This is a genomic window from Neobacillus driksii, from assembly GCF_013409995.1.
GTDB classification, from domain to species: Bacteria; Bacillota; Bacilli; order Bacillales; family Cytobacillaceae; genus Neobacillus; species Neobacillus driksii.
Window position 1 is genome coordinate 1 of the sequence record NZ_JACCBX010000004.1, and the last position, 461373, is coordinate 461373.

General features: G+C 37.6%; 472 protein-coding genes, 1 tRNA gene, 2 pseudogenes, 2 riboswitches and 2 other annotated features (1 of these 479 only partly in view). Of the genes and pseudogenes, 122 read left to right on the forward strand and 353 right to left on the reverse strand.

The genetic code is table 11. The annotated features are described in order from the left end of the window. Positions 1 to 266: 266 nt before the first annotated feature. The 54 genes from F4694_RS09275 to F4694_RS09540 all read right to left on the reverse strand — a co-directional run bounded on the left by F4694_RS09275 (position 267) and on the right by F4694_RS09540 (position 58089). Positions 267 to 1505, reverse strand: coding sequence for a M16 family metallopeptidase (locus F4694_RS09275; RefSeq protein ID WP_179597143.1), 1239 nt, complete (start codon positions 1503 to 1505; stop codon positions 267 to 269). Positions 1506 to 1575: 70 nt separating this feature from the next. Beyond that, complete coding sequence (locus tag F4694_RS09280) at positions 1576 to 2523, reverse strand: polysaccharide deacetylase family protein (protein ID WP_179597145.1); 948 nt, start codon at positions 2521 to 2523, stop codon at positions 1576 to 1578. A gap of 125 nt (positions 2524 to 2648) precedes the next feature. Continuing rightward, positions 2649 to 4775, reverse strand: coding sequence for a polyribonucleotide nucleotidyltransferase (gene pnp / locus F4694_RS09285; protein WP_179597147.1), 2127 nt, complete (start codon positions 4773 to 4775; stop codon positions 2649 to 2651). Positions 4776 to 5002: 227 nt separating this feature from the next. After that, positions 5003 to 5272, reverse strand: a complete 270-nt coding sequence (gene rpsO, locus F4694_RS09290) for a 30S ribosomal protein S15 (RefSeq protein ID WP_063254317.1) — start codon at positions 5270 to 5272, stop codon at positions 5003 to 5005. Between the two features lie 380 nt (positions 5273 to 5652). Next, positions 5653 to 6600 (reverse strand): bifunctional riboflavin kinase/FAD synthetase, encoded by a 948-nt coding sequence (ribF, locus tag F4694_RS09295; RefSeq protein ID WP_179597149.1) that lies wholly within the window; start codon positions 6598 to 6600, stop codon positions 5653 to 5655. A gap of 30 nt (positions 6601 to 6630) precedes the next feature. Next, complete coding sequence (gene truB, locus F4694_RS09300; protein WP_179597151.1) at positions 6631 to 7551, reverse strand: tRNA pseudouridine(55) synthase TruB; 921 nt, start codon at positions 7549 to 7551, stop codon at positions 6631 to 6633. A gap of 60 nt (positions 7552 to 7611) precedes the next feature. Beyond that, entirely contained in the window at positions 7612 to 7983 is a 372-nt protein-coding gene (gene rbfA, locus F4694_RS09305; protein WP_179161206.1) for a 30S ribosome-binding factor RbfA, read from the reverse strand. A gap of 16 nt (positions 7984 to 7999) precedes the next feature. Then, a complete protein-coding gene (locus tag F4694_RS09310; protein ID WP_179597153.1) occupies positions 8000 to 8281 on the reverse strand; it encodes a DUF503 domain-containing protein in 282 nt (93 codons plus the stop codon). Then, positions 8278 to 10551, reverse strand: a complete 2274-nt coding sequence (gene infB / locus F4694_RS09315; protein WP_179597155.1) for a translation initiation factor IF-2 — start codon at positions 10549 to 10551, stop codon at positions 8278 to 8280. The genes F4694_RS09310 and infB overlap by 4 nt, the downstream gene beginning before the upstream one ends. A gap of 19 nt (positions 10552 to 10570) precedes the next feature. Then, positions 10571 to 10873 (reverse strand): YlxQ family RNA-binding protein, encoded by a 303-nt coding sequence (locus F4694_RS09320; protein ID WP_179597157.1) that lies wholly within the window; start codon positions 10871 to 10873, stop codon positions 10571 to 10573. After that, positions 10870 to 11154, reverse strand: a complete 285-nt coding sequence (gene rnpM / locus F4694_RS09325) for an RNase P modulator RnpM (protein WP_179597159.1) — start codon at positions 11152 to 11154, stop codon at positions 10870 to 10872. The genes F4694_RS09320 and rnpM overlap by 4 nt, the downstream gene beginning before the upstream one ends. Before the next feature lie 18 nt (positions 11155 to 11172). Then, on the reverse strand, positions 11173 to 12294 hold the full coding sequence (nusA, locus tag F4694_RS09330; RefSeq protein ID WP_179597161.1) for a transcription termination factor NusA: 1122 nt from the start codon (positions 12292 to 12294) through the stop codon (positions 11173 to 11175). A 41-nt stretch (positions 12295 to 12335) separates the two neighbouring features. Then, positions 12336 to 12806, reverse strand: coding sequence for a ribosome maturation factor RimP (gene rimP, locus F4694_RS09335; RefSeq protein ID WP_179597163.1), 471 nt, complete (start codon positions 12804 to 12806; stop codon positions 12336 to 12338). Between the two features lie 212 nt (positions 12807 to 13018). Beyond that, the gene (locus tag F4694_RS09340; RefSeq protein WP_179597165.1) at positions 13019 to 17341 is read right to left on the reverse strand and encodes a PolC-type DNA polymerase III; all 4323 of its coding nucleotides are present in this window, start codon (positions 17339 to 17341) and stop codon (positions 13019 to 13021) included. 154 nt (positions 17342 to 17495) lie between these two features. Continuing rightward, positions 17496 to 18755 carry an RIP metalloprotease RseP gene (rseP, locus tag F4694_RS09345; RefSeq protein ID WP_179597167.1) on the reverse strand — a complete coding sequence of 420 codons (1260 nt, stop codon included), beginning with the start codon at positions 18753 to 18755 and terminating at the stop codon, positions 17496 to 17498. Positions 18756 to 18772: 17 nt separating this feature from the next. Then, a complete protein-coding gene (gene dxr, locus F4694_RS09350) occupies positions 18773 to 19915 on the reverse strand; it encodes a 1-deoxy-D-xylulose-5-phosphate reductoisomerase (protein ID WP_179597169.1) in 1143 nt (380 codons plus the stop codon). Positions 19916 to 20055: 140 nt separating this feature from the next. After that, the gene (locus F4694_RS09355; RefSeq protein ID WP_179597171.1) at positions 20056 to 20844 is read right to left on the reverse strand and encodes a phosphatidate cytidylyltransferase; all 789 of its coding nucleotides are present in this window, start codon (positions 20842 to 20844) and stop codon (positions 20056 to 20058) included. A 38-nt stretch (positions 20845 to 20882) separates the two neighbouring features. After that, positions 20883 to 21662 (reverse strand): isoprenyl transferase, encoded by a 780-nt coding sequence (locus tag F4694_RS09360; RefSeq protein WP_179597173.1) that lies wholly within the window; start codon positions 21660 to 21662, stop codon positions 20883 to 20885. Positions 21663 to 22104: 442 nt separating this feature from the next. Continuing rightward, entirely contained in the window at positions 22105 to 22662 is a 558-nt protein-coding gene (gene frr / locus F4694_RS09365; RefSeq protein ID WP_179597175.1) for a ribosome recycling factor, read from the reverse strand. Further along, positions 22662 to 23387, reverse strand: a complete 726-nt coding sequence (pyrH, locus tag F4694_RS09370) for a UMP kinase (RefSeq protein ID WP_034677039.1) — start codon at positions 23385 to 23387, stop codon at positions 22662 to 22664. The genes frr and pyrH overlap by 1 nt, the downstream gene beginning before the upstream one ends. A gap of 105 nt (positions 23388 to 23492) precedes the next feature. Next, complete coding sequence (gene tsf, locus F4694_RS09375; RefSeq protein ID WP_179597177.1) at positions 23493 to 24374, reverse strand: translation elongation factor Ts; 882 nt, start codon at positions 24372 to 24374, stop codon at positions 23493 to 23495. A gap of 125 nt (positions 24375 to 24499) precedes the next feature. Beyond that, positions 24500 to 25204, reverse strand: a complete 705-nt coding sequence (gene rpsB, locus F4694_RS09380; RefSeq protein WP_034677043.1) for a 30S ribosomal protein S2 — start codon at positions 25202 to 25204, stop codon at positions 24500 to 24502. A gap of 200 nt (positions 25205 to 25404) precedes the next feature. Beyond that, entirely contained in the window at positions 25405 to 26184 is a 780-nt protein-coding gene (gene codY / locus F4694_RS09385) for a GTP-sensing pleiotropic transcriptional regulator CodY (protein WP_179597179.1), read from the reverse strand. A 54-nt stretch (positions 26185 to 26238) separates the two neighbouring features. After that, positions 26239 to 27642, reverse strand: coding sequence for an HslU--HslV peptidase ATPase subunit (gene hslU / locus F4694_RS09390; protein ID WP_179597181.1), 1404 nt, complete (start codon positions 27640 to 27642; stop codon positions 26239 to 26241). 16 nt (positions 27643 to 27658) lie between these two features. After that, entirely contained in the window at positions 27659 to 28201 is a 543-nt protein-coding gene (gene hslV, locus F4694_RS09395) for an ATP-dependent protease subunit HslV (protein ID WP_179597183.1), read from the reverse strand. A 350-nt stretch (positions 28202 to 28551) separates the two neighbouring features. Continuing rightward, positions 28552 to 29859 carry an FADH(2)-oxidizing methylenetetrahydrofolate--tRNA-(uracil(54)-C(5))-methyltransferase TrmFO gene (gene trmFO, locus F4694_RS09400; RefSeq protein WP_179597185.1) on the reverse strand — a complete coding sequence of 436 codons (1308 nt, stop codon included), beginning with the start codon at positions 29857 to 29859 and terminating at the stop codon, positions 28552 to 28554. 203 nt (positions 29860 to 30062) lie between these two features. Continuing rightward, on the reverse strand, positions 30063 to 32141 hold the full coding sequence (gene topA / locus F4694_RS09405; RefSeq protein ID WP_179597187.1) for a type I DNA topoisomerase: 2079 nt from the start codon (positions 32139 to 32141) through the stop codon (positions 30063 to 30065). A 442-nt stretch (positions 32142 to 32583) separates the two neighbouring features. Continuing rightward, on the reverse strand, positions 32584 to 33471 hold the full coding sequence (dprA, locus tag F4694_RS09410) for a DNA-processing protein DprA (protein ID WP_179597189.1): 888 nt from the start codon (positions 33469 to 33471) through the stop codon (positions 32584 to 32586). Between the two features lie 71 nt (positions 33472 to 33542). Continuing rightward, positions 33543 to 34445, reverse strand: coding sequence for a succinate--CoA ligase subunit alpha (sucD, locus tag F4694_RS09415; protein ID WP_179597191.1), 903 nt, complete (start codon positions 34443 to 34445; stop codon positions 33543 to 33545). Positions 34446 to 34468: 23 nt separating this feature from the next. Then, positions 34469 to 35629 carry an ADP-forming succinate--CoA ligase subunit beta gene (sucC, locus tag F4694_RS09420; RefSeq protein ID WP_179597193.1) on the reverse strand — a complete coding sequence of 387 codons (1161 nt, stop codon included), beginning with the start codon at positions 35627 to 35629 and terminating at the stop codon, positions 34469 to 34471. Positions 35630 to 35849: 220 nt separating this feature from the next. Further along, positions 35850 to 36626 (reverse strand): ribonuclease HII, encoded by a 777-nt coding sequence (locus tag F4694_RS09425; RefSeq protein WP_179597195.1) that lies wholly within the window; start codon positions 36624 to 36626, stop codon positions 35850 to 35852. Positions 36627 to 36722: 96 nt separating this feature from the next. Then, complete coding sequence (gene ylqF, locus F4694_RS09430; RefSeq protein WP_179597197.1) at positions 36723 to 37598, reverse strand: ribosome biogenesis GTPase YlqF; 876 nt, start codon at positions 37596 to 37598, stop codon at positions 36723 to 36725. A gap of 17 nt (positions 37599 to 37615) precedes the next feature. Continuing rightward, positions 37616 to 38167: a signal peptidase I gene (lepB, locus tag F4694_RS09435; protein WP_179597199.1), complete on the reverse strand. Its 552-nt coding sequence runs from the start codon at positions 38165 to 38167 to the stop codon at positions 37616 to 37618. A gap of 173 nt (positions 38168 to 38340) precedes the next feature. After that, positions 38341 to 38685, reverse strand: coding sequence for a 50S ribosomal protein L19 (gene rplS / locus F4694_RS09440; protein ID WP_034675704.1), 345 nt, complete (start codon positions 38683 to 38685; stop codon positions 38341 to 38343). 147 nt (positions 38686 to 38832) lie between these two features. Next, on the reverse strand, positions 38833 to 39576 hold the full coding sequence (gene trmD / locus F4694_RS09445; RefSeq protein ID WP_218895597.1) for a tRNA (guanosine(37)-N1)-methyltransferase TrmD: 744 nt from the start codon (positions 39574 to 39576) through the stop codon (positions 38833 to 38835). Further along, a complete protein-coding gene (gene rimM, locus F4694_RS09450; RefSeq protein ID WP_179597201.1) occupies positions 39573 to 40091 on the reverse strand; it encodes a ribosome maturation factor RimM in 519 nt (172 codons plus the stop codon). Before rimM ends, trmD begins: the two co-directional genes overlap by 4 nt. Before the next feature lie 14 nt (positions 40092 to 40105). Further along, positions 40106 to 40492: a YlqD family protein gene (locus F4694_RS09455; protein WP_179597203.1), complete on the reverse strand. Its 387-nt coding sequence runs from the start codon at positions 40490 to 40492 to the stop codon at positions 40106 to 40108. 122 nt (positions 40493 to 40614) lie between these two features. Next, entirely contained in the window at positions 40615 to 40845 is a 231-nt protein-coding gene (locus tag F4694_RS09460; RefSeq protein WP_034675712.1) for a KH domain-containing protein, read from the reverse strand. 6 nt (positions 40846 to 40851) lie between these two features. Then, positions 40852 to 41124 (reverse strand): 30S ribosomal protein S16, encoded by a 273-nt coding sequence (gene rpsP / locus F4694_RS09465; protein WP_034675715.1) that lies wholly within the window; start codon positions 41122 to 41124, stop codon positions 40852 to 40854. Between the two features lie 108 nt (positions 41125 to 41232). Then, positions 41233 to 42585 (reverse strand): signal recognition particle protein, encoded by a 1353-nt coding sequence (gene ffh, locus F4694_RS09470; RefSeq protein WP_179597205.1) that lies wholly within the window; start codon positions 42583 to 42585, stop codon positions 41233 to 41235. Between the two features lie 12 nt (positions 42586 to 42597). Next, the gene (locus F4694_RS09475; protein ID WP_179597207.1) at positions 42598 to 42930 is read right to left on the reverse strand and encodes a putative DNA-binding protein; all 333 of its coding nucleotides are present in this window, start codon (positions 42928 to 42930) and stop codon (positions 42598 to 42600) included. 85 nt (positions 42931 to 43015) lie between these two features. Beyond that, a complete protein-coding gene (gene ftsY, locus F4694_RS09480; RefSeq protein WP_179597209.1) occupies positions 43016 to 44005 on the reverse strand; it encodes a signal recognition particle-docking protein FtsY in 990 nt (329 codons plus the stop codon). 19 nt (positions 44006 to 44024) lie between these two features. Next, positions 44025 to 47591, reverse strand: coding sequence for a chromosome segregation protein SMC (gene smc, locus F4694_RS09485; protein ID WP_179597211.1), 3567 nt, complete (start codon positions 47589 to 47591; stop codon positions 44025 to 44027). Between the two features lie 59 nt (positions 47592 to 47650). Continuing rightward, positions 47651 to 48391 (reverse strand): ribonuclease III, encoded by a 741-nt coding sequence (gene rnc, locus F4694_RS09490; RefSeq protein ID WP_179597214.1) that lies wholly within the window; start codon positions 48389 to 48391, stop codon positions 47651 to 47653. 163 nt (positions 48392 to 48554) lie between these two features. Beyond that, positions 48555 to 48788, reverse strand: coding sequence for an acyl carrier protein (gene acpP / locus F4694_RS09495; RefSeq protein WP_179597216.1), 234 nt, complete (start codon positions 48786 to 48788; stop codon positions 48555 to 48557). Between the two features lie 70 nt (positions 48789 to 48858). After that, positions 48859 to 49602: a 3-oxoacyl-[acyl-carrier-protein] reductase gene (gene fabG, locus F4694_RS09500; protein WP_179597218.1), complete on the reverse strand. Its 744-nt coding sequence runs from the start codon at positions 49600 to 49602 to the stop codon at positions 48859 to 48861. After that, positions 49599 to 50546: an ACP S-malonyltransferase gene (gene fabD / locus F4694_RS09505; RefSeq protein ID WP_179597220.1), complete on the reverse strand. Its 948-nt coding sequence runs from the start codon at positions 50544 to 50546 to the stop codon at positions 49599 to 49601. Before fabD ends, fabG begins: the two co-directional genes overlap by 4 nt. A 14-nt stretch (positions 50547 to 50560) precedes the next feature. Further along, a complete protein-coding gene (gene plsX / locus F4694_RS09510; RefSeq protein WP_179597222.1) occupies positions 50561 to 51565 on the reverse strand; it encodes a phosphate acyltransferase PlsX in 1005 nt (334 codons plus the stop codon). Continuing rightward, positions 51562 to 52146: a transcription factor FapR gene (gene fapR / locus F4694_RS09515; protein WP_063251642.1), complete on the reverse strand. Its 585-nt coding sequence runs from the start codon at positions 52144 to 52146 to the stop codon at positions 51562 to 51564. The genes plsX and fapR overlap by 4 nt, the downstream gene beginning before the upstream one ends. A 116-nt stretch (positions 52147 to 52262) precedes the next feature. Continuing rightward, on the reverse strand, positions 52263 to 54311 hold the full coding sequence (gene recG / locus F4694_RS09520; protein ID WP_179597224.1) for an ATP-dependent DNA helicase RecG: 2049 nt from the start codon (positions 54309 to 54311) through the stop codon (positions 52263 to 52265). A 1-nt stretch (position 54312) separates the two neighbouring features. Continuing rightward, a complete protein-coding gene (gene sdaAA / locus F4694_RS09525; protein ID WP_179597226.1) occupies positions 54313 to 55191 on the reverse strand; it encodes an L-serine ammonia-lyase, iron-sulfur-dependent, subunit alpha in 879 nt (292 codons plus the stop codon). A 51-nt stretch (positions 55192 to 55242) separates the two neighbouring features. Further along, a complete protein-coding gene (gene sdaAB / locus F4694_RS09530) occupies positions 55243 to 55905 on the reverse strand; it encodes an L-serine ammonia-lyase, iron-sulfur-dependent subunit beta (protein ID WP_179597228.1) in 663 nt (220 codons plus the stop codon). Between the two features lie 102 nt (positions 55906 to 56007). Further along, positions 56008 to 57690 (reverse strand): DAK2 domain-containing protein, encoded by a 1683-nt coding sequence (locus F4694_RS09535; protein ID WP_179597230.1) that lies wholly within the window; start codon positions 57688 to 57690, stop codon positions 56008 to 56010. 36 nt (positions 57691 to 57726) lie between these two features. Beyond that, entirely contained in the window at positions 57727 to 58089 is a 363-nt protein-coding gene (locus F4694_RS09540; RefSeq protein WP_063251637.1) for an Asp23/Gls24 family envelope stress response protein, read from the reverse strand. A 247-nt stretch (positions 58090 to 58336) separates the two neighbouring features. Here F4694_RS09540 and rpmB point away from each other — a divergent pair, with 247 nt between their 5' ends. After that, complete coding sequence (rpmB, locus tag F4694_RS09545; protein ID WP_045515302.1) at positions 58337 to 58525, forward strand: 50S ribosomal protein L28; 189 nt, start codon at positions 58337 to 58339, stop codon at positions 58523 to 58525. A gap of 177 nt (positions 58526 to 58702) precedes the next feature. Here rpmB and spoVM read toward each other — a convergent pair whose 3' ends face one another. The 17 genes from spoVM to F4694_RS09630 all read right to left on the reverse strand — a co-directional run bounded on the left by spoVM (position 58703) and on the right by F4694_RS09630 (position 76665). After that, the gene (spoVM, locus tag F4694_RS09550) at positions 58703 to 58786 is read right to left on the reverse strand and encodes a stage V sporulation protein SpoVM (protein ID WP_035424179.1); all 84 of its coding nucleotides are present in this window, start codon (positions 58784 to 58786) and stop codon (positions 58703 to 58705) included. Between the two features lie 94 nt (positions 58787 to 58880). Beyond that, positions 58881 to 59528 (reverse strand): thiamine diphosphokinase, encoded by a 648-nt coding sequence (locus F4694_RS09555; RefSeq protein ID WP_179597232.1) that lies wholly within the window; start codon positions 59526 to 59528, stop codon positions 58881 to 58883. Between the two features lie 55 nt (positions 59529 to 59583). Continuing rightward, positions 59584 to 60228 carry a ribulose-phosphate 3-epimerase gene (gene rpe / locus F4694_RS09560; protein ID WP_179597234.1) on the reverse strand — a complete coding sequence of 215 codons (645 nt, stop codon included), beginning with the start codon at positions 60226 to 60228 and terminating at the stop codon, positions 59584 to 59586. A gap of 1 nt (position 60229) precedes the next feature. Continuing rightward, positions 60230 to 61111, reverse strand: a complete 882-nt coding sequence (rsgA, locus tag F4694_RS09565) for a ribosome small subunit-dependent GTPase A (RefSeq protein WP_179597236.1) — start codon at positions 61109 to 61111, stop codon at positions 60230 to 60232. 18 nt (positions 61112 to 61129) lie between these two features. Further along, positions 61130 to 63097, reverse strand: a complete 1968-nt coding sequence (gene pknB, locus F4694_RS09570) for a Stk1 family PASTA domain-containing Ser/Thr kinase (RefSeq protein WP_179597238.1) — start codon at positions 63095 to 63097, stop codon at positions 61130 to 61132. Next, positions 63097 to 63849, reverse strand: a complete 753-nt coding sequence (locus F4694_RS09575; protein WP_257029206.1) for a Stp1/IreP family PP2C-type Ser/Thr phosphatase — start codon at positions 63847 to 63849, stop codon at positions 63097 to 63099. Before F4694_RS09575 ends, pknB begins: the two co-directional genes overlap by 1 nt. A gap of 5 nt (positions 63850 to 63854) precedes the next feature. Then, positions 63855 to 64946 carry a dual-specificity RNA methyltransferase RlmN gene (rlmN, locus tag F4694_RS09580; protein WP_179597242.1) on the reverse strand — a complete coding sequence of 364 codons (1092 nt, stop codon included), beginning with the start codon at positions 64944 to 64946 and terminating at the stop codon, positions 63855 to 63857. A 3-nt stretch (positions 64947 to 64949) separates the two neighbouring features. Further along, positions 64950 to 66299, reverse strand: a complete 1350-nt coding sequence (gene rsmB, locus F4694_RS09585) for a 16S rRNA (cytosine(967)-C(5))-methyltransferase RsmB (protein WP_179597244.1) — start codon at positions 66297 to 66299, stop codon at positions 64950 to 64952. 1 nt (position 66300) lies between these two features. Next, positions 66301 to 67245: a methionyl-tRNA formyltransferase gene (gene fmt, locus F4694_RS09590; RefSeq protein ID WP_179597247.1), complete on the reverse strand. Its 945-nt coding sequence runs from the start codon at positions 67243 to 67245 to the stop codon at positions 66301 to 66303. After that, positions 67242 to 67727 carry a peptide deformylase gene (def, locus tag F4694_RS09595; RefSeq protein ID WP_179597249.1) on the reverse strand — a complete coding sequence of 162 codons (486 nt, stop codon included), beginning with the start codon at positions 67725 to 67727 and terminating at the stop codon, positions 67242 to 67244. The genes fmt and def (F4694_RS09595) overlap by 4 nt, the downstream gene beginning before the upstream one ends. A 311-nt stretch (positions 67728 to 68038) precedes the next feature. Further along, a complete protein-coding gene (priA, locus tag F4694_RS09600) occupies positions 68039 to 70450 on the reverse strand; it encodes a primosomal protein N' (RefSeq protein ID WP_179597251.1) in 2412 nt (803 codons plus the stop codon). Next, positions 70437 to 71660 carry a bifunctional phosphopantothenoylcysteine decarboxylase/phosphopantothenate--cysteine ligase CoaBC gene (gene coaBC, locus F4694_RS09605; RefSeq protein ID WP_179597253.1) on the reverse strand — a complete coding sequence of 408 codons (1224 nt, stop codon included), beginning with the start codon at positions 71658 to 71660 and terminating at the stop codon, positions 70437 to 70439. The genes priA and coaBC overlap by 14 nt, the downstream gene beginning before the upstream one ends. A 136-nt stretch (positions 71661 to 71796) precedes the next feature. Further along, positions 71797 to 72042: a DNA-directed RNA polymerase subunit omega gene (gene rpoZ, locus F4694_RS09610; RefSeq protein WP_179597255.1), complete on the reverse strand. Its 246-nt coding sequence runs from the start codon at positions 72040 to 72042 to the stop codon at positions 71797 to 71799. Next, a complete protein-coding gene (gmk, locus tag F4694_RS09615; RefSeq protein WP_063251625.1) occupies positions 72043 to 72657 on the reverse strand; it encodes a guanylate kinase in 615 nt (204 codons plus the stop codon). Between the two features lie 11 nt (positions 72658 to 72668). Continuing rightward, entirely contained in the window at positions 72669 to 72932 is a 264-nt protein-coding gene (remA, locus tag F4694_RS09620; protein ID WP_095247706.1) for an extracellular matrix/biofilm regulator RemA, read from the reverse strand. Between the two features lie 59 nt (positions 72933 to 72991). Further along, positions 72992 to 73867 (reverse strand): YicC/YloC family endoribonuclease, encoded by an 876-nt coding sequence (locus F4694_RS09625; protein WP_179597257.1) that lies wholly within the window; start codon positions 73865 to 73867, stop codon positions 72992 to 72994. Positions 73868 to 73986: 119 nt separating this feature from the next. Continuing rightward, positions 73987 to 76665 carry a calcium-translocating P-type ATPase, SERCA-type gene (locus F4694_RS09630; RefSeq protein WP_179597259.1) on the reverse strand — a complete coding sequence of 893 codons (2679 nt, stop codon included), beginning with the start codon at positions 76663 to 76665 and terminating at the stop codon, positions 73987 to 73989. A 191-nt stretch (positions 76666 to 76856) separates the two neighbouring features. On the opposite strand from F4694_RS09630, the gene F4694_RS09635 reads away from it, so the two are divergent. After that, complete coding sequence (locus F4694_RS09635; protein WP_179597261.1) at positions 76857 to 78566, forward strand: Rqc2 family fibronectin-binding protein; 1710 nt, start codon at positions 76857 to 76859, stop codon at positions 78564 to 78566. Between the two features lie 32 nt (positions 78567 to 78598). Here F4694_RS09635 and pyrE read toward each other — a convergent pair whose 3' ends face one another. The 45 genes from pyrE to F4694_RS09860 form a co-directional block, all read right to left on the reverse strand. Continuing rightward, positions 78599 to 79231 (reverse strand): orotate phosphoribosyltransferase, encoded by a 633-nt coding sequence (pyrE, locus tag F4694_RS09640; protein WP_179597263.1) that lies wholly within the window; start codon positions 79229 to 79231, stop codon positions 78599 to 78601. Continuing rightward, positions 79228 to 79944, reverse strand: coding sequence for an orotidine-5'-phosphate decarboxylase (gene pyrF, locus F4694_RS09645; protein WP_179597265.1), 717 nt, complete (start codon positions 79942 to 79944; stop codon positions 79228 to 79230). The genes pyrE and pyrF overlap by 4 nt, the downstream gene beginning before the upstream one ends. Then, positions 79916 to 80857 (reverse strand): dihydroorotate dehydrogenase, encoded by a 942-nt coding sequence (locus tag F4694_RS09650; protein ID WP_179597267.1) that lies wholly within the window; start codon positions 80855 to 80857, stop codon positions 79916 to 79918. The genes pyrF and F4694_RS09650 overlap by 29 nt, the downstream gene beginning before the upstream one ends. Beyond that, positions 80854 to 81627, reverse strand: a complete 774-nt coding sequence (locus F4694_RS09655; protein WP_179597269.1) for a dihydroorotate dehydrogenase electron transfer subunit — start codon at positions 81625 to 81627, stop codon at positions 80854 to 80856. The genes F4694_RS09650 and F4694_RS09655 overlap by 4 nt, the downstream gene beginning before the upstream one ends. After that, on the reverse strand, positions 81624 to 84830 hold the full coding sequence (carB, locus tag F4694_RS09660; protein ID WP_179597271.1) for a carbamoyl-phosphate synthase large subunit: 3207 nt from the start codon (positions 84828 to 84830) through the stop codon (positions 81624 to 81626). The genes F4694_RS09655 and carB overlap by 4 nt, the downstream gene beginning before the upstream one ends. Next, positions 84809 to 85915, reverse strand: a complete 1107-nt coding sequence (locus tag F4694_RS09665; RefSeq protein ID WP_179597273.1) for a carbamoyl phosphate synthase small subunit — start codon at positions 85913 to 85915, stop codon at positions 84809 to 84811. The genes carB and F4694_RS09665 overlap by 22 nt, the downstream gene beginning before the upstream one ends. Further along, the gene (locus F4694_RS09670) at positions 85912 to 87201 is read right to left on the reverse strand and encodes a dihydroorotase (protein WP_179597275.1); all 1290 of its coding nucleotides are present in this window, start codon (positions 87199 to 87201) and stop codon (positions 85912 to 85914) included. Before F4694_RS09670 ends, F4694_RS09665 begins: the two co-directional genes overlap by 4 nt. Further along, on the reverse strand, positions 87161 to 88105 hold the full coding sequence (locus F4694_RS09675) for an aspartate carbamoyltransferase catalytic subunit (RefSeq protein ID WP_179597277.1): 945 nt from the start codon (positions 88103 to 88105) through the stop codon (positions 87161 to 87163). Before F4694_RS09675 ends, F4694_RS09670 begins: the two co-directional genes overlap by 41 nt. A gap of 288 nt (positions 88106 to 88393) precedes the next feature. Continuing rightward, positions 88394 to 89704: a solute carrier family 23 protein gene (locus tag F4694_RS09680; RefSeq protein WP_179597279.1), complete on the reverse strand. Its 1311-nt coding sequence runs from the start codon at positions 89702 to 89704 to the stop codon at positions 88394 to 88396. Between the two features lie 164 nt (positions 89705 to 89868). Beyond that, a complete protein-coding gene (gene pyrR / locus F4694_RS09685; protein ID WP_179597281.1) occupies positions 89869 to 90411 on the reverse strand; it encodes a bifunctional pyr operon transcriptional regulator/uracil phosphoribosyltransferase PyrR in 543 nt (180 codons plus the stop codon). Positions 90412 to 90588: 177 nt separating this feature from the next. Then, positions 90589 to 91500 (reverse strand): RluA family pseudouridine synthase, encoded by a 912-nt coding sequence (locus F4694_RS09690; protein WP_179597283.1) that lies wholly within the window; start codon positions 91498 to 91500, stop codon positions 90589 to 90591. After that, entirely contained in the window at positions 91472 to 91963 is a 492-nt protein-coding gene (gene lspA / locus F4694_RS09695) for a signal peptidase II (RefSeq protein WP_179597285.1), read from the reverse strand. Before lspA ends, F4694_RS09690 begins: the two co-directional genes overlap by 29 nt. A gap of 79 nt (positions 91964 to 92042) precedes the next feature. Next, complete coding sequence (locus tag F4694_RS09700) at positions 92043 to 92339, reverse strand: hypothetical protein (RefSeq protein ID WP_179597288.1); 297 nt, start codon at positions 92337 to 92339, stop codon at positions 92043 to 92045. A gap of 145 nt (positions 92340 to 92484) precedes the next feature. After that, entirely contained in the window at positions 92485 to 95256 is a 2772-nt protein-coding gene (ileS, locus tag F4694_RS09705; protein ID WP_179597290.1) for an isoleucine--tRNA ligase, read from the reverse strand. A gap of 75 nt (positions 95257 to 95331) precedes the next feature. Next, positions 95332 to 95571: a binding site (T-box leader), on the reverse strand. 50 nt (positions 95572 to 95621) lie between these two features. After that, the gene (locus F4694_RS09710) at positions 95622 to 96137 is read right to left on the reverse strand and encodes a DivIVA domain-containing protein (RefSeq protein WP_179597292.1); all 516 of its coding nucleotides are present in this window, start codon (positions 96135 to 96137) and stop codon (positions 95622 to 95624) included. Positions 96138 to 96312: 175 nt separating this feature from the next. After that, positions 96313 to 97086, reverse strand: a complete 774-nt coding sequence (locus F4694_RS09715; RefSeq protein ID WP_179597294.1) for a YlmH family RNA-binding protein — start codon at positions 97084 to 97086, stop codon at positions 96313 to 96315. Positions 97087 to 97117: 31 nt separating this feature from the next. Then, positions 97118 to 97381: a YggT family protein gene (locus tag F4694_RS09720; RefSeq protein ID WP_179597296.1), complete on the reverse strand. Its 264-nt coding sequence runs from the start codon at positions 97379 to 97381 to the stop codon at positions 97118 to 97120. A 6-nt stretch (positions 97382 to 97387) separates the two neighbouring features. Then, entirely contained in the window at positions 97388 to 97822 is a 435-nt protein-coding gene (locus F4694_RS09725; protein WP_179597298.1) for a cell division protein SepF, read from the reverse strand. Between the two features lies 1 nt (position 97823). After that, positions 97824 to 98510, reverse strand: coding sequence for a YggS family pyridoxal phosphate-dependent enzyme (locus F4694_RS09730; RefSeq protein WP_179597300.1), 687 nt, complete (start codon positions 98508 to 98510; stop codon positions 97824 to 97826). Beyond that, on the reverse strand, positions 98507 to 99331 hold the full coding sequence (gene pgeF / locus F4694_RS09735) for a peptidoglycan editing factor PgeF (RefSeq protein WP_179597302.1): 825 nt from the start codon (positions 99329 to 99331) through the stop codon (positions 98507 to 98509). The genes F4694_RS09730 and pgeF overlap by 4 nt, the downstream gene beginning before the upstream one ends. Before the next feature lie 70 nt (positions 99332 to 99401). Beyond that, entirely contained in the window at positions 99402 to 99671 is a 270-nt protein-coding gene (locus F4694_RS09740; protein ID WP_179597304.1) for a YlmC/YmxH family sporulation protein, read from the reverse strand. Between the two features lie 102 nt (positions 99672 to 99773). Next, positions 99774 to 100553 carry an RNA polymerase sporulation sigma factor SigG gene (gene sigG / locus F4694_RS09745; RefSeq protein WP_179597306.1) on the reverse strand — a complete coding sequence of 260 codons (780 nt, stop codon included), beginning with the start codon at positions 100551 to 100553 and terminating at the stop codon, positions 99774 to 99776. A gap of 292 nt (positions 100554 to 100845) precedes the next feature. Beyond that, the gene (gene sigE / locus F4694_RS09750) at positions 100846 to 101565 is read right to left on the reverse strand and encodes an RNA polymerase sporulation sigma factor SigE (RefSeq protein ID WP_063251599.1); all 720 of its coding nucleotides are present in this window, start codon (positions 101563 to 101565) and stop codon (positions 100846 to 100848) included. Between the two features lie 45 nt (positions 101566 to 101610). Next, entirely contained in the window at positions 101611 to 102549 is a 939-nt protein-coding gene (gene spoIIGA / locus F4694_RS09755; RefSeq protein ID WP_179597309.1) for a sigma-E processing peptidase SpoIIGA, read from the reverse strand. A 240-nt stretch (positions 102550 to 102789) separates the two neighbouring features. Beyond that, a complete protein-coding gene (ftsZ, locus tag F4694_RS09760) occupies positions 102790 to 103926 on the reverse strand; it encodes a cell division protein FtsZ (RefSeq protein ID WP_179597312.1) in 1137 nt (378 codons plus the stop codon). Between the two features lie 42 nt (positions 103927 to 103968). Continuing rightward, on the reverse strand, positions 103969 to 105258 hold the full coding sequence (gene ftsA, locus F4694_RS09765; protein WP_179597314.1) for a cell division protein FtsA: 1290 nt from the start codon (positions 105256 to 105258) through the stop codon (positions 103969 to 103971). 126 nt (positions 105259 to 105384) lie between these two features. Beyond that, complete coding sequence (locus tag F4694_RS09770) at positions 105385 to 105747, reverse strand: small basic family protein (protein WP_179597316.1); 363 nt, start codon at positions 105745 to 105747, stop codon at positions 105385 to 105387. Next, entirely contained in the window at positions 105747 to 106484 is a 738-nt protein-coding gene (locus tag F4694_RS09775; RefSeq protein WP_179597318.1) for a DUF881 domain-containing protein, read from the reverse strand. Before F4694_RS09775 ends, F4694_RS09770 begins: the two co-directional genes overlap by 1 nt. A gap of 52 nt (positions 106485 to 106536) precedes the next feature. Continuing rightward, a complete protein-coding gene (locus F4694_RS09780) occupies positions 106537 to 107286 on the reverse strand; it encodes a DUF881 domain-containing protein (protein ID WP_179597320.1) in 750 nt (249 codons plus the stop codon). Next, positions 107225 to 108025 carry a cell division protein FtsQ/DivIB gene (locus F4694_RS09785; protein ID WP_179597322.1) on the reverse strand — a complete coding sequence of 267 codons (801 nt, stop codon included), beginning with the start codon at positions 108023 to 108025 and terminating at the stop codon, positions 107225 to 107227. The genes F4694_RS09780 and F4694_RS09785 overlap by 62 nt, the downstream gene beginning before the upstream one ends. A gap of 193 nt (positions 108026 to 108218) precedes the next feature. After that, positions 108219 to 109127, reverse strand: coding sequence for a UDP-N-acetylmuramate dehydrogenase (murB, locus tag F4694_RS09790; RefSeq protein ID WP_179597325.1), 909 nt, complete (start codon positions 109125 to 109127; stop codon positions 108219 to 108221). A 63-nt stretch (positions 109128 to 109190) separates the two neighbouring features. Beyond that, positions 109191 to 110294: an undecaprenyldiphospho-muramoylpentapeptide beta-N-acetylglucosaminyltransferase gene (murG, locus tag F4694_RS09795; protein ID WP_179597327.1), complete on the reverse strand. Its 1104-nt coding sequence runs from the start codon at positions 110292 to 110294 to the stop codon at positions 109191 to 109193. 154 nt (positions 110295 to 110448) lie between these two features. Continuing rightward, complete coding sequence (gene spoVE, locus F4694_RS09800; RefSeq protein ID WP_179597329.1) at positions 110449 to 111549, reverse strand: stage V sporulation protein E; 1101 nt, start codon at positions 111547 to 111549, stop codon at positions 110449 to 110451. A 94-nt stretch (positions 111550 to 111643) separates the two neighbouring features. Next, a complete protein-coding gene (gene murD / locus F4694_RS09805) occupies positions 111644 to 112996 on the reverse strand; it encodes a UDP-N-acetylmuramoyl-L-alanine--D-glutamate ligase (RefSeq protein WP_179597331.1) in 1353 nt (450 codons plus the stop codon). Further along, on the reverse strand, positions 112997 to 113971 hold the full coding sequence (gene mraY, locus F4694_RS09810) for a phospho-N-acetylmuramoyl-pentapeptide-transferase (protein ID WP_179597333.1): 975 nt from the start codon (positions 113969 to 113971) through the stop codon (positions 112997 to 112999). It lies immediately after the preceding gene. A 1-nt stretch (position 113972) separates the two neighbouring features. Then, positions 113973 to 114428: a hypothetical protein gene (locus F4694_RS09815; protein WP_179597335.1), complete on the reverse strand. Its 456-nt coding sequence runs from the start codon at positions 114426 to 114428 to the stop codon at positions 113973 to 113975. A gap of 2 nt (positions 114429 to 114430) precedes the next feature. Beyond that, complete coding sequence (locus F4694_RS09820; RefSeq protein WP_179597337.1) at positions 114431 to 115891, reverse strand: UDP-N-acetylmuramoyl-L-alanyl-D-glutamate--2,6-diaminopimelate ligase; 1461 nt, start codon at positions 115889 to 115891, stop codon at positions 114431 to 114433. 503 nt (positions 115892 to 116394) lie between these two features. Continuing rightward, positions 116395 to 118314: a stage V sporulation protein D gene (locus F4694_RS09825; protein WP_179597339.1), complete on the reverse strand. Its 1920-nt coding sequence runs from the start codon at positions 118312 to 118314 to the stop codon at positions 116395 to 116397. Positions 118315 to 118403: 89 nt separating this feature from the next. Further along, on the reverse strand, positions 118404 to 120635 hold the full coding sequence (locus F4694_RS09830) for a penicillin-binding protein (RefSeq protein ID WP_179597341.1): 2232 nt from the start codon (positions 120633 to 120635) through the stop codon (positions 118404 to 118406). Next, entirely contained in the window at positions 120632 to 120991 is a 360-nt protein-coding gene (gene ftsL / locus F4694_RS09835; RefSeq protein WP_179597343.1) for a cell division protein FtsL, read from the reverse strand. The genes F4694_RS09830 and ftsL overlap by 4 nt, the downstream gene beginning before the upstream one ends. Positions 120992 to 121031: 40 nt before the next feature. Next, complete coding sequence (gene rsmH, locus F4694_RS09840; RefSeq protein WP_179597345.1) at positions 121032 to 121964, reverse strand: 16S rRNA (cytosine(1402)-N(4))-methyltransferase RsmH; 933 nt, start codon at positions 121962 to 121964, stop codon at positions 121032 to 121034. A gap of 60 nt (positions 121965 to 122024) precedes the next feature. Then, positions 122025 to 122456: a division/cell wall cluster transcriptional repressor MraZ gene (gene mraZ, locus F4694_RS09845; RefSeq protein WP_179597347.1), complete on the reverse strand. Its 432-nt coding sequence runs from the start codon at positions 122454 to 122456 to the stop codon at positions 122025 to 122027. A 148-nt stretch (positions 122457 to 122604) separates the two neighbouring features. Then, positions 122605 to 124239 (reverse strand): bacillithiol biosynthesis cysteine-adding enzyme BshC, encoded by a 1635-nt coding sequence (bshC, locus tag F4694_RS09850; RefSeq protein WP_179597349.1) that lies wholly within the window; start codon positions 124237 to 124239, stop codon positions 122605 to 122607. 79 nt (positions 124240 to 124318) lie between these two features. Continuing rightward, positions 124319 to 124711 (reverse strand): DUF3397 domain-containing protein, encoded by a 393-nt coding sequence (locus tag F4694_RS09855; protein WP_179597351.1) that lies wholly within the window; start codon positions 124709 to 124711, stop codon positions 124319 to 124321. Beyond that, entirely contained in the window at positions 124708 to 125616 is a 909-nt protein-coding gene (locus tag F4694_RS09860) for a 2-dehydropantoate 2-reductase (protein ID WP_179597353.1), read from the reverse strand. The genes F4694_RS09855 and F4694_RS09860 overlap by 4 nt, the downstream gene beginning before the upstream one ends. Before the next feature lie 170 nt (positions 125617 to 125786). Between F4694_RS09860 and F4694_RS09865 the strand changes: the two genes are divergently transcribed. Next, positions 125787 to 126263: an N-acetyltransferase gene (locus tag F4694_RS09865; protein WP_179597355.1), complete on the forward strand. Its 477-nt coding sequence runs from the start codon at positions 125787 to 125789 to the stop codon at positions 126261 to 126263. Between the two features lie 32 nt (positions 126264 to 126295). Here the strand turns inward: F4694_RS09865 and F4694_RS32945 are convergent. From F4694_RS32945 to F4694_RS09885, 5 genes and pseudogenes are all read right to left on the reverse strand, one after another. Next, positions 126296 to 126439: pseudogene (locus tag F4694_RS32945) on the reverse strand (RsfA family transcriptional regulator); the annotation flags it as partial. Positions 126440 to 126675: 236 nt separating this feature from the next. Further along, a pseudogene (locus tag F4694_RS32950) lies at positions 126676 to 126919 on the reverse strand (RsfA family transcriptional regulator); the annotation flags it as partial. A gap of 81 nt (positions 126920 to 127000) precedes the next feature. Further along, positions 127001 to 127765 (reverse strand): enoyl-CoA hydratase/isomerase family protein, encoded by a 765-nt coding sequence (locus F4694_RS09875; protein ID WP_179597359.1) that lies wholly within the window; start codon positions 127763 to 127765, stop codon positions 127001 to 127003. Positions 127766 to 127870: 105 nt separating this feature from the next. Beyond that, positions 127871 to 128044 (reverse strand): 50S ribosomal protein L32, encoded by a 174-nt coding sequence (rpmF, locus tag F4694_RS09880; protein WP_063251584.1) that lies wholly within the window; start codon positions 128042 to 128044, stop codon positions 127871 to 127873. Between the two features lie 82 nt (positions 128045 to 128126). Next, the gene (locus tag F4694_RS09885; protein WP_179597361.1) at positions 128127 to 128654 is read right to left on the reverse strand and encodes a YceD family protein; all 528 of its coding nucleotides are present in this window, start codon (positions 128652 to 128654) and stop codon (positions 128127 to 128129) included. 258 nt (positions 128655 to 128912) lie between these two features. Here F4694_RS09885 and F4694_RS09890 point away from each other — a divergent pair, with 258 nt between their 5' ends. Beyond that, positions 128913 to 130127, forward strand: coding sequence for a nucleotidyltransferase (locus F4694_RS09890; RefSeq protein WP_179597363.1), 1215 nt, complete (start codon positions 128913 to 128915; stop codon positions 130125 to 130127). A gap of 29 nt (positions 130128 to 130156) precedes the next feature. On the opposite strand, the gene F4694_RS09895 is transcribed toward F4694_RS09890, so the two are convergent. Then, positions 130157 to 131176: a SepM family pheromone-processing serine protease gene (locus F4694_RS09895; protein WP_179597365.1), complete on the reverse strand. Its 1020-nt coding sequence runs from the start codon at positions 131174 to 131176 to the stop codon at positions 130157 to 130159. Beyond that, positions 131173 to 131961: a patatin-like phospholipase family protein gene (locus F4694_RS09900; RefSeq protein WP_179597367.1), complete on the reverse strand. Its 789-nt coding sequence runs from the start codon at positions 131959 to 131961 to the stop codon at positions 131173 to 131175. Before F4694_RS09900 ends, F4694_RS09895 begins: the two co-directional genes overlap by 4 nt. Positions 131962 to 132176: 215 nt before the next feature. On the opposite strand from F4694_RS09900, the gene ylbJ reads away from it, so the two are divergent. Next, the gene (gene ylbJ / locus F4694_RS09905) at positions 132177 to 133394 is read left to right on the forward strand and encodes a sporulation integral membrane protein YlbJ (protein ID WP_179597369.1); all 1218 of its coding nucleotides are present in this window, start codon (positions 132177 to 132179) and stop codon (positions 133392 to 133394) included. A 36-nt stretch (positions 133395 to 133430) separates the two neighbouring features. Here the strand turns inward: ylbJ and coaD are convergent, their stop codons facing one another. After that, positions 133431 to 133913: a pantetheine-phosphate adenylyltransferase gene (gene coaD, locus F4694_RS09910; RefSeq protein ID WP_179597371.1), complete on the reverse strand. Its 483-nt coding sequence runs from the start codon at positions 133911 to 133913 to the stop codon at positions 133431 to 133433. A 13-nt stretch (positions 133914 to 133926) separates the two neighbouring features. Further along, entirely contained in the window at positions 133927 to 134487 is a 561-nt protein-coding gene (rsmD, locus tag F4694_RS09915; protein ID WP_179597373.1) for a 16S rRNA (guanine(966)-N(2))-methyltransferase RsmD, read from the reverse strand. A 366-nt stretch (positions 134488 to 134853) separates the two neighbouring features. On the opposite strand from rsmD, the gene F4694_RS09920 reads away from it, so the two are divergent. Continuing rightward, complete coding sequence (locus F4694_RS09920) at positions 134854 to 135243, forward strand: DUF7147 family protein (RefSeq protein ID WP_179597375.1); 390 nt, start codon at positions 134854 to 134856, stop codon at positions 135241 to 135243. A 38-nt stretch (positions 135244 to 135281) separates the two neighbouring features. On the opposite strand, the gene F4694_RS09925 is transcribed toward F4694_RS09920, so the two are convergent. The 5 genes from F4694_RS09925 to F4694_RS09945 all read right to left on the reverse strand — a co-directional run bounded on the left by F4694_RS09925 (position 135282) and on the right by F4694_RS09945 (position 137683). Then, positions 135282 to 135557 (reverse strand): YlbG family protein, encoded by a 276-nt coding sequence (locus F4694_RS09925; RefSeq protein ID WP_045515404.1) that lies wholly within the window; start codon positions 135555 to 135557, stop codon positions 135282 to 135284. Positions 135558 to 136037: 480 nt separating this feature from the next. Next, positions 136038 to 136481 carry a YlbF/YmcA family competence regulator gene (locus tag F4694_RS09930; RefSeq protein ID WP_179597377.1) on the reverse strand — a complete coding sequence of 148 codons (444 nt, stop codon included), beginning with the start codon at positions 136479 to 136481 and terminating at the stop codon, positions 136038 to 136040. Positions 136482 to 136541: 60 nt separating this feature from the next. Then, positions 136542 to 136928 (reverse strand): hypothetical protein, encoded by a 387-nt coding sequence (locus F4694_RS09935; RefSeq protein ID WP_179597379.1) that lies wholly within the window; start codon positions 136926 to 136928, stop codon positions 136542 to 136544. Positions 136929 to 137029: 101 nt separating this feature from the next. After that, the gene (locus tag F4694_RS09940) at positions 137030 to 137269 is read right to left on the reverse strand and encodes a YlbE-like family protein (RefSeq protein WP_179597381.1); all 240 of its coding nucleotides are present in this window, start codon (positions 137267 to 137269) and stop codon (positions 137030 to 137032) included. A gap of 18 nt (positions 137270 to 137287) precedes the next feature. Then, positions 137288 to 137683, reverse strand: a complete 396-nt coding sequence (locus tag F4694_RS09945) for a YlbD family protein (RefSeq protein ID WP_179597383.1) — start codon at positions 137681 to 137683, stop codon at positions 137288 to 137290. A gap of 139 nt (positions 137684 to 137822) precedes the next feature. On the opposite strand from F4694_RS09945, the gene F4694_RS09950 reads away from it, so the two are divergent. Together F4694_RS09950 and F4694_RS09955 are read left to right on the forward strand one after the other, a co-directional pair. Then, positions 137823 to 138311 (forward strand): PaaI family thioesterase, encoded by a 489-nt coding sequence (locus F4694_RS09950; protein WP_179597385.1) that lies wholly within the window; start codon positions 137823 to 137825, stop codon positions 138309 to 138311. 17 nt (positions 138312 to 138328) lie between these two features. Beyond that, positions 138329 to 138691 carry a hypothetical protein gene (locus F4694_RS09955; protein ID WP_179597387.1) on the forward strand — a complete coding sequence of 121 codons (363 nt, stop codon included), beginning with the start codon at positions 138329 to 138331 and terminating at the stop codon, positions 138689 to 138691. 47 nt (positions 138692 to 138738) lie between these two features. On the opposite strand, the gene F4694_RS09960 is transcribed toward F4694_RS09955, so the two are convergent. Together F4694_RS09960 and F4694_RS09965 are read right to left on the reverse strand one after the other, a co-directional pair. Further along, positions 138739 to 139773, reverse strand: coding sequence for a CAP domain-containing protein (locus F4694_RS09960; RefSeq protein ID WP_308806324.1), 1035 nt, complete (start codon positions 139771 to 139773; stop codon positions 138739 to 138741). 188 nt (positions 139774 to 139961) lie between these two features. Continuing rightward, positions 139962 to 140396, reverse strand: a complete 435-nt coding sequence (locus F4694_RS09965) for a CBS domain-containing protein (RefSeq protein WP_179597389.1) — start codon at positions 140394 to 140396, stop codon at positions 139962 to 139964. A 188-nt stretch (positions 140397 to 140584) separates the two neighbouring features. Between F4694_RS09965 and F4694_RS09970 the strand changes: the two genes are divergently transcribed. Continuing rightward, complete coding sequence (locus tag F4694_RS09970) at positions 140585 to 140944, forward strand: YugN family protein (RefSeq protein WP_179597391.1); 360 nt, start codon at positions 140585 to 140587, stop codon at positions 140942 to 140944. A 42-nt stretch (positions 140945 to 140986) separates the two neighbouring features. On the opposite strand, the gene F4694_RS09975 is transcribed toward F4694_RS09970, so the two are convergent. From F4694_RS09975 to cyoE, 8 genes are all read right to left on the reverse strand, one after another. After that, complete coding sequence (locus F4694_RS09975) at positions 140987 to 142159, reverse strand: GNAT family N-acetyltransferase (RefSeq protein WP_179597393.1); 1173 nt, start codon at positions 142157 to 142159, stop codon at positions 140987 to 140989. Positions 142160 to 142244: 85 nt separating this feature from the next. Then, positions 142245 to 142709, reverse strand: coding sequence for a DUF420 domain-containing protein (locus F4694_RS09980; protein WP_179597395.1), 465 nt, complete (start codon positions 142707 to 142709; stop codon positions 142245 to 142247). Between the two features lie 93 nt (positions 142710 to 142802). Then, positions 142803 to 143708: a cytochrome c oxidase assembly factor CtaG gene (ctaG, locus tag F4694_RS09985; RefSeq protein WP_179597397.1), complete on the reverse strand. Its 906-nt coding sequence runs from the start codon at positions 143706 to 143708 to the stop codon at positions 142803 to 142805. A 127-nt stretch (positions 143709 to 143835) separates the two neighbouring features. Further along, a complete protein-coding gene (gene ctaF / locus F4694_RS09990; protein WP_179597399.1) occupies positions 143836 to 144171 on the reverse strand; it encodes a cytochrome c oxidase subunit IVB in 336 nt (111 codons plus the stop codon). Between the two features lie 4 nt (positions 144172 to 144175). Next, positions 144176 to 144805, reverse strand: a complete 630-nt coding sequence (locus F4694_RS09995; RefSeq protein WP_179597400.1) for a cytochrome (ubi)quinol oxidase subunit III — start codon at positions 144803 to 144805, stop codon at positions 144176 to 144178. Beyond that, entirely contained in the window at positions 144805 to 146679 is a 1875-nt protein-coding gene (gene ctaD, locus F4694_RS10000) for a cytochrome c oxidase subunit I (protein ID WP_306072565.1), read from the reverse strand. The genes F4694_RS09995 and ctaD overlap by 1 nt, the downstream gene beginning before the upstream one ends. Before the next feature lie 31 nt (positions 146680 to 146710). Continuing rightward, positions 146711 to 147769 carry a cytochrome c oxidase subunit II gene (gene coxB, locus F4694_RS10005; RefSeq protein WP_179597402.1) on the reverse strand — a complete coding sequence of 353 codons (1059 nt, stop codon included), beginning with the start codon at positions 147767 to 147769 and terminating at the stop codon, positions 146711 to 146713. 185 nt (positions 147770 to 147954) lie between these two features. After that, positions 147955 to 148890 carry a heme o synthase gene (cyoE, locus tag F4694_RS10010; protein WP_179597403.1) on the reverse strand — a complete coding sequence of 312 codons (936 nt, stop codon included), beginning with the start codon at positions 148888 to 148890 and terminating at the stop codon, positions 147955 to 147957. 586 nt (positions 148891 to 149476) lie between these two features. On the opposite strand from cyoE, the gene F4694_RS10015 reads away from it, so the two are divergent. Then, positions 149477 to 150382: a COX15/CtaA family protein gene (locus F4694_RS10015; RefSeq protein WP_179597405.1), complete on the forward strand. Its 906-nt coding sequence runs from the start codon at positions 149477 to 149479 to the stop codon at positions 150380 to 150382. Positions 150383 to 150430: 48 nt separating this feature from the next. Here F4694_RS10015 and pyc read toward each other — a convergent pair whose 3' ends face one another. From pyc to F4694_RS10030, 3 genes are all read right to left on the reverse strand, one after another. Beyond that, positions 150431 to 153871 carry a pyruvate carboxylase gene (gene pyc, locus F4694_RS10020; protein ID WP_179597407.1) on the reverse strand — a complete coding sequence of 1147 codons (3441 nt, stop codon included), beginning with the start codon at positions 153869 to 153871 and terminating at the stop codon, positions 150431 to 150433. 62 nt (positions 153872 to 153933) lie between these two features. Next, entirely contained in the window at positions 153934 to 155133 is a 1200-nt protein-coding gene (locus F4694_RS10025; protein WP_179597409.1) for an FtsW/RodA/SpoVE family cell cycle protein, read from the reverse strand. Between the two features lie 173 nt (positions 155134 to 155306). Further along, positions 155307 to 155588 (reverse strand): YlaN family protein, encoded by a 282-nt coding sequence (locus F4694_RS10030; RefSeq protein WP_063251657.1) that lies wholly within the window; start codon positions 155586 to 155588, stop codon positions 155307 to 155309. A 171-nt stretch (positions 155589 to 155759) separates the two neighbouring features. Here F4694_RS10030 and F4694_RS10035 point away from each other — a divergent pair, with 171 nt between their 5' ends. After that, a complete protein-coding gene (locus F4694_RS10035; RefSeq protein WP_179597411.1) occupies positions 155760 to 156257 on the forward strand; it encodes a peptidyl-prolyl cis-trans isomerase in 498 nt (165 codons plus the stop codon). A gap of 61 nt (positions 156258 to 156318) precedes the next feature. Here F4694_RS10035 and F4694_RS10040 read toward each other — a convergent pair whose 3' ends face one another. Then, complete coding sequence (locus F4694_RS10040; RefSeq protein ID WP_179597413.1) at positions 156319 to 157647, reverse strand: PhoH family protein; 1329 nt, start codon at positions 157645 to 157647, stop codon at positions 156319 to 156321. A 199-nt stretch (positions 157648 to 157846) separates the two neighbouring features. Between F4694_RS10040 and F4694_RS10045 the strand changes: the two genes are divergently transcribed. Continuing rightward, the gene (locus F4694_RS10045; protein ID WP_179597414.1) at positions 157847 to 158434 is read left to right on the forward strand and encodes a YhcN/YlaJ family sporulation lipoprotein; all 588 of its coding nucleotides are present in this window, start codon (positions 157847 to 157849) and stop codon (positions 158432 to 158434) included. A gap of 19 nt (positions 158435 to 158453) precedes the next feature. Here F4694_RS10045 and F4694_RS10050 read toward each other — a convergent pair whose 3' ends face one another. Continuing rightward, a complete protein-coding gene (locus F4694_RS10050) occupies positions 158454 to 158909 on the reverse strand; it encodes a pyridoxamine 5'-phosphate oxidase family protein (protein WP_179597416.1) in 456 nt (151 codons plus the stop codon). Between the two features lie 170 nt (positions 158910 to 159079). On the opposite strand from F4694_RS10050, the gene F4694_RS10055 reads away from it, so the two are divergent. Further along, positions 159080 to 159280: a YlaI family protein gene (locus tag F4694_RS10055; protein WP_081954315.1), complete on the forward strand. Its 201-nt coding sequence runs from the start codon at positions 159080 to 159082 to the stop codon at positions 159278 to 159280. A 72-nt stretch (positions 159281 to 159352) separates the two neighbouring features. On the opposite strand, the gene F4694_RS10060 is transcribed toward F4694_RS10055, so the two are convergent. From F4694_RS10060 to typA, 3 genes are read right to left on the reverse strand one after another with little or no spacing between them, the layout of a single operon-like run. Beyond that, complete coding sequence (locus F4694_RS10060) at positions 159353 to 159646, reverse strand: hypothetical protein (RefSeq protein ID WP_179597419.1); 294 nt, start codon at positions 159644 to 159646, stop codon at positions 159353 to 159355. 4 nt (positions 159647 to 159650) lie between these two features. Continuing rightward, positions 159651 to 159977, reverse strand: coding sequence for a YlaH-like family protein (locus F4694_RS10065; RefSeq protein WP_179597420.1), 327 nt, complete (start codon positions 159975 to 159977; stop codon positions 159651 to 159653). Positions 159978 to 160000: 23 nt separating this feature from the next. Beyond that, the gene (gene typA / locus F4694_RS10070; protein ID WP_179597422.1) at positions 160001 to 161839 is read right to left on the reverse strand and encodes a translational GTPase TypA; all 1839 of its coding nucleotides are present in this window, start codon (positions 161837 to 161839) and stop codon (positions 160001 to 160003) included. 175 nt (positions 161840 to 162014) lie between these two features. On the opposite strand from typA, the gene F4694_RS10075 reads away from it, so the two are divergent. Beyond that, the gene (locus tag F4694_RS10075; protein WP_179597424.1) at positions 162015 to 162200 is read left to right on the forward strand and encodes a YlaF family protein; all 186 of its coding nucleotides are present in this window, start codon (positions 162015 to 162017) and stop codon (positions 162198 to 162200) included. 64 nt (positions 162201 to 162264) lie between these two features. Here the strand turns inward: F4694_RS10075 and F4694_RS10080 are convergent, their stop codons facing one another. Both F4694_RS10080 and F4694_RS10085 read right to left on the reverse strand, forming a co-directional pair. Beyond that, the gene (locus F4694_RS10080; RefSeq protein ID WP_179597426.1) at positions 162265 to 163062 is read right to left on the reverse strand and encodes an inositol monophosphatase family protein; all 798 of its coding nucleotides are present in this window, start codon (positions 163060 to 163062) and stop codon (positions 162265 to 162267) included. Positions 163063 to 163266: 204 nt separating this feature from the next. After that, positions 163267 to 163461: a hypothetical protein gene (locus F4694_RS10085; protein WP_179597428.1), complete on the reverse strand. Its 195-nt coding sequence runs from the start codon at positions 163459 to 163461 to the stop codon at positions 163267 to 163269. A 179-nt stretch (positions 163462 to 163640) separates the two neighbouring features. Between F4694_RS10085 and F4694_RS10090 the strand changes: the two genes are divergently transcribed. Next, on the forward strand, positions 163641 to 164273 hold the full coding sequence (locus F4694_RS10090) for a YktB family protein (protein WP_179597430.1): 633 nt from the start codon (positions 163641 to 163643) through the stop codon (positions 164271 to 164273). Between the two features lie 35 nt (positions 164274 to 164308). Here F4694_RS10090 and F4694_RS10095 read toward each other — a convergent pair whose 3' ends face one another. Both F4694_RS10095 and F4694_RS10100 read right to left on the reverse strand, forming a co-directional pair. Continuing rightward, positions 164309 to 164581, reverse strand: a complete 273-nt coding sequence (locus tag F4694_RS10095) for a UPF0223 family protein (protein WP_179597432.1) — start codon at positions 164579 to 164581, stop codon at positions 164309 to 164311. A 291-nt stretch (positions 164582 to 164872) separates the two neighbouring features. Continuing rightward, entirely contained in the window at positions 164873 to 165832 is a 960-nt protein-coding gene (locus tag F4694_RS10100) for an NAD(P)H-dependent flavin oxidoreductase (RefSeq protein ID WP_179597434.1), read from the reverse strand. A gap of 203 nt (positions 165833 to 166035) precedes the next feature. On the opposite strand from F4694_RS10100, the gene F4694_RS10105 reads away from it, so the two are divergent. Next, on the forward strand, positions 166036 to 167508 hold the full coding sequence (locus F4694_RS10105) for an aminotransferase class I/II-fold pyridoxal phosphate-dependent enzyme (RefSeq protein WP_179597436.1): 1473 nt from the start codon (positions 166036 to 166038) through the stop codon (positions 167506 to 167508). A 52-nt stretch (positions 167509 to 167560) separates the two neighbouring features. On the opposite strand, the gene F4694_RS10110 is transcribed toward F4694_RS10105, so the two are convergent. After that, positions 167561 to 167683 carry a GapA-binding peptide SR1P gene (locus tag F4694_RS10110; protein ID WP_179597438.1) on the reverse strand — a complete coding sequence of 41 codons (123 nt, stop codon included), beginning with the start codon at positions 167681 to 167683 and terminating at the stop codon, positions 167561 to 167563. Between the two features lie 166 nt (positions 167684 to 167849). Next, the gene (locus F4694_RS10115; protein WP_179597440.1) at positions 167850 to 168149 is read right to left on the reverse strand and encodes a DUF3055 domain-containing protein; all 300 of its coding nucleotides are present in this window, start codon (positions 168147 to 168149) and stop codon (positions 167850 to 167852) included. 151 nt (positions 168150 to 168300) lie between these two features. Here F4694_RS10115 and F4694_RS10120 point away from each other — a divergent pair, with 151 nt between their 5' ends. Beyond that, positions 168301 to 168735, forward strand: a complete 435-nt coding sequence (locus F4694_RS10120; protein WP_179597443.1) for a DUF1885 family protein — start codon at positions 168301 to 168303, stop codon at positions 168733 to 168735. Between the two features lie 29 nt (positions 168736 to 168764). Here F4694_RS10120 and F4694_RS10125 read toward each other — a convergent pair whose 3' ends face one another. The 6 genes from F4694_RS10125 to F4694_RS10150 all read right to left on the reverse strand — a co-directional run bounded on the left by F4694_RS10125 (position 168765) and on the right by F4694_RS10150 (position 175123). After that, positions 168765 to 169010, reverse strand: coding sequence for a hypothetical protein (locus F4694_RS10125; protein ID WP_257029189.1), 246 nt, complete (start codon positions 169008 to 169010; stop codon positions 168765 to 168767). Positions 169011 to 169148: 138 nt separating this feature from the next. Beyond that, positions 169149 to 170564 (reverse strand): dihydrolipoyl dehydrogenase, encoded by a 1416-nt coding sequence (lpdA, locus tag F4694_RS10130; RefSeq protein WP_179597445.1) that lies wholly within the window; start codon positions 170562 to 170564, stop codon positions 169149 to 169151. Between the two features lie 3 nt (positions 170565 to 170567). Continuing rightward, the gene (locus F4694_RS10135) at positions 170568 to 171896 is read right to left on the reverse strand and encodes a dihydrolipoamide acetyltransferase family protein (RefSeq protein WP_179598116.1); all 1329 of its coding nucleotides are present in this window, start codon (positions 171894 to 171896) and stop codon (positions 170568 to 170570) included. Positions 171897 to 172019: 123 nt separating this feature from the next. After that, positions 172020 to 172997 (reverse strand): alpha-ketoacid dehydrogenase subunit beta, encoded by a 978-nt coding sequence (locus F4694_RS10140; protein WP_179597447.1) that lies wholly within the window; start codon positions 172995 to 172997, stop codon positions 172020 to 172022. A 3-nt stretch (positions 172998 to 173000) separates the two neighbouring features. Next, positions 173001 to 174116 (reverse strand): pyruvate dehydrogenase (acetyl-transferring) E1 component subunit alpha, encoded by a 1116-nt coding sequence (gene pdhA, locus F4694_RS10145; protein WP_179597449.1) that lies wholly within the window; start codon positions 174114 to 174116, stop codon positions 173001 to 173003. A gap of 341 nt (positions 174117 to 174457) precedes the next feature. Continuing rightward, positions 174458 to 175123, reverse strand: coding sequence for a YkyA family protein (locus tag F4694_RS10150; protein WP_308806325.1), 666 nt, complete (start codon positions 175121 to 175123; stop codon positions 174458 to 174460). A gap of 149 nt (positions 175124 to 175272) precedes the next feature. On the opposite strand from F4694_RS10150, the gene def (F4694_RS10155) reads away from it, so the two are divergent. Next, positions 175273 to 175827, forward strand: a complete 555-nt coding sequence (def, locus tag F4694_RS10155) for a peptide deformylase (protein WP_179597451.1) — start codon at positions 175273 to 175275, stop codon at positions 175825 to 175827. Between the two features lie 43 nt (positions 175828 to 175870). On the opposite strand, the gene F4694_RS10160 is transcribed toward def (F4694_RS10155), so the two are convergent. Further along, positions 175871 to 176641 (reverse strand): Cof-type HAD-IIB family hydrolase, encoded by a 771-nt coding sequence (locus F4694_RS10160; protein ID WP_179597453.1) that lies wholly within the window; start codon positions 176639 to 176641, stop codon positions 175871 to 175873. Between the two features lie 531 nt (positions 176642 to 177172). On the opposite strand from F4694_RS10160, the gene F4694_RS10165 reads away from it, so the two are divergent. Then, positions 177173 to 177382, forward strand: a complete 210-nt coding sequence (locus tag F4694_RS10165; protein ID WP_179597455.1) for a DNA-dependent RNA polymerase subunit epsilon — start codon at positions 177173 to 177175, stop codon at positions 177380 to 177382. A 6-nt stretch (positions 177383 to 177388) separates the two neighbouring features. Further along, the gene (rnjA, locus tag F4694_RS10170) at positions 177389 to 179056 is read left to right on the forward strand and encodes a ribonuclease J1 (protein ID WP_179597458.1); all 1668 of its coding nucleotides are present in this window, start codon (positions 177389 to 177391) and stop codon (positions 179054 to 179056) included. 289 nt (positions 179057 to 179345) lie between these two features. On the opposite strand, the gene F4694_RS10175 is transcribed toward rnjA, so the two are convergent. From F4694_RS10175 to F4694_RS10235, 13 genes are all read right to left on the reverse strand, one after another. Further along, on the reverse strand, positions 179346 to 180005 hold the full coding sequence (locus F4694_RS10175; RefSeq protein ID WP_179597460.1) for a potassium channel family protein: 660 nt from the start codon (positions 180003 to 180005) through the stop codon (positions 179346 to 179348). Positions 180006 to 180074: 69 nt separating this feature from the next. After that, a complete protein-coding gene (locus F4694_RS10180) occupies positions 180075 to 180980 on the reverse strand; it encodes a DUF4349 domain-containing protein (protein WP_179597462.1) in 906 nt (301 codons plus the stop codon). A gap of 108 nt (positions 180981 to 181088) precedes the next feature. Then, positions 181089 to 181544 (reverse strand): TlpA family protein disulfide reductase, encoded by a 456-nt coding sequence (locus F4694_RS10185; protein WP_179597464.1) that lies wholly within the window; start codon positions 181542 to 181544, stop codon positions 181089 to 181091. Positions 181545 to 181918: 374 nt separating this feature from the next. After that, on the reverse strand, positions 181919 to 182467 hold the full coding sequence (locus tag F4694_RS10190; RefSeq protein WP_179597466.1) for a peroxiredoxin: 549 nt from the start codon (positions 182465 to 182467) through the stop codon (positions 181919 to 181921). 155 nt (positions 182468 to 182622) lie between these two features. After that, the gene (locus F4694_RS10195; protein WP_179597468.1) at positions 182623 to 183741 is read right to left on the reverse strand and encodes an N-acetyldiaminopimelate deacetylase; all 1119 of its coding nucleotides are present in this window, start codon (positions 183739 to 183741) and stop codon (positions 182623 to 182625) included. Between the two features lie 62 nt (positions 183742 to 183803). Next, positions 183804 to 184514, reverse strand: a complete 711-nt coding sequence (gene dapD, locus F4694_RS10200) for a 2,3,4,5-tetrahydropyridine-2,6-dicarboxylate N-acetyltransferase (RefSeq protein ID WP_179597470.1) — start codon at positions 184512 to 184514, stop codon at positions 183804 to 183806. A 72-nt stretch (positions 184515 to 184586) separates the two neighbouring features. Beyond that, positions 184587 to 185471 carry a LysR family transcriptional regulator gene (locus F4694_RS10205; RefSeq protein ID WP_306458464.1) on the reverse strand — a complete coding sequence of 295 codons (885 nt, stop codon included), beginning with the start codon at positions 185469 to 185471 and terminating at the stop codon, positions 184587 to 184589. Positions 185472 to 185581: 110 nt separating this feature from the next. Continuing rightward, on the reverse strand, positions 185582 to 187090 hold the full coding sequence (locus F4694_RS10210) for an MDR family MFS transporter (RefSeq protein WP_179597474.1): 1509 nt from the start codon (positions 187088 to 187090) through the stop codon (positions 185582 to 185584). 50 nt (positions 187091 to 187140) lie between these two features. Beyond that, the gene (gene cbpB, locus F4694_RS10215; RefSeq protein WP_179597476.1) at positions 187141 to 187593 is read right to left on the reverse strand and encodes a cyclic-di-AMP-binding protein CbpB; all 453 of its coding nucleotides are present in this window, start codon (positions 187591 to 187593) and stop codon (positions 187141 to 187143) included. Positions 187594 to 187704: 111 nt separating this feature from the next. Further along, on the reverse strand, positions 187705 to 187941 hold the full coding sequence (locus F4694_RS10220) for a YkuJ family protein (RefSeq protein WP_045515459.1): 237 nt from the start codon (positions 187939 to 187941) through the stop codon (positions 187705 to 187707). 181 nt (positions 187942 to 188122) lie between these two features. Further along, the gene (locus F4694_RS10225; protein ID WP_179597478.1) at positions 188123 to 188617 is read right to left on the reverse strand and encodes a DUF3993 domain-containing protein; all 495 of its coding nucleotides are present in this window, start codon (positions 188615 to 188617) and stop codon (positions 188123 to 188125) included. Positions 188618 to 188804: 187 nt separating this feature from the next. Next, the gene (locus tag F4694_RS10230) at positions 188805 to 189044 is read right to left on the reverse strand and encodes a hypothetical protein (RefSeq protein WP_179597480.1); all 240 of its coding nucleotides are present in this window, start codon (positions 189042 to 189044) and stop codon (positions 188805 to 188807) included. A 67-nt stretch (positions 189045 to 189111) separates the two neighbouring features. Then, the gene (locus F4694_RS10235) at positions 189112 to 190323 is read right to left on the reverse strand and encodes an EAL domain-containing protein (RefSeq protein ID WP_179597482.1); all 1212 of its coding nucleotides are present in this window, start codon (positions 190321 to 190323) and stop codon (positions 189112 to 189114) included. A 156-nt stretch (positions 190324 to 190479) separates the two neighbouring features. Here F4694_RS10235 and F4694_RS10240 point away from each other — a divergent pair, with 156 nt between their 5' ends. The 4 genes from F4694_RS10240 to F4694_RS10255 all read left to right on the forward strand — a co-directional run bounded on the left by F4694_RS10240 (position 190480) and on the right by F4694_RS10255 (position 194246). Next, complete coding sequence (locus F4694_RS10240; RefSeq protein ID WP_257029190.1) at positions 190480 to 191268, forward strand: C39 family peptidase; 789 nt, start codon at positions 190480 to 190482, stop codon at positions 191266 to 191268. 192 nt (positions 191269 to 191460) lie between these two features. Further along, on the forward strand, positions 191461 to 192339 hold the full coding sequence (locus F4694_RS10245) for a metallophosphoesterase (RefSeq protein ID WP_179597484.1): 879 nt from the start codon (positions 191461 to 191463) through the stop codon (positions 192337 to 192339). Positions 192340 to 192467: 128 nt separating this feature from the next. Beyond that, complete coding sequence (locus tag F4694_RS10250; protein WP_179597486.1) at positions 192468 to 192944, forward strand: YkyB family protein; 477 nt, start codon at positions 192468 to 192470, stop codon at positions 192942 to 192944. A 147-nt stretch (positions 192945 to 193091) separates the two neighbouring features. Beyond that, positions 193092 to 194246, forward strand: coding sequence for an aminotransferase A (locus F4694_RS10255; RefSeq protein ID WP_179597488.1), 1155 nt, complete (start codon positions 193092 to 193094; stop codon positions 194244 to 194246). Positions 194247 to 194280: 34 nt separating this feature from the next. Here the strand turns inward: F4694_RS10255 and F4694_RS10260 are convergent, their stop codons facing one another. From F4694_RS10260 to F4694_RS10300, 9 genes are all read right to left on the reverse strand, one after another. Then, positions 194281 to 194460: a hypothetical protein gene (locus F4694_RS10260; RefSeq protein ID WP_179597490.1), complete on the reverse strand. Its 180-nt coding sequence runs from the start codon at positions 194458 to 194460 to the stop codon at positions 194281 to 194283. A gap of 67 nt (positions 194461 to 194527) precedes the next feature. Beyond that, positions 194528 to 195406, reverse strand: a complete 879-nt coding sequence (locus tag F4694_RS10265; RefSeq protein WP_179597492.1) for an NAD(P)-dependent oxidoreductase — start codon at positions 195404 to 195406, stop codon at positions 194528 to 194530. 159 nt (positions 195407 to 195565) lie between these two features. Then, positions 195566 to 196039, reverse strand: a complete 474-nt coding sequence (locus tag F4694_RS10270) for a hypothetical protein (RefSeq protein WP_179597494.1) — start codon at positions 196037 to 196039, stop codon at positions 195566 to 195568. Positions 196040 to 196127: 88 nt separating this feature from the next. Next, positions 196128 to 196913 carry an SDR family oxidoreductase gene (locus F4694_RS10275; RefSeq protein WP_179597496.1) on the reverse strand — a complete coding sequence of 262 codons (786 nt, stop codon included), beginning with the start codon at positions 196911 to 196913 and terminating at the stop codon, positions 196128 to 196130. Between the two features lie 115 nt (positions 196914 to 197028). Beyond that, entirely contained in the window at positions 197029 to 198741 is a 1713-nt protein-coding gene (gene ptsP / locus F4694_RS10280; protein WP_179597498.1) for a phosphoenolpyruvate--protein phosphotransferase, read from the reverse strand. Continuing rightward, positions 198741 to 199007 (reverse strand): phosphocarrier protein HPr, encoded by a 267-nt coding sequence (locus tag F4694_RS10285; protein WP_063251531.1) that lies wholly within the window; start codon positions 199005 to 199007, stop codon positions 198741 to 198743. Before F4694_RS10285 ends, ptsP begins: the two co-directional genes overlap by 1 nt. 331 nt (positions 199008 to 199338) lie before the next feature. Further along, a complete protein-coding gene (locus tag F4694_RS10290) occupies positions 199339 to 200991 on the reverse strand; it encodes a glycerol-3-phosphate dehydrogenase/oxidase (protein ID WP_179597501.1) in 1653 nt (550 codons plus the stop codon). Positions 200992 to 201038: 47 nt separating this feature from the next. Next, the gene (gene glpK, locus F4694_RS10295) at positions 201039 to 202529 is read right to left on the reverse strand and encodes a glycerol kinase GlpK (RefSeq protein WP_179597503.1); all 1491 of its coding nucleotides are present in this window, start codon (positions 202527 to 202529) and stop codon (positions 201039 to 201041) included. A gap of 65 nt (positions 202530 to 202594) precedes the next feature. Then, positions 202595 to 202789 (reverse strand): hypothetical protein, encoded by a 195-nt coding sequence (locus F4694_RS10300; protein WP_179597505.1) that lies wholly within the window; start codon positions 202787 to 202789, stop codon positions 202595 to 202597. A gap of 230 nt (positions 202790 to 203019) precedes the next feature. Here F4694_RS10300 and F4694_RS10305 point away from each other — a divergent pair, with 230 nt between their 5' ends. After that, positions 203020 to 203208, forward strand: a complete 189-nt coding sequence (locus tag F4694_RS10305) for a YkvS family protein (RefSeq protein WP_063251529.1) — start codon at positions 203020 to 203022, stop codon at positions 203206 to 203208. 43 nt (positions 203209 to 203251) lie between these two features. Here the strand turns inward: F4694_RS10305 and F4694_RS32105 are convergent, their stop codons facing one another. After that, on the reverse strand, positions 203252 to 203371 hold the full coding sequence (locus F4694_RS32105) for a DUF6254 family protein (RefSeq protein WP_257029191.1): 120 nt from the start codon (positions 203369 to 203371) through the stop codon (positions 203252 to 203254). Between the two features lie 151 nt (positions 203372 to 203522). Between F4694_RS32105 and F4694_RS10310 the strand changes: the two genes are divergently transcribed. After that, positions 203523 to 204134: a CPBP family intramembrane glutamic endopeptidase gene (locus tag F4694_RS10310; RefSeq protein WP_179597507.1), complete on the forward strand. Its 612-nt coding sequence runs from the start codon at positions 203523 to 203525 to the stop codon at positions 204132 to 204134. 43 nt (positions 204135 to 204177) lie between these two features. On the opposite strand, the gene F4694_RS10315 is transcribed toward F4694_RS10310, so the two are convergent. Beyond that, the gene (locus F4694_RS10315) at positions 204178 to 205230 is read right to left on the reverse strand and encodes a YkvI family membrane protein (RefSeq protein WP_179597509.1); all 1053 of its coding nucleotides are present in this window, start codon (positions 205228 to 205230) and stop codon (positions 204178 to 204180) included. Positions 205231 to 205437: 207 nt separating this feature from the next. Between F4694_RS10315 and F4694_RS10320 the strand changes: the two genes are divergently transcribed. Beyond that, positions 205438 to 207597, forward strand: a complete 2160-nt coding sequence (locus tag F4694_RS10320) for an ATP-dependent Clp protease ATP-binding subunit (RefSeq protein ID WP_179597511.1) — start codon at positions 205438 to 205440, stop codon at positions 207595 to 207597. 40 nt (positions 207598 to 207637) lie between these two features. On the opposite strand, the gene F4694_RS10325 is transcribed toward F4694_RS10320, so the two are convergent. The 3 genes from F4694_RS10325 to F4694_RS10335 all read right to left on the reverse strand — a co-directional run bounded on the left by F4694_RS10325 (position 207638) and on the right by F4694_RS10335 (position 210979). Further along, a complete protein-coding gene (locus tag F4694_RS10325; RefSeq protein WP_179597513.1) occupies positions 207638 to 209332 on the reverse strand; it encodes a M3 family oligoendopeptidase in 1695 nt (564 codons plus the stop codon). Between the two features lie 99 nt (positions 209333 to 209431). Next, on the reverse strand, positions 209432 to 209872 hold the full coding sequence (locus F4694_RS10330; RefSeq protein WP_179597516.1) for a MarR family winged helix-turn-helix transcriptional regulator: 441 nt from the start codon (positions 209870 to 209872) through the stop codon (positions 209432 to 209434). Positions 209873 to 209989: 117 nt separating this feature from the next. Beyond that, positions 209990 to 210979, reverse strand: coding sequence for a phosphotransferase enzyme family protein (locus F4694_RS10335; RefSeq protein ID WP_179597518.1), 990 nt, complete (start codon positions 210977 to 210979; stop codon positions 209990 to 209992). A 147-nt stretch (positions 210980 to 211126) separates the two neighbouring features. On the opposite strand from F4694_RS10335, the gene F4694_RS10340 reads away from it, so the two are divergent. Then, positions 211127 to 212359 carry an MFS transporter gene (locus F4694_RS10340; protein WP_179597520.1) on the forward strand — a complete coding sequence of 411 codons (1233 nt, stop codon included), beginning with the start codon at positions 211127 to 211129 and terminating at the stop codon, positions 212357 to 212359. Positions 212360 to 212386: 27 nt separating this feature from the next. Here F4694_RS10340 and F4694_RS10345 read toward each other — a convergent pair whose 3' ends face one another. Continuing rightward, positions 212387 to 212926: a hemerythrin domain-containing protein gene (locus F4694_RS10345; protein WP_257029192.1), complete on the reverse strand. Its 540-nt coding sequence runs from the start codon at positions 212924 to 212926 to the stop codon at positions 212387 to 212389. A 185-nt stretch (positions 212927 to 213111) separates the two neighbouring features. Between F4694_RS10345 and F4694_RS10350 the strand changes: the two genes are divergently transcribed. After that, the gene (locus tag F4694_RS10350; protein WP_179597524.1) at positions 213112 to 213459 is read left to right on the forward strand and encodes a hypothetical protein; all 348 of its coding nucleotides are present in this window, start codon (positions 213112 to 213114) and stop codon (positions 213457 to 213459) included. A gap of 133 nt (positions 213460 to 213592) precedes the next feature. Here the strand turns inward: F4694_RS10350 and F4694_RS10355 are convergent, their stop codons facing one another. The 4 genes from F4694_RS10355 to F4694_RS10370 are packed head-to-tail and all read right to left on the reverse strand — an operon-like array spanning position 213593 to position 217053. Beyond that, positions 213593 to 213877, reverse strand: coding sequence for a ferredoxin family protein (locus F4694_RS10355; protein WP_179597526.1), 285 nt, complete (start codon positions 213875 to 213877; stop codon positions 213593 to 213595). Continuing rightward, positions 213877 to 215172 (reverse strand): FAD-dependent oxidoreductase, encoded by a 1296-nt coding sequence (locus F4694_RS10360; protein ID WP_179597528.1) that lies wholly within the window; start codon positions 215170 to 215172, stop codon positions 213877 to 213879. Before F4694_RS10360 ends, F4694_RS10355 begins: the two co-directional genes overlap by 1 nt. Beyond that, complete coding sequence (locus tag F4694_RS10365) at positions 215156 to 216196, reverse strand: electron transfer flavoprotein subunit alpha/FixB family protein (RefSeq protein ID WP_179597530.1); 1041 nt, start codon at positions 216194 to 216196, stop codon at positions 215156 to 215158. Before F4694_RS10365 ends, F4694_RS10360 begins: the two co-directional genes overlap by 17 nt. A gap of 29 nt (positions 216197 to 216225) precedes the next feature. Then, the gene (locus tag F4694_RS10370) at positions 216226 to 217053 is read right to left on the reverse strand and encodes an electron transfer flavoprotein subunit beta/FixA family protein (RefSeq protein WP_179597532.1); all 828 of its coding nucleotides are present in this window, start codon (positions 217051 to 217053) and stop codon (positions 216226 to 216228) included. 346 nt (positions 217054 to 217399) lie between these two features. Between F4694_RS10370 and F4694_RS10375 the strand changes: the two genes are divergently transcribed. Next, positions 217400 to 218131, forward strand: coding sequence for a ZIP family metal transporter (locus F4694_RS10375; protein ID WP_179597535.1), 732 nt, complete (start codon positions 217400 to 217402; stop codon positions 218129 to 218131). A gap of 14 nt (positions 218132 to 218145) precedes the next feature. Here the strand turns inward: F4694_RS10375 and F4694_RS10380 are convergent, their stop codons facing one another. From F4694_RS10380 to F4694_RS10400, 5 genes are all read right to left on the reverse strand, one after another. Continuing rightward, on the reverse strand, positions 218146 to 218382 hold the full coding sequence (locus F4694_RS10380) for an aspartyl-phosphate phosphatase Spo0E family protein (protein ID WP_218895602.1): 237 nt from the start codon (positions 218380 to 218382) through the stop codon (positions 218146 to 218148). Positions 218383 to 218682: 300 nt separating this feature from the next. Beyond that, positions 218683 to 219876: a pyridoxal phosphate-dependent aminotransferase gene (locus tag F4694_RS10385; RefSeq protein ID WP_179598120.1), complete on the reverse strand. Its 1194-nt coding sequence runs from the start codon at positions 219874 to 219876 to the stop codon at positions 218683 to 218685. A 158-nt stretch (positions 219877 to 220034) separates the two neighbouring features. Continuing rightward, positions 220035 to 221096, reverse strand: a complete 1062-nt coding sequence (locus tag F4694_RS10390; protein WP_179597539.1) for a PAS domain-containing sensor histidine kinase — start codon at positions 221094 to 221096, stop codon at positions 220035 to 220037. Positions 221097 to 221273: 177 nt separating this feature from the next. Beyond that, positions 221274 to 223568: a thiamine pyrophosphate-dependent enzyme gene (locus F4694_RS10395; RefSeq protein ID WP_179597541.1), complete on the reverse strand. Its 2295-nt coding sequence runs from the start codon at positions 223566 to 223568 to the stop codon at positions 221274 to 221276. Next, positions 223568 to 224581 (reverse strand): 2-oxoacid:acceptor oxidoreductase family protein, encoded by a 1014-nt coding sequence (locus tag F4694_RS10400; protein WP_179597543.1) that lies wholly within the window; start codon positions 224579 to 224581, stop codon positions 223568 to 223570. The genes F4694_RS10395 and F4694_RS10400 overlap by 1 nt, the downstream gene beginning before the upstream one ends. 302 nt (positions 224582 to 224883) lie before the next feature. On the opposite strand from F4694_RS10400, the gene F4694_RS10405 reads away from it, so the two are divergent. Beyond that, a complete protein-coding gene (locus F4694_RS10405; protein WP_179597545.1) occupies positions 224884 to 226626 on the forward strand; it encodes a B12-binding domain-containing radical SAM protein in 1743 nt (580 codons plus the stop codon). 25 nt (positions 226627 to 226651) lie between these two features. On the opposite strand, the gene F4694_RS32110 is transcribed toward F4694_RS10405, so the two are convergent. After that, complete coding sequence (locus F4694_RS32110) at positions 226652 to 226786, reverse strand: hypothetical protein (RefSeq protein WP_257029193.1); 135 nt, start codon at positions 226784 to 226786, stop codon at positions 226652 to 226654. Continuing rightward, complete coding sequence (locus F4694_RS10410) at positions 226786 to 226947, reverse strand: hypothetical protein (protein ID WP_179597547.1); 162 nt, start codon at positions 226945 to 226947, stop codon at positions 226786 to 226788. Before F4694_RS10410 ends, F4694_RS32110 begins: the two co-directional genes overlap by 1 nt. A 128-nt stretch (positions 226948 to 227075) precedes the next feature. Here F4694_RS10410 and F4694_RS10415 point away from each other — a divergent pair, with 128 nt between their 5' ends. After that, positions 227076 to 227426: a DUF3905 domain-containing protein gene (locus F4694_RS10415; RefSeq protein ID WP_179597549.1), complete on the forward strand. Its 351-nt coding sequence runs from the start codon at positions 227076 to 227078 to the stop codon at positions 227424 to 227426. A gap of 115 nt (positions 227427 to 227541) precedes the next feature. Beyond that, complete coding sequence (locus F4694_RS10420) at positions 227542 to 227739, forward strand: alpha/beta-type small acid-soluble spore protein (RefSeq protein WP_090763659.1); 198 nt, start codon at positions 227542 to 227544, stop codon at positions 227737 to 227739. 43 nt (positions 227740 to 227782) lie between these two features. On the opposite strand, the gene F4694_RS10425 is transcribed toward F4694_RS10420, so the two are convergent. From F4694_RS10425 to F4694_RS10445, 5 genes are all read right to left on the reverse strand, one after another. Continuing rightward, positions 227783 to 228799: an anti-sigma factor domain-containing protein gene (locus tag F4694_RS10425; RefSeq protein ID WP_179597551.1), complete on the reverse strand. Its 1017-nt coding sequence runs from the start codon at positions 228797 to 228799 to the stop codon at positions 227783 to 227785. After that, positions 228796 to 229542 carry an RNA polymerase sigma factor SigI gene (gene sigI / locus F4694_RS10430; protein ID WP_179597554.1) on the reverse strand — a complete coding sequence of 249 codons (747 nt, stop codon included), beginning with the start codon at positions 229540 to 229542 and terminating at the stop codon, positions 228796 to 228798. Before sigI ends, F4694_RS10425 begins: the two co-directional genes overlap by 4 nt. Positions 229543 to 229697: 155 nt before the next feature. Then, positions 229698 to 230171 carry a hypothetical protein gene (locus tag F4694_RS10435; protein ID WP_179597556.1) on the reverse strand — a complete coding sequence of 158 codons (474 nt, stop codon included), beginning with the start codon at positions 230169 to 230171 and terminating at the stop codon, positions 229698 to 229700. A 109-nt stretch (positions 230172 to 230280) separates the two neighbouring features. Further along, positions 230281 to 231378: an SDR family oxidoreductase gene (locus tag F4694_RS10440; RefSeq protein ID WP_179597558.1), complete on the reverse strand. Its 1098-nt coding sequence runs from the start codon at positions 231376 to 231378 to the stop codon at positions 230281 to 230283. A 133-nt stretch (positions 231379 to 231511) separates the two neighbouring features. After that, positions 231512 to 233092, reverse strand: coding sequence for a peptide chain release factor 3 (locus F4694_RS10445; RefSeq protein ID WP_179597560.1), 1581 nt, complete (start codon positions 233090 to 233092; stop codon positions 231512 to 231514). Positions 233093 to 233278: 186 nt separating this feature from the next. Between F4694_RS10445 and F4694_RS10450 the strand changes: the two genes are divergently transcribed. Together F4694_RS10450 and F4694_RS10455 are read left to right on the forward strand one after the other, a co-directional pair. Further along, entirely contained in the window at positions 233279 to 235015 is a 1737-nt protein-coding gene (locus F4694_RS10450; protein ID WP_257029194.1) for an AAA family ATPase, read from the forward strand. A 60-nt stretch (positions 235016 to 235075) separates the two neighbouring features. Next, the gene (locus tag F4694_RS10455; RefSeq protein WP_179597564.1) at positions 235076 to 235483 is read left to right on the forward strand and encodes a YkvA family protein; all 408 of its coding nucleotides are present in this window, start codon (positions 235076 to 235078) and stop codon (positions 235481 to 235483) included. Between the two features lie 23 nt (positions 235484 to 235506). Here the strand turns inward: F4694_RS10455 and F4694_RS10460 are convergent, their stop codons facing one another. The 8 genes from F4694_RS10460 to phaQ all read right to left on the reverse strand — a co-directional run bounded on the left by F4694_RS10460 (position 235507) and on the right by phaQ (position 241364). Then, on the reverse strand, positions 235507 to 235656 hold the full coding sequence (locus F4694_RS10460; protein WP_179597566.1) for a YjcZ family sporulation protein: 150 nt from the start codon (positions 235654 to 235656) through the stop codon (positions 235507 to 235509). A gap of 19 nt (positions 235657 to 235675) precedes the next feature. Then, positions 235676 to 235780 (reverse strand): YjcZ family sporulation protein, encoded by a 105-nt coding sequence (locus F4694_RS10465; protein WP_179597568.1) that lies wholly within the window; start codon positions 235778 to 235780, stop codon positions 235676 to 235678. A 125-nt stretch (positions 235781 to 235905) separates the two neighbouring features. Continuing rightward, positions 235906 to 236328 carry a CotY/CotZ family spore coat protein gene (locus F4694_RS10470; RefSeq protein WP_179597570.1) on the reverse strand — a complete coding sequence of 141 codons (423 nt, stop codon included), beginning with the start codon at positions 236326 to 236328 and terminating at the stop codon, positions 235906 to 235908. A 23-nt stretch (positions 236329 to 236351) separates the two neighbouring features. Further along, a complete protein-coding gene (locus F4694_RS10475) occupies positions 236352 to 237572 on the reverse strand; it encodes an ATP-grasp domain-containing protein (protein ID WP_179597572.1) in 1221 nt (406 codons plus the stop codon). Positions 237573 to 237901: 329 nt separating this feature from the next. Next, entirely contained in the window at positions 237902 to 238735 is an 834-nt protein-coding gene (locus F4694_RS10480) for an undecaprenyl-diphosphate phosphatase (RefSeq protein WP_179597574.1), read from the reverse strand. A 143-nt stretch (positions 238736 to 238878) separates the two neighbouring features. Further along, positions 238879 to 240045 carry a C40 family peptidase gene (locus F4694_RS10485; RefSeq protein ID WP_179597576.1) on the reverse strand — a complete coding sequence of 389 codons (1167 nt, stop codon included), beginning with the start codon at positions 240043 to 240045 and terminating at the stop codon, positions 238879 to 238881. A 280-nt stretch (positions 240046 to 240325) separates the two neighbouring features. Further along, on the reverse strand, positions 240326 to 240940 hold the full coding sequence (locus F4694_RS10490) for a hypothetical protein (protein WP_179597578.1): 615 nt from the start codon (positions 240938 to 240940) through the stop codon (positions 240326 to 240328). Beyond that, a complete protein-coding gene (phaQ, locus tag F4694_RS10495) occupies positions 240921 to 241364 on the reverse strand; it encodes a poly-beta-hydroxybutyrate-responsive repressor (protein ID WP_306458465.1) in 444 nt (147 codons plus the stop codon). Before phaQ ends, F4694_RS10490 begins: the two co-directional genes overlap by 20 nt. 142 nt (positions 241365 to 241506) lie before the next feature. On the opposite strand from phaQ, the gene F4694_RS10500 reads away from it, so the two are divergent. Further along, the gene (locus F4694_RS10500) at positions 241507 to 242289 is read left to right on the forward strand and encodes an alpha/beta fold hydrolase (protein WP_257029195.1); all 783 of its coding nucleotides are present in this window, start codon (positions 241507 to 241509) and stop codon (positions 242287 to 242289) included. A 53-nt stretch (positions 242290 to 242342) separates the two neighbouring features. Here the strand turns inward: F4694_RS10500 and F4694_RS10505 are convergent, their stop codons facing one another. From F4694_RS10505 to F4694_RS10535, 7 genes are all read right to left on the reverse strand, one after another. Beyond that, on the reverse strand, positions 242343 to 242927 hold the full coding sequence (locus tag F4694_RS10505) for a hypothetical protein (protein ID WP_179597580.1): 585 nt from the start codon (positions 242925 to 242927) through the stop codon (positions 242343 to 242345). A gap of 19 nt (positions 242928 to 242946) precedes the next feature. Continuing rightward, positions 242947 to 243618: a hypothetical protein gene (locus F4694_RS10510; RefSeq protein WP_179597582.1), complete on the reverse strand. Its 672-nt coding sequence runs from the start codon at positions 243616 to 243618 to the stop codon at positions 242947 to 242949. A gap of 128 nt (positions 243619 to 243746) precedes the next feature. Then, entirely contained in the window at positions 243747 to 245381 is a 1635-nt protein-coding gene (locus tag F4694_RS10515; protein WP_179597584.1) for a long-chain-fatty-acid--CoA ligase, read from the reverse strand. 220 nt (positions 245382 to 245601) lie between these two features. Further along, positions 245602 to 248202, reverse strand: coding sequence for a bifunctional acetaldehyde-CoA/alcohol dehydrogenase (gene adhE, locus F4694_RS10520; protein ID WP_179597586.1), 2601 nt, complete (start codon positions 248200 to 248202; stop codon positions 245602 to 245604). A 228-nt stretch (positions 248203 to 248430) separates the two neighbouring features. Further along, positions 248431 to 251193 (reverse strand): phosphoenolpyruvate carboxylase, encoded by a 2763-nt coding sequence (ppc, locus tag F4694_RS10525; RefSeq protein WP_179597588.1) that lies wholly within the window; start codon positions 251191 to 251193, stop codon positions 248431 to 248433. A 139-nt stretch (positions 251194 to 251332) separates the two neighbouring features. Beyond that, positions 251333 to 251782 carry a CoxG family protein gene (locus tag F4694_RS10530; protein ID WP_179597590.1) on the reverse strand — a complete coding sequence of 150 codons (450 nt, stop codon included), beginning with the start codon at positions 251780 to 251782 and terminating at the stop codon, positions 251333 to 251335. A gap of 108 nt (positions 251783 to 251890) precedes the next feature. Next, complete coding sequence (locus F4694_RS10535) at positions 251891 to 253066, reverse strand: LL-diaminopimelate aminotransferase (RefSeq protein WP_179597592.1); 1176 nt, start codon at positions 253064 to 253066, stop codon at positions 251891 to 251893. A 166-nt stretch (positions 253067 to 253232) separates the two neighbouring features. Between F4694_RS10535 and F4694_RS10540 the strand changes: the two genes are divergently transcribed. Further along, positions 253233 to 253877 (forward strand): YczE/YyaS/YitT family protein, encoded by a 645-nt coding sequence (locus tag F4694_RS10540; protein WP_179597594.1) that lies wholly within the window; start codon positions 253233 to 253235, stop codon positions 253875 to 253877. 26 nt (positions 253878 to 253903) lie between these two features. On the opposite strand, the gene F4694_RS10545 is transcribed toward F4694_RS10540, so the two are convergent. Continuing rightward, positions 253904 to 254506 carry a hypothetical protein gene (locus tag F4694_RS10545; RefSeq protein ID WP_179597596.1) on the reverse strand — a complete coding sequence of 201 codons (603 nt, stop codon included), beginning with the start codon at positions 254504 to 254506 and terminating at the stop codon, positions 253904 to 253906. 301 nt (positions 254507 to 254807) lie between these two features. Here F4694_RS10545 and F4694_RS10550 point away from each other — a divergent pair, with 301 nt between their 5' ends. Continuing rightward, entirely contained in the window at positions 254808 to 255389 is a 582-nt protein-coding gene (locus F4694_RS10550) for a hypothetical protein (protein WP_179597598.1), read from the forward strand. A 49-nt stretch (positions 255390 to 255438) separates the two neighbouring features. Here the strand turns inward: F4694_RS10550 and pabA are convergent, their stop codons facing one another. The 3 genes from pabA to F4694_RS10565 form a co-directional block, all read right to left on the reverse strand. Beyond that, entirely contained in the window at positions 255439 to 256023 is a 585-nt protein-coding gene (gene pabA / locus F4694_RS10555) for an aminodeoxychorismate/anthranilate synthase component II (protein ID WP_179597600.1), read from the reverse strand. 139 nt (positions 256024 to 256162) lie between these two features. Beyond that, complete coding sequence (locus tag F4694_RS10560) at positions 256163 to 256357, reverse strand: IDEAL domain-containing protein (RefSeq protein WP_063251478.1); 195 nt, start codon at positions 256355 to 256357, stop codon at positions 256163 to 256165. 279 nt (positions 256358 to 256636) lie between these two features. Beyond that, positions 256637 to 256780: a hypothetical protein gene (locus tag F4694_RS10565; protein ID WP_179597602.1), complete on the reverse strand. Its 144-nt coding sequence runs from the start codon at positions 256778 to 256780 to the stop codon at positions 256637 to 256639. Positions 256781 to 256972: 192 nt separating this feature from the next. On the opposite strand from F4694_RS10565, the gene F4694_RS10570 reads away from it, so the two are divergent. The 5 genes from F4694_RS10570 to F4694_RS10590 are packed head-to-tail and all read left to right on the forward strand — an operon-like array spanning position 256973 to position 261461. Then, positions 256973 to 257818 (forward strand): hypothetical protein, encoded by an 846-nt coding sequence (locus F4694_RS10570; protein ID WP_179597604.1) that lies wholly within the window; start codon positions 256973 to 256975, stop codon positions 257816 to 257818. Between the two features lie 19 nt (positions 257819 to 257837). Further along, positions 257838 to 258554, forward strand: a complete 717-nt coding sequence (locus F4694_RS10575) for an ABC transporter ATP-binding protein (protein ID WP_257029196.1) — start codon at positions 257838 to 257840, stop codon at positions 258552 to 258554. After that, positions 258551 to 259288, forward strand: a complete 738-nt coding sequence (locus F4694_RS10580; protein WP_179597609.1) for an ABC transporter permease — start codon at positions 258551 to 258553, stop codon at positions 259286 to 259288. The genes F4694_RS10575 and F4694_RS10580 overlap by 4 nt, the downstream gene beginning before the upstream one ends. 17 nt (positions 259289 to 259305) lie before the next feature. Continuing rightward, the gene (locus tag F4694_RS10585) at positions 259306 to 260778 is read left to right on the forward strand and encodes a sensor histidine kinase (RefSeq protein ID WP_179597611.1); all 1473 of its coding nucleotides are present in this window, start codon (positions 259306 to 259308) and stop codon (positions 260776 to 260778) included. Then, entirely contained in the window at positions 260775 to 261461 is a 687-nt protein-coding gene (locus F4694_RS10590; RefSeq protein WP_179597613.1) for a response regulator transcription factor, read from the forward strand. Before F4694_RS10585 ends, F4694_RS10590 begins: the two co-directional genes overlap by 4 nt. Before the next feature lie 110 nt (positions 261462 to 261571). Here F4694_RS10590 and F4694_RS10595 read toward each other — a convergent pair whose 3' ends face one another. Then, entirely contained in the window at positions 261572 to 262414 is an 843-nt protein-coding gene (locus F4694_RS10595) for an ABC transporter permease subunit (protein WP_179597616.1), read from the reverse strand. Continuing rightward, on the reverse strand, positions 262407 to 263321 hold the full coding sequence (locus tag F4694_RS10600) for an ABC transporter ATP-binding protein (protein ID WP_179597618.1): 915 nt from the start codon (positions 263319 to 263321) through the stop codon (positions 262407 to 262409). The genes F4694_RS10595 and F4694_RS10600 overlap by 8 nt, the downstream gene beginning before the upstream one ends. Before the next feature lie 177 nt (positions 263322 to 263498). On the opposite strand from F4694_RS10600, the gene F4694_RS10605 reads away from it, so the two are divergent. The 5 genes from F4694_RS10605 to F4694_RS10625 all read left to right on the forward strand — a co-directional run bounded on the left by F4694_RS10605 (position 263499) and on the right by F4694_RS10625 (position 267983). Further along, a complete protein-coding gene (locus F4694_RS10605) occupies positions 263499 to 264212 on the forward strand; it encodes a response regulator transcription factor (RefSeq protein WP_179597620.1) in 714 nt (237 codons plus the stop codon). Next, positions 264209 to 265570 (forward strand): sensor histidine kinase, encoded by a 1362-nt coding sequence (locus tag F4694_RS10610; protein WP_179597622.1) that lies wholly within the window; start codon positions 264209 to 264211, stop codon positions 265568 to 265570. The genes F4694_RS10605 and F4694_RS10610 overlap by 4 nt, the downstream gene beginning before the upstream one ends. A gap of 67 nt (positions 265571 to 265637) precedes the next feature. Then, entirely contained in the window at positions 265638 to 266378 is a 741-nt protein-coding gene (locus F4694_RS10615; RefSeq protein WP_179597624.1) for a PepSY domain-containing protein, read from the forward strand. 127 nt (positions 266379 to 266505) lie between these two features. Further along, the gene (locus F4694_RS10620) at positions 266506 to 267027 is read left to right on the forward strand and encodes a PepSY domain-containing protein (protein ID WP_179597626.1); all 522 of its coding nucleotides are present in this window, start codon (positions 266506 to 266508) and stop codon (positions 267025 to 267027) included. A 185-nt stretch (positions 267028 to 267212) separates the two neighbouring features. Further along, on the forward strand, positions 267213 to 267983 hold the full coding sequence (locus tag F4694_RS10625; RefSeq protein WP_257029198.1) for an alpha/beta fold hydrolase: 771 nt from the start codon (positions 267213 to 267215) through the stop codon (positions 267981 to 267983). A gap of 58 nt (positions 267984 to 268041) precedes the next feature. Here the strand turns inward: F4694_RS10625 and F4694_RS10630 are convergent, their stop codons facing one another. The 4 genes from F4694_RS10630 to F4694_RS10645 are packed head-to-tail and all read right to left on the reverse strand — an operon-like array spanning position 268042 to position 270788. Beyond that, a complete protein-coding gene (locus F4694_RS10630) occupies positions 268042 to 269118 on the reverse strand; it encodes an alpha/beta fold hydrolase (RefSeq protein ID WP_179597628.1) in 1077 nt (358 codons plus the stop codon). Between the two features lie 20 nt (positions 269119 to 269138). Next, entirely contained in the window at positions 269139 to 269705 is a 567-nt protein-coding gene (locus tag F4694_RS10635) for a polyhydroxyalkanoate biosynthesis repressor PhaR (RefSeq protein WP_179597630.1), read from the reverse strand. 20 nt (positions 269706 to 269725) lie between these two features. Next, positions 269726 to 270328, reverse strand: coding sequence for a hypothetical protein (locus tag F4694_RS10640; protein ID WP_179597632.1), 603 nt, complete (start codon positions 270326 to 270328; stop codon positions 269726 to 269728). Positions 270329 to 270347: 19 nt separating this feature from the next. Beyond that, positions 270348 to 270788, reverse strand: a complete 441-nt coding sequence (locus F4694_RS10645) for a hypothetical protein (RefSeq protein ID WP_179597634.1) — start codon at positions 270786 to 270788, stop codon at positions 270348 to 270350. 232 nt (positions 270789 to 271020) lie between these two features. Here F4694_RS10645 and F4694_RS10650 point away from each other — a divergent pair, with 232 nt between their 5' ends. Beyond that, positions 271021 to 271824, forward strand: coding sequence for an alpha/beta fold hydrolase (locus F4694_RS10650; RefSeq protein ID WP_179597636.1), 804 nt, complete (start codon positions 271021 to 271023; stop codon positions 271822 to 271824). 18 nt (positions 271825 to 271842) lie between these two features. Here F4694_RS10650 and F4694_RS10655 read toward each other — a convergent pair whose 3' ends face one another. The 4 genes from F4694_RS10655 to trpB form a co-directional block, all read right to left on the reverse strand. Beyond that, complete coding sequence (locus F4694_RS10655; protein ID WP_257029214.1) at positions 271843 to 272019, reverse strand: Rossmann-fold NAD(P)-binding domain-containing protein; 177 nt, start codon at positions 272017 to 272019, stop codon at positions 271843 to 271845. A gap of 160 nt (positions 272020 to 272179) precedes the next feature. Then, positions 272180 to 272779, reverse strand: coding sequence for a YitT family protein (locus F4694_RS10660; protein WP_308806326.1), 600 nt, complete (start codon positions 272777 to 272779; stop codon positions 272180 to 272182). Positions 272780 to 272928: 149 nt separating this feature from the next. Next, complete coding sequence (locus tag F4694_RS10665; RefSeq protein ID WP_179597640.1) at positions 272929 to 274611, reverse strand: ABC1 kinase family protein; 1683 nt, start codon at positions 274609 to 274611, stop codon at positions 272929 to 272931. 148 nt (positions 274612 to 274759) lie between these two features. Next, positions 274760 to 275926 carry a tryptophan synthase subunit beta gene (gene trpB, locus F4694_RS10670; protein WP_179597643.1) on the reverse strand — a complete coding sequence of 389 codons (1167 nt, stop codon included), beginning with the start codon at positions 275924 to 275926 and terminating at the stop codon, positions 274760 to 274762. Positions 275927 to 276150: 224 nt separating this feature from the next. On the opposite strand from trpB, the gene F4694_RS10675 reads away from it, so the two are divergent. Next, positions 276151 to 276696 carry an NADPH-dependent FMN reductase gene (locus F4694_RS10675; RefSeq protein ID WP_179597645.1) on the forward strand — a complete coding sequence of 182 codons (546 nt, stop codon included), beginning with the start codon at positions 276151 to 276153 and terminating at the stop codon, positions 276694 to 276696. 52 nt (positions 276697 to 276748) lie between these two features. Here the strand turns inward: F4694_RS10675 and F4694_RS10680 are convergent, their stop codons facing one another. The 3 genes from F4694_RS10680 to F4694_RS10690 all read right to left on the reverse strand — a co-directional run bounded on the left by F4694_RS10680 (position 276749) and on the right by F4694_RS10690 (position 277992). Beyond that, positions 276749 to 277375: a PspA/IM30 family protein gene (locus tag F4694_RS10680; protein WP_179597647.1), complete on the reverse strand. Its 627-nt coding sequence runs from the start codon at positions 277373 to 277375 to the stop codon at positions 276749 to 276751. A gap of 19 nt (positions 277376 to 277394) precedes the next feature. After that, positions 277395 to 277742, reverse strand: a complete 348-nt coding sequence (locus tag F4694_RS10685) for a lmo0954 family membrane protein (protein WP_179597649.1) — start codon at positions 277740 to 277742, stop codon at positions 277395 to 277397. Between the two features lie 178 nt (positions 277743 to 277920). Further along, positions 277921 to 277992 (reverse strand) — tRNA-Val (locus F4694_RS10690). A 143-nt stretch (positions 277993 to 278135) separates the two neighbouring features. Here F4694_RS10690 and F4694_RS10695 point away from each other — a divergent pair. The 5 genes from F4694_RS10695 to F4694_RS10715 all read left to right on the forward strand — a co-directional run bounded on the left by F4694_RS10695 (position 278136) and on the right by F4694_RS10715 (position 282635). Beyond that, complete coding sequence (locus F4694_RS10695) at positions 278136 to 278360, forward strand: hypothetical protein (protein WP_179597651.1); 225 nt, start codon at positions 278136 to 278138, stop codon at positions 278358 to 278360. 94 nt (positions 278361 to 278454) lie between these two features. Then, a complete protein-coding gene (locus tag F4694_RS10700; RefSeq protein ID WP_179597653.1) occupies positions 278455 to 279177 on the forward strand; it encodes an alpha/beta hydrolase in 723 nt (240 codons plus the stop codon). A gap of 102 nt (positions 279178 to 279279) precedes the next feature. Then, positions 279280 to 279792, forward strand: a complete 513-nt coding sequence (locus tag F4694_RS10705; RefSeq protein WP_179597655.1) for a YjcG family protein — start codon at positions 279280 to 279282, stop codon at positions 279790 to 279792. Positions 279793 to 279798: 6 nt separating this feature from the next. Next, positions 279799 to 280221: a GNAT family N-acetyltransferase gene (locus tag F4694_RS10710; protein WP_179597657.1), complete on the forward strand. Its 423-nt coding sequence runs from the start codon at positions 279799 to 279801 to the stop codon at positions 280219 to 280221. Positions 280222 to 280346: 125 nt separating this feature from the next. Next, on the forward strand, positions 280347 to 282635 hold the full coding sequence (locus F4694_RS10715) for a UvrD-helicase domain-containing protein (RefSeq protein WP_179597659.1): 2289 nt from the start codon (positions 280347 to 280349) through the stop codon (positions 282633 to 282635). Between the two features lie 215 nt (positions 282636 to 282850). Here F4694_RS10715 and F4694_RS10720 read toward each other — a convergent pair whose 3' ends face one another. The 7 genes from F4694_RS10720 to F4694_RS10750 form a co-directional block, all read right to left on the reverse strand. After that, a complete protein-coding gene (locus F4694_RS10720; protein ID WP_179597661.1) occupies positions 282851 to 283105 on the reverse strand; it encodes a stage VI sporulation protein F in 255 nt (84 codons plus the stop codon). Positions 283106 to 283240: 135 nt separating this feature from the next. Beyond that, positions 283241 to 283357, reverse strand: a complete 117-nt coding sequence (locus F4694_RS10725) for a YjcZ family sporulation protein (protein ID WP_179158343.1) — start codon at positions 283355 to 283357, stop codon at positions 283241 to 283243. A 96-nt stretch (positions 283358 to 283453) separates the two neighbouring features. Continuing rightward, positions 283454 to 283810, reverse strand: coding sequence for a stage V sporulation protein AE (spoVAE, locus tag F4694_RS10730; protein WP_179597663.1), 357 nt, complete (start codon positions 283808 to 283810; stop codon positions 283454 to 283456). A 5-nt stretch (positions 283811 to 283815) separates the two neighbouring features. Next, positions 283816 to 284841: a stage V sporulation protein AD gene (gene spoVAD, locus F4694_RS10735; protein WP_179597665.1), complete on the reverse strand. Its 1026-nt coding sequence runs from the start codon at positions 284839 to 284841 to the stop codon at positions 283816 to 283818. Beyond that, positions 284842 to 285318 (reverse strand): stage V sporulation protein AC, encoded by a 477-nt coding sequence (gene spoVAC, locus F4694_RS10740; protein WP_179597667.1) that lies wholly within the window; start codon positions 285316 to 285318, stop codon positions 284842 to 284844. Between the two features lie 18 nt (positions 285319 to 285336). Beyond that, positions 285337 to 285717, reverse strand: a complete 381-nt coding sequence (locus F4694_RS10745) for a YhcN/YlaJ family sporulation lipoprotein (protein ID WP_257029199.1) — start codon at positions 285715 to 285717, stop codon at positions 285337 to 285339. A 425-nt stretch (positions 285718 to 286142) separates the two neighbouring features. Continuing rightward, on the reverse strand, positions 286143 to 286493 hold the full coding sequence (locus F4694_RS10750) for a DUF1360 domain-containing protein (RefSeq protein ID WP_179597671.1): 351 nt from the start codon (positions 286491 to 286493) through the stop codon (positions 286143 to 286145). A gap of 127 nt (positions 286494 to 286620) precedes the next feature. Between F4694_RS10750 and F4694_RS10755 the strand changes: the two genes are divergently transcribed. After that, entirely contained in the window at positions 286621 to 287133 is a 513-nt protein-coding gene (locus tag F4694_RS10755; protein ID WP_179597673.1) for a CotY/CotZ family spore coat protein, read from the forward strand. Positions 287134 to 287183: 50 nt separating this feature from the next. On the opposite strand, the gene F4694_RS10760 is transcribed toward F4694_RS10755, so the two are convergent. The 3 genes from F4694_RS10760 to F4694_RS10770 form a co-directional block, all read right to left on the reverse strand. Further along, a complete protein-coding gene (locus F4694_RS10760) occupies positions 287184 to 287681 on the reverse strand; it encodes a CotO family spore coat protein (protein WP_179597675.1) in 498 nt (165 codons plus the stop codon). Between the two features lie 116 nt (positions 287682 to 287797). Further along, positions 287798 to 288568, reverse strand: a complete 771-nt coding sequence (fabI, locus tag F4694_RS10765) for an enoyl-ACP reductase FabI (protein ID WP_179597677.1) — start codon at positions 288566 to 288568, stop codon at positions 287798 to 287800. A gap of 103 nt (positions 288569 to 288671) precedes the next feature. Then, the gene (locus F4694_RS10770) at positions 288672 to 290519 is read right to left on the reverse strand and encodes a monovalent cation:proton antiporter family protein (RefSeq protein ID WP_179597679.1); all 1848 of its coding nucleotides are present in this window, start codon (positions 290517 to 290519) and stop codon (positions 288672 to 288674) included. A gap of 75 nt (positions 290520 to 290594) precedes the next feature. Here F4694_RS10770 and prpE point away from each other — a divergent pair, with 75 nt between their 5' ends. Then, a complete protein-coding gene (prpE, locus tag F4694_RS10775) occupies positions 290595 to 291335 on the forward strand; it encodes a bis(5'-nucleosyl)-tetraphosphatase PrpE (RefSeq protein WP_179597681.1) in 741 nt (246 codons plus the stop codon). Between the two features lie 74 nt (positions 291336 to 291409). Here the strand turns inward: prpE and F4694_RS10780 are convergent, their stop codons facing one another. From F4694_RS10780 to F4694_RS10795, 4 genes are read right to left on the reverse strand one after another with little or no spacing between them, the layout of a single operon-like run. Continuing rightward, a complete protein-coding gene (locus F4694_RS10780; protein ID WP_308806327.1) occupies positions 291410 to 292309 on the reverse strand; it encodes an RluA family pseudouridine synthase in 900 nt (299 codons plus the stop codon). 21 nt (positions 292310 to 292330) lie between these two features. After that, a complete protein-coding gene (locus F4694_RS10785; protein WP_179597683.1) occupies positions 292331 to 293131 on the reverse strand; it encodes an NAD kinase in 801 nt (266 codons plus the stop codon). A gap of 36 nt (positions 293132 to 293167) precedes the next feature. After that, on the reverse strand, positions 293168 to 293806 hold the full coding sequence (locus tag F4694_RS10790; RefSeq protein WP_179597685.1) for a GTP pyrophosphokinase: 639 nt from the start codon (positions 293804 to 293806) through the stop codon (positions 293168 to 293170). Positions 293807 to 293837: 31 nt separating this feature from the next. Further along, a complete protein-coding gene (locus tag F4694_RS10795; protein ID WP_179597687.1) occupies positions 293838 to 294197 on the reverse strand; it encodes a UPF0738 family protein in 360 nt (119 codons plus the stop codon). Between the two features lie 122 nt (positions 294198 to 294319). On the opposite strand from F4694_RS10795, the gene F4694_RS10800 reads away from it, so the two are divergent. From F4694_RS10800 to F4694_RS10810, 3 genes are all read left to right on the forward strand, one after another. Beyond that, positions 294320 to 294892, forward strand: a complete 573-nt coding sequence (locus F4694_RS10800) for a CYTH domain-containing protein (protein ID WP_179597689.1) — start codon at positions 294320 to 294322, stop codon at positions 294890 to 294892. A 71-nt stretch (positions 294893 to 294963) separates the two neighbouring features. Then, on the forward strand, positions 294964 to 295371 hold the full coding sequence (locus F4694_RS10805) for a globin domain-containing protein (protein ID WP_179597691.1): 408 nt from the start codon (positions 294964 to 294966) through the stop codon (positions 295369 to 295371). Then, complete coding sequence (locus tag F4694_RS10810; RefSeq protein WP_308806328.1) at positions 295368 to 296234, forward strand: ClpXP adapter SpxH family protein; 867 nt, start codon at positions 295368 to 295370, stop codon at positions 296232 to 296234. Before F4694_RS10805 ends, F4694_RS10810 begins: the two co-directional genes overlap by 4 nt. Before the next feature lie 477 nt (positions 296235 to 296711). Here F4694_RS10810 and pepF read toward each other — a convergent pair whose 3' ends face one another. The 5 genes from pepF to spxA form a co-directional block, all read right to left on the reverse strand. Beyond that, a complete protein-coding gene (gene pepF / locus F4694_RS10815; protein WP_179597693.1) occupies positions 296712 to 298529 on the reverse strand; it encodes an oligoendopeptidase F in 1818 nt (605 codons plus the stop codon). A gap of 131 nt (positions 298530 to 298660) precedes the next feature. After that, a complete protein-coding gene (locus F4694_RS10820; protein ID WP_179597696.1) occupies positions 298661 to 299857 on the reverse strand; it encodes a competence protein CoiA in 1197 nt (398 codons plus the stop codon). A 99-nt stretch (positions 299858 to 299956) separates the two neighbouring features. Then, positions 299957 to 301468 (reverse strand): cardiolipin synthase, encoded by a 1512-nt coding sequence (gene cls, locus F4694_RS10825; protein ID WP_179598132.1) that lies wholly within the window; start codon positions 301466 to 301468, stop codon positions 299957 to 299959. 71 nt (positions 301469 to 301539) lie between these two features. Next, on the reverse strand, positions 301540 to 302211 hold the full coding sequence (gene mecA, locus F4694_RS10830; protein ID WP_179597698.1) for an adaptor protein MecA: 672 nt from the start codon (positions 302209 to 302211) through the stop codon (positions 301540 to 301542). 299 nt (positions 302212 to 302510) lie between these two features. Further along, entirely contained in the window at positions 302511 to 302906 is a 396-nt protein-coding gene (spxA, locus tag F4694_RS10835; RefSeq protein WP_045519743.1) for a transcriptional regulator SpxA, read from the reverse strand. A gap of 413 nt (positions 302907 to 303319) precedes the next feature. On the opposite strand from spxA, the gene F4694_RS10840 reads away from it, so the two are divergent. Continuing rightward, on the forward strand, positions 303320 to 303505 hold the full coding sequence (locus tag F4694_RS10840) for a hypothetical protein (protein WP_179597701.1): 186 nt from the start codon (positions 303320 to 303322) through the stop codon (positions 303503 to 303505). 59 nt (positions 303506 to 303564) lie between these two features. Next, positions 303565 to 303811, forward strand: a binding site (T-box leader). Between the two features lie 56 nt (positions 303812 to 303867). Then, positions 303868 to 304857, forward strand: coding sequence for a tryptophan--tRNA ligase (gene trpS / locus F4694_RS10845; RefSeq protein ID WP_179597703.1), 990 nt, complete (start codon positions 303868 to 303870; stop codon positions 304855 to 304857). Between the two features lie 46 nt (positions 304858 to 304903). Here trpS and F4694_RS10850 read toward each other — a convergent pair whose 3' ends face one another. The 4 genes from F4694_RS10850 to F4694_RS10865 form a co-directional block, all read right to left on the reverse strand. Then, positions 304904 to 305650 (reverse strand): YjbA family protein, encoded by a 747-nt coding sequence (locus tag F4694_RS10850; protein ID WP_179597705.1) that lies wholly within the window; start codon positions 305648 to 305650, stop codon positions 304904 to 304906. A 108-nt stretch (positions 305651 to 305758) separates the two neighbouring features. Continuing rightward, positions 305759 to 306568: a DUF2268 domain-containing putative Zn-dependent protease gene (locus F4694_RS10855; protein WP_179597707.1), complete on the reverse strand. Its 810-nt coding sequence runs from the start codon at positions 306566 to 306568 to the stop codon at positions 305759 to 305761. A gap of 116 nt (positions 306569 to 306684) precedes the next feature. Next, a complete protein-coding gene (gene fabF, locus F4694_RS10860) occupies positions 306685 to 307926 on the reverse strand; it encodes a beta-ketoacyl-ACP synthase II (protein ID WP_179597710.1) in 1242 nt (413 codons plus the stop codon). Positions 307927 to 307975: 49 nt separating this feature from the next. Continuing rightward, a complete protein-coding gene (locus F4694_RS10865; RefSeq protein ID WP_179597712.1) occupies positions 307976 to 308908 on the reverse strand; it encodes a beta-ketoacyl-ACP synthase III in 933 nt (310 codons plus the stop codon). A gap of 181 nt (positions 308909 to 309089) precedes the next feature. Here F4694_RS10865 and F4694_RS10870 point away from each other — a divergent pair, with 181 nt between their 5' ends. Beyond that, complete coding sequence (locus F4694_RS10870; protein WP_179597714.1) at positions 309090 to 309314, forward strand: hypothetical protein; 225 nt, start codon at positions 309090 to 309092, stop codon at positions 309312 to 309314. Positions 309315 to 309341: 27 nt separating this feature from the next. On the opposite strand, the gene F4694_RS10875 is transcribed toward F4694_RS10870, so the two are convergent. Both F4694_RS10875 and F4694_RS10880 read right to left on the reverse strand, forming a co-directional pair. Continuing rightward, on the reverse strand, positions 309342 to 310154 hold the full coding sequence (locus F4694_RS10875) for an NAD(P)-dependent oxidoreductase (RefSeq protein ID WP_179597716.1): 813 nt from the start codon (positions 310152 to 310154) through the stop codon (positions 309342 to 309344). Positions 310155 to 310238: 84 nt separating this feature from the next. Next, on the reverse strand, positions 310239 to 310961 hold the full coding sequence (locus F4694_RS10880; RefSeq protein WP_179597717.1) for a lipase family protein: 723 nt from the start codon (positions 310959 to 310961) through the stop codon (positions 310239 to 310241). 264 nt (positions 310962 to 311225) lie between these two features. Between F4694_RS10880 and F4694_RS10885 the strand changes: the two genes are divergently transcribed. Then, on the forward strand, positions 311226 to 311411 hold the full coding sequence (locus F4694_RS10885; protein ID WP_179597718.1) for a YjzD family protein: 186 nt from the start codon (positions 311226 to 311228) through the stop codon (positions 311409 to 311411). 49 nt (positions 311412 to 311460) lie between these two features. On the opposite strand, the gene clpB is transcribed toward F4694_RS10885, so the two are convergent. Both clpB and F4694_RS10895 read right to left on the reverse strand, forming a co-directional pair. Then, the gene (gene clpB, locus F4694_RS10890) at positions 311461 to 314055 is read right to left on the reverse strand and encodes an ATP-dependent chaperone ClpB (RefSeq protein WP_179597719.1); all 2595 of its coding nucleotides are present in this window, start codon (positions 314053 to 314055) and stop codon (positions 311461 to 311463) included. Between the two features lie 105 nt (positions 314056 to 314160). Continuing rightward, positions 314161 to 314340, reverse strand: coding sequence for a YjzC family protein (locus tag F4694_RS10895; RefSeq protein WP_179597720.1), 180 nt, complete (start codon positions 314338 to 314340; stop codon positions 314161 to 314163). Between the two features lie 260 nt (positions 314341 to 314600). On the opposite strand from F4694_RS10895, the gene F4694_RS10900 reads away from it, so the two are divergent. After that, on the forward strand, positions 314601 to 315293 hold the full coding sequence (locus F4694_RS10900; RefSeq protein ID WP_179597721.1) for a Crp/Fnr family transcriptional regulator: 693 nt from the start codon (positions 314601 to 314603) through the stop codon (positions 315291 to 315293). A gap of 133 nt (positions 315294 to 315426) precedes the next feature. On the opposite strand, the gene mobB is transcribed toward F4694_RS10900, so the two are convergent. After that, a complete protein-coding gene (gene mobB, locus F4694_RS10905) occupies positions 315427 to 315975 on the reverse strand; it encodes a molybdopterin-guanine dinucleotide biosynthesis protein B (protein WP_179597723.1) in 549 nt (182 codons plus the stop codon). Further along, positions 315963 to 317228 carry a molybdopterin molybdotransferase MoeA gene (locus tag F4694_RS10910; RefSeq protein WP_179597725.1) on the reverse strand — a complete coding sequence of 422 codons (1266 nt, stop codon included), beginning with the start codon at positions 317226 to 317228 and terminating at the stop codon, positions 315963 to 315965. The genes mobB and F4694_RS10910 overlap by 13 nt, the downstream gene beginning before the upstream one ends. A gap of 215 nt (positions 317229 to 317443) precedes the next feature. Between F4694_RS10910 and ric the strand changes: the two genes are divergently transcribed. Beyond that, entirely contained in the window at positions 317444 to 318142 is a 699-nt protein-coding gene (ric, locus tag F4694_RS10915; RefSeq protein ID WP_218895605.1) for an iron-sulfur cluster repair di-iron protein, read from the forward strand. Positions 318143 to 318219: 77 nt separating this feature from the next. Here ric and moaA read toward each other — a convergent pair whose 3' ends face one another. Beyond that, the gene (gene moaA / locus F4694_RS10920; RefSeq protein ID WP_179597727.1) at positions 318220 to 319236 is read right to left on the reverse strand and encodes a GTP 3',8-cyclase MoaA; all 1017 of its coding nucleotides are present in this window, start codon (positions 319234 to 319236) and stop codon (positions 318220 to 318222) included. Positions 319237 to 319481: 245 nt separating this feature from the next. Here moaA and F4694_RS10925 point away from each other — a divergent pair, with 245 nt between their 5' ends. Next, entirely contained in the window at positions 319482 to 320180 is a 699-nt protein-coding gene (locus F4694_RS10925) for a Crp/Fnr family transcriptional regulator (protein WP_179598136.1), read from the forward strand. Positions 320181 to 320219: 39 nt separating this feature from the next. Here the strand turns inward: F4694_RS10925 and F4694_RS10930 are convergent, their stop codons facing one another. The 3 genes from F4694_RS10930 to F4694_RS10940 form a co-directional block, all read right to left on the reverse strand. Next, on the reverse strand, positions 320220 to 321344 hold the full coding sequence (locus tag F4694_RS10930; protein ID WP_179597729.1) for a TIGR04053 family radical SAM/SPASM domain-containing protein: 1125 nt from the start codon (positions 321342 to 321344) through the stop codon (positions 320220 to 320222). A gap of 169 nt (positions 321345 to 321513) precedes the next feature. After that, on the reverse strand, positions 321514 to 321822 hold the full coding sequence (locus tag F4694_RS10935; protein WP_179597731.1) for a metal-sulfur cluster assembly factor: 309 nt from the start codon (positions 321820 to 321822) through the stop codon (positions 321514 to 321516). An 18-nt stretch (positions 321823 to 321840) separates the two neighbouring features. Further along, positions 321841 to 322614, reverse strand: a complete 774-nt coding sequence (locus F4694_RS10940) for a prolyl oligopeptidase family serine peptidase (RefSeq protein WP_179597733.1) — start codon at positions 322612 to 322614, stop codon at positions 321841 to 321843. A 217-nt stretch (positions 322615 to 322831) separates the two neighbouring features. Here F4694_RS10940 and F4694_RS10945 point away from each other — a divergent pair, with 217 nt between their 5' ends. From F4694_RS10945 to F4694_RS10955, 3 genes are all read left to right on the forward strand, one after another. Further along, entirely contained in the window at positions 322832 to 323647 is an 816-nt protein-coding gene (locus F4694_RS10945) for a Cof-type HAD-IIB family hydrolase (RefSeq protein WP_179597735.1), read from the forward strand. 108 nt (positions 323648 to 323755) lie between these two features. Beyond that, entirely contained in the window at positions 323756 to 323908 is a 153-nt protein-coding gene (locus tag F4694_RS10950) for a hypothetical protein (RefSeq protein ID WP_179597737.1), read from the forward strand. Between the two features lie 2 nt (positions 323909 to 323910). Next, positions 323911 to 324096, forward strand: coding sequence for a DUF3813 domain-containing protein (locus F4694_RS10955; protein WP_179597739.1), 186 nt, complete (start codon positions 323911 to 323913; stop codon positions 324094 to 324096). A 42-nt stretch (positions 324097 to 324138) separates the two neighbouring features. Here F4694_RS10955 and F4694_RS10960 read toward each other — a convergent pair whose 3' ends face one another. Both F4694_RS10960 and F4694_RS10965 read right to left on the reverse strand, forming a co-directional pair. Next, the gene (locus tag F4694_RS10960) at positions 324139 to 324591 is read right to left on the reverse strand and encodes a BsuPI-related putative proteinase inhibitor (RefSeq protein WP_179597741.1); all 453 of its coding nucleotides are present in this window, start codon (positions 324589 to 324591) and stop codon (positions 324139 to 324141) included. Between the two features lie 13 nt (positions 324592 to 324604). Then, complete coding sequence (locus tag F4694_RS10965; protein WP_374757422.1) at positions 324605 to 325447, reverse strand: YitT family protein; 843 nt, start codon at positions 325445 to 325447, stop codon at positions 324605 to 324607. Between the two features lie 113 nt (positions 325448 to 325560). Between F4694_RS10965 and F4694_RS10970 the strand changes: the two genes are divergently transcribed. Then, positions 325561 to 326421: a DegV family protein gene (locus F4694_RS10970; protein WP_179597745.1), complete on the forward strand. Its 861-nt coding sequence runs from the start codon at positions 325561 to 325563 to the stop codon at positions 326419 to 326421. Positions 326422 to 326454: 33 nt separating this feature from the next. Here the strand turns inward: F4694_RS10970 and F4694_RS10975 are convergent, their stop codons facing one another. Both F4694_RS10975 and F4694_RS10980 read right to left on the reverse strand, forming a co-directional pair. Further along, on the reverse strand, positions 326455 to 326586 hold the full coding sequence (locus F4694_RS10975) for a DUF3941 domain-containing protein (protein ID WP_081810752.1): 132 nt from the start codon (positions 326584 to 326586) through the stop codon (positions 326455 to 326457). A gap of 69 nt (positions 326587 to 326655) precedes the next feature. Then, positions 326656 to 327519, reverse strand: coding sequence for a CvfB family protein (locus F4694_RS10980; protein ID WP_179597747.1), 864 nt, complete (start codon positions 327517 to 327519; stop codon positions 326656 to 326658). Between the two features lie 144 nt (positions 327520 to 327663). Here F4694_RS10980 and F4694_RS10985 point away from each other — a divergent pair, with 144 nt between their 5' ends. Then, positions 327664 to 328155 (forward strand): YajQ family cyclic di-GMP-binding protein, encoded by a 492-nt coding sequence (locus tag F4694_RS10985; RefSeq protein ID WP_179597749.1) that lies wholly within the window; start codon positions 327664 to 327666, stop codon positions 328153 to 328155. Positions 328156 to 328265: 110 nt separating this feature from the next. Further along, a complete protein-coding gene (locus tag F4694_RS10990) occupies positions 328266 to 329135 on the forward strand; it encodes an SDR family oxidoreductase (RefSeq protein ID WP_179597751.1) in 870 nt (289 codons plus the stop codon). 47 nt (positions 329136 to 329182) lie between these two features. Here F4694_RS10990 and F4694_RS10995 read toward each other — a convergent pair whose 3' ends face one another. Next, positions 329183 to 330691 (reverse strand): alpha-amylase family glycosyl hydrolase, encoded by a 1509-nt coding sequence (locus F4694_RS10995; RefSeq protein ID WP_179597753.1) that lies wholly within the window; start codon positions 330689 to 330691, stop codon positions 329183 to 329185. 62 nt (positions 330692 to 330753) lie between these two features. Further along, positions 330754 to 332604, reverse strand: coding sequence for an asparagine synthase (glutamine-hydrolyzing) (asnB, locus tag F4694_RS11000; RefSeq protein WP_179597755.1), 1851 nt, complete (start codon positions 332602 to 332604; stop codon positions 330754 to 330756). A gap of 164 nt (positions 332605 to 332768) precedes the next feature. On the opposite strand from asnB, the gene F4694_RS11005 reads away from it, so the two are divergent. Continuing rightward, positions 332769 to 333332, forward strand: a complete 564-nt coding sequence (locus F4694_RS11005) for a DUF2777 domain-containing protein (protein WP_179597757.1) — start codon at positions 332769 to 332771, stop codon at positions 333330 to 333332. A gap of 221 nt (positions 333333 to 333553) precedes the next feature. Here F4694_RS11005 and F4694_RS11010 read toward each other — a convergent pair whose 3' ends face one another. Then, entirely contained in the window at positions 333554 to 334582 is a 1029-nt protein-coding gene (locus tag F4694_RS11010; RefSeq protein ID WP_179597759.1) for a ThiF family adenylyltransferase, read from the reverse strand. Between the two features lie 220 nt (positions 334583 to 334802). Here F4694_RS11010 and F4694_RS11015 point away from each other — a divergent pair, with 220 nt between their 5' ends. Continuing rightward, on the forward strand, positions 334803 to 336632 hold the full coding sequence (locus tag F4694_RS11015; RefSeq protein ID WP_179597761.1) for an aldehyde ferredoxin oxidoreductase family protein: 1830 nt from the start codon (positions 334803 to 334805) through the stop codon (positions 336630 to 336632). A 56-nt stretch (positions 336633 to 336688) separates the two neighbouring features. On the opposite strand, the gene F4694_RS11020 is transcribed toward F4694_RS11015, so the two are convergent. The 4 genes from F4694_RS11020 to F4694_RS32640 form a co-directional block, all read right to left on the reverse strand. Then, positions 336689 to 336961 (reverse strand): hypothetical protein, encoded by a 273-nt coding sequence (locus F4694_RS11020; RefSeq protein ID WP_179597763.1) that lies wholly within the window; start codon positions 336959 to 336961, stop codon positions 336689 to 336691. Position 336962: 1 nt separating this feature from the next. Then, the gene (locus tag F4694_RS11025; protein WP_179597765.1) at positions 336963 to 337235 is read right to left on the reverse strand and encodes a ubiquitin-like small modifier protein 1; all 273 of its coding nucleotides are present in this window, start codon (positions 337233 to 337235) and stop codon (positions 336963 to 336965) included. A gap of 122 nt (positions 337236 to 337357) precedes the next feature. Continuing rightward, the gene (locus F4694_RS11030; protein WP_179597767.1) at positions 337358 to 337717 is read right to left on the reverse strand and encodes a YisL family protein; all 360 of its coding nucleotides are present in this window, start codon (positions 337715 to 337717) and stop codon (positions 337358 to 337360) included. 87 nt (positions 337718 to 337804) lie between these two features. Continuing rightward, complete coding sequence (locus F4694_RS32640) at positions 337805 to 338407, reverse strand: ATPase, T2SS/T4P/T4SS family (protein WP_179597769.1); 603 nt, start codon at positions 338405 to 338407, stop codon at positions 337805 to 337807. A gap of 208 nt (positions 338408 to 338615) precedes the next feature. Further along, a riboswitch (cyclic di-GMP riboswitch) is annotated at positions 338616 to 338702 on the reverse strand. Positions 338703 to 338932: 230 nt separating this feature from the next. Between F4694_RS32640 and F4694_RS11040 the strand changes: the two genes are divergently transcribed. From F4694_RS11040 to F4694_RS11065, 6 genes are read left to right on the forward strand one after another with little or no spacing between them, the layout of a single operon-like run. Then, entirely contained in the window at positions 338933 to 339157 is a 225-nt protein-coding gene (locus tag F4694_RS11040) for a spore germination protein (RefSeq protein WP_179597771.1), read from the forward strand. 18 nt (positions 339158 to 339175) lie between these two features. Then, complete coding sequence (locus F4694_RS11045; protein ID WP_179597773.1) at positions 339176 to 339412, forward strand: spore germination protein GerPB; 237 nt, start codon at positions 339176 to 339178, stop codon at positions 339410 to 339412. A gap of 9 nt (positions 339413 to 339421) precedes the next feature. Next, a complete protein-coding gene (gene gerPC, locus F4694_RS11050; protein WP_179597775.1) occupies positions 339422 to 340042 on the forward strand; it encodes a spore germination protein GerPC in 621 nt (206 codons plus the stop codon). Next, positions 340032 to 340202, forward strand: coding sequence for a spore gernimation protein GerPD (locus F4694_RS11055; RefSeq protein WP_179597778.1), 171 nt, complete (start codon positions 340032 to 340034; stop codon positions 340200 to 340202). Before gerPC ends, F4694_RS11055 begins: the two co-directional genes overlap by 11 nt. 12 nt (positions 340203 to 340214) lie before the next feature. Next, entirely contained in the window at positions 340215 to 340595 is a 381-nt protein-coding gene (locus F4694_RS11060; RefSeq protein WP_179597780.1) for a spore germination protein GerPE, read from the forward strand. 55 nt (positions 340596 to 340650) lie between these two features. Beyond that, a complete protein-coding gene (locus tag F4694_RS11065; RefSeq protein WP_179597782.1) occupies positions 340651 to 340869 on the forward strand; it encodes a spore germination protein in 219 nt (72 codons plus the stop codon). 41 nt (positions 340870 to 340910) lie between these two features. On the opposite strand, the gene addA is transcribed toward F4694_RS11065, so the two are convergent. From addA to F4694_RS11090, 5 genes are all read right to left on the reverse strand, one after another. Beyond that, a complete protein-coding gene (addA, locus tag F4694_RS11070; RefSeq protein WP_179597783.1) occupies positions 340911 to 344702 on the reverse strand; it encodes a helicase-exonuclease AddAB subunit AddA in 3792 nt (1263 codons plus the stop codon). Next, positions 344695 to 348180, reverse strand: a complete 3486-nt coding sequence (gene addB / locus F4694_RS11075) for a helicase-exonuclease AddAB subunit AddB (RefSeq protein ID WP_179597785.1) — start codon at positions 348178 to 348180, stop codon at positions 344695 to 344697. The genes addA and addB overlap by 8 nt, the downstream gene beginning before the upstream one ends. A 174-nt stretch (positions 348181 to 348354) precedes the next feature. Continuing rightward, entirely contained in the window at positions 348355 to 348909 is a 555-nt protein-coding gene (lepB, locus tag F4694_RS11080) for a signal peptidase I (RefSeq protein ID WP_179597787.1), read from the reverse strand. 2 nt (positions 348910 to 348911) lie between these two features. Beyond that, positions 348912 to 349565 (reverse strand): TVP38/TMEM64 family protein, encoded by a 654-nt coding sequence (locus F4694_RS11085; protein WP_179597789.1) that lies wholly within the window; start codon positions 349563 to 349565, stop codon positions 348912 to 348914. Positions 349566 to 349610: 45 nt separating this feature from the next. After that, complete coding sequence (locus tag F4694_RS11090; protein WP_179597791.1) at positions 349611 to 350558, reverse strand: LCP family protein; 948 nt, start codon at positions 350556 to 350558, stop codon at positions 349611 to 349613. Between the two features lie 230 nt (positions 350559 to 350788). Between F4694_RS11090 and F4694_RS11095 the strand changes: the two genes are divergently transcribed. Continuing rightward, a complete protein-coding gene (locus tag F4694_RS11095) occupies positions 350789 to 351154 on the forward strand; it encodes a hypothetical protein (protein WP_179597793.1) in 366 nt (121 codons plus the stop codon). Between the two features lie 4 nt (positions 351155 to 351158). On the opposite strand, the gene F4694_RS11100 is transcribed toward F4694_RS11095, so the two are convergent. Beyond that, positions 351159 to 351731 carry a competence protein ComK gene (locus tag F4694_RS11100; protein WP_257029200.1) on the reverse strand — a complete coding sequence of 191 codons (573 nt, stop codon included), beginning with the start codon at positions 351729 to 351731 and terminating at the stop codon, positions 351159 to 351161. Positions 351732 to 351918: 187 nt separating this feature from the next. Between F4694_RS11100 and F4694_RS11105 the strand changes: the two genes are divergently transcribed. After that, a complete protein-coding gene (locus tag F4694_RS11105) occupies positions 351919 to 352152 on the forward strand; it encodes an IDEAL domain-containing protein (RefSeq protein WP_179597797.1) in 234 nt (77 codons plus the stop codon). A gap of 57 nt (positions 352153 to 352209) precedes the next feature. On the opposite strand, the gene F4694_RS11110 is transcribed toward F4694_RS11105, so the two are convergent. The 13 genes from F4694_RS11110 to hemE form a co-directional block, all read right to left on the reverse strand. Further along, positions 352210 to 353478, reverse strand: coding sequence for a M48 family metallopeptidase (locus F4694_RS11110; RefSeq protein WP_179597799.1), 1269 nt, complete (start codon positions 353476 to 353478; stop codon positions 352210 to 352212). An 89-nt stretch (positions 353479 to 353567) separates the two neighbouring features. Then, the gene (locus tag F4694_RS11115) at positions 353568 to 353876 is read right to left on the reverse strand and encodes an AzlD domain-containing protein (RefSeq protein WP_179597801.1); all 309 of its coding nucleotides are present in this window, start codon (positions 353874 to 353876) and stop codon (positions 353568 to 353570) included. Beyond that, entirely contained in the window at positions 353866 to 354597 is a 732-nt protein-coding gene (locus tag F4694_RS11120; protein WP_179597803.1) for an AzlC family ABC transporter permease, read from the reverse strand. The genes F4694_RS11115 and F4694_RS11120 overlap by 11 nt, the downstream gene beginning before the upstream one ends. Before the next feature lie 109 nt (positions 354598 to 354706). Next, positions 354707 to 356263, reverse strand: coding sequence for a fatty acid--CoA ligase family protein (locus F4694_RS11125; protein ID WP_179597805.1), 1557 nt, complete (start codon positions 356261 to 356263; stop codon positions 354707 to 354709). Positions 356264 to 356494: 231 nt separating this feature from the next. Next, a complete protein-coding gene (locus F4694_RS11130) occupies positions 356495 to 357544 on the reverse strand; it encodes a YheC/YheD family protein (protein ID WP_179597807.1) in 1050 nt (349 codons plus the stop codon). A 4-nt stretch (positions 357545 to 357548) separates the two neighbouring features. Beyond that, positions 357549 to 358625 (reverse strand): YheC/YheD family endospore coat-associated protein, encoded by a 1077-nt coding sequence (locus F4694_RS11135; protein WP_179597809.1) that lies wholly within the window; start codon positions 358623 to 358625, stop codon positions 357549 to 357551. Positions 358626 to 358696: 71 nt separating this feature from the next. Further along, the gene (locus F4694_RS11140) at positions 358697 to 360982 is read right to left on the reverse strand and encodes a YheC/YheD family endospore coat-associated protein (RefSeq protein ID WP_179597812.1); all 2286 of its coding nucleotides are present in this window, start codon (positions 360980 to 360982) and stop codon (positions 358697 to 358699) included. Positions 360983 to 361086: 104 nt separating this feature from the next. Further along, positions 361087 to 361821 (reverse strand): YheC/YheD family protein, encoded by a 735-nt coding sequence (locus tag F4694_RS11145; RefSeq protein ID WP_179597814.1) that lies wholly within the window; start codon positions 361819 to 361821, stop codon positions 361087 to 361089. Between the two features lie 217 nt (positions 361822 to 362038). Further along, positions 362039 to 363025, reverse strand: coding sequence for a lipoate--protein ligase (locus tag F4694_RS11150; protein WP_179597816.1), 987 nt, complete (start codon positions 363023 to 363025; stop codon positions 362039 to 362041). A 16-nt stretch (positions 363026 to 363041) separates the two neighbouring features. After that, complete coding sequence (locus F4694_RS11155; RefSeq protein WP_179597818.1) at positions 363042 to 363776, reverse strand: MBL fold metallo-hydrolase; 735 nt, start codon at positions 363774 to 363776, stop codon at positions 363042 to 363044. Between the two features lie 54 nt (positions 363777 to 363830). Further along, positions 363831 to 365252, reverse strand: a complete 1422-nt coding sequence (gene hemY, locus F4694_RS11160) for a protoporphyrinogen oxidase (protein ID WP_179597820.1) — start codon at positions 365250 to 365252, stop codon at positions 363831 to 363833. Between the two features lie 34 nt (positions 365253 to 365286). Beyond that, positions 365287 to 366219: a ferrochelatase gene (gene hemH, locus F4694_RS11165; RefSeq protein WP_179597822.1), complete on the reverse strand. Its 933-nt coding sequence runs from the start codon at positions 366217 to 366219 to the stop codon at positions 365287 to 365289. Positions 366220 to 366394: 175 nt separating this feature from the next. Then, positions 366395 to 367441 carry a uroporphyrinogen decarboxylase gene (gene hemE / locus F4694_RS11170; protein ID WP_179597825.1) on the reverse strand — a complete coding sequence of 349 codons (1047 nt, stop codon included), beginning with the start codon at positions 367439 to 367441 and terminating at the stop codon, positions 366395 to 366397. A 303-nt stretch (positions 367442 to 367744) separates the two neighbouring features. Here hemE and F4694_RS11175 point away from each other — a divergent pair, with 303 nt between their 5' ends. Next, the gene (locus tag F4694_RS11175) at positions 367745 to 368254 is read left to right on the forward strand and encodes an antibiotic biosynthesis monooxygenase family protein (RefSeq protein WP_218895606.1); all 510 of its coding nucleotides are present in this window, start codon (positions 367745 to 367747) and stop codon (positions 368252 to 368254) included. Positions 368255 to 368453: 199 nt separating this feature from the next. After that, the gene (locus F4694_RS11180; protein ID WP_179597829.1) at positions 368454 to 369851 is read left to right on the forward strand and encodes a hypothetical protein; all 1398 of its coding nucleotides are present in this window, start codon (positions 368454 to 368456) and stop codon (positions 369849 to 369851) included. Positions 369852 to 370136: 285 nt separating this feature from the next. Here the strand turns inward: F4694_RS11180 and F4694_RS11185 are convergent, their stop codons facing one another. Beyond that, positions 370137 to 370778 carry a phosphatase PAP2 family protein gene (locus tag F4694_RS11185; protein ID WP_179597831.1) on the reverse strand — a complete coding sequence of 214 codons (642 nt, stop codon included), beginning with the start codon at positions 370776 to 370778 and terminating at the stop codon, positions 370137 to 370139. Between the two features lie 112 nt (positions 370779 to 370890). Here F4694_RS11185 and F4694_RS11190 point away from each other — a divergent pair, with 112 nt between their 5' ends. After that, positions 370891 to 372069: a M20 family metallopeptidase gene (locus tag F4694_RS11190; RefSeq protein ID WP_179597833.1), complete on the forward strand. Its 1179-nt coding sequence runs from the start codon at positions 370891 to 370893 to the stop codon at positions 372067 to 372069. An 18-nt stretch (positions 372070 to 372087) separates the two neighbouring features. Here the strand turns inward: F4694_RS11190 and F4694_RS11195 are convergent, their stop codons facing one another. From F4694_RS11195 to F4694_RS11205, 3 genes are read right to left on the reverse strand one after another with little or no spacing between them, the layout of a single operon-like run. Next, positions 372088 to 372810 (reverse strand): EcsC family protein, encoded by a 723-nt coding sequence (locus tag F4694_RS11195; RefSeq protein WP_179597835.1) that lies wholly within the window; start codon positions 372808 to 372810, stop codon positions 372088 to 372090. 48 nt (positions 372811 to 372858) lie between these two features. Continuing rightward, positions 372859 to 374070 carry an ABC transporter permease gene (locus F4694_RS11200; RefSeq protein WP_179597837.1) on the reverse strand — a complete coding sequence of 404 codons (1212 nt, stop codon included), beginning with the start codon at positions 374068 to 374070 and terminating at the stop codon, positions 372859 to 372861. Then, a complete protein-coding gene (locus F4694_RS11205) occupies positions 374063 to 374803 on the reverse strand; it encodes an ABC transporter ATP-binding protein (RefSeq protein WP_179597839.1) in 741 nt (246 codons plus the stop codon). The genes F4694_RS11200 and F4694_RS11205 overlap by 8 nt, the downstream gene beginning before the upstream one ends. 586 nt (positions 374804 to 375389) lie before the next feature. On the opposite strand from F4694_RS11205, the gene F4694_RS11210 reads away from it, so the two are divergent. Both F4694_RS11210 and F4694_RS11215 read left to right on the forward strand, forming a co-directional pair. Then, a complete protein-coding gene (locus tag F4694_RS11210; RefSeq protein ID WP_179597841.1) occupies positions 375390 to 375809 on the forward strand; it encodes an HIT family protein in 420 nt (139 codons plus the stop codon). Between the two features lie 144 nt (positions 375810 to 375953). Then, on the forward strand, positions 375954 to 376478 hold the full coding sequence (locus F4694_RS11215) for a tryptophan transporter (RefSeq protein WP_179597843.1): 525 nt from the start codon (positions 375954 to 375956) through the stop codon (positions 376476 to 376478). 58 nt (positions 376479 to 376536) lie between these two features. Here the strand turns inward: F4694_RS11215 and F4694_RS11220 are convergent, their stop codons facing one another. Beyond that, positions 376537 to 376725 carry a hypothetical protein gene (locus tag F4694_RS11220; RefSeq protein WP_179597845.1) on the reverse strand — a complete coding sequence of 63 codons (189 nt, stop codon included), beginning with the start codon at positions 376723 to 376725 and terminating at the stop codon, positions 376537 to 376539. 276 nt (positions 376726 to 377001) lie between these two features. Here F4694_RS11220 and F4694_RS11225 point away from each other — a divergent pair, with 276 nt between their 5' ends. Continuing rightward, a complete protein-coding gene (locus F4694_RS11225; protein ID WP_179597847.1) occupies positions 377002 to 377577 on the forward strand; it encodes an HTH-type transcriptional regulator Hpr in 576 nt (191 codons plus the stop codon). On the opposite strand, the gene F4694_RS11230 is transcribed toward F4694_RS11225, so the two are convergent. Continuing rightward, entirely contained in the window at positions 377574 to 377912 is a 339-nt protein-coding gene (locus F4694_RS11230; protein WP_179597849.1) for a DUF1878 family protein, read from the reverse strand. The genes F4694_RS11225 and F4694_RS11230 overlap by 4 nt on opposite strands. Positions 377913 to 378129: 217 nt before the next feature. On the opposite strand from F4694_RS11230, the gene F4694_RS11235 reads away from it, so the two are divergent. After that, positions 378130 to 378309, forward strand: coding sequence for a hypothetical protein (locus F4694_RS11235; protein WP_045519871.1), 180 nt, complete (start codon positions 378130 to 378132; stop codon positions 378307 to 378309). Between the two features lie 81 nt (positions 378310 to 378390). Here F4694_RS11235 and F4694_RS11240 read toward each other — a convergent pair whose 3' ends face one another. Together F4694_RS11240 and F4694_RS11245 are read right to left on the reverse strand one after the other, a co-directional pair. Beyond that, on the reverse strand, positions 378391 to 378480 hold the full coding sequence (locus F4694_RS11240; RefSeq protein ID WP_179597851.1) for a YjcZ family sporulation protein: 90 nt from the start codon (positions 378478 to 378480) through the stop codon (positions 378391 to 378393). Positions 378481 to 378539: 59 nt separating this feature from the next. Further along, on the reverse strand, positions 378540 to 378629 hold the full coding sequence (locus F4694_RS11245; protein ID WP_179158254.1) for a YjcZ family sporulation protein: 90 nt from the start codon (positions 378627 to 378629) through the stop codon (positions 378540 to 378542). Between the two features lie 331 nt (positions 378630 to 378960). On the opposite strand from F4694_RS11245, the gene F4694_RS11250 reads away from it, so the two are divergent. Beyond that, positions 378961 to 379824, forward strand: coding sequence for a peptidylprolyl isomerase (locus F4694_RS11250; RefSeq protein ID WP_179597853.1), 864 nt, complete (start codon positions 378961 to 378963; stop codon positions 379822 to 379824). Positions 379825 to 379872: 48 nt separating this feature from the next. On the opposite strand, the gene F4694_RS11255 is transcribed toward F4694_RS11250, so the two are convergent. The 6 genes from F4694_RS11255 to F4694_RS11280 all read right to left on the reverse strand — a co-directional run bounded on the left by F4694_RS11255 (position 379873) and on the right by F4694_RS11280 (position 387913). Next, positions 379873 to 380061 (reverse strand): sporulation YhaL family protein, encoded by a 189-nt coding sequence (locus F4694_RS11255; RefSeq protein ID WP_179597855.1) that lies wholly within the window; start codon positions 380059 to 380061, stop codon positions 379873 to 379875. A 111-nt stretch (positions 380062 to 380172) separates the two neighbouring features. Further along, the gene (yhaM, locus tag F4694_RS11260; protein WP_179597857.1) at positions 380173 to 381117 is read right to left on the reverse strand and encodes a 3'-5' exoribonuclease YhaM; all 945 of its coding nucleotides are present in this window, start codon (positions 381115 to 381117) and stop codon (positions 380173 to 380175) included. Between the two features lie 39 nt (positions 381118 to 381156). Continuing rightward, entirely contained in the window at positions 381157 to 384171 is a 3015-nt protein-coding gene (locus F4694_RS11265) for an ATP-binding protein (RefSeq protein ID WP_179597859.1), read from the reverse strand. Positions 384172 to 384180: 9 nt separating this feature from the next. Beyond that, positions 384181 to 385398, reverse strand: coding sequence for a metallophosphoesterase family protein (locus F4694_RS11270; protein WP_179597861.1), 1218 nt, complete (start codon positions 385396 to 385398; stop codon positions 384181 to 384183). A gap of 369 nt (positions 385399 to 385767) precedes the next feature. Further along, positions 385768 to 387021 (reverse strand): ABC transporter permease, encoded by a 1254-nt coding sequence (locus F4694_RS11275; RefSeq protein WP_179597864.1) that lies wholly within the window; start codon positions 387019 to 387021, stop codon positions 385768 to 385770. Then, entirely contained in the window at positions 387014 to 387913 is a 900-nt protein-coding gene (locus F4694_RS11280; RefSeq protein WP_179597866.1) for an ABC transporter ATP-binding protein, read from the reverse strand. Before F4694_RS11280 ends, F4694_RS11275 begins: the two co-directional genes overlap by 8 nt. Positions 387914 to 388031: 118 nt before the next feature. Between F4694_RS11280 and F4694_RS11285 the strand changes: the two genes are divergently transcribed. Beyond that, the gene (locus F4694_RS11285) at positions 388032 to 388217 is read left to right on the forward strand and encodes a YhzD family protein (protein WP_179597868.1); all 186 of its coding nucleotides are present in this window, start codon (positions 388032 to 388034) and stop codon (positions 388215 to 388217) included. A gap of 49 nt (positions 388218 to 388266) precedes the next feature. Here the strand turns inward: F4694_RS11285 and F4694_RS11290 are convergent, their stop codons facing one another. The 5 genes from F4694_RS11290 to F4694_RS11310 all read right to left on the reverse strand — a co-directional run bounded on the left by F4694_RS11290 (position 388267) and on the right by F4694_RS11310 (position 393926). Then, the gene (locus F4694_RS11290) at positions 388267 to 389055 is read right to left on the reverse strand and encodes an enoyl-CoA hydratase (protein WP_179597870.1); all 789 of its coding nucleotides are present in this window, start codon (positions 389053 to 389055) and stop codon (positions 388267 to 388269) included. Between the two features lie 153 nt (positions 389056 to 389208). After that, positions 389209 to 390825, reverse strand: a complete 1617-nt coding sequence (locus F4694_RS11295; RefSeq protein ID WP_179597872.1) for a long-chain fatty acid--CoA ligase — start codon at positions 390823 to 390825, stop codon at positions 389209 to 389211. Between the two features lie 122 nt (positions 390826 to 390947). After that, positions 390948 to 392459 (reverse strand): coproporphyrinogen III oxidase, encoded by a 1512-nt coding sequence (locus F4694_RS11300; RefSeq protein ID WP_179597874.1) that lies wholly within the window; start codon positions 392457 to 392459, stop codon positions 390948 to 390950. Between the two features lie 124 nt (positions 392460 to 392583). Beyond that, positions 392584 to 393453, reverse strand: coding sequence for a Cof-type HAD-IIB family hydrolase (locus tag F4694_RS11305; RefSeq protein WP_179597876.1), 870 nt, complete (start codon positions 393451 to 393453; stop codon positions 392584 to 392586). Between the two features lie 125 nt (positions 393454 to 393578). Further along, positions 393579 to 393926, reverse strand: coding sequence for a YlbF/YmcA family competence regulator (locus tag F4694_RS11310; protein WP_179597878.1), 348 nt, complete (start codon positions 393924 to 393926; stop codon positions 393579 to 393581). Between the two features lie 291 nt (positions 393927 to 394217). Between F4694_RS11310 and F4694_RS11315 the strand changes: the two genes are divergently transcribed. From F4694_RS11315 to F4694_RS11350, 8 genes are all read left to right on the forward strand, one after another. Next, positions 394218 to 395450, forward strand: a complete 1233-nt coding sequence (locus tag F4694_RS11315; protein ID WP_179597880.1) for a YheC/YheD family endospore coat-associated protein — start codon at positions 394218 to 394220, stop codon at positions 395448 to 395450. After that, complete coding sequence (locus tag F4694_RS11320) at positions 395451 to 396554, forward strand: YheC/YheD family endospore coat-associated protein (RefSeq protein WP_179597882.1); 1104 nt, start codon at positions 395451 to 395453, stop codon at positions 396552 to 396554. Beyond that, positions 396532 to 397899, forward strand: coding sequence for a YheC/YheD family endospore coat-associated protein (locus F4694_RS11325; RefSeq protein WP_179597884.1), 1368 nt, complete (start codon positions 396532 to 396534; stop codon positions 397897 to 397899). The genes F4694_RS11320 and F4694_RS11325 overlap by 23 nt, the downstream gene beginning before the upstream one ends. Beyond that, the gene (locus tag F4694_RS11330; RefSeq protein ID WP_179597886.1) at positions 397893 to 398957 is read left to right on the forward strand and encodes a YheC/YheD family endospore coat-associated protein; all 1065 of its coding nucleotides are present in this window, start codon (positions 397893 to 397895) and stop codon (positions 398955 to 398957) included. Before F4694_RS11325 ends, F4694_RS11330 begins: the two co-directional genes overlap by 7 nt. Before the next feature lie 75 nt (positions 398958 to 399032). Further along, entirely contained in the window at positions 399033 to 399242 is a 210-nt protein-coding gene (locus F4694_RS11335) for a YheE family protein (RefSeq protein WP_179597888.1), read from the forward strand. Positions 399243 to 399300: 58 nt separating this feature from the next. Next, a complete protein-coding gene (locus F4694_RS11340; RefSeq protein ID WP_179597890.1) occupies positions 399301 to 399504 on the forward strand; it encodes a hypothetical protein in 204 nt (67 codons plus the stop codon). 117 nt (positions 399505 to 399621) lie between these two features. After that, positions 399622 to 400524 carry a PucR family transcriptional regulator gene (locus tag F4694_RS11345; RefSeq protein ID WP_179597892.1) on the forward strand — a complete coding sequence of 301 codons (903 nt, stop codon included), beginning with the start codon at positions 399622 to 399624 and terminating at the stop codon, positions 400522 to 400524. A 120-nt stretch (positions 400525 to 400644) separates the two neighbouring features. Beyond that, positions 400645 to 401754 (forward strand): ABC transporter ATP-binding protein, encoded by a 1110-nt coding sequence (locus F4694_RS11350; protein ID WP_179597894.1) that lies wholly within the window; start codon positions 400645 to 400647, stop codon positions 401752 to 401754. An 81-nt stretch (positions 401755 to 401835) separates the two neighbouring features. On the opposite strand, the gene F4694_RS11355 is transcribed toward F4694_RS11350, so the two are convergent. Continuing rightward, positions 401836 to 402078: a hypothetical protein gene (locus F4694_RS11355; protein ID WP_179597896.1), complete on the reverse strand. Its 243-nt coding sequence runs from the start codon at positions 402076 to 402078 to the stop codon at positions 401836 to 401838. A gap of 371 nt (positions 402079 to 402449) precedes the next feature. Between F4694_RS11355 and F4694_RS11360 the strand changes: the two genes are divergently transcribed. Next, entirely contained in the window at positions 402450 to 402653 is a 204-nt protein-coding gene (locus F4694_RS11360; protein ID WP_179597898.1) for an alpha/beta-type small acid-soluble spore protein, read from the forward strand. 88 nt (positions 402654 to 402741) lie between these two features. Here F4694_RS11360 and fumC read toward each other — a convergent pair whose 3' ends face one another. From fumC to thiT, 12 genes are all read right to left on the reverse strand, one after another. After that, a complete protein-coding gene (gene fumC / locus F4694_RS11365; protein WP_179597900.1) occupies positions 402742 to 404121 on the reverse strand; it encodes a class II fumarate hydratase in 1380 nt (459 codons plus the stop codon). Between the two features lie 294 nt (positions 404122 to 404415). After that, positions 404416 to 406431, reverse strand: a complete 2016-nt coding sequence (locus F4694_RS11370; RefSeq protein WP_179597902.1) for an ABC transporter ATP-binding protein — start codon at positions 406429 to 406431, stop codon at positions 404416 to 404418. Further along, the gene (locus tag F4694_RS11375; protein ID WP_179597904.1) at positions 406428 to 408185 is read right to left on the reverse strand and encodes an ABC transporter ATP-binding protein; all 1758 of its coding nucleotides are present in this window, start codon (positions 408183 to 408185) and stop codon (positions 406428 to 406430) included. The genes F4694_RS11370 and F4694_RS11375 overlap by 4 nt, the downstream gene beginning before the upstream one ends. 324 nt (positions 408186 to 408509) lie before the next feature. Continuing rightward, positions 408510 to 408707 carry a sigma-Y antisigma factor component gene (locus F4694_RS11380; RefSeq protein WP_179597906.1) on the reverse strand — a complete coding sequence of 66 codons (198 nt, stop codon included), beginning with the start codon at positions 408705 to 408707 and terminating at the stop codon, positions 408510 to 408512. After that, entirely contained in the window at positions 408700 to 409050 is a 351-nt protein-coding gene (locus F4694_RS11385) for a YxlC family protein (RefSeq protein ID WP_179597908.1), read from the reverse strand. The genes F4694_RS11380 and F4694_RS11385 overlap by 8 nt, the downstream gene beginning before the upstream one ends. Continuing rightward, positions 409004 to 409561 (reverse strand): RNA polymerase sigma factor SigY, encoded by a 558-nt coding sequence (sigY, locus tag F4694_RS11390; RefSeq protein ID WP_179597910.1) that lies wholly within the window; start codon positions 409559 to 409561, stop codon positions 409004 to 409006. The genes F4694_RS11385 and sigY overlap by 47 nt, the downstream gene beginning before the upstream one ends. Before the next feature lie 140 nt (positions 409562 to 409701). Next, entirely contained in the window at positions 409702 to 411732 is a 2031-nt protein-coding gene (locus tag F4694_RS11395; protein WP_218895608.1) for a transglycosylase domain-containing protein, read from the reverse strand. A gap of 119 nt (positions 411733 to 411851) precedes the next feature. Beyond that, positions 411852 to 412307, reverse strand: coding sequence for a helix-turn-helix transcriptional regulator (locus F4694_RS11400; RefSeq protein WP_179597912.1), 456 nt, complete (start codon positions 412305 to 412307; stop codon positions 411852 to 411854). A 104-nt stretch (positions 412308 to 412411) separates the two neighbouring features. Further along, complete coding sequence (locus F4694_RS11405; protein WP_179597914.1) at positions 412412 to 412567, reverse strand: FeoB-associated Cys-rich membrane protein; 156 nt, start codon at positions 412565 to 412567, stop codon at positions 412412 to 412414. 18 nt (positions 412568 to 412585) lie between these two features. Then, entirely contained in the window at positions 412586 to 414592 is a 2007-nt protein-coding gene (feoB, locus tag F4694_RS11410; RefSeq protein WP_179597916.1) for a ferrous iron transport protein B, read from the reverse strand. Beyond that, the gene (locus tag F4694_RS11415; RefSeq protein WP_374757423.1) at positions 414592 to 414822 is read right to left on the reverse strand and encodes a FeoA family protein; all 231 of its coding nucleotides are present in this window, start codon (positions 414820 to 414822) and stop codon (positions 414592 to 414594) included. The genes feoB and F4694_RS11415 overlap by 1 nt, the downstream gene beginning before the upstream one ends. Before the next feature lie 131 nt (positions 414823 to 414953). Continuing rightward, positions 414954 to 415529 (reverse strand): energy-coupled thiamine transporter ThiT, encoded by a 576-nt coding sequence (thiT, locus tag F4694_RS11420; protein ID WP_179597920.1) that lies wholly within the window; start codon positions 415527 to 415529, stop codon positions 414954 to 414956. Positions 415530 to 415655: 126 nt separating this feature from the next. Beyond that, positions 415656 to 415762: riboswitch (TPP riboswitch) on the reverse strand. A 198-nt stretch (positions 415763 to 415960) separates the two neighbouring features. Between thiT and F4694_RS11425 the strand changes: the two genes are divergently transcribed. The 4 genes from F4694_RS11425 to F4694_RS11440 all read left to right on the forward strand — a co-directional run bounded on the left by F4694_RS11425 (position 415961) and on the right by F4694_RS11440 (position 419393). Beyond that, the gene (locus tag F4694_RS11425; protein ID WP_179597922.1) at positions 415961 to 417094 is read left to right on the forward strand and encodes a histidine kinase N-terminal domain-containing protein; all 1134 of its coding nucleotides are present in this window, start codon (positions 415961 to 415963) and stop codon (positions 417092 to 417094) included. Positions 417095 to 417307: 213 nt separating this feature from the next. Continuing rightward, a complete protein-coding gene (locus F4694_RS11430; protein ID WP_218895609.1) occupies positions 417308 to 417685 on the forward strand; it encodes a MerR family transcriptional regulator in 378 nt (125 codons plus the stop codon). A gap of 61 nt (positions 417686 to 417746) precedes the next feature. Beyond that, positions 417747 to 419096 (forward strand): hemolysin family protein, encoded by a 1350-nt coding sequence (locus F4694_RS11435; protein WP_179597924.1) that lies wholly within the window; start codon positions 417747 to 417749, stop codon positions 419094 to 419096. A gap of 117 nt (positions 419097 to 419213) precedes the next feature. Then, positions 419214 to 419393 (forward strand): hypothetical protein, encoded by a 180-nt coding sequence (locus tag F4694_RS11440; RefSeq protein ID WP_179597926.1) that lies wholly within the window; start codon positions 419214 to 419216, stop codon positions 419391 to 419393. A gap of 70 nt (positions 419394 to 419463) precedes the next feature. On the opposite strand, the gene F4694_RS11445 is transcribed toward F4694_RS11440, so the two are convergent. Beyond that, a complete protein-coding gene (locus tag F4694_RS11445) occupies positions 419464 to 419799 on the reverse strand; it encodes a hypothetical protein (RefSeq protein ID WP_218895610.1) in 336 nt (111 codons plus the stop codon). Positions 419800 to 420102: 303 nt separating this feature from the next. Here F4694_RS11445 and F4694_RS11450 point away from each other — a divergent pair, with 303 nt between their 5' ends. The 3 genes from F4694_RS11450 to F4694_RS11460 all read left to right on the forward strand — a co-directional run bounded on the left by F4694_RS11450 (position 420103) and on the right by F4694_RS11460 (position 422536). Next, entirely contained in the window at positions 420103 to 420399 is a 297-nt protein-coding gene (locus tag F4694_RS11450; RefSeq protein ID WP_179597928.1) for a HesB/YadR/YfhF family protein, read from the forward strand. Positions 420400 to 420590: 191 nt separating this feature from the next. Then, on the forward strand, positions 420591 to 421190 hold the full coding sequence (locus tag F4694_RS11455) for a DUF3939 domain-containing protein (protein ID WP_179597931.1): 600 nt from the start codon (positions 420591 to 420593) through the stop codon (positions 421188 to 421190). 89 nt (positions 421191 to 421279) lie between these two features. Beyond that, entirely contained in the window at positions 421280 to 422536 is a 1257-nt protein-coding gene (locus F4694_RS11460) for a DUF445 domain-containing protein (protein WP_179597933.1), read from the forward strand. A gap of 39 nt (positions 422537 to 422575) precedes the next feature. Here the strand turns inward: F4694_RS11460 and F4694_RS11465 are convergent, their stop codons facing one another. After that, a complete protein-coding gene (locus tag F4694_RS11465) occupies positions 422576 to 423862 on the reverse strand; it encodes a purine/pyrimidine permease (protein WP_179598144.1) in 1287 nt (428 codons plus the stop codon). Positions 423863 to 424155: 293 nt separating this feature from the next. Here F4694_RS11465 and F4694_RS11470 point away from each other — a divergent pair, with 293 nt between their 5' ends. After that, positions 424156 to 425865 (forward strand): PucR family transcriptional regulator, encoded by a 1710-nt coding sequence (locus F4694_RS11470; protein ID WP_179597935.1) that lies wholly within the window; start codon positions 424156 to 424158, stop codon positions 425863 to 425865. A gap of 43 nt (positions 425866 to 425908) precedes the next feature. Here F4694_RS11470 and F4694_RS11475 read toward each other — a convergent pair whose 3' ends face one another. The 3 genes from F4694_RS11475 to F4694_RS11485 form a co-directional block, all read right to left on the reverse strand. Then, a complete protein-coding gene (locus tag F4694_RS11475) occupies positions 425909 to 427129 on the reverse strand; it encodes an amidohydrolase (protein WP_179597937.1) in 1221 nt (406 codons plus the stop codon). Positions 427130 to 427142: 13 nt separating this feature from the next. Then, a complete protein-coding gene (locus tag F4694_RS11480; RefSeq protein WP_179597939.1) occupies positions 427143 to 428384 on the reverse strand; it encodes an amidohydrolase family protein in 1242 nt (413 codons plus the stop codon). 78 nt (positions 428385 to 428462) lie between these two features. Further along, on the reverse strand, positions 428463 to 430040 hold the full coding sequence (locus F4694_RS11485; protein ID WP_179597941.1) for a glutathione ABC transporter substrate-binding protein: 1578 nt from the start codon (positions 430038 to 430040) through the stop codon (positions 428463 to 428465). 336 nt (positions 430041 to 430376) lie between these two features. Between F4694_RS11485 and F4694_RS11490 the strand changes: the two genes are divergently transcribed. The 8 genes from F4694_RS11490 to ncs1 all read left to right on the forward strand — a co-directional run bounded on the left by F4694_RS11490 (position 430377) and on the right by ncs1 (position 438517). Beyond that, entirely contained in the window at positions 430377 to 431231 is an 855-nt protein-coding gene (locus F4694_RS11490) for an ABC transporter permease (protein WP_257029213.1), read from the forward strand. Between the two features lie 13 nt (positions 431232 to 431244). Further along, a complete protein-coding gene (nikB, locus tag F4694_RS11495; RefSeq protein ID WP_179597945.1) occupies positions 431245 to 432165 on the forward strand; it encodes a nickel ABC transporter permease in 921 nt (306 codons plus the stop codon). Positions 432166 to 432180: 15 nt separating this feature from the next. Then, on the forward strand, positions 432181 to 433200 hold the full coding sequence (locus tag F4694_RS11500; RefSeq protein WP_179597947.1) for an ABC transporter ATP-binding protein: 1020 nt from the start codon (positions 432181 to 432183) through the stop codon (positions 433198 to 433200). Beyond that, positions 433200 to 434192 carry an ABC transporter ATP-binding protein gene (locus F4694_RS11505; RefSeq protein ID WP_179597949.1) on the forward strand — a complete coding sequence of 331 codons (993 nt, stop codon included), beginning with the start codon at positions 433200 to 433202 and terminating at the stop codon, positions 434190 to 434192. The genes F4694_RS11500 and F4694_RS11505 overlap by 1 nt, the downstream gene beginning before the upstream one ends. A gap of 99 nt (positions 434193 to 434291) precedes the next feature. Continuing rightward, positions 434292 to 435041 (forward strand): sensor histidine kinase, encoded by a 750-nt coding sequence (locus F4694_RS11510; protein WP_179597951.1) that lies wholly within the window; start codon positions 434292 to 434294, stop codon positions 435039 to 435041. A gap of 18 nt (positions 435042 to 435059) precedes the next feature. Further along, positions 435060 to 435752 (forward strand): response regulator transcription factor, encoded by a 693-nt coding sequence (locus F4694_RS11515; RefSeq protein ID WP_179597953.1) that lies wholly within the window; start codon positions 435060 to 435062, stop codon positions 435750 to 435752. Then, on the forward strand, positions 435749 to 437062 hold the full coding sequence (locus F4694_RS11520; RefSeq protein WP_179597955.1) for a sodium:solute symporter family transporter: 1314 nt from the start codon (positions 435749 to 435751) through the stop codon (positions 437060 to 437062). Before F4694_RS11515 ends, F4694_RS11520 begins: the two co-directional genes overlap by 4 nt. A 12-nt stretch (positions 437063 to 437074) precedes the next feature. Continuing rightward, positions 437075 to 438517 (forward strand): NCS1 family nucleobase:cation symporter, encoded by a 1443-nt coding sequence (gene ncs1, locus F4694_RS11525; protein ID WP_179597957.1) that lies wholly within the window; start codon positions 437075 to 437077, stop codon positions 438515 to 438517. A 62-nt stretch (positions 438518 to 438579) separates the two neighbouring features. Here the strand turns inward: ncs1 and F4694_RS11530 are convergent, their stop codons facing one another. From F4694_RS11530 to F4694_RS11545, 4 genes are all read right to left on the reverse strand, one after another. Then, the gene (locus tag F4694_RS11530) at positions 438580 to 439794 is read right to left on the reverse strand and encodes an amidohydrolase (RefSeq protein ID WP_179597959.1); all 1215 of its coding nucleotides are present in this window, start codon (positions 439792 to 439794) and stop codon (positions 438580 to 438582) included. Positions 439795 to 439868: 74 nt separating this feature from the next. Then, positions 439869 to 441434, reverse strand: a complete 1566-nt coding sequence (locus F4694_RS11535) for a glutathione ABC transporter substrate-binding protein (RefSeq protein WP_179597961.1) — start codon at positions 441432 to 441434, stop codon at positions 439869 to 439871. Between the two features lie 123 nt (positions 441435 to 441557). Beyond that, positions 441558 to 443027, reverse strand: a complete 1470-nt coding sequence (locus tag F4694_RS11540) for an amidohydrolase family protein (protein ID WP_179597963.1) — start codon at positions 443025 to 443027, stop codon at positions 441558 to 441560. Between the two features lie 2 nt (positions 443028 to 443029). Then, positions 443030 to 444538, reverse strand: coding sequence for an amidohydrolase family protein (locus F4694_RS11545; protein WP_179597965.1), 1509 nt, complete (start codon positions 444536 to 444538; stop codon positions 443030 to 443032). A gap of 216 nt (positions 444539 to 444754) precedes the next feature. Between F4694_RS11545 and F4694_RS11550 the strand changes: the two genes are divergently transcribed. Next, entirely contained in the window at positions 444755 to 445459 is a 705-nt protein-coding gene (locus tag F4694_RS11550) for a response regulator transcription factor (protein WP_179597967.1), read from the forward strand. A gap of 62 nt (positions 445460 to 445521) precedes the next feature. On the opposite strand, the gene arcC is transcribed toward F4694_RS11550, so the two are convergent. The 3 genes from arcC to F4694_RS32120 form a co-directional block, all read right to left on the reverse strand. Next, positions 445522 to 446499, reverse strand: coding sequence for a carbamate kinase (gene arcC / locus F4694_RS11555; RefSeq protein ID WP_179597969.1), 978 nt, complete (start codon positions 446497 to 446499; stop codon positions 445522 to 445524). After that, positions 446496 to 447677: an ankyrin repeat domain-containing protein gene (locus F4694_RS11560; RefSeq protein ID WP_179597971.1), complete on the reverse strand. Its 1182-nt coding sequence runs from the start codon at positions 447675 to 447677 to the stop codon at positions 446496 to 446498. The genes arcC and F4694_RS11560 overlap by 4 nt, the downstream gene beginning before the upstream one ends. A 101-nt stretch (positions 447678 to 447778) precedes the next feature. Then, on the reverse strand, positions 447779 to 449326 hold the full coding sequence (locus F4694_RS32120; protein WP_179597974.1) for a xanthine permease: 1548 nt from the start codon (positions 449324 to 449326) through the stop codon (positions 447779 to 447781). A 406-nt stretch (positions 449327 to 449732) separates the two neighbouring features. Here F4694_RS32120 and F4694_RS11570 point away from each other — a divergent pair, with 406 nt between their 5' ends. Beyond that, entirely contained in the window at positions 449733 to 450602 is an 870-nt protein-coding gene (locus F4694_RS11570) for an alpha/beta hydrolase (RefSeq protein ID WP_179597976.1), read from the forward strand. 71 nt (positions 450603 to 450673) lie between these two features. Here the strand turns inward: F4694_RS11570 and F4694_RS11575 are convergent, their stop codons facing one another. Together F4694_RS11575 and F4694_RS11580 are read right to left on the reverse strand one after the other, a co-directional pair. After that, positions 450674 to 451123, reverse strand: a complete 450-nt coding sequence (locus F4694_RS11575) for a nucleoside deaminase (protein WP_179597978.1) — start codon at positions 451121 to 451123, stop codon at positions 450674 to 450676. A gap of 19 nt (positions 451124 to 451142) precedes the next feature. Beyond that, the gene (locus F4694_RS11580; RefSeq protein ID WP_179597980.1) at positions 451143 to 452687 is read right to left on the reverse strand and encodes a xanthine permease; all 1545 of its coding nucleotides are present in this window, start codon (positions 452685 to 452687) and stop codon (positions 451143 to 451145) included. 305 nt (positions 452688 to 452992) lie between these two features. On the opposite strand from F4694_RS11580, the gene F4694_RS31750 reads away from it, so the two are divergent. Next, positions 452993 to 453139 carry a hypothetical protein gene (locus F4694_RS31750; protein WP_218895611.1) on the forward strand — a complete coding sequence of 49 codons (147 nt, stop codon included), beginning with the start codon at positions 452993 to 452995 and terminating at the stop codon, positions 453137 to 453139. Here the strand turns inward: F4694_RS31750 and F4694_RS11585 are convergent. The 7 genes from F4694_RS11585 to F4694_RS11615 all read right to left on the reverse strand — a co-directional run bounded on the left by F4694_RS11585 (position 453133) and on the right by F4694_RS11615 (position 460625). After that, positions 453133 to 454560 carry a YlbE family protein gene (locus F4694_RS11585; protein ID WP_179597982.1) on the reverse strand — a complete coding sequence of 476 codons (1428 nt, stop codon included), beginning with the start codon at positions 454558 to 454560 and terminating at the stop codon, positions 453133 to 453135. The two genes, F4694_RS31750 and F4694_RS11585, sit on opposite strands and share 7 nt — an antisense overlap. 2 nt (positions 454561 to 454562) lie before the next feature. Beyond that, positions 454563 to 456110 (reverse strand): acyl-CoA synthetase FdrA, encoded by a 1548-nt coding sequence (gene fdrA, locus F4694_RS11590; RefSeq protein ID WP_179597984.1) that lies wholly within the window; start codon positions 456108 to 456110, stop codon positions 454563 to 454565. Next, positions 456104 to 456991: an oxamate carbamoyltransferase subunit AllH family protein gene (locus tag F4694_RS11595; protein WP_179597986.1), complete on the reverse strand. Its 888-nt coding sequence runs from the start codon at positions 456989 to 456991 to the stop codon at positions 456104 to 456106. The genes fdrA and F4694_RS11595 overlap by 7 nt, the downstream gene beginning before the upstream one ends. Before the next feature lie 361 nt (positions 456992 to 457352). Continuing rightward, positions 457353 to 458753: an amidohydrolase gene (locus tag F4694_RS11600; RefSeq protein WP_257029202.1), complete on the reverse strand. Its 1401-nt coding sequence runs from the start codon at positions 458751 to 458753 to the stop codon at positions 457353 to 457355. A 673-nt stretch (positions 458754 to 459426) separates the two neighbouring features. Then, entirely contained in the window at positions 459427 to 459702 is a 276-nt protein-coding gene (locus tag F4694_RS11605; RefSeq protein ID WP_179597988.1) for a hypothetical protein, read from the reverse strand. A 241-nt stretch (positions 459703 to 459943) separates the two neighbouring features. Then, positions 459944 to 460234, reverse strand: coding sequence for a hypothetical protein (locus F4694_RS11610; protein ID WP_179597990.1), 291 nt, complete (start codon positions 460232 to 460234; stop codon positions 459944 to 459946). A 79-nt stretch (positions 460235 to 460313) separates the two neighbouring features. Beyond that, positions 460314 to 460625: a hypothetical protein gene (locus tag F4694_RS11615; protein WP_179597992.1), complete on the reverse strand. Its 312-nt coding sequence runs from the start codon at positions 460623 to 460625 to the stop codon at positions 460314 to 460316. A gap of 332 nt (positions 460626 to 460957) precedes the next feature. Between F4694_RS11615 and F4694_RS11620 the strand changes: the two genes are divergently transcribed. Continuing rightward, positions 460958 to 461275, forward strand: coding sequence for a hypothetical protein (locus F4694_RS11620; RefSeq protein WP_179597994.1), 318 nt, complete (start codon positions 460958 to 460960; stop codon positions 461273 to 461275). After that, positions 461265 to 461373, forward strand: partial view of a hypothetical protein gene (locus tag F4694_RS11625; protein WP_179597996.1) — the start only. Its footprint extends 167 nt past the window's final position; only the first 109 of its 276 coding nucleotides appear in the window; its start codon is at positions 461265 to 461267; its stop codon lies off the right edge, out of view. The genes F4694_RS11620 and F4694_RS11625 overlap by 11 nt, the downstream gene beginning before the upstream one ends.

Genomic DNA, 461373 nt, shown 5'->3' on the forward strand with positions numbered 1-461373 from the left:
TTAGCCGGTTTGGAAAAAGTGTGTGGCAATCTCCTGGGCATTTCTCCCTGTTGATTGGAGCGGAAGGTGTGAAGACTCCTGCGGGAGTACGGGGCTGGGGAGACCCCACAGGCGCTTAAGCGCCGAGGAGGCTCCCCGGCACGCCCGCGGAAAGCGAAGCACCTGGAGCGGAAATCAACAGGCCTTTGGGCAGGCAAAAAAATAAAAATTGCCGAGAGAGATACCTTTCTCGACAATCTGACAGTTCAGGTGAACTGTTTTTTCTTTTATCTTAAACCTTTTGGTAATTCTCCGTCTGGACTGATCAAGGAAACAGAATACTTGTTTGTAAATACAGAGGTAGCCATTCCATCTACACTTTGCTTGGTTACTTGGTCAATTTGTTCAATAATTTCATCCAATGAACGGTGGCGCTTCAATAATAGCTCATTTTTGCCGTTTCGGCTCATCCTGCTATTTGTACTTTCTAAACTTAACATTAAGCTTCCTTTTAATTGCTCTTTACTATTAATTAATTCTTTTTCAGTAATACCATCTTGTTTTAATTTTTCTAATGTTTCTTGAATGGTTTCAAATAGTACATCAAGTTGCTTTGCACCAGTTCCTCCATAGACGGTTACCACTCCATTATCCTGGTAAGCAGAATGGTAAGAGAAGACAGAATAGGCTAACCCTCGCTGTTCACGAACTTCTTGGAACAACCTGCTGCTCATACTGCCGCCTAGGATGTTATTTAAAATAATTAAGCTGTAGACGTCTTCATGTCCTATCTTTAAGCCTTCAAAACCAATACATAGGTGTGCTTGTTCTGTTTCTTTCTTTCGCGATAATCGATTGGAATGGAACGTTGGAATGTTTTCTGTGATCGCACTTTTCCCGCCTTCATACGACCCGAAATACTTTTCCACTTCCTTAATAAAACTTTCAGAAACATTTCCCGCAATTGAAATTACGACATTTTCCGGTGTGTAATGATTGTGGATATAGTCTTTAAGCGTATCTCCGGTAAACGTATTTAGCGTTTCTTCTGTACCTAATATAGGGTAACCTAGAGGATGGTCTCCATAAATAGCCCTGCTAAGTAAATCATGAACAATATCATCTGGAGTATCATCATACATTTTAATTTCTTCTAGAACTACATTTCTTTCTTTATTTAATTCCTCTTCAACAAAGGTTGAATTGAAGAACATATCAGCTAATACATCCAAAGCGAATTGCGCATGTGTATCCAAAACTTTAGCGTAGTAACAAGTGTACTCCTTTGAGGTAAAGGCATTTACTTGCCCTCCAATGCTATCAAAGGATTCTGCTATTTCTTTCGCTGACCTTGTTGTTGTACCTTTAAAAAACATATGCTCTAAAAAGTGTGAAATTCCATTCGTTTGGGGATTTTCATTTCTTGAGCCAGTGCCGATCCATACTCCAATTGCTACAGATCTCACTGTTGGTATATTTTCTAATACAATTCTTACTCCATTTTTGCAAGAATATCTGTTAATCATCAAAATCCTCCTATCTATAGAAAGCGGAAACTAGAGCTTTATCAATTATTATCTGGATTATTTGGTTAATTTATTTCAGAATTCTTTCTTCGCTCATTAAATCGCTAACAGTCCCTATTTTTAAACTTTTTTCTTCAATGAGTGTGATTAAGCGATCTAATGATTTTGCGGTAGACTCTGTTGGATGCATGAGGACCATTGAGCCATTATCAATCTTAGAAATAACTCGATTGATTAGTTGGTCAGGTGTAGGTTTTTGCCAATCTATCGTATCTACCGTCCACATAACGGTCTTCATTTTTAATTCAGCAGCTATTTTAACAGTTTCGTCCCGGTAACTGCCGCTGGGTGGTGCAAACCAAATGCTCTTATTACCTGTAGCTGCTTCAATGACTTCATTTGTTTTTAACAATTGCTCCCTTGTTTGTGCAGCAGTAATTCTCTTCATGTCAGGATGTGTATAGGAGTGATTCCCAACTTCATGACCTGCACTCACAATCATTTTTGCCAAGTCAGGATTATTTTTTACCCATCTTCCCTCGAGGAAAAAGCTTGCTTTTACTTGGTGTTTTTTAAGTGCGGCAAGCATTTCAGGTAAATATTCGTTTCCCCATGCTACATTGATAATGAAGCTTACCATTGGTTTGTCAGGATGCCCGCGATAAATGGGAGATGGAGGCAAATCCTTAAGATGTACCGATGGTGTGGTTTGTTTATATACTATTTTTTTTTCATCGAAAATGCCGCTTTTTTTCATATTTTTATATGAAGCTTCAATATCGACAGTTAACCCATTATAGCCTGGGATTGCTTTCCACACTTGATCAATTTTAGCATTGGAAGGCGGTATATTATATGTAGAAGCATTTTTAATAATACTTTGATATAACGGATTTTCTTGCTTTCCTACAGTAACCACGTTTCCTTTTAATGAAGCAACATATGTATTTACAAGAGGATTGTTAACAGAAAACCACGCTACAAATAAAATGAGAGCGATCAAACTTAACTTCTTCATTTACCTTCCCCCTTCATACAGAATATATGAATAATGGGGACAAGGTAGAACTAAAAGCCGAAGCGCCTTACATGGAAAAAGTCAGGGTTCCCCCTGACCTTTCTATTATTCCTAGTGAGGCTTTCTTACTGTTTTTCTGCTGCTTTTTCAGCCTTCTCACGTTGTTCTTTTAAAATTGCCTTACGTGAAAGGTTTACACGTCCTTGTTTATCGATTTCAGTAACTTTGACTAAAATTTCATCACCGATTGCAATAACGTCTTCGACCTTACCAACTCGTTCCTCGGCCAATTCAGAAATATGGACAAGTCCATCTTTACCAGCAAAGATCTCAACAAAAGCACCGAATTTTTCAATTCGCTTAACCTTACCAAGGTACATTTGGCCAACTTCAACCTCGCGTACGATATCTTCGATAATTTTCTTTGCTTTTTGGTTCATTGCTTGGTCAGTTGAGGCAATAAATACAGTTCCATCTTGTTCAATATCGATTTTAACACCAGTTTCTTCGATGATCTTATTGATTTGCTTACCGCTTGGTCCAATAACATCACGAATTTTATCCGGGTTAATTTTCATTGTTAAGATTTTGGGTGCAAATTTTGAAAGCTCACTTCTTGGCTCTGTTATTGTTGCAAGCATAGAATCAAGAATATGCATTCTACCCTTCTTTGCCTGTTGAAGTGCTTCTTCTAGGATTTCACGAGAAAGTCCTTTAATTTTTATATCCATCTGAAGTGCAGTTACACCTTTAGCCGTTCCTGCCACTTTGAAATCCATATCACCTAGATGGTCTTCCATACCTTGAATATCAGATAAAACGGTGTAATGTTCACCAGATTTTACTAGTCCCATCGCAATTCCAGCAACTGGGGCTTTAATCGGAACACCAGCATCCATCATCGCAAGTGTACTTGCACAAATACTCGCTTGAGAGGTAGAACCATTAGATTCAAGGACTTCAGAAACAAGGCGAATCGTATATGGGAAATCCTTTTCAGAAGGTACAATTGGTTCTAATGCTCGCTCACCTAGAGCACCATGTCCGATCTCACGACGACCTGGTCCACGGATTGGTCCAGTTTCCCCAACACTAAATTGAGGGAAATTGTAATGATGCATAAAACGCTTTTCTTCTTCTATTCCTAAACCATCTAGAATTTGCACATCACCCATTGCTCCTAATGTACAAATACTTAATGCTTGAGTTTGTCCACGTGTAAACAAACCAGAACCATGTGTCCTTGGTAAAATACCTACCTGTGAAGATAATGGACGAATTTCATCGATTTTCCGACCGTCTGGACGAATCTTTTCAACGGTTATTAAACGACGAACTTCACCTTTAACGATTTTATCTAAAATTTGTTTTACTTGTTTCATGTCATCGTCTGTTGCCTCATTCTCTTGGAATTTAGCGATTACACGATTCTTTACTTCTTTAATGGCATCCTCACGTGCATGCTTTTCCTGCACTTGAATGGCGGTTACCATATCAGTTTCACACATTTCTCTAACTTCAGCTTCTAAATCTTTATCAAGTTCATAAAGAATAATTTCTCTTTTTTCCTTGCCAGCTTCAGCCATAATTTTTTCTTGGAATTCAATGAGGCGCTTAATTTCTTCATGTCCATACATAATAGCCTCAAGCATGACTTCCTCAGAAACTTCATCAGCACCAGCTTCAACCATGTTTATCGCATCTTTCGTACCGGCAACAGTTAAATGAATATCGCTTTTTTCGGCTTGTTCTACTGTTGGGTTAATTACAAATGCTCCATCGACTCTGCCAACGATTACACCTGCAATCGGTCCCTCGAATGGAATGTCAGATGTACAAAGTGCTAAAGATGATCCAAACATTGCTGCCATCTCTGATGAGCAATCTTGATCCACACTCATAACAATGCTGATTACTTGCACGTCATTACGGAAACCATCTGCAAAAAGTGGACGAATTGGACGGTCAATTAATCGACTCGCCAAGATAGCTTTTTCACTAGGACGACCTTCACGTTTAATAAATCCGCCAGGTATTTTCCCGACCGCATATAATCGCTCTTCATAGTTACATGTTAATGGAAAGAAGTCTAAGTTTTTTGGTTCTTTTGAAGCTGTAGCTGTACTTAGAACTGCAGTATCTCCATAACGGACCATTACTGCTCCATTTGCCTGTTTGGCTAGTTGTCCAATTTCAACAGTTAATTTACGTCCAGCCCAATCCATGGAATATTCGTGTTTCGTTTGTTCCATATTGTTACCCCTCTCTATCTAAATCACTTTAGAGGATAATGCGAAATAATATCGCTCTAATCATCTAATATAAAAAAGCTTATAAAGCTTATGTTATCAATACAAATATACTTATAGTATGCTCAAATTTTCGCGACTTAAAATATGTATATAATATATTTATCTTGCACTAGGTGCTATCTTTTTTAAACCTAACAAAAAAGCGGGAAAAATCCCGCTTCTTTTGATTATCGACGAAGTCCTAGCTTATTGATTAATTCACGGTAACGTTGAACATCTTTATTACGTAGGTACGTTAAAAGATTACGACGCTTACCAACCATTTTCAACAGACCGCGACGTGAGTGGTGGTCCTTCTTATGAGTACGTAAGTGCTCATTCAAATTGTTGATTGATTCAGTAAGGACAGCGATTTGAACCTCTGCAGATCCAGTGTCATTATCATGAGTTTTATACTCAGCGATAAGTTCGTTTTTACGTTCTTGTGTGATTGCCATCCTATTCACCTCCTAAATTTACTATCCCCTGTTACTGAGCAAGCGTCGGTGACTCGACTTGCCAAGCAAAGGTTATTTTTAATACGTTAATAAGAATACAACGTTTTACGACAAATTGCAAGTTAATCGCTAAAAAAGCTATTTATTAAACTGTACTAAATTAGTCTGTTGATTTGCGCTCGACTAAGGAAAGCTTCTTCGAATAATCATCGCAGGGACAGCCGGTTTTTGCCCGTCACGAGGCACTTCGCTTTCCGCGGGCGGTCCGGGGAGCCTCCTCGGCGCCTTAGCGCCTGCGGGGTTTCCCCTGCCCCGTCCTCCCGCAGGAGTCTTCGTGCCTTCCGCGCAAATCAACAGAGTGCCAAAATCAATACTCAGCTTTAACGTAGCCTATAATTAAAGTATTCAATTGCATTCTGTTTGTCTTTTTCGATTTGTGCCACCAGTTCATCAATTCCCGAGAATTTTTGTTCTTTTCTTAGGTATTGGTGCCATTCGATGGTTACTTTCTTTCCATAAATATCTTTTTTGAAGTTAAAGATATGGGCCTCTACTGAAACCTTTAAAGCGTCTTTATTGAATGTTGGTTTGTAGCCAACATTACAAACACCTTCGTACCAGTCTTGACCGATCTTGATTTGTACGGCGTAAACACCCAGAGGGGGTAAAATAAATTCATCCATTGTATCTACATTTGCAGTAGGGAAACCAATTGTCCTGCCTCTTTTATCCCCATGGACGACTATGCCGGCTGTGGTATAGAACCTGCCAAGTAATTCAGGCAGCTCAGTGGTTCTTCCGTTTTTTATATATTGACGAATTCGCGTTGAACTTACTTTCTCATCACCACTAGTGAATTTATCAACGATGGTGAAAGTGAATTTCTCTCTTGAATGAAAGGGTAAAATTTCCATGGATCCTTTTCCCATACGGCCATAAGAGAAATCAAATCCTGCCACGACATGTTTTACATTCAAATCAATAACATACTGATCGATAAATTCTTGGGGAAGCAGGTTTGCAAATTCTGCCGTAAAATTTACGATAAATAGATAATCGATGCCTAGTTCCTCAATTAAATTAATTTTTTCGGCTAGCGGTGTTATATATTGAACATGCTTTTCATTTTTGCCTAAAACAACGGATGGATGAGGATCAAAGGTCATAACGGCGGACAGCAGTCCTTTTTGATTAGCTTGTTTTTTAGCTTCAAGAATAACCTTTTGATGACCAAGATGAACTCCGTCAAAATAACCAAGTGCCATTGATAATGGAGGTATTTGCGTTTTTTCTATATTTAATGGGAATTCTAATTTTATTACTTCCAATGAAACTCACCTTTTCTGACCGTAACCTTTTTAACCTTGATCATTACGCAAAACTTTAACCGGTTTCAACAGCCCTGGTTTGTTCGGGTGTACCGAATAAATGGCAAGTGCTTTGCCTTCTTCCGTTTCAGCGCTAATAGGTCCGTTACTATTTTTTAAATGCTCTGGTATTGGTAAAAGTGCGCCATTTTTCACTTTCTCTGCTACTTTATCATTTATTATGTATTTCGGCAAATGAGAAAGTGCCATTTCTAAAGGTCTTAAAAAGGAGGATATCGTACCAGCTTCCACTGATTTTTCAATCTGTTCAAAAGTCAAACAATCATCAATTGTAAACGCAGATGATTGGGTCCTAATTAAATTTGACATATGTGCAGGATAGCCAAGTTCTTCGCCAATCATTACTGCTAGTGTCCTGATATAGGTTCCTTTGCTGCAACTCACTCTAAATCGAAATGAGACAGTTTCACCTGAAAATTCCTCTCTATCGTCAAGCAGCTCCATCGAATAGATAGTTACCTTTCTCGTAGGACGTTCCACTTCTATTCCTTTGCGGGCATATTCGTATAAACGAGTCCCATTCACTTTTACCGCTGAAAACATCGGTGGTGTTTGTTCTATTTCACCAGTGAAAGAATTGAGGACTTGAAGGATTTCTTTCCTACTTATGGTACCTTCTACCTTTTTCTCTTCAACCATTTCTCCTGAAGCATCCTCGGTTGTTGTGGAGTATCCAAGTGTCACTTCTCCTTCATAACTCTTTCCAGCGTCAGTTATGTATTCTGCAACTTTTGTTGCTCTACCAATACAAATAGGAAGAACTCCGGTCACATCTGGGTCAAGTGTGCCCGTATGGCCCACCTTTTTTGTTTTTAATATTTTTCTTAATCTAAAAACACAATCATGCGACGTTAGTCCTGCCGGTTTATATAAAGGGATGATTCCTTCCATCGCCGGTCACTCCAATTCAATTTTGTATCGAAAAAAAAGGATAGACAATTGTCTATCCATTTATTCTTCTTCATTTTTTTCCATGCTTCTTTCTTCATGGTGCAATTGATGAATGAGAGAATTGATTCGATTTCCATAATCCATCGATTCATCCCATTCAAAAAGGATCTCAGGAGTCTTGCGTAAACGTATACGATGTCCAATTTCAGTTCGGATAAATCCTTTCGCCTTTGCAAGACCTTTAAGCGTGTTTTCCTTTTGCTCTTCATCGCCCAAAACAGAAATATATACTTTTGCTTGTTGGAGATCTCCTGTTACTTGAACATCTGTAACCGTCACGAAGCCGATCCGGGGATCCTTAATTTTCCGCCCGATGATGTCACTTAGTTCTTTCTTCATTTGCTCTCCAACACGATTTGCTCTGTGGCTCATCACTTCACCTCTTAACTTAAAGCCATTCTACTTCGGTGATCGTTCTTTCAATCTCAGGAAAAGAATCAATTAATTTAAATGCATTTTGCAGTTCCAGTTCAGTCATTACCCGATTCGATGTTACGGCCACAATGGCTATTTTCGTCCTTTGCCACACATCCTGATAGCCAACTTCTGAAACTGATACATTAAATTTTTGTTTTAACCTGGTAAGAATTCGCTGTAATACAGCCCGTTTCTCTTTTAAAGAATGAGCATCGTAGATGATACATTCACAAACGGCTAAACCTACGATCATTTACGTTCAATTTCTTCCATTACGTAAGCTTCAATAATATCTCCTTCTTTAACATCATTGAAGTTCTTAATGGTAATACCACATTCATAACCTTGTGAAACCTCTTTGGCATCATCTTTAAAACGTTTTAATGCATCGATATTTCCTTCAAAGATGACAACACCGTTACGAATCAAACGAATTCCGCTATCACGAGTTATTTTCCCGTCTGTTACATAAGAACCGGCAATGGTTCCAACCTTTGAAACTTTAAAGGTTTGACGAATTTCCGCTTGACCAATTACTTTTTCTTTAAATTCTGGATCAAGCATACCCTTCATTGCAGCTTCGATTTCTTCTATTACCTTGTAAATAATACTGTGAAGTCGAACGTCGACCTTTTCTTGTTCAGCTGCGCGCTTCGCATTAACATCAGGACGAACGTTAAAGCCGATTACAATGGCATTAGAAGCAGAGGCAAGGGTAATATCTGATTCATTGATGGCACCAGCACCACTATGAATAATTTTGATATTTACGCCTTCAACGTCAATTTTTTGCAGTGAGGCTGCTACGGCTTCAGCCGAACCTTGAACATCGGCTTTGAGGATGATATTTAAATCCTTCATCTCACCCTGTTTTAACTGCTCAAATAAATTATCAAGGCTGACGATTGATTTCTCTCCGCGTTGAGCCGCAAGTGCTTGTTGTGCACGTGCTTCCCCAACTTGACGAGCAGTTTTTTCATCGTCAAATACAACGAAACGGTCACCAGCTTGTGGAACATCACTTAAACCTGTAATTTCAACAGGTGTTGATGGTCCAGCTTCTTTCACTCGGCGTCCTAAATCATTTACCATTGCACGAACACGGCCATACGTGTTTCCTACAACAATTGGATCACCGATTTTCAATGTACCATTCTGAACAAGCAAAGTAGCCACTGATCCACGGCCTTTATCTAATTGTGCCTCAATTACTGTTCCAACTGCTTTACGATTAGGGTTTGCTTTCCATTCTTCCACTTCACTAACAAGTAGAATCATTTCCAACAGATTATCGATTCCTTCCCCAGTTTTCGCGGATAGTGGAACAAAGATTGTATCTCCACCCCAAGCTTCGGACACTAATCCATGCTCGGTAAGCTCTTGCATAACACGATCTGCGTTCGCAGCCTCTTTATCCATCTTATTAACGGCAACGATAATTGGAACCTCTGCAGCCTTCGCATGGTTAATCGCTTCAACTGTTTGCGGCATTACACCATCATCAGCAGCAACTACAAGGATTGTAATATCTGTGATTTTCGCACCACGTGCACGCATCGTTGTAAATGCAGCATGTCCCGGAGTATCAAGGAATGTAATCTTCTTCCCGTTTTCAACAACTTGGTATGCACCAATATGCTGGGTAATTCCCCCTGCTTCACCTTCTGTAACTTTTGTGTTACGAATGGAATCAAGCAATGTGGTTTTACCGTGGTCAACGTGACCCATAATCGTAACTACTGAAGGTCTTTCTACAAGATCTTCAGGTGTGTCTTCAGTAAAATAAACTTCAAGATCTGTTGTATCGATTTTAATTTCTTCTTCGACCTCAACCCCGTATTCACTGGCAATTAATTCAATTGCGTCTTTATCTAACACCTGATTAATGGTTGCCATTACTCCCAGTAGAAAGAGCTTCTTGATAATTTCGGAAGGTTCGCGGTAGATTTTTTTAGCAAGTTCGCCTACAGTAAGAGATTCACTAAAAGTAATTTTAGTTGGAAGTTCTTTTACCTTCTTTACCTGAGGCTGTGTTTGCTGAACCGGAGTATGATTCTTTTTCCGGTTGTTATTATTATTGCGATTTTGATTATTATTATTAAAAGGTTTTTTATTCCCTTTTCCAGCGCTGAAAACTTTATTTTCCTTAGATTGAAATTGTTGACTGTGCTTTTTGCTGTCAACCGCTTTCGGTGGTGATACCACTTTTACCTTGCTAGGAGTTGTAGTCTTTGCGTCGTCGTCCTCAAAAGCTTTTGGGCTTGTTTTACTTTGCACTTGTGGTTTAACTCCCTGCTGCTGTGGTTTCTGATTCTGGCGATTTTGCTGTTGCGGTCTAGCTTGCTTTTGTTGTGGTTTGCTTTCATTTTTGTTGTAGGTTGCGTCAAGCTTTACAACCGCGGCATCCTCAATTGTTGCCATATGATTTGAAACCTCTATGTTCATTTCTTTTAATTTATTTATTACATCTTTACTTGAAATATTGTGTTTTTTTGCGTACTCATAAACACGTATTTTACTCATATTTTCACCCCCGCTAAAATTAATCGAGCAACGTCATCAATTTCTTTGCAAATCCATCATCCAGTACAGCTACAACAACGCGGGCTTCCTTGCCAATCGCTTGGCCCAGAAGGTGGCGATCTTCCACTAGTTTATATGGAACTTCGTATGATTTACATTTATCTGTAATTTTCTTTGTCGTATTTGCAGATGCATCTGCCGATAATAAAACGAGCTTTGCTTTTCCGCTTCGAATCTCCTTAACAGAAAGCTCTTCGCCCGATATGATTTTCCGTGCTCGATTTGCTAAGCCAAGTAACGACATCCATGGATTTGTATTCATATGGACTGCCTATTATCCTTTTCTATCAATTCTAAAAGTTCCTCGTATAAAGTCTCATTAATCGAAACTTCTAGATGATTAGATAGGATGTTTTTTTTCTTGGCTAGTAGGACCGCTTCCTTGTCCTTTGAAAGGTATGCACCTCTGCCCGACTTTTTCCCTGTCAAGTCGATAGATACATCCCCTTCTTTTGAGCGAACGATGCGAACGAGTTCTTTTTTCGGCTTCATTTCACCGGTTGCGACACACTTCCGCATAGGAACTTTTTTACGATTGTTCACGATCATTCACCTCACTTCTTATTCCTTTTCTTCTTCTTCATTAAAGTCTACATCTACTTGATCATCAAAAAGCCGAATCATTTCTTCACGTGGATAGATTCCTAGTTCACGTGCTTCTGTTTCTGATTTGATATCTATTTTCCAACCTGTTAATTTTGCAGCTAAACGGGCATTTTGTCCGCGTTTTCCAATTGCCAGTGAAAGTTGATAATCTGGTACAACTACAGTGGTTGCTTTTTCAGACTCATTCACCATGACATCTAATACTTTAGATGGGCTTAATGAATTTGCAACAAAGATGACAGGATTGTCGGACCATTTAACAATATCGATTTTTTCACCTTTTAATTCATTTACAACGGCTTGAACCCTTGTGCCTTTTGGACCTACGCAAGATCCAACTGGGTCAACTTCATTATTATCCGAATGAACAGAAATTTTTGAACGGTCGCCTGCTTCACGAGCAACTGATTTTATTTCAACTGTTCCATCATATATTTCTGGAACTTCAATCTCGAACAATCTTTTTAGTAATCCAGGATGGGTACGAGATACGAAAATTTGTGGACCCTTCGTTGTCTTCTCAACCTTCGTAATAAAAACCTTTATTCGGTCATGTGGCTTATACCGCTCATTTGGCATTTGTTCATTAACAGGGAGAAGAGCCTCAATCTTTCCAAGACTTACATAAATAAACTTTGAATCAAGTCTTTGAACAATTCCGGTCATGATATCTTCTTCACGATCAATAAACTCGGAATAAATTATGCCTCTTTCAGCCTCTCTAACTCTTTGTGTAACCACTTGCTTTGCTGTTTGAGCTGCAATTCTTCCGAAGTCCTTAGGTGTTACTTCCATTTCCACTACATCTTCTACAGCATAATTAGGGTTAATGTTCCTGGCATCTGCTAATGATATTTCAAGACGAGGGTCAAACACTTCATCTACCACTTCTTTTCTGGCAAAAACACGCATGGAGCCTGTTCCCAGATTCAAGTCAATCCGAACATTTTGGGCTTGATTGAAATTGCGTCGATATGCCGAGATAAGTGCGGCTTCAATCGCATCGATTAATACATCTCTAGAAATGCCCTTTTCTCTTTCTAGTATAGTAAGAGCATCTAATAATTCGCTGCTCATTTGATCATATCCCCCTATCTTTCATATATATTTATCTTTTATTATGAAAAAATAACTGCTAGCCTTGCACTAGCCACTTTTTCAAAAGGAATCTCGATGATTTTTTTACGAGTCTTGATTTTGATTTCAACTTTTACTGTCTGCCCATCATAATCAAGTAACTTTCCTTCAAATCCTTTTTCACCGTCAATGGGCTCGTATGTTTTAATGAACACATTTTTACCAATTGCCTTTTCGAAGTCCTTCGCCTTTTTCAACGGTCTTTCTGCACCAGGAGAGGATACCTCAAGAAAATAATTTTGGGTTATCGGGTCAAGCTCATCGAGTTTTTCACTAAGTCGTTCACTGACAGTGCCACAGTCCTCAATATCAACACCGTTTTCTTTATCAATATATACGCGAAGAAACCAGTTTTTCCCTTCTTTGACAAACTCAATTTCCACCAATTCTAAATCTAATTCTTGTAAAATTGGCTGCGTTAGCTCTTCTACTACTTCCGTTACTTTGCTCATGTTTAACCTCCTTTACCGACATTTTCACCCATATTATACGTATTTCACGGAAAGTTTTATCAATAACTCTGTAAAATTATCCAATACAAAAACGAAAGAGCGGGTTTCCCCACTCTTTAACACGAGAGTATTTCTTAGTATTTCCAATAAAACTATACCATAACCAAATTTTATATGCAAACCGAATCGCATTAAATCAAGGTTATTACCATCTAGAATAGGGAAAGCTGATTTTGTTCTGGTAAAGCTCCAAGGCAACCTTGCTTGTCTAAATATTCTAGAATAGTTTTTGATACTTTACCACGTTGCTGTAGGTCTTCTTTCGATAGAAATTCTCCATCTTTTCTTGCCTTTACAATGTTATAAGCGGCATTCGTTCCGAGCCCTGGTATTGAATTAAATGGGGGGATTAAAGAATTTCCTTCAATAATAAACTCAGACGCGTCAGATTTATATAGGTCATAGTTTTGGAAAGAAAAGCCCCTTTCCACCATTTCAAGGGCCAACTCGAGAACGGTTAATAGGTTTTTTTCCTTATTTGAGGCTTCAAGTCCTTTTGCATTGATTTCCTCAATTTTTGCCCGAATGGATTCAGAACCTCTTGTCATTACTTCCAAATCAAAATCTTCTGCACGAACGGTAAAATAGGCTGCATAGTATAAGAGCGGAAGATGTACCTTAAAATAGGCAATTCTAACTGCCATTAAAACATAAGCAGCTGCGTGGGCCTTAGGGAACATATATTTAATCTTTTTACAAGAATCAATATACCATTCCGGTACTTCATTACGGCGCATTTCCGCTTCCATGTCTTCAGAGAGACCTTTCCCTTTACGAACCGACTCCATGATTTTAAAAGCAAATGATGGTTCTAGTCCCTGATAAATAAGGTAGACCATGATATCATCACGACAACCGATAACTTCACTCAGATTACAGATGTTGTTATGAATTAATTCTTGTGCATTTCCCAGCCATACATCTGTTCCGTGTGACAGACCAGAAATTTGGACAAGTTCAGAGAACGTTGTTGGTTTTGTATCTTCAAGCATTTGGCGTACGAAACGTGTCCCGAATTCAGGGATTCCAAGTGTACCTGTTTTACACATAATTTGCTGTTCGGTTACACCTAATGATTCGGTTCCACTAAAAATCTTCATCACTTCGGGATCATCAGTTGGAATCGTTTTTGGGTCCATTCCACTAAGATCCTGCAGCATTCTTATTACAGTCGGATCATCGTGCCCAAGTATATCAAGCTTTAAGACGTTATCGTGAATGGAATGGAAATCAAAATGGGTCGTTTTCCATTCAGAGTTTCTATCATCTGCAGGGAACTGTATTGGTGAAAAGTCATAGACATCCATGTAATCAGGAATAACGATAATACCACCTGGATGCTGACCAGTTGTTCTTTTTACACCGGTACAGCCGGAAGCAAGTCGTTCTATTTCTGCCCCGCGTAATTGTAAATTATTGTCCTGCTGATATGCTTTTACATATCCAAAAGCTGTTTTATCTGCAACTGTACCAATTGTACCTGCTCGGAAAACATTATCTTCTCCAAAAAGAACTTTCGTGTAGTTATGGGCACGCGGCTGATACTCCCCAGAGAAATTCAAATCGATATCGGGAACCTTGTCCCCTTTAAAACCAAGGAAGGTTTCAAACGGAATGTCATGTCCGTCTTTATGATATTTACTTCCACATTGCGGGCAATCCTTATCGGGTAAATCAAAGCCTGATCCCACAGAACCGTCATTGAAAAATTCCGAGTGCTTGCAGGCAGGACAGACGTAATGCGGAGGTAATGGATTTACCTCGGTGATTTCTGTCATTGTAGCAACCAATGAAGAACCTACAGAACCCCGTGAACCCACAAGGTACCCATCATCCAATGATTTTTTTACAAGCTTATGTGAAATCAAGTAGATTACGGCGAAACCATGGCCGATAATACTCTTCAATTCTTTTTCAAGGCGTGCTTCCACGATTTCTGGAAGCGGCTCTCCGTAAATCTTCTTTGCCATTGAATAACTCATTTCGCGCATTTCTTCATCAGCGCCTTCAATTCGCGGCGTGTATAAGTCATCTTTAATTGGCTTAATGACATCAATCATATCTGCAATTTTGTTTGTATTAGTAATAACAATTTCTTTCGCCTTTTCTCCTCCAAGGAAGGAAAACGCAGCAAGCATTTCATTGGTTGTCCTGAAATGGACATCCGGTAATTTATGGCGATTTAACGGGTTTGCCCCACCTTGTGAGTTCACCAATATCTTACGATAAATTTTATCGTTCTCATTTAAATAATGCACATTACCAGTTGCAACAACTGGAATGCCTAATTTATCGCCAAGCTTTACAATATTCCCAATGATATCTTCAAGTGCCTTTTCATTACGAACTAGTTCCATTTCAATTAATGGAGCATTGACTTCCTTCGGCATAACCTCAAGATAATCATAAAATTGTGCCGCCGCTTCTACTTCATCGGGAGATTTTTGCATCATTCCTTCAAAAACTTCACCTTTATTACAGCCTGATCCAACAAGAATTCCTTCTCTGTATTTTTGAAGCACGGACCGTGGCAGTCTCGGAACTCTATAAAAATATTCAATATGTGAAATGGATACGAGTTTAAATAAGTTCTTTAAACCAACTTCCGTCTGTGCAAGCAGCGTACAATGATAAGGACGTGCCCGCTGATAGGCATTCCCTTTCCCCATGTTATCGTTAAATTGATCATGGTACTCTATACCTTTTTCTGCAGCATCCTTAAGCATTTTTAAAAGTAAATACCCTGTGGCTTCTGCATCATAAATCGCCCGATGATGTTGGGTTAATTCAATATCAAATTTCTTTGCCAATGTATTTAAACGATGATTTTTCATTTCTGGATAAAGAAATCTACCTAATTCAAGCGTATCAATAACAGGATTTTTTGCCTTTTCAAGACCAATGTTTTTATAGCCAACATTTAGGAACCCCATATCGAACGAAGCATTGTGGGCTACAAGAACAGCATCCCCTACCCAATCATAAAACCGTTGAATTACTTCGCCAACTTCAGGAGCATTTTGCACCATATCATCTGTGATACCAGTTAGGTTAATGGTTGTAGCTGATAATCGATGATGTGGATTTGCAAATGACTCAAATCGGTCAATGATTTCCCCATTTCTAATCTTAACTGCCGCGAGTTCAATAATCGTATCATACACGGCTGACAAACCAGTTGTTTCCACGTCAAATACCACAAATGTATCTTCAGCAATTAAACGATGGGCATCATTATAGGCAATCGGTACACCATCATCGACAAGATTTACTTCTACACCATAAAGGATTTTAATATCATTTTTCTTTCCTGCACCATAAGCCTCTGGGAAGGATTGTGCCACAGCATGGTCCGTAACGGCAATCGCCTTATGCCCCCACTTCTTGGCTTGAGCAATGAGCGCCCCAACGGGAGTGACTGCATCCATTGAACTCATTGGAGTATGCAGATGGAGTTCCACTCGCTTTTGGTCTTCAGGAGCTGTATCTTTACGGCCCTCTGGTTTAATTTCATTTATGTCATTTCCAATCATGACTAAATCACGTACAAACGTATCATTTTGAATGCTTCCCCGAACTCTAACCCACATACCTTTTTTGATTAACTGGTATAGAGCAGCGTCTTCCTTATCCCGTGAAAACATTTTAACCATAAGAGAACTTGTATAATCCGTAATCTTAAAGGTTAGCAGCGTACGACCGCTTCTCAACTCTCTTGTCTCCGCATCAAAAATAAACCCTTCAACTGTGACTCTTCTTTCTTCATCGACAATATCAATCATGTTTCGAAGATCTGAATCATCTTTAATTGTTAGACCAATTGAGAGCGGCCCCTCAGAAACAGCTCCGCTAGCGTCCTTCTCCGCTTCTTTCTTTTGTAAATCAGCTAAGGCCATGAGTCCGCGTTCTTGATCTTCTTTTTGTTTTGCTAATAAAAACTGTTGATATTCGTCATTTTTTTCTTCACTCTTGATGTCAGTTTCAAGTGTTAAACTCGGAAACCCGTATGATTGATATAAAGTGGTTATCATTGAACCATATTTCTTTTTTAAGGCCATGCCTTCTGTGTCATTGCGTACCGAAATCGTTAACTTATTACCACTAACAGCCGGTACTTGTTCATTTAATAATTTTAGCATCGGCGGCGAGATACCATCGATTTGTTGAATACTATGATTCCAATATTCTAGAAGTAATTCTGGCTGAAAGCTTTGATCTTCTACTTTTAAATCATAGGTAATATTCGCTATATTTGAGAATTTTCTTTCAAGTTGAGTAGTAAAACGAAGATATAAACTATAAGGAAGAATTTTTTCTAATAAAAATTGAAAATGCCATTTTCTTGCCTTTTTTTCAACAATAAATCTGTCAATTTGTGCATTCTGAAATTGTGCTACAACAGCGTCCTCTATTAATTCTAGTTGCTGGAGCAAGAGTAAGAATCGCTCTTTTTTGCCAGAGGCATGTTCGCTCATCATTCCCTCTCCCATCTATATAAAATCTCTATACTTATTCTTTTATCAAAAAGTAATTATATCATATGATACCTAATCATTCGGCTAATTTCGACAGAAAAATAAAACCAAATGAGTAAATAAAAAAAGGTCCACTAGGAACCTTTTTTTATTTTTATAAGAAAAACCTCTGAATATCATTCCAGGTAACAACCAGCATGAGGAGCATAAGCAATGCAAATCCAATAAAATGAACCATGCCTTCCTTATGACGATCAATTGGCTTTCCTCTTACAGCTTCTACAGCAAAGAACATTAGCCTTCCGCCATCAAGCGCAGGAATCGGCAAGAGATTCATAATTCCAAGGTTAATACTCAAGATCGCCGCCCACTTCATGACATAGTAAATGCCTGACTGCACTACTGTATCAGTGGAAGCATATATTCCAACCGGACCTGAAAGCATATCAATAGAGAACTGACCTGTAACTAACTGACCCAGCATGACAAAGATCTGTTTTGTCCAAAAGTAGGTCTCAGTAAAACCAGCGGTAATCGCTTTTAGTGGTGATTTTTCGATAGGACTATATACACCTATGAGGCCAATCTTATCACCCTCAACGGTTTGTTCTTTTGGGGTAACGGAAATTTCTTGATCTTTCCCATCACGAGTAATTGAAAAATCAAGTTCCTCATTCGGATTTTCCCTGATAATTTCAACCACATCAGACCAGCTTGAAATTTCAGCGCCATTAATGCTGTTGACAATATCTCCTTGCAAAAGACCTGCAGCATTTGCAGCACCATCAGGCGTAATTTCACCTAATTTAGGTTCATTCGTTGGAACACCTTGTAAGAATGCAATGATGATGAACAAAAAGAAAGCAAGGACAAAATTCATCATTGGTCCAGCAAAAATAGCCATTGTTCTCTGTGGCAAAGTTTTAGATGCGAATTGACGATCATATGGAGCTAATTGTGTTTCTATGCCATTTTCAATCGTCACAGCAGTCGGGCTAACAGGGAAAGTTTGTAAGCTTTCTTCTTCATCCTCTGGATAGCCCTTAATGAATAGCTTATGTTCAATATCAGCATGTTCTACTTCCACAATTCGACAATTAGGGTACTTTTCTTTATTGTTCAAAATGATCTTATTAACGTTATTATCTTTGTCAAACAAGAGCCCGATTCTGTAACCAGGTTTTAGTTCAACAACCTCTGGATCTTCACCAGCCATCCGAACAAATCCGCCAATTGGCAGTAACCTAATCGTGTAGGTAGTTTCCCCTTTTTTATGAGAGAAAACCTTTGGTCCAAATCCGATTGCAAACTCGCGGCACAAAATCCCTGCACGTTTTGCAAAAATTAAATGGCCTAATTCATGGAAGAAGACTAGAGCACCAAAGATAACGATAAAGGCAATAACTGTAGTCAAACTAAAAACCACCTTTTTTATAGAAGTGAATATACATATTGTCTTGTTTCTTTGTCCACCTCTTGAATAATGGATAAGTGAGGATTTAAGATTAAATCATGCTTGCTTAATGCCTTCTCGATCATGTCCTCAATTTGTAAGAAATTAATCTTTTCATCTAAAAAAGCAGCTACTGCAACTTCATTTGCTGCATTCAATACAGTTGGAAATGTTCCGCCCTTTTTCCCAGCTTCATAAGCAAATTTCATACAACGAAAACGATTTACATCCATTTCTTGAAAATGTAATTTCCCTATTTGCGCTAAATTTAATCGTTGTGATGATTTTAGAGGTAATCGATCAGGGTAGGAAAGCGCATATTGAATTGGCACCCGCATATCAGGTGTTCCCAGCTGTGCGATGATGCTGCTGTCATGAAATTCAACCATCGAATGAATAATGCTTTCTTTGTGTAAAAGGACATCAATTTTTTCATACGGCATATTATATAGCCAATGTGCTTCAATTACTTCAAGTCCTTTATTCATCATCGTGGCTGAATCTATCGTAATTTTTGCTCCCATTGACCAGTTGGGGTGATTTAAGGCTTCTTTTACTGTAACCCCTTCAAGGTCGTTTCGTGAACGATCACGGAAACTGCCACCGGAGGCCGTTAGAATCAATCTTTCTACAGTCTTCTCTTGCTCACCCTGAAGGCATTGAAAAATAGCCGAATGTTCACTATCAACTGGAAGTAATGCCACTCCATTCCTTTCGGCAGCCTCCATAACAAGATGTCCAGCCGTTACCAATGTCTCCTTATTAGCAATTGCGATCGTTTTTCCACTTTCAATGGCTTGTAAAGTTGGATTTAGACCAACACTTCCAATAACAGCATTTACAAGGATATCAGCTGAAGGATAGACAGCAACTTCTACAAGTCCCTCATCACTAAAGGTAAATTTAGTTTTAGGGAATTCTAATTTTAATGTATTACAATCATGGTACTCTTGTACAGAAACAAGCTCTGGGTTGAATTCAGTAATCATTTTTCTTGCTAATTCTAGATTTTTTCCGACAGAGATTGCCACTAATTTAAATTCTGATGGATGTTCACGCAAAATATCTAAAGTTTGGGTCCCAATCGAGCCAGTAGCCCCCAAAATGCTAATTTTTTTCAACTATCGTTCAACTCCTAAATAGAAAAGCGGGTGCACCTTGTCCAGGGGTGACAGGCATAAGACAAGCGCTGACAGAAGGCGGTTTTTGCCTTCCGAAGTGATTGGCTTATGACCCCGAGCCCCTGCAGCTAGACAGTAATCTACCATAAGTGAAAAAAGTGTAATAATGGCAGAATGAATAAAAGACTATCAAAACGGTCAAGGATTCCACCATGTCCTGGCAGTATATTTCCTGAATCTTTAACACCAAAGTGGCGTTTAAACGCAGATTGGACTAAATCCCCAATTTGTCCGAAGATTGAAAGGACAGCGGTTATTGCCAGTAATGCTAATAAGTTTGCGTTGATTTCCGTCAATAAGGAAAATAGGACAGCGACTATTAGTGCACAAACCACACCGCCAACAGACCCTTCTACGGTTTTGTTTGGACTAATTTCAGGCCAAAGCTTGGTTTTGCCTGTAGCTTTCCCTACAAAATAAGCACCTGAATCAGTTGCCCAAATCATAAATAAAGAGTAAAAAATATAAACTAATCCCGCATCACGCGTTTCAATAAAGAAATAAAAACCGATTCCTACATAAATAGCGGATAATATTGAAAAACCCACATCTTCAAAGGTAAAACGATTTTTTGTTATTACTGTATAGGCCAATAACAAAAGGATAAAAGCGATGCCCAGTTCTGTTTTTGTATAATAAAAAGTATTTACTATATCACTATACTGCTCAGGATAAAGAATAACCCAGAGAAATAAAAGTGTAAGCAGTCCATGAACAGAAAAAATACTAAGTTTTTTCATTTTTAATAATTCATACAAACCCACCGATGCTAGGAAGTATGTTAATAATACGAAAGGTAGTCCACCGTAAAAAACAATAGGTAGAAATAAAGCAGCTGCTACTACTCCTGTAATGATTCTTTGCTTCATCTAAGATTTCAACACCTTTATAGGACTTGAGAGAGTACTTAAATACCGCCAAATCGACGTTGACGATTCTGATATGCTTCAATTGCTTCAATTAGATGTTTTTCTCTAAAATCTGGCCATAATACATCCGTAAACCAAAACTCCGTATAGGCTAATTGCCATAGCATAAAATTACTTAGCCGGATTTCTCCACTAGTCCGAATTAATAAATCGGGGTCTTTGTGGTTGGAAGTCATTAGATATGAGGAGAAGACTTCTTCGTTTAACTCGCTCTCTTTCAGTATTCCACTTTTATAATCATTTAAGACTTTTTTGGCCGCATCAATAATTTCGGATCTGCTTCCATAGTTAAGCGCAAAGTTTAATACAAGACCATCATTGTTCTTTGTATCTTCAATCGCTTTTTCAATTGCATGTAAAGTATGTACCGGAAGTTGGTCTTTATACCCCATCATTTCTACTTGAACGTTTTCTTCAATTAATTCTGGCAGAAAGGTTCCTAAAAATTCCTCAGGAAGCTTCATTAAATACTCCACTTCATTTTTTGGCCGTTTCCAATTTTCTGTTGAAAAAGCATATAACGTCAGCGTTTTTATTCCAAGAGAGTTTGCTAACTTTGTTATTTTACGCACGACCTTCATACCTTCATGATGACCGGCAATTCGTGGCAATGCTCTCTTTTTTGCCCAACGCCCATTGCCATCCATAATAATCGCTACATGTTCCGGTACCGGCAATTTTCTAACCTCTTCTATTTTTTCTCGGAGTGTGGAAGAGTTATTATTTTGATTCTTCCAAAGCCTAATTTTATTAAACATAACATTGCTCCTCCAAATTCAGATAATCATTTCCTCCGATAATAGATCATGCCCACAGAGCCTGTGTTGATATATATGAAGAATGCTGATTTTTGCATGCTTTTATCATACCAAAAAAGTAAAAATATATCTTCTTCTAATTAATTTATGTAGTAGGACAAGAAATAAGAATGATGTTTTACTCTCTACTTTATATTAATTTGGCTGTGTTAAATTTGGCTGTTGATTTGCGCTCCAGGCGCTATGCTTTCCGCGGGCTCGCCCGTGAGCCTCCTCGGTCGTTCCGACCTGTGGGGTCTCACTCAGCTCGTTCATCCCGCAGGAGTCAAGCGCCTTCCGCTCCAATCAACAGGTTCTAAAATCATCAGTCTCTCTTAACACAGCCATTTTTTAATGAGAAAATAGTGAAAAAACCCCCTGAAAAGAGGGTTCTTCAAAATAGTTAAACTTCCAAGATTTCTTTTTCTTTGTCTTTTGTTATTTGATCGATCTTATTGATATGTTCATCTGTTAGTTTTTGAATATCATCAGAATAACCGCGAAGTGCGTCTTCAGTTATTTCTCCGTTTTTCTCCAGCTTTTTCAAATCATCGTTACCGTCACGGCGGATATTACGGATAGCTACTTTAGCCTCTTCTGATTCTTTCTTTACTAATTTCACTAGCTCTTTACGGCGTTCTTCTGTCAATTGAGGAATGGCAAGTCTGATGACCTGACCATCATTTGAAGGGTTTAACCCCAAGTCAGATTTAAGAATTGCCTTTTCAATATCACCTAGAATGGATTTGTCATAAGGCTGGATGACAAGTAGTCGCGCTTCTGGTGTAGAAATTCCAGCCATTTGATTCACAGGAGTAGGTGCCCCGTAATAATCAATAGTAATCCTATCTAATAAAGAAGCACTTGCTCTACCTGCACGTATACTAGCAAGCTCACGAGTATATGCTTGTATTGCTTTAAGCATTCTATCCTTCGTAGCTGAAACTACTTGTTTTGGCATTAAATTTTCCCCCTAACAATTGTTCCAATTTTTTCACCCATAACAGCACGTTTAATATTACCTTGTTCCATGATAGAAAAAACAATAAGTGGAATATCATTATCCATACATAATGAAGACGCAGTTGAATCCATAACAGCCAATCCTTCTTTAATTACGTCTAAGAAAGTGAGGTCATCATATTTTGTTGCATTAGGGTCCAAACGTGGATCAGCTGAATAGACACCATCAACATTGTTTTTTGCCATTAAAATTACTTCAGCATCAATTTCAGCTGCTCGTAATGCAGCAGTTGTATCAGTAGAGAAATATGGATTTCCTGTACCGGCAGCAAAAATAACTACTCGCTTTTTTTCTAAATGTCTCATTGCACGACGTCTAATATATGGCTCTGCAACTTGACGCATTTCAATTGAGGTTTGAACGCGAGATTCAATACCAAGGTGCTCTAAACTGTCTTGCAGCGCTAGTGAATTCATAACCGTGGCTAGCATACCCATATAATCAGCAGTTGCTCTGTCCATTCCCATTTCACTACCTATTTTACCACGCCAGATATTACCACCGCCAACAACAACTGCAACCTCAACACCAAGTTCTGCAATTTCCTTTACTTGTCCAGCGATTGATTTAATAACGGATGGTTTAATACCGAAGCTTGATTCTCCTGCAAGTGCTTCCCCGCTTAGTTTTAGAACGACACGTTTGTACTTAGGACCGCTCATATGAACCTCCTTATTATGTATATTATTATAAAAAAAACTTTAAAAATAGGGAACACAACGTGTTCCCTATTCAAAACATATTTTGCGTACCATGCTTATAAAAAATTACTTTTTATTTACTTGGTTCATAACTTCTTCAGCGAAGTTGTCTTCACGCTTTTCGATACCTTCGCCTACTTCGTAACGAACGAATTCACGTACAGTAGCACCTTTTGATTCAACAAACTGACGAACTTTTTGGTCAGGGTTTTTAACGAAAGTCTGGTCAAGTAAGCATACATCTTCAAAATATTTTCCAAGACGGCCTTCAACCATTTTTGCTACGATATTTTCAGGCTTTCCTTCGTTAAGTGCTTGAGTAGTTAACACTTGACGCTCACGTTCAACTTCTTCTTGAGAAACTTGGTCACGAGAAACATATAAAGGTCTTAGAGCAGCAATGTGCATTGAAACATCTTTTGCTGAATCCGCATCAGTAGTACCCTCAAGAACTGTCAATACACTAATACGTCCACCCATGTGAAGGTAAGCACCAAAAGCATCATTGTCAGTTTTTGATACTACTGTAAAACGGCGAAGTGATAATTTTTCACCAATTTTAGCAATAGCAGCATTGATATAGTCTGCAACAGTCACTCCATTAATAGTTTGAGCAGAAGCTTCTTCAACAGTTGCTGGCTTGTTAGCAAGCAAGTGTGCAGCTAATTCTTTTACAAGGGTTTGGAATGCTTCGTTCTTTGCAACGAAATCCGTTTCAGAGTTTACTTCTAAAATAACTGCATTGTTTCCTTCAGCAACAACATATGTTAAGCCTTCTGCAGCAATACGGTCACCTTTCTTCGCAGCTGAAGCAATCCCTTTTTCACGTAAGAAGTCAATTGCTTTTTCCATATCACCATTAGTTTCTGTTAACGCCTTTTTACAATCCATCATGCCTGCGCCTGTTTTTTCGCGTAGTTCTTTTACCATTTGAGCAGTAACTGCCATTGTAAATTCCTCCTTAAACTATGTACTATACTACTATCTTAGCCATTCCAAGTTAAGATAAACATTTCTTAAAAAAAGGTGATAAAGGGTCTCCCTCTTATCACCTTTTGAAATAAATCGATATCTTACGCTTCTTGTGCTACTTCTTCACCTTGTTTAGCTTCTAAGATAGCATCCGCCATTTTACCAGTTAATAGTTTTACAGCACGGATTGCATCATCGTTAGCTGGGATTACAACATCGATTTCGTCTGGATCACAGTTAGTATCAACAATACCTACGATAGGAATGTTTAACTTTTTAGCTTCTGCTACTGCGATACGCTCTTTACGAGGATCGATAATGAAAAGTGCATCTGGAAGCTGCTTCATATCCTTAATTCCGCCTAAGAATTTTTCAAGGCGTTCTTGTTCTTTCTTTAATTGAACAACTTCTTTTTTAGGTAATACTTCGAAAGTACCGTCTTCTGACATTCTTTCAATATCTTTTAAGCGGCCAATACGCTTTTGGATTGTTTCAAAGTTTGTTAAAGTACCACCCAACCAACGTTGGTTAACAAAGTACATACCTGAACGAGCTGCTTCTTCTTTAACAGAATCTTGAGCTTGCTTCTTAGTACCAACAAAAAGGATCGTTCCGCCATTAGCAGCAAGATCTTTTACCCAGTTATAAGCTTCTTCAACTTTCTTAACTGTTTTTTGTAGGTCGATGATATAGATACCGTTACGCTCTGTGAAGATATATTTCTTCATTTTAGGGTTCCAACGGCGAGTTTGGTGTCCGAAGTGTACACCAGCTTCAAGCAATTGCTTCATTGAAATTACTGACATGTTATTTTTCCTCCTATGGTTTCGTTTTCCTCCGCTTGCCTCATATTTAAACAGCAACTGTATTTACAGCACCGGCTGTTAAATCAACAAGCGTGTGTAATAACACCGTTAAATAATATAGCACATGTGAAGATAACAATCAAGTTTTACTTTAGAAAAAATAAATCTCCAGTTTATCTGGAGATTTATTTACAACTATATTAGTTGGATCTTAATTTATCTAATTCAACAAGGAATTTATCATTAAGAACTTTGATATAAGTACCCTTCATCCCAAGTGAACGAGATTCGATTACTCCAGCACTTTCAAGCTTTCTTAGTGCGTTAACAATAACGGAACGTGTAATACCAACACGGTCTGCAATTTTTGAAGCTACTAGTAAGCCTTCATGGCCATTTAACTCTTCAAAAATATGTTCGATAGCTTCAAGCTCACTATAAGATAATGAACTAATCGCCATTTGAACAACTGCCTTGCTTCTCGCTTCTTCTTCGATTTCTTCTGACTTTTCACGTAAAATTTCCATACCAACAACCGTTGCACCGTATTCAGCAAGAATAAGGTCATCATCATGGAACTTTTCTTGCAATCTTGCAAGGATTAATGTTCCAAGACGTTCCCCGCCGCCAATAATTGGCACGATCGTTGTTAATCCTTCACGGAATAGATCTCTATTTTCAACAGGGAATGCAGTGTATTGGCTTTCTATATCAAGATTCGAAGATGTCTCTTGAATATTGAATAAACCATTTGTATATTCTTCAGGGAATTGTCGATCCTCTAGCATTTTTTTCATACGATCATTTTCGATTTGTTGGTTAATCGCATAGCCTAAAAGCTTTCCACGACGGCTTAAGATGAAAACGTTCGCTTCAATAACTTCACTTAAAGTTTCTGACATTTCCTTGAAGTTTACAGGTTTTCCTGCTGCCTTTTGTAGTAATAAATTAATTCTTCTTGTTTTTGTAAGTAAATCCATCTGTTTCTTCCTCCTAATTAACTGCAACCATTATTAAGTTTTATTGTTCTATCATTATAAGATAAATTGGCTTAAATCTTTGTTTTTAGATATTGCTCCAAGCTTATCATCTACATATTGTGGAGTAATCGTAATCTTCTCCATTAAAATATCAGGTGCCTCAAACGACAAGTCTTCTAGTAGTTTTTCTAAAATCGTATGAAGTCTTCTAGCCCCAATATTATCTGTATTTTGATTCACTTCAAAAGCAACTTCAGCTATTCTACGAATAGCATCGTCAGAAAATTCAATTTGTATACCTTCTGTTTCTAATAATGCTTGATATTGTTTAATTAAAGCATTATCCGGTTCAATTAAGATCCTAAAGAAATCGTCGACGGTTAACTTCGTTAATTCTACTCGAATTGGTAACCGTCCCTGTAATTCTGGAATTAAATCTGAAGGTTTTGACATATGAAAAGCGCCAGCAGCAATAAATAAAATATAATCTGTTCTAATGGAACCATATTTCGTAACAATTGTTGAACCCTCAACAATTGGCAGGATATCTCGCTGTACACCTTCACGAGACACATCTGCCGAAGAACCGCCTGAATTTCTGCTTGCAATTTTATCAATTTCATCGATAAAAATGATACCTGTTTGTTCAGCACGATAAACCGCTTCCGTAGTAACCTCATCCATATCAATTAATTTTGCTGCTTCTTCATTCGTTAATACTTTCCTGGCCTCACGGACTGTTAATTTTCTTTTCTTCCGTTTTTTCGGCATGAAGCTACTTAGAGCGTCTTGCATATTCATACCCATTTGTTCCATCCCTGAACCTTGAAGCATGTCAAACATGGATGGTGTTTGTTCTTCCACTTCTACTGTCACGATTTCTTCTTCTAGTTGACCCAGTGCTAGTTTTTCCCTAACAATTTTACGTTTTTCATTGACTGAGTAATCTTCTTGATGGTTATCCTGCTCCACAGCTGTATTGCCGCCGCCAAATAACATTTCAAGTGGGTTTTTATAATTTTGCGCTTTTTTTGCTGATGGTACTAGTAAGTCAACCAGCCTGGCATTTGCATTTTCCTCCGCACGTTCCTTCACAGCTAACATTCTGTCTTCTTTAACCAATCGGACAGATGTTTCAACGAGGTCACGAACCATAGATTCAACATCGCGTCCAACATAGCCGACTTCTGTAAATTTCGTAGCTTCTACTTTAACGAATGGCGCACCAACCAGCTTAGCAATTCTCCGAGCAATTTCTGTTTTACCAACACCCGTTGGACCTATCATTAAAATATTTTTAGGAATAATTTCTTCGCGGAGTTGTTCATTTAACAAACCACGTCTATAACGATTTCTCAGCGCAACCGCAACTGCTTTTTTGGCGTCCTTCTGACCGATAATATATTGATCAAGTCTTTCAACAATTTGACGCGGTGTTAAGTTATCTGTTTTAGCCATTGTAGGTTCCCTCCCGTTAAAGCTCTTCCACGATAATGTTGTGGTTTGTATATACACAAATTTCAGCCGCAATTTCTAAAGAAGCCTTTGCAATTTCTTTTGCAGTAAGATGATCACCTGCATATTTCTTTAGAGAACGTCCAGCTGCAAGCGCATAATTCCCACCTGAACCGATTGCTAGAATTCCGTCATCAGGCTCAATTACTTCTCCTGTTCCGGAAACAAGGAGTAAATCCTCTTTATTCATGACGATTAGCATTGCTTCTAGCTTTCTAAGAACCTTATCACTTCTCCACTGTTTAGCTAACTCAACAGCAGCTCGTTGGAGGTTGCCATTATATTCTTCTAATTTGCCTTCAAACATTTCAAAAAGAGTGAATGCATCGGCTACAGAACCGGCAAAACCAGCTAATACTCTTCCATTAAATATCTTTCTAACCTTTTTTGCTGTGTGCTTCATCACTACTGCATTACCAAATGTGACTTGACCATCACCAGACATAGAACATTGACCGTTATGATGGACCGCAAATATCGTCGTGGCATGAAATTCGTTCATCATTTCTCCTCCTCTTGCATTTTAAACTAGCAAACCTATGTAACAAGAGATTGTCTTAAGCAGACAAGTGCATTACACTAGAATAGTATGAAAACTTTATTCATTTATTCCCTTTTATATATGGGTATATACGTTTCAAATGATTCCACTCAAACCTCGCTTGTTCACCCATGAACAAAAGGAAATTATGCTAAGCAAATTGGGGTTGTCCAATTGTATATTGTGATTAAGTTTGCTCCAATTGTAAATGGCTGCTACCTAACGTTAATAAATCAGTCACATTTATTAATATGTCAACCTCACAAAGGCTACTAAAGCGTAACACACTTCTTAATCCCTTGCAATAAATTTTACAAAACTTTCACAAAGTTCTGAATTGTTTCTAACGCTCTGTTTGCATGCTGCATATTTCGTTCCTGTTTCCCCTTGATTTTTTCAGGAAGTTCTGGAAATAGTCCAAAATTCGCATTCATTGGCTGGAAATTCTTTGCGTTAGCTGTAGTAATATATCGTGCCATACTTCCAATTGCCGTTTCAACAGGAAACTCTACAGGATCATTCCCCAAAGCTAATCTAGCCGCATTTATTCCAGCAGCAAGTCCACTTGCAGCAGATTCCACATATCCTTCCACACCTGTCATCTGCCCTGCAAAAAACAGATTTTCTCGTTCTCTAAATTGATAAGAAGCTTTTAGAACCTTTGGTGAATTAATAAAAGTATTACGATGCATAACCCCGTAGCGGACAATTTCTGCATTTTCAAGTCCTGGAATTAACTGAATAACCTCTTTTTGTGGACCCCATTTTAAGTGAGTTTGGAAACCAACAATATTATAAAGTGTTCCCGCAGCATCATCTTGACGAAGTTGTACCACCGCATATGGTCTTTTCCCTGTTTTTGGATCTTCTAAACCAACTGGCTTTAGCGGGCCAAATAACATTGTTTTCTTTCCTCTTTGTGCCATAACCTCGATCGGCATGCAGCCTTCAAAGAAGATTTCCTTTTCAAATTCTTTTAATGGGACGGTTTCTGCTTGCACCAGTGCTTCATAAAAGGTGTTAAACTCTTCTTCCGTCATTGGACAGTTTAAGTAAGCCGCTTCACCTTTATCATAACGAGATTTTAGGTAAACCTTATCCATATTAATGCTTTCTTTTTCAAGAATTGGTGCTGCAGCATCATAAAAATATAAGTAATCCTCGCCAGTTAAAGATTTTAGTTGCGCTGATAATTCCGGACTTGTTAATGGACCGGTTGCAATTACCGTTATACCCTCAGGAATTTCTGTTACTTCTTCATTTATCACTGTAACATTTTCATGGTTTCTTACCATTTCGGTCACTTTTGCCGCAAACTCATGTCGATCTACTGCTAAGGCACCACCCGCGGGGACTGAGCATGCATCCGCAGCAGCAATGATAACAGAATCAAGCAATCGCATTTCTTCTTTTAACACACCGACTGCGTTTGTTAAGGTATTTGCCCTTAGGGAATTACTACATACCAACTCCGCAAACTTATCTGTATGATGTGCAGGTGTTTGTTTCACTGGTCTCATTTCATAAAGGCGGACTTTAACACCGCGTTTAGCAATCTGCCACGCAGCCTCACTTCCTGCTAAACCAGCTCCAATTACATTTATTGTTACATCGTTCATGTATTTACCTCCTGATTTTTCAAAGCTTAAGAACCATGAATTTAGCTTTACTTTTTACTATGTTTACTTTTCCCTCTTTTTAGCCCATCTTGCATTGTACTATACGAATCAAAAACAAAAAAGTTTTATGATTTCTATAAAAAGCGGAAGTACCTTGAACAGAGCTAAATAAACAGATAAAAAGAGTGAGCTTTTGCTCACCCTTAACTTTGTGGTTCTTCCTTGTAATCACACTTTGTACATTGAACTTGAACACCTTTTTTCAATTTCTTTTCTACAAGTGGACCTTCACATTTAGGACAAGGTCTTGGTAACGGTTTATCCCAAGAAATAAAATCACATTCAGGAAAACGATCACAGCCGTAAAAAATCCTTTTTTTCTTACTTTTACGCTCAATGATATTTCCTTCTTTACAGTTTGGACAGGTGACTCCAATCTCTTTAACAATGGCTTTCGTATTTCGGCAATCAGGGAAATTGCTACAAGCCATAAACTTACCATATCTGCCCATTTTGAACACCATCGGACTAGTGCATAATTCACAATCCTCACCTGCAGGCTCATCTTTAATCTCAACAGACTGCATTTCCTTCTCGGCTATTTCAAGGTGTTTTTCAAATTGCTGATAAAACCCATCAATAATTTCAACCCAGCGTACTTTCCCTTCCTCAACATTATCTAAATCCTGCTCCATTTTTGCAGTAAAATCAACATTGATAATATCCGGGAAGAATTCTAGAATTAATTCATCAACGATTTCACCTAACTCGGTAGGGACAAATCTCTTATTATCCAGTGCAACATATCCACGCTTTTGGATAGTATCTAAGGTTGGTGCATATGTGGATGGACGTCCGATACCTAGTTCTTCAAGGGTTTTAACCAATCTAGCCTCCGTGTATCTTGGCGGCGGCTGTGTAAAATGTTGTTTTGGTTCAATGTCCTTCTTAAAAACAACATCGCCTTCTTGTAAGTTTGGCAGCATTTTGTCCCGTTCCTCAACTTGATCATCTGAACCTTCCACATATAGCTTCATAAATCCTGGAAACTTGATTTTTGAACCAGTAGCACGGAATAGGACATTCCCATTTTGTAAGTCGACACTCATTGTATCCATTACAGCCTGTGCCATTTGACTTGCTAAAAATCGCTCCCAAATTAATTTATATAACCGCAATTGGTCTCTAGATAAAAAAGGCTTTAAACTGTTTGGATCACGCAGGGTGCTTGTCGGGCGGATAGCTTCGTGAGCGTCTTGTGCATTGGACTGTTTTTTCTCTTTTCTTTGTTCTTCTTTTAAGTATTCCTTGCCGTATTCAGAAAGGATATAGTCTGCTGCCTCTTTTTGAGCTACCTCGGATATCCGGGTTGAGTCTGTTCTCATATAGGTGATAAGACCAACTGTTCCAGCGGAGCCAAGTTCAATTCCCTCGTATAACTGCTGTGCCAGCATCATTGTTTTCTTTGCACGAAAATTAAGTTTCCTAGCTGCTTCTTGCTGGAGTGAAGAGGTGATAAATGGTGGAGAAGGATTTCGTTTACGCTCCTTTTTTGTTACCGATACCACCTTGAATTTATCGCCTTCCATTTGTTTTAAAATCTCTTCAACATCCTGTTCTGATTTCAGTTCTGTTTTTTCCTTGTTAGCTAGGGAGAAATAAAGAGCACTAAAATGATCTTTCCCCTTCAGCAACTCTCCTTCAATCGTCCAATATTCTTCAGGAATGAATGCTTTAATTTCATTTTCTCGTTCAATAATTAATCGGACCGCAGTCGATTGAACCCGTCCTGCACTTAATCCTTTTTTGACCTTTTTCCATAAAAGCGGGCTAATGTTATAACCAACCAGCCGATCTAATACCCGTCTTGCTTGCTGTGCATCCACTAAATCCATATTGATTGGCCGCGGGTGTTTGAAAGATTCTTTGATTGCTTCCTTGGTTATTTCATTAAATACAACCCGGCAGTCTGAATGGATATCAACATTCAAGCTATGAGCTAAGTGCCATGCAATTGCTTCCCCTTCGCGATCCGGGTCAGCCGCGAGATAAACTTTCTTTGCTTTTTTTGCTGCAGTTTTTAATTCCTTTAACACTGGTCCTTTACCGCGAATGGTAATGTATTTGGGTTCAAAGTTGTTTTCTTTGGAGACCCCCATTTGGCTGCGAGGCAAATCACGCACGTGCCCCATAGATGCTTTTACTTTATATTTATTTCCTAAATAGCGTTCAATTGTTTTCGCTTTTGCAGGTGATTCTACAATTACAAGAAACTCTGACATGCAAATAATCCTCCTCAAGGGGATATTAGAAATGTGAAAGCAATCTGAAAAATGACCAGACCTGCTTACAATTTGAGAAGATTTCCTAAATTCCAAATTTTCCAATTCGGTCCTGTGAAAATACTTTACAAAAATGCCTTATCCCTAAATTTATCTTTTTATATAATTATTCCTATGAAAAGTGGATAGTGTCTCATCATGAATACCTCTTATTTTTAAACAAATAACTATTGATGTCAATGACATCGAAACCGTTTACAACTAGTTAATGATAATAATACGCCAAAATATTCCTATTTACACATACTTTTTTTCGAATATCTGTTGGAAAATGTATAACATATTAGAAATAATTTCAAGCTTTTTTAGCATCATTCTCCAAGAATACAGAAAAAACCTGCAAAAAACGAATAAATCATTGATATTGTTTTATACAAAAAAGTTATACCCGAAGTTCTTCTAAAATATCCTCGCTGCTCATTACTAGCTTTGCACCTTGCTTAATGAGGTCATTTGTACCTAGTGAGTTTTGATTAAATATACTTCCTGGCAGTGAAAAAACCTCACGACCTTCATTGACTGCATAGTTAGCTGTAATGAGGGATCCACTTTTTCGTTTTGCTTCTATTATAAATGTCCCATTTGATAATCCGCTGATGATTCGATTACGTGCTGGGAAATGCCATCGCAATGGTTTTGTATCTGGGGGATACTCAGAAATGACCAACTGAGATTTCATCATTTCCTTTGCTAATTCAGCATTCTCCTTTGGATAGATATGATACACTCCTCCTGCTATAACTGCAATCGTTTTACCTCCATTTTTCATTGCATACTCATGTGCTAGTGTATCAACACCACTTGCTAAACCACTCACAATTACTACTCCCTTTTCCACCAACGAAGGGAACATTAAACGGATGGCACTCTTACCATATTGAGTTGCTTTCCTAGAACCTACGACAGCCAGCTTCGGCTGAATCTCAAGCAAAGATAAATCGCCTTTTACAAATAATACCCACGGCGGCTGATATATTTCTTTTAGCAAACTGGGATAATTGTGATCAAAAATCGTAATAACCTTAATTCCGTTCTTTTCATATTGCGCGATTTTTTGGGTAATGTTTTCAAGTTGGATGGATGGTAAGGAAGGTATGCTTTTTGAGATGGTGTTTGTGGAAGAAGGAAATAAACTATATTGGCAGAATTGTGATTCATCATGTATAGCCGATTGAAGAGATGGGTCTTTTTTCATAAATTGCAAAACATTACTCCATGACATTCCCGAATGGTGAAGCAACGCTATAAGTCTTTCTCTAAAATCATCCATTATAAACCTCCATTAGTAAAAGAATAAATAAGAAATAGTCCCTCCGTAAAAAGGGACTATTTCTCCTATTCTTAGTGTGTTTTACACTTATCATATATGCCATGTTCTTTTAATACTTCAATTAAAGTTTCACCCATTACGGATGGTGTATCGGCCACTTTAATTCCGCATTCATTCATAACACGAATTTTTTCATCAGCTGTTCCTTTTCCACCTGAAATAATCGCACCAGCATGGCCCATTCGCTTTCCTGGAGGAGCAGTACGCCCGCCGATAAATCCAACAACTGGTTTAGTCATATTTGCTTTAACCCATTCCGCTGCTTCCTCTTCAGCTGTACCGCCAATTTCACCAATCATGATAACAGCGTATGTTTCTGGATCTTCATTAAATGCTTTTAAAACATCGATGAAGTTTGTACCATTCACAGGGTCTCCGCCAATTCCAACAGCTGTCGTTTGACCAATTCCAGCTTGTGTTAACTGGTGAACAGCTTCATAAGTTAGTGTTCCAGAACGAGAAACAACCCCAACATGACCTTTTGTATGAATGTAACCTGGCATGATCCCAATTTTACATTCATCAGCAGTAATAACACCAGGGCAGTTCGGACCAACTAAGCGAGTCTTCTTGCCTTCCATATAACGTTTTACCTTTACCATATCCAATACTGGGATATGCTCCGTAATACAGATAGCTAATTCTAATTCTGCATCAACAGCTTCAATAATGGCATCCGCTGCAAATGGTGCAGGAACGTAGATAACAGAAGCAGTTGCGCCTGTAGCTTCAACAGCTTCTTTCACTGTATTAAATACAGGTACACCTTCTACTTCCATGCCGCCTTTACCAGGAGTGGTTCCACCAACGATTTGTGTTCCGTATTCTAACATTTGTTTTGTATGAAAAAGGGCAGTTGAACCTGTAATCCCTTGAACAATAACCTTCGTATCTTTATTAATAAAAACGCTCACGTTAATTCCCCTTTCTTTCGATCCTATTTCACAAGTGAAACGATTTTTTGTGCACCGTCAGCCATTGATTCTGCAGGAGTGATCGCTAAACCAGACTCAGCAAGAATTTTCTTACCTAAATCAACGTTTGTTCCCTCAAGTCTAACAACAAGAGGTACACTTAGTTGAACCTGCTTAGCAGCCTCGACTACACCCTCAGCAATGACATCACATTTCATGATTCCACCAAAGATATTAACAAAAATACCTTTTACGTTTGGATCAGAAAGGATAATTTTGAATGCTTCTGTAACCTTTTCAGCTGTAGCACCGCCCCCAACATCAAGGAAGTTCGCTGGGTCTCCGCCATAGTGCTTAACAATATCCATTGTTGCCATAGCAAGTCCGGCACCATTTACCATACAGCCGATATTTCCATCTAAAGAAATATAGCTTAAATCATATTTAGAAGCTTCAATTTCCTTTGGATCTTCTTCTTCCAGATCACGGTAAGCTAGTACATCTTTTTGACGATATAATGCATTTGAGTCAAAGTTTAACTTTGCGTCAAGAGCCATTACTTTTCCATCACCTGTTACAACCAATGGGTTTATTTCAGCAATAGAGCAATCCTTTTCGATGTAAGCATTATATAAGCCCATCATGAATTTAACAGCTTGATTAACAAGCTCTTTTGGTATGTTGATATTGAATGCGATTCGGCGCGCCTGATAAGGCATTAAGCCAACAACCGGATCAATTTCTTCTTTGAAGATTTTCTCCGGAGTTTTTTCAGCTACTTCTTCAATTTCTGTTCCGCCTTCTTCAGAAGCCATTAGAACAACTCTTGAAGTTGCACGATCTAATACTAGACCAACGTAGTATTCTTTTTTGATATCGCAGCCTTCTTCAATTAATAGACGCTTAACTTCTTTACCTTCAGGACCAGTTTGGTGTGTAACCAATGTTTTCCCTAGGATTTCACTAGCGTATGTACGCACTTCATCAAGGTTTTTAGCGACTTTAACTCCACCGGCTTTACCCCGGCCGCCAGCGTGGATTTGTGCCTTTACTACACATACTTGTGAGCCTAATTCCTTTGCAGCTTCTACAGCTTCTTCAACCGTGAATGCCACTTTGCCATTAGGAACACTTACCCCGTATTTTCTGAGGATTTCTTTCCCCTGATACTCATGGATATTCATTTCCCATCCTCCTATCAAACTCTTCAAAAAATTGACTCCGTTTTCATTTTATAGAATGAGTGAAACCTTGTCCACCGTTATGCACAAAAAAATTATATTCCTCATAATATTATGAATTGTTAAACCTCGTAATTAAAGCGCTTTCATAAAAAATCAAATCAAAAAATGACAACTTAATATTTTCTAACAATAACAAAACAAGCTAGTTTTGCTTGTTTTGTTATTGTTCCAACACCCATTCTTTTACTGGCGCAAAACTCTTTCGATGGTAAGGTGTAATGCCATGCCTTTGAATAGCCAGTATATGTTCCCTAGTACCATACCCCATATTTTGTTGAAACCCATATTCAGGAAATTTCGTTGATAATTCAACCATTAGGCGGTCTCTTGCAACTTTTGCAACAATGGAGGCAGCAGCAATAGACACACTCTTTCCATCTCCTTTAATGATAGGTTCAACTACAAACGGTGTTTCAAGCTTCATCGCATCAATCAGCAAAACTTCTGGATTGGGGTCTAAAGATGCAATTGCAGCTATCATCGCCTTTTTGGTAGCCTCATAAATATTGACTCTATCAATTTCAGCAGCGTCAATTATTGCAACACTAACTGCTATCGCTTCTTTTCTAATGATTTCATCATATTCATTGCGTTTTTTTTCTGATATCTTTTTTGAATCATCAATACCTGGCAAGAAAAAGTCTTCGGGCAAAATAACTGCTGCTGCCACTACCGGTCCTGCAAGCGGCCCCCTGCCAACTTCATCCACACCTGCTATATATTTATAGCCTTGTGACCGCCATTTGTTTTCGTAAAGGTTCATTTCATTAAACTTTTCATGAAGCTGTCTTTCCTGTTCCATTCTCTTTTGCCATCTATGTATTAATTGTTGAACCCCTTTACGTTCATCCTTCTGAATTCTTTTAAAAAAAGGGTCACTTTCAGCCGATATGTTATTAAGCTGTTGTTCTATTTCTGCAATGGTTAATACTTTCATTTTATTCACCCGTTGTAAATCATACCTTTCCTAGCGATTTATTACAATGACCAAAAATAAACAAAAACTCTCCATGAATGAGAGTTTCTTTGGTGTTTACTTATTTTCAGTTTTATCGACTATATCGCTCGGCCTTTCAAATGTCAGTGGTCCAAATTTCTCAGACCTAATTTCCCTTATCACTAGTTCGGATACTTTATCATAATCCACGATGCCGCCTGCTCCGAGACAACCTCTAAGCTCTCCAATTTGATCAAACATTTCGACCACATTTTCAGGGACAGCATCAAGTTTATAACGTTCCTTAAGTCTCTCTGGATAGTTTTCTTCCAAAAACTTAATTGAAAAAACAACAAGGTCCTGCAAATTTAGCAGAGTGTCTTTTATAGCACCCGTCACAGCAAGCTTCTTACCAACCTCTTGGTCTTCAAACTTCGGCCATAGAATACCCGGAGTGTCTAATAACTCCAGCTCTTTGCCAACTTTGATCCACTGCTGGGCTTTTGTTACCCCTGGCATATTTCCTGTCTTTGCAATATTTTTCTTGGCAAGCCGATTAATTAATGTTGACTTTCCTGCATTAGGGATCCCAACTATCATGGCACGTATGGCTCTAGGGTTTACTACCCCCTTTGCTCTGAGGCGATCAAACTTTTCCTTTAAGATTTCATGGGATGCCTTTACGATATCCTTCATACCTTCCCCAGCTTGAGAGTTAATGGCTATTGCTTTAATTCCTCTTGCAGCAAAATGGGCAATCCATTCTTTCGTTATTGCTTTATCGGCAAGATCCGCTTTATTTAAGAGGACCAGCCTCGGTTTATGCTGAATAATTTCATCAATCATCGGATTGCGGGATGAATAAGGAATTCTTGCATCCACTAATTCGTAGATAATATCTACTAGCTTTAATTTTTCCGTGACCTCTCTTCGAGCTTTTGCCATATGGCCTGGAAACCATTGGATTGTCAAAGCAGTCACCTCCTATGTTATTTCAAGATGTGTGCATCTGTTAATGGCCAGTAAACGATACTTGTTTTACCGATTATTTTATCCAACGCGATGGTTCCGATATGTCTGCTATCTTTACTGAAACGACGATTATCGCCCATTACGAACAATTCACCCTCTGGGACAGTCTCAGTACCTACAGGTGTTTCTTCAAGTGTAAAAGGATCGGTTAAAGGGCCCTCCACTTTCTTCTTATATTCATCCAAATAAGGTTCCTCATATGCTTTCCCATTAACATATAGTGTATCGTCTTTATATTCAATACGATCGCCGGGAAGTCCAATTACCCTTTTTATGTAATCCTTCTGTTCCGGCGCATGGAAGACGATAATATCAAATCGTTTTGGTTCACCTATATTATAGCTTAGCTTATTTACTATCATACGGTCTTGATGTTGCAACGTTGGCATCATGGATAGCCCGTCTACTACAATGGGTGCAAAAAGAAAGTAACGAATGACAGCTGCCAGTGCAACAGCAATTAAAAGTGCCTTCGTCCATTCCCAAAGTTCATTCTTCTTTTTTATCATGTCTGTTCCCCGCCAATCACAAAAAAATGTTTGCTATCCTCTTATTTTACATAAAAATTGTTTAATAAACACGTGGGGCTGCACTTTTTAATCAAACTTTAATATTATTTCTCAATGGGGATATAATACTGTATGTACGAAAAAAGAGCTTGCAGAGCAAGCTCTTTCTTTTATTATCTAATTTCTTTAATACGAGCTTTTTTACCACGTAGCTTACGTAAGTAGTATAGCTTAGCACGGCGAACTTTACCGCGGCGCAATACTTCAAGCTTCGCAATTTTAGGTGTGTGTACAGGGAAAGTACGCTCAACGCCTACTCCGTAAGAAACCTTACGAACTGTGAAAGTTTCGCTAATTCCACCACCACGACGCTTAATCACTACACCTTCGAATAACTGAATACGCTCGCGAGTACCCTCGACAACTTTAACGTGTACACGTACAGTGTCACCAGGACGGAACGCAGGTAGATCAGAACGAAGTTGTTCTTTTGTGATTTCTTCAATTAATTTTTGCATCGTTTTCAACTCCTTCCAACAGACGCTCATGCATATCTACTATCCTTTTACATTGCAGCGGAACATCGTTATAAGACCATACTGAATTTGTTACTCAGCTCAAGTCACAAGAAGTATCATAACACAAAAGACAACTCCATGCAATAACTACTCGTATTCTTTTTTTATTTCATTCAGCCAATTTTCCTGGTCATTGGTTAATTCTATTTTTTCTAATAAGTCAGGTCTTCTTAGGTATGTTCGTCGTAAAGCTTCTTTGTTTCGCCACTCCTCGATTAATTTATGATGACCTTGCAGCAGGACCTCCGGAACCATCATGCCACGAAAATCAGAAGGACGTGTGTAATGAGGGTGTTCAAGTAGTCCTGTACTAAACGAATCCTTCATATGTGATTCTTGATTTCCTAAGACTTCAGGCAAAAGACGGACAACACTATCAATCACTACCATTGCTCCAAGCTCGCCGCCAGTTAAGACATAATCTCCTATTGAGATTTCGTCTGTTACCACATGTTCACGTATTCTTTCATCATAGCCCTCATAATGACCACAAACGAATATCAAATGCTCTTCCTTTGCTAATTCCTCTGCTTTTTTTTGGTCATATCTTTTTCCTTGCGGACAAAGCAGGATCACTCTTGTCCGCTTGCTTTCAGCTTGTTCCCTTAGTGCCGCAACAGCGTCGAATATTGGCTGCGGCTTTAATACCATTCCTGCACCACCACCATAGGGATAATCGTCAACGGTCTGGTGTTTATTATCAGCGTAGTCTCGGAAATTGACAACATTGTATTGAACTGCTGATTTTTCAGCTGCTTTATGTAAAATGGAATGTCCCAATACACCTGAAAACATTTCAGGAAATAATGTAAGTACATCTATTTTCATCATGAAAGCAGCCCTTCCATCGGCTCAATTAAGATTACCTTTTCTTTCACATCCACTTTTTTTACAACATCTTCAATATAAGGAATCAATATTTCCTTGCCACCAGGCGATTTAATTACCCACACATCATTTGCACCTGGGGATAGAATCTCGGTAACCTTACCAATTTCCTCACCACTAGTTGTAGCTACGAGGCAGCCAATAATCTCATGGTAATAATATTCATCTTTCTCAAGATTCCCTAGCTGTGATTCTGGAACCTTAAGGATTCCATCTCTAAACTTTTCAACCTCGTTGATATTTTCTACCCCTTCAAAGGTTAAAAGATTAAAGTTTTTGTGCGTACGATGAGTTTTTACCGTTAATTCAATCGGCTTAGTAGCTCCTGGCATAAATAAATACAATGTATTGCCTACTTTGTAGCGCTGCTCAGGAAAATCAGTTTTAGAAATAACCCTGACCTCACCTCTAATTCCGTGTGTATTGACGATTTTGCCAACATTAAACCATTTTTCCATATAACTTGTCACCTCTATCTTATTTCCTCAATCATACCGTTTTTAATGATGATTGTACGCTGTCCTGTTACTTCTTCCCAATTGTCGCCAACATTTACTTCAACAAGGGCCTGCACTTCTTTTTCCTTTAATTCACTGCCTAATGGTAGCATATGTAGTTGTTCGATTTGAAACTCATAAAGCTTTTCTTTATCATGACGTTTTTTGAGTTCTTTTTCAAAATGAGTTTTCAGCGCGCTTGCTTGATATTTTTTTGCCTTTTCTAATTTTTTCAACTCAAATTGAAGCTGTTCATATTCTTTTTGCATCTGCAGCTTGCCTGCAAAATATTTTTCAAGCAGCTTTTGTTTGCTTTGTTCCGTTAAGATTTGCTTTACGATAACAGTTTGAATAAGTTGCATAATACTGCTTCCTCCTTCAGCTTCTGTTTTCATAGGCTAGCTTCAGCGCCTAGGCGCTTCCGCTTTTCATGATAGCAAAAAAGAGGGGAATGTTATTCCCCTCTTCATCTAGATGCAAAAAGCTATTCACCAATTTCTAGAAAAATTTTCTTTTGTTGTGAAGATCCTGCTGCATATACAACAGTCCTAATGGCCTTTGCAACACGCCCTTGTTTACCAATCACTTTTCCCATGTCTGTTTTATTCACAGTAAGATAATAGGTGATCCGTTGATCCTCTTCGTTGACATTCACACGAACATCTTCTGGAAAATCAACAAGGGGCTTTACAATCGTTTCAATTAATTGCTTCATAGCATATTACTTGCTTAACTTAGCATTATGGAATTTTTCCATGATGCCTTGGTTAGAGAAAAGGTTACGAACGGTATCAGATGGCTTCGCACCATCTTGTAACCATTTAAGAGCTAATTCTTCGTTGATTTGGATTGCAGCTGGTTGAGCTACTGGATTGTAAGTTCCAATTACTTCAATGTAACGTCCGTCACGAGGAGAACGAGAATCTGCTGCTACGATACGATAGAAAGGAGTCTTTTTAGCTCCCATACGCTTTAAACGAATTTTTACTGCCATTTTAAATAAGCACCTCCGAATAGTTTCACACAAGATAGTATATTATCAAGTTTTAAATCATTTGTAAAGTGTTTTTTCTTTACACCATTATTACCAATTTTTTCAGTTCTAAAACGGTTTAAAAGGAAATTTAAATCCGCCTTTTTTCTTGCCCTTTTGCTGCATACCTGTCATTTGTTTCATCATCTTCTTCATGTCTTCAAACTGTTTTAATAAACGGTTTACTTCCGGAACGGTTCTGCCGCTACCTTTCGCAATCCTTCTTTTACGGTTTGAATTCAAAATTTCTGGATGAGTCTTTTCTTCCATGGTCATAGAGCGAATGATGGCTTCAACATGTGCAATTTGTTTCTCTTCAATTTGAATATTATTCAAACCTTTGATTTTGTTTGCGCCTGGCATCATTTTTAATAATTCATCTAGTGGACCTAAATTACGAACCTGCCCTAGCTGTTCTAAAAAGTCATCAAGGGTAAAGGAGGCTGTCCGCATTTTCTGCTCAAGCTCTTTTGCCTTTTCCTCGTCCACATTTGCCTGGGCCTTCTCAATAAGCGTAAGTACGTCACCCATCCCAAGAATTCTAGAGGCCATCCGTTCAGGATGGAATGGTTCAATAGCGTCCATTTTTTCGCCTAGACCGACAAACTTTATCGGTGTTTGTGTTACAGCACGAATAGACAGCGCAGCTCCACCACGTGTGTCACCGTCAAGCTTTGTTAAGACAACTCCAGTCAGACCAAGCTGTTCATTAAAGCTTTGGGCCACATTAACAGCATCTTGACCAGTCATTGCATCAACAACAAGAAAGATTTCATCAGGTTTTGCAAGCTCCTTAATATCCTTCAGCTCGCCCATTAGGTTTTCATCGACATGCAAACGTCCTGCTGTATCAATTAAGACATAATCATTATGTTCTTCTTTAGCTTTCGCTATCGCTTGCTTGGCAATTTCTACAGGGCTTACTTGATCACCAAGGGAAAATACAGGCATATCTAGCTGCTTTCCAAGGGTTTCTAGCTGCTTAATCGCAGCAGGACGATAAATATCGGCTGCTACAAGCATTGGCTTACGGTTATATTTTTTACGAAGAAGGTTTGCAAGCTTTCCAGTAGTGGTCGTTTTACCAGCACCCTGTAATCCCACCATCATAATCACAGTAGGAGGACGATTTGAGGCAGCAATCTTGCTTTGCTCACCGCCCATCAATTCTGTCAGTTCCTCATTAACAATTTTAATGATTTGCTGACCAGGGGTTAGGCTTTTTAGTACTTCTTGTCCTACTGCACGGTCGCTGACTTTTTTTACAAAGTCTTTAACAACCTTAAAATTAACGTCAGCCTCGAGTAGTGCAAGGCGGACTTCACGCATCATTTCTTTTACATCCGCTTCCGTTACCTTGCCTTTTCCACGGATTTTTTGAATTGTATTCTGCAGTCGGTCGGCTAATCCTTCAAATGCCATTCATGCCGCCTCCTAATCTAATTTCTCTAGCTCGGCAACCACTTCGAGCATTGCCTGCTTTGATGGGTGTTCTTCATTTAGCAATTCTTTTACATGCCTTAATAGTTTGCTGCGCTCTTGAAATTTCTGAAATAGTAATAGCTTTTCTTCATACTCCTCAAGCATGGCTTCTGTACGTTTAATATTATCATATACAGCCTGACGGCTTACATCGTACTCTTCAGCGATTTCTCCAAGTGAGTAATCATCTAAATAATAGAGAGACATATAGCTTTGCTGCTTTGGTGTTAACAACGAATAATAGAAATCATAAAGATAATTCATTCGCGTTGTCTTTTCAAGCATGCGTATACCTCCCTTGTTAAGTGAAAAGCCTTTACAAATGTAGTTTACACAGTCATTGCTAGTCTGTCAAGAAAATATCTTTACATCAATTTACAGCATTATCCACTTGATCTGCAAATAATCCATAAACATATTGCTCTGCGTTAAATTCCTGAAGATCATCCATTTTTTCACCAAGACCGACGTATTTTACTGGAATTTTCAATTCATTCCGAATCGCCAAAACAATACCGCCTTTTGCCGTACCGTCTAATTTAGAAAGAACGATACCGCTCACGTTCGTTACCTCTTTAAACGTCTTAGCCTGAATAAGTGCGTTTTGACCTGTCGTTGCATCTAATACAAGCAGTACTTCATGCGGTGCGCCAGGTACCTCTCGTTCGATTACCCGTTTTACCTTTTCAAGCTCTTTCATTAGATTGACTTTATTTTGTAAGCGCCCGGCAGTATCGCAAATCAAAATGTCTACTTTCCGAGATTTAGCAGCCTTAATCGCATCATACATTACAGCTGCAGGGTCTGAACCTTCTGCCTGTTTAATAACGTCAACTCCGACTCTTTCTCCCCAAACTTCTAACTGCTCAATGGCACCAGCACGGAAAGTGTCACCTGCTGCTAATAAAACAGATTTTCCTTCACTTTTAAACTTATGACCAAGTTTCCCTATGGTGGTTGTTTTCCCCACACCGTTAACTCCGACAAATAAAATAACTGTCAGACCATCTTCTTGAATGTTCAACTTAGATGATTGTTCCTCACCAGCATTATAAATATCGACCAACTTTTCCGAAATAACACTTTGAACTTCTTGAGGGTCCTGGATATTTTGCCGTTTAACTTCCATTTTCAATTCATCAATTAATTTCATAACTGTATCGAAGCCTACATCTGCCTGTATTAAGATTTCTTCTAATTCCTCGAAGAAATCTTCGTCTACTTTACGGTATCTAGCTACAAGATCATTTACCTTACCAGAGAAGTTATTTCTCGTCTTCGAGAGGCCGTCTTTAAATTTTTCTGTTACCGTCTCTGTTTGTTTCGTTATTTTCTCTTTTAATTTTTTAAAAAAGCTCATTCTTTTTCACTTCCCAGATTTAAGTTTTAACAAGCTCCTTTGTATCCTCAAGTCGGACAGAAACGAGCTTTGAGACACCTGATTCCTGCATAGTTACACCATATAATACATCTGCTTCTTCCATCGTACCTTTTCTGTGAGTGATAACAATAAACTGTGTTTCTGAACTAAATCGCTTTAAGTATTGACTAAAACGAAAAACATTTGCCTCATCTAATGCTGCTTCTACCTCATCTAGGATACAAAACGGCACAGGACGGACTTTTAATATGGAGAATAACAACGCAATCGCTGTTAATGCTCTTTCTCCCCCTGATAATAACCCAAGGTTTTGCAGCTTCTTTCCTGGCGGCTGCGCGACAATTTCTACACCTGTATTTAATAAATCCTCTGGATGAGTCAGTTTTAAATCTGCTCTTCCGCCGCCAAACAAGGCCCGGAATACTGGTTCAAATTGCTCGCGAATTCCATAAAACGTCTGCTCAAAACGTTTTTTCATTTCAGTGTCCATTTCATCAATGACCTGATAGAGGGTATCCTTTGCTTCTTGGAGGTCGTTCTTTTGCTCATTTAAAAATTCATAGCGTTCCGAAACTCGCTCATATTCTTCAATGGCTCCAATATTAACACTTCCAAGTTCTTCAATCGCCAGTATAATCAACTTCACCTTTTTCCTAGCTTCTTCTACTGGCAATGCTAGTGGATACTGTTCTTTTGCTCCCTCAAAAGAAAGTAAATATTCTTCTCTAAGATGGGCAAGTTTTGTTTCAAGCTCTACATCTAAGCGGTTAATTTTTACTTCTTCATCCTTTAAGACCTCAACCATTCCTTTATGAAGTCTCTTTATTTCTTTCGCTTCGATTTCGGCATCTTCAAGTGCTGCTTGCATTTGAAGACGTTCCTGCCTTCTAGAAGAAATAAGTGAAATGGTTTCTTCCTTGTCCTGCTGTTTGCGTTTGGCAGCAGCCTCCAACTGTACTTCGCCGGAAGTGCTTCCCTCCATTTCAGATGTCAGCAGCATAAGATCCTCTTTATAAAGCGTAAACCGCTCTTGACTCTCGTTTAATTCTTCAACAATCATAACCAAACGTTCTTTTGCATTTACAAATTGCTCATTTTTTGCCGCAAACTCCACTTTTAAGTCGGTTATTTCCTTTGTCAGTGTTTCTCTTGATGAGATGTCATTCGTTTTTTGTTCTGTAAGTTTAGCAATTTGAGCATCAAGCGAAGCTATTTTTTCTTTAAAGATGGTAATTGCTTCATTAAGTTCAGCTATACGGTTTGTTATGGTTTTTTGTTCCTCTATCAATTGACCTTTTTCAAGGTCATAGATTCTCAACCGGTCATTAATATTCTTCGTTTCGAATTCAGCTTCTCGGAGATCACCTTTAAAGGCTTGCTCCTGTTGTCTTAATTCTTCCCCAAACTTTCGCATTGCTTCTAGCTCAAATTGATGTGTTTTAACATCCTCTTTTAATGCCTTTACATGACTTTCTAAACTTGAAGTTTTTTCACTCATGATGTTAAGCTTTTCTTTCAACTCTTCAAGCTCGCCTTTTCTAGTCAATAAAGAACTTGTCTTTTGCTTTTGGGCCCCGCCGGTCATCGACCCGCCTGGATTCACGATATCTCCATCTACCGTAACCATTCGACAACGATACTGGAGGATTTTAGCCAGTTCGTTCGCACCCTTTAAATCTTTCGTGATGACAACGTTACCTAGGAGGTTACTTATCACCTCAGAGTATTTGGGATCAAAGCTTACTAGATCGACTGCACTCCCTACCAATGAAGGATGGTTTTGAATAGATGTAAGTTGTGAGGAAGACAACATTCTGCCTTTAATAACACTTAACGGTAAAAAGGTAGCTCGTCCGAATGAATTCTGTTTCAAGAATTGGATGGCCATACGAGCATTTTGTTCTGTATCTACGACTATGTGCTGCAAAGCTCCGCCTAATGCTGTTTCAAGTGCTGTTTCGTACTCCTTTGGCACCGTTACAAGCTCGGCGACAGCTCCTTCAATGCCATGAAGCTTTTTTCCCCGTGCTTTCAATACTTCTTTTACGCCCTGGAAAAATCCAGAATAGTCTTCTTCCATTTCCTCGAGCATTTCTTTTCTTGATTTCGCCTGTTGAAGGATTTGATAAGCCTGATATAACGTCTTTTCTTGCTTTTGATAGTTATTTTGCACATTTTCAAGCTTACGCTGCTTTTCTCTGAAACTTGTTACTTGATTGGAAAGACCTTTTTGTACCTCTTCTAAGGCTGTTTGAACCTGTAACATTTTGTTTTGTGCTTTTTGTCTTTCCTCCAGGAACTTAACATTTTCAGAGTCCAGGCGTGAGCTCCTTGTTTCCTGCTGTTCTAGCTGCTGAACGATATACTTAAGCTCATTTTTCGCACCAGCCTGATCATTGAGAAGTTCAATATATTCACTTTTTAAAGTTTCAATTTTTTCTTCAATATTTTCAGTAAATAACGCCATTTTCCCCTGTTTTTCTTTCAACTGAGTTTGAAGGTAATTTACCTGTTCAGTCAGTTTATCAACTAGGTCAGCTTGAATTTCTTTGTTACGTTTTAGTTGTGAGATTTTATCTGTCAATTCAGCAATACTTTTTTCAAGCTGCGCTCTATTCTGAACGGCATTTTTCTTGCGTTCTTTTAGTACATCTTTTCTGCCTTCTAACTTTTCAAGGTCTTCACTTGCATGAAGGAGAACATTTTGCAAATCCGTAATTGACTCATCAAGTGCAGCGATATGGTCCCTTGTTTCTTCTATTTTTGCTTCTTTTATCTGCAACTGGGCAGAGAGCTTAATTTCTTCCTGCTGATGTTCTTCAAGCTGCGTTGAAAGATGAGTCCACTTTTGGTGTAACTCTTCGATGTCGTAAACCGTTAAGGCTACTTCGATTTTTTCAAGTTCTTCCTTTTTCTCTAAGTAATCTTTTGCCATGGAAGCCTGAATCTTCAACGGTTCAACTTGTCCCTCGAGTTCATGAAGAATGTCATTCACACGATTTAAATTTTCCTGTGTTTCAACTAATTTAGCCTCTGCTTTTTTCTTGCGATTTTTATACTTTAAAACGCCTGCGGCTTCTTCAAAGATGGTTCTTCGGTCTTCTGCCTTACTATTGAGAATTTCTTCCACTTTCCCTTGGCTGATAATGGAGAACGCTTCTCTGCCAAGACCAGAGTCCATAAACAAATCAACAATATCTTTAAGTCTACATGGCTGTTTATTAATTAAATATTCACTATCTCCTGCACGGGTGACTCTTCTGGTTACACTCACTTCATTGTAATCAATGGCTAATCCTTCATCCTGATTATCCAGCGTTAAGGTCACTTCCGCATAATTTAACGGCTTTCTTGAATCACTTCCCGCAAAAATGATATCTTCCATTTTAGAGCCTCTAAGTGATTTAGCAGACTGCTCACCTAAAACCCAGCGGATCGCGTCAGTTATATTACTTTTCCCACTTCCGTTTGGACCAACTACAGCAGTGACTCCTTGAACAAAATCCACCCCAATACGTTCTGCAAAAGATTTAAAGCCAATGATGTCCAACCGTTTTAAAAACATATCCTTTTCCTCCCTAGAGCTTGGCCGGAATCTTTCCTTAGCATTCTATGGTTGTTTATCTACGATGTTTTAGCCTTTAAGACCTCCAATGCCATTTGGGCGGCATGCTGTTCTGCTTCTTTTTTCGATTTACCTGTACCAATACCTAATTCTTCACCATTTAATGACACTCTTGAAACAAATTCTTTGCTATGAGCAGGACCCTTTTCAATTAATACCTTATATTCAATTAATCCGGTCCCATCTCTTTGAATTAGTTCTTGAAGCTGGCTCTTAAAATCCATCACATGAGAAAAAGCACCCTCATTAATTTTAGGGAAAACCACTTTATCTAGAAATCCGTTTACTATCTCAAGTCCTTTATCCAAGTAAAGTGCACCAATGAAAGCTTCAAATACATCGGCTAATAGTGCTGGGCGCTCCCTGCCCCCTGTCATTTCTTCACCCTTACCTAACAAGATTAACTTGCCAAAGCTAAGTTCGTTTGCCAGGGTTACAAGTGAGGGCTCACACACAATAGCAGCACGGAGCTTTGTCAGCTCTCCTTCACTCATCATTGGATATTTTAGAAACAGGAATTTTGAAACCGTTAGTTCTAGTACTGCATCCCCCAAAAATTCAAGCCTTTCATTATCTTCATAAGGCTTTCTGCGATGCTCATTCACATAGGATGAATGAGTAAAAGCTTGTTTTAATAGTTTTTCATTTTCAAAATGAATACCGATCTTGTCCTGAAAATCCTTAAATTGATTTTCTTTTGCGCGATTGTTCATTTCTTTTTCCTTACCTTTTCTGCGCATTAAAGTCTCCACCTTGCATATTTTTTACACATACCTACCAATAGTTTAAGTAAACTTCAGTCAAAACGCAAAGAAACCTGGCAGTATTTTTAAAAACTGCCAAGTTCTATAATACAGAAAGAAGCTCCGTTTGAAAACGGAGCTTTTGAGAAAATCCAACGAATTATTGCTTGCTATTTATGTAATTCACAGCATCACCAACTGTGCCGATTTTTTCAGCATCATCGTCAGAAATTTCCATATCAAATTCATCTTCTAATTCCATAACTAGTTCAACTACGTCAAGGGAATCAGCACCAAGATCATCTTTGAATGAAGCTTCAAGTTTAACTTGTGACTCATCTACGCCTAAACGGTCAACGATGATTTTTGTTACTCGCTCTAATACCTCTGCCATTGTAGTTCACCTCCCCTCAAGCTATTATAAAGTATATCAATAAAATAATACACATACTTGGACAAAAAAATTACATAACCATGCCGCCATTGATATGAAGAGTTTGCCCTGTAATATAGGACGCGTCATCTGATGCCAAGAAAGCTGTCATTTTAGCAATATCTTTAGGCTCTCCTAAACGGGCTAGTGGAATTTGCTTTAACATCTCACCTTTTACATCTTCTGATAATTTATCCGTCATATCAGTTTTAATAAAGCCTGGTGCAATTGCATTTACAGTAATATTACGAGAAGCCAGCTCTTTTGCTGTTGTTTTTGTTAAACCAATAACACCTGATTTTGCTGCAACATAGTTTGCCTGACCTGGATTTCCACTAACTCCAACAACGGAGGTAATGTTAATAATACGGCCGACACGCTGTTTCATCATCTGGCGGGTCACAGCTTTGGTACAGAGAAAAACACCTTTGAGATTGATATTAATAACATCATCCCATTCTTCTTCCTTCATTCTCATTAGTAAATTATCTTTTGTTATACCTGCATTATTAACAAGTATATCCAATTTACCAAATCGATCTACTGTTTCTTTCACCATTTCTGCTACTTCTTCACTATTGGATACGTCACATTTAATCGCAAATGCTTCTTTACCCATTGCTTTTATTTCATCTACCACTTCATTGGCTTTACCTTCACTGCCAGCATAATTCACTGCGACATTGGCTCCATGTCTTGCAAGCTCAAGAGCAATTTCTCTGCCTATCCCTCTTGACGCACCGGTTACTAGGGCAACTTTGCCTTCTAGTGTCATAGATTTTCCTCCTTCAATGCCTCGATAACAGATTGACAGCTTTCCTCATCCGAGATCGAATACGTTTTAACACTACGGTTAATTTTTTTAATTAAACCTGAAAGTACCTTTCCAGGACCAATTTCAATAAATGTATCTACACCTGAATCAATCATTTTCACAACAGAATCTTCCCACAAAACAGGTGAATAAAGCTGTTCAATTAAATTTTCCTTTATTTCTTCTGCTGTCGTCATTGGATTTGCTGAAACATTAGCAATTACAGGAATACGTGCATCCTTCAAATCAAGTTCATCTAAAACCTGACGTAGTTCACTCGCTGCAGGCTTCATTAATGAAGAATGGAATGGTCCGCTGACCTCTAATGGAATTGCTCTTTTTGCACCAGCTTCTTTAGCTTTTGCACTTGCAAGCTCAACACCTTTTAGCGAACCAGAGATAACAATTTGACCTGGACAATTCAAATTTGCAAGAGAAACTGGGAAGCCAGAGTCACTAACTTCAGCTGTTACTTTAGAAAGAGGTTCACGGTCAAGCCCTAAAATAGCTGCCATTGAACCTTCACCATTTGGAACAGCTCCCTCCATAAATTCCCCTCTTTTTCTTACAGCATAGACACCATCTTCAAAGGTTAATGCGCCAGCTGCAACAAGGGCTGTATACTCACCAAGACTATGTCCAGCAACAAAATCCGGCTTAATGGCTGCTTTTTGAAATCTTTCTAGAATGGCCAAACTCGTTGTTAATAAAGCTGGCTGTGTATTTACCGTTTTTGTCAATTCTTCTTGAGGTCCCTCAAATATAAGCTTACTTAGCTCAACTGAAAGTCTTTCGTCAGCTTTTTTAAAATATAGCATGACCTCAGGATACTGATCAGCAAGCTGTTGCCCCATGCCAACTGTTTGTGAGCCCTGACCAGGAAATACAAACGCAATTTTACCCATTTCCGCACCCCTTTTTACACTTCTATTTTAGATGTCTTTTCATCTTCAATGGATTTTTTGATGAGTCCTACTACATTCTTTTCGACCATTTCCCTCGTTTGACGAATTGCACTAAAAATTGCTTGTCCGTTAGAGGAACCATGTGCCTTGATTACAGGCGCCTTTAATCCAAATAGGCCTGCACCGCCATACTCTGAATAATCCAATGTGTTCTTTAAGACTTTGAATTCAGGCTTTAACACTGCTGCAGCAAGTTTACTTTTAAGACTGCTCATTAACGTCGTTTTTAGCATTTTAAACATGGATAGTGCGGTACCCTCAACGGTTTTTAACACCATGTTGCCAGTGAATCCATCCGTTACCACGACATCTGCTGTGCCATCAAGCAAATCCCTGGCCTCTACATTTCCTACAAAATTAACATTTGCATTTTTTAAAAGTTCGAATGCCTGTTTTGTTAGGTCAGTTCCTTTTTTTTCTTCGGTTCCGATATTAAGAAGACCTACCCGCGGATTAGCTATCCCTCTTACCTTTTCACTATAAATAGACCCCATAATCGCATATTGCAGCAAATGCTCAGGCTTGGCGTCTACATTTGCCCCAACATCTAATAATAGGAAACCCTCTCCGCCAATGGTTGGTAAAGTAGGTGTAAGTGCTGGACGGTCTATGCCCTCAATCCTGCCAACTACAAATAATCCTGCAGCCATTAATGCTCCTGTATTTCCTGCTGATATGCATGCATCTGCGTTTCCATCTGCTACTTGCTGTGCTGCAAGTACCATCGAAGCCGTTTTCTTACGACGAACAGCCCTAACAGGTTCGTCTGTACCAAGGATTACCTCGGATGTATGTAAAATGGTTATTCGTTCTTGGTTCGTTAAGTATTCCTTAATTTTGGTTTCATCCCCGACTAGGGTTATATGTATATCTGAAAATGCTTCTACAGCTTTCATTGCACCGATTACGATTTCTTTAGGAGCATGGTCGCCACCCATTGCATCGATCGCTATCTTCATCTTTTCTCATCCTTTAATGATTTTTCTGAACGGTACATTTCGAATTCGCCTTTAAAAACAAGTTCGTTATTGACATAGCTTGTTACTTCAACAATCGTCCTGCCAAGGCCATCGTCTATTTTTAAAACTTTTGCTTTGGCAATCACTCGTTCACCTTGTTTGACAGAACGCTTGAATTGAATATTTGCCTTTGCTGTTAACGCCAATTCATCATTTATTACCGCTACTGCTAATGAATTTGCCTGGGCGAAAACATGGTGCCCGCGAGCAATCTTGTTCCGAATAAAAACATGCTCTTCTCTAACATCAAATATGGAAATCGCACTTTGATCGAGTTCAATATCAATTATTTCACCAATGACTTCTTCAAGTGGTAAAGACCGGACTTCATCTTCAAATTTTTTCTCGGCAACATACTTTATCCTTTCCCGTAGTTCAGGAATTGATAATTCCAGACGGTCTAAGCGGATGGTTTGCACACTAACTTGAAATTTTTCTGCAAGGTCTTCATCCGTTATAAAAGGATTTTCCTTAATGGTTTCCTTAAGCATTTGTTGTCGTTCTTTTTTTGTTCTTCTCATATCATACACCGTCCGAGCTATTATGACTAGGTACTAATAGTAGTATAAAATTAGAAAAAGCAGATTGCAAGAATAAGTTTTTATTCTTACAGTCTGCTCTAAGTTGGTTTTATTGATTAATCTAGTTTTTCTCCTTCTAATACACCTGTGTTTTCTAGCTGGTTTCTTAGGTATTGGTATTCTTTTCTTGTCCAAAAGGTTTTTGATTGGATCATTAGAGACGCGTCATTTCTGGCTGTTTCAAGTGTGCGGTAATCATGAACCATGTCTGCAAGCTTAAATTCTGGTACCCCGCTTTGTTTTTTTCCAAAGAAGTCTCCAGGTCCTCGCAGTTCGAGGTCCTTTTCACTTAAAACGAAACCGTCATTTGTTTCGGCCATTATTCGCATTCGTTCCTGACCTACATCTGACTTTGGATCTGCTAAAAGAATACAGTACGATTGGTCACTTCCTCTGCCTACCCTGCCGCGAAGCTGATGGAGCTGGGAAAGTCCAAATCTTTCTGCGTCATAAATGACCATCATCGTAGCATTCGGAACATTCACACCTACTTCTACTACTGTGGTTGAAACTAACACCTGTACCTCATTGGTACTAAATGCCTTCATAATCGTATCTTTTTCATCCGAGCTTAACCGTCCATGCATAAGTCCAACCTTAAAGCGATTTTGAAAGTGGTGGGTTAGAGTAGTATGAACATCAATAGCGTTTTGGACATCCAGCTTGTCTGATTCTTCAATCAATGGGCAAATCACATAAGCCTGATGACCCTTTACCAATTCCTTCTCTACAAAAGAAAGAACCCTTCCTAACATTTCCGGCTTTGCCCAGTAGGTTTCAATCGCCTTTCTGCCAGCCGGCATTTCATCAATGACCGATACATCCATCTCACCAAACACGGTAATAGCAAGCGTTCTTGGTATCGGTGTAGCAGTCATGAACAAGACATCAGGATTTTCTCCTTTTTCCCGTAACACCCTCCGTTGTTCAACCCCAAAGCGGTGTTGTTCGTCCGTTATGACGAACCCTAGTTTTTTGAAGGTAACCTCATCTTGAATAAGAGCATGTGTCCCTATTAATATATCCACTGTTCCTTCAGATACTTGTTGAAGGATCTCTCTTCTTCGTTTCCCTTTAACAGAACTCGTTAACAATTCACATCTAAGCCCAAACGGTTCTAATAAACCATTAAGGGACTCAGCATGCTGTTCTGCTAAAATTTCCGTTGGTACCATTAATGCCCCTTGGTAGCCAGCCGTAACACTCGCATATAATCCAATCGCAGCAACCACCGTTTTCCCCGAACCCACGTCTCCTTGGAGCAAGCGGTTCATCCTTAAAGGTGATTTTAAGTCGTTTAGAATTTCTGATACAACACGACTCTGTGCATTGGTCAAAGGGAAGGGCAATGATTGTATAAATTTCTCTACCTTCGTTTCTAGATAGTTTTGCTCAATTCCAGGTGAGTGCTCTCGTTCAAATTTCCGTAATGCCTGCATTTTTAACTGAAATAACAGAAATTCCTCATAAACTAAACGACGGCGAGCCTGTTTTACGTCCTCTTGATTAACTGGAAAATGCATCGCCTTCAGAGCACTATTGCGGTCTACCAAGCGATACTTTTTGACAAGAGTTAACGGTAAACTTTCCTCGATATATTGACCAAATTGTTGAAAGGCAATCGAAATAAATTTACGCATTCCCTTAGTGGTGATTTTCCCTTTTAATGAGTATACTGGCTCAAAATCTGTTGTTTTTGTATTTTGTCCAACCTGCATTTCATTAGCCGTAATCGTTTGCCGATGGGCGTCCCATTTACCTGTAACCGTAATGGTTTCATTCATAACGATTTTTGACTTTAAATAAGGCTGATTAAAAAACACAACCTTAATTAAATATTGTCCAACGAACATTCTAATCATCAGCTTAGATTTCTTCCGGCCATAATATGTAAGAGAAGGCTCACTATGAACCTTCCCTTCTATTGTAATCTTCTCATCATGCTTTACCTCTGAGAGTTCACGAAGCCGATAATCTTCATAACGGTAAGGAAAATATTCTAATAAATCTTCGACTGTATATATTTTCATTTCTGCTAAACTCTCAGCTGTTTCTTCCCCAATTCCTTTTAACACTGTAACTGATTGTTTTAGGTATTGATTCACTTTACACGCGCGGAATACCGAAGATCTTAGCTTCGAGTTCACGACCTGTCGGAGTTGCCGCCAACCCTCCCTGTGCTGTTTCTTTTAGTGCGGTCGGCATTGATTGTCCTATTTTATACATGGCATCAATAACTTCATCACATGGTATTCTGCTGGTTATACCTGCTAATGCCATATCTGCAGCTACCATTGCATTGGCTGCACCCATTGCATTTCTTTTTACACATGGTACTTCGACAAGACCGGCAACAGGATCACAAACGAGACCAAGCATATTTTTTAATGTGATGGCCATTGCTTCTGCACATTGCTCCGGTGTACCGCCTGCCATTTCAACAATAGCTGCTGCAGCCATTCCGGAAGCAGAACCAACCTCCGCTTGGCATCCACCAGCAGCACCTGAAATTGAAGCATTGTTCGCTACGACGAAACCAAAAGCTCCTGCGGTAAAAAGAAATTCTACCATTTGTTCTCTAGTCGGATTTAGTTTCTCTCTCACTGCGAAAAGTGTACCGGGCACAACTCCAGCTGAACCTGCAGTCGGCGTAGCACAAATTGTTCCCATTGCTGCATTGACCTCATTGGTTGCTACCGCTTTGCTGACTGCGTCAAGGATTGTTTTGCCTGACAGGAAATTGCCTTTTTCAATATACTTTTGTAATAGAACAGCATCGCCGCCGGTTAACCCTGAGTGGGATTTAACTCCTTTGATTCCTCTTTCAACAGCTTCTTCCATGACCCTTAGATTACGGTCCATAAAAGCAAGTACTTCTTCGCGGCTACGGCCGGTGACATTCATTTCTTGCTCAATCATTATTTCCGAGATTTTTTTATTTTTACTAACAGCAAGCTCTACTAACTCTGCAACATTTCGAAACAATTGCCTTCCCCCTTGTTGTTCATATTGTCTTTGTCGAGCCCCAGCGCAGAGCTAATCAACAATTTTTGTAACCTTCAGTATATTTGGTAATTCTTCTAGTTCTTGAAGGATTTTATTTTCGATGTTTTGGTCTACTTCAATGGTCATAAGAGCAAGCTTTCCTTTTTCTTTTCTTGCAACTTCCATATGGCCAATATTGATTTCGTATTTTGCGAGGACATTGGAAACACTCGCGATAGCACCAAAACGATCATTATGAACCACTAAAATGGCTGGATGGTTTCCGGATAATTTTAATTCAAAGCCATTTAACTCAGTTATTTCAATTTTGCCGCCGCCAATTGAGATTCCGACTAGCTCTAATTCCCCTTTATCATCACCAATGATAACTCTAGCAGTGTTTGGATGATCCGTAACTGCCTCTTCTTCTATAAATCGAAGTTTAATACCCCGTTCTTTCGCTATATCAATTGCATTTATGATTCTTTCGTCATCGGTATCAAAATCTAACAATCCACCAATAATCGCGACATCCGTACCATGCCCCTTATACGTTTTAGCAAACGAGCCGTATAAAGATATATTCGCCCATTTTGGCTCCCTGCCAAATAAACTCCTAGCAACTCTGCCAATTCTCGCAGCTCCAGCAGTATGCGAGCTCGATGGTCCAATCATAACAGGTCCTATTATGTCAAACACACTTCTATATTTCATCCGTCTACTCCCCCTAGGACAAATGTATCTCTTTGGATATCCATCTATATTTATAACACATAAAAAAGAAAAAAGAAGGGTTTCCCCTTCTAATTTTATCACTTATTCTATTGCAAAGATAAATGAATATAATGGTTGTTTTCCATTATGAAGTTCAACTTCTACGTCCTCGAACTTCTCTTCTACAAACGCTGTAAGTGCATTTACCTCGTCCTCGGTTACATCTTCACCATAAATGATGGTTAATATTTCCGAATCCTCATCCACCATCTTAGTAAGCAAATCTTCCGCAGCTTTACCTTTATCTTTGTTTTTCACAACGATTTTGCCTTCTGCAATTCCCATGAAGTCATCTTTTTCAATTTCTAAACCGTCAATTTGGGTGTCGCGAACGGCAAAGGTAATTTGCCCCGTCTTCACATGCTGCATTGCTTCTGTCATAGCAGCTTCATTTGCCTTTACATCTCCAGCTGGATTAAATGCTAAAAGTGCAGATAAACCTTGAGGGACAGTTTTAGAAGGGATTACATAAATTTCTTCATCCGATACTTCAGCCGCTTGCTGCGCAGCCATAATAATATTTTTATTATTCGGGAGAATAAATACTTTTTTTGCATTCACTTCTTTAACGGCTTTAACAATATCCTCTGTACTCGGATTCATCGTTTGGCCGCCTTCAATTACTGCATGTGCACCGATACTTTTGAATAAATCCGCAATTCCAGAACCCATGGACACAGTAACAATCCCATACTCCTGCTGTTCTTTAGCTACTTGAGGTTTACCTGCAACTAACGGTGTATGCGTTTCTCCAACTATATTGGAATGCTGCTGTCTCATGTTTTCAATTTTTATATTGATTAAGCTTCCGTATCTCTGTCCGTAACTTAGGCAATCACCGGGCTGTTCAGAATGAATATGAACCTTAACAACCTCGTCATCTGCTATAACCAGTAAGGAATCACCAAGTTTACTTAGATCATTCCGGTAAACCTGTTCGTCGAATGGATGCTTTGCCAGCTTCGCATCTTCAAACTTCACCATAAATTCTGTACAGTACCCATATACAATATCTTCTGTATTAATATGACCTTGGACACTTTTATGATGTTCAGCACTCACCATTTCGTCCATAGAAGGATATGCATCAGGCGAATCTGGAAGTTTCTCGCCTTTGAGTTCAGCAAGAAATCCTTCATAAACAAAAACCAGCCCTTGTCCACCGCTATCAACTACTCCAACTTCTTTTAAAACTGGCAGCAGATCTGGGGTACGTTTTAGAGAGGCCTTTGCTTCTTTTAAAACTTCACCCATAATCTCGATGATATCGTTCGATTTTTGGGAAGCCTGCACACCTCTTTTAGCAGAATCCTTTGCAACCGTTAAAATCGTTCCCTCAACCGGCTTCATTACCGCTTTATAGGCAGTTTCGACACCCGATTCTAACGCTGCTGCAAATTCTTTTCCAGAGATGGCTGCTTTGGTTTCAATTGCTTTTGAAAATCCACGAAATAATTGGGAAAGGATAACCCCGGAGTTGCCTCTTGCACCCATAAGTAAACCCTTGGATAGAGCCACCCCGACTTTACCAATATGTTCCTGCACATTATTTTTAACTTCCTTTGCCCCTGAGGTCATTGATAAATTCATATTCGTTCCAGTATCTCCATCGGGCACAGGAAAAACGTTTAATGCATCCACCATTTTTGCGTTGGCACCTAGATGATTCGCACCTTGAATCACCATCTCTGCAAAACGTTTTCCATCTAAAGCTGTAATAGACACAAACTTTCCTCCTCTACTTGCGGTTCGTTACACCACTTAAGGGTTCGTCACACGAACTCCCTGAACGTAAATATTTACCGAGTCAACGGCAAGTCCAACGGTCTTATCAAGTGTGTATTTCACCTTTGATTGCACGTTATGAGCAACCTCGGAAATCTTTGTTCCATAGCTGACAATTATATACATATCAATATGTACTTCTTCATTCTCTTGGCGAACAATAACTCCACGAGTAAAATTTTCTCTTCTTAAAATTTCTGTAAGACCGTCTTTTATTTGGCTCTTTGATGCCATACCGACAATTCCATAACAATCGATAGCGGCACCTCCAGCGATGGTGGCGATTACTTCATTTGAAATATCAATTTGTCCGAACTTAGTTTTTAATTCGATGGACATGAATCGTTCCCCCTTTTGGAAATTGCTCCTTGACTAAAGCCATTTTACTATAGTGAAGAAAAATTTGAAAGCGATACTTTCTTCTTATAGTATTTACAATCAATAATAACGCATGTCAAGGTATTTTTCTTGAAACGTTTCGTAATCACTATTGCATTCAAACTGGTTGTATGATAAATTATTAAAGTATCTTTAGACAATAACGTAAATGCTGTATAAAGCTTTGGGTATTAAGGAGGGAATCATTATGCCACGTAAATGTGTTGTAACTGGAAAGAAAACTACAACTGGTAACGCACGTTCTCACGCTATGAACGCTAACAAGCGTACATGGGGTGCTAACCTACAAAAAGTACGTATTCTTGTTGATGGAAAGCCTAAGCGTGTTTGGGTTTCTACAAGAGCGTTAAGAGCTGGTAAAGTAGAACGCGTTTAATATGTCAGGGCATCCTTTAAAGGGTGCCCTTTCTTACTATCTTTCCCATAATTTTATAAAATAAAGGCTGTGTTAACATGGACTGTTGATTTCCGCTACAGGTTCTAAAATCAACAGTTTTCATTAATACAGCCAAAATAAAAAAGCACCCATAAAATAGGTGCTTAAACAGCTTCTCTATTCCTTCTTATTAAATGCACCAATCATCGCTCGGACAAGTCCACCTAAAAACTTTGGCAGTTTAATTGTATAAAACTTCATTATGTCCCTCCTCACCATCTCACACATCTAACTTCTCTCGTACGCCCTTACTATTTTATTCACACGGACGAAATCAGTACCTCTAAAAAAGCTATTAATCATTACTTCTTATCACTAATAATATGCCTTCCGAAAATGAAAAAGTACCATAATCACTAATAAGTTCATTACTAATACATAGTGTAGAGCCGATGGAAATATGACGGTTTTCTAACGGATATTTAAAGCCCTCCAGTGTGATGCCTTTTACGTCAAGGGTTATAGGTACAAAAGAAATATACTTTTTATCTGCCCTTTGTTCAATTTTATAACTTCCCGGTCCTTTTAATGATAAAATATTTTGATTATCAATAAGAACCATGTTGACTGGGTTTTCTTCCAATACCGGTTTGACCAATAAGTGTACATTCGCCAGCAGATGGTCTAGTCTCCCGCCAGTGGCTCCAAAAATTCGGATTAAAACAGGCTCTTGTTTTATAGCCCATTTCAAAGCAAGTTCCATATCTGTTTCATTTTTTTCGGGCTTATACCTCTTCATTTCCTTTACATGACCTTCAATTACCTGCAATTCATCTTTCGAAACAGAATCGAAATCTCCAAAACCAATAACTGGTGTAAGATTCTTCTTAATAAGACTGTATACCCCTCGATCAACTCCAACCCATATGTCATTCTCACCAGAATATTCATGTAAATTGGGAAGAAATTCTTCAGGACCCCCTGCTAATATATTTATATTCATTTGTATCCCCCTTTTTACTACGCAAAAAGCCAGCATTTTAGCCGGCTTGTACTTTTTATCCCCTTATTAACGAGATCGCTGCTGCGTAGTCCTCTTGATCATAAATAGCAGATCCAGCTACAAGAACATTCGCTCCTGCTTCTATACATAGTTTTGCCGTTTCTGAATTTACTCCACCATCGATTTCAATTTCGATTTCTTTTCCAATCGAGTCCGCCATTTCCTTTACTTTTCTAATTTTAGGCAGGACTTCCGGAATGAATTTTTGACCGCCGAACCCTGGATTAACGGACATTAACAACACCATATCAATATCTTTTAAAATATGCTCAATGGTGTTAACAGGAGTTGCTGGATTTAACACCACTCCCGCTTTAATTCCAAATGACTTAATATGATGAATCGTCCGATGAAGATGTCTGCATGCTTCAACATGCACGGTAATGTAATCTGCTCCTGCTTTCGCAAAGGCTTCGATATATTGGTCAGGGTTATCAATCATCAGATGTACGTCTAGCGGAAGCTTTGTAACGGGACGAATTGCCTCCACAATTAATGGTCCTATTGTAATATTTGGAACAAAATGACCGTCCATTACATCAACATGGATATAGTCAGCCCCAGCCTTTTCAACTGCAGTTATTTCTTCACCTAATTTGGCGAAATCTGCAGAAAGGATGGAAGGTGCAATTTTCAGCATTTTAATACCTCGGCTTTCTTTCTTTTATTTCTTGAAGGAAATCAACATAATGTTGATAGCGGTATTGAGTAATGGTTTGGGATTCAACTGCTGCTTTCACAGCACATTTAGGCTCACTAATATGTAAACAGGCTCGAAATTTACAATTTTCACTTTCTCTTGCCATTTCCGGAAAGCAATACGTTAATTCCTCAGCTTCGATATCGGTGAATTCTAAAGAACTAAAACCAGGTGTATCTGCAATTAAGCCACTGCCAATACTAATTAATTCAACATGCCGGGTAGTATGCTTTCCTCTGCCTAAATGTGAGGAAATATCGTTGGTTTTTAGTTCAAGATCGGGTCGTAATACATTTAAAAGTGAGGATTTTCCGACACCTGATTGACCAGCGAAAACTGATATTTTATCTTCGACGTGTGGAGTCAATCCTTCAATACCCGCTTCTGTTTCGGATGAAGTCAGTAATACTTCATAACCAATGTTTCTATAATGATCAGCATATTCATTAATGGCCTGCTTTTCGTTGTCATTTGTTAAATCCATCTTTGTGATGCATATAAGTGGTTTAATATGATTATATTCAACAAGGACAAGAAAACGGTCTAATAATACGGTACTAAAATCCGGTTCGACGGCGGAAAAGACGAGAATGGCCTGATCGACATTTGCTATAGGCGGACGAACCAGTTCATTCTTTCTTTCCTTAACTTCCATAATATAACCATCACGTTCATTTTCAGCCTGAAAAACGACTTCATCACCGACAAGTGGTGTAATCTTGTTTTTTCGAAATACACCTCTACCCCGGCATTGAATCATTACTCCATCATGCAGTACGTAATAAAAACCACTTAATGCTTTAACAATTTTCCCTTCAGGCATAGCCACACTCCTTGAAGTTTATTCTAATTCTTGATAATTCAACGTTTCTTGCGCAATAACCCGATCATCAAGTTGGACTCTGTACCCACCTTTTCCATTGAATGGAATTTTCAATGTGATTGGGACTCTCGTTGTAGTAGTAATTTCAAAGTCCTCCGCAGGCTCGGTCATACTATGAGTCATGTCTTCAATATAAATAAGGACTCTCTGTTTTTGCCCTGGTATTATAGGATTGTAATCAATGGTGATATCTCTCGTTACATCTTTAGGCGGTTTTTCTTCCTTGCCTTTTGAAATAACAACAGAAACTTTGTCACCCATTTTCATTTCCGTATTAGGCAGAGGTGACTGCGAAATAATGCTGCCCTTAGGAATCAAATCATCATACTTTTCTTCTGAAATTTCAAATTTAAGTCCAACAGAATCTAAATATTCCTGTGCACCCTTTGTGCTGTATTGTGTTAAGTCTCTTAAGACGATTGGTTCTGGCCCCTTACTTACTTCAAATATTAATATAGTTTCATCAGGAATTATTTCTTGACCTGCTTCAGGCTCTTGGCTAAGAATTGTACCAGCCTCACTATCATCAAAAACTTCAGTAGTATTAATATCTTTAAAGTTCAGATCCTCCAATAAAGGAATTACATCATCATAGCTTCTTTCAACATAATCTTCTAGTTCTATCTTTTCCTTACCAGTACTTACAAATATTTTGACAGATGTATTTTCTTTTACCGTACTTTCCGCTTCAGGACTTGTTTTGATGACTCTCCCCTCTTCAATTTCATCATCAGGTATTTCTTCTTCCTCGCCTGCCTTAAGACCTGAAGCTTCCAATTTGGCAATTGCTTCTTCTAGTTCCATCCCGCTGATATCAGGTATGCTTACATCTTTAGGGGATAATAAGTCTGGTAAGACTGTAATAGTGAATATTCCCAGCAATAGTAACAATAAAAAGGTTGAAATTAATATAATAGGCCACTTTTTACGTTTTTTCTTGTCTTGCGCTTTTTTTTCTGTATCTTTCTTGACATTGTCTGAAATTTTATCACTATGAACTAACGTTTCATCAAGATTTTGCAACGGACGGTCATTCGTTATGATGGGAATCGCTTTTGTTGCTTCATCATCAATAGGAATTACAAATTTCGCTTCATTTATTCTCTGTGAATCAAGTGCTGTTCTTAAATCTTCCTCCATTTCATCAACACTGTTATACCGATGAAAGGAATCCTTAGCAGTCGCCTTTAACACGATATTTTCAACACTTTGTGGAACGTTCGGATTCCACCTTCTTACGGAAGGAGTTTCTGATTGCAAATGTTTTAATGCAATTGAGACTGCAGATTCTCCTGAAAAGGGAAGTCTGCCGGTTAATAATTCAAACATGACAATTCCAAGGGAATAAATATCCGATTTCCTATTTGCCATACCTCCACGCGCTTGTTCAGGTGACAAATAGTGTACCGACCCCAATACAGAATTCGTTTGAGTAATACTTGTTGCACTTAGAGCCATAGCAATGCCAAAATCTGTAATTTTCACATTACCAAAGCGGTCAACAAGAATATTTTGCGGCTTGATATCTCTGTGTATAATATGGTTTTGATGGGCATGCGAAATAGCTGATGTCAATTGTTTCATAATTTCAATAGTTTCTTCAACTTGTAACGGTGAATTTTGTTGTATGTATTGTTTAAGTGTTTGACCCTCAACATATTCCATTACAATAAAATAAAGATCATCCTCTTCTCCAACATCATAAATACTTACGATACTAGGATGAGCTAAGCTTGTCGCAGATTGTGCTTCTCTGCGAAATCTGCGAATAAAATCCTCATCATTGGCAAAATCAAGGCGAAGCATTTTCACGGCAACATCACGGTCAAGAATCATGTCGTGGGCTAAATAGACATTTGCCATTCCACCGCCGCCAATCATTTCTAACACCTTATATCGACCGCTTAAGCGTTTTCCAATCAACATTATAAATCACCCTCGCCGGTATCAGAAAACTCAACAATCGCCAGTGAAATGTTATCCTCGCCGCCACGCTCATTAGCGATAGAGATTAATAAATTTGATTTTTTCTCTAAGTCATCCTCGTTCTTTAGTATTTCAGCCAGTTCTGCTTCACTTACTTTGTTTGAAAGTCCGTCAGAGCATAATAAGAGAATGTCCCCTTCTTCAAACGTAATGGTTTTAATATCTATTGAGACATTCAGTTCAGTTCCAAGAGCCCGCATGATAACATTCTTTCTGGGATGATGTTCGGCGTCCTCTTTTGATATTTGCCCAGTGCGAACTAATTCATTCACCAGAGTATGATCTTCCGTCAATTGCTGGAATCCCGATTCATTTAGTATATAACAACGGCTATCACCAACATGCGCTACGGTAGCAAATAGATGCGTAGTAATAACAGCTTCAATCGTAGTACCCATTCCATCACATTCATCATGGCTGTTTGCATGGTCAAATAAAACCCTGTTGACTTGAATAATCTTTGTTTTTAACCAAACTTCCGCTTGTTCTGCAGTTTGAATCCCTTCAGATTCCTCCCACATCTCTTTTAAAGTAGTTAATGTCATTGTGCTTGCCACATCGCCAGCACGGTGACCGCCCATACCATCAGCTACGATGGCAAGGCGCTGCCCGTCTTGGTTTAAAAATATACCAACACTATCTTCGTTATTCTTTCGAATTCTCCCTACATCCGTCTTATACACAGCCTTCAACGCTGTCACCTCGTCTCTTCTTTTCGCTCCTTTGCACGAAGTTGTCCACATGCTGCGTCAATGTCGTGACCCTGCTCCCGGCGAATGGTTACATTAATACCACGATTTTTGAGTGTTTTTTCAAATGCAAAGATTTTATCCTTAGGGGTACGCACATAGTCCCTCTCTGGAACATAATTAACAGGTATTAGATTAACATGGCATTTCAGTCCTTTTAATAAGGAGGCTAATTCTTCTGCATGTTCAACTGAATCATTAACACCGCCAAAAAGTCCGTATTCAAAACTAATTCGACGCCCCGTCTTATCGATATAATACCTTACAGATTTCATTAAGTCATCTAGTTTATATGCCCTGTTGATAGGCATTAACCGAGACCTTAATTCAGTGTTAGGTGCATGAAGTGAAATCGCAAAATTAATTTGCATATTTTCATCAGCAAATTGATAAATTTTCGGTACAATTCCGCTAGTGGAAACTGTTATATGACGTGCACCAATCATTAATCCTTTGTCATGATTAATGATTTTTAGAAACGACATCATGTTATCATAATTGTCGAACGGTTCGCCTATCCCCATGATAACTACTGAGCTGACTCGCTCGTCTGTTTCGTCAAGAGCTTGCTGAACTGTTACAACCTGTGCAACAATTTCACCAGCTTCTAAATGACGCTTAAGCCCTCCAAGTGTGGAAGCACAGAAAGTACATCCAATCCGGCAGCCAACTTGCGTTGTTACACAAACCGAATTGCCATAATCATGTCGCATTAAAACAGTCTCAATAGAGTACCCGTCGTGCAGTTCAAACAGAAATTTAATGGTACCGTCAGAAGACGATTGCTTTATAACCGTTTTTAATGTGGTAATTTGAAAATTCTCTGATAGCTTATCACGTAAACCTTTTGATAAATTATTCATATCTTCAAAAGAAGAAACTCTTTTTTTGTATAGCCAGTCAAAGATTTGCTCTCCACGGAAGGGCTTTTCACCATTATTAGTCAGCCATTCCTTGAGTTCATGAAGCTGCAGGGAATAAATAGAAGTTTTTTTTATGTCCAATGTTGTATTGTTCTCAGTTGTATTTAATTGTTCCAACTGTTACACCTTCTTTCTTAAGCATGCGATAAAGAATCCGTCAGATCCAATATCCTGGGGAAGTATTTGTAAATAACCATCTGTTACCAATGGTTGAATTGCCTCTGGCATTCTTCCTTTTAATGAAGCATCTGTCTCAAATTCAGGATGCTCTTGTAAAAATTTTAAGACTGTACCTTCATTTTCTTCTTTATCTACTGTACACGTACTGTAGACAAGAATTCCACCTTTTTTCACTAAAGGTGAGACCGAGTTTAATAAATTTTGTTGAATCGTACTTAATTGATAAAGATCTTGTTCTTTTTTGGTATATTTCATGTCAGGTTTCCTTCTCATAACACCCAACCCTGAACATGGGGCATCGAGGAGGATTCTATCAAAATATTCCTCTTTAAATTGTTCTCCTGCCTTGCGTGAATCCATTGCAATTGTCCTTATATTGCCCAAACCTAAACGTTTTGCATTTTCATTAATTAATTTTACTTTATGTTCATGTAAATCAAGCGAGATTACTCCGCCGGTTAGTTTCATTGTTTCGGCAATGTGAGTCGTTTTTCCACCAGGAGCAGCACAGGCATCCAATATCAATTCGTTTTCATTGGGTGCTAGTGCATAGGCAGCCAGCATTGAACTTTCGTCCTGTATGGTGATCATGCCTTTTTTAAATGCCCTTGAAAGTGCCAAATTTCCTCTCAAAGCCCTAATAGCTTCCGGAATAACAGGACTTTTTTCAACTAGAAATCCTTCTTCATCAAGATCCTCAATCACTTCACGGACAGTCGTTTTTGTTAGGTTTACCCTCGCTGTTTGCAGTGGCGCCGTTAGGTTGACCTCACACATTTCTTTTGTTCTTTCAAAACCGAATTGCTCAACCCACCTCTTAACCAGCCATTCTGGGTGGCTCGTTTCGATTGATAGTTTTTCAATTCGATCACCGACTTGATCCAATGATGGGAGTCCCTCACGCTGAATACTTCTCAGCACACCATTTACCATTCCTGAAATCCCTTTGTGCCCTCGCTTTTTAGCAATTTCGACTGCTTCATATATGGCTGCTCTATCAGGAATCTTATCAAGGTATACCATTTGATAGAGAGTTATCCTTAAAAGCTGGTGAACCCAATTTTCCAACTTTTTGCTGTTTTTTATAAAGGGTTTTAGATAGTAGTCGAGCGCCATCTTTCTTTGTAATGTTCCATATGTTAACTCTGTCAGCAGACCGATATCAATAGAGGGTATTTTGTTTTTTTCAATGGTACTATTTAACAGTAAGTTACTGTAAGATTGATTTTTTTCAATGTTCTCCAGTAATTCCACCGCTGCTTCACGTACATTTTTCTTTTTATTGGTCATTTTATTCTCCTAGTTTGCTGCCAACTAAGATTTTCGAACCTGCACCTCTGTAAAATTCTTCACATGTCATTTTCGTTTTTCCAGAAGGCTGCAGTTCTTTAATCTTAATAGCTGTTTCATTACCCGTTGATACAGTTAGGCCATCAGGGTCGTTCTTTATGATGGTTCCAGGCTCCCGATTATCTATACCAGTGACCTTCTCTGAACGCCACACTTTTAACGTTTGACCATCAAGGGTTGTAAAAGCAACTGGCCAGGGGTTTAAGCCGCGGATATGATTATAAATCTCTTCGCCCGTTTTGGACCAATCAATTTTTTCCTGCTCGCGCTTAATATTAGAAGCAAATGTTGCTTTCGCATTATCCTGAGGAATAGGCGTTAATTTTCCTTTTAATAAATTGGGCAGAGTTTCTGATAAAAGTTCAGCCCCAGCCTTGCTTAGCTTTGTATGAAGGCTACCCACATTATCTTCCTCAGTAATCTCTACTTCTTCTTGAGTCAAAATATCACCGGCGTCTAGCTTTTCAACCATATACATAATGGTGATCCCTGTTTTCTTTTTTCCTTGGATGAGAGCATAATGAATGGGTGCTCCGCCGCGAAGTTCTGGAAGAAGTGAGGCATGGACGTTAATACAGCCATGTGCTGGAGCATCTAATATTTCTTTCGGTAATATTTGTCCAAAAGCCGCTGTAATGATCAAATCGGGATTTAAAGAAATGATCTTTTCCAATTCCTCTTTTTGGCGAATTTTTTCAGGTTGATACACTGGGATTCCATGCTTCAATGCTTCAACTTTGACAGGCGGCGGTGTTAGTACTTTTTTTCTGCCAACCGGTCGATCCGGCTGGGTAACAACACCTATAACCTCATAACCGTCATTTATTATTCTTTGCAGTACGGGTACTGAAAAGTCTGGGGTACCCATAAAAACGATTCTCGTCATTCACTTTCTACTCCTTTTAACTCATCTTCTTCGAGATATCGGCTTACTTTAGATGTGAATAATACCCCGTCTAAATGATCAATTTCATGTTGTATTGCCCTTGCCAGAAATTCTTCAGCTTCGAGGGTGAATTTTTTTCCTTTTCGATCAAATGCCTCGATTTTCACATAATTGGGTCTGGTTACTTCTCCAAAAAGGTCTGGGAAGCTTAAACAGCCTTCAGGACCCGTTTGCTCTCCGGATGTATTGATTATACGAGGATTAATCATCTCAATCGTACCGTACTCATCATCAATATCAACAATTGCGATTCGTTCATCTATTCCAATTTGTGGCGCCGCAAGTCCAACACCATCGTGTTCAATCATGGTGTCATACATATCATCAAGCAATTTAGCAAGCTTTCTGTCAAACTTTTCTACAGGTCTGCAATTTTTTTCAAGTACCCCAGCTGGGTACATTACAATTTTTCTAATCGCCAAAGGTGTTCCTCCATCTAAAATCGTAGTTGTCCGATTCTTTTATCTTTATTATTAATTACTATACATTTTCACCCAAATTACTCTAACATAACCTTCTATATCAACGATATTTACGTATGTTACATTAAGTCTGTGTTATATTTGGCTGTTGATTTGTGCTCCAGGTGCTTCGCTTTCCGCAGGCGGTTCGGGAAGCCTCCTCGGCGCTAAAGCGCCTGCGGGGTCTCCCCTGTCCCGTCCTCCTGCAGGAGTCTCGCACCTTCCGCACAAATCAACAGGTTCTTATATCAACATTTTTCCTTTAACACAGCTTACATTAAAATAAATGGGTTTACATCGATTGATACAAGTAAGCCGCTTTTTGGGTCGCTTTGATATTGATCGAGTATGGCTTTTAATGTCTTATTAAGCTCCGGTTCACGCTTATATTTTATTAGGCAATGATAACGGTAGCGGTTATTGATTCGCGGGATTGGTGACGCAGCAGGACCTAGAACGACTGCATGATTGGACAGACGTGACCTGACAAAAGCAGCTATTTTTTCAGTTGCCGAAACAACAGTCATTAACTCTTCATGACTTATTGTGATTAAGGACAGATAATAAAAGGGCGGGTAATGATGAGCTTTTCTCATCATCATTTCCCTGTGGTAAAAGCGATCATAATCCTGTGTTCCGGCCATCTCTATACTATAGTGCTCCGGTGTATAAGTTTGGATTATGACTTCTCCGGGCAATTCATGGCGCCCTGCCCGGCCGCTAACTTGTGTTAATAGCTGAAATGTTTTTTCAGAGGAGCGGAAATCCGGTAAATGAAGCATCGTATCTGCTGAGAGTACGCCAACAAGCGTAATATTCGGAAAATCTAATCCTTTAGCAATCATTTGCGTACCTAACAGAATATCAGCTTTTCCTTCATGGAATTCCTTTAACAGCCTTTCATGGGCTCCCTTTTGCCCAGTAGTATCAACATCCATACGAATCACTTTTGCCTCAGGAAGAATTTTTCCCAGTTCTTCTTCAACCTTTTGTGTTCCTGTACCGAAATAACGGATATAATCACTTGCGCACTCAGGGCACTGGTGAGGTACCCAGCTTTCAAAACCGCAATAATGACATTTCATTTGATCCTTAACCTTGTGATAGGTTAAGGAAATATCACAATTCGGGCAATTCATCACATACCCGCAATCCCTGCACATAACAAATGAGGAGTGCCCGCGTTTGTTTAGAAATAATACAGACTGCTCTTTTCTTTCAATTCGCTCTTTTAGTAATTCAAACAATTTCCTCGAAAACATAGATCGATTACCAGCTCTAAGTTCCTCCCGCATATCAACAATTTCTACTGCAGGCAATGCCCTCTTATTCATCCGGTTTGGCAGGGATAATAGTGTGTAAACCCCTTTTTGTGCTCTTGCAAATGACTCAAGTGCTGGAGTTGCACTCCCGAGTACAACTGGACATTGATTATTTCGGGCTCGTTCTATCGCTACATCTCGCGCATGATAACGCGGCATTTCTTCCTGCTTGTAGCTTGTTTCATGTTCCTCATCAATTATAATAATGCCCAGGTTCTCAAAAGGAGCAAAGATGGCTGACCTTGCACCGACTACCACTTTAACCTCTTTACGTTGAATCTTGCGCCATTCATCATATTTTTCACCAGCAGAAAGTCCACTGTGCAATACCGCTACTAAATTCCCAAAACGGCCCTTAAAACGATTAACCATTTGGGGAGTTAAAGCAATTTCTGGTACAAGTACAATCGCTTCTTTGCCTTTCTCAATGACATCTTGAATGGTTTGCAAGTAAATTTCAGTTTTCCCGCTGCCAGTTACCCCATAAAGCAAGAACACCTCATGGCGTTTATTTTCTATACTTCCTAGAATTGGAACCATCGCTCGCTGCTGGTCCTCTGTTAAGAGCAGAGGCTCCGTGCGTGTAAATGTTCGTTTTTCATAAGGATCACGATAAACTTCCATATCTTGTTCAGCAAGAAATCCCTTTTCAACTAGTGCTTTTACTGTTGATGATGAAATATTTAAATGTGATAACAACTGTCTCAATTCCACCGGGTCACTGTGTTCAACAAAATACCTTAAAACCTCTTTTTGTTTTTCAGCCTTTTGAGGAAGACCATTACTAGCTGTTTCCATATCTCCTGAGGAAAGCAAAGGAATGACATATTTTAATTTCTTTTTCTTTAGTTTTTCTTTTACTATATAAAGAACTTCTAACAGTCCTTTAGCAGCTTCTCTTTGGAGAATTGGAACTAAACCATTCTCCAGAGCGTCATCCCATTGTATCGCTTCTTGATTTTTAAATACCTCTTGAAGCTGCGCAGGTAATTGATTTAGTTTTACCCCTGTGGAAAGCTTTACTTTCTTTTCATACTTCGCTTTTAATGCAGCTGGGAGCATTGCCTGATAGGCATAAATCTTAAAGCACAACGTATTAATAGTCAGCCAATTACCGAGATCAAGTAATTCCCGATTAAGAACAGGTTCTAAGTCCATCGGTTCGATAATTTCACGGAGTTTTTTAAATTCTGAATCTGCTTTTATCTCGGTAACAAAGCCTTGAATTTTCCTTGGACCAAAGGGGACTATTACCCGCATCCCGGGCTTGATCGTCTCTAGCCATTCGGTTGGGATTAAGTAATCAAACGCCCTATCCGTTTGTTTTGCAGGTACATCAACAATAACACTAGCAATTTTCATTAGATTCCAAATCCTTTGGTAATACAACGATTTGTTCGATAATCTTATGTGCAACCTTAAGCTTTGACATTAAAGGCAGCTCAATCTTGGTTCCGTCACGCTTAAAGAGCGTCACGATGTTTGTATCCCTGCCAAAACCAGCGCCTTCTGCCTTCACATTATTAGCTACAATCATATCTGCATTTTTGGACTTTAACTTTTTAAGCGCATATTCTTCAATATTTTCCGTTTCCGCTGCGAATCCAATTAGAATCTGGTTTCTTTTTTTTGTTCCTAGCTCAAATAAAATATCTTTCGTTCTTTCAAGTTCAATCACTTTGTCCCCAGGCTGTTTTTTCATTTTATGTTCATAAGAAACTTTAGGAGTGTAATCAGCGACTGCAGCTGTTTTTATAATAATATCCGCGTCATCAAAGTTATTCATCACGGCATGATACATCTCATCTGCACTTTCAATATTAACTATATCTATCCCAGCCGGAGGAGATAAATGGACCGGTCCTGAAACTAATATTACTTTCGCGCCCTCTTTCTTCGCAGCTTCCGCAAGAGCGTATCCCATTTTTCCTGTAGAATGGTTCGTAATAAAACGGACAGGGTCAATCTTTTCCCTTGTTGGACCAGCAGTAATTAGCACGGTTTTCCCTTTTAACTTTAAAGAGCTATTTTTAAGAAAATTCTGTATGATTAATTCAACAATTTTCTCGGGTTCCTCTAAACGTCCCTTACCAACATAGCCACAAGCTAAATAGCCCTCACTCGGTTCAATAAAGCCGTAACCGTAGGAGGCCAATATAGATATGTTCTTTTTCACTGCTGGATGGTCATACATATGTACATTCATCGCCGGGGCAATCCAAACTGGAGCAGTTGCAGCAAGTAAGGTGGTGGTAATCATATTATCAGCTATACCATTTGCCAGCTTACCTATCGTATTGGCTGTTGCAGGAGCTACAAGTATTAAATCGGCCCAATCAGCTAAATCAATGTGTGCAATCACATTGGGATTTTTTTCATCAAAAGTATCGGTATACACATCATTTCGAGATAACGCCTGAAAAGTTAAAGGGGAAACAAACTTTGCAGCAGATTCACTTAGTATTACTCTTACTTTAGCACCAGCTTGGACAAGTTTGCTCGTTAAAGCTGCCGCTTTATACACCGCAATTCCACCTGACACACATAATAAAATCTTTTTATCCAACATCATCGGATCCCCCACTTCTATTCCACAAGTATCTATTTCTTTATTATGCTAGAAACACTTTATTTTTTCATCTTTTTCAACCGTTTTTCGACAAAAAATAAAAAAAGGCTGACATCCTGCCGTCAGACCTTCTCGTTTATTACTTGCCTATATTGCTATCTTTACCGTAAATAGCACCTGTTTCTGATTTCTTTGGAATTCGATATGTCAGCTCACCGCTATAGATTTCCTCTAACGCTTTTCCTACGTGTTTATAGGAAACATATTTAGGTAATCTTTCATCACGTGTTTGCTGCATGGAGCGAGCACGTTTTGCTGCAACCGAAACTAGTGAGTATTTTGAGTCAATTTTATTTAGTAATGAGTCAATCGAAGGATATAACATTTATTCAACCTCCAGTAATTTTTTATATCGGTGTTCCACACGTTCCCGGCGGCAATGTTCAGCGACAACAATTGCTTTTACCCGTTCACATGCCAGTTCTACCTGATCATTCTCTACCACATAATCGTATAATTCCATCATTTCAATTTCTTCACGCGCTGATAACATCCGATTGTTGATCAACTCTTCTGTTTCAGTACCTCTGGTAACAATCCGATTCTTTAACTCGGAAAGACTTGGAGGCATTAAGAATATAAATAAACCTTCTGGAAACTTTTCTCTAACTTGTCGCGCACCCTTTACCTCGATTTCTAAAAATACATCTTTCCCGGCATCTAAGGTTTCACGAACATAATCTACAGGTGTGCCATAATAATTGCCAACGAATTCTGCATACTCTAAAAGTTTACCTTGCTGAATTAACTCTTCAAATTCTTGACGTGACTTAAAAAAATAATCCACCCCATTTACTTCCCCAGGGCGAGGTGCACGGGTTGTTGCGGATATTGAGTATTCAAAAGCCGTGTCCGGATGGGAAAATATTTCCTTTCTAACGGTACCTTTTCCGACACCAGAGGGACCAGAAAATACGATTAGTAATCCTTTTTCCTGCATTTTCTATAATCCTACCCTTCATCTATAATTTCATCACGGTCTGCCAATCTATGGGCAACCGTTTCAGGCTGTACCGCTGATAAAATAACATGATCACTATCCATGACAATTACGGCACGTGTACGTCTTCCATATGTAGCATCAATTAAAGAACCCCTATCACGTGCATCTTGGATAATCCTTTTTATCGGAGCAGATTCAGGGCTTACAATTGAAATTATCCGATTGGCAGATACGATATTTCCAAATCCAATATTAATCAATTTAATCGACATGATTATCATCCAATCATCAATAATATATTTTGGTCGAGTCAACCAATTTCTAAACACATTTATTCAATATTTTGAACCTGTTCCTTCAGTTTCTCAAGCAAACTTTTTATTTCAACTACTTTTTTAGTAATATTTGAATCATTTGCTTTTGATCCAATGGTATTAGCTTCCCTATTCATCTCCTGCACAAGGAAATCAAGTTTTCTTCCAATAGGCTCAATCTCATTTAATGTTTGCTTAAACTGCTGGACGTGGCTATTTAACCTTGTTAATTCCTCGTTAATATCAATTTTATCAGCAAAAATCGCTACTTCGGTTAATACACGACTTTCATCAATTTGGCCTTGTACTAATTCCTCAATTTTTTTCATTAAGCGTTCTTTATAGGCGGAGGCAACTAGTGGGGCGTATTCTCTTAGATCGTCTATATTTGTGTCTAATTGTAATAAAGAAGTGAGCAAATCCTTTTTTAGCTCTTCTCCTTCAGTTACTCGCATTTGCTTACATAGTAAAACTGCTTCTTCTGTTGCTCTTAGTACTAAATTTTCCAATTCTTCGTTGCCAGCATCATTTTCTTCGATATGTAAAAATTCGTTACGTGTCAATAAATCTTGAAGTAAAACATTTCCTTCAATATTGAATTTATCACGTGCTTCTTTAATAAACAGGTAGTATTCTTCGAGCAGCTTCCAATCAACCTGAATTTTCCGAGTAACTGCACCTTCCCCTTCTATCATTATATAGACTTCAGCTCTGCCACGCCTTAGATGCTGATTCAATTTTTTCTTAATCTTATCTTCTACCTTTAACAGCTGCCTCGGCATCCGAACATTTATTTCACTAAAACGATGGTTGACTGTTTTTACTTCCACATTTACCGAAAAAGAGGCGGAGGAAATTTTGCTTCTCCCAAAGCCCGTCATACTTATAACCATCAAGGACACTCCAATCTTCTGAGCGGTTAACCTACTATGTAAAAGTATATTGTTTTTTTTGCGGAAACTAACAAAAGGTAATAGAGTCATCTCTACTACCTTTTGGATTATAACACACTTTATTTTGTTTTTCTTAACAAAAATGTTCCTGCTAGTAAAAAAGTTGGTATAGAAGATAGACCGATAATCAAAAGCCAGTCTTTTGCTAAGATTGGTAAGGTGTGGAATATCGGCTGGAATGGCGGGTAGTAGATAACTGCAATCATTAAAGCAAGAGATGAGACAACCGCCCAAACAAGATATTGGTTTCCAAATGGATTTCTAGATAAAACCGACTTTTCACTTCTACAATCAAATACATGAATGAGCTGTGCTAACACTAGGGTTGCGAATGCAATCGTTTGTGCATATTGCAGGTTTTCAGGATTCTGTTTATAGACAATCATAAAGGCTAAAAGGGTAACGATTCCAATAAGAAAACCCCTTGAGACGACTTTCCAGCCTAATCCTCGAGAAAATACACCTTCATTTGGACTACGCGGTTTACGTTTCATTACATCCTCTTCAGGACGGTCCAATCCTAGTGCCATTGCCGGCAGTCCATCCGTCACCAAATTAACCCAAAGGATTTGAATGGGAACGAGTGGTAATGGAAGTGCCAGGATCATCGCAAACAACATGACCAAAATTTCACCGACATTTGAAGCGAGTAAGTATCGGACAAATTTCCTTATATTTTCATAGATATTTCTGCCTTCTTCGATTGCGGATTTGATTGTTGCAAAATTATCATCCAAAAGTACAAGTGAAGAGGCTTCTTTCGCTACGTCTGTTCCGGTAATTCCCATAGCCACACCAATATCCGCAGCTTTAATGGCTGGTGCGTCATTTACACCATCACCCGTCATTGCCACAATATGACCTCTATTTTGTAAAGCCTTAACAATTTTTAATTTATGCTCTGGCGAAACTCGGGCAAATACAGAAACATCATCAACTACTTCCTCTAGTTCCTCAACAGACATGTTTGATAATGCGTTTCCATCTAGAACCATACTTTTCTTCGTTAAAATCCCCAGCTGTGAGGCAATCGCTTTAGCTGTTATCACATGATCACCTGTAATCATTACTGTTTTAATTCCTGCTTCCTTACACTCTTTCACCGCGTCTTTAACTTCTGGTCTAGGCGGGTCAATCATTCCTTGTACACCAATAAAGGTTAATTTATTTTCTGCTTCCTGTTCGCTAAGGATAACGGTATTCGCTGGTATAGGTTTAAAGGCAATCGCAATTGTCCTAAGAGCTTTTGAGGCAAGGTTATTGATAGCTTCTTGCACTTGGTTTTGAACACTTTGTCCTAGATATTGTGTCTTACCATCCCAAAGGATGGATTCACTCTTACCAATGATTACATCGGGAGCCCCTTTTGTGACAATAAAATTCCTGCCTTGCTTGTCTTTAACATGCATACTCATCATTTTTCTCGCAGAGTCAAACGGGAATTCCTTTATGATTGTAAACTCATCTAATAAATTTGTACGATCCAGTCCCGCTTTCATAGCACTAACAAGCAAGGCACCCTCTGTTGGATCTCCGTCAAGAATATAATCTTCATCTTTGATTTTTAATTCTGAATGATTGCAGATCATTCCAAAGATAAGCATTTGCTGTAAGGCTTTTTCATCTTTTGGGTGTACACGAGTATTGCCGCGGTAAAAATCACCACGAGGCTGATAGCCCACACCGTCGACTGTCCAAGTGTTACCACCGCTCCATAAATGGGTAACAGTCATTTTGTTTTGTGTCATGGTTCCTGTCTTATCAGAACAAATAACCGACGCACAGCCAAGTGTTTCTACTGCCGGCAGCTTTCTGACTATCGCATTTTTCTTAATCATTTTTTGAACTCCGAGAGACAATGCAACTGTTACAATAGCCGGTAATCCCTCAGGAATTGCTGCTACTGCAAGGGAAACACCCGCTAAGAACATGGTATAAAGTTCATGTCCTTGTAAAACTCCAATCGCAACCACAAGAACTGTTAACAATAAAGCAACGGTTATCAAAATTTTACCCAACTGCTCTAAGCGTCGCTGCAGCGGAGTTTCCTGCGTTTGGGCATTTTGGAGTAAATCGGCAATTTGCCCCATCGCTGTTTTCATTCCTGTTCCGATAACGACTCCAACGCCACTGCCCCTAGTGATCATGGTACCCATGAAAGCAATATTTTCCATATCGCCAATCCCAGGGTTGATTGTCTTTAAAGGATCTATATGTTTAGATACCGGCACTGACTCTCCCGTAAGTGCGGACTCTTCGATTTCTAAACTTCTGGATTCAATTATCCTTACATCTGCGCCAATTCTGTCTCCGCTTGAAAATTTAATGATATCTCCTGGAACTATTTCTTTAGAAGGGATTTTCACCCATTGTCCTTCTCGTAACACGGAAACCTGTGGCGCAGATAATTCCTTTAGAGCCTGCAATGATCTCTCAGCTCGTCTTTCTTGAAAAAATCCAAGAAAACCATTAATAATCACAATTGCAATAATCGCAATTGCATCAATATATTCACCAAGTAATCCTGATAAGAGCGTGGCTGCAAGCAGCACTAAGACCATAAAATCTTTAAACTGACTAAAAAACAAGAGCAAAGCAGATTGCTTTTCCCCTTCCTGCAATTCATTAAGCCCATGTTGAGCAACTCGTTTCTTTACTGCTTCTGGTGATAACCCAGAAGAAAAGTCGGTATCTAAGACCTTTTCTACTTGATTTATCTCCATCTCATGGAATTTCATCCGACCATCTCACTTCCCCCTAGTTTTCTTAGACATTACTCTAAAGAAAGCTTATTCAGCCTCGTCCCAAAAAATGCTATGATAATTTAGACGAGTTATGAGAACTGCATGGGCAAGATAAAATAAGACATACTCATACTTTGTGAGCTATACTTAAGAAATAAATATGTTTGAAGTAAAGGATGTTTTCCATGTCATTTGATGGTTTATTTACAAAAGCAATGGTTGATGAACTCTCACGCACTTTAAAGGGCGGTAGAATTAACAAGGTGCATCAGCCTTATAAAAATGAAGTAATTCTAACAATCCGTGCGAACGGAGTGAACCAAAAGCTATTATTTTCTGCGCACCCCAGCTACGCACGTGTGCAGCTTACGAACGAAGCATACGATAACCCAAGCGAACCGCCAATGTTCTGTATGCTGCTAAGAAAGCATATTGAGGGCTATATATTAGAGGATGTATACCAAGTAGAAAATGATCGGATGATTATTTTTGAAATCAAAGGCAGAAATGAAATCGGTGATGTCAGCTACAAACAGCTAATCATCGAAGTCATGGGAAGACACAGTAATATTGTACTGGTTGATAAAACGAGGAATATCATTCTCGATAGTGTTAAGCACGTGTCATTTGCGGTAAATAGTCACAGAGCGATATTGCCAGGGCAGACATATATTTACCCGCCAGAACAAAACAAACAAAACCCTTTTATGGTTGGTACTGATGATATATTGAGAAAGATTGATTTTAATAGCGGTAAGCTTGATAAGCAAATTGTTGAGCATTTTGCTGGAACCTCACCATTATTCGCAAAAGAAGTTATTTACCAAAGCGGCATTGCTAACCGAGCAACCATACCGACAGCGTTCCTTCAGTTGATAGAAAGAATCAAGAGTGGAGAGCTTGTGCCTTCTATCATGTCAACAGATAATAAGGAAGTGTTCTACCTCTTTCCTCTACAGCATATTAAAGGAGAAGTAAAAACCTTTTCCACCTTAAGCGAGATGCTTGACCGTTTTTATTTTGGAAAGGCTGAACGGGACAGGGTAAAGCAGCAAGGAAATGATATTGAGCGGTTAATCATCAATGAAAAAGAAAAAAATGAGAAAAAAATTGAAAAGTTAGAAAGCACATTAAGAGAGGCTGAAAAAGCTGACCAGCTCCAACGTTTTGGTGAATTGTTAACAGCAAATCTCTATGCTGCAAAAAAAGGGATGAAAGAAATCGAAGTAATCGATTATTACGATGAAATGGGCGGCACAGTTGCGATTGCCTTGGATCCACGGAAGACGCCATCAGAAAATGCGCAAAAGTATTTTTCTAAATACCAGAAAGCTAAAAACTCTGTTTCCATTGTTATCGAACAAATCGAAAAAGCACGTGAGGAAGTTCTTTATTTTGAGAATTTACTACAGCAGGTGCAGTCAGCGTCCCCTAAGGACATCCAGGAAATTCGTGAGGAACTCGTGGAAGGGGGATATATCCGCGACCGGCAAAAACGAAATGCGAAAAAGATATCCAATGCTAAACCTATTTTAGACCATTACCTTTCTTCTGATGGCACTGAATTGATTGTCGGTAAAAATAATAAGCAAAATGATTATTTGACCAACAAACTTGCGGCAAGAGATGAGATTTGGCTTCATACAAAAGACATTCCTGGCTCTCATGTGGTCATTCGCAGTAAAGAACCATCAGAAGCAACTGTCCATGAAGCAGCAAAATTAGCTGCCTATTTTAGTAAAGCTCGAAACTCCAGTTCCGTACCAGTAGATTATACAAAGGTGCGGTATGTTAAAAAACCAAGCGGTGCAAAGCCTGGCTTTGTTATTTATGATAATCAACAGACAGTATATGTTACCCCTGAAGAAGAATTGGTTCTTAAACTTAAGAAATAATAAATATGCCCCGGATATCCGGGGCTATTGTTTTATTCAAATCTCTTACTCCATTCAGCTGGTGCCACGCTCCATGACAGTAAGCTTTCTTGATCATTTTTGCTAATGTAGCCCTTTTCGATGGCAACCTCTACTAGATTTGCAAAATCCGTAAGCGATTCACTTTGAATATCTTCTTGTTCGAATGCTTCCTTCCCCTTTTCCAGTCCATATGTAAAAATGGATACTACTCCAAGCACTTCACAGCCAGCTTCTCTAAGTGCCTGTACAGCTGTAATGACACTCCCGCCTGTGGAAATTAAATCTTCCACCACAACAACCTTCTGGCCCTTTTCTACTTTGCCCTCTATCTGGTTACCTTTGCCATGACCTTTTGCTTTCGAACGAACGTAACACATTGGTAAGTTTAATAAATCGCTAACCCAAGCTGCGTGTGGAATACCCGCAGTTGCAGTACCAGCAATAACATCTGCAGCTGGGTATTTCTCAAGAATTATAGCTTGCAAACCTTGTGCGATCGCTTTTCTTACTTCAGGATAAGAAAGAGTTAGGCGGTTGTCACAATAGATTGGCGAGCGTAATCCTGAAGTCCATGTAAATGGCTCGTTAGGTTTCAAAGCTACCGCATTGATTGTTAATAATTTTTCTGCTATTACTTTTTTCATAGTTGAACTCTCCTCCATGCATCTAACCATTTTTCGTAGCTGTTTACTGGATCAGTTGATCTTGTGATGGAACGACCTACAACGATCGACGACACACCAGCATCCCTTGCAAATTCAGGAGTGGCAATTCGTTTTTGGTCTCCGGTATTATCTTCTTCCATTCGTATACCTGGAGTAACTGTATAAAAACTGTCACCCAATTTTTCACGAATCGGATTTGCCTCCCATGCTGAGCAAACGACTCCATCTAAACCAGCTTCTTTTGCAAGAGAAGCATAATGAAGAACGGATGTTTCGAGTGGAACAGAAATGAGCTGTTCTTTATTCATTTGGTCTTCGGATGTACTTGTGAGCTGGGTAACTGCAATACATGATGGACGCATTCTTCCAGCTGTGGTCCCTTCATCTAATCCTTCTAAAGCAGCACGCATCATTTCTTTACCACCGGCAGCGTGTACGTTGACAAGGTCGCATTCCAGCCTTGCAAGACCCTTCATTGCACTTTTTACAGTATTGGGAATGTCATGAAGCTTTAAATCTAGAAAAATTCGATGACCATTACCTTTTAAATAATGAACAATTTCAGGACCTTCCTGATAAAACAGCTCCATCCCAACCTTTACAAACAGCTGCTTCCCATTAAATGGCTGTAAAAATTGCTCTACCTCATTACGATTCGCAAAATCAAGCGCGATGATAAGCGAGTTGTCCATGCTCCTGCCAGCTCCTTCCCCTGCATTCACTAATGTGTTCATAGCCTAATGTATCTAACAGCGACGGTAGTTCTTCAATAATGGTAGGACAGACGAATGGGTCTACAAAATTTGCTGTACCAACGGCAACGGCACTGGCACCAGCGTAGAAGAATTCAATTACTTCTTCAGCAGACTCAATACCGCCCATCCCAATAATCGGGATATTTACTGCCTGACTGACTTCATAAATCATCCGTAATGCGACAGGTTTAATCGCCGGTCCGGATAGACCGCCTGTACGATTGGCTAATATCGGTTTACCTGTTTTAAGATCTAGTCTCATTCCAACAAGTGTGTTGATCATCGTTAAGCCATCCGCTCCACCATCTTCTACCGCTTTGGCCATTTCAACAATATTGGTTACGTTCGGTGAAAGCTTGACATAAACTGGTACTTCGGAGACTTCTTTTACCCTCCGAGTTAACTGTCTTGCAACCTCCGGAATCGTACCAAAAGCGATTCCTCCTGTCTTTACATTCGGACAGGAAATATTCAATTCTAATGCATGAACATTGGAAGCTTTAGAGATTTCAGCTGCCACCTCGATGTAGTCTTCTTCTAATGAACCTGCAACGTTGGCAATAATCGGGACATCATACTGCGATAACCAGGGAAGTTCATTGCTTACTACTTTTTCCAAACCCGGATTTTGCAGTCCGATTGCGTTAAGCATTCCTGAGGATGTTTCGGCAACTCTCGGTGTTGGATTGCCGAACCGAGGTTCCACTGTCGTGGCTTTAATCATAATTGCACCCAGTTTACTTAAGTCATAGAATTGGCTATATTCTCTTCCAAATCCAAAGCATCCTGATGCAGGCATGATTGGGTTCTTTAAGTTTAAGCCAGGTAACTGTATATTCAGTCTGCTCATATTAATACCTCCCCGGCACGGAAAACTGGGCCATCACTGCAGACTTTTTTATAGGACACATCATCAAGCTCATTGCTTGTTTTGCATACACACGCAAAGCATGCTCCTACCCCGCAGCCCATTCTTTCTTCTAACGATAGAAACACTTTCTTATGAGAATACTGTTTTTCAATTGCTTTCAGCATTGGTGTTGGACCGCAAGTATATAAACAATCAAAATCTAGCTCTTTAATAACATCAGTAACATAACCTTTTTTCCCGTAAGAACCGTCCACTGTTGTAATATAAGTGTCCCCATATTCTAAAAACTCTTTTTCATAAAATACAGCAGATTCTGTCTGGAAACCAAGGACATGGATCACCTTTACTCCTTTTGCGGTCAGCTGCTTTGAAAGTTCATATAACGGTGGAACGCCAATCCCGCCGCCAACAAGTAAAGCAGTTTCCCCTGCTTTGACTTCATTGACAGGAAAACCATTGCCTAAGGGACCGAGAATATCTAGCAGCATTCCCGGGCCTTTCTCAGCAAGTAGTGTAGTCCCTTTTCCTTCTTTGCGATAAATCATCGTAAATTGAGAGTTACGCTTATCGACAGAAGAGATACTAATCGGTCTTCTCAACAGCGGATCTAGTGCTTTTGCAACCCGAATATGCACGAACTGTCCAGGTGCGTTAATCTCATTCACGAAATCTGCTTCAACATTTAGTTGAAAAATATCTTGTGCAATTTCTTTTTGGGAGATAATTTTGCATATTTCCTTTTTTATCAAGCAAAAACAACCTCCTTTTCCTCTACTGCCATGGCTTCTGCCGAAAAATTCATGGATTCGATTACTTTAAGGATGGCGTCAGCTGTGTCTAATGAAGTTAAACATGGAACCCCATTTTCAACTGCTTCACGACGGATTCTAAAGCCATCCCTTTCCGGCTGTTTTCCTTTTGTAAGTGTGTTAACAATGAACTGGGCCTCGCCATTATGAATAACGTCGAGCAGCGTTTTGCCTTCTGAGCCAATTTTTCCAATGACCTTAACCGGCAGACCAGCAGACTGAAGAACTGCAGCTGTACCACCAGTCGCCATTAAGCGGTAGCCGTTTGCAGCAAATCTCTTAGCAAGCTTTAATGATTCTTGTTTATCTTTATCCGCAACTGTAAACAATACCGTACCAAACTTTTGAATGTTCATACCTGAGGCTACTAAGCCTTTATAAAGTGCCTTTTCAAGGGTACTATCTTTTCCCATTACCTCACCTGTCGATTTCATTTCCGGTCCAAGCGTGATATCAACACTTCTTAATTTTGCAAAGGAGAAAACTGGAACTTTTACATACACTCCATTTTTTTCAGGGACGATCCCAGGTGTGTAGCCTTGCTCCACAATGGAAACTCCTAAGATTGCTTTTGTCGCAATTTTAGCCATTGGAACATTTGTGATTTTGCTTAAGAATGGAACCGTACGACTTGAACGCGGATTGACTTCAAGGACATATACTTGATCCTTTGAAATGACATACTGAATATTCAACAGTCCAACAATGTTTAGACCTTTCGCCATTTTTTCTGTGTATTCAACGAGTTTTTGTTTGATTCTATCTGAAAGTGTCTGCGGCGGATAAACGGCAATTGAATCACCAGAATGGACCCCAGCACGTTCAATATGCTCCATAATTCCTGGTATCAACACATTTTCACCGTCACAGATCGCGTCCACCTCGATTTCTTTTCCCGTTAAGTAGCGGTCAATTAAAACTGGATGTTCAGGATTGATTTTAACGGCATTTTCCATATAATGAAGCAGTTCTTCTTCACGATAGACAATCTCCATTGCTCTTCCGCCGAGTACATACGAAGGGCGCACAAGGACTGGGTAGCCGATTTCATTGGCAATTTCAACTGCCTCTGAAACAGATAATGCAGTTTTTCCTAGCGGCATTGGAATATCGAGTTGTACAAGGGCTTGTTCAAATTTATCCCTGTTCTCCGCACGATCCAAATCCTCTAGGCTTGTTCCGAGAATTTTTACCCCATTTTCCTCTAATTTTGCAGCAAGATTGATTGCTGTCTGCCCGCCAAATTGTACGACTACACCTAGAGGATTCTCTAAATCAATAATACTCATTACATCCTCAATCGTTAGTGGTTCAAAGTATAGCTTATCCGAGATACTAAAATCAGTCGAAACAGTTTCTGGATTATTATTAATAATAATCGCTTCATAACCAGCTTCTTTTATCGCTTTAACAGAATGAACCGTTGCGTAATCAAACTCAATCCCCTGGCCGATACGGATTGGACCAGAACCAAGTACAATGACACTTTGTCTGTCTGTTACAATCGATTCATTTTCTTCCTCGTATGTTCCATAGTAGTAAGGTGTTTCTGACTCAAATTCAGCTGCACATGTATCTACCATTTTATATACTGGAATCATACCGAAATCTTTACGTAGATGATATATATCCTGTTCTTTTTGCTTCCAGAGCTGGGCTATCGTCTTATCAGAGAACCCTTTTTGCTTCGCTTCCTTAAGGAGATCCATATCCATTTGGTTCGAAGCAAGTTTTGTTTCTAAATCGATAATTCCCTGGAACTTATTTAAGAAAAATAAGTCTATCTGGCTCCATTGATGGATGGTTTCTACCGTGATCCCTCGCTTCAGTGCTTCAGCGATGTAAAAGAGTCTCTCATCTCCGGCTTTGCAAATTCGTTTTTCTAATAATTCATCATTGATTTCTTCTGCTCCATTTAATTCGAAATGGTAGACACCAGCTTCTAAGGAGCGGATTGCTTTTAATAAAGATTCTTCAAAGGTTCTTCCAATCGCCATTACTTCCCCAGTAGCTTTCATTTGCGTTCCAAGTGAACGATTTCCTGATTCAAATTTATCAAATGGCCATCTCGGAATTTTTGTAACGATGTAGTCTAGAGCCGGTTCAAAGCTTGCATATGTTTTTCCTGTTACAGGATTAAGCATTTCATCTAGCGTTAAGCCTACTGCAATTTTTGCAGCAAGTTTCGCAATCGGATAACCGGTTGCTTTTGAGGCAAGCGCTGAAGAACGGCTTACCCTTGGATTTACTTCAATGATATAGTAGTTAAAGCTATAAGGGTCTAGTGCCAGCTGAACGTTACAGCCGCCTTCTATTCCTAGTGCACGAATGATTTTCAGAGAAACATTTCTTAATAGCTGATATTCTCTGTCACTTAATGTTTGGCTTGGAGCTACGACAATCGAGTCTCCTGTATGTACGCCCACAGGGTCGATGTTTTCCATATTACATACAACAATGGCATTATCATTTCCATCGCGCATTACTTCGTATTCGATTTCTTTATAACCGGCAATGCTTTTCTCAAGTAAACATTGGGTTACGGGACTATGCTTTAAACCGCTCGTAACGATTTCATCCAACTCTTCTGCATTATGGCAGATTCCGCCGCCTGTTCCGCCAAGTGTATAAGCAGGGCGAACAATGACAGGAAATCCGATTTTTTCAACAAAAGCATGTGCTTCCGCTAATTCATGGATGATTTCACTATCTGGAACAGGTTCACCAAGTTCATTCATTAGAGTACGGAATAAATCACGGTCCTCCGCTTGTTTGATGGCTGATAACTTTGTTCCTAAGATCTCAACTTCACACTCTTCTAATACTCCAGATTTTGACAACTCAACAGCTAAGTTTAGACCTGTTTGACCACCAAGAGTGGCAAGAAGCGCGTCTGGGCGTTCTTTGCGAATAATTCTGCTAACAAATTCCTCTGTTAATGGTTCAATATATACGGCATCGGCAATCTCTGTGTCTGTCATAATAGTTGCCGGATTAGAGTTTACAAGAATAACACGATAACCTTCTTCTTTCAGAGCGATACAAGCCTGGGTGCCTGCGTAATCAAATTCTGCTGCCTGGCCGATGACAATCGGTCCTGAACCAATCACTAAAATGGAGTTTATATCAGTACGTTTTGGCATGTTGTGGAAACCTCCTGTTTTTGATCTTCAATCATCGCAAGAAACTGATCGAATAGATGGTTGGCGTCTTCAGGTCCTGGTGACGCTTCTGGGTGGTATTGAACAGTAAAGGCAGGATAATCTAAATGCTTTAGACCTTCGACTGTTCCATCATTTAAGGCGATATGGGTAACTGTCAGCCTTGTATTCTGTAAAGACTTTTCTTCAACCGTAAATCCATGGTTTTGTGCTGTAATCGCGATTTTTCCTGTTGTTAAATCTTTAACAGGATGGTTAGAACCTCTGTGACCGAATTTCATTTTGACTGTATTGGCACCACTTGCTAATGCAAATAATTGGTGTCCAAGGCATATACCAAATATTGGTACTAGGCCTAATAACTGCTTAATCATATGGATTGCTTCTGGGACATCCTTTGGATCCCCAGGTCCGTTGGAAAGCATAATTCCGTCTGGTCGTAATTGCAGGATTTCATCCGCTGTTGTATGGTATGGAACCACAACCACATCACAATTACGTTTATTTAATTCTCGTAAAATACCGTGTTTCATTCCAAAATCAACAAGCACAATTCTTTTTCCTCTGCCTGGACTTGGATAAGAATTCTTTGTAGAGACTCTTCTCACTTGGTCAATCGGCAGCTTTGTCTGTCTTAGTTTACTAATTACTTCACTTGGATCACTTTCAATCGAGCAGATAGCTCCTTTTAGTGTTCCATATTGACGAATAATTCTTGTTAATTTACGTGTATCAATCCCTGCAATTCCGGGGATATTTTTCATTTTAAAATACTCATCCATCGTAAATTCACTTCTCCAATTGGAAGGGAATTCTGCAGCTTCCTTCACAATAAAACCTTTCACTGCAGGGTTAATGGTTTCAAAATCGTCTCGGTTGATTCCATAGTTTCCAATCAATGGGTACGTCAGCATAACAATTTGCCCACAATAAGATGGGTCTGAAAGTATTTCTTGATAGCCTGTCATTCCTGTATTAAAGACGACTTCTCCGATTGTATCCATATGACTTCCAAAACCATCGCCGATAAAAATCGTTCCATCTTCTAAAATTAGCTGTGCTTTCATACTGTTACACGTCCTTTTTCCCAAACTACTTGCCCGTTACAAATCGTCATTTCTGCCCAGCCCTTACAATTCCAGCCAGTAAATGGTGTGTTTTTCCCTTTAGATAGAAATTCTTGTGGGTCAATGACTCTTTCTTCTTCAAGATTTAATAATACGATGTCTGCAGGTGCTCCTACTTCAATCGTTCCAAATGGAAGAGAAAATGTCTCGGCTGGTTTTGTTGTCATAAAACCAATTAACTGTTCAAGACTCATGATGTTCTTTAATACAAAATGTGTATATAGAAGCGGAAAAGCTGTTTCTAATCCGACAATCCCAAAAGGTGCCAGCTCTATACCTTCATTTTTTTCTTCACTTGTATGTGGTGCATGATCGGTTGCAATAAAATCAATCGTTCCGTCCAATAGTCCTTCAAGTAACGCTTCTCGGTCAGCCTGATCACGAAGCGGCGGATTCATTTTATAATTAGGGTCAAGATTATCTGGGATATCATCTTGAGTTAATAATAAATGGTGTGGAGTGACTTCCGCAGTCACTTTAATCCCAGCTCTTTTAGCATCTCTTATCACACGAACGGATTCTTTTGTGCTGACATGGCAAACGTGATAATGGCACCCTGCTGCTTCTGCAAGCAGTACATCCCTTGCAATCTGGACAGACTCACAAACAGATGGAATTCCGTTTAATCCATTCCTTTTGGAAAAAGAACCTTCATGGACACAGCCTTTATTTATTAGTGTGTCTTCTTCACAATGGGCCACAATCGCCATGTTCGCTGCAGCAGCCTTTTGCATTGCCTTTAACATCATATCTGCAGATTGTACGCCGACACCATCATCGGTAAATGCGAAAGCTCCAGCATTTTTTAATCCCTCAAAATCTGTTAAATCCCTGCCAAGCTGTCTGACCGTGATTGAAGCATAAGGTAAAACACGGACACTTGCAGTTTCTTGAATTCTATTTTGGACCCATTCCATTTGTTCCACTGAATCTGGAACAGGTCTTGTATTCGGCATTGCAGCAAGAGTTGTATATCCACCTCTAGCTGCTGCACGTGTACCAGTTGCAATCGTTTCTTTCTTCTCGCCTCCTGGCTCACGGAGATGGACGTGTAAATCGATAAATCCTGGAGAAACCAGCATTCCTTCTGCATTAATTTTTCGATCTGCTTCTGCTTCTATTTGTTTAGCAATCTTTACAATTTTTCCATCTTCTATTAAAATATCGGCTTGTGTCTTTTCGCCGTTAAATGCTATGTAACTGGCGTTCTGAATAAGTAGTTTCATTTCCATACACTCCTTTTAAACTTTCTAGTGACCTTTTTAATACAGCCATTCTCACAAATACACCATTTTCCATTTGCTTGAAGATTCTTGAACGTTTGCATTCTACTAAGCTATCAGAAATCTCAACATTTCGATTTACCGGTGCTGGGTGCATAATGATACTGTGGGGCTTCATCATCTTCTCTCTTTCTAATGTAAGCCCAAATTGTCTATGGTAATCCGCTGCTGTGTAGCTCCCCTTCTTTTGGTGCCGTTCATGCTGAACACGCAGGAGCATAACCACGTCGGCCTCCACGATTGCCTCATCAATTGGTCTAAATCGTGCAGCACTTAGACTATGATGGTCAAACCATTCAATTGGTCCTGAGAAAATAACATCCGCACCTAATCTTGTCAGGGTATCGGCATTGGAACGTGCAACTCTGCTGTGTCTGATGTCACCAATGATGGCTATTTTCAAGCCTGTAAAAGTGCCAAACTCCTGATAGATGGTTAAAAGGTCTAAAAGAGACTGGGTAGGATGATGACCACAGCCATCTCCTCCATTAATGATCGGGATATTTACTTTTTCAACAAGTTCATCAAAGTAACGATCTTGACCATGTCGAATAACAATTGTATTAACGCCAATGGATTCAAGTGTTTTCACAGTATCGTACAGTGTTTCTCCCTTTTGAACACTTGAAGTTTGGACTTCAAATGGAATAACCTTTAGCCCTAACTTTCTCTCTGCTACTTCAAAACTCGATTTTGTCCTTGTACTAGCTTCAAAAAATAAGTTAGCAGAAAACATTTGTGTATCAGGACTCCACTTCATTCCATCAGCAAATTGCTGTGCCTCTGTTAAAATTTGATAGATCTCTTCAACTTTCAGCTCATTTGTGGTTAGCAAGTGATTTAACATGCTATTCCCCCATCTCTTTTTTGATTAGAAAAGCGGAAGCGCCTTGCCCAGGGGCGACAGGCATAAGACGAGCCGGCGAGAAGGTTGGTTTTTACCTTCTTGACGGATTGGCTTAGACCTGAGAGCCCCTAGGCGCTGCAGCTAGACATTACTATAAAAAAGACCCTGACCATAAAAGATCAGGGTGCAATAAATCTTACCTAGTTCATGAATGTGCTCGCACATTACAATCACTCAGTATTACACCCTTATAGCCTCTCTGGACTACTTTTAAAAGGTTGATTATTCTTATGCAGTTTTTGGTTTATCTTTTTCTACTATTTGTTCAAACATATCTTCACTTACTGGTTCTTTACCAGGAAGGATTAAGTGTAAAAGAACACCTGCTATTGCTGCTAATGCCATTCCTTGAATTTGGAAGGATTCTGATACTTTTATAAACGCGCCGCCAATCCCAATGACAAGAATGACCGATGAAATGACCAAGTTACGATTGTTACTAAAATCAACTTTACTGTCAACGAGCATCCGTAAACCGGATGAAGCAATGATTCCAAAGAGCAATATGGAAACACCGCCCATAACTGGTGTTGGGATGGTACTGATTAATGCAGTTATTTTTCCGACAAATCCAAAGATAGTAGCGAGAACGGCCGCACCTGCAATGACATATACACTATATACTCGAGTTATTGCAAGGACACCAATATTTTCACCATAGGTTGTTTTTGGCGGTCCGCCAATCAATGCCGAAATAATGGTTGCTGTTCCATCTCCTAAAATGGAGCGGTGTAAACCTGGTTCTTTAATGTAATCACGACCAACTACTTTACTTAGTACAAGCTGGTGACCAATGTGTTCAGAAAGTGTTACGATTGCGACTGGTACCATTAGCAGTGCCAGGTCCCATGTTACTTTTACTTCGTAGCTTACGAAAGGAATGATGAATTCTGGCATTTCAAACCAACTTGCTTCTAATACAGGTTTAAAATCAACAATTCCGATTGCAAAAGAGTAAAGATATCCAACCACTATACCTGCAAGGATTGGGATAATGCTCAAAATCCCGCGCATGTAAATGGTACAAATAATAGTTGCTGCTAAGGTTAGTAAAGCAGCGGAGAAATGAATCAGGCTGTATTCTCCTGCAGGATTATTCATTGCCATATTAACAGCAGTACCAGCAAGCGCTAAACCAATTACGATAATAACTGGGCCCACTACAATCGGTGGCAGCAAATTCATAATCCAGCGATGTCCTGCTTTACTAATGACTAAAGCGACTATTCCGTATACAAGACCTGCCATGAAGGAACCGATCATGGCACCACCTGGTCCGGCTGTTGCTTTTGCAGCAATGACTGGAGCAATAAAAGCAAAGGAGGAACCAAGATATGCTGGCACCTGCCATTTTGTAATCATTAAGAAAGCGAGTGTTCCTAAACCACTTGATATTAATGCAATTGCTGGACTTAACCCAACAAGATATGGAACAAGAATCGTTGCCCCAAACATAGCGAATAAGTGTTGTAAGCTTAAAGTAAGCCATTGCGCAGGATTTGGTCTCTGATTTACATCTAGGATGGGTTTGTTGTTCATTTTTTTCTCCTCCACAATCTTTCTATTATTATGTCTGTGTTTTCTAATAAAAAACCCTCTTTGTCCACGAGTGTACAAAGAGGGTATGGAAATGCCAGTTCAGCTTTAATGATGGCATACTCCCCTTTGTCAGCCTCACAGGACTGCAATTAAAGGGTTACTATTTACTTTTCAAAGATACTTACTTGGTCAACCTTATCGACATCCTCTAATTCAACGACTACCTTTTCACTGCTCGAAGTTGGGATGTTTTTTCCAACATAATCTGCTCGAACCGGCAGCTCGCGGTGACCGCGGTCAACAAGCACAGCAAGTTGTATCGACGAGGGACGACCAAGATCCATGACGGCGTCTAGTCCTGCTCTTACGGTTCTGCCTGTATATAAAACATCGTCAACGAGAATTACTTTTTTATCTGTCAATTCCACTGGAATATTTGACCCCTTCACGAGAGGTTCCTGATCATCTGTTTTTTTGGTTAAATCATCCCGGTAAAGGGTAATGTCCAATTCACCAACAGGTATCGGTTTTCCTTCAATTTCTTCGATTTTTGCAGCAAGTCTTTCTGCAATGAATATTCCCCTGGTTCGGATACCTACAAGCACACAATTTTCAATCCCTTTATTCTTTTCAATGATTTGGTGGGCAATTCTTGTTAATGCTCTTCCAATTGCTTGTGCGTCTAATACTACTGCTTTTTGATTCACTCATCTCACCCGCCTGGTATAATAAAAAAACCTCTCACGCTTTGAGGTGAGAGGTACAAGAGTTTGTTAGTATGGGCATAGGTATCCCAACCAAACTATCCGTTCCTTCTCAGCCTCACTGGACTGATTTAAAGGCATATTCAACTGTTGTTATCGTACTTTAATTCGACAAATATGTCAACGATTATTTCGCATTTTCTCTAATAACTCTTCAAATTCTCTAGGCAGCGGCGCTTCGAATTCTAGGTATTCGTTGGTTCTAGGGTGGTTAAATCCAAGGATTCCTGCATGTAATGCTTGTCCATTAATATCCAAAGTTTTCTTTGGACCATACTTTGGATCACCTGCGAGCGGATAGCCAATGTATTTCATATGAACACGTATTTGGTGAGTCCTCCCTGTCTCCAGTTGACACTCCACAAACGTAAAATCCTTAAACCGCTCAATCACATGGAAATGAGTAACAGCATGCTTACCATTATCAACCACAGTCATACTCTGGCGATCTTTTGTATCTCTTCCAAGCGGCGCATCGATCGTTCCAAAATCGTGCGGAATTACTCCATGAACGATGGCTCTATACTTCCGGGTAACGGTTTTTTCCACTAATTGGTTTACAAGCTTTTCATGGGCCATATCATTTTTTGCCACCATTAATAGACCAGAAGTGTCTTTATCAATACGATGAACGATACCGGGTCTTAAAACACCATTTATTCCTGATAGATCCTTACAATGAGCCATTAATCCATTAACAAGTGTTCCTGTTAAATGTCCTGGTGCTGGATGAACTACCATCCCGCTTGGTTTATTAACCACTAAAACGTCTTTATCTTCGAAATAAATATCTAAATCCATCTCTTCAGGAATTACATCAAGTAACTCTGGGTCTGGGATCGTAATCTCGATTTCATCATTCATACTGCATTTGTAATTCGTTTTAATTTTTTGTCCATTCACTAGGACATTTCCTTCTTTAATCCATTGCTGAACCTGAGTTCTTGACCATTCTTCATCTAAAGTCGAAATAACTTTATCAATTCGGTCTCCCTTTTGTTGTTCAAGAATGGTGTGTACCATTTTCTCCATATGATTTCTCCTTTGTTTCACGCTCATCACGCAGCATTTGAATCATTAATAATACTACGCCAATGACTAAAGCCGAATCCGCAATATTAAAAACTGGGAAGTTATAATTGAAAATATACGTATGAATAAAATCAACAACTTCTTTACGAAGTAAGCGGTCGATAAAATTACCGATGGCACCGCCTAGCATAAATGCTAAGGAAACACCTAACAGCCACTTACCTTTTGCTTCTTTTTGAATGTAATAAATGATCGCAATGATTACTATAGCAGTAATTACATAGAAGAACCACATTTGTCCTTGTAATATCCCCCATGCTGCCCCCTGATTTCGGTGAGAGGTAATGTACAAAAAGTCCTCAATAATTGGGATACTTTCACCAAGATACATTTTTGTGACAATCAGCCATTTTGTCACTTGGTCCATTAAAATAATAAAAATTGCGATTAAATAATAAAACACTAAGGAATACCCCCATCTCACACGTTGACTTGACTCCTTAGCATTTTAGCATAATCTTCATCTAAACGACAATGTAACGCTAGAAAATCGTGGAATTAATTGGTTTCCGATAAAAATGCTCCAAAATCTCTGAATCCCTAGAGGTCTTAATCGTCGGCATAATTTTCAAAAGATATTCAGGTATCGGTTCTCCTGAAGTTTCACATTGTCCAAAATTACCTTCTTCTAACTTTTGAATTGCAGTTGTAATATCCTCTAATTCGTCCTCTAACACCGTGACAATCCATTCATTTTTCTGCTTATTTCTCAATGATCTAACTATTTCTAATTGTGTTTTACGGAGTTCCCAAAACAGCTCTTCCTGCATTGCATTCATAGTTGTAACCTCCGTTATGTCATTTCTTATATTATCTCCCCACAAATTAAGCTGAACCGGGAAAACATTTGACATCAACAACAACAATTAACGAAAAAGGGTAAAAAATGAAAAAACCCCATAAATTAATTATGGGGTTCTTTGCTTATGCTAAGTGTGTATAGTTTTCTTTTACTACTTCTGCACAACGCGGGCAAAGTGTCGGATGTTCTGAGTCTTTACCAACTTCAGGGGTCACAACCCAGCAGCGTTCACATGTTTCACCTTCTGCTTTAGTGACAACTATAGCAGCTGTATCCAATTTAATTGCATTTTCAGGTGCTTGATCATAGCTTCCTGCGACTTCAAATCCAGAGATGATAAACAATTGCTGTACATTCTCCTGAATTGAGTCTAACAAGTTTTTCGTATTCTCATTCACATATAAAGAAACCTTTGCTGTTAATGATTTACCAATCACCTTTTGATTTCTTGCTTCTTCTAGCGCTTTTAATACATCATCGCGAAGCTTCATAAAAGAGGTCCATTTTTCTTCCAAAGCTTTTGCATTATCAAGCTCCTGATATACAGGCATATCTGTTAGTTGTACGCTTTCCTCTGTAACTGCTGGAATGAACTTCCAAACTTCATCTGCAGTATGAGGAAGAATTGGCGTAACTAGCTTTGTTAATGCAACTAAAGAATCATAAAGAACAGTTTGAATCGCACGTCGCTCAGCGTTGTTAACTGACTCAATATAAAGAACATCCTTAGCAAAATCAAGATAGAACGCACTTAAATCAAGGGTACAGAAATTGTTAACCGCATGATAAATTCCCGCAAACTCGTAATTCTCATAAGCATTTAAGGAATATTTGACCAGCTTGTTTAATTTTACGAGCATAAATTGATCCACTTCACGAAGGTTCTCATATGAAACGCGATCACTTGCTGGATTAAAGTCCGCCAAGTTACCAAGCAAGAAACGGAAGGTGTTACGGATTTTTCGATATACTTCTGCGACCTGCTTCAAAATAGCGTCGGATACACGAACATCCGCCTGATAATCAACAGAAGCGACCCAAAGCCTTAGAATATCTGCTCCTAATTGTTTCATTACCTTCTCAGGAACAACAACATTTCCTAATGATTTACTCATTTTCCTGCCTTCACCGTCGAGGGCAAATCCATGGCTAAGTACACCTTTATAAGGAGCTTTCCCAGTTACTGCAACAGCAGTTGAAAGTGAAGAGTTAAACCAGCCGCGATATTGATCTGAACCTTCAAGATATAAATCTGCTGGACGTACTAAGTCTTCTCTTTCTAAAAGAACAGCTTGGTGAGATGAACCTGAATCGAACCAAACATCCATGATATCTGATTCTTTAGTGAACAATCCATTAGGGCTTCCTGGATGTGAAAAGCCTTCCGGCAGAAGGTCTTTTGCTTCTCGTTCAAACCAAATATTTGAACCGAATTCACGGAACATGCCTGAAACATGTTCAATTGTTTCATCCGTAATGATTTCTTCTCCATTTTCAGCATAAAACACTGGGATTGGAACTCCCCACACACGTTGGCGTGAAATACACCAATCTCCGCGGTCACGGACCATATTAAATAGTCGTGTTTCACCCCATGCTGGTACCCACTTTGTTTCTTTAACTGCTTCAAGCAAGTCATCTCGGAAGTCTTTTATCGATGCAAACCATTGTGCTGTAGCTCTAAAGATTACAGGCTTTTTAGTTCTCCAATCATGTGGATAGGAGTGTGTGATAAACGAAAGTTTTAAGAGAGCCCCTGCTTCTTCTAACGCTTGAGCAATTGGCTTATTTGCACTATCGTAAAATAATCCTTCGAAACCTGGTGCTTCACTCGTCATTACACCTTTATCATCTACTGGGCAAAGTACTTCAAGTCCATACTTTTGACCAACATGGAAGTCATCCTCCCCGTGTCCCGGAGCTGTGTGAACGCAACCTGTTCCAGCATCGGTTGTGACATGTTCACCCAGCATTACTAAGGAGTCACGGTCATATAATGGATGTGCTGCAAGGATATTCTCTAGTTCATTACCTTTTACCTTTTGAACAACAGTCACCTCTTCCCAGCCTATTTCCTTTGTTACTGCTTCAAGAAGAGCCTCCGCCACTAAATATTTGTTTCCATTAGTTTCAACGACCACATAGGTTAGTTCGGGATGAACTGAAATTCCTAGGTTAGCAGGAATCGTCCAAGGTGTAGTCGTCCAGATGACAATATGGACGTCCGTATCAAGAACACCTTTTCCATCTTTTACTTTAAAACCAACATAAATTGAAGGTGACTTTTTATCTTGATATTCAATTTCAGCTTCTGCAAGAGCAGATTCACTTGACGGGGACCAATAAACTGGCTTAAGACCTTTATAAATATAGCCCTTCTTCGCCATTTCCCCAAAGACTTTAATTTGCTGTGCCTCATATTCAGGCTTTAGTGTGATATATGGATTTTCCCAATCACCACGTACACCAATTCGTTTAAATTGTTCACGTTGATTGCTTACTTGTTCAAGGGCATATTTAGTACAAAGCTGACGGAATTCAGCTACAGTCATCTCTTTACGCTTTACTCCCTTATTTGTTAACGCCTGCTCGATAGGCAAACCATGTGTATCCCAGCCTGGAACATATGGTGCATTAAAGCCACTCATCGATTTAAAGCGAACAATCATGTCTTTTAATACTTTGTTTAGGGCGTGACCCATATGAATATCGCCATTTGCATATGGAGGTCCATCATGGAGTACAAACATTGGACGTCCTGCAGTACGCTCCTGAACTTTTTTGTAGATATCCATTTCCTCCCACTTGGCCTGAATTTCAGGTTCTCTTTGCGGAAGATTGCCACGCATTGGAAACTCAGTTTTTGGCATTAATAACGTATCTTTGTATTCCATTTTCTAATTCCTCCTGTACATACTCATCATAAACAGAATTGCCAATAGACAAATAAAAAAACCCTCTCATCCCATAAAAGGGACGAGAAGGTTTTATTCCCGCGGTACCACCCTGATAAATAGTACAAATGTGTACTATCCTCTTTAAGATTCGTAACGTGAATAACCCGCCATAACTTATTCTCCTATAAAAGAATTTCAGTCTGGGACTCAAGGGTGATCTTCCAATTTCTCACTTTTCCCAGGCTTCCACCCTCCCTGGCTCGCTATCAAAAGTTTGTTGAAAAATTGTACTGTCCCTCTCATTGTCATTACCATTCTTTATTTACCTGTTAAAAAATTATATGCGAAATAATACCAGTTCGTCAAGCTAAGGAATCTTCTTCTTCGTGGATTTTTAATTCTGTTGCATCCACTTCATATTCTAATAGATGATCCCAATCGTCTGTATTAAGCATATCTAACTGAGCTTCAATCAACATCTTAAAACGTGTACGGAATACTTTTGATTGCTTCTTCAAGTCCTCGATCTCAAGAGCAATTTTTCTAGCCTTTGAAAGCGACTCATTGACAATACGGTCGGCATTCTTTTCTGCTTCCTTTATTATGAGCTTGGCTTCCTTTTGAGCATTACGTTTTACATCTTCACCAGCTTCTTGAGCAATAATAATTGACTTGTTTAAAGTTTCTTCAATATTAACAAAATGACCCAGACGGTCCTTCATTTCATTTAAACGTTCTTCTATTTCTTTTTTTTCACGTAGGACTAGTTCATAATCCTTAATGACTTGGTCTAAAAATTCATTTACCTCGTCTTCATCGTAACCACGAAAACCTTTATTAAATTCTTTATTGTGAATGTCTAACGGCGTTAACGGCATGATGCCACCTCCAAGAATCTATCTTCTGTATGTATCTATTATATAGGCTGTGTTAATTTGGCCTGTTGATCTCCGCTCCAATCAACAGGGTGCAAAATCACAATTAACTTTTACACAGCCAATGTATAAAGCAAATATTCGACAATGTTTTCGGAAATCCTGCTAAAATATAAAATTATTTTTGCTTTCCTACGACGATTCGCCATTTATCTTTTTTTGTTCTTCCTTCAATGGACAAAATTTTCACTCTGCCATGTCCTCTAACGGACAATAAATCACCTTCTGCACATTCAAAAGAAACATTTTCTATTGATGTCCAGTTTACTTTTACTAACCCCTGTTGGATAAAGAGCTGTGATTTTTGTCTAGAGATATTATGAACACTTGAAATAATCGTATCAAGCCTTAAGGAGGAAACGGTTGTGACCTGCTCTGCCCATAAATCATCAGTCGTTATGGCTTCATCCAGGGACAGCTCTTTTAATCGTATAGAAGCTTTGCCAATCGATTCTAAATTATTTTTGATATAATCACTGATTTCTGCAGCAGCGAAAAACTGTACTCGTCCATCTTTTATCAATATGTCGCCAAATTTCCCACGTTTTAATCCTAGGGACATGAGTGAACCTAGAACTTGTGGATGTTCGATCGAAACAAATTTAATAGGATAGTCAATTTCAATTAGATTAATTTGAAATTCATCTTCACCTGGCATCAGGTAATCCGGCATGATTAATGCTCTTTTTCTTTCACTAGCTGAAATCCCGCCAAAAAGCTGGTACTTTATATTTCCATTCTCACCTATTAAGACTTTTAAAATATGCTGCTCTCTCGGATCAAGAAAGTCGGTCAGCTTTGCTGTATAACTGGAATCAACATAATCTTTCCAATGCAATACTTGATCAATAAATTCCCGTTCCTCCGGGCGAAAATGCTGATAAATATTCATGTTTAACTCCTTACAGACCGGATAGGTTAAATTAAGAAATTAAGTTTTGTAAAACTATTAAGCCATTCGGGGCAAAAGATAAAACAAAGAAAGCTGCTAAAGGAGAAAGATCCATCATGCCAAGAGGTGGAATGATTTTTCTAAAGGGTTCTAGAAATGGCTCACATAATTTACCAAGGATAGCGCCAATCTGAGAGTCCCTCATATTTGGAAACCAAGATAAAAGGATATAGATGATCAGCATCCATTTATATATTCCAAGTAATTGGATCAAAACGTTAAAAATAATATCCATTTCTTTTTACCACCTTGTATCTTGATATTCTTGTTCCTTTACTAATTCAGATATATTGCCGGAAATCTCCACATTATCTGGAGTACATAAAAAGATACTGGATCCTATTTTTTGAATATCTCCACCTAGTGCATAGACAGCCCCACTCAAAAAGTCGACGATTTGTCTTCCTTCCTCATGGTCAATACGCTGAAGATTTACAACAACTGCACGGCGGTTTTTTAAATGATCGGTGATATCCTGGGCTTCTGCATATACTCTCGGTTCTACTAAAATTACCTTAGAAGCCTTTTGGACACTTTGCAAACTAACAACATTTTGAGGTTTTATAGACTGTTTTTGTGGCTTTATGGGTTCAACCTTTTCATAGTCATCCTGATTATTATCATCGTAGTCATCATCTAAAAAGAAAAATGTTTTTAATTTCGATTTAATCGTCATTTTATTCCTCCTCACCAGCCACACCGACAAGTGCAGTTCCAATTCTGATCATCGTTGCTCCCTCTTCAATCGCTATTTCGAAGTCATTTGACATCCCCATAGAAAGCTCTGTACAAGGGGCATAATCAAAATTACAATTCTTAATTTGGTCACGAAGTTCCTTTAACTTTCGAAAACAGGTTCGAAGCTGTTCTTCATCATCGGTCAGCGGGGCCATTGTCATTAAACCTTCAATGCTAATATTCTCATATGCGCGAAGGTCTTTGATAAAATTCAGTACATCTTGAGGGGCTAAACCATGCTTTGATTCTTCCTGTGAAACATTGACTTGGACGAGGCATTTCACCTTTTTCACTGCACGTTTATTAATTTCCTCAGCCAAGGAAATTCGATCTAAAGAGTGAATATATTCTACCTTATCAATTATATTTTTAACTTTGCGAGTCTGCAGGGTTCCAATAAAATGCCAAATAGGCTTGTCCCCTAATACTTCCCACTTTTTTAAAAGCCCTTCATCTCTGTTTTCACCTAGATTTATTATACCAGCTTCCAAGGCTTCATTCGCTCTATCAATACTGACATATTTGGTAACGGCAATCAGTTTCACTTCATTAGGAGTCCGATTTACCCTATGGCATGCACTCTTTATTTGATGATCGATATGTATGAGATTTTCTGCAACCTTCATTCGGAGGTCTCCTTCCATCCTATATAACTTAGCATCCTTCCTGTTTTACCTTGATCCCGGCGATGAGAAAAAAATTCTGATTGGTCACAACTAGAGCATAGTTTAGTGACTTGAATATTTTCTTCCGGAACTCCTGCCTTAAGAAGGATCATTTTATTTAGTTTTCGTAAGTCTAATGTATATTGACCTTCTTTTATTGTATTATATGGTTTTTTTTCGACATCTTCTAGAGTATTTTCTACAAAGTTAATTACATAATCATTAACAATATAACATTTTTCACAAATAGATGGACCAATTACAGCAAAAATTTCATTAGGAGGTATTCCTTCTTCCCCCCATTTCTCTATCATCTTTTGCGCGATCCCATTTACTGTTCCTTTCCAGCCCGCATGTGCTGCACCAATCATCCTGTGGACAGGAGAAATAAAAAAAAGAGGGACACAATCCGCATAACAAAGAGTTAATAAGATTCCCTCTTCATTCGTATAAAATCCGTCGGTCCCTTTAAATGCATTGTCATAAGAATCTGAACCTTTACCACGGTCGTTCTTGGTAATTTTTCTAATTACGGTATCATGGGTCTGCTCAGCGCCTACCCAGGATTTCAGCGGAAATTGAATAAGGTCAGCCAACTGGCTGCGGTTAGAACAAACAGCATCCAGCTGATCCCCCACATGAAAACCCATATTGAAATCCTCATATACCCCCGTACTGCTGCCGCCTTTTTTTGTTGTTATTCCAGCTGCAAGCCCCGGATACTGTTCCATCCAATTTTTAATTAAAAAATATGATTGATGATTATATGCAAAGGGTTCCATACTCAACCTCATTTGTTTTTATCTAGTTTACCATGAATACTATAAATGGTCACCGTAGATCATGCACAATCTAAACTTCCATTTCTTCTGCAGGTCTCTCTTCAATCGCTTTGAATCGTACCAGTATGACATCTTGCCCTATCTTAATAATGTTTTTCCACGGAATAACAATATCTTCTTCCCTTCCAAAGAAACCCAAAACTTTACCATTACCGGTTACGATAACGGCTTCAATTTTCCCAGTGGTAAGATTAATTTCGATATCACCAATATTCCCAAGCTTTTTGCCATCAGCCACATTCACTACATCCTTAATCTGAAATTCAGAAATTTTCACCATATCTTTCACTCCCGCCATTTTATCCTACTGAAAATATATGATGTGATTGGTCAATTTATCTGTAAATGACTGAAAAAATAAAGCTGCCCAAAAAGGACAGCTTTAGCTTTGAATATTTTTATTCATTTGTTTAATTGCCGCTTTTTCTAAACGCGATACCTGTGCTTGTGAAATCCCAATTTCGTCCGCAACTTCCATTTGTGTTTTACCCTGGAAGAATCGTTTTCTTAAAATTAACTTTTCCCGCTCATTTAAGCGGCGCATACCTTCTTTTAAAGCAATTTCTTCTATCCAATGAATATCTTTACTTCGTTCGTCGCTTAATTGGTCCACCACATAGATAGGGTCCCCGCCATCATTATAGATTGGCTCAAACAAAGATACAGGATCTTGGATAGCGTCTAGTGCAAATACAATTTCTTCATGTGGGACTTCTAATACTTTTGCAATCTCCTCAGCAGTTGGTTCCCGTGAAGTTTCACTCATTAATCGTTCCCTTACTTGTAATGCCTTATAAGCGATATCTCTTAACGACCTTGAAACGCGAATCGGATTGTTATCGCGCAGGTACCTGCGTATTTCGCCAATAATCATGGGTACGGCATAAGTGGAAAACTTAACGTTTTGACTTAAATCAAAGTTATCAATCGATTTCATAAGCCCAATACAGCCAACCTGAAACAGATCATCAACAAACTCGCCTCGGTTGTTAAACCGCTGTATTACACTTAAAACGAGTCGTAAATTTCCGTTGACGAGTTTTTCTCGTGCTGTAATATCGCCCTCTTGCATTTGCTTGAAGAGTAATCTCATTTCTTCATTTTTTAATACAGGAAGTTTTGATGTATCTACGCCACAAATTTCAACTTTATTTCGAGTCAATCCCTTTTCCCTCCTCATAGGAGTTGCTGTACAAAAAACAGTATTTCCTTGAGAAGGAAAAATATGCACTTGTACTTTCTAAGCGATTGTCACGAAAGTGTCGAAAAATACGTTATATCTTTAGTTTCAAAGGTCTATGACCAAGAAAAAAATTCTTTTTTTTCCATTGTCCAGCGCAAGCAGCCTAGCCCCTCGAGTCATAAGCCAATCGCTTCGGAAGGCAAAAAGCGCCTTCTGTCAGCGCTCGTCTTATGCTTGTCGGGGCTGAACCAGGCGCTTCCGCTTTTCGTAATTAAACCATTTTATTGAATTCTTTTCGTAATCTTTTAATTATTCTTTTTTCAAGCCTGGAAATATACGATTGGGAAATTCCAAGCATATCGGCTACATCCTTCTGTGTTTTTTCTTCTCCATTGGTTAGTCCAAAGCGCAGCTCCATAATTTGCTTTTCCCTATCTGACAATTGATGTAACGCTTTTGTTAATAATTTTCTATCTACATTAGCTTCTAAATCCTTTGTAATAATATCATCATCTGTACCTAAAACATCGGATAATAATAATTCATTACCATCCCAATCGATATTTAATGGTTCATCAAAGGAAACTTCAGATCTGATTTTATTATTTCTCCGCAAGTACATAAGGATTTCATTTTCAATACATCTCGAAGCATATGTAGCCAGTTTAATTTTCTTCTCAGGATTAAAGGTATTCACCGCTTTAATTAAACCAATGGTTCCAATACTAATTAAATCTTCAATATTAATTCCGGTATTTTCAAATTTCCTAGCGATATAGACTACAAGCCTCAGATTCCGTTCAATTAAAATCGATCTAGCTGCCTTATCACCACCTGGAAGCTTATTTAAAAGCAGCTCTTCTTCATCCTTGCTTAAAGGAGGCGGTAAGGCTTCGCTGCCGCCAATATAATAAACTTCATCACTTTTAATTCCTAATTTGATTAGTATCTTATACCAGTAGTAGGATAAGCGAAGTCTCCATTTTTTCACGCAAGTTCCTCCTTCTAAAATATGTTTTTTACGAGTATAGTAATATTAGCTTACTTTCACCGAATCATCATGCATCTTAGGTCCGGTGAGCATTTTTGGATGAACAATGCATTGAAAGGCATCATCTGCAGATAATTGCTGCATAGTAAATGAAACAAGGCCTTTTTCGCATAAGTAACTCTCTCCTTTTGTATCAATTATAATTGAGTCAGGCTTTACCGCCACGATGAGCTGGTGCTCTTGTCCTACCACCCGGCAAGGGACAATCCTTAGTTTATTTTGCCAGTCAACCGGAAACTCTTGATTTCCTAGAATGAGAGACTCTGGATCAGCGGCCATTTTTATGATTGGTTCAGCCATGCCTTCTACCATATTCTTAATGGAAACAAACATAACAGGAAGTTTTGATAATGGATCATAAAGCTGATTCCCACTGTCTACTAGACCCTTAAAAGTAAAAGATTCGGTATTTATTTTTAAGGTGACATTTACGATTTGATCATACTGTATTTTGGTCATTTCCATGCTCTCTATATTCCGTTTAGAAAAGTGCCAAGCAACTGGAAAACCTAGCAAAACAAATAGCCAACTAATTGGATCACCAAACCCTGTAACACTTGCAACCATAACTTTCATTGACATCTCAGAATCAAATTGGACAAAATAGTGGGCACCAATTAATGCTCCTCCAATGAGAAATGTAGTTACATAAAGTGTCATTAATGCCTTAATGAAAAAGGATAATCGTTTATACCCAAACACTACTAGAACCATGATCACCGAAAATAAAAGCTTTGAAATCGGGTGGTTTGAATAGGTATGTAATGGTGTAAACGACAATAATATGATTAGCGAACCAATAAAACCGCCAGCAATTATCCTCCATATTCGAATTTGTCTTTTTAAAAAAATGGCTGATAGATATAGGAGAAGGCTATCAAATAACAGATTAAGGGCCCAAATAACATCTAAATATACTGACAAACAAGCCTTACCCCCTTTTAATGTCAAAAGCATTTATTTGCTTTATGGATTATTCATAAGGGTGTATATCCAATCTTTTCTATTAATCTGTTTAGGAAAAAGTATAACCTACTTTATGGGCTAAAGTGTGTCACTTTGTGTAATCAAAAAAACAGAAATTTTCACTATAAATAACGTATTTTGTCTAATTAAATTTATACAAAAAAGACATGATCCCTTAGGACCATGTCTTTTTTGTTATTATCTTCTACGGTTTCTGTTTCGTAGGAATGTTGGTATATCTAGTGTTTCCTCTTGTGGAGCGTTGTTGTTGTTGCGAATTGGCTCTTGTGGTGCTTCTTCACGCTTTTGTTCCCGCTTTACTGCACTTAATTGTGGCTTTGCTTGTCCAAATGTTGGACGAGTAGCCTTAGGTTGAATGACCTCTTCATTAAAGCCAGTAGCAATAACGGTAACAATAATTTCATCCTTGTGGTTCTCATTGATTACAGATCCAAAAATCATATTTACTTCTTGGTCTGACGCAGTTGCCACAATGTCAGCAGCTTCTTGAACTTCATATAAACTCAAGTTACTGCCGCCTGTAATATTCATTAGGACGCCTTGTGCACCATCAATAGATGTTTCTAACAATGGAGAGCTTATCGCTTTTTTCGCAGCTTCCGTTGCTCGATTTTCACCGGTTGCCATACCAATCCCCATCAAAGCAGAGCCTTTGTTTGACATAATCGTCTTCACATCTGCAAAGTCCAAGTTAATAAGACCAGGAACGGCGATTAAGTCTGAAATCCCCTGTACCCCTTGACGAAGTACATTATCTGCTTCACGGAAAGCTTCAAGCATTGGAGTACTTTTATCAACAATTTCAAGAAGGCGGTCATTCGGAATTACAATCAAAGTATCTACTGCTTCTTTCATTGCACCAATACCACCGGCAGCTTGATTAGAACGCTTTTTACCTTCAAATGTAAATGGACGAGTTACCACACCCACTGTTAACGCCCCTAAGTCACGTGCAATTTGTGCGATAACTGGTGCAGCCCCTGTACCTGTTCCGCCACCCATACCAGCTGTAACGAACACCATATCAGCACCGCGTAATGCATCTTCTAATTGTTCTTTACTTTCTTCGGCAGCTTTCTTACCCACTTCAGGATTAGCCCCAGCACCAAGACCTCTGGTTAATTTTGAGCCAATCTGCATTTTTACTTCTGCTTTTGAAAGATTAAGTGCTTGAGCATCGGTATTAACTGCGATAAACTCCACTCCTTGAACACCATGCTCGATCATTCGATTTACTGCGTTGTTACCTCCGCCGCCAACCCCAATAACTTTTATTGTAGCAAGAGAATCTAAATTTGTATCAAACTCTAACATGACAAATCCTCCTAATTCGTCGATAATCCTTTTCGTATTTGTCTATTCGAAAAAGAGACCAAGGAATTTTTTTACTTTTGATGACATCTTATCTTCCGGATGTTTTTCTGGTTTTGCTTTTGGCTGTTGTTGTTGTTGTTTTTGAACTTTCTTCTCGATTGGTTCAGTAACAGGTGCAGATGCGACGAATGTTCCACCTGGTAATCTAGCATTCTTGTAAGCATATTTGATTAAACCAACCGCAGTTGTATACTGAGGCTCTCTTACTCCAATATAGTTGGGAACGGCTTTGCGAACTGGACTTTGGAAAATCGTTTGAGCTAGTTCTAATATGCCCTGCATATTTGCAGTACCACCTGTAAATACAAACCCTCCAGGTAAATCATTAATACCTAATCGTTTCAGTTCATGAGCAATCAATTCAAAAATTTCTTCCATTCTAGCTTCTATTATTTCAGAAACATATAATTGATTAAATTGTTGGTGCTGATCGCTTCCGATGATTGGTACACTAAAAAACTCATCTTCTGAGGCATCATCGTAGAAAGCATGTCCATATTTTACTTTGATTTTTTCAGCATCCTCAGTTGAAGTGTGTAATACCTTAGAAAGGTCATTTGTAATAAGATCTCCGCCTACTGGTATTACACTTGTCGCTGCCAAGAAGCCTTCTTCAAAATACGCAATCGTTGTTGAACCGCCGCCTAGGTCGATTAATGCAACACCTAGGTTTTTCTCGTCCTTTGAAAGTGCATACTCCCCAGCTGCAAGCGGCTGCAGGATGATATCGGTAATTTCTAATCCGGCACGCTCGACACATCGCAATGTATTGGTAATGATGGCGTTGGACCCAGTAATGAGAGTTCCTTCAACTTCCAAACGGACACCAATCATCCCGCATGGGTTATTAATTTCATCCTTACCATCAAGGATAAATTGTTTACGGATAACCCCAATAATTTCTCTATCCTGAGAGATAGATACAACTTGTGCCTCGTCTATAACACGTCTCACATCTTCATTCGTGATTTCACGATTTTGACTGGAAACTCCTACAATTCCACGACATGGTTCAAGAGCAACTTGATTGCCAGAAATCCCAACAATCACTTGTCTTATTTCCATTCCTATCATTCTTTCAGCTTCTTCAATTGCACGTTTAATAGAATGAACGGTATCATTGATGTCAATGATAGATCCTTTACGCAGTCCCTCAGACTTTACGTTTCCAACACCAATTATATTTATTGAGTCGTTGACAATTTCACCAATGATTACTTTCACACTGGATGTACCGATGTCAAGACTTACATATATTTCATTGCTGTTCATTCTTTGGCACCTCCTTAGCATTCCTTCAGTCGAACAACAATTATTTTTCATAAGATATAATAGAAAAGTACATACCTATATCTTATAAAATTATTCGTCACAACTAAATAATTCCCTTTAAAAAAATCAATTTTTTTCTATTTTTTCTTTGTTTGTTGACCATTTTGTCAATAATATACGCCTAATTACTGCAATATTTTGAAATAAGCGGACACCAAAGGCAAAAACAGCTGCTAAATACAAGTCTACACCAAGATGTACGCCTAGAAAAGCTAAACTTGCTGCAAGGATAATATTAAAAAAGAATCCAGAAACGAATACTTTTTCATCATAAATATTTTGCAAGTGCGCCCTTATACCGCCGAATAATGTATCTAGGGCAGCCAAAACTGCAATAGAGAGATAATTTGAATACTCTTCAGGAATCCTAATATCTGTTAACAGTCCAAGAAGGATTCCGACGATTAATCCTAATACCGGAAGCCACATTATGTATTTCCTCCTTCATTGGCCTTCATTGACTCAAGATATCGAATCCGGATAGGATTATCATATGCCGGAATAGTAACACCCGGACTTGGCTCCGAAATAGTCAATTTCAGGTTTTCGATGAAGAATTCCTCCGTAGCCTTCGATACTTTCATTTGATTATATAATTTTTCGGCGGTTTCAACATTATCAACACCTACTCTAATTTCAACTGGTAAGCTTGATAACGCGTGGCCATCAATTTTTGTTTCATTATTAATATCCCTGATGACTGTTGTATTAATAATTCGCTGACCATCAACAGCTACATATTTAGCGTCATACATATTCAATTCATTTAATAATCTTTTTAACAGCTCAGGTGACACAGACTTTGATATCTCTGCCCCAATTTGAATTTCCTCAATTATTGGTTCAATGGTCAATAGAATTCCAGGAGCTGTTACTTTAGTCATTCCTGCCTCATTCTCCAATTCTTGAATGGTATCACGCAGTGCCTGTTCCTTACTCTGCTTTTGCTTCGATTCATAGGCAAGTAATTTTTCTTCTATTGAACGAATTTCAGTTAATAACTCAGACTGCAATTCTTTCTCTTGGAGTATTGCCTCACGGAGCTGCCATAAATCACGAGTATCGCGTTCTACTGGTTTTTTTATGGTTTGAAATTGGATAGCAATCATAAAACCTATCACTACAGATATAGCAACAAAACTAAAATTCTTTTTAAGCTTGTCCACTTCTTTCACCTTACCTTTTATTTAATCTTTACGTGGACATATTCAAAAACACTTATGATTGCCCTAAAATTGGATTTAGGATGATTTCGCTTTTTTCTTCTAAAGTAAAAACAATATTATCATTAACGAGTTGATCTTTCACACCACCGGTAAGGTTCAATGCAGCAGTTAATACCTCAGGGTCACCAATTGCAGTAATCACAAACGGCGCTGGATGTTGAATGCCATCAACCGTAATGACTGGTCCATTACAAATAATATAGGAATGGCTAGTTAATCTCTGACCATTAATCGCAATGGCTGATGCACCTGAGATGTAAAGCTCATTAACAACTTTAAATACATGGTGTTCATGTACTAAATAATTATTAATATTATCTTCGTGGGGATCATACGCACCATCTGACAGCTGGACGCTTACCCCTTGTCCCTTAACCTTGACCTTCCCTAAGAACATCCGGAATTTTTCTGCGTCTTCTGCTAGGGTAGAATAAGCTTCCGCTTCTTTTGAAAGGTCTTTTTCGTTCTCCAAAACTTTATCCTGCTTTTGGTTTAATTCCTTTTGTAATTTACGATTTAGTTCCTCTAACTCAATAAGTTGATTTCTAAGGTCAAGCGTTTTTTCCCATTGTTCACTTGTTAAACTTGTTTTATTTTTATTTAATTCTTTTTGAGTAAAATGATAGGAAAATGCTATCATAAACCCAAGTACAAGGCATACTAGGGATAAAACAACGTGCTTACCCTTCACCTTTATCAGTTTCAATTTCCAGGTCCTCCGCTTCGTCAACTTCCAATTCATATGCCTTAAAATAGGAACCTACCTCTAAATCAATAATACCTTTAATGCTCGGATCTAATTGGCTTATGATCGAAGGATAATGTATCATTTTTTCTGAAAAGGTTCTTAGTGTAGCACTTACTTCAAAGCCATCATTCATAAATAATGATATATGATACTGGTCTGTTTTTTTGGGAGTATAATGTATTTCAGAGATTGCATTTAGAACCTCAACTGGAAGTTCATCAAGTGCAGTAACCATTTCTTTAAGGATTGCACCTTCTTTAAATTTATAAAGGATTGGTGCATTGACAGGTATTTCAACCACTTCCCTATCCTTAAGGACTTTTCCGTTTTCCATTACAGGAAAATAGGAGCCATCTGACTCTAAATAGGCTAGTTTGTTACGTTCTTCAATCTCAATCATTACCGTATTCGGCCACATTATGGTCACTTTTGCTTGTTTAATAACATTCATATCTTTGAGAGTTGACGAAATAGTATCTTTCTTTACACTCCATATATTTGTATCTTTAGATATCTTAGTTTTCTTTATTATTTCTTCTGTTGACAGCAATTCATTTCCTTTAATTGTGATCTTTTTTACATGACTTAATGGTGACTGTACATATGCGACAACGGCAATCATGGTAAAGAACAAACATAGAAGCATAATAAGCCTTCTGTTAGCTTTACGCCGTCTTTGCTCTTTAAGCTTTGGAATTCGATCTTCAAGAGCGACTATCTTACCTTTATCCATACACTTCCCTCCATTAAGAATAAGGCTTAGCATGTACAAAAAGAAAACCTATTAAATACTACCCGCTTTTCCTGCCTAAAAAGCGAAAACAACGGCACGAAAAATCATGCCGTCATTCATTTTCTCAGTTTTTTTCCATATTTATAATGAGTAATTATATCACAAAATTTGTAATTGGTACGACTATTTCTAATTACACACGCCCAATAATTTCTACCTCTGTTTCCATTTTAATTCCATATAAATTCAGTATGGTATCTTTTATATATTGAATTAAATCTAGAACATCCTTAGCTGTTGCATTACCAGCATTTACAATAAAGTTTCCGTGCATTTCTGATATTTTTGCACCGCCCATTTGGAATCCCTTTAATCCCGCGTCTTCAATAAGTTTTCCTGCATAATTAGGCAGTGGATTTCGGAAAATACTTCCCGCACATGGGAAATTCCACGGCTGGGTTTCTTTTCGGTAATCTTTGTTTTTTTGCATTTGTGAAACAATCGCAGTTTTATCACCTTTTGTCAGTTGGAACTCCGCTTCTAAAACGATACCAGGACGCTTCTTTTGCAGGACGGACGTCCTATAAGTGAACTCCATCTCATCGTTAGATAACCATTCCATGGATCCGTCATCAAACAATATATGTGCTTTGGTTAAAATCTTACTAATATCTGAACCATGCGCGCCTGCGTTCATATAAACAGCCCCGCCGACAGACCCAGGGATACCACTGGCAAATTCAAGTCCTGATAATCCTTTTTTGGAAATCAAGGTAGATAAGCTAACTAAAGAATGACCGCCACCTACTGTTATCTTGGAATCATTTATCGTTAGATGGTCTAATCCTGAACCTAATTTAATGACTACCCCTTCAATCCCTTTATCAGAAACGAGTAAATTTGACCCTCTCCCAATTGCACGCCATGGGATTTGCCGCTCCTTTAGAAAAGTCATTACTTTTTGGATATTTTCTAAAGAAGCAGGCTCAATAAAAATGTCAGCAGGGCCACCAATTTTCATGGTCGTATGCTGGGATAACCGTTCATTTCTCTTCACTTTGCCAATATTTAAATCTTGGATTTCTGTAAATAATCCGTCCATTCCTATCACCCTATCTTTCAAAACAAACGTATAGTTTTAGTTTATGCAAAAAATGTGTTTGGGCTACTTTTGTTTTTCTTGTACTAGCTGTTTCATAAGTTTATACAGTCTCTCAGCAGAGTCAGGTACCCCTAATTTTTTTGCCTTCATTTTCATTGACTTTAAATACTCATTATCTAACAAAATCCTGTCTATTTGCTGAATGAGACTTTTGTTATTTAAATCTTTTTCGAGGAGTAATTCTGCTGCCCCGTGATCACTGAGTGATCGAGCATTTTTTTCTTGATGATTATTTGTCACATACGGACTTGGGACAAGAATACTTGGAATTCCTAATGAAGTAATCTCAGCAAGTGTTGTTGCACCAGCTCTTGAGACTACTAAATCAATACCAGATAATACTTCTGGCATGTTATGAATAAATGGCCTAATGACGACATTTTTCGGATTCCCTACAAGCTCTACTTCGTTTTGCACATCTTTAAAATGAACCTCACCCGTAATATATAGTACTTGATAAGGCTTTTCCCCAAATTCAGAAAGTGCCTTCACAACCGCATCATTTATTGGTCGAGCACCACGGCTTCCTCCAAAAATGAGTACTGCAGGCATAGTCGTGCTTAATCCAGCCGATAATCTTCCTCTGATTCCATCATTACCAATGACTTCCGATGCTCGAGGATTTCCAGTAAACACCACTTTTTCCTTTGGAAAATATTCTTTTGCCTCTTCGAAACAAATTGCCACCTTATTAACGTATCTACTTAAAAATTTGTTTGTCAGCCCTGGTACACTGTTCTGTTCATGGACAATTGTTGGGATATTTAATTTTGCGGCTGCATACACAACGGGACCACAAACATAACCACCAGTTCCAATAACAATATCTGGTTTGAATTCCTTTAACATTTTTTTACTGTCTCTTGCACCTTTTAAAAATCTCAAAACGGTTTTGATATTATCCAAGGATAATTTTCTTTTGAATCCAGTAATATGGATCGATTTAAAAGGTATCTTCTCCCGAGGAACAATTGTGCTTTCCAATCCGTTCTTTGTCCCTATGTATAAAAACTCAGCATGTTTGTTTTCTTTTTGTATTTCCCTTATGAGAGCAAGAGCTGGATATATATGTCCTCCAGTCCCTCCGCCGCTTACAACTATTTTCATATGTCCACCCCAAATTAATAAATGCTACAAGCTAATTTCTTATCCTATCTTACTATAAAATTAACAGAAGTTAAGGATTGAAAAAAGAATGTTATCTAAATGTAAACTAAGCAAGGAAAAAAATAAAAAGAACCCTGCCTAAAAACAGGGTAAGTTAATATCGAGAATAACGGCTAATATTCAAAAGAACACCGATCGCCATCAACATCAATGTTAGAGAAGAACCACCATAACTTAAGAATGGCAATGTGATTCCGGTAACAGGCATTAAACCAGTGACAACACCAATGTTAATCATTACTTGAATGGCGACCATTGATATAATACCAACCGCCAAAAAGCTGCCATATAGATCCGGTGCACCCAGGGCAATACGTATTCCCCTCCATAACAATAATGCGAATAAAAGAATAATAAAGGATCCTCCAATAAAGCCTAATTCTTCAGACAAAATCGCAAAAATAAAATCCGTTTGCGGTTCAGGTAAGTAAAAGAATTTTTGCCTGCTTTCACCGAGACCAAGCCCAAATAATCCACCAGGTCCAATCGCATAAAGCGATTGAATAATTTGGAATCCACTGCCTAACGGGTCCTGCCAAGGGTCTAAGAATGAGGTTATCCTTTTCATCCTATATGGCGCTGAAGCAACTAAACCAACAAATCCTGCTAAACCTACTAAACCCAATAAAGCAAAATGTCCTACCCGAGCACCTGCAATAAAGATCATGACCACACATGTTCCAATCATGACTGTTCCTGTCCCTAAATCAGGCTGGAGCATAATAAGCGCAAACGCTACAAAAGCAAGACCTAATGAAGGAACAAGCCCTTTTCGAAAAGAGGTTATTAATTTCTGCCTCTCAGAGAGATACTTAGCTAAAAAGGCAATCATTGCCAGCTTCATAAATTCTGATGGCTGGACAGAAAAGGCACCAACACCAATCCAGCTTCGTGAACCATTTCTAACATTCCCAACTCCCGGAATGAGTACGAGTATGAGTAACACAAAGCAGGTTATCAATATAGCCTTTGACCACTCTCTCCATGTCCAATAATTAATATTCATAATAAAAAACATGGCGGCTATCCCAACTCCGGCAAAAAGCGTTTGTCTTTTCGCGAAAAAGAAGGAGTCATCGAATTTATACTCTGCCCATACTGCACTTGCACTATAAACCATAATAAGTCCTACTGCTAATAGCGTAAGTGTAACAATTAATAATATAAAATCAGGAGTTGTTCTTTTTGTCGGCACACCTAACACCTCGACTAGCAAGTTTTAGGGCATTGATAGTTGTCCAGCACAAGCGTACTAGGATTTCTTCCGCTTCTCGTTGGACAAGCAGCCCTTACTTAAGCTTATGCACCGCTTCGATAAAAATGTCTCCCCTGACTTCAAAACTTTTATATTGATCCCAGCTCGCACATGCAGGAGATAACAGAATAACGTTGCCTGGCTCTGAATATTGAAAAGCAACAGGCACGGCCTTTTCAACATTATCGACAGTGTTAATTTGTTTTATTCCTGCTTCTATCCCGACTCGCTCAATTTTAGAGGATGTTTGACCGAAAGTAATTAACGCTTTTACATTTTTTAAATAGGGGATTAATTCATCAAATTCATTTCCACGATCAAGGCCGCCCGCCAACAAGATGATCGGACTTTTAAATGCTTGTAAAGCTGGTATAGTAGCAAGTATGTTTGTTGCTTTTGAGTCGTTATAAAACTTTCTCTCAGCAATCTCTGTAACGTACTGAAGACGATGCTTAACACCTGTAAACGTTCTAAGTACTTCCTGAATGGCCTCATTACTAACACCTGTTAATTTAGCCGCTGCCATGGCGGATAAGATATTTTCTAAATTATGGACTCCCGGCAGGGCGATTTCATCAACCAACATAACTTTCTCGTCATTAAAACAAATCCACCCCTCACTTATATAAGCCCCCTCTTTAAGAGCAAGCTTCGTTGAAAAAGGAATGCCGGAAGCTTGGGAATGTTCAGCGATTTCCCGCACTTCTTGCTGATCTGCATTATAAATAAAGTAGTCTTCTGCAGTTTGGTTTTTTGTAATATTTGCTTTTGCTTTAATATATTCAGCTCTTGTTCCATGATAATCCAAATGTGCGTCATACAGATTTGTAATTATCGCTATCTTAGGTCTAAAGGCTTCTATACCCATTAATTGAAAGGATGATAATTCAATCACGATATTATTTTCTGCGGTTGCCTCTTCTGCAACACCAGATGCTACCGTACCAATATTACCGGCAATTAACGGTCTCTTCTTACCTTGATTCAGCATTTCAAAAATAAGTGTTGTCGTGGTTGTTTTTCCATTTGTTCCTGTTATCCCGATGAAAGGTGCTTCTGATATTTGGTAAGCAAGTTCAACCTCTGTTAAAACAGGAATCCCTTTCTCCAGCGCTCCTTCAATGATTGGGTTTTGGTATGGAATACCCGGATTTTTCACGATTAGTTCAAATCCCTCATCAAGAAGTTCTACAGGATGTTCACCACAAATGACTTTAATACCTTGTTCTAATAACCCTTGTGCTTCCGGATTTTCTGATAATGGCTTTTTATCATTTACGGTAACAAATGCACCAAGCTTATGTAAGAGCGCTGCAGCTGTTACCCCGCTTTTTGCTAGACCAAGGACAAGAATTTTTTTATGGAGATACGTTTTTATCTGCTTCAATTATAACCACACCTCAATATAGATACCTAGTATCGCTAATATTAAACCAACACTCCAAAAGGTAACAACGACCTTCCATTCTGACCAGCCAATTAGCTCGTAATGGTGATGGAGTGGACTCATTCGAAAGATTCTTTTACCTGTCGTTTTAAAAGAGATGACCTGTAAAATAACAGATAACGTTTCAATGACAAATACACCGCCGATTATGACTAACAATAACTCTAACTTGGTTAGAATTGCAATGGTCGCTATCGCACCACCAAGTGCCAGAGAACCCGTATCCCCCATAAACACCTTAGCAGGATGGGCATTAAATACAAGGAAACCTAAGACTGCCCCGGCTACAGCAACTGAAAAGATCGCCACTTCCATCTGTGATTGGTTCCATGCTAAGACAGCATATGCACCAAATGCAATGGCAGCTGTACCTGAAACTAAACCATCCAATCCATCAGTTAAATTGACTGCATTCGAGAAACCTACCAGCCAAAAGACGATAAAAAATACATAAAACCAGCCAAGTTCAATGGAATAATTACTTCCAGGAACGGTGATTTCCGTAGGATATCCATTTTGTTTATAAACAAGATAAAAAATAACGGAAATGATGATTTGTCCTAACAACTTTTGTCTCGAGGTTAACCCTAGATTACGCTTAAGTGCCACTTTGATAAAATCATCTAAAAATCCAAGTAATCCAAAACCAAAGGTCACAAGGATAAGTAAGTATGTTTTAACGGTTGGTTCAGAAAATTTCCCTGTCATTACGAGAGTAGTAATAATAATAGAGAATAAAATCATCACTCCACCCATTGTTGGTGTACCGGTTTTTGCTTGATGGGATTTGGGTCCTTCTTCCCGAATGCTTTGTCCAAATTTCAACCTTCTTAAGAAGGGAATAAAAATTGGAGAAAGCAGTACTGTAATCAGGAACCCCATTAGAATTGTGAAAAAGATAACTTGCTCCAGCATTTTATCCCCTCCTTTCGAAATCATCTTTTAGATTTATTTTTGATATCTTTTCCAACATTACAGCTATATCATATGTTTCTTTATTTTCTTTGAGAAGTTTTTTATTCAAAAATACGAAATTAGTCATATTCATTTTTTCTGCTTTTTCTCCGTCCATTTTTTCAATGTAAAATCGTAAAAGTTCTCTAACAGCTTCAATTGGGTTGTCAGTAAAAAAGATTGGAAAGTGATTGGGTGTGTATTTGGGCAGCTGTTTCTTTTTATCCCAAATGGCCGCAATCGCACCGTTGGCAATTGCCTCTAAAAGTTCCCCCGAATTCTCATTTAACGGTATGAATAGACCTCTAGTCTGCATTTCGTTTGCATCGTCCGTTACCGTCATATAAAAATGATCCGCTTCTTTTATACCCCTGAAATCAGAGAATAACTCTACTAAATCATTATGTGCTAAATACATTTCTATCTCCCCTCGATTGCCTCCCGAGCAACCATTCGGTCATCAAAATCATAAACATTACTGCCAATAATCTGGTATGTTTCGTGACCTTTACCAGCAATTAAGATCACATCACCAGCAGACGCTTGATTAATTGCTGTAACAATCGCTTCTTTTCTATCAGGAATAGTGATGTAACTTTGCCCAAGGACTCCTTTTTCCATATCTTTTAATATCGTTAAAGGATCCTCGCTCCTTGGGTTATCTGAGGTAAATATTGGATTTGTGGCATATCGACAGGCAATCTCTGCCATTAATGGTCTCTTCGTTTTATCCCTGTCTCCACCACAGCCAACTATTACAAATATCTTCTTGTCAGCAAAACTTTGTATGGTCTTCAATACATTTTCTAAACTATCGGGTGTATGAGCATAATCTACGATTACCGTAAAGTTTTGTCCTGCATTTACTAACTCAAATCTACCGTCTACTCCTTTTACACTCTCGATGGATTCGATAATTTTATCCATCGGTATTCCTGAAACAAACGCAGTTGCAATACTAGCCAAAACATTATAAACACTAAACTTCCCGATTAATTGTATGTTAATGGAATAGCTCTTCTCTTTTATTACTATTTCAAAGGAAGTCCCCGCAGAAGTCATATGAATATTTCTAGCATGGAAATCCGCATTATTATCAATTCCATACGTATAACAATGAGCTGCTGTAGATTTACGGTACAAATCAGAAGCGAGATCATCTGCATTTAAGATTGCAAATTTCGGTTTATTAGCGTCGAATGTGTTTCCAAGCTGGGAAAATAATAAACTCTTAGCATGCATGTAGTCTTCCATTGTCTTATGGTAATCTAAATGATCTTGGGTGAGGTTTGTAAATACCGCTATATCGTAGTCACAACCATGGACTCTCCCCATATGTAAGGCATGCGATGAAACCTCCATAATTGCTGTATCAACACCTGCGTCAAGCATTTGTTTGAACCCTTTTTGAAGGACAAGACTTTCTGGAGTTGTATTTTTAGTCTCAAACTTGTGGTCCCCAATTTTTGTATACATCGTTCCGATTAAACCAGTGCTCCGATTTACATCGGAAAATATTTTTTCAATCAAATGACTTGTAGTTGTCTTTCCGTTTGTCCCTGTAATTCCGATTAAGTGCAGTTTTTTTGTAGGATGCTGATAAAAAGCATCAGCCAGTACTGCCATTGCCCGCGTTGTATCGTTAACAATTATTACCGGTACCGATAGTGGAAGTGCCCGCTCCGCAAGTACAGCGGCAGCACCATCCTTCACCGCTGATTCCGCGAAATCGTGACCGTCGACGGTATATCCTTTAATACAAATAAATAAGCTTCCCTTTTGCACCTTTCGGTTGTCGTTCTCAATTGAAGTGATTTCTGGATTTGTTCCTTGATAAGGAACGAGAAGGTGCAAATGTTGAAGTAAATCATGTAGTTTCATATTCTCAAATCCTCTCTTGCCTTTAAAAATTACCACTTTTTACATAAAGGCTGTGTTAAATAAGGCTGTTGATTTCCACTCCACTAAGGAAAGCTTCTTCGAATAATCACCGCAGAGACAGGCGGTTTTTGCCTGTCACGAGGCGCTACGCTTTCCGCGGGCTCGCCCGTGAGCCTCCTTACAGCTTCGCACCTGCGGGGTCTCACTCAGCTCGTACATCCCGCAGGACTTTGATTTACATCCTCGAATCTGCCCACGCACGAAGAAAATGCGATAGCATTTTCGAGGAGTCGAGCGCCTTCCGTTCCAATCAACAGGTTCTAAAAATCAACAGTATTCCTTAACACAGCCTACATAAAAAATCACCTTATAAAAGATTCACCTTATTTTACAGCAAAACACAATAGAATGCTATTTATCCTTCAGATTCCTATTTCTTTTTTTCAAAAGAACAGGCGGCGGAAATCATTCCGGCCGCCTGACTCAATCATTTACCTATTTCTTTATTCATCTTTATCAAAATAAAGTCTAACGGTTGAGCCTTCTTTGACTTTTGAGCCAGCTTCAGGGGACTGCCGTACCACAATATCGCCTTCACCGCTGGCATCAATTTTAAGATCTAGCAGTTGTTCTGTGATTTCTAACTTAGTCATTCCCGTTAAGTCTGGCAGTGTAATTAATGGTCTATCTGGCCATTTTATTTCCTTTTCAATTTGATCTTTTCGAGGTTCTACCCCCAGTGCCATAAGACCATCCTTCATAATACTTCCAACGATTGGAGCAGCTACAGTTCCACCGAAAATAAGCCCGCCTTTCGGATTATCAACCGCAACATAAACAACAATTTGAGGATCATCTGCAGGAGCAAAGCCCATAAAAGAAACGATAAAGTTATTTTCCAAATACCTGCCGTTTTGAGCTTTTTGAGCTGTTCCTGTCTTGCCGCCAATCCGATAAGAATCAACAAATGCCCTAAACCCCGAACCTTGAGCTACTACGGTTTCAAGTGCATGACGGATTTCTTTGGATGTCTCTTCAGAAATTACTCTTCTTTTCGCAACAGGAGTATTTCTCATGACCACTTCCTTCGTGACAGGATCTATTAACTCTTGTGCAATGTACGGCTTATAAAGAGTCCCGCCGTTTACCGCCGCAGCAACGGCTGCAACTTGTTGGATTGGAGTAACCGATACCCCTTGACCAAACGCAGTGGTCGCTAATTCAACCGGACCGACTCGATTTAAATTAAACAAAATTCCTGATCCTTCGCCCGCTAAATCTATCCCTGTTTTTTGTCCAAAACCAAAGTCTTTTATATATTTAAACAAAGTATCTTTACCTAATCTTTGCCCTAATTCTACAAACCCAGGGTTACAAGAATTTTGCACTACCTCGAGGAAGGATTGACTTCCATGACCGCCTCTTTTCCAGCATTTCAATCTTGCCCCAGCTACTTCTACAGAACCTGAATCATGAAAATGTTCCTTTGCTAAATCAACTTTGCCCTCCTCTAAAGCAGCGGCAAGAGTAATGATTTTAAAGGTTGAACCAGGCTCATAGCTTGACCATACAGGTAGGTTTCTGTTGTACACCTCTTGTGAGACGTTTCGAAAGTTAGCCGGGTCAAATGTAGGTCGGCTTGACATCCCTAATATTTTCCCATTATTTGGATCCATCGCAATCGCTATGATTCCGTCAGGATTATAGGTCGCTTCAGCTATATCTAGTTCTCTCTCCATAATGGTTTGAATTTTAGTATCAATCGTAAGCTTTAAATCAAGTCCGTCTACTGGCTGCTCATAGTCGTCAGCCATGTCGTCCATTCTTTCTCCTTTAGCATTGGCGTAAAACTTAACTGCGCCTCTTTCTCCACTTAACTCTTTATCGTAGTAAAGTTCCAATCCCATTAACCCCTGGTTGTCCACCCCAGAAAATCCTAGAACATGAGAAAGATAACTTCCGAACGGATAATGTCTTTTAGAGTCTTCACCGATATATACCCCTTCGAGTCCTAAAGCCCTGATCTCTTTTGCCTTTTCATGAGAAATCTTTCGTCCTTCTTTTATCCTGATAATAGATTTACCCTCAGTGATTTGTCGGTAAGCATTTTCTTTTGGAATATTTAAAACTGCTGCTAATTTCTCTGATGTAGCTGCAGGGTCCTTGACCTGTCTTGGTATCACATATACTGTTGGAGCACTAATATTTGTTGCTAATGGCACACCATTGCGGTCTATAATCTCCCCGCGCTCCGGTTCAAAAGGAATATTTCTACTCCATGACCCCTTAGCTTGACCGGTCAACTTATCCCCTAAAACAAACTGTACATACCCAAGGCGGACATCAATAATTAGAAAAATTAAGATTCCTACGAACATTGCAATCATTAACCTTTTACGGACAGTTACATTTGAAACACGCATAAAATGAACGAGCCTCCTTTATCCTACTCGTTCATTTATATGCTTGTACTATTTTGAATAGAACGTCAACTATTACTGTTCTATCACTATTAATCCCTTGGGAGATTCTCTAATTCTTCCTCAGTGCCTTTTGTACTTTCTCCCGCTTCTTTTGCATCCATTTCGAGCTTTTCTTCTGTCGTTTTTAAATCCACGATAAGAAAATCTCCCTTGCGTAAGAAAGCACCTTCTTTAATATTTTGCTTAACAACATAACCACTGCCGGTAGAATTTAGTTTCATCCCCGAAATCTTTGCAACCTTCATTACGTCTCTTAGCGACCATTCTGTCATATTCGGTGCTGCCAATTTCCCATCGGTTTTGATAATTATTTTCTCACCCTCAAGGACATCCGTATCTGCAGCAGGAAGCTGAGCCGTGACTTTGTCACCTTTCCCCAGTACAACTACTTGTAGACCTGATTCCTCAAGTTGCTTGACTGATTTTGTTACACCTTGACCAACTAAATCTGCTAGTTTCGCTGTTGAGGCTTTTTCTTGCTGTGAAGGCTGAATATTTAAATACTGTAAACTATTTTTCATAACAGGATTAAAAACCATTGAAACAGGTATCGATCCCATAGAATAGTGTTCTATTTCAGGCTGCTGGACAGCGACATAGACAATTAACTTCGGATCATCTTTTGGTGCCATACCTAAGAATGAAAAGATATAATCCTCTTGTCCAACTAAATATCCGCCCTTTGGATCAGGAATACTAGCTGTTCCTGTTTTCCCAGCAACACTATAACCATCAATTTGATATCGAGTCCCCGTACCGGTTTCTTTATTGGTAACTACCGTTTCAAGGATATCACGGACCTCCTTGGCGGTTTCAGCGGAAATAGGTGTTGAAACAACCTCAGGTGTCACATTTTTGATTACTTCACCTGTGTCGTGATTGACAATTTTCTCAATCACTTGCGGCTTCATCATTTTCCCATTGTTAGCGATCGCAGTCATCGCTTGGATTTGCTGAATGGGTGTAATCGCAGTTCCCTGCCCATATGCGGTCGTTGCTTTTTCAATTGGCCAAGTAAATTGGATTTTTCCTGACGTCTCAGCAGGCAAGTCAATCCCCGTTGGGTTATCAAAACCAAATTTAGTCAAGTATTCTCTGAACTTTTCAAAACCTAAGAGTTCATTTGCTATTTTCGCAAAGGCAACATTCGAAGAGCGCTGAACTCCTTCAAGATAAGTAATCGTTCCCCAGCCAGATCTTTTATGATCATGTATCGGCTTATCTTTTGAGGTTACTTGATAAGAACCGGACTGGAACATATCATTCGGGTTAAATTTCTTTTCTTCAATTGCCGCTGCAAGAGTAAAGATCTTCATCGTCGAGCCAGGCTCAAAAGATGTTTCAATGGCTTCATTATGCCAGCTCTGATTTATACCTTCCTTCGTTTTAGGGTGAAAGGAAGGTCTCTGTCCCATGGCTAAAATATCGCCTGTTTTAGGGTCCGCAACAATAGCAATGATTTTTTTAGGATTATATTCCTCCACTACTTTGTTCATGGCGTCTTCCAAAAAGGTTTGAATCTTTTGATCGATGGTTAAATAGACATCATTTCCGTTCTGTGCTGGAGTAACCTTCTGTTCCCCGTTCGGAAGCAGATATCCCCATAAATCACTTTCGTAATTAATTTTTCCGTCCTTACCCGTCAGTTCATCGTTTAGGGTCTTTTCAATCCCCATCATTCCAACATAATTGTAGGTTCCATCCTTTTCTTCCACTCTGTCTGCATACCCAACCAAGTGAGAAGCAAAGATTCCATTCGGATAAAACCTTTTCGAATCGCGTTTAAAAGTAATCCCCGGAAGCTTTAAGGCTTCAATTTCTTTTTTTGTTTGGTGAGAAATATCTCTTCCTGCTTTGCCAAATTCCACTTGAAACTGATCTTTGGTCAAAATACTATAAATCTCAGACTCTTCCATATCAATAATCTTAGATAATTCCCTAGCTGTTTTTTCTGGATCCGTTACATGATTAGGCTTTTTTGGATTGGTTGTCATCTTTTTATCCAATATCGCAATTAACGTGTAAGAAGTAGTATCCTCTGAAATGACTACCTCATTACGATCATAAATCACACCTCTTGCCGCTTCCAAATTACCCGTTCTGCTGTACTTTTGCTCAGCTTTCGCAGCAAGTGGCTGTGATCCGACCTCACCAGTAAATTGAATGGTAAAGTATCTAGAAAGTAATATAAAAAAGAGCAGGCCGAATAATCCAAACAATACGGCTGCCCCGACATTCATATATGGTTGTTTCTTGTTCATTTCTCTTGCACAACCTTGACGTTATTTTCGTTTTTTACAAGCCCCATTTGCGTTGCCTTTTCTAAAATCCTCTCGTAGGTACTCAACTCACTTACTTGTACCTGCAGGTCACTATTAATCTTTTCAAGCTCATTAACAGAGGTTTGGACCTCCTGAATTTCCTTATTCACCTGGTAAATTTCCGCTTGATTCGAGATGAGATGGACGGCACCAAAACAAACCAACCCTGTAAATACTACTCCGATTATTTTCTCCCCAGGTGTAAGCCAGTGCTTTTTTGTTTTTACAATACTTTGTTCCTGTACTGTCCCTTCTACTTGCTTTTGTTGCTGAAATTTCCTGGCAAGACTACTCATTCTTTCCCCTCCACATGGTTATTTTTTATTTCTCTTTATATTATAGTTTTTCCGCAATCCGTAATTTTGCAGATCGTGCGCGGTTATTATGTTCTAATTCTTCTTCAGAAGGAAGAATAGGCTTTCGAGTAATCAGCTTTAATATCGGCTTAAATTCTTCAGGAATTATCGGTAATCCATGCGGTAAATCTGGTGTTTCACTTGCCTTTTTAAAAGCCGCCTTACAAATGCGGTCTTCTAAAGAGTGGAAAGTAATAACACTGATTCTACCTTCCGGATGAAGGATATCAATTGCTTTTTGCAAAGATTTTTCAAAAACTGCTAATTCATCATTAACGGCAATCCTTACAGCTTGAAATATCCTCTTAGCCGGGTGTCCGCCCTTTCTTCTTGCTGGGGCAGGAATCCCATCCTTAATAAGTTCAACCAGCTCAAATGTAGTTTCAATTGGCTTAATTTCTCTTCTAGCCTCTATTTTTCGTGCAATTTGCTTAGAAAATTTCTCTTCTCCATAGCGAAAAAAGATCCTAACCAAATCCTCATAAGACCAATGGTTAATAACATCATAGGCTGAAATATCCGCATCATTGTCCATTCTCATGTCGAGTGGTGCGTCATGATGGTAACTGAATCCTCTTTCCGGAGTGTCCAATTGGGGAGAGGATACACCAAGGTCATATAGGACCCCATCAACTTTTTCAATCCCAAGCTTTTCAAGTTCTTCCTTGAGGTATAAGAAATTGCTCTTGATTATGGTTAGCTGCTCACCGTAGCGTGACAATTTCTCTTTTGCATTGGCAATAGCTACTTCGTCTTGATCGAAGGCAAACAATTTTCCATTATCAGTAAGTTTTGATAGTATCAGGGAACTGTGTCCAGCCCCGCCTAATGTACAATCAACATAAATGCCATCTGGTTTAATATTCAATCCGTTAACAGCTTCATCTAGTAACACAGTTGTATGTTCAAACATCATTATCACCTTTTCCAATCGAACGATATAAAACGGAGTTATAATAGAATAACTTGTCCATTATATATCAAAACCAATCATATTTTCTGCAATTTCGGCAAAAGATTCTTCAGACTCTGAAAAATAGTCTTCCCAAATCTGTTTGCCCCAAATTTCAATTCGATTGGATACTCCTAAAACTACACATTCTTTTTCTAGTTTTGCATACTGAAGTAATGGTGCTGGAATATTTATTCTTCCTTGTTTATCGAGTTCACTCTCTGTTGCACCGGAAAAGAAAAATCGGGTAAATGCACGGGCGTCTTTTTTTGTTAAGGGCAGGCCTTTTAGTTTGTCTTCGATAAGTGCCCACTCTTTTAATGGGTAACCAAACAGACATTGATCCAAACCGCGTGTGATGATAAACATTTCTCCAAGCTCTTCGCGGAATTTGGAAGGCACAATCATCCGGCCCTTATTATCAATGCTATGATGGTATTCACCCATAAACATACCCGGTACCCCCACTTTCTATTTAAAATGTACCACATTCCCCCACTTTCCTCCACCTATTTTTTAATTATTCTTTTCCTAGTTCCCTAAATCCTTTATTTGCAGTAAATTTCTTCAAAAAAAAAGAACTTCACTAAGCGTGAAGTCCTTAAAGCTTTATTACCTTGTGTTTTCCATCAAATACAAACTCAAGCTCCATTAATTCATTAATAAAACTTGTTCCATACAGATTTAAATAATAGAAAATGTTCCAAACTCGCTCTTGCGGAAATCCATCAGGTCGTAATGATAAATCGATACGATTATACTTACTTAGAATTACATCGAACCTTGATTTTACGGATTCCTCCAACTTTGTTTCCAAGTACCCAATCTGTTTTAATAAATAGGTTTCATTTTTCTTTACTAGAGGCAGCAGACTTCGATCAAGTTGGTTTGTTTTCATCTCAATCCGTTCATACTGCTTTAATAAATTGGATTTCAGGGTGGAGAATAACTCAGATACTTCTTTATCCTTAATTGACTCTAGGTATTGGTCTCTTTCCTCCACCGTTCCCCTGCTCAATACCTTGATTAATTCCAAGTTTAGCTCATGAATATCACTTTCAACAGCTCTCTCCACCAAGGTTATGTTTAACCTCGGAACAATTGGAGGCATTTTTATTTTAAAATGCTCAAAAACCAGCTTTAATTCAGCCCAATAAGAGATTTCTCCAGGTCCAGCAATAAATGCCAATGTTGGGAATAGCCACTCTTGCATTAATGGCCGCGTCACCACATTATTACTAAGTTTCGCTGGGTCCTGATAGGCAATTTCGATTAGTTCTTCTTTTGTAAAGGAAACAACTCCACTCTTCCCCACAAAAGTATTATTTTCTGAATCAAATTCAAGCAAAATTCGTTCATTTGATTTTGGACTGTAATAAAACAAGTTTGCGGCTTTTTCATGTGAATCGATTGTGATTGGATATTCCTTTTTACTTATAATACTTTGCTGTTCAAGTAGACAATTGGTAATTTCCCTGTGTTGCTCAATTTGTTTAGAAAATTGCTCTGTCTGCAAAAGACGGAACTTACGATCACCCGAATCAACAATTAACAAGCCATAATCCTTAAAAAGTTCCATTACAATGTTAGCAAAGAAGTCGACAAACGTTGAGGAATTGCTCAATGCTTTTTCCGCAAAGTTGATTAGCTGCTTAGTTTGATTGGTCTCACCGAAGTTTTCAATTACATTAATGACCCATTGTCGGCAAACGTCTTTGTTAAGGGCGATATCTGAGACCATTTTCTTCTGTTTAACCTTTTCAGGGTATGACCATTTGTCTACTCTTTGCTTACCTGCCATAAACACATGATTTACTTCATGGAAATCATGGTCTTCCCCAGCTATCCAAAATACAGGAATGACAGGTACACCAAGCTGCTTCTCTTTTTCCTCTGCTAATTTAATAATGGAGATGATCTTATGTATCGAATAAAGAGGTCCTGTAAGGATACCTGCTTGTTGACCGCCAATAACCACTACACTATTCAATTGTTTTAGTTTTGCAAGTGAATTTTCCACTGCTTTTGATGATGGAAAACGTTCCATAAATTTCTCTATGTGACCAGCTACTTTTTCACGAGGAAAGTGTCGATTGCTTAATTCGTCTAACCTCTTCTGATCTTCGGCAAAGTCATTAAACCGATAATGGAAAAAAGGCAGAATATCAGAGGATTGTTCTAGATAATTAGAAGCAAATCGATTCGTAGCTGACAATGAGAGATTTAAAATCTCCATTTAAGTACTTCCTTTCTGATCAACCATATTCATTCCATATGAGTATAGCATTATCCAACCTAATAAAAAAAATCTTTGCTTAAGAAAATGTAAAAGTTAATGCACTCCGCAGTATGCCAAATACAGTTAGGGATATATAGGCTAAAAAGAAGATAAGAAAATTAAAACGCCAAAACCCTTTAAAAACCTTAGTAAATATAATTTCCCCTTTTATCTTCCAATGTATGACGACAAATACCATTGCAATTACGAGTAAAATTAGCAAAATTAAGCCAAAAAACGATTTACCCCAAATCGTTATTAACAAAAAATGGACAGCCACTATAAAGAGGATCGTTGAGTAATCCAACGCTTTATGAAATGACTTTCGAGTGTTTTTTGTTATAAGTTTATTCAATACATAAATGATAAAAAAACCGAGAAGAGGTACGGTTAAGAAAATGGTAATAATTGATGAGATAAATGAATTCAATTAACTCTCCTCCGATCTTTTTCTTTCCCTTTAATTAAATAATAATAGCTTTCAATGTTCGTTGCGGTTTTTCGTTGAACCTGAGCCTCCTCGATTAAAAAGCCTAGTATTGCGTCAATTTCAGTCCTTCTTCCCGCCTCCATGTCTTTTAGCATAGATGACTGGTTATGTCCGGTTTTTTTACAAATTCGGAGCACATCTCTAAATCTTTTAATAGGGTCTTCTAGGTTTAGAATAAATGAGATTTCTAGAAATAGTTTTTTTACAGCAGCAAAATAAAAAGTGTTGGTAATTAATTCACCATTTTTGATTTGAAGGATGGCAGTTAAAGGATTAATGACTGCATTTGCAATTAATTTATTTATCAGCATATTATAAAAATCTTCTTTCAAGGTAATCGGGAATTCAATAGCGGCACAAAGCTCACCAAACTCCTTTATTGTTTCAATACTGCCTTTATAAAGAGCAACATTAAAAGCCCCTTTTCCATTGTGGGAAACCGTGTATGTATTGATTTTACTGGCCCCATGCTCAACGGATCCAACAAAAATATTAGTCGCAGGAATATTTTTTAGTAATTTTAAATGACTCATTCCATTTTGTAAAAATAATAGGTTATGAGGAATAAACTCCAAACTAGTTATCTGATGAATAATAGAATGAATTTGGTATTGTTTTACAGCAATGATCGTTAATTCTTCTAAACCAGTCCAATTAGAAACAGGAAGGGCTTGAATACTAACTCTGCTTTGTAAATCACCGCCATCATACAGGTATATCCCGTTTTGATTAATGATCTCTGCTTGTTCGCTTGTTTTGGTATAAAGTGTGACAGAAAAAGCCTTGCTTAAATACGCTGCAAATAATAATCCAATAGAACCAGCCCCAATAATGCCAATCTTCACGATACCCACCCATTTATTGTCTTTTTTACTTTATATTTTATCAGATGCTGCCCGTAGTGTGTATGATTGTCCTTAAAAAGAAATAAAACGCTTTCCAAGGGATATATAAAGAATTTTTTACATCTTTGTTATATAATGATATTAATTCATTTCTTAGGGGGAGCGCTTATATGGTGTTAAAAGTTGAAAAATTAAAAGTTAATTTTAAAACATTAGAGGAATTTAAAAAATTTAAAGAATATGGCATTCAAGAACTCTCCATGATTGAAGACTTAGAAGCAAATATGATTGATAATGATAGTGACTCTCCTTTTTACGGAATCTATTTCGGAGACAAACTAGTAGCTCGAATGAGTCTATATCAAATTGACGCTAAATTTGACCGGTATTTCTATCCTCCACAAAATTATCTAGAATTATGGAAACTTGAGGTTTTACCTGATTATCAAGGTAAGGGATACGGTAAACAACTTGTAGAGTTCGCTAAAAGCTTCGGCCTGCCAATTAAAACAAACCCAAGAGTACAATCAAGAAGCTTTTGGGAGCACATGAGCTTTACAAATGTTGAATACGATATGGAACGTGACCGTGGTGAGAATCCACTCGTCTGGTATCCTGAAGGTGTAGAAGCACAGCATAATGAATAAACGTAAAAAGCGGACATATTGTCCGCTTTTTACTATTTTTCCACTCTTTCGAGGTTTCCGTTTTTATCCATTTGGAATTTTACTTTTTGCTGTCGATCTTCTTCTTGTAAGACCACCATTTTTCTTGCTCTTTCCATAATTTCAATTAATGAACGATAGTCCTCTTCAATCGCTTTTAAATTCTTTGCTAATCTTTCATTCTCAGCTGCAAGCGAATAAGATTTTTTTTCAAGTTCTTTTATTTTTTTAATGGACTTTTCTTTTGCTTCTTCGATGCTAGAAGCAGCAGCTGCTTGCTTTTGTAGACTTTCTAAGAAGTGAAGAACTGCTTGAAATGTTATACCTTCACTTCTTGCTTCACCAGAGGATGGAGTTTCTTCAGCCACAACCTTTTTTGTTATCTCACTATCCGTCGGAATACTTTGTTTTTTTAGTTCTTTCCTCTGTTTTTTAGCCAGTTCAATTCCTGATTTATACTGCTTCCTAACAAATGAGTTCCAACGAAATCCGCAAGCCGCAGAAGTACGAGAAAGTTGTTTTCCAACTTCCTCAAATGCTTGAAGCTGTGTTCCACCTTCTCGAATATGTCTTAACACAACTTCAGCAAGCAATAAATCTTCATCTTGGGACCATGCATCTTGGCGAGTTGGTGACATCAGTCAAATCCCTCCTAGTGTTTTTATTCATACATATGCATCTACTAGAAAAGATAGACTGATAACAGATTGTCTTTATTCTTATTTCTTCATTTTTTTACTAATAAAATTTTGTACATACTTATGATGTGACTCACTTTCCCATAGAACACTGCAATTTCTTACTTCTTTTTCTATTCTTTCTCTCAGCTTGTTTTCTTCCCATTTTAAAATCCACATCATTTTATACGATTCTAAAACCTTTAAATCAACTGTTAAAAGCTTCTCCAAAAAGGTTTCGCACGCACTGATGTGATTATTTGAATACATATGATCGATAAAGCCCGCTTCTCTTAAATATTCAGCAGTTTGAATTTCAGCTTCCATTAAAAGCTTCATGCTGAGTGCCGCTGGTAGTTTTTCTGCTAATATCGTTCCCCCGCCCCAACCAGTGGTGATAGCTTGTTTACCTTGTACAAATCCAGCTCTTATTCCTTCTCTCGCTAAACGAAAATCACAAGCAGCAGCCAGTTCACACCCGCCGCCAACGGCTGTACCATTTAATAGAGCAATTGTTGGCTTTGTTAGTGTCATCAGTGAATAAAGAATGTGTGACATTTTTGAAAGCATTCCATACGCTTCTTCCTTTGTCTGAAGTTGGTGAAAAACAGATAAGTCACCCCCTGAACAAAAAGCCAGATCCCCTTCCCCAGTAATGACAAGCGCCTTAATCGTTGGATTATTCATTAACGAGATAGCCTCTGTTAACCCTTGCATGACATCATAATTAACAGCATTTCTTGTTTCGCTTCTAGTGATTGTAAATAATAAATAACCCTTTTCGCGTTTCTCAATGGAAAACGACAAACAAGTGTCCCCCTTCCCCTGAATATATGTAAGTATGTACGATTACTCGAAAACGACAAAAGCACAAGGGCATACTGCTCCTTGTGCTTTTTATCCTAATGGAAATTAGTCGTTAACAACGTCTTTTCCTTTGTATGTTCCGCAAGCTTTACATACGCGGTGTGAAAGTTTCATTTCACCACAGTTTGGGCAGCTTACCATACCAGGTACGTTTAATTTAAAATGTGTACGACGTTTTCTTTTTACAGTTTTAGAAGTCCTTCTAAAAGGTACAGCCATTCTTCCCACCTCCTTAAAGAGTATTAAGAAAGTAATGAAGGCCAGGAATGCTGGTTCTTCACTTTGCTTCTTGTTTTGCTGATTATGATTCGGAAGAAGAATTGTTTTTGTCAAAAAACTTTGCAAGGCCTGCTAATCTTGGATCAATCTTTTTGGATTGATCCACATCACTCAGAACTTCCCAGTCCTTACCGGATTGAGGTGCAGCATCTTCATGATTGACATCTTCACAGAACACCTGCATTGGAACTTCTAGTAAAAGAATTTCTCTAATGACTGGCATTAGATCAATTACTTCCCCTTTTACTTGATAAACTTCCTCTTCAGTTTCATAAACTGAACCTTGTAAGAGGAAAGTTTCAGTTGTTTCGACATTAATTGGAAGTTTAACATCCACTAAAGTACGAGAACAAGGCAGGATTAAATGACCCTCGATTTTCAGATGAAATGTCACTTTCGTTGAATCAATATCACCCCGACCAGTAATATGCATCGGAGATACTTCACGAATCGACGGATCCGTTTCTTTTATCTCATCAACTCGAATGATATCGTCAATCAGAAAATCCTTGTTTCGATATTTTTGTAATTGGCTTAATGTCCATTTCAATTGAATCACCCCAAGGCAACAAAGGTAATTATAGCCTTCGATTAAATTTTTGTCAATGTTTTTTCTTTACACCTAAAATGCGATTTTTCATTTTACTATTTTTCTAAAAATAAGCTCTTCATATTAGTTTACCCAGTTAAATCAGATTACAGTCCCAGCTTCTAAATATCATAGCCAATTATCTTATTATGGTAATTTTTGCTATAATACGATTACCAAAAGAATTAGATGATTTAAAGAATAAGGAGAACGTTAAAAATGAAAGCTGTTGGTGTAATTGTCGAATATAACCCTTTTCATAATGGTCATGCCTATCATTTGCAAGCTGCAAAGGAATTAGCACAAGCTGATTTAGCTATAGCCGTTATGAGTGGGAATTTTCTTCAACGTGGTGAGCCTGCTCTTATATCTAAATGGTATCGTGCAAGGATGGCTCTGCTAAATGGCGTTGATATTGTCCTAGAACTGCCTTATCGTTTTGCAACACAAAAGGCAGAAACTTTCGCAAATGGTGCTGTTTCCATTTTAGATGCGATTGGCTGCCATTCACTTTGCTTTGGCAGCGAAAGCGGCGATATATCATCCTTCTTCGAGACGGTTGATTATTTGGATACACATAAAGAGCGTTTTGATGAAAAGATTAAAATGAATATAAAATCAGGTGTTAGTTACCCTAGAGCATTATCGTTGTCTTTTCAATCATTGTCAAGCCCTGAAAATATTTTGAGTTTAGATAAACCGAATAATATTCTTGGTTTTCATTATGTGAAATCTATAATGCAGCAAAAAAGTTCAATCCTTCCTCTCACGGTAAAAAGAAAAAATGCTGATTATCATGACGAGCACTTTGCTACAGAGACCATCGCGAGTGCCACAAGCATAAGGAAAGCATTGTTTGCCAGTAAAAAAGAAAATAGCCCGATTGAACAATATGTTCCTGATGCGACGAGCACCCTTTTGAAAGAATACTTAGCTGTATATGGACATTTCCACGAATGGGAAAATTACTGGACCTATTTACGCTTTCGCTTGTTGCATATGAATCCTGAAGAGTTAAGAGAAGTTTATGAGGTAGAAGAAGGAATTGAGCATCGTATACTAGCAGCTGCACTAGATTCCACTACTTTCAAGGAATTTATGCAAAAGTTAAAAACAAAACGCTACACATGGACAAGGCTGCAAAGAATGTGTGTTCATATCTTAACCAATACAAAAAAGACAGATATGAAAAGCACGTCTGAGACACCTTCTTATTTACGACTGTTAGGTATGACAAAGAATGGAAAAGATTACTTGAATAAGTATAAATCTCAATTTTCTCTACCACTCATATCTAAACTATCTGCATATAAGGAAGATGAAATCTTATTAGATATTAGGGCTTCTAGAGTTTATTCCTTCGGGATAGGAAACCAAACTAGAGAACGCTTATTACAACTGGAATATAAACAACCACCTATTTATATAGAATAAAAAAACGGTGCCACGGAGGCACCATTTTTTTATTCTATTGGTAACTTCTGCAGATAATTAATCGCGTCATCTATAACATCCACTGGAACAATCTTCATTTTTGAATCAATATCCCGTGCTGTCTTCACTGCTAGTTCGTAATTGGAATCCTTGATGCCTTTTTCATTCGGGGCAAAGAAAATCTCAGCTCCTGCCTTGTCTGCAGCTACTATTTTTTGATCGATTCCTCCAATTGGTCCAACTATTCCAGTTGGATCGATTGTCCCTGTTCCTGCAATTTTGTACCCTTTTGTATAGTCCTCTTCCATTAATTGATCATAGATTTCTAGTGAGAACATCAAACCGGCAGAAGGTCCACCGATTTCATCCGTCTTGACCGTAACTTTAGGGTTAACAATAATTTCCTTATCATCAACTAAAGAAATACCGATGCCGATTTTCTTTGGGTCATCCTTGAAGGGCTCGACACTTATTTTCACTGTTTTTGTTTTATCCTCTCTGGTTATCGTTAATTCTACTTGCTCTCCTGCCTTTTTCTTACCCACATACTCGATAAACCTTTCAGAAGAGGAAAATTCTTGTCCATCTACCTGAGTAATTCGATCACCAGCAAGTAATTTTCCATCTGCGGGCATGTCAGGGACTACCTGAACAATGTAAACCCCTTTGTATTCGTATTCAACAGGGTATCCTGCTTTTTTATATGCCACTTCAATGGCATTTAACTTGGAACCTGCCATCATATGCAGCTGTCTCGCATTATATTCATCTTGTGTTTCTGTTTCGTGTAGTATGGCTTCCACTGGGTAGAGTTCAACATAATCAAAGAGTTTAGCCTCAACATAAGAATAAATATTAGCCCTTCCCATCCTTACTGTTGTCAGCATATAGCTTCCCTTTTCCTCCGTACCGCCTGCAACTTGTATGATTGGTGCTAATTCTTTTGCAATACCTGGTTTCGAAACATAATAAGGTAATGAAAAAAATATCCCTGCTATCATCATCAGTGCAATAACAATGGAAGAACCTATAAATATTTTGCTTTTCAAAAGCCCTGCCCCTTCCATTCCTTTATAACCTTTTTTATAAAATCTAAATTTTTCTTCGCCTCTTCTTCTCCTAGTGCGATAATCTCTTCAATGTTTGTAAACGCACGTGAGCTATACACCTCGACAGGCGGACGAATCATGATATCTGAAGCAATTTCACGATAATTAATAATTTCAGTTTGCATGATATCGATACTTTGCATGATAACATCGTAAATAGAAGTTATTTCTGCGTTCCGCTTCACTCTAGATACATCAACCGCTATTACAATATCTGCTCCCATTTCCTTCGCCACCGATACGGGAACCCTATCTGACACACCGCCATCCACTAAGATTCTACCATTATATTTTTCAGGTACAAAAATTCCTGGTATCGCTATACTTGCTCTGACAGCTTCAGCAACTGGCCCTTGTTTAAATACAACTTTTTCACCTGTAAGCAGATCGGTAGCAACTATTCCTATTGGGATAGATAATTCTTCGATATTTTTACCATGAGTAAACACTCTAATGAATTCCTTTACTCGTTTCCCGGCAATAAACCCCATTTTTGGAACGGTAAAATCTAAAAAATATTTCCGCTTAAATGCAGTTGATAATTTATATAAACGGTCAAGTTCAATACCTGCCCCATAAAAACTGCCAACAAGTGCTCCCATACTGCTTCCTGCGATCATATCTATGGGAATTCCTGCTTCCTTCAAGACTTTAATAACCCCTAAATGAGCAAACCCCCGTGCTCCGCCGGAACCAAGCGCTAATCCTATTTTAGGACGCTCCATATGTGTTCCCTCCCTTTTCATAAGCTATAAAAGCTTTATGACACTATACAATTTGTTAGGAGAAATCTCGTTCAATCTTATGGTCTAAATTGGCGTTATATGAGTATATTTGTGATATATGGGGACAAGGCCGAATTTAAAAAAAGTGAGTAATCCTTATTTTAACATTTCTTATTTATACAGTATAACAAAACCCTCGGAAAGGAGGATATACATTGTTTTATTCAAAATTAAAAACAATCTTTCTATCTATAGCTGTAATAATTTTAGCTGGTTCCATGATCGCTTTTCCGAAGGAATCTTTTGAAGCATCTCTCCGTGGACTAACGATGTGGTGGGAAATCGTTTTTCCTTCTTTACTGCCTTTTTTTATCGTATCCGAAATGCTAATTGGTTTCGGCGTAGTTAAGTTTATTGGAGTGTTATTAGAACCGCTCATGAGGCCGCTTTTCCGAGTTCCCGGGGTAGGAGGGTTTGTTTGGGCAATGGGAATGGCTTCTGGATTTCCAGCAGGAGCTAAGCTATCCGCAAGACTCCGTCAGGAAGGTCAGCTGACACAAATTGAAGCAGAACGGCTTGCTTCCTTCACTAACTCCTCTAATCCATTATTTATCTTCGGTGCTGTAGCTGTTGGTTTTTTCCATAACCCGCATTTAGGAGTCATTTTAGCATTGGCCCATTATTTGGGGAATATTTGTGTTGGGTTAATGATGCGGTTTTATGGGAATGAAACCCCTGATAGGAAAAAGGACAAGGAAAATAAATTTATACTTAAGTCCGCCTTTTCTGCATTGCATCAAACTAGAATTAAAGACAAGCGGCCAATTGGCAAACTTCTTGGAGATGCTGTAAATTCTTCTATTCAAACTTTGTTAATGGTTGGCGGGTTCATTATTTTATTTTCAGTAATCAACAAGCTGCTGTTTCATCTACATATTACGGCTGCACTAGCAAGAGGTTTTGATGTTCTATTTTCCAACCTTTCACTCCCTGATATGCTCAGTATTCCATTTATTTCAGGTTTATTTGAAATTACACTTGGTAGCGATTTAACAAGCCGGGTTGGAGACGCTACTTTGCTTCAGCAAGCGATTGTTACGAGCTTTATTTTAGGATTTAGCGGATTTAGTGTTCAAGCCCAGGTTGCAAGTATTTTGGCACAAACTGACATACGATTTAAACCATTCTTTTTTGCACGAATTGCCCAGGGGCTTTTTGCCAGCTTCTTTGCTTTACTCTTATGGAAACCAATTTATGTCCGGTTTTACCAAACAGGAGAACCATCTAATGCGATTCCTGTTAACCTCTTTGGTCAAGGTACATGGCCGCAAATTTATTTTCATAAATTAACAGAAGCAGGTCCACTGATAACGATAATTTCACTGATGATATATGTATTGATACTATATAATCGACTACGAAAAAGTTATTAGCATAAAAAAAGCCTTGGTAGCAAGGCTTTTTAACTTTCATCGATTAAATTTCTTGTTTAATGCTTCTTCTACAATAGGTGGTACCAATTCGGATATATTTCCATTGTATTTAGATACTTCTTTAACAATACTTGAGCTTAAGAATGAATATTGACTGTTGGTCATGATAAAGAAGGTTTCAATTTCGTCATTGAGCACTCTGTTCATGGATGTTATTTGCATTTCATATTCAAAATCTGAGACAGCACGTAAGCCGCGAATGATAGCATTTGCCTTAACAGACTTCGCGTAATCGACTAGAAGTCCAGAATGTTCATCCACCGTCACATTTGGGAGATCCTTTGTCACTTCTTTTATAAGTTTTATCCGCTCCTCGACACTAAATAGCGGATTTTTTGATGAATTGTTCATAACGCTTACATAGACCTTATCAAATACCTTTGCACCTCTTCTGATGATATCTAAATGTCCGTACGTGATTGGATCGAAACTCCCAGGACAAACGGCAATACTAGCCACAAAAGACTCCTCCTTATTCCTCACTAAATCGCGAATAAATTGTAATCGCAATAATTCCATATTTCTCATGCTTAACTCGTGAAAATTCCCCTGCTCTCTCTGGCAATTCAACATCATGACTATGTTCGCAGATAATGGAACCGCCATTTGTTACTAACCTATGTTCGGAAATTTTTTCTACTAAACTAACCAGCTGCTGTTTTTTATAAGGCGGGTCTAAAAATATGTAATCAAAATGAATCTCCCTTTTTATTAGGGCTTTTAAAGCTCTTTCAGAGTCATTTCGATAAACTTCTGCTTTATCCTCCATCTTACAAGCTTGGATATTCTCATGAATTGTTTGAATTGCTTTTGCCTCTCGATCGACAAAAATGACTTTATCTAAACCTCTGCTTAAGGCTTCGAGCCCTAACCCACCGCTGCCAGCAAATAGATCCAATCCTACTCCACCGTCAAAATAAGGTCCAATCATATTAAATAAGGCTTCTTTTACTTTATCCGTTGTTGGTCTGGTTGTATTTCCGGGAACAGCTTTTAATGGTCTTCCTTTACAAATACCTGAAACAACTCTCAATCATCATCACCACAATTTTTCCAGTATTCTATTTTTAAGAATATCCTATCACAATTGAATAGACTAGCCAACTTGTTGGATTATTTCTGAAAAATTATTTTAAATACGTATAAGCTTCTATGTTGTGGAGATAATGTAACTAACAACATCAATTCGAGGATGTTGTTGCCAACCGCGGAGAAGACTTACGTTTCCCCATAAGTTCTTCCTCCGGTTTCTCCTCTCCCTTTGCCTTCTATCCTTTATGAGGATGTAGAAGGACCCTGCAGATTTAGGTCTGCAGGGTTTTTTTCTTTTCGTTGAAGTATTATATCCAAAAATATGATAAAGTATGGGAATGAAATCTTAATCAAAGGAGAGTTATCTGTGATACAACGCTTTATTGAACTAGGTGAGGGTTATTCGGATTTATATGAACTGCTTGAACTAGCAAAGGCAAATCAGCACCGGCTTCTCCATATGATGGCATTCCACACCACAAAGAATGAAAAGCAGGTGACCTCTTTAGCAGTCATAATGCAGCTCACAGATCCTGGTAAATTCCAAGCTCTTTATATCTGCCGTGAAGGGATCCCGAATCCGAAATTCACACCAAATAAAAGATATGATTTGTTTCAACAGACTGCAGAGGAACTTGGCAAGCAGATTATTCAGCTATCTGTTAAACCTTCTTCCATCTTCCATGAAAAAGAACTATACTACCAGCACTTAATCGCAATTTTAAGATTAAATCATTATATTAAGCCTCTCCATTGAGAAAAGCGGAAGCGCCAATCGGCACTTCCGCTTTTTTATTAAATACCCATCTTATAATCATATTCTTTTGCTTTATCTGGAGCTGCATTTTCAAATTCCATCTTTAAGAAAGGTTTATATGACGGTTCTACTTTTTTAACAAATGAAAAGGAATTTATTTTTTCCATAATCACTTCAAGTTCATCTTGATTACAATAAAGTACAACATACTTTAATTTCTTCGAAACATAATGAACATTCCCAAAACGTCTTAACATCTTAGCCTGCTTTAAGGAATAGAGCCAAATAACCAATCCTTGTCTTTGTACAAACATACTTTTTTCCCCTTCAATAAACCATCATTTTAATAAGTCTAGCATAGTAAAACACTCTTTTTCAATTCAAACTTTACTGACGTATGTCTAAAGTAAACAAAAACGCCAAAGGATAATGGTGATTCATATGGATTTAGAGCCCATTTGGCATCAGTTTATTAAGGAGCTTACTCTAAATAAAGATATTAAGAGTGCCTATTGGAGAAAAATAGCAGGAATTCCGTTTCTATACGTTAGCTCCCCTGAATTATCTCAGCTAACTCTCGAGGCAATCATAAAAAAATGTTCTGTCACCGCTATAAAAGGTAACCGATTGCACAGCGAAACAATATTTGTACGACAGGATGGGGTGCTTTTTGTTTATCGTCACCGGTTTTATGTACCTCAAGAAAAAATGTTCTGCTGCGGAAACCTATGTGTCGATTGTACACGGTTAAAAAGATAGAAAAATCGGCTTAATATAAAATTAAGCCGATTACTTTAGGCCGAGCAGCTGCAGCTCCCGCCGCCGCCACAGCCTGAACCATGAGACCCAGTATCAAAAAATGGATTTCCAGAGGGTACTTTAATGTGCTTGGAAACAGCACCGCCAACTAGCATACTAATTTCATCCAGCAGACCTTGAAGGTCATTTTCCGCTAATTTAAACTCAGCTACGTGTGGATCTAAGTCCATTTCCCGTTTGTTTTCGCGAATTTGGCTCATTACCATTTTGTAGTCTGGGTGGTATTTACCAAAACGCTGCACCTCTTCGTAAAGCTCTTTAAGTTTAACAAAACGGTTAATCTTTTCTTGCGTTTCCTTATTGTTTTGCATTTTATATAGGCAAATTTGATATTGCTCAACAATATCCGATTCTAATACCATTTCTGCTAATTCCTCAGCATATTCTAAAAGTTCTATTCTTTCTGATGTAGCAAGCATGTACGTCCACACCTCCACTCACATTTTAACATGAATGTATGCAGAAAGTGAAATAAACTGTCACTTAGGGATATTTACCAAGAATTCTTGTGTGACTCCGTATGGTACGTTTTTTAAGTCAACAACTTCTAGTTTAACCGTATGTTCCCCAGGTGGCAGACCTTTAATGATGAACGCTGCCGAGTTTACTTCTTTTGTTTTTTTACCATCCAGCCAAATTACGAGCTTCCCCACCTTTCGATCCTGTTGGTCGGATTGCCGAAAACTGACTCCAGTTAAGATACATTCTACAAAAACATTATTACCTTTGGTCTTGGTTTGAACATATAACGATGGAGACTTTTCTGAATAGTCACTAACCTTCGCTAAAACATCGGACTTCTGGAAACCTGATAAGATACCTACAAGAAATATAGATAGAATCGTTAATTTTATGTACTTTTTCACAATCATCACTCCTTTTAACTGTATTGTTCGCCTCCTTTATTTTTTTTACTCTATACTCTGTTATAGAAGTAAAAAAGACCACATTACATTGTGGTCTATCTTCAACTCTGGTCTTTCATGGATTGCAGCATATAAAACATCATCGAAGCCATTTGTACATTATTTGTAAATTTCTCCACCTTGTCAGGAATTGTTTTCTTGTAGTAGTGAAGTGAAGCAATTTCCAATGTCTGCAAATCATATGGATTCCTTGAAAGTTTACGATACCAAAGCGGCTGTTCGCGAATGAATTTTTTTAGTTCCTTTTGACGATTTAAATATTCAAGCACATCTCTTCTCATGAAAAATTTCCCTCTCTATTAGTCTTTACGAAATGAAAACGGGTGTTTAGGTTCTATTTTTGGGGTTGCCTGCCTAGGCTGACTGCCTTGAAATTGGGAAATTACCCCCTGTATGGCCCCTAACGCTTGACTTAAGCTGTTGATATAATGCTGAATTTGATTAGGGTCCATTTTCTGTACGGTTCCTAGGATCGTTGAAATCCAGTCACCCTTTTTTTCATCTTCCTTTTCCACACTAGGACTTGCGTTTACCCCTATTGTTTCCCAGCGATTATCTTCTTCACCAAGCAGATACCAATCCTCATATAACTCCTGCCATGTTGTATTTCCATTTCGTACTTCCTTTATTAACTCGGGACGATTTTTCACAAACTCTTTAAATTTTATCACGGAAGGATGTAAATTTTTTTGCATATTTCTTCACTCCTGCCCAAATCAATACCTATTATACGATATGTTTTAAATCCAAAATGGTGAAAATCCTACATACTGTAAAAATTGTTTTTTTAGTGATAAGATGTCTTCAGAACTAGAAACGAGAGAGGGAATACGGATGAAAGAAAGGTTAGAGCAATTATTAAGCAACTGTATCGAAAAAGGGTCAGATGAGGATCTAGGTGCCCTTGCCCATTTATTAGAGGGTTTCGAAAAAACAATCGATAACAAGTACATGCAGTATATTGATGGGCTTCTTCAATTTGAGAGAAAAATAGACAGAGAAAAGAAAACATGTGAAATCATCGTACCATTAAATAGTCTTTGGAATAATTCATTAGGCATTGCACACGGCGGAATCACTGCTACGATACTTGATACAGCCATGGGGACAGCAATAAATGCCATCCTTCCAGAAGGATATGGAGCTGTGACCAATCAATTAAATATTCATTACATCGCCCCAGGGATAGGAGATACACTCCGCTGTATAGCTGAAATCATCCATCATGGAACTAAGACAGTTGTGATCTCAGGAGAGGCTTTCCGTACAGATGGCAGGAAAATAGCTCATGCAACAGGAACATTTTTTATCATTCAAAAATAGGTGGGAGAAGGTACAAAATGGTTACCGCGGTTGTAATCCCGATAATTTGTCTTTACTTCTATTGGATTACTAGAAAAGAGATGAAACTAAATGATAGTAAATGGCTGGCAGCAGCTGAAGTGAGTAAAGAAGCCGTCCTAACTGGTGAAATTAGAAGTTTTAATCGAGAGAAACAACGCTTTTATTATCATCGATATATACTGGTATATGAAATTACACTGCAAACAGAAACGAAATTAATAAAAGCAAAAAAAATAATTCCTCTTACAAACAATTTCGAACTCGACAACTTCTCAATTGGTGAAGTAATACGAATATATGGCTCCTGGGAAGGAAACCATTTTCACTTTAATGAATATGAAATTGTAATTAATGATTAAAGATAAAAAGGTGACAAACTGTCACCTTTTTACTTTATCTTTATTGGCTATTGTTCATCATTTTTTTGGATAAAGTTTTGTGTATAATATTTTTGGTAGACTCCAACACCTAAATGCGTGAATTCCTCGTTTAATAAAGACTCACGGTGCCCTTTACTATTTAACCAGCCTTCTGCTACTGCAGGTCCATCCGGGTAATTAGCCGCAATATTTTCACCAGCAGAATTATATGCAACGTTTGCAGCCTCTAATCTATCGGAAAGACTGCCAAATTTCTTAGAAGTATGGGAAAAGTCGTTGCTATCTGACATATCCTTACTGTGGCTATAGGCGACTTCTGAGGTTTCTTGATCCCATTCTAGTGACTTCACATTATGTCTTAGTCGCATAACATTGGTTATATCAAGTATTTCCTTCTCTGTCCCTTCTTCAATCAATCGCCAAACGTCTTCCGCCGGCTCCCCTACCTCAATTAATTCCCCGGTATATCCTAGTTCATAAGGTCGTTGTTTAATTAACGTTTCATCATTCAAAAATCGAACACTGGAAAGACTACCAGTAAACTTATCAATATATAATTGGACATAAACATCACCCAATCTAATTAATGGCCGAATATTTAAATCCGTATCATTCAGTTCAAAACGATAGGAGTTCCCCTTATAATCTATATCTATATTTGTATCGATAGACTGTGTATTAAAAATTTCCTCTATTGGCTGTCCAATTTTAAAGGGAGAAACATCCACATTCTCTCCTATTGCATAAACTGTCACTACTTTATTATTATCTACCCCAACCTGTACATATCGTGAGTAGTCAATATTATATATATACCATTGGTAACCATACAAGGATTCATCTATTCTTTGCGGTTCACCTAACATACCCTTTAAGTAAGCAAGATCTTGACCAAGAAGTAAGCCCATACCACTTGTTGGACGTTCAGCTGTTGTTTTCTCTTGGGCACTATTTTCCTGATTTTGATCTAATGATTCATTTATTTCTAACGTAGGGTCATCAGTTATTAAAACTTCATTATCGTCATTTTCACTTATACTTGTATAAAAACCAATTGTCACGAAAATAGACGCTAGGATGAGGATTCTGAAGAGAGTACGCAGATGTATTCACCCTCTCTATTACTATTCTTTTTTAATTATATCACCATTATCTTTGTTAGTAATAGAGAATATTAAACTTATCAGAAAAATAATATTTATGAAAAAAAAAAACAGATACACCAATAGATGCATCTGTTTTTCATTCCTTAATGCTGTACTCCATTATAATTTTGCTCTGATATTTCACTTAGAGCCTCTTTTGCTTGATCATCCGTCATTTTTCTTATTGCAAAATCACCTAAAGAGACAATTCCAACTAATTTGTCTCCTTCAACTACAGGAAGTCGGCGGATTTGATGTTCTGCCATTAAGTTTGCTGCTTCTTTCGTTGATGCATCAGCAGAGATTGTTATAAGTTTGTCGCTCATTATGTCTTCAACTTTAGTTGAACCAGGATGTTTTTCAGCAACACCTCTTACAACAATGTCACGGTCTGTAATCATTCCCACAAGTTTTTCCTTATCAACAATAGGAATGGCTCCGACATTTAATTCTTTCATTTTTACAGCTACTTCAAATACATTATCCAACAAGGTACAACACTCTACTTGGTCTGTCATAATATCACGGATCTTTTCCATTTCTTCGCCCCCGATTGAAGATAAATTATTCTTACCATTTACTTATGTTTACCAAAAAGCAGTCATTTATTCGATGATGTATTCATTGCAAGTTTAAACATTTTCAACTATTATTAAATTGAATTAATTTGCTATCCTGCTATGTAAATAACAAAGGGGTTAGGCATGTTTCTAGGAGGGACTACGATATGAAATTCGATAATACTGGCTTAGACAAGTTAAAAGCTGATTTAAACCGTTTAGATGATGTAATGCTTGATTACGGTTTAGTCCGTGAAGGTCAGTGGGACTACGAGCGTGTTACATATGACCGTAAGTTCGAGTTAAAAGAAGGCGTTTTTTACTTACGTGTTCGAGGCTATGCAGTTGAAGGGGATGTTGATACCAATAAGGCAGTTATTCAATTATTAACGCCATTGTTAGGAAAACATTATTATCCTCATGGAGTAGAATATGGTGAAGGGGAAAACTTCCCAGCATCACTTGTAAACCAATGCAAGAAAATTCTTGATGATGTAAAAAACGAAGTAGAAAAATTTGCTTTATAATCAAAGCGACGCATGAATAAAATTCATGCGTCATTTTTATACTTAAAAGAAATCATAAAAAAACGGCTTGGAATCTGGGAGAAGTTTTTCTAATACAGCTATATCTGATTCTGGACCTTTTAGGAGCCCTACTTCGAATAATTCAGCAGGACGTTTATAACCGAATATTAACGCGGTCAATGAATTAATATCCATCCGAACGCCTCGTTGCGGAGGCTGTACGCAATTACTTCCAGCCTTTTCTTTATAAATCTTAACTTCTCCATTTGAAATTAAATAACTTCCAATGTTCCAAGGGGCAAATTCATCCTCTAGATGAATGAAAACCTTATCGTTCACATCATTAAACTTATATTTTTGTAAACATTGCTCTGCGTCAACAATTCGTGCCATAAAATATGGTGTGAGCTCTGTCTTTACTTTTGGCTGATGCAGGATAAATGGCAATAGCTCATGATTAGAAGTTAGAATGCAGACGTTGTCAACCATTGAGTCATGCTGGCAAATAAAATTCCACAATCCAGTTCTAGCTTCATTATTTAACACTGTAAACTCTTGTACGTCCATTTTTCGGTCTTTTACTTCAAATAAGATATAGCCCTTTGCTTCACCACTCTTATCGTAGTAAACTGCAATCTGACTATCACCATATATACTATTCTTCCACCACGTTAAATCACGTACAAGCATACCCATATAATTTTTACTAAACTGAGTATAAACCGATTCAATGTCATCGTGATGACTCTCTTTTTGAAACCGTTTAATAGATCCTGGCTGATTTTCTAGAAACTTAAGATCCTTTTTCTCTATAAGAAGCTTCTTGTTCTCGGTAAATACTTCCCAACCAAATTTACGATAAAACCCAATATCAAAGGGATGCAGCAGTGAAACAATTTGCTCTTCTATGCGCATTTTTTCTAATGCTTCAATGATTATCGTTTTCACATAACCATTTCTTCTGAATTCTGGATATGTTGCTACCCCGGCAACACCGCCCATTTTCCATTCTTGGTCATTCATATATATATGGAATGGGATAATATGAAGCTTGGCTGCAAGATTATCATCCTCCCAAACTCCTATTACTCTATGGCGTTTTAACATTTCAATTCTTTGTGCGATGCTGTCTTCGGGTATTTTATATTGAAATGCATACATTGAAAGCTTCATTGATTCAGTATAATCTTTTTCAGTAAGTTCTCTAACTTCCATTCCCATCACTCCCCTTCTAAATTATTTCTATTAATGAATAAAAATTCCCTTTATAAAAATAAAAAAAAGTGCCTATTAAGACACTTTAGAACCCAAGAATTGCTTTTATAACGGAGGTTGTTTCTCCACCGTGAAAAAAGACATATAACAATAAGTATACTGCAACACCTGTGATTGCTGTAAAAAACCAAATAACACTTGTAATCGGTCCTAGTTTCCTATGTTTGGTTAAGTTATTTTTATAGCCAGTATAGAGTGTGACAATACCAAAAACAGCACCAGTAGTTGCTAAGAAGATATGGAAAACTAAAAAGATAGTGTAGTAAATCTTTAGATGGTCCGGACCGCCAAATGCAGTATTTCCTATAAAAATCGTCCTTGAAGCATAAATGATAAAGAAGATAAGTGCAAATATAGCCGCAGTAAACATCGTCTTCTTGTGTGCCTCTATTTTCCTTTGTTTAATTTGCCACCAGCCAATTGCAACCGTAATGGCACTTAAAACAATAAAGCTGGTACTAATCGTTGGTAATATTGGTAGGGAATTCATGGCATTAGCCTCACTTTTTATATATTCTACAATAATTTTAGTTGAGTTATCCCTTTTTTTCAATAAAAAGAAATCTCCCAGTAATATGGGAGATTATTCAATAACAGAGGGCTTTAAAGTCTGCTTTAATTCTTTTTCACTGTCAGCTTGATCTTTACGGTACCATTCAAAGAAAACATGTGCCAATATAATGCCATAGACAATTTCCTGAATGATTTTCATTAGTACACCACCAAGCTGTTGATCGTGTATTAAGGACATAGAACTAAATAATTCAGGTCCACTAATGTTTAAGCCAGCAAATGTAGCTGGTCCAACACAAAGACTCATCACCTGAGCCCATACTGCAGGATCAGAGTAGGTTGCATAAATAGAACCCGGAGCAAAAATAATTAACGCACAGGCAGGGGTAATTAATATACCGTCCGCAAAGATATAACCAACCTTTTTTAATCCACTTAATCTTTGATGCTCAGGAACAGGGTTTATTAACGGCCACCACATGAAAATTGCAACGATAAATAAGAGAATTGAATATCCCGCATGAAACCAACCGTTTTGCATGACACGGTCAAAGATCATTGGAATATGATAAAAAGAAAACAATCCATTAAAAATGATTAATGCTATAAGTGGTTTTGTGAAAAACGTAAACAAAGAATGAATTAATCTTACATTGAAGAGCTTTCTCCAAATCCAGACTGGGATACCAAAAATAAATATTGGCGGTATTACAAGCACTAATACTGCCATTGAAATCATATGGACGTAAAACATTAAATGAGCCATCAAATCCAACGGAGAGCCCTTAATTGCATAAATAAGTGAAATCGAGAGCAAAAATAACCCAGCCTGTTTTTTAGTCAATGGTTCACTATCAACAAATTTGCTGCGAAATGTAACTGTAATTAAAAAATATACAGCTATAACAGCTAGTAAAATTAATAGGAAGTACGGGCTCCAAAGTGCTTTAAAGCCAAAAATATCTAATGTAAGCACCGCATATCACCTCTAAATAGTAGTCAAATCCTGATTCTATTATAAACATAAGCAAATTAAAGAAGCAAAGAAATGAATTATTTCCCTATAAAAAGAAAATCGGCATAAGCCGATTTTCTTAAAATTATTACCACCAGATAATTGTTGAGAAAGCCAAAATGGTTACAGCGCCAACAAGTACTCCTGAATAGAGAAACATTGAAGGTGCTTCATGGCCTTTATGGCTCATATGCATGAAGTAATAAAGCTGAAAAATTACTTGTACTACAGCCAAAAGAAGTATAAACGGCACGATAAACCAAGCCGAAAACCCTTTAATTGCGACTGCTGCAAAAGCAATCAATGTTAAGAAAATCATTAAGGCAAAGGAAACCACATGATGTCTCATTTCTTCAGCACTTTTCTTGCGGCGATATTCAATGTCAACTCTTGGGTTACCTGAATTTAATTGTGAATTTGCCATCAGTTTATCCCACCATCCCCATTAAATATACTACTGTAAAGATGAATACCCAAACTACGTCAATGAAATGCCAATAAAGACTTGCAACGTAAAATTTAGGAGCATTGTAAAGGTCCAAACCTCGTTTTGCATTCCGAACAATTAAAGTAGTGATCCATAAAAGACCGAATGCAACGTGACCTCCGTGGAAGCCAACTAATGTGTAGAAAGCAGAACCAAACGCACTACTAGTAAACGTATGATGAAACTCATGAACATAATGGTTGAACTCATATATCTCTAATACAAGGAAAGCCGCACCCAAAAGCAGGGTAATCACTAACCAAAGGTTCATTTTTTTTGCATTAAAGTTTTTCATATGATACATCGCATAAACACTTGTTAATGAACTTGTTAATAGCAGCATGGTAGCTACAAATGTCAGTGGCAGTTCGAATAGATCCTTGGCTAAATGATGTGTTGAATCAGGTACTTTATCCTTTAAAGCAAGATAGGTAGCAAAGAGAGAGGCAAATAGCACAGTCTCTCCACCTAAGAAGAACCAAAAGCCTAAAAATTTATTTTTTGCTTCAAGGGTTGATTTTTCAGGCTCAGCAGGCCATGTTTCATATGTTAATTTTTCTTCTGCGTGCATTATGCCTTAACCCCCTTATCATTATCATCTTCCATTAATTCTTCTTTATGAATATGGAAACCATGGTCATCCTTAACAGAACGTAAGAACATCGCTCCAAAGGTAATCAATAAACCAATGATTATCACTGGTACTGACCATGCCTTGTCATCCATATTAAATAATGCACCAAATGCTGCTACAAATAATCCAAAAGCAATCACAAATGGAAGGAATGAAGCATTCGGCATATGAATATCACCTAGAGGTTCAGCAGGAGTCATACCTTTTTTGCCTTCCATCTTTTCTAACCAGTATGCATCTAAACCACGTACAAGTGGAAGCTGTTTAAAGTTATAGAATGGCGGTGGTGAAGGAAGTGACCACTCAAGTGTTCTTCCATCTCCCCATGGATCATTACCAACACGTTCATTTTTCACAGAAGTCATAATAACATTGTAAAGAAGAACAATTACACCTAATGACATAAATACTGCACCTAGAGAACTAATCAAGTTAGATGTTTCAAATCCTTGACCCGGAAGGTATGTGAATACACGACGAGGCATACCCCACAGACCTAAGAAATGCTGGATAAAGAATGTCATATGGAAACCAATAAAGAATAACCAGAAAGTGATTTTTCCTAATGTTTCATTTAACATTGTTCCAAACATTTTGGGCCAGTAAAGGTGAGTTCCTGCTAAGATAGCAAATACTACACCACCAACGATAACGTAATGGAAGTGAGCTACTACGAAATACGTATCATGGTATTGGTAGTCAGCTGCAGCTGCTGCAAGCATAACCCCTGTTACCCCACCGGCAACGAATGAAGGAATGAAGGCTACAGCATAATGCATTGGAGTTGTAAACTTAACACTACCGCCCCACATTGTTAATAACCAGTTGAAGATTTTAATACCCGTTGGTACACCAATTGCCATTGTTGCAACAGCAAAAATTGCATTTGCAACTGGTCCAAGTCCAGTAGTGAACATGTGGTGCGCCCAAACCATGAAGCCTAAGAAACCGATTAAAACTGTAGCGAATACCATTGAAGAGTATCCGAATAGACGCTTTCTTGAGAACATTGCAAAGATTTCCGAGAAAATACCAAATGCAGGGAGTACTAATATATATACTTCTGGGTGTCCGAATATCCAGAATAAATGCTCCCAGATTACCGTGTTTCCACCCATAGATGCTTCAAAGAAATTCGATCCAAACATGCGGTCAAACATCATTAAGACTAGACCAACAGTTAATGGAGGGAATGCAAATAAAATAAGTGCTGAAGTAACAAAAGTCGACCAAGTAAATAATGGCATCCTCATATAGGTCATTCCTGGTGCACGCATGTTAATTATAGTTACAAGGAAGTTTATACCACCGATAAGGGTACCTATACCTGAAATCTGTAATCCCAATACATAGAAATCAACCCCATGACCTTTGGAGGCCATTGCAAGGGATGCATAAGATGTCCAACCGGCATCAGGTGCACCGTCAAAGAACCATGAAAGGTTTAAGAATACTCCTCCGAAGAAGAATAACCAAAATCCTAATGCATTTACGAATGGAAATGCCACGTCTCGAGCCCCGATTTGCAAGGGCATAACAGCATTCATAAAAGCAAAAACAAGCGGCATTGCTGCAAGAAATATCATTGTTGTTCCATGCATTGTTATTATTTCATTAAATAAACCGGCACTTACAAAATCATTATTAGGTACTGCAAGCTGGATGCGGATAAATACTGCCTCAAGTCCGCCTACTACAAAGAAGAATCCACCTGCAATAAGATATAGGATGGCAATCTTTTTATGGTCAACTGTTGTTAGATAGTCCCATAAAGTCGCGCCAAATCCCTTTTTTTGTGCGTAGGTACTCACAATTTTACCTCCCTTTCTACCAATTCCCCTATTATTCCTGAACTTTTAATCCCATTAAATATTCCGTTAAAGCGTCAAGCTGATCTTCACTTAATTCTGGATATTTACCTGTCATTAAGTTTCCTGGCTTATATTTTTCTGGAGTACGTATCCAATTTTTTAATTCTTCCTCGTTATGGTCTAATACACCTGCAATACGAGAGCGCTCTCCAAAGTTGGATAAGTTCGGTGCTAACCTTGCTTCTGGAGGAGTTGCATTTGTTGGCGTAACAGCATGACAGCTAATACAGCTTTTATTGAAAATTTCTTGTCCTTCTTGGGCAAGAGCTGTGTCCGCTTTAGCAGGTTCTTTAACATCCTTCATATTTGCTACCCAGTTATCGAAGTCATCGCGGTCCATTGTTTTAACTTTAAAGTCCATTAAAGCATGTGATGGTCCACAAAGCTCAGCACACTTACCGTAGAATAAATCACCAGCTTCTTCAGCCTTAGCACTATCAAACTCCAACCAGAATTTATTCACATTCTCGGTATTCGTATCAAGCTTTCCTCCTACCGCTGGAATCCAGAAAGAGTGTTTAACATCAGAAGAAATTAAATTAAAATATACCTTCTCATCAGTTGGAACGACCAAATCTTGACTGGTCACAATTTTTTGACCAGGATATTCAAATTCCCACCAATATAAATTTGAACGTACGTTGATAACAAGAGCATCAGAATCTTTTTTATCCATTGGTGATACATCTGCTAATTTAAATGTAGCAGAAACCGTTGGAACTGCTAAAAGCAAAAGTAATAAAATAGGTATAGTAGTCCAAATAATTTCTAGTTTATGACTTCCTTCTACCTGTTTTGGTATTTTTTCATCTTTACGTCTGAATTTAATCAAAACAATAAAGAAGATTACCATTACAACTAAAATAACCCCTACCATAATCAATGTACTTAGTTTCATCAGATCATATTGAATGTCTGCAACTTCACCAGCAGGCCTTAATGTCGATAGGAACGGTTCGCCACATCCTGATAGGATAAGCGAAAGAATCGCAAATACCGAAATTAAGCGCCATTTTGCAAGCCTTTTCATAGCTAAATCATACCCCTCTTTCGCTAAATGATTTCTTTAGATTATCTGTGATCAAAAATGTATGTAGTATAATTCCTTCTTAATGTTAAAACAAACACGGAGGCAAAAAGATTTCTAATGCCCCCATATTTATTTAATTCATTAGGAATATTTATATTCCCCTTAATTAAGAAAGAACATCCCGGCTAAATCAATGTTACTATGACCATTGCGACAAAAATAATAGTTAAATATTGCAATGAGTACACAAACATTAGTTTTGCCCACTTAATATCATCTTTGATCTTATATCCATAAATCCCTAATACAAGCCAACCGATATTTAATACAGTTGCCAAAATTAGAAATGGGATTCCTAATGAAGTAAGTAATAAGGGTGTTGGCAGTAATGCTGCTACCCATACTAGGATGTGTTTCTTAGTCGTTTTAAACCCCTTCACCACTGGAAGCATTGGGATGCCAGCAGCGCGATATTCCTCTACCCTTCTCATAGCAAGAGCATAAAAATGAGGAGGCTGCCAAATAAACATAATAATAAACAATGACCATGCAATAATATCAAGATTTCCATCTACTGCAGCCCAGCCGATTAAAGGTGGTACTGCTCCAGAAATACTACCTATAATAGTATTTGATACCAATTGTCGTTTTGACCACATAGAGTACAGGACAACATAACTAAAAACCCCAAGCAGCCCAATCACTGTTGCAGTTACAGTAGTAAACAATAGAAAAATTGTACCTATAGCAATAAGGAGTATACCCAATCCAAGTACCTTTGAAGGAACTATTTTCCCCGTAACCGTAGGTCTTGATTTTGTTCTTTCCATTAACGGGTCAATATCACGATCAATATAATTATTTATACTACATGAACCCGCAATGATGAGGGAGGAACCTATAACGGTAAATAAAACTATATCTAAGTTGTTTAGGAAACTTTGACCGCTAAAGTGGAGCGCGAGCCATATGCCTGTAAAAGTAGTAATAAGATTTGAATTTACAATCCCAATTTTTATGAGTGCCATAAAGTCTTTCCACATGGTGGTTTCCATTTGTGGATTAAGTCCAGTAGAGCCATTTTCAATCGTCGCTTCACCAAATGCCTTTGAATTTGGCATCTTTCCCCCTCCTAAAATGTTCTAATTATTATTATAAACCCGATAGATAACTTTACCAAATTATAATAGTTATTTAAAAGCTATTATTATTTTATAATATTGTTATTTAAGGAACACTTTCTCTGTATATTAAATCACACTTTGGTGTATTTTTGTGAATTTTTTTTGAATAATTTTTGTCTAAATTGTGTCCACCTATATTTTATACCCATTATACTATATATTAGAATCTTTAGATAATAAAATACACTATAATTTAAGCAAAATCTAAATATTTTCTTTGTGTTATAGACAACATATGCAAATTTAAAGATTGTTATATATAAGTTCAATTTAGCCTACTTTATATTACTAACAGACCCTTCTTTTTTTAGCAATAGTTTTCACTATAATAATAGTGAAAATCTAAAGTTATCTATAAGGATAATTTTTTTAAAAGTTATGCAAAAATTTCAGTTTTAATTCTGTTCTTTTTCCTACGTTTTCGTTATGATAAATAAGTACTTTTATCACTACCTATTCCAAATCATTATATTTACAAAATATTGATAAAAACGTTTAAACTTTTAGTTAAGAAGGTGATTTTTTGCAACGGTCTTTAAAGTGGTTAGCTGTGGCAACTACTATTGGAATGATATTGGTTCTACTCGGGGGAGCCCTAGTAACAAAAACAGAGTCCGGTATGGGGTGCGGGAGATCTTGGCCTTTATGTAACGGTGAGTTCGTGCCAACGGATATAACTCCCGAGTTAGTAATCGAACTTGCTCACAGACTGGTGTCTGGTTCAGTTGGTTTTTTGGTATTGGCTTTATCTATTTGGTCTTGGAAAGTAATTGGGCACATCAGGGAAACGAAATTCCTATCTTTTCTTTCGTTTTTCTTTTTATTGTTACAAGGATTGATTGGAGCAGCAGCGGTAATTTGGGAACAGTCTGATTTTATCCTCGCCCTTCACTTTGGTATTTCACTCATTTCCTTTGCAGCTGTATTTTTACTTACTTTATTAATCTTTGAAATTGATAAAAAGTTTGAGGCTGATAAACTCATTATCGATAAAAGAATGGGCTTCCATATTATCTCTATTTCCATTTATAGTTACTTTGTCATTTATACAGGTGCATTAGTACGTCATACACAATCGAGCTTGATATGCCGTGATTGGCCATTATGTATCAACGACAGTCCAGCCCTCCCAAGTAATCTTTATGAGTGGGTACAGATGGGACATCGCGCCGCGGCAGCTGGCATCTTCATTTGGATCGCATATGTAACTTACTTAGCAATAAAAAAGTATCGCCAGCAAAAAGTTATCTATTGGGGTTGGGTCAGTGCATTTACACTAGTATCCCTTCAAGTTTTATCGGGAGCTGTTATTATTTTTTCCCGGTTAAATCTTTACATCGCATTGTTGCATGCTCTATTTATTACTTGTTTATTCGGTGTGCTAAGCTATTTTCTCTTATTACTCTCACGATCACGTAAGAATCAATAGAATGAAAAAAAGTTGCCAGATTTTATCTTGGCAACTTTTTTTATTTCATCATTTATCTAGTTCGAGCAATAAATCCCCGGTTTGAATAGCATCTTCATTTTTTATATGAATTTCCTTAACTACTCCAGAATATGGTGCTTGGACTGTTGTTTCCATTTTCATAGCTTCGGTAATCAATAGATGATCCCCTCGTTCTACTCTTTCCCCTTTTTCCACTAATACCTTGACAACCGTACCAGGCATGGTAGCGGAAATATGTGTTTCATTTTTAGGATTTGCTTTTACTCTAGTTAATACCGCAGCTTTAATACTTTCATCCTTAATATTAACCTCACGGGGCTGACCATTAAGTTCAAAATACACCACTCGTGTACCATCCGCCTGTGGCTGACCAATTGAAACAAGTTTAACGATAAGTGTTTTACCTGTTTCAATTTCTACTTCAATTTCTTCACCAAGTCTTAGACCATAAAGGAAAGTAGGGGTATCTAGAAAGGATAAATTTCCATATAGCTCAACAGTATTTAAATACTCTTTATAAACCTTTGGATACAGTGCATAGGAAATCAAATCAATATCAGAGATATTTCGCCCTATCTCTTTCCCTAATTCATCCTTTAAGTCTGAAAAATTAATTTCTGGAAGTAATTCACCTGGACGAACCTCCAAAGGTTTTTTTCCCTTTAATATGACGTTCTGAAGTCTTTCTGGGAATCCTTGGTGCGGCTGACCGAGATATCCTTGAAACAATTCAACTACCGAATCTGGAAAATCAATCGAGTCTCCTTTAGTAAGGACATCATCTTCGGATAGATTATTTTGAACCATGAAGAGTGCCATATCGCCGACAACCTTAGACGACGGAGTAACCTTTACGATATCCCCAAACATGTGATTGACTCTAGTATACATTTTCTTAACTTCATCCCACTGCTCACCGAGCCCAACACCCTTGGCTTGCTGCTGAAGATTACTGTATTGTCCACCTGGCATCTCATGCTGGTATACCTCAGAATGTGGTGCAACCATTCCACTTTCAAAATCGTGATAATATTTTCGGACATCCTCCCAATAATTTGAAAGCTGTTCTAGGGCCTCAATATTTACATTCGGTTTCCTATCCTTACCTTCTAATGCATAATAAAGTGAATTTGCACTTGGCTGAGAAGTTAGCCCTGCCATCGTACTTAATGCTGTATCGACGATATCTACTCCGCCGTCAATGGCGCGTGCATACGTGTAGATTCCATTCCCGCTTGTATCATGGGTATGAAGATGAATCGGAATATCTATCGTTTCTTTTAATTCAGAAATTAGTCGATAGGCTGCTTCAGGTTTTAGCAAACCCGCCATATCTTTAATCCCTAAAATATGTGCCCCTTGATTCTGAAGTTCTTTTGCAAGTGTTTTATAATAGTTCAAATTATATTTCTCTCTTGTTTCGTCCAGAATATCACCAGTATAACAAATTGCAGCTTCTGCGAGCTTTCCACTATCCCGGACAGCTTCAATCGCAATTTCCATTCCCGGCACCCAGTTTAAACTGTCAAAAACCCTGAATACATCAATACCCTCCTCCGCAGACTTTCTTACAAATTCACGGATAAGATTGTCAGGATAATTTTTATATCCAACGGCATTGGAACCACGGATTAACATTTGAAACAGAACATTCGGAACTTTTTCGCGAAGCATCTGTAATCTTTCCCATGGATCTTCTTTTAAGAAGCGATAGGCTACGTCAAATGTAGCTCCTCCCCACATCTCAAAGGAAAAAAGATTAGGTAATAACTTTGCAGTAGGTTCAGCTATATGCAAAATGTCTGTTGATCTTACCCTGGTTGCTAATAACGACTGATGTGCATCTCGGAAGGTAGTGTCCGTTAATAGAACATTTTTTTGTTCCTTTAGCCATTGAACAAGACCTTCAGCGCCATTTTGGTCCAGTATTTGTTTCGTTCCATTCTGGTACGGAAAATCATATTTCAATTTAGGAATACGCGGTTTAGAAAAAACGGGCCTTTTCTTTTTTTCAATTCCCGGAAACCCGTTCACAGTAACGTTTCCAATATACGATAACATTTTAGTCCCACGGTCTTTACTAGCTGGAAATACGAATAATTCTGGAGTTGAGTCAATAAACGATGTATCATATTCCCCTCTTCTAAACTTTTCATGTCTAACTACATTCTCTAGAAAAGGAATATTGGTTTTGATTCCACGTATTCTAAACTCCCTAAGGTTCCTTACCATTTTTGATGCCGCTTGTTCAAAGGTTAATGCCCATGTAGAAAGCTTCACAAGCAATGAATCATAATAGGGTGTGATGACTGCACCTTGGTATCCATTCCCTGCATCCAATCGAACTCCGAAGCCTCCTCCAGAGCGATAAGCCATAATTTTCCCGGTATCAGGCATAAAGTTATTTAGTGGATCTTCTGTTGTAACACGCGACTGAATGGCAAAACCGTTAATACGAATCTCTTCCTGTGGAGGAATTCCGACAATCGGGCTGTGTAACTCTTGACCTTCAGCAACTAAGATTTGCGTATGTACAATATCAATTCCTGTTACCATTTCCGTTACAGTGTGTTCAACCTGAATCCTTGGATTTACTTCGATGAAATAAAAATCCTCACCCGAAACAAGAAATTCAACTGTTCCTGCATTTAAGTAAGCTACATTCTTCATTAACTTAACCGCGGCAGCACAAATCTTCTCTCGTAACGAGTCTGAAATTGATACACTTGGGGCAACTTCCACTACCTTTTGATGACGTCGCTGTACAGAACAATCACGGTCATACAAATGGACAATGTTACCATTTTTATCTCCAAATATTTGAACCTCTATATGTTTTGGTTTTTCGATTAATTTTTCCAGGTATACCTCATCACTGCCAAATGCTGCTTTTGCTTCTGATCTAGCGCGGTCAAATGCTTCTTGCATTTCCTCTCGATTTCTGACAATACGCATTCCTCGTCCGCCGCCGCCTAGGGCTGCTTTTATAATAATCGGAAAACCATGATTATCAGTAAAATCCACAACTTCCTGTATTGTTTCTACAGGGCCATCGCTGCCTGGTATTACCGGTATATTTGCTAATTCTGCTTGTTTTCTTGCCTTAACCTTATCACCGAACATATCGAGGTGAATGGAGGTTGGACCGATAAAAATAATTCCTTCTTCTTCACAGCGTCTGGCAAAATGAATGTTTTCAGATAAAAAGCCGTATCCTGGATGGATGGCATTTGCACCGCTGGATTTTGCAATTTCAATGATTCCATCAATGTCTAAGTATGCATCAATCGGTTTCTTTCCTTCACCAACTAGATATGCCTCATCCGCTTTATAACGATGGTACGCACCCGTGTCTTCCCTGGAATAAATTGCAACGGTTTGGATATTTAATTCGGTACAGGCCCGAAAAACACGAATGGCAATTTCTCCCCTGTTTGCAACTAACACTTTGTTGATTTGTCTAGTCAATCTAAGCACCTCATTCTTTCTCTCTTTTTTATATAAAAGCGCAGGGATGAATTTTCCCCGCGCTATGTTCGAAATTGATATACATTTCCCTCTTGGTGGTTACTTGTTTTTTCTGGGTGCTTATGTTTATATTTATTTTCATATTTAACAAACATAGAAACATTGACTAAAATACCAGCAGCTATTGCTAATTGTAAGAGTGAAGATCCGCCATAGCTTACAAATGGTAATGGGACACCTGTTAGAGGCATAACCCCAGAAACCCCCGCAAGATTGATAAATGACTGAATTCCAATCATACTCGATATTCCAATCGCTAATAAACTGCCAAATGGATCCTTACATCTTAATCCCAAGTAGATTCCACGTAAAACAATATATCCTAAAGTAAGTATAACGAAGCTGACTCCCCAAACTCCTAATTCTTCTGCAATAACTGCCATAATAAAATCTGTATGTGATTCTGGTAAATACCCTAACTTCTGGACACTCTTTCCTAAACCTAACCCATTTACACCGCCTGAGCCAATCGCAATATATGAGTTTGCTAGATGGAACCCAGAATCAAGTTCGTCCTTGAACGGATTATTTAAAACTTCAAAACGCTCCAAACGTTTCTCGGAAAATATTTCGTCCTGCAGTACTAAAATAACAGGAGAAAGGAGAATCATTCCAAGCATGACTAATTTGGTAATCGTTTTGATATTCATCCCTGATGAGATAATAATGGTACCTGCAATCAGTCCAATAATAAGTGCTGTACCAAAGTCTGGTTGAAAGGCAATTAATCCAAGGACAATCACCAGGTAGGCTAATGGCGGCAGTACACCGTGATTAAATTTATTAATGTAAGCCTGCTTCTTCGCATAAACGGCTGACAAATAAATGATAATAGATATTTTTACAAATTCAGCCGGCTGAATACTAATAAAGCCAAAATCATACCAACTTTGAGCATTTCCTCTAACTTGTCCAAATAGAAATAGACCTAAAAGACCTATGATAGAGAACCCCACCATCGGGAGTAAAAATTTGGTACTTTTCATAATTTTATAAGGAAATAAGGCAATAAATATAAAAATCAGTGCAGAAACAATTAGATAAAGCTTTTGTTTTTGATAAAAATAATCACTTTCTACACCATATCGTTGAACTGCCGATGCCATACTGGCGCTATAAACCATCACTAATCCGAATAAAGACAAAAGAACGATCGCGATGATTAATGAATAATCATAGGATTTCAATATTTTTTTTAACATCTAATAACTTCCTCGTTTTTTAAATTGTCGTTATTGCTATTATAATAGAAAATGGAACAATTGGGTTGAGGAAAAGTTACATTACTCGAATATTTTATATGGAAATATTCTGAATATAATAACAGTTAATAAAAAACTCAAACAACACATCATCATTGTTTGAGTTTTTTTAGCTATTTTCTAATGGATGCTTCATGAAGCGCAGATAATTCTCTTTCTAATTTATCTAGTATCGCTTTACCATCCTTGACTTCAATTAAGCCTAATCTAACCGCAAATTCTATCTCTCTAGATAAACCAAACATTTGCGTATCCAATACCTCTTCATAAAGCGGGCATTGAGGCATCGTGAGATTTTCCATTTGCACTTTAATAAGCTTTAATATTTTTTCAGCGTCTGCCTGTAACAAGGCATAGGCTTTTTCCTGATGATTCACAATCATTTCAGACGCCAACATTGATCCCCCCATTCAGAGCGATAACCCAACTTATCTATAAATTTTACCTTTTACCACTGAAAAATGCAAGAACAATAACTGGCTGAGTCCTTTGTAATCATTTTACTTATATGACATTCCATTTATTTCACGGTATACTTTAATAGAAATGAACTGGAGGAATGAAAGATGGAAAACATACTTATACTATCTGGTCAGGTAAAATATACTATAACACTCGATCCCACAGTTTGGATTTTTGATGATCGAAAGGTTGATTTGACTACATACTTCTCAACCACTTCAACTCCCTCTAACGATCTTGAGGAATATACTAAATCAGTTTCTAAACATTGGGACCGTGAAATCATAGAAGGTGCTGTCTACCCGCCAACCTTAAAAACTGAGAAGAAATTTGAGAAAGAAAAAGTATTAACTGGAAGTTTTGGCATCCCATTTGAACCTTTTTTAGAGAATGCGGAACCAAAAGATAATGCTACTACTTTAATCATAAAAACAACAGCTTCAGAACATGAGATATCTCTTGATCGTGCAAAAGAGCTTATTCTTGGTTTTTCAGAAGTTGGAAAGCCCCTTTCAAAAGATGGACCTGTCCATGTTTACTTCGGAGATGGTTCTAACCAACAACATCCAATAAAAAATGTAAGAGAATTTATCATTAAATAATAAACAACGGGTGCCAATTTGGTACCCGTTTGTACATTTTTTCTATTATACCTCTTGCTGTTTACAACAAATCTGCTGCCAGCCTTGCTAATCCAGATCGCTCTCCTTTTAGTAATTTAACATGTCCAGAAATAATTTGATCTTTAAATCGTTCGACCACATAGGTTAACCCATTATTGTAAGCGTCAAGATAGGGATGATCAATTTGTTCCGGGTCGCCCATTAAGACAATTTTACTGCCCTCACCTACACGCGTTAGGATTGTTTTTACTTCATGTTTGGTCAAATTTTGTGCTTCATCAATGATAATAAATTGTTTTGGCAGACTCCTTCCCCTTATATAGGTTAATGCCTCTACCTCTATTGACCCCATCCCAGCAAGGATGGCGTCCAATTCGCCAGGTTTCTTAGTATTAAATAGGTATTCTAAATTATCAAATATCGGCTGCATCCATGGTCTAAGTTTTTCTTGTTTTTCCCCAGGTAAAAACCCTATATCTTTCCCAACCGGTACAATAGGCCTAGCTACTAATAGCTTTTTAAACTCTCTAAAGTCTTCAGTTTGCATCAATCCTGATGCTAGAGCTAAAAGCGTTTTACCAGTACCCGCTTTACCTATTAATGTTACTAACGGTATATCCTTTCGTAGTAATAACTCTATTGCCATCGTTTGCTGTACATTTCTTGGATGTATTCCCCAAACATGTTCCTGATTAATCGCAAGTTTCTTTACCTTAAGCTTTGTTTTATCAACCATTCCTAATGCCGAGGCAGATCCGCCTAGAGCATCTTTCATGATTAAGAATTGATTCGGATAAAACGAATATTTACCTATCTCTGATAAAGGCAGCTCCCCTTTTTCATAAAAAGTACCCATTAATTCTCCAGATAAATAAACCTCTAAAAAGCCAGTGTAAATATGGTCGAGTTCGACCACCCTGTCACTTAAAAAATCTTCTGCAGTTAATCCGATAGCATCTGCCTTTACTCTTACTAATGTATCTTTACTTACAAGGATCACAGGCTTTCCATTTTCTTTTTGTTGTTCTTCCGTTGATAAATTTTTTGCTACTGCAAGAATTCGATTGTCATTTGTTTTTTCGACAAAGATTTCCTGTAATTCATGAAAGGCACGATGATTAAGCTCAATTCTAATGGTTCCACCATTTTCAAGTGGGATTTTTTCATGAAGCTTACCCGCTGCTCGCAATTCATCAATTAATCTTGATACATGCCGGGCATTCCTGCCAATTTCATCCATGTATCTCTTCTTTGAGTCCACTTCTTCAAGGACAACTGCAGGAATGACTACTTCATTATCTTCGAATGAGAATATGGAATACGGGTCTTGTAATAAGACGTTTGTATCTAACACGTATATTTTACTCAAAGCGACGCCTCCACTTTTTCTAGTTGTGGCTTGCTCATGGTTCAAACAAACCGAATGCTAGATAGGACTTTGGTAAAATATATGTTTGTTCGAATAAAGATAGAAGGATTTCCGCACAATAAATGTAAGTTGAGTATAACAAAACTCGAGTGTTTTTCATGAATCATTTATACAACTCTGAGTGGAGGTGGAGATTTAAATGAAAAAGTTATTGATGTTTACTTGTTTTTTATTGCTTTTAGCTGCATGTAACAACAATACTAACAATGCTCAAAATAATGAGAAGCAATCATTAGTTAACGTAAAGAACACCAATATCGAAGAGGTGGACAGGAAAACGGGTCAGGAAATTTCCAAACGATTAGTCGAACTTGCTACTAGTATTCCAAATGTTCATGATGCAACTGCTGTTGTCATTGGCAGGTATGCGATTGTTGGAATCGATGTAAATTCGAAGATTGAGCGTTCACAGGTGGGCTCAATAAAATATTCAGTAGCTGAAAGTCTAAAAAAAGATCCTCATGGTGCACGTGCCATCGTAGTCGCTGATGCAGATACCAATCAACGTCTAAAAGAAATTTCGGCAGATATCGAAAAAGGAAGACCCATTCAAGGTATTATGGAAGAACTCGCTGACGTCGCTGGCAGATTAATGCCTGAAATCCCAGGAGATATGATAGATCCTAACCCTAAAAACGCTCCTGAGGAACCAAAGAAAAAGCTGCAGGAGAACGAAAAGAAAAGTTTAGAGGATAAACAGCAAGAAGAATCAAAGCATTATAAATGATAAAAGCTTAGTCGTGAGACTAAGCTTTTTTCATTGCTTCCATTACCTGTTTATCTAACCTAGCGGCTGCATTTTTGTCATACGTTTTATCATACTGTGGCTCTGTGACAATTTTTGATCCATAGAACATGACATCTCTGACCTCATGAATCCTGATTTCAATCAACGCTAGCTTTAAAGGAACGTCCTGCAGCCGCTCTTCTTTCAATACTGCTTCACCTTGTATGGAATATGTAGATTCATTCGCAATTAAATTGATCACCACTTTATTATTTTGTGTGATATTTTGGATAATTCTAGATTTACTATCTACAGCAAAATAGATTGTTTCTTCATCTTTTGCTAAAATCCAAGATATTGCACTAACATTGGGACCACCTGATTCATAATCAACTGTTGCTAATGTTACAAACCTTTCTTTTTGCAACTCATCATATAAAGGTTTAATGAGTCTTGGTTCCACTTGATTTGGCATCTTTACAACCCCTTCATTCAATTCCCAACCATATTTTTTAAAAACAGACATTCTCATAGTACTATTATCTGTTTTTTTCAGCAACTTAACCAGATTGATTTACTAGTCATCATATTTGCATGATATACTATAGTAAAAACAAAGCAAGACTAGAGAACTTGAGGTGCAATATGAGAGTTAAGTGTGTGATTTGCGACAAAATTGAATCGATAGAAGATGAATCCTTCATAGCAAAACGTCTTCGAAATCGACCAATCCATACATATATGTGTCAAGACTGCAGCAGTAGAATCTCGGAAAAAACAAAAGCAAGAATTGATACAGGTAACTTCAGATTTTATCGTGCACAGTCTGAAAAAGATGATTGGTAAGAAAAGCGGAAGCGCCTAGGCGCTGGAGCTGGACAGTAAAAAAAATTCATGCCGAGTCCGGCATGAATTTTTTTAATCTTCAAATGGAAAATTACAATATTTATCTGGCTCTTGATTGATCTGGTTAAGCATTACTTCGATGAGCTCACGAGGAAATCGAGTCTTCTTCGTTTCACCTTCATGTATATAGGATACATAATACATCACTTCATCCGTTGTTACTACAATGTCTGTTAAATGATGTTCATCCTTAATAATCTCATCAAAAAGGTCTAACGTTTCTCGTGCTGCTGTATCCTCAGGACGAGCGTCGCAAACAATCTTTATTGAAAGCCAATTATAAAGCGCATCCTGTACCGATCTCATGTTATTATCCCCCGTTACTTTGCCTCACGCTTTGCTGTTTTTTCGACTGATGCAAGCGAATTTTGTAAATGATTAATATTAATGCAGCAACCACAAGACCCTCTGTTATTGGCAGGAATATCCCCAATGCAGTGAGAATCGTACACCCTGCAGCTAAAAAGATATAAATCATTATGGATTTCCCTAGCGGTAGCTTTTGGGCAAAGCCAAGCTTATAGACCAAAATAGATAGGGCTACTATCGTAAGGTACAGCAGCCACATTCCCACTTTGGGATTTTCGGTAACATTATAGAGCGCTGGGAAAAAAGAAAGTCGATCCGCTACATTCACACGAATACCTCCCCCGAGAGATTTTAGCTTAATTCTGCAACTTTTTTCTTTTTGGCCATTCTTTCACGTTCGTTTTTATCAAGTATTTTTTTACGTAGACGAATTGATTCCGGTGTTACTTCACAGAATTCATCATCGTTTAGGTATTCTAATGACTCTTCTAGTGTCATTATTCTTGGTTTCTTAATAACGGAAGTTTGATCCTTGTTTGCAGAACGGATATTTGTTGCCTGCTTCACTTTTGTGATATTAACTGTAATGTCATTTTCACGTGTGTGCTCGCCAACGATCATACCTTCGTAGATTTCAGTTCCAGGTTCAACAAAGATTGTGCCACGGTCTTCTACTTGCATAATTCCATATGTTGAAGCTTTTCCAGACTCCATTGAAACTAGAACACCTTGACGTCTTCCTCCAACTTGTCCTTGAACCATCGGCTGATAGCTGTCAAACGTATGATTGATGATTCCATAACCGCGTGTCATGGTTAAGAACTCAGTAGTATAACCAATTAAGCCGCGTGCTGGAACATTAAAGATAAGGCGGACTTGACCCGAACCATTATTAATCATATCAATCATTTCACCTTTACGGGCACCTATTGATTCCATAACAGAACCTGTATGCTCTTCGGGTACATCAATTTGAACTCTTTCAATCGGCTCACAACGTACACCATCTATTTCTTTTACAATAACTTCTGGCTTAGAAACTTGGAGCTCATACCCTTCACGGCGCATGTTTTCAATTAAGATAGATAAATGAAGTTCACCACGGCCTGAAACGATCCATGCATCGGGAGAATCAGTATTTTCGACACGTAAGCTTACATCCGTTTGCAATTGAGCAAGAAGTCTTTCTTCAATCTTTCTAGATGTTAGATACTTACCTTCTCTGCCTGCAAATGGGCTGTTATTTACAACAAACGTCATTTGTAGTGTTGGTTCATCAATTCTTAGAATTGGTAATGCTTCTTGGTGCTCAACTGGACAAACCGTTTCACCAACATTGATATCTTCCATACCAGAAACAGCAATTAAGTCACCTGCTACTGCTTCTTGAATTTCCTGACGTTTTAAACCAAAGAAACCAAAGATTTTCGTTACACGGAATTGTTTAACGGAACCGTCTATCTTCATTAATGCCACCTGTTGCCCAACTTTCATGGTACCGCGGAAAACGCGCCCAATTCCGATTCTTCCAACATAATCATTATAGTCTAAAAGGGCAACTTGGAATTGTAATGGCTCATCGCGATTGTCAATTGGTGCTGGGATGTGTTCGACAATGGAATCATATAGACATTGCATGTTTTCGTCCTGTTTTTCAGGATCAGTGCTTGCCGTCCCATTTATTGCAGAAGCAAAGATAACTGGGAACTCAAGTTGATCTTCATTTGCATCTAGTTCAATAAACAAATCAATTACTTCATCAATTACTTCTAATGGACGAGCAAAATCACGGTCAATTTTATTAACAACAACAATTGGGGTTAAGTTTTGCTCTAATGCCTTTTTTAGTACAAAGCGAGTTTGAGGCATTGTTCCTTCATAAGCATCAACAACAAGTAATACACCATCAACCATTTTCATGATACGTTCAACTTCGCCGCCAAAATCAGCATGTCCCGGTGTATCTAAAATATTGATTCGTGTATCTTTATATTGGATTGCTGTGTTTTTAGCGAGAATCGTTATTCCACGTTCTCTTTCCAGGTCATTCGAATCCATTGCACGTTCTTCAACGTGCTCATTTGTACGAAATGTTCCTGATTGCTTTAATAATTGGTCAACCAAGGTTGTTTTGCCGTGGTCAACGTGCGCGATGATTGCTATATTGCGAATATCTTCTCTTATTTTCAAGTAATTCACTCCTGCCTATATTTCAAAAAATTTTAGCTATTTATAGTTTCCCATATACAACTAAAGTATTATACCACATTTATGGTGGAAAGCTAACTTCATTTTATGTAATATATAGCTATATCAATTATCACAAATATTATTTTATTTTTTAGATGACAAGGGGAATAGCAAAATGAAGCAAATTAAATGGATTTTTGTCGTTTTTGCTGTACTGGCAGCAACTAGTATAATGGGCATAGGCGTGGCAATTGGGGAAGAAAGTATCTTAGGGGTAATTGGCAGTATCCTTGCACTAGTTGTTGTAATGGGCTTAGGATTTAAAACAAAAGCAAAATATAGAGCAAAAGGTGAACTGTAAAAAGAAAAGCTAACGCCTAGGCGATGTAGCTATACAAAAAAGAAGCCTGCAGGCTTCTTTTTATTTACCATTTACCTTCTTTAAGATAATCATTAATGATGGTTTGATGCAGACCTGGCTTAGCCACAAGTAATGAATCTTTTGAGAGGAAATCCAACTTATTTCCTCTTAAATTAGTGACAACACCGCCTAATTCCTCAATTATAACTGAACCAGCAGCAACATCCCAAGGTGACAATCTCATTGAAATATAAGCATCGACTCTCCCTGTTGCGACAAATACCATTTCAAGAGCAGCTGTTCCGTACGATCTTGTTCCTCTTGCATCTCTAACCAGCGGTATAAGCAAGTTATGGTCAATACGATGATTCTCCATCACCCAGGTTGCATTTAAAGCAATAATCGATTCTTTTACTGTCGCTTGATTTAAAGGAGGCAGCTTAGTATCGTTCATAAATGCACCTTGCCCAGTAACAGCATGATATAATTCATCATGTGCTACATCATAAATAATCCCAATTTTCCCTATACCATTTTCAAACACACCTAGAGAAATAGCAAAATTTCTCTGTTGATGGATAAAATTCATTGTTCCATCAATTGGGTCGATAATCCATACAACGCCATCAAGAGTATTTACTTCATCCCCAAAACCTTCTTCACCCAAAATTCTATGGTTTGGGAAGGTTTTTCTTACTTTATTAATAAAGAATTGTTCAATTTGTTTATCTATATTGGTCACTAAATCATTAGGATTTGATTTGGTTTGGATATTTAACGTTTCAGTAAAAGAATCCCTAATTTTATCACCAGCTTCCATTACCCATTGCTTAGCCTGTAGATCTACGTAATGCCAGTCCATTTTATCCCTCCACTTTTTCAATCCTTATATGTACATATACTAAGCTTAATTAAATTTATGTATGCCTTCAACTTTTTACTCCTTTATTTTTAATGGCAAAACAATAAACGAACTCTCCACTTTCCTACACAGAGTTCGTTTTATAATATCAATATGAAATTCTTTATTGTCATTCTAAGTGGTATCCCCTTTGAAAACAAATTATCAAAGAGCTTTAAGTTTTACTAACTCTTGGCGGATTTTTTCTAATTTCTGTTTACATTCCTTCATCTTTTTTTCATTTTTTTCTTCAATTGCTTCAAACAATGTGGCCAGCTCATAATCCATTTCTAATCGTAAATATGCCAACCTTTCCTTCTCGCCAACTTTTTTTAGTGAAGTATTCATCAATTGTTTCATGTTAGCTTTCTCCCTTCAATTATTATTTAATTTTTCAGACTATTTTTAGTAATATAATATGAGCCACTATGTAAGGTTGCAACAAATATGTGCGTTAACCCATATAAGCACTTAGTTTCAAGAATTTTCGCTAGTATGCTACAATGAATGACAAATGTCTACAAATGGAGGTTTTGCAGATGGACTTTAAAGGTTTTAATAATGAAGATTTCGATGTATTTCAAATAGATGGATTAGAGCCAAGAATGGAAGCATTAAAAGAAAGGATTCGCCCAAAATTAGAAAGTCTAGGACAGTATTTTGCACCAACCTTAACAACATTAACGGGTGATGAAATGCATATCCATGTTGCCAAACACGCAAGACGTACGATAAATCCTCCTAAAGATACATGGGTGGCATTTGCAAATAATCCTCGTGGTTACAAAATGCTTCCGCATTTTCAAATAGGTCTGTGGCATACTCATTTATTTATCTGGTTTGCTGTCATTTATGAAGCACCTCATAAACAAGAATTTGCAGCAAGATTCACAAAAAAAATAAACAAAATCTATAAAGAAATACCTAAAGACTTTGTTTGGTCTTTGGACCATATGAAACCTGAATCAGTGCCACATGGACAATTAAAAAAAGAGGATTTACGAGGTATGTTTGAACGGCTGGAGAATATAAAAAAGGCAGAAATCTTATGCGGATATGAGATTAAACGTGAGGACTTGCTACATTTAAGTGCTGAGGAGTTCCTTAAGGAAGTTGAATATGTCTTTACTAAAGTTGCACCATTATATAAGATTGCTCTTAATATTAAATAAAAAACTCCTGAACATTCGTTCGGAGTTTTTCTTTTTTATTTCATTGAAATTTTTTCGCCTGGTGAGGCATTTTTGGCTTTTTTTATCGTTCTATAGGAAGAATAGCCGCTAATGTCCTCAAATTCACCGCAAAGCGTCTTTTCTTCTGCTTTACCAGGGACAATTTCCTTGAATCGACGATAGATATCCATCAATTCATCACGTTCAATGCCTTTTTCATAAGCTCTTTCTATTGCTTCGTAAAATTTTATTACGTCAACAATTTCATCTGTTGTCCAATGATAATCAATCGGGTATTGGTACTCCATATTTTCACCTGCTCAATTTATTTCTATATGGCTGTGTTAAATTAGCCAGTTGATTTGCGCTCCACTAAGGAAAGCTTCTTCGAATAATCACCGCAGGGACAGGCGGTTTTGCCTGTCACGAGGCACTTCGCTTTCCGCGGGCGGTTCGAGGAGCCTCCTCGGCGCTTAAGCGCCTGCGGGGTCTCCCCTGCCCCGTCCTCCCGCAGGAGTCTTCGTGCCTTCCGCGCAAATCAACTGAGTTCTAAAAGCACTAATTAACTTAACACAGCCTTCCATTTATGTATAATACCTTTATTTTGCCCATTTTTCACGAATTTGTTCCGCTTCGCAAATCATACGATTAAATAATTCTGCTACGGTTGGGATATCTTTAATAAGTCCCATTACCTGTCCTGCCCATGCAAAGCCTTCATCTTCTACTCCATCATATATATATCGTTTATTGGCTTGGCCGCTAATATAATTCTTCAATTGTTCGTAATTGCCAAATTCTTTCTCTATTTCGAGTATTTTATTTGTCCAATTATTTGAAATTGCACGTGCTGGCGCACCAAGACTTCGTTTGATCACAACGGTATTAGCTTCTGACCCTTCAATAAGCCTTTTCTTATAAATGTCATTCGCATGTACGCATTCCTTGGTGGCAATAAAACGTGTCCCCATTTCAATTCCTTCTGCTCCCAAGCTAAGAGCTGCCATAAGTCCCCTGCCATCACCAATACCGCCAGATGCTATTACTGGGATAGAAACTGCATCTACTACTTGAGGGATTAATACCATCGTACCAATATCATCCCTGCCTAAATGACCTCCGCCTTCCTGCCCCACTACCATTACTGCATCTGCACCTAATTCTTCAGCTTTTTCAGCCTGCCTTCTAGCCGCAACAAGAACCAATCTTTTTATCGATGTTCCTTTTAACTGTTCGAATATCGGTGCAGGATTACCACCCGTCATGGATACAACAGGGACATCTTCATCAATAGCCACTTGAAGCATTTCTTCAAAAGGTCGATTATGCTGTCCAATTGCGTAATTAACTCCGAATGGTTTATTCGTCAGCTTTTTAACTTTTCTAATTTCCTCCCGAAGCTTAGTAGGACTCTCAAGAGACATTGCTGTAATTTGCCCAAGTCCACCTGCATTCGAAACGGCTGCAGCTAGTTCAGAATAGGCTAGATAAGCTAACCCTCCCTGTATTATAGGGTATTTGATATTAAGTATTTCCGTCACGCGCGTTTGCCAATTCATCCGAAACCCCTCCTAATAACGTTACCTTCATATTTCTCCTTTAAAGGTTAATTTTCCTGTTTTATTGAGAAACTAAGGTAACAGATAAAAAAGTGTATATTTTAAGACACAATTTTCTATGCAAGCACTATTATTAGTGCTATAATTCATTTGTTTTGTATTGATATTAATGTATTTTGTATATAAAGAGGTGTGGAAATAAATTGTCTCAAAACCAAACACCGTTATTTAGCGGTTTATTAGAACATGCAAAAAACAATCCAGTTCAATTCCATATTCCCGGGCATAAAAAAGGGGTTGGAATCGATCCAGATTTTAGAAATTTCATTGGTGATAATGCATTATCGATAGACTTAATTAATATTGGTCCTCTCGATGACCTTCATCAGCCAAAAGGAATCATTAAACAAGCACAAGATTTAGCTGCAGAAGCCTTCGGCGCAGATAGAACTTTCTTTTCTGTTCAAGGAACAAGTGGTGCGATCATTGCTATGATTATGGCGGTTTGTGGACCTGAGGATAAGATTATTGTCCCAAGGAATGTTCATAAATCAATTATGTCGGCTATAGTCTTTTCCGGTGCAATCCCTGTTTTTATTCACCCGGAAATCGATGAGGATCTAGGTATATCTCATGGAATTACGACCGAATCAGTAGAAAAGGCATTAAATCAGCATCCAGATGCGAAAGCCATCCTAGTGATTAACCCGACGTATTTTGGAATTTCAGCAGATTTAAAAAGAATAGTCGAAATTGCTCACTCTCATAATGTTCCGGTTCTAGTTGATGAAGCACATGGGGTTCATATCCATTTTCACGATGATTTGCCGCTATCTGCCATGCAGGCTGGTGCTGATATGGCTGCAACGAGCGTCCATAAACTTGGCGGGTCCATGACACAAAGCTCTATTTTAAACGTTAAAGAGGGCCTTGTTTCTGCCAAGCACGTTCAAGCTATACTAAGTATGCTTACAACGACTTCAACTTCCTATTTATTACTTGCTTCCCTTGACGTTGCTAGAAAACAATTAGCAACTAAGGGAAAAGAGTTAATTGATAAAACGATTGATCTTGCACAATCAATTAGAAAAAGAATTAATGAAATTAATCATCTACATTGTGTTGGCGAAGAAATCTTAGGTTCCAAAGCAACATTTGATTATGATCCAACTAAATTAATTATTTCGGTAAAAGAATTAGGATTAACGGGTTATGAGGTTGAAAAGTGGCTAAGGGAAAAACATAATATTGAAGTAGAAATGTCTGACCTCTATAACATCCTTTGTATCATAACCATTGGCGATACAGCAGTGGAAGGCGACATTTTGGTTAATGCTTTAAAAGAACTTGCTGAGGAACGCGAACATCTTAATGAAAAGTTCGAACCTATCCAAGTTCTTCTTCCTGATATTCCAGTTCTTGCATTGACCCCAAGAGATGCCTTTTATGCAGATACTGAAGTTATACCTTTTGAAGAATCAGAAGGAAGAATAATAGCCGAATTTATTATGGTCTATCCACCCGGAATTCCAATTTTCATCCCAGGTGAAATTATTACAAAAGAAAATCTCCACTATGTTCGTGAAAACCTCGAAGCTGGTTTGCCTGTTCAAGGACCAGAGGATGAAGAAATCAAAACTATTCGGGTAATCAAGGAATATAAAGCTATAAAATAAAAATACAGGATTCCATTGAGGAATCCTGTTTCTATTTTATTTAAAGAAATTTTTATCTTTCTTCTTCGGAATGGCGATCATCGCAACAATTACATCTTGAATAGAGAACTGTTACTTTTTCATCTTCAAAATGATCAATTGTTGAGTCGCAAGCTTGGCAAACGATTGTACCCATCTTTTCAATCCCCTTTTCATTATGAAATGTGCACTACATTGAAAACGTTTTATTGTTGTTAATTTAATAATAATATAACACATTAGATTTTTCAAGCCTAAATTGTATGTCACATTTAAATATTTTTTCACAAAAAAAGGTCTTTAATAGACCTTTTACTGTCCAACTATTCATATTGGGTAACAAATGGGATTTCCGGGAGGGTTTCCCTGAAGAACTCAGCTAAATCTGCAGCTTGCTGTTTATCTGGTATTCGGAATGCATTTTGAAGGTATTCGATATCTTCTATTTCTTTAGGATCGAGGAGAGTGGAACGGCCAGTTTGCATGCAGACAACAAGAGGTTTACCAAAAAACATGTTGGTGTAAATAATCCCAAAATCATAACGAGTATGTTCTGTCGTAAATCCTATAAACCTTACTTTTACATTTTCGTGCTCATCATAGAGCTTATCAAATAATTCCATATGAGTCCTCCTTTTTTTAATAGTATTCAGAATATTATTATAATTTATTTTTCTACTAATAACAAATGACATTTATGTGACTAAATGTTGTCATCAAGCTTTTTACAATGCTAGAATAAAAGAGATATCAATGGGACTAGGGGGGATGATGATGGCTGAAAATGCATTTATTAAACTAGTGCCTTCATCTGCACAACAAACAATTACGGTAGAGGAAGTAAAAGAATTCTTATCTTATTATAAAAATATTACGAGTAAAACAGGGAATCAAGTAAATTGGGAATATGGTGACTCGGCATTCCCTTACGAATTGAAAGAAAAAAGTGAAGGCAAAGGAAAATGGTTTTATTTACAATCAACGAATGAACGTTATAACGCAATTTTATTTGGTGTCGACAAAGAAATGGTTCGTGATGAAGACGGTACGGAAAGAATTCAAACATACATACAAGTCACGCTTCCAGAACAGTCAACATTCGGTGATAAAGGGAAAGCAAATGAATTTTGCAAATTCCTAGCAAAGAAATTACAAGGAGAATTACACCTTTTTAACGAACGAATCATGTATTATTATCCAAGAAAGTAAGCCACTCAACTCCCATCTGTGGGAGTTTTTTAATGTGTTATTAGTGCAAGTGTATAATGAATCGAAGAATAAATCACGAGGCTAAGTGATGTAATAAAAAGGGTTTTTGCCGTTGATTGTGTCACTCGATTGCAAAGTGCAAAAGCTAAGTAAAAGAAAACAAAGAACATTATAACCTTGTATAGCAGTTGATCATGCTTAGACAGCCACTCAATGAACGTAAATGCACTCCAAATCATTAATTGTACTATCATAATAACGTAAATCCGCATCATTCATCACCACTCAAGATATTTCTAAAATATTAGATGATAGTGTTTTAAATATATGATTGAAGCGCAGATTTATTTATATTTCGATAAAAAAAATGAAAGTCCTTTCCAAATCATTACTGGAAAGGACTTTCATTTGATCTATTTTAGAACATGTATTGGAGTACCAAGTGCAACCTCAGCAGCTTCCATAGTGATTTCACCTAATGTTGGATGAGCATGAATAGTCAATGCTAAATCTTCGACTGTCATTCCTGCTTCAAGTGCCAACCCTAGCTCAGCAATCATATCCGACGCACTTGCACCTGCAATTTGCGCACCGATTAAGACGCCGTCTTCTTTACGAGAAACTAATTTAACAAAGCCATCTCCACTGTCTAGTGATAGAGCACGACCATTTGCTGCAAATGGGAATTTCGCTGAAGTAGCATCGATTCCTTCTTGTTTTGCTTGCTCTTCAGTATAACCTACGCTAGCTAGTTCAGGATCGGAGAAAACAACAGCAGGAATGCCTAAGTAGTCAATTACAGCATTGTGCCCAGCGATTGCCTCAGCAGCGATTTTTCCTTCATATGAAGCTTTGTGAGCTAATTGCGGACCCGCCACAACATCACCAATCGCATATATGTTTGAAACGCTTGTACGGCACTGATTGTCAATCTCTATCAGTCCACGGTCTGTTACCTTCACTCCGATTTGGTCAAGACCCATTTCATCCGTATTTGGTCGACGTCCAACCATAACAAATACGTAATCTGCTTCAACTTTCTTTTCTTCGCCTTTAACTTCAAACGTTACAACAACACCATTTTCGCTTTCTTCTACACCTTTGGCCATAGCCTTTGTAAAGAATTCAGCACCTTTTTTCTTCATGGTTTTCTTAACAAGTGCCGCCATTTGCTTTTCAAAGACACCAAGGCCCAAAATGTCATCTGCACCTTCAAGAATCGTTACTTGAGTGCCAAAATTCGCATAGGCACCTCCCAGTTCAATACCGATTACACCGCCGCCGATGACTACGATTTTTTCAGGAAGTTCTTGTAAATTTAAAGCACCTGTTGAATTAAGTATTCGTTTTGAATATTTAAATGTTGGCAGTTCAATTGGACGAGAACCTGATGCGATAATTGCATTTTTAAAATTGTAAGTTTGGGCAGAATTTTCGCCAATCACACGTAATGAATTACCATCCACAAAGTATGCTTCTCCACGAACAATATCAACTTTATTTCCTTTTAATAAACCCTCAACACCACCAGTTAACTTTTTCACGATTCCTGCTTTAAATTCTTGAACCTTTGAAAAATCAACTGTTACATTTTCAGCTTTAATTCCGAATGTATCAGAGTGTTTCGCTACTTCGTAACGGTGTCCAGCAGCAATAACTGCTTTTGAGGGAATACAACCCACGTTTAAACAAACTCCGCCAATATATTCCTTTTCAACGATTGTCACTTTTTGACCTAACTGTGCTGCACGAATAGCAGCAACATAACCGCCAGGGCCTGCTCCGATAACTATAGTATCGGTATCAATTGGGAAATCTCCTACTACCATTTGTTACGCCTCCATTAACAATAGTTCTGGATCGTTCAATAATCTCTTAATGTGATTTAATGCATTTTGAGCTGTCGCTCCATCAATCATTCTGTGGTCAAAGCTTAATGATAATGCTAATACTGGAGCTGCCACAATTTCACCATCACGTACGATTGGTTTTTCAGCAATACGACCAACACCAAGGATTGCCACTTCAGGATGGTTAATGACTGGTGTAAACCATTGGCCGCCAGCAGATCCGATATTCGAAATGGTACATGAAGCACCTTTCATTTCGTTTGGAGCTAGTTTTCCATCACGTGCTTTTCCAGCTAATTCATTGATTTCATTTGAAATTGAGAATACTGATTTGCGATCAGCATCTTTTACAACTGGTACCAATAAACCTTTTTCAGTATCAGCTGCAATTCCAATATTATAGTAATGCTTATGGATAATTTCACTTGTTGCGTCATCAAGTGATGTATTTAAAGCAGGGAATTCACGTAAAGCACTTGTTAATGCTTTTACGATGTATGGTAAGAATGTTAACTTGATACCCTTAGCCACTGCAACTTCTTTGAATTTTTTACGATGTGCAACAAGTTTGGTTACATCGATTTCATCCATAAGAGTTACGTGCGGTGCAGTATGTTTTGAATTTACCATTGCTTTTGCAATTGCTTTTCTGATTCCGCTCATCTTCTCACGTGTTTCAGGATATTCTCCTTGTGGGATTGGAGCAGCTTTTGGTGCTTCCTCCGCCTGAACAGCTGCTGGTGCTTGAGTTGCTGCCGCTTGTGGTGCTGTTACAGCCGCACCGCCGCTTAAGAATGCGTCAATATCACTTTTTACAATTCGTCCGTTTTTACCAGAACCTGGGACTTGTGTAATTTCCACACCTTTATCACGCGCATACTTACGAACTGATGGCATCGCAATAATTTTTCGGTTAGGATCTACTTCCACTTGTACTTGTGGTTCTGTTACGCCAATACCATATGCTGGTGGAGCTGGCGGTGGTGTTGTTTGTCCCTCAGGAGCAGCTGCAGTAGCTGGCGCTGGTGCCGCTACTTGTTTTGGTGCTTCTTCAGCATGTTCGTCGCCTTTGAATTGAAGGTTTTCGTAACCAGGTGCATCAAATGTAACTAACACCTGTCCAACTGTCGCAACAGTTCCTTCAGCTACTAAAACATCAAGTACAGTACCTTCAACAGGTGAAGGGATCTCTACAACTGCTTTATCATTTTGAATTTCGCAAAGTACATCATCTTCCTGGACTTTATCACCTGGCTTTATGAACCATTTAACAATCTCGCCTTCATGTATACCTTCACCAATGTCAGGCATTTTAAATTGGAATGTGGTTGCGGTTGCGCTCACTTGGGATTCATCCTCCTATTTTTGCATAGATTTCTTCCGTTCAATGTTAAGAAATAAGCGGGAAACAGTAATACTATTCCCCCACTTATATTAGAATGTTAAAACTTTTTTCGCTGTTTCAATTACATCTTTATAGTTTGGAAGCCAAGCTGCTTCTGCTTGCGGGAATGGGTAAATCGTGTCTGGTGCTGCTACACGAAGTACAGGTGCTTCTAAGCTTAAAATCGCACGATCGCTAATTTCAGCCACTACATTTGCTGCTACACCAGCTTGCTTTTGAGCTTCTTGAACAACAATTGCACGGCCTGTTTTTTCAACAGACGCAATAATCGTTTCAATATCAATCGGGCTAACAGTACGCAAATCGATTACTTCTGCAGAGAACCCTTCCTTCTCTAGCTCTTCTGCAGCTTTTAGAGATTCATGTACCATTGCACCATAAGTAATAATAGAAAGATCCGTACCTTCACGCTTTACATCTGCTTTGCCTAGCGGAATGGTATATTCTCCTTCAGGAACTTCTTGACGGAATGAACGATATAATTTCATATGCTCAAGGAAAATAACTGGATCATTATCACGGATTGCTGAGATAAGAAGACCTTTTGCATCATAAGGTGTTGATGGGATAACAACCTTTATGCCAGGCTGTTGTGCCATTAATCCTTCTAAGCTGTCAGCGTGCATATCTGGTGTATGTACGCCTCCTCCGAATGGTGAACGGAAAGTGATTGGAGCACTAAATTTTCCGCCTGTACGGAAACGAAGGCGAGCAGCCTGTCCAGAAATTGAATCCATAACTTCATATACAAAACCAAAAAATTGGATTTCTGGAACTGGACGGAAGCCTTGTAATGCTAGACCAACAGCTAAACCGCCGATACCTGATTCAGCTAATGGTGTATCAAATACACGATCCTCGCCAAATTCATTTTGCAATCCTTCGGTTGCACGGAAAACACCGCCGTTTACACCAACATCTTCACCAAAAACCAATACGTTCGGATCATTTTTTAATTCCACACGCATTGCATCTGTAATTGCTTGAATCATTGTCATTTGAGCCATGACTTACTTCGACTCCTTTGCTGAATAAATTTCATGTTGCTCTTTTAAGTTTTGAGGTAAGTCGGTATAAGTTATGTTGATTAGGTCCGTTACCTTTTGCTTAGGAGCAGCATCTGCTTGTTTAAGTGCTTCTTTAATTTCTTCTTTCGCTTGCTCGATTACTTCGTTTTCTCTTTCCTCATTCCATAGACCTTTCTTTTCAAGGAATTTACGGAAACGTACTAACGGATCTTTCTTTTCCCATTCATTATCTAATTCAGCAGTACGGTAACGTGTTGGATCATCACCGGCCATTGTATGTGGACCATATCGGTATGTTAACGTTTCAATAAATGTAGGTCCTTCTCCATTAATAGCACGATCACGTGCTTCACGAACAGCTGCATAAACGGCTAATGGATCCATACCGTCTACTTGGATTCCAGCTATACCAGCAGCAACAGCTTTTTGAGCAAGTGTTTTTGCTGCCGTTTGCTTTTCAACAGGAGTGGAGATCGCAAAACGGTTATTTTGAGCGATAAAGATCGCTGGAGCATTGTATGCACCTGCAAAGTTCATTCCTTCATAGAAATCACCTTGAGATGTTCCGCCATCACCTGTGTATGTAAGTGCCACAGCTTTAACTCCACGTTTTTTCAATCCTAAGGCTACACCTGCAGTTTGAACATACTGCGCACCAATAATAATTTGAGGAATCGCAACATTCACTCCATCAGGAATTTGTCCGCCTGCTAAATGACCTCTGGACCATAAAAATGCTTGATATAATGGAAGACCATGCCATACGATTGGTGGAACATCACGATAGCCTGGTAATATAAAATCTTCTTTTTCTAGGGCGAATTGTGAAGCTAATTGAGAAGCTTCCTGCCCTGCAGTTGGTGCATAGAAGCCAAGACGTCCTTGACGATTTAATGAAATAGAACGCTGGTCAAGGATACGAGTATAGACCATACGGCGCATTAATTCTTGAAGCTGTTCATCGCTTAAGTCAGGCATTGCTGCCTCATTAACGACTTCGCCTTCTTCATTTAATATTTGAAGCGTTGTAAACTGATTTTCTACAGCTTCGAGTACTTTCTTAGCATCGAGCTGAGCATTTTGGGTTTTAGATGCCATTCGTCACATCTTCCTTTCTCTCATTACAATAATGTAAAAAAATAAATTCACTCATATTAGATTACCCAAAAACCTTAAACAACATCACGATTACCTTTCTTTCGTTATCTGTTGTTCTGTACTATAATTTTTCAAAAAATTAATGGTACAATAATTAATTCCATATTGAGTTTACATCAACTCAATACACTCGTCAAATACTATGTTTTAATAATTTTACAACATGGAAATAATATTAACTTAATATCAATCTAAAACCTCTGTACCACCCAGTGATCGGTTCTGTTATATTAATATATCTTACTTTACCAACAAAAAAATCGACCATGGCGGTCGATTTTTTATTCGTTTTCAAGTTTAAGTCCTGCTTCTTCATAAAATTCAAGCTTTTTCTTATTATATTGTGCTGTTAATTCATTAAATTCTTCATTTGCGTCATATACCTTTTGATAGATAGTATTTAAATTCGTAACATGATCTTCTAGCTTTTCGTATGAGATACTCTCATTTTTTAACATCTGATACAATTCTTTATCATTATCTAATGCAGTTGAATATTCCTTTGCAAGCTTATTATGTACTTTATATCTATTACTCATTATTTCTAATAGCTCAGTGACTTTTTTCCTTTGCTCAGAATTGTCTATTTCATTCCTTATTTCTTCGGAATTCTTAAATTCTGCTTTTGAAGCATTGATACTGTCTATTTCCTTTTGCAGGTGCTCTCTTCTTTTATCAATAATTGAAAGTGCCTCATCAGAAAGCTTTACAATCTCATCATGCTGCTTCATACCGAGAGCCATTATCTGATTATAAATTTCCTTTTCTTGCTTTTCTAACTCTACGAGAGGCTCTTGCTGCTCCTCAAATGCTTTTTCTGCTTCTACTATGTTTTCTAAGGCTTGATACATTCTTTCAGTTGTCTTTTCTTTGCTAACGCAGCCAGTTAATAAAAAACTGATTGCGAGGGTAGAAAAAATAATACGCTTAACGCTGATAGCAGACACTTTGCAACCCCCTTAATCATTACAATTCTTACTATATCTATACTTCTTATTTTTGACAATATCACATGCAACAATTAACTTTTCTCGAATAGTCTGATAGACTAATGAATATTAATATCCTTAGTATTTACACAGGAGTGAATGGATTCATGTTAATGATGGATGATATTATTCGAGACGGCCACCCTACATTAAGAAAAGTAGCGGCTGAAGTATCCATGCCGCCTTCGGATGAAGAGAAGAAAATACTTGAAAGTCTTTTAGCGTATGTGAAAAATAGTCAAAACCCTGAAATTGCTTCACAATATGGATTACGACCTGGGATTGGTTTAGCTGCGCCGCAGATCAATGTTTCAAAGCGGATGATTGCTGTTCATCTATATGATGACAAAGGTAACTTATACAGCTACGGATTATATAATCCCAAAATTGTCAGTCATTCCGTTGAAAAAGCGTATTTGGTCTCAGGAGAAGGCTGTCTTTCAGTAGACGAGGAGATTCCAGGCTACGTAGAAAGATTTGCTCGAATTACTGTAAAAGGAACTACCCTTGAAGGCGAAGAGATTAAACTCCGTTTAAAGGGGCTTCCAGCTATTTGCTTTCAACATGAAATTGATCATTTAAATGGAATCATGTTTTATGATCACATTAATAAACAAGATCCCTTCAAACCAATTGAAGGTGCTATTGCTATTGAAAGATAATAAAAGCGCAAGGTCTTCTAGGACCTTACGCTTTTTTCTATAATTAAATGAGTTTCAATTCTTTCAATCCATTCCAAATTCCATCATCCGAAACATTCGTTGTCACAAAGTTTGCAAGTGCCTTAGCCTCGGGAACGCCATTCCCCATTGCAACACCGGTTCCAACCGCTTTAAGCATTTCTAGATCGTTTAAGCCGTCGCCGAATGCATAAACATCCTTTAGATCAAAACCTAGTCTGTCTATCATTTGTTTTATTCCTTCAGCTTTAGAACCACCTTTTGGTAAGACATCAACTGAATATGGATGCCACCTTATAAAATCAAATTCAGGGAAATTTTCAAAATAGAACTTCTCCTCACCTTCTTTACAGAATAGTAAGGATTGATAAATTTCTTTGTCTACATAGAAATTTTTGTCCTCTTCCGGATGTGGAAATAACAAGCTGTCCATACTTGTCTCTATATAAGGATGGAAATGTGTAGTACTCTTCATGGTCACTTCGCTCATAAAGATTAATGGATGGTCATTGGCAGCTGTTTCCTGCAGAAACCTTCCCAACTCAGATTGGTTGAGCGGGTTCTTATAGATTGCTTCATTTTCAAACACAACATACTGTCCATTAAAACTAACGTATGAATCAATATCTAATTCTTTTTTCAAACTTGGAAACATGAAAGGTGCTCTTCCGGTTGCAATCGCTACGAACACACCATTCTCCTTCAGAGTTTGAATCGCTTTTTTTGTACTGCTTGGAAGTTTTTTTTCATGGTCGAGCAGTGTCCCATCTATATCAAAAAAAACAATTTTTTTCATATAATTCTAACTCCTCTTTACTTTAATAACAACAAAGCTCTTCTATAATTTTCCTCTCAATAAACACTAACCATAACCAGAATATTTGTCAATTTAATAAAACTTCATAATTCTTCCATGTTTATCCATGAAAGAAATCCTGTTTATACCATATAATATTAGTATAAAAATGATTGAATAAAAAAAAACTGCAATAATCTATCGTGGCTTGCTTTACATTGGACAAGGATCGTTTAAAATAGGAAGTAAGGAGATGATCCACTATGTTAAAGAAGCTAAGAAAGAAGCTCTTAAAACAGTGGAACGATTTACTGCGAAAAAAATCAATTGCCTAACTACAACTTTTTTCGAGCCCTTCAAACTTGCGAAGGGCTCCTTCCTTATTGTAAATTGATTATCAGTGTATTATTTACATATTTTTTCTAATAGGTCTAAGCGTTTACTTTTTAGGTGAAAAGTGAATTTAAATGAAAAAAATGTAATTATTTTATATAATAAAAAAAGTTATGATCGATTAAGGAGCGATTTATTATGGTATTTAAGGTTTATTTTCAGGAAAACATCAAGGAAGTTCCAGTCAGAGAGAAAACAAAGGTTCTCTATGTTGAAGGAGAATCTGTTAGGGATGTTCGTAAAAAAATTGCAGATCGTGGATACAATGTTGAACTTGTACAAGAAGTAAGCGGAGCATTTTTAGAATATGAAAAACAAAATGAAGATTATAATGTATTGGAGATTTGATAATTTATGAAATTTGTAAAAAATGACCAAACTGCTGTTTTTGCTTTAGGCGGTTTGGGCGAAATCGGAAAAAACACATATGCAGTACAATTTCAGGATGAAATCATCCTGATTGATGCAGGGATCAAGTTCCCAGAGGATGAGTTATTAGGGATTGATTATGTTATTCCCGATTATACCTACTTAGTAAAGAACGAAGATAAAATTAAAGGGTTATTTATTACCCACGGACATGAGGATCATATTGGCGGTATCCCTTATCTGTTACGACAAGTAAATATTCCTATTTATGGCGGAAAGCTGGCATTAGGACTAATTAAAAATAAACTTGAAGAACATGGGCTTTTAAGAACGGCAAAGTTAAATGTCATTCAAGAAGATGATGTAATCAAGTTCCGCAAGACGTCTGTTTCTTTTTTCAGAACCACACATAGTATTCCAGATTCTTACGGAATCGTTGTAAAAACTCCGCCAGGGCAAATCGTTCATACTGGTGACTTCAAATTCGACTTCACTCCAGTAGGTGAACCGGCTAATTTAACCAAAATGGCTGAAATCGGAAAAGAAGGCGTACTATGTTTATTATCAGATAGTACGAATAGTGAAATTCCAGAATTTACGATGTCCGAACGTCTTGTTGGCGAAAGCATTGATGACATTTTCCGAAAGGTCACGGGCCGGGTAATATTCGCTACCTTTGCGTCTAATATCTACAGATTGCAGCAAGTAGTTGAGGCGGCAGTTGCTAACGGTAGAAAAGTTGCAGTTTTTGGCCGCAGTATGGAATCCGCTATTACGATTGGTCAAGAGCTTGGCTATATAAATGCACCAAAGGAAACGTTTATTGAAGCAAATCAGATCAACAGACTTCCTGCAGACAAAGTAACAATTTTATGTACCGGAAGCCAAGGGGAAGCTATGGCGGCCTTATCTAGGATTGCTAATGGCACGCATAGACAGATTCAAATTATTCCAGGGGATACTGTTGTTTTCTCATCTTCACCGATACCTGGGAACACCATTAGTGTTAACAGGACGATTAACATGTTGTTCCGAGCTGGTGCTGAAGTGATACATGGTAAACTTAGTAACATCCACACCTCAGGACATGGCGGACAAGAGGAACAAAAACTAATGCTCCGTTTAATAAAGCCAAAGTTCTTTATGCCTATTCACGGAGAATATAGAATGCAGAGAATGCATGCTAAACTAGCTGTTGACTGTGGTGTTGAAGAAGAGAATTGTTTTATTATGGACAACGGTGAAGTATTAGCTCTTTCCGATAACAGCGCACAAGTAGCAGGGAAGATCCCTTCAGGCTCCGTTTATATTGATGGCAGTGGCATTGGTGACATCGGAAATATTGTTTTACGTGATAGAAGGATTCTATCTGAAGAAGGATTGGTCGTTGTCGTAGTGAGCATTAATATGAAGGACTTCAAAATTGCTTCCGGTCCTGATCTGATTTCTAGAGGGTTTGTCTATATGAGAGAGTCAGGTGATTTAATTAACGATGCTCAGAACCTGATTACCAAACACTTAAATAAGGTAATGGAACGAAAAACAAGTCAATGGTCAGAAATTAAAAATGAAATAACTGATACATTAGCACCGTTCCTTTACGAAAAAACAAAACGCAGACCGATGATTTTACCAATCATTATGGAAGTATAAGAAAAAGCGGAAGTGCCTAAAAAGGCGCTTCCGCTTTTCTTTTTGTCTAGCTGCAGCGCCTAGGGGCTCGGGGTCATAAGCCAATCCGTCTAGAAGGTAAAGACCAACCTTCTAGACGACTCGTCTTATGCCTGTCGCCCCTGGTCAAGGCGCTTCCGCTTTTCTTTTTGTCTAGCTGCAGCGCCTAGGGGCTCGGGGTCATAAGCCAATCCGTCTAGAAGGTAAAGACCAACCTTCTAGACGACTCGTCTTATGCCTGTCGCCCCTGGTCAAGGCGCTTCCGCTTTTCTTATTGCATAACCTTCCGCTCAAAACGATCAATGTCTTCATCTGTTCCAATAACAATTAATACATCGTTTGCTCGGATATCTTCATTTGCCTTTGGAGATACGATGATATCCATCCCTCTTTTAATCGCTACAATATTTAAACCATATTTCTTTCGAATATCTAAATCAATGATTGTATGACCGCTTATCTTACTGTTGGCTACGATTTCAACGATGCTATGTTCATCCGATAACTCTAGATAATCTAACACACTGCTGGACGCCATATTATTAGCAATTCTTCTTCCCATATCTCGTTCAGGATGGACAACCTTATCAGCGCCTATCTTCACAAGCACTTTCTCGTGATAATCATTTTGTGCTTTAACTGTAATATGATTTACCCCTAACTCTTTTAAGATCAAAGTGGTTAAGATACTAGATTGAATATCGTCACCAATCGCCACTATCACGTGATCGAAATTTCGAATGCCAAGACTTTTTAGTACAGCCTCATCCGTTGTATCCCCCACAGCTGCATGAGAGGCTATCATAGCGTAAGCATTTACTCTTTCTTCATTTTTATCAATTGCCAGTACCTCAAACCCTTCATCTGAAAGAGTACGACAAATACTGCCACCGAAACGACCTAGTCCTATTACTGCAAAATTTTTTCTCACTAAAACTCCCCCAGTAAATCAATTAACCATTTTCATTTTAGCATATCCAAATTAGTTGAATATACTTATTTATTCGTTACCATTTCTTTTCTGCCTCTTCTTGATATAGAGGTAAATGAAAACAGATGCCACCGCTAGAATTATTATTATCGGGATATTACCTACAATAAAAACAAATAAACCCGAAATGGCTGCTAACATCATGTTTGTGCTTTTCATAAATTGCTTTTTTGTTTTATCCCAAGTATTTAAATCTTCATCCTCAAGATTAGGGACGATGACCTTATTTTCATATAATGCTATATGAACTGTAGATAATGAAGTCTGATTTTCTAAATATTTCATCCTTCCTTGAATCGTTTCAATTTCTTCTTGAACTGCAGCTAAATCTGCAGAAATTTTTAATAAATCTTCTGTCTTTTGTGCAGATTGCATAAATGATGTTAACCGTTCTTCCACCACTCTTTTTGATTTAAGTCTTGAGTCAAGGTCAACATACTCTTCGGTGACATCTGTTCCAGTTAAATTCCTCTGGAGCACCTCAGCAGCTTGACCCTCTGCGTCATGCAAAAAGGCTTGGAAATTTTTTTGCGGGATACGAACCGTAATTTGCCCGCTTATTTGTTCTACACCGTCCTTAGAAACATTGGATTCAGAGATATAACCGCCATACTTAATAACCTGTTCTTCTATTGTTTGCAAGGTTTCTTCAAATTTCTTTACGCGAAGCTGTAAATCGGCTTGATAAATAACCATTTGATTAGGGACTTCAATATCTGTCGGAGCAGCTTTCTCTTGTTTTGCATTATTATCAAACGATACTTGTGACTTTTCTTCCATAGCAGGCTGTCCTGAATCCATTTTCGCACTACTGTCACTGCTCATCTTTGACTCTTCACTTTTACTGCTTGAACTACAAGCCGATAGAAATAGAATCAAAGAAAGGAAAACAATTATTCCAATCACCTTTTTCATTTCGATAACCCCCTTTTGTCTATGTATTAATACCGACGTAAAAAAATTGGGATGGTTACAGAAAATAAAAAAGACTACTCGCTAAATAACGAACAGTCCTGTCATTGTTTATTCCGGTTTTTCTAATTCGTCTAGTACACGGTTGACTCTCTTTTCGAGCATTTTCATGCCGCTTCCACCTGCTTGGAAGTGACGGAGTTTGCCTTCACGGTCGAATACGTAATAAGCAGGGACATATTGGTTTTCGAATGCTTCTGTTAGTTTATGTTCACTGTCAACAAAAATCGGCTGATTGATTCCATGTTCTGCTGCCACTTGCTTGATTTGCTCGAGGTTTAAGTCCTCTTCAGATCTAGGCATATGGACTGCCACCACATTTAATTTATCTTTATATTGATCACGGAATTGATTAACTTGAGGCATAGCTTCTTTACATAAGTAACAGCTGACTGACCAGAAATGAATAAGTGTTGGTTTATCACCGACTAAATCCTCTCTTGTAACTTCTCCATTTAACCATTCAACGGCACCAGTTAATTCTGGCATTGGCTCACGTAGTTTCATGACATATCCCCTTTTTAAAAAAGACCTAACTCGGAAGGTTAGGTCAATCATTTTAGATATGACTGTGTTAAACTTGGCTGTTGCTTTGCGCTCCACTAAGGAATGCTTCTTGGAATAATCATCGCAGGGACAGGCGGTCCTTGCCTGTCCCGAGGCGCTATGCTTTCCGCGGGCTCGCCCGTGAGCCTCCTTACAGCTTCGCACCTGCTGGGTCTCACTCAGCTCGTTCATCCCGCAGGACTTTGATTTACATCCTCGAATTTGCCCACGAACGAAGAAAATGCGATAGCATTTTCGAGGAGTCAACCGCCTTCTGCTCCAATCAACAGGTTCTAAAATCAACAGTATTCTTTAACACAGCCTAGATTTAAGAATTAAGCATTAAGTGTAGCTTGTCCTGGTTTCCAGTTCGCTGGGCAAAGACCACCAGTTTGCAATGCTTGAAGAACACGTAATGTTTCATCGACATCACGGCCGATATTGTTGTGGTTAACAACAGAATACATTAATTCACCTTCAGGGCTGATAATAAATAAACCGCGAAGCGCAATTCCTTCCTCTTCAATTAAAACGCCATAATCGCGCGCTACAACATGGTTAGTGTCTGCAGCTAATGGATAGTTCAAATCACCAAGGCCATTGTTTTTGCGGTCTGTATTAATCCAAGCAAGGTGTGTATGTATTGTATCAGTAGAAGCACCAATAACAACTGCATCTAAATCATCAAATTCTTCATAACGGTCTGAAACAGCAGTTATCTCTGTTGGACATACAAATGTAAAATCCATTGGATAGAAGAATAACACAGTCCATTTGTCATTTTTCATGTTTTCTTCAAGGCTTACTTTTCCAAATTCCTTGTTTGGTAATACAGCATCCATTTCAAATCTTGGTGCTTGCTTTGCAACCATACGTTCCGGCATGTCTAATCCCTCCATATTGTATTAAATAGTCCCTTAATTGGTTTACCCTATTTACATAAAGAATAAACGACGATATTTAACAATCTTTTCTAATTTTCAGTTTAACATTTTTACACATTAGAATAAAATAAAACGCCTTGTAGAAGGGTGTTATATCAATTTCCTTTATACGTCATATAGCTAGTAAGAATATTAATTGCTACTTCGATTGCATCTTCCTTTGGATTTAATTTGGCATGGTGCAGTCCATACGGTGAATCCACACCTAACCAAAACATAAGTCCGGGAATTTCCTTCAACATGTATCCGAAGTCTTCCCCTGTCATTGCCTCTTGGCATTCAATAACCTCTATAGTGGTTTGTGACCTCATATATTGAATGAACTCTCTCGTAATCTCCTCATTATTGTATACCTGGTGGTACATTGCGCCATAATCAATCACAGCTTCACATTCAAAACTGGTCTCGATCCCTTTTACCACCGCGTCGATCCGTTTCTTAACCCTATCCATAGATTGATCTGAGAGTGTACGAATCGTCCCTTCGAGTCTTGCCTTTTCAGCGATAATATTTTGAACGGTTCCACTCGTGATTTTTCCAATCGTAATGACTGCACTATCTAATGGATTAACATTGCGTGAAATGATTGTTTGAAGCTGACCGACAAGCGAGCAGGCAGCAATTACCATATCATTTGTTAAATGTGGATAAGCAGCATGCCCTCCCTTCCCTTTTAGGTCGATAAATAACTCTGATGTGTTAGCAAATAATAACCCTTCTTTAAGGGCAATTGTTCCGACAGGATATTCTGGAGCGATATGTAAGGCAAAAATAATATCTGGCTTCCATTCCTGCATTATCTCGGATTTCAGCATTGGTTCCGCACCGCCTGGTCCCTCTTCTGCAGGTTGAAAAATAAACAAAATGTTATCTTCAATGGGATTTTCGACAAAATGTGTCAGCACGCCAAGAGCAATACTCATATGAAAATCGTGGCCGCAGGCATGCATTTGTTCCTCATGGGTAGAAGAAAACTCTAATCCCGTTTCTTCAACGATTGGCAAACCATCAATATCGGCACGGTAACCAATGGTTTTTCTTGGGTGTAGACCATGAACTTTTACAAAAAGTCCAGTGTTCCATTTTTTAATGGATATTCTTTCTTTTGATAAATTTTCTATATACGATAGTAAATAGGCTTGAGTCTTATATTCTTGAAATCCTAATTCAGGAATTAAATGCAAATCACGTCGAATTTTAATAAAAGGGTTCATTCTATTGCTCCTTTACTAGAAAGAAAGCGTGGAGATTATCCACGCTTTACTTTGTCTTAAGATTATAGCTGGCGGAGTTCTTGCATAATCTCCGTTTTAGATTTAGTCTTTTCATCAATATCCTTAATTTTTTTAGCAGGAGTTCCAGCTACTACTGTAAACGGGGGAACATCCTTCGTAACAACTGCACCAGCAGCAACCACTGAACCTTGTCCCACTCTAACCCCTTCTAAAACCACTGCATTTGCACCAATTAGTACATCATCTTCGATAATGACAGGCTGTGCGGAAGGCGGTTCGATTACGCCAGCCAAAACGGTACCAGCACCAATATGACAGTTCTTTCCGACTGTAGCTCTTCCACCAAGAACCACACCCATGTCGATCATGGTTTTTTCGCCAATAACTGCACCAATATTAATTACAGCACCCATCATGATTACTGCATTATCCCCAATTTCTACCTGGTCCCGAATCGTTACTCCAGGTTCAATACGAGCATTAATATTTTTTGTATCTAATAATGGAATCGCTGAATTGCGGCGGTCATTTTCAACTACATAATCTTCAATTTTTGCTTGGTTTGATTCTAGAGCTGGGTTAATATCAGACCATTCACCAAAAACCACACCGGTACTACCATTAATAAAGGTTTTAGAATTGCTTCCAAAATCAATACCTTCTAAATCACCTTTTACATATACCTTTACCGGTGTTGACTTTTTGCTGTTTTGAATAAAAGAAATAATTTCATTTGCATCCATCATTTTCATACTACTACCTCCAAATATAATTAGGTTTACTTTACCAAACTAAAGTTTGGAAAACAAGAGAAATGAACGTAATTATTCGCCGCTTTGACTGCTATGTTCTTTAATGAGATCCACGAACGCTTGCACTTGTTTGAGTTTAAAGGAAGACTCATACGCTAGTAACCAAGTATCACGTTGTAGAGCATCACCATTTTCATCTAATAACGGAATTTTATAAATTTCTTTTTCACTATTATTCAACGTTATGCCTGGTAAGATTGAATATCCTAAACCATTAAAGGTTAATTGCTTACATGTCTCAATCTGGTCGACAACAATTGTTCGTTTGGGAGAAGTTTTGAATTGGCGCATCCACCAATCTTGTATTTCCTGATAATAATTCGAATCACTTTTGAATTGGATGAAAGGTCTGTCTGTTTCCAGTAACTGTTCAGGTCTGGTAATATCTCGATCAACTAAAAAAAGCGGATCGCTGAATAGTTTAATTTTTACCCCTTTCCAGTCTGGCATTCCTCGAATAATACCAATATGTACTTGATCATCATATAAACTTTTCAGTATTTCACTGCTCCAACCAGTGATAAGTGAAATTTTCGCCTGCGGATAGGTATCACTATATTTCTTTAAAACAGGTGGCAGCCAATTTTGACCAACAATTGAAGCCACTGCAATTTTTAATGTTCCTGATACCCCAGATTGAAGGGAATGTATTGTTTCTCGAACCTTTTCTTCTTTCCCAAGAACTTCGTTTACAAATTGAATGACATGCTCACCTGCTGGAGTAAGGGCAAGTCCTTTTTGCGATCGGATAAATAGTTTGGTTCCCCACTCTTTCTCTATGGTTTGAAGTCGTTGTGATAACGCTGGCTGTGATACGAAGAGCCTCTCCGAAGCTTTACGCATATTCATCTCTTGAGCTAAAACAGATAATAGGTGAAATTCAGATATAGAGGACAAAACCATCCACCTTTATACTTTATTAAACATCACTATCTTATTATATAGAGAAAATTAAAACTTTTCATTAGTAAGCTGCAATATTTTATTTAGAAAAAACCCTGCATATTTTATGCAGAGCCACGGTTTTGTTTAGGAATGAATGATATCAGGATTAAACTTATAATAGCAAAGGCAAGTACTACATAATAGACCCAATGTAAGGATTGAGTCAGGCCCTCCTGAAGCAGTTCTTTCACTGTTACATGTAAATTTGCCCGTTCATTTTCCTTTAATAATAAGTTTGCGGAATCCACTGTTAGTTTTTCCTCAGTACTTAAAGCATTTGCACCTAGGTAGTTTGCAAGCCGATTATTAAGTATTCCTCCAAGTAATGCTGCACCTATTGTGTTTCCTAGATTCCTCATAAACATGTTAGCAGCAGTTGCAACACCTCTTTGCTGCCAGCTTACGGTACTTTGAATAGAAACTATAAAAGCAGTCGACGTTACTCCCATACCAAAACCAACAATAAACGAACCTGCTGCCGCCCAAAGAGGTCCTGAAGAGGATGTCATGGTGACAAATACCACACTGCCGAGGATTAAGGCTGCACCGCCGATAAGAGATGTTTTACGGTATCCCAGAGAATTTAACATTTTTCCAGAAAATGTAGACGCTATCGGCCAGCCAATCGACATAGTTGTTAATGTAAATCCTGCAACAATCGGTGATTGTTCCATTACCCCCTGAACAAATGTCGGGAGAAAACTGGAAATCCCAATTAACATGATTCCTGTTGTCAAACTTGTTACATTGGCAACAAAAATAGAGCGTTCCTTCCAAATGTTAAATGGCATTACAGGTTCTTTGACGCGACCTTCATGAAAGACAAAGATACCAAGTGTGATAATGAATAGGACAGCCAAAGCTATTATTTGCCAAGAGCCCCAGGACCACCTTCCGCCACCCTCAACAAGTAAAAACATTAATGATGAGATGGAAATGGTTAATAAAAATGCACCTATGTAATCAATTTCATGTTTTTTCTTCTCAACGTTTTCGTGCAAAAAGAATCCTATACCAGCCAAAGAGAGAATTCCTAGTGGAATGTTTATCCAAAATACATAATTCCAGCTTACATACTGAACAAGCAATCCACCGACTGCTGGTCCCGTAACTGCAGATATTCCCCATACACTTGCCAGGTACCCCTGTACATTTGCTCTTTCTTCAGCTGAATAAATATCGCCCACAATAGTGGTGGCGATAGGCGTAACAGCTCCTGCCCCAAACCCTTGGATTAACCGGAAAAGAATTAATGATTCCATCGACGTGGCAAATCCGCAAAGAATGGATCCAATTAGGAAAATAATGATTCCGATAAAGAGAATCGGTTTTCTACCGAATAAATCTGATAATTTACCATAAATCAGCACTGTTACCGCATTCATTAATAGATAAGCTGAAAAAACCCAACTGTAGAGAGTAAAGCCGCCTAGGTCAGCCACTATAGCCGGCATAGCGGTAGAAACAATTGTTGCCTCAATTGCTCCCATAAACATCGCAAGCATGACTGCTGCTAGTACAAGTGGTCTATTTGTCTGCCCTCTTTTAGGCTGGGAAATCGGAGCACTCATTTTTGCACCTCACTTTCTCAGGAAAATAATACAGCCCCCATCCGGGAGCCTTATTTATCACTTTTATTCATCTTATTAACAGCTAAATTTAATTGTGTTAACACCGTACTTCTAGGCAATATGCCTTCAAAATAACCATCCTCTGTGTCTACACAAAGAAAAGGATGATTTACTAAAAGTCTTAGACAGGTTTTAATGGAAGCAGTATCCTTTACACGCGGAACAGATACATTCATAACCTCTTCCACTCTTTTCTTTTCAAGTTGTTCAAATTCTATTCTTTCAAGACCGAGAATGGAATCCATTATAATCGGGGTACTAATTAGACCATGTAATTTATAATGTGGATCTAGTACAGGAATGGCCGTATATCCACTTTTGGTTAAAACTAATAGTGCATGTTCTAGATTATTTCCAACCTGCACATGAGCAACACGCTCAGATGGAATCATTAATTTCCGTATATCTATCTCTAAAAATTCTCCACTGTGAAGACTTATCATCGCCGAAAACTCCTCAATGTTTGTTATACCACATGTATATTCTACCATAGTTTTCGGAGAACTGGGTTTTTTTATGAAAATACGTAAAAAGATAGGAACCGTAACCGGCTCCTACTGGATTAAATCAAAAATTTCGATGGTGATCATGTCAACATTATCAAATTGATAACGCTTTGGCTTTTCCTTTTCATTATATATTTCCAATTCAAATGTTTCTGTTTTTGGATGAAATGTTACCTGACACTTTCTTTCGCCATTCACTTCGAAATAGCGTTGTGCCGGTTCACCCCCATTAGACTGTTCCTGAAGGTTTTTTAAACGGGTTAATATCCCTTGAAGCTGTGACATATGCTACGTCTCCTTTCAAACACAAGCAAACTTTCTACTGTTATGTTTCTCTTTTAGCCTATTTCTATCCTTATCGATTATTTCCAGTGATAATCTCAGGTAGCAAATATGCCAATATTAAAAGAATAAAATAACAGAAAGCATTTGTCCAAATAAAAATGAAAAAAATGGGAACTTTTTTTCAATATGCTTTCTCAATGATCGATTTAGGGATATTATCATATAAATAATCAGCTATCTTCCAGCTGCCATCCATTTTCTTTAACATAATTCCCTCGTAATGATCTTCATAACTTACCGGACCATCGGTGGTGGAAGGGAAAAATTGCAGAACATATATACTTTCTGGGAAAATGACTACTTTTGTTTCTCCTGAATATTGAAAAAACGGAATATAATAAAATGCAAAATCAGAACCATATGTAACAAATTTACCCTCTTCCTCAAATATATTCTCGTCCCAAAACAATTTTTGATATTCCTCTGAAAAATATGGGTTTAATACATCTCTGATTTCTTGTTTTGTTCTTGTTTGATCACTAAGTGAAATTTGAGCCTGAAAAGCTTTCTGTAAGAAGCTAAAAACATCATTTTTATCGCTTAGACTATCTTTTGCGTTTGGAGACAAAGGTATTAATAGTAGTACTATGAAAAGTATTAGTAACGTTTTCTTCATTTCCTTCCCCTCCTCTTCTTTCAGAACCTATATGTTAATATTCATTTTATCAACAAATATTCCATCCAAACGCATATAAAAAACGTAAAAATACTGCAGCAAAAGACATTAAACCGCAAATTTTTTAAATTACTTCTGGACAACCCACGAAAAAACTTATAAAAAATAGGCCCTCAAATGAAGGGCCCTATCGTAAAAAGGTAATTGCACAAAAAAGGATGATAAAAAGAACCAAGGCAAAAAATATACCATATGATAAAAATATCGGATTGCTAAGGTAAATATGTTTTTGTACTGGCTTAGGGATATTTGTATCAATGTCTCCGTCAGCAGCCTTTTGTTTTCTTGCCACAACCAATGTATACACAAGCGAAACCGCAAGAACACCAACAATACCGATGGATAGTGCATTAACAAATAGATTCATGAGCGATTTCTCCTTTAATCAAGTTACTATTAAAGTTCCACTTTATGAATCATTCTATGCAATGGAGTTATAACAACTGGTCATGATCAAATAAGTACTGATAGGTAATATCAATAAATAAATAATCATTCCCATTTATAGGAATAGAGAAGGTGCGAATTGTTTCTCCAGTCTCAATATCACTATATAAGTCAGAGAGAATTCCTTTGCCTTCATTTCTCATTTTGATAATATTTTCTAAAAAATATGGACGCCAGCTCCAATTTTTTAGGATATATTCTTTTTGCGTAAACCAGCCGTTTTCACCTTTAAGGATATTAGAGGATTTTTGGAAACCATCTTCATCACATACATACATTCGAAATGCAATCCCATCCATTTCCTTCGCAAGTGAAGTAAATAACTCCTCATAATTAGCTTTTTTATTCTTCACTAAAATGTCTTGTACTTTATTTTGGAAATACGCAGCGGCTGAATAAATTGCCTCAAGCTTTCTCTTCTCATAGGCAATAAATTCATGAAATTTGCCTTTTAATCGCTCTTTTAGTAATTCCCGTTCAATAAAGTCCGGTGCAGGTGGATGAAGATAAAAACCTTGGTAATATCTCCCGCCATTTTTCCATGCAAACTGAAGCTGATAACTCATTTCTATATTTTCAAATAGTAATGTGGCACCAATTTTTCTAGCCAATAAAGACAGAGAAAATAGGACATCAGTAAAGCTTGAAGCAGTTGCGTTTGACTTTAAGGCCTGTAGATTTATTTTTATAATTTCAGGATTTAATTTACCAATCCGCTCAAAGTAATTGGTATCATTATCAATACCGGCAATGGCAACCTTAATACCATACGTACGATAATATTGTAATAAATGATCCAATTGAGCAAAATCACCCTTATAATTACCTTCAGAAATTTCAAGGACTATTCTCTTTAAACTCAATCCTTTTTTTTCAAAAGCCAACAGTTCCTGTAGAAATGGCTCTCCATGTCGATACATGAGTAAATCGGCGTCACGATTCAAATAGATACTGACATCATCTTCTAGCTCTATTGCTAGGTCTAATGCTTTCTGAACTAACAGAAGATCAACTTCATATTTATATTCATCAGGGATTTGGTCATCAAGAAAAAATTGACCCAAGCTAATGATGTTACCTTCCGATCGATACCTACCCAAAACCTCATATGCAATAACACGCTGCTCATCGGCACTGAAAATTGGTTGAAAATAAGGAATGACATTTTCAAGATCCGTTAGGATATCCAATGCATCCATTCAAGTACCCTCCAGAAAAAGATTTTCCTCATTATACCATACCTTACTATACAATACGCTCAACGAACATCACCTGTTCTTTTCCAAAAGGATACCATCATAGTAAATCCGGAACAACAAATGATAAAACCAAGTCCTATGATTGGAGGATACCTTTTGAAAAAACTTTGCTTAATGGTTTCAATTCTTCCACTTTTTGGATGTAACAATACAGATGATACTGTTTCAAAACAAACAAAGAAACAAAGTTACACGGAAATATATGAACAAATACCGAGCACATCCATTAGGAAAACACAAAATCCCGACATTGTACCTAAAGAAGTTAACAATCAACCAGCTAAAAAGGATTCAATGATGCTGGACGTTGTATTAATTAAACAAAATCCAGAACTGAGATATGGGTGTGAAGTAACAAGCCTCGCAATGGTTTTAAATCATGCGGGTGTCAAGATAGACAAAATGGAATTGTATCGTTCCATTCTAAAAGACCCTGATCCTATAAAAAGATCAGCAAATGGCGATATATTAAATTGGGGCAACCCTGCCGATGGTTTTGTTGGTGATATGACAGGAAGGCAGGCTGGTTATGCCGTCTTCGATAAACCCATGGAAGCACTGGTGAATCAAAAGCTGCCAGGGAGAGCAATAAATTTAACCAATCAGCCATTTGAACGGGTTCTAGAGCATGTTTCTGCTGGTTATCCTGTAGTAGTTTGGACGACAGGTGATTATCGGTTGCCTGATCGCTGGGAGTCGTGGAATCATGGGCAGCAAGTGATAAAAACGCCTCTCGACCTGCATGCAGTAGTTCTTGTAGGGTATGACGTAAACTATGTATATTTGAATGATCCACTTTCCGGTAAAAAACAGGTAAGAGTGGAAAAAAATCAATTTATTGAATCCTGGAAGGCCCTACAGAACAGGGCTATTAGTTATAAGTAATTATAAAAGCAGCCAAAAGTGGCTGCTTTTATGTATTTTTTCTACGTTTAAGAATATGAACTAATATATACCTTTCTATTTGAAATTTTTCTTTATCAAATTACTTGCAAAATGGACGAATTTTAACGAAAATACGAATGACTCTCTTTTAATGAATAGATAAAAAATCGGAGATAGGTTGGTAGGATAAATATGCCCAAAAAAATGAAAAGGAGAACTTTCTTGAAAAGTACTTTTGGTACATTCCTCACGGTTCTCGGTCTTGGTTCAGGCGGTTACTTCTACGCCAATCGAATTGAACCTTCTCTACTAGAAATCAATAAACTCGAAATTAAGCATACCCTAATTCCAGATAGTTTTAACGGAACAAAAATTGTCCAATTTAGCGATACACATCTAGGGTTTCACTATAATGTCAACCAATTTAAGAAGTTAGTAGATAAAATTAATCACCTGGAGCCTGACTTAATTTTTTTTACAGGGGACTTATTGGACGAGCCAAATAAATATGGCGAAATCAATAAAATTGCTCCAATTTTACAGCAATTAAATGCCACTATCGGTAAATATTGCATTTACGGAAACCATGATCATGGGGGCTATGGTTCAGAAATCTATCGGAACCTTATGGAATTATCTGACTTTACTGTACTGCTAAACGAATCTCTACTTATCAAACAAAATGATGGCAGCTCTATTTCTCTTATAGGAATAGATGATCGTATGCTCGGAAAACCCGACTTGGATTTGGCCATGAAACGAGTCCCTGACGATTCATTTAAACTACTTTTATCACATGCTCCAGATGTTGCTGACGAAGCCTTGAATTATGGGATACATTGGCAATTAAGCGGGCATAGTCATGGAGGGCAGGTAAAAATACCTTTTGTGGGTGCACTCGTAATCCCACCGTTCGCACAGAATTACCCTGAGGGTCTATATACGATTAGCGGGGTCAATGCCTTATCGCTATATGTTAACCGAGGAATTGGTACCACTCGCCTGCCCTTTCGCTTTATGGCAAAACCTGAATTAACCTTATATACGCTTATGTCATCGGAAACAGATTAAAAATCCTTGCCATTAATTGGATGGGGATTTTTTATTTTTTACAATAATGTTTTTACTTTCTTGTATTTCTATTTTACAATTAATAATAATAAAGGTAGACAATATAAAAAAATAAAGGAGTACCCACTTTGACTGATGATAGAAAACACCTCCATACAAAAGGAAGGCTAACAATCGATAACCTCTCACAAGCTCTCTATATTGTTAATCGCCATGCGAAAACAGCTCCAAACCCCAAATTCTTATACAAATTAAAGCATGAATCTTTAAAGAAATTAATCGAAGAAGGAAAAGCAAAAAAAATAGGTCTTCATTTTTCACAAAATCCACGTAATAGTAAACAACAATCCGACGTCCTCGTTGAATGTGGTCATTATACTTTTCATATTCCTCCTACCAAGTCTGACTTTGCTGAACTGCCTCATTTGGGTAAATTAGATGGAAGTGTTAGAAATCCAAAAACCTCACTTTCACTGAGCCAAGCAAAATCGATTCTACAGACATATACCGGAATTAAAGAAATGGAGCAGCCACCTTCAAACCCACAAAAAAACCGCCCCTATCAAAAACCTATTTTTAAAAAGTTAGGGGAAAGGTATACGTAAAAAAGCCGGATTCATCCGTCTTTTTTACGTTTTTTTATGGATAAAATTATCCTTCCTCAATCTCCCCCTGCTCATTATTGTAGAATATTTCTATAAATCTGTTTATAATCAAAGGTACTGATTATAGCAATGGAAGGGTGAACAAGGGTGGAACATTTAATAAATACCAGAGTTCAAGAAATTGAAGTTTCAGGAATTAGAAAATTTTATAATATGGTGTCACACATAGATGATGTCATCTCATTAACGATTGGTCAGCCAGATTTTCTAACACCAGAGCATGTCAAACAAGCTGGCATCAAAGCGATTGAGGATAATTTCACCTCCTATACACATAATGCGGGTATCAGCGAATTACGAACTGCCGCTTGTGATTTCGTTGCAAAGAAATACGGGCTCACTTATGAGCCAGATTCGGAAGTAATTGTTACTGTAGGGGCAAGTGAAGCTATTGATATCACATTTAGAACCATTCTAGCTGAAGGTACAGAGGTAATTTTGCCTGGGCCCATATATCCTGGATATGAACCCATTATACGGATGTGTGGGGCGGTACCTGTGCATGTGGATATTAGGGATAATCAATTCCGATATACATTAGACAAGATTAAACCTTATATAACTGATAAGACACGCTGTATTGTCATGCCTTATCCATCTAATCCGACAGGAGTCAGTCTCACAGAGATAGAGTTAAAAGAAATAGCTGATTACTTAAAAGAGAGAGAAATATTCGTACTTGCAGATGAAATTTACAGCGAGTTGACTTATGATCAGCCGCATATTTCCATTGCTTCGTTTTTAAAAGAGAAAACGATTGTAATAAATGGCTTATCAAAATCTCATTCCATGACGGGATGGAGAATAGGGTTCCTATTTGCTCCTAAAGACATTACGAAGCACATCTTAAAGGTGCACCAATATAATGTTTCATGTGCGACATCCATTGCACAAAGAGCCGCTTTAGCTGCTTTAACAACTGGAATGGATGATTCCATTCCAATGAAAAAGGAATATATCAAAAGACGCGACTATGTTTATACTCGTTTAACTGCAATGGGGCTTCAAGTAATCAAGCCTGATGGGGCCTTCTACTTTTTTGTAAAGATCCCGGACTTCATTCAATTAAACAGTTTTGACTTTGCACTAGAGATGGTACATCAAGCAAAAGTTGCAGTAGTTCCTGGAAGTGCATTCTCTGAATATGGTGAAGGTTATTTTCGATTATCATTTGCCTGTTCACTTGAAACGTTAGAAACCGGATTGAACCGAATAGAGACATTTTTAAATACGAAAAAATAAAATTACCCTCACTGCTGCAGTGAGGGTAGTTTTATTATTGACCTTTGTATTTACCATTATTTTTAGGTACTTTTTCTTTTTTAGCTTTATCTTTATGAATTTTATTTGTTGCTGCTGAGCCCATCTCATGAGCGAATTCTTCATTTAAAACAGCAGAATCGAATCCCTTTTTATTCTTTTGCTGTGGGTCATTCTTTTTTGTTCTTTTTGCCATAAAAAGTTTCCTCCTATTTCAGCTTCTATCATAGTTTCTGAAAACAGGAGGTATTTATACAAGCCTGTTAGGACTTCCAATATTTATAAAGAGCCTGCGTACCGCTATTTTCCTCGCCCATTTCAGAAAGTTGGTCATACAGTTTTTTGGCCAAAGTTAAACCTGGCACTTCCATTTTCATGTGCTCAGCTTCATCCAAGGCAATATTCATATCCTTAATAAAATGTTTTATGTAAAACCCTGGTTCGAAATTACCGTGAAGCATTCTTGGTGCAAGATTGCTTAATGACCAGCTGCCTGCAGCACCCGTGGTAATACTTTTCAAAACGGACTCTGGATTTAAACCAGCTTTTTCAGCATATACAATCGCTTCACAAACCCCTATCATATTTGAGGCAATCGCAATTTGATTGCACATTTTGGCGTGCTGGCCAGCACCAGCTTTTCCCTGGTACACAATATTTGACCCCATTAGGCTTAGGAGCGGTGTTATTGCCTCCACGTCCTCTTCTTCGCCGCCAACCATTATTGACAGCTTTGCTTCCTTTGCGCCTACATCACCTCCAGAAACAGGTGCATCAATTGCATGAATGTCTTTTTCTTTTGCTGCTTTAAATATTTTTACTGCCAGTGATGGAGCGGAAGTTGTCATATCGATGATATAACTGCCTGCTTTAGCATGATTAACCAATCCATTTTCCCCCAGGTAGATCTCTTCAACGTCTGAGGGATACCCGACCATGGTAAAAATAACATTTGCCTTTGAAGCTACTTCTTGAGGTGTCCCCCCCCAATATGCACCTTTTTCAAGTAGATCTCCTGCCTTTTCCTTTGTCCTTGAATAAACAATTACTTGATAGCCAGCCGCCAATAGATGTCCGGCCATACTTTTCCCCATGACGCCTGTCCCGATAAACCCAATTACTGTATTTTCTAGAGTAAACAATATGATCAATCCTCTCCTACAAATATGAATTTTACTTCCAGATTATATAATTTATAACACAAAAAAACCGGAACTAAGTACTTTCCGGTCATCGTGCTCAATCTCCAAATTTATGCACCTTTTTAGTCTCTCCTAGTTAAAAAAGTGATAAACACGATTTCAGAGCTCTGACGAAAAATTTGTTAAGTAAACCTTTCCAAATACTTCTTGATTGTTATATATCTCAATTGATACCGCATGATTTTTTTCTATCATCGTTTGAAGCTCATGAATGTGCAGGTCATCTTGTAAAAGAAGCGGATCCATGAAAATATATTTTTCACCTGTACCCTTAACCTCTAAATATTCACCATTTAGAACTTGTTCTTCACCATATATAATTTCGCGTTTACCAATTGCGGAGGCAAGGCGATCATCATGTATGGTAACTTTCACTTTATATAATTCATGTCTATCTAATATTTCATTATTAATTCTAAACCGAAATTGAAGTTCGTTATTCTTTGTTAACAAGGCATCCGCATACCGATTTACTATTAGTTCCTTTGATAAAGGTAATCCACATCCAGTAAGTACTGTTCCTAAAAGCATCATACTTACTATGACAAAAACCATTTTTATACTTCTCCGCATGATAAACACTCCTTTATGTTTTTACCTTAGCCATATATTGTTGGTAATAAACGTTAAACGAGGTTGGTTATTGGAAGTGTATTGAAAGTTAAATAGATTTAATCATACCCCCATCAACTAAAAAAGAACTTCCGGTCATATAGGTATTCGCATCGGAAAGGAGAAAAACTGCAACATTCGCAAACTCCTCAGGCGTTCCATATCTCCTTAGCGGAATTTGAGCTTTCATCGACATTTCAACACTTTCAACGTCCACTCCCTGTTTTTCTGCAGTAAACTGGTCTAAGTGTCTCACACGGTCGGTAGCAATTCGTCCAGGTGCTATCGTATTAATTAAGATATTATGTGGAGCTAATTCTGAAGCTAATGTTTTGGAGAGCCCTACGATCCCTGTTCGAAAGGTGTTGGAGAGTATTAAGCCTGGTATAGGTTCCTTTATCGATGACGATGCAATATTAAGAATCTTACCACCTTGCTCCTTTAAGTATGGTAATGCCTCACGGATTGCACGAATATAAGATAACAAATTAAGTTCAAACGCATTTTGCCAATCATCATCGCTTAAATCCTCGAAAGTGCCAGCCGGCGGACCACCCGCATTATTAATCAGTAAATCAAGACTATCAAATTCCTCAATGGTTTTAGAAACAAGTCTTTTAATATCTCCAGTTTTGGTGATATCTGTTTTTTGGAAAGCAACCTTACCGATGCCAATTGATTCTAATTCAGCAGCCTTCTTTATTAGTTTCTCCTCATCTCGTCCAGAGATCATTACATTCGTGCCTTCTCTGACTAATCGTTCTGCGATAGCAAAGCCCAAGCCTTGACTAGACGCGATAATAAGCGCTGTTTTCCCACTCAAATTAAAATCCATCCGATCCATCCTCCTTGAACCTGTCTATCCCTATTATACTAAAAATTTCCTCTAATTCCTAAATCATGTACAAAAAAAAGAGACAGAATGCATTCTGTCTCTTTTGATATCGTTTCTATTTGGTCGCTGCGTTAACTGCTTCAATTACTTGAGCGGTTGTCTGCATATTTAAGACTTGATTAGCTAGGCTTTCCATTTCGGATTTAGTCAACTTTTTAATTTGTGAACGTGCTTTTAAGATAGACGTCGCACTCATTGAAAATTCGTCTAATCCTAGACCAAGAAGAATTGGTATCGCCGTTTCGTCTCCAGCCATTTCACCGCACATTCCTGCCCATTTACCCTCTGCATGTGCTGCATCGATAACCATCTTAACCAATCGTAAAATCGATGGGCTATATGGCTGGTAAAGGTAGGATACGCGTTGATTCATCCGGTCTGCAGCCATTGTATATTGGATTAAGTCATTTGTACCAATACTAAAGAAGTCAACCTCTTTAGCAAATTGATCTGCTAAAACAGCAGTGGATGGAATTTCAACCATTATACCCAACTCTATTTTTTCAGAAACCGTCTGTCCAGCGGAAATAAGCTTTTGTTTTTCATCTTCAAGAATGGCCTTTGCTTCACGGAATTCATCCAAAGTTGCTATCATTGGGAACATGATTTTTAAGTTTCCATAGCTGCTTGCACGGAGTAGTGCTCTAAGCTGGGTACGGAAAATATCCTGCTCCTCTAAACATAAACGAATAGCTCGAAATCCCAAAAATGGATTAAGCTCTTTTGGAAGCTGAAGATACGGGAGCTCTTTATCGCCGCCGATGTCCAATGTTCGAACAACAACTGGCTTCCCATTCATACCTTCTAAAACTGCTTTATAAGCATCAAATTGTTCTTCTTCCGTAGGAAGCTGGTCTCTGCCCATGTAAAGGAACTCAGTTCGGTAAAGTCCCACACCTTCTCCGCCATTAGCAAGGACACCCTTTAAATCATTAGGAGTTCCAATATTAGCCGCTAATTCAACATGATGGTTGTCAGCTGATACCGTTTTTTCATTAACAAGCTTTGCCCATTCAATCTTTTGAGCTTCAAATTGCTCATGGATATTGCGGTATTCTGCCACAAGTTCTGGAGTCGGGTTAATATGTACTTCACCTTTAAGACCATCGACAATGACCAGGTCACCATTGTTGATTTCTTCTGTAGCCGTTTTTGTACCTACTACCGCTGGAATCTCCATGGAACGAGCCATAATGGCAGAATGCGAAGTGCGTCCGCCGATATCGGTAGTAAATCCTAATACATACTGTCTGTTTAATTGAGCTGTATCTGAAGGAGTTAAATCCTCAGCAACAATAATTACTTCTTCAGCAATCATGCTTGGATTTACCAATTGTACGCCTAGTAAATGTGCTAAAACACGCTTTGTAACATCGCGGATATCCGCAGCACGTTCTTTCATATACTCATTGTCCATTTGTTCAAACATCATAACAAACATGTCAGCTGTTTCTTTTAATGCGGCTTCAGCATTTACTTTTTCTGACTTAATCTTATCCTCGATTGGTCCGTTTAATTCCGGATCAGTGAGAACAAGTAAATGTGCTTCAAAGATAGCTGCTTTATCAGCACCAAGTTCAACATGGGCACGATCACGAATCGCCTCAAGCTCTGCTTTAGATTTCTCTATTGCCGACTTAAAACGAGATACCTCTGAAGCAGTATCTTCAATTGTCTTTTTATCAAATGATAAATTTGGTTCTACCAAGCGATATGCTTTTGCAATGGCAATGCCATTGGAAGCAGCAATTCCCTGTAAAAATGCCATTATTCAGCCAGTCCTTCTTTTTTCAATAATTCTTCAAGGCTTCTTAAAGCTTCTTCACTGTCACTTCCTTCAGCACTAATAGCAATATCTGCACCTTGGCCAATTCCTAGAGACATAACGCCCATAATCGATTTTAAGTTAACTTTCTTACCCTTATATTCTAAATTGATTTCTGAATCAAATTTGCTTGCTGTTTGTACAAGTAATGTTGCTGGTCTAGCGTGAATCCCTGTATCAGCTGTTACTTTAAATTGTTTTTCTGCCATGTTAAATCAATCTCCTTCTCATTAATGTAAAATGATGCTGGCTTATTACTACTAACAGCTTATAGTCAGATAAGACCACTGAGCTAATTGTTATATTTTCTCCAAAAAGAAATGAAGTATGTAAGCGACGAGCCTCATTTTATTATTAGAATTTCATACATTTGCTAGAATAACATGTTCACACCTTAGAGACAACCTATATCACTCTTTGTAAGCGCATTAAAAAATCGACAAAACGTTTTTTTGAAAAAGTTCACAAAATAGCCATAAAAAAAAGCTTACCTAATAGGCAGCTCATCAACTAGATCCTTTATTAAATTATCCCTAAACCTTACACTGTACCAGAAGCAATCTTCAAAGCCGTTTCTAATTCTTTCGTATATTTTACTTTATCTGTTTCATTCCATTCCAATTTATCTGCCATAAACTCAATAACTGGTTTTTTATAAGAATGGACAGAATGAATATCGAATAAAACATCTCCAGTACGGCGTATAAAAAAATCAGTTGGCGTGGCAGCCATTTCACAATGCAGCGCATAAACAAGCTTTGCAAAAAGCATGTCCGGGATGCCATATTTTATCGCCTCTGTTCGATTTGTGCTGAATAAATGAAAGACCTGTTCTATATTTGATCCATATATAGAGACTAACTGTCTAGACTCTATTAAATTAAGACCAGATTCCACTCCCATTGATGCTTTTTGTGAGATAAAATCAGGAAAATTTGCTGATCCGCCTACATTCCCACCAGAAACAGCCAATTTTTTCGTTTTACATGCTGTGTATAGGGTATTTTCTTGTTTGGACAAACCTACCGCTAACAAATTAACAACGGCTTCTGCCATTTTTCGATAACCTGTTAGTTTTCCTCCTGCTATTGTTATTAACCCCGAATATGACTCCCAAATTTCGTCCTTCCTTGAAATTTCCGAAGCTTTCTTGCCTTCCTCAAAAATGAGCGGCCGCAGCCCTGCCCAGCTTGACTCAATGTCTTCATCTTGAATATTCATTTCGGGAAACATATAATTTATTGCATTGATTAAGTAATTTCGGTCATTTTTAGTTATGAAAGGCTGTAGTTTATCTCCATTAAAGAAAGTATCTGTTGTGCCGACATACGTTTTACCTTCACGAGGTATGGCAAATACCATTCTGTTATCAAGGGTATCAAAATAAATAGACTGCTTTAATGGAAATCGACCTTGATCAATGACAAGATGAACTCCTTTTGTTAGTTGCAGCGATTTTCCATTATTAGAATGATCGAGTTGACGCACCTCTTCGACCCAAGGGCCGGCCGCATTAACAATTTTTTTTGCGCAAATCTCGTATTCAGTTCCTGTAAATTCATCTTTGACCTTTACCCCGTTGATGGTATTTTTTTGATAAATAAACCCAGTGACCTTTGTATAATTAATTGGCAGGGCACCGTTTTCATTTGCCTTTTTTAAAACTTCAATCGTCAAACGTGCATCGTCAGTACGGTACTCCACATAGTATCCACCGCCAATTAATCCTTCCTTCTTTAACAATGGTTCTTTGACTAATGTCTGTTCTTTCGAAAGCATGAGCCTTCTCTCTATTTTTTTAACTCCTGCTAGAAAATCATAAACTCTTAAGCCTATGGAAGTACTAAACCTGCCAAAGGTACCTCCTTGATAGATAGGAAGTAACATCCATTCAGGTTTTGTGACATGGGGACCGTTTTCAAAAACAATTTCCCGTTCCTTCCCCACTTCAGCAACCATTTTGATTTCGAATTGTTTTAAATAACGAAGCCCGCCATGAATTAATTTTGTTGAACGGCTAGATGTGCCAAAAGCAAAATCCTGCATTTCTACTAGGGCCGTTGACATCCCTCTCGTTGTGGCATCCAATGCAATCCCTGCTCCTGTAATCCCGCCGCCAATCACTAAAACGTCAAATTCAATCTTTTTCAAGCTTTCAATCATTTCATTCCTATTTATGTTAGAAAACTTCATATTTTCCCCCCTAAATAGAAGACGATAATTGAAAATATTTATCAAATCTATTTAAAGACCATCGCAGCATCGACTGCCTTTTTCCAACCATTATAAAGGCTCTTTCTCTCCTCATCAGACATTGTCGGATCGAATTTCTGCTCAGTTGCCCGTTGCCTTGATATTTCCTCTTGGCTTTCCCAGTAACCTACCGCCAGTCCAGCTAGATAGGCTGCTCCAAGTGCAGTGGTTTCACTAACTTTCGGTCTTTCTACTCGTACATTTAAAATATCACTTTGGAATTCCATTAAAAAATTATTTTTTACTGCACCGCCATCTACACGAAGGGTTTTTAGCGTGATTAAAGAATCAGCTTCCATCGCAGATAATACGTCTTTGGTTTGATAAGCTAAAGATTCGAGTGTAGCCCTGACAAAATGCTCCTTTGTGGTTCCTCTTGTTAAGCCAAAAACAGCACCTCTCACATCACTATCCCAATAAGGTGTCCCTAAACCTACAAATGCAGGAACAACATATACACCTTCTGTAGAACTCACTTTTACTGCATATGACTCACTATCTTTAGCATCTTTAAACATTCTCAATCCGTCACGGAGCCACTGAATAGCTGAACCTGCAACAAAGATACTTCCTTCAAGACAATATTCAACCTTTCCGTTAAGTCCCCATGCTATGGTCGTCAGTAAGCCATTTTTAGACCGAACCGCTTTATCACCCGTATTCATCAGCATAAAACAACCCGTACCGTAAGTATTCTTAGCCATCCCTTTTTCGAAGCACGCTTGCCCGAAAAGTGCAGCCTGCTGATCACCAGCTATCCCTGCGATGGGTGTTTCCCTTCCAAAAAAATGATAATCGACCGTATTTGCATATATTGCAGATGAGGGCATAACTTCAGGCAGCATAGCTTTCGGAATGTCCAATATCGTAAGTAATTCATCATCCCACTTAAGGTCATAAATATTAAACATTAATGTCCGGGAGGCATTGGAGTAATCTGTTACATGTGCACGTCCTCCTGAAAGCTTCCATACAATCCAGGTATCAATAGTTCCGAATAAAAGCTTACCCTGTAATGCTTTTTCACGTGCACCATCGACATGATCCAAAATCCATTTCACTTTTGTTCCTGAAAAATAGGCGTCTATTAAAAGACCTGTTTTTGAGCGAAATAGATCATCATAGCCCTGTGCTTTCAATTCCTCACAAATTTCACTTGTTTGCCTTGATTGCCAAACGATCGCATTATAGATAGGCTCACCAGTCTCCCGATCCCAAACAACAGTGGTTTCTCGTTGATTTGTGATACCTATTCCTGCAATCTGCTCTGGCTTGATTCCAGCTTCGGACAATACTTCAGCAATAACAGATAATACGGAGCCCCAAATTTCATTTGCATTTTGCTCCACCCAGCCAGGTTTTGGAAAATGCTGAGTAAACTCCTTTTGTGCAATAAAAACAATTTCCCCCTGCTTATTGAATAAAATAGCCCGCGAACTTGTTGTCCCTTGGTCTATAGAGAGAATAAACGTCTCCAAAAAAAATCCCCCTATTCACTATATGGTTTATTTCTATTTAAAATACGAGAGCATGTTATGGTCAATTAGCTTCTAGGCTCCTTCAAGTATTGATAGAGTACATCTCCACCTCGTTGACCTATGCCACGAAAATGTTTAAAGTCCTCCCGTTTGACAAGAACTTGACGAAAATCCATAAAATCGTCTTTCTTAACATAAAACTCAGATAGCTCACCTTTTTTTAATTTTTCCAAGACTTCTTGCACAAATTGTTCGTTCATAAACGCACCACCTTTATTCCCATTTTATAGTAAGAATCATTATTGTAGTCAATATTTGTATGATATTCCATAAAAATATCAACCATAAATGAAAACGATTGCATTTCTTTATATTTATTATTAAAAATTAACAAAATTGTCAAAAAAAATCCTTTACGAATCATACAAAGTAGTGCAAACTGTTACTTAAATGAATATATATAGATTGTCAGGTAAAGGAGAGAGACTAATTGAAAAAAGCAGAAGTAGGAAATGTCATTGAATTCCGCGGCGGATTAAAAGGTATTGTAGAAAAGGTCAATGAAAACTCTGTAATAGTCGACCTAACACTTATGGATAATTATCGTGACTTAGAATTAGATCAGCGGACTGTTGTAAACCATAAAAATTATAAGATTGTAAAAGAAAGCGCTTATTAAATTGATAATTTTGTAGATTAGGCAGCCATGGGCTGCCTTTTTATTATTTATCTCTTCCAGCTTCTTTTAATAGTTCATCTTTTGATTTTACTTTTCCGTGTGGGTTTTGGTCTTGTTTACGAACCGTCCATTGTCGCTCTTGCTGGCTTTGGGATTTAGTCATTGATCTTCCTCCTTTCCTTTCTCCTTCATATTTTTTGCAATTTCTTTTATCTTATTTATTGGATTCGTTCAAAAGTGTGATGTAATCATTTCCTTTCATATATTTTTTTTGTTAAAATAAATTTTATTGTTAGAAAGGAGGTAAAAGATTAATGAAGAATAGCTTTTTTGATCTTCGGCTAATCACTGGGTTCATCATTGCTCATGCTCTTATGTATTTCACCTTTTATGACCGAGCCATATTCTGGTACATATTTACTGGTTCACTTCTTATATTAATTACTTATGCGATGTTTCAAGAAGCTGTAGAAGATGAAGCGTCGTTTTTCAAATATATCTCCCTTGGTACAATATCAGGATTACTTCTCTATTTATTATTCTGGCTGGGAGTACAAGCCTTTGACCTGCTTAATTTGCCTTTTGAAAATAGTATTAAAAAACTCTACCGCTGGTTTGCTCCTGCGTTATTTTGGCAGTACCTGGCACTAATTTTAGTAGCAGCACCTGGAGAAGAACTCTTTTGGCGCGGATTCGTTCAAAAGAGACTACTCCGTTATTTTGGGCCATTCAAGAGTATTTTAATTGCGGCTTTACTTTATGCTTCTGTTCATATCTATTCAGGAACACTAATCCTAATGCTTGCTGCCTTCCTGTCTGGTCTTATGTGGGGTGCACTTTATTTATGGAAGAAAAGTATGCCTCTAGTGATTGTTTCGCATATCGTCTTTGACATCATGATTTTTATTATTTTGCCATTAAAATAGGAAAAGCACTTGTCTAAACGAATGGACAATGCTTTTCCTATTTTTATGATTTATTCTCTTTATCGTTTAGAGGCTTCCTCCACAAAAGAATAAAAAAGATGAGGCTAATATAGCCAAACAATGGATAAAGATTCGACAACAGTTTGCTGTAGTCAATCAGACTGATCATATAAGAAACGATGAAAATAGCTGTAATCGTAATAAAAGTAGGAACTTGAACAAACTGCTTTAACTGACGGTCTAGTCCAAAAACATTTCCAATGACGGATGTAAATATTTCACCATAAATAACAAGGACAAATATCCAATAAAAAAAAGGTGCTATTTGCTTCATAATGATGGCCATCGGTATCTCATAGAGTTCTACATTTGGCAGCATAATCAAGGTAAAGTGGCTGGATATTAAGATGAGTGTTAAAGCTGCCCCTCCTAAAATTCCTCCCCACTTTATCGTCCAATCATCTTTAATTTCATTAGCAATTGGAACGAGCACAGCCTGTGCTAAAGCTAGGTTTAAAGCTGTATAAGAAAATGGCGCTAATATACTTTTCCAGCTATCCTCCGTTTGTGGTACAAATAATAAGTGATTGACAAAATCAGACTGTGTTATAGAAAGTGACATTAACATAAGACTAAAACACACCATAATGGGTACAACAAAGGAATTGACTGCAAATAACCCCTTTGTACCAACCAGCATGACAAGAAAGGATAAAAATATGGTTATATATACTCCTAAATTCTTCGTTAGGCCCAATTGCTCTTCGAACACTGCTCCAGCGCCAGCAAGCATAACTGCACTTACTCCAAGAAGCATAAAAAGCATGATTATATTAATACACCTGCCTGCCCATTTTCCAAACAAGTGTACATTAAATTCTTGGTACGAAACTGCGTTTATTCGAGCAGCAATTCTCATTAACTTTGAACCTAACACAATAAGGAGGTAACCGCTCAATAAAATACCTAGAAAGCCCATGAAGCCAAACCGTGAAAAAAATTCTACGATTTCTCTTCCTGTAGCAAATCCCGCCCCAACGACTGTACCCACATACACTGCGGCGATTTGAAATGCTGCCGACCAATTCTTTTTCACCCAATCTCCCCCTCAAATACAATATATGAGAAAGAGGACAAACAAAGACGAGCTTTTTTAAAACAAGCATTTTTTGTTTGTAGAAAAAATTACCATAATCAAATCTCTTGAAAGTCAAAAAAGGTCAAAGTATACTAATCACATAAGGTCAACTATAGTCAAAGTCAAATAAATAGTAGATTTTAATTTTATAGGAGGTTTTATATTATGCTGTGTCAATTATGTAAAGAAAACCAAGCCAATGTTCAACTAAATTTAAACATAAATGGACAACACAGCAATATGAAGCTGTGCCATGAATGTTATACAAAAAATAAAAATGCTATTCATTCAGGAATATCTCCAAAAATGAACTCCTTCCCTGGCTTTTCATTTGATGATGTATTCTTCAATATGAAGGGGACCGAAAATAATCATATAAATGACCAGAAACCATCTCCACAACAGGGCCAAAATGGCAAGGGAGGCTTTATTGATCAATTTGGCCGTAATTTAACACATATGGCCAAAGCTGGTCTCATTGACCCTGTGATTGGCCGTGACGAAGAAGTTAAAAGGGTCATTGAAATTTTGAACCGTCGTAATAAAAACAATCCAGTGTTAATTGGTGAACCAGGTGTCGGGAAAACCGCTATAGCCGAAGGTCTTGCGATGAAAATAGTCGATGGAAAGGTACCTGGCAAATTAAGAAATAAAGAGGTTTATTTACTAGATGTTGCTTCTTTAGTTTCGAACACTGGTATTCGCGGGCAGTTTGAAGAAAGAATGAAGCAATTAATTGTAGAATTACAGGAGCGTAAGAATATCATTCTTTTCATTGACGAGATTCATCTCCTTGTAGGAGCAGGTTCTGCAGAAGGTTCAATGGATGCTGGAAACATTTTAAAACCTGCTCTTGCACGCGGCGAACTTCAACTTGTCGGTGCAACTACACTGAAAGAATACCGTCAAATAGAAAAAGATTCAGCTCTAGAACGACGTTTCCAGCTGGTACAAGTGGCTGAACCGACACCAGAGGCGGCAATTGAAATCTTAAAAGGGATTAAGAATAAATACGAGGATTACCATGAAGTAACTTATTCTGACGCTGCGATAAAAGCATGTGTTCAGTTATCACACCGTTATATTCAAGATCGTTTCTTACCTGATAAAGCGATTGATTTACTTGATGAAGCAGGATCTAAAATTAATCTTACTTCAGATGGTCAAAACAAGGATCAGATCGAGAAACGTTTACAAGAAATAGCTGTTCAAAAGGATTCAGCTCTAAAAAATGAAAACTATGAATTAGCTGCCACACTTCGTGATGAAGAAGCTTTACTTGAGAAAAAGGTAAATGAAACTTCAGAAATCATTAGACCGGTTGTAGAGCTATCACATATTCAAGAAATCATTGAACAAAAGACCGGCATTCCTGTTGGTAAATTACAAGAGGATGAGCAGCAAAAACTTAAAGCTCTTGAAGAAAACTTAAATACTAAAGTCATCGGCCAGAAGAAAGCTGTGGAAAAGGTTTCAAAGGCGATTAGAAGAAGCCGTGCCGGCTTAAAATCTAAAAATCGTCCGATTGGTTCTTTCCTTTTTGTCGGACCAACAGGGGTTGGTAAAACCGAGCTTTCTAAAACATTGGCTGAAGAAATATTTGGTTCATCTGAAGCGATGATTCGTCTCGATATGAGTGAATACATGGAAAAACATAGTATTTCCAAATTAATAGGTTCTCCGCCAGGGTATGTAGGTCATGATGAAGCAGGACAACTGACTGAGAAGGTAAGAAGAAATCCATATTGCATTATACTATTAGATGAGATTGAAAAAGCTCATCCAGATGTGCAGCATATGTTCTTACAAATTCTCGAAGATGGGCGTCTTACAGACAGTCAAGGAAGAACAGTAAGCTTTAAGGATTCAGTGATCATTATGACTAGCAATGCTGGAGTGGGACACAAAACCATTCATGTTGGCTTTGGAACAAATGAAGCAATCGAAGAAGCTTCTATCCTAGATTCTTTAGGCAGCTTTTTCAAGCCGGAGTTTTTAAACCGCTTCGATAGTATTATTGAATTTAACTCACTTGAAAAAGAACATATCATGCAAATCGTTGATTTAATGGTACTTGACTTACAAGAAACGTTAAAAGAGCAAAATATTGAATTTGCAATTACACTTGAAGCGAAAGAAAAGCTTGCGGAGTTAGGCTACCACCCAGCATTTGGTGCACGTCCGCTTCGTAGAGTTATTCAAGAACACATCGAGGATAAAATTGCAGACTATATTTTAGAGAAGCCTGAGGCAATTAAACTAACGGCTATCATAGAAGATGGACAGTTGAAGGTTACAGCTGCTGAAGGTGTTAACGTTCATTAATAGAAAAAGCGAAGCCACGAGGCTTCGCTTTTTTTCATTATTATAACTTTTTATCTTCAACAGAATTTAACCAGTTTTCAATTTCGCCAACTACCGATTCTACGCATCCATCCTCAAAAGGTGAAATCAGATTAGCTTCTTTAACTAGGTTCGTAAATGACATACTTCCGCCAAGATTGCAAAGATTTACATAGTCTGCCCAAGCCTCTTCTTGATTTTCTCTTGAACGTTTCCAGAATTGGAAGGCACAAATTTGCGCTAAAGTATAATCGATATAATAGAAGGGTGAGTTAAAAATATGTCCTTGTCGCTGCCAGAAACCACCATTCTCTAAATAAGCATTTCCATCATAATTTTTATGCGGCAAATACTTTTTCTCAATTTCACGCCATTGCTGTTTACGTTCTTCTGGGGATGCCTGCCAATTTTCATACACCCAGTGTTGGAATTCATCTACGGAAACTCCGTATGGCAGAAATAATAAAGCATCACTTAAGTGGGAGAATTTATATTTATCGGTATCTTCCTTAAAGAAAAGGTCCATCCATGGCCAAGTGAAAAATTCCATACTCATGGAATGAATTTCACAAGCCTCATAAGTTGGCCAGTAATATTCAGGAATTTCAAAATTCCGGCTTGAATAAACCTGGAAGGCATGACCAGCTTCATGAGTTAATACATCAATGTCCCCAGAGGTTCCATTGAAATTTGAAAAAATAAATGGTGCCTTGTAGTTTTCGATATATGTGCAATACCCGCCGCCTGCTTTACCTTTTTTAGCCACAAGGTCCATTAGGTTATTATCTTGCATGAATTTGAAGAATTCACCTGTTTCTTTAGACAATTCTTCATACATCTTTTGTCCATTTTCAATAATCCATTCAGGACTGCCTTTAGGCGCAGCATTCCCAGTTTTATAGTTAAAGCCCTCGTCGAAGTATTTTAACTGTTCTACCCCTATACGTTCCTGCTGCCTTGCCTTTAATTTAGTTGCAATCGGAACAATAAAGTCCTTCACCTGCTGACGAAAGTTTGCCACCATTTCTGAATTATAATCTGTTCTCATCATTCGATAATAGCCTAGTTCAACAAAGTTTTTATAACCTAATGCATGGGCAATTTCAGTCCTTACCATAACAAGGTCATCATAGATACGATCAAGCTCGTCTTCATGCTCAGCTAAAAAACCAAACTTTGCTTCAGATGCCAGCTTTCTCGTTTCTCTGTCTGTTGATTGGGTGAAAGGCTCTAATTGAGCAAGAGTTCTTTCTTCCCCCTCAAAATTAATTTTTGCGGAGGCAATTAGTTTTGTATACTCTGTTGATAAACGATTCTCCTTTTGAAGTAAAGGAACAATTTCTGGTTTAAATGTCTTTAGTTGCCCTTCAGCAAGTGCAAATAATTGCTTACCATATTTGCCTTCTAATTCATTTCGAAATTTAGAGTTAACAAGAGCCTGATAATATTTCGTAACCAGCCCTTCTATTTCAGGCTGAACTTCATCCATATAATCCTGCTCTGCTTTATAAAATTCATCATTGGTGTCAACAGAATGACGAATATAGCAAAGATTAAACATCGTCCCAATATCATTTCTAATTTCATTGACTTCGTTCATCGCTGCACTTTGCTCTTCTAGAGAAGAAGCATTCGCAAACTTTCCGATTGCCGCCTCAAATCTTGCTTTTACTTCGTCAAGGTTTGGACGGGTATATGTATACTCTTCAAATCTCATGGAAACAACCCCTTTATATCAAACTTTTTCCAACTATATATTTTTCGACACTACCCATGAATATTCCTTCAGGCAAAAAAAAATACGGCAAATGCCGTATTAAAATTTACCCGCTGGCAACCCCAGTTTTTTCAACAATTCAATCGCTTCTTGTTTTTCGGGATCTGTTAAACTAGACATTAGAGAATGAATCTGCTCGGCGTGTTCAGGAAATATTTCTTGAATAAACTCTTTCCCTTTATCTGTAATTTGTGCAAAGGTTACTCTTCGATCGTTAGGACAGGCGATTCTTACTAAGAATCCTTTTTGTTCTAACTTATCTACAACATAAGTGATGCTGCCGCTGGCAAGTAGTATCTTTCCGCCAATTTGCTGCATAGGCTGATCACCTTTATGATATAAAAGCTCTAATACGGCAAATTCCGTTGGATTTAATCCACTAGCTTGTATAACTTTATTAACATGCTCATTAATCGCTTTATAAGCTCTTGATAGAACAATATATAGCTTTAATGATTGAGATACAGAATCGTTTTCCATAAAGAATCATCCTTTTAATAAAATCTCGAGCTGTCTAGCTCCAGCACCTAATGGCTCCGCCTAATTTATTATCTCGACTTCAAGATTATTATAAAAAACTTTTTGTTTTATGTCAATTTAACCTAGTTTTACAATAGGTTCTTTCTTAATAATTCTAGATTTCAATCCCTCTATCATACGATTTATTTCTAAATCCCTTTCTTCTGGCGAGATTTTTTTATGTAAAACAGAATAAAGAGTTATATCTCTTAACATAAAAAATAATGGAAGCTGTTCTTTCCAGGCCACAGGTAATGAGTGGTGCTCTTCATACCCCTGTATAAAATAGAATAGAAAATTGCTTGCAAACTGCTCCCGTTCCATTTCACTACTATTATGGTAACCATATAAAACGGAATAATAAAGCGGGATTGCAATATCAGAAGCAAACCAATGATAACTACAATCGTCGAAATCAAAAACATGAACACATTTACCATCATAAAAAAAGTTACCTGAATGGATATCGCTGTGGATAAGTCCAAAATTATCCTTGTTTCTTGGGAGCGATTTCAATTCCTTAATTAACAGTTTAGTATTCTTAATAACCTCTTTCTCATTCGGCACATAGGATTCAATATCAAGTAATTCCTCATTCTCCCAAGCAGGGCGAAGCTTTATCTCTTTGCTTGGTTTGTATTCCTTAGTGACAGAATGCATTTGACCTATTGCTTTGCCCCATGCATGAAATAACTGATTATTAAATACATCCGATTTAATTTTCACAGGGTAACCATCTACTTTTGAAAATAGACAAGCATAAAAAAACGATCCGTCACGTGCTGGCATGTCTTCGATTAATTGATTATTTGATGATGTAAATGCTTCTGGGCAATTTACCTTTTGCTGATGTAAAAAATTCATCCAATCAAGTTCAGCTAGAATCTCATCCTTACTTCGGTGCGTGCTATGTGTGATTCTCAGTATAACTGGTTTGTTCCCACGATAAGCTTCAAAAACATAATTCTCAAAATCGCCAAGTTTTTTTACCTCGGTTTGCAAATGGAAGGACTCCAAAAAGCACTTAAGAATTTCTTCCGTAAACAAGATATCCACTGATTTCTCCATCATAATCCCCTTCTTTCATTTACGGTCTTCACATTCATTATATTTAAATATTTCGAATATAGAAACATTCCATTTTTCATTTTTATAGAATTTATGTATGATAGGATTATTGAGAAGATTGATAATTTCATAAAAGAGGTGCGGAAAATGAGTCAACCAGCTACAATGTCTGCAAATTCATCAAAAGCCTCAGACACGACGATGTATAATATTCTTTTTATTATAGGGCTTTGCCACCTGCTCAATGATGCCATACAAGCTGTTGTACCGGCGATGTTTCCAATTCTAGAAAAATCAATGGGGTTATCCTTTACCCAGCTTGGTATCATTGCCTTTTCCTTAAATATGGTATCTTCCGTATTGCAGCCAGTGGTTGGTGTCGTGACTGATAAAAAGCCAATGCCTTTCGCTTTACCAATAGGACTTACCTTGACTCTATGTGGTGTTGTTGGATTAGCGTTTGCCCCTTCATTTGTTTTAATTGTTTTGTCGGTAATTTTCATTGGCTTTGGATCTGCAGTTTTTCATCCTGAAGGCTCTAGGGTAGCCTATATGGCTGCAGGCAGAAGAAGAGGTCTTGCACAATCGATTTATCAAGTTGGCGGTAATACCGGGCAGGCATTGGCTCCGCTTATTACAGCACTTATCCTTGTTCCGCTAGGACAGAAAGGTGCTTCATGGTTTTCGCTTGTTGCGGCATTAGCAGTATTATTATTAATCTACATCGCTAATTGGTATAATCAGAGATTAGCTGCAAACCTTCCCCGATTAAAAAATAAGAATTTAACGTCAGATAAAAATACCGGTCTATCAAAAAGGGTTAAACAGTCATTATTTTTAATTCTTTTACTGATATTTGCAAGGTCTTGGTATATATCGGGGATGACTAATTTCTATGCTTTCTTTGCCATTGAAGAATACTCCCTAACGATTAAGGAATCACAGCTTTTCTTATTTGCCTTTTTAATTGCTGGTGCTTTAGGAACTTTTTTCGGCGGACCACTTGCTGATCGCTTTGGTAAGAAAAAAGTAATTTCATTTTCTATGTTGTCAACTGTTCCATTTGCCATCCTTATTCCTTTTGTACCTTCTGTCGTGGCGTTTCTCTTTCTAACTATTACAGGTTTTATCTTAATGACAAGCTTTTCGGTTACTGTCGTATACGCACAAGAACTTGTTCCAGGAAAAATCGGAACGATGTCGGGGTTAACGGTTGGACTCGCTTTCGGTATGGGGGCTATCGGATCCGTTGGACTTGGATACATTGCAGACTTATTTAGTTTGTCATCCATGGTCTCCTCCATTGGATTCTTGCCATTGCTTGGTTTAATAGCGTTCCTGCTGCCCAGTGATCAAACAGTACAAGAATGGAATCAATAGTATGAAAAGGATGGGCTCAGCCCATCCTTATTTTATTTCCTGAATTTTTTGGTATAGTTCTTCTTTTTCATCATCTGACAGCATACGCTCAGCCATAGGGAAAAGGACATTTTCTTCTTTTGCAAAGTGTTCTGTTAAAATGAGATAAGCACTTTTGATTAATGCAGCCAAGTTCTTCTTTTCATCATCTGCTTGAAAGCTATTAGCATTCTTAAGAAATTCATGGATGTTCGCTTTCGCTTGATCATGCTCATATTCCATCACAGCAATCGGTCCAGAAGTCGTTCCAATATAAACGCCCATCATCGGAAATAGTACTCCCTCTTCTCGTTCAGAATGAGGGTCAAGTGCAGCTTTAAATTCCTTTACTTTACTAATCAACCTTACAAATTTTTCTTCATCATAACCAGCTTCGATTTGCTGTGTTAAATCGTATAATCCCTCTAATTGCGCCAATAATGACGGATGCTCCGACTTTAATTGATGAAGTCCTTTACTTAGATTTACAGGAGACATACCTCCAAAACTGCTCATACAGCCACTCATCTGTATACACCTCTTATTCATTTTCTTGTTTTTAGTATAAAAGCTGCCTTTCTATTTTGTTGTGACACCAATCACATAAATAAAAGAAATTAACAAGCCTAAAATGGAAGCGTTATAAGTTTTCGAAAAATTTTAACATTTGTACTCAAAAAAACTAAAAATCTATCATATAATATAGTTAGAACATAAAAGGGAGGGCTATAATCATGAAAACACCTAATTATCATGAATTTTATCAAAAGGCATTGGTATCCATTGGTTACAACGACTTATTGGCACTAAAGGAATTCGAATCCTATGACTGTGATTCACCTTCGACTCATTGGCTAATTGCAGTTGAAGGAGAGCAGCTCCCACAGCCAAACATATATTTTCATTGGAAAGTAAGTATCTATCCGTCAAATGCTGAAGGTGACTTTAATTGGAAGAAACCTTTTTATTGTTCTCCTATAATGGAATCTATGGATAGTGCACATGAGCTTGCCTGCTCATTGGTTACTTCAAGTAAACTAGATCAACTCTCCACCTTAAGCCTACAAGAGAAAATAAGTTAACCCACAAAAATTACTCCCCTTTTGCTTCACCTTCTTTTTACCCTCACATGTGAAAGAACCCACAAATAGTGAAATTAAACTACCTAAAAAAATAAATAGGTGCTGTTCACTATCGCAAGCAGCACCTATACTATTAAGCTAGTCGAAAGACTATTCCATGTCCGCCTTTCGGATATTCCCATTTAATATTTTGGTACGGGCAGCCTATTCGGCAGCTTCCACATTCGTGGCAGCCTTCATAACCAACCTGCATCCGTAATCCTTCCCATTTGTATACTTCGGCTGGGCAGAAAATAGTGCAAATCTTATCCGGGCATTTTGTCATACAGATATCATCATCCATAACAGTTAGATGGGATTTCGTATCAGCTTTAAAACGAAGAAGATACTGTTTTTCTTCGATATTCTTAGTTGACATTATTTCACCGCCTTCCAAGCTCGATAAATATCTTGTATCACCTTAAATGTTCCTCTTTCTGCCGTTACACTCTTCATAATTTCTTTCTGCTTATCACGTTTTGGTGTTCCGTCTACTGTAAAGAATTTGCTCATAGCCTTGTTCATCATTGGAACATATTCTTTAAAATATTGTGGGTTGTTTTCAAATGTGTGTGTAGCGTCTTTATATTTCTCTAAATCTTTGATTATGAAACTATCATAAAGCTTTTGACGGTAAAGATTTAAACTAGACTCAGAGAAGTCTCCACGGTGCTTCGCCTCAATTACGGTCTCTGCGGCCAGTAAGCCAGAGTGCATTGCCATGTTCGAGCCTTCACGATGGATTGCGTTAACAAGCTGTGCAGCATCACCAACTACCACTACACCGTTTCCTGCTACCTTTGGTACTGAACGATATCCTCCCTCTGGAATGAGGTGGGCAAGATACTCTGCTGACTCTCCGCCTGCCAGCATCGGCTTAACCATTGGATGTGTTTTTAGATAGTCTAAAAGATCATAAGGCTTCATTTTTGATTTGATCATACTTGATAGAGTTGTACCTACCCCTATATTCAAACTATCCTTATTCGTATATAAAAATGCTGTTCCAAGATTCCCTTTTGTTGAATCTCCAAATATTTCAATCGTACAGCCTTGATTATCTTCTAAGTTAAATCGATCATTAATTTTTTCTTTTGGTAAATTAATAACTTCCATTACGGTCAGAGCCACTTCATCAGGACGAAATTCCTTATGGAATCCTAACTGCTTTGAGAGCAGTGAATTTACCCCATCTGCCAGGACAACAACATCAGCATAGACTTCACCATTCGGACGGTCCGTACGGACACCAATCACTTTGCCGTTTTCAACAATACATTCTGTTACAACGGTTTCATTGATTAACAGTGCCCCTGCTTCAACCGCTTTTTTTGCAAACCACTGGTCAAATTGCGCTCGTAATACTGTGAAGTTATTATATGGTTCAACACCCCATTCAAGTCCTTTGTAACCAAATTGAACGACTGATTCCTTATCCATCATCCAAAAACGCTGCTCGATAACAGGTCTTTCAAGTGGAGCTTCCTTCCAAAATTCTGGAATTAACTCTTCCATTTGCTTCCGATACAACACCCCGCCCATTACGTTTTTGCTTCCAGGGTACTCTCCTCTTTCAATAAGCAGTACGTTTAAGCCTTTTTGAGCACATACAAGTGCGCAAGAAGTTCCTGCTGGTCCTGCCCCAACAACAATAACATCAAATTTTTCTGGCATAGCTTATTTCACCACCTTTTTCAGTTCGTAGCTGTTTAAATTGTTGTATTAATTTCGGGACAATTTCCAATGCATCTCCTACAATTCCGTATGTGGCTACATCAAATATTGGTGCATTTGGATCCTTATTGATAGCGATGATTAAATCGGAGTTTTTCATACCTACTACATGCTGGATAGCCCCGGACAAAGCAATCGCAAAATATATTTTGGGGGTTACGGTTTCACCAGTCTGGCCAATTTGCAGCTCATGCGGTAACCATCCTGCTTCAACCACATCTCTTGTACCGCCGACAGTTGCTCCAATCGTATCAGCTAGTTCATAAAGTATTTGGAAGTTTTGTACATCTCCCATTCCTTTACCACCACAGACAATAACATGTGCATCAGCTAAATTCGCCTTTTTTGTTACGTCATTCACAATTTGCAGTACTTTTGTGCGCATATCTTCTTCTCTTAGCGTAATGCTTTCCTCAATTATTTTCCCGGTTCTTCCTGTATCTGGAGAAAGAGCCTTCATTACCTTAGGCCTTACAGTTGCCATTTGCGGCCGATGCTTTTTACAGAGTATCGTTGCCATAATATTACCGCCAAATGCAGGACGGCTAGCTTCAAGTAAACGGTTATCTACGTCAACATCGAGCATGGTGGTGTCTGCAGTCAGACCTGTAACCAAATCAGTTGCCACAGCACTGGCTAAATCTTTTCCATTTGGTGTTGCCCCGTAAAGAATAATTTCTGGCTTGTATTTTGGTACAAGCTGCATAACACCCTTCATGTAGGATTCAGTCCGATAATCTTTCAAGACCGGATGGTCAACAAGATACACTTCATCTGCACCATAGGCAATTACTTGGTTTGCTAATGGTTTTATGCCGCTCCCAAGTAAAAATCCAGCCAATGGAACTTGTAATTTATCAGCAAGTTTGCGGCCTGCACCGAGCAATTCGAGTGAAACTCCTTCAATTTTACCGCCATTTTGTTCAATGAAGACCCAAACGCCACGGTAATCATCAAAATTCATGTAAACTCCTCCTCAGCAAAGAATAATCTTTATTGTTTAGATGACTGTAATGTTAATACGTCTTTTTGCTCCAGCAAGATATCCATGAGTTGGTTAACCTGCTCATCTGGAGAGCCTTCAATTTTTTTCCCGCCTTCAGGACGAGGAGGAGTGAACATTTTTCCAACAATTGTTGGCGATCCTTTTAGTCCAAGCTGTACACGGTCCACATTTTCAAGATCACTAACAGCCCAAATTACCGGTTCATATCTTGCAGCTTTAATCATATTTGGCATGGGTGAATATTCGATCTGGTTTATTTCCTTTTCAACGGTCAGAAGACATGGCATTTCTGCTTGAATTAATTCATAGCCGCTGGATAATTTTCTTTTGATTAACACCGTTTTTTCTTCTAAATTAACTTCAGTTACTTCGATTACATTGGTTACCGGTGGAATATCCAACCTTCTGGCAATACCAGGTCCTACTTGACCAGTGTCTCCATCAATGGCATGCTTGCCGCAAATAATCAGATCAACAGGAATTTCCTTGTTGATTTTTTCTAATGCTTTAAATAAGGCATAGCTGGTTGCAAGTGTATCAGCCCCTGCAAAAGCACGGTCCGTAATCAAATATCCCCGGTCCGCACCTATCTCAATACTTTTCTTAATCACTGCCGTTGCTTGCGGCGGTCCCATCGACAAAACTGAGATCGTACCTCCGGTCTTTTCACGAATGCTTACAGCTTCTTGTACAGCATGAGCATCATAAGGATTCAAAATGGCTGGTGCGCTTCGTCGGTCGAGTGTGTTTGTTTTGGGATTGATTTTAATAATTTTTGTATCTGGTACTTGTTTTACACATACGACAATGTGCATGTAGTACTTTCCCTCCCCCATTTTTGCTATGTTTGTTTTGAAAGCGTTTGCCTTCCTTGGTTATAAAAAATGCCATATTACGATATATGTATCGCAACACAAGCATAGTACCAAACAATGATAGAATTCTTTTGTTAAAATTGATAAATTTAAGGTATGTGGTAAAGTCTAGGAGTATAAGTGTAGAAGATTTTCATGATGTAAATGAATAGTAAAAAATAATAGAACTAATTTAACTATAAGAAATATTCGGATATAAACAATGATAAAAATCACAGTTTCTGTCTAATTATGTAGTTAATTTTATTTATTACTATTTTTAATAGATGAAAGGTTTGAGGCTGGTATGATAGAAGTGTTTGTAGGAAGTGTTCTTTCCGCTTTATCAACGGGTGCAGGTGCTCTAATCATTCTTTTTATCAATCAGTCCCTTACACACCGCTGGAAGGATATACTCTTAGCTTTTAGCGCTGGAATTATGATGGCTGCATCTACAATTGGTTTAATACCAGAGGCTATGAAGCTGGGTGGTTTTGTTTCACTTTCAATCGGAGTATTCTTTGGGGTTTTGGCATTAACCACTCTCGAAAAAAAAATTCCTCATATTGACCTCGAACACAATCAGTATGGAATTAAATTTGACGAAAAGGCAATGTTAATCATTGCAGCGATAACTCTGCACAATATTCCAGAAGGTATGTCTGTCGGTGTCAGCTATGCTTCGCAAACAGAGGACACGGGGAATTTAATCGCACTTGCGATTGGGTTTCAGAATGCACCAGAAGGCCTTCTTGTTGCACTGTTTTTACTCAATCAAAGATTAAGCAAATTTAAGGCCTTTTTACTGGCAACTCTAACGGGTGCAATTGAAATTGTTACATCTTTTATTGGGTTTTATTTAACTTCATTTGTACAAGGGCTTGTCCCCTATGGTCTTTCTTTTGCGGCTGGAGCGATGTTGTTTATTATTTATAAAGAGTTAATCCCAGAAAGCCATGGAGATGGCAACGAACGAGTTTCAACTTATGCATTTATTACTGGTCTATTAGTAATGGTCTTGTTAATAGACATTTTTTAAGACTCATGTGATTCTTAGACAAATACTTTCGGCCAAATCATAACCATTTGATTAAAAGCAAATCTCACTTCTTCGTTTGGCCGTGAAAATTGCTGAGCTGCTCTCTGATACTCATTTATTAAGACATCTAATTCTTGGCTGTATTTTATCGTTTCTTCACTTGTAAACCCTTTTTTATTTGCACAATTTATCATCATTGCACGTTTAACTTTTATTGCGTTAAGTATCTCAGAAGGGTTATAACTTTCCATATCCACTCTCTCCACCTACTCCTTACTCTTTTACATTAAACTGCTAAAAAATTGATTACTTGATGAATTATGACAAGATTTTAGTAAAAAGTAAACCCTTTCGCAAAAGTAGACAAAACAAGCATTTTATTGCATTTTTCGACAAGATTCTCATGTTTTTCTTTGCTGATACGACAATTTTCATGCTATTTTTGATAATGTTTTAGTAAATTTATTTACTAAAACATACAAAAAACTGGCTTCTAAATAGCCAGTTTTTATGAATTGTCGATGAATTTCTTCTTTTTAATAAATTGGCACCTATCCTTCTGCAGCCAATTTTTTGAAAATTGCTAGCTCACTAATTCTTCTTACTGCTTCTCCTAAACGTTCCTCACTTGTGAGCAAACCAACCCGGACAAAGCCTTCACCCAGTTCACCAAATGCAATCCCAGGTGCCACAGCAATATGTGCTTGTTCCAGGAGGATATCTGCAAATTCAGTTGAAGTAAACCCTTCAGGCACCTTTAGCCAAGCAAAAAATGATCCCTTTGGCGCCGTTACATTCCAGCCAAGAGAACGAAGCCCAGCTATTAAAACATTTCTCCTGCGCTCATAGAGATGATTCAATTCACGAACACATTCCTGCGGACCAGTTAAAGCTTCTGCTGCTGCCTCCTGAATACCGCCAAATATACTGCAATATAGATGGTCTTGTAAAAGCTCCACGGCTGAAATAACACTGCTATTCCCTACTGCGAATCCGACACGCCACCCTGCCATGTTGTAGGTTTTCGAAAGAGTATATATTTCTATACCAACTTCTTTAGCTCCCTCAATTTGTAAAAAACTCAACGGCACATTTCCATCATAACCTATTGCTCCGTAAGCAAAATCGTGGACCACACAGATATCATTTTGACTGGCTAGTTGGACCGTTTCCTCAAAAAACTCCTTAGTTGCTGCAGCACCGGTTGGGTTATTTGGATAATTAAGAAACATTAATTTTGCACTTTCAATTACATCAGCAGGTAATTCCCTATAATCTGGCAGAAAACTATTTTTTTCCCTTAGCGGCATCGTAATCATCTCAGCTTTTGCCAGCGCCACACCAGACAGATAATCAGGATATCCTGGATCGGGTACCAACATGATATCACCAGGATTTAATAGGCATTGTGGGATCTCTACTAATCCAGCCTTACCCCCAAACAAAATAGCCACTTCACTATCTGGATCAATGGTTACATCATATTCTCGTTTGTAAAAATCCGCTGCCGCCTGCTTTAAATATCGATAACCCTGAAAAGGAGAATACTTATGGTTCACAGGGTTGGCAGCAGCCTCCTGCATTTTTTTTACGATATGTTGCGGGGTTGCTTGATCAGGATTACCCTGTCCTAAGTTAATAACATCATAGCCTGCTTCAATGTATTTCCCTACTTTTTTTACTAATGAAGCAAAAAACTGTTTCGGCAGATTATTTAAAGTTTGGGAAGTGGAAAATTGTTTCATCATTACACCTGCTTTAATTCATTCATTTTAAAGTTGAATTCTAGTCAAAAATGATATAACTTTTAAGACAGCTTGTAAAGAAAAAATTCAGAAATTTCAAATCGAGGTGTATTTGGGTGAACCAGAAAAACCACCTCCAATAATTGGCAGTGGTTTTCCTAACTATTTACCAAATGATTTAAAGGTAACTTAATCCTAAATAAAGTTCCTATTCCCTCTTCACTTTCAACTTCAATACTTCCATTATGTTCCTCGATAATTCGATAACTGACCATCAATCCAAGCCCAGTACCTTTTTCTTTTGTGGTATAAAACGGTTCTCCAAGTTTTTTAATTTTATCCTTCGGAATTCCCGTTCCTTGATCACGAATGGATATCTGAATAAGTTGGTCCTTAATAGAATTTATCGCAATAGTAATTTTCCCACCGTTCGGCATAACTTCAATTGCGTTTTTAATAATATTAATAAAGACCTTTTTTAATTGGTTGGGTTCACAATAAACGTATGGTAATTGTTCTTCATAATGAGTATGGAATTGAACATTGTACAGCACAGCCTGAGCACTTAATAAATCTACAATTTCCCTCATTATTTGCCTAATGTCATTCTCTTGATATCTAATTTCCTGAGGCTTTGCCAAGATTAAGAATTCATTAATAATAGAATCAATTCTCGCTAACTCAGAGGTAATAACATCGTAATACATAGCGTGTTCAGCTTTAATTGTTGGCTCTAGTAATTGAATAAACCCCTTTAAAGCAGTCATAGGATTTCTTATTTCATGGGCAATTCCTGCAGCAAGCTCGCCAATAACATTTAGCCGATCCGATTTTCTTAGCTGTTCCTGCAGCTCAGCTTTTTCAGTTACATCTATAATAACAGTAAGGTTCATTCCATCGATAATTCCACGCTTGGTGGAGTAATCAAAGTGTCTAACTCCCCCGTCAATCCCTTCAATCATCATGGATGAACATTCTTTGCCATTATTCGTTACCTGCTTAATATGATTCAGTATTTCCTGTCTTTTTTCATTTAAATGATTAAATAAATCTAGTACGGATTGTCCTACCAGCTTATCTTTTGAAAGCCCAAATATTCTCATTGCAGAACAATTGATATCGACTATGTGATACTTGTCATTCCATAAAATAAGTCCATCCATGGAATCTTCAAATATCCTTCTGTATCTTTGTTCGCTCATTTGTAATGCCTTTTCCATTAATACACCAGCCCTATGAAACCCAAAATAAGGTAATACTCATTATCCTATATTCTATATTATAATATAAAATCCTTTTTGCTTGACAAAAAAAAAAATTAACAATATAAGTAATTTTACTTAGGTAAAATATTGAAAAAAGGTAAAGCGTTATTTTCCCGCTTTACCTTTTTTCTTTTAAAGGAATGGATTTTCGTGTTTTGCTTTTAGGCGCTGCCATCTTTTTTCTACTTCTGCTTCGAATTCTTCTAAAATAGGTTTGTTTTCTTCTTTTAGTAGATGTTTTGTTTTACCCATGTATTTAAGCCATTCAGAAATAGCTACTCGTTTGTTTTTATCTTCTGGATTGTACGTAATGCTTGTAACACCCTGTTCGACCTCATATAGTGGGAAGAAGCAAGAATTTACGGCCTGCTCCAATATCGTTGCACCAAAGCGGTCTTCCGATTTCCAGTTAAGCGGACAGGTAATAAGAATTTTCCCATAAACCGTTCCTACATTTTGTGCGTACCATTGTGCCTTCGCACCCTTTTTAATTAAGTCTTGTGGGAAGGCTTCAGCACCTGTAAATACGTAAGGAATGTTGGTTGCCGCCATAATTTGCGCGGTATCCTTATGATGGAATCCTTTTCCCTTCTGTACCTTACCAACACCAGATGTGCTTGTCATATGACCAATTGGTGTAGAATAAGACATTTGTGAGCCTGTATTCATATATCCTTCATTATCATATTCAAGCATTATTAGCTTATGACCACGAAGGGCTGTACCAATCGCAGAACCCATTCCGATGTCCATACCGCCGTCTCCGGTAATCATTACAAACGTTGCGTCATCAGAAACTTCAATTTCACCACGACGTTTTAATTCAAGGAATGCTTCTAATGTTCCCGATAGCGTAGCAGCCCCATTTTGAAATAGGTTGTGGATCATCGTTTGTTTATGAGAACTATGCGGATAAGAAGTGGTCGTTACATAGGCGCAGCCTGTTTGGAATAACGTGACGATATCCCCTTCTATCCCCTTAAAGAATAGTTCTAATCCCGCAAATATACCGCATCCTGGACATGCTCCGTGGCCGGAAGCAATTCGCTTTGGCTTACCAGTTAGTGCACGAAGCGGCGGTATTTTCACCTTAAGTTTATTTGTTTCTTCATCCATTCTTACATCTATTAAACCAGATTTGTACACATCACCATGCTGTGGTGTAATCACAGGCTTAAGCATTTTTTCCGGATTACCTGGAACATGTCCATAATAATCAAATGGTTTTTCAGCAAACCCTTTTTCCATCGCTCCAATGGTCATATCGAAAAATTTCTCAGCGTCACTTGCGTAGAAATCCTTACCTCCAAGACCAAAAACACGGCTAAGAACGATAGTTTGGTTATTTCTATCTTCTTGAAGTGCTGATTTTACTTCATGGGTTAAATTCGGTCCATTTGCACCATATGAATCTGCCCGCTCGCCCACTAATAATGCTTTTACATTTTTAAGCGCTTCACGGATTTCTTTCGCTGGGAAAGGACGAATGATATTTGGGCTGATAACCCCTGCCTTAATTCCTCGTGCACGTAATTGGTCCACAACATCTTTTGCAGATTCAGCAGCAGAATTTAATAAGAATAAAGTAACTTCTGCATCTTCCATTTTATATAAGTCTAATATTGGATATTCACGGCCAGAAATGCGGGCATATTCTGCCGCAATCTCTCTGAATACCTCGCCAGCCGCATAAATCGCTTCAGATTGTTGGAAATGGTTGTTGATTAAGTCATCACCATTCATATGTGCACCAATCGTCACTGGCTTTTTCGGATCTCTAGCAAAATGATAATCTGTTGGACACTCACCTACAAATTGTTGTACCACTTTCCTATCTTTAAAGTACTGCAATCGACGCTTCTGATGGGATGTAAAGAACCCATCGTAGGCTACAATAACTGGCAAGCGTACCTTAGAGTGTTCGGCAATTTTAAGTGCCATAATATTCATATCATAGACAGCCTGTGGTGTTCTTGCTGTTAATATCACCCAGCCTGTATTTAATGCATAGTAAAGGTCAGAGTGATCTCCTCTAATATCAAGAGGACCGCTTACTGCACGCGTAACAAGGTTCATTACCATCGGAAAACGAGTCCCTGCTTGGACAGGAAGCTGTTCAATCATATATAGGAGTCCATTTGCACTAGTTGCATTAAATACCCTGGCACCAGTAGCAGCTGCACCATAGCAAATACCGGCTGACCCATGTTCACCATCTGCTGGGATTAACTTAATATCATGCTCGCCGCGGGCTTTCATTTGGTCTAAAAATTGCGCTACTTCAGTAGAAGGCGTAATTGGAAAATAACCCATAATGTGATAATTGATTTGTGCTGCTGCCATTGCAGCCATTTCATTACCTGATTCAAAGGTTGAGAGCTGCTCAGCGACAGCCAAACTAGTAATTTTATCCTCCAGCATTGCCATTACGAAATCCCTCCTGCTATATACGGAAAGTTCTGTTTTACGCGATTAGCTTCTGCATACCCAATCATTTCACGAAGATCTCCAAGTGCATCGGTTGGACAAGCCTCTACGCATTTTAGACAGCCCTTACAATATTGATAATCAATCCCTTTTAGGAACATTTGCTTCCTGCCCTTTTTATCCTCGCCTGCTTCCCAAACAAAGCAATAATCTGGACAGACATTATCACAAGCAGCACAATGGATACATTTATCCTTTAGTAACTCTGGAAGGAATCCTTGTCTAGATCCACTTAAATCTTTGATAATACTATTTGCTTGTGTTGTCATAACTCCGCCAAGTTCTTGTGTCAAATAACCTAATTGTGGCAGTGGGCATGTAAAACTTTTTCCTTCTGCACTCTCGGGGACTTCATATGTTTTAAATTGAACTTCTTTAAACCCGCGATCGAATGTACGTATATTAGGTTCAACCAGATGTGGGTATTTCTTCTCAAATGTTTTTCGAATGACGTTTCTCATTGAATCAGGGTCTAGAAAATCACAAATACGATATAAAGCACCCAGCATTGCTGTATTCACTTTCGTTTTTTCCTCAACGGCAATCGTTAAGGCATCAACTATAGCAAGTGTTCCATATTCTAATTTTAAATCTCTTCTGACTTCATCAAACTCTCTTGAAGTGTTCACAAGAGCAATACCATCAGCATTCAAACCACTGACAACATCAACAGTTTTATATAGTGCTTCATGAAAAACGGCAACAATATGCGGCTGCTCAATGGGGCTGTGATCTCTTATTTCAACTTCTGGTTCACAATAACGAATAAAGCTTTTAACAGGTGACCCTTTCTTTTCGGAGCCATATGATGAAAAGTTAGATCCATTTAACCCTAGACCTAGTACTCCTGCCTCAGCAAGCATTTTTCCGGCTAAGTTTGCTCCAAGACCCCCTATTGATTCGAGACGAATCTCAAAGAACCCAAGCTCATTTTTCTTCGGTAAAATAGACATAGTGTCCCTCCCCTTCTGGTTCAAAAAGACTGAAAATACATATAATATAAATTCCCCTCATTCATTGTAGGACATATGTTTTTTTTACGCTGTGACAAAAATCAAACATCATTTAAAAAATTGTATAACACTTTTAAAATAACTAAAAAAACGCTAATTTATATGGATTTATTCGTAAAAATAATTATATAACAGGAAATTAACTGTAGTAGAACAGGAATATTATACTGCTACTGTTATCGCTTTTTTCAATAATGGGGTATAATATACTATTGTTTTAATTTTTTCGAAGGAGTTTTATAATGAACGTTATTTGCAGTACCTTAAATGCTAAATATATACATACGAATTTAGCCATTCGTTACCTAAAGGCTTTTGCAGCTCCAGAATTCAATATCCAGCTGAAGGAATATACAATTAAAGATCCCGCCATGAATATCGTATCAGACCTCTATCAGCAAAAACCAAAAATCATCGGCTTTAGCTGTTACATTTGGAACATTGAAGAAACGATTAAAGTGGTTAATATGCTGAAAAAGATTGACCCTTCTATCCAAATTGTTTTAGGCGGACCTGAAGTTACTTATGATACTGTAGAATGGATGGAAAAACTGCCAAGTGTGGACTTTATTATTATTGGCGAAGGAGAACATTCATTTAAACAGTTACTTACGGAAATGAATGGTGAAGGAGATTATAGAAACGTCCACGGAATCGCCTACCGTGAAAATGGAAAAGTAAGAGTTACCCCTCAGATGAACAAACTCGATCTAAAAGAACTTCCATCTCCATACAGATTTCCTGAAGATGTTGCACATTTAGGAAAGCGTGTCACTTATATAGAGACAAGCAGAGGATGTCCATTTAACTGTCAATTTTGTCTTTCTTCCATTGAAGTAGGAGTACGCTATTTTGACAGAGAGAAAATTAAGGATGATATCCGATATTTAATGGCAAACGGGGCCAAAACCATTAAATTTGTTGACCGTACTTTTAATATAAGCAGAAGCTATGCAATGGAAATGTTTCGGTTCTTAATAGATGAACATCTGCCAGGAACAGTTTTTCAATTTGAGATTACGGCCGATATCATGAGACCTGAGGTTATCGAGTTTTTGAATAATGAAGCCCCTAAGGGACTCTTCCGCTTTGAGATTGGTGTACAATCAACCAATGATTATACGAATGAACTTGTAATGAGGAAACAAAATTTTGAAAAATTGACTAGAACCGTGACAATGGTGAAGGACGGCGGGAAAATAGATCAGCACCTTGATTTAATTGCAGGGCTGCCAGAGGAAGACTACTCTTCATTTCGTAAAACGTTTAATGATGTCTTTGAACTTCGTCCAGAAGAACTGCAATTAGGTTTTTTAAAAATGTTAAGAGGAACGGGACTAAGACTTCGCGCAGCTGACCATGAATATATTTATATGGATCAATCGCCTTATGAGATTCTGGGGAATAACGTCTTGCCATTTAATGACATTCTCAGAATAAAACAAGTGGAGGATGTTTTAGAAAAATATTGGAATGATCATCGAATGAATCATACAATTGAATATTTAGTAACAAAGGTGTTTCCTTCACCATTTGACTTTTTTCAGGAGTTTGGAGGTTTTTGGGATAAGCAGGGATGGTCGAGAATTGGACACCAATTAGAAGATCTATTCCGAAGATTGTTCTCTTTTTTAGAATCGAGATCCGTAAGCGATCTTGACATCATTTCTGGCCTTATGAAATATGATTATTTAATTAATCATAAGTACAAACCACGGAAACCATGGTGGGAACAAAGCTCTAATAAACAGACGAGAACAGAAATATATAAACAAGTAGTAGACAATCCATCACATCTTGGGCAACCTTATTTGGATTTAGCGCTTGATGAGAAAGATTTATATAAGCATACCATGATTGAGGATTTGTCTTTTGATCTGTCCGTCTACTTAACATCAGGCAAAATTGTAAAAGTTCAAACTTATTTATTGGCTTATTTCGATCCAGCAAACAAAGGAACGATTATTTTTCCATTTAAAGTTTAAAAAATAGCCGGCTGTTTCAGCCGGCTTATTTTTCTTTCTTGGAACGTTTTTTATCGCTATTTCTCGCCTGTAGTACTTCATATAACTTTGTTCCATTTACGTCACCAAATTCAATGCTGAATTCTTCACGTGTGTTTTGTACAGTTTTTTTCTCTTTCATTAGCTTCTTCCTTTTTTACCAAGCTTTGAATTTCGGTTTTGAACCCGAATGGCATCTTCAGTACCAGCATATTCTGCTGAAAACTCACTTTCCTGAACATTTTTATGTGGAGTTTTTGAATATTTATTTACAGCGTCATGTTCTGCTTTACGTTTAGCCATTTTTTCATCCTCCCTTTTTTGTGTTACACCCTTAGTTTTTACAAAAGAGGAAATTCAATCACTTCCTTATTTTTCATAAATAAATTTGTTCATCCAGAGAAAAATAAAGAAAAATAGGAGTGAGGAAAATGACTAAAGAAAACAAAGAAACAGATGAAAATTTAACGATTAACGAAACAATGCCGCATCAGATAAATGCCCCAAGTTTTGAAGGCACTGGAATCAAAATGCAGCCGCCTTTTGTAAATGAACATGGCGTAGTAATTGGAGACAGTGAATATTCCTCTCCCAATTCACCATTAGAGAACTGGACGGAAGACACTGACCCAGAAATTATGGCAGGGGATGAATGGGTTCACCCGACAAACGATATCGGCTGGAATACTACAGAAAATCGGGAACTGCTCGAAAGCAAAAAAAAACCTAAAGCATATCCTTTTATGCACCCAACCATCGACGTTAGCAAAGGGACTGACTAATTTGTTTAAAACGTTCCATATCCGCAAAACATTTCCACTTATTAAAATAGTTATTTGAATCATAATACAAATACAGAGAAAAAATCTCTGTATAGATAACAAGGAGTTGAAAATAATGGCTAACAGCAGCAATAAATTATTAGTTCCAGGAATTGAGCAATACCTTGATCAGGTTAAATATGAAATTGCACAAGAGTTTGGAGTAAATTTAGGATCTGATACAGTTTCCCGTGCAAATGGTTCTGTTGGCGGTGAAATTACTAAAAGATTAGTAAAACAAGCTCAAGCGCAAATGGCAGGTCAACAACAATAACCCAACTAAATAACATGGAAAAAGTCCGGCATCTATGCCGGACTTATTTTTTGCCATTTTTCTCTTGTTTATTTGGTTTATTTTGACTATTGGGTTGCGGTTTTTCTTGTTTATGTTTCTCGCCATGATTTGCTTGATTTTGATTAGCTTTGTCATTGCCATCTTTGTTTAATCCAGGTGGAGTCTGCTTCCCATTTCCTTGCTCTGTTGGTATTGGATTACTATTTTGGCTATCTTGGTTTTGGTGCACCTGCTGGTTTTGATTCGGATTATTATCATCCTGTTCTAGTTTCTTTTGCTGCTCAGGAGGCAGTCCTGTAGGTGAAGAAGACTCAGATGGTGTAATGTCCGTCTGCTTAACCTTTACTTTTGTTTGCTTTTTCTCTACAGAGATATTTTTATTTTTATGATAGACCCCGACTGGAACACCAGATTCATGAGCTTTTTTTACTTCATCCTCAGTACTTGTATACATATTTACTTTTATACTATTTTTATCAACTGTTTCTTTAATTTCCTCGATATTCTCCTCAAGTTTCTCCGTGCCATTCTCTTTTAACTCATCCGTTTTAACCGTTGAAATAAAAACTGGCTCTGCTTGGGTTATATGACCATTTTCTTTTAACTCTGTTAATATAATGGGAGTTAATTCAGACACATCCATTTTCTCCCAGTCTCCCAGCCGGGAAATAATATTTTCAGCTTCCTTATTAAATCCCTTTAATTCAACCACCTGCATATCCTTATTTAATCCCATTTCAATACTAGTGCCAGCATCTATAGACATATAAGCATAAGCTCTATTATTTTGATAAACTGGAAAAATGGAACCTGCACTTATGATCAGAACAGCCATCGTCATCCAAACTGTTTTTAAAGTAAAAAAGTTTTTTATTGATTTTGTTTGTTTGCTTTGTAGATAATCAGTAACAGGAAAAAAATCTATTTCTTCACCTATAGAATAAACTCTTTCCATTTTTCGGGCACGCAAGAACTCTCCATCAGAAGTTAATAATGTCACATAAGGGTCATTAACTTCCATTACAACTCCCCTTCTCATGTCTCTAGCACCCCCTTTAAATAATCGTTTAAATAAACATAATCACTTGATAGTATTAGTGCAATCGCAATAATATATTTCCGATTTCGTTCAATCGTCTTCCTGCTGACATTCACCATTTTTTCTAGTTGCTTTATAGGAAGACGTTTTTTCTCATATAACGAATCCCTTAATTCCCTATTTTCAACTAATAGCTTCGCTACTTTGATAGCGTTCTCCCTGGCATCCGCATGCTTTGGTGAATTCTCAACTAAATCACTGAAGCTCAAATCAAATGAAGTTAATAGAGTTTGAAATTGAATAATTTCTTCCTTTCTAATTTCTTCGTCAGACTTTCTCTTATATTCCTCAAGCGATAGCTCGTTTACAATTACCATGCCCGCTGACTCTTCCTCAAATGATGAATAGGTTAAGTCAATACTGACATGTTGGTTTTTCGTTTGCTTGCGTATATAATCAATGACTCTTCGTTTTATAATCACTTCGGCAAAACTAAGAACGGAACTGCCCTTCTCAGCTGAATATTTCTCAATTGCCTCATTAAATGCAATAAGACCAATACTAAATTCATCGTCAGTTTCATAAATATATCGTTTACATACGGAAGACACATTTTTAGCAATAAATGGTTTATAAGCCTCTATAATTTCATTAAGTAAAGAGTGGTCACCCTGTTGAATTAATCGTACCGACTCCTCTAAAGTACGCTTTTTATTTTTGGTTAAAAACAATAAACCTAGCATTGCCTCACCTCTCTATTCAACCAATTATACCATAAGTATGATAGATTGAACTTTGTAGGTTCTGGCAACAGTACTTCCAATAAAGAAATACGAATAATAATCGTCCTTTGTGGGGGCATCAAAATAAATATCATTAAAAAAACTCCAAATCTGTGTTAGATTTGAAGCCTCTTTTCGCGAAGCTGTAATATCCTTTTTATTACATAACCAATAAATACACCTGGGATCACAAAGGACATAGGTAAAAAAACTGGACCTGGATGAACATTAAAAATAGTCACCTTCGGGGAAATCATTAAACCTACTGTGACAAAATAAGCGGAAAATACAAAAGGTAAATATGAGTACTTTTCATCTACCGGCATTGCTGAACGATAACCATCCCACATTGCAAACATATATACACAAGGGTAAAACATTAGCCACTGATAATTTAGGATTGATTCAGCTTTATTGATTTCACCTAGGAAACTGTACATAATCGCACTATTAAAATGACTGTTCACATTTATTATAAATTCTAGTATCACAAAGAAAATACCTTTGATGTACTGACCACTTAATAGCTGACTGAATCCTGGAAAGGCTATACTCCATAATACTGCTTCTAATTTACTCACTTTTTTCATTTCTCTATCTCGCTTCTACTGTAAGTTACTTCCAAGTTAGTTTTACCAGTAAACGGCCGAATAAACGAAGAATATAAGAAATATTTTTGATTACTCTCTATGCATTAAATCATAATATGTGTATCTGATAGTTTGGATTATCCTTTTGCTCTAAGTAAAATGCTATCATTGCCTTTACACCATCTTTAAAATCAGGGCATCTTATTCCTGATCCCTTTAAATCATACACAGCCTGAGTACAATCAAAATGACCCATCCATGTAAAATAATCCAGTGCTTCTTTTTCAACCCCTAAATATTTTCTCATCGGCTTAATTGAAAGAAGCCCTTTGCCAACTGATAATGGGAGGGTTCCGATAGGTTTTTTGTTTAGCAGTTCCTCCATCAAAATTGTATAAATTTCAGAAGCACGGTAAGGACGAGGATCGGTTAAGTGATAGGTCTTACCGATACCATTTTCGAAAAAACTGAGATATGCTGTGGCTTGAATGATATAGTCAATCGGGACCAAATTAACATACGCTTTTCCTTTTCCCAATTTCGGAAGGATTGGGAGGAATTTTAATTTCTCCAAAAAGTTCATTATAAAGTATGGACCATCAAACTTTATCGTTACTCCTGTTTGTGAATGACCTTTAACAATCCCAGGCCGAATAATTGTAATGGGGACTTCTTCTTTAAGTTTTTCAACCAAAACTTCAGCCTCATATTTTGTTTCTTCATAATGATTTTTAAAACTAGTGGGACGAATAAGCTCAGTCTCATAAAGGGTCCCCTCACGTTCTCCCACTACATATGCCGTACTAAAATAGACATAACGTTTTAAATTAGTCAGCCCTCGTACCCACTTATTCACATTATTGGTGCCATCTACATTAATTCTAAAAGCAATATCCCTAGGTACTGCCAAATCATAGATAGCTGCAAGATGAAAAACATGGGTTACCCTTTCATCTAGAATTTCTTGGGTTTCTTCAGAGACCAATAGTGATGGCTGGGTGATGTCACCTTCTATAAGGATAAATGAGTCGTCCTGCAGACCTAGTTCTGTAATAATAGCATGTCGTTCTTTTCTTGCTTTATCCATCATACTTTGAAGAACAAGTACATAAACAATCCCATTCAATTCATTCTTTTTCAAAACCTCTCTAATTAATTGGTTACAAATAAAACCCGGAAATCCCGTAAAAAAATACCCATTTTTCATTACTACCCCTCCCAAAAATATTCTATGGAATCTTGTACTAATTGTATGTTGTTTAAAAAATCATACTCAAGATATTAATCTGAATTTTCTGTATTCTTGATTTAAAAAAATGACGGGAATAATCCCGCCAATCCTACTCGTGCTGATCCATAGGGTTATAAAGCTTCACGTCTGGATTTTTTTCTTGGAACCAACGAAGCGCAAAATCATTTTCAAATAAAAAGACATAATGATCAAAGCGATCCTTTACAAGCAGACTTCTAGAACTCGAGAGATTTTCATCGACAACATCTCCTTCTATCCATCTGCCAATTTTAGAACCAATTCGTTCCATCAATACCTCAGCATTGTATTCATTTCTCATTCGATGTTCAAAAACCTCAAATTGCAGCTGTCCAACAGCACCTAGCAGGTAATCATCCGTTTTGACTGTTTTGTAAAGTTGAATGGCACCTTCCTGAACCAGCTGTTGGATCCCTTTATAAAATGATTTTTGTTTCATTACATTTTTTGCAGAAACCCTAACAAAAAGCTCTGGTGTAAATTGAGGCAGTCTTTCAAATTGAAAATTATCTTTACCTGCAGTTATGGTATCACCAATTTGGTAAGTACCAGTATCATAGAGACCAATAATGTCCCCGCTGACAGCCTCATCCACCGTATTTCTTTCCTCAGCCATAAAAGAAGTGGATTGAGAAAGCTTAATCTGTTTACCTAAGCGTGGTATATTTACCGTCATTCCTCGTTCAAATTTACCTGAACAAATACGGACGAAAGCAATCCTGTCACGATGGGCTGGGTTCATGTTTGCCTGAATTTTAAAGACAAATCCTGAAAACTGTTCAGCAAGCGGATTAATTTCTCCTATTGATGAATTTCGAGCCATCGGAGCAGGAGCAAATTGCAGGTATGTCTCTAAAAAGGTTTGGACCCCAAAAGTTGTTAACGCAGAGCCAAAGAAAACCGGTGTAATCTTACCATCTGCAACTTTTTCAGGAGAGAAATCATTACCAGCCTCATTTAAAAGCATAATCTCTTCCAGCGTTTGGTCATAAAGTCCAGAAGCCTTTAATGGATGTTCTCCTTCTATTTCCCCTTCACTATTTAATGGTATGAAACGGTCTTCCTCATTTACTCTAAATTGTTCAATTCGATTGTAATAACGGTCATAAATCCCAAGAAACTCTTTGCCCATCCCAATTGGCCAGTTCATTGGATATGACTCAATTCCAAGAACCTCTTCTAATTCAGCAAGGAGCTCTAAGGGCGCTTTCCCCTGACGGTCCAGCTTATTAATAAAAGTAAAAATTGGAATTCCACGCATCCGGCATACTTTAAATAGCTTTAACGTTTGTTCCTCAATCCCTTTAGCAGAATCGATAATCATAACTGCACTATCAACAGCCATTAACGTACGATACGTATCTTCACTGAAATCCTGGTGTCCTGGAGTGTCCAAAATATTGACACGAAAATCATTGTAATCAAATTGCATAACACTGGACGTAACAGAGATTCCCCGTTGCTTTTCAATTTCCATCCAGTCACTTGTCGCAAACTTACCTGTTTTTTTAGCTTTTACCGTACCAGCGTCACGAATTGCTCCGCCGAATAATAATAATTTTTCTGTTAATGTTGTTTTCCCGGCATCCGGGTGAGATATAATCGCAAAGGTTCTACGCGATAATACCTCTTCTTTAAAATTGTTACCCATTTCAAATTCCTCTCTTTTTGTCAATCCAAAAATTTTTCTCGTACCCTTAATCTTATAGTCTGGCGGTCAAATTTGCAATCCTTTAATAATAATCCAATTGGAAATCTATTTCCATCCATTCCCACATCGCCTTTTGCCATTTTCCTTTTATAATAGAATAAGACTCTGTATAAGGAGATGACTATATTGAATCAAAGTAAAAAACTAGTCTCAAAGATTATTCCGCTTATCGCAGCGTTACTAATATTACTGGCAGGGATAACTTGGATTATCCAAACAACCAATAAAAAAATTGAGATTCCTTTCTCTTCAGTGGAAGAAACCATTCAAGAGCAAAACGGGAAACAAGTAGTTCTGACAGAGCACTCTGACGGCAGCATACTACTGGAAATTGACGGTCTCAAATACGAATCACATGTTCCTCCGAATAGTCAAATGATCGACAAACTCGTTGAGAATTATAATATTCAATACTCCTTCTCTAATAGCAGCCGTTTTGGAAAGTGGATCATGGCGGGTGTACTACTCACCCTTGTTGGAACTGCTTTCGTACTTCAAAGAACAAAAGGGGGGTTTGGTCTATCAAATTCAATGAAGAATAGTGTTTCTCAAGCACGACCTCTTCCATCCATTAGTTTAGATAATGTTGGTGGGATTGGTGAAGAAATGAAGGAAGAAATTCTTCAGACACTTTCAACACTGAAGGAACCGGAAAGAGCGGTTAAAATGGGGATTAAGCCGCCAAAAGGTATTTTATTATATGGACCGCCAGGCACAGGAAAAACATTATTAGCTCAGGCAATTGCCCGTGAATTAAATGCATCTTTCTTTTCTGCAAGCGGGTCAGCTTTTAATGAGTTATTCGTTGGAGTCGGTGCCAGCAGGGTCCGCTCTTTATTTCAGAGTGCGAGAAAACAAGGTCCTGCTGTCATCTTCATTGATGAAGTAGATGCCCTAGCTGGCAGAAGAAAAGCCCATGGCGGTGAAGAAGCAGAAAAAACTTTGACTGAACTCCTTGTCCAGCTTGATGGCGGGCATTCGAATGATGGAATTCTGTTTATTGCCGCAACAAACAGAAAAGATATGCTTGATGAAGCGTTCCTAAGGCCGGGTAGAATTGACTTTACTTTCCATGTTCCGCTTCCGGATACAAAAGGAAGACGAGAAATCATCGATATTCATACACGAGGGAAAGCACTTAGTGAAGAGGTTCTAGCGTCTTTAGATGAATTAGCTGAAAGTACCTCCGGCTTTTCAGGAGCAGAGCTGCAATCATTATTTGAAACAGCCAGCAGACGAGCAGTGCGTAACGGGCAGGATGTATTAACTAAAGGGGATCTTGATTATGCTCTAGACCGGACAATATTAGGAAGTACATCTCGTACTTTACAGGATTTGGACACGAAGCGTCGAGTGGCTATTCACGAAGCAGGGCATGCCATTGTAGCTTCCTTAACGAAGCCAGGTTCTGTCAGAAAAGCGACAATTATCCCACGTGGTGATGCGCTGGGATACGTGGCACCCATCCCAAAAGAGCTTCATTTATCCACGACAAGTGATTTACTAGATCGGGTCGCCATGGTATTAGCCGGTGGTGTTGCCGAAAGAATACTCCTTGGCGAACATAGCATAGGCGTCAGTGGTGACGTGCAGCAAGCAAAGCAAATTATTGAACAAATGGTAGATACGGGCATGCTTCAAGGTGGTTTTACCCTTACTTTTAACAAACAGGACAAAGAAGATAAAATGCAAGAACTTTTTGAAAAGGGGATAGAAAGAGCAGAGAATCTAATAAATAGTCATCAACATCAGTATCAGCAATTAGTCGATAGCTTATTAAAGAAAGAAACACTTGAAGGCTATGAGGTAGAGGAAATTGTCTGGGGAAAGACTCCAATCATAAGTGATGATGTTTCTGCATAAATGAAATAAATGTTCCTGTGGCACACTAATTTATATATCCACTTAAGGAAGTGTATGTAAATGGTTGACCCACAAATTTATTTTGAAGCAAAGAAATATCGTGAAGGTGCTAAGAGGTATATCGATGATCCAAAAAAGACCGAGGGCTTATTGAAGAAGGCAATTCTCAAGGCAAAAAATAACAAAGGTACTTTAGGAGATGTATGGGAAAAGCTGCAATTATTCTTTGATATGGTCCAAGCCTATTCAAGAGGCGAATATCGAAACATTGCGCCCGCTACAATCTTAACCATTATTGGTGCAATCCTATATTTCGTTTCTCCTTTAGACGTGGTCCCCGATTTTCTCGTCGGATTAGGGATAGTTGATGATGCCGCCGTCATAAGCTTTACGCTTAAAAAATTATCAGTTGAAATCAATGAATTTAAAAAGTGGAAACATTCAACAAAAGGAAACCCTCTTGATTAGTCAAGAGGGTTTCAGCTTTTGTTCTATCTAAAACAAGCTGCACCTACGATAATTAATAGGATAAATAAAACTACGATTAATGCAAAGCCGCCGCCAAATCCACAGCCACCGCCGTAGCCTCCACCAAATCCACAGCCACCGCCAAATCCTCCATAACCATATCCATATGGCATATATACAACCCCCTTTTTTTTAGTAGTATCCTCGGCCCCAAGAAGCCCCGATAATAATTAACAAAATGAACAATACAACTAGTAGGGCAAAGCCGCTGCCGTACCCGCCATGTGAACCAGACATTTACATTACCTCCTTTTTATAATTCCATATATCCTATTCATACCGATAAAAATGTGCGATAGACACCTATCCAAATAACCCACTTTTCTAAAAAAGAATAAGCCCAATCTAATTGGGCTTATCAATCATTTAGGCTCCACTATCGGAAGGAGCCGATCCACTAATCTAGGTGACAGCGGCTGTAGTGATTTAAAACAGGTGAGATCTACAACTATACAATTTGAGGTTGTTCTTAATGAAAAAACATTGTCGCATAAATCTACTGGATAGCCATCTATGTCTACTGGTTCCAGTAGGGATATTGTTGCGCAACATCTCCTTACATCTAATGCTTCTAATCTAAATACATTTGTTATAAAAAAGTTACCATTATTTGTCCAACCAAAAGCCTCAAATTGACACTTTCCTGTTGAAAGGATAAATGGAATAGTGTCATACCCAAAATCCTCACTCAAAAAACGAAATTCATCAAAGGATAACCTTTTTTGTTCTTCTAAAAGTTGTTGCAGGTCCTGACATATACATACATTTTTATGTTCTTCCCCCATAACCAAACCTCCTTTCTTAGTTTCTAAATAGGCTGCACGTAAAATTGAATTTGCTGCGCACCATTCAGAGCGCATTCTCTTGCTTGATCCTTTGAATCTCCTGAGGCTAATACATATCCATATCGTTGTCCCATAGAGCGAGGTGGAGTAACAAGTTGACCATCTTTTGCCTTTGTGTATACCTCTAAAACACCAACTTGTTCTCTGGCTGTTTCACACCCCGATACTTTAAGTAACTTCCCAACTAGACCAACGATTAAATAATGGGTATAAATAGCCCTATTGTGTTTTTTCCTTAAATCTGGTTCTAACCCCGTGAACAATCTGATTGTTTGTTCTGCAAGGTTATAGCCAAACGCTTCCTCAATCATCCGGTTCATAGCTCCCCCAGCCATCCTCGGATTAATCTCAATCAGCTTCCAGCCTTTATTTGTTAATTTCATTTCTAAATGGCAAGTACCATTTCTTAACTGAAAATCCTCTATAATTGTAACAATAGTTTCCTTTAGCCCTGGCAGTTGTTCTAAGTACAACTCAGGACAAACAGAATACCCTGTGATAATAAACCGTTGACCCTTTGTTACCTCCTGCTCTACAATTGCTGCAACTGAAATGTTGGATTGATAGACAACCACTTCAATCAAATATTGTGGTCCCTCTAAATATTCCTCCACTAATACAGGAAGTTCAGAGTTTTTACGGCGAAGTTGTTTTACACCCTTTCTGCATTCCCACTCATTTTCGACCAGTATTACATCTTTTGAACCATTAGATTGAGGAGATTTGATAATTAGAGGAAAGCAGTCTTTTAACTGGTTTATCTCATCATCGATTGTATCGTTTGAGACTAGAACCTTAAAAAACGGAGTGTATTCTTTTCTGGCTAAATATCTTCTAGTCAAAATTTTGTCGGTCATAATTTGCAACGGTTCATATGTGAGAGGTATATTACAAAGAGTATTTGTAAGCAAAGCCGCTAAATAAATATATTCATCTAAAAAGCTAATAAAGCAAACAACCTCTTTCCCCTCTTCAATTAGGTCAGTTACGGCTGATAGAATTTCATCTGTATCTGACAAATTCAATAGACGTACATCATCTATTTCGCGATATCCCTCCCTTTCTTCAACAAAAATGGTGCGATTCGTTAAAAGTATTGTCTCGAAACCAAGTCTTTTTGCTGCTTTAATTCCTTCATAGCTTGATCCTGTTTTATTTGTACCTAAGAAAACAATTGATTTCATCTGTTGCACCCACCAAAAATGTCCTCACCTTTTTGTGATAGTTTTCCTGTTACAATAAAATATTCTTTTTCTGTTAGTTGGTGTAGGCATGTTCATTATGTACGAACAGTTATTTGACCAATAAATTTAAAGTGTGACAAATGCCTTCCAAAAAAATAGTGGACAAGTGTGTAGAATGTAAAAACCATATCCTTATAACATTAGAGATATGGCCCTTAACATTATTATGTGGAGAAAATAGGCAGCTTTTATCCAACAAAAAAACCAACAACTTGTCGTTGTTGGTTTTTATAAACAGGTAGACGCTAATGTGGTGCTGCCTTACAAAATTAAAAGTAAACCAGAAAAATTATTAACGCTAACAGAATTCGATATATAGCGAAGGGTACAAGTTTTATTTTATCAATAAGCTTTAAGAAAAAGCGGATTGAAATTAAAGCAAATACAAATGCACTAATGAATCCAGCTATAAAAAATGGAAGTGCGTCCATCGTCATATACTGCCAATTTTTCAGTAAGGAGAGAAAGCTGGCACCGGCCATAATAGGTACTGCCATAATAAACGTAAAATCAGCAGCTGCTCTATGACTCAATCCTAATAGTACCCCGCCTGATATAGTTGAACCAGAACGAGAGAAACCTGGCCACAATGATAAACATTGAATGAGACCAATCGTTAGAGCTTGTTTATACGTAATTTGGTCAACCGTTTGGATTTTCGGTGTTTTTGGACCAAAACGATCTGCAATTATCATAAAAATGGCACCAATCACTAAACCTATTAAAACAGTCTGAGTCGAAAATAAGTACTCATCTATATAGTCTTCAAGTAGTACCCCAAAAATTCCAGCTGGTATTAATCCAACAAATACTTGAGATAATTTTAAACGGCTGCCACCTTGTTCGGATAGCTTACTTTTTATTCGACCCATTCCTAATAGGTCAATAATTCGGTCTTTGAATGTCACGACAACAGCTAAAATCGAACCAAGCTGGATCACTACTTTAAAAGTATTCGCTCCATATTTCCCTAAAAATTCTTCTGATTGAAGCCACATATCATCCACGATGATCATATGCCCGGTCGAAGATACTGGGGCAAATTCAGTCAGCCCTTCTACTAAACCTAAAATAATTGCTTTAATAATCAATAATAACTCCATTTACTTAACTACTCCTAACTTAATCTTCTACTGTTTTAGATACAAGGATATGGAATAACCTTTTAATTGTACTCAATTTCCAATACCTTTAGCAAATGTTTTTTTACACATTATAAGAGCGAGGCTAATGCAGCCTCGCCTCCCTATTGTGAAATAATGCGATTGACACGCCCATTGAATTTCTCTAACCAATAACCATTTGTCATATCAGCTATTGCCACACCTGTTGAACTTTGTGATCCTAGGAATTTTCCAGCACCTAGGTAAATGCCGACATGACCATCTTTTTTATATGTATCAAAAAACACGAGGTCTCCCGGCTGCATTTCTTCCACATCAACAGGTGTTCCTGTATTTTTTAAAACTTCTGTACTTGCACCTATTTTGATTTCAACCTGAGAAAACGCCCAACTGACAAAAGCTGAACAATCAAATCTCCCAGCTGCTATATCATATTCATTTCGACCGCCGCCAAATACATAAACCGAATTCCCTACATACTTTAATCCATTAGAAATTAGGCTTTTAACAGTTTCATTGGTTAACAGCAAAGAACCATTTAGTATTTCATTTGAGTCAAAATCAGTTAAATCATACATAGCTTCAAGAGCAGAATCCTGTTGCATTAATCCTGCCTGCTCCGATAGTGTAACTTGCTCTTTCTTCTTTGCCTTTGTTCTTAACCATTCATTGTGTTGCTTTTGTTCTAATATTTGTGATTGCATTCCTTCTAATTCCACTTTCATACTCTGAAGATCTATTAATTTATCTTTTACTTGGGCTTGCTTCTTTCTAATCTCCTCTTTATCAGCCTCATGTTGGTTAATTATATTTTGGTCTGCCTCGACAAATGAGGCAACAGCACCAACCCGATCGACAAAGTCTTTAAAACTTGTGGAACCAAGTAAAACATCAAGATAGTTTACCTTGCCTCCATTTTCTTGAAAAGTAAGTGCGCGTTTTTTTAAGATTTCATTACGCTTACTTACTTTTTCATTTAGTGTTACAATCTCTGCTTCTTGTTTCTGTATCTCTAATTGTGAAGAGCTTATTTTGTTCTCAGTTTCAAGAATGATTTGATTATTATCATTTATTGCTTGCTCTACTCGCTTGATTTGTTCATTAATTTTTTCAATTTCTTCTTTTACTCGGTTAAGTTCAACATTGCCTTTTAATATTTCTAATTGGATGTTTGAACGCTGCTCATCAATTATTTGCTGGTTATTATTTTTTTCGGCTTCTACTTGAAGTAATACAGTTGGACTTCCGAACATGATTATTGTACAAAATGCCATAATCTTCTTTTTCAACTTTTATTCCCCTGCTTCCTTCATAGCAAATAGCAATAGTTATTGGTTCCTTCTATGTAACTTAAAGATTTAACAGTTTATTAACTTAGCAAAAGTAATCCTTTTTAACCACTTTTATCCTATTCTATTGCAACTAGAAGTATAGCATGAAATGTTGTCAAATTAATAATCATAATATTAAATTTATGTTTCAGATATTAATATATTATTGTTCATTGATTAACATGAAAAAGCAGGCCAATCAGATGGATTGGTCTGCGTGTTTTTTTGAAATCGTTCTTTACCTTGCCTTTAAAAGTTCTTTGACGCTATTTTTTCCGCGATTTATAATTTCACTATGTGTATTTCTAGCCATTTTTACATACTCGTTTGTAACTTGCTGCCAAGCATTTCGGCGTTCACGGCCATATGCGATGTTGGCCTCTGTGCTCTTTTCAAAATTATCCTCTAACTGGTCTATAATGTGGAAGACAGATTTGATTGGAGTAAGTGCAAGGTTTTCTAATTGATGAGACACCTCTTTAAGTTGCTCCTTAAGCTCCTCTTTTTCATTCATCATTTCTGCTTCGATTCTTTCTTCGTCCTTCATAAGTTGTTCCCTGCGTGCATTCATTTGCTGGATGAAGCCCGAAACAACATCTTTGTTCGTTTTTTTCGTTTGTTCAAATATATTAGCTAGTGAGTTTCTGTATTGTTTGTTAAACTTGATAACTTCTTTTAGCGTATTGACATAAGCATCCTCACGGTTTTCACGTAGCTGTCTTGCCCGATCAAGTGATTGCTCATACTGATTCCAGAGTGTATCTACAAATAAACCTTCTTTATTAGGTTCTTCTGCTGCAGGAATCATCTTTTCTTCAACTGCTTGAACATTTTCACTCTTTTTCTGTGCCATCGTCTTTCCTCCTCTTTTTACTGTTTACTTTCTCTATCGGATCCCTCTTTTGAAATGAAGGAATATAGAGCTCAAGGAAACTTGAATACATTTTGAAGAATTGGTCTAGCATCGATTGGTACGATTCTAGTTGATTGGCATAGCCTTTTAAGTATGTAATACCAGCTTTAGTAATGGAATATCTTCTTTTGGCAGGACCACTGCCATTTGTATCCCACTCAGATGATACTAGTTCTTCCTTTTCGAGCTGTCTTAACAGTCGGTACAGATTACCTTGGTCAATCGTTTTAAAACCAAATCCTTGTAATTTCTGGCTTAGCTCATATCCATGAAGAGACATTCTGCTAAGAAGCAATAGAATAAATGGCAGAACAAAGTTTTTTGAAGGATTGACAGACTGATTGTCTTGATTTACCATTTCCATATCACCTCACCTATATGTATTTTACACCTATGAGTAATATTTTGTCAACTCTGCTAATACATGTTATTATATGCTGTAACATCACGTTTACAATTTTCTTAACTTGGGAATATAGTAATAAAATAATAAAGGTGGTGTGGAATTGGAAAAATCGAAAGTTAGTAGGCTGGGGATGCCTTATTTACATTTTGGCAATGGGGAACACCTAGTTCTTATCCATGGTTTAGGCGAAGTTAAGGAAGGATGGCAAGCACAATTTGAATTAGCTGATCAGTACGAATTAATAATTCCTGATTTACGAGGTCATGGTGAATGTACCAAAACGGAAGGGATATCTGTTCCAAATTTCGCAGCAGACGTTATCGCCTTGTTAAATGAGTTAAAAATTGAAAACGCCCACATTTTAGGCTTATCAATGGGCGGAGCAGTTGCCCAAGAAATTTATCGTCAAGCCCCCCATCTAGTTCGCTCTCTCATGTTGATTAGCACATTCCATTTTTTCCCTAAGACACTCAGAAAGCCGTTACTCAAATTTAAGAAAGTGAGACTGGGTATTGCAGCAACAGATGAATCTTTAAAAGAAACAGCTGCTCATTTGAGCCTATATTCTTGGTCAGAGGAAAATATGAATCGTTTCAACCGCTATTTCCAGCCGAAGCGAGACATCTTCTTAAAATCCTTAAAAGCTTGTTTCCAAGTAAATAATATTTCTATGTTACCAACGATTACAGTTCCAACTCTTATCATTGGATGTCAGTATGACTCCGTTTTACCGGTATGGATTCAATACTGTATGCACAAGCTCATACCACATTCAGAATTTATCATTATGAGAAACTCTGGCCACTTAGCTAAATTAGAGGCCACAAGCCGATTTAATCTTCTTCTTAGAAAGTTCTTAAACCGGCATAAGGCTGCTGCTTGATTTTATATAAGCGGGAAGGACTGGGGTCCTTCCCGCTTATTAGATGTTATCACTTATACAGTTGTAACTAATTCCTTTTCTTTCGTCTTTCCTTTTGAGCTATCTTTAACCACTAGCCCCTTTATAGAAGCTATTTCATTTTTAATTTCTGCTAATTGATTTAATTTAAGTTTAACTTCCTCTAAATCAGAGTATATGGTTTTCTGCTCATTAAGATTATTCATTTTCATTATTTTCTTCTGTGCTTCTTTTATTTCCTTAAGCTCTTGTCTTACATCGCGAAGGTTAACTTGAATGATTTTTATATCGACAAGGTCTTTCCGTAATTCTTGGAAATCATTCTTCATTCTCTTCAATTCCGTTACTTCGTGGGCAGTTTTTTGGAACTCAACCTGTATTTGTTTAACCATCTTAACCATTTCTTGAAATAATACTAGGTTATCTTTATTTAATGCACCAAGGTTTTCCTGTATTTTTAACATCTGTTCCTCTAATATATCGATCTTTCCCTCTGCTTGAATCGATAAAGTAGCAACATTAGCGACATCCTTTTTGGTTGGGATATTCATAATACCTGCCCACATCTCACTAATTTGTTTAAAGCCTTGATATGGATCATACATTTTATCTTTTGACATTCGTCATCATCCTCGGGAGTTATGATTTTGTGACATCTTCCGCTTTTTCCATATATTTATTTAAAGGAAACATGAACGATTTTAATTGACCGGTGAAAAGGCCAACAAATCCCTTTTGGCTCTCATAGATAAGACTTGCCGCTTGTTTTAATGTGTTAATATATTTCTTCCTTCCTTGCTTCCGAACAGTAATATATCGTTCAATCATGTCAAAATATTGATCCATCATTTGGTTATTTACAACCATTTGCAATGGTGTGCTTAAAACGGAGGCAGTTCTTTTTTGGATTTGGTCAATTTGCTCATTAATTTCTTCATACGATCTTTTTGGAAAGATATGCTGAAGGACTGTGGTGGACATTAAAAATTCCTCTCTTGCTGTTCTCTCCCAATTTACGAATTCTTTATTGAACTGTCCCCTGACAGATTTAATATTTTCCTGGTTTCGTTTAATACTTTCGGCAAAACACTTGGCTTCTTTCAAAAATACATCATCACGGAAATCTGCATGCTTTCCCCACTGGTCTAACTCGCTAATCGCATTCTTCCAAAGAATATCCAAGCTTGAATCCTTTGAGTCTGTACCTTCAGGTTGTTCTACTTCTATTGTTTCTGTTTGAACGGGAATATTTTCCATAGCATCTGGCCTCTTTTTAGTTGCTTTTAGTAATTCTTCTTTTTTTTCAGTCATTTGATTTGATTCCTCCTTTTTAATCATTTAGGCTTTCAACTGGTAATTTACTTTTGGAGAAAATATCGTATGTGTTCTTAGAAGGGATTCCCGATGAGTTCTATGAAGTATAAGTAGTAGCGGATTTCTTAAGAATGAACCTTTTGCTCTTCATCTTGTCTCAGCATTCTTCTTAACAGCTTTCCGACAGATGATTTGGGGAGTTCGGAAAGAATCTCAATCTCTTTTGGCACTTTATAAGGAGCTAAAAATTGCCTTGAGTATTCTATTAATTGCTCTGGCGAAATAGCGGCACCAATTTTTAATTTTACAAAAGCCTTCACCGTTTCTCCTCTATAGGAATCTGGTTTTCCAACAACAATGGCCTCTTCGACTGCCTCATGCTGATAGATAATTTCTTCGATTTCGCGAGGGTAAACATTGTATCCGCTTGCAATAATCATATCTTTTTTTCGGTCTAAGATATAGAAATAACCATCCTCATCCATTTTGGCGATATCTCCTGTAAAGAGCCATCCGTCTCTTTTGACCATTTGTGTTTCACTAGGACGCTTCCAGTAGCCCTTCATAACCTGAGGTCCGCGAAGAATTAATTCACCTGCTTCTCCAACAGGAACATTTACATATCCCTCTTCTGTCTCCTTTACAATTCTAGCTTCCGTGCTTGGCAAAGGAATGCCTACACTACCTAGTTTACGTGGAAGAAATGGTGGTGTAGAAATAGCAGACGGTGCAGTTTCTGAAAGTCCGTAGCCATCTGCAAGTCTAATGCCTACACGTTTTTCAAAAGCTTTAACCTGTTCCACTGGCAGTGGAGTTCCCCCGCTGCTTAGGTAGTAAATATCTTTAATTGAGCTATCTTCCAATTGCGGGTGACTGTTTAATGCAAATATCATGGTAGGGACTGCAGTAAATTGAAATGGTTTCTCGCGGTTAATCAGCTCAAGTAATTCATTCACATCAAATCGTGGGAGAATTAATTGATTGCACCCAATACGGATAGCTGAAAGTGCATTACATGACAATCCATAGACGTGAAACATTGGGAGGACACTGATAATCTTAAAATTTTCTGGTTTTTCATCCACTGCATTATATGTAAAATCACAAACTTGAATAATGTTAGCCAGCAGGTTCTGGTGGGTGAGCATGACGCCTTTAGAAACACCAGTGGTTCCACCTGTATATTGTAATATAGCCACATCTTCTTCGATATTAATTGGGATTTCAGGGATTACGTTATTCTTTGTAAGAAAATCGTCGAAATAAAAATCACCTTCTTCAAGTTTAATCTTACTTCCACCAAATCCCACAACGATTATTTTTTTCAAAGATGTTATCGGTTGAACTTCTTTTACCTTTTTATAAAATGCTTCAAAAACTACCATATAGCCTGCTTCAGAATCATTTAGGGCGTATTCAATTTCCCTATCTACATACATTGGATTGACTTGAACCGCAATACCTCCCAATCGGAAAACAGCAAATAAGCTAAAAATATAATGTGGGCAGTTAGGCAGCATGATCCCAAGTCTATCTCCCTTTTGAAAACCTGTCCGGTACAGCGACGCAGCAAGAAATTCCGAAATTGCTCTTGTTTCTTTGTAACTCCAAGATCTTTCATAGAAAGTAAGAGCTGGTTTGTCACCGTGGATAATAGCAGCCTGCTTTAAAAGATCGTATAAAGAATCATAGCCTACTGTAACATCCTTGCTAATTCTTGGATCATAAAACTTTAACCATGGCTTTTGTGAATAAACCATACAATCTCCTCCAATTTCCTATCAAGTTTTTATCCACTTAAATTATTGTTTTAAAAAAGTTTTTTGTAAACGTTGCCAAATCGACAAAATTCCACATTTTTAATTTTCTTCCTTTTATTTACATTGTCTTTAACTTGATAGAGGTAAGATATATTGAGAAGATTGTTGGTTTTTGTCGATATATTAATTCTTGTTCACAGAATGTTCGGATTACAGCTACTTACCCTTTATAGGCATGTCGATAGATAGTCGCAAGTTCCGTTACAAGCGGCTGTTTTGGATTTGCAATTGTATCTTGATCGTCAAAGGCGTGTTCCGCCAGGATATTTATTTTTCTTTCAAATTCAATTTGACTTACCCCTGTTTCTTGAATGCTCAATGGCAAATCTAATTCCTTCATTAGATTTGTGATTGCTTGTATTAAACTCTCTACACCTAGTTCAGTTGTTTCAACCGCTAGTCCTAACATTCTAGCAATCTCGGCATAGCGCTGATCAGCAATAAAGTGTTCATATTTAGGGTATGTCATAAATTTATTTGGCTTTGCTGCATTATAACGAATGACGTGAGGTAATAAAATGGCATTTGCACGACCATGTGTAATATTAAATTCAGCACCTAGTGCATGTGCCAAGCTATGATTTATTCCTAAAAACGAATTAGCAAAGGCCATTCCTGCAATCGTTGAGGCATTGTGCATTTTTTCCCTTGCAAGTTCATCATTACCGTCTCGGTATGCCCTAGGTAAATACTCAAATACTAACTGGATTGCTTTTAATGCTAATCCATCTGTAAAATCATTGGCTAACACTGAAACATATGATTCTATCGCATGTGTTAAAACATCCATTCCCGTATCTGCTGTTACATGCTTAGGGACCGTCATGACAAACTGTGGATCGACAATCGCCAAATCTGGTGTTAATTGAAAGTCAGCCAGCGGATATTTAATATTTGACCTTTTATCAGAAATCACTGAAAAGGAAGTTATTTCAGAACCTGTTCCTGATGTCGTAGGAATTGCGACAAAGATTGCCTTGCCACGAAGTGCAGGGAATTTAACCACTCTTTTACTAGGATCAAAGAATTTTTGCTTTAAGCTATTAAAATCAGCGTCAGGATGTTCATAGAATAGCCACATTGCTTTTGCTGCATCGATTACGGATCCGCCCCCAAGTGCAATTAGACAGTCAGGCTCGAATTTCCGCATCCTTTCTGCACCATACTTTACACTATCAATGTCTGGTTCAGGTTCAATATCATATAAAACTTCATATTGAATATTACCAGGATGTTTTTTTAATTGATAAAGCACTTTTTCAATTGAGCCATTCTTCATTTGACTTGGACTTGTTACAATAAACACTTTTGAGATTCCGGGGATGCCGGCAAGCACCTGAATCGAGTTTCTCTCAAAAAATACTTGTGATGGAACATTAAACCACTGTGTCATGTTTCTCCTTTTTGCAACCTTCTTAATATTAATCAGATTAGCTGCTCCTACATTCTGAGACACTGAGTTCCCTCCATATGTTCCGCACCCAATCGTTAAGGACGGTAAAGAAGTGTTATAGATATCTCCAATGGCACCATGAGTCGATGGTGTATTAACCATAATTCTGCCTGCCTTCAACCGAAGGGCAAATGTATCAATGACATTTTGGTCAGCTGTATGAATGGCAGCAGAGTGTCCAAGTCCCCCGTACTCAAGTGTTTCTTCGGCAATCATCAGCCCTTCTGCAAAACTATTTACCTTATAGCAAGCTAGAATTGGGCTCAATTTTTCACAGGATAGCGGGAATTTTGGACCTACTCCTTTTAATTCAGCAATTAATATTTTCGTATTTATAGGGACATTGACGCCTGCCATTTTTGCAATTATATGAGCAGGTAATCCGACAACCATCGGATTTAAGGAAGCACTTTTTTCATCAATCATAGCCTTTTCAATCAATTGTTTTTCTTCATTATTTAAAAAATAACAATGATTTTCGATCATTTCCCTTTTTACTTCTTCATAGATCTCATGATCGATAATAAGTGCCTGTTCAGAAGCACAAATCATGCCGTTGTCAAAGGTTTTAGATAGAATGATGTCGTTTACTGCACGTTTAATATTCGCACTCTTTTCAATATAACAAGGGACATTACCCGCCCCAACACCTAGTGCTGGTTTTGCAGAACTATAGGCTGCCTTTACCAGATTTGGCCCCCCGGTAGCTAGAATAAGTGAAATCTTTGGATGTTTCATTAATAGTTGAAAAGCTTCATGAGAAGGTATCTCAATCCATTGTATACAATTCTCAGGTGCCCCAGCATTAATGGCCGCATCCCTAAGAAGTTTTGCTGTTTCGACACAGCACCTTTGAGCATATTTCGGAAAGGCAAAGATAATCGGATTCCTTGTTTTTAGCGATATCAATGATTTAAAGATAACGGTGGATGTTGGATTTGTAATTGGTATAACCCCAGCTATGACTCCCACCGGCTCAGCCATCTCAACCATACCTTCATGCTCGTTTTCACTTATGACTCCCACTGTTTTTAGATCTCTTATGTTGTTGTAGATAAACTCGGTCGCAAACATATTTTTGAACACTTTATCTTCATAAACACCCCTTCTTGTTTCTTCCACAGCTAGCTTTGCCAAGTCCTTGTGATGATCGAGTGCTGTATAGGCCATTTGTTTAACGATTTCGTCGACCATTTCCTGGTTGTAACAGCGAAATTCAGCTAACGCCTTTGCGGCATTTCTAGCCAGAATATCAATCATTTCCACTATTTTTTGTTTTTCATGTACAACTTTATCTTCCACTGCCATAACTATCCCTCCAAATTAAACATTCTAGCACGGATGTTTTTCCAACAATCTGTTTAAACTTTTCTGGCTAAAATATATCACGTTGGATAATGCGGAATTTGTCGAAATACGCTAAAAACGAATGAATATTCATTCATTTTTTAATATTTCACAGAATGTTCAAAACTAGTTTCACACACTAATAAAAAACACCCCTCACCATTAAGGGAGAGGAGCGTTTTTCACTGATCAACCAGTATTACGTAAACCTGCTGAGATTCCACTAATAGTTAGTAGTACCTCGGTCAATAGTTCTTCTGATGGTTCGTCTTGGTTTCTTAATTCCTTAATTAATTCTACCTGTAAGAAGTTTAAAGGATCAACATAAGGATTTCGACGATAGACTGAGTCTTTAATGTTTGGGGTATGATCCAGTAATTCATTATCCCCTGTAATTTTGAGTAGAATCGCTTTCGTTCTTTCATATTCTTCAAGGATATTCGAGAAAATTCGCTCAGCAATTTTCTGATCTTCCACCAGTGATAAATATTCTTTTGCAGTTGTGATATCTGCTTTCATCAATGCCATTTGAAGATTATCAATGGTGGATCGGAAAAATGGCCAATTTTCATACATTTGCTGTAATTGTTGTAAATTTTGTTCACTTTTTTGAGCATAACTTTCTAATCCAGTTCCTGCTGCATACCAAGCTGGAAGGAGCTGCCTGCTTTGTGTCCAAGCAAAAACCCACGGAATAGCTCTTAAATCCTCGAAGCGGCCACGATTTTTTCTACTCATTGGTCTTGAACCGATGTTTAAGTCACCAAGTTCTCTTAATGGGGTTGCTTCATTAAAGTAGGTTAAAAAGTCTGCATCTCCAAAAACGAGCGACTGATATTTTTTAAGTGCTGCACTAGAAATCTCTTCAATTGCCGACTCCCAACCTTCATCCCTCAAATTACCAGGCTCTGCCTCTTTTGATACATGAGCTGTTGCGAGCATGAGAGTTGAAGTTGCCTGTTCTAAACTCCTATAAGCAATGTCTTCAAGCAGATAACGGGAAGATAAAACTTCACCCTGCTCAGTAATCTTCACTCCATCACCAATGGTTTCGGCCGGTTGAGACAATAAACTTTTGTTTAACGGACCGCCTCCGCGCCCAAGTGAACCGCCTCGACCATGGAAAAACTTTAATCCTATATGGTACTTACTTGCCATCTCATGAATTTCAAGCTGAGCTTTATAAAGCTTCCAGTTTGCCGTTAACGTCCCGCCGTCTTTACTGCCGTCTGAATATCCAAGCATAATTTCCTGCTGGTCATTCATAACTTTCAAGTGGTTCCGATATACAGGCATTTGGAACAAAGTTTCCATGATTTTAGGTCCTGCAGTCAAATCATCAATCGTTTCTAATAGTGGTGCCACATTTAATTGGCTTTCTACCGTTCCATCTGCATGGAGTCTATAAATTCCAGCCTCTTTTGCCAAAACTAGCACTTCAAGTAAGTCACTTGCTGACTTTGTCATACTTACAAGATAAACAGAAATGGAACGTTTTCCAAATACTTTATGGGCATTGCTAATCATCTGAAACACCTGAATCATTTGCTGTGTTTCTGGTGAATAATCTTCGTTTAATAGTAGCAGCGGACGTGGGTCCATTAGGATGCTTTCTAGTATTTTCACCTTTTCATCTTCTGAAAGCTCAGCATAATTATCCGAAATTTGCACTTTACGTAAAATCTCAGTCATAGCTGCCTCATGCTCACCACTATGATTACGAATATCAAGTGTTGCTAAATGAAAACCGAATAGTTGTACTTGACGGATTAGCTTTTGGATGGTTTTTAATTCATGTGCTGCAGGATGATGGTTATTTAAACTTCTTTTCACTACATATAAATCTTCTAATAATTCTTCAGCAGAAAGATAACCTAAATCTGATTTACCTACTTGTTTCAAGCGTTCAATGATAATAGCAAATTTACGGCGGTATACTTCCCCTTCAACTGGCCATTTCTTATCATCTGTCAGGTACTTGTTTTCTTCCACCTCTATGGATTGGACTAATTCATCACTGACTTCTACCCGGGAAGTGGAATGACTATAACGTTTCATGAGATCAACTAAAACGTTTTTATATTTCTTTAAGACAAGCTTTCGCTGCTTATGTAATGTCTCCCACGTTATTTCCGGAGTAACATTTGGATTACCATCCCTGTCTCCGCCTATCCAAGATCCAAATCTAAGAAAATTAGGGACATCCCACTGTTTCGTGGAGTAATTCTTTTCCAGACAAATCTCTACTTCACGATGGATTTCTGGAAGGACTTCAAATAAGGTCTGATCAAAATAATACAGCCCGTTCCGAACTTCATCTAGTACAGTTGGCTTATTATGGCGAAGTTCATCTGTCTGCCAAAGAATCGTTACTTCATTAAAAAGACTCTCTTCAAGCTTGCTTCGCTCTCTTTTTGTTAATAATGGATAATCGAGTTTCTTCAAGATTACAGCAATTCGTTGTTGTATTTCTAAGATTGAACGCTTCGCCGCTTCTGTAGGATGTGCAGTAATAACCAGCTCTAGAGATAGTTTGTTTAATACCTCTTGAATTATATCCTCATTAATATTGTTCTCTTTTAAAGAGAGTATCGCACTTTCGATAGAATGAGGCTGAACAATTGAATCATCTTCAAGTTGATATTGCCTTCTCCTGCGAATACGGTGATTTTGTTCAGCAATATTTATCAAATGAAAATACATTGAAAATGCACGGATAACCTGCTTTCTCATTGGGCTCTTCAGGTTTGCAATTTCATCCTTTAATTCGAAATAAATTTCGTTATCAAAATGAGTTCTAAGTGTTTTACACATTAGGCGAATTTTTTCCACTTTATCGAATAGTTCGGTTCCGCCATGGCTGACTAGAATCTCTCCTAGAATTTGACCTAGTAATTTTACATCGCGGCGAAGTGGAAGACTGCTGTCATTCACTTTTAATTCTGTACTCATCCTTTCACCCTCCCTGTACTAGTAAATTTACTAAATTTTTTATTTATTAATATAACATAATTTTTGGTCGCATGTTAAAAAATTTTTTAATTATTTAAAAAAAACAATCCGAATTTTTACTCGGATTGCCAGATTCTATCTATTTTTGGTTGAATTCTTCCAGTTTATTCGAGATAGCTGCTGCCACTTCTTCGGTTGATTTTGGAATCGCATTTTTAAAGAGTGAATTTGCCAAAGAACCTAATGCACCACTAGCATTTATTTCGAGAAATCCGGTTAACAATGTTTTCTTCTGATTAACTGCATGTGCTTCAAAATAACCTTCACCAATATATTTTTCATTGGTTCTCCTTAATTCAAAGCTTACTCTTGTTGGTTCATTCCACTCTTTAATATCAATAACTAAACTTACCTTTTTTTTCATTATGCCAAGGTCACTTTTAAATTCCCATGTTATTAAACTGTTATTAATTTGCTCATGCTGTATATAACCCGGCACGAGTGGTGCCCAATTATTTGCATCCCTGATGAAGTCCCAAATCACATGTATCGGGATAGCTACTTCTATTTGTTGTTTTTCACTAGGCATATGGTATCCCTCTTTCATCTCAAATGTAAAAGACCTTCAACGCTGAAGGTCTTTTTTTTATTTATATGATTTATAGTGTCTATATAGAAGAATGAAATTGCCGTGGTTTTAGCGTGCATATTCGACTAGGAATTCATGAATCCTTGCTGCTGCTTCTGATAGTCTCTCTGCTGGCTGTACTAATGCAATTCGAACGTAGCCTTCGCCTTGTTTTCCAAATGCGTCACCTGGGATCACCGCTACACCTGCGTGATTGATTAATGCAAAGGCAAATTGTCTTGATGTCCATCCATCAGGGATTTTTGCCCAAAGAAACATCGTTGCGGGTGACTTAGCCACCTGCCAGCCGCTTTTTTCCAGTCCAGCCATAAGGGTATCTCTGCGAAACTCGTACTCTTCTACCTGCTCCTTTAGTAGTGTGTAATCCGATGCAAGTGCAGCAACTGCTGCTTTTTGAATAGGATAAAATACCCCATAATCAATTTGTGATTTAAAGGTTCCCAGGATGTTTAATGCTTGTTCATTGCCGACAACGTATCCAATCCGGCAGCCTGCTAAATTAAATGTTTTTGATAAAGAATTAAATTCAATGCCAACCTCCTTCGCACCTGGAACAGACATGAAACTTATTTGTGGATGGTTGTCATAGATTAATTCTGAGTAAGCGAAATCATGAACAACTAAAATATTGTGACGTTTTGCAAAATCAATTACCTTTTCAAAAAAGCACCTATCCGCCAGCGCTGTTACAGGATTACCAGGATAACTAAGGATCATCATTTTGGTGTTTTCCAAGATATGGAGTGGAATATCATCTAGAATAGGTAAAAAGTTATTTTCTGCTAATAAGGCAACAGGGTACAGAACACCGCCCGCAATGGTAACACTCGCTTCGTAAATAGGATAACCTGGGTCCGGTACTAATACATAATCCCCTGGGTTAATAATCGCTGTTGCTAAATGCGCAAGGCCATCCTGTGACCCCATTAATTGGAGCACTTCTTTTTCTGGGTCAATGTCTACAGCATACCGCTGCTTATAAAAGAAAGAAACAGCCTCATGAAATTCTGGTATTCCCTTCAAGGTGTATCCGTAATTTGCTGTGTTACTCGCATATTTCACTAGTTCTTCCACTACAAAAGCAGGAGGCGGTAAATCAGGGCTTCCCACACTTAAATCAATTACATCAAGCCCCCTGTTTAGTGCTTGCCGTTTTAGATCAGCTACCTCTTGAAATATGCTTGCTGTTAATTTTTGAACTTTTTTAGAAGCAACGATATTCATAGATTTATCCCCTCAATTATGTAATTAACCGATTTTATTGATTAATTTTAACAAATTTTATCTATTTATAAAATTCTTTCTACTCCAATATTCTAAAAAGGATTGATTATCAAATCGACTTCTTTTAAGATTTAGGATAATTGACAGTTCATAAATTGGAGGTAACGTGCAGGTGAAAGTGATTCAGTATGTAATTTTTTTATTAGGATTGACCTTCTTTGGCTTAGGTAATGCCATAGCCGTAAAGGTTAAGCATGTTGGTTTACATCCCTGGGAGGTTTTAAATGTCGCTTTATATGAACATTTCGGACTTACTATTGGGACTTGGGGAGTAATTTGTGGGTTACTATTGGTTAGCATCTCTTATTTTACAGCAAGAAAGTATATTAAAATTGGAACTTTCCTAAATGCCCTTTTAATTGGACCGATTATGGACTTTTTTTTATGGATAGATATATTACCCGAGCCAACACATTCTTGGGTAGATTATCTTATACTGTTTTGTGCTATTGTCATTGCTGGTATTGGCGGGGGAATGTATGTTGCGGCAGGTCTTGGTGCCGGACCCCGAGATGGTTTTATGCTTTACATTTCAAATAAGACGAAATTATCGGTAAGTCAAGCACGTATCCTTGTTGAAAGTTGTGTTTTAATTATTGGTTTTATATTAGGAGGACCTGTATTTATTGCCACGTTCCTCTATACATTTATCCAAAGTCCAGTATTCCAAAGGTCCATGACTTTTTTTAGTAGCTTAATTGAATTGTTTAAAAGTAAGAAGAAACAAATGAGAGAAGACGTGTATTTATAACAGACGACACGTCTTCTCTCATTCTACTAGATAACTTCTATTCTATCAGTACTAAAATCGTGATAATATTTTTGATGAGCTAAATCGTTTAAATCCTGTTCATTTGCTTCTTCAAAATAGGATGATAATTTTCCTTCATAGACTAATTCCAAAGAATTAGATTCTTTTATGTCATCTGGAGTAACAAGTGAAAGCGGCTTTTGTTTATTGATTTTCACGCCTGATTCCTCAAGAAGAGCGGCAACGAAGTGGGAACAAAAAAATGCATTTTTTCGATCCAGTTCTAAATTGAACATGACAGCGAAAAGACCTAATAAATTATAGCGATAATCCCTCTTATTTTTTTCAATTTCATTAATTTTCCGACAAATCATTTCATACTGCTTTTCAGATATCGTACAACAATAAATCGCACAATCAGCATTCCGAAATATGCCACCACGGATATTTTCTCGAACAAAACCAGCTAGAAAAGGATTACGAGGTCTTTTTCTTCCAAAACTATAGACGTCCCATAATTGGTCATCTAATGCGATGGAAGCATGATTATGAGGCTTCTTCGTATATAGTTTAATAATTTTCGTTAAAACCGTCCCAGTATCAGTAAGAAGTACGTAAATCTTCCTCATCCTATATTCCCCCTTCATTTTTCTATAGGAAGGGATTTCTCTCCTTATATCCCTTAATGAAATCGATCTTTTATTTTATTTTAACGTGTCTATCTTCAGGCTCACACAATCTCGAGCATGATTTTAAACTAAGACTTAAGACTTACCCTGGTAACGGGATTTCTCTTTATGCTCTTATATTATAATTTACTAAATTAAATTCCTCATAGAAACACATTTTTCCTGTTTTTTTTATAAAGTTTACCCATTTTTAACAATTCAAGCATAAAATAATACATTCATGATATAAGGGGTGTAATTAATGGGATTATATATTAACAATGGCAAACATCCTAAAGTTTATAAAAATAAGAAGAAGATATCTGAACCAAACCAAAAGGTGGTGAGGCGAGATTATCTTTCAGAAGTAATAGAAGAGCAGCATCAAGCAAATGTTTCACTCTTAAACGCTATCAATGAGATGAAACACCAATATCGAAACCAAGAGGTGGTACAAGCAAATAATTTGGATAAAATATCAAATCAATTAAATGAAATTAGCACTAGTAACCAAAAGCATACTGAATATGAAGAATTAATTATTCATTTATTGAAAACACAAGAGGAACTGCAAAAACAATTATCCGAAAAGATCAGTAAACAAGAAGAGTTTCAAACAGGGGTATTAACTCGGTTGGACCAACAAGAAGCATTGACAGAGAAAATTTCTAGGCAATTAAATCATATTCGATCGATTCTTTTTGAAAGGACTAATTACCTTGCAGAAAAAATTGATGAAGGATATAAGATTACTTCTTCCTATGTTTATAATCTAATGACTGGTTCAGACCAGCCCATAACATTTTATTTAATGAACAATAAAAAAGGTGAAAAACAAAAATAGACCGGTGCCATAAACAATGGCGCCGTTTTTTTGCTTTGCTCTTTTGTACCTAAATCGCTTCAACTTTTCCATAGTAATGAACAAAGTTTTTTAGTATCTCTTTTCCACATGAGGTTAAGATCGATTCAGGGTGAAACTGAACACCTTCGAGTGGAAGTTCTGTATGCCGAATTGCCATAATTTCCCCATTCTCCGTCCACGCGGATATCTCAAAACAAGGTGGCAGCGTCTCCCTTTTGACGATCAAAGAGTGATACCTCGTTGCCGGAAATGGATTTGGCAGTCCTTTAAATATTGTTTTTCCATCATGGTATATATCAGAGGTTTTACCATGCATTAATTGCTCAGCAGGAACAACATCACCTTGGTAAGCTTGAGCAATAGATTGGTGCCCAAGACAAACTCCCAAAATGGGGATAACTCCTGAAAACGACTTTATAACCTCTAGGCTTATTCCAGCCTCACTAGGATTACCTGGACCTGGGGAAATCATTAAGAATTCGGGTTCCATCTTTCTAATTTCATTTAAGCTGGTTTGGTCGTTTCGCTTTACGACTAAATCCTCCCCCAGCTCCCCTAGGTATTGAACTAAGTTAAAGGTAAAGGAATCATAATTATCGACCATGAAAATCATCTTTGCTCACCTATTTCCCTTCAAACCATTCATAGTAGTATCAGCTTTTTTCATCATACATGAATATCAAATACAAAAGAAGCCCTTTCTACTATGAAAAGGGCTTCCAATATGATTTAAGTCTTTTAGGTAACTTTTGCTATGAGATTTTCTTTAATTCCTCGGATAACTTGAGGAATGCTTCTTTATTTCTTTCTTGTAGGGAGAGGTCGATTTCCTTACGGAGCACTTCTCTTCTAAATTCAATCAAGGCGTGGTTTAAAAACATCTCAGCAATTACAGAATCGTTGTTCTCATCAGTTTGTTGTGGTGAATTTAATAATCTCTTTTCCATGGAAATCAACTCCTTGAGCTTTTTTTAATTATACTGTTAATTATCTAAAAATTCAAACACTTTGTTTGTTATTTTCAAAAGAAATTTTTTCCTACTCTTTTCCTGCATTTACTTGTCTGTTGATTTCCTCTCCACTAAGGAAAGCTTCTTCGAATAATCACCGCAGGGACAGGCGGTCTTTGCCTGTCACGAGGCACTTCGCGCACCTTAGGGCGGTTCGGGGAGCCTGTCTAGCTACAGCGCCTAGCCCCTCGAGTCGCTTCGGTCCTGACGATGAAGTCAAAGAGCGACTTCAACGCCAGGCCCTCCAGCGCTTGTCGGGGCTGGACAAGGCGCTTCCGCTTTTCCTTCTCCTCGACGCTTTGCGCCTGCGGGGTCTCCCCCTGCCCCGTCCTCCCGCAGGACATTGAATTTTACATCCACGAATCCGCCCACTCACGAAGAAAATGCGATAGCATTTTCGAGGAGTCTTCGTGCCTTCCGTTCCAATCAACAGAGTGCCAAAATAAAGAAAACTGCCTTAATTTAAGAAAAATTTAATAGATTATTTAGATTGCTTTTATAACTTCTTATTAGACTATGATTGTAACAAAATAATGATTGGAGGATATGTTTATGAATAAGAAGCTTTTGGCAGTTATTGGGATAAGTGGAACGATTATGTTGGGCAGTGTCTATTCGATTTCAGCAAATACATCTGGTTACGACCTATACAAGGAAGCTTTAAAGAAAACTCATACGGCTGAGAGCGCAACGTTGGATTTTAACCTTAACATTGAGGACAACAAAAAGTCTATATTTTCATCCCATTCAATTTTTAAATCTGATTCGGTCAATCAATTAAACTCCATCTCTACTCGTTTAGCCAATGAATCAGAAGTTAGCAATATGAACATGTACAAGCAGGCTGGGAATTGGTATGTAATAAAGGATGGACTAGATCAAGTTTACAAAATGGATATGTCAAAAAATCCTCATCACAGCAATACAGTTGAATTGAAGGATGATGTAGAGAATCTCATCGATGTTATGACAAAAAATCTTCAACAGCAAATTACAGTCGCAGAAAAGAAAGACGGCAATCACGTAATTGTGCTTGATTTAACTGGAAAAGAAATTCCTCTATCTGCAAATGCTCTTAGTACGTTAATGATTAAACATGCTGTCATGCTTCAAGACAATAATGAAATGGAAAGCTCAGACTTTCACATTAAAACGAAGCTTCCAGAATTGGATCACGAAATTACCATAAAGCAAGTCAAACTTACTGCACAGGTGAATAAAGAAAATTACATTGAACAACAGACTATCAAGGTAATCTTAACAGGCAAAGATAAACAGGATACCAGACATGAGTTAGTTCTTTCTATTAATTTAAATGCAACTAACTACAATCAAACTACAGTAACACCGGTTGAAATCCCTGCTGATAAAGTAGTCGAATTCAACCATGGTAGATAGTAATCATTAATTAGTATAGATGGTGACAATTTTGGAAAGAGCAGTGGTTATTACAGGAATGACTAAGCAATTCTCAAATGGCAGAGGTATACAGAATATTGACTTAACCATATACCAAGGGGAGATCGTAGGGATCCTTGGTCCAAATGGAGCCGGTAAAACAACCTTGTTAAAATGCCTGACCGGTCTAACTTCTCCAGATAGAGGAAAAGTGGAGCTATTCGGCATCGACATTCAAAGTAATTATAAGGAAGCGATAGGTCCTGTAGGGGCTTTAATTGGACCTGCTGTTGCTTATGAAAAAATGTCACCCTATATAAATTTAAAAATGATTTCTCGCTTGTATTCTGGCATTACCGATACAGATATTGACATGGTATTGCAACAAACAGGTCTAACTCCTTTTAAAGACGAGAAAATTTCCTCCTTTTCTATGGGGATGAAGCAGCGTTTTGGGATTGCCTCAGCACTTATTTCCAAGCCGCGCTTGATCGTTTTAGATGAACCGACGAATGGCTTAGATATTGATGGTTTGCTTTTGTTAAGAAAAACAATACAGGAAATATCAAAACATTCCGGTGTAACTTTTGTAATTTCCAGTCACCATATATCAGAATTAGAAAAATTATGTAATCGGTTTTGTTTTCTCATCAATGGGGAAGTTTCATTATATGAAGCAGGTAACGAGCCATTAGAGGATGTATACGTCAGAAAGGTTGAGGTGGCAGTCAGATGAACACAATCAAAGCAAATACTTTTAATGAAATACAAAAGCTGCTGACGAAAAAGGTTACAAAGCTTTTTCTGCTCTCTACGATACTCGTCCCTGTGCTGACTAAGCTTCTCGTAAATCATTTGTTTTTAATAGATTGGGTGGCGTTACCTACAGAAAATATAAATTTCACCTTGTTAGATTTATTTATAACCATTTTAATCCCTTTATTTATCTTTATCGCTGCTACAGATTTATTTACTGGAGAAGGTGAACGCGGAACTTTATTTCAAGTTAGACCGATCCGTCGAATAGAGCTTTTCTTGACTAAAGTTATCGCGATTAGTGTTTTATGCTTATTTATTCTTTTATTGGAATGGTTGGCTGTGATGATTAGCAGCGCTGTTTTTGACAAGGCCTTCGACATAGCTGATATTCCTTCTAGTGTAGGCGCCTTTATTGTGTCCTGGTTTCCCATTATCGTTCTAACCGCCTTTGCTGTTATGTTAGCACTCTTCGTTCATTCAAGCGTACTCGCTATTTCTGGTATGATTGTCCTATACTTATTCATGATGTTTATTCCATATGTTCTGCCTGGTTCCTTATACTTACTTCCATCAACCTATTTAGATTGGTATATGCAGTGGCTTAGCGATGTGTCATTTCGGTGGATAATACAAACTGTCACTTATTTGTGCTCTTCCTTCGCATTGTTTTTTTCAATAGGCTATTATATGTTTAATAGAAAAGAAGCCTAACTGAAGGGTGTTTTTTAATGTCTATTAAACTACGGCTCATTCTTTCAAATATTGCGATGATTACCGTCCCAATTATTTTGTTTATGATTACCTCTTTTCTTTTAATGATTGTTTTTCTCGGCGATATCCGTGAAATGGCTAATTTCTTACCAGAAAGTCACAATTACCACAAAACAAAACAAGAGGATACATTATTCTTCCTTGAACTAAAGGAAAAGTCTGCTGTAAATCCTATTGAATTACTAAGTAAGGAGTACTTGGAATCACTGAATAGTGGGCTTAGTAGTATCGATTCTGGATTAATGATTCGTAAAAACGACGAGATATTCTACAGGACAGATGATCTTGAAAAAGTACGCGCAGAGGAGTTGCCGGTATTTGGTACAGAAAGAAGCTTTCGCAGCTTAGAAGAAATCGGTGAACAGACTTTTGCCATGAAGCAGCACGATTTCTACTTACAGGATGGCAGTGAAGTCTCACTATTTTTAATGAGAGATGCAAGCCCATGGAATCAGTTTGTTCGAACCTTTTTTCCTATTTTATTCGGTTTATGTCTATTAATTTTAATTGCTACAAATGGACTATTAGCCTATTTTGTATCCAAAAGTATTATCACACCAATTAATCAATTAAAAAAGGCAGCCCATTTTATAAAGACTGGAGACCTCGAGCATTCCATTACAGCAGTGAGGAATGATGAGATTGGCCAATTAACACAAGCATTTGAAGAAATGAGGCTTCAATTAAAGCAGTCACACGAGATTCAAAAACAATATGAGGATAACCGCAAGGAATTAATTGCCCATATTTCTCATGATCTAAAAACACCGATTACTTCGATTAAAGGGTATATAGAAGGCATCCGTGATGGCATAGCAGACACACCGGAAAAGAGAACCCGATATATCCAAACCATCTATACAAAGGCTGTGGATATGGACCATCTAATAGATGAATTATTCTTATTCTCGAAGCTGGATTTAGGTAAAATCCCCTTTGAATTTGAACGAATTGATATCAAAGATTATTTAACGGATTATTTTGAAGAATTGAGCTTCGATCTTAGGAAACAGAATGTAGATTTACACTTCCAATTTGCCCCTCAGGGTCATTATTATGTTTCAGCAGACCGGGAAAAGTTTAAAAGGGTTCTAGCCAATATTATTAACAATAGCTTGAAGTATATGGATAAGGATAAGAAGGAATTAATCATCACCATGCATTCTACTGACAAAAATGTAGAGATTTCAATTGCAGATAACGGACCAGGTATCCCAGAAGAATCAATTCCCTTTATCTTTAATCAGTTTTATCGGGCCGAGCAATCCAGAAATAAATTAACCGGCGGCAGCGGATTAGGACTTTCCATCGCGAAAATGATTATTGAAGAGCATAACGGTTTGATAAAATTGGAGAGCACATTAAATGTAGGAACAAAAATTACCATTTGTTTGCCGAACGATACCTGCGCCGGGGAGACAGTATTATGAAAAAAATATTAATCATAGAAGATGAAAGAAGCATTGCAGAATTAGAACAGGATTATTTAGAAATAAACGGCTTCCAAACTGAAATGGTCCATACAGGAGATATCGGTCTCCAAAAAGCACTAACCCAGGATTATGATTTAATTCTGCTTGATGTCATGCTGCCAAACATTGACGGTTTTGAAATCTGTAAGAAGATAAGAAGTGTCAAGGATATCCCCATCATCATGGTTACGGCAAAAAAAGAAGAGATTGATAAGATTAGAGGTCTTGGACTAGGTGCCGATGATTATTTAGTTAAGCCCTTCAGTCCGAATGAAATGGTTGCTAGAGTGAAGGCACATTTATCCAGATATGAGAGATTGTCAATGCAACCAACTACAGAATCACAAGGGATTTACATCCGTGGTTTATTCGTAGATCGATCTTCACGCCGTGTCTTTGTTAATAACAAAGAAATCACCTTAACAACAAAGGAATTCGATGTTCTCACCTTTCTGGCATTAAACCCAGACCAGGTCTTTAGCAAAGACCATCTATTTGAAAGAATCTGGGGCTACGACAGTAACGGTGACGTCTCCACCGTCACCGTCCATATACGCAAAATAAGAGAAAAAATCGAACACGACCCCTCCAACCCTGAATACATAGAAACTGTTTGGGGATCGGGCTATCGTTTTCATTAACTTTGTGACACCTTTAGGTGCTACATTTGTGAACACCTTTTAGGTGTCACCTTGGTGACAGGCACCACCAAAAGACAGTGTCCACCCCAGGTGGACACTGTCTTTTGGTGTTAGTGTATTTGGCTTTGGAATAGAGTGTTTCGGTTGTTGAATTTAGTGACTAGTTTTATTAGGAATAGGTTGCCTGCCAGTAAGACAGCTCCTATTAAGAATAATGTTAATGGGCTTAAGAAGAACATTCCACTAGCTTGGCTAATCATGATTCCAACGATTGGCAGCACCAGTATTCCGCCAAATTGCTGAGCTTCTTGGAACGTTTTGACCTTGGCTGAAATTAAGACATTTAAAATGATATTAAATAGGACTAAAATCGGGATTACCCAAAACATTAAAATAATCCAGGTAGAGTTAAAGTACAAGATTACCTTAAAATACGGATACGTAATTACATTAACAATAATAAAACTACCGATAAATGTAGCAAACGAAATTCCTAATGATGGAATTAAAGAGGCTAACACTTTCCCAAGAAACAAGTCCTTGATGGAAATAGGTGAAAACAATAACGTTTCTAACGTGCTTCTTTCCTTTTCCCCTACAAAACTATTTGATGACGTAACCATTGAATTAATAATGGCTACCATCAAGAAAAAGGGAATCATCATAAAGGTTAAGAAAAAATAAACAAATTTATACCCAAGGGTCGGCAAGGCGATAAGAGTATTTCTCATATCCTCATTGGGAAAGTTTTCAATATATGAATTTAGCGGTTTTTCTATTTCTTCTGAAGAAGTTCCTACTAAATCAAAGTGAATTCCAAAGTAGGCCATACAGGATGGCACGACAATACACATCAGAAATGCCACGATGACCATAGGCACCCAAACCTTTTTGGATGAAAATGTAGCTTTCATATCTTTCCGTGCAATGGTTAAAATTGTCTGTTTATTCACCCACATTCCCCCCTCTAATATGAAAATAAATCGCCTCGAGGCTTCTGTTGGTTATCTCGCAATTATGAACCCATGTCTCTTTAAGAATATTGGTTAATAAAGGAGTAATCTCTTCTTTCGTGGACAGCAAAAACTCCAATTGATTTTCCCCTTTTCTACTGTATATGCACCCCTTGTAGGTTGGGCTAGTCAAAGGCTTAAGACCAGTTTCTACTAATAACTTAATTTCCTTTAAGTATTTGTCCTCTAATTGGATCATCGTTCCGTTTTCTACTATTTTGCCATCTATTAAAAACAAATAGGAATCACAGATGGTTTCTAGTTGATGTAGAACATGAGAGCATATTAAAATCGTTACCCCCTCTTCTTGATTCACCTTACGCAAATAATGGATAACTTCATTAATACCTTCAGGGTCTAACCCATTCGTCGGTTCATCAAGAAAAAGCAGAATTGGATTATGCAGTAAAGCTTTCGCCAGTGCAATTCTTTTCTTCATGCCGGTAGAAAAGCTCCCAACTAATTGATCCTTAAAGCGCAGCATATCGAACTGGTCAAGTAAATGTATTATTCTCTTCGTATCCGCATGGCCATATATTTTTGAAAAAAAGACAAGATTATCCCATGCCGACATATCATGATAAAGACTTGCACTTTCTGTAACAATTCCAACCCTTTTTCTAATTTCATCGCCTTGTAATTTTGGATCAAAACCCATAACCTTCATTGTCCCAGTAGTTGCTTCAATTACTCCGTTTAATAAACGAATAATCGTTGTCTTTCCTGCCCCGTTTGGACCAAGCAGACCGTTGATACTTCCTTTCTTTATTGTAAAAGAAACATCCTTTAATATTTCACGTTGATTATACTGCTTGCAGACTTTATCTACCTCAATAATATTAGTCAAATTTCTCCCCCCATAACCATCATCCATCTTTATAACGATTAAAGATGGGTAATCGTTCACAATAATTTTATATTTTTTTGATAGTCTCTTTAAAATATGAATGACCATATGTTCGAAAGGTTTTTGTATTTGTGTTGCCGAATAGAATGTAGAAATAAGAGATGAGGAGAATTCATTATGTCAACAAAAAAAGGAAGTATTCTGGTAGTTGAAGATGAAGAAAAAATTGCAAGAGTATTAGAGCTTGAACTGGAATATGAGGGATACAAAGTAACGAAAGTAATCGACGGGCTTGAAGCACTCGAAGCCTATCGGACTGGCAGTTGGGATTTAATTTTATTAGATGTCATGCTGCCAGGATTAAGCGGGATTGAACTTCTTCGGAGAATTAGAAAAAATGATTTTCATACTCCGGTCATCCTATTAACAGCAAAAAGCTCTGTTGAAGACAAAGTATCCGGACTTGACTTGGGTGCCAATGATTATATAACAAAGCCCTTTCAAATTGAAGAGCTGTTAGCAAGAATACGTGCTGCCTTAAGAATCAAACGCACTGAAGAAGCACAACCTGAGGATGAAAACGATAACCTGCTGCGATTTGCCGATTTATCAATAAATCAAAAATCTAGAGAAGTTATTCGAGGTGATGGGGAGTCCATTGATTTGACGCCAAGGGAATATGACTTACTCGTATATCTAATGGTGAATAAACGACAGGTATTGAGCAGGGACCAAATTTTAGAGGCTGTATGGGGATATGACTTTTTCGGAGATACAAATGTTGTAGACGTTTATATTCGTTATGTTAGAAAAAAAATTGACCTACCACATCTGCCCTCGTTAATTCATACGGTTCGCGGCGTTGGTTATGTGATGAAGGATTTAAAATGAAACTGAGAAATAAAATTAACCTTTATACTGCTTTTTTATTTGCGTTATTGCTCCTCATCATAAATATCACTGTTTATTATTCATTCAGCAAATTAGTCCTCAACAGCGAACTTAGTACTGCGCATGATGAAATGAAAAATATTTCTATGAATCTTGGAAAATCATTAGGAACGATATCTGAAGATACTCTTTTAAGATCTTACGTGCCTATAAACGGGATGATTCAAATTGTTACAAAGGACCAAAATGACTCCTCTCCGTATACCAGCCCAGGTGCACATGACTTAAGTAAGAGGAAATCAGTATTTTATAGTAATGAAGTTAGTGAAACTCTTGAATACCAGGACCGGCTATTTAGCTTTGAATCTATGCCAATCCTATTGCAAGACGGAAGCATTGCCAATCTGCAGATAACCAAGAGTATGGAAACTGCAACCAATAATTTATCTACCCTTCGCCTTGTGTTAATTATGGTCACTCTGCTGGCGTTGATTCCTGTATTAATTTCCAGCCGGATTCTAAGCAATCTAATTACAAAGCCCGTAACCTCTATGATAAGAACGATGAAAGATATAAGGCAAAGCGGAGCTTTTAAGCGACTAAAGCTTGAGGGCAGCTCGAAGGACGAACTCTTTCAAATGGGGCAAACTTTTAACCATATGATTGATTTGTTAGAAGTCAACTTTGAAAAACAGAAACAATTTGTCTCCAATGCATCGCATGAACTTAAAACCCCTTTAACCATCATCGAAAGTTACGCAAGTCTTTTAAAAAGAAGAGGTTTAAAGGAGCCAAAGTTATTCTCTGAATCAATTGAAGCTATTCACTCAGAGGCAATCCGTATGAAAGAAATGACTGAACAGCTGTTAATGTTAGCTAGGCACCATGAACAATGGAATATTGTGCTTAACCAGTTAAACATTAGCCATTTAATAACCCAAACAATCAAAGCATTTAAAAATGCTTATCATCGTGATATTAAATTTATCCAGGAAAATGATACTCCCCTATTCATTGAAACCGATGAAAAAAAGCTCAAGCAGCTGCTGTTTATTTTTTTAGACAATGCTAGGAAATATAGTGATGGAACGATTTCGGTACAACTTGGCCATGACCACGATGAAGTCTACATTAAAATAATTGATCATGGAATTGGTATTCCTGAAATTGCCCTCCCTAAGGTGTTCGACAGGTTCTATCGGGTGGATAAAGCAAGAAGCAGAAAACAGGGAGGTTCTGGCCTTGGGTTGTCACTTGCAAAAGAAATTGCCGATGCAATCGGTGTTATCATACAACTAGATAGTGTGCTTGGTTCAGGAACTATCGTCACGATTCTGAGTAAAAAAATCGAAAAATAATAGCAATTTCTCATCACTTTCTCATGTTTATGTAAGAAAATAAATGGTACTAAGGTGGTGAAAAAAAGTGAAAAAATTTTCTTGGTTTTGGGTAACCATGTGTTCTATCATTATCGTAATTGTTTTGGTGAGCTGGCAGCAATTTGGAAAACTGTCTCCCTCTGCTGACATGTTAACAGAACAGGAAGCTCAGAAACTTGTTCATGATCGTTATCAAGGAGAGGTGACATTGCTAAAGCTAGCTGATCAGCGATATCAAATAGAACTACTAAAACAGAATAAACTTTACTCCATCAAGCTTGATGCGAGAAGTGGAAAAATATTATCTTTTAATGAAAGTACAAAATTGACAGTACCAACTCCCAATTCTCCTTCTATAATAGAGCTGCCAGAAGAAGAACTAAAACAAATTGTACTCAATGCAATAAAAGGATCGCTTGTTTCTTTTGAGAAAGTTGAGACTAATCAACAACCTTCCTATAAAGCAATTGTGAGAGAAGCTGACAAACAAACAACGATTTTTGTGGACGCCTCTTCAGGTGCTATCCTGTCAACATCATCTTCTGAAATCAATCAACCTCCTAAAACATTAACTGAAAAGGAGGCAGTTACTATAGCCATTTCTCAGGTCCAGGGTGAGGTAGATGATGTTTGGCTAGATACACAGGGGGACCAAACCTTTTACCTTGTCAAAATTGACACAAGTGATGACCGTGAAGCAACTGTACAGATACATGCCATCACAGGAGACGTAATCGTATCTTGGGATGAACATAATAGTGATAAAAATGACGATGACGATGATTAGTCAATAAAAATGAGTTTTCATAAAACAAGCTTTTCTCATGAAATTCTAATGTTTCTATCCTTTTACTCTCATATTCGGTGGATATACTGAAATTGTAGAAAGGTAATAAAAAAAGGAGGAAATAATAATGAAAAATAAAGTTTTAATAGGTGTAGTGTCATCGATACTCGTTTTGGGTGGAGCTTTTGCAGTAGGTGCTTCAAAGAATGATTCTCGTCCAGATGATTCCATTAATCTAGATGACAAATCCTCAGTAATAAATCTTGGTACACAAAGCTTGCCTGAAATCAAAGAAGGTCAGGAAATTGAGCTGGAAACAGAGCACGGTCAAACATTTTACAAGATAGAATCCGATGATGACAGTAGTAATTCAACAGCTTCTCAAACGAACACATCGGCTTTATCTGTTGAAGAAGCAGCAAAAATTGCTACCAATGAGGTAAACGGAACTATTACCGAGGTTGAAAAAGAAATGGAACATGGCAGACTCGAATATAAATTTGAGATCCAGTCGGATCAAGGTGAAGCTGACGTTCGTGTAGATGCTGAAACAGGAAATATAACACGAGTAGAGTTTGATGATGATAGCAGGGATGATCGAAATGATGACAAGAGCAAAGGCACTGATGACAGCGGGATTGATGGATAATTATCAGTAGAGGACAATCGTTAAGTCGATTGTTCTTTTTTGTCCATATATATGTAATTTACACCTATTAGTAATAATAACCAAAAAATTTATATATAATATGTTAATTACATCATTATACCTGTTTACACTATCCGAATTATGGCTAAAAAGAATACTATTATCAACCATAGGAGGTAGTTTATTTGGGTAAGATATTATCTGGAATCCCCTATCTACGCATGGGCGCTGGAGAACCTCTGGTTTTTATTCACGGTCTTGGAGAAATTAAGGAAGGATGGTCCAATCAGTTTGAATTTGCACAACAGTATGACCTGATTATCCCAGATTTACGTGGACATGGAGAGTATATTACAGATGAGAAAATTTCTATCAAAAACTTTGCCTTGGATATAATCAATTTGTTAAAAGGTCTTGAGATTGAAAGCGCCCACATTTGTGGACTATCAATGGGTGGAATGGTTGCACAAGAGCTCTATCGTCAAGCACCCGGCATGTGCCTGTCCCTTACGCTCGTAAGCACGTTTCATTATGCCCCAAGACAATTCGGACAGCTCTTTTTAAAATATCGTAAGTTACGGACAGAATCAATTTCGCTTGAGGAGCAAAAGAATATTGCTGCACGTGTCTGCCTTTATTCGTGGACTAAGGAAAACTTTGAGAATTTCTATAAATTCTATCATCCTAATCGTGACTATTATTTACCTTCAATGAAGGCATGCCTTGAGGTGAATAATCTTTGTCTGCTTCCAATGATAAAGGTTCCAACATTAATTATTGGCGGTCAGTACGATACGGTAACCCCTGCTTGGATACAATTTCTGATGCATAAACAAATTAGACATTCCGAATTTGTCATTTTTAGAAATACAGGGCATATTGCTAAGCTTGAGGCTAAAGAGGCATTTAACGAGGTTCTGCGAAACTTTTTAAACAAACATAAAAAAGCAAGTTAAGGGAAGGAACATCTTCCCTTTCCTCCCTAACCATTATATAATCTTGTACGAATCTTTATTACAACAATTTAAGTGGATTTGAACGAGTGGAAGCCCATTCATCCACCACTAGCGCAAACAATCCGGTTAGCGCTAAGGAAACATGACCCGCTTCAACCAGCTTGTAAGTTTTATCCTCACTTGAGACTAAATCCATAATCGGAAGGCTTTGAGATTCCGGCACTAAATTATCGTTTGATGAGGAAATAACAAGCAAATTCGATTTAATATTTTTTAAATCTACAGGTTTATTGCCAATCATCAATTCCTGTTTAATAAGCTTGTTCTCCTTAAAAAGATCATTCGCTAATTGTCTAAATGCTTCGCCTGCAAATGGGACCTGGTCAGTTGTCCATTTATTCATTCGACGCCATTTTTCCACATATCTAGCGTCATGTGCTCGATTCAAAAGTGTCGTATAGTGACTAAAATAAATTGGAGCCGATACTGCACGAAACATTGCCTCCACATAGGTTGACGGAACATTTCCATAAACATCAATTAGGCGATCAACATTTATATCACCATTCCTAAAACCCTCCATCCATTTATCTGGACCAGCAAACTCTGTAAAATCTATCGGTACAGTTGCAACAATCAAGTTTTTAATCGGTTCTTCTGCTATGGATGCATAAATAGATGCAATCGTCCCGCCTAAGCAATAACCTACAATTGTCATTTCGTCGGCACCAGAATGGCGGATAGCACGCCTGACTGCGGTTCTTAAATACTTTTCGATGTATGTATCCATACCAATATTTTTATCTTCATAACCTGGCGTGCCCCAATCTAATAAATACACATCATATCCACGGTTAGTAAGCCCCTCAATTACACTTACCTTCGGAGCAAAATCAAGAATATATGGTTTATTAAATAAAGAATAGACAAAAAATAATGGGATTTGATATTTTTTTTGTGTTGCTGGGTAATGCCATAATACAGATTTATTCTTTCTCCATACCTCAGTCCTAGGTGTATGACCAATTTTAGGTTCCGGCTCATTTAGCACTTGAAATAGGTGCTTCCAGCGTTTCATTTCTTGTTCATAATCTAACTCTAAAGGTGGAATAAAATCCTTTGTATCTACTGCCACTACTTTCCCCCATTTGCTACTTATTTGTTTGACCCAGCCCCTGTTAACACAGGCTCTATAGGATGATCATTCTTAAACTGACTTTTAAGAATCTCTAGATCTTCTTTAAGATTATTTAACTTATTAAGCTCGAACCTGATTTCTTGCAATTCACCTTTTAAATTCTTTGAATCTGCAAGTTCCTTTTTCGTTTTACCTAACTCTGTTTTTAGTTGTTTCGTTAGTTTAATAATTTCCTTGGATACATCTATAACACTTTCAATCTCCTTGCTTTGTGATTTCAATGAATCCTGTATATCCCAAATTTTTTCTTCAAGGGAATCAATTTTTTCTTCCGTTTGAATGGTTAATGAAGTAACATTCGCCAAGTCATTTTTAGTTGGAAGATTGAGCACACCTGCAACTGCCTCTTGATTCTTTTTAAAAGCTTCAAGGTAACGGGCGTGTGTGTCAGTCTCTACTTTTGACATTTTGACAAATTCATTGTTATTAGACAAAAGAAAAAGAAAATCATTTATTTGTTTCTCCCATATTTCACTATACTTTTTAAATGAATCATATGGGTCAAACGAGCTTTTAGTCGACATCTGGTTCACCTCAGGATAATTTATGATTTTGAATCTGAAACATTCTTCATATATTTCTGAAAGGGTAAAAGGGCAGACTTTACTTGTTTTTCAAAAAGATTCACAAAAATCTTTTGATTTTCATATAAAATATTCGTTGTACTCTTTACACCTTCAATATACTTCTCTCTGCTTCTCTTTCTAAAAGATAAATATTGTTCGACACTGTCTAGATACTTGTCTAATGCTTGTCCACTGCTTAAAGTACGAATTGGTGTGGTTAATAACGATGTAGTTTTATTTTGAATGTCATCCACTACACGGTTGATCTCTTCATAGGACTTTACAGGGAAGAAATTTTGAATCGTAGTCGTGGTCATGAGTAATTCTTCACGTGCATATTTCTCCCATTCAAGCAGCTCTTTCCGGAATTGCTCCGTAATAGCTTGGCTACTTTCCTGATTTCTTTTAACACTCTCAACAAATTTTTTAGTAGCATTTAAGAATATTTCATCACGATGGTTTAATCGATCTGCCCATTCATCCACTTCTTCATATGCAGCTTTCCATACTAATTCAAAGCTTGAAAGTTGGTTTTCTTTGATTTCTTGATTTTCAATTGCTGATTCATTTTTATTGCCCATTGTTTTCTCCTCCATTTGGTTAGTCATCAAATAAACTCTTTAATTCTTCAAGTTCATTCTTCAACGACTTTATTTTGACTGCCTTTAAGTCCTTCACTTCATACTCAAAAAAACAAAGCATTCCACGCAAAGAGGTATTAAGTTCTTTCAACCGTGAATGATTGCTTTTTAAGCCAATGTTTAGCATATACAGTGTTTCTTCCAGATTGTCCAGCCTTTCCTCACAATCTACTTTCCTTACGGCGAGCTGGGCTAAATCTTCTTTCTTAGGAATATCAAATACAGATAACCAGTTGTTAATTACCTTTTTTTGAATCACTACATGATTTAAGTGGTGTTCGACAGCTTTACCCAAAGAATGTGTAAAGGTTAGGCAATTGGCAGATAAATGGATTTGTTTATTCCATTCTTTTTCTAAGTTTTTGTAAAAATTGACAGGGTCTGGTTGTTTTGTTTCCATAAAAGCCCTCATAATCTAACCTATTTCGTATTGGCTTCAATCTAACATGAATAGTACTACAATTCAAATTATTGAGATAAATGCTACGCTTGTAAAGCTTCGTCGTTCGACAAATTACACCAATATATTTTAAAAGCGCTCAATCGTACTTCTTTTTCTGCATTCTTCTGTTCTTTAGTAAAATGAGGTTTCATATAATTGACAATATCTAGTAAAAAAGGAGTTGTTAAGGATGCCTATAACTACGGCTAATGGAATTGATTTATATTATGAAATTCATGGTGAGGGCGAACCTCTGCTATTAATCATGGGGTTATCACTATCTTCTAAGTCTTGGTTTCGGACAATCCCTGCCCTAAGTAAACAATACAAAGTCATAGTTTTTGATAATCGTGGTGTTGGTCTGAGTGGGAAACCAAATTCCCCCTATTCGATCGAACAAATGGCTGATGATGCAATAGCAGTCTTAGATGCAGCCGAAGTAGAAAGTGCACATATCTACGGCATTTCTATGGGGGGAATGATTGCCCAAAGATTTGCATTAAAATATTCAGAGCGGATTAGGTCTCTCATCCTAGGCTGCACAACATCAGGCGGGGAAAACCATGTGCAGCCTAGTTCTGAGGTATCGATGTTAATGTTGTCTAGGGCTTCTTCTACTGCAACACCGGAGGAATTAGCCTGGGCCACTGCTCCAATCCTATATAGTCAATCTTTTATCGAAAGTCATCGTGACTTGATTGCAGAAGACATTCAGAGACGAATTGAAATTCCAGTACTCCCATATGCCTACATGCTGCAGCTTCAAGCATGCTTATCACATGATACGTACAATGAAATTCAACAAATAAAGACACCTGTATTAGTTATTCATGGAGATGAAGATAGATTAGTACCTTATGAAAATGGTGTGACACTTGTTGAAAAGATTCCGAATGCAGAATTCTTAACGATCAAGGGTGCAGGTCATATTTATATAACAGAAGCAAATGATTTAGTTAATAAACGAGTTCTTGAATTCCTATCTAAGCAATAAATGAACACGAATGCCCAATCAATTTGAATGGGCATTTTTTTCATTTATTGCTTGCACTTTTACCGCGATCAACAACACTACTTCATTTGCCCCTGTATCCGCATAGGCTTCAGCAATTTGTTCACCAAGTCCTCTACCTCTGCCGGTTATGATGGCTGTTTTCCCTTGTAATCTAAATAGATTTATACTATTCATCAAAACCCCCTTTCCATTTATACCCTATTAAAATCTTAATACATTTTATTTTATTAAAATATGCATATTTATCAACTTTCACAAAAATGTTAAGAATCAAAAAACACTAAACCAAAAAAAGAACCCTATTTTTAAATGGGTGCTTAGATAAATCTGTAATTTATTTTATTGAAAAATCAATAGTTTTATAGGCTACGAAGAAAGTTGCTAAAGAAAATACTGCCTCCTTTAAGCCAAATATAAAAATGGCGCTTATGAAGATAAATAAATTAATAAACATCACTATTTGGCCAATTGTGAAAGATGACCGTCCACTAAATAAAATTGCTAAGATTTCTGTACCATCTAAAGATCCTCCATATCGAATTACAGTCCCTACACCTAATCCGAGTAATCCTCCTCCCAAAAAAATCACTATCAAGGGATTTTGTGATATTGAAGGAAATGGTTCAAGAAGATGGGTAAAGAATGATAGAACCACTATCCCAAATAGACTTAATAGAATAAACCTATTGCCAAGATAAGAATAGCCTATAAAGAAAAAAGGGGTATTTAATAATAAGAGAAAGAAACCCACTTCAATGCTAGTCAGATGGGAGAGGATTATGCTGACTCCAACGATTCCACCATCAATTACATTATTTTTCATCAATAATAACTGCAAGGCTATAGCTACCAGCATAGCACCACAAAATATGAATAGTAATCTTTTTGGTATAGATATATAGTCTGTTCTTTTGTTTAGTACGTAATTTTTCACTCTCTCCCTATACATGTACAGCCCCTTTTGTTTATTTTATTATGACGGTATAGCTCATTATATTCCCCATAACATGAAACATGCCCGACCAAAAGGTCAGGCAGAGACAATCTTTTCAATATGATTATATAAAACAGCATAAAACTATTTCAAAATCTTCCTGATTTAACTATAGAATATAAAAGTAAGAGGAACATTGCCGTGGCAATACCAAAGCCGATTTCTATGACTGGCAGTCTTTGTAAAAGGATGGATGTTTGCCCTGATAATGAAGCACCGATAATAATGCCTACCAATATAATACTAAAGGAGAGCAGTACAATGCTAAAGGAGAGCCTGTTGCTTATCTTATTAAGCTTATTAAGGACCGATTCTATTTCCGGTGTAGTTATTTCAATCTGCATCTTCCCTTTTTTCATAACCGATGTAAAATCTTTAATCGTTTTTGGGAAATCTTGAAGGATATCTCCGTATTCTGAAAAGTTTGACCATGCAAACTCAGCCACATTTTTAGGCTTAAAGCGGTTCATGAGCAGTTGTCTTCCAAATGGTTCTGCAACAGCTAAAATACTAATTTCATGGTTTAATTTTTCGACTGTACCTTCCAATGTGAGCAACGTTTTCCCTAATATTGTTAAATCGGTTGGGATTAAAATCTTATGGCGATAGGCCACAGAAAAAAGTTCATTCACAGCTGTTCCAACACTCATCTGACTAAAAGGAACATCTATATACTTTTCACGAAGCTTATCTACATCTGCGTGTAATTGTTTTACATTCACATCATCAGGTACAAGCCCCATACTTGTTATGGCCTTCACTACTTCAGTTGTGTTTTTTCTCATTAATGCAATGACAAAGGAAGCGATATGTGCCCTCATTTCAGGAGTAATCCGACCCACCATACCAAAATCCATAAAGGCAATAACCTGATCTGGAAGTGCAACGATATTGCCTGGATGAGGATCTCCATGGAAAAAACCATCGATTAGAATTTGATGAAAAATAGCATTGACTACCTTTTCACCTAATACCTTTGTATCATATCCTTCTAGGTGCAGCTTTTCAATTTCATTTAATTTAACTCCATCAATAAATTCCATCGTCAATATTTTTTTGGTCGTATATTCCCAATATACCTTTGGTATGTGAACTTTTGGATCGTTATGGAATTGTTTAGCAATCTTTTCGGCATTCCTGCCTTCATTTTCATAATCTAATTCTTCGCGAAGTGATCTTGATAATTCTTCAACTATCGTCCGAATTTGGTATCTTTCAACCCAATCAATTCTACTTTCTGCTAATCTTGTGAGATCCTGCAGAATTTCTAAATCCGTTTCAATGACACTGATAATATTAGGGCGCTGAATCTTAACAGCTACACGTTCTCCAGTAAGCAAAACAGCGGAATGAACTTGACCAATGGAGGCAGCAGCTAACGGGATTTCGCTAAACTCAGTAAATGAATTTTCGAGCGAATCTGCCAATTCTTCTTCCAGTATTCTTTTCACTTCATTAAATGAAAAAAGAGAAACTCGGTCCTGAAGCTTGACCAGCTCATGAAGGATCTCAGCAGGAATAATATCCGGTCTCGTACTAGCAATTTGCCCGATTTTCACAAAAGTTGGACCTAGTTCTTCCAGAAACATTCTAATCCTTTCACCTGTTGTTCTGGTATTTAGTGTTTTATTACCTTCGACAAATACCTTCTTAGGTACGGCTAACAGATCTAAGAGTCCTAATTCTTTCATTACAAAACCAAATCCATACTTGGTAAAGGTATATACAATATCACGATAGCGTTGAATATGGCGAATCTTTTTCTTAATCATCTGCTCCACTCCTGTTGGGAGTATTTTAATAACATTTTTCCTCGAATCAAGATTCTCATTTTTTCTTAGATTTTTCAAGGTCCTTCTGCCAATGTTCGCTGAAATAACAAAAAGACGCATCGTTATCCGACACGTCTAGTCACAGCCATTACTTTTTTAACATATTGAATACTTGCTCTACATCTTTGTCTCCACGACCTGATAGATTTACGATTAGGACATCATCCTTCGGTAAATCCTTTGCTAGTTTTATTGCATATGCAACAGCGTGAGAACTCTCTAATGCTGGAATAATCCCTTCTGTTTTACTTAGGAGCAAGAATGCCTCTAATGCTTCTTGCCCAGAAACTGTAACGTATTCAGCTCTTCCGCTGGTTTTCAGGTGGCTATGCTCTGGTCCAACACCTGGATAATCCAATCCTGCGGCAATGGAATAGGTTGGCTGAGGATTGCCATGTTCATCTAATAACGTCAAACATTTAAAACCATGAATGACTGCTGGCGTTCCTTTTGTTAAGGTCGGAGCTTCTTTTGGCTCAACACCAATTAAACGTACATATTTTTCATCGATATAGTGTGCAAACGCACCAATTGCATTACTGCCGCCGCCAGCACACGCAATAACTGCTGTTGGAAGCTTACCTTCTTTTTCTATAATTTGTCGCTTTGATTCTTCACTGATAATAGCCTGGAAGTATTTAACCATGGACGGGTATGGATGAGGACCTACTGCCGATCCTAATAAATAAAAAGTATTCTGGTAGTTTTGAACTAGGTCTGCTAGGGCTTCATCGACCGCATCCTTTAATCGGCCCTGCCCTTTTTCAACCGGGACCACCTTTGCTCCCAATAATTCCATCCTAAAAACATTTAACGCCTGCCGCTCAGTATCGAGTTTTCCCATGTAAATGATACATTCCATACCAAACATTGCACATGCAGTAGCGGTTGCAACACCATGCTGACCTGCCCCTGTTTCAGCAATAATTCGTTTTGCACCCATTCTTTTTGCCAATAATATTTGACCAATGGCATTATTTATCTTGTGTGCACCAGTATGGTTTAAATCTTCTCGTTTTAGATAGATTTTTGCTCCACCCATCTGTTTCGTTAAATTTTCTGCATAGGTCAGCGGGTTTTCACGTCCGACATATTCCTTAAGGTAATAGTTTAACTCCTCTATAAAATCTGGGTCATCTTTATACTTTAAGAACTGTGCTTCCATCTCATTAAGTACTAATTGAAGCTCATCAGGGACAAAGCTTCCTCCAAACTCACCAAAATAACCCTTAGTTTCTACGCTTACCTTTTCCATACTCGGCTCGTCTCCTTTTAAACTAATATTCGATTTAATAATTTGGGTTTTAACTATTATAAAATAATATAACAGAATATTCAAATAACATCTTCAATAAACGAATAGGAATTTTACTAGAATCTCATTTAATTTAGAACCTTTTTGGGTGTTTTCAGTCCTTTTCATATGATTTACTTTCAGCATAGTGATAATATTAATTTGGACTGAAAGGAGAGATGTGCGTGAAAATCGTTGCACTTGTGGGTAGTAATCGGAAGGAATCACTTAACAAAAAATTAGCTTTATACATGCAAAATCGGTATCAAACGACCGCAGAGATTGAGATTTTGCCGATTGAAAAACTTCCAATGTATAATCAAGATGATGAGCTGACACCGCCGGAAATTGTAACGGAGATTAAGAAAAAGGTTGCTGAGAGTGACGGAGTTCTTTTTGTCACACCCGAGTACAACCACTCTATTCCTGCCTTTTTAAAAAATGCAATTGATTGGTTTTCTCGTGTCGATAAAGTCATGGTCAATAAACCTGTGATGATCGTCGGTAGTTCCCCTGGGGTACTAGGGACGGTTCGTGCTCAAATGCACTTACGACAGATTTTAAATTCTCCTGGCATATCTGCACTAACACTACCTGGAAATGAAGTATTTATTGGCGCAGTTCATGAAAAGATCGACGAATCTGGAAAACTGGTTCACCAGCCAACCATTCAGTTCATTGATACTGTGATGGATAACTACATAAATTGGATAAAGAAACAAAGCTTATAAATACAAAAACGTATGGATACCTTACATCCATGCGTTTTGCATTGTGCAAATTCTAATTTGAGTGATTCATTTCTTTTTCTAACTGTTCAATACGTGCTTCAATCGTTGTTTGATTATAGGAACGGTTGACGTGATTCTCGAGACGATTGATATAATTCTCGATTTCTTCGAAACGTGAGATGGATTTATCTGTGTTAGGTTCTAATACTAAATCCATTCGATGGTTTGCTCTTGTTACGTTTTCACGTCCCATCAGCTCCATTCTACGAAGCTGCATATCTTTTAGTTTATTTTTCATATCTCCATGCTTTCTTTCTAATTCGGCTAGCTGACCTTTTACTTGCTCAAGAGATGTTCTTAATCTTTCTGCACGATTAGAATATAATTGCTGCTCCTCTAAGGCAAATTGATAAAGCTCAGATTCTGCCGCCTTTGAAGCTACTTCAGCTTGATATTTCCTTTTTTCAGCTAACTGCTCCGCATGGTACAGCTCTTTTGTAAACTCATCCTTAAGTGCAGTTTGACGCACCAAGAACTTTGCAACTTTTTCGGTTTCCTGTTCGCATTTGCGAAGGTATTGATTTAGTAAGAAAATAGGATTTTGTTTTTCTTTTTTATCAAGGACCTCGTTTAAGTCTGCAGTTACCGTATTCTTAATTCTTGTGAAAAGGTTTGTCATTTTATATTCTCTCCTTCGATTAATAATTTTTCAGTTCATTCCACTGCTTTTCAAAATTTACAAATGGATCAGATTCTTCTTTAATTACAGAGCGTTTGCTGGAATTCCAGTTTTTATAGACAAGATAAAGAATGTAAGCAGCCACAACACCAATGATTGCAGGTGCATTAGAGATAGAAGCCATTAGAAAGATGACCCCAATTATGCCCAGTCCAATTTTCCCCCCTGTTGATTCTGCTTTTAAGAACTGTTTGTAGATGAAATATAAAAGCGCCAAGCTTATTAGTAATCCCACCATCGGACCAAGTGTAGAAAGTAAAACGATGGCAGCAATTCCTCCTGCTAAAACTAAACCAAATTTTTTCATTTTGTTTGCCTCCTTTGTTTTCTTGATATCATCTTACCTTTTTACAGCGTTTCACATAATTGAGCCTGAGCTTGATTTTTGATTAGGTCTAGAGACGTAGAAAGGGTCAGCCTCCTATGGAGACTGACCCTTCAACAGAAAAATCCTAACATCAATTAGATGTTAGGACTTTTTATGATGACCTGTGAGGGATTCGAACCCACGACCCCTTCCCTGTCAAGGAAGTGCTCTCCCACTGAGCTAACAAGTCGTATTTAGCTACAAATATAATTATAGTAAAAACTCGTAAAAAGTCAATAGTTTTTGGAAAAGAACACCCGTTCTAAAATTCCTTGAATAAAGAACAAACGTTCGAATATAATAGTATATAACAACAGGAAAGGCGGGAAGGCAATGGATGGACTTTTGTTACGTTCTATAGAGGAAAATATTCCGTTAGAGATGATTTATCTATCTGAGGATCATCAGATTTCGCAGCGCAAATTACTTGTGAAGGAAGTCAACGATGAGTATATTCGTGCTTTTTGTCTGCTCCGTAAACAGATTCGTACCTTCCGCCGGGAAAATATTTTATCCTTACTGCCAAATACTCGCTCCAATGACCGTTTCTTACATTAATCTACCACCCCTCCCCCATCTATCTCCTTGAGCATTTCCATGATAGTTATGATAAAATGCAGTTGTATCTATCGAACATTGGGGGAATTGTCGCATGGAGATACCAAAAGGCACGATAAAAGAACATACCATTAAGAGCAATGAGCTGGGAGAAGATATCCTGATTCTCATCTATTTACCTGCAAATTTCTCACCATTATATAAATACTCACTGTTAATCGCCCAGGATGGCAGAGATTATTTTCAGCTTGGCAAAATCGGACGATTAGCAGATGAGTACCTTTTTAACCGAGAAATTGAGAATTTAATCATTGTTGGGATACCCTATAATAATGTAGGTGATCGCCGCAGCAAATACCACCCTGACGGTGAACAGCAACAACAGTATATCCGTTTTTTAGCACACGAATTAGTACCGTTCCTAGATCAAGAGTACCCTACCTACCATATGGGCTCCACAAGAGCGCTAATTGGTGACTCACTTGGAGCAACCGTATCTTTAATGACTGCTCTCCAATATCCGCACAGTTTTGGAAAGGTTCTTTTACAATCACCGTACATAAATCAAAAGGTCTTGGACATGGTTAACAGCTTCACAGAAACAGAACTCTTAGAAATATATCACATCGTTGGTAATCAAGAAACAAAGGTACAAACCACTAACGGCAAAGTAAGTGACTTCCTCAGTCCAAATCGAAAGCTCTCAACTATCTTTACCGATAAGTCATTTACTTACTTCTACGATGAGTTTAATGGCGACCATACATGGACATATTGGCAGCCAGATTTAAAGAGAGCTCTTAAGATGATGTTTTAAAGGAGATTTCATATTTTTCGAATATTTGCTATAATATCAAGAAGGTCCATGACTGCACCGATTAATCACGGAAAAAATTCTTCTAATCTGGAGGTTAGACATATGAAATTTGGGGTTGTTATTTTTCCATCCAAAAAGCTACAAGATTTAGCAAATTCTTATCGTAAGCGTTATGACCCGCATTATTCACTAATTACTCCGCACTTAACATTGAAGAATGCTTTTGAAGCAACAGAACAAGAAGTAATCCATTTTGCTGATAAATTACGGCAAATTGCTAGTAATAACAGTGCTTTCACCTTAAAAACAACAAAAATCAGCTCTTTCCAACCAGTAAATAATGTAATTTACTTTAAAGTAGAACCGACTCAAGAATTAAACCAATTGCATCATAAAATCAATCAGGAATTTAGTGAGCAAAATTTAGAATATGCTTTCGTTCCTCATATTACGATTGGTCAAAAGCTTTCGAATGATGAGCATTCAGATGTTTACGGTTCATTAAGGATGAAAAATTTTGACCATGAAGAGACGATTGACCGCTTCCATTTACTATACCAATTAGAGAATGGTTCTTGGACGGTTTATGAAACATTTCGCCTAGGAAAGGAATAATCAACTGTGAATGTAAAAGTTTGTGAAAATGAAAAAGAACTGCAAGATGCTTTCTCTGTTAGAAGAACTGTTTTTATCGACGAACAGAATGTCCCTGAAGAAGAAGAGATCGATCAATTTGAGAAAGACGCTGTACATTTCGTTTCCTACCAAGAAGGCACATCGGTCGCTGCTGGCCGCTTTCGTGTTGTGGATGGTTTCGGTAAGGTAGAACGTATCTGTGTACTAAAGGAAGCTAGAAATACTGGTGCTGGAAAAGCAATAATGAGAGAAATCGAATCTTATGCTCAAAAAAAAGCTCTACATAAGTTAAAGTTAAATGCACAAACACATGCTATCCCGTTCTACGCTAACCTTGGATATGAGGTAGTTTCTGAAGAATTTTTAGACGCAGGTATCCCGCATAAGACGATGTTAAAAAAAATTTAATTGGAAGCACCTGCCCTTCTAGCGGCGGTGCTTTTTTCATTTCTTGAATCCAAGGGCACTTTTCGATATCGACAGGTTTTGTTATGATAGAGTTTGTCGTATTTTGAATAAAGAGGCTAAAAAAAATGAAAATTGCTATGCACCAAAATCAAAGAATTGTTCTTGACCAATTAGGAAGAGAACAATATCAACTCCTATATATGCATGGAAAAAATGGTGAATTATCCTGTCCTGTTTGCCACGAAAAAGTCCGGTTATTTCTCGGAATTAAGAAAGAGCCCTATTTTTATCATATAAAATCGCCCGAACATAAATGCCCAGAACCAGTTATTGAAGAAGAATTGGAACCAGTCATTGTAGAACGGAATGGGTTTCGTATCCCCCAAGGAAGAACGATTATTGAAACTACAAGAAATACAAGCTTATACCGTCCATCCAAAACTATAGAATGCTCCCTTCCATTTAAAAGAACTGAAGGTGTAAATCATCTTGCTAATGACACCTATTTAAGAGAACTGGCAGCAAACGGAGTTATACTTGATAAAAGTCAAGCAGCAGCTGTCGTCGAAACACAAGGAGCATTATTAGTTCTTGCTGGTGCGGGGAGCGGCAAAACTAGAGTACTTACAGCACGTACTGCTTACATGCTGAATGTAAATAAAATTGATCCGCGTACCATTTTACTCGTCACCTTTACCTCAAAAGCAGCGGGAGAAATGAAAACTCGTTTACTTGCCTATCCTCAGATTAAGAAGGACCAAATAGGAAAGCTGGTGACAGGCACCTTTCACAGTATTTTTTATCGTATTCTTATGTTCCATGAAGGAAACAATTGGTCATCAGATCGTCTGTTGAAGAAAGAATGGCAGCGCGATAAGATCTTGAAAGAGGCTGGTAAGGCAATCGAACTGTCTGAAAAGGAATTTGCTTATGATTTAGCACTTCAGCAAATTGGATTCTGGAAGAATTCACTTCTTTTCCCTCATGAAGTGAAGCCGCTTACTGATTGGGAAGAAAAAGCTGCCTACCTATATAAGAAATATGAGGAATATAAAACACAAAAAGGTCTATTTGATTTTGACGACATGTTGATTGGCTGCTATCAGCTGTTGAAAAGCTCCCCGTCTCTACTTGAACTCTACCAAAATCGCTTTCAGTATTTTTTGATTGATGAATTTCAGGATATCAATAAGGTTCAATATGAGCTGATAAAGCTGCTGTCAGACAAGCATAAAAACGTTTGTGCTGTTGGGGATGACGATCAGGCCATCTATTCCTTCCGAGGTAGTGACCCTAGTTATCTTTTAGAGTTTGAAAAAGACTTTCCTTATGCAAAGTTGGTTACACTAGAGCAAAACTACCGCTCATCACATGAAATTGTCTCTGCGGCAAATGAGATGATTGCGAAGAATAAGGTTCGAAGAGTAAAGAAAATGAAGGCACAATTTGAATCAAGTATGTCTCCCATCCTCTTTTTCCCTTTTGATGAGGAAGAAGAAGCAACGATGATTGTATCCGATATCCAAGAGAAGATTGTACAGGGAGCAAAACCATCTGAATTTGCTATTTTATATCGAACAAATGCCGGTTCTCGTGCTGTATTTGAACGGTTGGCTAGTTCAAACCTGCCGTTTAAAATTGATTTGGATTCAGAGGCTTTTTATGAACGGCATATTGTGAGAAGCGTTCTTTCTTTTCTAAAGATAAGCTTAGATGAAGATGACCATCAGGCATTATCTGCCATTTTACCGAGTCTTTTTTTGAGTCAAACGGTGCTTAAAGATATAAAAGCTGAAAGCATACTGCAAGATTGTACCTATCTAGAAGCCCTTTCTCATTTAAAAACAAAGCATGCTTTTCAAGAAAAGAAATTAAAAAAAGCAGTACAGCTCATTCGCTCATTGAAATTTGGGTCCCCATTAAAGTCGATTGAAACGATTGAAAAAGACCTGGGTTACCTTGATTTTTTGAAAAAACGCGGCACTGAATCGAATCAGCAAGATAAAGGTTCTGATGATTTAAAAGATCTAAAAGTTGCAGCCAAATGCTTTACCAGTATTCAAGCTTTCTTGTTTCATGCTGAACATATGACGGCAATGAACAAGGAGATTAAAAATTTAAGCAAGCATTTTCCCGATGCTATTAGTCTAAGTACTATCCACCGGGCTAAGGGATTAGAATATAAAAATGTATATGTCATAGGAGCAGTAGATGGCAGTCTACCGCATGATTACGCATTGGATGGTTTAAGAAATGGTGACTTTGCAGCAATTGAAGAAGAAAGAAGACTTTTTTATGTGGCGATGACACGTGCTAAGCATGAGCTTCTTATGTCTGTTCCCCAAAATCGAAGAGGCAAAAAAGCGAATCCTTCACGGTTTTTATCACCTCTAATGAAGCGTAAGAAAAAATAACAAAAAGACCTGTTTCCATCAAAGGAAAGAGGTCTTTTACTTCATTTTTCGTGTGATTTTTCCAAATATTGTCTAAATGTACAAAACCCCCGAAAAAGTGTACAAAACTCCGTGAAAAGTGTACATAACCCACTGAAAAGTGTTCAAATCCTCATGAAAAATGTTCAAAGCTTTTTGCAGCTCTAAAATGTTCACGACATTCTTTCTAGAATCACTTATTTCTTATTAATCATTTTGGAAATCGTATTAAAATCTAGCTGTTTTCCATCGTTAACAATGGACTGCACAATTTTATCTTCTGTTGCTTTATCTACTGGTTTGTTGGCAATTTGTGAAACACGGCGAATCACATTACGAACCGTTTTTTCATCTTTAAAGTTTGCATTTTGTAAGGAATTCGCTAAATCAAAAATATCCTTCATATTTACGCCAGTTTTCTTTTCAACATTTTTAAAAAAACCATTATCCATGGTAAAAATCACGCTCCTTCATAGGCTACTGATAGTGTATGAAGGAAGGGTAAAAACGTGAAAAAAATGAAAAAAAGAAAAGGCTGGCCTACTTATATGGCCAACCTTTTCTTTGCCGCACGTTTATGCAGTTTTTTAATAAAAGCTTGCACCGACGATGATTAAAAGAATGAATAATACGACGATTAAAACAAAAGTTGAACCGCCGCCATATCCACCGCCGTAGCCACAGCCGCCATATCCATAGAACATATAGTGTCACCTCACTTTGTAGTCTCATTTATAACATATGAGATATAGCTACAAAGTGTACTGGGCGCTTCTCTAAAGACAACCTATAAAAATTTTTTAACCTTTGGGCTTAAAGATTAACGCGCCGATAAATCCAAAAATAATCGCCGCTGAAATTCCAGAACTGGTTACTTGGAACATGCCAGTCAATACTCCAATTAGACCATGCTTTTCTGCATCCTGCAGTGCACCGTGCACCAATGAGTTACCAAAGCTTGTTATTGGAATGGTGGCACCTGCACCAGCAAAGTTAATAAGCGGCTCATAGAGACCAAAACCATCTAAAACAGCTCCTATTACGACGAGTAGGCTTAGGGTATGCCCTGGCGTAAGCTTTGCCACATCAAATAACAGCTGTCCGATAACACATATAATTCCGCCAACCACGAATGCCCAAAAATACATCGCTAACATAGGAATTACCCTCCCACTTCATTCATTTCAATGCTCACCGCATGTGCAATACATGGTATCGATTCTTTTTGCTGAAAACTAAGCGGCGATAACAATGCACCAGTTGCAACCACTAATATTCGCTTATATACTCCCTTTTTCATTTGATTTAACAAATGACCATATAACACAACAGCTGAGCAACCCGCACCACTCGCCCCAGATTGAACAGGCTGGTCATCTTTATATAGTAATAGTCCACAATCTTGAAATTGGTTCCGTTCTATATTAAGACCGCTTTTCGTCAGTAATTCGAAGGTTGTTTCCTGTCCAATTCTTCCTAAATCACCGGTAATAATCAAATCATAGTAGGAAGGATCTAGTTCCATATCTCGAAAATGTGCCATAATGGTATCTGCAGCTGCAGGTGCCATAGCACCGCCCATATTAAAAGGATCAGACAATCCCATGTCAATGACTTTCCCAATTGTTGCAGATGAGGTAACGGGGTGTTGTTGTCCAGGGACATTCTCAGTTACCAAACCTACCCCTGCACCTGTAACCGTCCATTGTGCAGTAGGAGGCTTCTGTCCACCATATTCAGTTGGATAGCGGAATTGTTTTTCAGTTGCCGCATTATGGCTTGAGGCTCCTGTTAACACATTGCGTGCGCCTTTGTAATTAACAACAAAAGATGCTAACGCTAAGCCTTCCATTGATGTTGAGCAAGCACCAAACAGTCCGAAATAAGGGATTTGTACAGTCCTCGCTGCAAAGCTGGATGGAGTAATTTGGTTAATTAGATCCCCAGCAAATAAAAATTCAATTTGCTCTTTATCCATTCCTGCTTTTTCTAATGTCGTGGTTATCGCCTCTTCAAGTAATACTTTCTGTGCTTTTTCGTAAGAATCCATTCCCATCCATAGGTCTTCATGCAAAGTGTCAAAGTCGTCTGCTAAGTTGCCATTTGCCTCAAAGGGTCCGCCGGAGACACCCGTTGCTAAGATCATTGGTCTGTTTTCAAAGACCCAAGATTGTTGCCCTTTTAACAATTACAAAACCCCCCACATTCCTAATAGCGTTTTTATTAGTGCAACAACAAAAGCAGAGAAAACGCCGAAAAGAATAACCGAGCCTGCAAGTTTAAACATATTTCCCCCAACACCTAATACGAAGCCTTCTGTTCGGTGCTCAATAGCGGCGGATATCACAGCATTTCCAAAACCAGTTACAGGAACGGCACTCCCTGCACCGGCAAATTGTCCTAGACGATCATAAACACCAAATCCCGTTAGCAGCATTGATAAAAATACCATTGTTGCAACGGTTGGATTCCCGACACTTTGTTCAGTGAAGTCAAAGAAGTAAATATAAAAATAACTTATAGCTTGGCCAACAACACAAATTAAACCGCCCACAAAAAATGCTTTAATACAATTTTTTAAGACTGGTCGTTTCAATTCATGTTTTTGTTGAAGCTGCTGATACTTTTGCTGCTGAGGCGTCATTTTTTTCTGTTTGCTCGCCATTTGCTGTCCATCCCTTCCTTACTTCATATCTGATGTCATTTTTACGATTTCGTTTAACCGTTTTTCAGCCTGCTTATCCGATAAGTTACCATTATCTTTTCTTTCAACGAGCCTTACTGCCTCTAGAAAGATCTTATAGTCACTTGAAACTGTGAATTGTTCCTTTGGGTATTTCTCTTCCAGCTTTTTGGTTAAGTCCTTTTCAATTTGCTTCATTCTAAAACGCTGCATATGCTTCACTTTATAGACAACAAGTGTTGCCTCTTTCCCCTTCACTACAGCCACATCATAAATCTCATCAATACTCTCGACTTCCCGCTCAATTTTTTCAACGTTATCCTGGCCATAATTTTTCTTGGTAACAGTCGGGTTAGGATTGGTCGTTTTAATGAGAGCCATTTGGCTTTCTTTTTCAGCTTGTCCCTGACTACAGGAGACTAATAATGTTATGCATATACTCAAAAACACTCGAATTATGTAGACCATTTCTTTCCCTTCCCTTTTTCAAATTATTGAAATCACTACATTGTAGTTTTTTCGAGTTTAACGGAAATTATGTGGCAAGGTTAGGACAACTTTTTTATTTGTTACTTTTGAGCAAAAAAAAACTGCCGTCAAAAAACAGGCAGTTTACCGATTATCTTTGAGTTTTTTTGCCGCAGCCACAGCCTTTTTTCTTAGTAGTTTTTTTTGTTTGAGATTTTTTCGTTGTTTGCGTTTTCTTATTTTCTATGTTCACTTTCCACCACTCCTATACTTAGTCCTACTGTTAAGATATGAAAGTAGTCAAGAACTTGTCTCGGGCGGACAACTATTTTAGCTTATTAAATCCAAAGTTGAACAATGGATTCTAGGATTGCAGCTAAACCCGCCACAGCAAACACTAGGATAATTGGAACGAAAACAAAAGGTAATAAAAGGTATCCAATGACCATTGCCGCTGAAACCCAAACTCCTGTACACCAATAACAACTAAGCAGCTCCCCAATAAATTTTTTTATTGGCGTTGCCTTTGGAAGGTAATATACCTCCATTGTCCCGTCTTCATTTTCTTCTTCAATCTCATCAAAGAACGGATCACGGAGAAACTCTGTGATTTTATCAAATACAATGAGCCTTGTTAATCTAAACGAGGCCAATGCCAATAGAGTAAAACTTAAAAGATCAATGTTCATTTCTACCGTCCTTTCCGTATAATTGGCCTAATTTTCATCAAAAAGGCGTTTGTCCGTTACCCAATTAGTCCTGCTTAAATATCTTAGTAATGTAAGATAAACATCACGGATTAAGGAGGAGTAATTAATGGGTTGTGGCAGAAATAGTGACTCTCGCAGTAATAATGGTTGTGTCTGCGATGTAGTACGTGCAATTAAAGATATCCAGGATAATGCTGTATTAGATGATGAGTGCGTAGATTGCCCAAGTTGTTTCTTGGAACCACTTGGTTCATTAGTGTCACCGGCAAGGAGAGATCGTGCAGATACTCGTGTTTTTGTATTAAAAAACGCTGATGGCTCACCATTCCACGCGTTCTTTAGCGGCGAAGACAATGCTTGCGTATCAATCTTCTTCCGCGTGGAAGATATATTTGATAACTGTTGTGCAACACTTCGTGTCCTCATTCCAGGACGCAGCGACAACGGAGGATTTGTGCCGGTTAATCTCGTAGCTGGCGGAGACCGATGCTGTATTAACCTTGAAAGAGTCTGTCAGGTTAATCGCTTCAGAGCAAGCAATGACTGTATTACAGTTGATTTAAATTGTTTCTGTGCAATACAGTGTATTGCAGATGTCGATCTTGGTCTTTGTGACTAATGCTTGGTAATAAAATGAGCCAGTCGATTAATCCGGCTGGCTTTTTTTGTTTATCGCTTTATTCCTATCAACATAACATCTTTTAAACTCTTAAAAGGTATCGTTTCAGTTGTTTGATTTGGAAATCGAATGGTTACATCTTGTTCGTTGTACTCGACTAAATAGCCCTGGTAATTCTTTTCTTCGGTATAAAAAACACATGGAACAGGTGGTAATGCTTTAGGGAAATTGTCCAGGTATTCTAAACGCTCCATAAGATTCATTTCCTTAAAGCCTTTTACGCGGTTAAATGCACGTTGTTTTTCTTGATTACTTTTGGTTTTTTTCTCCTGCTTTACTTCTTTAACTTTAGACTCTTTAGGTAAATCAGTCTTAGCCAATGAAACCTCAATGACTTTCTTGTTGTTTTCCTCCTCTAGCTGTGGTTCTTCCATCGGCAGTTGGACCTCCTGCCGGTTTGTAAAAATTTCCTGCATGTTTTTTACAGGTGTATCTAAAAAAGTCTGTGAAACGTAAAGTAACGGTCCACGTTTTGTCTTTTTCTCCATCCAATTCACCTCCATTTACCTACCCCTACACTCTATATGTATGCAATTTGCCTATACTCGTTCTTAAAAAAATCGATATAAAAAGCCCGCTAATAAATTTTAGCGGGCATGACAATTTATAAAATATGAAATCCTGAATCGACGTGAATATTTTCTCCTGTAATACCCCGAGACAGATTGCTGAATAGGAAAAGTGCAGTATCACCGACTTCTTCTGGCGTTGTAGCTCTACGTAAAGGTGCTTTTTCTTCAATCACCTTTGTAATCTGATTAAAATCACTAATACCTTTTGCTGATAGAGTTCTAATTGGACCAGCTGAGATTGAATTGACACGAATCCCTTGCTTGCCTAGGTCTTCAGCCAAATAACGAACGCTTGCGTCCAAGGAAGCCTTCGCAACACCCATGACATTATAATTCGGTATGACTCGTTCCCCGCCTAAATAAGTTAGAGTGACAATACTTCCGCCTTCGGTCATTAATCCTCTAGCCTCTTTTGCCACAGCTGTTAAAGAGTAAGAACTAATATTATGCGCCAACAAAAAGCCTTCTCTTGTTGTGTTCAAATATTCTCCGCTTAATTCTTCTTTATTTGCAAATGCAATACAGTGTGCAACACCATGGATGGTACCTACAGCTTCCTTGATTTCAGTAAAGCATTTCGCTACTTCCTCATCCTTTGTTACATCACACGGCAGCACAAGGGTACCTTCTGCTTCCAAGGACTCCGCCAATTCTCTAACACTGCTTTCAAGTCTTTCACCTGCATATGTGAAAATTAACCGTGCTCCTGCATTGTTCAGCGAACGTGCAATTCCCCATGCAATACTACGTTTATTTGCAACACCCATTACTACATATGTTTTTCCTGCTAAAGAAAGATTCATAAATGAACTAGTCCCCCTACTTAAACTTTTATATTAGTTATTAGTACTTGGTACTAATATTACACTATTTACTAAAAAATGAAAAGTACAGCATTTTTAGCATTTAGAATTCGAGTTCCCTTTTTAATTCATCCACATATTCTTTCGATCCAGTAACAATCAAACGATCTTTCAATAACAACTCAGTGTCACCATGAGGAACTATGGAATCCTTTCCTCGGAAAATCCGTACAAAAATGACATCACCTGTAAACGGGAACCTCCTTAATGTCATACCATCAAACTGTTCATTTTGCATTCTTATTTCATATAGTGAGGTTTCTTGATTTGTTAGGATGTTAATAACACTAGGAGTTTCGATTAAGGCCCGAAGTAAAGTTTTGGTTGACATGAAGGATGAGAAAACCTCAATATCCTTTTCTCTCAAGCTTTGCTCAAGTTCAGGACCTTCAATACGAGCGATTACCCTCGATACTCCCATTTCCTTCGCTTTTATCGCTAAATCTGCGTTTGTCTGTTCATTACCTGTAGAAAGAACAATGATTTCATTTAGAAAAATTTTATTTTTTTCGATCGTATCTAACGAATAATCAACGATCTCGACGATATCAAACAATGAATTTGAAGTCATTTTTTCAGATTTTTCCATTTTGGTATGATATAATACCGGTTCGTATAGACCCGACTTAAGTTCCCTTGATACAGGCAATGTTACTTGGTTTGCTCCTAAAAAGGCAATTCTTACTTTTTGGTGCGCCGAAGCTTCTAATGGGAATAATTTTTTAAAAGCAATCGGTGTAAAAATAGAAGTTATGACCGCAACAAGAATCAGTGTTCCACTCATCTCCGGAGTAATAACCTCCATACGCTCCCCAATGGTAGCTGCAGCAATTACTAAGGATAGAGTAGATGTAAGTAAAAAACCTGAAGCTAGTACAGTCTTGGTATCGTACCAGATCTTCAGTAAATAAACCGGGACAACCTTTGAAAGTAAAAGTCCTACTAATAATAATGGGATTAATAACAATAGCTTTTTATCTGCAAAAAGTGACCAAATATCTAGTTCCACACCAATCATTACAAAAAAGATTGGTATTAAGAAACCATAGCCGAAGGAATCTAGTTTATGGACCAGTTCTTGGTTTGGAGAAAGAAGAGAAACTAATACGCCGGCCAGGAATGCTCCTAGAATGTTTTCCGCCCCTACCGTTTCCGAGAGGCCTACCAACACGATAATGAGCATAAAAACCGCGCGAGTCCCTATTTGTACGGTCCCTTTTGACAACGACTCTAGTAAGGGACGATTCTTAAAGCGTTTGCCCACAAAATACAAAACAACTCCGGCTGCAAACAATATGAGTAACAGCCATGTATTCCCCTGTCCTGGGTCATAGATAGACACAAAGACAGCCAAGAGTATCATGGTCACTAAGTCCGCCACAACGGCCACCAATAAAATAATTTGACCTATATTTGTCTTCATGAGGTGTGCTTCCTTTAAGGTCGGAACCACGACTCCTAAAGAAATCGTTGATATAATGAGTGTCATTAAAAAGACATTTTCAATAAAACCAGCAAAAACAAACAAATAGGATAAACCTAATGAAAAGATAAATATTCCTGTAAAAATCATAGACGAGACCATGAAGGTATTTGGTTCTTTTTTACCACTAGGCAACGTGATAGGTTTCTTACTACCTCTAAAAGCAGTAAAATCAATCTCTAATCCACTAAGGAACATCAAGAAAATAAATCCTAGAGTAGAGAGTGTTGATAACCACATATCTTCGTGAACCACGTTAAAACCGCTTTTTCCAATCACAAGCCCCATAATGATTTCGGCGACCACCACAGGAATATAATTTAATCGAAACCTGTGGAGCAGAATAGGCGTTACAAAGGCAACTGTCACGACCACTAATAAAGAGATTACAGAAGCATGCTGTTCCATAAATCGTCCTCCTTCGTTTCTTTTATAAAAATCATCAAATCTACAAAAAATAAATATAAAGGGGGAATCATTTCAATGAAAATTGATATCATCGGTGATATACATGGGTGTTTACCCGAATTTGAAGCCTTAACAAAAAAATGCGGTTACGAATGGAAGGAAGGAATCCCTGTACACCCAGAAGACAGGCGCTTAGCCTTTGTTGGGGATTTAACGGACCGCGGTCCAGCTTCCTTAAAAATTGCAGAAATAGTCTGGCGGCTTGTAATCGAACAGAAACAGGCATTTTATACGCCAGGGAACCATTGCAATAAGCTTTATCGGTACTTCATTGGGAATAAGGTCCAGGAAACACATGGACTTGAAACGACTGTAGCAGAATACAAGTCATTAGCTAAAAAAGATCAGCAGTCCATTCGAAATAAATTTGTCGACCTTTACGAAAAATCACCACTTCATTTAATATTAGATCAAAAAAAGTTAGTAATTGCACACGCTGGGATAAAAGAAGAATTTATCGGAAAAACAAATTCTAAAGTAAAGACCTTTGTCCTTTATGGAGATATAACGGGTGAAAAACATCCTGACGGTTCCCCAGTTAGAAGAGATTGGGCGAAACACTACACAGGTAAAGCAATTATCGTATATGGGCATACCCCAGTAAAAGAACCAAGAGTAATCAATAATACATATAATATTGATACTGGAGCTGTTTTTGGCGGTAAGTTAACTGCGCTTCGTTATCCCGAGTTGGAAATCGTTTCTGTAGATTCTACTATGCCATATATCAAAGAGAAGTTTAAAGACTTTGATTAAAAATAGGGAAAATAATCCTAAGGACATCGACAAATTTCCTAGGAAATCATCAAAAAATGCAAAAGGCTGGCCTATTAAAGGGCAGCCTTTATTATTTCATCCATATCTAAAGGAAGTGGTGCAGTGAAGGTCATTTCCCTGCCGTTAAAAGGGTGCATAAAGTGGATTTTTTTACAATGCAGTGCCTGTCGCTCAATAAGTATAAGATTTCCCCCATATAAGTCATCTCCCAGTAAGGGATGACCAATAAATGACATATGAACCCGAATTTGATGAGTTCTGCCAGTCTCCAGTTGCAGCTCTAAATGAGTGAAATCTTTATACCTCTTTAACACATTGTAATGGGTGCAGGCATATTGTCCATCATTACGGACTTCTCTCTCTATTATACTGTCAGTCTTCCTGCCGATTGGTTCTTCAATCGAGCCCATTTCAAGCTTTAAACTACCCTGAGCAAATGCTTCATACGTTCTTTTAACATGACCGTTTTGCTGCTGCTTACTGAATAAATGATGGACATGCCTATGTTTTGCAATTAAAACAATCCCTGAGGTATCCCGGTCTAAACGAGTAACAATATGAGAGGTAGCCCTAATACCTATTTCTTCGTAATACCCTACCAAGGCATTTGCCAAACTTCCACTAGGATGTTCCCTAGATGGAATCGTACTCATCCCCGCTCGTTTATTAACTACTAGGATAAATGGATCTTCAAAAAGGATCGCTAATTTGATTTTTTCCCCGATAACGCCTTCGCTTGGGTTTTCAGGAGGAAAAATTACGGTCACAATATCATCTGCTTTTAACAAATAGCGGACATTCACTTCTATGTTATTAACCAGAATCTTACCGCCTTTGAATTTTATATCGGTTAGAGCAATCCTAGATATTTCCTTTTCTTTCAGGAACTCCTTGATCATTCGACCCTCATGTTCTTCATTAATAGTCCACTGCAATTCAAAATTTGGTTTCACGTGGCGTCCTCCGCATGATAATTAGTCTGAATCTGATATAAAGGAGTCATGAACCCTCTTCCAGAAAGGAAATGGCCGGAAACGTGCAAAACGAATTTTTTCATCTGGCACCCTAAATTGAATCGATTTTACATCTTTATGAAGTAAAGTTAGATGATCAACAGTTACCTGAAAATCCAGTCGATTAACTGGTTTTAACATACAAGTATGATGGGACGGCAGAATGAGCGGTGAACCGACTGTTCGAAAGACACGGTTATTAATCGAAGCCATCTCCGCAACCTGCAATGCGGATATTGAAGGATGGATAATCGCCCCGCCAAGTGCTTTATTATATGCGGTACTGCCGGAGGGTGTGGAAACACATAAACCATCACCCCGGAAGCGTTCAAAGTGCTGACCGCGGATTTCGACATCCATAACCAATGTGCCCTCGACACTTTTTACGGTTGATTCGTTAAGCGCCAGATATCGAGATTCCTTTCCAGCATGCTGATAACGAATAATGACCTCTATTAAAGGATATTCAACAACCTGATAGGGAGTTTTGGCAATGGCAATCACAAGTTTTTCGATTTCATCAGGTGTCCAGTCTGCATAAAAGCCAAGATGGCCTGTATGTATTCCGACAAAAGCAGTTTTATCCAAGCGGCTGCTGTAACGGTGAAAAGCATATAGAAGTGTCCCATCTCCGCCAATCGAAACGACAATATCCGGTTGATCCTCATCGTATATAAGATCAAAATCGAGTAAATAAGTACGCATTTTATGCATTAAGATATTCGATTTTTGATCCCCTTTGGATGTAATCGCAAATTTCATAAATGTTTTCTCCTTGTACTGAAATGCTTACTCTTATCAGCTTTTCTCTTCCTGCTTAAACTCCTTATTTCTTGTAAAAAATGCTTGTGCCTCTTGAATCTCACCACGAATCAAGGACATTTCCTCATCAAGACGAAACGCCGCCTCTGCAGCACTTTGCAGTCTCATTTTAATATCTGCAGGGAAAATTCCTTTGTATTTATAATTTAACGTGTGTTCTATTGTCGCCCAGAAGTTCATTGCCAATGTTCTGATTTGAATTTCAGCCAATATCTTCTTTTCTCCATGTATCGTTTGTACAGGATAACGGATCACAACATGGTAAGAACGATATCCGCTCGTTTTTTTATGTGATATATAATCCCTTTCCTCGACGATTTCAAGGTCATTTCGGTTCCTTAATAACCTGACAACATAGTGAATATCATCGACAAATTGACACATGATACGCATACCGGCAATGTCCTGCATTTCCTCTTCCAATTTATCTAGTGGAATACCTTTTTGATTTGCCTTATCAAGGATACTTGCAATCGGCTTGACTCGACCGGTGACAAATTCAATCGGTGAATGGCTGGAGTCTAACTCAAATTGTCCTCTCATGCCCTTTAATTTTATTTTCAGCTCTGATACTGCTTGTTTATATGGAGCTAAGAATTGGTCCCAATGCTTCATAATTCCACCTCAATAACAAACTATAATATTTTTAAAATATCCCTTCTACTTTTGTGACCATCTCTTCACCATAATTACTATTTCCTCTTATGTTGTTGATAACTTCAACTAATTCCTCATTAAAGTTAGTTAACTCCAATTCTTCCTTATCAAAGTGAATCCAAACTGGAATTTGTTTTGTTATTGTCTCCTTTAATAATGGCCAAATGGGTTCAGGAATCTCGATATATGTATAACCCTCTTGATTCTCCATTAAATAAACAAAGGAAAATTGCTTAGAATCAACAAGAATTTGGTCTGTTTGGGTTAACCCAGTGATTGACCCGGTTGCTTGTAATCGTAACTTATTATTTGAAATGTTCGCCGTGCTAATTAGTATTCTTTTATTCATTATTATTACCTCCAACATTTACCCTACTATTTTAGCATAATCTATCCATTTCTCCCAAGAATTGCGGTTTGGTCAAATGCTAAGATAAAATAAAAGGACGAAAAGAAAGGAATGGGCTAAGGATGTCAGAGACAATTGAAATAGAATTTAAAAACCTGCTTACAAAAGTGGGGTATGAAAAACTGCTTAATGCATTTAACGTAAAGGATGAACAAATCATCAGCCAAACAAATCATTATTTTGACACACCGGATTTTACATTAAAGGATTTAGGTTCAGCTTTAAGGATCAGGGAAAAAAATGATCACTATGAAATGACATTAAAGCAGCCGGCTGACATTGGTCTGTTAGAAACCACACAAACTTTATCTAAAAATGAATTCCTGGCTGCGATCAATACTGGAATACTCCCTAAGGGAATTATTCAGGAGCGTTTGGAACAATTAAATATACTGTTTACGGATTTAGAATATTTCGGCTCTCTCACAACTAAAAGGGCTGAATTTCCATACAACGAAGGGCTCCTCGTATTAGACCATAGCCTATATCTAAATACGGAAGACTTCGAGATTGAATACGAAGTGCTGGATTTTCGACGTGGTCAGGTTGCATTCAAAGAGCTGCTCGAACAATATAATATACCGATACGAATAACCCCAAATAAGATTGCTCGGTTTTATCAGCAAAAAATATAAGCGGTTTATTTGAGATATGAAAAATGCATTGATAAAATAATAATACAAACATATTTAAAGGAGTTGTCAACATGTATGAGAAAAAGCCTACTCCATATGAAGCCCTTGGCGAAGATACCTTACACCGCCTAGTGGATACTTTTTATGGTCTAGTTGCACAACATCCTGATCTTGCACCTATCTTTCCAAATGAATTTTCCGAAATTGCCCGTAAACAAAAGCAATTTTTAACACAATATTTGGGGGGACCGCACGTTTATACAGAAGAGCATGGTCATCCGATGATGCGTGCACGTCATTTGCCTTTTCCCATTACTCCTACCCGTGCAAAAGCATGGTTATCTTGCATGAAACAAGCGATGGACAAGACTGGATTAGAGGGTCCAATAAGGGATGAATTTTATTCTAGGCTCTATCTTACTGCACAACACATGATTAATAAACCAGATGACAGCGAGATAACAGGTGAAGATTCGTGAGTAACCCTTGGTTCACTTCAAAGCAGCAAGTCTACAATTACGATAAGAAACCACTTGAAATATATATGTTTATCGATCCTTTATGCCCAGAGTGTTGGGCACTCGAGCCAATCTTAAAAAAACTGCACATTGAATATGGCCGCTATTTTTCCATTAAACACGTTTTAAGTGGGCGTATCGCAAATTTAAATGTTAGCAAAAAGAAAAATTATGAAGTAATTGCAGAATTATGGGAAAAGACAGCTAGCAGATCGGGAATGTCCTGTGATGGGAGCCTTTGGTTAGAAAACCCTGTAGCTTCCCCGTACATTGCTTCTGTTGCAATTAAGGCAGCAGAGCTGCAAGGCAGACGAGCGGGTATTCGGTTTCTTCGCAAGGTGCAAGAAAAACTCTTTATTGATAAACAAAACATCTCCCATTTTGATGTATTAAAAACTTGTGCAAAGAGTGCAGGGTTAGATGTAGAGGAATTCATTTCTGATTTCCATTCTGAAAGTTCGGCGAAAGCATTTCAGTGTGATTTAAAAATCACTACTGAAATGGAGGTACAAGAAATTCCCACCCTTGTATTTTTTAACGAGAATGTAGAAGACGAAGGAATTAAAATTACAGGTTCTTACCCGTATGAAGTCTATGTGCAAATTCTTGAAGAAATGCTTTCTGAACAGCCAGTAAAAAATCCGCCGCCGCCATTAGAGACATTTTTGAAATATTTTAAACTAGTGGCCTCAAAGGAAATTGCAGTCGTTTATAACATGTCTATTTCTCAGGTTGAACGGGAAATGAAAAAATTGTTATTACTCCAAAAGGTTGAACAGCTTCCAGCAAAATACGGGACTTTTTGGCGATATGTTGAAGAATAGTAACTATTTCCTAAACATAAAAAGACCTTGCAGCTATAACTGCAAGGCCTTTTTCTATTAATACGAACAAAGGGGATGGGAGAAATTTTTCACGGTCAAACAAAGGGGTATATGTTTGTTGTGATTAACTTCACGTAAAGAATATACCATGTGATCGACCCCGTTGACAATGTGTTTGTGCGTTATTTCACATAATTGTCAAAATATCATATTTTATAATTTTGGACAATACACTATAGTAACTCCAAAAATAAGGTGGCATTTCCCATGTTTAATTTACCTGTTATTCTTATGATTTTGTTTATTTTTTTCGGATTTTCTCTCCATATCCTTGCGTTAATGAAGGTGTTTCCTTTGATCATTAGTATTCCACTTTTTTTTATTGCCATTTTTATGTTTCTTTTTTACCTGAATGATAGAAAAAGATTTAAAGGATTTTAAAGGGAGAGTACCTTTCGATACTCCCCCTTTAGCTTGTTATGATAATAACTGTTCTAATTCATTGAGTTTCTCTTCAAATACTTTACATGCGTCTCTAATTGGGTCGGCGCTTGTCATGTCTACTCCCGCCTTTTTTAGTACTTCAATTGGGTAATCAGAGCTTCCAGCGCTTAAGAAATCGATATAGCGTTTAACCGCTGGCTCGCCTTCCTCTAGTATCTGCTTGCTTAACGCGGTTGCTGCACTAAAGCCGGTTGCATATTGATATACATAATAGTTGTAATAGAAATGTGGAATTCTAGCCCATTCTAAGCCGATTTCCTCATCGATAACGATATCTTCTTCACCAAAATACTTCTTATTCAGAGCATAGTATTCACTCGTTAATGAATCCGCTGTTAAAGCTTCATTATTTTGAGCTTTTTGATGAATGAGATGTTCATACTCTGCAAACATCGTTTGACGGAAAACAGTACCTCTGAAGCCTTCTAAATAATGATTTAACAAATAGATTCTTTTTTGCTCATCGTCAATGGTTTTTAATAAATAATCATTTAATAATGCTTCGTTACAAGTTGAGGCAACTTCCGCAACAAAAATAGAATAGTTTCCATAAGGATACGGCTGATTTTTTCTTGTATAGTAGCTATGGACGGAATGGCCAAATTCATGAGCCAATGTAAATAAGTTATTTACATTATCCTGCCAATTCATAAGAATATATGGATTTGTTCCATAGGCTCCAGAAGAATAAGCTCCGCTGCGCTTTCCTTTATTTTCGTGTACATCTACCCAGCGGTTCTCAAAACCTTCTTTTAAAATTCGGGAATATTCTTCGCCTAGTGGAGCAAGCCCATTTATTACAAGCTCTTCTGCCTGTTTATAAGGTATTTCCATTTTGACATCTTTTACAAGAGGAGTGTAAAGATCGTACATATGCAGTTCGTCTACTCCTAAAACTTTTTTACGGAGTTTCACGTAACGGTGCAATAGGTGTAAGTGATCATTTACCGTGTTTACTAAATTATCATACACGCTTTCAGGAATATTATTGGCAGATAGTGCTGCATGCCTGGCAGAATCATATTTTCTGATTCTTGCATTAAAATTATCCTTTTTCACATTGCCGCTGATTGTACTTGCAAAGGTATTGCGGAAATTTCCATACGTGTCGTAAACTGCTTTGAAAGCATCACGGCGCACCCTTTGGTCGGCACTTTCGAGAAAACGGATATATCGGCCGTGGGTAATCTCAACTTCTTCACCATTTTCATCTTTTACAGAAGGGAATTTTAAATCTGCATTATTTAACATCCCGAAGGTATTGCTGGAGGCATCCATTACCTCACTAGCTTCTGCTAATAACGCTTCCATCTCTCCGGACAAAACGTGCGGTCTCTGAAGATTAATCTCTTCGATTGCATGCTCATAAAGCTTTAATTCAGTTTTTTCATTTAAAAATCCCTTAACTTTACTTTCCTCTAACGAAAGAATTTCAGGAACAATAAATGCCAATTGACTACCAGCTTGTGAATATAAATTTTTCATCCTGTCATCTAATCCTTGGTAAAAGGAGTTCGTTGTATCCTGGTCATAACGCATATGGGCGTATGTATAAAGCTTGCCGATTCTTTCAAGCAGCTTATCCTGAAATTGAAGAGCATTATAAAGAGTGTCGGCACTCTCCCCAAGTTTCCCTTCAAACTCTTTGATTCCTGATATTTGACTTTTGACGTCTTGAAATTCATTTTCCCATTCTTTATCGCTAGCGAAGATATCTTCCAATCTCCATGTCTCTTCAACAGGAATTTCACTTCTTGAAGGCAACGCCTTTACTGCAGCTTCGTTTGCCATAAACATCCTCCATTCAAAAAATATTCGGATCACGAAAAATGTTAACCCTGTTAATTATTCTCCTTTTTTCATGTTATTTCCTTTAATTTTTTGTTTTACCCAATATATTATGCCCTAAAGTTATATTTCATTTATATTTTTGCAAGGAGGAACTTATTTTTTTGACAAAATTCATTCCTCCGTTCTTCCTTTTCCCGATTAGATTTTGGGATGAAAATACTAGTTTCGAGTTGAAAAACAGTTTCGCTTTTTCTCACGAGTATACCCAGTCTCTCAAGCTGTTGAAAATAATCCTTCACTGCATTAAATGATCTTTCACTTGGAAGTTGAGGTATATTCCTGTTGATAATCTCTTTTTTGATTAATCTCTTATTGTAATGTTTTTCAACTTCATTTAAGTCTATTAGGTCTTTCGGCATTTTATCCTGCAAAACATCTAAGTACAAATAGGTTTGCCAAATAATTGAAGGTGTTTGAATGAATAGGGAATGGCTGACTGGTAGACCAATTTCTGGAGGAAGTAAATATATGTTGAGGTTATGCCTATAGATTTCGCGAAGAAATCGATTTAGGTCGGGACTCGGATGGAGTGACAAGTTAAATGTGAATTTCTCCATTTCCATTGACCATTTAGCAAGGCTGAAATGATTGATTATTTTGGGTGATAGAATTTCTTCAATTCCTGTTTTTTGAATAGAATGATGGGTGATGTTTGCAAGTGCATTTTTTATTGAATAAGGATAGATCGAACTGAGGATTTTAAATTGTTTTTCTTCGGGGCAATAAGAAGGAAGTATCAAATGGTTGTCCTTTGTTTCTCTGAAAAAGAAATAATCGAAGTTCGACAAGGAAAAGACATTACTTCTTTTGGCTTTCAAATGTTTACTGCCCATGATCCAGAGAGGAATGTAATTCTGTTCGTAATATGCGGTTGTTCGCTTGATAAATATTTCTTCTGAAATCGGCGAACACTGGTATTCCATAGCGTATTTGATTCCATCGAAGTGGAATACGATATCAGGGCGCTGATTTATTTTAGCATCATAATATTCTAATGCTACAGGGATTCCTTGTCTTTCAAGCCACTGATAAAGTTGAAGTTTTCCTTTCATATGATAAACCGTTTCACCTTCATAAAAATCCCTACACACAGTACCGCCTCGATGGGCAAAATGGTAAATTCGTTGATTCCCCAATTTAAGAGAGACCCGCTCCCCACAAGCTGGACAAAAAAACTCCTCATTGTTGCGGATAATCATCAGTGTTTCTTTCTTATATTCCGTGCCTAAGCTAAATATTGTTCCTGATTTCGTTTGTGCCGTCAGCAATGGTTCTCTACCTCCTTTTATTTCTAAATTTCGTGTTTCCTTATAGAAAATCCTTTTTTATATAAAAAGAAAACCCGCCATTATGACGAGTTTGTGAACTTAAAGCAACGGTGATAGTAACCTTGCAGTAGACTCAATTAACCGTAAGCCAATATGTCTTTTCCTAAAAGAGGTTAAATCAAGCTGTTTCGCATATTCAAGATCATTAATATACTCCGCTACTAGTTTTTGAGTACTTTTGGTTCGAAATAAAAAGGCATTTACCTCAAAATTTAAATGAAAACTACGCATATCCATATTTGAGGTTCCAATAGAAGCAAGCTCATGGTCGACAATTACAATTTTACTATGCATAAACCCCCGTTCATATTCATAGACCTTTACACCAGCTTCCAAAAGCTCAGGGAAATAAGATCTTGAAGCATGAAACACAATTCTTTTATCAGGGCGGTTAGGAACAAGTAATCTTACATCTATGCCACTAAGTGCTGCCACTTTTAACGCTGAAAAGATATCTTCATCAGGGATAAAGTATGGTGAGGCTATCCAAACAGATACCTTTGCCGACGTAATCATCGAGAAAAAGATATTCTTAATAACACTCCATTCATTGTCGGGACCGCCGGCGATTAATTGAACGCCTCCATGATTTTTCTCATCGATCTGCGGTGACAAATATTCGGCTGTTAAAAAGCTGTGGTTCGTCATGTAATACCAATCTTGTAAAAAGATTAACTGCAGCGACCTTACAGCTTCTCCTCGTAACATTAAGTGGGTGTCACGCCAAAAGCCATATGTATCATTTCTTCCTAAGTATTCATCTCCAATATTTAGCCCGCCTACAAATCCAATCATCCCATCAATAACAATTATTTTCCGGTGGTTTCTGAAATTAAATTTATTATTTAAAAATGGCAGCTTAACAGGGCCGAAACATACTGTTTCTATTCCAGCGTTTTTCAGGTCATCAATATACTTTTTAGATAATTTCCAAGAACCTACTGCGTCATATAAAAAGCGGACTTTAACCCCTTGTGCAGCCTGATTAATTAAAATCTCTTTAATTTCTTGTCCAATCCTGTCATCCCGGACAATGTAATATTCAATATGGATATGATGCCTGGCTTTATTCAATTGCTCAAGAATGTGATGAAAGGTTTCCTCCCCGTTTGTTAGCACCTTCGTAGCTGTATCAAAGGAAATCGGACTGTTACCCAATTTTTGCGCCAAAGTAAATAGTCTTGCCTGGTGTTCGGCCATCAATCCAAGTTTTTCTTCACTGCGCGGGTCATTTTCACCCTCCACTGTCAAAAATGCTTGTTTATCAAGAAAGTATTTCTTCCGATACATTTTCTCCTTACGATAATTCCTTCCGAAAAGCAAATAAAAAAAGAAACCCACTAATGGAAAGCTCCCTAATACAACCAACCAAGTTATCGTTTGGGTCGGGTGTCGATTCTCTAAAAAAATAACGAAGCCAATAAAAATAACAGATAACGTTATTAAAAGGCTCAGAAAACCAAATATTCCACCCTGTAAATATTCCCTAAAGAAAAACATAAGCATGGATAGAACCAGTAAAAACAATACAACCCTTACTGTGTTTTTCAGTCTCATCACCCTCAAAGAGAAATTAAACCCTATGTAAAAAATACCGATTTCAATAATCGAAATCGGTACGTTTATTTAAAATGTTTTCTTATTTCAGCAAAAACATTCTCAGAAATAATCTTTTTACCATATTCCTGAATTCGATGGATGGTTAATTGAGTTTCATATCCATATTCGAGCAGGATACTTAGAATATCATCGATTTCGTCCTCTTCAAACAAATCTTCAGGAAACTCAGTAAATAAATAATATTTATTATTATAGTTGTACAACACTGTGATTAAATCATCAAGTCCGCCCCGATTTGACAACATAATAACATCTTCAAAATCTTTGAAGGCAATTAAAAATTCTAAAGACTCTTCTTCAAGTAAAAGGTCATCATCATCACGGTGGTCAGGATTAAAATGGTGATCCAAGATATCTTCAATATTGCCATCAACAGGTAGATCTTTTAATTTTTCATTTGGTATTGGCAGCTCAAACTTTTGTCCATCCTTTGATACCTGTGCTTTGGTTACAAGAATTTCTAACCCTTTCTCTAACGCCTGCACTTGAATCCACAGCGGACCTTCGACAACGAACTCTTCCTCTTGATGAACTTCATCCATCATTTCCCAGAAAAGCTCCTCACTTCGCTCCCGATTGTACCAAATTTCTTCGCGATCAAAACCACGTTCTTCTATATCACCATAAGAGATGTAAAACTTTACTGTATTCTCATTAATTCGTTCGATTTCCATCGTTACCTCTCCCTTCCGTTTCCTTATTGAAGGGACAAAATACCCCCAGCAGACAATGCTTTTCAGCAATTACCTTAGTAGAAAGGATCAATTATTGTAATGTAAAAAAGAATATAATCCTTGTACTTTCATTTTATGACAAAAGTGTTAAATTGGGAAATAAATTTACCTGTAATTGCAAAAACCATTAATTTGCCTATTAATTAGATATTCCTTACATTGTAACAAAATGACAGCGAAATCTCAAACCAAAAGAGGTGCAAAAAAAGCCTTCAGTTTGAAGGCTTTGTCTTATTAGTTTAATTTACCATACGCTGAGCTTCTCTTAATTGGAAGGTACGAACTCTTCTCGGTAGAAATCTCCGAATTTCGTCTTCGTTATATCCAACCTGCAGTCGCTTTTCATCGATAATAATTGGCCGGCGTAATAATCCAGGATTTGCTTTAATTAATTCAAATAAATCCTGCAGCGGCATAGTATCCAAATTAACATCTAATTTTTGAAAAGTCTTTGATCTTGTCGAGATAATCTCATCTGTACCATCCTCAGTCATACGGAGAATTTCTTTAATTTCTTCGATTGATAATGGCTCAGAAAAAATATTTCGTTCAGTATATGGAATTTCATGTTCTTCTAACCATGATTTTGCTTTCCGGCATGATGTACAACTTGGTGAAGTGTATAATGTTACCATTCGTCTCCACACTCCTCTTTTAATTACTATCCAATTCTATAGTAAATCTATCAAAAATTATGTTTCTTGATTAAAATTATTATAAATAAGTAATTTATATCATTAATTATACACCACTGTTTCTAAAAAAGGTATCCCTTTTTCAAAATTTATTGAATGTCAAACTATTAGCCTATTTTTTCTTTTCATTATATTAGACGAATAACAATCGAAAAAGTTTCATCCTTTATATACCCGGAGAATTCTCAATTAAACCTCATTCAGTGAAAACGCATTCATTTTTTTGTGCACATTTAATCTTTTTATTGCTTTACCTCTTTCAATACTTCTCAAGTTCTTTTAAAATATAAATAAGGGGAAATAAACAATACAAACAGTTGATTATAACTTTTACTGGATATGGAGGGATTTTCATGGCTGGCTACATAGCTGATTTATCTATGGTTGCCATATTAATTATTGGAATTACTGCATTTATGGGTGTAATGACAAACGGTTTCGGAGAAAAGGTTTTCGGAGGAAAAAAACGCTCAGAATTCGTTGACCAAAGCGCAAGATTCCAAACAGGCTGGAAAAGCATTGGCGGGAAGAAGAAGTAATTCTTCGCTGACTTGATTCCCAATTTACATTTAATTATAATAAGAATAAATCAATTATTAGCTTAGCGATGATAAAGAGTAGTACGTATTTTTAACCGATTCAGAGAGTTTGTGGTTGGTGAGAACAAACACGGAAAAATACCGAATGGACTTTTGAGCTTCTTTCTGAACATCTTAATGAGTAATAGGAAAAGACGTTTTACCTTGCGTTAAAAGGTTACCAGACTATCCATTCTTGATAGCTCTGGACTCGAGTGACTCGTTTTGAGTAATTTAGGGTGGTACCGCGAACCATTCGTCCCTATCGTTTTTGGGGACGAATGGTTTTTTTATTTATATATATATTTAGGAGGATTTCGGTCATGAAAACAATTTTTTCAGGAATTCAGCCAAGTGGCACCATTACACTTGGAAACTATATTGGGGCAATGATGCAATTTGTTGAACTTCAAAATGATTATAATTGCTACTTTTGCATCGTGGACCAACATGCAATAACGGTCCCACAGGATCGATTAGAGTTAAGAAAAAATATCCGTAGTTTAGCGGCACTATACCTAGCGGTTGGAATTGACCCTGAGAAAGCAACCTTGTTTATCCAGTCGGAAGTTCCGGCACATGCCCAAGCTGGATGGATGATGCAATGTATTTCATATATAGGCGAATTGGAAAGAATGACCCAATTTAAGGATAAGTCAGCTGGTAAGGACGCGGTCTCCGCAAGTTTATTAACCTACCCGCCATTAATGGCCGCAGACATTCTTTTATACAATACTAATCTTGTTCCGGTTGGAGAAGACCAGAAGCAGCATATGGAATTAACGCGTGATTTAGCTGAAAGATTTAATAAAAAATATGGGGAGGTTTTAACCATCCCAGATATCCGCATTCCTGAAGTCGGCGCACGGATAATGTCGTTACAAGAGCCTACAAAGAAAATGAGTAAATCTGATCCAAACAATAAAGCTTTTATTACACCTTTAGATGATCCAAAACAAATTGTTAAGAAAATAAAAAGTGCGGTTACAGATTCTGAGGGGATTGTTAAATTCGACAAAATTAACAAACCTGGAATCTCTAACTTGCTATCCATCTATTCCATTCTCGGTAACAAAACCATTCCAGAGCTTGAAGAAATGTATCATGGCAAAGGATATGGCGACTTCAAAGGCGATTTAGCACAAGTAATCGTAAATGTCTTTGAGCCGATTCAAGAGAAATATAATAACCTAATGGAATCAACAGAACTAGACAGAATCCTAGACGAAGGCGCAGAAAAAGCAAACCAAGTAGCAAGCAAAACCCTCAAGAAAATGGAAAATGCGATGGGATTAGGCAGAAAAAGACGCTAAAAAAAAGCTGGTCATGAAAGATTTTTTATCTTTCTGACCAGCTTTTTTAATTTACTTTCGGTCCGTGCTCCATTTCCCATAGCTTTTCAAAAAATGGCTGACCTTTTATTAGATTCTCACAAAATGTTTCATGCCGTTTAGACCAGCCGTATTTCGTTTCCTCAAACAGCTGCTCCCAAGCTTTCTCAAAATTCAATTCCTGAATCGCCGAGTATCGCTCTGGACACCATTCTGTGAACCAATAACGCACTTCTGCTTCATTCTTAGATGTATGTAATTGATCAAGGGCCATAAACAACAACTGTTTTAGCTGACGCTCTTTTCTTGTTAACCCTGTCATTAATTCAGGCTCAGGTGATAAAATATGAAAATCCTTATCCACTGAATTCTGTTGAAAATGATATTTTTTTGCATCGTGATTGGCAATCATTTCGTAGACAAGCTGTTCCTGTCTCGGTATGAGCCTGCTCTTTCTAATGGGTATTGAATATCCAATTGTATCAACTGCTAATATACCAACCCCATCTGTAACCACAAAGCAATACTCAAGCTGCACTCTTTCATGGTTTTTTCTTAAATATGCCTTTTGGAAAATATCATCTAGAAGCTGTTGAGGTAATTCTGAAAGATCGTTCTCAATATAATTAAAGAGAATCGGTTCTACTTTTAACAGAGGAGCTTGGTCTAACAGCTCTACACCGTCATCTTTGCGCCATTCATGAAAGTGGCACACATTATATCCGTTTTCTTCACCTTCAAACCAATTTACCCAAACATCATGAAGATACAACATTGTACAACCCCTCACTTCAAGAAACTGTTTGTCAATCAGTATGGGCAGACATAAGTTAATTTATTCCTTAAGAACCAAATACTCTTTGCCTGGTGAACAAAAAAAAGCCTATTTTTTTCGGCCTTTTTTTGTATAGTTACGTTCAGTTTGTAAATACGTCTTTGCAGGAAGTGTAAAGGAAAGTTTTGTAGAATAATGATTCTGGCGATAATAATCTTCAACAATTTTAAAGCCAGCAGCATATCCAAGTAACTTTGGAATTCTTCCTGCTCCATACAACAGGTCATCATGTTTCCTCTCATTCTTTTTTATGTTTAAGTTCCCTTCTAAAAATTTTCCCCAATAATCATCAAGTTCTGCTCCTGAATACATCCTACACCAATCCGCTAAATAGTTTCTCCCACAATGAACTAAAACAGAGTATTCTGCGAGCCCTTCAATAATAATTGAATCCAGTAATGTATAATCACTAAATTTTTTAGTTTCTTTATTTAACCTGCAAATGTGGTGGTATTCATGTACAAATAGTGCCTCTAACTCTGGTGAAGTTATTTTGTCGGAAAGAAATAAAAACATTTTATCTGGATAGGAAACCCCACCCTTTAATTTATCTTCTTGTCTAAAAAAAAGGCTTCTATTTTGTTCAATTGGAAACAGGTAGATTGGTACATCTGGTCCTCCCCATTTCTTTTTATATTCCTGAAAAATATCTTCCACTTCTTCCCAAATCATGTTTTCCTTCATCGAATTAAAAATTTCCTCGGTCCTCCGAGAGGCTCTGTACATCCCGAAATTAGTCAATTGATTATAGACTTTTGAAGGACTTTGCCCATTGAAAACAGGGAGCAGTTTTTCACATATTTTTATTGGACGGTCAAACTCCTCCTCTAGCCACTTATCCGTTCGAATGATGCCCATTTCCTCACTCCATACCATTCTTTTTTTTACATTTTATGAATGATATGAAAAGTGGTTCGGGGTGGTTGTCCTATAAATACAAAAAAGCCGACCAGGAATGTTCCTGGTCAAGCTGCTTATTTTTCATATTTTTTGAAGACGATTGTTGCATTGTGGCCGCCAAAGCCTAAAGAATTACTCATTGCTGCTTTAATTTCTTTTTGACGCGCCTTATTTGGTACATAATCTAAATCACATTCTGGGTCTGCCGTTACATAATTAATGGTTGGTGGCAGGATGCTGTCTTTCATCGCAAGTACCGTAAAGATTGCCTCAACACCGCCTGCTGCTCCAAGAAGATGACCAGTCATTGATTTAGTTGAACTGATTGCCAGCTTGTATGCATGAACCCCAAAAACTTCTTTCACTGCCAACGTCTCAAATTTATCATTATACTCTGTACTAGTTCCATGAGCATTGATATAATCAATCTCTTCAATATTTAGTCCCGCGTCGTTAATGGCCATGTTCATCGCGCGCGCTCCGCCTTCACCACCAGGGGCTGGTGCTGTTATATGATACGCATCCCCTGTTGCGCCATAGCCAACAATCTCCGCATATATTTTCGCACCGCGTGCTAATGCATGCTCTAATTCTTCGAGAACAATAATACCCGCACCCTCACCGATAACGAAGCCATCACGATTTTTATCAAATGGTCTGCTAGCACTCGCAGGATCTGGATTTGTCGATAGAGCTGTATTCGCACAGAAGCCAGCAACCGACATTTTTGTAATCGGTGCTTCTGCTCCACCTGTAATCATCGCGTCAGCATCACCACGCTGAATGACTTTAAAGGCGTCTCCGATTGAGTTCGTTCCTGTTGCACATGCCGTTACGGTACAAGAATTAAATCCTTTTGCACCTAGTCTAATCGAGACTTGACCAGTTGCCATATCAGGAATCAGCATTGGTACAAAGAATGGACTTACTCTCTTATAACCTCTTTTTTGAAATATTTCATATTGTTCTTCAAAAGTTTCCATTCCGCCAATACCGGAACCAATCCAGACTCCAATACGGTCTGCATTTTCATCTGTAATTGTTAACTTTGCATCTTCAACAGCCATTAATGCTGAAGCGACCGCATACTGAGTAAAACGGTCCATCTTTCTCGCATCTTTTCTATCCATAATGGATTCAGGATTAAAGTCATTAATCTGTGCGGCAACTTTTGCAGGATACTCTTCCGCATTCACTCGTGTTAGAGGACCGATCCCAGATTTCCCTTCAATAATCCCTTTCCATGTTGTTTCAACATCTAATCCAAGCGGGGTAACCGCTCCTAAACCTGTAACCACAACCCTGCGCTTATCCATATAAGACATCTCCTTTAATACACTTCATTGTATATATAACTAATTCCCTTTATTTACCCCATCTAATCGCAATGGCGCCCCACGTTAATCCGCCGCCAAAACCTACCATAACAATAAGATCATCGTCTTTTATTTTTCCAGCCTCTATCTCCTCAACAATTGAAATCGGTATAGATGCCGCTGAAGTGTTTCCGTATTTATGAACGGTCTTAGACATTTTTTCTACAGGAAGCTCAAGCCTTTGTCTAGAAGCCTCCATAATACGGATATTCGCTTGATGAGGTATTAGGAAATCTACATCTTCTTTTGTGAGCCCAGCTTTTTCGAGTACATTAATACAGCTTTCACCCATCTGGCGAACTGCAAATTTAAAGACTTCCCGTCCATTCATGATAATATACTCATCTTGATATAAATGCTTAGCACCCGTTCCATCTGCACCCAATTCAAACGAAAGAATTCCTCTACCTTCAGAAACCTCTCCAACGATAACGGCACCAGCACCGTCTCCAAATAGTACAGCAGTGTTCCGATCATTCCAGTCGGTTATCTTGGAAAGTTTTTCAACCCCCACTACTAGAACATGCTTATAAGCTCCTGATTCTACAAACTGCTTTCCGGTAATAATACCGTACATAAAACCTGCACAGGCGGCACTAACATCCATTGCTGCTGCTTTTTTAGCACCTAAACGTTCTTGAAGCATACAAGCAACAGATGGGAATGGCTGATCTGGTGTTACAGTGGCAACCAAAATTAAATCGATATCCTCAGGTGTGATTCCGGCATCTTGTATCGCTTTTTGAGCAGCAGCAAACCCCATATCAGAGGTGTTAGTGTTATCATCTGCGATACGGCGTTCTTCAATGCCTGTTCGTGTTCGAATCCATTCATCTGATGTATCCATTATTTTTTCTAAGTCTGCATTCGTAACAATCTTTTCTGGCAAATACCTTCCAATTCCAACAATTCCAGCGTTCAAGGAATCATCCCCTTATATAAATAAAATTTATTATCAATTATTATGACTTGGTACTAATTTTATCAAACAAAAGTATAATTAAGCAACATTTAAATCAACGATCCCCCGCTTATGTCCATACCATTTGTTCATAAACTTCATAATCTAAAGGAGAATCATACTATAAGGAGGGGGCAGAAAGATGGGAAAAGAAAGACAGGATGATCGCTTTTCAAGAATGATGTTTGGCGATAGAAGAGAGAGCATAGGGAGCAAACATCATAATCAAACTCAGTTCAATCCAACTTCACTTGATATTGAATCAATATTAGACAACATAAACAAATTAAGGGATTCCTCCCAGAATCTAAAACCATTACTTCAAATGGTTTATCCCTTTGTAGAAGGTTTTATAAAGAAAAAATAAGCTGCCATTTTGGCAGCTTTTTTACTATTATTCACTATATAATCGATTCGCATGTTCTACTTGCTTAGTCAAGCCAACAGTTATTGGTACAGTGCTATTAACAATGATCTTAGTTAAACCCTCTTCCCTTATTTGTAAAATGGGGTTTGATTCTTGTTCGTTTATCCCAAGAAATGCTGCACATTTCTCCCATTGATTACTCTTCCCGCTATGGAGCAGGTATCTTCCAGGCTTTTGGTTTTCGATAATTTCTAGTATAAATTGGGCAGTATCCTGAACAAACAGGGCGTCGCCAGTCTCCTCCCGTAGTCCCTTATATGGTTTTCCTCTATTCCTTTCATTTAAAATAGAAGATTGAAACATAAAGGTATCAGGCTGCCAGGGTCCATAAATTGTTGGTAAATAGAGTAAATGAATATTTTTATTCCAAGCATATGTCCTTTTTATGAAATCTTGAATAATTACTTCAGGCTTTGAATCAATTACCTCATTTAACAATTGGCTTGGTACTAAAATAGCCACTTTTTCCCACTGGTTCTTTCTTATTAAATTGAATAACATATCTTCGTTTAGCAGGTATTCTTCCTTATATCGCATATAAATGTCGTAAACAGAAAGTACAATCGTCTCGTTTTTGTTTTTATCTTTAGTAATATCCCCAAATGAAACCTCAGTAAAGTTAGCATTTCGACCAATCTCTAATCGTTTTTCAATGATCATATCCTCATCTTCTTCTGATTCGATTTGTACTCCCCTGACCTCAATCCCTTTATCAAGTAATGCTTTGCATACATGAAAATTCACAAAGTCAAATACTCCAACCATTACGACCTTGTCCATTACTAATCCTTCCTCCCCAAACTTCATTAGTGAATCCTATGCGGTATATGGGTGAATTATATCTATCTTCAGGGAGGCTGGTGTTTATAGAACCTTTTCAAACTGATTAAAAAACTTCTCCATCATATTTCCGAGCTGTTGCTTTTTTTCCGGTACAATATATGTTGGGCTAATATCCGTATGCGCCAGTAACTTTTGCAGCTGTTTTGATTGATTATAAGATTTGCCACTGGACATTACATGGATAATTTTTATTGGAATATCCGTATTGAATTTAATTTTATCTTCCATACCTTGAAGTTCTTGTTCAAGAGTGACTTGGTCCAACTCATGGGCAGCTGTTATTTCTCTCATTAGCTTTTTATAGAAAAACTTGTGTTCTTTTTCAAGTTCGATATGTTTTTTTAAAGAAAGAATGGGATTTAATAATACGACTGACCTTAATTGACCCTGCATTTTCTCCATTAATCGAACAGCCACAAGAGCACCCATGCCTTCAGCTATCAGATGAACTTTACTATTAAGAATTTCACTTCTTATTACCTGCTGATATAGCCTTTGTGCAAGCTCAACAGCATGTTCACTTCCCCAGTTTCGCCCATACAAATTTGAGGAAAAAATAGTATATCCTGATTCTTTCAACTGGTTGATAATGGACAGTTTACCTTCATTCTGAGTCCAAAAGCATTTACTTTCATCAACAAAATGCCTTTCATCTCCAATTATTAATATTCCAAAACCTGTGGGCTTTTCAGGGTAATGGATGATATTCCACTGGGTATCCATCTGAAAATTCCGGTTCTCCATCGCTAAATCTCCTTTTACATATTTCCTCAAAATATTGTATGTGATTTCACATGAGATGAAAGGGATATAGCCTATTCGGACAATCATACACAAGTGTTTTTATTGTTAAACTTGGTCATTACCACTCCGATAAGCTTCAAATCGCCTGTTTCTTTAACGAAGCTTATTGTAGAGGGGGCTAGTGTTTTGAATTTTTGCTTTTATTATTTCAATAGCATATGGTAATATTATTAGAGATGATAAATAGGGTAGAGGTGAAAGATAGTGCGATACTTTTGGACTTTTTTTTGGGTGTTTGTTTTAGTACAAATGCTTTCATATGTAGTTAGTTCAATGACAGAAGGCGGAGTTTTCAACTTCCAGTCAGGTGCGATAATTTCTGTGGGCGTTTTCATTTTGATTGTTATTGCAACGGCAGTACTTCCTAATGATCCTGTTGAAAAACACTAAATAAAGCGAAAAAGGTCATCCGTTATACTGGATGACCTTTTTGGTTTCGTTACCTAATAGAAATGGTTAATTCTTCATTTTCTAATGTAACACTGATGACGGAGTGGTCATGAATATTACCAGCAATAATGGCCCTAGCGAGTTTTGTCTCGATATTCCGTTGAATAAATCGTTTTAATGGTCTTGCACCATAAATAGGGTCGAAGCCATTCACTGCAATGAACTCTTTCGCACTGTCCGTAATGATTACTTCAATATCCTGTTCCTTCAGCCTGCTTTGAAGTTCTTTCATCATTTTTACAACAATCTCTTTTATTTCTGTTAACGATAAAGGTTTAAACAAGATGGTTTCATCGATTCGATTTAAAAATTCAGGTCGGTAATGACTCTTTAGTTGTCCTAGAACCTTTTCCCTTGTTGTTTCAGAAATTTCAATTTCATTTTCATTTCGTTCCAATAAGAAATGAGAACCAATATTGGAGGTCATAATAATGACTGTATTTTTAAAGTCCACTATTCGTCCTTGTGAATCGGTAATCCTGCCGTCATCAAGTGCCTGCAGGAGAATATTAAAAACCTCTGGATGGGCTTTTTCAATTTCATCCATCAAGATAACAGAATACGGTCTTCTTCTCACTGCTTCTGTTAGCTGCCCGCCTTCTTCATAGCCCACATACCCTGGAGGTGCACCAATTAACCGTGAAACAGCATGTTTCTCCATATATTCCGACATATCGATTCGAATCATTTGCTCTTCACTATCAAACAATGCCTCTGCAAGTGCTTTAGCAAGTTCAGTCTTACCTACACCGGTTGGTCCTAAAAATAGGAATGATCCTATAGGTCTGTTTGGATCCTTGATTCCGGCACGTGCCCGTAATACCGCATCGGAAACTAATTGTACGGCTTCATTTTGTCCGATTACTCGTTCATGCAATAGTGATTCTAATCTTAGGAGTTTCTCTCTTTCACCTTCAACCAGCTTAGATAGTGGAATTCCGGTCCACCTTGAGACAATATTAGATATCTCTTCACCAGTAACTTCCTCACGAAGTAAACGTTCATTTTTTGCTGTGGTCGATTCAAGTTCTTTCAATTCTTTTTCGGCCAATGGAATCAGACCATGACGCAGCTCTGCAGCTCTGTTTAAATCATATTTATCCTCGGCCTGCTGTAATTCTCTGCGTAGTTTCTCAAGCTGTTCTCTTTTCTCCTGCACTTTTTGTATTCCTTGTTTTTCATGAAGCCACTGGGCTTTCATGCTGTTTGCTTGATCTTTTAATTCAGCGAGCTCCTTTAACAAGGATTCAAGCCTTTTTTTACTCGCCTCATCTTGTTCCTTTCTTAAGGACGCTTCTTCTATTTCCAATTGCATAACTCGTCGGGTTACCTCATCAAGTTCTGTTGGCATTGAATCAATTTCAGTTCTAATCAGGGCACATGCTTCATCCATTAAATCAATTGCTTTGTCTGGCAGGAAGCGATCGGTAATATACCGGTCTGATAAAGTTGCTGCAGCCACAAGAGCATGATCATGAATCTTCACCCCATGGTGTACCTCAAATCTTTCTTTTAAACCACGCAAAATGGAAATGGTGTCTTCGACATTAGGCTCTTGAACAAGTACCTGCTGAAATCTGCGCTCGAGTGCAGGATCTTTTTCAATATATTTACGATGTTCATCAAGGGTGGTGGCACCAATACAATGAAGCTCTCCTCGAGCAAGCATCGGTTTTAACATATTCCCTGCATCCATAGCTCCATCGGTTTTTCCTGCCCCAACAATGGTGTGAAGCTCATCTATAAATAACAGAATCCGTCCTTCACTTTTTTTCACTTCATTCAATACTGCTTTTAATCTTTCTTCGAATTCACCTCTGAACTTCGCCCCTGCAATCAATGCACTCATATCTAACGAGAAAATCGTTTTATCTTTTAACCCCTCTGGAACATCCTTCCTAACAATCCGCTGCGCCAGACCTTCCACTATTGCAGTTTTTCCAACACCAGGTTTACCAATTAATACGGGATTATTTTTAGTCTTTCTAGAAAGAATTCTTATGACATGACGGATCTCTGCGTCCCTTCCAATGACAGGGTCTAGTTTACCTGCTTTCACTTCGGCTACAAGGTCTCTTCCATATTTATTAAGGGCATCATAAACGGCTTCCGGATTTTGTGATGTCACTCTTTGGTTCCCCCTTATTTCCTTAATTGCGGCCAAAATATTCTCTGGAGTTTTACCATTTGCTTTTACAATTTTCTGCATTTCGGAATCTTTTGCATAGCAAGCAGCTAATAAAATATGTTCAATTGATACAAAGTCATCTGAAAATTTGGAAGCAAAATCCTCAGCACTAACAAAAAGTTGTTGGAGCTTGGTAGTAATATATAACTTCCCATGCTCTGCACCGCTTCCAGTAACTTGCGGTTTTTTATTAAGGATAGTCAGCAATGCTCTTTCAATGCTTTCCGTTCGGATATCTGCTTTCTCCAATATAGCTTTTAATAAACTATCCTCTTGACGAAGTAATGTTAAGAATAAATGGGGCTCATCTACCTCTTGATGATTACCTCTTACTGCTAAAGATTGAGCATCTAAGATACCCTTTTGCAATCGCTCTGTCATTCGATTTAAATCCATCTCCATCACACCTTTGACCATTTTTGACCTATTTGATTTTATTATATACGAATATGTAATGAAATATAAAATAAAAGCCATCCTCGGGGATGACTTTTTCGAAAATTAAGGTTTATGCTGGTATGTCCAAACGCGTTCATCATTTGACGTTTCAGGAAACCTGTCTCCTGCTTTAAGCTTTATCTTCTTTGGATTATTGACATTTGACTCTGTATCACCGATTTCTACATATACACCATTATTTGGTGCTTTTTGTCCAGACTTAAAATGACGACTTTGGCCCATATTCTTCTGTCCCTCCTTTTCCTGTACAATCTTATTATCACCATTTAATCTAGGGGCATTAAAGGAATTATTATGAAATAACAACAACCTTTCATGAGAATATATTTTTGACGATTGTATGAATTTATGCCACAATTATTGATATATAAGCGTTGTTAACAATATAATTATAGTATTATCTAGTAAATGAAACCTTGACTGTCATTTATTTAGGAAAGCAAATTAGCGATTTATTTCGCCCCTTTAAGGTGGTTATTCTTATGCAGTCAATAAAAGAAATACCTGTAAAGTTAACACAACTGTTTGATACGGTTCACCATATGAAGAAAATTGAAAAAGGCACTTTTCTGTTTCAGGAAGGTTCTTCCGCGAATGAATTATATATTGTCCAAAGTGGAATCATTCAAATTAGCAAAATTATTCCAGATGGTCGGGAACTAACACTAAGAATGTGTTCAAAAGGAGACTTTATTGGGGAACTTGATCTTTTTTCTCCTGCACCTAAATATTTATTAAGTGCTCGCGTGGCTGAAAGCGGCGACGTAGCAGTAATTATGAAGGATGTCCTAGAGGAGAAGCTTGCAAAGAACCATGACCTGTCACTTGAATTCATGAAATGGATGAGCCAGCAGTATCGGAAAACCCAAACCAGATTTCGGGACTTGGTTCTTCATGGTAAAAAAGGGGCATTATATTCTACCCTCATTCGAATTACTAACAGTTACGGTATAAATACAAACCAAGGCATTCTTATTGAATTACCGTTAACAAATCAAGAACTAGCTAATTTTTGCGGCACATCACGTGAGGTGGTTAACCGATTGCTAAGCGATTTGAGAAAATCAGGTATAATTTCCATTGATAAAGGCTCTATTACGATTCATGACCTTGATTATTTAAAAAATGAGATTGATTGTGAGGACTGTTCTCCAGAAATCTGTAAAATAGACTAAAAAAAATCGGTCACTTTTGACCGATTTTTTTAATACCACTATCCTATATTAACAAACATATAGTCCCCAATTTGTATTTTAGCGCAAATATGTATTGTCGCCTGTGATAAAAGTAACGTTTTTGACAAATTTATTAATTTTTTTCATCGATATTATGAACAAGTTTTATCAAATCTTTTGATATCTTCATCAGGGCCATTTCGTCCATTATATGAAACACTGTGACCCCCAACTTTTCGCTAATTGAATTTATCAAATCTTTACGCCAAACAATCACGGTCTTAATGTTACATACATCTGAAATGAGAGAAAGATCGTTTTCATCTCTGAGAATGAGTAATTTGGGATAAGATTTCATTTTATGACCCTCAATTAAGATAATATCCGGCTGAAAATAATCCACAAATCTAATTTGTTCTTCAAGTGGTAAAACAGTTCCATCAGCTTGCAGGCATAACCTGCCCTCTCCTTCAACTAATGAAGCAACTGCTCCTGCTTTTATGTGCTTAGCTGAATCCTTTTCGGAGAGAACCTCTGGTCGGCCTCCGTGTCCATGATGCTTGATGGTAGCGCTCTTAATACCTTCCTTTTTTAAGATTTCAATCATTTTCAAAATGATAGTGGTTTTACCGCTATTTTGGTAACCTACGATTTGATAAATGATTGGCTTTACCAAGGCCATACACTTCCTTCTTGATCTTCAAGCAATAAAATTTCAACCTCATCACCTGCTTTAAAGCTCCTTGTGCCTCCTGGAAGAATCATCAAGGAATTAGCTCCAGAAAGACTCATAATAATATTTGATTTGTCTAAACCGCTGGGTGTTACACTTAATTTCCCTTCTTTTATCGAAAAAGCGCTGCGGACAAATCTTGTAAAAGGGTTAGCTTTTGGAAAATCAACCTCAAGGATAGCTTTTTCCTTTCGTAGGTGTGGAGTTGTGGAAAACAACATTTTGCGAATAATCGACCTAGCAAACAACTCAAACCCAACATAGCATGCTGATGGATTACCCGATAACCCAAATAACAATTTTCCTTGGAGCTGAGCTATTGTCGTAACACTTCCTGGTCGCATGGCAACTTTATTAAATAAAACCTCTGCCCCTAACTTTTCATATATAGCAGGCAAATAATCGAAATCACCCACCGAAACGCCGCCTGTTGTAATGAGTATATCCACTTTTTCTAAAGCCGTTTTGACTGCAGTAAAACATGTTTCAAAAACATCAGGAAGCTTACCATAATATTGTACAATGGCTCCTGTTCTCTGTATTTGTGCCGCAATCATATGTGAATTACTATTTCTAATTTTACCAGGGACTAATTCTTCATCCACTTCCAGCAATTCTGTTCCAGTGGCAAACAACCCAATAATTGGTTTTTTAGCAACAGGAACCGAGTTGTAGCCAAAAGTAGCCAGCATCGCTTGTATCCCTGGATTGATCAATGTTCCCTTTTTCACTAGGACTTCACCCTTCTTGGCGTCTTCCCCTCGATAGGAAACATTGTCACCCTTTTTAAAGCTTCTTTTTATTGACATATAAGGCGTCCCATTTTTCTCATACGCTTTTGCCACTTCAAACATAACCACTGCGTCTGTTCCCTCAGGCATCATGGCACCTGTCATAATACGAACTGCTTCGTAGTCTTTAATAATCTTTGAAGATGTCAGTCCCGCGCCAAGATGATCGACCACTTTAAATTCTACTGGGTTATTTAAGGAAGCTTCCTTAGTATCTATAGACCGGACAGCGAATCCATCATAAGGTGCTCGATCAAAATGTGGGACATCACTCGTAGCAACTAAGTCTTCTGATAAAAATCGGCCATAACTTTCATCGATTGATACATATTCGGTTTTTCCATCTAACTGGTATTCCATTATTTTTTTGACTGCATCCCCAATCGGGATCGGTTTTCTTCTCTCTAACAACTCCATCAACTCCTGCAGAAAACATATCAGTTTAAATACAAATCGTTTATTCATATACATTATAAGCCTAACGAATAGTCACAAATATAGCAAACATCACAACATAAGATAAAAAAATTATTAAATCATAGCCATTGTGTGATTCAGGTCACCCACTTTTTTCGGGGAATGCCTTATTCTTAAGCTAGATAATAACAAAACATTAGGAGGAAATTATGATTACTTTCCCTTTTTCTACAAATACATTAGTTAGAGATATTGTAAATGAACTGCCAAAAACGAGTGATGTGTTCAAGAAATTTAGAATTGACTTTTGCTGCGGAGGCAATATTTCACTATCCGAAGCCATTGCCGCAAATGGAATAAATGAAGAAGCAATAATGGAGGAACTTAGAGTAGTATTTGAAAAATATAGTGCAGCTGAAACGGATTTAGAAGTTTGGACTAAATCAGATTCAACTACGATTATTGATCATGTTATCAACCATTATCACCGTACTTCTGAAGAAGAATTATCACTGCTTAGCCCATATGTTACCAAGGTTTCACGTGTACACGGCGACAGTCATCCAGAGCTTTTAAAGGTTCATGAATTATATTATGAATTCAAGAAAGAACTATTGGAGCATATGGCTAAAGAAGAAGCAGTTGTCTTTCCATTAATTAAACAACTTGCTGATGGAACGGTCGAAAATCGTGAAGAAGCGATTAACATGATTGTTGAGCTAGAAAAAGAACATGATCATGCAGGTGAAATCTTAAGACAAATTCGGTCCGTCACTTCTGATTACACCCTGCCTTTAGACGCTTGTGGAACCTACCGTTTAGTATATAAGCGTCTAGAAGATCTTGAAGGATTAACTTTTATGCATGTACATTTAGAAAATAATATCTTATTCCCTAGATATTTTTAATAGGGATATGTTGAAGAGGCTGTATATTTCACAGCCTTTTTTCCTATTAAAAAAACCCCTCTTATTGTAAGAGAGGTCTAACCGCCAATATAGGACATTTCAATTTTCTTGCGAGTCCTTGCTGTCTCTTCTGTTCTTTCATCTGAATATCTGTCATTTCTTCCATTCCAGATATCTGTTATTCGGTTTCGCAGCTCTTTATCTGTTGCGCCGTTCCTCATAAAGTTACGGATATCATGACCATTTCCATTAAACAAGCAAGTGAAAATTTGACCATTAGCAGAAAGTCGCGAGCGCGTGCAGCTGCTGCAGAAAGATTCTGAAACAGAAGAAATAAAGCCAACATTTACGTCAGTGTTGGTATAATTATATAATTTTGCTACTTCTCCAAAATAAGCTGGATCAAGAGACTCTAATTGATAGTGCTCTTTAAGCATATTATAAATTTGTTTTTTGGTAATCACATCATCCATTTTCCAGCCATTAGATGAACCTACATCCATATACTCAATAAAACGGAGCTCTAGTCCATTTTTTAAACAAAAATCTGCCATTGGGATGATTTCTGAATCATTGAGACCTTTTTTAACAACCATATTAATTTTGACTCTAAGACCGGCTTTCTTGGCCGCTTCAATCCCATCTAACACCGGCTTGGTGCCGACTCCTCGTCCGTTTATGGTCCCGAACAGCTCATCGTCTAAAGTATCGAGGCTTATGTTCACTCTTTTTAGTCCAGCCTCTTTTAATTTATCTGCTAGTTTAGGAAGAATGACTCCGTTTGTGGTTAGAGCGATATCTTTTAAGCCATCAATTTCCGATAGCTTTTTCACCAAAATGGGTAGGTCTCTTCGTAGCAGCGGCTCCCCGCCAGTTAAACGAATTTTCTCTACACCCACACTTACAAAAGCTTTTGCTACTCTTTCAATTTCCTCATATGTCAGCAGCGCACTTTTCGGCAGAAATTCAAAATCATCACCAAATTGGTCTGCAGGCATGCAATATTGACAACGGAAATTACAACGATCGATTACGGAGATTCTTAAATCACGTAATGGGCGATCGAATTTATCTTTAATAATGGTCTTTTCCATTTATATCAACTCCATTATTTTAAAAGCAAATAATATAATGCAAGTGTACCAACTATTAATAAAAAATACTGTTACTTTATTCACTATCATAACATTTCTTTTACGATTTTTTAATCTGTTTCGTGAAATTAGAAGAGTTTTCACTATATTGTCATGGTTTACTCCTCGCGAAGGGGAAATTGTCAGTTAAAATAAGACTAACGAGATTAGAAGATGAGTCTAAAAATGACTTTGAGGTGAAATACATGTTAACGAAAGTGAAACCAACTCATTCATTAGAAATAAAAGAACTACTTAAATTTGCTGATCGAAAAATTAGAAGCGAAAGAGGCACCTATTTATTTCAAGAAGGAATGATTGCAGAAGAACTATATATTATTGTTTCAGGTAGAGTACAAATCAGTAAAATTACTTCTGATGGACGTGAACTTTCCTTACGAATATGTGGAGAAAATGATATTTGTGGAGAATTAACCCTGTTTACCGACAATCCGAGATATTTATTAAGTGCTAAAGTATTGGAGGAAGGAGAAATCGTTGCCATTAAAAAAGATGTGATCGAAAGTGAAATTTTTCAAAATAGCAAGCTTGCTTTCGAGTTTATGAAATGGATGAGTGACCATTTCCGTAAAACGCAGACGAAATTTCGTGATCTTGTCTTAAATGGGAAGAGAGGAGCACTTTTTTCCACTCTCATTCGCATGTCTAATAGCTATGGTATTCATAAAGAAAATGAAATATTAATCGATTTACCATTAACCAATCAGGAACTAGCAAACTTTTGCGGAACTTCGAGAGAAAGCACGAACCGTATCCTAAGTGAATTGAAGAAAGATAAGATCATCCATATTAAAAAAGGGAAAATCTCCATTCTAGATTTGCAATACCTAAAAGATGAAATAGGCTGTGAAAATTGCCCGGCCGTATATTGTAATATTGAATAGTGATAATGGAAGCAATCAAATCCGATTGCTTCCGTTTTTTTATTGTACTTGTTTTTCACGCATTGCCTTCGGAATATATACACAGAACGGTTCACTTTCCAAATAATCCCCAGTCATCGCATAGGCTCTAGATCTTGAGCCGCCGCATACATGACGGAATTCACATACCCCGCATTTCCCTTTATAAAGATCTGGATTTCTTAGTGATTGGAATATTGGTGATTCTCGATAAATTTCAGCTACCGGTGTATCACGGACATTTCCTGCTTTAACTGGTAATAATCCGCTTGGATACACATCTCCAATATGTGAGATAAAGACAAAGCCATTTCCATCATTAACACCTTTTGGTGCTCTTCCAAGTCCGTCAATCGAGCCTGTTAAGCCTTGTTCTGTTAGGGCACTTAAATAATTTATTTCATCTGTTTGATCTTTTGCCTCACGCATCTTTTGCTGAATAACAACGCGGCGATAATGCTGTGCTGCAGTTGTCTTTATATCAAAAGAAACACGTTTACTAAGGTCATATAGCCATCTGAATACTTTTTCGTGCTCTACAGGTGAAATCATATCTGATTCTTGACCTCTGCCAGTTGGGACAAGGAAAAAGACACTCCATAGGACACAGCCTAAATCCTCAACCATTTTTGCCATTTCATCCAGGTACTCAATGTTATATCTTGATATTACGGTATTAATTTGAATTGGAATTTCGAGTTCATGTAAGTATTTAATTCTTTCCATAGTAAGGTCAAAGGATCCCGCTGTTCCACGGAAATGGTCATGAACCTCAGCCGTTGGTCCATCAATACTAAATGCCCATCGAGAAAGACCAACTTCCTTCGCCTTTTCAATTGCCTCTTTTGTAACATTAGGTGTCGCACTTGGAGTCATGGAAACTCTAACACCTTTTTCTACTGCATATTTTGCAATATCAAAAACATCTTGTCTCATTAATGGGTCACCGCCCGTAAAGACCAGCATTGGATTATTCATTTCGTATATTTGATCGATTAGGTTTTTACCTTCTTCAAAGGTTAGTTCACGTGGGTCTCTTCTTAATTGAGCTTCAGCACGACAATGTAAACAAGCCAGCTGACACGCGCGTGTGAGTTCCCATATAACAATAAATGGATCTTTATTAAAATCTCGGCCAAAAGCCATATGAAACGCCTCCTAAAACGGCCATTTCAAAAACCAAACAGCCTTATTACCTGTATTATATAGGGGATTCCACTATGGATAAGTGAACTACCTCACATTCCGTCCAAAAATATTTGTCCACATTGTGAAGTAAAAAAACAGCAGATGATCTCTGCTGTTTTTTTAATCTTTATCGAATTCCTAATGCGATTTTTGCATATCGTGACATCATTTCCTTGTTCCATGGCGGGTTGAACACGATATTAACCTCGACCTCTTTTATTTCAGGGATATCTGCCAATGCTCTCTTGACCTGGTCAACAATCGTTCCAGCAAGCGGGCAGCCCATGGAAGTTAATGTCATCGTGATCGTTACATTACCTTCATCATCCATTTCCGTATCATAAACTAAACCTAAATTAACAATATCTACACCTAACTCAGGGTCTATAACAAGCTCTAATGCACCCATAATATTTTCTTTTAACTCTTCATTCATTTATATCACTCCTAATACTTAATGTAGTAAATGTTTCTCAAACCATTCAACCATTGCTTTTAATCCTTCTCTGCTCACCTTATGGTCAGCATGTTCATCTGTAATGAAGTGAATATTGTCAGGATTTGTATGATAGTTTCCCTTTACAGATTGATAAAAACGATATGTTAACTCAAAAGGAACAATAGGATCCTTTTTTCCATGCCATAATAACAATGGTCTATTTTCAAGCTTATTTGGCTGCAGACTTAAATCATATTGTCGTAAAACTGATAATTGCTCTTGAATTTGCTCATCAGTAACAGATAGGCTGACACCAAGATTTTTCATTTGTGCTAATTGCCAATATAGATATTCTTCATATGCTGGCATCCCCATCAAGCTGACTGCAGCTTTGACCCATTTATATTTGGTCAAGGCGCCCAAGGTCACAATACCACCCATAGAGGTCCCAGCAAGTCCAATTTTTTCAGGATCTGCTAATCCTTCTTCTACATAGTATTCCTTATAACTGTTTAATTCATGGATTGTCGTAATGACAATTTCCCAAAAATGCCCGTATAGATCTCTTTCGGTTAAACCTTGTTCCCTTTCACCATGGTAAATGGCCTCAGGAAGGATGACTCGAAAGCCCTTTTCTGCAAATAAATAAGCATAATGAAGATTATTTTCCTTAGCACTAGTAAAACCATGCGTAAAAATAATAAACGGAAGTCTCTCTTGTTGTCCACTTTTCTTTACTATATGTAGGAAGGGATTATTATTCAGAAATCTTTTTTCAACGATGATCACGTAGGTAAATCCTCCTGGGTAAAATAATTATATCTGAAAGCAAATACTTATGAAGTGAATTTTTTTACAGGTACGGTATAAAATTGTTAACATAGTAGTTATAATGGTATGACTTTCCACCAGAAAAGAAAATCCATAGTTGTAGTGTATCATTTCGTTAACCATTTATCTAAAGCTTAGACTTATGGTTTAGAAAACAATTAAAAAAGGAGTCAATATGGCAGAAAAACATTTAATTGCACTGGACTTAGATGGAACTTTATTAAAAGATGATAAAACCATTTCTGAAAAAACAAAAAAGGTTTTAAGTAAAGCGAGAGAAGAAGGACATGTGGTCATGATTGCGACTGGCAGACCGTATCGTTCAAGTGAACCCTATTATCACGAGCTTGGGTTAGACACACCTATTGTTAACTTTAATGGCGCCTTCATGCATCACCCGCTCGATGCCAGCTGGGGACATTTTCATGCCCCTCTCGACGTAAAAGTCGCAAAAGAGATTGTGGAAGCATGCCGATCGTTTCATTTTTACAATATTATAGCCGAAGTGATTGATGATGTTTATTTCCACTATCATGATGAAAAGCTGTTAGATATTTTCAGCATGGGCAATCCAAACGTAACTACGGGGGATTTACGAAATTACTTAAATGATTCACCTACTAGTTTGTTAATTCATACAGAGGAAGAAGAATTAAAGAATATACGTAAACATTTGTCTGACGTTCATGCGGAAGTGATTGACCATCGCAGCTGGGCAGCGCCTTGGCATGTCATTGAAATTATTAAGACCGGTATCAGCAAAGCTGTTGGTTTAAAAAAGGCCTCTGAATACTTCAACATTCCCGCTGAAAGAATTATTGCTTTCGGTGACGAAGATAATGATTTAGAAATGCTGGAATATGCTGGCCGCGGGATTGCGATGGGAAATGCAATTGATAAAGTCAAAACCATCGCAAACGAAGTAACCTTGACCAATGAGGAAGACGGAATCGGGATATATTTGTCAGATTTGTTAAACTTAAAATACTAATAGTGGGTCACCATTGTTTACCTAAATGAAATACTCTGATTTGAGCATACTATTTTTGTGAGGCAGTTTACCTGCTTACACCAAGCTCACCAAATTGGAGGGATTGCAATGGGTAAACGAAACAAATCAAAACGCTTTGTCCAGCAAGGAGTGGATACTGTTAGTAAGCACGATGAACGTATTCCTTACCACATGACCTACGCTGAAGCGGAAGCCCAGAAAATGTCCAATGTGCGTGAATCCTCGCTTGGAGGAATATAACGATGGGAAACCAGTTGTTCCAAGAAGCAAGAAGATTTGTTGAGATGGCGAAGTCTGCCGGCCCTGCTGATCGCGATTCTGTGATTTCGAAGGCAAAGAATGCATTAAGTTCAGCATACGCTAATTCAACCTTCGCAGAACAAAGTCAGCTCCAAGAAATGCAAAATGAGCTTGATCAACTAAAATAATGTGAAAAGCTGGCACGTTACAGACACGTGCCAGCTTTTCTATTACGGAAGAGTAAATTTCTTTTTGCTGACTATGGTTTGTTGGTTGCTTAACGGTTTATCATTTAATTTTCTTGGTAAAAGAGTGGCAGTAACCGTATATTGCCCTGCTGGAACTCTTTTCCCATTTAATTTGTAATCCCAATTCTCCACTTTTCGGAAGGTTTGATGAGGGTCAATCCGAATGGTTTGCAATGCCTGTAAGAAGAAGCGTCCTTTTGAATATCGATATACTTCCTGCCCAGTTTCGTCTGTTACAGTAATTTCATAATATTGTGAGCTAGGAAACTCAAAATGCATAGGGGATACCTCATTATTTATGATAAGCAGCTCAAATTCCACTTTCTCATTTCCGACAACAGGACTTACTGAAAACTGAAATTGCTCACCAAAACTTGCCTCTCCTCTAAAACTAAAGGAAAAAAGAAACAAAATCACACTTAAAACAATTCTCACCCTTCACACCCTCCTATTCTCGCCTAAAAAATCCATAAATTCCAGTTGTTTGGATGATGTTTGTAAAAGCATTAGGATCAACCTCTGCAAGGATTCGTTCCAAATCATATAATTCATAACGGGTAATAACAATCATCAGCATGTCTCTAGATTCATTTGAGAAAGCACCTTTTGCAGGAATCATTGTAATTCCTCTAACTAATTGTGAATGAATTGCTTTCTTAAGTTCATCAGCTTTTTTAGTAATAATCATCGCAGTTAGCTTTGCATGCCTTGTATGAATGGCGTCGACCACTCTTGTCGAAGCGTACAAAGATACAATGGTATAAAGGGCTTTTTCCCATCCATACAAAAAGCCAGCGGTAATGATGATAACTGCATTCATAACAAACATATAGCTGCCAATCGGTTTATCTTTCATCCTAGATAAAACCATCGCAATAATATCCACTCCGCCTGTCGAAGCCCCCCATTTTAGAGTAAGCCCGACACCTACAGCTAAAATTACACCCCCAAATACCGAATTAAGGAGAATATCTTTAGACACTTGTGTAATTGGAATCAATTCTAAAAAAAGTGAGGATAAAGCCACACTTAAAAAACTGTAAATGGTGAATGACCTTCCCACCTTCAACCATCCTAGGATTGCTACGGGAATATTTAACAACAGCAATAAGAATCCCATTGATATATTTAATGGCGTTTGTTCACTTAATACTTTTGATAATAATTGTGCCACTCCAGTAAAACCGCTAGAATAAACATTTGCTGGAATTAAAAATAAATTAATTGCCAAGGCATTTAGAAATGCACCTACAGTAACAATGATTATTTTTTTTGTTTGCTGCCATAACAAATGCACCATCTCCTTCAATTTTCAAGGTATAATCTCTACGCTGATAATTGTATTTTTGAAACGAAACCGATAAACTGAAACTAACTATATTAGCTTGAAAGCAGGTGAGCTTTATGCCGGTAAAAATACTAGCAGACAGCGCATGCGATTTACCAAAAGATTTTTACGCTGAACAAAACGTCACATTATTCCCACTAAAGGTACAGGTTAATGGGCAAGAATATGAGGATGTTAAGACAATAGATCCTAAAACTGTTTATGACGCCATACGCGGCGGCGATGTTCCTAAAACCTCTCAAGTTTCTCCTTTATTATTTGAGGAAGTCTTTACTAAAATGGCTGAAAATAATGAAGATGGAATATATATTGCTTTTTCTTCAGCATTATCTGGTACATATCAGACATCTGTTATGATTCTTGACCAAGTAAAGGAAAAATATCCAAACTTTAATTTAAGTATTGTGGATACGAAGTGTGCCTCACTTGGATTTGGCCTTGTGGTTAAAGAAGCAGCAAGGCTTGCTGCAGAAAACGTGTCAAAGGAAGAAATACTTAAAGATGTGTTATTCCGAAGTCAGCATATGGAGCATTTGTTTACAGTAGAGGATTTAGATTATTTAGCCAAAGGCGGTCGTGTATCAAAAGCTTCAGCTTTTTTGGGTGGATTGCTAAACATAAAGCCTATTTTGAATGTAGAGGAAGGGAAACTTGTCCCAATTGAAAAAATTCGAGGAAAAAAGAAAGTTTATCGTCGGATCATTGAAATCATGAATGAACGCGGTGACAACTTTAAGGATCAAATCGTTGGAATAAGCCACGCGGATACAATAGAAACCGCCTTGGAAGTAAAAGCGTTGATTGAAGGGGAACTGAATCCAAAAGAGGTATATATCAGTTCTATCGGTTCTGCAGTTGGTGCGCATACAGGTCCAGGTACCATTTCGATTTTCTTTTTAAACAAATTGCCATCATAAGAAAAATAAGCGGGAGAAATTCCCCGCTTATTTTTATTTATGATCTGTTTTTTTCGAGTATTGGTTCTTACCAGCTTGACGATTTTTTTCTCTCATCATATTTTTCTCATGTCGAAGTGCATTGTTATCTTGTGCTTTTTTATCATTATCTGATGTATGCGGCATCATCATACCCCCTTCAAAATGCTTACAACAATAGTGTTGTCATTTAAAAAAAGAGTATGTAGAAAAAAGTTAATCTTTCTTTAGATATGTCCAGCTGCCTTCTTGATAAACCCTGCCTTCTTTCATAAGTTTTCCAAGTGCCCGCTTAAAAGCACCCTTACTTAACTGGAAGCGTTCTTGTATATCCTCTGGCATGCTTTTGTCATTAAAAGGCATTGCTCCGTTTCTACTCATTAAATACTCAAAAATTCGTTCAGCTTCAACATCCTGTGATTCCTGTTTTCTCGCTAGCAAAGAAACATTTACTGTCCCATCTTCCTTGACGTCAATAATTCGCCCTTCTACCTTTTGTCCCAAACGAGGCTCTATTTGTCTTTGGCTCTCGTGTATGAATCCTTTAAAGCCCTCAATCGTATAGATCCAGCTGCCTACCTTCGCTGTTCGATAGATATGTCCCTGGATATTCTTATTAAAATCCTTCCTAGTGGCTTTGGTTGAAATCGATTCCATGACCGGGTCAGTCGCAAGCTTTGCATATAAAAGGTAATTGTTATTTACCCTTAAGGTAACATAAACCATATCACCTTCCTTTGGCCAAACGGACTTATGTACAGGAAGATCATCAATCCCTAATAATAAATCCTTCTTAATCCCAATATCTAAAAATACCCCAACATTTGGGTTGGAATCTACTACTTTAAGCCACGCATATTTGCCAATTGCCACCTCAGGTATGGTTGTAGAAGCAGATGTTCTGCCTTCGGAATCAACATAAAGAAACACCTCGACGGATTCATCTTCTTCATATTCTCGGTCCGCCTCATTTATATGCAACAAAACATCTTCATTTCCATCAGTTAAAAAATACCCAAATTCTGCTTTTCGAGCTACCGTTAAAGTAACGGTTTGACCTATTAGTTCTTGTAGAGACATGTTAACTCACCTTTTCTTTCCTATCGTTTACATAGGGTTGTTTGAACTGCTATATTTTACTATAATGTACCCATAAAGGGAAACTTTAGCAGTAGGTTGAATACTAAATACCTTTATTAAAACTATACTGGAGGTATTATTAATATGGCCAAAGATGAATCTTTTGATATTGTATCCAAAGTAGAATTTACTGAAGTCACAAATGCGATTACGGCAACGATGAAGGAAATTAAAACCCGTTATGATTTTAAGGGCAGCAAAAGTGAGGTTACTCTGGATAAAGAAGAGCTTGTTCTAGTTTCTGATGATGAATTTAAGATGGACCAATTAAAAGATGTCTTGCTTGGCAGATTAATCAAAAGAGGTGTTCCTGTTAAGAATCTCGATTACGGAAAAATGGAAAAGGCCTCTGGCGGGACTGTTCGCCAACGAGCAAAGCTTGTTCAAGGCATTGATAAAGAAAATGCTAAGAAAATTAACACGATTATTAAAAATAGCGGTCTAAAGGTAAAAAGCCAGATTCAAGACGATCAGGTCAGGGTTAGCGGTAAAAACCGTGATGATTTACAAAAGATTATTTCACTGGTTCGCGAAGCCGATCTTAGTGTCGATGTTCAATTTATTAACTATCGTTAATCATGTATTTTAAGGTGAAAGGAAAAATTTCCTTTCACCTTTTTTATTTTCTAATATTTTCGTTCATTTTCCTCAAACTAACATGGTAAATAAACTTGGAGGTAAAATGAATGTCCAATAACCAACAACAAAAAAAGACTTTTCCACCACAGCATCAAAATCGCCAGCCAGGTATTGAGAGTGAAATGAATCCACGTCCGGTTTCAATTGAGCAAAACTATAAAAGTGCTGGTAAATTAACAGGAAAATCAGCAATTATTACTGGCGGGGATAGCGGCATTGGTAAATCTGTTGCCATTTATTTTGCCAAAGAGGGTGCTGATGTCGCGATTGTCTATTTGGATGAGCATCAGGATGCAGAAGAAACAAAAGGACTCGTTGAAGCAGAAGGACGCAGATGTCTGCTTTTTTCCGGTGACGCAGGCAATGAGGAATTTTGCCAGGAAACCGTTAGGAAAGTGATGGACCAATTTGGAAAAATTGATATTTTGGTCAACAATGCCGCAGAGCAACACCCGCAGAAAAGTCTGTTAGATATTACCTCCGCGCAGCTTGAAAAAACGTTTCGGACGAATATCTTCTCCTATTTTTATATGTCTAAAGCGGTTCTGCCACACCTAAAACAAGGTGGTACTATTATCAATACAGCATCTGTCACTGCGTATGCCGGCAATGAGCAATTATTAGATTACTCTGCAACAAAAGGTGCCATCGTGACCTTTACACGTTCTCTGGCAAAATCGCTTGCCCCACAAGGGATAAGGGTAAATGGCGTCGCACCAGGTCCCATTTGGACACCGCTGATTCCCTCAACGTTTAATGAAGATCAAGTCGCAAACTTTGGTTCAAATACACCACTGGGTAGAGCGGGTCAGCCATTTGAACTTGGACCAAGCTACGTATACCTCGCTTCTAATGATTCATCTTATGTAAGCGGACAAATCCTCCATGTCAACGGTGGAGAAATCGTTAATGGATAGAGCATAAAGGAAAGTGCGATACTCGAATGGAGTATCGCACTGACTTTTTACCTTCTTCTCTTCCTAATTTTTAAGATAAAAATCATGAACAAGATGTACACAGCGACTAAGGAGCCGACTAACGGCAGATTGATACCGCTTTTTTCCGTTAACACATATATTTCTGACTCATCACGGTCAATGATAAGATCATATTGATTTTCATTGCTCCTTACCAAATCTCCATTTAGCAATCCTCGTAATTCTTTATCACCTTCAATTTGCTCATTGTTTAAGGTAATGTTTTGAGATTCACTCGTATTATTTATGGCGATAATGGCTGTTTCATCTTGGTAGACACGTTTGTAAACCGCCATACCATTTTTTTCGTAAAGCATTTCCATACTTCCACGGGTTAACGAAGGAAGTTGATTCCTCAACTCACCAAGTTTAGTTATATAGTCAATGAGTTCCTTTTCAGTCCGAAAATTCATTGGCTGGCGATTATCTGGTATTTCTCCCCCATTTAATGCAATTTCACTTCCATAAAAAACAACTGGAATACCCGGAGTTGAGTAAATAAACGTTAATGCCGTTTTCCAGCGTGCCCCTGGAAAATGTTTATTTGTAACAATATCTTGTGTAAACCTAGAGGTATTTTCGTTGTCAAAAAATTGCGGCTGCAATTCCGGGTTTTGAACCTTACCTTCCTTTACAAGACCAAAGGTTTGATTAGTAGCAGCGAAAGCACTTCTTAAATCTTCACTGTGTTGATAATCAGTAAGGCTGTCAATTCCAGCAGCTTCATATTTTTTAAGGTCTAATGCACTGTTGGGAGAGGTAATCCCTAACAGAAAAAAGTTTTTCTTTTCACCTTTAACTTCTTTTGAAAAATCACTCCAAAAGGACAATGGTACATGATTTACTTCTGGAAGGCTATAACCGTCGATATCAGTTTTGTTAATCCACCACTTAGCTGCATCTAACAAGTAAGCCTTTACCTCAGGGTTGTCCTGATTAAGGTCAGGCAAGCCGTTCACCCAGCCATTTTCGATTTCATTCTGTTCTTCCAAGTTGCTAATTTCCTGCTTCTCGTGGAACCAATCTTGCTTGGATGAATCGATCACCCATGGGTGTTCTGGTGAGACATTATTGGTTACAAAATCAATAACTACCTTCATATCTCGTTTATGTGCTTCTTGTACCAGTTTATTAAACGTTTTCATGGAGCCAAAATGTTCATCAGGTTTATAAAAGTCGTTCACCCAATAGCCATGGTATCCACCGGCAGTATTATCAAATATCGATGTTAGTCGGATGGCTGTAAAGCCCATTTCTTTCAGATAATCCAACTTATCGATAACTCCCTGAAAATCCCCGCCATTATAGGCTACCGGATCTAGTGTATTAACTTCCTTATCATTGTTTGTATTCGCATTAAAGAAACGATCAACCATGATAGAATAAATGGTTTCATCCTGCCAGCTCCGGTCGTCTTTCTCCGTTTCTGCATGTGCCGGCAATGATGTTATAACGAAAAAAAAGATTAAAATAAGTGTAATTAAGGTTTTTTTCATCTTCAATCCCCTTCCATACACTCATTTTAATCTAATAAAGGTGTGAATCCAACTATTAACGCCTATCGATTTACTATATTAATATTGTAATCTCTAAACCAAATATGAAGTTGAATAAAGTAAGCTAATAGCTGCGGACCTGACATCAACTGACCAAACCATGGCTCTTTGAACGAATTACCACCAGATTCAACCAGTTGATTGAGTAAATCATGATTGAATAGTTCGTAAAGTACCGAGGACTTATCAGCTAATATCTCCCTCAATTGCTGCTGAACCGCTAAAGTATATTCTGGATTATGGGTTTTTGGATAAGGACTTTTCTTTCGATAAAGTACTTCCTCTGGAAGAATTCCTTCAAACGCTTTTCTTAAAATCCCCTTTTCTCTGCCATGAACCATTTTTATATCCCATGGGATATTCCAGACGTATTCTACAAGACGGTGGTCTGCAAATGGGACTCTGACCTCAAGACTTGCTCCCATGCTCATTCGATCTTTTCGGTCAAGGAGCGTTGTCATAAAATGTGTCATATTAATATAGAAAAGCTCTCTCCGTTTTGCTTCCTCTGGGCTCTCTCCATCCAATCTAGGCGTTTCCTGGATGGCTTGATTGTATTTTTCTATCACATAATCCTTTAAATTCAATTTTTGCTGCCAATCGGCTCTTAACAAATTATTTCTGTCATTTACGGAACGCATCCAAGGGAAACTAGGTCTCTCTAAATCTTCCTTACGATGAAACCATGGATAGCCTCCAAAAATCTCATCCGCACATTCTCCAGAAAGACTAACAACAAAATCCTGTTTTATTTCCTTACAAAACCAAAGTAAAGAAGAATCAATGTCAGCCATACCAGGACAATCGCGAACATGAACCGCTTCTGTTAAGTCTTTCACTAATTGCTGCTGAGAAATGGTTTTAAAATGGTGCTTTGTATTAAACTCATTCGTTACAATGTTAATCCACTTTTCATCCGCATTTGGCTGGAATTCATTTGCTTTGAAAAATTGATCGTTTCCTTCATAGTCAATCGAATACGTATGAAGCCGGCCTTTTCCTTGGTCTTTAAATCCTTGTGCAGCAATAGCCGTAATAATACTTGAATCAAGCCCGCCTGATAAAAAGGTGGAAAGCGGCACATCTGATACAAGCTGTCTTGTCACAGCATCTGTTACCAAATAGCGTACTTTTTCAGCCGTTTCTTCGACATTATCTTTATGCACATCGCTCTTAACATTCCAGTAGCGCCAAATCTTTAAGCCGTTTTTTGAAAAAGTCATCGCGTGTGCCGGCCGCAGCTCCTTAATGCCTTTAAAAATCCCCGATCCAGGGGTCCTCGAAGGTCCTAAACCGAAAATTTCGGCAAGCCCTTCGTATTCCAGTTCTGTTTTCATTCCTGGGTTCGCAAGGATAGCCTTGATTTCCGAAGCAAATACTATCCCGTTGTTTAATTCCGAATAAAACAATGGTTTAACTCCCAATCGGTCACGACCAATAAACAATTGTTCTCTCTCTTGATCCCAAATTGCAAAGGCATAGATACCGTTTAAATAATTTACGCACTCTTCCGCCCATTCTATATAGGCAGTTAACAGAACTTCTGTATCAGAATGACCTTTGAAAGAATATCCTTTAGTAAGGAGAATTTTGCGGATATCTTCAGTATTATATAGTTCACCGTTATAACAAATGGTGTACTCTTTACCTTCCTTTTGTTTTGTCATTGGCTGTCTTCCGCCTTCAGGATCAACCACGATAAGGCGCTTATGACCAAACCCGGCATGTGTTTGAACCCAGAGATTCGTTTCATCTGGTCCTCTTTTGGCAAGAGTTTTTGTCATTTTTTCAATCGTATCTTTTTGATTTCTTAGGTCTCTAGTAAAATCTACCCATCCTGAAACTCCGCACATAAAACTCTCCTCCCTCCAGTAACTGAGACTGGATATCATTACATGCTTTTATTCTATTCAGCCCAATTTATTTGGTAAATTGTCCAAATTAAAGATAAACAAGTTATAAAATCTCACAAAGATGTCTACAAAGAAAAAGAAAGCATTAGGCACGGAGGTTAAACATGAATCGACAACAAAGAATTAAACTATTAGATTTTCAACTGAGGGCCTATAATGAAGGAGCAGTTGAACAAATCAGTGATCAATGGATCTTTTTTGATGAAGAAACCGAAGAAGCAGCGATGCTGGATGACTATCTTCAGCAAGAGATTGAAATATTTCGTGCGAATCGTTGGAGGAAAGGGATCTTAATTGAATCTGGAAAGATCCGTAGCGGAAATGAATTTATTATGCTTCGTGACCATGACAAGGTTAGAATCCGAAAGCATTTAATTTACTCATTGGAAAGACTTTTAGAGGGAATGAATGATGACGCCTTTTTTCAATTTGTCACGACATTAAATTCTTTAGATTTTTCTATATACGATTGTATCTATTGTTATAATCATTTATCTTTCTTATCCGATGATAAACAAAGAGATGGGGTAAACTTTATTGTCTTCGATAACCAGGAGCAAATTTGTAATGTTCAGCACCATTTTTGTTATTTCGAAAAGGTAAATGACCGCTTTGAATTTACCTTAAATACGGGAAAACGATTGGTTATTGAAAAGATGATATCTTAAGTTTAAAAGGTGTGTTTTTCTAAAGGCTATGTAAAAAGTTTTTTGTTGATTTGCGCTCCAGGCGGTTCGCGCACCTTAGGGCGGTCCGGGGAGCCTCCTCGGCGCTTAAGCGCCTGTGGGGTCTCCCCTGCCCCGTCCTCCCGCAGGAGTCTCGCGCCTTCCGCTCCAATCATCAATGTCTTATAACATAGCCTTATTAAGAAAAAACACACCTTTTTCTTTTAGTTTCCTATATATTTTGAGTAAAGGGATTTTGCTTTTACGATGTCATTTGTACCATGGACCAGTACCCGACCATCCTTGAATACGACGATGGAGGTTTCATCATCGGGAGAAAAACGAAGTAAAAATTGGTTTCCGGTAACTTGTCCATTTTGTTTTAGTTGCTCACCAAGCTTATGTAAGTCACGTTCTCGCTTTTCTCTAAAGTATATTTGCACGGTCTCTCTTCCACATAGAGAACTGTAGGTTTCCTGAACGGAAGACAAAGGATCGAGAAAGTCAAACTGACGGTTCACACATGTAGGACAATGTGGGTTTTTCCCCTCACTTGTATCCATTGAAAAAAAGGTAGTATCCCAAATGTCTATTTGCTCAAGGTTGGTATTCGTCGTTGCCCCTACCAGTAATTTAATTGCTTCCATTGCTTGAAAGGACCCAATAATATCTGTAATTGGCGACAGAACACCAATCGTGTCACAAGTTTCACCCCTGCCAGCTGGTACTTGTGGAAATAGACAGCGATAGCACGGGGTTATTCCAGGTTTAATGACCGCAAACATTCCTCTAGAGCTGACTGCCGCTCCATGAACCCAGGGAATTCGATACTTAACGGCTACATCATTGATTAAGTAGCGAGTCATAAAATTATCAGTACCATCAATGATAACATCAACCCCTGCTAATAATTCCTCCGCATTATCAAGATTTAAATCTGAAATAACAGCATCAATTGTCACCATAGAGTTGATTGAGTTCAGTCTCTTTTGTGCAGCAACTGCCTTTGGAAGATTATGACTTACATCTTCCTCATTAAAAAGTGATTGTCGCTGCAAATTGGAAAGGTCAACTACATCTCTATCAATTAACCTTATGTATCCCACACCAGATCGGACCAAATGATTGGCACATACCGTCCCCAATGCTCCCACACCAACAATAGCTACTTTCCCTTGCAGCAATTTATACTGTCCCTCTTCCCCTATTCCTGAAAAAAGAATCTGCCTTGAGTATCTCCCTAAATCAATCATGTATAATCCTCTTTCCTAGATTAGTAGTACATATTAACGAGTCCCGTAATCTACGTTAATTTTAATTGAATTTTGAAAAAGTTTAAATATTAAATATACAAAATTAATTGTATAATAGAATTGGGTTTATTTATTAATTTTGAGAGGAATATCCTATTTTTATTTTTTAATATAAATGGGAGATTAGCTTCAATTTATTAATGAAAGAGAGGGAAAGCAATTGAATTTAGGTGGTTTTTTAAACAAAGAAGTGGTAGTTGATTTAACAGCAGGTACAATTAATTACAGACCTATTAACGAAGAGGATGCAAAAAAGTACATCGGCGGCCGTGGTCTGGGCGTTAAATATGTACTCGATAATGGACCTGAGGTAGAGCCCCTATCTCCTGAAAACATGCTTTGTATTATGACTGGTCCTGTAACCGGATCACGTTCATCTATGAGTGGACGTCTTTGTGTTGTAACTAAGTCTCCGTTAACAGGAACTGTTACAGATTCTCATATGGGAGGATGGACCGCAGCACGCTTAAAGTGGGCGGGGGTTGATAATATCATCCTTACTGGTAAAAGTGACAAGCCTGTTTATCTTTATATTGAAGATGGTAAAGCGGAACTGCGTGATGCATCAGAACTTTGGGGCAAAGGAACAAGAGAAACAGTTAAAACGATGCAGGCCAGATACGGCGAACAAGATCTTAGTGTCATGACCATTGGTCAAGCCGGTGAAAACACAGTTAAGTTTGCTTCATTTATTAACGAGCATGACCGTGCAGCTGGCCGCGGCGGAACAGCTGCTGTTGCAGGCTATAAAAAATTGAAAGCGGTTGTAATTAAAGCATCTCAAAAAGGAAACATGCCGCAGCCTAAGTTAGAAACCGAGTACAAAGAGGCTAACAAAAAGGCAGTAAAGGCTATTCTTGACGGCGGATTAACAGCACCAAATAAAGGTGGTCTTTCCGTTTACGGTACAAACGTATTAACCAACATTATCAATGAGGTTGGAGCCCTTCCAACAAAGAACTCCCAGTTTACCCATTGGGATGAGGCTGAAAAGCACAGTGGTGAATATGTCAATGAGCATTTACTTGTTAAAAATAATACCTGTCACGCCTGCCCTGTAGGCTGCAAAATCGAAGTTGAAGTGAAGGATGGAAAATATAAAACTAGAGTCGAAAGTATAGAGTTTGAATCTGCTTGGTCACTTGGGTCTAACTGTTTATTAAGCGATGCTGAGGCCATATCTTATTTGATTGACCGCTGTAATGAGTACGGTCTTGATACCATCGAACTAGGTCATTGCTTCTCCGTAACAATGGAAGCCTATGAAAAAGGCTTGATTACGGAAGAGCTCATCTGGGGCGATGCAGATTCTATGATTGATTTAACTAAGAAAATTGTATTCCGTGAGGGCTTTGGGGGCATCCTTGCTGAAGGTCCTGCAAAAGCAACAGCTTCATGGGGAGCACCGGAACTTTCTATGTCTGTAAAGGGACAATCCATTCCTGCATATGACCCACGTGGCATTCAAGGAATTGGTCTCGGCTATGCAACTAGTAACCGCGGAGCCTGTCACTTACGGGGCTATACGGTGGCAAGTGAAATTGCCGGTATTCCTGAGCCTACAGACCGCCTAAAGCCAGAAGGAAAAGGTGAATTATTAAAAATATTCCAAGATATGCTTGCTTTCTCTGATTCTATGAATATTTGTAAGTTTTCTTCCTTCTCGGAAAATGCCGAGCATTATGCAGAGCAATATAGTACTATGACTGGTATTCCGATGACTGCTGATGATGTGATGAAGGCTGGAGAGAGAATTTATAATCTTGAGCGTTATTACAATAACCTCGCTGGGTTTGATAAAGAAGAAGATGACTATCTTCCAAAACGATTCACAGAGGAGCCTGCCTCTGGTAATAGTGCAGGTGAGGTCAGCCGTATGGATATTATGCTTAAAGAGTACTACGAAGTCCGTGGATGGGCGGCCGGAAAAGTTACCGAAGCGAAGCTTCGTGAGCTTGAGATTATTGACCCGGAAAATCAGTTAGTATAATGGAATAATCAAAGGCTTCTGCATATTTTGCAGAAGCCTTTTGATTTGTATCGAAATTATCCCCCGATTCTCCTTGTTTTCACCCGATAATTTTTGATCAACTCTTTAAGCGTCTCTTCATCTGACGCATAAAATCGGACATTGACAGTATTCACTTTAAAAGTAGAAGTGATCGTAAGCTCGTCTTCTCCTACTATTTCTCCACACCAGTTGTCAGATTTATATATATAAGGAAATTGATTTGTAATTGGTTTACCGCCTAACTCTTCAAAATACATTCCTAGGTGCTTTCGATTTATTCCACGAAACTCTAATTCCTGCTGAAGCATATTAACCACCTGCTACAGGAGGAAATAGTGCAAATTGATCGGTTTCTTTTACAATGGTCTCAAGACCATCCAAATGAATAATATTTCTTCCGTTAATAAAAACATGCACAAATGGAAGCAGCTCTTTTTCAGGAGTAAATATTTCATCTTTTAAATCTGGAAACATTTCAACCATTCTTTCAAGTACATCAATAACCCGTCGACCTTCCGGCTTAACCTCAACCCCAACTCCGCCACAAATTTGCCGGAGATTAGCAAACACTCTTACTAGCATCTCACACACTCCTCTCCCCTTACTTAAATAGTAAAACTATTTGCAATTCTTGTCATCTATTTTTGAACACTAAAAAAAGAGCAGCCGGTCAATGAACCGACAGCTCTTTGGAAAGACTAATCTTATACATTAAAAATCGACATAGGCAGTTTATCAAAACCTAAATACAATACAAGTAAGAAGGCGATAACAAATTGAATCCATAAGACAGATGTCTTTCTATTTTGCGCAATCTTGCTAAGGATCATTTCAAATAAACCAATGACCCATAATCCTACTACCGCTTTTAATATATACAACAAATCAATATTAGACAGCATGAACAGTAGTCCAACACCTGTTGCAATTATTAATAGATAAAGAACACGCAGGATCATTCTGACGATTTTGGCGCCTTTTTCTTTCCCGCCTTTTAGTAAAAATATGGCAACAATAAACAAAATTAGGGCTAAAACCCAAGCAGTAACGTGACCGTGAATCATTTAATCTTCCTCCTATGTATCAATAGCTTATAGCAACACTATCATACCATAGGCATTGCCAAAATCCTAAAAAAAAGCTGGTTATTACTAATAAGTACCTTCAAGAGGATTAACAGTAAAAATATCTCTTAGCACAATATTTTCCCCTTTGATTCCCTGAACCTCTGTTATCTTGGTGATTTTTCTAATTCCAGCATTTGAACGTGATAGGTGGACAATGATGTCAATCGTACCAACGATTTTATTCCTAATCTCATTGATAGGCCTATTCATCCCTTCCAGATAAGCAATGATTTCCAAACGGTCAATCATATTACTTGGACTGCTGGAATGTCCTGTCGCAAGGAAACCATCTAGTTCTTTATTTTCTTTTCGAAATATTTCACGTACATCATTACCACGAACATCTCCAATAAGATTCCTTTCCTCTTTTGGAATGAAAGTGGAAAGAGCATTGACAAGGGTTGTTTTGCCTGCTCCTGTTCCTCCGCTTACTACAATATTTAACCTAGCTTTCACACATGTACAGAGGAATAGGGCCATTTCTTTTGACATGGTTCCGTTATGAATTAAATCCTGCAGCTCTAGAGGTTTCCATGTATTCTTTCTAATAGCCATCCTAGCTGACTTGTACAATTTGTGATTTACACCTGGTAGTTCATTATTTTGCTGGATTTGTAACAGCCCCATACTTTACACCCACCTTGTTTTTGTTTTTTCGAAAACCAATTTGCTCACAAAACATAAAGAAGATATGAACGGTTAGGCAGGGGTCGATGAAACGAAAGTAAAAATAACCCCGCCTTTACCGAAAGGGGGGTTAACAAATGAAGGACAACAATGTACATAGAAAGACCTATGTTTACAATGCTGTTATCTACGAAAAACACCCTGTTCTTTCGGTAACTGGCTGGCGTAGTGCAATAGCACCTTAGCCCCTTTAGCTTTGCGTCACTGATTTTCATCAGTTTTGCCTTTATCGAGAATCAGTGTTTTTTCTTTTCCGACTGATCTCTTAAAACTATCATAAGTCCTTTTGCCTTATCTTACATCCTACTATTATATCATTTTTTTGAAACGAATAGGTAATTATGCCTAATTCTATAATTTTCCCAACCACCTAAGATTAGCCTTAACTTTATTTGGGCGATTGAATCACATTACACAAACCCATACATAGGATATTAGAAGAAAAAAACGTAAAGGGTGTTGTTGATGCCAGCGATTGTAGGAGTTGCTCAAGTCATTTCACTTGGCAGCAGTTCCGTTTTTCATATCGGAGATGTCTATAAAATCATGCCATTTTCATCTGCAAAAACTTTTTCCGGTGCTGGGTCCTTTAATACAGGTGAGAGTTTAATGGTTCATAATAACAATTTAAGTAATACAAACACAAACGATTCAGATGGTGTAGATCAAGGAATCTTCCTTAATGCATAAGGAATGGGTGGTTTTTATATGAATTTTTATATTCAGCAATCTATTCAAATAAATTTTATTAAAATTAACAGTATTACAAATTCCTCCGTCCTGCAAATTGGCAGTGCCGGGATTATTAAACCTGCCTCCTATTTGCATAATACAGGAGGTTTTACAAAGCCAGCCCCAAAGGCAGGAAGCACTCAAACAACAAGCATGCAATCTAGTGTTGCAGTACCTTTGGCTGGCGCTGGGCGAGAAGAAGAAACACAGTGAGGTGATGGTATGTATCAGGATTATTCACAACTTCTTCAGTGGGTCCAAACAACTTTACAGATACAAGAAAATAGAATTGCTGCTCTGGAGATGACCATTCAAAAACTACAGGAACAATTGAAGCAATTCAAGGATAAGCCTAACATTCAGATTGAAAAAATCGAATATAAATTTGATCAATTGAAGGTTGAAACTCTTGACGGAACATTAAATATTGGTTTAAATCCATCTGATTTAGCAAATATTGAAGATTTTGCTGTACAAAACCAATCTTTAAAGACACCTATCCATCCTAAGGAACAAATGCAAAGGTCTATGAAAATTGAAGAATCTATATATCAATATTTGGAAACCGGACTCCCAACCCTATTTAAGGAAATCCAAAACCAATTAAATGTTCAGTTAGATGATTCCTATTTAGATTTTATCAAACAAGATATCATGAAACAGCTTCCATCTAGGATTGATTACCATGTACAAAATACTCCAGCCAATAGTCGTGAAGGCGGACAAAGTACAGATGAAAGCATTATTGAATTACTCAAACAAGAAATCAGAAAAGGCATTTTAATATTTATTAATCATTTGCCAGAGAACGTGAAAGGGATGAATACACAAAATGAACTTTGAAGTATATAATCGGGACCTTCATGTAGATGTGATTAGAATTCTAGGCGTTGCAAGTTCTTCACTTGTAATGGTTGGCGACACTCAAAGCATTCAATTGGCTTCAACTTTCGACACACCCCCTGAATCACTCATAATCGGGCCATTTGTTCCACTTTTTTAGGAGGCTTAGCATATGCTTGAGAGAACTTCTGTCGTAAACACCGTTAAAGTAAACTCAGCTTCCTTTGCCTCTACCATCCAGCTTGGTGATTCCCGTACTATTAATGGATTTTCACGGGCATTAGCGGTTCAGAGGGAAGCTGATGTGTTTTATGGTAAAGAAGGAAATTTTTCGAACTACCTAGTGTTTTCTGAACCAATTCCTTTATTGCCGATTACTGAAAAAATAACAATATCTACTCATAATAAACTTCCAGTCATTAAGGTCAATACGATTTCTATTATCGCTATGTCATCGGCTGCCATCCTGCACGTAGGAAACAGTGAAAACATCTCACTAGAAGCCAGAGTCAAGCATATCAGGCAGCTGTTGAATGCTGAGGAAGAACAATGATAAGTGATTAGGCATATGATAATGAAAGATTAAATGATGCGAAGGATGTTTTTATATGCCAGCAATAATGGGTCCAGTTCAGATAGTGAATGTAACTGGTGGTGTTGTTCATTTCGGGGATACAGTCTATATCTCTCCAAAAAGTGCGTCAAAGACAAATGCAGGTTCTGGAAGTTTTAATACAGGGGGAATCATTTTTACAGCCAGCGGATTAAGTGGTACCAATGTTCTAGACGCCAATTTACTTGACCAGCCAATAGGCGGGAATAACTAATAAAAGACATAAACCAATGCAGGTTTATGTCTTTTATGTTGTTATTCATTTTCAGCGTCTAGGTTTAGTATATGTGCACCGTCAAAGAAGAATAAATATCTTTCATTTAATTTTCTCTTCCAAATTTTCTCCAAAGCTTTCGTATAAAGATTGATTTGCAGACGGTATCGTTGATCAAGTATTGATTTAGCCTGCTCAAAACCACCTTTGTATCGATCATTTATCCCGTCAGATTTAAAATCAATAAGGACGAGTCCTTTTTCATCCTCAAACACACAGTCGATAATCCCCTGGACAAAAACAGATTCATCTTGGTCCTTCCATGTTGGATAAACCTCAGATGCAGGCAGGGATAACGTAAATGGAATTTCACGGTTCACAGTATTTGCTTTTAAGATCCGCTTACCTAAATCTGATTCAAAAAATTTCCCAATTAGGTGTGTATCAACAACTTCAGCCTGCTCGACGGTTAATAGTTCATTATGAACCATCAACTCAATTTGTGTTTTAACAGATTCTGTTGTAACAGGTCTTGTCAAATCCACATGCTGCATGACCATATGCAGAGCAGTCCCTCTTTCAGCAGGGCTAAGCGCCTTTTCCTGCATAAACTTAGGTCGTTTTGTAATGGATTTTTTGAATCTGCTTAACAACTCGGTACCACTATGCTCATCTGACATTTCACGCTGACGCTTCATTTCAGATACCGATTGCTTGGAGCGATGGGTTGAGGCATTCGTAAAGGAGTACTCCCATGTTAAGCGAGACTCAATCTCCTCTTTATAAGGAGATGATAGCGGGATGATTTCCTTGTTCTCTACCTTTTCTAAAAAGGTGTCCTCTTCCAAGCTCTTCGTTACTTCCTGATTTTTAATTTCTTCAGCATTCATAATTGAAATTTTCCACGCAGAAGGATGACAGGAAATCTCTTCAGGCATAAGCAGATTTTGAATCTCCATCTTCCTTAACTCTATATTGTCCTGGTGTCGAATCAGCGCTGGTCCAACCCAATCCATATAACAGCCTGCACCTGCCCGTTCATAATCCTTAAGCAGCCAGTTTGTATTAGTTGAAACATCTGTCCACTGTTCAATTTGTTTATCGGCATCCTTCAACGTTCCTGTTAAATATAACTTTTCCTTGGCCCGTGTCAGCGCCACATAAAGGACTCGCATTTCTTCTGCGAGCATTTCCATCTTCTTTCTCCGCTTAAAAGCAATTTGTGGTAAAGAGGGATAGGAAATTCGTTTTTCGACATTTACATACTTTGCCGCAAAGCCGTACTCTTTATCAAGCATATACGGTTTACGGATATCAGACATATTAAAGTTTCGCGACAATCCTCCAATAAAAACAACTGGAAATTCAAGTCCTTTACTGCTATGGATGGTCATAATTCGTACGACATCTTCCTGCTCTCCAAGCGCTCGAGCTGCTCCTAGGTCATCTCCTCTTTCAATCATTCTTTCTACAAAACGGAGAAAGCGGAATAACCCTCGGAACGAGGTTTGCTCATATTGCCTTGCCCGGTCATACAAAGCACGTAAATTTGCCTGTCTCTGCTTACCACCAGGCAAACCACCTGCAAAGTCATAAAACTGTGTATCCCTGTAAAGCTGCCAGATCAATTCGGAGAGTGACCCCTGGCGCGCCATGGAACGCCATTGTTCCAAATTGTCATAAAAACGGCGGACTTTTTCGTATAAAAGTTCTGTTTTTTCTGATGGGCTGCTTTTACAAAACTTTTTCACGGACTCCCAGAAAGTACCCTTGTTGTGGAGACGTATTTGTGCGAGTTCCTCTTCGTTCAGACCAACAATGGGCGACCGTAAAACAGAAGCCAATGGAATATCTTGAAATGGATTATCGATCACTCTTAGCAACGACATCATGATGGCTACTTCCGTTGCTTCAAAATATCCTGAGGAAAGATTCGCATAAACCGGAATACCTTGTTGTTTGAATTCCTCCATGATTTGCGGTGCCCAGGTCATGGATCGAAGCAGAATCACCATATCTCGATACATAATCGGACGGTAAGAATTTGTTTTCGGATTATAAACCTTGGTTTCATTTGCAATTAATTGTTTGATTTTAGAAGCCATCACTCTAGCTTCAAGCTGGGATTTCTCTAAATCTACTTCATCAAATTCAGAAGGTACATTCTCCGTTTCGGATTCAGCAGCTTCAGTAGATACCTCTTTACTATCATTATTTTGATTAATTAGTAATAGCTCGATTGGAAAAGGTTCATCTTCAGGATATGGTGCACCTGGCCGTAGTTCAGCAGCTTCATCATATTCAATTTCTCCAACCTTAACTCCCATGATCTGTTTAAATAAATAGTTGGTCCCTTCAAGTACTTCTTTTCTGCTTCTAAAGTTACGCGCAAGGTCAATGCGCAATCCTGTACCATTACCGTCCTGTCTGAATCGATTATATTTTCCTAAGAATAGATTGGGCTCAGCTAAACGAAAACGGTATATAGATTGCTTCACGTCGCCGACCATAAACAAATTGCCATTCGTTTCATCTTCTTTTGCCACTAGCTTTAATATGGTCTCCTGTACCATATTCGTGTCCTGATACTCATCAACAAATACTTCATTAAAATGATTCCGATAAGCTAGTGCAGCTTCTGATGGATGAAATTTCCCCTGAGAGCTGATTTCCCCTGTTAAGATTTCTAGGCAATAATGTTCTAGATCCGCATAATCAACCAGCCCTTTTTCTCGTTTTTCTTTCTCAAAACGGTCAGAAAAAACAGCGACTAAATGGACAAGCGTTTCAATGAGAGGGCGCATTTCTTCCATATCTTTTAAGAAGCCCTCTGGCTTTCTTAGAAAAAGTTCATCTTTTATATCCTGAATCTTCTTTTTCGCCTTATCACGAAGCTTTTGAGCTTTTTCCGTCAACTCTTTATCGAAGTGATCTCCCTTTACTGGTTTTGCTCTTGTAAATGACCATGTTTGCATGGCATGATAAAGGGCTGACCATGAGTCCCGGTTCGCCTGGATAAGAGTATTAATCACATTTATATCATCAAGGAAATTTTCCGCCCTAGGTGCCGGACCACCTGGAAGCTTCGTCACTTCTAAGCCTCGCTCTATCATTTCCTTCGCACCTTCTAATTGAAGTTCAATATCAAAAATAAGTGCTTGAATGAAAGGTAATTCTTCGAGATTTGATATCTTAGAAATATCATACATATCAATCATTGACTGTAAATAAAGACTAGGCACAGGGTTCGACCGTGCAAAATCATAAATATCCCGGACAATATCCATTAAGGCACTATCACTTCGGTCGCTGGTAAAGGAGTCTACTAATCTAAAAAATGGCTCATTATGCTTTTTTCCATACTCCTCTTCAAATAGCTCGTCCATTACTTCATCTCGAATTAATTGTGCCTCTGTTTCATCAGCAATTCTAAATCCAGGGTCTACATCGATAAGGTAATAGTATTTACGAATAACCTCCATACAAAAGGAATGCAATGTTGAGATCGAAGCTTTATTTAATAAGCTTAGCTGCTTTCGTAAATGCCTTGAACTTGGGTCCTTATTGATGGCCTTTTCTAATGCTTCTCCGATTCGATGACGCATTTCAGCTGCAGAGGCGTTTGTAAATGTTACAACTAATAACTCATCCACATCAATAGGATCTTCCTCAGAAAGAATTTTTTGGATTATCCTTTCGACCAACACAGCAGTTTTTCCAGAGCCTGCTGCTGCTGCAACAAGAATATCTTTATTTTTTCCCATAATTGCTTTCCATTGATCTTCTGTCCAGGTTGCTCCATCAGGTTTAGGAGGTATTACAAAACTACTCATTTGCGCCAACCTCCTTTCGTATTAACTCAAATATTGTTTCCTTGGGCTGAGGTGTTAGAATTCGATAATGATTTTCAATCGATTCATCAAATTGACAAACTGATTTGTAGGCACAAAATGTACATGGTGTTTTGTCTTTCAGTTTATACGGGGCAATATCAACTTGACCGTCCACTATAGCCTCTCCAGTAGTCTGATAGAGCTTTCGAACGTAATTCCTTAAATCATCAAATTCATTTAGGCTCGCAACTTTCGATTTCTTGGTCAGATTGCCATCTTTTTTAATACCTGCCGAAATAATCTGCGAATCACCTGATTCAAGACTTTGGTCCATCAGCTTGAGGACATCTTGGTCACCTACCATTAAACCGTTCATCTTGAATTTTTTCATGATTTCCTTTTCGATTTCATCAATCGTCAATAATTTAGTAGTACTTATCATCGGGTTATGGACATGGAAATAAAGAACTCCTGCAGGGCTTGCTTTCATTTCTACCAGTTCGTCCGAATGTGTAATGACAATATCTAGGTAGGTTAACATTTGCAATGCCAGTCCATAGTATACCTCGTTAAGATTAACATCTTTTTCACTCGATTTATAATCTATCACACGTAAGTAAGTACTATTGTTTTCACCCTTTGCTTGATCGACCCTGTCGATACGGCCGGCTAATTCCATACGTTTTCCGTTTTTTAGTGAAAATGTTAATGGCGGGAGCTTGCCATTTCGCCCAAAGCTCAATTCTAATCCGATAGGTGAGAATCCACTTACTTTAGCATGTTCGCTTAATACTTGTGAGGCCCGGGTAATTATTTGTTCTAATTTCCGTTTGATATAGTGATGCCGTTCTGAGCTTAAAAGAATTTCATTTTGCAGCTTAGGAGCTAAAGCAGTCACTGCCTCCTTGGCAAGTTCTTCACATTGTTTCTTTGTTAGAGATGCCCAGCTAAGTCTTTGCTCATTTACAAAGTCGGAGATGTGCTTTAAAGCAGCATGAAACAATTCTCCTATGTCAGGTGCCTCCAAACGAAAAACTTGACGTTCACGAAGCTTTAGCCCATGCTGTGCAAAATGCGAAAACGCACAGCCATTATACAATTCCATTCGTGAAACACTGGCCTGTATCGTATTTCCGTACAATTCGTCCGCTGTTTCCTTTGAAAGCTGTACCGCCTGGTTGGTATAGAAGAGACTGGAAAATACCTTCTCAGCACGTCCCTTCCACTCTCCGTTGATATAAAAGTTATACACATCCCACCACAAATCGGAAATAGGATAATTCCGCTTTTGCAATTGCAGTTGTGAGGTCAAGTAAGATAGAGTTGTTTTGTAATTAGTAACAAAGTTTAATTGTTCTCCTTCTGTTAGCTCCGCAGCATCTGTACCATAAAAATGTTCTTCTGCATTTGGATACATATCTTTCAATCTCTTAATATACGAAGAAGCTATTAATGCCTTTCCTTCATCATTAGCGAGCGGGTAACTGACATAAAGAGATTCTGAAGGTGTAGTTAGGGCTTTATAGGCTATAAAATTCTCATCCAATAGGCGTGTTCTGCTGCTTGGCGCCACTATTAAATCTGCACCTATTAACGTTTCACGCTCGTCATCAGATAATATCCCATCATCTGCAATTTTAGCTGGCAATATCCCCTCATTAACACCAACAATAAAGGCTGCCTTTATGTCCGTCAGTCGAGATTTTTCTAAATCCCCGATGATAACCTGATCTAAAGCAGGGGGAATCAATGAAAAATAGAGTGATTCAAATCCCGCTTCCAAGATAGCGGAAAAAGACTTTAAGGGAACAGCTTCATCCCCTAATATTTCCACATATTGATCTAGGAGTTCGATACATGCATTCCACACCTGATCATGCTCACGCATTTTTAATAGATTACCTTTTTGCTCGGCTTCTACTTTCCAATTTTCTAGTTTTGAAGGAATATCTAATTCTTCTAGATATAAATAGATTGCTTCACAAAGTTTTCGGCCAGTGTCTGCCTTTTTAAGCCTTCTCGATAATCGTAGTATCGGTGCTGATACCATAAGCTTTAATTCATTCAATTGCTGTTCTATTTCTTTTTCAGCATCGGTTTGCACATTTGCTTCCATTTCAAGACCCTTGAAGCGACGGTACGTCCAGCGGTCTTTACTTGTCCATTTACTGCCTTTAATACCATAAGCAAGTACATAGTTTTCTAGTCTATCCATTTTTTCCCGCATTCGTTTTGGATTTTCCTGAAGCGGGTATATTAATTCCGTTTTGATTACTCTAAAAACAGGCTCATAACGCCAAAATGTTTGAATTACTTCTAATGTTGAGCGAATTAATTCAATCAATGGGTGATTCAGCATCGTTCTCTTTTGGTCAATAAAAAATGGAATTTGATAATCGGAGAAAACTGGCTCGACGATTTCATGATAATCACTGCCATTTCTTATCAGTAATGCGATGTCTTTATAACGAAAATTCTTTGTCCGAACCAACTGGAGAATTTCGCGCGCTATCCCCTCTATCTCAGCTCTACGATTCACTGCTTGACCAATATGGATGTCTGTTTCTCCATAATAAGGGACCGCTGGCCTAGTATCGAAATGTTTTTCTAAATGCTGTAAAGATAACTGATTCCATTTCTGCTGATGTGACAGATAGAGAGGAGGCTCTAATTGAATTCCTTCAGCTTTGGCAATATCGTTTAAAATGCAGCAAGCATCACTCGACAATCGAAATAAATCCAATTCATCTGGCTGCGTTTCAAAAGAAGTTCTGTCCGTTGTCATAGTGATCGTTACTCTCTGACAATGCCTCATTAACTCTTTAATGACCAAGTATTCTTGTGGTGTAAAGCTATAAAATCCATCTATATAAATTTCCGCCTCTTTTAAGTAGATTGATGCAGAAACCTTTTCTGAAAGCAAACGAAAATAGTCTTCGGAATCAATATACTTCCCAAAGACCTCATCTTCAAATTGTCTATATATAATCTCTAAATCATTTAGTTTATCCTGCAAGGCTATAGAGGCTGTTTCACCATTCCCCTTAGCCTTTTGGAATAGCTCATCTGGGGAAATGCAATAACGCTTAAATTCAGTAATCATTTGTTCAACTTGCTGAACAAATCCATTTTTATCAGCAGCACGCTGAAACAATTTTAATTGGTCTTTTTTATCTTCAATAATTTTCCGAATGAGCATGCTTACTCCTACACTGCTTAGATGATACCTGCTTATACCGCCAGTCTCCTGCAAAATCCGCCAAGCTAACCGTGAGAAACTGTAAACTTGGGCACGAATCATTCCCCCAAGTTTTGGATTAGTCGCCAAACGATATTCTGTTGAAAAGGTCATCTGTTCTGGAACGATATAAATAATCGGCGCTCCCTCTGGATTTTCCAGCAGCCGGTCTTCAATTTCATTCATGCATATTTGTGTTTTACCGCTTCCCGACCTTCCGGTTACCATTCTTAAAGACATGTTTCTTCCCCGCTTTCCGATTACCCTACTTTAATCTAATACTCTCATTTTATCACAAAAGGAGCACAAACGTTTGGAACAATTCATACAGATTTAAACCAGTAATGGTAATTTTTAAAACAAAAAAAGAGACGATATGATTATCGCGCTCTCAGGTTTCTAATCTATTCTAATTTAAAATTGAACATCCATTTCGTTTAGCGGCCAGTAACGAAGGTCGACTTTTCCAACCACTTGGCTGACTGAAATGAATCCAAAATGCCTGCTGTCCCAGCTGCCTAAGCGATTATCCCCTAATACAAATAACTTTCCTTCTGGTACAGTATTTTCACCTGTGATTTCTTTCAAACTAAAATCTCCTGTAAGTTTGACACCCGGTATTTCTTGCTTATATACATTTAAAAAGGGTTCCTTGTACTTTTGTCCGTTGATAAATAATTCGTCATCTTTAAATTCAATCTTATCCCCTGGAAGACCAATCACTCGCTTGACAAAATCCTCTTTCTCATTTGCATGGAAAACGATGACATCAAAACGGCTCAAATCACTGATTTGGTAGCCCAGCTTATTAACTACTAATTTGTTTCCATCCTGAAGAGTAGGCATCATCGACTCCCCCTCAACAACATAGTTAGAAAAGAAAAAAGTTCGTATAAAAGCAAAAATAATAATTCCAATTGCAAAAGCTTTAACCCATTCTATCCCCTCTTTTTTCCATTCAATATTCACTTTTAACTCCTCCTCTTCTTCAGCTCTTTACCCCTATTTATCTCCTCATTATGGTCATTTTCCATGCTCTTATTCAATCTTACTTCAATTCTTTTTCCAACATACCAAAGAATAAAAATAACTAGAAAAACTATGCCAGTACGGTAAGGCCGAGTAATCAATGATTGAAGATCATATCCAACAAAACTGATAGTAAAAATCATCACCATTTTGCCAATTGCGACAGCAAGCATGTATTGGTAAATACTGATTTTCGAAAAAGCGGCTACAACATTTACCACAACAGATGGAGTAAATGGGAAACAAAGGAGCAAAAAGAGCGGTCCAAAACCATGCCGATCCACCCAGTCCATTAACTTTTGAACTTTTGGGTGTTTTGATAGAAAAGAAAAAACTCTCTTTTGTCCGTACTTCCTGATGAGCAAAAAAAGCATCAGTGCTCCCAGGCATGATCCCAGCCAAGAATATAAAAATCCCAGCCATAGCCCAAAAGCACTGGCATTAGCCATTACAAAAATAACCAACGGCAGAAACGGTAAAAATGCTTCAATCATGGGCAGCACTACACCGGGTATCGGTCCAAAGGACCGGTACTCTTGAATTAAGTCCATTATATTTTCTAGTGTGAACCAAGCCTTGATTCCTTCAAAGTCCATATGATTGCTCCCTACCTTATTACATTGAGCGCTGAATGCGTTAGATTATTGCGTTAAAAAGTCGTGAAAAGCTTCCCTATTCAACTCTAAATCCAAATCCAAAACAGAACCTTCCCCTTTTATTTTTGCATCTTTATATCCATTTTCAATAGGAATTCTAAAGGTCTGAATATCTCCTCTATCTTTTGCAAAGAAGTCTTTCGCCATAAACAATATATCTCCTGTATCCATGTTTGTGTTGATATATGGTGTGACCACACCTATTAATTTAGGGAGTTTTGGGATCGTTTGAATGCCCGAAAGCTGATCACTAATAGCCTGAAGTGCCTGTTGCTGACGTTGAACTCGGCCAAAGTCACCTATAGCATCATGTCGAAATCGTACAAAGCTAAGCATTTGCTCCCCGTTTAATCTTTGCAGCCCCGGTTCTAGTGGAACATCAATGTATGCTGACATTTTTTTTTCGACGTTTATTTCTACGCCCTGGGGAAATGCTTCATCAATTAACTGCACAAAACCTTGAAAGTCAACTATCGCAAAATACTGTAAATCAATATCAAAGTTTTCTTTAATTGTTTTCCTCATCAGCTCTGGCCCGCCACGCATAAAGGCAGAATTGATTTTATGCTTACCATATCCAGGAATATTCACATAAATGTCTCTCATAATAGACGTAAGCTTATAAGTTCCTTTATCCTCATTATAATGCGCAATCATAATAGTATCGGCCCTCGAAGCTTTCTCGCCCTCTCTGGCATCGCTCCCTAATAAAAGGATATTTGTGGCCCCATATTGGTCCTTTTTTCCTTCAAAAGTGTACACTTCTTCGTTAACATTATTTTCATCATTATTAATTTTCTCTAATGATTGATTAACTCCTTGTTTATACTGATAATATGCGTAACCTCCAGTGGCACCAAACAGCACCAACAAGACAAGTACTATAGAGGTCGATTTTCTTTTTTTCCTTTTTCTATGTTTTTCGTATCTCATACTTTCTTCACCTATCTATTTCATATTTTTAAGGACAAATTTATTCTGTCTATATATAATTCATTTTCCCCTAGAAAATATCCTTCTATCAAAAACTTTCTCATACAAGTACCAAATTTTGCAAACAAAAAAACGCAATCTTTAAAGCATTGCGTTTTCCATCAGACTTTTGTATGATAAAATAGGAACGGATGTTCTGTTGATTAGTTTAGAAAGGAGCGGATGATGGGATGACCAGGATTCCAGATGAGGATCGTAATATAATGGAGAAAGCCATCTATTTGCCTATGGTATTAATTGTCTTAAATCGTGATTTAGCTGTTGTAGAAAACAGTCCTTTTAAATTAAAAAAACCCTATTTACAACTAATTGAAGAAACAATGAAAAGTATTCAAAAGGAATTAGCCGAAGTAAAACGATATATGAAGAAGAATAACCTAAAAGTAATAGAAACAAAACGGGACGATGCCTTTACTATGTTTTTGTTCTTGTACAAAGGGTATGAAGAAGCTCATAATTACTTTAATCCAAGAATACGCAACAAAGTTCAAGAATTAATGGAGTTTTATTTTCAAAAACAGCACCTGTCCCATTAAGAATTTAATGTTTATCCTTAACCTTCCTTTTACCATAGTGATAAGAATCTTCTGATGCCTCCATGGCCTTTGGCCGTTGTAACAAATAAAAAGACTTTTTTTCATTGTATTCAATTCTTTGCATTAATTTCGTTCTTAAGTAAGCTGTTCGTTCTAGTTGAGAGATGATTGAGCTGCATGAAACAGGGAATTTATATGACTGGTTATTATTAAAAAGGATTACCGTTTCTTGGGGATTCACTCGTTCGTAATCTTTTACATGTTCATGGGAAATCCAAATACATTCTTGACGGCTTGGTGAAGTGGTAGGAAAGAAAAAAATGCGGTTTGTAGGATCAATTGCAATTGGAATCTTATGGGCATAACCAACTAACTGTTTTGTACCATTTCTACGACCTTCATAATCACTCCCGTAATATTCACAACTATTTCTTATAATATCGAGTGGTTTAAAGGGGGATAAAAATTCATCCTCTACTTCGAAAATCTCCGAATAAATTTTACTGCCATACGTGATGGGTTTGACGAACATCGTAAATGGATTTACCTCATATTCTTTAATTTGTTTTAGCTTCAATCTTTTCAACTCCATTAGCAATTTTATCCATCATATCACTTTTGTTGAATCGTTTATTGATTTCTCTGAATTGTTGCGAATTTATTCACAAAGTTATTACAGAAAAATAAAACTGAAAATTATAAATATTTATTGATATTATCAAAATAAACCCATATAATATTAAAAAGCATCAGAGGTGATTTTGATGAATGAGAAATCATACACGGAATTAATGAAAATTGGTGCCATGAAACGTCAAAGGAAAGAGAACTTTGTCCAAGATTTATACATTGATATGCTTCTATCAGAAATTCAATTAAATGTCGAAAGAGAAAAACTGCTGAAAAAAATCGACTGTGCGATTGACCATCGCGATAAACAAAATTTTTATCTTTTATCAAAACAATTAGTTGAGATAAACAAACGATTTGGAACGTAGACACGACACTATTTAAAATAAAAAATGGGAAAGGAGAAAATTCTCCTTTCCCATTTTTTATTTTCGTTGTTGAACTTCAAATTCCTCAAGCATTGAAATACGCTCAAGCATAGAAGGATGACTGTAACGGAATATCTTTACTAGTAAAGGCGGGTTAACTTGGGTCAAGCCAGAACGGGTTAGTTCCTGGAAAGACGTAATAGCAGCTTCAGGATTCTGAGTCATATTAATCGCATATCTGTCAGCCCTGGTTTCCTCATATCGAGAAATTAGATTAGATAGAGGACTGGATGCAAACAGTAGCATTGATATGATCATGAAAAAGAGCGGCAAAGACCGAATGTCTTTTACATCTGGTATTTTCAATTCTTTTCCATAACGCACAACCATCCAATTCATTATTCGATAGGTTAAATACAAACCAAAAAGCGAGAACAATACATACAAAGCAATTCCAATGTAAATATGATTTTCAACATAATGACAAATTTCATGGGCCATGATAAATAATATTTGATCATCTGATAATTTATTTAGGGTGGTATCCCATAGTACAATCCTTGCGTTAGAGCCAATCCCTGATACATAAGCATTTAAGGAATTCGTCTCCTTGGACATATTCACTTCAAAAACATGTTCGGCAGGAATTTTCGCTTTATCTGCTAACGTTAATATTTTCGTTTCCAATTCTTTATTTTTCAAAGGATAAAAATCATTATATAGCGGGTCAATAATTACTGGCTGTAAAAACATCATAAACAAAGTAAAAGGTATAGACAATATCCAAGCATAGAGCCACCAACGTTTAACACTTTTTTTCATGAGCCAATAAAGGACTGGCACAATAATCAGTAAAGTCCCATAATTAATCCAAAAATCAATTAACTCCTCCTTCATCCAGGAGGCAAAGGTTTGTGTTGATATATTATAGGTTTTTGACAAGTTGTAACTAATATAGCTAAGAGGCAATGTAGCCAAAAATGCAAAAAATGAAAGCCAAATAAGGTATATAGCCGTTTGCAGCAACTTATACTTGGATGAACTTTCTGCCCATGATTTAAACGCCTTCGAAAAGCCAAATAATAAAATCAGAAAATAGAAAAGCCATTCAAAGGGTGTGGATAGAAAAAATAACAAGTTTCTTATTTTTGAATACTCTTCACTTAGCATTAATTCCCTGCCATTCAAAAAAGTTGCAGGATCGGCTTTCGTTCCTTGATATTCAAAGGGCAGGCTCGAGTCTGCAAAGTGAAATAAATACCAATAAAAAAACAACCCATATATTACATAGGCCAAAACTGCATAGACTCCCATTTTTCTAACCATGTTTTGTCCCCCTTTTTGTCCAACCTCTCTATACTTAGTTTAGATATAAAGTTTATTTTTAGAACTAAAAAAAGCCGGGTTAAACCGACTTAGAGAAAATATGAATATAGGGCAAGGACTGTGATAGAACCAAGAACAACAACAATGACATTTGCCCCTAAGAAAGCAGCGCCAAATGCGGCAGCTGCACCGGCGATTCCATACCATATATCGTCTTTTTGAAGAAAGATAATTGCAGGGAAAATTAATGCTCCAAGGGTTGCGTAAGGAACATTTTTCAATACACCTTGGATAAATGGCGGCAGCTCCAAACCTTTAAACAAAACAAACGGAAGCATTCTTGGTATATATGTAACTAATCCCATTCCAATAATCATCCATACTATTTCACTTTTCATGCTTTACACCCCAATGCCTTGCTTTTATCACTTCAATCAGCTCAATCATAACAGCCGATAAAATAGTGGAGGTAACAATCGCCCATCCTTGTGCCATAATACCGCCTATGGTAAAAATCGTATTAAATATTGCAGCTAAGGAGGCTAGAAATAACACCTTCACACTTTTTTTCAAGGATGGAACTAAGAGTCCAATAAACATGGCATAAAGTGCTACACCCATACTTTCTTGTAATGTTTGTGGAAGACTGGCCCCTATCAAATGCCCAATCCCAGTAAAAATAACCCAGCTAGAATAGGCCAATAAATTGACTCCGAACATAAAACCGGTAGTCGCTGTCCCTTCTCTCGTCGCCACAACAGAAAAGGTCTCATCGGTAATCCCAAAAGAATAAAGCATTTTATTGCCAAGATGGTCATCCTCACACTTTTCATTCAAAGAAGTCGACATTAAAAAATGACGAATGTTCACAATGAACGTAGTTAAAACAATTTCAACTATTCCTGTCCCATAGGCCAGGAGGCTTAACGAGATATATTGTGACGCCCCTGCAAATACTATCATACTCATTAATACGGATTCATAAATAGATAGTCCTGATGTTTTGGCAAGAAGACCAAAAGTCAAAGCAATCGGAAAATAGCCAATACCGATGCTGATCCCCGCCTGTAATCCTTTTTTAAACTCCGTAGATTCTTTTCCAATTGCAAAATCAGACAACTTTATCCCCCCTTGAATCAAAAGTAAATTTTATCAAATTTTTAAAAATAATGAAATAAAAAAAACATGGCGATAATTCTGCCATGTTTTCCCTTTTAGCCAATTGTTTTTAAACCGTCTGAGAAATTTGAGTTTTTAGTGCTCTTCTTAATATTTTTCCTGTTGTATTCTTTGGAAGTTCTTCCAAGAAATCAATGGAAGCAGGAACTTTATACTTGGCTAGATGTTCTCTGCAATACTCAAGTAATTGCTCTTCAGTCGTATTCGGATTTTTGCTCACAACATAGCATTTAACTGCTTCTCCGAGATTTGAATCTGGCACACCAAGTACCGCTGCTTCTACTACATCAGGATGATTATACAGCACTTCTTCCACCTCACGAGGATAGACATTAAAACCGCCGACAATAATCAAATCTTTCTTTCTATCGACGATGTAAAAGTATCCATCTTCATCCATTCTTGCCAAATCACCTGTATATAACCAGCTATCACGTATGGCAGCAGCTGTTTCTTCAGGCATTTTGTAATAGCCTTTCATGACATTCGGACCAGATACAATTAATTCACCCACGGTCCCAACTGGTAGTTCCTCTCCTAGTTCATTGACAATTTTGTTTTCAACATGAAGGATAGAAGTTCCGATTGAACCGGCTTTACGCGGGCGGTCCAGTGGATTGAAGCAGGTAACTGGAGAAGCCTCTGATAGACCATAACCTTCAGAAACCCGGACATTGAATTTCCTCTCGAAGTTATTAAGCAGGGCAACAGGTAATGAAGCACCACCAGATATACATAATCTTAGAGATTTAAAATCTTCAGGATTGCCTTCAGGGTATTGGTATAAAAAATTATACATCGTTGGAACCCCTGCAAAAACCGTCGCTTCATACTCTTTTGCTAATTCAAAAATTTCCTTAGGACTAAACTTTGGAGCGATCAACAAGGTAGCTCCACTTAATAATGGTGCGTTTAAAGCCACCGTTAAACAGAATACATGGAACATAGGCAGGGTAGTGATGACACGGTCTTGATCATTCATCCTTAAATAATCTCCTACATCACTGGCATTGCTATATAAATTTTTGTGGGTTAACATCGCACCTTTTGGTTTCCCTGTAGTCCCCGAAGTATAAAGTATAATGGCTGTGTCATCATCTTTCAGCTCTGGGCCTTGGTAGGTGAGATCACCAGAGGCAATCACCTCTGTAAACGATTTCATTTTAGAGTAAAGTGTGAGAGATTCAACATTATGCTGAGAGATACCATTTTCACTAGTTTCACAGAATACAAACTTCTCTACCTTAGGCAGGAAGGCATGGACTTTTTCTGCTAATGGAATCGCCATATCTAGCGCAACAACAAGTTTTACATCACCGTTATTTAAAATGTAACCAATTTCATCTGCTGTATAAATAGGATTAACTGGAATAACGGTGGCTCCTAACCTCAATGCCCCGTATAAGCCAATGACAAAATGAGGCGAGTTCCCAAGTAACAAAGCAACGTGATCACCTTGTTTAACTCCTAACTTTTCAAGCCCGGACGCGAATTTGGTAATCGCCCCATCCAATTCAGCATATGTAGTACATTGTCCCATAAAATAATAGGCCGTTTTGCCTGCTGCGTTTTTAGCAGTTTCCTGAAGTCTAGTTGATAAATTCATAATTTCCCTCCCTTTTGTGAATGAATACTCATTCACTAAATCGTAAAAATTTTCTAAATATATTATATTTAAAGAAATTTAAGTATTCAAGTAAAACTTTTACGAGATTTATCAATTTTCAACCTCTATAATTATCCATAACAAAATCCCCTTCCTACTTACCTTTTATCGCGCATCTGTAATAAGAAGGGGATCTGTATGACTTTAAAGGGCATGCTGCATTCTTGTGCTTCATTTTAAGGTATTCCAATTTTTATTTATAAGATATTTACAATAAGGAATAAGGCGTTTGGCAACTTCAAATTCCCTGTTCTTTGAACCTGGTCTCCAATTCACTTCAAACATCCACAGTCTTTGGTTTGCATCCACACCAACATCTATACCAAGCTCATCAAAGGAATTTTCATATAATGTATCAAAATGAGCAGAAAAGGTTAAAGCAAAAACCTCAAGGCTTTCCTTGACCTTTTTCGATTCCTCACCAAATTCATCTTTTAAAAAGGAGGCTAATTCTCCGCGGTAGCCGCCACTGCTTATATTACTAATCATTTTTGCATTACCACTTATTCTAGGATAGATCAAGTTGATTTCCCATTTCCCTTCACCATTTTTTTGAACATGTAATCTAAAATCATACGTAAGACCATTTTTTGTTTTACATTCAATGAATGGCTGCATCAAAAACTTTTGTCCCGTAATAATTGGCTGAAAGTATCTGTTAAGTTCTTTTTCATTCATATACATTGTGTTGAATTCTTCTGTTACTTTATACTGTTGTTCCGTTTTTTCAATAAAAAACACCTTTTTTCCATGATTTCCAGATAAAGGTTTTATTACGGCTCTCGGCTGATTTTTTAGAAATGAAATGAGTTCTTCAGGCTTGTGCAGAGTAGTGGAAGGAATTAGATAAGAGGCGAACACTTTTGCTTTTTTCACTTTTTTGTATACTTTCATTTTGTTCCCTACAGGAAAGCTTGTTAAAATGGCATATTTTTTTAAATTCTTTAATATTTTAGTCTGGTTCTCCGTTTTTGGGTTACAACTGTTTATCACAACAGCAGGAAAATCTACTTGTTTTTGAATCCACTTCCCTTCCTCATACATCCAGCCATCAATCTTCATGTTGTCAAAGTCCACATTATTAAATGAAAAGTAAAAAAAGTGAATCCCCTCCATTTTCGCAACGGCTGCAAAGGGATACGCCTTTTTTACATCTGCAGGATTTTCCCGGAAGTGGAGCATACCGATACCTTGCAAATAAATCACATCCCGAGTCTTCATAAATTTACTCCTCATCAATCTTAGAGTCAAAAAGATACCGTGCATAACTGATTGGTGTTGTATATGTTGCTTTCCATACCTCAGGCATTTGGGCAATTTTAAATGAGTATCTTAAATCGCGGCCATTACATTCAATAAACATGGGAAAACCTTCAGAAGTTAAACCAATATCCAGCCCAACATCCGCTAGGTTAGGAAAATACTTATTTAATTCAGTTACAGCTTTAATTGAAAAATCCTCAATGGATTGGTAGACTTCATTAAAGTCCAAGTCAGAATATTCGTTTAATAGTTCATTAAGCGTTTTACAGGTACCACCCTTGGCAACATTGGTTACATAATTTCCTATTTTAGCAACTTTCCCGACCACACCTGTTACCTGCCATTCTCCTAATCCATTTTTTTGGACGGAAACACGTAAATCGAAAGGGCTTCCTTGATACTCTGTAAGAGGAATTCTTTCCTGAATGATGTAGTTTTTATTTAAGACCTTTTTACGAATGATTTCTGGCCATTCGTTAGTAAAGGCCTCTCTCTTCTGACGGTATCGAACTTCCCAAAGATCACGATCTTTTTTTTCAACCATAACCACCCCGCCGCCTAGACTTCCACTATTGGGCTTAATGATTAGTTCTTTATACTTATCCATCATTTCGATGAAATTCCTTGAACTTGCTCGTTTCGTTTCAGGCAAATGGGGCTGCAATTCTTCATTTTTCATTAAAATTTCATGAACACCCCATTTTCCATAACGATTCCTATCATTAAAAATAATGACCCCGGTTTTTTGAAGACTCTTTATCTTTAACTTTGATTCATTGCTAAAAAAAAGTCCTCGATTATGAATAATTTTGGGTATGGTGATAACCTTCATTTCATATTTTCCCTTTTCACCTTTTACTAAAGCATTAATTTGATTTGTCTCAAGCGTTATATCTTTTAATCGAAAAAAGCAAGGAGACAGCCCATATTGTATACAGGCTTCTTCATAAAAACTGATAGGCTCAAAATCAGACCCGTTTTTCTTAATTCGACTATATATCAACCCACCTATTAATATTCCTACGGTTGGAGTATTCATTTTCCTAATCTCCTTCTTTCCAGTAAATTTTATTAATTCTAATCTGCACTTAAAGGATGAGAATTATAGGATTAGGAATGGGAATTTTTTTTACTAAATGTTTCATAGGAACTACCTGCCTCACTTTCACTTACGCAAAATCCTTGTAAATGAACAGCATAATAGATAGGCTGGGTGCGTATTTTCAAGTACAATTCATAGTCCATTTCTTTAAAGCCTTTAAAACTCGGAAAAATATTTGCCTCAATAATCCATGGAAACCCCTCTTGATCAAGACCGATATCTAAACCAAATTCTGCATAGTGTTCGTCTTTTCTATCGATTAAAAAACAGAACTTGTGACAAAGATTTATTATACTCTCATAAATCTTATTGTAAGATTGATTAATTCCTGATCCAATTACTACTTCCTCCAAGGTCATTGCTTCTCCGCCTCTTGCAATATTGGTTAACACCTCATTTTCACCGGCAACCCTGCATTCAATACCAGAGCATTTCCAGCTTTTTATATCATTTTTTTGCATCACTACTCGCACATCCAAAGGACGATTGTTTATTTTCAGAAGCGGAATGTACGTCTGATACAAATATTTCTTATTTAATATATTTAGCTTCTTTAATATTTCTTCTAATCCCTTGTTATCAGGAATTAGATGCCGGAGTATAAAATCATTTTGATGGTCGTATAAGATATAGCCATCATCATGTTTTTGATTTTTTTCCAGAATGAAAATGCCTCTCCCTCGTGAAAGGTTGACAGGCTTCAATATAACCTTTTCCGTATCCTGAATAAATTCAATTAAATCGTCGATTTTTTTCAACAGATGTGTGGCGGGAACATGGTTACGAATTTCCTTTTCATCTTTTAATAAAATTAGATCGGATTTCTTAAAGTAATGGGAATTGAATAAATTCTTATTTGTCATTTCAATTAGCTGGTTAATCCTATCAAGTTTTTGATGAAAATTTCTACGGTACAAGGCAGCTGGAATTGGTACAGCATCATATCTCCACTCTTTAAGAGTTGGATCATACAGCATCCCATAGGCAATCTCTTCCTCCCAATCGATGGAACGCGTGGAAAAGGCAAAAACTAAACCTCCAAATTTCTCATATTCCATTAAACGGTCAGAGTACTTTTCCATATAGCCTGGACTGTACAGTTGATTGTTTTCTCCCAGCAGCAGCCCAATGGTTGGACCAATTATTACTTTATCGTTTGATATCTTTAACTGATATGTCAAGTCCATAGGGATATGCAGCTTCACTAAAAGAGCACTAGAGATAATCACTTCTACAGGATTGGTAAATGAATTTTGCTCTAACCGAAAATCCCTCTCCATAAAGTCAATTTTACAGGTTAGTTCTTTCATTCCAAACTGGATGGAGATTTGGTCACTGGGAATTAATTTTGACGCAAGTATTGGTAATTTCAGGCTCATTTCCTCTTCCTGAAACTCCTTTAATTTAATCCAGAGATTAATACTGTCCTCATTAGACTGCATGATCGTTTTATCTTCAGATTGACTTGATAAAAGTTCGGTTGATTGTGGATAAGCAACGTTATATTGATTACTGCTATCATCGTGAGAATTCTTTTGTTGTAATATTTCCTTGGCAACCTTAAATGGGAATTTGCATATTTTTTCACCTATCTTAGCGTTCCATTCATAAATGTCTTTAACAATGGTACTGATCGGACAGGTTGAACTTAAGGAATAGTAGCCATTACTATTTAATGAAAATACAATACCAATCTCGAAAATTCCAGGGTAATAATAGTGAATGATATTTAAAACCTTTTGGCTATACTCCCATAATTCATCCATTGAGGCATCTTCTAGATAGTATAATTTCTGGCTGGAATCTTTTGCGTACATAAGCGGGGATTTCCATTTATTATTTAACTTTTTTTGAGCTAATACATATAAGGTGAATATAGAATCGTCATCTTCGTATTCTTCATCAAAATCTATTTTTATATCAAAATATGAATCCATTAATGCAGATAGTTCTTTTTTCTTTATAATATGGTGCTCATTAATGACTTGAATTTTAGGGTGGTTAGAAAGTTCCCTTAATTTTTTGATATTCTTTTTTTTAAAAAACATTGTGGGGTTATAGATAATCGACGGGATGTCAATTATATCCATTTTTATCATTGAATTATTCTGAAATTCAATTGCCTGCGTTTTTAAACCCTCGAGAGAAAGATCAACAAGTGTAAAGAATTGAATTTTAAGGTCTAACTCTCTACCCTTCTTAGCATAAATATGCCAAATTTCGTCCTTTTTGTTTTTTTGGCTAAGTAACTTACTCCATTCCCTTTTAGAAAGCAGTACACCAACCGTATTCATCCTATCCTCCGCCTCCTAATATAAATAGGTAATAAGGACCTTTACCATAATTTATATTCAATTCACATTAAAAGGTATGGGCAGAAGTTAAACTCAGCCATTTTTCATCCTCTTTTAAAAGCTTTAATGGTTTCATAAGAGCCGTCATTTAAATATTTGAACATCGAAATAGCAGGTCTTAGGTTTGCTTCTATAATCCAGACCTTCCCTTCCAAATCAATACCAAGATCTATTCCATATACACGTTTTTGGGAGTAGGAATTTGATAATTGCCCCGCAATTAACAAGGAAACCTCCTCTAAATCAGCGACAATATCTTTAACTTTTTCATTGTTTATCAGTGATATTTCAATAGCATCTTCCACTGATAAAACTGCTTTTGCAACATTAGTAACAACAAAATTATTTGCTGCCAATCTTGCAAGTTTACCCGTTACTGCCCATTCTAATGAATCCTTTTTCCTTTGTACCATTACACGAACATCAAATGGATTATTATTTATCGTGGCAAGTGGAATTCTTTGCTGAACGATATACCGCTTTCTTTTTCTTGGAAAGTGATTCTCTTTTAAGTAATCGTAGATGTTCTCTTTTCCGTGTACCAACGTTTCACTGCTTTCAATATGAAGCACGAATTGTTCATTTGATAATGAAGAGATTTGGATAATTCCTCTCCCCTGAAAACCATTGCAAGGCTTTACCATTATTTGATTATACTTGTCTAACATGATATTTAGAGAAGTTCTATCCAAATATTGTGTATCAGGCAAAAAGGATGCAAGTCTTTCATTCTCCAACATCAATTTATGTTTTGTCCATTTCCCAGCAGAAACACGCATTTTATTACCCCTTTAAGTAAAAGCCAAATTTCTCGTAAAATTACCCATTTTAATTTTTTATTGACTAATAATTTATTCTGAGAAAAAGAGAAGGCATGGACTTTTAATCAACTAGTATAGAAATAATAAATTAACCCACAGAAGGTTTTATACCTTATCTATGTAAACCACTAGAAAGCCTAAAAAAATACACGGTGAATATTCACCGTGCAAAACTCTAATATATAAGGTTGATAAATTCTTCTTTTGATACATTTCCAAAATAAAAAATTGTGTCCACATCTTTAAGTGCAGCTTCTAACTCGCTCTTATCGTAGCGAACATGCTTTAGTTTATTTTCAATATCACTTACATCTCCCACACCAAAAAAGTCGCCATAAATTTTACAGTTTTCAATGACTCCCTTATCAACATCTAAGCGGACATCAATTTGCCCCACTGGGAACCGATGTGAATGCTGAAGATTAAATTTCGGCGATTTGCCGTAGTTCCAATCCCAATTTTGGTAGCGTTCCTTGGAGAGTTGGTGGATTTTCTCCCAATCTTCATTGGTAAGCACATACTCCGTAACTTCTTTCTCTTGAAAGATAAACTTAAGCAAAGCGGAGCGAAACTCTTCTATGGTCATTTTCTCTGACAAAAATTCTGAAATATTCGCCACTCTGCTGCGGACAGACTTGATTCCCTTGGATTCAATTTTATCCTTTTTCACTCGCAGGGCTGAGACGATATGCTCCATTTCAGAATTGAATAGGAGTGTTCCATGGGTAAACATCCTTCCCTTCGTCGAGAATTGGGCATTTCCGGATATTTTCCTGCCTTCAGCTAAAATATCGTTTCTGCCGCTTAATTCTGCATTTACCTCCATCTGCTTTAGTGCAGCAATCACTGGCTCTGTAAACTTACGGAAATTATGAAAGCTATCGCCGTCATCTTTTGTGATGAAGCTATAGTTAAGGTTGCCTAGGTCATGATAGACCGCTCCCCCGCCAGACAATCTACGCACGACATGGATTCCATTACTCTCAACATACTCTGTATTAATTTCTTCAACGGAATTTTGGTTTTTTCCTATGATAATCGATGGCTCATTTATGTAAAATAATAAATACGTATCATTGATATCGAGATTTTTTAACGCATATTCTTCAATGGCAAGATTTATTCTTGGATCTGTAATGCCCTTATTATCAATAAATAACATACGGCCTTCCCCCTTCTTATAGCGAAATAGTTTGAAATTCTTCAGCTAGTTTTATTATACCAGTATATTCTGTACGGGCTTCACTAATAAGCTTAGAAACCTCTCCGTAATGTGGCAGATGAGTAAGAATTAGTTGTTTAACTTCAGCTCTTGCAGCAAATTTCCCTGCATCAATGCTATTCATATGACCTGCTGATTTGCCGTTTTGGTGCTGATAAAAATTACATTCACATAATAAAAGATCTGCGCCTTTACTAAACTCTATAAATTCTTCTTTAAAGGAACTATCTGCTGTGTATACAATAGATTGTCCGTTTGCTTCTATTCTCATTGCAAAGCAAGTCACTGGATGGTCTGTTTTTAAAAAGGAAACTCGGAAGGGTCCGACAGTCAAAACATCATTAGGTGAATATGCAGTTCCCTTCGTAATTTCTTTGTAGGTTAACTTCGCAAATTCTGTATGGTCTAAAGAATGTCCATAGATAGGTAATGTCGGAAAACTCTTTCCTAAGAAGCCTTGTATCAATCGTGCGTGCTGCAGGACACCAATATCCGCAATGTGGTCTGGATGATAATGAGAAATCACGACCGCATCAAGCTCTTCTGGCTCAATGATATTTTGCATTTTTGCAAGAACACCGCTGCCACAATCAATTAACATCTTAAATCCTTCATGCTCCAATAAATAACCTGAACTTGCACCGTTTTTCTTCGGGTAACCGCCCCAATAACCGATAATTGTCAACTTCAATCTCATAACCCCCTTGATTATAAAAAAAGAAGCTATTTTAAAACAGCTTCGAGTTTATTCTGTGACATTTAGATACTCTAATACACCTTTAACAGCCTCTTCACCTTGGTCAATACAATCAGGAAGCCCGACACCGCCGTAAGAAGCACTGGCTAAAAAGACACCAGGCAGTTCCGATTTAATATGCTTTCTGATTGTCTCTAGTCGCTGTTTATGTCCTACTGTGTATTGCGGCATGGAATCCTTCCAGCGCGAAACAACAGCAAACTCAGGCTGAATTCCAATATCCATTGTCCTGCTTAAATCATCAAGAACAATCTGAATAATTCGATCATCAGAAAGATCGACGATGGTTTCGTCTCCTGCTCTTCCTACATAACAGCGCAGCAGAACCTTGCCCTTTGGAGTGGAATGAGCCCATTTTTTATGTGTCCAGGTGCAAGCTGTTATAGAATAATCACCATTTCTAGAAACAACAAATCCAGTTCCATCAATATCTTTTTTTATCGCTTCTTCAGGAAATGCAAGTGCTACGGTTGCAACAGATGTTGAGGGTACAGCCTTTAAAGGGTCAAAAAAGCGATAGTCCGAGAACATGGATTGTGTTATTTTATGCGGTGTTGCGGCAACAATGCAATCAGCTATCAATGTGTCACCGTTATTTAGATAAAGTTCATATTGGTCATTAGTCTTGGTAATTTTATCGACTCGGTGCCCTTTTAATATAGAATTAGGGTCCAGTTTCGCTTCTATTCCTTCAGCAAAGGACTGAAGGCCAGACTTAAAGGTTAAAAATGCACCTTTTTTCTTCTCGGCAGGTGGTTGTATTTTTGGTTTTGACGGTGTGGTTTTTTTCATTCCTACTATAAGGCTGCGATATTTTTGTTCAACCTCATAGAACTGTGGGAAGGTCGACATTAGGCTCATTTGATCTATATCACCAGCATAAATACCAGATAATAACGGTTCAATCAAATTTTCAACAACCTCATCACCCAGCCTTCTTCGAAAAAATTCACCTAAAGACTGGTCTGTATTTCCTTCAGATCTTGGTAAAACAAAATCCGCTGCTGCTCTTAGTTTTCCTGGTATTGAAAACAACCCCGTCGTAATAAATGGTCCTATCTCAGTCGGGATTCCCATAATGGAACCCCCAGGCATCGAATAGAGCTTGTCATTTACAAGAACATAGGATGTCCCAGTTGAATTCGATACTAGCTGCTCCTCCATCCCTACTTCCTTTGCTAGTCTAATCATGCTGGTTTTTCTAGCCAAGAAGGAATCGGGACCTCTTTCAATGGTGAAACCGTCTCTTATTACGGTTTGCATTTTACCTCCGAGACGTTGTGAAGCTTCGATCAGTTTGATTTCAAGAGGCAGCTTTTTATCATGAATGATTTTTTGAAGGTAGAATGCCGCAGTAAGGCCCGCTATTCCGCCCCCAATAATGGCTACCTTCTTTTTTTCCTCCGTCACGGATGTCACCCTTCTTTCTTTATTCTGTATGCTTTCAATTGGCTAATCTTTTTAAAATAACCGTAGTCATTGCATCAATTAGATTAGCATGTGCGTTCGGCATTTCAGGACGATAGTAACTTGCTCCTAAATCCTCAGCCACTATCCTACACTCGTAATCGTTATCATAGAGGACTTCCAAGTGTTCACACACAAAGCCAACCGGCGCATAAACAAATGCTTTATATGGATGTTCTTTTGCTAAGTTCCTAGTCAAATCTTGAACATCAGGTCCTAACCATGGATCAGGTGTGTTCCCCGCACTTTGCCAGCCAATCGCATAGTCAGTGATTCCGGCATGTTTTGCAATCAGATCGGCAGTTTCCTGAAGCTGACTTGGATAGGGATCACCAAATTGTAGTATCTTCTCTGGAAGACTATGGGCCGAAACAATCAGCATAGCGTCATTTTTTTCCTCTTGAGGCATCTGTTCATAAATCCCTTTAATTTTATCTGCCCAATAGTTAATGAATTTAGGTTCATCATACCAGCTGTCAACTGAAGTGATTTTAATACCTCCAAGTTTTTCAGCTTCTTCATTTGCCCTGTTATTATAGGATTTAATACTAAAAGTTGAATAATGAGGCGCTAAGACAATACTTACGGCCTCTTTAATTCCATCTGAATGCATTTCTTTAACTGCATCCTCAATAAAAGGTTCAATATGCTTTAAGCCCAGATACATTTTGAACTCAATTTCATCTTGAACTTGATTTATATGTTCTTCAAGTTTTTTTGCCTGCTCTATTGTAATTTTGGCTAATGGTGATATACCGCCAATTGCTTCATAGCGATTCCTTAACTCTTCAATCATTTCTGGAGTAGGCTTTCTGCCATGCCGAATATGTGTATAGTAACGTTCCAAGTCATCTAAGTGATATGGGGTTCCGTATGCCATTACGAGTAAGCCCATTTTCTTTTTCATCATCTTCCGCACCTCATTTTTAATCTCGCTGCCTTCTGCAAATTAAAGTATTTATTGTAAAAATGGTACATATCAGGATTTAGAGGGCCTCTAATTTTTAGGGCCCTCTTTTTTCATGCATATTATATTGTGCCAAAAAAACACTTGTCTTACCAATATTAACACTCGAAGGCCGTATTTATCTGCCAAGTTTTGATGCAGAATACTCATGGACAAATGAGGTTAATTTTTTTAACGTTGCCGGGTTAACCGACGGGAAAACCCCATGTCCAAGATTAAAGATATAGCCGCCCTCTGCCATACCTTGGTCTAAAATAGCTTTAGCTCTTTCTTCAATCACTTCCCAAGGTGATAACAGGATTGCTGGGTCAAGATTACCTTGAACGGTCTTATGGATTCCCAATTTTCTTGCTTGTTGAATCGGCAAACGCCAGTCCAACCCAACTACATCCAGCGGGAGGTCATTCCATTCTAAAGCAAGATGACTAGCACCTACTCCAAACATAATAAGTGGCACATTTTCTTCTTTTAGCTCTGTAAAAATTCGATTCATGACTGGCTTAATAAAGTAGCGATAGTCCTCAACATTCAAAGCTCCCACCCAAGAATCAAAGATTTGAATCGCTTTAGCACCAGCCTTAATTTGCGATTTCACATATGTAATAATCATATCAGCAAGTTTTTCCATTAATGCGAACCATGCTTTTGGTTCAGAGTACATAAATGCCTTTGTCTTGTTGTAGTTTTTCGAAGGTCCACCTTCAATCATATAACTAGCGAGTGTGAAAGGAGCGCCAGAAAATCCGATTAAAGGTACGGACAATTGTTCTTGAGTTAATAATTTAATCGTATCTAATACGTAAGGTACGTCCTCTTCAGGATGAATTTCACCAAGTTTTTCAACATCTGCTAAGGATGTGATTGGATTGTCAATGACAGGACCAATCCCAGATTTTATTTCTACCTGCATGCCAATTGCCGGCAGCGGGGTCATAATATCTTTATATAGAATAGCTGCGTCCACATTGTACTGCTCTACTGGAAGGCGGGTTACATACGCACATAGCTCAGGCTGGTGAGTAATTTCAAACAATGAGTATTTTTCTTTAATTTCTCTGTACTCTGGCTGTGACCTTCCTGCCTGACGCATGTACCAGACTGGCACGTGATCTGTCTTTTCTCCTCTCGCTGCTTTTAAAAATGTATCGTTGATTTGCTTCGTCATGTAAATAAATCCACCTTTCAAAAGACATGTCTCGTTCTATTTTAATATATGAAGCCTAAAATTAAAAACTTTATAGAGTACATAGCACTGTTTTCACTATATCGATTATTCCTATTGGTGTATAGGTTACAATGGAAAGTGTCAAAAAAAAGTCGTTTTTAATTTAATGAATTGTTCTGTTGATTAGCAATATCAACATGCAGCTTTATCACAGCCTAGTGTGAAAGAAATGATTCGAGATGAATTTATATAAATGTATAGCATACCCTAGTATGTAAACATAGAACAGGTGAGGTAATGAAAATGAATGTTTATATTGCTACAGGGACATTTGAATACTTAAAAGAGATTGAAGAGAGGTATCCGTCTGAGTTAATGGTAACAATGGTTAATGAAGATAGTGCCCTTCTTTTACATGAAACGAGTACACAAACTGTATTTAAACAACCAAGTAAATATGAGGTATTAGCAACATCTGGGTTAATTGAGAAGAAAGGCTTGGTTGTGATTAACTACATCCCAGTAACGGAAGAAAACAGGTCTCTATTTGAATACCATTTAAAGGATCTTCCCAGACTGCTTGAAAAAGAAATGGGACTTATCGCAATCCGAGTCCTTCGCCCATTATCCTCTAATGTTTATATAATCCTGACGATATGGGATAGTCAACTCACATTTGAAAACAGTAAAAATCTTTTGGATTCTACTATAGAAAAAGGATATGAATATGTTAATCACTCTAATATATTTATTAGCGCGCCATATGTCAGCAAATATACTATACCTGCTGACCAAAAAGGGTCACATGATTAAGCTCATGTGACCCTTTTTTTGGAAGTCCACACCTGTGTTGATCACGGGAATCACCTATTCTCCTCTAGCCTGGCACATTTTAAGAATGAATAAATTTAAATACCTCTCACCACCTAAAACTTTTTTCATATCCTGTATTACATCCACGGGCGAATACCTATTTATCGTCCTTAGATGATGATGAGAGGAGGTCATTTGTATGCCTGTCGAGCTTTCAGCTCTCCATTGGATATATGTCGTCTTTATTGCACTTATTATCGGATTTATGGTCAAACGGAGAGATACTTCACTTATTTGTATTCTCGGAATATTCCTTATTGCCATTACTGCAACTGGTTCCTTAAGCAGTTCAGTCAGCAGTATCTTCAACAGCTTTATTTATGCAATTACCGAGTTATTATCAACCATCTTAGTCATTTCCATTATTGTGGCTATGAGCAAAACCCTAACTTCGACCGGTATAAACGACGTAATGATTTCACCTTTTACAAAATTAATTCGTAACCCTGCACTCGCATATTGGACCATTGGTATCTTAATGATGGTCATTTCCTGGTTTTTCTGGCCATCCCCAGCTGTAGCATTATTAGGGGCCGTTCTCCTTCCTGTCGCCCTACGGGCAGGTCTTCCAGCTTTGGGTGTTGCCATGGCAATGAATTTGTTTGGACACGGTATAGCCTTATCAGGAGATTATGTGATACAGGCTGCACCTAAATTAACATCAGACGCTGCTGGTATTCCAATCGGTGATGTCATCAGTGCCAGTATTCCATTAGTAGTTGTTATGGGGGTTGTGACTACTATTGCTGCCTTCTATTTTCTGAGGAGAGATATGAAAAATGGTGTCTTGCAGCCAACTCCATATGTACCTGTAGAGTCAACAGAACAAACCACTTCCGAGAAAAATCTCCTTTCCATTAGCCAAAAGCGATTCTTTGCCATTCTCGTACCGATTTTATTCGCCATTGACGTTGCTGGTATGTTTACTCTTGACCTGACTGGCGGTGACGCAACTGCTTTAGTTGGCGGAACATCTATTTTTATCCTCCTCCTAATAACCATGGTCAGCCATAAAAACAAAGGTCTTGAAAAAACCACAAGCTTTCTAATTGATGGGTTTACATTTGGTTTTAAGGTTTTTGGTCCTGTCATCCCAATAGCGGCATTCTTTTATTTAGGTGATGCCGGTTTTGGAAAAATCGTTGGTGATTTTTTACCAAATGGTTCGCAAGGTATCGTAAATGACCTTGGTATCGCGTTAGCGAATATTGTTCCATTGAGTAAAGTGGTCGGAGCAGTGACACTAACCACTGTAGGAGCGATTACGGGTTTGGATGGCTCTGGATTTTCAGGAATATCCCTCGCAGGTTCAGTCGCGGGCTTGTTTGCAGTTGCAATTGGTAAAGGTGTAGCTACTCTAGTGGCACTCGGTCAAATTGCAGCCATCTGGGTTGGCGGCGGAACTTTAGTACCATGGGCGTTAATTCCTGCAGCGGCCATTTGTAACGTTGATCCTTTTGAGTTAGCACGGCGAAATCTAATACCCGTTGCTATTGGTCTTGTTGTCACAACGATCGTAGCAATGTTTCTAATATAAAAAAGAGGCCAGGGGCCTCTCAGATTGTCGAGAAAGGTATCATTCTCGGCAATTTTTATTTTTTTCTGCCTGCCCAAAGGCCTGTTGATTTCCACTCCAGGCGCTTCGCTTTCCGCGGGCGTGCCGGGGAGCCTCCTCGGCGCTTAGCGCATGTGGGGTCTCCCCAGCCCCGTACTCCCGCAGGAGTCTTCGCACCTTCCGCTCCAATCAACAGGGAGAAATAACCAGGAGATTGCCACACACTTTTTCCAAACTGGCTAAGAGGCCGGGGCCTCTTTTTTGTAGTTACTTTTTCAGTTTCTTTTTAAAGAAATTGTAAATGTATATAGAAGCCAGCACCCAAATATAGCCAAAGGCAAAACCTCCAATGACATCTGTAGGGTAATGGACTTGAAGAATGATCCGACTTGAGCCAATTAATAAGAGCAACAGTACTGTCAGCATGATAACTGTTCTTCTCGCTTTTGAGGACTTCAAATCCTCCAATACAAGATAGGCAATAAAGTAATAGAAAATGAATCCTACCATTGCATGCCCACTTGGAAAACTTAAGCTATCCACATGTGCCAGATGGTCGAGCTCTGGTCTTGGACGTGCAATAAGTTCCTTTAGAAGTTTATTGACTTCATTTCCTAAAGCAACACTTAAAGCTATGGCTGCTGCACCTAATAGATTTCTCTTTAGCAATAACCAGCCTAGAACAATCAAGGCGACAATGCCAATCCCCTTCTTATCCCCTAGTTCCGTTAACAAAAGAAAAAACGGGTTGAATATATCTGGTACATAAGCAAATAAGTCCGCTAGTTTTTCATCCAGCCAAAAAGTTTGTTTTGTAGCTACTTTGATAGAAATATAGATTGCTATTACAACAGCAAAACCTAAAGATAAGTATGTAGATGTGTTCCTTTTATTTACCATTAGTTTCATGATCCTTTCTCTAACTAAACTCTACAAAATTATAAAGAAAACGTACTTTTAAATCTACATAATCGTGTTAAAGTGTTAAAATAGTTTGAAAATAGGATATGGAGGATTTCATATGTTGAAGGAATTGTTTTCAAAATTAGAAGATTACTATGAAGATATGGTCACGATTCGCAGGTACATGCACCAGCATCCCGAATTGTCCTTCCAGGAATATAATACCGCCCAATATATAAAGGAATTTTATGAAAAACTTGGGGTAGAAGTAAAAGATAATATTGGTGGAAATGGTGTTGTAGCAAAGGTATACGGAAATAAGCCTGGTAAAACTGTTGCATTAAGGGCAGATTTTGATGCATTGCCTATAAACGATGAAAAGGACGTACCTTATAGATCCTTAGTTCCCGGTGTTATGCACGCCTGTGGTCATGATGGACATACTGCCACTCTTCTTGTACTTGCAAAGGTACTAAATGAATTGAAGGCCGATCTCGAAGGCAACTATGTCTTTATTCATCAGCATGCAGAAGAATATGCACCAGGCGGCGCGATCACCATGATTGAGGATGGCTGCTTAGAAGGTGTCGATGTCATATTTGGCACACATTTGTGGGCAAGTGAACCGACCGGGACTATCCAATATCGGACCGGTCCGATCATGGCTGCAGCTGATCGTTTTGAAATAGAAATCCAGGGCAAAGGCGGTCATGGTGCACAGCCGCATAAGACCAAGGATGCCATTGTCACCGCTTCTCAGTTAGTTGTTAATCTACAGCAAATTGTCAGTAGGAAAGTGAATCCAGTTGAGTCTGCGGTTGTGACAGTTGGTTCTTTTATGTCTGAAAATGCATTTAATGTAATTGCAGATAAAGCTAAGCTTATTGGAACAGTCCGTACCTTTAATGATGATGTCCGCCAATACATTGAAGAGGAAATGGAAAGAATTATTCAGGGCACATGCCACATGTCTGGTAGCACCTATAAATTTTTATATGAGAGAGGTTATCCTGCAGTTGTGAACCATGCTAAAGAAACAGAGTTTCTCGTTGCCGCAGCAAGTGAAGTTCCTGAGGTGACAACCATAGAAGAATCTGAGCCGCAAATGGGAGGAGAAGATTTTTCTTATTACTTAAAGGAGGTACCCGGAACCTTCTTTTTCACAGGTGCAAAACCACTAGGTGCAAACCCAGGCTATCCACATCACCATCCAAAGTTTGATATTGATGAAAACGCCATGTTAATAGCCGCAAAAACACTTGGGACAGCTGCAATAAACATACACAGTTCTAAATAAACAGAGCCCCTGAACGGTTTAAAGTTCAGGGGCTTTTGTTAGGATCCTTAACCTATATGCATTCATTGCCGTTTCTCCCAAGTGTTTGAGCAGATTGTTATTCGCATATGCGCCCACAAATGCACCAATTCCAGGCACTAACTGGAACATCTTAACAAGATCAATATAATCTCTATATTCCTGTTGAAATTTACGCCAATCCATTTCCACGAGCTCTTGCTTTCTCGCATCCCAGTTTTCAATTTCAGCTAATGTTCCGCGACGGATATCATCACTTGAAAACGCCAGCTGAAAGATATGAAGAATAAATAACCGCTCTTCAAATTCCTTCGTGTTAAATCCGTAAATAGCTGCTGCTTCAAAAAGAAACTTCATCTTAATGGAAAGTAGCAACGGGAAATCGGCAAGACCCAGTAGGATTCCTCCAGCGCCTGTCCCAGCTCCTTCAACCAAGGCCGTTTTTTGGAAGATTGCCGTTTTTTTTCTCATTAATTCATCTCGTTCCTCAAGTGTCAGACCGGTCGCTTGGTTTTTGTTGGTCGTTAGCTGGGATCCAAATAAGGTGGTTTTAACCATCCCCTTTATACTTTCTGTCATCACCTCATGAACCTTCTCCGGAATTATTTCATTTATTTTTCCTTGCGCTTTTTTTGAGATTCGATTCATCATCCCTGACCGTCTGGTTAATTTTCTTTTCCATTCGACCATTTCTCCATATACCTTCAGCTCATATTCATTCATGCTCCCACTCCCCTCAGCAACAAGATATTAGGTTTGTTTCTAATCCATTCATGCTTTTAGTCTTTTCTTACTATAAACATTTACAAATAAAAAACTAAACAGCAATCCAGAGAGGAGGATTATTAACGAAAATATCCATTCCCCTTTAAACAAAATAATGACTGTAAATATGAAGGATTGAATGAACAGAATCCTCATAAGAAGAGAATGAAAAGCAGTGGTTTTGTGGTCTTGGGTCACTGGATATAAATCAATCCAAAGCTTATTTTGGTGATGATTCCATAATGGCAGCAGCTGGAATCCCGTTAAATAGATAAATAAGAGAGAAAGCACGATTTGTCCTGCACCAAAGGAAATAAAATACAGAGCAAATCCACCTATTACAGTTAATCGAATAAATAGACCTAAATAATCGGATGATCTCAAGAATGTTCTTGCGTATAAATAATCAAAGGTTTTATCTTGTGAGAAGGAAATCCGATTTATCAACCAGTCCAGCCATTTTCTTCTTTTTACCGTATCTTTCAATTTTGGTACATCTGTGAATAAATTGGCTAGCCGATAAAATGATGCCATTCGTTTTTCTTCTTGAGCAATTAGCAAATCCCATTTCAAGCCCATTTTTTTCGTCCTGACATAAAAGGAGCGATAATAAGAAGCCATAATGAAAGCAAATAACACTAAAAAAAGGATATGTGCGTTTTTAAATAGCAAAAAGGTAAATAACACATTAATGAAATAACGGACAATCATATCCCAAGTATAAACCGATGGCTGTACATAAAAGTGAATCTTCCAGTTAACTGCAATATTCCAGCCTTTAATAACCAGCAGGATGATTAGGAAAATAAAAAATGATTGAAAGCCGTTTTCGCTGACATGTGCATACATTGGCATCACTAAAGCAAAAATCATTAATAAAATATATCCTTGAAAAACTAAACTAAGCATTCCAGAACGCAAAAAGTAACTTCTTAAACGCGCTTCAAGCGGAATTAAAAACACTTGATCTGCTTCAAGGAGAAAAGTATATACCGGACTGTGAGTCAAAAATATTCCTAAAATAACAGCAATAATAATTTCCGCAGGAAATTCCCGAGACAATGAGCTTATCCAATTTTGATAATAAAAGGCTGCCGTACCAACTAAAAACAGCAGCACGACGACTAGGTGCCCATTCAGGATATATCGAAGATAAACCCCAAATTCCTTTAATCGATGAACAGATCTATCTTTCCATAGCTTTTTATCATCAAACATAATTTTCTTCCTTCGTTAATTGGATGTATAGATCATCTAATGAAGCTGCAGGCATCGAGAACTGTTCCCTCAATTCAGTTAGAGTACCTTTTGCACGAACCTCACCTTCGTGAAGAATAACGAATCTGTCACAGTACTTTTCAGCTGTCGCAAGAATATGGGTCGACATCAATATGCCCGCTCCGCTTTCTTTCATTTTTTTCATTAAGTCAAGCAATGATTGAATACCAAGTGGATCGAGCCCCACAAATGGCTCATCAACAATATAGAGGGAAGGCTGCACCAAAAAGGCGCACATAATCATTACCTTTTGTTTCATTCCTTTAGAAAAATGAGCTGGAAACCATTTTAGTCTTTTTTCCATTCGAAATTCAGTTAATAGCTGACCAATTCTGGTTTTATATGTAGACTCATCTAAGCCGTATGCCATAGCGGTTAAACGTAAATGTTCTTCAAGGGTGAGTTCTTCGTAAAGTACTGGTGTTTCCGGAACAAAGGTGAACATCTTTCGATAAGCTTCCTTGTCTTCCATAATAGAACGTCCATTTATTTTAACTGTACCACTATGAGGCTCCATTAAACCGATGATGTGTTTAATACTTGTACTTTTCCCAGCACCATTTAGACCGATTAATCCAACCAATTCTTTTTCATTTACTTCAAAAGTAACATCTTTTAAAACTGGATTCCTTGTATATCCACCTGTAAGGCTTTCAATCGATAATAAAGGCATATACTCCGTCCTTCCATAGGATAATAATTACCTTACATTTTACCAAATCGAAGACGATAAAAATAGGAATTCAATTTTTTGATATATTTTTGTATATTTCCATTCAAACGGGTTATCATAATATTCGAAGGGGAAACACCTACTCGATGAAGTGATTCATCAAAAATTTGAAATGAGGTGTCTGTCAAAGACATTTAACTTTTCAAACATGTAGCTTCTAAACGTTTCTAATAAGGGGATGGTTGTTTTGCACAAGTTGCCTGGTAACCATTTAGAGTTCAAATAACACCAGCTATTTATCAAAAAATAAATGAGGTGTTTACGGCAGATTATCATCCGTTTTTATAAGTTTGTAAACATATAAAAACAACATAGGGGATGGTCAGCTTGAACAATGATTACTGTTTATAAAAACACTAAATTGTCAAATGAGGTGTTTATCAAACGTAATTCCTGAATGAACGTATAAATTGAAGCAAGTCCCCTTCGAGAGGACAGGATTCCATGCGAATCCTGTCTCTTCCTTTTTTATCGGTATTACATATGGTAAAATACGGATATATAACCAATAAAGGGGTTGCAGTAAATGAGTGATTGTATCTTTTGTAAAATTGTTAATGGGGATATCCCGGCAGCAAAAGTTTATGAAAATGAACATGTATTAGCCTTTCTTGATATTAGTCAGGTAACAAAAGGCCATACATTGGTCATCCCCAAAGTACATAAAGAAAATTTATTTGAATTGACTCCTGAAACGTCTAAAAACCTTTTCGAATCTGTACCTGAAATTGCAAATGCCCTAAAAAAGGAATTTAGCCCTCTCGGATTAAACCTGGTGAATAATAATGGGGAACATGCAGGGCAAACCGTTTTTCATTTCCATGTTCATTTAATTCCACGCTATGGTAAAGGAGACGGATTTGGCGCTGTTTGGAAAAGCAATACAAGCGATTATACACAAGAGACACTGCTAGAGATGGCATCGAATATTAATAAACATTTTTAAATTAAATTATCTGAAAATTATATCTTTATTATTTTTATATTCCTGTGATATAATGATAACAAGTTTTTCGCTACAGGCACCTGAGCGCACTGCAGGAGGAACAAATAGAACAAATAGCTGAGTACAGCAGAGGAGAGATGAGAAATGAATACAAAGAATCTAGTAGTCCTATCACTTTTGGCGGGAATTGGAGTAGTTTTGCATACGGTAATGCCAGCCTTCCTTACGATTAAACCAGATATGATGCTTGCCATGATGTTCTTGGGAATTATTCTTATTCCAGAAATTAAAAGTGTTATGTTATTGTCTATTGTGACCGGAGGACTATCCGCACTTACAACCGGTTTTCCTGGTGGTCAACTACCAAATATCATTGATAAGCCCATAACTGCGTTAGTCTTTTTTGGTTTATTTTTGGCATTAAAGCACTACCGTAATTCCATTATTAGTGTTGCCGTCTTAACTGCAATTGGGACATTAGTTTCAGGATCTGTCTTTTTGGGTTCTGCCTATTACATTGTAGGCTTACCAAGTTCTTTCACAGCTTTATTTGCTGCTGGTGTTTTACCTGCAATAGCACTGAACACTATTATTATGGTTATTTTGTATCCAGTTGCTCTTTCAGTAGTAAAAAGAACTAAGACATCATCTATTAGCATCTCAAAATAACACAAAAGAAAAGAACCTCAGCAAGGTTCTTTTCTTTCTATAAACATCAAATAAATGATTAAAAGCTTGATAAAATAATCGTCAAAAGCAAAAATATTGCTCCACCGCCTGCTAACGCTGCAGCTCGCTTTTTTAAGACTTGTTTAGGCGGATAAAATCCCGGTCTTTTTAGAGCTAGAGCATTCCAAATTGCACCAAAAAATAGCAATATACTTAGCAAAAAAAGGATCGATGTTACAGCTTTCATATAATACCCCCTATTGAAGACCAAGAGTTGATACTATTATTAATATGATTTGCTGTCCTTCCCTATGTAGAATATTCAAAAGGTTGGCATTATTTAGAGAAAGAACGTAAAATAAAGAAGAACTATTTTCTCAGAATTGTAATAAAAATAAAAAAATATAAATTTCAAGTAGAAAAAAACGTAATTTCTAAAAATTTTGTGAATTTACATCTTTATTAATTTTTATTTTATTGGCATAATGTTAATAGAGAAATAAAAAAGTAGGTGAAATTGGGGATGTCGGAGAAACAGTATTCAATGAAAGAAGCGATGCTATTTAGCCAAAGGATTGCACAATTAAGTAAAGCCCTATGGAAATCAATTGAGAAAGATTGGCAGCAATGGTTAAAACCTTTTGATTTAAATATTAATGAGCATCATATCCTTTGGATTGCATACCATTTAAATGGAGCATCTATTTCGGATGTAGCAAAGTTTGGTGTTATGCATGTCTCAACAGCGTTCAATTTTTCGAAAAAGTTAGAAGAAAGAGGATTGCTTACATTTTCAAAAAAAGAAAATGATAAACGAAATACGTATATTCAGCTCACCCCAGAAGGTGAAGAGATCTTTCTTCGTTTAATGGAATCCTATCACCCCAGTGGCAATGCTGCATTTGTTGGTGCCCTGCCGTTAAGAGATTTATATGGGAAGTTTCCTGATATTATTGAAATGATGGCAATTGTTCGAAATATCTATGGTGAAGATTTCATGGAAATCTTTGAACGATCGTTTCATAATATTGAAACTGAATTTAACGAAAATGATGGAAAACTTAAAAAGTCAGAAAAAACACAACAGGAACTCTCCTAAAGACATTTAGTAAACTCTGTAAAAAGAGGTTCGAATAAGTGTTGCTTTAAACAAGCTTGAACAACTTCCTTTGCGTTAAGTTTTTCCGGTAAAGAATATAGAAACTCACTGAAAAGCGGATGAAAATGTATAAACCCTTCCGCTTTTTGTTCTTCCATTTTTATGTTAAGATTCTCACATAGTCGATTGAATGCCTCTACTTCATGTTCTGATAACCCATTCTCTATCACTACTCTATAAAATTCGAGATTGGGGTCCCTCAGCAACTTTAAGAGTAACTTTTGATGATATTCGAGAAGATTCACACGGGCTTGTAATTCAACGTATATATCCATTGCGTTCGACCTCCGGTCACTGCTTTACATTCCTACGTTCATTATTTACTCTTTTCAGGACAATGTAAACCTATTCTTAAATTAGAACAGATAATAATCTTTCCAGTGTTTTTTTTAAAATTATTTCCTACTTTTCTACCATTCCTTTTAACTATCTTTTTTTGTAAATTTTTGATAATGTATTAACATATAATGAACATCAGGGAGGGAATCGATGATGATCTCCATTTTTATTGTTTTGGCCATTTTTATTTTGTTTTACGTTAACAAAATGACCAATTCCCTTTGTATTCAAAAAGATATACCGGAAGAACGTCAGCATAAAGTATTTCGTACAATAAATGTACTTGTCACGATATTATTGATTTCATCCTATGTGGAAATTTTGTATACATAGGTTTACTTTATGTAATGTATCAATGTTAGAGAAAAATAGAAGCGATGAGAAAATTCTCATCGCTTTTAATTTGTTTTCAGGTTAAAACCAAGAAGCACCAATAATTATTAACAGGATGAATAGGACAACGATTAACGCAAATCCTCCACCGTGGAATCCAGTTCCAGACACACAATTCTCCCCTTTCTTAAATGGTAAAGCTGTTGTCTGCATCAGGTGATACCCTTAAATTAAAACCAAGATGCTCCAACAATAATCAATAGAATGAATAGGACTACAATCAATGCAAATCCTGCTCCGTATCCGTGTCCACCACTCATCGTAATACCTCCTTTATTATTTACTACGATATACTATTCAAGCTGTACTCATTTCGACTAGGCGCTTACCTTATTTTCTTCGGAAAAAGTCCACCTTTTTCTTATTGGGGATTAATTCCTTAGAGAACATAACGTTTAGCCGATGGGCAATTGAATAGTTCTCTTTTTTGTTACATGTTATCGTATGTACGAATTCTTGAATTCGCAATGGGTAAATGCCCAAAATTCTGATAACAAAACAGGAAATATTTTTGCAGTGGTTGTCATTTATGTTATAGTATAGTTTGTGGACAAAAGCCCACAAGAATTTACTGTTTAGGAGAGGTACAACATGAAAAAATGGATGTTAGCCCTTACATTAGCTGGCGGGGTTATTGCCTTAAGCGCGTGTAATCAAAGTAGCGGTTCTACAGTAGCAGAAAGCAGTGCTGGAGATATTACAAAGGATCAACTTTATGAAGCAATGAAGGAAAAGGTGGGAACACAAGCATTACAACAGCTTGTCTATGAAAAAGTCCTAGCTGAGAAATACGAAGTAACCGACAAAGAATTAGATGCAAAGGTTGATGAATTAAAGGAGCAGCTTGGAGACAACTTTGAGGCTGCGCTGGCACAATACGGTTACGCAAATGAAGATGATTTTAAAGAAACGATGAAACTTGGTATGATGCAAGAAAAAGCTGCAATGAAGTCCATAAAAGTAACAGATAAAGAAGTTAAGGAATACTACGACAACTACAAGCCTGAGATTAAGGCTCGTCATATTCTCGTTGCGGATGAAAAAACAGCTTTAGAAGTGAAGCAAAAGCTTGACGCTGGCGAAAAGTTTGAAGATGTAAGTAATACCTATTCTACTGATGAAGCGGCTAAAGCAGCTGGCGGTGACTTAGGATGGTTTGGTGCTGGAGCAATGGATCCAGATTTTGAAGCTGCAGCATATGCCCTCAAAAAAGGTGAAATCAGCGGCCCAGTTAAGAGCTCATTTGGCTATCATATCATTCAATTAACGGACAAAAAAGAAAAGAAATCCTATGAAGAAATGAAAGATCAAATGGAAAAAGATTTAAAATCATCAAAATTAACAAATGAAAAAATTAACGAAGTGATGCAAAAGGAAATTAAAGAAGCAAAAGTGAAAATCAGTGATAAAGACTTAGAAAAAGCACTTGACCCAGCAGCTCCTGCAGCACAATAAGAACGTCAAAAAGAAGGCACTCGGGTACGAGTTCCTTCTTTTTGTATTCTATTCGGCTGTAACTCTTTCTCCCCCACGGCGTTCTTTTTCTTGTTCAAGCCGAGTTAAATAAATTTCTCCCTCTTTTTCAATATTCTCCATTTCTAACATTCGTTCTTCTCTGCCTGTTTTAATTGCCATCAATGCGCTAATTACGATACCAACCACGACTGCATATACCCAAATAGGAATAGTCATTTATTATTGCTCCCTTCATTAGCGGTTGTCCACTTTTTTATACAACATATTCGAATTACTGATAAATATTCATACTGTGTACAAAAAAAATAACCCATTTGATGGGTTATCTTATTTATGGAATATGGGTTTGTAAAATGAACGGTTGTCTAAGGCAAATACACGTTCAGTAAATTCGCCAGGTTTCACTCTCTCTAAGGCACGATCGAGCATGTTCATTTTTGCATCTAGATTATCGATATAATGGAGAATTTCGGCTTCTTTAATTAATGGCGGCTTTGGACTTCCCCACTCGGCCTTCCCGTGATGACTTAATACGAGATGCTTTAGTATTAAAACTTCCTCACCAGATATCCCTAGTTCCTCAGCAGCCTTTCCAATTTCATTTACCATAATGGTAATATGACCTAGTAAATTTCCTTCCACTGTATAAGTAGTAGAGATTGGACCTGATAATTCAACTACTTTCCCCATATCATGCAATATCACTCCAGCGTAGAGCAAGTCCTTGTCAAGACTAGGATAGAGCGAAGCTATTGCTTTGGCTAAGTCGAGCATACTAACCACGTGATAGACAAGACCTGACACAAACTCATGATGATTCTTAGTTGCGGCAGGATACTCCAAAAAGGCCTTCTGATGTTTTTTCAATAAATGGCGGGTAATTCTTTGGATATTAGGATTTTTCATATCAAAAATATATTGTGTCAGTTTACTAGTCATCTCTTCTTGGCTTAATGGAGCGGTCTCTAAGAAATCTTCCAATTTTACTGAGTCACTCGGTCCCGTTCTTCGAATCTGCCGGATTTTCAGCTGGCTTTTACCACGATAATTATGGATATCCCCAATAATTTTAACAATGCTTTGCGCGGTGTAATTCTTTTCATCCTCTTCATTAGCGTCCCAAAGTTTCGCTTCTATCTCACCACTTTGATCTTGAAGAATAAGTGTTAAGAATGGCTTTCCATTACTGGCAATCCCTTTAGTGGCACTTTTTATAAGTAAATACAGATCAACCTGTACTCCGAAATCATAATCTAGTATTCCTTTAGTCATCTTTCTCTCTCCTTCCCAATAGTACAAGTATAACATTCTCTATGAGATTACCTCGACATTATCTTTATGAAGATACATAACATTTTCTGGATGAAAATATGGGAGCAAATGTGTGTGACAAGTAAAAAATAAAATTTGATTATTTTGGAGCGTGGTTAATAGCTCCAGCACCTTTTTAGTGCGGTTGCCATCAAAATTCACAAAACTATCATCGATAATAATTGGAAAGCGATATTTTTCGTAAAGAGTGGCGGCAAGCGCCAATCTTATAGAAACGTACACTTGCTCAGTAGTAGCCTGACTTAACTCATTAGCCTCAAATAGAGTATGATCTCTTCTTTCAATGAGAAAACCAGTTCCTGACTGCTGCAGGTGTATACGCTGATATTGTTCCTCTGTCAAAAAGGATAGATATTCCTCTGCTTTTGCCAGCATTCTAGGCAAATGGACGTTTTTATACTTTTCAACCGTCTTTGATAGTATGTTTTGAGCTAGACAGAAAACTGTCCATTCTTTTGCTGCTTCTTCTAGCTCAAACTTTTGCTGTTTGTAGTGGTGAAGTAACTCAGAGTAAGAGCCGCCTTCTTCAAGAATTTGAATCTGGTAGTTTGCAGCTGCCAGCTTTTCTTGCAGTTCTATTAGTCTAGATGATAACGGTTCGATTTGATTATGAAACTGGTTTAATCGTTCTTCTATATTGTGAATTTGTAACAATCTTTCCATCTCGTCATTTTTTAAAAAAGAGTATTGTACATGCTTCCTAATATCCTCAAGCCTTTCTATAAACTTTAACTTTGATTCGGCTTCTTTACCAAGCTCATAGAAAGCCGCTTCTTCCTCCACATTTGCTTCTTCAAGGAGCTTTTTCTTTTCCGAGATTAGATGCGCTTGTTCCAATTTCATTTGATTAAGGTCGGCATTAAAATCATCAAGCTTTCCTTGCTTTTCTTGAATTTTTATTACCTTTCCATGTTCTTCTCTTATTTTATTCCGCAATAAATACCCAATCTTCGAAAAATCATTTCCTACGTCTGCTAAATAGAGCTTTGCGTAAGATGTGAGTCTTTCAGTAATAGCAGCCTTTTCATGGTTAATAAATTCCACCCTTGCTAGCAAATTCCTTTTTTCTCGGCATATTAGCTTATATTGTTCAATTAGCTGGAATGCCTCTAGGAAAAAAGATTGTGCAATATATTCAGGTATATGAAGTTCATTGCTAAGTTTCACTAGCATGTCCTGATTTTCTGCTGCGTCAATCTCCAACTCCTCGAATTTCCTGATCACTTTTTCATATTGTGTTTGCTGCTGTTCGAGCTTTATTTTTAATAGCTGTTGCTGCTCTTTCCAGTAATTATCTTTCTTCAATTTTTCTTGAAGAGCTGGAATATTACTATTTTTATATCTCTCGAGTTGTTGTATGAACCTTTTTTCATCCTCTAACAACTGACTTAGAGCTTGATTAATTTTTGCATCGTTTTTACGATTATTGTTATTATTACTTAGAAAAAAAACGATTAGTAAGGTTCCTAATACTCCAATAACTAACAGTATCCATTGCTTGGAATAGAATCCATAAAGTGAAAGAACCAGCAATAATGCCCCAATAGCTAAGGATTGGTTCTGTTTTTGTTTTTTTATCGCGGCAAATGTTTTCTTATCCTGTTCACTAGAATGTTTAAAATACTCGATTTTGTCTTGGACTGCCTTTAATTCATATTCGACTTTTCTTTTTTCACTGTCATCACTGACTAACTTTTCAATACGCTCTCTTTCATGAGCTGGAATCATATGCGTTTCTGCAAAATTAACTTTTCTCTCTAGATCCTCAAGAGCGTTTTTTTCTTCCAGAAATTTCTCCTCAAGGTCCTGTTTTACTTCTAAAAGCTTTTGCTGTTTCCTCGCTGCCTGCTCTACTTGATTTTTCATATAGATATTTGTGTTTATCGTTAGAACTTCTTCTTCCCTTAAAGGTAAGTGTAGTTTTTCATTTATGATCGACATTTTTTCTTGTAAATCTGCCAATTTCACTTTGCATTGTTGTTTTTCTAGTGTCAGTTGCTCATAGATGGGAATTTGGTCTAACGCCGCAAGAATCTTGGATTCATCAGCGAGTAATTGATTTTCGGGCTGTATAGAAGCCATCTCTTTTTTTAATTGATCGATTCTCTCGAGTAAGCTGGAAATCTGAGCATTGTATGGATAGATGAGCTGATTTAATTTTTCAATTCGTTCAATCCCTCTTGCAGGGAATGGATATTCTCCAAGTGACTTGATTTCTGCCTGTATCCATTTTTCTTCTTTGACGAGTGAGTGGATTTTTTGCCATTCATTTAACTTTTCCACCTCGCTTTTTACAACCTGCAGTTTATGGCTTATGTCTTCTATTTCCTTATGGATCTTTTCTTTATCTGAGACCAATGCTTCGTAACCTTGATTTTTGGCTGCTGCTTTTTTTAGGTCGCCGCTAAGTTCATGAAGTGCTTTGAGTTTTTCATTTACCAACGGCTTCTTCCCGCTTGGTTTAAATCGAGCTTCTAATTCCTTCTGAAGTTCTGCCTCTGTTTTAGCCAGCCGTTCTGTTCCGAGTGTACCAGTAGAAAATAAAAACTTTCCCAATTCGTCGCCTTTCATTTGGTGGATATTTTGCAGCCCATGCAGGTTGAAGGAAAATATCGCTTGGAATAACCCTTTATCCATATTTCCGAGCAGCTGCTTTAGCAGTTCCTCATCACCTGTTGTTCCGTCCTCCAGTGTTACGGTAACGTCACCAGCCGCCTTACCTCTTATCCTTTCTATCGTGGCAATGCCAAACTCTTCAAAATATATTATCAGCTTTCCGCCATAACTTGAGCCGTTTTTTGGTACATAGCGCAGTTCTGAAGATTGTTTCGTTGGAAATCCAAATAGAATTCCATGAATAAATGCCATGATCGTTGATTTTCCTGCTTCATTTTCACCATAAAACACTTGAAAATCAGATAGGTCGTTAATGACTACATTAGATAGTTGACCAAAGCCGTATATATGTATCTCCTGGATTTTCAGGTCAATCATCTCCTTTCACTATTGATACAATAGTCCAATTAATAATTTCTCAGCTTTACCCAATAATTCTTTTTGTTCTTCTTCTGTTAAACTTGTTAAATATTTTCTGCCCAATTGATGCTGATATAATGGTGCAATTGCTGGCTCAGGATTCTGATAGTCATCGATGGTGGCGAACAGCTCCGTATAAAAATCTGCTTCATTCGTTAATTTTTTTCTATCAAGCTGCTGGTGATCTTCTAAGTTTAAATTGACCACCCAGACAAATGCTTCCTCATCATTTTCATAGTCTATCAGCAGCTCCAATAGTTCGGTATCTAGGATTTTTTTCTCTTGGAAATCATTTATATGAACATTCTTTAGGTTTAAGGTAAGCAGTGTACCTAGTCCAGCATTACGCAAACGTTCGATGGTTAACTGGCATAGTTGGAAAATTTCTTGAAAACTTTGCGCCGAAGCAGCATCGACAGTAACTTCTTCCCATAACACGTCTGAAGTTTCTATAAATTCCTTTTTGACCTCTAGATCATTCAACGTAATGTGATAACATCCTTTTACTCCCGTTTCCTTCCTATTACGACCTTGGAGGTTTCCAGGATAAATAATTGGCGGTGTTTCTGATAATATCGCTCGTTTATGGATATGTCCTAAAGCCCAATAATCAAATTCTTTCTCCAGCAGATCCTTGATGGAAAAAGGAGCGTAATTATCATGGTCCGTTCCGCCACCTTCATTCCCGTGGAGAATGCCGATATGAAAGTCGGCAGAATCCTGTTTTTGATAGTGATCTATTCTCCTATCGAGAATATGTCTTTGTATATAACTAAAGCCATAAAGATGGACGGTATCACCACGTTTTGTATGGAATACCTTCATTTCGACATCACTGCCAAAAAAATGAACGTTTGAAGGCATATCAAGGTGTACCCATGAGCCGCTTAAATGATCATGGTTTCCGTGAATAACATAAACAGGAATATCCTTTTGTGAAAGCTTTTGCATTTCATTACGGAAGCGAGATTGTGCACGTATGCTCCTATCTTCACCATCGTATAAATCCCCGGCTAAAATGACAAAATCTACGTTGTTCTCAATGGCAGCCGCTGTAAGCCTTCTTAAAGCTGTGAACGTACTCTCTCTCACTCTTGAAAGGATATTTGCGGGTAAGTGCTTTAAACCAACCATAGGACTGTCCAAATGCAGGTCAGCCGCGTGTATAAAGGAAATCTGTTTCAATAAAAAAAGCTCCTTTCCTTGAGTTTTCTTTCATTGTAACATCTCGAAAAAGCGAATGCACGTTCTAAACGAAAAGCGGAAGCGCCTTGTCCAGGGGCGACAGGCATAAGACGAGCCGGCGAGAAGGTTGTTCTTTAACCTTCTTGACGGATTGTCGGAAAAGTGAGGCGACTGCCCTGGGACGAAGGCATAAGACGAACCCTGCAAGAAGGCGCTCTTTGCCTTCTTCAGGGGGCGGCTTTATGACTCGAGTCCCAAGGAGCCGCAACTAGACAAGCTTATGACCCGAGCCCCTAGGCGCTGGAGCTAGACAATTCTCATATTAACAGAAAAAAAGGGCTTTGCCTTTTTTGGCAAAGCCTTCGCATTTTATTCTTTTTTTGTTAATTGCAATGCCTTCTTTATATCCTTAAAGGAATTTGATTTTCCGTACATTAAAACTCCACCGCGGTAAACACGTGCACCAAATACAGCCAAGAAAATGATTGTTGCCATCAGGATGGATATTCCTAATGCAGCTTCCCAAACCGGAATATTCAGCATACCTACTCGTAAAAACATAATCATTGGGGTGAAGAAAGGTATATACGATGTTATGACGATAAATGGTGAATCTGGTTTTCCAAGACCAAACATTGCAATCATAAACCCTGCTACTACAAGTAACGTCATTGGCGTAATCATTTGTTGGACATCCTCAATCCTGCTGACCAACGATCCTAAAAACGCCGCAAGAGTGGCATAGAGAAAATAACCTAATATAAAGAAAATAACGGCATACGCAATGGTTGATAACGAAATATTGCCAAATCCAAATGCGTCAAAAAAGCCGCCTTCAAGGGAAGACATGTTCCGTTTTATGGAGAAATAACCTATAGAAAGAAGTACCGCAAGCTGCGTTAAGCTTAACAAGCCAATGCCCAGTATTTTACCAAACATTTGCTTTATGGGAGATACACTTGAGATCAAGATTTCCATCACTCTTGAAGACTTTTCTGTGGCCACTTCCATTGCAATCATACTGGAATACATAATAACAGCAAAATAGATGACAAACAGCAGGACATAAACAAGTCCCCGTGCCTGATTCAGTTCTTCTTCCGTTTTGGCATTTTCCTCAAGAGCAACTTTCTTGAAAGAAACCGGCTCATACAGCTGGTTGAGCTGCTCTGGTGTCAGGTTAATTTTTGAAGCTGCAAGCATGGTTTTCATTTGCTGAAGCCCGGACTGAAGATCGGTATATATTGCTGAATCAGCTACACTCATTGCTTTATACTCAGCTTCAGGCAGCTGCTGATCATCATAACGCAGTAGGACAAATCCAGCAATTTCCCCTTCTTCTACTGCCTTTTCTGCCTCTTTTTCGTTGCCTGCAAACTCTGTCAGCTGAAAGTTTTTATTTAGTGAACTCATTTGTTCTTTAAACGGTTTATAAAGCTGCCCTGTTTCATCTAATACGCCAACCTTTTCTTTACCGCTGTCTTTATCGAAAACTTCAATGATATTATTCAGATTGGTTAAGGCTAACGTGATAATTACCATCATTAAGGTTGTGATTAAAAATGACTTTGTTTTCAATTTGTTAAAATACGTATGAAATAAAATAATCCAAAATTTATTCATAGGTATCACCTACTTTTTCGATAAAAATATCATTTAACGATGGTTCTTCAAGTTCAAATTTCCTGATAAATCCTTTGTTCACGATATCTTTTAGTATTTTTTCAGCAACATATTCCCCATCGATTTGAAGATGAATTCCCTCTGTTGTGGACCTAGTCTTAACCACACCTGGATATTCTTTCAGACTATCTAGTGAAAAGTCGGCATGGATAACAAGATTCTTTTTTCCAAATGCACGTTTTATATCTTTTAAGGCACCGTGTACAACTGGAGTTCCTTTATGCATAATACATAGATGCTCACACATCTCTTCTACATGGTGCATTTGATGGCTAGAAAAAACGATTGTTGTTCCCTTTTCCTTTAATGAGAGAACTGCGTCCTTAAGCATTTCAACGTTTACAGGATCCAGACCGCTAAATGGCTCATCCAGAATCAATAATTTTGGTTTATGTATGACGGCCGCAATGAATTGAATTTTCTGTTGGTTTCCTTTTGAAAGCTCTTCTACCTTTTTATTTTCATATTCAGGGACTTTAAATCTGTCGAGCCAATATCTCAATTCAGAAAGTGCTTCACTTTTCGGCATTCCTCTTAATCTTGCAAGGTACACGATTTGCTCGCTAACCTTCAATTTGGGGTATAAACCTCTTTCTTCCGGAAGGTAGCCGACTAAATGACTTGTGGAATAATTGATTGGCTGCCCATTCCAAGTAATTCTTCCATCACTAGAGTCCAAGAGCCCCAAGATCATGCGAAATGTAGTGGTCTTCCCGGCACCGTTTGCTCCTAAGAAGCCAAACATTTCTTTTTCTGGTATGGCGATGGATAAATCCTTTACTGCTGTGAAATCACCAAATCGCTTTGTTACATGTTCAAGTTTTAAGACCATACAAAATCCCCCTCTCAAAAATTACTATACGTAATTCCTCTGGAAAAGTTTCACTTTTGCAAAATATCATGAATTATGCAAATATTATAATATCAATAATGCCTAAGGGGGAAATAGGATGAAGACTTACAAATTAACTGCCTTTGAAGTAAATGGAGAAAAAATAGTAGATGAACCGATTCAGGCTGAACATGACGATGAGGCAAAAGCATTAGCTGAAAAATTATTAGCAGAGAAAAATTTACTAGATAAAACACATCGTTTTACCTCTCCAAGCGGCAAACTAATATTGTTTCATTCTTAATCTTAAGACAGAAAAAAGAAGCATCCATTGCTTCTTTTCTCTGTCTTACTTATTTACCGATAAATTTTGCAGGTCTTTTTTCTATAAAGGCCCGAATTCCTTCTTGATGATCAAGTGTTCGGCGCATGTTTAGCTGACCATGTTTTTCTAGTTCTAAAATTTTTATCAACTGCGGTCTATTCATATCTGCTAGTATCTTTTTCGTTTTGATCATGGCCTGAACTGGTCGCTGCAGCCAATCGGATATTCTAGCGTCTAACGTTTCTTGCAAATCTTCCGCAACTTCTTGTACCAATCCTATTTCCAACGCTTCTTGTGCACTCATCATTTTTCCATCCCATATCACCTGTTTTGCCTTGATTTCTCCTAACCTTTTTTCTAAAAAGAAGTGAGAGCCTCCGTCTGGTATTAAACCGATTCCAATGAAATTCATTGCTAATTTGCTCGTTTTGTCTGCAATGATGTGGTCAGTAGCCAACGCAAGACTGAATCCAAGCCCTGCTGCTGCGCCATTTACAGCGCTAATGGTTAATTTGGGAATACTATAAAGAGTTATGATTAATTCACTAATACAATCCATTACAGGGAAGAATTCACTTTCATTTAGGTTTGAAAGCATCGTTTTTATATCTCCCCCTGCGGAGAAGGCTCTGCCATTCCCAGTTAAAACAACAACATCAATATCATCCGATTCAGCTATTTCCTTCAGTTTACTTACTAGACCTCTTATCATGTCCACATCGATTGAATTTAATGATTCCGGTCTGTTCATCTCAACCGTTGCAACCCTTCCACTCACCCACAACTTTACCTTATCCGTTACAAAATTTATCGTCACCCCAAACAACCTCCCATAACTATATTCAATTCCATTATAGCTTGAATCGGCGGGATAAAAAATAATTTTCATAATATATGGAATTTTCACTATCTAATTAATTTAAACTAAATGCACAAAAAGGACAAAGAGTATCCTCTTTGTCCTTTTATTTCACTTCTTTAGGACTTCCTTTTGTACCTGCTCCCTTAATGTGATCTTTAAAAATTTCCCAACGGAAGTCTTCGGGATTTCCTCCAAGAACAAGATTTCATCGGGGAGCCACCACTTAGCAAACTGGGGAATTAAAAATTCAAGTAAATCTTCCTTTTTCACCTTATCCTTATATGAATCTTTTAACACAACACAAGCAACTGGTCTTTCCTGCCATTGTTCATGCGGGACTGCAACAACTGCAGCTTCAAACACTGCTTCATGGGCCATCAAGGCATTTTCCAAATCAACGGAAGAAATCCATTCACCGCCGCTCTTAATTAAATCCTTGGTACGGTCGACAATTTTCACAAAGCCTTCTTCGTCAATGGTTACGACATCACCGGTGTGGAGCCAGCCGTCACGGAAAGCATCATGTGTTCTCTCATCCTTATAATACTCTGAGGCAATCCATGGCCCCTTAATGCATAACTCTCCCATTTCTTTTCCATCCCAAGCCACTTCTCCATCTTTTCCCACTACTTTTATACTTAAGCCAGGAACGAGAACCCCTTGTTTTGCTCTTATTTCCAGTCTTTCCTCATAATCTAAATTCTCTTGATAGCTTTTTAATGTTGAAATCACTACGAGAGGGCTTGTTTCCGTCATTCCATAAGCATGCAGGAATGGTATGTTATGCCTTTGTTCAAAGGCTTTAATCATCCCTTTAGGTGCAGCTGAACCTCCGCAAAGTACTCCTCTTAAACTGCTAAGGTCGTAAGAGCCCTCATCAAGTTCCTTTAACAACCCAAGCCAAATGGTTGGAACACCTGCAGTAATCGTTACCTTTTCAGTTTCAATGAGCTCTGCTATAAGTTTTGGAGTAAAATATGGTCCTGGCAGCACTAATGATGTCCCAAACCATACTGCTGCAAATGGCATGCCCCATGCATTGGCATGGAACATTGGAACAACAGGAAGTGCGATGTCTTTCTCACTTATTGCTGCACTATCTGCAAGCCCTAACGCCATGCTATGAAGAACAATTCCTCTGTGAGAGTAAACAACTCCTTTTGGATTACCTGTAGTTGCAGAGGTATAGCACATACCAGCAGGATCGTTTTCTTCAATGTCTTCTGGGTATTGAAATGCGGGATTCGCATCTTCTAATAAGGTTTCATAATCATAGATTGGTGAAAGCGTAGTTTCAGGAAGGACCTTGTCGTCTGACATAATTATATAACCCCTAACACTTTTTAGTTCATGTGCGCATTTTTCAAGTAATGGAATCAAATCTGGGTCTACTAAGAGGATAGTATCTTCTGCATGATTGATAATATAGGAAATATGATGAGGAGAAAGCCGGATATTAATAGTGTGAAGAACAGCACCAATACACGGAATTGCAAAATATGCTTCCAGGTGTCGATGATGGTTCCAAGCCAGTGTTCCTACCCTATCACCTTTTCCCACTCCTAGTTTGGTTAAACTATCTGCGAGTCTTCTCGTTCTTTCACCAATTTGTTTATACGTAAAACGTTGAATGCCACTTGATGTTCTAGAAACCACCTGTTTCTTTGAAAAATACCTTTCTGCTCGTTCAATCATCTGTGTCATTGTTAAAGGTGTTTGCATCATCGCTAAATCCCTCCCTAATTGAAAGCGTTTTCGAATCATCGTATTTTATGACCGTTTTCCTATAAAATATTCGTGATGTTTTCGAAAAATCCTCTATTAAGAACACAAAAATCTCCTGCAATTTAAGCAGGAGATCCTTTTTGAGAGAAGAGTTCGTTTAATATTTTTATTTTTTGTTCCGTGTAAGTTTCAAAGCTTTCATTATATGTTTTAGGGTCTTTCGGATTAGCAAACTGAGTAATTTTTCCCGTATGCGGGTCAATGAACTTGCTTGCGGCGCCGCAGCCAAGCCCGATAATTGTCTGCTGCTCCTCCATAATCATGATATTATAAATACTTTCTTGATTTGGGAACGCATATCCGACATTCTCAAGATTGCCAAGGATATTTTTTTGACGATACAGATAATAAGGAGCATAGCCATGACTTTCTGTCCACTCTGTTGCTAGGTTCATCATTTGTTCCACTTCATCACGACCGGCCACTTTATATTTATCTTTGTTTTTCGTCATTTCTGAAGCACGTTTAAACGATAAAGTATGCACAGTTAGAGATTCTGGCATTAACTTTTCTGTTTCTGCAAGTGAATGCTTAAACTCAGTGATCCCCTCACCAGGAAGACCAATGATTAGGTCCATGTTTATATTGTTCATGCCCATTTCTCTTGCTAAATGGTACTTATCAATTGTTTCTTTAACAGTGTGATGGCGTCCAATGGCTTTTAATGTTTCTTGCGTATAGGATTGAGGATTTATACTAATCCTGTCTATTTTCCATTTCTTTAATACCTCTAATTTATCAGAGGTAATGGTATCCGGACGCCCCGCCTCAACGGTGATTTCACGGATAGTTTCAACGTCTGGGAATGAATCATACATTTCTTCATAAAGCAAATCCATTTCTTCTGCCGTAATACTCGTTGGGGTACCTCCGCCATAGTAAACCGTTGTGATTCGGACACCTTTTTCCTTTAGCCATTCACCTATTTTCCTTATCTCATAGTGCAGACCACCTAAGAAAGAATCTACTGATCCTTGTCTGCCATTTATTGCATAGGCCGGGAATGTACAGTAGGCACATTTTGTTGGACAAAACGGAATCCCAATATAAATGCTAACTTCTTTTTGCAAGTCATAGAGGTCAGGAACAATGGCTAGCTGCCTATCAACGATATGCTGCATGAGCTTTATTTTTTCGTCTGTAATCAGGTATTCTTCTTTCAATTGCTGGTGGGCTATTTCTTTGTGTACACCCTCTTGGACTTTACGATGTAAAAGCTTTGTCGGTCTAACCCCAGTTAGTATCCCCCACTTTTGGGTAACTCCTGTCCAATTCTGCAAAAGTGTCAAATACACGTGTGCAACTGCATTCTTAATCTGCTTAAAATATTCCTTGTCCGTTTGAAAGGGCTGTACTTCTTTTTGAAAATCTGTTGATAAGGATTTACCCTCTGCGTCAAGTAACTCAGCTGAAACCTGTATATGGTTATCTTCATTTATTCTAAATTTTATAGTTAAGTTAGCCTCATCGTCTAAAACCTTCACAATCTCTGTTTCTTCAAAAAACAAATTAGCGATCAGCGTTAATTGACGATCGAATCTTGCATCCTCTAACCCGATAATCGAAATTCTCATTAGAATCACTCTTTCAAAATATACTTCTTTCAGTGTACATAATCACCAAAATAAGGTCAATACAGTGGAAATCATTCACAAACGTAAAAGACATCACCGTTTTGGACGATGATGTCTGCTAATTTTACTTTTTAATGATATTCATTTTTCTTAAAAACTCAATTGGCTGTTGTTTTCTGAAGTGTTCTTTAACCATATAGGCGACACCGTGCTCGTTTTGCGATCTCGTCACCCAGTCTGCTGCTCTTTTTACTTCAAATTCAGCATTCCACATGGCCACTCCTAACCCTGCCGCCTCAATCGCTGGGATATCATCCAAGCCTTCGCCAATAACGACCATTTCTTTGAGCTGGATACCAAGATGACTGCCAAGGAAAGCTAAACCCTTTAACTTTGAAACCCCTGCTGGAACAATATCTAAACGCAACCGATCTAGTTGAATGGTTTCAATTTCGGTAAACATTTTTCCAATGGCCTTTTTTGCATCCTGAAGATCATTCTCGTCTTCAAAATAAACCTCAATTTTCGGAGCTGTCACTGGTTGATCATGTAAGTATTCGCTTAATGACGAAACAAATTGCTGAGAATAAAAAACAGGATCCCCTGATGTAAAAACGGTTTTGACTAATAAATTGTTATTTAATTTCAACCTATTGGCTAAAGAAAATTGTTCATGTACCAGCCTGATTTGACACGGCAAACCTTCTAGGAATCGAACGGTATCATAGGTAATATTCTCGTTAATTCTTTCGACTCGATTTTGTTTATCCTGGATATTTGCAATAACGGCACCTTGATGTGTAATGAGCGGATTTTTTATTTTCAATGCCCTTGCAACCTTCTTGGCTGAGGGAAAGCTTCTTGATGTCATAAGCGTTACATAAATTCCTTTTTGCTGAACATACTCAATGGCTTCCTTTGTTGACTTATGAATCTTTCCGTTACTTTGTAATAGAGTTCCATCAATATTTAATGCAAGCAAACGATAAATCATTCCGTAAGCCCCCTGTTCTTGGTGAAGATACCCTTATAACACTTTTATGATTTTTCACCCACAGATAGAACAAGTGCAATAGAAAAGAAAAAACTTCCGGAAAAACCGAAAGCTTTTTGTTACGATTATAGATTTCCGTATAGTTCCTCTAAAGGCTTCATAATTAATTGATTTAGCTCACCAATAATCATGCTCATCCGCTGTTCGGCTTGCATGAGTCGGGCGATTTTTTCATTTTGTTGGACAACAGCCACCGTTGATTGTGCCTGCTGGACTTCCTGTTCTGATATCTCTTGACCCATCATTTGTTTTTGCTGTAAATTCATTTGAATTTGACGGAATTGATCAAACATATTCTTTGCTGTTGGGTCTGCATTAACCTCATGATACATTTGCTGTAATTGTTTATATTCATCACTTTGACGAATTGCCTTTTCTAATGCATAGGCTGCATCGTATAAATTAACGGACATTCATTCCACTCCTCTTAAAATAATCCTAATAACTATAACAAACTATGTAGGTAAATGCGAGGATGTTAACTGCCCGTAATTAAGTATCACCAACCTTTGGGCATTAACATACGATACCATATCTACGAATGCCTATTTGCCTATAAATGAGGAGTGACTATGCCCCCTATCTCAATTGTTCCTATAGAATCAGCTAACAGAACTGACATTTTTGCTCATATGTCCTCACAGCTGTATAAACAACTTAAGCTTGAAAAACACGAAATCAAGATTGCTATAGGAAAGAAATTGGTGAAAGTTAATATACAATCTGTCGAGATGACACCTAACGAGATTCATTTCCCTGAAAATCTATTTCACCATTTTTGTTTACCGGTTCAACCATATAAATTTCATGCGATATATAAAAAAGAAATGAATTCACTTTATTTAGGACCAATCATTGGTTTAGTTACGGATTTTAAAAATAAAGGAAATGCTGAACCCCATTTTGGTTCGATCCATAACTTTTGTGAAGAACTTCATCATGGGATAACAGAGAATGGTGGATTTCTATATGTTTTTTCCTACTCAGAATTTTCTGTTCAGGGATATTATTTTGACAATGGGATATGGAGGCCTGCAGGACTTCCACTGCCAGATGTGATTTATAATCGCATCCATTCCCGGAGGTTGGAATTTGGCAAGGAGTATCAATCATTTCGCCAAACTCTTGCGGAGTTATGTATTCCTATTTTTAATGATCGCTTTCTTTCAAAATGGGAGGTTCATGAGCACTTAATCCATGAGAACCATCTGCATTCTTATATTCCGGATACAAATATTTTTACGAAAGACAATCTCACTGCTTTTATAGAAAAGTATAAAACCATTTTTATTAAACCTGTACATGGAAGTCAGGGAAGAAATATTTTTAAACTACAAAAAGAAGACAACCATTTTTCATTAGAATCTTCCATCACATCACCGTTAGAACACAGTAAGCAAACGATCCTTTCCTTTGAGCAGACATATCGGCTTCTTAAACCTTTGGTGAACAATCGAATTTACATTATCCAGCAAGGAATCTCCCTACTTACCTATCAATCTAGAGGAATGGATTATCGAGTATTATGTCATAAAAACCATCAAAATAAATGGGATGTAACCTCAGTTGTGGCACGGATTTCGGCAGAGAATGAGTTTGTTTCAAATATTGCAAGGGGCGGAGAAATTATGTCCCCATTAAACGCTCTAAAAGAGAACATGAGCGTAAGCGATGCAAAACGGGTCATAGCTCAAATGAAAGATTTAGCCATCGAAACAGCTTTGATTATTGAAAGAAAGACATCCGGGATCACCGGGGAACTCGGAATCGACATTGGAATTGACCAAGATGGAAAGCCCTGGATTATTGAAGTGAATTCAAAGCCATCGAAAAACTTTGAAGATGGCCAAATGAAAATAAGACCGTCGGCAAAAGCGATTATTCAGTTTTGTACAAATCTTGCATTATACTCAACCTCAGAAATGGAGGATTCATAGATGACAACCTTTGGCATTATGACTTTACACATAGAAAGTGAAGCTTCGTATCTTCATGAAATAGCTGCACGCAGTCATTCCTGTGGCATGGAGTGTTATCACTTTCTTCCCTCTTCTATTAATCCACTGACCCAACAAATCAAAGGGAGACGTTTTTGTGCCGTTGAACAGAATTGGATTGATGACGAATTTCCAATTCCCTCCCTCATCTATGATCGCTGTTTTTACGGGGATGATGAACATTCAAAGCAATGCATTCCGATTGTTTCTTGGTTAAAAAGCAGGGATGATATTACATTTTTAGGCTTTGGATTGCCTAATAAACTAGAGTTATATGAAACATTATCCAACTCACGATTGGCACCCTACTTACCCCATTCAAAGTCTATTAAAGAATGCTCAGAAGTAATATCTGCTTTAAACAAACAAAAAAAAATTATTATTAAACCAATTAATGGATCACAAGGTTATGGGATCTATTATTTAAAGAAAAACGATAAAACCATTCATGTAAAAACCGAAAAGAATAAGAAAATTATCTCTAGAATTTTCCCAAATGAAACAAAACTGTTTCAATGGCTTCAGCCCCTGATTAACTTTCGGCCATACCTTATCCAGCCCTACCTAGAATTATCGAATACTGCATCAAGGCCATTTGATATTAGAATTTTACTTCAGAAAGATGAGCAGGGTGTCTGGGTAGAGCGTGGAAAGGGAATTCGAATCGGAAATACTGGAGGAATTCTATCAAACTTAAGTGCCGGAGGCTCGGTGACGGACTTTACCACTTGGTCCTCTACGTTATCTCAAACTAACAAAGTATATATTTGTTCGGAGTTGAATTTTATAACAACCAATCTCCCGCTAATTCTAGAAAATGAAATTTCACCATTATTCGAAATTGGCGTTGATATCGGGGTGGCAAGAAATGGAGCCATTTGGATTCTTGATGTGAATTCAAAGCCAGGAAGAAAAGTTGTGTTAAGTACCAAGCCAGATTTAAAAGATACCTTGTTCCTTGCACCCCTTCTTTACGGGAAATACCTTATTCAATCAGCAAGTAAAGAAAGGAAGAGCCACTATGAGAAAACGCTATACCATTGAAATAGCTGATACTAGCCAATTAGTTGTATACTGTCCTCAAGAGCTCTTGAAGGATAAGGTTATTAAAAAAATTGCATTTGGTTCAAAAGCACTCGATGTTGACTGTAGACCTCATCCTACGAAATACAATTCTATTATCATAAGCAATGAGGTAAAAAGACGATTACTTTTTCCCGATTTTTCAATAAAGTTGCATGTATTTGTTGACCATCAAGTTCTCAATCTAGGACCGCTTGTTGGAATATTTACAGCCGGGTTCACTCCATTCCCACTCCGCCCGATAGGTGACAGAACAAACTTTTTCTCTAAATTATTATCGGTAAAAACAAACGTCGGGGCAATCCCATTTGTTTTTGGAGAACAGCATATAAATTGGGATACAGGGACAATTAGTGGGTATTTTTATCACGATCATAATTGGAATATTATGGAAGTACCCTTTCCCCATGTTATCTATGATCGGCTGCCGAATAGAAAAAGTGAAAGAAACCCAAAACTGGCTAAAGTGAAACAAACGTTGCAATCTGACTATCTAATCCCATGGTATAATCCTGGATTTTTCAGCAAGCTCGATATTTATGAGAGATTACAACAAGACCAATCTGTGGCAACTTACCTGCCAGAAACACATCCATTTACCTCCTTTTCAATGATTGAAGACATGCTTTCTAACTATGGTCATGTCTATTTAAAACCAATTAATGGAAGCTTGGGTTTAGGTATACATCAAATCCTATATGATAAAATCCATGACGAATATTACTGCCGCTATCAGGATCGAGAGGGTGTGAATCGTCTACGGAAGTTCTCATCCATAGAGGGATTATTTAAGTCTGTTTTCGCTAACCGAAATCTTGACAAAATGATTGTTCAACAAGGCATCCACTTATTACGGCACGAACAGCGGCCGATTGATTTTCGTATACACACCAACAAAGATGATGAAGGTAATTGGCATGTCACAGCACTGGCTGCGAAAATAGCTGGGCTTGGAAGTGTAACTACCCATGCCCGAAGTGGCGGAGAAATCAAAACACTAGCGGAAATCTTCCAACCGGAAGAATGTAAGCTTTTTACTGAAAGGCTTGTAAATGCTGCGCTCCGATTAAGTAAAGCAATAGCAAACAACATGGAAGGCATCATTGCTGAGATTGGTTTTGATTTAGGGATTGATAAACATGGTGACGTTTGGTTATTTGAGGCAAATTCAAAGCCAGGGAGATCGATATTCAGTCATCCAGAGCTAAAAAATTTCGATCAACTTACCTGTAAGTTATCAATGGCGTTTGCGGTTTTTTTGACGGAACAATCTATCCTGCATCCCGAGGAAGTCATCAAATGGTAGTGACAAATCCGTGGAGCAACGGTAGTACCCCCGTTATCGGTATTTTGACAGCACGAAAAAAAGACGGCTCGATTGCTGGGAATGGCGCACTTTTTATTGAACTGCAAAAAAAGCTTATTTCACTTAATGGAATAAGCTTTATCTTTACGCTCGATGGAGTTCATCAAGATTCCATTGACGGGTATATCTATATCCCAGAAAGAAATGATTGGGAAAGGATCACTTCTCCTTTTCCCGATCTCGTTTATAATCGAATACCCTTTCGAAGGTCTGAAGAAGAACTTAAAAGCAGTATATTTTTTGCTTGCTTGAAGGAAATGAACATTCCCTTTTTTAATCCCGGTTTTATTGATAAATCTGAGCTTTATAACCTCTTTAAAAAACATCCCTTTCTTCACACTTTTTTACCAGCCACCATCCCAGCCAAGAATAAACAAAAGCTTTCTGTCTTTTTATCTCAATACCAATCGATATACTTAAAACCTTCTCAATCAGCAAGAGGGAACGGCATTTTCAAGTTAGAACTAGATACGGCGCATAGGGTACTTTTAAAAGGATTAAACGAAAAAGATGAATTCGTTACATTTGATTTTTTTTGGGAAAAGTGGGAAAGAATGCTTGTCGAGAAAAACTATTTGGCCCAAGAGGAAATAAAGCCGGTCCTTTATGAAGGAAAACGATTTGATTTTCGTATTCTAGCACATGCTGAAAAAAATCATTATAAGGTTACGGGAATCGGAATCAGACAATCCCAAAAGCAGGATATCACCACCCATGTTCCTTCAGGCGGAAGGGTTTTACCATATGAACAATTACAAAACAAGGAATACGATTTTTTTATTGAAACTATTGTCCAACACATTGGTGCATCACTAACAGAAGCGTTTGGCTTTTTCGGTGAATTCTCGATTGATATGGGGATTAGCCAATCTGGACAATTCTATATTTATGAGGTGAACTCAAAGCCGATGAGCTTTGATGAGACAGAAATAGAAGAAAAAAGAATCGAACATTTATGTCAGTTGTTCCAGCAGCTGACCGCCCCAAAAAAAGACTGAAAACTTTCACTGGATTGTATTTATTATTTCCCGTAAGCTAGTAGTAATCACTAGTATATAAGGGAGATGGTACCATTGCTCACACACTTTCAATTTAAGCCATTATTTGAAAATAAGAATATTCCAGGCTGGAATTTTTCCTTTTATTTTAAAAAGCAAAGATTTTCAGGTATCTATCACCAAACCGGAAAAATTGAATGGACAGTGAATACTCCCGAACAGGATGATATTGAAACATTAACCACCCAAATCCATGAGTTAATGCTGTACCACGTTTACGAATAATAACTAGCTTGAATGAAATATTGCCCTTTCCGCAAACTATTAGAAAAGAGGAAAGGGAATGGTCATTGTGGAAGAAGGAAAAAAAGTGCAAACAAAAACAGATTTACAGTATGAAGGCAAAGACCAGGTCTATTTAGATATAGACAGAATTATAAATGAAGGATTATCAGGTGGATCCGTTCACGCGCGTCCTGACACCACCAATATTGAAGAAGCACGAAATCTTACTGAAGAAGAACCCCCATCTAATGTAAATGAATAAAGCAGAAAAAGGCTGACACGTTGACAACTTCACGAGTCAGCCTTTTATAATTTAAGCAGAAATAATGTTATAATTAATTCATTATTTTTTTAAATTTTTAAAATGGAGTAGTTGACCTTGTTAAAAAAACTCATGTCTTTATACAAAGATTCAATATTATATTCTGAACTGCCTAAACATACATCTGACCATTTTTACATATTTTTTGACGAACCTCAAAATAACTGGCTTGCCATACCTAAAGCAAGTCTAACAGAAAAAGAGATCAATCTCCTTCAAGTTCTATATGAACAAGTGAAAATTCCTTTGAAGCCATTATCCACACTATCGCGAATATGGCATGATTATTTACTATTTAATGGGTCCATGCCTTCACTCAGTGCCGAAAGTAATTTTCGTTTCATTCAGTTCCATGTTAAAGGTCTTGGGGTTGACCCAACAGAAATTGAGCCTGCAATCAAAGGCTTTTTTTCTGATGAGGTACAAATTATTTGGGAAGATGATCATAATGGGATCGTCATCGAAGAAAGAAGACAATTGTCCCTCACTGAAAGTGAATTATCTTCGATGGCTGATACGTTAGAAAGTGATTTTTATGTAAAAATATCTTTTTATTTTGGGAGGGTTTACCCGTTCTCAAGTCACTTACGTAATCAATTTCTACAAGAAAAAGAGTATTTTGAATTCGCCAAAGAAAACCTTGAACGTACAAATATTCTTACCTTCGAAAAAATTTTCCCTGCCTTCGTGGCATTTAATCTGCCTGATTTCATGAAAGAAAAGATTAAACAGGAGCTATCCTCTGTATTCTCAGAAGATCCTGAGTTATATACAACCATCAAAGTCTTCCTTGAAAATAATCTGAATGCTAGTTTAACGGCTAAAAAATTATATATCCATCGAAATACACTACAGTATCGGATTGATAAATTTATTGATAAAACAGGAGTACAATTAAAAGACTTTTACGGAGCTTTTACCGTCTTTTTAGCGTGCCTGCTTTTTGAACAAAGGAAATAGAAATTGGGTTAGGACACAATGCACAAATTTCTCTTTAGGAACTTTGTGCATTGTGTCCATATTGTTTGAAAACCTTTTCATGTACACTTAAGTTAATCAAAACTTAGGAGGGTTTACACAATGGCAGAATTAAAATTAGATCATATTTATAAAATCTATGACAATAAAGTAACGGCGGTTACAGACTTTAACCTACATATCCAAGATAAGGAATTTATCGTATTTGTAGGTCCATCTGGCTGCGGTAAATCAACAACATTACGTATGGTCGCTGGTCTTGAAGAAATTTCTAAAGGTGACTTTTACATCGACGGAAAAAGAGTAAACGATGTAGCTCCTAAAGATCGTGATATCGCAATGGTATTCCAAAACTATGCCCTTTATCCGCATATGACAGTTTACGATAATATGGCTTTCGGTTTAAAACTTCGTAAATTTCCAAAGGATGAAATCGAACGTCGTGTAAATGAAGCAGCAAAAATTCTTGGATTAGAAGCTTACTTAAAAAGAAAGCCAAAAGCATTATCAGGTGGTCAGCGTCAGCGTGTTGCATTAGGACGTGCGATTGTCCGTGACGCAAAGGTATTCTTAATGGACGAGCCTCTTTCAAACCTTGATGCAAAGCTCCGTGTAGCGATGCGTGCTGAAATCGCGAAGCTTCACCGTCGTTTAAATACAACAACTATTTATGTAACACATGACCAAACAGAAGCAATGACAATGGCTTCAAGACTTGTAGTTATGAAGGATGGTGTTATCCAACAAGTGGGTACACCAAAAGAAGTCTATGAAAAGCCTGAGAACGTATTCGTCGGCGGATTTATCGGTTCTCCTGCGATGAACTTCTTCAATGGTAAACTTGAAAATGGCAAGTTTATCATTGGAAAAACTTCACTCGCAGTTCCAGAAGGTAAAATGAAAGTTCTTCGTGAACAAGGATATGTTGGTAAAGAAATTATCCTTGGTGTTCGTCCAGAAGACATCCATGATGAGCCTGTATTTATCGAAGCGTCTGCTGGTACAAAAGTTAACCTAAATGTTGATGTAGCTGAATTAACTGGAGCAGAATTAATGGTCTACTCAAGTTTAGATGGTCAGGACTTTGTTGCACGTCTAGATTCAAGAGCTGACATTCACCCAGGAGATACATTAGAACTAGCATTTGATTTAAATAAAGGTCATTTCTTTGACGCTGAAACTGAGTCCCGCATCCGTGTGGCTAACGAATAGATTAGCGGAAGTGCCTCTAGGCGCTGTAGCTAGACAATACAAAAAAAGGTCCCGCCAATTGCGGGACCTTTTTTTGTATTGTTATTCTTTAATAAAGATGACGTCATCGTTATGACAGGATGGACAAGTATAAAGGTGCGGGCATTTTTGACCTGAATGACTATCCGGAAAACCGTCTTCCATTTTCATTAGGTCAATTTCCATGTACGGACTATAATCATCAAAATAATCAATAAGTCTACCGCTATCCACCATTTGTTCCCCGCAATGCGTACATAATAGATACATTTCACGTAAACCATTACATATTGGGCATATTGACATTTCCATTCACCCTTTAGTTTTTAATATGAGATTAGTTTGCGTTACTATTACGGCACTATGTACTGGAATAAATTACCAGATAAATAAATCGAATAAGCTGTCCGATTTTAATCATAATAAATATTACAAAGCAAGCAACAACCTTACATCGATGGGTTACCAAGTGAAAAGGAAATCTCTTTTCACCAACTAAAGGGTTTAAAGCCGGTGCAAGTCCGGCTAACCCAGCCACACCAAAGGTAAGTATGAAGCAGCTCCAATATCTAATAACTTTATAAAATGGGTTAGGCCATGGTGGCAATGGTTAGCTTAACCATAATGGTTCAATTCCATACTGACCCCAAAATTATTAAGAGGAGTGTTATTCAACTATGGCTAGTAACAACAACTCTAATCAACTTTTAGTACCAGGCGTTCAACAAGCACTTGATCAAATGAAGTATGAAATTGCTCAAGAATTTGGTGTAAATCTTGGTGCAGACACAACTTCACGTGCTAACGGTTCTGTCGGAGGAGAAATCACTAAGCGTCTTGTTTCAATGGCAGAGCAACAACTTGGCGGATTCCAACGCTAATTTAAGTAAAACACTGTAAAAAAATTAAATAATATGGCTTAAGCCCCCTCCACTATCGGAGGGGGCTTTCATTTGGTCAAAAGTGTTCCTAAACCATATTTTCAGGCTTAATCCACTGGTCAAATTGTTCCGGGGTTACATAGCCTGTTTTTTCAGCTGCTTCTTTTAACGTGCAATTTTCTTTAAAAGCTAATTTGGCAATTTCAGCTGCTTTTTCATATCCTATATACGGGTTTAGTGCAGTTACTAGCATCAAGGAACGTTCCACATGCTTTTTAATGACGTCCTTGTTGGACTCTATTCCAATAGCGCAATTTTCATTAAAGGAGCGAATGCTATCTGTTAAAAGTGTGATCGATTGAATAACATTATAGATAATCACTGGCTTAAAAACATTTAATTCAAAGTTTCCCTGGCTTGCAGCGAATCCAATCGTCGCGTCATTACCAAAAATTTGGCATGCTACCATCGTTAATGCTTCACTTTGGGTTGGATTTACCTTTCCCGGCATGATTGAACTCCCCGGCTCATTTGCCGGAATCATCAACTCGCCAATCCCACTTCTTGGTCCACTGGCCAGCCACCTTACATCATTGGCGATTTTCATCAAATCCGCTGCTAAAGCTTTTAACGCACCATGTAAAAATACCATTTCATCATGACTTGTTAAAGCATGAAATTTATTTGAAGATGCTTTAAATGGATACCCTGTATATGCCGCGAGTTTTTCCGCTACCTTATCACCAAACTTGGGATGAGCATTTATACCCGTGCCAACGGCAGTTCCACCAATAGCCAAGTCAAGTACATACGTACCTGAGTCTTTCAGCATTCTTTCATTCTTTTCCAGCATTGCCCTCCAACCGCTGATTTCTTGACCAAGCGTGATGGGTGTTGCGTCCTGAAGATGTGTTCTCCCAATTTTCACGAGGTTCATAAAAGCTTTTTCCTTCGTTAAAAGGGTACTTTTCAATTCGTTGAGCGCTGGAAATAAATTTTCCGTCATTTTTATGTACGCAGCAACATGCATAGCAGTTGGAAAGGTATCATTAGAGCTTTGAGACATATTTACATCATCATTAGGATGAATCCTCTCAACACTTCCTTGACTACGTAATAATTCATTCGCTCGATTTGCTATAACCTCATTTACATTCATATTGGTTTGTGTTCCACTACCAGTCTGCCAGACAGCAAGCGGAAAATGCTCATCGAATACTCCTTTAAGTGTTTGATCACAAACCGTCAGAATTGCGGTCATTTTTTCTTTCGACAGTTTACCTAAATCATGGTTAACCTCTGCTGCTGCTTTTTTTATTAATGCTAGTGCATAAACCACTTCTAAGGGCATTTTTTCGCTGCCAATTTGAAAGTTTTCAGAGCTGCGTTGTGTTTGTGCCCCCCAATATTTATCCATTGGGACCTGAATCTCGCCAAGAGTATCTCTTTCCAATCTAAACTTTTCCATTCCTTCCCACCTCTCTAATTCATTTTTGCATCTATATTCCTATCTTTATTCCCTGTTGCTAAAAAAAAATGCAGACATTTTGTCTGCATTTAATGTTTCACGACCATATAACCGATAAAATAAGAAAGAATTAAGAAACTGCCTATTACATTTACGATTGAAAAGTCTGCCATCTAATTCCACCCTTGTATATTTATTAAACAGCTTAAACATATATAAATTATCATAAAAAGGGTGTTTTACCTGTGATAAAAATAACAGTTTACGGGTGTTAAATTGAACATTTTGTGAACGTTAACCTGCAATTCCTGCACTGCCTTTTTGTAGTTCATACATTTGAAAGTATTTTCCTCCTAAAACCATCAATTCTTCATGTGAACCATGTTCGACAATCTTACCACGATCTAACACAAGTATTTGATCAGCATTGCGAATAGTTGATAACCTGTGTGCAATAATAAACGTGGTTCTACCCTTTTTCAAGACATCCATAGCTTCTTGGATAACAGCTTCGGTTTCAGTATCTATGCTTGATGTGGCTTCATCTAAGATTAAAATAGCTGGATTAAAAGCTAGGGCTCTTGCAAAGGAAATTAACTGGCGCTGTCCACTTGATAACGTACTACCTTTTTCAATTACCGGTTCATCATAACCATTCTCCAGGTTCTTAAATACCTTATCTGCTCCAACATCCTTTAAAGCTTTTTCAACCATGTCTCTAGTAATCGATGGATCACTAAGACTCACATTCGAGGCAATTGTACCCGTAAACAAATATGGATCCTGCAAGACAATCCCCATATGATTACGAATCGTTTGACGTGGAATGCTGACAATATCCTTGCCATCAATAAGAATTTTGCCCTTTTGACAATCATAGAAACGGAAAAGTAAATTCATGATCGAGCTTTTTCCAGATCCCGTGTGTCCTACAAGCGCGACGGTCTGCCCTTGTTTCGCCTCAAAGTGAATATCTTTCAAAACATACTCTCCATCTTTGTAGCCAAACGACACTTGGTCGAATGTAACATTACCTTTAAAACGATCGATTCTTTGTGTACTTACATTCTCACCTGGTTCATCCATAAGTTTAAAGACTCTTTCACCTGCCACTAAGGCCGTTTCTAAATTGGCTAATTGATTGACGATCCCCTGTACGGGCTGAAAAAGACGGTTAATGTAATCAACAAATGCATACAGCACTCCTAACGAAATAACAGAAGCAGGGCTTAACGCCTGACCCCCAAAGTACCATATGAATGCAACAAAAACTAGATTCCTTAGAACCCCCACTAAATTATGAGAAGTTAAAGCATTTAAACTTAATAATTTATTTTGGTAGGTAAAATGTTCTGTATTTAGTTTTTCAAATTCCTTTTCTGTTTCTTTTTCTCTTCTAAATGCTTGAATGATGCTCATGCCGCCAATCGATTCATTAATGGTTGCATTGATATCACTAATTCGTGAACGAATAACATGATTGTATTTGGAAGCAAACTTTCGATACACTAACATCCAACCGTAAAGAATAGGTAATAGAATTAGACAAATAGCAGCAAGTTTCACATCCAAGATAAAAAGTGCCGCATATATACCTGTAATATAAATTGCACTGGTAAAAAATTGAGCAAGTACCGTCACATATAATTCGCGGATTGCTTCAGTGTCATTGGTAATCCTGGCAACCACTTTTCCAGCAGGAAGGTTATCAAAGTATTGGATGGGAAGCCGTTGGATCTGGCCAAATACATCCTCTCGCATTTTTTGAATAATTCGATTTGCTGACGTCTGAAGTAAAAAACGCTGACCATATTGAAATATCGCTGAAATTACTAGTAAGCCAAAATAAATGATCAACAGCTTAATAATGCCCGGAATCTCCAGTTCGTAAAACGCCATTAGCTCTTTCGTTGTAAGGACTTGTGCGTTATATTCCGCCCTTTTCGTCCCCTTTTGAACCGTTAAAACACCGTCTTTTAAGGTTCTTTTCCCATCGAATTCAAGATTCCCTTCGACGATGACAAACCTTGCATCTACCTGCAATATTCTAAGTTCCTTCCCCTTTTGTTCATTGTTTGGAAAATTCTTTTCCTTTTTATAAAATTGCCCATTATATTCTGCCGTGTTTTTTTCACTAGAAGTTTCATACCAAACAGATTCAATCCCCAAAATATGTTGGTCAATAATATTTTTTGCGATGAATGGACCAGCTAAATCAGTAACAACGGAAATGGTCAGCATAAATAGTGCTGCAACAATGATTTTTTTATAGTTTAATGCATACTGCGTTAATCGTCGGCCTGTATTCATGCTGTCACCTCCTCTTCTAAATTATTTTCCACTTGTTGACGTAAAAATTGTTCTTTATACCAGCCATCATTAGAAAGTAGTTGTTCGTGAGTTCCTGTTTCGATTATTTTTCCATCTTCGAGAACGAGGATTTGGTCTGCATGCTCGACGGCTGACATTCGGTGAGTTGTGATTATCGTGGTTTTGTCCTCCCTAATCTCACGAATATTATCAATAATTCTCTTTTCTGTTTTGGCATCAACAGCCGACAACGAATCGTCAAGAATCAAAATGTCAGGATTTTTTATTAACGCTCGTGCAATCGATATTCTTTGTTTTTGACCCCCGGACAATGCTACACCTTTTTCACCGACTAGTGTTTCTAGTCCTTCCGGCAGCATCTCTAAATCCTTTCTAAATGCTGCTAGCTCAATCGCCTTATCCAATTCCTCATCCGTTGCCGCTGTGTTTCCAAAAAGAATATTTTCTTTAACACTTTTTGAAAACAGAACATGATCTTGAGGAACATAGCCAATCCATCTGCGAACTTGGTTTAGGGTTTGCTCTTTTAGAGGTACACCTGAGATAGACAATTCACCTGTTCCAAGAGGATATTGCCGCAGCAACTGTTTAATCAGGGTGGTTTTTCCGCTGCCTGTTTTTCCAACAATTCCTAACGTCTGTCCTTGAAGCAACTGAACAGAAATATTCTTTAAATTATCCTCCTTTGAAGAAGGATAGCGAAATGTTACCTCTTTGAAATTGATTCTATCGGGGGTTTCAACTATCACTGGCATTGAAGGATTTTCAACCGGTTCCTGAAAGGACAATGTTTCATTTACCCTATCTAGTGAGGCATTTCCCCTTTGCATAATATTAATTAATTCACCTATTGCAAACATTGGCCAGATTAACATTCCTAAATATACATTAAAGGAAACAAGGTCACCTAAGGTAATTGCTTGATTAAAAACTAAATAAGCTCCATAACCTAGTCCAATCATATAGCTTACACCAACCAGTATTTTTACGGTTGGATCAAATAAGGAATCAATCCTTGCAACTTTAATATTTTTATGAAAGACATCTTCTGTTAATTGATGGAACCTACCTCGATCTGCTTCTTCTTGAACATATGCACGAATAACCCTTACACCTGCAACCGACTCTAGTACGCGATCATTTAACTCCCCAAAAGCATCCTGCGCTTCCATAAAGCGCTTATGAATTCTATTTCCATAAATTTGCATGATATATGCCATAATTGGCAATGGAAGGATCGCTGCAATGGTTAACTTCCAGCTTATTAAAATCCCCATCGTAATAATTAAGGTAAGCATCCAAACACTTGAATCTACCAAGGTCAATATCCCAAATCCTGCGGTGATGGAGATTGCCTTTAAATCATTGGTGGCTCTTGCCATTAGGTCGCCCGTTCGATTTTTTTCATAAAAGGTAGGCGACATCTTTAACAAATGTTTCATGAATCGGGACCTTAACTTCCTCTCAACAAGAAAAGCTCCACCGAATAATTTGTACATCCAAACATATGTGATTCCATATGAAAGAACCATAATCAAGATAAGATAGACTAAATACTTTAAAATTTTTCCGTTATTCATTTCCCCAAGATGAATATCATCTATTGCCATTCCTATTATTTTAGGCGGCACAACATCAAAAATCCCAACCAGAATTAGTAACGATATCGCAATTACATACCGCTTCCAATATTCTTTAAAAAACCATCCCAATTTCTTTAAAACCGAAAACATCTCATTACCCCCTTGTAAAAAAAGAAAAAGACATACCGCAAAAGAGTGCAGTATGCCTCGACACTAAAAAAAGAGACAAAAAAACACACGTTACGTATTAAAAAGAACGCAACCTGTGTTTTAATTATCAATAAATTAAAATAGACTCACTAAAAAAAGGTCGTCTGGGAGCAGGTTACATTCGGATATTCAGTTGCTGATAAAGTTCTGTCTAAAACAATCATCTTGTAACCCTCCTTTTCCTTTTTTTACATCCTTTGTTAGATTATCACCAGTTTATTTATATGTCAATTCTTATTTTTCAGAATCTTCCTTATTGATTAATCAGCCCTTTTTCGAAAACATCTTACGAACAAATAATAAATAAAAAAGTGTTGGCATCGGAGCCTGAATAAGACCAATGATTCCCCATAACCAATAGTTGTGATTTCGTTTCCTAGCGTCTAAAAATAAAAAAATACTTTGCAGTAAAAGGATTGCTGCAACGATAATGATTAATGCAGGTGATAATTCGTTACTCATTAATCTTCACCTTCTTACGTAAACTCGTAATTGTATAAAATACAATAAAAATCGGAGTAATAATTTGAATGAAGAGAAAAACAAAAGGCAATTGATAAAATGAAACGATGATTCCACTTAAAATGAATAATGCAATTATAAGAAATAGGGATAATTCTTTCCTTAGTTTTTTTCTGTTATTTTCCTTCTCGGTTATGACCATATTTTCAAACCATTGTAAGTCCGGTGTATAGACAGGGAATTGATCAACCTTGCTTAAACCATCTTGCAGTTCGTGAATAGCATCCAAGTCATGATTATTTTGTTGTTCGTTGTCGAGTATGACGACTTTCTGTTTCTTCACCTAGTTTCAGCTCCCTTCTTACTGCCAAAATTCCATTATGAACCCTAGATTTCACTGTTCCTGAAGAAATTTTCATCCATGCACCAATTTCATCGTATGAATACCCATAATAATGCTTCAATACAATGGGAACCCGGACGTCTACAGGTAATTTTCCTAATGCCTCTAGTGCATCGTTCCATTCCTCGTTCCTGCTTTCAAAATGCCATTTCAGTTTTCGAAAAACTTCTTCTTGTCCTTTCCATTGGTTTTCTCTCTTTTGTTTTCTACATTGGTCAATATAAGCATTAGTGGCAATCGAGATTAACCAAGTTGAAAATTTACTTTGACCATTATAGAGATGAATCTTTTGAATACACTTTGCCATTGTTTCTTGTGCTAGTTCCTCTGCCATATCAGGATTCATTGTAATTTTTATTAAATACTTTACAAGGAATGGATAATTTTCTTTAAACAACATGGCAAATGCAAGATGATCCCCTTCTTTTGCACTTTTTATTAACGGATCCATCACACTTGTCCTCTCTTTCCCCCATCTACCCTCAATTTTCTGTCTATGTATACGACGTGCAAATACAAATTTCGTTCATTTTAATTTGGTGAATATTTTAATTCTATCACAAAAGGCACGAATTTCTTCGTGCCTTTCTGTTAATGATTCATGTTTGGCCCTATTTTTTTCCAGCGTTTTTCCCACTTTTCTTTTTGTTTTTTCCACCTTTCTTCCCATTTTCTCGGGCCATCATTAAAATACTCTTCAAGTGATTTTCGGCTCTGTTCTGCCTCTTCCTCTTGCTTCTTTTCAATTAAAGTATCAATGTGAGGGACATTGAATTTACTAGAAGGAGTACCTTGTAATGCCTGTTTCATTACTTCACGAAAAAGAATAGCTGCTCCTGCTCCGCTTGTCGTTTTCAAGTAGTGTTTTTCATCGGTTTTATCGTAGCCCACCCACACAGCTCCGACAAGTTGTGGTGAGTAGCCAACAAACCATTGGTCCTTTACCCCAGTGATTCCTTCTATCGGTACTTGCGTCGAACCTGTTTTGCCTGCAATCTCTCTACCCGAAATTTGTGCGCTTTTTCCGGACCCGTACTCAACAACCCCAAGGAGCATGGTGGTAATGTGATCAGTTACGGATTTAGTTGTGACTTTTTCCCTTTTTTCCTTCCATTGTCCAATAATATTACCCTCTGTATCCACAATCTTTTTAATGACATGAGCTTTAATTTTAACTCCATTATTCGGGAAGACAGAATAGGCCTCAGCCATGACAAGCGGCGATACTCCTTGTTCTAATCCACCGAGTGCAAGTGATAGATTACGATCACCCTTTTGCAAAGGTATACCAAAGCGTTTGGTTGAATTTATTCCTTTTTCAATTCCTATCTCATTTAATAACCAGACTGCAGACACATTTTTTGAATCTTTCACTGCTTCATACATTGGCACTTCACCAGCATATTCATGATTATAATTTTTTGGCTCGTATTCTCCAAAGGTCATTGGTTCATCTTTTAACATATCCGTTATTTTCCAGCCCGCTTCGAGGGCAGGTGTAAAGACTGCGATTGGTTTAATAGAAGAACCTGGCTGTGCTTTTAATTGAGTGGCACGGTTATAACCTCTAAAGGTATGCTCCCCTCGTCCGCCAACAAGGGCACGGATTCCACCCGTTTTGGGGTCAAGTAATATCCCTCCGCTTTGAATCAGAGAATCTGACCCCCTCGGAAATAAATCATCTCTTTGATACGTCTCCTCCATCGCTTTTTGCATAGCAGGATCTAGTTCCGTGTATATTTGATAGCCGCCTGTTAATAATTCATCCTGTGATAAATGATAGACATTGATGGCTTCTTCAAAAACTTGATCAACATAGTGCGGATACTTCCCTCGAAATGGATCTCCTCCTTTATTATTTAAGATAACCTTTTCATTTATCGCTTGGTCATATTGTTCTGTTGTAATATAGCCTTGATTCTTCATTTGATTGAGTACCAGATTTCTCCTCTCGGTTGCCTTGTCCAAGTGCTGATAGGGGTTTAGAGAAGAAGGTGCTTTTATTAGACCTGCCAGTAAGGCTGATTCGCTAATAGTGAGATCTTCGACTTCTTTGGCAAAATAATTGCTTGCTGCATGCTTGATCCCCCACGCACCATCACCAAAATAAATCTGATTTAAGTACATCTGAAGGATTTCTGATTTACTGAATTGTCTCTCGATTTCCATCGCTAAAAACACTTCATCTATCTTCCTTTTCAGGGTTTTCTGAGAGGTTAGCAACGTGTTTTTTGTTAATTGCTGGGTAATTGTACTGCCGCCTTCTACCATTCCACGGGCTTTTATGTCGCGAATAAGTGCTCTAATAATACCAATATAATCTACACCATGATGTTCATAGAATCGACGGTCCTCTATTGCAATTACTGCATTTTTCATCGATTCTGGTACCTCATCAATGGAAATACCTTCATTTTTATTCGCAGACACTTTACTTGCAACCTCACCATTCAAATCATAAAATACGGTTGCCTGGGGAAGTTCATTCTTTAGTGAAGAAATATCTGCATCCATAGAATAAGCGTAGACAATCCCTAGAAAGCCTAAAACTAAAAGAGAAAACGCCAGAACCATTACTTGGTTCATATGCCATCGCTTCCAATTATTCACTACCTTTTTCATAATTCCTCCTTAAGAAATAAGAAATGAAGGACATCATTTTCTTTTTCCCAAAAAGGGGAAATATTAACCAATTTTGTGGTAAAAAAAAAAAGCACTCGAAATTGCATTCGATTGCTTTTCTATTCATTCTTGGTTAATTCTTTAAAGCGGATTTTGGATTGTTTTTCGTCAAAGCTGCTGTATACCCGATAATGTTTTTCATCCAATATACGGAAATGCTTACTTAGAATATTCTGCTGGAGAACAAATCCGTTCCTTCTAGTGACTACACGCCACCAAATTTTCCCTCCAAAGGTTTTCATTCTACGATAATCTATTCCTTCGCGTGCCACAGTTTCCAAGACTTCTAACGGTTCATTTCCAAATAAAAATTGGACGGTTTCTGTTTCTCTAAATAAAGCACAAATGGTGACTACCGTAGACCAGCCTGCCAGCACTCTACCTTTTTCAATTTGAACCAAGGTTTTTTTTGATACACCAATGATCTCTGCCATTTTATCCTGAGTATATCCTGCTTCAGTACGAATCAACCGCAGTTTATCTGAAACTAGCATAATAATTTCATCTCTATTCAATTAAAACCCTTCCTTCAAAACACCTATTAGTGTAATTTTACACAAGTTCTCTCATATTGAAAAGAAAAAACTGCTATCCATAAATGAATAGCAGTTTTACAGTTTTATTTTGGCGGAACTCCACATTGACCTTGACTAGAGCAAGACTTTTGAAGGTCACATGCAGCACATTTCCCTTTTTTTGATTTATTTATAAACTTCACCAATGCCCAAGTGGCGTAACCAAATATCGCAGTGCCAATAAAGATATTAGCTATCATACGGTACACATCCTCATCTTAGACTAATCCAAACAGTTTTCCGCCCTGAAAAATGACCAAGCATAAAACATAAGCAATAAACAATGCATACATCATTGAAAAAGCAGTCCATTTCTTTGAGCCAGTTTCTTTATAAATAGTAGCCGTAGTAGCTAAACAAGGAATATATAAAAGGATAAAAACCATAAAGCTATAGGCCGCAAGCGGTGTGTAATAATTGCTCAATAAACCTTGTAAGCCCGCATCATTTGGAACAAAGTAAATAATATTCATGGTAGAAATAATTGCTTCTTTTGCTAAAAATCCTGTTATTAACGAAGCTGCCGCTTGCCAAGTACCGAACCCAATTGGTTCTAGAACCGGCGCAAATAAATTACCTATTGCAGCTAAAAAGCTATCATCCATAGCCACTTTTAATCCATTAGGACCTGCATATGATAATAGCCATATGAAAACCGAACCTGTGAAAATAAACGTCCCTGCTTTACGAATAAAACCCTTTCCCTTATCCCATGTACTTCTCCAAAGCGATTGAAATTGTGGAAGGCGATAAGGCGGCAGTTCAATCACGAAAAGTGATGTTTCGGATTTTAATAGTGTTTTAGTAAATATTTTTGCTAAAACAAGAGCGACAACGATACCTAGAACATAAAGACTTAATACCACTAGTGCTTTATGACCTACAAAAAATGCCCCTACAAATAACGCGTACACTGGTAATCTTGCCGAGCATGACATTAGCGGAGTTAATAAAATAGTCATTAGTCGCTCGCGGGGTGTTTCAATGGTTCTAGCAGCCATGATACCAGGTACATTACAACCAAATCCTATCATCATCGGAATAAACGCCTTGCCATTCAGCCCAACAGACTCCATAATTCTGTCCATTACCAGAGCTACCCTCGCCATATAGCCTGAATCCTCCAATAAGGATATAAAAAAGAAAAGAATGAATATCTGTGGCACAAACACAAGGACTCCACCGACCCCGGCAATTAGTCCTTCAATAATTAATGCATGTATGAAGTCTGAGGCGTGTACAGCTCCAAGGAACTTTTCTACCCCCGTTGTAACTGTTCCGGTTAAAATTCCATCTAGAACATCTGATAGTGGAGTTCCCAGCCAATCAAAGGTCAACATAAACATCAAATACATACAAATTAAGAAAATCGGCATTCCTAAATAGCGATTCGTGACGATGGCATCAATCTTCTCTGACAATGGTACAACCGTATTTACCTTCCGAACAGAGGTTTCAAGAATCTTTTCGATAACCTCTTTCCTCTTCAAGTAAATATAGTTTGTCAGCGATTTTACATGAATATTTTCTTGAATTAACAAGGACTCCAAGTGTGAAATGTAAGATTCAAGTCTAGCGGGTTCTACTATGTCAGATAGGAACCTTTTTACGTATTCATTCCCTTCAAATAATTGAAGAGCAAGCCATCTAGGTGAATGATCTGTCTTGCCGATAAGCTCAATACTTAATCTAGTAATAGCCTCTTCAACTGCTTTGCCATAATATACATGTTTTTTTACCTTTGAATGACTTGAACTGGTTGAAATAACCTCTATTAATCGATCACATCCTTTGCCGCTTCTCGCAACAACAGGAACCACACTCACGCCTAAAATCTGTGATAATTTTTCCGTATCAATTTGTATGCCTCGATTGGCCGCGACATCCACCATATTCAAACCGATTAGTGCCGGTTTTTCATATTCGAGCAATTGTAATGTTAAATGCAAATTACGCTCTAATTGCGATGCATCCAAAATATTAAGCAGCCTGTCTACAGGTTCCTCTAAGAAAAAGGTCGTAACTACCCCTTCGTCTCTTGATAATGGATTAAGTGAATAAACCCCTGGCAAATCAATTAATCTTCCTATATTTTTTTTGAAAACTCCGACTTTCTTTTCAACTGTAACGCCGCTCCAGTTGCCAACATACTCATAGGAACCAGTAAGATTATTAAACAATGAAGTCTTTCCGGTATTCGGGTTTCCAATAAGTGCGATTTCCATTAAACCCTCTCCACTTCTATTAAGCAAGCTTCTTTACGACGAAGACCTACGCATTGTCCACATGATTCAAACATGACTGGTCCCCCAAAAGGCATGATGCATTTAACGCAAACCTCAGAACCTTCTGTTATCCCTAGGTCCAACAATCGTCTTTGGACCATTCTGCCAACTTTTGATATATCTATGATTTTTCCTTTATCTCCTACTTTAAACGAACCGAACATCACCATCACCCTTACATAGGTTAATTGAGAATGATTATCTTTATTTATATCATTATTTTACCATTGAAAAATGGCTGATTTTGTGACAAAAGTTCGAAAAAAAAATAGAAAAGTCACAGACTTTTCTATTTTTTAACTTATATCATTTTTTTCGGTGCGGCTGTGATCACAAGGATAACAATAATCGCACATACGATAAAGCTCGGGAGCATATAGGTTCCATTGTATAACAGAGAATATACAGCTGCCGGCTGACCCTCAGGTGCGTATTCGCCAAAAAACACAATTCCTGATATCACATGTGCAAGATATCTTAGTGCACTCCCTAAAAATGTGCCGAATAACACAAATGTAACCCATTTCCTTCTATTATTATGGGAAAGAGAATCTTTCAGTTGTGAAGCAAAAATACCTGCTAGACCAACGACTGAAAAGGCAATAGCATAATCAATAATTCCTTGTAGAAGCGTATAGATTTGCGAAAAACCAAGGATGAACTGAAGTAATCCTAGTAAAAATCCAGATAAGATACCGCCTTTTATTCCCCATCGAAATGACATAATAAAAATGGGAACCATCGCAATAGAAATTGACCCTCCTTGTGGCCATATTTTTAATGACAACAATCCCGAAACCAAATCCAATAAATAAGCAAGTGCCGAAAATACTGCTACCTCAACTAAGAATAATGTGTTATTACGCTTTTTCTCCATACATGTTCCCCCTAATTTTGTTTGTATTTTGGAGACCGTTCGATAGTTTAACTGTTTAATATGGCGCCCTATATACAAAAAAGCAATGCAGGACATATAAGGATTGTCTGCATTGCTTAAAATTTAATATTCGGCAAACCACATCCCTACGCTAGTGTTAACTAACAGGTTCATAGGGTCAGAACTCGAACGTTCACTCTCAGCCACCAAAAGCAGCTCCCCTTGTGGAAATATTTAATTATGTTCATAGACGAATATACTATTTTTATAGGACTTTTACAAGGATAAACTTCGATTCATGTTATAATTAAATAAACTATCAAAATAACGGATATAAATTGAGAAAATTTACCTATTTTTAATTAAAGGAATTTCCAGCTCTTTTCACGAATTTAATTTAATCAGTTCGGCTTGCTTAGGAGGAAACTGTGATGTTATCTGAGTTACATATGGATTTAATAGATTTTTTTAATAAGAACAAAGAGGAATTGCTTCGTGAATGGGAAAATTCCATTGTTATTTCTAAAGGAGATCCCTATAAAGAAAAAATAGGTCTAAATGGGATTGCCATTTTTAATATAGTATTAACTATGCATACGATGACTGAAGAGGAACTCCTAGAAACGATTCAAAAGTATGCGTTAGAAATTTCCGAAGAAAGAGCCTTAGCGAATATCAACATTGGAGACTTTGTCTATAATGTTAATCTTGGCAGGAGTGTTTTATATAGTTATTTAAGTAAGTCAGGTCTGGTATGGGCCGACCTTCAAGAATCCATAAATAAGATAAATTTCTGCTTTGATAAATTTCTTTATTACGCTGTTACTCATTATACAGAAGCTAAAAACAAAATCATTGAAGAAAAAACGATGTTTATTGATTCTACTCATCAAGACCGTTTAACCCTTCTAGGGCAAATGACATCAAGTTTTATTCATGAATTTAGAAACCCAATGACGTCGATACAAGGTTTTATTCAGCTTCTAAAGGCAGACCACCCAGAAATGAAATATCTAGATATTATCTCCAGTGAGTTGGACCAACTTAATTTCCGTATCTCACAATTTCTACTTTTGTCAAAAAAAGAATTAATTGGAAAGGAAAAGGAACAATTTAATCAGAATAAATTAATTGATGAAGTATTAAATTTCCTATACCCAAGTATTTTAGACGGTAAGGTCAAAATTAAAAAGGATATCGTCGATGAAATCACCCTTTTTGGATATGCAGATGAAATGAGACAAGTCTTCATTAATATTATTTTCAATGCCATTGACGTGTTAAACCATCACAGAGTACCGAACCCAACGATTGAAATTAAATGCACTATAGATAATAATTCACATGTTGTTTTATCTATATCTAATAATGGTCCAATGATTCCTGCTGAATTAAGTAAGACCATTTTTGAGCCTTTTTTCACAACAAAAAAGCTGGGTACTGGTCTTGGCTTATTTGTATGTAAGGAAATCATTGAAAAGCATAAAGGTGAATTAACCTGCCTTTCAACTCCAGACCTAACCGTATTTACGATTAAATTACCCCTTGCTGCGTCTCCTATATAGGAGGCCTTATTTTTATTTTTTTATTTTTGAAAATTTATAATTTTCCGATTCATACAGACAGGACTTTTTTCATAAAATGTTTATACCAACCATTATACAAACCAGAACGTTTGACTGTACAGTTGTAATTTACTATAATTATTTTTAAATTTAGATTACTCGAGGTGATTTGATGGGGCTGTCTATCGTATCGGTGAATTAGCAGAAATTGCAATGGTCTCTAAACGCACAATTGATTATTACACATCAATTGGTTTACTAAGTGCAGAACGATCCCAATCTAATTATCGAATTTATACTGAAGAATCCTTAAAAGACTTAAAATTTATTGAGGAATGTAAAAGTTTGCACTACCCTCTTGACGAGATTAAAAGAAAACTAGATATGAAGAAGGACAAAACAATTCGTGATTCAGAAGTGGAAAAACATGTAAATGCAGTTACACAGCAAATGCAGCAGCTGCAGAATGATTTATATGACCTAACTTCATTTATTGAAAAATTAGATGACATGCAGAAAGAAAAATTTGCAACAAATCTAATGATGCTAAAATCAGTCTTAAAGGAATCCCTTTTGAGAATAACGAGTTGATTTTTTTAAATTACTAGGAGGTGACTCCTTAACTCGTATGTAACGAGCTAAGGGAACTTATTTGGACATATTTAACTTGGTTTTAATAGCCATTTTAATTGCGTTAACTGCTTTTTTTGTAACTTCAGAGTTTGCTATTGTTAAAATTCGCAGTTCACGAATTGACCAGTTAATTGAGGAAGGTAATTCGAGTGCTATCTCTGCAAAAAAAGTCATTTCAAATTTAGATGAATATCTTTCAGCTTGTCAATTAGGAATTACGATTACTGCCCTTGCTTTAGGTTGGATTGGGGAATCCACCATTGAGCATTTGCTCACTCCGCTTTTCAATGGACTAGAAATTCCTGAAGGTGTTTCCCACGTACTATCCATTGGGATTGCGTTTGCGACCATTACATTTTTACATGTTGTCGTAGGAGAACTGGCACCTAAAACACTGGCTATACAAAAAGCTGAATTGATTACTCTGGTTATGTCGCGGCCTCTAATCCTCTTTTATAAAGTGATGTATCCGTTTATTTGGTTATTAAATGGGTCTGCACGTATTGTAACGAGTATTTTTGGTCTTAAACCAGTATCTGAAAGCGAAATGGCACATACAGAGGAAGAGCTTCGAATTATCCTCTCAGAAAGCTATAAAAGTGGCGAAATTAACCAATCTGAGTTTAAGTATGTAAATAAAATTTTTGAATTTGATAACCGAATTGCCAAAGAAATTATGGTACCAAGAACAGAAATCGTTTCATTATCAAAAGAGGATACTCTCGATACTTTTCTAGAAGTGATTCGTGAAGAAAAGTATACGAGATATCCAATTATTGATGGTGATAAAGACCATATTATTGGTTTAGTAAATATTAAGGAAATGGTGACGGATTTAATCAGTAAAGAGACCTTGTCTACGAAAACACTTGAACATTATACTCGTCCGATCATTAGAGTAATTGAAACGATACCAATCCATGATTTGCTTGTAAAAATGCAGAAAGATCGAATGCACATGGCTATTTTAATGGATGAATATGGCGGTACCTCTGGCCTGGTCACGGTTGAAGATATCCTTGAGGAGATTGTTGGTGAAATCCGGGATGAATTTGATTCGGATGAGATTCCAATGATACGTAAAATTAAGGAGAACCATTATATTATAGATTCAAAAGTCTTAGTCACAGAAGTGAATGATTTGTTGGGCGTCGATATTGATGATGAAGATATCGACACCATTGGCGGCTGGATATTAACAGAGAATTACGAGGCCAAAGAAGGAGACTCCATTCATCACGATTCCTACGCCTTTAAAATACTTGATATGGAAGAACACCATATCAAGTATATCGAGGTAACAAGGATTGTAAATGAGGAAGTTAGTACGAATAATATAGCTTTGCCTCAAACAGAAGTACTCTCTTAAAAACAGATCCCTGAGGTCTGTTTTTTTTTTTGTAATAAAATTGTAATATTCTCCCTAAAATCCAATCACCTTCACCCTTCTAATCATATTCTAAAACTAAAGGAGGGAGAAATTACGATGGAATTAATTTTCTTATTCTTAGCGGCAATACTTTCTGGATTTGTTTTAATGAGTGTAGAACTGGTATCATTTTTAAGCTTCTTAGGTCCAATTTTTGATATCGTTGGCTCATTAGCAATGATTATTTTTTCTTTAGCGTTTATCTATAAGGCGCTTAAAGCACTATTAGGTAGATAAATTGTAAACGATTGCAATCTTATTCAACACATAAAAAAGATCAGTTTAACATATCTGATCTTTTTTTTATTTATCTGTTTTTTAGGATGATGATTTCTTCTTCCGCTTTGGCTAATTTAATCAAGTGTGAATCTAGGCGGCGATTAATATGCTTAATCTCCTCACCATTTCCTAAGTTATTCTCTAACTGTTTTACGACATTGCCTTGCACGTCTTCAATACGCTGCAGTGATTCTTTTATATCTGATAAGTCAATTTGATTAACCTCAACTCGGTGCTCAATTCTGTCCATTTGCTCCAACCGGGAAAGTCTATGTTCGATGTTTTCTAATGTTTTATTAAATGTATTTATTAGTGTTTTAATATCAGAAATGTTCTCCGTTAATTTATCAAGTTTTTGCTCCATAGTTAGAATCTCCCTTTTCGTATTAAATCCATTTTATCACCTTTAACACTTTGAATATGTTACAAATTCTAAAACATTACTAAACGGTATTTTTTAGTATCCACTTTTGATGACGTTTATTGCGGAAATATGAACATTTTTTAAATTAACCTTTATGACAGAGTTTCTTGTGAAAAATATCACATGCAAATCTAATAAAAAGACTTAATCTAATATCATAAGAAATGATTAACATTTCTTTTTAATTTACATTTTTTAATCTATTTATGACGATTACCATTTTGAAAAGGTTGGTGCATTTATATGTTACTTTCTATTGATGAAAAAGCTGCAAAGTGGTTTACGAATGAATTCGAGATTAATACTGTGAGAATGTATCCGCAATATGATGGTTTTGGTGAAAAACACAAGGGCTTCAGCCTCGCGTTTTCGGCAGAATCACCATCAAATATCGGCATTACCAAAGAAATAAATGGTATTAACTTCTATGTAGAAGGAAATGATGTATGGTTTTTCGAGGATACTGAAACTTGTTTATCCTATAACGAAGAAATGAAAGAAATCCAAATAAGCTTTAAAGAAACATTTGCAATTAACTAATTCTTCTCCAATATTATTTCCTTAGGGCACCCATGATAAATGGCTGCCCTATTTCCTATTTTATTAGTATACTTAAATTACATGATTAAAATCAGAATAAAATGCGATCTGCATTGGAATAATGTAAGCGCCTATATAATAAAATGTGTGAGCAGTATGGCTCCTAACCTACGTAGAGGGGGTTGGACAATATGGAACATTGGTTTACAATTATTTTTACTTTCCTTGGGACTGGGATTGGAGGATATACAGGTTACGTAATAATACAAAAATACTATAAAAAACCTGTAGATAAAACTACAGAGTTTAAAAATGACTCACAAATTAATCTGCAAGAAGCACAAAACTATCCAATCATTGATATAACCATTGACCAGGTTCGGAAAGCTGTGAGGCAATTCTCAGATAATCTGCCAAAAGGTGTATACAGAACAATCATTGTACAAGATGATAACAGTATTGATTTTAAACAACTCGCAAATATTTTAGGCGGGGTCCCTTCTAAAAAGTTTTATATGTCTAAAGAAACCTATGATTTGTTTGAGGAAAACGAAATGAAAATACCAGTCGAAATGGACATTGTACAAAAGGCAGTAGATTTATATGTTAATGAACAAAAGGAATATCCTATGCTGCGATTTGACCCTCAGCGAAGAGTGAACTATTACCAATTGGTTCAAGAAAAATATTTGAAATCTACTCCTGTAATACAGTTCTATATTACTGAAATGGATGGACTCATAACTCATATTCCACCTAAGAAAAAGAAAGTGGAAAACTCTTCTCAGTAACATGAGAGGAGTTTTTTTTTGCTTTTTTTGATGTTATTGAGATAATATCAATAAACAACCATATTTTCGTAAAAATGAGGGATACACAGATGTCGAAGAAAAAGAATAAATCGCAGCATTTAGCGACGATTTCTCTAGCTGTTATGGGAGCAGGTTTTATTGTTACATTCCCTTTTCAGGATTCCCTTTGGGGAACAATCCTTCAGGGAGGATTTGAAGCAGGTTTGGTTGGCGGTCTTGCAGATTGGTTCGCGGTTACCGCGTTATTTCGCCACCCTCTAGGTTTACCTATACCGCATACGGCACTTTTACCAAAAAACCGTAAGAGAATTATTGCTGCCATTATTTCAATGCTTGAAAATGATTGGCTGACGAAAGAAAGTATTAGAAAGAAAGTATCAAGCATTCCTTTTACTGAAAAACTCTTTAACTTTGCTGAGCAAGCTATCACTGGGCAGCAGGTCAGGAATGTTACGATTAAGCTAATCCAGCATTTGCTTCTTTCGGTTGATAGTAAAAAATTAGCCCCCATTATTGAAAGCGAATTGAAAGTGAAGCTAAAAGATTTAGATGCAAGTAAGTATCTTCCTGTCATTATTGATCAACTATTAAAACGGAAATATGATGAAAAAGCACTTGATTTTGTCCTAAAGGAAATCGATGATTGGTCTAAAAAGGAAAGTACAAAGGAAAGACTTGGTAGGATGGCAGTGGATGCTCTAGAAAATATTAAAGCGGATGGTTTTATGCAATTTGCTTTAAAATCCTTTACGAATATTGTGAATGAGGAAAAATTAGGCAGTATCATTCAGGGTCTGATTCAAAAGGGTGTACAAAGCTTTGGGGATCCATTTAATCAAAATAGGCAAACGTTACTTTTTCATATAAACACAAAGCTACAAGATATTAAAACCGATGAAAACCTGGTTTTAGAAATAAATAATATAAAAGAACAAATGATATCCCACTGGCACTTAGAGGATAAAATCACTGATTTTATTGAACAACTAAAAGAAAAGGCGATTTCCCTAATTGAATTACCTGATTTTTATGAGGACTATCTCCTTCCTCATTTAACCAAGGCACTGGAGAGTTTAAAAACAGATCATGAAAAAGTAAATGCTATTGAATCTTGGATTCAGCAGCAAATTTCCATTTTTGTCGATAACAATCATTCGAAGGTTGGAAAGCTTGTGGAAGAAAACTTAGAAAAATTGGATAATAAAACTCTTATTCATATGATTGAAAACAATGTTGGAAAAGATCTTCAATGGATTCGTGTAAACGGTGCTGTCTGTGGCTTTCTTATCGGGCTTGTATTAGTGGGCTTAAAATTGATTTTTTAAAGATTAAGGTAATAGCTGCAGGACATTTTTCTCTGCAGCTTAATTTTTAGGTTTCCAAAGTTGTTCAAAAAGAATTGCAAGTAATGTACCGATTAATAAACCATTTTTACCTATATGTTGAATGATATATGGTAGACCGTTAAAGATATCATCTGGTAGAAACATAATTCCTATTCCAAATAGTAACGCTGTTCCAATAATGGTAATATTCCTGTCATTTAATGGCTGTTTTGTCAGTGAGCGAAATGCTATCCCAAACATCTCGATTAGAGTTGCCAAAAGGGCTGCACTTGCGACGGGTAATGGTAAAGAAGCCAATAAGCCAACGACACTCGGAAACAATGAAATCATTACCATAATCCCACAAGCAAACAGAAAAGGAATAATTCGATATTGTTTTGTTAATCTTACAAAGCCAGATGTGGCTGGTAAAGGTACAACCGCAATTGTTGAGAAAACAGCAGAAAAAAGGTGAGAAACTCCACCTATACAAGTTCCCAGATTAAGCCTATTCCGAAATTGTCCTTTATTATTGGGAATTGCTTCCTCTGCAGCGGTAATGGCGGCAAATGTATTAGACATAAGTAAAAATGTAAATAAAATAGCAGTAACTGAGACACTCCCAGATATTATGGGCAAGCCCCACGGGAAAATTTCTGGTAATTTGATGATATCTGTTGATAATATTGAGACGCTTTGATTACCTTTTCCAGAAATAAGGAATACGATCCAACCTGCCAAGATTCCTAATAAGATTGCATAATTTTTTAACCATCCCTTTGCTTTAGATGATAGTACAATGATAAAGAAAAATGTAAAAATAGCTAGGATAAAGCTCACCACATCCATATGACCAGTGTCACTATCCTTTAACACCATTCCCTTTAGAAAGACAGCACTCAACTGGATGGCTAAAATTAATAGAAATGTGCCTGTTACAATAGGTGAAAAGAGAAACAGGAAATGTTGAACCCACTTTGTTATCCCTAATAGAAGTAATAATAATCCAGCAATGATTAACCCCCACTCGAGCGTTCGTAAAGTCTCTTCCAATGTCAACCCTTGCTGTGTCCCAATACTCGCGAAGATCACAAAAATACTAACCCAGGAACCAGCTGGGCCATCTACTATCGGATATTTATGACCAAACTTCCCTTGTATAAAAGAACTCAATCCTACGATAAAAAACGTTCTCTGCATTAAATCTGATATTTCTGCTACAGAGAGTTGAAATACATTTCCAATTACAATTGGCAGCGCAATTGAATTGGCTAGCAAATAGATAAACCATTGAAACACACTTAGATATTTGTTTTTAGTATTCATCAATTATTCGGTAACCTTTCAAATTTCAATAATATCAATGTCCATTATCATATTGGGATAGCACCTGACCTTCTCAATTATAAGCATAATATAATTAATTGTTAAGCTAATGAAAGGGTTCCCATACCTTATTAGCCATCTTGCCCAAAAATCTTCTTAGTTTTTTAGGCATTATGCATAATAAATTGTGACCAAATCATCCCAAATACTACTAAAGGATATGTAGACTTGATTTCATTTGAGCATGTTGTACAATAAGTGGTGATGAAATGATAATTTAGGATGTGTAAAAATTGTTGACCGTAAAGGACCTTTTTGAAATTAAAGCCATTGATGGATTAAAACTAGTGGGTGGGGAAAAAGGAATTAATAATGAGATAGCCATTGTAAATATTATTGAAAATCCTGAGGTGTTCGACTGGCTTTCACCAAATGAACTGCTTTTATCAACGGGCTATATCTTTAAAGACAATGTAGAATTACAAAATAGAATCATTCAAGAGCTTGCTCAAATTAACTGTGCTGGTCTAGTTGTTAAAATGAAAAGATACTTTGATAAACTCCCACAGAATATGATTGATGAAGCAAACAGGCTTGGATTACCTTTACTAGAGTTGCCATTTGAATATACATTATCAAGGGTCATCTCGATTATTAATGAAAAAGCATCAGGGAGATACGATTTACTAAATAGAAAAACCCTAGACATACATAATTTATTTTTTAGAATTACGCTTGAAGGCGGTGGAATTGATAGAATTTTATCGATGTTATCTGAGACGATTAATAACCCTATTATTTTTGTAAATGAAGATTGGCATCTAGTGGACTTTACAGAACATATGAATAATAAAGTTCCGCTTTCATACTGTCTTGACCTGGTAAAAAATAGATCGGCATTTCCAAAAGAATTCATTGACTCTATACCAAAAAATATTAGTGAAATGAAAAAGACCATAAAAAGAATTTTTTACTTAGATGGCATGGAAATAAATTGCCGAATTTTGCCTGTTGCCGCAGCAAGCTATATTTATGGGTATATAATTGTGTGGCAAACTGTAAGTGAGCTAACTGAATTTGATTTCATTATTTTAGAGCAAGCCTCAACAAACATTGCACTTGAGAGGATAAAAGCCAAAGAAATAGAAGAAGTGAAATTAAAAATTCGACAGGACTTTTTCGATGATTTGCTTACAGGAAAAATAACCTCTAGTGAAACCATTCATACTCTAAGTGAAATGCATGGACTTCATGCAAACTATATGTATTACTGTATTGTGATTAATATACAATCAGATGAGTTCGAGCATTATGAGGATATGGTGGCCAGAAGAGTTAGCTTGGAGAATAAAGCTAGAAAATGTGTGGAGCTAATTTATGATTACGCTAATAAAGCAGACGGAGAGGTTACCTGCTTTCATAGAAATAATCGCATCATTATCTTAATTGGTCAGCATGAAAACCGGCCACCGGTTTCTGTTTCCGAAGCGAAACAATACACTAATAACCTATACAGTAAACTGAATAAACAAATTAATAATTCTACCTTCTTAATCGGAATTGGTCGACAGTATACATCGATTCGTTCACTTCATAAAAGCTTTTCGGAGGCAAACGAATCGATAAGATTAATGCAAAAATTCGAAAACAGTGGCGGAGTATCCCATTTTGAAGATCATTCTATTTATCACTTTTTAGATTCAAATATTAAAGACATGGAACTCGAAGAATTTTTTATGAAGCGGCTCGGAAAGGTTTATGAACACGACCAGTTACATGGAACGAGCTACATTATTACGTTAGAAAATTATTTTCAAAATAACATCAATATCAGTGAAACAGCAAAAGCGATGTTCTTGCATCGGAATACACTCATCTATAGAATCGAGAAAATCAAAGAAATATTAAATTCTGATTTAAAAAATTCAGAGGAACTGCTTCAAACACAACTGGCATTAAAGATTTTTAGGCTGTTAAATAAGAAACTTCATACAGATTCATAAGGAATCGAAGCCCCGTTAATTCATAACTAACGGGGCATTTCATTTATAATTGGCCTGAAACTATTTTACCTTTAAACATAACAGCCTCACGCTTGGGTGTTCTTGCTACTGCTTCTGCTGAACAGGATGCATTGACTAGAATAAGACTTGCTTCATCACCATGAAGCGGCCAGGCAACTTCACCATCCTTATTTAGAGGCGTTGGACCACCTGTTGCCCATTTTAAAGACTGTGCTAATGAACGTTCATCACTTTTTCGAAAAAGTTCACCGAAGCGTGTTACCTTTTCTAATACATCACCTGTGCCAAATGGTCCCCAGGAATCATAGAAACCATCGCAGCCTAAGTATACATTTACTTCTTTTTGATCTAACAAATCGATTGGCGGAAGTGTCCTATTAATAGGTATCGTAGACATGATTGACATACCTGCTGCGCTCAATTTATCTGCGATTTCCTCCTGTTGTGCTACTAGTACTTCTCCTAAACAAAATGCGTGACTAACTGCAGCCCGCTTGTACCATTTTGCTTCTTCTACCATTTCTACAAATTTATCAACTGTATAAAAGCCGACATGTCCATGATCATGTAAATGAATATCAATATCAGCATCAAATTCTGTCGCAAGATTTATCACTTCATATAGGGATTTTTCAATGTTGCGGTCGATTCCTGCTGGGTCTAGCCCTCCTACAAGGTTAGCTCCTGTTCTCATTGCTTCTTTCATCAACGGAATGACATTTTCTCTTAATAATCCATGTTGTGGGAAAGCTACGATTTCATAAGTTAGTTTATCAGAATAATCCTCAAGCGCTGCTTTCACACCCTCAAGATTTTTCAAACCAATATAAGGATCGATATTTACATGTGATCGAATGTGTGTCGATCCTTGAGAAAGAAGCAATTCAATCATAGCACTTGCACGCTGTTTTGTTGTTGGCGCTAAAACCTCAAGCTCCATCGCTTCTAATCGCAACCGTTCTTCTAAATTTTTAGCAGGTATAGGTGCCTTCCAATCAAGCGAAAGATAAGTTTTATCTAAATGATTGTGCATTTCTTTAAAAGTTGGTAATGCCAAAAAGCCTTTCCCATCCTTCGTCTTTTCACTTGGTTGAATGGCAAAGCTATTACTCTGCTTTTCTACAATTCTTCCGTCCTCAATTTTCAAGTGGAAAAGCTCTGTTTTTGTTTCGTAAGTACCTTTTTCATCTTGTATATATCCAGTTTCTAATCTTACATTTGTTAACCAATATGGAGTGGTCATTCTATTTCCTCCTTTATATCTGCACCGAATTTGATTCTGTTAGCTTGCTTTCTACCTTTTTCCCTTTATAGAATACTGATTCTACAGAAGCTCTCCTTGCGACTGCTTCAGCAGAACAGGATGCGTTTACTAGCATCATCGTTGCATCATCGCCAACCTTCGGCCAGACTCGCTCACCTTTTTCATTTAGTGGTGTTACACCGCCTGTTCCGTATTTTAAGGTTGATGATAGAGAATATTCGTCAGACAATCGGAATCGTTCCGCTAGAATGCCAAGCTTTTGAATCGTATTCCCTGTTCCAAATGGGGACCAATGATCCGTAATACTGTCATGTCCCACAGAAACTTGAATTCCAAACTTGTCTAGAGTTGGAATTGGAATTGTAGGCCGATTTACTGGGACAGTTGAAGTAATATCAATCTCTTGATCTTTTAATATCGTAATAATCTCTGTGAGTTCTTCCCCATGTAAGTCACCTAGTGCATTGGCATGGCTGATTGTTGCCCGCCCTTTCAGACCCGCTTCTTTCGTATATTGTGCCATTCGTTCAAATGTAAATGCTCCTAAAGTGTTGGGATCATGTAAATGGAGATCTACACCTTTATTGTTTTCAACGGCAATTTCAAAAATAGTATATAAAGATTTTTCGATATTACGGTCTACGGTTGCTGGGTCAACGCCGCCAACTAATGTAGCCCCATTTTTCATTGCATCTCGAATCAATTGAACAGAGTCACTTTTTAATAAGCCATGCTGCGGGAAAGCAACGATTTCATAGCTTAATACATCCTCATATTTTTTCAAAGCATTTACTGTTGCCTCTAAATTTTTGAGGCCAATTACAGGATCCACATTACAATGAGTCCGAATATGGGTATGACCATTTTTCAAATACAATTCAATCATTTTCTCTGCTCTTTCTTGTGCAGTTGGCAGCAACTTCGGCAGCAGTTCTTTTTCCTCTTCTAACCGAGTAAATATGCCTTTTGTGAGTGGAGTACAAGCCTTCCATGGTCCTCCGTAGTATGTTTTATCGATGTGAATATGCATATCTCGTAACGATGGAAGAAGGAGTTGTTGGCAGGCCTCAACCTGTTTTTCTTCTATATTTTTTGGGTATACATTTGTAATCTCGACAATTTTTCCATCTTGGATTTTTAAATGGCAAATTTCCGTCTCGGTACCAGTAATACGATCATTATCGTACTTGAAACCCTTTTCTAAACGGACATTTGTCAGCCAAAAAGTAGTCATGGCAATTCCTCCTATTGTTGAAATAGGAAAAGTACTTTTTTATGCAAAAGTACTTTCCCATTGAATATAAAACCTCATTTATTTAATCACTACATCATCAATCATAAGGTAGTTTGCTGCGTTTAACCAAAAACCACTAACGTTTTTACTATGAGCCGCTAAATGCTCGTAGTTACGAATTGGAATATAAACCGCGTCGTCCATTTCAATTTGCATAACTTCTTCATATAGCTTTAAACGTTTAGCTTCATCTGTTTCTTGACGTGCTGCTTCAATTTTCTCATCTACCTCTGGATTACTGTAGTAGAAATGGTTACCTGCAGGCCCCTGTGATGCAGTGTGGAATAAATTATACTGGTTATAGTCTCCGTCACCAGTTGCATTTCCCCAACCGTTGATTACCATTTCATGTTCGCCATTATTGATCATTTCAATAAATGCACCGTATTCCATTACTTGAATTTCTACATTTACTCCGATCCCTTTTAATTGAGATTGGATTACTTCTGCCATGTTAACTCGTTCTTTTCGATCACTTGTTAATAATTTAATTTTCAAACCATTTTCATATCCAGCTTCTTTTAACAATTGCTTTGCTTCATTCAAATCATAATCATAAGGCTTAACCTTGTCGCTATATCCTAATACCTTAGGGCTCATCGCCACGTTTGCGAGTGTTCCTACATTATTATATACACCTTTAATAATAGCTTCTCTTTCAATCGCATGGCTGATTGCTTTACGGACTTTTACATCATCAAATGGCTTTTTCTTTGTATTAAATCCAAGATATTCGACAGCTAGTCCTTCTGTACGATAGAGACCCATTGTATCGGAAGCTTCGATTCGTTCAATTTCAGTTACCGGTACTTGGTCGTTGATATGTGCTTCACCCGTTTCAATCATTGCAAGACGTGTAGCATCCTCTGGAACGACCTTAAACACGACAGAATCGATATTAGGTTTCTTGCCCCAGTAATTTTCATTCCTCTTTAGTGAAATTTCTTGTCCACTCTTCCACTCTCCAAACACGAATGGGCCAGTACCAACTGGATGCTCAGCTAGTTTTTCAGGATTTTCAGCTAAAGCTTTTGGGCTAATGATGCTGCCCTCCTGACTTGCCAAAATAGATAGTAGCGGTGCATAAGGGTAGGCAAGCAATAATTGTACAGTGTATTCATCTATTACTTTTACTTCTGTAATCATTTCAAATTTCGTCCGTTGCGGTGATCCTGTATTTGGATCTAATAAACGATCAAATGTCGCTTTTACTGCCTCTGCGTTAAATGGTGTTCCATCATGGAATGTTACATCATCTCTTAATTTGAATTCCCAAGTCGTATCATTTACTACTGTCCATTCTTTTGCCAAAAGCGGTTGAATTTTAAAATCCTTATCCGGTACGACAAGTCCCTGATAAACCTTTTGGTAAATAATGTTTGCTGATGGGATATCGGTAATAAAATGTGGGTCTAGCTTGGTTGCGTCAGAAAGTCGAACCACTGTTAATGTTCCACCCTCTTTTGTTTCTTCTTTGTTGCCTGCAGCTTCATTAGAAGAATTTGATTTTGTCGAACATGCTTGAACAACTAGAAGCAATAATCCTACTAATACTAATAAAATGACATTTTTTATGGATCGTTTTTTTCTCTCCATTCCTCGCCTCTCCTTTGTGTATATTTATAGGATTCTCATTTTAAAAGGAAAAAGTTTTCTGAGTTCCTTTGAAATCCTTATCTGAATTATAGAAGATGATTCACTGGAATATTTACAGAATATTTACAAGAATTTAAACTATTTTGACAAAAAAATTAAAAAATATTTACTTTCCCATTAATTTTGATAATTTTGTACATATCTCAAAAAATTAATAGTTTCTGAGAGGAGGATTATAACAGCTAGAAATGACATCATTCTTTCAATAAAAATTAAGGAGGGTTTTACATGACACTAGAAGCAAAAACCGAACAACCAGTTGTAATTACACAAACAATGAATCAACCGAAAGAATCTAAAATAAAAGATTTCTTATCTATTTTAACCATGAACAAAGCTGCAATGGTCGGTGCTATCATCATTCTTTTCTATATATTTGTCGCACTCTTCGCACCCTTACTTGCCCCCTATGATCCATATGAAATAAATTTAGAAAATAAATTAATACCTCCCTCAACAGATCACTGGATGGGTACAGATGATAAAGGAAGGGATATTCTAAGCAGAATCCTATATGGTTCTAGACTTTCGATGGGTATTGGAATAACTGCTGTAATCTTTGGTGCTTTCTTTGGAATTATTTTTGGACTTATCGCAGGCTACTACGGAAAATGGATTGATTCAACCATAATGAGGATCATGGATATTCTCTTGGCTTTCCCTGGTATTTTACTTGCTTTAGCTATCATTAGTACACTTGGACCTGGTTTAATTAATGTAACGATAGCCGTCGGCGCATACTCAATTCCATTATTCGCTAGGATTGTCCGCGGCTCAACATTGGAAGTGAAACGACTTGAATATATTGACGCCGTCCGTTCACTTGGAGCAGATGATTTAACGATCATTTTTAAACATATTTTACCCAATATTCTTTCACCTATTATTGTACAAGGAACACTAAGACTAGCTACCGTCATTCTATCAGCAGCCGGTTTATCATTCCTTGGTCTAGGTGCCCAGCCACCATCTCCAGAGTGGGGAACGATGTTAAGCAGCGGCAGGGATTTCTTATTTTCTGCACCTTATATCGCCATATTTCCAGGACTGGCTATTTCTATACTAGTTTTAGGCTTTAATATTTTTGGAGATGGATTACGCGATGCTTTTGATCCAAGAATGAAGAAATAGGGAGGTATATTAGATGTTGATGTTTATAGTACGCCGATTACTGCAAACCATTCCGGTCATTATAGGGGTAACCTTTGTCGTATTCTTTATAATGCAGTTAGTTCCAGGTGACCCAGCTGTCTTACTTGCTGGTGAAGGAGCCTCAAAGGAAACCATTGAAGCCATACGGGATCAATTAGGTTTAAATAGACCATTATTGGTACAATATTTCGATTACTTAACGAGCGTTTTTCGTGGAGATTTTGGAGTATCACTTAAGAATAGTCAGCCAGTCCTAGATGAAATATTAGTGAGATTACCTATTACCGTTGAGCTTTCCTTTTTTAGTATTCTTATAACCATTGTTTTAGGGATGGCTGCTGGTATTATTTCTGCGATTAAGCCTTATTCCCTAAAAGATACAACAGTAATGATTGTAGCCTTATTAGGTATTTCATTACCAAGCTTTTGGTTTGGTTTAATGTTAATGTATTTCTTCTCAGTAAAACTGCAAATCCTCCCTGTTGCTGGCTGGGATAGCATTCTTCATGTTATCCTGCCTGCTCTGACATTAGGTGCAGGGGGTGCTGCCATTGTAGCCCGTATGACAAGATCAAGTATGCTCGAAGTTATTCGTCAGGATTATATCCGAACAGCTCGTGCTAAAGGGGTACGTGAAAGTGTAATTATTTATAAGCATGGATTACGTAATGCTTTAATTCCAGTTATTACAGTAGTTGGTTTACAATTCGGAGCTTTACTTGGCGGGACAGTTCTGGTTGAATCCATCTTCGCTATTAATGGACTAGGAAGAATGATTGTCGACTCGATTCGAATGAGGGATTTACCAATGGTTCAAGGCGGGGTATTAGTAGCCTCTCTTGTTTTCGTCGTGGTAAATTTGATTGTCGATGTACTATACCGATTCTTTAATAAACGGATTGAATTAAATTAACAGGAGGTGAATGTGATGACGGAGAGTAACAAACCGATTTTAGAGGTAAAAGGATTAAAAACACATTTCTTTACAAAGCGCGGGGTAAGTAAGGCGGTTGATGGCATCGATTTTAGTTTGCATAAAGGGGAAACCTTAGGAATTGTCGGTGAATCCGGCTGTGGGAAAAGTATAACATCTCTTTCCATTCTGCGTTTAATCCCCTCCCCTCCTGGGAAAATAGCGGGCGGACAAGTTTTGTTTAAAGGAAAAGATTTAGTGACAATATCTGAAGACGAAATGAGAAGGGTTCGTGGTAATGAGATTTCGATGATTTTTCAGGAGCCAATGACTTCATTGAATCCTGTTTTACCGGTTGGAGAACAAATTGCTGAAGCGTTACGAATGCACCAAAACATGGGACGTAAAGCCGCATGGGAAAGGGCAGTCGAAATGTTAAAGCTTGTTGGAATCCCTTCCCCGGAAAAAAGAGCAAAACAAGAGCCTTTCCAATTAAGCGGTGGTATGCGTCAGCGTGTCATGATTGCGATGGCGCTTGCATGTACCCCTGAGGTATTAATTGCAGATGAACCAACAACAGCATTGGATGTAACCATACAAGCTCAAATCCTCGAGTTAATTAAAGACTTGCAAAATAGGCTGGGCATGGGTGTCATAATGATTACCCATGATTTAGGTGTCGTTGCCGAAACTTGTGATACGGTAGCCGTCATGTATGCAGGTAATATAATTGAACATGCACCAACCGAGAAAATTTTTGCTAATCCAAGACATCCATACACACAAGGTTTACTAGATTCACTGCCTAAAATTCACGAAGACCAGGAAGAATTACAAACGATTGAAGGCAGTGTCCCTAGTCCCTACAATATGCCTGCTGGCTGTCGCTTTGCTTCAAGATGCCCTCATCAGCAACCGATTTGTCACGAGCAGCAGCCAGAGCTTATTGAACAAAATGATGGTGTAAAGGTTCGCTGTTGGATGTATACAGATCTATGGACAGTAAAAATGGTAAAAGAGGAGGCTGTAAAATAATGCAGGGTGCAGCAGATAAAAACGTATTATTAGAGGTAGAACATTTAAAGCAATATTTTCCTGTTAAAACAGACTCCCTTTTCAAGCCCAAAGCCTATGTACAAGCAGTAGACGACATCTTCTTCAAGCTATATGAAGGTGAGACTTTAAGTATTGTAGGTGAATCTGGCTGCGGAAAATCCACAACTGGCCGCGCGATTTTAAGACTTGATGAACCTACAGCTGGAAGAGTTTATTATTCAGGGACAAACATTTTAGGATTAAATAAGAAAGAAATGAGAAAGCTTAGAGGAGATTTACAGGTTATATTTCAGGATCCTTTTGCTTCTCTAAATCCAAGACAAACCGTTAAGCAAATTTTAAATGAAGCCATGGCCATCCAAGATGTAGTGGAAAAGTCAAAAAGAATGGATCGAATGTTCGAACTACTTGGCTATGTGGGGCTTCCCCCAGAGGCACTTGACCGCTACCCTCACGAATTCAGCGGCGGTCAGCGCCAACGTATTGGAATTGCCAGAGCCCTTGCAGTTAATCCTAAACTAATAATCTGCGATGAAGCTGTTTCGGCCTTGGATGTATCTGTTCAGGCACAAGTTTTAAATCTACTAAAGAAACTGCAAAAACAGTTTGGACTTACCTTTTTATTTATCTCTCACGATTTGAGTGTAGTCAGACATATTTCAGATCGTGTCATGGTTATGTACCTAGGGAAAGTCGTTGAGATTGCAGATAAAAAAGATTTATTTGATACACCGCTGCATCCATATACACGTGCTTTGCTATCATCGATTCCTGTCCCAAATCCAGAATTAAAACGGGAGCGGATCATCTTAAAAGGAGACGTCCCCTCTCCTATTAATCCGCCAAACGGCTGCAGATTCCATACCCGTTGTCCATTTGTAACAGAGAAATGTAAAACGGAAGAACCAGCTTTAAGAGAATTGGATACAAATCATATGGTCAGCTGTCATTACGCAGAAAATTTTAAGTAACAGTGTTTTATTATTAAAAGATATTACGGTAAAATATTATATTAAAAAAGGGAGAAGTAACTGACTCCCTTTTTCTTCATATAAAGGAGAATTTCGGTTATGTTAACAGTGGAAGCTTTCTCCCTAAATATAATGATTGCAGCCCTAGTGCCTTTACTAGGGGCCTTTACATTGCTTTTTTTGTTTATTTTTGAAAAGCGAATAGACTTGCTGGAAAAAAAAACACGGGAAATCGCTTTAGAAAGAGAGCTGCAAACTGCCCTCTACAACCAATTGAATCAAGAGATTCAGCCACATTTCTTTTTTAATACATTAAATTCGATCTTAAGCTTAGCAAGGCTCGATCGTAAAACAGAATTGATACGATCGATTGAGACTCTATCAAAGCTGCTTAAATTTAAGTATCAAACAAATAATACTTTTATTACAATCGATGAGGAAATAACCTATGTCAATTATTATTTAGAAATACAAAAAATACGATTTCGGGACAGGCTGCATTATGAATTTTCAATCGATCCAAATGTAAACCAAGCCATTACCATCCCTTTTATTATTCAAACCTTTATCGAAAATGCTTTTAAACATTCTTTTGAGAGATATGTTGGCGAAGCCTTTTTAAAAACAACCATTGAAAAACGGGATAAAGACATCCATATCACAGTGTGGAACAATGCGGTTGAAGGTGCTGAGGAACTCTCACGGGAAAGAGGACTTGGTTTAGTAAATATTACAAAAAGACTGGAGTTATTATTTCCAGATGGTAAAACATCTGTACAATTAATCAACTCAGACAATGGGACAAGTGTTTTAGCTATTTTTCCATTTATACTGAGTTCTGAAATTTAAGGAAGGTGAACATTACGTATGAATATCCTGCTAGTTGATGATGAACCGCTAGAATTAGAGCAGCTCGAGTATTTAATCCTTAAAAAATTTCCAAACTGGAAGATTTTCAAAGCTCAAGATGCTTCCATAGCACTCCAAATCGTTAAGCAGCATGACATCTTTCTTGCATTTCTAGATATTCAGATTCCTGGGAAGAATGGATTGGATTTAGCGAAAGAACTAACAAAAACATATACGCTTGATATTATAATGGTTACTGCTTTTCAAAATTTTGAATATGCTCAAACTTCAATAAGGCTTGGGGTCGTTGATTACATAACCAAACCAATTATTGAAGATGAATTAATGGCCGTATTAAGCAAGTATGAAAGATTAGGGCGTTATTCAGAACAAATTATTAATGCGATAAACATTATTCATGCGGAATATAGTGAAAAATTAACGTTAAATTATTTAGCGTCAAAAATTCATATTAATTCTGCTTATTTAAGCAGAAAATTTCATGAGGAGGTTGGGATGGGCTTTTCCGAGTATTTAAACGAGTTTCGCTTAAAGGAAGCTCAAAGAATGCTCGTTGAGCATCCTGATTTAAGTATTAGTACGGTCTCTGAGAGATGCGGTTTTAACAGCCAGCATTATTTTAGTCAAATTTTCCGAAAAATGACAGGACAATCACCAAGGGATTTTCGCTTAAGGGAGACATTCCATTGAAAAAGAATGATTATCAGTTATATATCAGTGGGGCCATTAAACTCGGGGTAAGCTTTGGAGTTGTTAGTTTATTGGCTCGATGGGTAACAGGAAATACAATCCTTTCATCTCCTGAAACCTTGATTAAATACGGTCTTATCGGTGGAATTGGATACTCACTAGTAGGGGCATTATCTTCTATTTTATTTGGATTTTTAGCAAAAAAAATCCGTGAAAATCACCCTGGTCAGCACACAATCGGAGATGTTCTAAGACAAAAATTAACACCAAACGGATATTGGTTAATGCTAACAGTTCTTATCCTAACAAGCTTTCATTCCTTATTTGTACAAGCTATGGGCGCAGGGATTCTTATTCAGATGATTTTTCCGATTCCTTATTTTATTGGGTTATTGCTTTTTTTAACTTTTTGTTTTTTTATCGGAGGAGCCGGGGGCATGCAGCGCCTTCACCAAGTCGCTGGTGTTAATGTCACCCTGATTTTTGCAGCCGTCATTATTATCCCCGTCTACTTTTATATTCAAGAAGGGGTTTATCCTGTTTATGACGGAATTAAGCTATATCATCCTTATTTATTGTATATAAAGAACACGGATGCCTTTTGGTTTATTTTTACAGCAATCTTTGTCTTTTTTGGTCAAATTTTGATTGACCGTGCTTCATGGCAAAGAATGTTTATCATTCAAAAAGAAAAGGTTCAACTAACCTTTACTTTAACAGGATTAATATGGGCAACCATCCCACTGGCTTTATCCTCCTTGTTAATGATTACAATATTCGGCAGAAGCTTTGAAAATGTTTATTCCTTGTTCTCTGAACTAGTAAACAGAATCCAATCATCTATATTAATCGTCCTATTCGTGGTCTTTGTTTTTAGTTCAATCGCTTCGGCCCTCAGTGCGGAATTGCACGCTACTACTACCCTTTTTGTAAAAAATATAATGGAAATGTTTTTTACTCTAACAAACGATGAGAAATGGAAATACACTTATCTTTTTTCAGGAGCAGTATGTCTATGTTTACTCGTCATTGTCAGTATTCTTACTCCCAGTCCGCTCACGCTATTATTTTTCACTGGGAATATTTATGCGGCGGTGATTAGCCCCATTCTATATATCATCCTTAGTAAAGGTGTTCTTCCTTTCATAGTCCCCTTTTCATCCTTTATTGGAGCTATTGGAGGCTATATTTTTGTAACAAGAACGGAAGACTTTAAAGGAATCTGGCTAAGCTTTACGATTTCAACAGTTCTTTGTTTACTTGTCTTAATCTATAAAACAATAACTAGAAAAAATATTAAGCTACTATAGGGGGCGGTTTGTTTGGGACAAAGTCATGCAAAAATCGAAAATCAAGCCCATTATAGTCCAGATTTATTACCAACTCCTTCTGAGGCTAGGACATGGAAAATAGGACAATTTTTCTCTATCTGGATGGGCTCTGTTCATAACGTGCCTTCCTATGTAACAATTGGCGGATTCTTTGCATTGGGACTATCTATTTGGCAGGTATTCTTTATCATTATCATTTCTTCCATATTACTATCAGTCATGATGGTATTGAATGGGCATGCCGGCAGCAAATATGGAATTCCATTTTCTATTCTGCTCCGTGCAAGCTATGGAATAAAGGGTGCCCTCTTTCCGGGAGTCCTACGAGGCGTTATTGCCGCGATTATGTGGTTTGGTCTTCAAACCTATGCTGGCAGTCTTGCCCTTAGTATTTTAATAGGGGAATTTTGGCCAGAGTATTTATCTTTAGGCGGAAATTTCAACTTTTTCGGATTAAATCTATCTGGCCTCCTTTCCTTTCTACTCTTTTGGATTATTAATGTTTTATTCATTTTTGCCGGTATCGATCGATTAGGGAAGTTAACAAAAATGGTGTCTCCATTAATTTTTGTGGTTTTTGGCGGAATGGCTATCTGGACCATTAGACTGGCAGGTGGAATTGATACAATCATAAACTATAGTTCAAAAGGGGTCCAAGGAAATAGTAGTTTCGTTTTCATAAGTTGTGTTTCGGCCATTTTGGCAACATGGGTTGCACAAATTCTAAGTGTTTCTGATATTACCAGGTTTTCTCGTTCCAATAAAGATCAGTCAATGGGACAGATTTCTGGGCTGTTTATTACGTATTTATTATTTGCTGTAGCTAGCATTTCGATCATTGTCGGTTCAGAGATTGCTTTTGGAGTTCCGATTTGGAATGTACTTGAAGTTGTTGAGCGATTCGATAGTAGATTTGCCATTACCCTTTCACTTCTAACGATTTGCTTATCTACTTTATCAGTTAATATGGTTGGAAATATCATACCTGCCGGCTATCAACTGGCTTCTCTTTTCCCAAAAAGACTGAATTTTAAAACAGGGGCTTTAGCCGCTGCCGTTATCGGTCTTTTTATTATGCCGTGGAAGTTAATGGAGAACCCGACAAGCATATTCGCCTTTTTAAATATTGTAGGGGGATTGTTAAGTCCCGTCATTGGTGTGACACTGACGAATTATTTTCTAATTTGTAAAAAAGAAATTAATTTACAAGAATTATATTCTAGTAACCACAATCGATATTCAAACGGGATTAATCTCCCCGCTATGCTTGCAACCATCTTCGCAGGCATAATAAGCCTAATGGGTAATTTTGTACCCTTACTTGGTCCGGTGACAAGTATTTCTTGGTTTACAGGGATATTGCTAGCCATTCCTTTATATCTAGCTTTATATTATATTAATAAGCAATTTGAATTAAGTGCAATAAAGGAATAGAAAGAAGAGGCTGATCCTAAATGGTTGTTACTTACCAACCATTAGACCCAGCCTCTCATACTTTATTCCAAGACTACATTACCTTTGTAGATAACTATTTTGCGTTTTGCCCGCCTAGCGACTGCTTCGGCGGCACAGCTGGCTTCAACTAGTACCATACTAGCCACATCACCTGCTTTTGGCCATAACTGGTTCCCTTCCTTATCTAATAGAGTTTTACCGCCTGTAATATACTTTAACGTTTGACCAAGTGAAACCTCATCTGTCCATCTGAATCGTTCGAGCAGACGTCCTGCCCTCTCAAGAACATCACCATTTCCTGTTGGCCACCAAGAATCATAGATATTATCATTCCCAACAGCTACATCCACTCCACAATCTGTTAAAATGTTTACCGGTGGAATAATCCGTCCAATTGGAAGGCTGGTCACAATAGAGATTCCTGCTTCTCTTAATATTCCTGCCATTTCAATTGCTTCTTCTTTCGAGACATCTCCTAATCCGAATGCATGGCTGACTGCTACTCTTCCTTCCCACCCGGCTTGTTTGGTTAAATGAGCAAGTCGTTTCATGGTGAAAGTTCCTAAGTGACCAGGGTCATGTAAATGTAAGTCGATATCAGCATTTCCTTCAACAGCCAAATCCATTAATTGTACTAATGATGCTTCAATATTATGATCTACAGTTGCCGGGTCAACAGCCCCTACAATCCCTGCACCGTTTCTTACTGCTTCTCTTACCAGTTGAACAGTACCAGGACGCAGCAAGCCATGCTGGGCAAAGGCAACAATTTCTGCACTTAACCTATTAGAGTATGTTTCTAGTGCATGCCCGACACCTTCCAAATTGTGCAATCCTACTTCCGGATAGATATCCACGTGAGTTCTTACATGGGTTGATCCATAAGACAATAATAGTTCCAGCAAAGCTTCTGCACGTTGCTGTGTGCTGGAAGGAATGGATGCGAGAATATTTTTTTCTATTTCACATCGTTCAATAACACCTGAAGCTGGGATACAAGCCCGAAAGTCCTCCCCCATGTAAGTCTTGTCTAGATGAACATGCTTTTCAATAAATGAGGGTAGCAGGAGTAAACCCTCAGCATCCTTTACAGGCAGATCATTTCCAAAAGGCACTGATCCTTTGATTATTTTTTCGATATTACCATCCTCTATTAATAAGTGAAATAGCTCTGTTTTTGTTCCTGCTACTCTATCATTTTCTTTTATATATCCCGTTTCTAAGCGGGCATTTGTTAACCAATAAGTACGATTCATATTAAAACATCCCTTCTATTACTGTTACAAGATAAAAGGGCGTATCCACATCGATATCCCTCTTATCCTTTTTCCTATTGGATTGAAACGTCATTGATTTCTAAATAACCAGATGGGCTGATTGCAAAGCCTTGTATATTTTTGGCTACAGCAGCTAGATTTTCAATGACCCTTACTGGAATATATACGGCATCTTCTAATTCTAATTTTTGTGACTGTGCGTACAGTTCCCTACGTTTATTTGGGTCTTTTTCTTTACGGGCAGCCTCGATTAAACGATCCACCTCTTTATTACTATAGAAGAAGGTATTTCCAGATGCTCCGTGAGAATTGGTATGGAAAAGGTTGTATTGGTTATAATCAGCATCACCGGTTGCGTTTCTCCAACTGAGGATAAATATTTCAGAATCCCCACTGTTTGCCTGCTCCACGAACGTACCATACTCTAAGACTTGGATATTTACTTTAACACCGATTCCTTTTAACTGTGATTGAAGTACCTCCGCCATATTGATTCTTTCTTTGCTATCCATTGTTTTTAGTGTCGTTTCGAACCCATCTGGATAGCCGGCTTCAGCTAGCAATTTCTTTGCTTCATTAAGGTTATATTCATAGGCTTTCATATCAGCAGTGTAGCCAAAGACCTTTGAGCCTAATAATGAATTCGCCTTTTTACCGACATTATTGTATACACCCTTTATAATCGAATCCATTTCAACCGCATGAGAGATTGCCTTACGAACACGGACATCATTAAATGGTTTTTTTTGAACGTTAAAGCCAATATACTCTGTACCAAATCCTTCACTGCGGTAAACCTTAACTACTGACGAAGCTTCTACAGTGGACATCATCGGTACGGAAAGTGGCTCAGCAATATGGGCTTCTCCAGTTTCAAGCATGGAGATTCGTGTGGTTTCTTCTGGAACTACCTTAAATACAACTTTATCCACTTTTGCCTTAGTTCCCCAGTAATCCTTATTTTTCTCAAAGACAATTTTTTGACCAGGAGTCCAAGATTCAAAAACAAATGGACCTGTTCCATTCGGTTCATTGATAATTTCTTTACCGAACTTTTCAATCGCTTTTGGACTAATAATACCACCTTCATGGCTGGCTAGAATAGAAAGCAATGGTGAGAATGGCTCGGATAGGATAAATTGAACCGTAAATTCATCCACTACCTTTACTTCTTTCACCATTTTAAATACAACTGCTCTTGGTGAACCAACATTTGGATCTAGCAGTCGGTTAAATGTCGCTTTTACAGCATCTGCATTAAAGGCAGTTCCATCATGGAACTTCACATCTTTTTTAAGATTAAATTCCCACGTTAAATCATCAAGCTGTTTCCAGTTTTCTGCAAGCAAAGGCTTAATTTCGGCATTTTTATCACGTCCTACAAGCCCCTCATAAATTTTGCCATGTGTAACACTTGCGGCATTGATCGTCGACATGAAATGATGATCTAAGTTCTCGGCATCTGACAAACGAGCTATAACTAATGTACCCCCGTCATTTGATCCAGAATCGCGGTTATTTTCCTTTGTACTGACGTCCTTTTTAGTAGAACAGCCGGCAATAACAATTGCTATAAGTATGACTAGTAAGCATTTTCCTAATCTCCATTTCTCTTTCATGGCCTCTAACCCCCTGAATATATTTATTAAGCATGTGCGCTTGTCTAATTATAAAAAATATTCAGACTATTTTGTTTCAAAAATATTTACTTTATTTTTCAATATCTTTACTTCTTTTCAGAATTAGATGAAATCCACGATTTTAAACGATGAAGAAAGCAGTTCATTTTCGGGAAGCTGCTGATAATCTCTTTCCAAATATCCTTTTCTCATTTTGTTAAAATATTTTTGACCTTTGGATTTGATTTCTTCTAAATCTAGATCAGGGATTTTTCGGTCTTGCATAACCAACCTGCCGTTAATAATCGATAATTTAACATCCCTTCCTGATCCACTAGCGATGATTGTCCGAATCGGATCATCAATCACGCCCATATGGAAGCCCTCTAAGTCAATCGCAATAATATCCGCTTTCGCTCCTATAGCAATCCTTCCTAGGTCATCCCTTCCTAAGAAGTTAGCTCCGCCGAGAGTTGCCGCACGATATAAATCAGCATAGGTGGAATCCTCCACATCTTTTTCGATTAATCGTGATAGCATACTTCCAGTGCGAATGTTCTGAAACATATCTGGAGGAAAAGTATCAGTCCCCATTGCTAAATTAATTCCTGACCTTTTATATTTGGCAAATGATTCTAACATAGAAGCATGCCTTCCGATAATTAATGGGCAATGGATTACTGTTGTATTAGTTTCTGTTAGCAAAGCTATATCATCACCCTCACCCGCGAGTGCTTCACTATAACCGGCAATAAAATGAGCATGAGGAATCCCGGTTTTCGGTCCTAAAAAACCAAGATTATACAAATATCGAATAGGGGTTATACCGTGTTTCTCAAGTATTGTGTGATATTCATAGCTTCCCTGCGCCGCATGAAGTTTTATTGGAACATCTAATTTCTCACTAAAATATTTTGTTTGCTTCAAACATTCCTCTGTTTGACATTCGATTCGTTCAGGTGCAAGCATGCCTTTAACCAATCCATTATAGGTACCATCGAATTCTTCAACAAACTTTACAGCCCGCTCGAGTCCTTCTCTCCCTGCTTCTTCGTCCCAGTAAAGCTTGATTGTTCCATCTGGCTCTACGACTCTAATCCCAGATTGGTAACTAGGTCCTAAGTAGATTCTTAATCCTAATCTTCCTGCATGATTGGCTGCTGCAGCTAGTTCCTCATAGGTTTCTGCCCATTTTTTATAAAAAACTGATGTAATCGGCATCGCAGTAGTAACCCCATGAAGAATCAACTGAGAATAGGCATAGAGTGATTTAAATGCTTCCTCTTCCGCTGTCATGACTTCATGATGTCCGTTTTCAACATAACTCTTTGACCAGAGCAGATTTTTCTGTTTGTCACTGCTTGCTTCTAAATGAAGGATATCGTGATCAATATCCCCTAGTGCATTTAAATCGATAAATCCTGGACTAATGACCGCATTCCCAGCATCAATGACCTCATCCACTTCTCTAGGATAGTTTTTTCCAACATAAATAATTGTATCGTTTTCATAAACAACCTCTGAATCTTCTAAAATCACATGATCATCTCCATCAAAACCAATCACATATTTTCCCTTAAGCTTTGTTACCATTTTCATTCTCCTTTCAATCTAGTAATACTGTAATCTTCTTCGTTATATCGCTTCTCATCGATATAGCCGCGAGCATGACCCCAAAAATACTTGGCTGGCTGCATATATTTTTCGAGTCCGGCACGCTTGATGGTTGAATTTGCCTCTTCATTAGCCTGAAGTAACACTGTGGTTTCATCAACGGTATGTACCTTACGACCTTCCATAATAACCCTTCCATCAACAATCACATGGTCGACATCATTAGCAACTGCTTGATATACCAAACGATGGATATGCATAAATTCAGGAGTTAAATGTGGCTGGTTAAGGTTAACGGTAATCACATCGGCCTTTTTGCCGATTTCTATTGAACCGAGTTCATCGTCCCAACCGATGCACTTCGCGGCATCAATCGTAACCATTTCTAATAGTTTTCCAGGCGGTAAATAATATTCATCTCTTAGAGCTGATTGGTGAACAAATTGTGTTTTTCTCATTGCCTGAAACATATCAAAGCTAGTACATGGTGATGTCCCATCTGTTGAGATAGCCACCGTTACTCCCAGTTCAATTAACTCAGGCACCGGAGTTCTCGCACTAACCTGGGTTATACCTGGAGAGGCACTCACATTCGTACCTGTATCCGCCAAGATCCTTGCCTCATCGAATGAAATTCCACGGCAATGCTGAAGGTGCACATCTGGACCTAACAAAGCATTTTCCCAATCATGGAAAGCAAGATGAATCATCCCGCCAAAGGCATCAGAATGGATCCGTGTTTTATACTTCCTTGCAATCTCACGAATTCTTTTTGCTTGAAAAAGATCATGATCCGTTAACCCATAAAGCCTCGCTGGTGACGTTGGACCAGATGGTTCGACAGATGTTACGATGACAAATGGGGTTATAAAGGCACGGGTACGGTCTTCATTGGCATGATTCAGTGCTTCAATGACAGCTTCGGCTCCTTGCAGCACTTCTTCGTATGTTACTTCTTTCGTAACCCTTTTACCATCCACCCAACGGCTGAATAAATGTGGCCATGGAGGATTGCATGGACCAGTACAAACAACTTCTCTTACACCAACTTCTGCGTATGCTTTCGCATGATTGATTGCGAAGATCGGATCATCAGATCGCGGCATAGACCCTAAAACAGATACACCCGTCGTAATACCAGCTTTTAATCGCTCAATTGCAGAAAGCTTTCCTTCGTAGTACCAAAAATCATCGGTAACAAAATGCTTATAAGTATTCGTCATAATGGGCATCCAGAAATCAGTATTATCCATCGCAATGGTCTTAAACATCGAATGCCCGCCATGACCATGCACATCGATTAATCCTGGCAGAATACAATGGTGACTGCAATCAATCACTTTCTTCGCCTCAAATTTTGACGCTATATTTTCTGTTAAACCGATATCAATAATTCTGCCATCGTTAATAGCAACAGCACCATCTTGAAGAATTCGCCTGCTGGCGTCCATTGTGATAACAGTACCGTGAATTAGCAGCAAATCAATCATTTTTTTCCTCCCAATCCACCAATTCAGGTGTAGTTTCTACAATTTTTGATTGTTAGATTAATTATAGAAAAAGAATCCTGGAATTATTTTCGGAATTATTACTCTTTTTTAAACTTTTTCTACTTCTTGTCTACATCATATTTACATCAATTATCCTTTTGTTTAAATTAAATGAAAGAACTGCATGGGAATCTTTAGCAGAGGGGCTGCATGTAAATGAATGTCTTATTACTTGATGATGAACCATTAGAGTTAGAACAACTAGAATACTTGTTGCAATCTGAATTTCCTTCATGGAAATTTTTTAAGGCTTCCGATGCTAGTCAAGCACATTCAATTAATCTAAATCATGAATTAGATTTGGCTTTTTTAGATATTAATCTTCCAGGAAAATCAGGCATTGAATTTGGGGAGGAACTGAGACAAAGCAATAAAGATGTGGAAATAATCATGGTTACTGCCTGCCAAGATTTCAGCTATGCTCAGCAATCAATTAGAATTGGGGTTGCTGACTATTTAACGAAACCTGTTATCGAGAGTGAATTGTTAAAGATTCTATCAAAGTATAAAAAACATCCATTTTCTCAAAATTATTCCAGCTTAATTCAATGCTCTCTCAAAGCTATTCACGAAATGTTTGCTGAAAAAGTCTCTCTTTCAGATATCGCACGGAAGGTTCACGCTAACCCTACCTACCTAAGTCGGAAATTTCACGAAGAAACAGGTCTATCTTTTTCAGAATATTTAATTCAGTATCGTATCCACATGGCGAAACGGTTTTTAATAACGACTCCAAAATGGACTATAGCGGATGTTGCAGAAAACTCAGGATTTAGCAGTCAAAACTATTTTAGTACATTATTTCGGAAAATAGAGGGAGTTTCCCCAACCGAATTTCGGGAGAAGGAAAGAAGTAAATAGCAATTTTTTTAAAACAAAGTCCGGCACTTTTATAAATAGTGCCGGACTTCTGTTATTACCCACTATTGCATACAATGAGAGCTACTTAAACATTTGACAATGTGAGTACCTTGTTTTTCATTAATCGCATCCTGTAAACTTTCCGGGTTTGTAATAACAACTTTCTTTCCACCATTTTCTAAGAAGCTTAAGCTAGCCTCAATTTTTGGCAGCATACTGCCTGGTGCAAAATGGTTTTCAAGAACATATTGTTTTGTCTCTTCAACAGTAATTTTTTCTAAGGCCAATTGATTTGGTTTTCCAAAATTAATACATACTCTTGGAACACCAGTTGTAATAATTAATGTCTCAGCATTGACTTGTTCCGCTAAAAGGCTGGTAGCAAAATCTTTATCTATTACTGCATCAACACCCAAGTACTCATTCTCTCTTGTTTTTATAACGGGAATACCGCCGCCGCCAGCCGCAATCACAACGTATCCAGCATCTACCAATGATTTAATGGCTTCCTTTTCAACAATATCAATTGGCTTTGGTGATGGAACCACTCTACGATAACCACGTCCGGAATCTTCCATAAAAGTCCACTCAGGATGTTCCATTTTCATTTCTTCTGCTTGTTCTAAAGTGAAGAACGAACCAACCGGTTTAGTTGGATTTTCGAAATTCGGATCATTAATGTCAACTTCAACTTGTGTAATGATCGTTGCAACTTTTTTATTCATACCTCTTTTAATAAATTCGTTTGTTAAGGCTTGTTGAATTTGATATCCAATACCACCTTGTGTATCTGCCACACAATTGACAAGTGGCACATCCGTCATACCTGCAATTTCACTTGCAATTTCAGATCTTCTAAGTCCAAAACCAACCTGTGGACCATTTCCATGTGTCACAACCACATTGTATCCTTCTTGAACCATATCTGCGATATTAACAGCGGTTTCCTGAACAGCTTCATATTGATCTTGAACAGAGTCGCGTCCATTGTCCCGAACTAGAGAGTTCCCACCAATTGCAACTATAACTAAATTACTCATTCACATACCTCCTGTACATCTAATTGTTGTTTTAATAATTCAAGTGATTGGTTCTTATGCAATTGATACAACGGATTGGCTGGATCGTTTGCAATCGCATTTTCAATTGCCACAATTGCTGCTTCATGCCTTCTGAGAGACCTCAAGCTGTTTGCTTTATGGAAAGAAAAATCATATCTATTTGACTGAAGTGCTAAAAGCTTATCCATTTCTGTTACAGCTTCCTCATGTCTTCCTAGTTCTCTTAGGTAATTTGATTTATGGTAACGATAAAATGTTTCAGAAGGTTCTAATTCACATGCTTTGTCATATTCAGCTAGTGCTTCATCTGTTTTTTTCATTAACCTTAGGCAATTAGCGGTATAGAAATAATAATCAAGATCATTTGGACTAAGGACTAATGCCTTTCGATATTCTTTGAGGGCTTCATCATAACGCTTTAGTTCTTGCAAAGAATAGCCTTTGTAGAAATAATAATCTAGATTATTGGGATCTATCTCGATAGCTTGATTCATTTCTGAAATTGTTTCTTCATACTTATCATCTAAATAGAAAGCTTTTGCACGGTTTATATATTCATTTTGTTCAACATACTTATTCGTAAGAATCTTTACTACCTTTTCCTGTTTTAATTCTTTGGCATGCTGAAGTGATGACTTCCCATCCCTGTCTGGTAAATTTACATCCGCACCAGCTTTTACAAGTAATTCAATTATCAGGGAGTAAAGACGGCCGCCATTACCCAAAATGACTGACTCTAAAAGAGCAGACCAGCCTAAATTGTTGGCGTGATTGACAGGGATACCAGCCTCCAAGCATCTTTGTACGGTTTTCAGATAGCCTTTTTCACTGGAAGGCAATAATGCAGTTCCGCCAAATCGGTTTACGCTGTTTAAATCTGCTCCATAATGAAGCATTTCGCTTAAAATTTCATGAAAACCGTTAGCACCAGAACAAATAAATGGTGTCAATTGTGTTATATCTCTCGTGTTTACATCACTGCCAGCTTCTAATAACAGTTTTACGACAGGAAGTTGATTTTTCTGTGTCGCAGCCATCAAAGCTGTTCGGCCATCTGCGTCTTTAAAAGCCACGTCTGCTCCATTTTCTAATAATTGTTTTACAGCTTCTATATCTCCACGTTCACTTGCTTGGATTAGCTCCGTGTTTTGATCCATTATAAACATTATCCCCTTTATCCATTATTCGAGATTAATAATTTTCACCTTCGAAAGCCTGAAGAGCTTTAACTATCGAAGGTGAATTCCGAAAAATTTAATTATGCTGCATTTTCTCCGGATTCAGGTTTTGCCTGAGCTTTACTACGATCCATCATAAATTTGATAACAAATATAGCTGCAATCATTAGGTAGCCAAAGAAGAATTCTACAGAAGCCCCCTTCGCAAATGCCACTGTCGGAGAGTGGATAAATCCTACAATAGACAATGCGGCTGCTACCGCTGCTGCTGCAGCACCACGTAACGGTTTATCATTAATAGCAAATATTGCTATACATCCCCATAATAGACTGGCAATCGGTGCACCATTTCCTAAATGAGATAATCCTTCGTAATAAACCCCTTTACTAGCAAGTTTATCAATCCCCACAGTGCCCGCGGCCGTTCCTGCTGCACCAAGTACATTATTAGCAAGAGTCAGAGCCCAGTTGGCGATCCATGGGAATAATGCAATAAAGATAACCGGTACTTCAATTTTAGGGGTTTCACGAACCACTTGGTTGGCTGTTACAACTCCGATATAAACTAGGATAGGAGCGATGGCATAAATCGGAATGACCGCTAATAAAAATGCTCCAATACCAAAAAGTGAAAGAATTAACATTGATAAACCCGTTGCCACTGTATAGCCAATACCTGCACCCATTGATTTCCATCCTGGGTGTCCAACATATACAGTTACTGGATATGGATTTCCAAATACTGCACCAATACAAGAAGCAATACCATTTGTTAACATAACTTGTCTTGTTTGATATTCATCCCCTGCAGTATGGGCACTTTCAATATTCTCTAAGTCAAACACATAGTTAGAAAGACCTAGTGGTATAGCGGAAGCCAAATACGGAAGGGCATGTGGCAACCCTTGCATAAAACCATCAATATTTAAAGATGGAGGATTGAATCCAAAAGATGATAAGGATTGTGAAATCGCACCTGGCTCCATTACACCTAAAGCCCAGGCAATCCCTGTACCTACAGCAAGCAATAAAAATCCTGTTGGAATTTTTGCAAAGACCGGTGATTTACCAAACCAGTTGATGAAAATAATGATTAATACAGCAAAAGCAATCATCGGTGCTTCAAAGGCTTGTAACATAGGGTTCATGGCTAATAATAAAAGTCCAAGACCAGATAAGCATGATAATAATACTGTTCTAGGAATGATTCTTCGGATCGTATCTCCTAATAGTGAGCCCACTACCAGGATCATTGCTTCTACGAAACACCAAACTAGTGCAATGCCAATCGCAAATTCATAATCTTTTGTTTGGGTATAGACTGGCAATATAACTAAAAAAGTTACCGTAAATATGGACGGTGCACTTGGTCCCGAAGGCAATGCTGTTACATCAGTTCTGCCTGTTTTTTTAGCTAGTCGATAAGCAAAAAAGCCATACGCACAACTTGCGATAAATATCCCCATGCCAAAAGCTGGAGCAATTTTCCCGTAAACGACTGCTGATGGAATACCAACGACAAAAATTAATAATGACATCATGGTTAGAAGATTGGTTAAGTTATTAGCAAGTAAGCCGAAATAAGCGGCTAAATCCCCTTTTTTCCAAAATTTAATTGTTTGATCCATTACCTTTCACCTCTTATATGAATTAGTTTGTTGGATGTAAAAAATTTGTTCACATTACTACATACTCTTTTATTTCATTTGCCTCCTTTGTGGCAGAGAATCTTATTTTTCTCTGGAGATTTTATAAATCTAAAAGAGAAATAATAGCATTTCGTAACCCCTTACATCCTTCATTTTAGTAGGTAAAGCTTTCTAGGTCATTGGATACCAAAACCAAAAAGAACGCTGTTCATTTAGGCAAGTTATACAATAATGTATGTACAAAATATGACCTGGATTTTAGACTAGAAAAACCTTTAAAACAACGCGATTATTTGTTATGTTTGCACAATCTTTTAATTGCATTATATGACTATTTTTTTTAGTATTAATTGAAACAATCAATAGACAGGACGTGTAAATAATAGTGAAGAAAACTGTAATTTATAAAGAAGGTGTAAATTTCTCAATAAAGGCAGATTTTTATGGAACTAACCATGAAAATGCTCCTGTCATCATTTATATCCATGGTGGCGGGTTAATTTGGGGAACAAGAGAAGAAATAAGTGAAGAAATGGTTCAACTTTATACCAACAATGGTTTCGCACTTTTTTCAATAGACTATAGGCTGGCTCCCTCCACAAAGCTACCGGAAATCCTTGAGGATATTAAAGATGCAATCCTTTGGATTCATATTGAAGGACCAAAACAATTTTCCATAGATTCGAAAAAAATTGCAGTTGTAGGTAGTTCTGCCGGTGGATTTTTAGCACTTACTACTGGAACTTTTACTCATAAGCCCTCTGCAATTGTTTCCTTTTACGGATACGGGGATCTTGTTGGGAGTTGGGCAACAAGTCCAAGTAAATATTATTGTCAAAAGGATATTGTTTCTAAGGAACTTGCTTACAAACTTATAACAGATAAAATACTAACTGAGGCGTCTGTAGAAGAACGGTTTCTATTTTACGTTTACGCGAGACAGAATGGGGTTTGGATCGAAGAAATTACAGGTGTAAATCTTTCAGACAATAAAGAAGCACTCTATCAATTTTGCCCGAATCGTAATGTTACAAATGAATTCCCCCCAACTTTATTACTACATGGAACGAAAGATTCGGATGTTCCATACGAACAGTCAGTATTTATGAGGGGAGCCCTTATTAAACAATCGGTTGAAGCACGACTTATTACGATACCAAATGGTGAGCATGTATTTGATAAAAACTTTGAAGATCCGATCGTTCAACATGCACTTCAACAAGTCATTGATTTTTTAAAAACTCACCTGAATTAAAAATAGCCCAGCAGATTACTAGCTGGGCATTAAACTTAAGTTTAAGTCTATTGAATAATTGAAATATATTGTTATTTATTAGATTTATGGAAAAACTCAAACAAATGATCACAATCTTCTCTTTGCTCTACTTTAACCATATTGAGAACACTTTTATCTTCACCGGTTAAGTACTTTCGTAAATGCATATCAGAGAAGCCATGTTTATCAGCATCTTCGCTGGTGTTACAGTAATAAACTTCTTTAATACCAGCCCATATAATAGCGGATACACACATTGGACAAGGTTCACAAGTTGCATAGATAACACAATCAGACAAATCCATAGTTCCTAATTTTTTACAAGCCTCACGAATAGCAACCATTTCAGCATGAGCAGATGGGTCAGTATCTCTCATCATTGTATTGCTTACTACAGCGATAATTTCATCACCGCGTACGATTGTTGCACCAAATGGTCCACCAACTTTGTTTGCCATACCAACAAGTGTTGCACCTGCAGCTAATTTCATATAATCCATTTCAAAATTCCTCCTATTTTTACTCCGTAACAGGACCAATATTATCTTTCTTATTTACATAGAGTTTATACGCAAGGAATGCAGCAATTAGCAGATATCCCCAAACGAATGGCATTGCAGTTGTTTGTGCTAGTCCGATAGTGCTTGTATGAATGGCACCAATAAAGGTTAAAGCTGATGCAAGTACTGCAGCAATAATGCCTCCAATAGGCGTGTTACGGATTGTAAATACAGCTATACAGCCCCAGAGAACACTCGATATAGGTGCACCATTACCAAGAGCAACCAAGCCATCGTAGAAAAGTCCGGCATTATGAAGAGCTAGTGAAGACACTTGATTGTCACCTGCCCCTACCGACATACCAGCAGCTGAAAGTGCATTATTAACTGCAACAAGTGCCCAGTTCGCAACCCATGGGAAGAAACAAACAAAAATTGCTGGAGCTTCAAATTTCGGGCTTTCCTTGACAACTTGGTGCCCTGTTACAATTGCAATAAATACGAGCATAGGTACGATAGCAGCAATTGGTACAACCGCTAGTAACAATCCCATAAGACTGAAAATTGATAATAAGAATATGGCAACAGAGCTAGCAATAGAGTAACCTAAACCTGCTCCAACTTCTTTCCAACCCGCATGACCTACGTATACGGTTACTGGGAATGGATTACCACAAAGGCCTCCTACTAGAGTCGAAAAACCGTTTGCAAGCATAACATCTCTTGTTTTGTATTCATCTCCACTAACTGCAGCAGCTTCTACGTTTTCTAAGTTAAAAATGTAGTTTGCTAACCCTAAAGGTACAGCGGTTAATAAATAAGGTAAAGCTGCACTTAAACTGTCGCCAAACCCATTTAGATGCAACAGTGGAGGATTAAAGCCAAAGGATTTTAGAGCTTCGGTAACATCAGCAGGATTTTGATATCCAGCTATCCAGGCAATGGCAGTTCCAACTACGATCAATAATAAACCAGTAGGTATTTTCTTTAATATTGGATGTTTACTCAACCAGTTCATGAAGATGATGATTAAGGCAACAAATGCTACTATAGGCATTTCAAAGGATTGTAGCATTGGGTTCATACCCAAGAATACAAATGCCAAACCTGCCAGGGCTGCTAACAATACCGTTCTTGGAACAATCTTTCTAATCGTTTCACCAAGGAAAGCTCCTAAAAATAATATTGCTGCCTCAATAAATCCCCAAATTACAGCAACTGTGGTTGTGAATGCAGCGTCCTGTGTTTGTTGATATAGAGGAAGCATGATCACAAACACGATAAGAAAAATACCAGGTGAACTAGAACCCGATGGTAGTGCGGTAACATCCTTTCTACCTGTTTTCTTAGCCAATTTATAAGCAAAATAAGCAAATATAATACCAGATATCAATACAGCAAATCCAAAGCCGGGAACAATTTGTTTATATACAAACTCTGTTGGCATACCAACTACTCCGATTAATAATGAAATCATAACCAAAAAGTCTGTCAAAACATTAACGAATAAACCGAAGGAGGCAGCAAAGTCCCCTTTTTTCCAAAATTGAATTGTTTGAGCCATTTCATTTCACCTCTAAAAACGAATTAGTTTGTTAAATGACATTATTTTTAATACGCCTATGTTAAATTTGCCGTTTTTGCATAGCAAAAACTCTTTCCTTTCTGGGGTGATTTTTATAAAACTGAAAGAGAAATACTACTATAAAAATTAATAGTTTAACCGGTTACATCTAAAATTTTATACGAAAACGCTTTCTCGGACATTGGCTACCTAAACCAAAAAGAATGGTATTCTTTTAGGCAGGTTATACAATAAACTTTGTACAAAATATGTCCTTGAATCCAGTTTCCAAAAACTAGAAAACAGTGGGGTTATTTGATATTTTGCACAATACCTTCCTTTTGGCTTTTTGCCCAATGGTAGATAATTGTTTTGATGAACTTAAAAAAGTATTAAAAAGCCCAGCTGATGAAAAAACTCCAGCTGGGCTTTTAACCGATTTAAATTATTGAACGTTTTCACTTAAAGCTAATAATGCTTTTTCAAATGCTTCAACTGGAGGATAGGTAATACCTGCACCGATCATTCCAATACCCGCATCTTTATGAGCAATCGCAGTATTAATGACCGGCATAATACCTGTTTGGATAACCTTACGAACATCAATTCCTGTCGGAAGTCCCATAAAATCAAGTAATGGAATTGTGATGTTAGAATTTTCTGTTGTAGTGATTTCCTTCATTCTAGTTGAAAAACCAATAGCATCCTCTACTGTTCCACCTACCAATGCAACGATTGCTGGAGCTGTTGCCATCGCAAATCCACCGAAACCATATGTTTCAGTAATCGCGCTGTCCCCGATATCAAGTCCAGAGTCTTCTGGCTTGTAACCTGCAAACATTGGGCCAATTACTTTTTGCGCAGGGCCCGTAAACCATGTGTTTCCAGGCATACCGCTAACACGGATACCGAATTCAACACCATTTCGAGCCATAGTTGTAACGATTGTACTGTTCTCAATGCCATGAGCAGCATCAAGTGCACATTTCGCCATTGCCATCCAAGTAGGACCAGAGAAGTAATCACTGCTTGCAACGAAATCAAATACTTCTTTCTTCTGTTCGATTGTATAATCCGTTTGTAAAATATACGGAGTTAAAGCCTGGATTAATAACGTTGTTCCGGCAACATTGCGGTTATGACACTCGTCACCCATATGAAGGGCTTGTGAAAGCATTAAACGTAAGTCAATCCCATTCTGATTTAGTTTCATTGCATCCCGTAAAATAGGGCCGAAAACATCTCGCATCCAAATCAAACGGTCAATAACACTTTGATCATTTGCACCCATTCTCAGGATTTTGGCTAATTGTTCACTTAAGTTTGTATAAGCTATATTGCCATATGTTTTATTTTCAACAATATGCATAAACATAGACGCGGATGTGACACCTGCCATTGAACCTACACAGTTATGTTCATGACATGGTGAAAAGGTAATTTCGCCGGATGCCGCTAGTTTGGCTGCTTCTTCTACATCCTTAGCTAATCCTTCAAACACGATTGCACCAGTAACGGCACCTTTCATTGGACCATTCATTTTATCCCAAGTAATTGGAGGTCCTGCATGAAGTATCGTCGTTTTTGTCATACCTGGTACGCAATTAATAGCTTGATCATATCCAATTAATACTGGTTGAGAATTAATAATTCTTTCGACTGCTAATCTATTAGCTGCTTCTATTTTTTCCATTCGTTCCGGACTCTCAAATTTGTCAAGTGCAGCAATTAAGGCTGGGTTTCCTCTGCCTGGAGGTGTCCATTCTAAATGAATGACTTCAGCACCCTGTTGTAATAGATCATCCTTAAAGGACTCAATTCCTACATTAATAACATGTGGTTTACTCTTAAATAAATCGCTAATTCGACTCATACCTATTCTCCCTTCACAACAAATTCTCTAGCCAATAATCCTGCATTTTGCATGCTGCTGGCATGTGTTACTCCTGCGGCTAATAATTTATCAATTTGCTCTTGATAATCTTGCGGATCTAATTCTGTTCCAAGTACATATCCAATTATCTCTAAATGTCTACCTTCTTGTTCAGCTTGTTGCTTCGCCTCAATGATTGCTGGAAGGAAAGCTCCAACTGGATCTTCATGCGCTCCATAACCTATAACAAAGTCCATTACGATAGCACCAACAGATGGATCTTTTGCCTCCTGAACAAATCTTTCAAGACGTGTAGATGGATCAATCATTGGGTGTGGTTTTCCTTGTGTGTATTCATCATCACCAAAGTCGATGAATGTGTGCTCTTGGCTTGTATATCGGTCCTTTAAACGATACTCTGGATTTCTTTGAATATTGCTGTAAACATTATCAAATTTCTCCATCGCAGCATGCATAGCTTCATCTGCCAGAGTTCCGCCACTGAAAAGTCCACGAACATATTTCTGTTCAGGAGTTAACTTTGTCCGAACTTCTTCAATAAGTGGGATGTTTAATGCACGCTTGTTTAACTTGCTTTCGTCTGCCCCAGCTAATAGTACCGCTTTAAGTGCTGCTTCTTTAGACATTTTCGCAAAATGTGCGCCAGCTGCAGTTATTTTTTCTTCATTCCCGCCCACAAACCAAACGACGACTGGTTTTTTACAAGTTTCCATTTTTGCTAATACTTTTTCTTCCACACTAGGCGCAGGTGGCTTGGAAATAACGACAATGACTTTTGTCTCTTCATCGTCTTCAAGTGCCTGAATACCATCAAGCATCATAATTCCGCCAACTTCTTCTTTTAAATCTCTACCGCCCGTTCCAATTAATTGCGAGATACCAAAGCCAAATTCATGAATGCGGACGCTTACTTCTTGGCTGCCTGTTCCTGATGCCCCAACAATACCGATAGTCCCTTTTCTAACTGCATTTGCAAAGCAAAGGGCTGTATTTCCAATTATCGCTGTTCCGCAGTCTGGTCCCATCATAAATAAACCTTTTTCATGAGCAAATCTCTTTAATTCAATTTCATCTTCGATGCTCACATTGTCGCTAAACATCATGACATGTAAATCATTTTCAAGAGCCTTTTTCGCTTCTCTAGCCGCATAAGCACCATTTACAGCAATAATGGCTAAATTAGCTTCTGGGTTACTTCCTGCAGCAGAAGAAATAGTAGAATATTTAATGTCATTTGTCCCTTTTTTACCTGAATTCTTTTTCGTAAATAAATCATTTATTTTTCCGAAAGCGGTTTCGCATAATTCGTCAGTTGCTGCTTTTACAACAATAATTAAGTCACTTGCCCCCGCTACCTCTACTTCAGGTGTCAGTAAACCGACATTTTTCATTACCTCTTTATTCATTTCCGTACCCATAGCAATAATGGCCTGTTCCACTTCTTCAATTTGATTTGCTTTAGTGGAAAGCGACATTAAAGATACTGAATCGAAATATGTGTTTGGCTTAATCAAAGCTTGTACTAACATACTTTACCTCCTGCTCTAATAGTGGCCTCCATTCCGAAAACAATGCCATACGCTATATCTGTCCCGGATGAAGAACCTATGTTTAATAATTTATTTAATGAGAGAATTAAGTCCTGATCATCCTCAACTAATATCGAGTTAAGTAATGCAATAATAGAATCTCTCACTTTACCATTGGCTGCTTTTTTCAAAGTCATGTAACTAATGTCATTCGTTAAGGTTCTTGCTTTCTTTAAAACATCTTCACAAAATGATCGGTAAGGATAAAAAGGGCTGTTTTTCATATTAAAAATGGTAAATAACCCAGTTAAAAAATCATCCCCAGAAGGCGTTAACCCTGGTCCAAGACCTACAAGTGAAACCGCATGTGGCAAGGCAGTTGAAATTCGATGATTCAATAATTCGTTTAAGAGTAAAATAGTTCGCTTCTCAAGCATATTCGAGACTTCGGCTTCAAAAGGATTTTTGGTTAGTACGCTTTTTTTCATTCCCCCGCCTACTCCATGGACGTTAAGATATTCCTTCATTTTAATTACATTTCGTTTCAGTATTTCTTCATTAGATGGGTAGGGTGGTAAAACACTTTCCCATAAATCGACTTTATCAATTGAAATAGTTAGCTTCTCCCCAATAAACAAGAGATTTTTCTCAACACGTACCGGGTCATTTACTTCGATTTTCTGAGACTTCATATTATCAGCATTAACGATTAAAGTATTAGGGCCGTTATCAAGTTTTCTGCATGCAATGGTAAATAAATCGCCATTCTCGAAACATTTAATATTGAATGTCCGATTGAATGTACTATGCACAAAACCAGTGAATTTTGAGTTATTAATTTCCTTTATAAAATCTGAATCACCAGATATTGCATTAATCATGAGTAACACCCCAAAAAATCAGAATCAGTCAGTCCTATAAACTTTTTATTAAGCAGATCGAACCTCCTTTTAAAAAGAATAAGCTATCTGGCTTACATTTTTATTTTAGATAATATGCATAACACCGTCATCGTTTAACAAATCCAAAAAGCAATGCATTCAATTGTGCAAATCGTACAATGGATTGTGTTTAAATTATGTCAAAGGGATGGTCCAAGTAAGCCATGTTTTAATTTCACATAGTTACACTCGCATAAAAAGAAGATGTAAGAGTCCCTCCTACATCTCCACTCCTATTATTTAGTTAATTTTTCCTCATTCAGTGTCTAAATAATTCCCGACGATAACCAATAATTTTGATTTAATTTACAGCTTCAAGTGAGCCTGAGGCTAGAACGCCTTTATGCAGAACGGCAGCACGCATAGGCAGACGGGCAACTGTTTCTGCAGAACAGCTTGCAGGAACTAGAACAGCATTTGCTATGTCTCCAACCTTCGGCCATATTTGCTTACCAGACTCATCTAAAGGTGTAATGCCTCCGGTAGCTAGGGAAAGGGCACGGGATAGAGTGTATTCGTGTTTCCATCCATAAAGCTGTGCAGCAAGATGAGCTTTCTGCAAGGTATCTCCAATTCCGAATGGATCCCATTGATCGGTAATACTATCATTACCCAGAAGCACTTTGACCCCTTTCTGCTGGAGTAGCGGAATTGGCATAACCCCCTTCCCGATTGGTACGGATGATGCGATAGATATTCCCTGAGAGGCGAGGAGGTTTGCCATCTCCTCATCCTCTCCAGCTGGTAACGACGCTAGGGAGAATGCATGGCTCACCGTCACTTTGCCCTGTATACCAGCTTGTTCGGTTAAATCTGCCAATAATCTTATCGCCTTTATTCCAGTTTCTCCACCTTCATGGAGGTGGATATCAATTCCTGCTTTATAGTCGGCAGCAATTTGGACCATCGTATTTAATGATCTTTCCATATTCCCATCAACCAAGGTTGGATCAAGCCCGCCAACATGGGTAACTCCAAGCTGCATTGCGTCACGGATCAAACCTTCTACATTTGAACGAAGCAAACCATGTTGAGGAAAGGCCACGATTTCATGTGATATTTTATCGGAGTAGTTCGCTAATGCTTTTTTCAAATTCTCGAGATTCTTTAACCCTACGACCTGATCGATATTGCAGTGGCTTCTAACGTATGTTGAACCATAACTGAGGATCAGCTCAATTAATTTCTCTGCACGCTCCTGAGCAGTTGGCAGAAGCTCCAGTAGCAGTGTCTGTTCTAATTCAATCATATCAAAAATACCGTTTTTTCTCAGATGGGCGGCTCTCCAAGGACCGCCATAATAGGTTTTATCCAAATGAATATGCATATCTCTAAAAGAAGGAAGTAATAGCATACCTTTGGCGTCATAACAATCTAAATTTTTATTGTATGTAGCTTTAGTGTCTAGTATCCTGTTAATCTTTCCATTGGTAATTTGGAGGTTTCGTAATACAGTTTCCGTCGCAACAACCAGACCATTTTCATACTTATAACCACTTTCTAAACGGACATTCAGTAGCATATAGTGGCTATTTTTCCCTGGTTTTTTGTTATTAACTCTGACCTCCGCATTCGCTCCGTTCTCTTCAGGCAAAAATAAATCCATCGTGCCTGTGACGCCAAGAACAGCGGAGGCTCCTCCAATTTTTCCTGCATTGCTAAGAAACTTTCTGCGTGAGAATCCATCATTTCCCTTAACCAACTAAAACTCCTCCTCAAGTAAAAATAAAATTATTAACTGGTGTTGAGATAACAATTGAAAAGCTAATAAATACAATTATTTATTTTAATCGCTTTCAATAATTATTTTAGGGAGGAAAATTATAGAAGTCATTGGATAGCGCAACTGAAAATTCCCGAAATATCTAGTTATTTCATACAAATATTTGTGAATAAATTTTGAAATAATCTCTTTTTAGAAATGAAATCTGCTATTCCTCAAAGTTTTAAAAAGAAAGTAATGTAAATAAAATAACGTGAAAAAAGGGGAAAAGGGAATCTTCAACCCCTTTTCCCTTTTTCAACTTATCTATACTATCCTTATATTTATTAATACTTCGTTGAACGCCCTATCCGCCATAAGAAAACAACATTCTTCGATCTTCAATCATGGTTTCAATTTGAACAGGTCTTCCCCATAATTTAATGAATAAAAACAAAAAGCAAGCTGATTTCAGCCCAATTATTCAACACAGTTTTGTTATAATCAACTAATCATAGTCATAAATAATCATAGGAGTTACTGCCCACCCACTTGGACTTTGGAATACTCAATAACGAGTAGTCTTTTATTGACCAAGTTATCTACAAAATAAAGGGGATACCAGATACTAATATCCCTAGAACCTAATACCCCTAAATTTAACAATCTATTTTTAATCCAGTTCCTGTTCTTGTCTTTGCTCCTGATCAGATTCAGCATCAGATCTTGAACGTACTCTAGCACGAGAATCACTATCAACGTTAATGTCAATTTCAATTCTTGAATTTCCACTATTACAAACGTCTGCTTTTGCAATGTTTTTGTTTTGGTCTTTTAGTTTAACATCAGTATCATTTACTGCTTTGTTATCTACTCTAGAATCAAATTCATTATCCACATCAACGTCAATACGAACGTCATCGTTAGAATCATTTCTGTTTCGGCTCATTAATGATTTCCCTCCTTTAATCTGGAATACTTTAGTCTATTCTGTAGTTAATCTTTGGTTTGGACATATATCTAATCTTCACCTAAACTAGTTAAACCTAATAATACGAAAGTCCCAGTTAGCACAACAAGTATCTTTGTTCTACTCATTTAGAAATCCCATTTTAAAGTGAAGTCCAGACTATCTTTACTTTCTTATTGCCTACCCAGATATTATTCAGGGTATGTAAAGAAGAAAAAGTTTAAAACCAATTTCTTCTTCGTGGAAAATCAAATAAATTTCGGTTTTTGTCAATAATCGTTGTGTTGGACTTGGATTTTCTGTTTCCTTTATCCCTTTCAATTAATGAATCAAGTTTTTTTATTGCCTTTTCTAATTCTAAATCATTTATCTCACCTTTGGCATATAAACTGCACAAAACTGCATAGGCAATAGCATTTGTATCTATGTCAATATTGACTACTAAATCAACGTCAGAGTTTCCACTGTTACCAACTACTGTATTAAGTTTATTTTCAAAAGGTTTCTCCATATCAACACACCCATTTTTATATTAATAGGGATACTGAGACTAGTACACTAGTACCCAGTACCCCTATTGCCATGCAAAATTAATCTATTTCTTGATTCTGTTCTTGCTCCTGGTCAGAATCAGCTTCAGATCTTGAACGCACTCTTGCACGTGATTCGCTATCTACATTAATGTCTAGATCGATTCTAGAGTTTCCACTATTTACGATTCGTGCTCTAGCGATGTTGTTGTTTTTGTCTTTTACATTAACATCAGTTTCATTATCTGCTTCGTTGTCAACTCTTGAATCAAAATCCACATCTACATCGACGTCACTACGTACCTCTCTGTTATCATCCCTTCTGTTACGTCTTCTGCCGAAAATATCTTCGTTTCTCCATACATTACTCATTTTTTAATTCCTCCTATATTTTAGAATACTTTACTTTATTCAGAAGGAATTTTTGTGATTGGACAAGTGTCTTTCCTACATATGGACAAGAGTACATTTTTCTCCCTAAAAATATTATCCTCAGTTAAAGAGTTGTTTGGTCACTTTTGAAAATTTTTTTGAAACACTCAATAGAGCCTCGTTTATCAAGTATTTCCACTAATTCCATAGTGATAATACCAGGTGCTCCTTTATAGTGTGTTCGTCATCCTTATCAAATCTTCCGCCACTGGAGGTATAAAACGTTAATCAACCCCCAATAAACCGATGCATTGTTAAGGGTATCGCACCCTATGAAAAAGACATTCCTAATTAAAAGGATGCCTCCATTAGAATTAAAAAAGAATATTTCTTTGTATGCCATCAGGATTTCATTAGGTTTACGCATAATAACATTAAGAATGAAATGCCTTTCAAACTCGACACCCATAACCCAAGCCAATACCATAATGCCTGAATCAATGGATACATATATAGCTGTTGGAATGTTTTGGGTTTATCCTGGTATGTTTCCAGCAAACATTAAAGTAGATCCAAACTCATCTAATGCTCTTCCAAAACTCACTATTGCACTCGAAATGATCGCTTTAAGTGAGCGTAATGGAAATTAATCATAATGCCCCATCCACACGATCTGCATTCTCAATTTCCTCATCAATGGCTTCAAGCCCAGTCTTAGAAGATAGATACAAAAAAGGGAAAGCTACAA

Excerpts from the sequence above, each read along its gene's own strand:
- acpP (WP_179597216.1), bottom strand. The coding sequence starts at position 48,788 with ATGGCAGAGGTATTAGAGCGAGTAACAAAAATCATCGTTGACCGTTTA.
- F4694_RS10180 (WP_179597462.1), bottom strand. The coding sequence starts at position 180,980 with ATGAAAAAGGTGATTGGAATAATTGTTTTCCTTTCTTTGATTCTATTT.
- F4694_RS11550 (WP_179597967.1), top strand. The coding sequence starts at position 444,755 with ATGAATGTCTTATTACTTGATGATGAACCATTAGAGTTAGAACAACTA.
- F4694_RS10225 (WP_179597478.1), bottom strand. The coding sequence starts at position 188,617 with ATGAAGAAAACGTTACTAATACTTTTCATAGTACTACTATTAATACCT.
- F4694_RS10750 (WP_179597671.1), bottom strand. The coding sequence starts at position 286,493 with ATGAACATTGATCTTTTAAGTTTTACTCTATTGGCATTGGCCTCGTTT.
- ctaF (WP_179597399.1), bottom strand. The coding sequence starts at position 144,171 with ATGGCAAATTCACAATTAAATTCAGGTAACCCAAGAGTTGACATTGAA.
- F4694_RS09725 (WP_179597298.1), bottom strand. The coding sequence starts at position 97,822 with ATGACGATTAAATCGAAATTAAAAACATTTTTCTTTTTAGATGATGAC.
- F4694_RS10950 (WP_179597737.1), top strand. The coding sequence starts at position 323,756 with ATGGGTAAACGAAACAAATCAAAACGCTTTGTCCAGCAAGGAGTGGAT.
- F4694_RS11115 (WP_179597801.1), bottom strand. The coding sequence starts at position 353,876 with ATGAAAAGTGAAATAGTATGGATGATTATTGGAATGGGATTAGTTACA.
- F4694_RS11370 (WP_179597902.1), bottom strand. The coding sequence starts at position 406,431 with ATGAATACAGGCCGACGATTAACGCAGTATGCATTAAACTATAAAAAA.
- pyrH (WP_034677039.1), bottom strand. The coding sequence starts at position 23,387 with ATGAGCGGTCCTAAGTACAAACGTGTCGTTCTAAAACTAAGCGGGGAA.
- F4694_RS10610 (WP_179597622.1), top strand. The coding sequence starts at position 264,209 with ATGAAACTGAGAAATAAAATTAACCTTTATACTGCTTTTTTATTTGCG.
- F4694_RS10790 (WP_179597685.1), bottom strand. The coding sequence starts at position 293,806 with ATGAAGCATTGGGACCAATTCTTAGCTCCATATAAACAAGCAGTATCA.
- F4694_RS32105 (WP_257029191.1), bottom strand. The coding sequence starts at position 203,371 with ATGACTAAATCCCAAAGCCAGCAAGAGCGACAATGGACGGTTCGTAAA.
- bshC (WP_179597349.1), bottom strand. The coding sequence starts at position 124,239 with ATGGAGATTTTAAATCTCTCATTGTCAGCTACGAATCGATTTGCTTCT.
- F4694_RS09900 (WP_179597367.1), bottom strand. The coding sequence starts at position 131,961 with ATGGAGCGTCCTAAAATAGGATTAGCGCTTGGTTCCGGCGGAGCACGG.
- rnjA (WP_179597458.1), top strand. The coding sequence starts at position 177,389 with ATGAAATTTGTAAAAAATGACCAAACTGCTGTTTTTGCTTTAGGCGGT.
- F4694_RS11200 (WP_179597837.1), bottom strand. The coding sequence starts at position 374,070 with ATGTTTGATGATAAAAAGCTATGGAAAGATAGATCTGTTCATCGATTA.
- trmD (WP_218895597.1), bottom strand. The coding sequence starts at position 39,576 with ATGATGAAAATAGATGTACTTACATTATTTCCTGAAATGTTTTCAGGT.
- F4694_RS11535 (WP_179597961.1), bottom strand. The coding sequence starts at position 441,434 with ATGAAAGAGAAATGGAGATTAGGAAAATGCTTACTAGTCATACTTATA.
- F4694_RS11245 (WP_179158254.1), bottom strand. The coding sequence starts at position 378,629 with ATGAGTGGTGGACACGGATACGGAGCAGGATTTGCATTGATTGTAGTC.
- F4694_RS10475 (WP_179597572.1), bottom strand. The coding sequence starts at position 237,572 with ATGAAATCAATTGTTTTCTTAGGTACAAATAAAACAGGATCAAGCTAT.
- F4694_RS11095 (WP_179597793.1), top strand. The coding sequence starts at position 350,789 with ATGACCAGGATTCCAGATGAGGATCGTAATATAATGGAGAAAGCCATC.
- F4694_RS09275 (WP_179597143.1), bottom strand. The coding sequence starts at position 1,505 with ATGATTAACAGATATTCTTGCAAAAATGGAGTAAGAATTGTATTAGAA.
- F4694_RS10285 (WP_063251531.1), bottom strand. The coding sequence starts at position 199,007 with ATGGCAGAAAAACAATTTAAAGTAACAGCTGATACAGGGATTCACGCT.
- gmk (WP_063251625.1), bottom strand. The coding sequence starts at position 72,657 with ATGCAGGAAAAAGGATTACTAATCGTATTTTCTGGTCCCTCTGGTGTC.
- F4694_RS10330 (WP_179597516.1), bottom strand. The coding sequence starts at position 209,872 with ATGGAAAACGATTCTGTATCTCAATCATTAAAGCTATATATTGTTCTA.
- F4694_RS10385 (WP_179598120.1), bottom strand. The coding sequence starts at position 219,876 with ATGAAACAATTTTCCACTTCCCAAACTTTAAATAATCTGCCGAAACAG.
- F4694_RS10725 (WP_179158343.1), bottom strand. The coding sequence starts at position 283,357 with ATGTTCTATGGATATGGCGGCTGTGGCTACGGCGGTGGATATGGCGGC.
- F4694_RS10550 (WP_179597598.1), top strand. The coding sequence starts at position 254,808 with ATGGGATTATATATTAACAATGGCAAACATCCTAAAGTTTATAAAAAT.
- gerPC (WP_179597775.1), top strand. The coding sequence starts at position 339,422 with ATGTATCAGGATTATTCACAACTTCTTCAGTGGGTCCAAACAACTTTA.
- F4694_RS11265 (WP_179597859.1), bottom strand. The coding sequence starts at position 384,171 with ATGATTGACCTGAAAATCCAGGAGATACATATATACGGCTTTGGTCAA.
- F4694_RS11275 (WP_179597864.1), bottom strand. The coding sequence starts at position 387,021 with ATGAATAAATTTTGGATTATTTTATTTCATACGTATTTTAACAAATTG.
- F4694_RS09625 (WP_179597257.1), bottom strand. The coding sequence starts at position 73,867 with ATGGTTATAAGTATGACGGGCTTTGGGAGAAGCAAAATTTCCTCCGCC.
- F4694_RS11515 (WP_179597953.1), top strand. The coding sequence starts at position 435,060 with ATGAATATCCTGCTAGTTGATGATGAACCGCTAGAATTAGAGCAGCTC.
- F4694_RS10400 (WP_179597543.1), bottom strand. The coding sequence starts at position 224,581 with ATGTCTATTTTACCGAAGAAAAATGAGCTTGGGTTCTTTGAGATTCGT.
- hemE (WP_179597825.1), bottom strand. The coding sequence starts at position 367,441 with ATGACGAAGCAAATCAACGATACATTTTTAAAAGCAGCGAGAGGAGAA.
- F4694_RS10425 (WP_179597551.1), bottom strand. The coding sequence starts at position 228,799 with ATGAGAAGGGGAGTTGTAATGGAAGTTAATGACCCTTATGTGACATTA.
- rimM (WP_179597201.1), bottom strand. The coding sequence starts at position 40,091 with ATGGAAAAATGGTTTAATGTTGGCAAAATCGTCAATACACACGGAATT.
- rsgA (WP_179597236.1), bottom strand. The coding sequence starts at position 61,111 with ATGCCTGAAGGGAAAATTGTTAAAGCATTAAGTGGTTTTTATTACGTA.
- F4694_RS11395 (WP_218895608.1), bottom strand. The coding sequence starts at position 411,732 with ATGAAAAAGGTAGTGAATAATTGGAAGCGATGGCATATGAACCAAGTA.
- F4694_RS10990 (WP_179597751.1), top strand. The coding sequence starts at position 328,266 with ATGTCCAATAACCAACAACAAAAAAAGACTTTTCCACCACAGCATCAA.
- sigY (WP_179597910.1), bottom strand. The coding sequence starts at position 409,561 with ATGGATCCGTTAATAAAAAGTGCAAAAGAAGGGGATCATCTTGCATTT.
- F4694_RS09820 (WP_179597337.1), bottom strand. The coding sequence starts at position 115,891 with ATGAAACTACATGATTTACTTCAACATTTGCACCTTCTCGTTCCTTAT.
- pdhA (WP_179597449.1), bottom strand. The coding sequence starts at position 174,116 with ATGGCATCTAAAACCCAAAATGCTCAGCTCGATGCTAAGAAAGTACTC.
- F4694_RS09665 (WP_179597273.1), bottom strand. The coding sequence starts at position 85,915 with ATGAAAGCACAGCTAATTTTAGAAGATGGAACGATTTTTATCGGCGAT.
- F4694_RS11130 (WP_179597807.1), bottom strand. The coding sequence starts at position 357,544 with ATGAAGACTCGGGATGTGATTTATTTGCAAGGTATCGGTATGCTCCAC.
- F4694_RS10605 (WP_179597620.1), top strand. The coding sequence starts at position 263,499 with ATGTCAACAAAAAAAGGAAGTATTCTGGTAGTTGAAGATGAAGAAAAA.
- F4694_RS11175 (WP_218895606.1), top strand. The coding sequence starts at position 367,745 with ATGAATGTTTATATTGCTACAGGGACATTTGAATACTTAAAAGAGATT.
- F4694_RS10560 (WP_063251478.1), bottom strand. The coding sequence starts at position 256,357 with ATGGAAAAGAGATTATTAAATTCACCACAACAAACTGATGAGAACAAC.
- coaBC (WP_179597253.1), bottom strand. The coding sequence starts at position 71,660 with ATGATGTTGGATAAAAAGATTTTATTATGTGTGTCAGGTGGAATTGCG.
- F4694_RS11230 (WP_179597849.1), bottom strand. The coding sequence starts at position 377,912 with ATGGATATATACGTTGAATTACAAGCCCGTGTGAATCTTCTCGAATAT.
- F4694_RS09355 (WP_179597171.1), bottom strand. The coding sequence starts at position 20,844 with ATGAAGCAAAGAATCATTACAGGAGTAGTAGCAGCTGCTTTATTTCTA.
- F4694_RS10545 (WP_179597596.1), bottom strand. The coding sequence starts at position 254,506 with ATGAGGAAGATTTACGTACTTCTTACTGATACTGGGACGGTTTTAACG.
- F4694_RS09425 (WP_179597195.1), bottom strand. The coding sequence starts at position 36,626 with ATGAAAGTATTAACCATTGCAGAAATAGAACAACAGCTTAATAACATA.
- F4694_RS10220 (WP_045515459.1), bottom strand. The coding sequence starts at position 187,941 with ATGTCACAGCTTCAAGGGATATTAACCCGTTTAAAAAACCTTCAGGAA.
- F4694_RS11125 (WP_179597805.1), bottom strand. The coding sequence starts at position 356,263 with ATGAATTTATCAACTAGACTTCAGGAAACTGCTAAAAACGCAGCAGGC.
- F4694_RS11460 (WP_179597933.1), top strand. The coding sequence starts at position 421,280 with ATGTCGAAGAAAAAGAATAAATCGCAGCATTTAGCGACGATTTCTCTA.
- F4694_RS10140 (WP_179597447.1), bottom strand. The coding sequence starts at position 172,997 with ATGGCTCAAATGACAATGATTCAAGCAATTACAGATGCAATGCGTGTG.
- F4694_RS11150 (WP_179597816.1), bottom strand. The coding sequence starts at position 363,025 with ATGTTATTTATTGATAATAAGGGCATTACAGATCCAAGAATAAATCTT.
- F4694_RS10900 (WP_179597721.1), top strand. The coding sequence starts at position 314,601 with ATGCAGTCAATAAAAGAAATACCTGTAAAGTTAACACAACTGTTTGAT.
- F4694_RS10125 (WP_257029189.1), bottom strand. The coding sequence starts at position 169,010 with ATGATGCGGATTTACGTTATTATGATAGTACAATTAATGATTTGGAGT.
- F4694_RS10370 (WP_179597532.1), bottom strand. The coding sequence starts at position 217,053 with ATGCACATTGTCGTATGTGTAAAACAAGTACCAGATACAAAAATTATT.
- F4694_RS10705 (WP_179597655.1), top strand. The coding sequence starts at position 279,280 with ATGAAATTTGGGGTTGTTATTTTTCCATCCAAAAAGCTACAAGATTTA.
- F4694_RS09720 (WP_179597296.1), bottom strand. The coding sequence starts at position 97,381 with ATGGATATTATTTTTAACGTTTTGATCCAATTACTTGGAATATATAAA.
- F4694_RS10110 (WP_179597438.1), bottom strand. The coding sequence starts at position 167,683 with ATGGGTACAATCGTTTGCCAAGCTTGCGACTCAACAATTGATCATTTT.
- F4694_RS09630 (WP_179597259.1), bottom strand. The coding sequence starts at position 76,665 with ATGAAATTCCATGAGATGGAGATAAATCAAGTAGAAAAGGTCTTAGAT.
- F4694_RS10190 (WP_179597466.1), bottom strand. The coding sequence starts at position 182,467 with ATGCCGGAACGTATGGTTGCAAAGCAAGCACCAAGATTTGAAATGGAT.
- F4694_RS11225 (WP_179597847.1), top strand. The coding sequence starts at position 377,002 with ATGTCGGAGAAACAGTATTCAATGAAAGAAGCGATGCTATTTAGCCAA.
- F4694_RS09715 (WP_179597294.1), bottom strand. The coding sequence starts at position 97,086 with ATGAATATTTATCAGCATTTTCGCCCGGAGGAACGGGAATTTATTGAT.
- F4694_RS10045 (WP_179597414.1), top strand. The coding sequence starts at position 157,847 with ATGAAAAAGTTATTGATGTTTACTTGTTTTTTATTGCTTTTAGCTGCA.
- adhE (WP_179597586.1), bottom strand. The coding sequence starts at position 248,202 with ATGGCAGTGGAAGATAAAGTTGTACATGAAAAACAAAAAATAGTGGAA.
- F4694_RS11450 (WP_179597928.1), top strand. The coding sequence starts at position 420,103 with ATGTTACTTTCTATTGATGAAAAAGCTGCAAAGTGGTTTACGAATGAA.
- smc (WP_179597211.1), bottom strand. The coding sequence starts at position 47,591 with ATGTTTTTAAAACGGTTGGACATCATTGGCTTTAAATCTTTTGCAGAA.
- addA (WP_179597783.1), bottom strand. The coding sequence starts at position 344,702 with ATGAGTAGTTTTGTAATACCTCCTAAACCTGATGGAGCAACCTGGACA.
- F4694_RS09970 (WP_179597391.1), top strand. The coding sequence starts at position 140,585 with ATGAAATTCGATAATACTGGCTTAGACAAGTTAAAAGCTGATTTAAAC.
- F4694_RS11030 (WP_179597767.1), bottom strand. The coding sequence starts at position 337,717 with ATGATTCACGGTCACGTTACTGCTTGGGTTTTAGCCCTAATTTTGTTT.
- F4694_RS10945 (WP_179597735.1), top strand. The coding sequence starts at position 322,832 with ATGGCAGAAAAACATTTAATTGCACTGGACTTAGATGGAACTTTATTA.
- dapD (WP_179597470.1), bottom strand. The coding sequence starts at position 184,514 with ATGAAAATGATGGATGCAAATGAAATTATTTCTTTTATTCAAAACAGC.
- lpdA (WP_179597445.1), bottom strand. The coding sequence starts at position 170,564 with ATGGTAGTAGGAGATTTCCCAATTGATACCGATACTATAGTTATCGGA.
- frr (WP_179597175.1), bottom strand. The coding sequence starts at position 22,662 with ATGCCAAAACAAGTAGTTTCAGCTACGAAGGATAGAATGCTTAAAGCA.
- F4694_RS11060 (WP_179597780.1), top strand. The coding sequence starts at position 340,215 with ATGCTTGAGAGAACTTCTGTCGTAAACACCGTTAAAGTAAACTCAGCT.
- mraZ (WP_179597347.1), bottom strand. The coding sequence starts at position 122,456 with ATGTTTATGGGTGAATACCATCATAGCATTGATAATAAGGGCCGGATG.
- rpoZ (WP_179597255.1), bottom strand. The coding sequence starts at position 72,042 with ATGTTATATCCTTCGATTGACTCATTACTAAATAAAATTGACTCAAAA.
- F4694_RS11485 (WP_179597941.1), bottom strand. The coding sequence starts at position 430,040 with ATGGAGAGAAAAAAACGATCCATAAAAAATGTCATTTTATTAGTATTA.
- F4694_RS11330 (WP_179597886.1), top strand. The coding sequence starts at position 397,893 with ATGGTAGTGACAAATCCGTGGAGCAACGGTAGTACCCCCGTTATCGGT.
- fabD (WP_179597220.1), bottom strand. The coding sequence starts at position 50,546 with ATGGGTAAAATTGCGTTTGTATTTCCTGGTCAGGGCTCACAAACAGTT.
- hslV (WP_179597183.1), bottom strand. The coding sequence starts at position 28,201 with ATGAACGAATTTCATGCCACGACGATATTTGCGGTCCATCATAACGGT.
- ftsL (WP_179597343.1), bottom strand. The coding sequence starts at position 120,991 with ATGAGTAGTCTTGCCAGGAAATTTCAGCAACAAAAGCAAGTAGAAGGG.
- F4694_RS09945 (WP_179597383.1), bottom strand. The coding sequence starts at position 137,683 with ATGCAAAAAAATTTACATCCTTCCGTGATAAAATTTAAAGAGTTTGTG.
- F4694_RS09780 (WP_179597320.1), bottom strand. The coding sequence starts at position 107,286 with ATGAATTGGAAGTTGACGAAGCGGAGGACCTGGAAATTGAAACTGATA.
- F4694_RS11610 (WP_179597990.1), bottom strand. The coding sequence starts at position 460,234 with ATGGAGAAACCTTTTGAAAATAAACTTAATACAGTAGTTGGTAACAGT.
- F4694_RS10635 (WP_179597630.1), bottom strand. The coding sequence starts at position 269,705 with ATGTCGACTAAAAGCTCGTTTGACCCATATGATTCATTTAAAAAGTAT.
- spoVM (WP_035424179.1), bottom strand. The coding sequence starts at position 58,786 with ATGAAGTTTTATACAATTAAACTGCCAAAGTTTTTAGGTGGACTTGTC.
- nusA (WP_179597161.1), bottom strand. The coding sequence starts at position 12,294 with ATGAGCAGCGAATTATTAGATGCTCTTACTATACTAGAAAGAGAAAAG.
- clpB (WP_179597719.1), bottom strand. The coding sequence starts at position 314,055 with ATGGATTTAAATCGAATGACAGAGCGATTGCAAAAGGGTATCTTAGAT.
- fapR (WP_063251642.1), bottom strand. The coding sequence starts at position 52,146 with ATGAGAAGAACAAAAAAAGAACGACAACAAATGCTTAAGGAAACCATT.
- plsX (WP_179597222.1), bottom strand. The coding sequence starts at position 51,565 with ATGAAGATAGCGATCGATGCAATGGGTGGCGACCATGCTCCTAAAGAA.
- hslU (WP_179597181.1), bottom strand. The coding sequence starts at position 27,642 with ATGGCTAAAACAGATAACTTAACACCGCGTCAAATTGTTGAAAGACTT.
- F4694_RS10620 (WP_179597626.1), top strand. The coding sequence starts at position 266,506 with ATGAAAAATAAAGTTTTAATAGGTGTAGTGTCATCGATACTCGTTTTG.
- priA (WP_179597251.1), bottom strand. The coding sequence starts at position 70,450 with ATGAAAATTGCTAGTGTTATTGTTGATGTACCTGCAAAACAAACGGAT.
- F4694_RS11380 (WP_179597906.1), bottom strand. The coding sequence starts at position 408,707 with ATGAGTAACGAATTATCACCTGCATTAATCATTATCGTTGCAGCAATC.
- spoVAC (WP_179597667.1), bottom strand. The coding sequence starts at position 285,318 with ATGGCGAGCAAACAGAAAAAAATGACGCCTCAGCAGCAAAAGTATCAG.
- F4694_RS10785 (WP_179597683.1), bottom strand. The coding sequence starts at position 293,131 with ATGAAATTTGCGATTACATCCAAAGGGGATCAAAAATCGAATATCTTA.
- F4694_RS10955 (WP_179597739.1), top strand. The coding sequence starts at position 323,911 with ATGGGAAACCAGTTGTTCCAAGAAGCAAGAAGATTTGTTGAGATGGCG.
- F4694_RS10120 (WP_179597443.1), top strand. The coding sequence starts at position 168,301 with ATGGCTGAAAATGCATTTATTAAACTAGTGCCTTCATCTGCACAACAA.
- F4694_RS10100 (WP_179597434.1), bottom strand. The coding sequence starts at position 165,832 with ATGAATTGGCAAACGCGCGTGACGGAAATACTTAATATCAAATACCCT.
- rpsB (WP_034677043.1), bottom strand. The coding sequence starts at position 25,204 with ATGTCAGTAATTTCAATGAAGCAATTGCTTGAAGCTGGTGTACACTTC.
- F4694_RS10260 (WP_179597490.1), bottom strand. The coding sequence starts at position 194,460 with ATGGCAAAAAGAACAAAAAAGAATGACCCACAGCAAAAGAATAAAAAG.
- F4694_RS11505 (WP_179597949.1), top strand. The coding sequence starts at position 433,200 with ATGCAGGGTGCAGCAGATAAAAACGTATTATTAGAGGTAGAACATTTA.
- F4694_RS11430 (WP_218895609.1), top strand. The coding sequence starts at position 417,308 with ATGGTCTCTAAACGCACAATTGATTATTACACATCAATTGGTTTACTA.
- F4694_RS10195 (WP_179597468.1), bottom strand. The coding sequence starts at position 183,741 with ATGAACCCTTTTATTAAAATTCGACGTGATTTGCATTTAATTCCTGAA.
- rbfA (WP_179161206.1), bottom strand. The coding sequence starts at position 7,983 with ATGAGCCACAGAGCAAATCGTGTTGGAGAGCAAATGAAGAAAGAACTA.
- F4694_RS10210 (WP_179597474.1), bottom strand. The coding sequence starts at position 187,090 with ATGAGTGCTCCGATTTCCCAGCCTAAAAGAGGGCAGACAAATAGACCA.
- F4694_RS10095 (WP_179597432.1), bottom strand. The coding sequence starts at position 164,581 with ATGGAGTACCAATACCCGATTGATTATCATTGGACAACAGATGAAATT.
- ftsY (WP_179597209.1), bottom strand. The coding sequence starts at position 44,005 with ATGAGCTTTTTTAAAAAATTAAAAGAGAAAATAACGAAACAAACAGAG.
- asnB (WP_179597755.1), bottom strand. The coding sequence starts at position 332,604 with ATGTGCGGAGTTTCAGGATGGGTAGATTTTACTAGAGACCTAAGAAAT.
- trpS (WP_179597703.1), top strand. The coding sequence starts at position 303,868 with ATGAAAACAATTTTTTCAGGAATTCAGCCAAGTGGCACCATTACACTT.
- F4694_RS11500 (WP_179597947.1), top strand. The coding sequence starts at position 432,181 with ATGACGGAGAGTAACAAACCGATTTTAGAGGTAAAAGGATTAAAAACA.
- F4694_RS11110 (WP_179597799.1), bottom strand. The coding sequence starts at position 353,478 with ATGGTTAGAAAAATGGGAGTCTATGCAGTTTTGGCCTATGTAATATAT.
- F4694_RS11135 (WP_179597809.1), bottom strand. The coding sequence starts at position 358,625 with ATGAATACTCCAACCGTAGGAATATTAATAGGTGGGTTGATATATAGT.
- F4694_RS09825 (WP_179597339.1), bottom strand. The coding sequence starts at position 118,314 with ATGCGTGTTTCAAATGTAACTGTCCGTAAAAGGTTAATGATTGCAATG.
- sucC (WP_179597193.1), bottom strand. The coding sequence starts at position 35,629 with ATGAATATCCATGAGTATCAGGGGAAAGAAATCCTCAGAAAATACGGG.
- F4694_RS11480 (WP_179597939.1), bottom strand. The coding sequence starts at position 428,384 with ATGACTACTTTTTGGCTGACAAATGTCCGTTTAGAAAAGGGTTTCAAG.
- F4694_RS10275 (WP_179597496.1), bottom strand. The coding sequence starts at position 196,913 with ATGGATTTTAATTTGAGTGGGAAAACAGCGCTTATTATCGCGTCTAGT.
- F4694_RS11085 (WP_179597789.1), bottom strand. The coding sequence starts at position 349,565 with ATGGACTTTGAAGGAATCAAGGCTTGGTTCACACTAGAAAATATAATG.
- F4694_RS10185 (WP_179597464.1), bottom strand. The coding sequence starts at position 181,544 with ATGAAACTACGTGAGCCAATGCCAGAATTAACTGGTGCCGTTGAATGG.
- F4694_RS10665 (WP_179597640.1), bottom strand. The coding sequence starts at position 274,611 with ATGATTAAGAAAAAGATTCGCCATATTCAACGCTATCGTGATATTGTA.
- F4694_RS10230 (WP_179597480.1), bottom strand. The coding sequence starts at position 189,044 with ATGAATCTATTTGTTAATGCACTATCCATCGGTATTGTTGGTGTTCTT.
- F4694_RS11040 (WP_179597771.1), top strand. The coding sequence starts at position 338,933 with ATGCCAGCGATTGTAGGAGTTGCTCAAGTCATTTCACTTGGCAGCAGT.
- yhaM (WP_179597857.1), bottom strand. The coding sequence starts at position 381,117 with ATGACTAAAGGAATACTAGATTATGATTTCGGAGTACAGGTTGATCTG.
- sdaAB (WP_179597228.1), bottom strand. The coding sequence starts at position 55,905 with ATGAAATATAGAAGTGTGTTTGACATAATAGGACCTGTTATGATTGGA.
- F4694_RS11620 (WP_179597994.1), top strand. The coding sequence starts at position 460,958 with ATGAAAAAGACATTCCTAATTAAAAGGATGCCTCCATTAGAATTAAAA.
- murG (WP_179597327.1), bottom strand. The coding sequence starts at position 110,294 with ATGAAAATAGTTGTAAGCGGCGGAGGGACTGGAGGACATATATATCCA.
- F4694_RS09730 (WP_179597300.1), bottom strand. The coding sequence starts at position 98,510 with ATGAAGGTTGCAGAAAATCTCATACATATCGATCATCAAATAAAGAGT.
- F4694_RS10935 (WP_179597731.1), bottom strand. The coding sequence starts at position 321,822 with ATGAATGAAGAGTTAAAAGAAAATATTATGGGTGCATTAGAGCTTGTT.
- trmFO (WP_179597185.1), bottom strand. The coding sequence starts at position 29,859 with ATGAACGATGTAACAATAAATGTAATTGGAGCTGGTTTAGCAGGAAGT.
- fabI (WP_179597677.1), bottom strand. The coding sequence starts at position 288,568 with ATGAATCTTTCTTTAGCAGGAAAAACATATGTAGTAATGGGTGTTGCA.
- F4694_RS11545 (WP_179597965.1), bottom strand. The coding sequence starts at position 444,538 with ATGATTGATTTGCTGCTAATTCACGGTACTGTTATCACAATGGACGCC.
- F4694_RS10840 (WP_179597701.1), top strand. The coding sequence starts at position 303,320 with ATGGCTGGCTACATAGCTGATTTATCTATGGTTGCCATATTAATTATT.
- F4694_RS11575 (WP_179597978.1), bottom strand. The coding sequence starts at position 451,123 with ATGGATTATATGAAATTAGCTGCAGGTGCAACACTTGTTGGTATGGCA.
- F4694_RS09930 (WP_179597377.1), bottom strand. The coding sequence starts at position 136,481 with ATGCTTGCTACATCAGAAAGAATAGAACTTTTAGAATATGCTGAGGAA.
- F4694_RS10455 (WP_179597564.1), top strand. The coding sequence starts at position 235,076 with ATGGTTGACCCACAAATTTATTTTGAAGCAAAGAAATATCGTGAAGGT.
- F4694_RS11255 (WP_179597855.1), bottom strand. The coding sequence starts at position 380,061 with ATGACTATTCCTATTTGGGTATATGCAGTCGTGGTTGGTATCGTAATT.
- spoVAE (WP_179597663.1), bottom strand. The coding sequence starts at position 283,810 with ATGTTAGCGATGTATTTTTGGGCATTCGTGGTTGGCGGAATTATATGT.
- F4694_RS10375 (WP_179597535.1), top strand. The coding sequence starts at position 217,400 with ATGATAGAAGTGTTTGTAGGAAGTGTTCTTTCCGCTTTATCAACGGGT.
- F4694_RS10345 (WP_257029192.1), bottom strand. The coding sequence starts at position 212,926 with ATGAATAAGAGGTGTATACAGATGAGTGGCTGTATGAGCAGTTTTGGA.
- def (WP_179597451.1), top strand. The coding sequence starts at position 175,273 with ATGTTAATGATGGATGATATTATTCGAGACGGCCACCCTACATTAAGA.
- F4694_RS10300 (WP_179597505.1), bottom strand. The coding sequence starts at position 202,789 with ATGAACGAACAATTTGTGCAAGAAGTCTTGGAAAAATTAAAAAAAGGT.
- F4694_RS09340 (WP_179597165.1), bottom strand. The coding sequence starts at position 17,341 with ATGAGCGAACATGCCTCTGGCAAAAAAGAGCGATTCTTACTCTTGCTC.
- F4694_RS11490 (WP_257029213.1), top strand. The coding sequence starts at position 430,377 with ATGAATCAACCGAAAGAATCTAAAATAAAAGATTTCTTATCTATTTTA.
- F4694_RS10415 (WP_179597549.1), top strand. The coding sequence starts at position 227,076 with ATGACTAAAGAAAACAAAGAAACAGATGAAAATTTAACGATTAACGAA.
- arcC (WP_179597969.1), bottom strand. The coding sequence starts at position 446,499 with ATGAGTAATTTAGTTATAGTTGCAATTGGTGGGAACTCTCTAGTTCGG.
- fabG (WP_179597218.1), bottom strand. The coding sequence starts at position 49,602 with ATGACACTAGAAGGCAAAGTTGCCCTAGTAACCGGTGCGTCAAGAGGG.
- F4694_RS11300 (WP_179597874.1), bottom strand. The coding sequence starts at position 392,459 with ATGAGAATTTCGATTATCGGGTTAGAGGATGCAAGATTCGATCGTCAA.
- tsf (WP_179597177.1), bottom strand. The coding sequence starts at position 24,374 with ATGGCAGTTACTGCTCAAATGGTAAAAGAACTACGCGAAAAAACAGGC.
- F4694_RS10655 (WP_257029214.1), bottom strand. The coding sequence starts at position 272,019 with ATGAATAGTATAAATCTATTTAGATTACAAGGGAAAACAGCCATCATA.
- F4694_RS11295 (WP_179597872.1), bottom strand. The coding sequence starts at position 390,825 with ATGATGCAAACACCTTTAACAATGACACAGATGATTGAACGAGCAGAA.
- dprA (WP_179597189.1), bottom strand. The coding sequence starts at position 33,471 with ATGGATGATTTTAGAGAAAGACTTATAGCGTTGCTTCACCATTCGGGA.
- F4694_RS10995 (WP_179597753.1), bottom strand. The coding sequence starts at position 330,691 with ATGAAAAAAACCTTAATTACACTTATTTTAATCTTTTTTTTCGTTATA.
- F4694_RS11320 (WP_179597882.1), top strand. The coding sequence starts at position 395,451 with ATGACAACCTTTGGCATTATGACTTTACACATAGAAAGTGAAGCTTCG.
- spxA (WP_045519743.1), bottom strand. The coding sequence starts at position 302,906 with ATGGTAACATTATACACTTCACCAAGTTGTACATCATGCCGGAAAGCA.
- F4694_RS09635 (WP_179597261.1), top strand. The coding sequence starts at position 76,857 with ATGTCATTTGATGGTTTATTTACAAAAGCAATGGTTGATGAACTCTCA.
- ric (WP_218895605.1), top strand. The coding sequence starts at position 317,444 with ATGATTACTTTCCCTTTTTCTACAAATACATTAGTTAGAGATATTGTA.
- F4694_RS10245 (WP_179597484.1), top strand. The coding sequence starts at position 191,461 with ATGCCCAAAAAAATGAAAAGGAGAACTTTCTTGAAAAGTACTTTTGGT.
- F4694_RS09995 (WP_179597400.1), bottom strand. The coding sequence starts at position 144,805 with ATGCACGCAGAAGAAAAATTAACATATGAAACATGGCCTGCTGAGCCT.
- F4694_RS10530 (WP_179597590.1), bottom strand. The coding sequence starts at position 251,782 with ATGCCTAGTGAAAAACAACAAATAGAAGTAGCTATCCCGATACATGTG.
- F4694_RS09540 (WP_063251637.1), bottom strand. The coding sequence starts at position 58,089 with ATGTCCATCGAATTAAAAACTAAGTTCGGACAAATTGATATTTCAAAT.
- F4694_RS10505 (WP_179597580.1), bottom strand. The coding sequence starts at position 242,927 with ATGTCAAAAGATAAAATGTATGATCCATATCAAGGCTTTAAACAAATT.
- carB (WP_179597271.1), bottom strand. The coding sequence starts at position 84,830 with ATGCCAAAACGTACTGATATAAACTCCATTTTAGTGATTGGTTCAGGA.
- F4694_RS11195 (WP_179597835.1), bottom strand. The coding sequence starts at position 372,810 with ATGAATGAATATGAGCTGAAGGTATATGGAGAAATGGTCGAATGGAAA.
- F4694_RS10235 (WP_179597482.1), bottom strand. The coding sequence starts at position 190,323 with ATGGATGCATTGGATATCCTAACGGATCTTGAAAATGTCATTCCTTAT.
- F4694_RS11180 (WP_179597829.1), top strand. The coding sequence starts at position 368,454 with ATGCCTGTCGAGCTTTCAGCTCTCCATTGGATATATGTCGTCTTTATT.
- F4694_RS09650 (WP_179597267.1), bottom strand. The coding sequence starts at position 80,857 with ATGAGCAGACTGAATATACAGTTACCTGGCTTAAACTTAAAGAACCCA.
- F4694_RS10580 (WP_179597609.1), top strand. The coding sequence starts at position 258,551 with ATGAACACAATCAAAGCAAATACTTTTAATGAAATACAAAAGCTGCTG.
- F4694_RS10380 (WP_218895602.1), bottom strand. The coding sequence starts at position 218,382 with ATGGAAAGTTATAACCCTTCTGAGATACTTAACGCAATAAAAGTTAAA.
- codY (WP_179597179.1), bottom strand. The coding sequence starts at position 26,184 with ATGGATTTACTTACAAAAACAAGAAGAATTAATTTATTACTACAAAAG.
- F4694_RS10075 (WP_179597424.1), top strand. The coding sequence starts at position 162,015 with ATGAAGCAAATTAAATGGATTTTTGTCGTTTTTGCTGTACTGGCAGCA.
- F4694_RS10440 (WP_179597558.1), bottom strand. The coding sequence starts at position 231,378 with ATGAAAAATGGGTATTTTTTTACGGGATTTCCGGGTTTTATTTGTAAC.
- F4694_RS10875 (WP_179597716.1), bottom strand. The coding sequence starts at position 310,154 with ATGGACAAGGTCGTAATGGTTGGAGTATTTGACTTTGTGAATTTTCAT.
- F4694_RS09950 (WP_179597385.1), top strand. The coding sequence starts at position 137,823 with ATGAAAGAAAGGTTAGAGCAATTATTAAGCAACTGTATCGAAAAAGGG.
- F4694_RS11355 (WP_179597896.1), bottom strand. The coding sequence starts at position 402,078 with ATGTCAATATGCCCAATATGTAATGGTTTACGTGAAATGTATCTATTA.
- F4694_RS11580 (WP_179597980.1), bottom strand. The coding sequence starts at position 452,687 with ATGGCTCAAACAATTCAATTTTGGAAAAAAGGGGACTTTGCTGCCTCC.
- F4694_RS10850 (WP_179597705.1), bottom strand. The coding sequence starts at position 305,650 with ATGTTGTATCTTCATGATGTTTGGGTAAATTGGTTTGAAGGTGAAGAA.
- F4694_RS11055 (WP_179597778.1), top strand. The coding sequence starts at position 340,032 with ATGAACTTTGAAGTATATAATCGGGACCTTCATGTAGATGTGATTAGA.
- F4694_RS11025 (WP_179597765.1), bottom strand. The coding sequence starts at position 337,235 with ATGCTAGTAAGAGTGTTTGCTAATCTCCGGCAAATTTGTGGCGGAGTT.
- F4694_RS09455 (WP_179597203.1), bottom strand. The coding sequence starts at position 40,492 with ATGCAACTTATTCAAACTGTTATCGTAAAGCAAATCTTAACGGAACAA.
- F4694_RS09710 (WP_179597292.1), bottom strand. The coding sequence starts at position 96,137 with ATGCCGTTAACGCCGTTAGACATTCACAATAAAGAATTTAATAAAGGT.
- F4694_RS10585 (WP_179597611.1), top strand. The coding sequence starts at position 259,306 with ATGTCTATTAAACTACGGCTCATTCTTTCAAATATTGCGATGATTACC.
- F4694_RS10985 (WP_179597749.1), top strand. The coding sequence starts at position 327,664 with ATGGCCAAAGATGAATCTTTTGATATTGTATCCAAAGTAGAATTTACT.
- F4694_RS10025 (WP_179597409.1), bottom strand. The coding sequence starts at position 155,133 with ATGTTAAAAAAAATATTGAAATCCTATGATTATTCATTAATCATCGCG.
- F4694_RS10715 (WP_179597659.1), top strand. The coding sequence starts at position 280,347 with ATGAAAATTGCTATGCACCAAAATCAAAGAATTGTTCTTGACCAATTA.
- F4694_RS10310 (WP_179597507.1), top strand. The coding sequence starts at position 203,523 with ATGAAGAATAGCTTTTTTGATCTTCGGCTAATCACTGGGTTCATCATT.
- F4694_RS10335 (WP_179597518.1), bottom strand. The coding sequence starts at position 210,979 with ATGGAGAAATCAGTGGATATCTTGTTTACGGAAGAAATTCTTAAGTGC.
- F4694_RS10160 (WP_179597453.1), bottom strand. The coding sequence starts at position 176,641 with ATGAAAAAAATTGTTTTTTTTGATATAGATGGGACACTGCTCGACCAT.
- F4694_RS09460 (WP_034675712.1), bottom strand. The coding sequence starts at position 40,845 with ATGAAGCAATTAATTGAAACGATTGTAAAGCCCCTTGTTGATTTTCCA.
- moaA (WP_179597727.1), bottom strand. The coding sequence starts at position 319,236 with ATGGAAAAGACCATTATTAAAGATAAATTCGATCGCCCATTACGTGAT.
- F4694_RS11475 (WP_179597937.1), bottom strand. The coding sequence starts at position 427,129 with ATGACCACTCCATATTGGTTAACAAATGTAAGATTAGAAACTGGATAT.
- F4694_RS10470 (WP_179597570.1), bottom strand. The coding sequence starts at position 236,328 with ATGGGGGAAGAACATAAAAATGTATGTATATGTCAGGACCTGCAACAA.
- F4694_RS09770 (WP_179597316.1), bottom strand. The coding sequence starts at position 105,747 with ATGTGGCTTCCGGTATTAGGATTAATCGTCGGAATCCTTCTTGGACTG.
- F4694_RS11310 (WP_179597878.1), bottom strand. The coding sequence starts at position 393,926 with ATGTCCGTTAATTTATACGATGCAGCCTATGCATTAGAAAAGGCAATT.
- F4694_RS11615 (WP_179597992.1), bottom strand. The coding sequence starts at position 460,625 with ATGAGTAATGTATGGAGAAACGAAGATATTTTCGGCAGAAGACGTAAC.
- F4694_RS11375 (WP_179597904.1), bottom strand. The coding sequence starts at position 408,185 with ATGTTTTCGGTTTTAAAGAAATTGGGATGGTTTTTTAAAGAATATTGG.
- F4694_RS11235 (WP_045519871.1), top strand. The coding sequence starts at position 378,130 with ATGATCTCCATTTTTATTGTTTTGGCCATTTTTATTTTGTTTTACGTT.
- F4694_RS10645 (WP_179597634.1), bottom strand. The coding sequence starts at position 270,788 with ATGGAAACAAAACAACCAGACCCTGTCAATTTTTACAAAAACTTAGAA.
- F4694_RS32120 (WP_179597974.1), bottom strand. The coding sequence starts at position 449,326 with ATGGATCAAACAATTAAATTTTGGAAAAAAGGGGATTTAGCCGCTTAT.
- thiT (WP_179597920.1), bottom strand. The coding sequence starts at position 415,529 with ATGGAGAAAAAGCGTAATAACACATTATTCTTAGTTGAGGTAGCAGTA.
- F4694_RS10745 (WP_257029199.1), bottom strand. The coding sequence starts at position 285,717 with ATGGCTCTCATTAAAACGACCAATCCTAACCCGACTGTTACCAAGAAA.
- F4694_RS10460 (WP_179597566.1), bottom strand. The coding sequence starts at position 235,656 with ATGCCATATGGATATGGTTATGGAGGATTTGGCGGTGGCTGTGGATTT.
- cyoE (WP_179597403.1), bottom strand. The coding sequence starts at position 148,890 with ATGCCAAATTCAAAGGCATTTGGTGAAGCGACGATTGAAAATGGCTCT.
- F4694_RS10640 (WP_179597632.1), bottom strand. The coding sequence starts at position 270,328 with ATGGGCAATAAAAATGAATCAGCAATTGAAAATCAAGAAATCAAAGAA.
- F4694_RS10350 (WP_179597524.1), top strand. The coding sequence starts at position 213,112 with ATGAAAACACCTAATTATCATGAATTTTATCAAAAGGCATTGGTATCC.
- infB (WP_179597155.1), bottom strand. The coding sequence starts at position 10,551 with ATGAGTAAAATACGTGTTTATGAGTACGCAAAAAAACACAATATTTCA.
- F4694_RS10090 (WP_179597430.1), top strand. The coding sequence starts at position 163,641 with ATGGACTTTAAAGGTTTTAATAATGAAGATTTCGATGTATTTCAAATA.
- F4694_RS10340 (WP_179597520.1), top strand. The coding sequence starts at position 211,127 with ATGAGTCAACCAGCTACAATGTCTGCAAATTCATCAAAAGCCTCAGAC.
- ffh (WP_179597205.1), bottom strand. The coding sequence starts at position 42,585 with ATGGCATTTGAAGGATTAGCCGACCGACTGCAGAATACAATTCAAAAA.
- F4694_RS10115 (WP_179597440.1), bottom strand. The coding sequence starts at position 168,149 with ATGGAATTATTTGATAAGCTCTATGATGAGCACGAAAATGTAAAAGTA.
- F4694_RS11455 (WP_179597931.1), top strand. The coding sequence starts at position 420,591 with ATGGAACATTGGTTTACAATTATTTTTACTTTCCTTGGGACTGGGATT.
- F4694_RS10760 (WP_179597675.1), bottom strand. The coding sequence starts at position 287,681 with ATGGAGAAAAAGACAAAACGTGGACCGTTACTTTACGTTTCACAGACT.
- F4694_RS10270 (WP_179597494.1), bottom strand. The coding sequence starts at position 196,039 with ATGCGGAGAAGTATAAAAATGGTTTTTGTCATAGTAAGTATGATGCTT.
- F4694_RS32640 (WP_179597769.1), bottom strand. The coding sequence starts at position 338,407 with ATGGGGCTGTTACAAATCCAGCAAAATAATGAACTACCAGGTGTAAAT.
- F4694_RS10510 (WP_179597582.1), bottom strand. The coding sequence starts at position 243,618 with ATGACTGAAAAAAAAGAAGAATTACTAAAAGCAACTAAAAAGAGGCCA.
- F4694_RS09980 (WP_179597395.1), bottom strand. The coding sequence starts at position 142,709 with ATGAATTCCCTACCAATATTACCAACGATTAGTACCAGCTTTATTGTT.
- F4694_RS09865 (WP_179597355.1), top strand. The coding sequence starts at position 125,787 with ATGGTGTTAAAAGTTGAAAAATTAAAAGTTAATTTTAAAACATTAGAG.
- prpE (WP_179597681.1), top strand. The coding sequence starts at position 290,595 with ATGAAAATTGATATCATCGGTGATATACATGGGTGTTTACCCGAATTT.
- F4694_RS10855 (WP_179597707.1), bottom strand. The coding sequence starts at position 306,568 with ATGGGCATCATTCGAACGGATAAGTGGCTAGAGGAGGAGTTTGACCGT.
- F4694_RS11415 (WP_374757423.1), bottom strand. The coding sequence starts at position 414,822 with ATGGTGATGTTCGGTTCGTTTAAAGTAGGAGATAAAGGAAAAATCATA.
- F4694_RS11585 (WP_179597982.1), bottom strand. The coding sequence starts at position 454,560 with ATGAGTCGAATTAGCGATTTATTTAAGAGTAAACCACATGTTATTAAT.
- rpsO (WP_063254317.1), bottom strand. The coding sequence starts at position 5,272 with ATGGCAATCACACAAGAACGTAAAAACGAACTTATCGCTGAGTATAAA.
- F4694_RS10755 (WP_179597673.1), top strand. The coding sequence starts at position 286,621 with ATGGGTTGTGGCAGAAATAGTGACTCTCGCAGTAATAATGGTTGTGTC.
- F4694_RS10465 (WP_179597568.1), bottom strand. The coding sequence starts at position 235,780 with ATGTCTGGTTCACATGGCGGGTACGGCAGCGGCTTTGCCCTACTAGTT.
- mecA (WP_179597698.1), bottom strand. The coding sequence starts at position 302,211 with ATGGAAATCGAACGAATTAATGAGAATACAGTAAAGTTTTACATCTCT.
- rpmB (WP_045515302.1), top strand. The coding sequence starts at position 58,337 with ATGCCACGTAAATGTGTTGTAACTGGAAAGAAAACTACAACTGGTAAC.
- F4694_RS09475 (WP_179597207.1), bottom strand. The coding sequence starts at position 42,930 with ATGCTTGAAAAGACAACGCGAATGAATTATCTTTATGATTTCTATTAT.
- F4694_RS09815 (WP_179597335.1), bottom strand. The coding sequence starts at position 114,428 with ATGTATTTAGCACATAATGATTTAGTAGAGTTATTCTCTGATTTCAGG.
- pyrF (WP_179597265.1), bottom strand. The coding sequence starts at position 79,944 with ATGGACAACTCGCTTATCATCGCGCTTGATTTTGCGAATCGTAATGAG.
- F4694_RS11280 (WP_179597866.1), bottom strand. The coding sequence starts at position 387,913 with ATGGTCTTAAAACTTGAACATGTAACAAAGCGATTTGGTGATTTCACA.
- feoB (WP_179597916.1), bottom strand. The coding sequence starts at position 414,592 with ATGGAAATCGCACTTATTGGAAACCCGAATACCGGAAAGACTTCATTG.
- F4694_RS11605 (WP_179597988.1), bottom strand. The coding sequence starts at position 459,702 with ATGAGCCGAAACAGAAATGATTCTAACGATGACGTTCGTATTGACGTT.
- pepF (WP_179597693.1), bottom strand. The coding sequence starts at position 298,529 with ATGGCAAACGAAGCTGCAGTAAAGGCGTTGCCTTCAAGAAGTGAAATT.
- F4694_RS11005 (WP_179597757.1), top strand. The coding sequence starts at position 332,769 with ATGAATCGACAACAAAGAATTAAACTATTAGATTTTCAACTGAGGGCC.
- F4694_RS10355 (WP_179597526.1), bottom strand. The coding sequence starts at position 213,877 with ATGTCAACTAAGAATATCGAAGAAAAACAGTATCTTCTTCGTTTTAAA.
- rsmH (WP_179597345.1), bottom strand. The coding sequence starts at position 121,964 with ATGTTTGAACATACAACTGTGTTACTAGATGAAGCTGTTAACGGATTG.
- F4694_RS10490 (WP_179597578.1), bottom strand. The coding sequence starts at position 240,940 with ATGGCACAGAAAAAGAGTGAAAATGTTCAAGCAGTTGAAGAAAAGATG.
- F4694_RS09280 (WP_179597145.1), bottom strand. The coding sequence starts at position 2,523 with ATGAAGAAGTTAAGTTTGATCGCTCTCATTTTATTTGTAGCGTGGTTT.
- F4694_RS10435 (WP_179597556.1), bottom strand. The coding sequence starts at position 230,171 with ATGAAAAAAGTGAGTAAATTAGAAGCAGTATTATGGAGTATAGCCTTT.
- F4694_RS10290 (WP_179597501.1), bottom strand. The coding sequence starts at position 200,991 with ATGAAGTTTTCTAACATAAATAGGAATGAAATGATTGAAAGCTTGAAA.
- F4694_RS10770 (WP_179597679.1), bottom strand. The coding sequence starts at position 290,519 with ATGGAACAGCATGCTTCTGTAATCTCTTTATTAGTGGTCGTGACAGTT.
- F4694_RS11020 (WP_179597763.1), bottom strand. The coding sequence starts at position 336,961 with ATGCTTCAGCAGGAATTAGAGTTTCGTGGAATAAATCGAAAGCACCTA.
- F4694_RS11215 (WP_179597843.1), top strand. The coding sequence starts at position 375,954 with ATGAATACAAAGAATCTAGTAGTCCTATCACTTTTGGCGGGAATTGGA.
- F4694_RS10685 (WP_179597649.1), bottom strand. The coding sequence starts at position 277,742 with ATGAAAAAATTTGGTTTAGTTTTAGCAGGAGGAATTGCTGCCATCGTT.
- F4694_RS10035 (WP_179597411.1), top strand. The coding sequence starts at position 155,760 with ATGGAAAACATACTTATACTATCTGGTCAGGTAAAATATACTATAACA.
- F4694_RS10055 (WP_081954315.1), top strand. The coding sequence starts at position 159,080 with ATGAGAGTTAAGTGTGTGATTTGCGACAAAATTGAATCGATAGAAGAT.
- topA (WP_179597187.1), bottom strand. The coding sequence starts at position 32,141 with ATGTCAGAGTTTCTTGTAATTGTAGAATCACCTGCAAAAGCGAAAACA.
- F4694_RS11145 (WP_179597814.1), bottom strand. The coding sequence starts at position 361,821 with ATGCGTGTTTCTGCTGGGAAATGGACAAAACATAAATTGATGTTGGAG.
- murB (WP_179597325.1), bottom strand. The coding sequence starts at position 109,127 with ATGGACGGATTATTTACAGAAATCCAAGATTTAAATATTGGCAAAGTG.
- F4694_RS10870 (WP_179597714.1), top strand. The coding sequence starts at position 309,090 with ATGGGAAAAGAAAGACAGGATGATCGCTTTTCAAGAATGATGTTTGGC.
- truB (WP_179597151.1), bottom strand. The coding sequence starts at position 7,551 with ATGGAAGGAATCATCCCTTTATATAAACCGGCAGGACTAACGTCGCAT.
- F4694_RS11425 (WP_179597922.1), top strand. The coding sequence starts at position 415,961 with ATGTTATCTGAGTTACATATGGATTTAATAGATTTTTTTAATAAGAAC.
- F4694_RS09670 (WP_179597275.1), bottom strand. The coding sequence starts at position 87,201 with ATGAAACTACTTATTCAGAACGCCAGTTACATAGCATTTAACGGCGAA.
- F4694_RS10060 (WP_179597419.1), bottom strand. The coding sequence starts at position 159,646 with ATGAGATCGGTACAGGATGCGCTTTATAATTGGCTTTCAATAAAGATT.
- F4694_RS10410 (WP_179597547.1), bottom strand. The coding sequence starts at position 226,947 with ATGGCTAAACGTAAAGCAGAACATGACGCTGTAAATAAATATTCAAAA.
- F4694_RS09320 (WP_179597157.1), bottom strand. The coding sequence starts at position 10,873 with ATGAATACAAATCCATGGATGTCGTTACTTGGCTTAGCAAATCGAGCA.
- rpe (WP_179597234.1), bottom strand. The coding sequence starts at position 60,228 with ATGCTGAAAATTGCACCTTCCATCCTTTCTGCAGATTTCGCCAAATTA.
- mobB (WP_179597723.1), bottom strand. The coding sequence starts at position 315,975 with ATGGCCTTGGTAAAGCCAATCATTTATCAAATCGTAGGTTACCAAAAT.
- F4694_RS10360 (WP_179597528.1), bottom strand. The coding sequence starts at position 215,172 with ATGCCAGAAAAATTTGATGTTATTGTTGTTGGGGCAGGACCAGCAGGA.
- F4694_RS10880 (WP_179597717.1), bottom strand. The coding sequence starts at position 310,961 with ATGGAGAACCGGAATTTTCAGATGGATACCCAGTGGAATATCATCCAT.
- addB (WP_179597785.1), bottom strand. The coding sequence starts at position 348,180 with ATGTCTTTAAGAATGGTAACCGGAAGGTCGGGAAGCGGTAAAACACAA.
- rsmB (WP_179597244.1), bottom strand. The coding sequence starts at position 66,299 with ATGACCAATAAAAAGAAAAATGTACGTGAAGCAGCGGTGGAATTACTG.
- F4694_RS10390 (WP_179597539.1), bottom strand. The coding sequence starts at position 221,096 with ATGGAAAAGGCATTACAAATGAGCGAACAAAGATACAGAAGGATATTT.
- F4694_RS09360 (WP_179597173.1), bottom strand. The coding sequence starts at position 21,662 with ATGTTTAATAAAATTAGGCTTTGGAAGAATCAAAATAATAACTCTTCC.
- F4694_RS11185 (WP_179597831.1), bottom strand. The coding sequence starts at position 370,778 with ATGAAACTAATGGTAAATAAAAGGAACACATCTACATACTTATCTTTA.
- F4694_RS09680 (WP_179597279.1), bottom strand. The coding sequence starts at position 89,704 with ATGAACAACAAACCCATCCTAGATGTAAATCAGAGACCAAATCCTGCG.
- F4694_RS10165 (WP_179597455.1), top strand. The coding sequence starts at position 177,173 with ATGGTATTTAAGGTTTATTTTCAGGAAAACATCAAGGAAGTTCCAGTC.
- F4694_RS11065 (WP_179597782.1), top strand. The coding sequence starts at position 340,651 with ATGCCAGCAATAATGGGTCCAGTTCAGATAGTGAATGTAACTGGTGGT.
- F4694_RS11440 (WP_179597926.1), top strand. The coding sequence starts at position 419,214 with ATGGAATTAATTTTCTTATTCTTAGCGGCAATACTTTCTGGATTTGTT.
- fumC (WP_179597900.1), bottom strand. The coding sequence starts at position 404,121 with ATGGAAAAGTTTAGATTGGAAAGAGATACTCTTGGCGAGATTCAGGTC.
- lepB (WP_179597199.1), bottom strand. The coding sequence starts at position 38,167 with ATGATAAAAAAGAAGAATGAACTTTGGGAATGGACGAAGGCACTTTTA.
- F4694_RS11220 (WP_179597845.1), bottom strand. The coding sequence starts at position 376,725 with ATGAAAGCTGTAACATCGATCCTTTTTTTGCTAAGTATATTGCTATTT.
- F4694_RS11445 (WP_218895610.1), bottom strand. The coding sequence starts at position 419,799 with ATGGAGCAAAAACTTGATAAATTAACGGAGAACATTTCTGATATTAAA.
- mraY (WP_179597333.1), bottom strand. The coding sequence starts at position 113,971 with ATGCTGGAGCAAGTTATCTTTTTCACAATTCTAATGGGGTTCCTGATT.
- F4694_RS11350 (WP_179597894.1), top strand. The coding sequence starts at position 400,645 with ATGGCAGAATTAAAATTAGATCATATTTATAAAATCTATGACAATAAA.
- F4694_RS10930 (WP_179597729.1), bottom strand. The coding sequence starts at position 321,344 with ATGGCTTTTGGCCGAGATTTTAATAAAGATCCATTTATTGTTATATGG.
- rpsP (WP_034675715.1), bottom strand. The coding sequence starts at position 41,124 with ATGGCAGTAAAAATTCGTTTAAAGCGTATGGGAGCTAAAAAGACTCCT.
- F4694_RS10405 (WP_179597545.1), top strand. The coding sequence starts at position 224,884 with ATGAACGTTATTTGCAGTACCTTAAATGCTAAATATATACATACGAAT.
- F4694_RS09925 (WP_045515404.1), bottom strand. The coding sequence starts at position 135,557 with ATGTTTGTACAAAGACAAGGATTGGTTATTTGGCTCTATTCCTTAAAG.
- F4694_RS09830 (WP_179597341.1), bottom strand. The coding sequence starts at position 120,635 with ATGAACAAGAAACAACCATATATGAATGTCGGGGCAGCCGTATTGTTT.
- fdrA (WP_179597984.1), bottom strand. The coding sequence starts at position 456,110 with ATGTTAGTACAAGCTTTGATTAAGCCAAACACATATTTCGATTCAGTA.
- F4694_RS11210 (WP_179597841.1), top strand. The coding sequence starts at position 375,390 with ATGAGTGATTGTATCTTTTGTAAAATTGTTAATGGGGATATCCCGGCA.
- F4694_RS09965 (WP_179597389.1), bottom strand. The coding sequence starts at position 140,396 with ATGGAAAAGATCCGTGATATTATGACAGACCAAGTAGAGTGTTGTACC.
- sigI (WP_179597554.1), bottom strand. The coding sequence starts at position 229,542 with ATGCTAGGTTTATTGTTTTTAACCAAAAATAAAAAGCGTACTTTAGAG.
- ptsP (WP_179597498.1), bottom strand. The coding sequence starts at position 198,741 with ATGGCATTTTTACAGGGAATTGCTGCTTCCAATGGCATTGCCATTGCA.
- ppc (WP_179597588.1), bottom strand. The coding sequence starts at position 251,193 with ATGAGTACAGAATTAAAAGTGAATGACAGCAGTCTTCCACTTCGCCGC.
- F4694_RS10085 (WP_179597428.1), bottom strand. The coding sequence starts at position 163,461 with ATGAAACAATTGATGAATACTTCACTAAAAAAAGTTGGCGAGAAGGAA.
- F4694_RS11465 (WP_179598144.1), bottom strand. The coding sequence starts at position 423,862 with ATGAATACTAAAAACAAATATCTAAGTGTGTTTCAATGGTTTATCTAT.
- F4694_RS09740 (WP_179597304.1), bottom strand. The coding sequence starts at position 99,671 with ATGGTGAAAATTTCTGAATTTCAGATTAAGGATGTAGTGAATGTGGCT.
- F4694_RS10420 (WP_090763659.1), top strand. The coding sequence starts at position 227,542 with ATGGCTAACAGCAGCAATAAATTATTAGTTCCAGGAATTGAGCAATAC.
- F4694_RS11540 (WP_179597963.1), bottom strand. The coding sequence starts at position 443,027 with ATGGTAACAAAGCTTAAGGGAAAATATGTGATTGGTTTTGATGGAGAT.
- F4694_RS11090 (WP_179597791.1), bottom strand. The coding sequence starts at position 350,558 with ATGAGATACGAAAAACATAGAAAAAGGAAAAAAAGAAAATCGACCTCT.
- F4694_RS10720 (WP_179597661.1), bottom strand. The coding sequence starts at position 283,105 with ATGGATAATGGTTTTTTTAAAAATGTTGAAAAGAAAACTGGCGTAAAT.
- F4694_RS11510 (WP_179597951.1), top strand. The coding sequence starts at position 434,292 with ATGTTAACAGTGGAAGCTTTCTCCCTAAATATAATGATTGCAGCCCTA.
- F4694_RS11305 (WP_179597876.1), bottom strand. The coding sequence starts at position 393,453 with ATGATTTATCGTTTGCTTGCATTAAATATTGATGGAACTCTATTACAA.
- ileS (WP_179597290.1), bottom strand. The coding sequence starts at position 95,256 with ATGGAATACAAAGATACGTTATTAATGCCAAAAACTGAGTTTCCAATG.
- rplS (WP_034675704.1), bottom strand. The coding sequence starts at position 38,685 with ATGCAAAAATTAATTGAAGAAATCACAAAAGAACAACTTCGTTCTGAT.
- F4694_RS10395 (WP_179597541.1), bottom strand. The coding sequence starts at position 223,568 with ATGGCAATGCTGGAGGATAAAATTACTAGTTTGGCTGTCGCTGAGCAG.
- ftsZ (WP_179597312.1), bottom strand. The coding sequence starts at position 103,926 with ATGTTAGAGTTTGATACAAATTTAGATTCTCTTGCTACAATAAAAGTT.
- F4694_RS10590 (WP_179597613.1), top strand. The coding sequence starts at position 260,775 with ATGAAAAAAATATTAATCATAGAAGATGAAAGAAGCATTGCAGAATTA.
- pyrE (WP_179597263.1), bottom strand. The coding sequence starts at position 79,231 with ATGAAAAAAGTAATAGCAGAAAAATTATTAACAATCAATGCGGTAGCT.
- F4694_RS09955 (WP_179597387.1), top strand. The coding sequence starts at position 138,329 with ATGGTTACCGCGGTTGTAATCCCGATAATTTGTCTTTACTTCTATTGG.
- F4694_RS11190 (WP_179597833.1), top strand. The coding sequence starts at position 370,891 with ATGTTGAAGGAATTGTTTTCAAAATTAGAAGATTACTATGAAGATATG.
- F4694_RS10445 (WP_179597560.1), bottom strand. The coding sequence starts at position 233,092 with ATGGGTAACAATTTTAAAGAAGAGGTATTATCGCGTAGAACCTTTGCG.
- F4694_RS11010 (WP_179597759.1), bottom strand. The coding sequence starts at position 334,582 with ATGATTGATTTAGGGAGATACTCAAGGCAGATTCTTTTTTCAGGAATA.
- F4694_RS11560 (WP_179597971.1), bottom strand. The coding sequence starts at position 447,677 with ATGGATCAAAACACGGAGCTAATCCAAGCAAGTGAACGTGGAGATATA.
- F4694_RS10800 (WP_179597689.1), top strand. The coding sequence starts at position 294,320 with ATGTCAGAGACAATTGAAATAGAATTTAAAAACCTGCTTACAAAAGTG.
- F4694_RS11360 (WP_179597898.1), top strand. The coding sequence starts at position 402,450 with ATGGCTAGTAACAACAACTCTAATCAACTTTTAGTACCAGGCGTTCAA.
- cbpB (WP_179597476.1), bottom strand. The coding sequence starts at position 187,593 with ATGATAAGTCTTCACAGTGGAGAATTTTTAGAGATAGATATACGGAAA.
- F4694_RS10975 (WP_081810752.1), bottom strand. The coding sequence starts at position 326,586 with ATGCCGCATACATCAGATAATGATAAAAAAGCACAAGATAACAATGCA.
- F4694_RS10680 (WP_179597647.1), bottom strand. The coding sequence starts at position 277,375 with ATGACAAACCTTTTCACAAGAATTAAGAATACGGTAACTGCAGACTTA.
- fabF (WP_179597710.1), bottom strand. The coding sequence starts at position 307,926 with ATGGATAAGCGCAGGGTTGTGGTTACAGGTTTAGGAGCGGTTACCCCG.
- F4694_RS10575 (WP_257029196.1), top strand. The coding sequence starts at position 257,838 with ATGGTGACAATTTTGGAAAGAGCAGTGGTTATTACAGGAATGACTAAG.
- F4694_RS09940 (WP_179597381.1), bottom strand. The coding sequence starts at position 137,269 with ATGAGAAGAGATGTGCTTGAATATTTAAATCGTCAAAAGGAACTAAAA.
- F4694_RS09785 (WP_179597322.1), bottom strand. The coding sequence starts at position 108,025 with ATGGATAAAGGTAAGATAGTCGCTCTTGAAGATCGAATTCCAAAGCTT.
- F4694_RS10650 (WP_179597636.1), top strand. The coding sequence starts at position 271,021 with ATGCCTATAACTACGGCTAATGGAATTGATTTATATTATGAAATTCAT.
- F4694_RS10795 (WP_179597687.1), bottom strand. The coding sequence starts at position 294,197 with ATGAATAAAAGAATACTAATTAGCACGGCGAACATTTCAAATAATAAG.
- rpmF (WP_063251584.1), bottom strand. The coding sequence starts at position 128,044 with ATGGCTGTACCTTTTAGAAGGACTTCTAAAACTGTAAAAAGAAAACGT.
- F4694_RS10970 (WP_179597745.1), top strand. The coding sequence starts at position 325,561 with ATGCCGGTAAAAATACTAGCAGACAGCGCATGCGATTTACCAAAAGAT.
- F4694_RS09310 (WP_179597153.1), bottom strand. The coding sequence starts at position 8,281 with ATGATCGTAGGTTTAGCCGTTTGTGAATGTATCATCTACGATGCTCAT.
- F4694_RS11205 (WP_179597839.1), bottom strand. The coding sequence starts at position 374,803 with ATGCCTTTATTATCGATTGAAAGCCTTACAGGTGGATATACAAGGAAT.
- F4694_RS10980 (WP_179597747.1), bottom strand. The coding sequence starts at position 327,519 with ATGTCTCTACAAGAACTAATAGGTCAAACCGTTACTTTAACGGTAGCT.
- F4694_RS10570 (WP_179597604.1), top strand. The coding sequence starts at position 256,973 with ATGAATAAGAAGCTTTTGGCAGTTATTGGGATAAGTGGAACGATTATG.
- F4694_RS10080 (WP_179597426.1), bottom strand. The coding sequence starts at position 163,062 with ATGGACTGGCATTACGTAGATCTACAGGCTAAGCAATGGGTAATGGAA.
- F4694_RS10895 (WP_179597720.1), bottom strand. The coding sequence starts at position 314,340 with ATGGGCCAAAGTCGTCATTTTAAGTCTGGACAAAAAGCACCAAATAAT.
- F4694_RS10365 (WP_179597530.1), bottom strand. The coding sequence starts at position 216,196 with ATGAATTTTGATGATTACCGTGGCGTTTGGGTCTTCATTGAACAAAAT.
- F4694_RS10925 (WP_179598136.1), top strand. The coding sequence starts at position 319,482 with ATGTTAACGAAAGTGAAACCAACTCATTCATTAGAAATAAAAGAACTA.
- F4694_RS10515 (WP_179597584.1), bottom strand. The coding sequence starts at position 245,381 with ATGGTTTATTCACAAAAGCCATGGTTAAAGTTTTATGATCCAAGAATT.
- nikB (WP_179597945.1), top strand. The coding sequence starts at position 431,245 with ATGTTGATGTTTATAGTACGCCGATTACTGCAAACCATTCCGGTCATT.
- pabA (WP_179597600.1), bottom strand. The coding sequence starts at position 256,023 with ATGATTTTCATGGTCGATAATTATGATTCCTTTACCTTTAACTTAGTT.
- F4694_RS09690 (WP_179597283.1), bottom strand. The coding sequence starts at position 91,500 with ATGGAGAAAATGGTACACACCATTCTTGAACAACAAAAGGGAGACCGA.
- F4694_RS10480 (WP_179597574.1), bottom strand. The coding sequence starts at position 238,735 with ATGGAGTTATTATTGATTATTAAAGCAATTATTTTAGGTTTAGTAGAA.
- F4694_RS10320 (WP_179597511.1), top strand. The coding sequence starts at position 205,438 with ATGCTGTGTCAATTATGTAAAGAAAACCAAGCCAATGTTCAACTAAAT.
- F4694_RS09555 (WP_179597232.1), bottom strand. The coding sequence starts at position 59,528 with ATGAATATAAATATATTAGCAGGGGGTCCTGAAGAATTTCTTCCCAAT.
- F4694_RS09975 (WP_179597393.1), bottom strand. The coding sequence starts at position 142,159 with ATGGAAGTTAGAGAACTTACTGAAAAAGATTATACTGAATCAATGAAG.
- F4694_RS10325 (WP_179597513.1), bottom strand. The coding sequence starts at position 209,332 with ATGAGATTTGAAGAGTATACATATACCCGTCCAAACCTTGACGAAGTA.
- coxB (WP_179597402.1), bottom strand. The coding sequence starts at position 147,769 with ATGAAAAGGCTTGCAAAATGGCGCTTAATTTCGGTATTTGCGATTCTT.
- F4694_RS11595 (WP_179597986.1), bottom strand. The coding sequence starts at position 456,991 with ATGATTAATGCAATATCTGGTGATTCAGATTTTATAAAGGAAATTAAT.
- F4694_RS10535 (WP_179597592.1), bottom strand. The coding sequence starts at position 253,066 with ATGAATATCGTTGCTTCTAAAAAAGTTCAAAAATTAACAGCAAGCATA.
- F4694_RS11250 (WP_179597853.1), top strand. The coding sequence starts at position 378,961 with ATGAAAAAATGGATGTTAGCCCTTACATTAGCTGGCGGGGTTATTGCC.
- remA (WP_095247706.1), bottom strand. The coding sequence starts at position 72,932 with ATGTCGATTAAATTGATTAATATTGGATTTGGAAATATCGTATCTGCC.
- F4694_RS11530 (WP_179597959.1), bottom strand. The coding sequence starts at position 439,794 with ATGAATCGTACTTATTGGTTAACAAATGCCCGCTTAGAAACGGGATAT.
- F4694_RS10135 (WP_179598116.1), bottom strand. The coding sequence starts at position 171,896 with ATGCCTGACATTGGTGAAGGTATACATGAAGGCGAGATTGTTAAATGG.
- rnc (WP_179597214.1), bottom strand. The coding sequence starts at position 48,391 with ATGCGCAGAAAAGGTAAGGAAAAAGAAATGAACAATCGCGCAAAAGAA.
- F4694_RS11340 (WP_179597890.1), top strand. The coding sequence starts at position 399,301 with ATGGTCATTGTGGAAGAAGGAAAAAAAGTGCAAACAAAAACAGATTTA.
- pnp (WP_179597147.1), bottom strand. The coding sequence starts at position 4,775 with ATGGAACAAACGAAACACGAATATTCCATGGATTGGGCTGGACGTAAA.
- pgeF (WP_179597302.1), bottom strand. The coding sequence starts at position 99,331 with ATGGAACCCTTTGCATATAATCATCAATCATATTTTTTAATTAAAAAT.
- trpB (WP_179597643.1), bottom strand. The coding sequence starts at position 275,926 with ATGGAAAAGGTAAGCGTAGAAACTAAGGGTTATTTTGGTGAGTTTGGA.
- F4694_RS09890 (WP_179597363.1), top strand. The coding sequence starts at position 128,913 with ATGAAAGCTGTTGGTGTAATTGTCGAATATAACCCTTTTCATAATGGT.
- F4694_RS11285 (WP_179597868.1), top strand. The coding sequence starts at position 388,032 with ATGAAGACTTACAAATTAACTGCCTTTGAAGTAAATGGAGAAAAAATA.
- F4694_RS11105 (WP_179597797.1), top strand. The coding sequence starts at position 351,919 with ATGAATGAGAAATCATACACGGAATTAATGAAAATTGGTGCCATGAAA.
- rimP (WP_179597163.1), bottom strand. The coding sequence starts at position 12,806 with ATGAGCAAAGTAACGGAAGTAGTAGAAGAGCTAACGCAGCCAATTTTA.
- F4694_RS10700 (WP_179597653.1), top strand. The coding sequence starts at position 278,455 with ATGGAGATACCAAAAGGCACGATAAAAGAACATACCATTAAGAGCAAT.
- F4694_RS09675 (WP_179597277.1), bottom strand. The coding sequence starts at position 88,105 with ATGTTAAATCACTTGCTAACCACAAATGAGCTGAAAGTTGAAGAGATC.
- fmt (WP_179597247.1), bottom strand. The coding sequence starts at position 67,245 with ATGACGAGAATCGTTTTTATGGGTACCCCAGACTTTTCAGTACCCGTA.
- pknB (WP_179597238.1), bottom strand. The coding sequence starts at position 63,097 with ATGTTGATTGGAAAACGCTTAAGCGGTCGATATAAGGTGTTAGAAATG.
- ftsA (WP_179597314.1), bottom strand. The coding sequence starts at position 105,258 with ATGAACAGCAATGAAATATATGTAAGTCTTGACATCGGTACATCCAGT.
- phaQ (WP_306458465.1), bottom strand. The coding sequence starts at position 241,364 with ATGGAAATGGTAAATCAAGACAATCAGTCTGTCAATCCTTCAAAAAAC.
- F4694_RS11045 (WP_179597773.1), top strand. The coding sequence starts at position 339,176 with ATGAATTTTTATATTCAGCAATCTATTCAAATAAATTTTATTAAAATT.
- F4694_RS10695 (WP_179597651.1), top strand. The coding sequence starts at position 278,136 with ATGGATGGACTTTTGTTACGTTCTATAGAGGAAAATATTCCGTTAGAG.
- F4694_RS10050 (WP_179597416.1), bottom strand. The coding sequence starts at position 158,909 with ATGCCAAATCAAGTGGAACCAAGACTCATTAAACCTTTATATGATGAG.
- F4694_RS11325 (WP_179597884.1), top strand. The coding sequence starts at position 396,532 with ATGAGAAAACGCTATACCATTGAAATAGCTGATACTAGCCAATTAGTT.
- F4694_RS11405 (WP_179597914.1), bottom strand. The coding sequence starts at position 412,567 with ATGATAGCTAATATCTTTATTGGCACTGCGATATTTGGTTACGCCACT.
- F4694_RS32110 (WP_257029193.1), bottom strand. The coding sequence starts at position 226,786 with ATGAAAGAGAAAAAAACTGTACAAAACACACGTGAAGAATTCAGCATT.
- F4694_RS09700 (WP_179597288.1), bottom strand. The coding sequence starts at position 92,339 with ATGAATGCAATGCAGGAAGAGCTGTTTTGGGAACTCCGTAAAACACAA.
- hemH (WP_179597822.1), bottom strand. The coding sequence starts at position 366,219 with ATGATGAAAAAGAAAATGGGCTTACTCGTAATGGCATACGGAACCCCA.
- F4694_RS10805 (WP_179597691.1), top strand. The coding sequence starts at position 294,964 with ATGTATGAGAAAAAGCCTACTCCATATGAAGCCCTTGGCGAAGATACC.
- F4694_RS11140 (WP_179597812.1), bottom strand. The coding sequence starts at position 360,982 with ATGAATACGGTTGGTGTACTGCTTTCTAAAAGGGAATGGAGTAAGTTA.